Raw genomic sequence first — 448,687 nt, 5'->3', positions numbered from 1 at the left:
ACACCGGAGGGTTTCCGCACCCTGCGGATCCCGGTCGCGGCCGGGCCCGGGGACGTCGAGCTGCGCCCGGACGACGTGCTGCTGCTCGCCGTCAAGACCCAGGACACCCCCGCCGCGCTGGCCGCGTGGGCGCCGCACCCGGTGGCCGGCGGCGGCACGGCGGGCGAACGGCTGCCGTTGGTCTGCGCGCAGAACGGCGTGGAGAACGAGCGGCTCGCGCTGCGGCTCTTCCGGCAGGTGCTGGCGATGTGCGTCTGGCTGCCGTCCGGCCACCTGGAGCCGGGTGTGGTCACCGCCGCCGGGACGCCGCTGAGCGGGGTGCTGCGCCTCGGCGGGTACCCCCGCGGCGACGGCGGCGAGCGGGCCGCGGCCATCGCCGCCGCCCTGGCGAAGTCCTGCTTCAGCGCGCCGGTCGACCCCGAGGTGATGCGCTGGAAGTACGCCAAGCTGCTCGGCAATGCCGGCAACGCACTGGACGCGGTGGCCGGCTCGCGCGAGGGCGAACCGCACAGCGGCCTCCAGCAGCGGGTGATGGCGGAGGGCGCGGCCGTGCTGGCCGCCGCCGGCATCGCGCACCACGACCCTGCCGAGCAGGCCCGGCTGGTCGGGGAGCTGCTGGAGCTGGAGCCGGTACCGGGGGCCGAGCGCGGTGGCAGCTCGTCCTGGCAGAGCCTGGCGCGCGGCACCGGCTCGATCGAGGCGGACCACCTCAACGGCGAGATCGTGCTGCTGGGCCGGCTGCACGGGGTGCCGGCCCCGCTCAACGAGGCGCTGCAACGGCTCGCCAACGCGTTCGCCCGCACCGGGCGCCGGCCGGGCTCGCTCACCGCGGAGGAACTGGCGGCCCTGCTGGAGCTCCAGGTCTTCTGACCTGCGCGGCGGGCGCCCGGGGAGGCTCAGCCCATCGGGTCCTCCGGCCCGTACGCGCGCAGCCTCAGGGTGCGGGCGTCGGAGGCGCGGATCTCCTCGGCGCGGCTGACCAGTTCCTCCAGGTTGTCCCGCCCGGCGTGGATGAAGCGGCCGTGCAGGGCGTCGAAGCGGCCGCGGGCGGCGTCCACGGTGACCGCGACCATGTACGGGATGGAGCCCCAGGTCTTCATGGACTGGAACATCGGCATGCCGGCGGTCATGTCGGTGGCGACCGCGCCGGGGCTGATGTCGAGCACCACCACCTGGTGCTCGGCGAGCGAGTCGGCCATGTTGTCGGAGAGCTGGAGCAGCGCGCCCTTGGACGTGGCGTACGCGGTGTAGTGACCGTCGGGGCGCAGCGCGAAGCCGGAGTTGAGGTTGACGACCCGGCCCCGGCGGCGCTCGACCATGCCGGGCAGGACGCAGCGCAGCAGGTTGTAGGGGCCGCGCAGGTTGGTCTCGATCACCTGCCACCACTGGTTGGCGTCGGTCTCCCAGAGCGGGACCTCGGCCCGGTCGACCTGGCCGGCGTTGTTGACCAGCAGGTCGATCGGGCCGAGGTCGCGCTCGACGACCCGGACGGCCTCGCGGACCGAGCCGTGCCGGGTGACGTCCGCGGTGACGGCGACGCCGCGGGCCCCGTGCCGGGCGCACTCCTTGAGGGTGTCGGTGAGGGTCTCGTGCGTGCGGCCGACCAGGCCGACGGCCATGCCCTCGGCGGCGAGGCCGACGGCGATCTCGCGGCCGATGCCCCGGCCGGCTCCGGTGACGAGGGCGACCTGTCCTGTGAGCGATCCCGTTGCCATCCCCGACTCCCTTCGCCTGCCACCGGTTCCCCCTGACATCAGCCTTCGCCAGCCGCGGCCGTCCCGCATTCTGTCCGGCTCCCGGGTGTGCCCGGCCCCGGGCGCACGGGTTCCGTCCACCGGGCCACCCGTCCGGCGCAGCCTCCCGGCGGGCCGGCCCAGCCGGGGAGGGGATGACCTACTCGCCGGTACGGAGTAGTAACGTCGTCGGGGCGGTGCACTGGTGCACGCATTCCGGTGCGCCCTCCCGCTGAACAGCAGTTTGCTGGGCCACCTGTCGCCGGGGCCGCACCCCCGGCACAACCGAAGGGCAACTGAGTGAGTGACATCGCGCGCGTCGGAGTGATCGGCTGCGGCCTGATGGGGTCGGGCATCGCGGAGGTGTTCGCCCGGGCGGGGCTGGACGTCCTGGTGTCGGAGGCGAGCGGGGAGGCCCTGGAGTTCGGCCGTACCCGGCTGACCAACTCCCTGGAGACGGCCGTCAAGCGGGGCAAGCTGACCACCGAGCAGCGCGACGACGCGCTGGCCCGGCTGGCCTTCACCACCGACCTCGCCGACTTCGCCGACCGTGACCTGGTGGTCGAGGCGGTCGCCGAGCGCGAGGACATCAAGGTCCAGATCTTCCAGACGCTGGACCAGGTGGTCGAGCGCCGGGACGCCATCCTCGCCTCCAACACCTCGTCGATCCCGATCGTGAAGCTGGCCGCCGCGACCTCGCGCCCGGAGCAGGTGATCGGCCTGCACTTCTTCAACCCGGCGCCGGTGCAGAAGCTGGTCGAGGTGATCCCCACCCTGACCACCTCGGCCGCGACCACCGAGCGGGTGGAGACCTTCGCCACCCAGGTGCTCGCCAAGGAGCCGATCCGCGCCCGTGACCGGGCCGGCTTCGTGGTGAACGCGCTGCTGGTGCCGTACCTGCTCTCCGCGGTGCGGATGTTCGAGTCGGGCGTGGCGACCGCCTCCGACATCGACAAGGGCATGGAGGCCGGCTGCGCCCACCCGATGGGCCCGCTGCGGCTGTGCGACCTGATCGGCCTGGACACGATCGTCTCGATCGCCGAGTCGATGTACGACGAGTACAAAGAGCCCCTGTACGCGGCTCCCCCGCTGCTGTCCCGGATGGTCGACGCGGGCCTGCTGGGCCGCAAGTCCGGCCGCGGCTTCTACGACTACACCGCCGGCGCCTGACCGGCGCGCCGCAGGGGCGGGGAGGCTCGGGCCTCCCCGCCCCTGCGGCATGCTCGGGCGTCAGCTGTTGATGCTGTAACTGTCGCCGTAGACCTTCCACTTGAGCGGCGGGTTCAGGTCGAAGTTCTTGGCGTTGAGGAAGACCAGTTGCTCGGTGTCGACGCGGCTGGTGTCGGAGTGCGCCTCCTCGGTCTTCATCGCGGCGCGGCGGGCGTCCAGGAAGGCCTTGAGGTAGGTGGCCTCGTCGCCGCCCTGGGCGGGGGTCTTGGCCTTCTTCATCGCGGTCTTGCGGATGCCGCCGAAGCTGGTCGAGTCGGTGCCGGGGCCGTGCATGACGATGGCGTCGTAGTACATGAACTGGCCGAGTGCGCGCAGGCCGTCGGACTTGGCCTGGCTGACGGCGGGGTTGAAGTAGACGCGGTCGCGCTCGTCGTTCTGGGCCTGCTGGAAGACGGTGTCCTTGGCGGCGGTGGCCCAGTCGCGCTCGAAGGCGGAGCCGAGGCCGGCGTGCGACTCGGTGCCGTTGACCTTGCGCAGCGCCGGGAGGTACTTGGCGAGGACGTTGCCGGGCTTGAGGGAGGTGTAGTGCTCGACCAGGTCGAGCATGTCGCCGGTGCCGGAACAGAATCCGATGATGCCGGCGGTGTAGCCGCGGCCGTCCTTGATGTCCTCGATGTACTTGTACTGCGACTTCCAGTCCAGCGAGGAGTTCTCGGCGCTGGACACCAGCTGCATCGCGATGTCCTTCTTGTGCGGGTCGTCCAGGCCGGCGGCCTTGGCCTGGACGACGGCCGCGGCCGGGGCCGTCGCGTGGGCGGCGCCGGCGGCCGCGACGGTGGCGGGCGCGGCCACCAGCAGGGCGGCGAGGGCTATGCGTACGGTGCGGTGCTGACGGTGCATCTGACGCTCCGTGTCCGTGGGGGCGGGCAGGGGGTACCCGCCGCAAGGGCATTAGGAAACTTTCCTAACTAAGGAATAGCGTCCACGGACCCGGGGCCGCAAGGGCTTTGACGGAAACTCTTCAAACCCCGAGGTCAGAGCGCACGACGTCGGATCGCCCGCCGCCAGAGCGCCCCTCGTCACGCCGCCCCACGTCAGAGCGCCCGGCGCCGCACCCACCAGACCGCGGCGGCGCAGACCGCCACCGCCAGCGCCGTCATCCATCCGCACTCGATCAGCTGGAACGCCCAGTAGCGGTCGTCCGGCTGGTAGATCTCGTGGACGGCGTAGCCGCCGTCGCGCATCAGCTTCTCCCCGTCGTAGAAGCCGTTGCCGAGGTTGTAGAAGTCGCGCATGGGGATCCGGTCCCCCGACGGGTCGGTGAACCACGTGCTGGCCGCCCAGCGGTGGTCGACGGCGGGCTGCACCAGGGTGTGGACGGTGTCCTCCAGTGGCGCCCGGTAGTGGAACCGCGCGGACTGGGCGACCAGGGTGGTCGCCACCGAGGCGCCGACGCCGATCCCGACCGCGACCACCGTGCGCCGCAGCACCGCGCCCGCGAGCGCCGAGACCGCGAAGACCAGCAGCACCCGGCCGGCCAGGGCGAGCGGCGCGCCCACGAACAGCAGCGGGGAGAACCGGCCCGTCTCCTCGGCCAGCGGCGCGCTCCACCAGTCGAACGCCAGGCCCAGCAGCGCCGCCCCCGCCGCCAGCACCGCGCCCGCCAGAGCCAGCCCGGTCGCCGTCCAGCGGGCGCGCCCGGCCCCCTGGGTCCAGGCGTAGCGGTAGGTGCCGTGCTCGAACTCCCGCGCCAGCAACGGCCCCCCGACGAACGCGCCGACCGAGCCGCCGAGGAAGTAGAGGAGGTTGGCGCCGACCGTCAGCCGGGTGCCGTACTCGCGCAGGAAGACCTTCCACAGCTCGTTGCACGACTGGGTGCTCCGGTCGCAGCCCGCCGCCCCGGAGCGGTCGAACGCCGCGTGCAGGAACCAGCCGTCGGCCAGCAGCAGCGCGGCGCCGACGGCGAGCACCCCGAGCACGGTGAGCAGCGCGGTGCGGTGGCGCAGCCAGGCCGCGGACAGGACACCACCCCGGGGAAGGCCGGTGGTGACGGCGGTGACGGCGGTGATCGTGCTCACGACTGCAGGACCCTCTCGTTCGTACGGACGGCCCCGCGCGGGCCGGGCAGGGCGGAGGCGGCCGGCTCGCGCAGGTAGGCGAGAACCAACTCCTCCAGGCCGACGCGCTGTTGGCGCCAGCCGCCGGCCACCGGGGCATCGACGCCGCCGGTACGGACCAGCAGGTGGGACTGCGCGCCGGCCCGGCGCTCGCGTACCACCGGCACCGTCGCGGCGACCCCGTCGGCCTCGGCGGTGGGGCCGGTGAGCATCCGGTGGCCGCCCACCAGCTCGTCCACCTCCCCGGCGACCTGGACCCGGCCGCCGCCGAGCACCACCAGGTAGTCGCAGCTCTGCTCCAGTTCGGCGATGGCGTGCGAGGAGAAGAGCACCGACAAGCCGTCGTCGGCGACGGCGGTCAGCAGGACGGCCATGAAGTCGTGCCGGGCGAGCGGGTCGAGGGCGGCCAGGGGCTCGTCCAGGAGCAGCAGTTCGGGCCGCTTGGCCAGGGCGAGGGCGAGCGAGACCTGGGCCTGCTGGCCACCGGAAAGCCGCCCGTACCGGCGGTCGAGCGGGATGCCGAGGCCGTCCAGGTGGGTACGGGCGCGGGCGTCGTCCCAGCGGCGGTTGAGGCCGCGGCCCATCCGCAGCAGGTCGCGGACGGCCAGGCCCGGGTAGAGCGCGGCGTTCTGGGCGACGAAGCCGATCCGGTCCAACGCGCCGGGTGAGCCGGGGAGTTCGCCGCCGAGCACGCTCAGGGCGCCCTCGGTGGGGGCGGTCAGGCCGGCGGCCAGGTTGAGCAGGGTCGTCTTGCCGGCACCGTTCGGGCCGACCAGGGCGACCACGTGCCCGGCCGGGACGGCGAGATGGCAGTCCCGCAGGGCCCAGGAGCGGCGGTAGCGCTTGCCCAGCCCGCCGCAGTCGATCACCGTGTCCGACGCCATCACGCCACCACCCCGTCGTTCCCGTTCCCCCCGTTGCCGCCGCTGCGCAGGTCGCGCAGGGCGTCCTCGAACACCGCGGCCATCCCCTCCTCGTCCAGTCCGGCCGCCCGCGCGGTGCGCAGCCAGTCGAGCAGCCCCCGTCGCAGCGCGGCCCGTTCGCGCAGCGGCACGACGCCGGCGGGCAGCCCGCGGACGAAGGTGCCCTGGCCGCGCCGGCCGGCGGCGAGCCCCCGGTGTTCCAGCTCGCGGTACGCCTTGAGCACGGTGTTGGGGTTGATCGCCAGCCCCGCCACCACCTCGCGGACCCGGGGCAGCCGGTCGCCCTCGGCCAGCCAGCCCATCCGCAGCGCCTGTTCGACCTGCTGCACCAGTTGCAGGTAGGTCGGGACGCCGGAGGCCGGGTCCAGGCGGAACTCGATCGGGGAGGGCTGCTCCCCCGGTTCTGGTTTATCTACTTCCATAGTTAATGAGTTAAGGAAGGATTCGACGCTCCGTCAACCCAAGACATGGCAAAGGGCCCTGCCGGATCCAGGATCCGGCAGGGCCCTCGGGCACCACGCGTCAGGCGCCGCGCAGCACCGCACCCGTCCGGGCGACGGCCTCGGCGACGGCCGCCTCGCGGGCGGCGGTGGCCTCGTCCGCGGTCAGCGTGCGGTCGGTGGCGCGGAAGCGCAGCGCGTACGCCAGCGACTTCTTGCCCTCGCCGACCTGCTCACCGGTGAACACGTCGAACAGCCGGATGGCCTCCAGCAGGTCGCCGGCGCCGGTGCGCAGCGCGGCCTCGACCTGGGCGGCCGGGACGGCGGTGTCCACGATCAGCGCGACGTCCTGGGTGGCCACCGGGAAGCCGGAGACCGCCGGGCCCGAGACCCGCCCGGCGCCGTCCTCGGTCAGCAGGTCCAGGTCGAGCTCCATCGCGGCGGTGCGCTCCGGCAGGCCGAGCGCCTTGACCACGCGCGGGTGCAGCTCACCGGCGTGGCCGACCACCCGGTCGGTGCCGGCCACGACCAGCTCGGCGCAGCGGCCCGGGTGCCAGGGCAGCAGCTGGCTCTGGCGCACGGTCAGCTCGATGCCGGCGGCGCGGGCCACCGTGCGGCCCGCCTCGACGGCGTCCGCCCAGCTCGCCTGGGCGCCCTTGCCCCACCAGCCGGACGGCAGCCGCTCGCCCGCGAGGGCGACGGCGACGCGGCGCGGCTGGTGCGGCAGTGCGGCGTCCAGCGCGGCCAGCTCCTCGTCGCTCGGACGGCGGTCGACGGCCGGGCGCGGCGCGACGGACAGCTCGTCCTTCGGCAGGAAGACGGTGCCCGTCTCGAAGACCGCCAGGTCGGTGTTGCCACGGCCGATGTTGCGGCGCAGCGCCCCGAGCAGGCCCGGCAGCAGCGTGGTGCGCAGCGCCGGCTCCTCGTCGTTGAGCGGGTTGACCAGCTTGACGGTGCGGCGGCGCCGGTCGTCCCGCTCCAGGCCGAGCGCCTCGAAGGCGGCCTCGCCGACGAACGGGTAGTTGTTCACCTCGACGTAGCCGGCGGCGGCGAGCGCGACGCCGACCCGGCGGTGCGTCCGCTGGGCCTCGGTCAGGCCCTTGCCCGGCGGCACGGTGGGCATCCGGGCGGGCACGTTGTCGTACCCCTCCAGGCGGATGACCTCCTCGGCGAGGTCGTACGGGTCGGTGAGGTCGGGGCGCCAGGTCGGCGGGGTGACCTCCAGGATGTCGGCGCCCGCGACGGAGCAGCCGATCTCCTGCAGGCGCCGGGTGACGCTCTCGCGGCCGTACGCGGTGCCGGCCACCCGGTCGGGCAGGTCGGCGGCGATGGTGATGGTGCGCACCGGGTGCGGGGCGGCGATGTCGGTGACGCCCGCCTCGGCGGTGCCGCCGGCGATCAGCACCAGCAGGTCGACGGCGCGCTGCGCGGCGGCGCGGGCGGCCTCCGGGTCGACGCCGCGCTCGAAGCGCTTGGACGCCTCGGACGGCAGCTTGTGCCGCTTGGCGCCGCGGGCGATGGCGACCGGGTCGAAGTGCGCGGCCTCGATGATCACCTCGGTGGTGCCCGGGCCGGCAGCCGGGTCGAGGATCTCGGTGGAGGCGCCGCCCATGACACCGGCCAGGCCGATCGGGCCGCTGTTGTCGCAGATCAGCAGGTCCTCGGCGGAGAGCTTGCGCTCGACGCCGTCGAGGGTGGTGAGGGTCTCGCCCTCCTCCGCCCGGCGGACCAGGATCGGGCCGTCGACGCGCTGCTTGTCGTAGGCGTGCAGCGGCTGGCCGACCTCCAGCATCACGTAGTTGGTGATGTCCACGGCCAGCGAGATCGGGCGGATGCCGGACTTCTGCAGGCGGCGCTGGAGCCAGATCGGCGACTTGGCGGCCGGGTCGAGGCCGACCACCGTGCGGGCCACGAAGCGGTCGCAGCCGGCCGGGTCGGCGACCTTGACCAGGTAGCCGTAGGAGTTGGCCGGCGGCACGTCGAGCAGCGCCGGGTCGGCCAGCGGCAGCCCGTACGCGGCGGCGGCCTCACGGGCCACGCCGCGCATCGACAGGCAGTAGCCGCGGTCCGGGGTGACGGCGATGTCCAGCACCTCGTCGACGAGCTGGAGCAGCTCGATCGCGTCGGTGCCGGGCTCGTACTCGGGCGGGAGCACGATGATGCCGTTGTGGTCGTCGCCCATGCCCAGCTCGCGGGCGGAGCAGATCATGCCGGCCGAGGTGTGGCCGTAGGTCTGCCGGGCGGCGATCGGGAACGGGCCGGGCAGCACGGCGCCCGGGAGCACCACGACGACCTTGTCGCCGACCGCGAAGTTGGTCGCGCCGCAGACGATCTCCTGCGGCTCGCCGGTGCCGTTGGCGTCGCCGACGTTGACGAAGCAGTGCCGGATCGGCTTCTTGAAGCCGGTCAGCTCCTCGATGGAGAGCACCTGGCCGACGACCAGCGGGCCCTTGAGGTCGGCGCCGATCTGCTCGACGGTCTCGACCTCCAGGCCGGCCCGGACGAGGCGCTCCGCGACGTCACGGCCGGTCTCGCCGGCCGGCAGGTCGACGTACTCGCGCAGCCAGGAAAGCGGGACGCGCATCAGATCTCCATCCCGAACGGGAGGGTGAAGCGCACGTCACCCTCGACCATGTCGCGCATGTCGGCGACGTTGTGACGGTTCATCAGGATCCGCTCCAGGCCCAGGCCGAAGGCGAACCCGCTGTAGCGGTTCGGGTCGACGCCGCAGGCGACCAGCACCCGCGGGTTGACGACGCCGCAGCCGCCGAGCTCGATCCAGCCCTCCGAGGAGCAGGTCCGGCAGGGCTTGTCCGGGTTGCCGACGGACTCGCCGCGGCAGACGAAGCACTGCAGGTCGATCTCGGCGCTCGGCTCGGTGAACGGGAAGTACGAGGGGCGCCAGCGCAGCTCCAGGCCGTCGCCGATCAGCTTGGAGACCAGCTGCTCGATGGTGCCCTTGAGGTCGGCGAAGGTGATGCCCTCGTCCACGGCCAGACCCTCGACCTGCCGGAAGACCGGGGTGTGGGTGGCGTCCAGCTCGTCCGTCCGGTAGACCCGGCCGGGGCAGACGACGTAGACGGGGGGCTCGCGGTCGAGCATCGTGCGGGCCTGGACCGGCGAGGTCTGGGTGCGCAGCACGACGCCGGAGTCGGCGGAGCCGTCCGGGGCCCGGACGAAGAAGGTGTCCTGCATCGAGCGGGCCGGGTGGTCCGGGCCCAGGTTGAGGGCGTCGAAGTTGAGCCACTCGGCCTCGACCTCGGGGCCCTCGGCGATCTCGTAGCCCATCGCGACGAAGGTGTCCTCGATGCGCTCGGCCAGCGTCGTCAGCGGGTGCCGGGCGCCGCGCGGCGCGCGGTCGTAGGGCAGTGTGACGTCCACCGCCTCCTCGACCAGCACGCGGGCGTCGCGCTCCGCCTCCAGCTCGGCCTGCCGCTTGGCGAGGGCCTGGTTGACGGCGCCGCGGGCCTGCCCGATCAGCTTGCCGGCGGCGGCCTTGGCGTGCGGGGGCAGGGCGCCGATCTCGCGGTTGGCGAGGGAGAGCGCGGAGCGGTCGCCGGTGTGGGCGACCTTGGCCTGCTTCAGCTCGTCGAGGGAGGTGGCGGCGGCAAAGGCCTGGACGGCCTCGTCCCGGGCCTGCTCCACCACCTCGGGCTTGAGGGCCTCGACCTCGACCGGGTCGTACGACTTGTTGGGTGCCGACATCTCTATCTTTCCCGTGCTCCTGCTCGTCCGTGCTCAGGTAAGGGGGCTCGCTCCCTCCTTGCCCGCCAACGGACAGGAGGGGCCCAGCGCGTCGCCCGGCGTGGCCGGGGCACGGGCAGCCCCCGCCTCGGTTCTCGGGGAGGTTGTCCGCGGCACGGCCGCGCAGGGCGTTGCGCAACGCCAAAGGTCGAGTGTAGTCGCAGCGCGTAGCGCGACCGTCGTGAAGCCCGCCCCGGGTCCGCTTCACATCATGAAGTCGGGCACCCCGGCGGGCAGGATAAATCGGAACCGGGCGCCGCCGCCGGGCGCGCGGTCGACGCGGATCGAGCCGCCGTGGGCCTCCACGATGCCCTTGACGATGTAGAGGCCCAGGCCGGTGCCGCCGCGCTTGGAGCCGCGCCAGAAGCGGGTGAAGACGCGCGGCATCGACTCCTCGGGGATGCCGCTTCCTTCGTCGCTCACGGTGACTGCGGTGCCTTCCACGGTGCGGGGCGGGGTGCCGGAGCGCTCCCAGACAGGTGCCTCGACGACCTCCTTGGCCGGTGCCACCTCGATCGTGACAGTTCCCTCGCCGTGACGCACCGCATTTTCCAGCAGGTTGGCCAGCACCTGGTCGACCTTGTCCGGGTCGGCCCAGAGCACGGTGAGCGACTCGCTGATCCGGATGTCGAAGCGGTCCTCGGGGATGCCGGTGGCGACCTTGCGCTCCACGTGCCGGCGCACCGCCGCCGCCAGGTCGACGACCTGCTTGCGCAGCTCCAGCCGGCCTGCGTCGATCCGGGAGATGTCCAGCAGCTCGGCGATCAGCCGGGTGACCCGGTCGGCGTCCGCGTCCACGGTCTCCAGCATCAGCCGCTTCTGCCCGTCCGTGAACCGCTCCCACTTGGCGAGCAGGGTCGCGGTGAACCCCTTGACACTGGTGAGCGGTGAGCGCAGCTCGTGCGCGACGGTGGCGATCAGCTCGGCGTGGCTGCGCTCGGTGCGGCGGCGGGCCTCGGTGCCGCGCAGGGCGATCACCAGCCGCTGGAGCGGCCCCTGCGGGCCCTGCCGCACGTACCGGGCGGAGACCAGCACCTCACGGCCGCCGGGCAGCAGCAGGTTGCGCTCCGGCTGGCTGGTGCGGACGGCCAGGCCGCCGTACGGGTCGGTCAGCTGCCACCAGCGGCGGCCGTCGAGGTCCTCCAGCGGGAGGACGTCCTCCAGCGCGCTGCCGAGCGCGTCCTCCGGGCGGATGCCGGTCAGCCGGGCGGCGACCCGGTTGAAGCAGACCACCCGGCCCAGCGCGTCGGCGACCACCAGGCCGTCCGGCAGGTCGTCCGGATCGAGCTCTGGCCCGCTGCCGACCATGGGTGTCCTCCCCGATTACCCACCGTGTCTTTCCCCCCACCGAGGCAGACCCTAGCGCTCCTGGCCCTGTGCGCGACACCCTCCGGGCGAGCGCTGCGCCCGCGCGGACGCATAGAGGCAGACGGCGGCGGCCGTGGCCAGGTTGAGGCTCTCGGCGTGTCCGTGGATCGGTACGCGCACCACCTCGTCGGTGAGTGCGCGGGTCTCCTCCGGGAGCCCCCAGGCCTCGTTGCCGAACACCCACGCGCCGGGCGCGCCCAGGGTGCCCTCGTCCAGCTCCTGGTCGAGGTCGCGCTCCCCCGCGCCGTCGGCGGCGAGCACCCGCACGCCGGCCTCCCGCAGCCTGCCGACCGCCTCCTCGACCGGCACGCCGACGGCGACCGGGAGGTGGAACAGGCTGCCGACGGAGGCCCGGACGGCCTTCGGGTTGTACAGATCCACCGAGGCGTCGGTGAGCACCACGGCGTCCGCGCCGGCCGCGTCGGCGGTGCGCAGCACGGTGCCGGCGTTGCCGGGGTCACGGACGTGGGCGAGCACCGCGACCAGCTTCGGGCGGGCCTTGAGCACCTCGGCGAACGGGGTGTCGATGAAGTGGCAGAGCGCCACGATGCCCTGCGGGGTCACGGTGTCGCAGATGTCCGCGATGACCTCGTCGGTGGCGGTGAGCACCGGGACGCCCTCGGCCAGGGCAGCCTCGACGATGCCGGCGTGCCGCTCGGCGGCCTCCGGGGTGACGTACACCTCTACCACGGCGTGCTCGCCCGTGCCCGGCAGCTTCCCGAACGCGACGGCCTCGCGGACGGCCTGCGGGCCCTCGGCGAGGAAGCGGCGCTCCTTGGTGCGCTGGTTCCGCTTGGCGAGCCGGCGGGCGGCGACGACGCGCGGCGAGCGCAGGGAGGTGAGCAGGGGGGTGTCGGTGCTCGGCATGGTCTCGTCTCTGTGGCGGGGAGCCGGTGGCGTGCGGGGACCAGGGGTCCCGGGGAGTTAACGACGGGAAGGGCGGAACGACGGCGGGCGCGGAGAACGCAAAACCGGACCCGCAGGAGGTGCCTGCGGGTCCGGTCGGTGCGACTGCCGATCCAGGAGGATCAGGCGGCGTCGGCGGCGGCCTTCGGGGCGTTCACGTCGGCCGGCAGCGCCTTCTGCGCGACCTCGACCAGCGACGCGAAGGCGCCCGGGTCGTTCACCGCGAGGTCGGCCAGCATCTTGCGGTCGATCTCGACGCTGGCGGCCTTCAGGCCCTGCACGAAGCGGTTGTAGGTGATGCCGTTGGCACGGGCCGCAGCGTTGATGCGCTGGATCCACAGCTGACGGAAGTCACCCTTGCGCTTCTTGCGGTCGTTGAAGTTGTAGACCAGCGAGTGGGTGACCTGCTCCTTGGCCTTGCGGTACAGGCGCGAGCGCTGGCCACGGTAGCCGCTGGCGCGCTCCAGGATGACCCGGCGCTTCTTGTGGGCGTTGACTGCCCGCTTGACGCGTGCCACTTGATTACTCCTTGGGTTGGACCACGGACTACTTCACGCGGTCCGTCATTCGAATGGGTCGGGAAGGATCAGCTGCCCCGCTCGCGGCTCGCGCCGGGCGGGAGGGCGATCACTTGCCGAGAAGCTTCTTGATCTTCTTGGCGTCAGCGGGGGCCAGCACGACGGTCCCGGCCAGCTTGCGGGTCAGCGTCGAGGGCTTGTGCTCCAGGAGGTGGCGGCGGCCGGCGCGCTCGCGCAGCACCTTGCCAGAGCCACTGATCTTGAAGCGCTTGCTGGCGCCACTGTGCGTCTTCTGCTTCGGCATTTCGCCGTATCTCCTCGTCGGTCCGTCCACGCCCGCGCGGTGTTGGCCGCGCGGGCGTGAAGGATGGATCTGCGGTGACCGGGCGGGACGCCCCGTCACCCTTGGTGGCCGGTCTCCCGGGCCGCCCTGGCCGTGAAGGCTCAGGCGTCCTGGGAGGCCTCGGCCGGCTGCTCGACCTCGGCGGCGTCCTCGACGTCGGCCTCGTCGGCCTCCGCCTCGGCCGCGGCGTTCTCGGCCTCAAGCGCTGCGTCGTCGTCGACCGCGGCGTCGTCGGGACCGGTGGTCCGGCCCTGACGCTCGGCCTTGCGGGCGTCGGCGAGCGCGCGGGCCTCGGCCATCGCCTCGGTCTTCTTCTTGTGCGGGCCGAGAACCATGATCATGTTTCGGCCGTCCTGCTTGGCCGAGGACTCCACGAAGCCCAGGTCCTGGACGTCGTTCGCCAGCCGCTGCAGCAGTCGGAAGCCCAGCTCGGGGCGGGACTGCTCACGACCGCGGAACATGATCGTGATCTTGACCTTGTCGCCCTGCTTGAGGAACCGGACGACGTGACCCTTCTTGGTGTCATAGTCGTGCGGGTCGATCTTCGGCCGGAGCTTCATCTCCTTGATGACCGTGTGCGCCTGGTTCTTGCGCGCCTCACGGGCCTTCATGGCCGACTCGTACTTGAACTTGCCGTAGTCCATGAGCTTGCACACCGGCGGCCGGGCGGTCGCCGCGACCTCGACCAGGTCGAGGTCGTACTCCTGCGCGAGCTCCAGCGCCTTGGCAAGCGGCACGATGCCGACCTGCTCGCCGCTGGGACCGACGAGTCGCACCTCGGGGACGCGAATCCGGTCGTTGATGCGGGGCTCGGTGCTGATGGGGCCTCCTCGGTTGCACCTTCTGCGATGCGGCCGTCGGACGGCGGTCGCACGTAGTGGACTCGACCACTGGGCGGGGCTTCATTCGTGCTGCGCTGCCTGACTTGCTGGTAGGCACTGCATGCACCGCGACACGAAAAAAGCCCCGCTCGGTACAAGCGGGGCTCCACACAACCGGGGGCGGCGTCCGGTGAGGGACGCTGCGGGCGACTCGGCGCCTGGGCGCCGAACGCGGACCGGGACCCGTCGACCGTGAGGTCGACCAGGTGGGAGACTTTCGCGGTTGCCCTCTCGGGCCTCCTGGGTGGAGCCTCCACTTGCTGGCCGGGCGCCCTCAAGGGCTCCTGGCCGGTCAGTCTCGAAGCATACAGCGCGCGGGGGTCCAACGCTATTCCGCCCCTCCCCACCAGCCCTTGTACGCTCCCTCTGTACGGACACCGGCACGACGGAACGAGCCCCCCTTGAGCAGCGAGCCCACCCAGAACCCCGCCGCGGACGACGAGGCGATCGGTTTCGACGACCTCACCCGGGACATCGCCGAGGTCCCGGCCGTCGAGGTGATCACCACCGTCGCGGTGCACCTGATGAGCGCCGCCGCCGTGAAGTGCGGCCTGGCCGAGGGCGGCGAGGCCGACAAGGACCTCGACGAGGCCCGCAAGCTGATCACCGCGCTGGCCGGGCTGGTCACCGCCGGCGCCCCCGAGATCAGCAACTTCCACGCCGCCCCGCTGCGCGACGGCCTCAAGTCGCTCCAGCTGGCCTTCCGCGAGGCCTCCCTCGTCCCGGACGCGCCGGGCGCGGGCCCGGGCGAGAAGTTCACCGGGCCGGTCTACGCCTGAGCCCCCGGACACGGCGGTGCCCCCTCGGATCCCCGGCCCGAGGGGGCACCTGCGCGTTCAGCGCCGGTGGAGCGGCTCGCCCGGCAGCTCCGCGCCGGCCGGCAGCACCGCCAGGCTCAGGCCCCGGTCGAGCCGGACCCGCAGCACCGGGTCGGCGGCCACGGCCCGCCCCACCCGCTGCGCGGCCGCCTGCACGCCCGCCTGGTCCAGCGCCGGGTCGAACACCACCGCGAGCAGCCCGTCGCCGTCCTGGTAGGGCGCCAGCAGACCGCTCACCACCTGCGGCTCGGCCGCCAGCAGCGCCCGGACGGCCTCCCGCACCTCGGGGTCGGCCAGCGGCGGCAGGTACGGCCGGTTCTCGGCCAGCGCGCGCAGCCGGGCGCCGGACAGCTGGTACGTCACCGGGCCGGCCGGGTCGACCAGCAGGGTGTCGGCCCGCTCCGAGAAGGCGACCATCGCCGCCTGCGGCGCGGCGACCGGCGCCGGGCGGGCATCGGCGCGCCAGCGGGTCATCGTCTCCAGCGAGGTGAAGGCCGGCAGGGCGCGGCGGCCGTCGGCGGCCTCCACCACCGGGACGGCCATGTCGCTGGTCTTCTCGTGCCTGTGCCCGTGCTCGTCCACCTCCACCTCGCCGAGGACGGCGACGATCGGGACCATCAGGCGGGTCGGCGCCAGCGCCGCGAGCAGCTCCGGTTCGGCCGTGCGGTCCTGCGACCAGCGCGCGAGCGCCGCGGCGAGCGCGGGGTCGGCGGTGCCGTCGTCGTCGGCGAATCCTGGGTTCGGGATGTTCTTGCGGTCCACCCGGCCGACCCTATGCCACCTCACACCCGCCACCCGCCCCCGGCAATCGGGTACGTCGCGCCCCTACCCGTCGGTAGTGGGGGTGTGGCAAGGTGCGGCCATGGCCACGCTCGAAGCTGCTGCCCGTACCGTGCCCGCCCCCTCACCGGCGGCCGACCGCGCCCGGTACGACCGGGCCACCGCCCACCTCGACGGCCCGGTGGCCGTCGTCGACCTGGCGGCCTTCGACGCCAACGCCGCCGACCTGGTGCGCCGCGCGGCGGGCAAGCCGGTCCGGGTGGCCAGCAAGTCGGTGCGGTGCCGGGCCCTGCTGGAGCGGGTGCTGGCCACGGACGGCTTCGCCGGGGTGATGAGCTACACCCTCGCCGAGTCGCTCTGGCTGGCCCGCTCCGGACTGCGCGACATCCTGCTCGCCTACCCCTCCGCCGACCGGGCCGGCTTCGCCGAGCTGACCACCGACCCGGAGCTGGCCGCCTCCGTCACCGTGCTGCTGGACGACCCGGCCCAGCTGGACCTGATCGACGCGGCCCGGGGCGGCTCCGCCGAGGTGCGGGTCTGCCTGGAGCTGGACACCGCGCTGCACCTGTTCGGCGGGCGGGTGCGGGTCGGCGCCCGGCGCTCGCCGCTGCGCACACCCGACGCCCTGGGCGCCTTCGCCGAACTGGTCCAGCGCCGCCGGGGGTTCCGGGTGGTCGGGCTGATGGCGTACGAGGGGCACATCGCCGGTGTCGCGGACGACGTGCCGGGCAAGCCGGTGCGGTCGCGGATGATCCGGCTGCTGCAGGCCAAGGCGCGGACCGAGCTGGCCGAGCGCCGCGCCGAGACGGTCCGGCGGCTGCGGCGGGTGGCCGAGCTGGAGTTCGTCAACGGCGGCGGCACCGGCAGCGTCGAGTCGACCGTCGCCGAGCGGGCGGTCACCGAGGTGGCGGCCGGCTCCGGGCTGTACGTGCCGCAGCTGTTCGACCACTACCGCTCGTTCCGGGGCCGGCCGGCCGCACTGTTCGGCCAGCCCGTGGTGCGCCGGCCCGGCGTCGGCGTGGTGACGGTGCTCGGCGGCGGCTACCCGGCCTCCGGCGTGGCCGGCCCGGACCGCTCGCCGGTCCCGTACCTGCCGCAGGGGCTGCGCTACGACCCGATGGAGGGCGCCGGCGAGGTGCAGACCCCGCTGCTCGGTTCGGCCGCCGACGACCTGCTGATCGGCGACCGGGTCTGGTTCCGGCACGCCAAGGCGGGCGAGCTGTGCGAGCGCTTCGCCGAACTGCACCTGATCGAGGGCGACGCGGTGGTGCGGACCGTCCCGACCTACCGGGGCGAGGCGAAGACGTTCCTCTGACCCGCCGTCCGCCCGTGCCCTACCGTGGTGCGTACACCACGAGGCCATACGGAGGCGGCATGGAAGCCGAGATCGTGCAGCTGGCGACGTCGGGGGCGACCACGCTGGTGGGGCTGATGGCCACCGAGGCCTGGACGCAGGCCCGTTCACGCCTGGCGGCGCTGTTCGGACGGGGCCGGGACGCCGAGGAGGTCGCCGCCGAACTGGAGGAGATCCGGATCGAGGTGGTGCAGGCCGAGGGCGAGGCCGAGCTGGTCGCCGACTGCACCGCCGAGCTGCGCGGCCGGCTCCGCCGCCTGCTGCGGGATCCCGGGGCGGCGGCCGAACTCCGGTCGATCCTGGACGAGTTCACGCCGCAGCTGCCCGCGCAGGCGCAGGTCACCGTGCACAACGAGATCAGCGGCGGGACACAGGGCAACGTGATGCTGGGGTACACGGTGAACGCGACCCTCCACCAGCACGGCCGGCCACAGGGCTGACCCCTGCCCGCACCCTTTCCCGAACCTTAAGAAGGCCCGATGGGATGCCTAACTCAGGCTTCCCATCGGGCCTTTGTGCTGGACGTACGGCTACAGTCCGTCAAAAAGTGCACCACAACGGGCTATTGCCAGTTGGTCTAGTCCAATCATACGCTCTGGCCGGGGCCCGCGCGCCGGGTCGGCGGCCCCCCCGGGCAGGCGTGTCCATCCCCCACACGGTCGACCCGGAACACGGTCAAGGAGTCCCCACCCCATGTCCATCAAGCGAAGTGCCCTGCCCGTCGGCGTGATAGGCGCCGCGGTCCTCGCCGTGTCGGCCACCGCCACCGGCACCGCAAGCGCTCACGGCACGATGACCGGCCCGGTCAGCCGGGTCGCCGCCTGCTACGCCGAAGGCCCGGAGACCCCCAAGTCCCAGATCTGCAAGGACCTCGTGGCGATGAGCGGCACCCAGCCGCTGTACGACTGGAACGAGGTCAACATCGCCAACGCGGACGGCCACCACCAGGCGCTGATCCCGGACGGCAAGCTCTGCTCGGCCAACCGGGACAAGTACAAGGCACTGGACCTGCCGCGGGCCGACTGGCCCGCCACCCCGGTGAGTTCCGGCAGGCTCGACCTCAAGTTCCGCGTCACCGCGCCGCACCTCGGCACCCAGACCGTCTACATCACCAAGCAGAGCTGGGACCCGACCCAGCCCCTGAAGTGGTCCGACCTCGACCCGGCCCCGGTCGCGGTGGTGCCGACCAGCAGGACCGCGGCGGACGGCTACTACAGCTACAGCGGCACGCTGCCGCAGCGCACCGGCCGCCAGCTGCTCTACATGGTCTGGCAGCGCAGCGACAGCCCCGAGGCCTTCTACAGCTGCTCCGACGTCGACTTCGGCAAGGCCGCCGCAGCCGCCGGGCAGCCGGTCCAGGCCCTGGCCGCGCAGGCGCCGCCCGCGCCGAGCGAGGAGCAGATCGCCGCGGGCCAGTCCAAGTCCACCGTCGCCCACCACGGACACGGCGGCAACGCCAACGAGCCGGCCGGCGCCGTCGTTCCGACCGCCAGCGCCGCCGTCGGCGGCTCGGCCACCGGCCCGCTGCTGCTCGCAGGGGCCGCGGCGATCGGCGTCGGCTGGGCCGGCATGGTGCTCCGGCGCCGTCGCTTCGAGGCTGTTCGACGCGACTCCTGACCGCCGGAGGCCGGCCCCGGACCGCCCGTCAACCCCCGTACGGTCCGGGGCCGGCGACCCACCCTCGTGGCGGTCCGCCCCGTGCCGGCTGAACGCGGCGCGGACCGGAGAGCCGGCGAGCCGGACACGACGGCGGCCCGCCCGGAGGTTCCGGGTGGGCCGCCGTGCGTGAGCGGAGCAGCGCGGTCAGGTGGTACCGGTGCCGGTCCCGTCGTCCGGGCCGGCGCCGCCGCCCGGGAAGGCCGGCACCTTGCCGGTGTAGTCGGCGATGCCCTTGACGATGGTGTCCATCACGGCGACGTCTGGTGCCTTGTCGGCGATGTCGAAGCCCAGGTGGACGGAGACCAGTGACTTCCCGTCGGCCGACGGGAAGACCACGGTCTCCACGTAGCCGTCGTTGCCCTTGGCCGCGTCGACCTTCCAGCGGACCAGGTAGCCGTCCCTGCCGACGACCTTGACCGCCTCCGACTTCATCTCCTCGTGGGAGTTGACGTCGTTGTACGAGTCCTTGGCCGCCTTCTCGATGTCGGCCTTGGCCGCCGCCTGGACGTCGGTGCCGCCCCCGCTGATGCGGCCGGTGTTGGCGCCGCCGAGCGAGCAGGTTCCGCCGCCCTCGCAGGTGTACGAGCCCACGCTCAGAGCGGCGTAGCCGTCCTTGGTGGTGCCGCCCTCCCAGCCGGCGGGGACGGGCAGGGTGACCCGGTTCACCAGGTCGGCGGCGGTGCCGCTGCCCTTGCCGTTCCCCTTGCCGTTCCCGCCGCCGCCGTTCCCGTTGTTGCCCTTGCCGTTCCCGTTGTTGCCGTTCCCGCCGCCCTTGCCGTCCCCGCTGCCGCCGCCGTTGCTCCCGCCGTTGCCGTCGGGGCCGCTGAAGTCGGGCAGGCCGCCCCAGGGGCCGTCCTGGCCGTACGGCGCCGGCCTCGCGGTGCGGTGCGAGGCCTGCTTCCCGCCGTGGTCGTCCATCACCAGACAGGTGATGCCGGAGCCGGCGGCCAGCCCGAGCAGCGCGGCCACGGCCGTCGCGAGGACCAGCTTGGACGGCCTGCGCGGACGCTTCGGCGCCGGCGGCACGGGCGCGCCGTAGGCGGTGGCGAAGGGGGGCGGCTCGGGGTAGCGGACGCTCGGCCCGCTCCCCAGCACCTCCCCCTCCAGCACCCGGGTCTCGGCGGTCTCGTCCGGCCCCGGAGCCTGCGCCGCCGGGGGCTCCGGCGGCGGGGCGTCCGAGGGTGCGGGCCGGGTGCTGGCCGTCCAGCCCGTGCCGTCCCACCAGCGCTGCGGCCGCGGATCGCTGGTGATGTCCTTCGGGTCCGGGTACCACCCGGCGGGGATCTGCTCACTCACGACAGAGAATCTAAAGGCAGCCGGATAAACGCGATATCAGTGTGACCGCGAATTCCCGGCATTTTCGATGAGATTCCGGTGAGAACTCCGGGAGCGGTCTACAGCGGTGTGACGTACGCCCCGGAGATACCGCCGTCGACCAGGAACTCGCTCGCCGTGATGAAGGAGGAGTCGTCGCTGGCCAGGAATGCGACCGCGGCGGCGATCTCCTCCGGGCGGGCGAAGCGGCCGAGCGGGATGTGCACCAGCCGGCGGGCCGCCCGTTCCGGGTCCTTCGCGAAGAGCTCCCGCAGCAGCGGGGTGTCCACCGGGCCGGGCGAGAGCGCGTTGACCCGGATGCCCTCGCGGGCGAACTGCACGCCCAGCTCGCGCGACATCGCCAGCACCCCGCCCTTGGAGGCGGTGTAGGAGATCTGCGAGGTGGCCGCGCCCATCCGGGCCACGAAGCTGGCGGTGTTGATGATCGAGCCGCGCCCGTGCCTCCGCATGTACGGCAGCGCCGCCTTGCAGCAGAGGTAGACGGAGGTCAGGTTGACCTCCTGGACCTTGCGCCAGGCGTCCAGCCCGGTGGTCAGGATGGAGTCGTCCTCCGGCGGCGAGATGCCCGCGTTGTTGAAGGCGACGTCCACGCTGCCGTACGTCTCGTAGGCCTCGTCGAAGAGCGCCTCGACCATGTACGGGTCGGTGACGTCGGTGTGCACGAAGAGGCCGCCGACCTCCTTGGCGGCCGCCTTGCCGGCCGGCTCGTCGAGGTCGGCGCAGACCACCTTCGCGCCCTCCGCGGCGAGCCGGCGGGCGGCGGCCAGGCCGATGCCGCTGCCCGCGCCGGTGATCACGGCGGTGCGGTCGGCCAGGCGGCGGCAGACCGGGCCGGCCTGCTCCGGCTTCGGGGCCTTCTCGGTCATGCCGGCTCCTACTCCTCGCTCTGGATGAAGACGTTCTTGGTCTCGGTGAAGTGCCTCAGCGCGTCCGGCCCCAGCTCGCGGCCGATCCCGGACTCGCCGAAGCCCCCGAACGGCGTCCAGTACCGCACCGAGGAGTGCGAGTTGACCGACAGGTTGCCCGCCGCGACGCCCCGGGCCAGCCGCAGCGCCCGGCCGAGGTCGCGGGTCCAGATGGAGCCGGAGAGGCCGTAGCGGGTGGCGTTGGCCAGGCGCAGGGCGTCCGCCTCGCCGTCGAAGGGCAGCACCACGGCGACCGGGCCGAAGATCTCCTCCGTGACGACCGGGGCGTCGGGCTCCGCGGGCGCCAGCACCGTCGGCGGGTACCAGAAGCCGGGCCCGCCGGGCACCGTGCCGCGGGCCAGCACCGGCAGGTCGGGGGTGACGTAGGAGGCGACCCGGCGGACCTGGGCGGCGGAGATCAGCGGGCCGAGCTCGGTCCGGGGATCGGCCGGATCGCCGGTGCGGACGGCCTCGACCGCGGGCAGCAGGTGGGCCAGGAAGTCGTCGTAGGCCTCGCGCTGGACCAGGATCCGGCTGCGCGCGCAGCAGTCCTGGCCGCTGTTGTCGAGGAAGGACATCGGGTCGGCGGCGCGGGCGAGGTCGGCGTCGGCGAAGACGATGTTGGGGCTCTTGCCGCCGAGTTCGAGGGTGACCCGCTTGGCGCGGGCGGCGCAGCGGGCGGCGACCTCCTTGCCGACCACGGTGGAGCCGGTGAAGACGATCTTGCGGACGGCGGGGTGGTCGACCAGGGCCCGGCCGGTGGTGCCGCCGGCGCCGGGGACGACCTGGAACACGCCTTCGGGCAGCCCTGCGGCGAGGGCGAGTTCGGCCAGCCGCAGGGCGGTGAGCGGGGTGGCCTCGGCGGGTTTGAGCAGTACCGCGTTGCCCGCCGCGAGGGCGGGGGCGAAGCCCCAGGCGGCGACCGGCATCGGGAAGTTCCACGGGGCGATCACGCCCACCACGCCGACCGGTTCGTGGAAGGTGACGTCCAGGCCCCCGGCCACCGGGATCTGCCGGCCGGTCAGCCGTTCCACTCCCCCGGCGGCGTACTCCAGCAGGTCGCGGACGTTGCCGGCCTCCCAGCGGGCGTTGCCGACGGTGTGGCCGGCCTCGGTCACCTCCAGGGTGGCCAGCTCGTGCACGTGCGCGTCGACCTGGTCGGCGAACCGCCGCAGCAGCCGGGCCCGTTCTCCGGGGGCGAGGGCGGCCCAGCCCTGCTGGGCCTTGACCGCGCGCTGGACGGCGGCGTCGAGCCGCTCGGGGGTGGTGTCGGGGACGTCGGCGATCGGCTCGCCGGTGGCGGGGTTGCGGACGGTGCTGGTGGCGGGCTCGCCGCTGCCGGTCGGGTTCACGTGCTCACATCCGCTCGAAGGATCGGTAGCGCTCCCAGTCGGTGACGGCGCCGTCGTAGGCGGCCTGCTCGACCCGGGCCATGTGCAGGTAGTGCTCGGCCACGTCGGGACCGAAGGCGTCCCGGGCCAGCTCGCTCTCCGCCCAGAGGTCGGCGGCCTCGCGCAGGGAGCCGGGCACCCGGGCGTAGTCGTCGACGGAGTAGGCGCTGCCGAGGCAGGGCGCGGGCAGGTCGAGCTTCTGCTCGAGGCCGTGCAGGCCGGCGGCGATCATTCCGGCCACCGCGAGGTACGGGTTGACGTCGCCGCCGGGCACGCGGTTCTCCATCCGCAGGCCCGGACCGCGCCCCACCACCCGGTACGCACAGGTGCGGTTGTCCCGGCCCCAGGCGACGGCGGTCGGGGCGAACGAGCCGGGGCGGTACCGCTTGTAGGAGTTGATGTTGGGCGCGTAGAGCAGGCTGAACTCGCGCAGCGCGGTGAGCTGCCCGGCGAGGAAGTGCCGCATGGTGTCCGTCATCCGCCCGTCGCGGTCGGCGAAGGCCGGGGTGCCGCCCGGGCCGGCCGAGGAGTCCCGCAGGTCGCGCAGCGAGAGGTGGATGTGGCAGCTGTTGCCCTCGCGCTCGTTGTACTTGGCCATGAAGGTGAGCGCGCAGCCCTGTTGGGCGGCGATCTCCTTGGCGCCCGTCTTGTAGACGCTGTGCTGGTCGCAGGTGGTGAGGGCGTCGGCGTAGCGGAAGGCGATCTCGTGCTGGCCGAGGTTGGCCTCGCCCTTGGCGGACTCCACGACGAGGCCGGCGCCGGCCATCTCGACCCGGATCCGGGAGAGCAGCGGCTCGACCCGCGCCGTGCCGAGCATGGAGTAGTCGACGTTGTACTGGTTGGCCGGGGTCAGGCCGCGGTAGCCGCCCAGCCAGGCCTGCTCGTAGGTGTCGCGGAAGACCAGGAACTCCAGCTCCGTGCCGATGTCGGCGGCCAGCCCGTACTCGGCCAGCCGCTCGATCTGGCGGCGCAGCAGCTGCCGCGGCGCGGCGTCGACCGGGCGGCCGCCGTGGCGGGCGAGGTCGGCGGTGGCCTGTGCGGTGCCGGGCTGCCACGGAGTGAGCCGGAGGGTGGAGAGGTCGGGGCGCATCGCGAAGTCGCCGTAGCCGGTCTCCCAGGAGGAGAGGGCGTAGCCGTCGACGGTGTTGAGGTCGACGTCGACGGCGAGCAGGTAGTCGCAGGCCTCGGCGCCGTGCTCGGCGACCTCGTCGAGGAAGAACCGGGCGGCGAAGCGCTTGCCCTGCAACCGGCCCTGCATGTCGGTGAAGGCGAGCGCGACGGTGTGGATCTCGCCGGCGTCGACCAGCGTGCGCAGCTCCTCCAGGGTGAGCGGCGCGCGCCGGGGCGCGCCCTCGGCGGCGTTGTCGGGCATGCGGGAAACCTCCTGTTCGATCACTCAGCGAGAGCGTGCGGTCACAGCGAACCGTACGGCCTGCCACGGACGGGGCGGAAGAGGGCGGGCGGGTGTGGCGCGCCGAGAGTCCGGATTGACGGGTTATCAGGAGTGACGGGAGGAGAATGCGCGCCATGGATCGCAGGCCTTTCATCGGCGTCAGCACCTATCTGGTGGACGCGAGTTGGAGCGACTGGCGGAACCGCCGGGTGGCGCTGGTGCCCGAGCGGTACACCGCGTACGTACGGGACTCGGGCGGGGTCGCGGTGCTGCTGCCGCCGGACGCCCCCGATCGCGCGCCGGAGGTGCTCGCCCGGCTGGACGCCCTCGTCATCGCGGGCGGGCCGGACATCGACCCCGCGTACTACGGGCAGCCGCGGCACCCCCTGACCGACGTGGACTCGCCGGAGCGCGACGTCTGGGAGTCGGCGCTGCTCCGGGCGGCGCTGGCGGCCGGCATGCCGCTGCTGGGGATCTGCCGGGGCATGCAGGTGCTGAACGTGGTCTGCGGCGGCACGCTCGTCCAGCACCTGCCGGACGTGGTCTGCCCGGACGTCCACGCCGGCTCGCCCGGCAGGTACGGCGAGCACAAGGTCCGGCCGGTGCCCGGCACGCTCCTCGGCGGGCTGCTGCCGGAGAGCGAACTGACCGTGCCGACCTTCCACCACCAGGCCGTCGACCGGCTCGGCGACGGCCTGCGGGTGAGCGCGCACGCGCCCGACGGCACCGTGGAGGCGCTGGAGGGGCCGGGGTTCACGCTGGGTGTGCAGTGGCACCCCGAACAGGGCGAGGACCTGCGGGTGATGCAGGCCCTCGTCCGGGCGGCGACGGCGGCCCGCACGGTGCCGCTGGAGGCGGTCGGCGCGGTCGCGCTGGGCTGACGGGGTCGCGGCGGCCTTCCGCCGCGCGGTGCCCGGTGCCCCTGGCGGGGGCGTCGCGTGCCGGCGGGCGACGGCGGCGTGATGCCGCTCAGGCGGTGACGGGGTCGGTACGGCCCAGTCGGCGGGCCGCCGTCACCAGGCTGGGGAGCATCCGGGCGGCGTGTTCGGCGTAGCCCTGCGGCGAGGGGTGGACGCCGTCGGGGCCGAGGAGTTCGTCGGCGCGGTCGCGGAACTCGGCGCCGGAGGACGGTGCCGGCACCGCGCCCGTCCGCTCGGCGGCGCGGCTCTGCAGCCGGGCCAGCCGACGGGACCTCCGGGTGCCCGCCCAGCGCCCGCAGCAGGTGCGCGAACCGGCGGGCAGAGCGGCCCAGCGGCAGCGGGAGCAGGACGTCGTTGCCGCCGACGATCAGGACCGCGATCCCGGGGCTGAGCCGCGCCGTCCGGGCCACCTGGCGCCGGACGTCCGTCGTGGTGGCGCCCACCCGGGCGAGGACACGCAGGTCCACCGGCCGGTCGAGGTGCTCGCCGAGCCCCTGGGCGAGCCGGGCGCCGAGGGTCTCCTCGCGGCGGCTGGCGCCGAGGCTCTGGGCGAGCGAGTCGCCGAGCATCAGGAGGGTGAGCGGCCTGTCGTCGGCGGGCGCGGTGGGCGCGTACCGGCCATCGGCGCGCGGGACGGACCAGTCGGTGGGCGGGCGGTGCATCAGCAGGCGGCTGTAGAGCCGGGCGGCGGCGAGCCGGGCCCGGCCGAGCGGGCCGCCGGGGCGGCGCGGGCGGGCGTCGCCGGTGGCACGGGCCGCGGGAGGGGCGGTCGGGGCGGAACCGGTGGGCATGGCGGTACTCCAGGTCGGGGGCGGGAGAGCAGGCGTGGACGGCGGGCGGGAGCGACGGCCGCCCCGCGGCCGGGCACGGGCCCTCCGCGGGGCGACGGGTCGGCCGGCTGACACGGGTAGCGGCCACCGGCTGGTGGCCCGGCGGCGGTCAGGCGGCGGTCAGTACGACCGCCGCATTCTGGCCGCCGAAGCCGCAGGAGACCGAGACCGCCGCCTGGGCGGCGGCCGGCCGGGGCAGCTTGGTGACCACGTCGAGGCCGATCCGCTCGTCGATCCGGTCGAGATTGGCCGTCGGCGGGATCAGCCCGTGCTGCAGGACCAGGACGGTCAGCGCCGCCTCGATCGCGCCGGCCGCGCCCATGGTGTGGCCGATCACGCTCTTGTTGGCGGTGACCGGCGGCGGCTGGTGGAAGACCCGCCGCAGCGCCGCCGCCTCGGCCGGGTCGTTCAGCGCGGTGCCGGTGCCGTGCGCGTTGACGTGCCCGATCTCGTACGGCGCCAGGCCGGCGTCGGCGAGCGCGGTGTCGATCGCGCGGGCGAGGCCGTCGCCCTCCGGGTGGGGGGCGGTGAAGTGGTAGGCGTCGGTGGCGGAGCCGTGACCCGCCAGGTAGGCGCGCGGGCGGACTCCGCGCGCCCGGGCGTGGTCCACGCGCTCCAGGACCAGGACGCCGGCGCCCTCGCCGAGCACGAAGCCGTCCCGGTCGGCGTCGAACGGGCGGGAGGCGCCGGCCGGGTCGTGCCGGCGCCGGGAGAGCGCGCCCAGCCGGTCGAAGGCCGTCGCCACCATCGGGAAGCGCGGGCTGTCCGTGCCGCCGGCGAGCACCAGGTCGCAGGTGCCGGCCCGGATCAGGTCGCAGGCCAGGGCGAGGGCGGTGGTCCCGGAGGCGCACGCGGTACTGGCGACCAGGCTGGGGCCGCGCGCGCCGAGGTCCAGGCTGACCTCACCGGCCGCCATGTTGGGGATGCTGCGCGGCACCATCAGCGGGGAGACCCGGTCGGCCCGGCCCTGCTCCAGCCGGGCGTACTCGGCCCGGTGGGTCTGCACACTGTTGGCGCTCACCCCGAGGACGACGCCGACCCGGTCGCCGTCCCACTGCGCCGGGTCGAGCCGGGCGTCACCGACGGCCTCGCGGGCGGCCAGGACGGCGAGCTGGGCGAAGCGGTCGAGCCGGCGGGCCAGCCGGCCGCCGAGCAGCCCGACGGTGTCGTAGTCGTCCACCGGGCAGGAGAAGTCGACGTTCAGCCCCGCCAGCCAGGGGTCGGGCCGGGCGGTCGGCTCCCCGCCGAGGAAGTGCTTCCAGCTGGCCGGCACCCCGAAACCGGCCGGCGTGACCAGCCCGAGCCCGCTCACGGCCACCGCGCGTCCGCTCAACTGACCGCACCCGCCGCAAGGTCGGCGTCGGCGAAGGCGGCCGGCCCACCGAGGGTGGCGTCCGGCCGGATGTCGGTGACCGTGACGCCGATCCGCTCCTCCACCACCAGCGAGAGTTCGACCAGGGCGAGGCTGTCGAGCTGGAGCTCGGCCAGGGTGGCGTCCGGGCGGACGAGTTCGGCGGGGACGTCGAACTCCTCGACCAGGCAGTCGCGGAGGGTCTCGTAGACGGCAGACATGCGCAGGGTCCTTTCGGGGCGGGGCAACGGGAGGAGGGGGACGGCCGGTCAGCGGTCCAGGTCCGGGACGGCGGGCGGCGCGGTAGCGGCGGCGTCAGGCACGCGTCCGGGCAGCCGGAGCCAGGCCGTCAGCACGCCGACCAGCGCGACGGCCACGCCGGCCCAGGAGGCGTCGGCCAGCCCGTCGGTGAACGCGGCACGTGGGTCCGGACCGCCGTGCGCGTCGCCCACCGCGGTGGCCAGGACGGATCCGAGCACGGCCACGCCCAGTGTCGAACCGACCTGCCGGGTGGCGTCGTTGAGGGCGGAGCCGGCCCCGGCACCGCGCTCATCACCAGTTCGGTGGCGACCGGCCGGGCGGGCCCGTCGCCGATGGCGCCGGCCACCGAGGCGAGCGCGCAGAGCGCCAGACCGGCGGCGGACGCCCGGCGGCGGCCGTAGCGGTCGCCGAGCGCGCCCGCGGCGAGCACGCAGCCGCCGAGCGCGAGCGCGTAGCCGTCGACGATCCACTGGGTCTCGGCCAGGGTCGGGCCGAGTTCGGCCCGCAGCCCGGGGACGGCCACGTTGAGGACGGTGAAGTCCAGTCCGAGCAGGAAGAGCGCGGCGCAGACGACGGCCACCGCCGCCCATGCCCGCCGCCTGGTCACCGGTGCGGCTTCGTGCTGCACGCGCCCGGCCTCAGACCGGCAGCCGCAGCGGCTCGTCACGCCGCACGAAGCCGAACCGGTAGAGGGTGGCCGCGCCGCGCAGGAACGTCACTTCGCAGGCCCGGAGGTAGCGGCGGTAGCGGCGGAAGCCCTCCTCGCCGACCAGGCGCTCCGCCTCCGCCCGGGCCCCCAGCAGCCGGGCCGACCAGGCCCCCAGGGTGCGGGCGTAGTCCTCGGCCGAGGCACGGACCACGGCGACGGAGAAGTACGGGTCGCAGGCGGTGGCGATCTCGTCCAGCCTGGGCAGCACCGCGCCGGGGAAGATGTCGGCGGCCACGAAGGAGCCGACCGGGCCGTCCCCGCCGGCCACGCCGTCGTAGGCGATGGTCTGCAGCGACATCCGGGCACCGGGGCGCAGCCAGCTGTGGCAGCGCTCGAAGTAGGCCCGGTAGGCGGCGACCCGCCCGTCGCGGCTCATGCCGGCGGTGGCGGAGTGCTCGAACGCACCCACGGAGACGATGCCGTCGTACGGCCGCTCGGGGCGGTGGTCGTCCCAGCTCTCCAGCCGGACCTCCACGCCGGGCAGGCCGAGGCCCGCGACGTGGGCGTGCTGGGCGCGGGAGAGGGTGAGGCCGGTGCCCTCGGCCACCCGCCGCTCGTCGGCCGCGTGCGCCAGCAGGCCGCCCCAGCCGCAGCCGACGTCCAGCAGGCGCAGGCCCGCGCCGGGGGCGGCGCCGGCCAGGTCGAGGTGGAGGTCGAGCTTGGCCCGCTGGGCCCGGGGCAGCGCGGTGGTGTCGGCCTCGTCGCGGGCGATGCCGTCCCAGACCGCCGCCGAGTAGCTCAGCGTCTCGTCCAGCCAGAGCGCGTAGAAGTCGTTGCCGAGGTCGTAGTGGAACTCGATGCCGGCGGCGCTGGTGCCGGTGGTGGTGAGGGTCATGCTGCTCCTGTGGTCGGCCGCTCGGGGGTGCGGCTCACGCGGGATCGGGTGCGGCGCCAGGGGTGTCGGGGGTGTCCGCCGGGGCGTGCTCGGCCCCGCGGGCGCGGACGGCGAGGGCCTGGTCGCGGCGTTCGACGAACCGGGCGGCGCGGGTGTCCAGCCGGGCCAGGTGGGCGGCGAGCCGGTCCCGGGCCTGCTCGCCGGCGGGGCCGAGGCCGGTCAGCTCGAAGGCCTTCAGCGAGCGCAGCAGCGGCACCAGCACCTCGTCGTGGTGGACCCGCAGGTCGTAGACGCCGGCCACCGCGACCTCGGCCGCCATCCGGGCGAAGCCGGGCATGCCCTGGCCGGGCATCGCGAAGTCGCGGACGGCGGCGTCGAGCACGGTGAGGACGGGGCCGGAGTCGATCTCCAGGGCGGCGCGCAGCAGTTCGCGGTAGAAGACCATGTGCAGGTTCTCGTCCTGGGCGACCCTGGCGAGCAGCCGTTCGCAGACCGGGTCGCCGCTGAGCCGCCCGGTGTTGCGGTGGCTCACCCGGGTGGCCAGCTCCTGCACGGAGACGTAGGCGACCAGCTCGACCACACCGACGGGCTGCGGGACGGCGCCGGTGCCGACCTGCTCCATCCTGGCGCGCTCCAGGGCGACCGGGTCGACGGCGCGGGTGGCGTGCAGGTAGGCGCGGATGGACGCGGCGTGCCGGTCCTCCTCCGCGGTCCAGCGGTGCAGCCAGGCACCCCAGGCGCCGTCGCGGGAGGTCTGCGCGGCGATCGTCCGGTGGTAGCCGGGCAGGTTGTCCTCGGTGAGCAGGTTGACCACCAGGGCGGAGCGCACGGCGGGGCTCAGCGCGGACTGCTCGGGCCGCCACGGCTCGCCGCCGAGCGGGCCGCCGAAGTCCCGGCCGAGGCTCCACGGCACGTACTGGTGCGGAAACCACTCGCGTGCCGCAGTGATGTGACGATTCGTCAAGTCTTCGGCAGTCGGCTCGAGTTCGGCGAGCCAGCGGACGGCTTCCACCGTGTCGATCTTCACGGACGGTGATCATTGCGGGACCGTGAGCGATCACGCAAGCCGGCGTCACCCGATCGGGGCAGACACGCCGCCGGGCTGACGCCGACCGGCCGTATCCGGGAGGGCCGCGCGTGACCGCGGCGGGGCGGGGGCGGGCACCAGCGGGGCGGCGGCGGGCACCGGCGGCGGCGAGGGCGGCCGGAGGGGTCAGGCCGGTGGCAGGCCCGCCAGGGTGGCGAGCACCCCGGCCGCGCCGGCCGCGAGCAGGGCGGGCACCACGCCCCGGCGGGCGACGGCCAGCCAGAGCAGCGCGGCCGCCAGCACCCCCCACTGCCAGCCGTACCCGAGCGCGGCGGCGAGCGGCACCGCCGAGCCGGCGATGGCGCCGATCACGGCGGGCCCGGCGCCGGTGAGGAAGTCCTGCACCCGCCGGTCGGCCCGGAGCCGGTCGAAGTGCCGGCCACCGAGGATCACGAAGAGGAACGACGGTGCGAAGGCGACGGCCGCCGCCAGCAGCCCGCCGCCCACCCCGGCGGCCGCGTAACCGACGACCGCGACGGTGTGCACGACCGGGCCGGGGGTGACCTGGCCGAGGGCGACGGCGTTGAGGAACTGTCCGTCCGTCATCCAGTGGTAGCGGTGGACCGCGTCGTCCTGCATCAGCGGGATGATCACGAAGCCGCCCCCGTAGGAGAGCGCACCCACCTTGAACGCCACCCAGGCCAGCGCGCCGAGCCCGCCGAGCACGGGCAGGGCGGGCAGGGCTGCGGCCGCCATGCCGCGCTGCCGGCGGCCCTGGTTCCGGCCCTGGCCCCGGCGCCGATCCCGGTCCTGGTTCCGGCCCTGGTCGCGGCCGTCCGTACCGGCGCGGACGGCGATCTCGGCCAGCCCGGCGGCGATCACCACCAGCACCAGCCACGGCCCGGTGAGGATCGCGGCGGCCGCGCCCGCCAGCGCGTACGCCGTCCAGCGGGCCCGGGCGGCCCGCCCCCGCCCGACGCGGGTGAGGCTGCCGGGGACCAGCGTGGTGGCGGCCTGCACCGCGACCGCCGGGACGGCCGCACCGGCGCCCGCCGCCGCGCCGAGCACCCAGGTCGGCGGGTCGCCGGCCAGGAACAGCACCGAGAGGGCGAGGATCATCACCAGTCCGGGGGCGATGAAGCAGGCGCCGCCGACCAGCGCTCCGGGCGTGCCGCGCAGCCGCCACGCGGTGAGGATCGCCAGCTGGGTGGAGGCCGGGCCGGGGAGCAGGTTGGCGGCCGCGATGCCGTCCTCGAACTCGTCCGGCTCCAGCCACCCGCGCCGCTCCACACAGAGCCGGCGCAGCAGCAGGATGTGCGCGGGCGGCCCGCCGAAGCCGAGCACCCCGATCCGGGCCCACTCTCCGGCGATCACCCCCAGGCCGACCGGTCCGTTCCGTTCCATGCTGCGTCTCCCCTGCTCCGTGGCGGCGCGACGATACCGGACGGGGGTTACGGCGCGGCAATGACAACGGCTTCCAGTGCAGCCTTTGGATCTTCGTTCGATCTGCGGTTCACTTCGGGTGCAGGGCGGTTGCGCCCCTGCCCCCACCCCCGTATGTCCAGGAGAGGACTTCGATGGCCGGGCACGAGCACGCGCGCGATGATCATGCGCATGACCACATGCACTCCCACCGGGGCGGTGGCCACGGCCACGGCGGCCACTCGCACAGCGTCGCCGCCGACGCCGACCGCCGCTGGCTGGTGAGCGCGCTCGCGCTGATCGTGGTGTTCATGGCCGGCGAGGTCGTGGTCGGCTTCGCCGCCCAGTCGCTGGCGCTGATCTCCGACGCCGCGCACATGCTCACCGACGCCGCCTCGATCGTCCTCGCCCTGGTCGCGATGCGGCTGGCCGCCCGGCCCGCCCGCGGCGGGTACACCTACGGGCTCAAGCGGGCCGAGATCCTCTCCGCGCAGGCCAACGGCGTCACTCTGCTGGTGCTGTCGGCCTGGCTCGGCTACGAGGCGATCGGCCGGCTGCTCGACCCGCCGGAGGTGACCGGCTCGCTGGTGCTGGTCACCGCCCTGGCCGGGATCGTGGTCAACCTGGCCGCCGCCTGGTGCATGTCCAAGGCCAACCGCAGCTCGCTCAACGTCGAAGGCGCGTTCCAGCACGTGGTCACCGACCTGTACGCGTTCATCGCCACCGCCATCGCCGGCGTGATCATGCTGACCACCGGCTTCGTCCAGGCCGACGCGATCGCCTCGCTGATCGTCGTGGCGCTGATGCTGAAGGCCGGCACCGGCCTCGTCCGGGACTCCGGGCGGATCTTCCTTGAAGCCGCCCCGGCCGGCATCGACCCGGACGCCGTCGCGGACCGGTTGGTCACCCAACCGCTGGTCGAGGAGATCCACGACCTGCACATCTGGGAGATCACCTCCGGGCAGCCGGCGCTGTCGGCGCACATCCTGGTCACCCCGGGCGGCGACTGCCACGCCGTCCGCCGCGAGCTCCAGCGCCGGCTGGCCGGCGAGTACGGGATCACCCACAGCACGCTCCAGGTCGACCACGTCGGCGAGGACGAGGCGGGTGCGCTGCTCCAGATCACCGCCCGGGGCGACCTCTCCCCCGAGCACTGCGCCGACGCACACGGTCCGGTCCACCGCGCCGGTCCGCACGAGCACTGAGCCCCGGCACGCACGCCGGGCCCGGCGCCGCACCGCCCGGTGCGGCGCCCGGCTGTCGGCCCGGTACGGCATGATCGGAGGGTGACCGCACCGCGACTGATGCTGCTCGACTCCGCCAGCCTGTACTTCCGGGCCTACTACGGCGTGCCGGACTCCCTGCGTTCCCCGCAGGGCGAGCCGGTCAACGCCGTCCGGGGCCTGCTGGACTTCATCGCCCGGCTGGTCCAGGACCACCGGCCCGACCAGTTGGTCGCCTGCATGGACGCCGACTGGCGCCCGCAGTGGCGGGTGGACCTCGTCCCCTCCTACAAGACGCACCGGGTGGCCGAGGCTGCCGAGGACGGCGAGGAGGAGGTGCCGGACACGCTGGCCCCGCAGGTGCCGGTGATCGAGCAGGTGCTGGACGCGCTCGGCATCGCCCGGGTCGGCTCCCCCGGCTACGAGGCGGACGACGTGATCGGCACCCTCACCGCACGGGCGAAGGGCCCGGTGCAGATCGTCACCGGCGACCGTGACCTCTTCCAACTGGTCGACGACGCCCGAGGGATCACCGTGCTCTACCCCGTCAAGGGCATGGGGAACCTCCAGGTCACCGACGACGCGCTGCTGCTGGAGAAGTACGGCGTGCGCGGCGCCCAGTACGCCGACATGGCCGCCCTGCGCGGGGACCCGAGCGACGGCCTGCCCGGCGTCAAGGGCATCGGCGAGAAGACGGCGGCTCAGCTGATCAACGAGTACGGGGACCTCGCCGCGATCCGGGCCGCCGCGCTGGAGGTCGGCTCCCGGCTCACCCCGGCCCGCCGGCGCAACATCGTCGAGGGCGCGGCCTACCTGGACGTGGCGCCGACGGTGGTCCGGGTCGCCTCCGACGCGCCGATGCCGGCGTTCGACCCGGCACTGCCGCACGAACCGCTGGACCCGATGACCCTGGAGGAGCTCTCCACCCGCTGGGGCCTCGGCACTTCGCTGGAGCGGGTGCTGGCCGTCCTCGCCGGCTGAGGCGCGTACACGGAAGGGCCCGCCCGGGCGGGCCCTTCCGTCCTCAGGGCCAGGCCCTGTCAGAGGCTCAGCCCACCGAGGAGTAGGCGATGATGCCGCGGCGCAGCCCCTCCACCGCCTTGCGGGCGGTTTTGCGCAGCTCGGCGTCCTCGCCGGCGGCGTCCTGGATCTGGCCGAGCACGTCGATCAGCTGCTTCGTCCAGCGGACGAAGTCGCCGGCCGGCATGTCGGCGTCGCGCAGCACCTGGTCCAGGCCGTGGCCGAGCGCCCAGCGGTAGGCGGCCCAGGCGAAGCCGAGGTCGGGCTCGCGCTGGCCGACGCCCTCGGCGGTGTTGATCCGGTGCTGCTCCTCCAGGGCGTCGAGGTGGCCCCAGATCCGGACCATCTTGCCGAGCGCCTCCTTGGCCGCGCCCTCGGGCACCCGGGGGGCGGCGGCGTCGTCGGACTGCCGGGCCTCGTAGACCAGCGCCGAGGCGCAGGCGGCCAGCTCGGCGGCGGCCAGGCCGCTCCAGACGCCTTCGCGGATGCACTCGGAGGCGAGGAGGTCCAGCTCGCCGTAGAGCCGGCCGAGCCGCTTGCCGTCGGCGGTGACGGTGTCGCCGCTCAGGTAGCCGAGGTCGGTGAGCAGGCCGCAGACCCGGTCGAAGGTGCGGGCGATGGTGTGGGTGCGGGAGCGCATCCGGCGCTCCAGCTGCTCGGTGTCGCGGTGCAGCCGGTGGTAGCGCTCGGACCAGCGGGCGTGGTCCTCGCGCTCGTCGCAGCCGTGGCAGGGGTGCTGGCGCAGGGTGGCGCGCAGCCGGGTGATCTCGGGGTCGTCGGCGGCGGCCGCCCGGCCCTTGCGGAACCGCTCGGGCTCCAGGTGGCCGGCCTTGGTGCGCAGCGCGGAGGCGAGGTCGCGGCGGGACTGCGGGCTGCGCGGGTTGAAGGACTTGGGGATGCGCAGCCGCTCGATGGCGGCGACCGGGTGCGGGAAGTCGATCATCGCGAGCCGCTTGACCTGCCGCTCGGCGGTGAGCACCACCGGGCGCGGGCCGTCCTGGAAGTCCGGGTGGCGGGTGGCGTTGCGGCCGTTGCGGCTGACCGGCGGCAGGCCCGGGTCGAGGACGAGGGCGAGGCCGGCGAACTTGCCGGTGGGGACGTGGATGACGTCGCCCGGCTTGAGCTGCTCGATGGACTCCACGGCGGCGGCCCGGCGCTGGCTGCTGCCCTCGCGGGCGAGCTCGTTCTCGCGGTCCTTGAGCTCGCGGCGCAGGTTCATGTACTCGTCGAAGTCGCCGAGGTGGCAGGTCATCGACTCGCGGTAGCCCTCCAGCCCCTCCTCGTTGCGCTGGACCTGGCGGGCGATGCCGACCACCGAGCGGTCCGCCTGGAACTGCGCGAACGACGTCTCCAGCAGTTCGCGGGAGCGGTGCCGGCCGAACTGGGAGACCAGGTTGACGGCCATGTTGTAGGACGGCCGGAACGAGGACTTCAGCGGGTAGGTGCGGGTGCCGGCCAGGCCGGCCAGCGCCTCCGGGTCGAGGCCGCGCTGCCAGAGCACCACGGCGTGGCCCTCGATGTCGATGCCGCGCCGCCCGGCCCTGCCGGTGAGCTGGGTGTACTCGCCGGGGGTGATGTCGGCGTGCTGCTCGCCGTTCCACTTGACGAGCTTCTCCATGACCACCGAGCGGGCGGGCATGTTGATGCCGAGCGCCAGGGTCTCGGTCGCGAAGACGGCCTTGACCAGACCCTTCACGAAGAGCTCCTCGACCACCTCCTTGAACCGGGGCAGCATCCCCGCGTGGTGGGCGGCGATGCCGCGCTCCAGCCCGTCCAGCCACTCGAAGTAGCCGAGGACGTGCAGGTCCTCGTCGGGGATGTCGGCGCAGCGCTCCTGGACGATGTCGCGCACCCGGGCGCGGTCCTCCTCCTTGTTGAGCCGCAGGCCGGAGGAGAGGCACTGCTGGACGGCGGCCTCGCAGCCGGCCCGGCTGAAGATGAAGGTGATCGCGGGGAGCAGGCCCTCGGCGTCGAGGCGGTCGATGACGTCGACGCGGCCCGGTGTCCAGACCCGGCCGGGGCGGCCGTTGGGCATGGAACGGCCGCGGCCGCGGCCGAACTTGTCCCGCGGGTTGCGGTCCAGCTCGGAGCGGGCGAGGCGGACCAGCTCGGGGTTGACCGCCTTGGCCGGGTTGCGCGGGGCGTCCTTGGGGCGGCCGTCGCGGTCCGGGTTGGCGAACAGGTCGTACATCCGGTTGCCGGCCATCACGTGCTGCCAGAGCGGCACGGGGCGGTTCTCGGAGACGATCACGCGGGTGCCGCCGCGCACCGTGTCCAGCCAGTCGCCGAACTCCTCGGCGTTGGAGACGGTGGCGGAGAGCGAGACCAGGGTGACGGACTCGGGGAGGTGGATGATGACCTCCTCCCAGACGGCGCCGCGGAAGCGGTCGGCGAGGTAGTGCACCTCGTCCATGACCACGTAGCCGAGGCCGTTCAGGGTGCTGGAGCCCGCGTAGAGCATGTTGCGCAGCACCTCGGTGGTCATCACCACCACGGGCGCGTCGCCGTTGACCGTGTTGTCGCCGGTGAGCAGGCCGACCTTGGCGGCGCCGTAGCGCTTGACCAGGTCCCCGTACTTCTGGTTGGAGAGCGCCTTGATCGGCGTCGTGTAGAAGCACTTCCGCCCGCCCTGGAGGGCGAGGTGGACGGCGAACTCGCCGACGATCGTCTTGCCGGAGCCGGTGGGCGCGGCGACCAGGACGCCTTCGCCGGCCTCCAGGGCCCGGCAGGCCTCCAGCTGGAAGTCGTCCAGCGGGAAGTCGTAGAGCTGCTGGAAGCCGTACAGGGCCGTGGCCTGCTCCTTGGCCCGGCGGCGGAAGGCCGCGTACGCCTCGGCGGGGTTGAGCTCCCGGTCTTCGGGGTGCTCGGGCAGAGGGGTGTTCATCGCCGTCCGGGTGTGGTTGGTGTGATCTCGCATCTCAGCGAGAGGTTACCCGGGAGGACTGACATCGATAGCACCGTTTTTCCACGGGCCCGGATCAGTTCTCTCTCACATCCATAGTTGCAAATGTCTTCAAGTAGCTGCGAAGCAGTCACTCGGCGTACGGATTCGAACGTCTTCGGTCATCTGCGGTGAAGTCAGGCCCCGCCTCCCTACATTCGCTTCCACAGCCACCACTCACGGGAGTCCCCCGGTTACAGGAGGAGAAGACGATGGCGAATCTGGAGACCTCGCTCAAGGAGGCCATGGCCATCGACGGTGCGATCGGCATCGCCCTGGTCGACTACGGCAGCGGCATGGCGCTCGGCACCCTCGGCGACGGCGGCGAGCTGGACCTCAACGTCGCCGCCGCCGGCAACACCGACGTGGTCCGGGCCAAGATGCGGGCCATGGAGCTGCTCAACCTCCACGACAACGAGATCGAGGACATCCTGGTCAGCCTGACCAGCCAGTACCACCTGCTCCGGCCGCTCACCATGCCGAACGGCCGGGGCCTCTTCCTCTTCCTCGCGCTCAACCGCGGCCGCGCCAACCTGGCGATGGCCCGGCACCAGCTGAAGCGGATCGAGGTCGCACTGGAGATCTGAACGGGCCGGTCACCAGAGAAGGGGGCGTCGTGGGGGTCGCGCTGTACCAGGCCAAGGCCGAGTTCTTCCGGATGCTCGGCCACCCGGTCCGGATCCGGGTCCTGGAACTGCTTCAGGCCGGACCGACGCCCGTCCGGGACCTGCTGGCCGAGTTGGAGATCGAACCGTCCAGCCTCTCCCAACAGCTCGCCGTCCTGCGCCGGTCCGGCATCGTCACCGCCAGCCGCGAGGGCAGCACGGTGGTCTACGCCCTGGCCGGCGCCGAGGTCGCCGACCTCCTCAGGACGGCCCGGCGGATCCTCACCGGGCTGATCGACGACCGGAACGTGCTGCTCGCCGAACTGCGCGCCGCCTCCGAGTGACCGCCCTCACCCCCGTCGCGAGAGCAGCTCCGCCAGGCCCGCCGCCAGCCTCCCGTACTCGTGCGGCCGGTTGTACACCTGCGCGCTGATCCGCAGCACCCCGCCGCCCGGCCAGGGGCGCACCACCGTCCGCACGGCGTGGCGCCGCCACAGCTCCGTCATCACCGCCACCGCCGCCTCGTCGCCCTCACCCCGCCCCGGGGGCAGGCGCAGCGCGCGCATCGCCACGCCCGCGGTGGCCGGCAGCGGTTCCAGGCCGAGGCGGTCGGCCAGCACCGCCCCGCCGTGGGCGGCGAGTGCCTCGTTGTGCCGGCGCACCTGCCCGGCGCCGAGCTCGCGCAGCAGGCCGAACCCGGCCGGGGCGGCCAGCCAGGGCGTGTAGTCGTAGGTGCCGCGCCATTCGACGCTGGCCGGGAAGCCGCGGTGGTGCTCCCAGGAGAGGGCCAGCGGGCGGACCTTCCCGGCCCACTCGGGGCGGACGGCGAGGACACCGGTGGCGCGCGGGGCGAAGGCCCACTTGTGCAGGTTGCCGAACCAGAAGTCGGCGTCCGGTTCGACCGGCTCGGGCAGCATGCCGGGGGCGTGGGCGCCGTCCACCACGGTGGTGACGCCGCGTGCGCGCAGGGCGGCGAGCAGGCCCGGGCCGGCGATCCGGCGGGCGGTCGGCGAGCTGAGCTGGTCGAGCACGGCGAGTGCCGTGCGGCCGGTGACGGCGGCGAGGACGGCCTCGCGGACGGCGTCCTCGTCCGGGGTGTCCAGCGGCAGCCGTACGGTATGGACCTCGGCACCGGCCTCCTCGGCGCGCCGGTGGACGGCCCGGGTGACGGCGCCGTAGCCGTGGTCGGTGACCAGGATCCGGTCGCCGGGCGCCAGCGGGACGCTGTCCAGGGCCACCGCGACGGCCTCGGTGACGTTGGCGACCAGGGCGAGCCGGGCCGGGTCGGTGCCCAGCTCGGCGGCGAGCGCGGTGCGGGCGGCGCCGACCCGCCGGGGCAGGTCCGCGAAGAAGCCGTCGGGGTCGCGCTCCTGCTCGGCCCGGAGCCGTTCCTGCTCCTGCTGCACGGGGACGGGCACCGTGCCGTAGGAGCCGTGGTTGAGGTGGGCCGCGACGGGATCCAGGGTGAACAGCTTGTCCGTACCGGGCAGCGGCGCCGGGGGTTCGGCGGTCCGCGGGTCCTCGATCACTTCGCCTCCAGGGGTCCTGTTCTGCGTGACATCATAGTGGTGTGTGACATTTCACATGTCGTACCACTGGTCCGGACAGCGCCGCGCGGAGAACATCGGGCCCGTGACCATCACCGACCCCTTCCTCTCCCTCAGCGCCCGCACGGGCCGCTTCGGCTTCGGCGCTCCGCGTGCGATCGTCCTCAGCGAGGACGGCACCCGGCTGCTGCTGCTCCGCTCCACCGGCGCCGAGGACCAGGTCGACCGGCTCCACCTGCTCGACCTGGCCACCGGCGAGGAGCGCCTCGTCGCCGACCCCGCCGCACTCGCCCCCGGCCGCACCGGCGACCCGGCGGACCTCCCGGCCGTCGAACGCCGGCTGCGCGAGCGGATCCGGCTCACCGCCGCCGGCATCGGCTCCTACGCCGCCACCGCCGACCTCGCCGTCGCCGTCCTCACCCTCGACGGGCGGCTCTTCCGCGCCGACACCACCGCCGGCACCTGCGCCGAACTCCCCACCGCCGGGCCCGCCTTCGACCCGCGTCCCGACCCGGCCGGCCACCGCGTCGCCTACGTCGCCGACGACGCCCTGTGCGTCACGCCCGGCCTCGTGCCGCTCAGCCCCGCCGACGGCGCGCGCTGGGGCGTCGCCGAGTTCGCCGCCGCCGAGGAGCTGGGCCGCTCCCGCGGCCACTGGTGGCGCCCGGACGGCGGCGCCCTGCTCGCCGCCCGGGTGGACGAATCCGCCCTGCCCCGGCGGTACTTCGCCGACCCGGCCCGCCCGGACGAGCAGCCGGAGGACTTCGCCTACCCGCAGGCCGGCGGCCCCAACGCGGACGTCCAGCTCTGGGTCCTCGGCCTGGACGGCGGCCGCGTCCGGCTCCGCTGGGACGACACCGGCTTCCCGTACCTCTGCGCCGCCGAATGGGCGGGCACCGGCGAGGTGCTGCTCACCGTCGCCGACCGGCTCCAGCAGCACGTCCTGCTGCTCAGCGCCGACCCGGCCACCGGCGACACCACCGAACTCTCCCGCACCAGCGACCCGTTCTGGGTCGACGACCTGCCCGGCACGCCCGCCCGGCTGGCCGACGGGCGGCTGCTCACCGTCCACGACACCCCCGAGGCCCGCGGCCTGGCCCTGGACGGCAAGCCGCTGGACACCACCGGGCTGCAGATCCGCCGCGTGGTCGGCCGGCTGCGCGGCCGGCTGCTCTGCGAGACCGGCGAGGGCGACCCGTTCGACCAGCACGTCCACCTGGTCGACCCGGACGGCGGCCGGCCCGAGCGGTTCAGCACCGGCCCCGGCGTCCACTCCGCGCTCGCCGCCGACGAGACCCTGCTGCTCACCTGCGCCGGGCCGGACGGCGTCCGCCGGACGGTGCGCCACGACGACGGCGAACTCGAACTCACCGACCTCTCCGCCGCACTGCCCTACCGGGTGACCCCGCAGCGCGCGCGGGTCACCGAACTCGCCCTGCCCACCGCCGTGGTGTACCCGCGCGACCACGTGCCCGGCCGGCGGCTGCCCGTCCTGCTGGACGTCTACGGCGGGCCCGGCTTCCAGGCGGTGGCCAACGAGCCGCGCCGCTGGCAGCTCCGCCAGTGGTGGGCCGACCAGGGCTTCGCCGTGGTCACGACCGACAACCGGGGCACCCCGTTCGTCACGCCCGCCTTCACCAGGGCGATCTTCCGCCGGTTCTCGCAGGTCGCCCTGGACGACCAGGTGGCCGCACTGCAGGCACTCGCCGCCGACCACCCCGACCTCGACCTCGGCCGGGTCGGCGTCCGCGGCTGGTCCTACGGCGGCTACTTCGCGGCGCTGGCCGTGCTACGCCGCCCCGACGTCTTCCACGCCGCCTGCGCGGGCGCCCCGCCCACCGACTTCCGCCGGTACGACACCGCCTACACCGAGCGCTACCTGGGCCTGCCGCAGCAGAACCCCGAGGGGTACGCCGCGGACGACCTGGTACCCGACGCGCCGTCACTCACCAGGCCACTGCTGCTGGTCCACGGGCTGGCCGACGACAACGTGCACCCCTCGCACACCCTGCGGCTCTCCCAGGCGCTGACCCGGGCCGGCCGGCCGCACAGCGTGCTGCCGCTTCCCGGCGTCACCCACATGACCCCGGGCGGCGTGCAGGAGCAGATCACCCAGGCCGAACTGGCCTTCCTGCGCACCTCCTTGTCGGGGTGATCCGTTGTGGCGAGCGGCGGCGCCTGCCAGACTCCCGCCGGGACCGGCGTCCACCCGGGCGCCGGACCGGACGGGGAGGAACAGACGGATGAGAATCAGCAGACCGGGCCCGGTCTCGCAGCGGCAGTGGACCCCCTTGACCGTCGTCAACGGCGGGCTCGCCTTCGCGCTGGAACTGGGGCTGCTGGCGGCGCTCTGCTACTGGGGCTTCAGGACCGGCTCCGGCCCGCTCACCCGGGCCCTGCTCGGGCTGGGCGCGCCGGCCCTCGCGGCGGTCACCTGGGGGCTGTTCCTGGCCGCAGGCGGCCCCACCGTACGACTGCCGCTGGCCGCGGAGATCGCCCTCAAGCTGGCGGTCTTCGCGGTCGGCGCGCTGGCCCTGGGCGCCGCCGGCCGCCCCGCCCTGGGGCTGGCTTTCGGAGCCCTGGCGCTGATCAGCGTGACCGTGGAGTACACCACGGGCTGACCGAACGCCAACCCTCCGGCGCCGCACGACCGCACGGTCGTGCGGCGCTCTGCGTTCCGCCCCCGTCCGGCGTCTTCCGTGTAACCCATGACATGTGAAATATTACCTGCGCTCCACGACCGTCGGCCTTCCCCCCGACCGTTGCCCCCGACCACCCACCGTCCGGAAAGGACCGGTCAGTTGCGCAGACTGTCCGCGGCACTCGCGGCAGCGCTCACCACGAGCGCGATAGCGGCCACCCTCCTCGGCACCCCCGCCCAGGCCGCACCCCCCTCCCCCGCCACCACCGCCGCCGTCGCCGCCCAGGCCGCCGACGAGGGCGGCGCCGAGGCCCCGCCCGGCCCGCTCGCCCCGCAGGAACGCGAGCGCCAGTCGCTGCGCACCAAGGCACTGGAGCAGCTCAACAAGGGCTCCGTGGCCAAGACCGCGGAGAAGCGCGCGCCCGCCAAGGTGAAGATCGGCAACGACTACGTCCAGCTGGCGCAGCAGCGCAAGGACAAGGTCTTCGTCATCCTCGCCCAGTTCGGCGACGAGGTGGACAACACCACCCAGTACAACGGCCAGCCCCGCTACGGCGGAACGCCCGGCCCGCGGCACAACACCATCCCGCAGCCCGGTCGGAGCGACAACCACACGCTCTGGAACGCCGACTTCGGCCGCGACTACTACCAGCAGATGTTCTTCGACGACACGCCCGGCGCGGTCTCGATGCGCAACTACTACCGCACCCAGTCCTCCGGCCGGTACGACGTCGAAGGCACCGTCAGCGACTGGGTCACCGTGCCGTACAACGAGGCCCGTTACGGCAGCAACAAGGGCCCGCAGGGGTCCGGCGCCTGGACCCAGGCCCAGGAGTTCGTCCGGGACGCCGTCAAGGCCTGGTACGACGGCGAGATCGCCAAGGGCCGGACGGCCGCGGACGTGAAGGCCGAGCTGGCCCAGTACGACGTCTACGACCGCTACGACCACGACAAGGACGGCGAGTTCAGCCAGCCCGACGGCTACCTCGACAACGTCATCGTGGTGCACGCGGGCGTCGACGAGACCTGGGGCGGCGGCGCGCAGGGCGCCGACGCGCTGTGGGCGCACCGCAGTTGGGCGTTCCCGGACCCGGCCGGCCAGACCGGCCCGGCGGGCAACAAGATCGGCGGCGCGCCGGTCGGCGACACCGGCCTCTACGTCTACGACTACGTGCAGGGCGGCGAGAACAGCGGAGTCGGCCTGTTCTCCCACGAGTTCGGCCACAACCTCGGCCTGCCCGACCTGTACAGCACCAGCGGCGGCGACAACAGCGTCAACTTCTGGTCGCTGATGTCCTCCGGTTCCTACCTGGGCAAGGGCAGGAACACCACCGGCGGCTACCCCGGTGACCTCGATGCCTGGAGCAAGCTGCAGTTCGGCTGGCTCAACTACGACGAGGCGCAGGCCGCCACCCGCTCCAGCCACGCCCTCGGGGTCAGCGGCTACAACACCGACCAGGCCCAGGCCGTCCTGGTGCACCTGCCGGACGGCACCACCGACACCGACCTCACCGACCCGTACCAGGGCGGCAGGCACTGGTGGAGCGACACCGGCGACAACCTGGACAACGCACTGGCCCGCGACGTCGACCTGCGCGCGGTGAGCGGGCCGGTCACGCTGACCGCCGCCACCTGGTACGACATCGAGCAGGACTACGACTTCCTGGCCGTCGAGGCCTCCACCGACGCGGGCAGGACCTGGAAGGCGCTCGGCGGCACCGTCGACGGCGCGCCGATCGGCAACACCACGGCCAACACCCCCGGCCTGACCGGTACTTCGGGCGCGTACCGGAAGCTGTCGATCCCGCTGGACGGCTACGCCGGACAGACGGTCCGGCTGCGGTTCCACGTCACCTCCGACAACAACACGCACGGCCGGGGCGCCCTGGTCGACGCCGTCCGGATCGCCGCCGGCGCCACCGAGCTGTTCGCCGACGGCGCCGAGGACGGCACCGCCGGCTGGACGGCCACCGGGTTCACCGTCGTCACCGGCCGCACCGCCGTCAAGCAGCACCCGCGCGCCTACCTGGTGGAGAACCGCCGGTACGCCGGCTACGGCGCCTTCCTGAAGACCGGCCCGTACAACTTCGGGTACACCGGGGTCGACAACAAGAAGGACATCGTCGACAACTACCCGTACCAGGAGGGCGTGCTGGTCTGGCTCTGGGACACCGGGTACGGCGACAACAACACCAAGGACCACCCGGGCGGCGGCCTGATCCTGCCGGTCGACGCGCACCCGACGCCGATCCGGTTCGCCGACGGCTCGCTGGTCAACGGCCGCGCGCAGACCTACGACGCGACCTTCTCGCTGAAGCCGACCACCGCGTTCACCCTGCACAAGGGCGGTGCCCCGGTGCGGATCGGCGCCGAGCCGGCCGTCCCGGCGTTCAACGACCACTCCGGCGTCTACTCCGACCCGGCCACCCCGCAGCTCTCGGTGAAGGTGCCGGACACCAACACGAAGATCGAGGTGGTCCGCGAGGCCCAGGGCGGCCGGATCACCACCGTCCGGGTGGGCCCGGCCTCCTGAGCACGGCCCCCGGCAGCGCAACGGCCGTGGCCCCCGGATCCGTCCGGGGGCCACGGCCTTCGGTCTTCCCCCACGGGAAGCCGTGGCAGGGACGCGGGCACCCGGCCCGTCGGGCCCGTCCCCTCCCTCCCCTCCCCTCCCCACCGCCCCAGCCCCCCACTCCCCAGCCCCCGCACGCGCGGCCGCAGCCCAGAAGGCCCGTACCCCTCGCTTTCGGGTACGGGCCCTCGACATCGTGGAACCCGGTCGGGCGCGGCCCTCAAGAGGTTCCCCGCCGCGCCCGACCGGGGGTCGGAGAGGGGCCCGTCGACGGGCCCCGGGGTGGAGCCGTACCGCCCGGCGTGGGGAGACGGGGCGGTACGGCGGTCGGGGGAGGCCTAGGCCTCCGGGAAGTGGCAGGCCGCCTGCCGGGCGCCCGGCCCGGCGATCTGCAGCAGCGGCCGTTCCGTACGGCAGATCTCCTGCGCCTTCGGGCAGCGCGGGTGGAAGGTGCAGCCCGTCGGCGGATTGGCCGGGCTCGGCGGGTCGCCGAGCAGCACGATCCGCTCGCGCGCCCGCTCGGCCGCCGGGTCGGGCAGCGGCACGGCGGAGAGCAGCGCCCGGGTGTACGGGTGGGCCGGGTTGCCGTACACCTCCGCCTTGTCGCCGATCTCGACGATCCGGCCGAGGTACATCACCGCGACCCGGTCGCAGACCCGCTTGACCACCGAGAGGTCGTGCGCGATGAACACGTACGCCAGGCCCAGCTCGTCCTGGAGCCGCTCCATCAGGTTGACCACCTGGGCCTGGATCGAGACGTCCAGCGCGGAGACCGGCTCGTCGGCGATCACCAGCCGGGGCGAGGTGGCCAGGGAGCGGGCGATGCCGATCCGCTGGGCCTGGCCGCCGGAGAACTCGTGCGGGTAGCGGTCGAGGTGCTCGGGGATCAGCCCGACCAGCTCCATCAGCTCGGCGGCCCGCTTCCGCGCCTCGGCCGCGCCCGAGCCCTGGACCAGCAGCGGTTCGGAGATGATCCGGGCCACCGTCTGGCGGGGGTTGAGCGAGGAGTACGGGTCCTGGAAGACCATCTGCAGGTGCCGTCGGTGCGGCCGCAGCTGGGCCTGCGACAGGCCGCCGATCTCGGTGCCGTCGAAGGTGACAGTGCCCGAGGTCGGGTCGAGCAGGCGGACGATCATGCGCCCGGTGGTCGACTTGCCGCAGCCGGACTCGCCGACCAGGCCGAGCGTCTCGCCCTTGCCGACGTCGAAGCTGACCCCGTCCACGGCCCGGACCGGGGCGCCGGCCCGGCCGGCCCGGCCGCGCTTGCCGGGGAACGTCTTCACCAAGTCCCGCACCGACAACAGCGGTTCGAACGGCTTGGCGGCGGCCGGGGACGGCTGGGCGGTCATGAACGGGCTCCTTGCGGCACCAGCGGCAGGTGGCAGGCGGCCTGGTGGCCGGGGGCGAGCGGGCCGAGCGCGGGGCGCTCGGCCAGGCAGCGGGCGTGCTCCTCGGCGGTGGCCGCGGTGGTGCGGGCGCAGCGTGGGGCGAAGGAGCAGCCGGGGGCGGGGGCGATCAGCGACGGCGGGCTGCCGGGGATGGCCCGCAGCGGGGCGTCGTCGGTGTCGTCGAGGCGGGGCAGCGAGTCGAGCAGCCCGCGGGTGTACGGGTGCGCGGGGGCGCCGAACAGCCGGTCCACGGGGGCCTGTTCGGCGGCACGGCCGCCGTACATGACCAGGACCTCGTGGGCGACCCGGGCGACCACGCCCAGGTCGTGGGTGATCATGACGACGCCGAGGCCGCGGTCCTGCTGGATCCGGGCGATCAGGTCGAGGATCTGGGCCTGGACGGTGACGTCGAGGGCGGTGGTGGGCTCGTCGGCGATCAGCAGGTCGGGTTCGCAGGCGAGTGCCATGGCGATCATCACGCGCTGGCGCATGCCGCCGGAGAACTGGTGCGGGTACTCGTCGACCCGGCGGGCGGGTTCGGGGATGCCGACCTCGCCGAGCATCTCCACCGCGCGCTCGCGGCCGGCCTTGCGGGAGGCCTTGAAGTGCACCCGGTAGTGCTCCGCGATCTGCTCGCCGACGGTGTAGAAGGGGTGGAGGCTGGAGAGCGGGTCCTGGAAGATCATGGCGATCCGCCGGCCCCGGACGGTGCCCAGCTGCCGCTCCCCCAGCCCGTTCAGCTCCTGCCCGGCGAGCCGGATCGAGCCGGTGACGGCGGCGCCGCGGTGCAGGCCCATCACGGCGAGCGAGGTGACGGACTTCCCGCTGCCGGACTCCCCGACCAGCCCGAGGGTCTGCCCGGCCGCGACGCTGAAGGAGATGCCGTCGACGGCCCGGACGGTGCCGCGCGGGGTGTCGAAGGTGACGCCGAGGTCCTCGACTTCGAGAAGGCCGGCCATCAGTACCTCACTCTCGGGTCGACGTACGCGTACAGCAGGTCGACCAGCAGGTTCGCCGCGACGATGAAGAAGGCCGCGAGCAGGGTGACGCCGAGGATGACGGGCTGGTCGGACCGGCTCAGCGCGTCGTAGAAGAGCCGGCCGACGCCGGGCAGGCCGAAGATGGACTCGGTGATGACGGCGCCGGCCAGCAGCCCGCCGAGGTCGATGCCGAAGATGGTGAGGATCGGCGTCATCCCGGCGCGCAGCCCGTGTTTGACGGTGACGGTGCGGGCGGGCAGGCCCTTGGCGCGGGCGGTGCGGATGTACGGCTCGGCCATGGTCTCGATCATCGAGTTGCGGCTCTGCCGGGCGTACATGGCCGCGTACAGCAGGGCCAGCGCCGTCCAGGGCAGCAGCAGGTTGGAGGCCCAGTCGAGCGGGCCCTCGGTGAACTTGTGGTAGGCCGGGTAGGGCAGCAGTCCGGCGGTCCGGACGACGCCCCAGATCAGCATGATCGAGGTGAAGTAGACCGGCAGCGAGGCGGTGCCGACCGACAGCACCATCAGGGCCCGGTCGGTGATGCCGCCCTTGCGCAGCGCGGAGGTGATGCCGGCGCCGAGGCCGAGGACCAGCCAGAGCACGGCCGCGCCGAGGGCCAGCGAGACGGAGACGGGCAGGCGGTCGGTCAGCAGGTCCCAGACCGGCAGCCCGTACTCGTACGAGTATCCGAGGCACGGGAATCCGCAGTGCACGGCGCTGGGGCCGCTGCCGTAGTCGCGGCCGGCGAAGATGCCGGCCAGGTAGCTTCCGAACTGTTGCCAGACCGGCGCGTCCAGGCCCATCGCCGTCTTGACGTCGGCGAGCCGCTCGGGGCTGCAGGTCTTGCCGCAGGCGGCCGCGGCCGGGTCGTTGGGCAGCAGGTAGAAGATGGTGAAGGTGATGGCGCAGATGGCGAGCAGGATGCCCGCCACGCCGAGCAGCCGGCGGCCGAGGTAGAGGATCACGACCGGCCTCCCCGGGGGTCGAGGATGTCGCGCAGCGCGTCGCCGAGCAGGGTGAAGGCGAGCACGGCGAGGAACAGGAAGACCGTCGGGATGAGGAAGTACGTCGGGTCGGTCTCGTAGTGGACGATGCTCTCGGCGATCATCTGCCCCCAGGACGCGGTGGGCGGGCGGACGCCCACGCCGAGGTAGCTGAGCGCGGCCTCGGTGGCGATCATGCCGGGGATGAGCAGGGTGGTGTAGGCGATGACCGGGCCGGAGACGTTCGGCAGGATCTCCCGGGTGAGGATCCGCCAGGACCGGGCGCCGCCGACCTTGGCGGCCTCGACGTACTCGCGGTGTTTGAGCGAGAGGGTCTGGCCGCGGACGACCCGGGCGATGCCGGGCCAGGTGAACAGGCCGATGACCAGGGTGATCAGCAGGATCCGGTTGACGTCCTTGGCCACCGACATCATCGCGATCATGAAGATCAGCGAGGGGAAGGACATGGTGAGGTCCATCAGCCGGGACAGCACCGAGTCGGTCCGGCCGCCGAAGTAGCCGGCGGCGATACCGGCCAGGGTGCCGGTGACCACGACGACGGCGGTGGCGGTGAACGCGATCAGCAGGGAGACCTGCCCGCCGTGCAGCACGCGGGCGAACAGGTCGCGCCCGGTGATGGGCTCGACGCCCAGCCAGTGCCGGGCGCTGATGCCGCCGAAGTCGCCCTTGGGCAGCCCGCCCATGTACGGGTCGATGGCGCGCTTGTCGAACTCCTCGGGGGACCAGCCGCCGAGCGAGCTGAGCGGGCCGGCCAGGGCGGCCGCCAGCACCAGCACGGCGACCGTGATCAGGCCGAACCGGGCCGGGCCCCTGGCCCAGAGCTGGTCCCAGACCAGCCGCCAGGGCCCGCGGCCGGTGGCCTTCGCGGGGCCCGCCGCCGTGGAGGCCACGGCGGCGGGTTCAGTGGTGGTACTCATCGGTGGCGGTACCTCAGCCCTGGCTCTTCGAGGGGTCCTTGAGGCCGACCACGGCCATGTCGATCATGCCGGCGTAGCCGGCGTTGCCGAACACGCCGGCCACGTTGGTGCCGGCCAGCAGCGGGCGGCGCTGCCACATCAGCGGAATGGCCGGGGCCTTCTTCACGAGGTCCTCGTCGAGCTGCTTCCAGGCGGCGTTGGCCTCGGCCAGGTCCGTCATGGCCGCGATCTGGTCCATCCGGTCCATCGTGGCCTGGTCCCGGAACTGGCTGTAGTTGCCCTGGTTGCCCTTCTCCTTGATGGTGCGGCCGTCGAAGAGGAAGGGCAGGAAGGTGGCGCCGGACGGGTAGTCCGGGCACCAGCCGTTGATGGTCAGCTCGGGGGCGTTCTTGGTGTCGCCGACGGTGTCGGCGAAGGCGGACGCGTCGACGGTGTTGACGGTGACCTGGACGCCGGCCTTGGCCAGCGACTGCTGGATCGCCTCGCCGCGGGTCTTGTCACCGAGGGAGACGGTGAGCGACACCTTGAGGTCGGTCTTCCCGGCCGCGGCGAGCAGCTCCTTGGCCTTCGCCGGGTCGCCGGCGGCCGGGATCTTCAGCGGGTCGGCCTTGGCGCCGCCGGTCAGCGCGGGCGGAAGGAAGGAGGTGGCGACGTCGGCCATCGCCGGGCCGCCGAACGCGGTGACCTGGGCCTCGCGGTCGACGGCGTACATCATCGCCTCGCGCACCTTCGGGTCGTCGAAGGGCGCCTTGGCGGTGTTCAGGTACAGCATGTCGGTACAGCCGGTCTGCTCGGCCACCATGCGGGACTTGACGTCCGCCTTGGGCAGCACCTTGGCGACGGACTCGTGCTGCATCCACGGCATCTCGACGGTGGAGGCGTCCGCGCCCTCGCTGGCGATGATCCGGTCGTCGGCCTGGCCGCCCTTGAGGCCCTGGGTGACCACGATCTTGTCCGGGTACGCCTTGCGGACCGTGTCGGTGGACTGGTCCCAGTTGGTGTTGCGGACCAGGACGAGCTGCTTGCCGCGGTCGTAGGAGGCGATCTTGTACGGCCCGGAGGCGAACGGCCGCGAGTCGTACTGGGTGCCCTTCTCCTGGGCCTGCGGCACCGGGGAGAAGGTCGGCAGGGTGGCGGTGTAGGAGAACTCGGCGACCGGGCGCTTCAGGTGGAAGACGATGGTCTTGTCGTCCGGGGTCTCGATGCTGGGCAGGTGCTCACCCGTCAGCGGGCCCTTGTAGTTCTCGCCGCCGGCCAGGTACTGGATCGCGTAGTCGGGGCCGCCGGTGAGGTCCGGGGAGAAGGACCGCTCGACGTTGTACTTGACGTCGGCGGACTTGATCGGACTGCCGTCCTCGTACTTCAACCCGTCGCGCAGGGTGAAGGTCCAGGTCTTGCCGCCGTCGGAGGACTTGCCGAGGTCGGTGGCGAGGTCCGGGACGATCTCGCTGCCGGCGGCGCCCGGCTCGGCCTTGAAGGTGACCAGGGTGCGGTAGATCAGGCGGGTGCCGAAGTCCATGTGCGGCAGGACCCAGTTGCGGGCGGGGTCGAGGTGGGCGAAGTCCTGGTTGGTGAGGACGGTGAGGGTGCCGCCCTTGACCGGGGTGCCGCCGATGATCGAGCCGGACTCCGCGCCCGGGCCCTTGGTGCTCGTGGCCGCGGCGTCGCCGCCGGTGTCGCTCTTGTCGTTCTTGCAGGCCCCGAGGCCGAGGGTGAGTGTGGCCGCGAGGGCCGCCGCGAGGGCGGCGTGGGTGCGCCTGGTCATGTGCAACTCCGCAGTGGGGGGCCCGCCGTAGGCCCGTGGTCCGGCCCCGGGGCTGGTCCGGGGCCCGGCCGGGAGGGCGACCTCAGGGGGTCTAGCCGCTCCGCGGTGTGACCCGTAACATAGTAATGTGAAATTGCACTGCACAAGAGGTGGCGCGTCCCGTTACCGAGCTGTGTCCGTGCAACCCTCCAGCCCCGCTTAGGAGAACACCCGGTGACCCTCCGCCAGACCGGCCTCAACACCGGCAGCCACGACCTGCCCGTCTCCCCCGCCCTCGACTCCTTCATGGGCACCTCCTGGGCCCCCACCCCGCTCCCGGCCGACCAGCGCGTCCCCGGGTACGCCGCGCTGCCCGACCGCCACGCCCGCCTCTCCGCCGCCTTCCCCGGCGAGCGGCTGATCGTCCCCGCCGGCGAACTCAAGGTCCGCAGCAACGACACCGACTACCGGTTCCGCCCGCACAGCGCCTACGCCTGGCTCACCGGCCTCACCGGCGAGGACCAGGTCGGCCACGTCCTCGTCCTCGAACCGGCCGGCCCCGAGGGCCACGAGCCCGTCCTCTACCTGCGCCCGCGCTCCCCCCGCGGCGGCGACCCCGTCCGCGGCGCCGAGTTCTACCGCGACCGCCGATACGGCGAGTTCTGGGTCGGCCGCCGCCCCGACCTCGCCGAGGCCTCCCGGCTCACCGGCCTGGCCACCGGGCACCTCGACGACCTCGACAAGCTGCTCACCGGCCCGCAGCCCGCCGGCACCCGGGTCCTCGCCGGCATCGCCCCCTCCCTCGACGCCGCCACCGGCCGCCCCGGCTCCCCGCAGCTCGCCGAGGGCGACGCCGCACTCGCCGCGGTGCTCTCCGAACTCCGCCTCGTCAAGGACGCCTGGGAGGTCGACCAGCTCCAACTCTCCGTCGACCACACCGTCCTGGGCTTCCAGGACGTCGTCCGCGCCCTGCCCGACGCCCTGCGCCACCACCGCGGCGAGCGCTGGATCGAGGGCGTGTTCAACCTCCGCGCCCGCGCCGAGGGCAACGGCACCGGCTACGAGACCATCGCCGCCTCCGGAGCCCACGCCTGCGTCCTGCACTGGATCCGCAACGACGGCGCGCTCGACCCCGGCGCCCTGCTGCTGCTCGACGCCGGCGTCGAGACCGACACCCTCTACACCGCGGACATCACCCGCACCCTCCCGCTCTCCGGCACCTTCACCGACGTCCAGCGGCAGGCCTACGAACTGGTCCTCGCCGCCCAGGACGCCGGCATCGCCGCCCTGCGCCCGGGCGCCCGGTTCCGCGACTTCCACCACGCCGCGATGCGCGTCATCGCCGAAGGCCTGGCCGACTGGGGCGTCCTGCGGGTCCCCGCCGAACAGGCGCTCGCCGAGGACAGCGGCGTCTACCGCCGCTACACCCTCTGCGGCACCGGCCACATGCTCGGGCTCGACGTCCACGACTGCGCCAAGGCCCGCGCCGAGACCTACCTCGACGGCGTCCTCGAGGAGGGCCACGTCCTCACCGTGGAACCCGGCCTCTACCTCCAGCCCGACGACGAGACCCTCCCGCTGGAACTCCGCGGCCTCGGCATCCGCATCGAGGACGACCTCGTGATCACCTCCGACGGCGCCCGCCTCATGTCCGGCGCCCTGCCCCGCACCGTGCCCGCCCTCGAATCCTGGATGTCCGCCCTTCTCGCCTGAGCCCCTCCGCCACCGCCACGCGGTGCAGTGACAGGGGGGTGCGGTGGCAGGGGGTCAGCGGCTGGGGTCGACGGCAGAGGATCGGCGGCGGGGGGTCGACGACAGGGGGTCGGATTCAGGCGAGCCCGATCGACCGATCCCCTGCCGCGCGGTGGTCTCGCCCCCGCCGCCGATACGCGGCGGCGCAGGCCCGCGGGCCGTCCAGGCCGTCCAGGCCGTCCGCCTGCCCGTGCTCGATCTGCGACGCCCGCGCCCGGCTCACCCCGAGGTGCGCACCCCGGCGATGGGATGATCACCGGCATGGGTGCATCCGGAGTCGAGTTGCTGACGCCCGCGGAGGCGGTCGAGCGGTCCGGGTTCAGCCTGGACACCCTGCGGTACTACGAGAAGATCGGGCTGCTGGACGCGGTGCAGCGAGCCCGGACCGGCCACCGGCGGTTCAGCGAGGACGACCTGGCCTGGCTCGCCATGCTGCGCTGCCTGCGGGACACCGGGATGCCGATCGCGGCCATGCTGCGCTTCACCGAGCTGGCCCGCGTTGGGGACGCGACGGTGGCGGAGCGGCTCACCGTGCTGGAGGAGCACGACGCGCAGGTGGAGGAGCAGATCGCCCACCTGCGGCGCCAGCAGCACCACATCCGGGCGAAGATCGGCCACTACCGCTCCGTGCTCAGCGACGAGCCCGCTCCCACAGCTCCCTGACGATCTCCGCGGCCGGCCCGCCGCGGGCCGGCCGGTACCCGGCCGCGAGGAACCCGAGCCCGCCCGCCCCGTTCACCGCGGCCACCAGCTCCGGTGTGGACGCCCCGCCCGCCATGGGCGCGGCGATGACGGGAACGGCGAGCTCGTCGAGGCGGACGGCGGCCATGCGCGTTCCTCCACTCCGCGCAACGGTTCGAACCCGTCCCACCCTACGCCCGCCCGCCGGCCCGCCGGGTGTCCCTCAGCGTCCCTCACACCCCCCGGCGGATCAGCCCCCGCGCCCGTGCCTCCCGCACCGCCGCCGTACGCGAGTCCACGCCCAACTTCGTGTAGATGTGCACCAGGTGCGACTTCACCGTCGCCTGGCTCAGGTGCAGCCGCTGGCTGACCTGCTGGTTGGTCAGCCCGTCCGCGACCAGCCCGAGCACCTCCGTCTCGCGCGCGCTGAGCGCCGCCGACGGCGTGCGCATCCGCTCCAGCAGCCGGTCCGCCACCGTCGCGGCCAGCGCCGTGCGCCCGGCCGCCGCCGAGCGGACGGCCCGCGCCAGCTCCTCGGGCGGCGCGTCCTTGAGCAGGTACCCGGTGGCCCCGGCCTCCAGCGCGGGGAGGGTGTCGGCGTCGGTGTCGTACGTGGTGACGACGAGCACCCGCGGCGCCCCGGCCCCCCGGGCGGTGATCGCGGCGGTGGCCTGGGCGCCGTTCATCGCCGAGCCGGGCCCGAACTGGAGGTCCATCAGCACCACGTCCACCTCGACCTCCTCGGCGAGCTGCACGGCCCGCTCGGCGGTGGCGGCCTCGGCGACGATGGCGAAGTCGGGTTCACTCTCCAGGACGGCCCGCAGTCCGGCCCTGACCACCGGGTGGTCGTCGGCCAGCAACAGCCGGATCACCTGATCACTCACGCACGTTCCTCGATCACGTAGGTTCCTCACTCGAAGCATTCGGCGCACCCGCAGGCCCGGAAGGACGCGCAGGACCCGCAGGACCCGAAGCACCCGAAGCACCTGCCGCCCCCGAGGCGCCCGACCCGGCGGGCACCGGCAGCAGCACGGCGAGCGCCGTCCCCTCCCCCGGCGCGGACTCGACGGTGAAGGTACCGCCCAGCGCCCGCGCCCTGGCCCGCATCGACGGCAGCCCGAAGCCGCCGTCCCCGCCGGCCCCGCCCGTACCCGCGCCCGCGGCGACCGCCGCCGGGTCGAACCCCGTCCCGTCGTCGAACACGTCCAGAGCCACCTCGCCCTCCATGTAGCTGAGCGTCACCTCCGCGTGCGAGGCCTCGGCGTGCCGCACCGCGTTGCCGAGCGCGGACTGCGCGATCCGCAGCAGCGCCACCTCCTGCGGCGCCGGCAGCTGCACCCGGTCACCGGAGACGTGCAGGCGGACGGAGAGGCCGCTGTGCGCCGTGGTGGTGGCGCAGAGCCGCTCCAGCGCGACCGGCAGCGAAGCGCCCTCCAGGTCGGCCGGGGTGAGCGCTCGGACGAAGCGCCGGGCCTCGGCGAGGTTGTCCTGGGCGGCCTGCCGGGCCTGTTCGACGTAGCCGGCGGCGGCCTCGGTCCGCTCGGGCAGTGCCCGTTGGGCGGCCCGCAGCAGCAGCTGGATGCTGGAGAGGCTCTGCGCGAGGGTGTCGTGGATCTCCCGGGCGAGCCGTTCGCGCTCGGCGAGCACGCCGGCCGCGTGGTGGGCGGCGGCGGCGTCCGCGCGGGCGGCGGTGAGCTCGTCGATGAGCCGGCGCCGCTCCTCGCTCTCCCGGTAGAGCGCCTGGTAGCCGAGGACGGTGGCGGTGGCGACGGCCGCGCCGAGCGTGGGCCCGATGGCGGAGGCCAGGCTGAACGTGTGCTGGTGCCAGGACCACGCCGTGATCGCCGTGCCCGCCGTGAGCCCGACCGCCACGAGCCCGCCCCGGCGGCCGAGCAGGTGCAGCTCCAGGAAGTACAGCGGGAAGGCCAGCCAGACCCCGTCCTGGGTGGCGGCCAGCACGCCCACCCAGGTGACGCCGAGCAGCGCCAGCCAGAGCGCTGCGGCCCGCCGGGACCGCCGGACGGCGCCGACCAGCGGCCCGGCCGTGTAGACGGCGGCCATCGCGGCGGCGGCGGCGGTGACCGCGGCCGGGTCACCGTCCCGGCCGGCCACCGCCCGGGCGACGGCGAGCGCGAGCAGGCCCGCCACCAGCAGGTGCAGGCAGACCTGGAGTACGCGGGCGACGGGGGTGGTGCGGAGTCGTTCGGTCGCCATCCGTCCAGCCTAGGATCCGCGGCGCCGGCCGGGCATCAATCAAAAGGTTGAACTCCGCTTCTGCCCTTCGATGCCGGGGATGCAATCCCCCGGGCGATGCCGGCCCACCCTCTCCTCCGCGACCGTGGTGAGTGTTGCCACAGCAGTCGAGGAGAGAGGTCTGACGTGTTCGTCGCCTGGAGGGACCTTCGGTTCGCCAAGGGGCGGTTCGCCCTGATGGGAACCGTGATCGTGCTGATCACCGTGCTGGTCGGCCTGTTGTCGGGCCTGACGGCCGGGCTGGGCCGGCAGAACGTCTCGGCGATCACCGGCCTGCCCGCCGACCACCTGGTCTTCTCGAAGCCGGCCGACGGCCAGAAGCTCTCCTTCACCGACTCCCAGGTCACACCCGAGCAGTGGCAGGGCTGGGCGCAGCAGCCGGGCGTCACGGCCGCACAGCCGCTCGGCATCACCACCACCAAGGCCGCCGCCGGGCAGCGCACCGCCGCGCTCTCCGCGTTCGGCGTGCCGGACGGCTCCGGGCTCGCCCCGCAGGGTTCCCTGCTCGCCCCGGGGCGGGCCGTGCTCTCCGAGACCGCCGCCGAGAGCCTGGGCGGTCTGCGCCCGGGCGCGGGCTTCACCCTGGCGGGCCGCCCACTCCAGGTGGCCGCGGTGTCCGGCGACGCCTCGTACAGCCACACCCCGGTCGTCTGGACCAGCCTCACGGACTGGCAGCAGTTCGCCCCGGGCGGCAGCGGGCACGCCACCGTGATCGCCCTGACCACGGCCTCCGGCGCGGGCCTCGCCGCGGGCGACGCCCGCTTCGGCACCGAGACCCTCGGCCGCGAGGACGCGCTCGCCGCGATCGGCTCCTACACGTCGGAGAACGGCTCGCTACAGCTGATGCGCGGCTTCCTGTTCGTCATCTCGGCACTGGTGATCGGCGCCTTCTTCACCGTCTGGACGATCCAGCGCAGCGGTGACATCGCCGTCCTGAAGGCACTCGGCGCCTCCACCCGCTACCTGCTGCGGGACGCGCTCGGCCAGGCGGTGCTGCTGCTGGTGCTCGGTACGGCCGTGGGCACCGCCGTCGCGGCCGGTGCCGGGGTGCTGATCGGCTCCGCGGTCCCGTTCGTCCTGGACGCCCCGACCGTCCTCCTCCCGGCCGCCGTGATGATCGCGCTCGGCGCGGCCGGCGCCGCCCTGTCCATCCGCCGGATCACCTCCGTCGACCCGCTGACCGCCCTGGGGAGCGCCCGATGACCCTGCACCTCGACCGCATCACCCTCACCTACCCGGACGGCGACGGCCGGCTGACCGCCCTGGACGAGGTCTCGCTCAGCGTCCCCAAGGGCTCGATCACCGCGGTGGTGGGCCCGTCCGGCTCCGGCAAGTCCAGCCTGCTGGCGGTCGCCGCGACACTGATCGCCCCGGACACCGGCCGGGTCGTGGTGGACGGCGTCGAGACCACCGGCCTGAACCGCGCCGAGCTCACCGCCCTGCGCCGGCACCGGATCGGCATCGTCTTCCAGCAGGCCAACCTGCTGCCCTCGCTCACCGCCGCCGAACAGCTCCAGGTGATGGCCCACCTCGACGGCCGCTCCCCCCGCACGGCCCTGCCCCGGGCCATCGAACTCCTGGACGCCGTGGGCCTGCGCGACCAGGCCGCCCGCCGCCCGCACCAGCTCTCCGGCGGTCAGCGCCAGCGCGTCAACATCGCCCGCGCCCTGATGAACGACCCCACCGTCCTGCTGATCGACGAACCCACCAGTGCCCTCGACCACGACCGCGGCGCCGCCGTCATCGACCTCGTCACCGAGCTCACCCACCGCCGGGCCACCGCCACCGTCCTGGTCACCCACGACCGCACCCACCTGAGGGCGGTGGACCAGGTGGCAGAGGTCCAGGACGGAAGGCTGACCGTCCCGGCGGCGGCGTGACTACTTCTTCACGGTGAGCACGTCGTCCACCGAGAGCGTCACCGACGCCCCGATCGACTCCGGCAGCGTGAACGACTGCCCGGCGTGGTGGACGGCGTGCACCCGGTACTCACCGTCCTGCGGTTCGGTGAGCACCATCACCCGCTGGTTCGTCCGGTCCACGATCACGTAGACCGGTACCCCGGCGGAGGCGTAGGCCGTGGGCTTCTTCTTCAGGTCATCGCTGAGGTTGGAGGAGGTCACTTCCAGCACGAGGCGGAACACCGCCGGGTCGTAGCAGTTGTACTCGATCAGGTGGTCGTCGCTGTCGGCGTCGAGAATTGAAAGGTCGGGGACCGCAAAGTCGGATGGCCCGTCCGGGAGCCAGATGCCGACGTTCTGAATGACCTCCGCCTCCTCATCGTCCAGGCCTGCCGCGAAGAGCTTGCGCATGAGCCTGGTCAGCGATCGGCCGTGCTGGAGATTCGGCGGCGGCGTCACGGTGATCTGGCTCCCGATGATCTCGACCCGGTGCCCCGCGAACTGCTTGGAAATCAGCTCGGCGACTTCGAGCAGCGTCGGCTGCTCCATGGGCTCTTCCACTGCTGCGGCGGACATGGAATTCCTCCTGGCTGCCGATGTCGAGAGCATCATCGTAGAACCGAGCGGCCTTCAGGCGCCCGGTCTTCGGCCTTCACCCGAACGAGTGCCGGTGCCCCTACCGGGCCCGCAGCCGCAGGGCCGGGCGGGCCTCGTCCTCCGTGTCCTCCTGCCCCGCCGCCCAGAGCGACCGGACGTGGCCGAGGTGGCGTGACATGCAGGCCTCGGCGGCCTCGGCGTCGCCGGAGAGCATGAGGTCGAGCAGTTCGACGTGCTCCTCGGCGGAGGAGACGAGCTCGCCGCGCTGGTCGAGGCGGTTGAGGCCGTAGAGGCGGGAACGCTTGCGCAGGTCGCCGACGACCTCGACCAGGTGGGCGTTGCCGGCCAGGCCGAGCAGGTCGAGGTGGAACTGGCGGTCGGCCTCCAGGTAGCCGATCAGGTCGTGCTTGCGGGCGGCGGCGACGATGGCCTCGGCCTGCGGGCGCAGCGCCTCCAGCTGCTCGGCGGTGGCGGTGCGGGTGACCCGGCCGATGATGGGGATCTCGATGAGGGCGCGGATCTCGGTGTACTCGTCGAGGTCGCGCTCGGTCAGCTCGGTGACCCGGAAGCCCTTGTTGCGGACGGCCTCGACCAGGCCCTCGCGGGCGAGGTCGAGCATGGCCTCGCGTACAGGGGTGGCGGAGACGCCGAAGTCGGCGGCGAGGGCGGGTGCGGAGTAGACCACGCCGGGGCGCAGCTCACCGGAGATCAGGGCGGCGCGGAGGGCGTGGGCGACCTGGTCGCGCAGCCGCTCCTGGACGGAGATCAGGGTGCGGGGTTTCAGGTCGGACATGGCGTTCCTCCGGGTGGTTGCAGAACACCAGCGTACAATGTCACGTTACGTTGAGCGTGCAACATTCCGTGATTGGGACGATCCGTCAGCAGACCACGAGCCCGACGGAGCCCATCGTGGCAGTGGCCGCCTGCCGTGACAACGGCCGGCGGCCACTCCGCGGCAACGATCCCGCTACGCCTTCCGGAAAAGCCCGATCAGGCTGGTCGTACTGGACGCCCGTGCCCGGCGGCCACCCCGCTCCGGAAGACGTCGGCCAGCAGCCCGGGCAGCGTGCCGTCCACCCCGGAGGCCTCCACCGTGTCCCGGACGTGCTCGATGCTGGCGAGCCCCATGGCGAGCCGGTCCACGTCGCCCTCGTGGTGACCGGCCGCGATCCGGGGCCGCCCAGATCGCCCGCAGCGAGGAGCCGCTGCACCTCACCGGCAAGCACCTGGCCCGCCTGATCGCCACCTACCGGTAGCCGGAAACGCCGAAAGCGGCCGACGTGGCCGGGGATCCCTTCCCACCACGCCGGCCGCAGCTCCGGCCCACCATCACAACGCCCGACCACAGCCCGGGGAAACGGACTTGGGAATCGAACTCGCCCTCTACGACAGCCGCCCGCCCGGCCACCGGAAGAGGCCCGTCACCGAACTGCGCCTCTCGCTCGGCCACGGCGACGCACTGGCGGCCGCCCTGCTCGCCCGGTGCACCACCGAGGCCCAGCGGGCGGCCGTCCGCGACCTCGCCGACGTGCTCGCCAAGTGCGCGGGGACACCTGGCAGTTGGCTCTGGTTCATCGGCGACTGAGTTCTCCCGGCGGCCGAGCCCTTCTCACGTGACCGAGCCCTTCTCAGTGCCCGAGTTCTCGTCAGCCGCCGCACCGGTGCATCTGAGCCGCGACCGCGAGATCCTCCCAGGCCATCCCGACGCTCTTGAAGAACCGCGGCCGGTCACTCGGCACCGGCACCTCCCCGCGGACCAACTCGGCCAGGTTCCAGAGCACATCGGCACCGGTGACGCCCGCCATCAGGAGGTCCCCCGCCTCCCGCAGCGCGGCGGCCCGCGCCTCGACGTACAGCTCCGCCCGGCCGACCAGCGCCGCGTCCACCTCGCAGGCGTCCGGCTCGTGCGAGCCGACCGCCACCACGACGGCGTGGCCGGGCACCAGCTCGCCGTCGAACAGCGGGGTGCGCGCGGTGGTGCAGCAGACCACCAGGTCGGCCCCGGCCACCGCGTCCGGCGTCCCCACCCGCGTCGACAGCCCGCGTCCGCGCGCGTACGCGGCCAGCGCCTCGGCCGGCGCCGCGCTACGGGCCACCACCGTGACCCGGCTCAGCGGCCGGACGGCGACCAGCGCGTCCAGGTGCCCGTACGCCTGCGGCCCGGCGCCGAACAGCACCAGGTGCTCGGCGTCCGGCGCGGCCAGCCGGCGCAGGGCGACGGCGGTGACGGCGGGTGTGCGCAGGGCGGTGAGCGCGGCACCGTCCAGCAGGGCGACCGGCTGGAGCGTCGGACCGTCCAGCAGCAGGTAGCTCCCGGTGATCCGGGGCAGGCCGACGGCCGGGTTGGCCGGGGCCACCCCGGCGATCTTCACCCCGGCGTACTCGGCGGAGGCGGCCGGCATCAGCAGCAGCTCGCCGGCCGGCACCGGCACCGCCGACCGCGCGGGCGCGGCCTCCGGGTCCAGCCCCTCCAACAGCACCCGCTCGATCGCATCGGCCGCCTGCACCGGCGTCAGGGCTGGCACCGGCCCGGCGGCACCCGGCCGGCCCACCGCCCCCGCCAGGGCCTCGGCGCCGGGTACCCGGGTGCCCGGCGCCGAGGCCTCCCGCGGGTGAGCGCCCGGCGCGACACGCCGGAGCGGCGCAGCGGCCGCGCCGGGCAGCGTGAGGGCGGGCGTTCTCTCCGCCTCGCTCCGGTCGCCGGGCAGCGTCACGGCGGGCATTCCCCCGGTCTCGCTCCGGTCACCGGTCAAAGCAGGAACCCCGTCCCCAGCTCGTCGTCCGCCTCCAGGACGAAGCTGTGCTCGCCGGTGCGGTGGGCGCTGCCCGTCACCTCGGTGACCACGCCCCCGTCGAACGGGTCGCCACCCGGGAGCACCCGGCCGCCGAACACCGTTCCGACCAGCGACTCGTGCCGCAGCTCCCCGCCCGGCGCGAGCCGGCCCTCGGCGGCGAGGACGGCGAGCCGGGCCGAGGTGCCGGAGCCGCACGGCGAGCGGTCGATCTGGCCGTCGGCGAAGACGGTGGCGTTGCGCTGGCTCAGCCCCCCGTCCACGGCGGGCAGTTCGTCGTACAGGATGACCCCGTAGACACCCGAGAGCAGCCGGTCCGTCGGGTGTTCGACGGCCGGCGAGCCGGCCAGGGCAGCCCGGATCTCCCGCCCGGCGGCGGTGAGTTCGGGCAGCAGGCCGGGTTCGACGGCGAGGCCCAGCGCGGCGGCCGGCACCGAGACGTAGCAGGCGCCCGCGTGCGCGACGGCGACCTCGACCACCCCGTACGAGGTGGGCACCGGCAGCTTGAGCGCGGTGACGACGGCCGGCACGTTGCGGAAGGTCACCCCGGTGGTCCGGCCGCCCGCGCGGTGGACCAGGGCGGTGACCCGCCCGGACGGGACGTCGATCCGCACCCGGGCCACCCCGTCGTCCGGGGCGGGGACGAGCCGGGAGTCCACCGCCCAGGCGCCGAGCGCGATGGTGCCGTGGCCGCAGGCGGTCGAGTAGCCGTCCTTGTGCCAGAAGAGCACGCCGAGGTGCGCCTCGTCGTCGTCCGGCGGCAGCAGGAACCCGCCGTACATCCCGGCGTGCCCACGCGGCTCCCGGGTGAGCAGCTGCCGCACCCGGTCGAGGGCGCTGGGCCGGGGCGCGGTGGCGGTGCCGCCCGCGCCGAGCGCGATGGCCCGGCGCTCGGCGACGCTGTCACCGGGGGCGCCGGGCGCGCCGCCGACCACGATCCGGAACGGCTCCCCGGCGGTGTGGTAGTCCACCGTCCGTACGAGCATCACGCACCCCCGGCCGGCAGCACGCTGACGGTGCGGCTCGCGGTGTAGAAGTCGAGCACCGCCTGGCCCTGTTCGCGGTCGCCGTGGCTCGCGCCCTTGGCACCCCCGAACGGCAGGTGGAAGTCGACGCCGCTGGACGGCGCGTTGATCCGGATCATGCCCGCGTCCAGCCGGTCGGCGGCGGCCAGGGCCACGTCCAGGCTGCGGCTGTGCACCGAGGTGGCCAGCGAGTGCGGGGTGTCGTTGGCGAGCGCGACGGCCTCGTCCAGGTCGGCGGCGGGCAGCAGGACGGCGATCGGGCCGAAGAACTCCTCTCGCCGCAGCGGGTGGTCGGCGGGCACGTCGGCGAGCAGGGTCGGCTCGACGTACCAGCCGGCCCGCTCGGGGACCGACCCGCCGGTGAGCACGGTGGCCCCGGCCGCACGGGCCGAGTCGACCGCGCCGGTGAGCCGGTCGCGGGCGGCGGAGGAGATGACGGGACCGCAGGCCGCGTCGTCGACCAGGCCGAGCGCCTTCACCAGCGCGGCACGCAGCGGCTCGTACGCCGTGCCGACGGCGATCACCCGGCTGGTGGCGGTGCACTTCTGGCCCGCGTACCCGGCGATGGCGGCAGCCAGGTGGGCGGCGGCCTGCTCGATGTCGGCGTCCGGCAGGACGAGCGCGGCGTTGAGGCCGCCCAGCTCGGCCTGGACCGGGATGCCGCGCTCGGTGGCGGCCCGCACCACGGCCCGGCCGACGCCGGTCGAGCCGGTGAACGAGACCACGTCCGCCGCGCCGACCAGTGCCTCGCCCTCCTCGGCCCCGCCGGGCAGCACGGTGAACACGTCCTCGGGGAGGCCGGCCAGCTCGGCCAGGCGCAGCGCGCACGCGGTCGCCTCCGGGGCCGGCTTGAGCACCACGGCGTTGCCGACGGCCAGCGCCGGCGCGGCCTTCCAGGCCGGGATCGCCAGCGGGAAGTTCCAGGGCGTGATCAGCCCGGCCACCCCGTACGGGCGGCGGCGGGTGAGCAGCAGGCCCTCGCCGGCGGCGGGCTCGTGGACGGCGCCGGACGGCGCGTACGGCGCCTGCGCGTAGTAGCGCCAGATCGCGGCGGTCCGGGTGACCTCGCCGCGGGCCTCGGCGAGCGGTTTGCCGACCTCGCGCACGATCAGCGCGGTCAGCTCGTCCGCGTGCGCCTCGACCGCCTCGGCGATCCGGGTGAGCGCCGCCGAGCGGGCCGCGGCACCGCCCGCGAGCCAGCCGGCCTGCGCGGCCCGGGCCCGTCCGACGGCGGCCCGGACGGCCTCGGCACCGGGTGCCTCGGCCTCGGTGACCAGGTCCTCGGGGTCGGCGGGGTTGTACGAAAGGATCGTCACAGCTAACAGCCCTTCAGATGGCTCAGAGCAGGAACCCGGCCGGGAACGGGTCGCTCGGGTCGAGGAAGTACTGGGCGGTGCCGGTGATCCAGGCCCGCCCGGTCACGGTGGGGACGACGGCGGGCCGTCCGGCCACCTCGGTCTCCTCGACCAGGCGGCCGGTGAAGGTCGTCCCGATGAAGGAGTCGTTGCGGAAGTCCCGCCCCAGCGGCAGTTCGCCGCGCGCGTGCAGCTGGGCCATCCGCGCGGAGGTGCCGGTGCCGCACGGCGAGCGGTCGAACCAGCCGGGGTGGATGGCCATCGCGTGCCGGGAGTGCTCGGCGGTGGAGCCGGGCGCGAGCAGCTGGACGTGGTGGCAGCTGTGGATGGACGGGTCCTCCGGGTGCACCGGCCGGTCGGGGCCGCCGTTGATCGCGTCCATCAGGGCCAGCCCGGCGTCCAGGATCTCCTGCTTGCGCTCGCGCTCGAAGGGCAGGCCGAACTCGGCGAGCGGCAGGATGGCGTAGAAGTTGCCGCCGTAGGCGAGGTCGTAGCCCACCGTGCCGTGTCCGGGCACCTCGATCTTGCGGTCCAGCGCGACCGAGTAGGAGGGCACGTTGCGGATCGTCACCGCGGTGGCGGCGCCGTCCTCGACCTGCACCTCGGCGACGACCAGCCCGGCAGGGGTGTCCAGCCGGACGGTGGTGACCGGCTCGACCACCGGCACCATGCCGGTCTCGACCAGCACGGTGGCGACGCCGATGGTGCCGTGGCCGCACATCGGCAGCAGCCCGGACACCTCGATGTAGAGCACGCCGTAGTCGGCGTCCGGCCGGGTCGGCGGCTGGAGGATCGCCCCGCTCATCGCGGCGTGGCCGCGCGGCTCGTACATCAGCAGGGTTCGGAAGTGGTCCAGGTGCTGCTGGAAGTGGACCCGGCGCTCGGCCATGGTGGCACCGGGGATGACGCCGAACCCGCCGGTGACGACCCGGGTCGGCATGCCCTCGGTGTGCGAGTCGACGGCGTGGAACACGTGGCGGCTGCGCATGTGATTGCGGCTCCCGTCGGATGGTCGGATGGTGGGTTCGGGGGCCGGGCCGGCTGCCCCCGCAGCCGGCGCCGTTCCCGGGGCTTCTCGACGCCTACGCCAGGCCCTCGGCGAGCGCCTTCTCGGTGGCCGCGCGGACGGCCGCCTCGATCTCCGGGGTGAGCGGCAGGCGCGGCGCCCGGGTCGGGCCGCCCTGGCGGCCGGCGATGTCCATGGAGAGCTTGATCGCCTGCACGAACTCGGTCTTGGAGTCCCAGCGCAGCAGGGAGTGCAGCGCCTTGTAGAGCGGCAGCGCGGTCTCCAGCTCGTGCGCGACGGCGGCCCGGTAGAGGGCGACACTGGCCTCCGGCAGCGCGTTCGGGTAGCCGGCGATCCAGCCGACGGCGCCGGCCAGGGCCAGCTCCAGCAGCACGTCGTCGGCGCCGATCAGCAGGTCGAGGCCGGGGGCCAGCTCGGCGATCTCGTAGGCCCGGCGGACGTCACCGCTGAACTCCTTGACCGCGACGATCGAGCCCTCGCCGTGCAGCTCGGCGAGCAGCGCGGGGACGAGGTCGACCTTGGTGTCGTACGGGTTGTTGTAGGCGACGATCGGCACGCCCGCCTTCGCCACCTCGGCGTAGTGGGCGCGGACGGCGGCGTGGTCGGCGCGGTAGGCGTTCGGCGGCAGCAGCAGGACGGAGCCGGCGCCGGCCTCGGCGGCCTGCTCGGTCCAGCGGCGGGACTCGGCGCTGCCGTACGCGGCGACGCCGGGCATCACCCGGGAGCCGTCGCCGGCGGCCTCGACGGCGACCTCGACGATCCGGGCGCGCTCCTCGTCGGTGAGGGTCTGGTACTCCCCCAGCGAGCCGTTGGGGACGACGCCGTCGCAGCCCGAGGCGATCAGCCAGCGGACGTGCTCGGCGTAGGCGTCGTAGTCGACGGAGAGGTCCGGGCGCAGCGGGATCGTGGTGGCTACCATGATGCCGCGCCAGGGCCGGGTGGTGTCGTGCGGGGTGTGGGACACAGGTGACTCCTTGGTGAGGTGTGACATTTTATTGGATGGCGCGCGGTGGAGACAAGAGTCCCCGCCGTGCAGGTTCAGTCGCGCGGCGCGTCGGCGGGCAGACCCGCCGCGAGCTGCGACAGCGGCACCGGGCAGGACAGCGGACGGCTGTCCGCCCGCGCCTCGACCGGCCCCGGGGCCGAAGCCGGACCAGGACCCGGGCCCGCCGCCGAAGCGGGGCCCGACCCGGGGCCCGACCCGGGGCCCGAACCCGCGCCCGCCGCCAGGCAGGCCACCGCCGGACCGCACATCCGGCCCTGGCACCAGCCCATCCCGGCCCGGGTGAGCAGCTTCACGGTCCGCGCGTCGCCGGCGCCCAGCTCGTCCACGGCCTCCCTGATCGCGGCCGCCGGGACCTCCTCGCAGCGGCAGACGTCGGTGTCCGGGCGCAGCCACTGCGGCCAGCCCGGGCCCGGCCGGTGCGCCGCGGCCATCAGGTCGGCGAAGGCCCGCAGCCGGGCGCGGCGGCGCAGCAGGCCGGTGGAGACCGGCACGCCGGCCAGCGCGTGCGCGGCCATCTCGCCCTCGGCGATCGCCAGGTCCGCCCCTCCGACACCGCAGGTCTCGCCGGCCGCCCAGAGGCCGGGGACAGTGGTCCGCAGCTCGGCGTCCACGGCGAGCGCGACCGCGCCGTCGGCGGTGGTCCGGGTCCCGGCGCCCAGCTCGGTGGCCAGCTCGATCTGCGGCAGCAGGCCGTGGCCGACGGCGAGCGCGTCGCAGGCGATCCGCCGCTCGCTCCCGGGCACCGGCGTCCAGTCGGCGTCCAGCCGGGCGACGGTGACGCCGGTGACCCGGTCCGTGCCGTGCGCCTCGACGACGGCGCTGCGGCGGCGCAGCCGGACGCCGTGGCGCAGCATCGCGGCGCCGTGACCGGCTCCCTCGACCAGCTTGGCCGGGACGGCGGCCAGGACGCCGGGGCGCCGGGCGTAGGCGAGGTAGTTGGTGGCCTCGACCACCGCGGGCACCCGGGCCCCGGCGGTGACCAGCGAGGATGCCGCGGCGAGCAGCAGCGGCCCGCTGCCCGCGACCACGACCCGCTTGCCGGGCAGCACCAGGCCCGTCTTGAGCATGGCCTGCGCGCCGCCGGCGGTGACCACCCCGGGCAGCGTCCAGCCGGGGAACGGCAGCTGCCGCTCGTACGCACCGGTGGCGAGCACCACGGCGGCGGCCCGCACGGTCGCACGGTCGCCGGCCTCCGGCCCGAGGGTCGCGTGCACGGCCCAGGCCGTGTCGTCATCGCCGCCCGAGGCCCCGGCCTCACCCTGCCGCACACCGGACGCACCGGCCGCGCCGCCCACCCGCTCCAGCGCCCAGACCTGGTGGCCGGCCAGGTGGTCGACCCGGCCCGCCTCGCGGTGCGCGGCAAGCCGGTCGGCCCACCCGGTGTAGACGGACCAGCCGTGGTGCAGCCGGTCCGGCCTGGCCGCGCCGAGGCCGGGGGCCGGGTGCCGGTAGTACTGCCCGCCGGTCCGCGGTCCGGCGTCGAGGAGGGCGCAGCGCAGCCCGAGGTCGGCGGCGGCCACCGCGGCGGCGAGCCCGGCCGGACCGGCCCCGATCACCGCGAGGTCGTACGGCCCGGAGCGGTCGAAGGATTCAGACGGCGAGGTCGGCACGGCCGTTGCCCTCCTGGGTGGTGACGGTGGTGCCGGGCTCGGCCGGCAGCAGACAGGTGCGCTGGTTGGGCCGCCCGTCGACGGTGGCCAGGCAGTCGAAGCAGACGCCGATCCCGCAGAACGCCCCGCGTGGCCGGCCGCCGACCCGGGTGGTGCGCCAGGCCAGGACGCCGTCGGCCCAGAGCGCGGCCGCGATCGTCTGCCCGGGCAGCGCGGGGACGTCCCGGCCGTCGAACTCGATGGTGTGGGCGGGGCCGGGTACCGCCCCGACCAGGTCGGCGGGGGTTCGGCGCATGACTGGGGTTCTCCGTTCCGGTCGTGGATCGTGGGCTGGTACGACTGTCGGGTCGCGCCATGGCGTGCGAGCTCTTTGCAAAGCGGCTCTCGCACTTTGCAAAGCTCACGCGGGACCGTCGGCCCCGAACCGGTCGGCCCGGAACGGCGTGAGGTCCAGCTCCGGCCGCTTGCCGGTGAGCTGCTCGCCGATCAGCAGCCCGGTGGCCGGGGCGAGCCCGATGCCCGCGCCCTCGTGGCCGCAGGCGTGGTAGAGCCCGGGCACGCGCGGGTCGGCGCCGATCGCGGGCAGGTGGTCCGGCAGGTACGGACGGAAGCCACGGTAGGCGCGCAGCACGCTGACGTCCGCGAGCACCGGGAACAGCGCCGCCGCCTGCGCGGCGAGCCGCTGGAGCACCTCCACCGAGAGCGTCCGGTCGAAGCCGACCCGCTCCCGGCTGGCGCCGATCAGCACCGGCCCGCCGGGCGTTCCCTCGACCACCGCCGAGGTCTGCAGCGCGGCCGATCCGCTGGCCACGTCCGCGACGTAGTCGGCGGCGTAGACCTTGTGCCGGACGATCCTCGGCAGCGGCTCGGTGACGAGCACGAAGCCGCGGCGTGGCAGCACCGGCAGGTGCACCCCGGCCAGGGCGGCCAGCTCGCCGCCCCAGGTGCCCGCGGCGTTGACCACCGCGGGCGCCGCCAGCCTCCGCCGGTCGGTCACCACGCCGAGCACGGCGCCGTCCGGCCCGGTGGTCACCTCCCGGACGGTCTCGCCGGTGTACAGCACGGCGCCGTCGCGGCGGGCGGCCCGCAGCAGGTGGGCGGCGGCCAGTGCGGGCTGGACCTGGGCGTCCTGCGGGTAGTGGAAGCCGCCGGCCAGCCCGGCGGCGAGGTGCGGTTCGAGCTCGCGCAGCCGCTCGCCGGGGATCTCCTCGGCCGTGACGCCGACCGCCGCCTGCTCGGCGGCGAAGGCGCGCAGGGCGTCCTGCCGGGCGGGTGTGGCAGCGACGACCAGGCCACCCTTGGGCTCGTACTCGACGGCCGCGCCGAGCTCCTCGGCGAGCTCCTGCCAGAGCCGGGTGGAGAGCAGGGCGAGGTCGAGTTCGGGCCCTGGCTCCTTGTCGGAGACCAGCAGGTTGCCCTCGCCGGCGCCGGTGGTGCCACCGGCCACCGGCCCGCGGTCGATCACGGCGACGGCGAGCCCGGCACGGGCGGCGTAGTAGGCGCAGGCGGCTCCGACGACGCCGGCGCCGACCACGACGACGTCCAGGGGAGGTCTCTGAGGCTGGGACACGCCAGTAATATGTCACATGCCATCACGCCTGCCAAGACCGCCCCGCCGGACGGCCGCGCCAAGGAAAAAGCCCCGGCCCGCCGGGGAACGGCGGGCCGGGGCTGCGAGGCGGGTTACCGCAGGAGGCGGGTGTCACCTCATGAGGCGGGGATCACCTCGTCACGTGATGTCGTCCATCTGCTCGTGCCGCGCGGCCGGCACCGGCGCGCTCGCCGCCGGGGCGGCCGACGCCTGCACGGCCTCGGCCCCGCTCACCGGCTGCACCGAGAGGTCCAGGTGGGAGGCCTCCTCGTCGTCCAGCCCGAGATCCGGGTTGCGGCGGGCCTTGCGCCGGTCGTTGAACAGCGTGATGCCGACGGCGAGGAAGTACAGCGCCCAGATCGGCGCGGCCAGCACCAGCATGCTGACGGGGTCGGCGCTCGGCGTGGCGAAGGCGGCGAAGACGGTGATGGCCATCACCATGCCGCGCCACCAGCCGAGCAGCCGCTTGCCGGTGACCATGCCGACCAGGTTGAGCATCACCAGCAGCAGCGGGAACTCGAAGGCCAGGCCGAAGACCAGCACCATCCGGGTGGCGATCTCGAAGTAGTCGTTGGGCGGCAGGATCGGGATGGTGTCACTCGGGTTGAACGAGATCAGCACCTCGACCGTGGTCGGCATCACCAGGAAGGCGCAGGCCACGCCGGCCAGGAACAGCGGTGCACCGCAGGCCATGAAGATCATCGTGTACTTGCGCTCGTGCTTGTGCAGTCCGGGCGCCACGAAGGCCCAGAGCTGGTAGAGCCAGACCGGGACGGCGGCCACCACACCGGCCGTGAGCGCGACCTGCAGCATCCAGTTGAAGCCCGCGGTGAGGCCGACCGCGGAGACGTTCGCGCACCGACCGTGGAACTGCGAGGAGTTCGTCTCGTCGCACCGCGGAATCGGCTTCAGCAGGAGCGTCTCGAGCTGCTTGTGGAAGATCAGCGCGACGATCGTGAACAGCACGATCGCCAGGACCGACTTGACCACGCGGTTCCGCAGTTCCCGCAGGTGGTCGGCGAGGGCCATCCGCCCTTCAGGATCCTTGGGCGCCTTCGACGCCTTGGAGAGCTTGCTCAACCCCGGTCCTCAACTCGTGCGTCGAGGCCCGCCGGTCGACGGGCCTCCAGTGGTCGCGTGCGTCGCGTGCGTCGCACCGCTCAACGCGGCCCGCCGCCCTCCGCCCCCGGCTGTGCCGGCTGCTGCTCGGTGACCGGCCGGGCGGTCGCGGACGCCCCCGGCGCGGCCTGGATGGTCTTCGCCGAGCCGGCACCCGAAGCGGAGCCGACCGCGGGCGCGGCCTGCGGCGCGGGCCCGTCGGCGTCGTCCGCGCCGTCCGACTTCATCGCCTTGGCCTCGCTCTTCAGAATCCGCATCGACTGGCCGAGCGAGCGCGCCAGATCGGGCAGCCGCTTGGCCCCGAACAGCACGATGGCAAAAACCACGATCACCAGAATCGCGGTCATCGAGATCCGCATGCCCGACCACCTTCAGTCATGGCGGCACCGGTGGGCCGCCCGCTGCGGGGATGGTAACCGCTGCGGGTGACGCCCTGACGACGGCCGCCCGAACAGGACAGCGGCCCCCGGCCGCAAGATGCAGGAGCCATCTGAGAGCGTAACCCGCCCACACCCGCACGCAGCAGCCCCCGTACCTCCGGGCTGCCGGACGTGCCGAAGGACACTCAGCGTCCGGGCACCGCCGCCGCGAGGTCACCGGCCGCCTCGGCCAGCGCGCGCGAGGCGGTGTCCACCCCCTTGGCCAGCGCCCGGACGTCCAGCCAGAGCCGGATCGCGAGGACACCGAGCACCAGCAGACCGGCGGTGACGAGCAGGACGGCGGCGACGAGCATCCAGGACATGGCCACCACCCTATCCACCCACCCGGAGTCGCCGACGCGCCCCTCGCCCAGGGCTGCTCACCCCTCGCCCGGCACGAGCCCCGCAGCCCGACCGCTCACCCCTCGACCGGAACGAGCCGCATCGTCCGCACACCCGCGCCCGTCAGAGCCGCGACGATCTTCTCCCCGGCCGCCTTGCGCACCGAGGCTCCGCAGAGCGGGCAGCCGAAGCTGTAGTGCGCCTGCGCCGGAGTCCGGCCGAGGGTCAGGCGGAACTCCTCGGCGGGCAGCTCCACCTTCTCCCGGCACTCCGAGCAGTACACCTTGAATCTGGTACCGGGCTCCACGGCTCAGACCAGCCCCTCCCCGGTGGCCGCCTTCTCCCCGTAGGCGGCCAGTGCCTCGGCCGCCGCCGACCGCGCCTGCTCGGCGAGCTCCGGCGGTGAGACGATCCGGCCGTCCCGGCCGAGCCGCAGCGCCAGCGGGCGCAGCTGGGAGGGGTCCGCGCTGCGCAGGGTGATCCGCAGGCCGCCGTCGGGCAGCTCCTCGGCGTGGTCGTGGGTGTAGTACTCGGCGACCCAGCGCCCGCCGGAGGTGACCTCGACGACCACCTCGGGGTCGTCCGCGGACGGATTGACCAGCCCGCCGGAGAGGTCGCGCGGCTCGCGCCGGGGCGGGTCGGAGGGGACGTCCAGCACCTTGATCTCGGCGACCCGGTCGAGCCGGAACATCCGGTGGTCCTCGGAGGTCCGGCACCAGGCCTCGAGGTAGGTGTGGCCCTCGGTGAGCAGCCGGATCGGGTCGACCTCGCGCTCGGTCATGCCGCCGCGGCCGTGCGAGTAGTAGCGCAGCCAGACCCGCCGGCCCTCGCTGAGGGCGCGGTCGATGTCGGCGAAGACGTGGCTCTCGGCCTCGAAGGTGACGCCGACCCGGGCGCTGCCCTCGGCGCTGTCCCCGGCCGCGTTCTCGATCTTGGCGACGGCGCGGGTGAGCGCCTCCCGGTCACCGGCCCGCAGTCCGGGCAGGCCGGCCACGGCGCGGGCGGCGACCAGCAGGGCGGTCGCCTCGTCGGCGGCCAGCCGCAGCGGCTGGGCGACGTCGTCGACGTTGTGCCACCAGATCCGCTCGCCGTCGGTGTCGATGTCGAGCAGGTCGCCGCCGCGGAAGCTGGTGCCGCACATCGGCAGCACGTTGAGGTCGCCGATCAGCTCGCGCTCGGTGATGCCGAAGGCGCGGGCCACCTCGGCCACCTCGGCGCCGGGCCGTTCGCGCAGGTAGGTGACCAGCGAGAGCATCCGCCGGGTCTGGTCGATCGCGTTGCTCATGCCCGCACTCCCTCGATACCGTCAACAGCAGCGGCCCCGGCGACCGCGCGCAGGCGGTCGATCACGTCCGCGCGCAGTTCCTCCGGGCCGAGCACCAGCACGTCCGGCCCGAACTCGGCGAGGTCGGCGCCGAGCCCGTTGCCGTAGGGGATCTCCAGCTCGTCCCAGGTCTCGTCGGACCGCCGGGTGCTCAGCGCCTTGGTGCGCAGCGGGAAGCCGGCTCCCCGGCGGACCCGCACCACGGCGGTGGCGGTGGCGCCCTCGCCGGCGAACTTGGCGACGGTGGCGCGGACGTCGACGTGCTCGGGGACGGTGCCGAGGAAGGCGCCCGAGCGGGCGCGGACCTTGCCGGTGATCCGGCTGAGCCGGAAGACGCGGGCGTCGCTGCGGTCCCGGTCCCAGCCGGCCAGGTACCAGTGGCCGCGCCAGCACTCCAGCGCCCAGGGCTCGACGGTGCGCTGCTCGACGGCGGCGGCGCCGGCCTTGCGGTACTCGAAGGTGACCGGGCGGCGGTCGCGGGCGGCGGTGAGCAGCGGTTCGAAGGCGCTCTCGCGGGCGGGGATGCGCGGTTCGAGGGCGGTGCGGCCCTCGGTCTCGCTGAACGGCACGCCGGCTGCGCGGAGCTTCTGCAGGGCGCCGCTGGCCGCGCCGGACATCTTGGCCTGCTGCCAGACGCGGGCGGCGAGGGTGAGTGCGGCGGCTTCCTCGGCGTCGAGGGCGATCTCCGGCAGGCGGTTGCGGTCGGCGCGGGCGAGGTAGCCGAGTTCGCCGTCGAGGGCGTTCTCGTCGACGTCGATGACCAGTCCGAGTTCGCGCAGGTCGTCCTTGTCCCGCTCGAACATCCGGTTGAAGGCGTCCTCGCTGCTGTTCTGCCAGGCTTCGCGGTAGGCCTCGATGGACTCCCGCAGCTCCTTCTTGGAGAGCGGACGTCTGGTGTTCATCAGGCACAGGGCGAGATTCATCAGCCGCTCTGCCTTGGCGATCGCCATCGCTGACCCTTCCGGTGTGCCGCGCCGCGCGCGGGGTGCGCCCGCCGGGCGGTCGTCGACCCGGCGGGACCGACCGTACCGGTAGCGGTACGCAGTGCAAAAGCCGAGTCCGCAAACGCGTGGGGCCGCACCCCCGGCTCGGGGGTGCGGCCCTCGGTCACGACCGGGTCGGACCGGTGCCGGACGGCGGTCCGGCCGGGATCCGACCAGGATCAGTCCGCGGTCAGACGGAGATCAGGTCGACCACGAAGATCAGGGTCGAGCCCGCGGGGATGAGCGGGGACGGCGACTGGTTGCCGTACGCGAGGCGCGCGGGGATGATCAGCTCGCGGCGGCCGCCGACCTTCATGCCGACGACGCCTTGGTCCCAGCCCTTGATGACGCGGCCGGCGCCGAGCGGGAACTTGAAGGTGGAACCGCGGTTCCAGCTGGCGTCGAACTCCTCGCCGGTCTCGAACGTCACACCGGCGTAGTGCACCTCGACGACCTGGCCCGGCTTGGCCTCGTCACCGGTGCCGACCTCGATGTCGCGGATCTGCAGCTCGGTCGGCGCGTCGCCGCCCGGGAAGTCGATCTCCGGCTTCGTCTTGTTGCTCACAACTGCCTCTTCTCGGTTGCTTCCATTCATGACCAAGCGGCGGGCGCCCGCACCCGGTCCGTTCCCGGACCACGGTACGGGCGCCCGCCGCCCGTCCGGGCTCAGGCCACGCGGCCCCGCCCGAAGGTCACACACAGACCATTGTCACCCGAAAGTGGATCAGCCCTGACCGGCGTCCAGAATGTCCACCACGAAGACCAGCGTGGCGTTGGCCGGGATGTCGCCCTGGCCCTTGTCGCCGTAGCCGAGCGAGGCGGGGATGACCAGCTCGACGCGGCTGCCGACGGTCTGGCCCTCCAGGCCCTGGTCCCAGCCGGCGATGACCTGGCCGCCGCCCACCGGGAAGGAGAACGCCTGGCCCTTGCTCAGCGAGGAGTCGAAGACCTTGCCGTCCTTGAACAGCGCGCCGGTGTACTGGACGACGACCTTCTCGCCCTTCTCGACCTTGGGGCCGGTGCCCTTGATCAGGACGTGCGACTTGAGCTCGGTCGGGTCGGCGGCGCCGGCCACCGGGGTGATGTCGGCGGGCTTCTTGCCGTTGTCCTTCACCTGCGGGAAGTCCGCGGGCGGCGGGGTGACGGTGCCGCTGACCACGGCGTCGGGCGCGGTGCTGTTGCGGATGTCGATGACGAACACCAGGTTGTCCTTGGCGCCGATCGACATGCTCGGGTTGCCCTGGGCACCGAACGCGGCGGCGGGCGGGGCCACCACCATGACCCGGCTGCCGGCCTTCTTGCCGAGCACGGCCTGGTCGAGCGCCGGGATCAGCGCGTCGGTGCCGGCCTGGAAGATCTGCGGCTTGCCCTTGTCGTCGTACGAGCTGGGGATGTCCTTGCCGGTGGTCCAGTCCTTGGCCGTGTAGTCGACCGAGGTCCAGGAGTTCTTCTCGACCTTGGCGCCGGTGCCCTCGGAGAGCACCTTGACGACGAAGGAGCCGTCGGCCTGCTCGCCGGGCACCTCGATGGCGGCCTTCTTGCCGAACTCGCCGGTGACCGTCGGCAGCACCTTGGCGCTGTCCTTGATCGGCGGTACCGGCTCGGCGCTGGGCGTGGGCGGCGCGCTCTTGGTGGCGTCCGGCTTGGCGGCGGCGTCCGTCTTGGAGCCGCCGTCCTTGTTCACCTCGTACAGCGTGATCGCGCTGCCGACCAGCAGCAGGGTGAGCACGGTGCCGAGGATCACACCCAGCTTGCCGACACCGGGCGGGTTCTCGTCGTACCCGGCCTCCGAGGTGTCCTGGCGGCGCACGTTGGACGCGAAGATCTGCGGGGCCTCGTCGGTCTTCGTCCCGCCGCTCGGCCGCGCGGCCTCACCGGGCTGGGCCCAGCCCGCCTGCTGCTTCAGGATCGACGGCGGTACGACGATCGACTCGCCGTCGCCGGGCAGCGGGCCACCGGGCCGCGAGTCGGCCGGGTCACCGGCGGAGTTCCCGTTCGCGGTGCCGGCCCCGCCCGGGCTCGACGCTTTCTCAGACATGACTCCCCATCCATCTCGCCACGAGGTCTTCGAGGTCTACGGCCGGCGTGGTGGGCGCCGGGGTGCTCTCGCACTGCCGCCCGGGTCCCGGGCGCCGGCGACGCCTACCACAGTGCGAGGGCAGTATGACAGGTCAGGATGAGGGCGGGCGTTTCCTTGTGCGAGCGCCCGCCCAAGCGTACGGAATCCCATCCGTCGCTCCCAGACCGCGTCGGGGCTCCGGGACGTGGCCGGGCGTTCCCGCCGGGCGCACGAACCGGTCGGACACGCCCTACACCGCCTCGAGGATGTCGATCACGAAGACCAGGGTCGCGTTCGGCGGGACGGCGTCCTTCCCCTGCTCCTTGTAGGCCAGCGCGGGCGGTACCACCAGCTCGACCCGGCTGCCCACGGTCTGGCCGACCAGGCCCTTGTCCCAGCCCTCGATCACGCTGCCGGTGCCGATCTGCAGCGCCTGTGCACCGCCGTGGCTCCACGACGAGTCGAACTGCTGGCCGTTGCTCCAGAGCACCCCGGTGTACTGCACGACGAGGGTCTGCCCAGCCTTGACCTGCTTGCCCTCGCCCTTGATCAGCACCGCCTGCTGGAGGTCGGTGGGCGGGGCCTGCCCGGGCGGGATGGTGATCGTCGGGGCGGCCTTGCCGTTGTCCTTGACCTGCGGCAGGGTGGGCGGCGGCTGCGTCATGGTGCCGGAGAGGGTGGAGTCCGCCGGCACACTCTCCATGATGTCCAGCACGAAGACCACGGTGTCGCCGGGGCCCACGCCGAGCTCGGCGTTGCCCTGGCTGCCGAACGCGGCGGCCGGCGGGGCCACCACCAGCAGCCGGCTGCCGACTTTCTTGCCGATCACGCTCTGGTCGAAGGCGGGCACCAGCTGTCCGGCGCCCGCCTGGTAGAGCTGCGGCTTGCCGCCCGCGTCGTAGGAGCTGGGCAGGTCCTTGCCGGTGGTCCAGTCCTTGGCGGTGTAGTTCACCGTCACCCAGTCGCCCTTGTTCACCGTGGAGCGTTCCCCCTCGCTCACGGTGTTGACCACGAACTGGCCGCTGGGCGCACCCTCGGGAATGGTGATGGTGGCCTTGCTCCCGAAGCCGCCGCCCGACAGGGTCGGCATCGGCGCGGCCTCGGTCACCGGTGCCGGCACGGTGGGGGCCACGCTGGACGCCGTGGGCGTCGCCGGGCTGGTCGCCTTGGTGGAGCTGCTGCAGGCGACCACCAGCAGCAGGGGCAGGGTGAGAAGCAAACCGGCGGTGCGGCGCACGGCGTTCCTAACTGTCGGTCAAAGTCGGCTCTCCGGACTCGACGGACAGCGTATGCCCCGACCGCGTCCGGCCCCGGTAGACACCACCGGGGCCGGACACCACGAAGATCACCTCGGGACCGCGCCGCTCGCACCCGCGGTCGCGCCGCCGGTCACATCCCCGCGATCAGCTTCTCCACCCGCTCGTCGACCGAGCGGAACGGGTCCTTGCAGAGCACCGTCCGCTGCGCCTGGTCGTTCAGCTTCAGGTGCACCCAGTCCACCGTGAAGTCCCGGCGCTGCTCCTGCGCCCGGCGGATGAAGTCGCCGCGCAGCCGGGCCCGGGTGGTCTGCGGCGGGATCGACTTGGCCTCGAAGGTCTTGAGGTCGGTGGTCACCCGCTCTGCCTGGTTCTTGGCCTGGAGCAGGTAGAACAGCCCGCGCCGGCGGTGGATGTCGTGGTACGCGAGGTCGATCTGGGCGACCCGCGGGTTGGACATGCTCATCTGGTGCTTCTCGCGGTAGCGCTCGATGAGCTTGTACTTCATGATCCAGTCGATCTCGGTGGCCACCCCGTCGAGCCGCTCGGTGCGGACCGCCTCCAGGGTGCGGCCCCAGAGGTCGAGGACCCGGGCGATGGTGCCGGTGTTGATGCCCTTGCGGTCGGCGAACTCCAGCGCCTTGCTGTAGTACTCCTCCTGGATGTCCAGCGCGCTGGCCTCCCGGCCGTTGGCGAGCCGGACCTGGTGGGTGCCGGTGAGGTCGTGGCTGACCTCGCGGATCGCCCGGATCGGGTTCTCCAGGGTGAGGTCGCGCATCACCACGCCGGCCTCGATCAGCCGCAGCACCAGGTCGGTGGCGCCGACCTTGAGCAGCGTGGTCGTCTCCGACATGTTGGAGTCGCCGACGATGACGTGCAGCCGCCGGTAGCGCTCGGCGTCGGCGTGCGGCTCGTCCCGGGTGTTGATGATCGGCCGGGAGCGGGTGGTCGCCGAGCTGACGCCCTCCCAGATGTGCTCGGCCCGCTGGCTGACGCAGTACACCGCGCCGCGCGGGGTCTGCAGCACCTTGCCGGCCCCGCAGATCAGCTGCCGGGTGACCAGGAAGGGGATCAGGACGTCGGCCAGCCGGGAGAACTCGCCGTGCCGGGCCACCAGGTAGTTCTCGTGGCAGCCGTAGGAGTTGCCGGCCGAGTCGGTGTTGTTCTTGAAGAGGTAGACGTCCCCTGCGATGCCCTCCTCGTGCAGCCGCCGCTCGGCGTCCACCAGGAGCCCTTCGAGGATGCGCTCGCCCGCCTTGTCGTGCGTCACCAGCTCGGTGACCTCGTCGCACTCGGGGGTGGCGTACTCCGGGTGGGAGCCGACGTCGAGGTAGAGGCGGGCACCGTTGCGCAGGAACACATTGCTGCTGCGGCCCCAGGAGACAACGCGGCGGAAGAGGTACCGGGCCACCTCGTCCGGCGACAGCCGTCGCTGCCCACGGAACGTGCAGGTGACGCCGTACTCGTTCTCCAGCCCGAAAATTCGGCGGTCCATGGCACCTTCTTTCGAAGGAATCACCGGTCTGAGCCGGTGAGCGGATCGGGATCGTGAACTCTGCGGCTCGGAGCCGCAGCAGGCCTTGTGGGCTGATCCCCTGCTTAGGCAGCGGGCAGGGCTTGTCCGGGGCTTGCCGTCAGGCGGGCTTGAAGCCCCACGGTCTCGACCGTCGGGGAGGAGTCACGCGGCATCCATTCTCTGAGAGCGTCGCCGAAGGGAGGTCCCGCCGGCGGCCGACAGCCGCCGCGCGGGACTCCTCGGCACTACTTACTCCGGCGGCGCGGCCGCCGGCTTCTCCTCGTCGTCCGACTCCGCGGACTGGTCGCCGTCGAGCAGCCGGGAGAGCTGGCCGCCCAGGATCCGCTTGAACTTGCGCTGCTGGAAGCGCTGGCGGTCGAGGACCGCCACCTCCAGCTGTTCGGGGGTCAGGGTGCGCGGGCTGCCCCCGTTGGGATCCCGGGCGAGGGAGTCCACGGCGACCTTGACCGCGTCGGTGAGCGAGAGCCCGCTGCGGTGGCGCTGGCCCAGGTAGTTGCCGATCGAGTCGGCGTTGCCTCCCACCACCACGTAGTTCTTCTCGTCGACGACCGAGCCGTCCGGCGTGAGCCGGTAGATCTGGTCCTCGTCCGTGGTGCGGCCGACCTCTGCCACGATCAGCTCCACCTCGTACGGCTTCTCGCCGACCGAGGAGAAGATGGTGCCGAGCGTCTGGGCGTAGACGTTGGCCAGGCCGCGGGCGGTGACGTCGGCCCGGTCGTAGGAGTAGCCGCGCAGGTCGGCGTAGCGGACGCCGCCGATGCGCAGGTTCTCGAACTCGTTGTACCGGCCGACCGCCGCGAAGGCGATCTTGTCGTAGATCTCGGAGACCTTGTGGAGCGCACGGGAGGTGTTCTCGGCGACGAAGACGATGCCGTCGGCGTAGGTGAGCACGACCACGCTGCGACCGCGCGCGATGCCCTTGCGGGCGTACTCCGCGCGGTCCGCCATGGCCTGCTGGGGCGAGACGTAGAACGGTGTCGACACCGGCGGTCGTCCCTTCCTTGGTAGGTGTGGCTAGAGCAGCGGGGCCTGCGGGCCGTTGGGGTGGACGAGGCGCTCGTCGGTGATCGAGACGGCGATCTCGGTCACCTCGGCCTCGGTGAGCCGGCGGAAGCCGTCCTCGGTGATCAGCGAGACGATCGGGAAGATCTTGCGGGCGAGGTCCGGACCACCCGTGGCGGAGTCGTCGTCGGCCGCGTCGTAGAGGGCCTGGACGACCAGGGTGGACGCCTGCTGGGCCGTCAGGTCCGCGCGGTAGAGCTTCTTCATCGAGCCGCGGGCGTAGACCGAGCCCGAGCCGGTGGCGGCGAACCCGCGTTCCTCGGAACGGCCGCCGGTGACGTCGTAGGTGAAGATCCGGCCGCGGCCGAGGTCGAGGTCGTAGCCGGCGAACATCGGGACGACCGCGAGGCCCTGCATCGCCATGCCGAGGTTGCCCCGGATCATGGTGGTGAGGCGGTTGGCCTTGCCCTCCAGGGAGAGCACGGTGCCCTCGATCTTCTCGTAGTGCTCCAGCTCCAGCTGGAACAGCCGGACCATCTCGATCGCGAGGCCGGCGGTGCCGGCGATGCCGACCGCGCTGTACTCGTCGGCCGGGAAGACCTTCTCCATGTCGCGCTGGGCGATCACGTTGCCCATGGTGGCGCGCCGGTCACCGGCGATGACCACGCCGCCGTCGAACACGGCCGAGACGATCGTCGTCCCGTGCGGGGCCTCGACCACCACCCCTTCCGGCAGGCTGCGGCGGCCCGGGATGAGCTCGGGCTGGTGCTCCGCCAGGAAGTCGAGGAACGACGAGGACCCCGGGGTCAGGAAGGCAGCCGGTAGACGCCCGGTGCCACGAGTGTTGGCTTCCACACGATTCCTTCCAGGTAGCTTGAAACGCGCTGCCCGGCACCCTACCCGCCTGACGATCACCGTCCACGCGTGGAGGGCCGGACCGGGGCGGACGGGCGGCCATTGCCGTCCGCCCGCCCTCGGCGGTCGCGACCGTGAATTCCCTGAATGCCCGGAGGGTGTTACTGGCCGCCCTTTTGCACGAACTGCCGGACGAAATCCTCGGCATTGGACTCGAGTACCTCGTCGATTTCGTCGAGAACCGCGTCGACGTCGTCGCTGAGCTTTTCCTGGCGTTCCTTGAGGTCGTCGGAATTCTGTGCTTCCGCGGCCTGCTCCTCGACCTCCTCGGAAGAGCGGTTCGCCCGCTGCTGGCCGCCGCCGGTGTCCTTGCTCGCCATTTCCCTCACCCCGCTCGATCTGTCTGGCACGGTTTGGTCGTTGCTTGCTGCACCGACCCTATACACAAGGTGCGACTACCCGCTTCCGGTTTGCCGGGGCGCTTCCTGTCCAACACCCGCTGCCACCCCGGATGATTCCCATTCGGCGGGCGTTCACCCGTGGTGATCGAAAAGTTACCCGCCGGAGAGCACGCGGAGCAGGTCCTCCGCCGTGCGGCAGCGGTCGAGCAGTTCCTTGACGTGGTTGCGGGTGCCGCGCAGCGGCTCCAGCGTGGGGACCCTCTGCAGCGAGTCCCGGCCCGGCAGGTCGAAGATCACCGAGTCCCAGGAGGCCGCCGCCACGTGGTCCGCGTACTGCTCCAGGCAGCGCCCGCGGAAGTACGCCCTGGTGTCCTCCGGGGGCTTGGATACGGCCCGCTCGACCTCCTCCTCGGTCACCAGCCGCTCGAACCGGCCGCGGGCCACCAGGCGGTTGTAGAGGCCCTTCTCGGGCCGGACGTCGCTGTACTGGAGGTCGACCAGGTGCAGCCGGGAGTTGTCCCACTCCAGGGCGTCACGGCTGCGGTAGCCCTCCAGGATCTCCCGCTTGGCGACCCAGTCCAGCTGCTTGGAGAGCGACATCGGATCGCGCTCCAGCCGGCCCAGCACGTCCTCCCAGCGGGCCAGCACGTCCACGGTCTGCTCGTCGGCGTCGGTGCCGAAGCGGTCCTCGACGTACTTGCGGGCCAGCTCGAAGTACTCCAGCTGGAGCTGGACGGCGGTCAGCTTGCGCCCGTTGCGCAGCGTGATCAGGTGCTTGAGCGAGGGGTCGTGGGAGACCCGGTGCAGGGTGCGCACCGGCTGGTCGACGGCGAGGTCGGAGGCGATGAAGGCGTCCTCGATCATCGCCAGGACCAGCGAGGTGGTGCCCAGCTTGAGGTAGGTGGAGATCTCGGAGAGGTTGGCGTCGCCGATGATCACGTGGAGCCGGCGGTACTTCTCGGCGTCGGCGTGCGGTTCGTCCCGGGTGTTGATGATCGGCCGCTTGAGGGTGGTCTCCAGGCCGACCTCCACCTCGAAGTAGTCGGCCCGCTGGCTGATCTGGAAGCCGTTGGCCGAGCCGTCCTGGCCGATGCCGACGCGGCCGGCGCCGGTGACCACCTGGCGGGAGACGAAGAACGGGGTGAGGTGGCGGACGATGTCGGCGAACGGTGTCGCCCGCTTCATCAGGTAGTTCTCGTGGGTGCCGTAGGAGGCGCCCTTGTTGTCGGTGTTGTTCTTGTAGAGGTGGATGGTCTGCCCGTTGGGCAGTTCCAGGGCGCGTTGGGCGGCGGCCGCCATGATCCGCTCGCCGGCCTTGTCCCAGAGCACGGCGTCGCGCGGGTTGGTCACCTCGGGCGAGCTGTACTCGGGGTGCGCGTGGTCGACGTAGAACCGCGCGCCGTTGGTGAGGATGACATTGGCGAGGCCGATGTCCTCGTCGGTCAGCTGGCTGGCGTCCGCGACGTCACGCGCGAGGTCGAAGCCCCGGGCGTCGCGCAGCGGATTCTCCTCCTCGAAGTCCCAGCGGGCCCGCCGTGCCCGGTGCATCGCCGCCGCGTACGCGTTGACGATCTGGGACGAGGTGAGCATGGCGTTGGCGTTGGGGTGCCCGGGCACGGAGATCCCGTACTCGGTCTCGATGCCCATCACGCGCCGTACGGTCATGCGGCCCTCCTTGCCCGGTGTGCCGCCCCCCACGGGCGGAACACGCTGACGTACCGCTGAACAACACCGGCGCCGGCGATGTGCCCGCGCGCGGTGGGTCGAGCCTAGAACGCGGCACCGACAGGCGGGTCCCGAGACGCGCCGTCCGGCTGCGGGGCCGCGAGGCGCCACAGCCGGACGGGGTGCGTGCTGTTCCGGGACCGCATGCCGGCCCGGACCCTGCGGGCCCGGGAGCTGTGCGGTTACAGGTACTGCCCCGTGTTGGCGACAGTGTCGATCGAGCGGCCGGACTCGGCGCCCTGCTTTCCGGTGACCAGCGTGCGGATGAAGACGATCCGCTCGCCCTTCTTGCCGGAGATCCGGGCCCAGTCGTCCGGGTTGGTGGTGTTGGGCAGGTCCTCGTTCTCCTTGAACTCGTCCACGCAGGCGGCGAGCAGGTGGGAGACGCGCAGACCGCGCTGGCCGTGGTCGAGGAAGTCCTTGATGGCCATCTTCTTGGCGCGGTCGACGATGTTCTGGATCATCGCGCCGGAGTTGAAGTCCTTGAAGTACAGGACCTCCTTGTCACCGTTGGCGTAGGTGACCTCCAGGAAGCGGTTCTCCTCGGTCTCGGAGTACATCCGCTCCACCACCGACTGGATCATCGCCTCCACGGTCGCCTCGACGGAGCTGTCGTGCTCCTTGAGGTCGTCCGGGTGGAAGGGCAGCGTGCCCTTGAGGTACTTGGAGAAGATGTCCTTCGCGGCCTCGGCGTCCGGGCGCTCGATCTTGATCTTGACGTCCAGGCGGCCGGGCCGCAGGATCGCCGGGTCGATCATGTCCTCGCGGTTGGAGGCGCCGATGACGATGACGTTCTCCAGGCCCTCCACGCCGTCGATCTCGGCGAGCAGCTGCGGGACGATGGTGTTCTCCACGTCCGAGCTGACACCGGAGCCACGGGTGCGGAAGAGCGACTCCATCTCGTCGAAGAAGACGATGACGGGCGTGCCCTCGCTCGCCTTCTCCCTGGCCCGCTGGAAGACCAGGCGGATCTGCCGCTCGGTCTCGCCCACGTACTTGTTGAGCAGCTCGGGGCCCTTGATGTTGAGGAAGTAGCTCTTCCCCTGGGGCCGGCCCGTCACCTCGGCGACCTTCTTGGCCAGCGAGTTGGCCACCGCCTTGGCGATCAGCGTCTTGCCGCAGCCGGGCGGGCCGTAGAGCAGCACGCCCTTGGGCGGGCGCAGCTCGTACTCCTTGAAGAGGTCGGCGTGCAGGTAGGGCAGCTCGACCGCGTCGCGGATCTGCTCGATCTGGTTGCTGAGGCCGCCGATCTGGCGGTAGTCGATGTCCGGGACCTCTTCGAGGACCAGCTCCTCGACCTCGGACTTGGGCACGACCTCGTAGACGTAGCCGGAGCGGGGCTCCAGCAGGAGGGCGTCCCCCGCCCGGATGGTGATCTCGCGCAGCGGTTCGGCGAGGCGCACCACCCGCTCCTCGTCGGTGTGGCCGATGACCAGGGCGCGCTCGCCGTCCTCGAGGATCTCCTTGAGGGTGACGATGTCGCCGATGCGCTCGAAGGCCATCGCGTCCACGATGTTGAGGGCCTCGTTGAGCATCACTTCCTGGCCGCGCCGCAGTTCGTCGAGGTCGACGTTGGGGCTGACGTTCACGCGGAGCTTGCGCCCCCCGGTGAAGATGTCGGCGGTGCCGTCCTCGTTCCGGCTGAGGAAGGTGCCGAATCCGGCCGGGGGCTGTGCCAGCCGGTCCACTTCCTCCTTGAGGGCCACGATCTGGTCGCGGGCCTCGCGCAGGGTGGAGGCGAGCCGTTCGTTCTGGGCGGTCACGCCGGCCAGGTTGGTCTGGAGCTCGACGATCCGCTCTTCGAGGATTCTCGAATTGCGCGGCGAGTCGGCGAGCTTGCGGCGCAGCACGGCGATTTCCTGCTCAAGGTACGAGACCTGAGCGGCCTCGTCGGAACCACGAGCGGGCCTGCCGGTGCTGCGGTTGTAGTCGTCATCGTGGGCTGCCACGGTCCTCACCTCCTCCGGGGAGCTGGACGCTTCCAGACCCTACCTGGGACCAGGGGTCCGTAAACCCCTAGATCAAGAAAGATGGAACGGGCGTGTCCGATCTTCGCCCTCGCGTGCTTCCCCTCTGCTAAGGGGATACCCACCGCGCACCGCCCAAAGCGGACCAGATGTATCGTCGAGCGAGTCGATATCCGATCGCGACCGAGACTTCCGGTCCGATCGTTGTACGAATGGCGGGATTGCCTCCGATAAGGGGCGACCCGGGACAGAAACGGCAGGGGACCATGTCGGTGACCGAAGAGGCGGCGGCCAGCGAACCGCTGGAGGTGTGGATCGACCAGGATCTGTGCACCGGTGACGGCATCTGCGTGCAGTACGCGCCCGAGGTCTTCGAGCTCGACATCGACGGGCTGGCCTACGTGAAGGGGTCCGATGACGAGCTGCGCCAGCAGCCCGGCGAGACGGCTCCGGTGCCGCTGACGCTGCTTCAGGACGTGGTGGACTCGGCGAAGGAGTGCCCGGGCGACTGCATTCACGTGCGCCGGGTCGCCGACCGGGTCGAGGTGTACGGGCCGGACGCCGAGTAGCCGCGCCCCGGGCATTCGGGGCGAGCGGGCGAATGACCGTCAGGTCCGGGTCAGCGGGGCGGTGGTCTGGGAGCGGTCCCAGCCGCCGCCCTTGCGCGTCCAGGTGAGGTCCAGTGAGATGTCCGGGCTGAACCGCGGGACGTCGTCGCTGGAATACCCCTGCGCGTGGCCGGTGATGACGCCGTCGCTGCGCAGGCCGAGCCGGCCGACGGTGAGGTTCTCGCCCTCGGAGAGCAGGGTGGCCAGCACCACGGGCTTGCCGCCCGTGCCGGGGCCGAGCAGGTAGACGGCGTCCGGCGGGGTGCCGGTCTCGGCCGCGCAGTGGGCGGCAGCGACGGTGCCGGGGCGGCCGTCGCCGAGGTCGGCGGCGAAACTGACGGATATCTTCACCGGGAACGGCCCGCAGTCCAGCGGGAGTTCGGCCCGGGCCGGGTCGGGGGCGGCGGCGGCCGGGAGGGCCTTGGCGGCAGCCCGGGCGGGCGCCGGGGTGCCGGTGGCCGGGTCGGCGGCGAGCGCGGTGGCGACGACCGCCGCGCAGCCGGCGGTCGCCAGCGCCCAGTGCCAGGGGGCGGACCGGGCGTGTGCGGGACCGCTGCGGCCCTGTGGTGTCTGCTGCTCTGCCGTCGCCGTGACCGCGGTCTCCACCAGGCGTCCCCTCCAGCGGGAATGTGTGCGCGTGGGTCGGTGTGAGCGAGCATCGTCCCACATGGGGGCGGGCGCGGGGTGGCCCGGGTGTGGGTAGCACGAAGGGGTGGTACGCGGGCGGAGTGCCCGGCGTACCACCCCTGTCGGGCGTACGGGTCAGCCGAGGTCGGCGGGCTCCGCCTCGGTGGCGCGGGAGGCGGCCCGGGCCGCGGCGCGCTCCTGGAGGCTGGGCTCGGTCGAGCCGTTGTCGTAGTCCTCGCCGTACGCGCCCTTGGCCGGGCGGCGGCGGCGCAGCGGCGGCTCGACGCCGTCGGCGAGGCGGCGGGCGGTGAGCAGGAAGCCGGTGTGGCCGATCATCCGGTGGTCCGGGCGGACGGCCAGGCCCTCCAGGTGCCAGGTGCGGACCATGGTCTCCCAGGCCTGCGGCTCGGTGAAGGTGCCGTGCTCGCGCAGCGCCTCGACGGTCTTGGACATCTGCGTGGTGGTGGCCACGTAGCAGCAGATGAGGCCGCCGGGGACGAGCGCCTTGGAGGCGACGTCCAGGCACTCCCAGGGGGCGAGCATGTCGAGGATGACGCGGTCGACGTCGGTCTCGACCAGGTTGTCCTGGAGGTCGCCGACGGTGAGCTTCCACGCCGGGTGCGGCCCGCCGAAGTAGCGCTCGACGTTGCCCTTGGCGATGTCGGCGAAGTCCTGCCGGCGCTCGTAGGAGGCCAGCATGCCGGTGTCGCCGACGGCGCGCAGCAGGTAGCTGGAGAGCGCGCCTGAGCCGACGCCGGCCTCGACGACGCGGGCGCCGGCGAAGATGTCGGCCATGGCCAGGATCTGCCCCGCGTCCTTGGGGTAGATCACGGCGGCGCCGCGCGGCATGGACAGGACGTAGTCGGGGAGCAGGGGGCGCAGCGCGAGGTACGGGACGTTCCCCGTGGTGCGCACGACCGTGCCCTCGGGGGCGCCGATCAGCTCGTCGTGGGGGAACGCACCCTTGTGGGTGTGGAACTGGTTCCCGGCCTGGAGCGTGAACGTGTAGTGGCGGCCCTTCGGGTCGGTCAGCTGGACCTGGTCCCCGACCTGGAAGGGCCCGCGTCGGCGGGTGGCACCGGTCGGTTCGGACATGCGGACAATCCTAAGGGAAGCGGGCCGTCCGGCTTACCAGGTGATCGTTCCGGCGGCGGCGCCGCTTACCGGGCGGGCCTTTCAGCGGCCGGTGACGGCGGCGTTCAGGCGCTGCTCGATGTCGGTGCGCGAGGCGACGCCGTACACCGTGCCGTCGGCCTCGACGACCAGGTACTCGGTGGCGGGGGTGGCGCGGACGGCGCGCAGCAGGTCGTTGCCGGTGAGGTCGGCGGCGAGGCGCAGGCCCGGTTCGAGGTCGCGGGCCAGGGCGCCGACGGCGACCCAGGGGCGGCGCTCTTCCGGGATGGCGCGGATCTGGGACTCCCTGACGAGGCCGATCGGGTCGCCGCGGCCGTCGATCACCACGACCGCGCCGGCGTCGTCCTCACGGACGCGGCGGACCGCCTCGCCGACCGGGGTGTCGGCGGTGACCTTGACGGCCCGGCGGGTGAGGTCGCGCAGCCGCAGGCCGGGCAGGGCCTCCTTGAGCCGGGCGTTCTGCAGGCTGCCGCCGGCGCCGGTCCAGATGAGCGCGGCGAGGACGGCGGCCAGCACCGCGTCGATCATGGTGTCGCTGGTGGAGCGCTCGACCCCGCGGGCGGAGCTGACCAGCGGCAGGCCGATCAGCACCGCGACGGCCAGGACGCGGCCGGACCAGGCGGCGGCGACGGTGCCGGCCATCGGGCGGCCGGTGACCGCCCAGACGACGGCGCGCAGCATCCGGCCGCCGTCCAGCGGCAGTCCGGGCAGCAGGTTGAACGCGGCGACGACGAGGTTGGAGACCATCAGGCCGGTGAGCAGCACCCCGGGGACGCTGGAGAGCTCGACGGCCTGCATGGCGAGGTAGAAGAGGCCGCCGAGCAGCAGCGAGAGCAGGGGCCCGACGAAGGCGAGCCAGAACTCCCGCCACGGGCTCTCGGCCTCGTTCTCGATCTCGGAGACGCCGCCGAAGAACTGGAGCTGGATGCGGCGCACGCCGAGCCGGTAACGGAGCGCGACGACGGTGTGGGCGAGTTCGTGGACGAGGACGGAGCCGTAGAAGGCGACGGCGAAGGAGAACGCGACCAGGTAGCGGGTGGCGCCGAGCCCGGGCAGGACGCGGTCGAGCTGGCCGCCGAAGACCCAGGTGATCAGGGCCGCGATGACGAACCAGGAGGGGGTGACGTAGACGGGCACGCCGAAGGGGCGGCCCATCAGGATGCCGTTGCGGCGCTCGGGCTCCTCGGGCGGTCCGGGCCGGGCCCTGCCGTCGTGCGGTGGCTGGTCGGAGGTCTGCGGACCCCTGCTGTCGCTCACCGTGATCCCTTCGGTCGGTTCCCCCGTCGTGCACCGCGCGCCGGTGCGCCCACGCTACGTGATCGTGGCGGTGGGACACCGCGCGCCCCTCCCCAGGGTTCATACCCACTGGAAAGGCCGTGTGGCAGCACCGTGGCAGCGGGATGACAGCACAGGGCAATAGGGTCGGGGTATGCAGCAGACCGACACCAGCAGTGCCCCCGCGGCCCCGGCCCGGCCGGCGGCACCTCCGACCGGCCTGTCCCCGTCCCGCGCGGGGGACTTCCTGACCTGCCCGCTGCTGTACCGGCTGCGGGTGATCGACCGGCTGCCGGAGCCGCCGAGCGCGGCGGCGACCCGGGGCACCCTGGTGCACGCGGTGCTGGAGCGGCTCTTCGACAGCCCGGCGGCCGAGCGGACGCCGGAGCGGGCGCTGGGGCTGCTGCGCCCGCAGTGGGAGCGGCTGCTGGGCGAGCGCCCGGAGCTGGTGTCACTGTTCCCCGAGGATCCGGACGGCGCGGCGCTGACCCGCTGGCTGGCCGACGCCGAGAAGCTGGTCGAGCGCTGGTTCCGGCTGGAGGACCCGACCCGCCTGCACCCGGTGGAGCGGGAGCTGTACGTGGAGACGGCCCTGGACTCGGGGCTGCTGCTGCGCGGCTACATCGACCGGGTCGACGTCGCGCCCACCGGCGAGGTCCGGCTGGTGGACTACAAGACCGGCCGCGCGCCCTCGCGTGACTTCGAGGGCAAGGCGATGTTCCAGATGAAGTTCTACGCCCTGGTGGTCTGGCGGTGGAAGGGAGTGATCCCCAAGCGGCTGCAGCTGGTCTACCTCGGCGGGGGCGGGGACGTGGTCAGCTACGACCCGGACGAGACGGACCTGCTCGCGGTGGAGCGCAAGCTGCGGGCGCTCTGGGAGCGGATCACCGAGGCGGTGGCCACCGGGGAGTTCCCGGCCACCCGCAACCGGCTCTGCGACTGGTGCGACCACCAGGCCAGCTGCCCGGAGTTCGGCGGCACTCCCCCGCCGTACCCGTTGCCGCTGGCCCGTACGTCCGTCGAAGACGGTGTCTGACGAAGACGATCCCACGGGGGATCCATGAGCAAGGAGTCCTAGGTGACGATCCGAGTGCTGCTGGTCGACGACCAGCCGCTGCTGCGCACCGGTTTCCGGATGATCCTGGAGGCCGAGTCCGACCTGGTGGTGGTCGGCGAGGCCGGCGACGGTCAGCAGGCGCTGGACCAGGTGCGGGCGCTCCAGCCCGACGTGGTGCTGATGGACATCCGGATGCCCAGGATGGACGGCGTGGAGGCGACCCGCCGGATCGCCGGCCCGGGGCGGGACGGCCCGGCCAAGGTGCTGGTGCTGACCACCTTCGACCTGGACGAGTACGTCGTGGAGGCGCTGCGCGCCGGGGCCAGCGGCTTCCTGCTGAAGGACGTGCCGGCCGAGGAGCTGGTGCAGGCGATCCGGGTGGTCGCGGACGGCGCGGCGATGCTGGCGCCGAGCATCACCCGGCGGCTGCTGGACATGTACGCCACCAAGCTGCCCTCGGGCGACGAGGCGCCGCCGCAGGCGCTGAACGCGCTGACCGAGCGTGAGCTGGAGGTGCTGAAGCTGGTGGCGCGGGGCCTGTCGAACGCGGAGATCGCGGCGGAGCTGTTCGTCAGCGAGACCACCGTGAAGACCCACGTGGGGCACGTGCTGACCAAGCTTCAGCTGCGCGACCGGGTGCAGGCGGCGGTGTACGCCTACGAGAGCGGGCTGGTGCGCCCGGGCGCGCTCTGAGCACCGCGCCCCGGGCACGGCTGCTCCGAGCACCGTGCCCGGGGCGCCACGGGCGGACATGACGGTGGCCCGTCCACTCCCCTTGCACCCTGGGGGAGCGGACGGGCCACCGTGCTGAGGGTTGCCCGGTCTCCCGGGCCACTGCACGCCGCCGGCCGGCTACTTGCCGATCCGGCCGATCTCCCAGAAGCGGAAGACGCCGGTGGTGTCGATGGTCGACTCCACGCCGGTGATGTACGGCTTCGAGGCGTAGAAGGACTTGTTCTGGAAGAGCGGGATCAGCGGCACGTTGTCGGCGACGATGGCCTGGATCTGCGCGTAGCTCGACGCCGCGGCGGAGCGGTCGGCCTGCTTGAGGCCCTCGGGCACCAGCTTCTGGCTGATCCGCCCGTCGTCCCAGCCGTGGTGGTAGGCCCCGCCATCGACGATCAGCGGCGCGATGTAGTTGTCGGCGTCCGGGTAGTCCGCGAACCAGCCGACGGTGTACGCCTGGTACCTGCCCTCGGTCCAGCCCTTCTTGAAGGCCTCCCAGTCGGCCTCGTGCTGGACGGTCACCTGGAAGACGCCGCCGGCCTCCAGCTGCTTCTTCAGCGTGTCGGCCTCGGCGCTCTCGGCCCGCGAGCGGGACCAGGTGAGGCTCAGCTTGACCGGCATCGGGACCTTGGCCGCGGCGAGGATCGCCTTGGCCTTGTTGACGTCCTGGTCGCCGTACTTGTCGAAGAAGGACGTGTTGTGGCCGGTGACGCCGGCCGGGACCATCGAGTAGAGCGGCTGGACGGTGCGCGCGAAGACGTCGCGGGCGAGGGTCTTGCGGTCGACCAGCTGGGCGGCGGCCTGGCGGACGGCGACGTTGCCGGTGGTCGCGTCCTTGGTGTTGAAGACCAGGCTGCGGGTGTCGTTGCTGTCGCCCTCGACGACCTGCAGGTCGGTCTTGCCGCCCTGCTGCTCGGAGCGGACCTGGGCCGCGGTGTTGGGCTCCAGGCTGTTGTCGGTCAGGTCGATCTCGCCCTTGTCGAGCGAGACCTTCAGCTCGGCGGCCTTGTCGAAGTACCGCACGGTGAACTTCTTGTTCCGCAGCTTGGCGTCGCCGGCGTAGCTGCCGTTGGGCGTCAGCACGACCTTGCCGGGCACCTTGGTGCCGCCCTCGGCGTTCATGGTCTCGATCGAGTCGATCTTGTACGGGCCGGAGCCGACCAGCTTGTCGTTGGCCAGCAGCTGGTCGGCCGGGAAGACCTGGTGGTCGACGATGGCGCCGGCCGGGGTGGCCAGCTTGGCCGGGAGGGTGGCGTCGGGCTGGGAGAGGTGGAAGATCACCTCGGTGTCGCCCTTGGCCTCGACCGACTTGATCGTGTCCAGCAGGCCGGCCGGGCCGTTCTGGTCGTTGATCTTCTTGGTCCGCGCGATGGAGTAGACCACGTCGGCGGCGGTGAGCGGGTGGCCGTTGGAGAACTTCAGGCCGCCCTTGAGCGTGCAGTGGTAGAGCATGGCGTCGCCGCCGGTGAACTCGCAGGACTGCGCGGCGTCCGGGTTGGGTGCGCTGGAGGCGGCCGGGTAGACGAGCAGCGACTGGAAGGTGTTGCGCAGGACGAGCCAGGCGCCGGAGTCGTAGGCACCGGCCGGGTCCATCACGTTGGTGACCGAGGTCGTGCCCATGGTGATCGACTTGGCGGTGTCCCCGTTGACGGCGTCGGTGACCGATCCGCAGCCGGCCACCGAGACGGTCACCAGCCCGGCACAGCCGAGCACTGCCAGTCTTCGAGCTGAAGTCTTCACGGGTCGCGTCCTTCTGGGTGCGGTCCGGCCGGGGGGCCGGCCGGCCCGCGGTGGGGTGCGCCTACCGGGTGTGTGGCGCGCGCGGACCGGTTGCCGTGCGACCGCAGGCAGGACGGGGCTGCCCGTCAGCGGCGGTGCAGGGCTCGGGGGTGGGGAACGAACTGGAGTAGCGTGCCATATCGAACACGCACCACCGATACCCGTACAGGTGACAGTTGGGACACGGGAGGGCGGGTGCGGAAGCGGCCGTCCCACGAGTTGTCAGCCAATGCCCGTTTTCTCCCCGGGCGGGCCGTGGTGGCGGACAGCGGTGACCACTTACCGGTCAGTAGGCCCCATCCGCAATGAGACGACAATCACACTCGCGAGGCGACCAGCGAGCGGAGCAGTTCAAGATCGACCTGCTCCAGGGAGGACAGCACCAGCCGCCCCGGGGCCGGCTCGATCACCGCGACCGTCGGCACCGCGATCACCGGGCAGCCCGCCGCCTCGGCCGAGCGGACGCCGGTCGGCGCGTCCTCCACCACCACGCAGCGGCCCGGCTCGGCGCCCAGCCGGCGCGCCGCCTCCAGGTACGGGTCCGGGTGCGGCTTGGTGCGCGGCACCTCGTCACCGGCGACCGAGAACGCGAAGTGGTGCGCGCCCAGCGACTGCAGCACGATGTCGATGACGTGGCGGTGCGAGGCGGACACCAGGGCGGCCGGAACGCCGTGCGCGGCAAGGGTGTTGAGGAGCCGCTCGGCGCCCGGCATGAGCGGCACGCCGCCGGCCAGGAGGTCCACGAAACGCTGGTTGATCAGGACGGTGAGGTCGGCCGGTGCGATGTCCACGCCGGTGCTGGCGAGCAGGTAGTCGATCACCCGGCTCATCGGGCCGCCGACGAGCTGGGCGCGGTCGCTCTCGTCGAGCGCGTAGCCCAGCTCGGCGAAGAGCGAGGCCTCGGCCTGCCACCAGAAGTCCTCGGTGTCGACCAGCGTCCCGTCCATGTCCAGCAGCACCGCCTGCAGGCCCCGGCCGTCGCCGTGGTCGAGGACGCGGGTGGCGGTGGAGATGGTCGTCATGGCGGGGTCCTTCCGTCGGTACCCCCGGGGGGCGCGACCGGGGCGCCGGCTCCTGGGGATGGCACAGGCCGGCCCGCTGGTTGAGCGGACCGGCCCGTTCAGGATGATCCAGGATACGCCCCGACCGCCCGAAAAGGGCGAACGGTACGCGACGTCCGGACTACCGCGCGTTGAAGTACTTGGCCTCCGGGTGGTGGATGACGATGGCGTCGGTGGACTGTTCGGGGTGGAGCTGGAACTCCTCGGAGAGCACCACACCGATCCGCTCGGGCCGCAGCAGCTCCGCGATCTTGGCGCGGTCCTCCAGCTCCGGGCAGGCCCCGTACCCCAGCGAGAACCGGGCCCCCCGGTACTTGAGCGCGAACATGTCCCGCACGTCCTGCGGGTCCTCGTCGCCGAAGCCCAGCTCGTAACGGACCCGGGCGTGCCAGAACTCCGCCAACGCCTCCGCCAGCTGCACCGACAGGCCGTGCAGCTCCAGGTAGTCGCGGTAGGAGTTGTTCGCGAACAGCTCGTTCGCGGCCTCGGAGATCCGGTTGCCCATGGTGACCACCTGGAGACCGACCACGTCCTTGACGCCCGACTCCTCCGGACGGAAGAAGTCCGCCAGGCACAACCGCCGCCCGCGCCGCTGGCGCGGGAAGGTGAAGCGGGTCCGCTCGGAGCCGTCCTCGTGGAAGACGATCAGGTCGTCGCCCTTGGAGTTGGCCGGGTAGTAGCCGTAGACCACGGCCGCCTCCAGCCAGCCCTCGGTCTGCAGCCGGTCCAGCCACATCCGCAGCCGCGGCCGGCCCTCGGTCTCCACCAGCTCCTCGTACGAGGGCCCCTCGCCGCCGCGAGCCGCCTTGAGGCCCCACTGGCCCTTGAACAACGCGTCCTCGTCCAGCCAGGAGGCATAGTCCGCGAACGGCACGCCCTTGACGATCCGGTCGCCCCAGAACGGCGGGGCGGGCACGGTGTTGTCCACCGCCACGTCCGAGCGGACCTGCCCGAGGCTGACCTCCTCCGCCTCCGTCACCTCCACCCGGGCGTGCCGGCGCTGCTTCAGCTCCGGCAGCACCGCCCCCGGCACGCCACGCTTGACCGCGATCAACGCGTCCATCAACCGCAGCCCCTCGAACGCGTCCCGCGCATAGCGGACCTCGCCCCCGTAGATCTCGTGGAGGTCCTGCTCGACATAGGCCCGGGTCAGAGCCGCCCCACCCAGGATCACCGGGAAGTCGGCCGCCAGCTTGCGCTGGTTCAGCTCCTCCAGGTTCTCCTTCATGATCACAGTGGACTTCACCAGCAGACCCGACATGCCGATCACGTCCGCCCTGTGCTCCTGCGCGGCATCCAGGATCGCCGAAACCGGCTGCTTGATGCCCAGATTCACCACGGTGTAGCCGTTGTTGGACAAGATGATGTCGACCAGGTTCTTGCCGATGTCATGGACGTCGCCCTTGACCGTGGCCAGCACGATCGTGCCCTTCCCCTCGTCGTCGGACTTCTCCATGTGCGGCTCCAGATACGCCACCGCGGTCTTCATCACCTCCGCGGACTGGAGCACGAACGGCAACTGCATCCGGCCGGAGCCGAACAGCTCGCCGACCACCTTCATCCCGGCCAGCAGCGTGCCGTTGACGATCTCCAGCGCCGCACGCTCCGTCAGCGCCTCGTCCAGGTCGGCCTCCAAACCACCCCGCTCACCGTCGATGATCCGGCGCTGCAGGCGCTCCTCCAGCGGCAGCGCGGCCAGCTCCTCCGCCTTGGACGCCTTGACCGACGCCGAGGAGACACCCTCGAACAGCTGCAGCAGCTTCTGCAACGGGTCGTAGCCCTCGCTTCGGCGGTCGTAGACCAGATCGAGCGCCACCTCACGCTGCTCCTCCGGAATCCGCGCCATCGGCAGGATCTTCGACCCGTGCACGATCGCCGAGTCCAACCCGGCCTCCACACACTCGTTCAGGAACACCGAGTTGATCACCACACGCGCCGCCGGACTCAACCCGAACGAGATGTTGGACAGGCCCAGGGTGGTCTGCACGCCCGGATGACGACGCTTGAGCTCACGGATCGCCTCAATGGTCTCGATGCCGTCCCGGCGGGACTCCTCCTGGCCCGTGCCCAGGGTGAACGCCAGGCAGTCCACCAGGATCGAGCCCTCGTCGATGCCGTACTCGGTGGTGAGCTGCCCGATCAGCCGCTCGGCGATGGCCACCTTGGTCTCGGCGGTACGGGCCTGCCCGCCCTCGTCGATGGTCAGCGCGATCAGGCCGGCGCCGTGCTCACGCGCCAGCGACGCGATCCGCCCGAACCGGGTGTCCGGGCCGTCACCGTCCTCGTAATTGACCGAGTTCAGCACGGCACGGCCACCGAGCGCCTCCAGACCCGCCCGCAACACCTCCGGCTCCGTGGAATCCAGCACGATCGGCAGCGTCGACGCAGTCGCGAGGCGGCCGGCGATCTCCTTCATGTCAGCGACACCGTCGCGGCCGACGTAGTCAACGCAGAGGTCCAGCAGGTGGGAGCCGTCCCGGATCTGCTCGCGGGCGATCTCCACACACGCCTGCCAGTCCCCGGCCAGCATCGACTCGCGGAACTTCTTCGACCCGTTGGCGTTGGTCCGCTCACCGATCGCCAGGTACGAGGTGTCCTGACGAAACGGCACCGCCTGGTACAGCGAGGCGGCCGAGGGCTCCGGGCGCGGATCACGGCCGGCGACCGGGCGGCCCTGCACCCGCTCCACCACCTGGCGCAGGTGCTCGGGCGTCGTCCCACAGCAGCCGCCCACCAACGACAGGCCGTACTCGCGGGTGAACACGTCATGGGCGTCCGCCAGCTCGGACGGGGAGAGCGGGTAGTGGGCGCCGTCCCTGCCCAGCACCGGCAGGCCCGCATTCGGCATGCAGGACAGGCCGATCTTCGCGTTCTTGGCCAGGTAGCGCAGGTGCTCACTCATCTCCGCCGGCCCGGTCGCACAGTTCAGGCCGATGAAGTCCACACCCAGCGGCTCCAACGCCGCCAGCGCCGCGCCGATCTCCGACCCCAGCAGCATCGTGCCGGTCGTCTCCACCGTCACCTGCACCAGCACCGGCAGATCCAGGCCCGCCTCCGCCAACGCCCGCTTGCAACCCAGGATGGCCGCCTTGGTCTGCAACAGGTCCTGACTCGTCTCCACCAGCAGCGCATCCGCGCCGCCGGCGACCAAGCCGGCCGCGTTCTGCCGGAAGCCGTCCCGCAACACCTCGTACGGGGCGTGGCCGAGGGTGGGCAGCTTGGTGCCGGGGCCGATCGAGCCGAGCACCCACCGCGTGCGGCCGTCCACGGCAAACGCGTCCGCCGCCTCCCGCGCGATCCGCGCACCCGACTCGGACAACTCGAAAACCCGCTCCGAGATGTCGTACTCCCCCAGCGCCGAGAAGTTCGCCCCGAACGTATTGGTCTCCACACAGTCCACACCCACCGCGAAATACGCGTCATGGACCGAACGCACGATGTCGGGCCGCGTCACATTGAGGACCTCGTTGCAGCCCTCCAGGTCCTGGAAGTCCTCCAACGACGGGTCCTGCGCCTGGAGCATGGTGCCCATCGCACCGTCGGCCACCACCACACGGGTGGCGAGGGCCTCACGCAACGCATCCGCGCGGCTCTGCGGAGTGATGGACGGGGCGGCTGCAGCGGCCATGGGGCTTCTCCCTGGGTGCGACGGCTGTCGGCTTTGCGGCCCTGCTGAATCGGGGACGCACCTGGCCAGGGTATCCGGCCTGCGGCGGGAGCCGGTGGTGCGTTCCGTATCCTGAACGTTCGGCCGCAAGGGGGAGGGCGACTGCATGGCGAGGACCGGCGCACGGGCACGGCGGATCACGGAGGTTCTGGGGAGGCCGCTGCGGGCGCTGCGGGCCCGCTGGCGGGGGTGGTCCCGCTGGCGGAAGTCGCTGGTCGTGGTGGGGGTGGCGGTGGCCGTCCTGGTGACACCCCTCGGCGCGGCGGCGCTCGCGCTGCGGCTCCAGTACGCCGGGGAGCCGTCCGCCGACGCCCGCACCCGGGGCCGGGACGCCGTCTGGCTCGGCCACGCCTGGGTGGACGGCCGGAAGGGTGACGCCGACGTCGCCACCCTCGCCCAGCGCCTCTCCGGCACCGGCATCCGCGACCTCTACGTGCACACCGGCCCGCTGGAGCACGACGGCTCGCTGCCGCCGAGCGTCCACCCCCGGGCCGGCTGGTTCGTCGAGGCCGTCCACAAGACGATGCCCGGCATCCGCGTGCAGAGCTGGCTGGGCGACGAGGTCAAGCCGGAGAAGGACGCGCTGGACCTGGAGGACGCGCCCACCCGGGACCGGGTCACCGCCTCCGCCCGCCAGGTGCTCGACCTCGGCTTCGACGGCGTCCACTTCGACATGGAGCCGATCCGCCCCGGCTCGAAGGGCTGGCTCGCCCTGCTCGACCAGGTGCGACCGGTCACCGCCGGACGCGGCACCAAGCTGTCGGTGGCCGCCCCGCAGATCGACCCGCTGCCCGGGCAGCACGCCGTCGGCATCGCGCTCACCGACCACGGCAAGTGGTGGGACCAGGCCTACTTCGCCGAGACCGCCCGCCGGGTCGACCAGATCGCGATGATGACGTACGACTCGAGCATGCCGACCGAGTCCCTGTACGGCGGCTACAACGCCTACCAGACCGAGCTGGCACTGGAGGCGACCCCGGAGAACGTGGACCTGCTGATGGGCCTGCCGTTCTACTGGGAGGACAAGTGGGGCCACTGGGGCCACGCCGAGACGGTGGAGGCCGGCATCCGGGGCATCCGGCTCGGCCTCGGCCGGTACGACCTGCAGCGGCAGAACTTCGGCGTCGGCCTGTACGTGGACTTCGCCGCGACCGAGCAGAACTGGGCGGACTACCGCAGCGGCTGGGTGCGCTGAGCCGCGTCGGCGCCCACCGCCGCTACGCCGGCTGCCCCGACGCCAGCCGGTGGGCCAGCGCACCCAGGTAGCGGTGGATCGCGGCGTCCTCGCCCGTCACGTAGTGCCCGATCGCGCGGTAGAGCGGCTTGTACACCTCGCCGCGCTCGGTGACGGTCAGGGTGCAGCCCACCCCGGCCGGCGTCAGTACGTACGTCCAGGTGCCGCCGTACGGCAGGTCCGGGTCGGCGATGCCGGTCACCAGGCGGTGCGGGGCCTCGCTCTCCACCACCTCGTAGGTGGTGTGGCCGTGCTTGTCGTACTCCCGCCAGCGGGGCCGGCCGCCGGCCGTCGCGGGCAGCCGCTCGACGTGCGACAGGCCCGGGCGCCAGGCCGGGTAGAGGTCGATGTCGGTCAGGATCTCCCAGACCGCACCGGGTGGCTGGGCCAGGTCCAGGCCGCCCTCGGTCACGTGTTCCACCGGCAGCCGCCGCCCGGCGGCGGTGGCCGCCAGCACCGCTCCGGCCCCGGCGGCCACCACCGCTCCGACGCCGATCCACAGCCATCCGTTCATCCGCCCGGCTCCTCACGCCCACCACCCGGCCTCCGCCTCGCCTCCATCATCGCGCCGCCCCGCCGCTCGGGCACGGCAGCACCGGCGGCGGGCCGCCTGCCGGGATAACCGCTGGCTCCCGGCGCCCCGCTCCCCCAGACTGTCCCGGTGCCCGGCCGCCGGGCGCATCAAAGCCCGTAGGCTGGGCAGGTAGGGACCGTGGAACGAGGCGTTCCATGGGTGACGAGAGGTTCGACAGTCGGCAGCCGGACCGCCGACGCCCCGGCATCCCAGCCGGGACGGGGTGCGGCCGCCCGCCGACCGGAGGGAGACGCTGGGTGATCGAGCTGGAAGATGTTCCCGAGTTGATCGACCCGGTGATGGTCTGTGCCTTCGAGGGCTGGAACGACGCGGGCGACGCCGCCTCCGCCGCCCTCGCGCATCTGGACGAGACCTGGGGCGGCAAGGTGTTCGCCGCCCTGGACGCGGAGGACTACTACGACTTCCAGGTCAACCGGCCCACGGTCTGGCTGGACGGCGGCATCCGCCGGATCACCTGGCCGACCACCCGGCTCTCGGTGATCCGGGTGACCGAGCCGACGACCCGCGACGTCGTCCTGGTGCGCGGCATCGAGCCGAGTATGCGGTGGCGCTCGTTCTGCAACGAGCTGCTCGCCTTCGCGCACGAGCTGGGGATCGAGCTGGTGGTGATCCTGGGCGCACTGCTCGGCGACACCCCGCACAGCCGCCCGGTGCCGGTCAGCGGGGTCACCTCCGACCCGGAGCTGGCCCAGCGGCTGGACCTGGAGGAGAGCCGCTACGAGGGCCCGACCGGGATCGTCGGGGTGCTCCAGGAGGCGTGCACGCACGCCGGGGTGCCCGCCGTGACGCTCTGGGCGGCGGTGCCGCACTACGTGGCGCAGCCGCCGAACCCGAAGGCCACGCTGGCGCTGCTCAACAAGCTGGAGGACCTGCTGGACCTGCGCATCCCGCCGGGCGAGCTCGGCGAGGACTCCCGGGCCTGGCAGCTGGGCGTGGACCAGCTGGCCGCCGAGGACAGCGAGGTGGCCGAGTACGTGCAGCAGTTGGAGGAGGCGCAGGACACCGCCGAGCTGCCGGAGGCCTCGGGCGACGCGATCGCCCGCGAGTTCGAGCGCTACCTGCGCCGCCGGGAGAACGTCGGGCCGACCGGCGAGAAGCCGGTCGCCGGGCACGCCACGGCCGAGCGGCCGAGCGATCCCGAGCCGCCGGCCGCCCGGGAGAGCCAGGACGGCACCGAGGACGAGTAGTCCTCCGTGCCGTCGTACGGCGTCACGGCGCCGTACCGTGACGCCGTGCGACGGTACGACGGGTACGGCATGCGGAAGGGGCGTCAGGACCAGTGGTCCTGACGCCCCTTCCGTCCGTACGGGGTGCCTACAGCGCGACGCCGAGCAGGGCGTCCACCGTGCGGGATACCAGGCCGGGCGCGCCGATGTCCTCGCCGCCGCCGGCCTCCTGCCGGGCGGCCCAGCGGTCCACCGCGGCCAGCGCGGCGGGCGCGTCCAGGTCGTCGGCGAGCGCCTCGCGGACCTCGGCGAGCAGCGCCTCGGCCGGCGGGCCGTCCGGGCGGGAGACGGCGGCGCGCCAGCGGGCGAGCCGCTCGACGGCCTCGTCCAGGGTGCCCTTGGTCCACTCCCAGTCCTCGCGGTAGTGGTGCGAGAGCAGGGCGAGCCGGATCGCCGCCGGGTCGACGCCCTCGCGGCGCAGCGCCGAGACGAAGACCAGGTTGCCACGGGACTTGGACATCTTGTGCCCGTCCAGGCCGACCATGCCGGCATGCACGTACGCCTTGGCGTACGGGTGGCTGCCGGTGGCCACCTGGGCGTGCGCGGCGCCCATCTCGTGGTGCGGGAAGGAGAGGTCGCTGCCGCCGCCCTGGATGTCGAAGGACATGCCGAGGTACTGCAGCGCGATGGCGACGCACTCGATGTGCCAGCCGGGGCGGCCGTGGCCCAGCTCGGTGTCCCAGGCGGGCTCGCCCGGCCGCGCGGAGAGCCAGAGCAGGGCGTCCAGCGGGTGGCGCTTGCCCGGGCGGTCCGGGTCGCCGCCGCGCTCGGCGAAGACCGGGCGCATCTGCTCGCGGCTCAGGCCGGAGACCTCGCCGAAGTGCGGGTCGGCGTCGACCGAGAAGTAGATGTCACCGTCCACCTTGTAGGCGGCGCCGCTCGCCAGCAGCTTCTGGACCAGCGGGACGATCCACGGGATCGACTCGACGGCGCCGATGTAGTGGGCCGGCGGGAGCAGCCGCAGGGCGGTCATGTCCTCGCGGAACAGCGCGGTCTCGCGCTCGGCCAGCGCCACCCAGTCCTGGCCGGTCTCGACCGCCCGGGCGAGCAGCGGGTCGTCCACGTCGGTGACGTTCTGCACGTACAGGACGTCGTGGCCGGCGTCCTTCCACACTCGCTGCGCCAGGTCGAACGCGTTGTAGGTGGCGGCGTGGCCCATGTGGGTCGCGTCGTAGGGGGTGATGCCGCAGACGTAGATCCGGGCGGTGCCGTCCTGCGGCACGACCTCCCGGATACAGCCCGCTGCGGTGTCGTGGATACGAAGGGGGAGCCCCTGACCAGGCAGGGCGGGAACCTCGGAGGCGGGCCAGGCATGCATGGGAATGACTTTAACCGTGCGAACATTTGAAAGCCTAACCAGTACGCAAGATCGACTGGATTCGTTTGCCTTCGTTGCCTGAGCGCTTCGGGACTGATAGTGACCGGCTCCCGACGGCCCCCGCACGGCGGCCGTAGAGGTGTCGGTGCTGTTGCGCGGCTCCCCCGGGAAGTACAGCTGTGTGGTGAGCACCGGGCGGCCGGGGGCCTGGAGCTTGACGTGGAGGTGCCGGGTGCGGCCCCCCGGGTAGAGGCCGGGCACGATCGTGGTGAGACTGAAGGCACCCCGGGTGTCGGTGAACTGGCGGCCGCGGAAGGCGAAACCGGTGTTGTCGTACGCACCGTTGACGTCGGCCTGCCAGAAGTCGAGCAGCACGCCGGCGATCGGCAGGCAGGCCCGGCCGAAGACGTAGCCGCTCAGGGTGAGCCGGGTGCCGGGGGTGCTGTCGGTGATCAGCGAGGTCCGCAACGGGGAGTCGGGCTTGAAGTAGGGGCCCTCGGTCTGCTCGACCGTCGGCGCGTCACCGTCGTGGCAGGCGGGGGTGAGGCCGGGCGCCTCGCCGGTGCCGGCGCGGTCGCGGGCCAGGGCGACCCCGCGGCCAGTTCGGCCGCCCGACCCGGCGCCGCACCACCCTCACCGGGGGCACGGGCGCGCAGCGCGCGGACGATCAGGATGTGCAGACCGGCCCGCAGCACACCCGCGTAGCCGGCCGGGCAGGCCCGGTACTCGTGCTCCATGTCGGCCGGCAACGCACCGATCGGGCCGGCCTGTTCGCCGAGTCGCAGCGTCGGACGGGCGGCCAGCTCGCGCAGCGCGGCGAGGTCCTGGGGGTGGGAGAGCAGGAAGTCCTCGTTGAAGAGCACGACCTGCCCGGCCAGCCCGTCCGCGTCCGCCCAGTAGTGCACCTGGCCGGGCGCGATCACGCACAACTGCGGTGGCCGGAGCGGCCGGTGGACCAGGTCCTGGACATGGGCACCGGCACCGCCGGTGACATGGACGATCTCGAAGAAGGAGTGCCGGTGGGGGAAGCCCGCGCGGGAGAGCGGGCCGATGGTGTCGAAACTGCCGATCGCGAACGGCAGCAGGTGCGGCAGCGGGACCTGTAACCGGTGCAGCGGCAGGTCCGGGTGGGGGGGTCCGTCGCTCGTCCATCGGAGCAGTGTGCGGCCGGGCAGCCACACCGGTCCAGACCAATCCCGGCCGGGTGGGAGCGGCCGGTGCGGCCGGGCGTTGCGCGGCCGGGCGTGCGTCAGATCGGCGGCCAGGGAATCGACGGCCAGTCCTCGGACGGCAGCGGGTGCAGACCGGTCCGGCGCAGCCCGTCCACCCTGGCCCGGGCGGCGGCGAGTTCGGCGGCGGTCAGGTGCGGGGCGAGCCGCTCGCCGAGGCCGCCGTCCAGCTGCTCCGCCAGGCCGGCCAGCACCTCCAGCGCCTCCTCCGGCAGCGGCTGTCCGGCCCAGCCCCAGAGCAGGGTGCGCAGCTTGCCCTCGGTGTTGAAGGTGACACCGTGATCGATGCCGTAGAGCCGGCCGTCGGCGGCGGGGATCAGGTGACCGCCCTTGCGGTCGGCGTTGTTGAGCACGGCGTCCAGCACCGCCATCCGGCGCAGCCGCAGGTCGTCGGGGTGGACCAGCAGCGCGGTGCGCCCGTCGCCCACCTCCGCGTGCACGATCGGCAGCCAGCCGTCCTCGGGCCCCTGCGGGTCCTGGAGGGACAGCAGCGGGTCGGCGTCCGGGTCCGGCTCCACCCAGAGCTGCACCATGCCGGGCCCGTGCGGCCCGTCGCGCAGCACGGTGGGCGGGATCAGCGCCCAGCCGGTGGCGGCGGCGAGTTCGTACGCGGCGACCTCACGGCCGGCGAGCGTGCCGTCCGGGAAGTCCCAGAGCGGGCGTTCGCCGGCCACCGGCTTGTAGACGGCCTGCGCGGTCAGGCCGTCCAGCGTGATGCTGCAGTACAGCGCGGCGTTGGAGGCATCGGTCAGCCGGCCGTGGACGGTCAGCTCGCCCTCGCGCAACAGGTGCAGCGCGGTGGGCGGGTCGGCGGCCAGGGCGGCGCCGGCCACCGGGTCCGCCTGCGGAGGGGTCTCGGTGTTCAGCGCCGGTAGCCGTTCGCGCGCGGGCACAGGTGGCCCTCCGGGTCGAGCGGCAGATTGCAGAACGGGCACGGCTTGCGGCCGGCCGCGACGAGGTCCAGCGCCCGCTTGGCGAACACCCGGGCCATCGCCCCGGTGAGCCGCACCCGCAGCATGTCCGGGCCGTTCTCGTCGTCCTCGAAGACGGCCTCGGCGGCGTCCTCGTCCTCGTCGCCCTCGTCCTCGATCACCGCCTGCGCCTCGACGACCAGGCGGCTGTCGATGCTGTCCCAGGCCAGCGCCATGGTGCCGACCCGGAACTCCTGCTCCAGCGGGAGGTCCAGCGGCGCGGTGTCGAGCAGGTCGACCGGCGCGCTGGCGGGGATCGCGGCGTCGCCGTCGCTGCGCCGCAGCGCCTCGTCCAGCACCTCCTCGATCCGCTCCGCGAGCGCGGCGACCTGGGTCTTCTCCAGCAACACGCTGGTGATCCGCCCCCGGGCGGAGGCCTGCAGGTAGAACGCCCGGGCGCCGGGCTGGCCGACGGTGCCGGCCACGAACCGTTCGGGCTGGTCGTAGAAGAAGACCTGACGGGGCACGCTCTCGCTCCGGATCGTGTCGATCGTTGTAGGGGTCGGTCGTGGGGCGGTGGTTCGGGTACTGGTCGCTCTGTACGGGTGGTTCGGGTGCTGGTCGTTCGGGGCGTTCGAAGGCCGTTCGGGGCTGGTCCCGTTCGGGTGGACCAGGGCTCCGGTGGGGCCCGTTAGTCACCCTACGACCTCCCGGCCCGGCCCGGGGAGCCGAGCCGGGGTCCGGACCCCCGTCCGGCTCCGGTCAGACCGCGCCGGTCGCGCCGCCGACCACCGCGTCGCCGTCCGGGGCGCCGGACCGGTGGTCACTGTGGCCGTCGCGAGGCTTCGGGGCGAGCGAGGCGAGGTCGCCGGTGTCGCCCATCCTCAGCACGAAGGGCCGCTGCGGGGTGTAACGGATCGCGGTGACCGAGCAGGGGTCGACGCCGATCCGCTGGAAGTGGTCGAGGTGCAGGCCGAGTGCATCGGCCACCACCGCCTTGATCACGTCACCGTGCGAACAGGCGATCCAGACCGCGTTCTCGCCGTGCTCGGCGGCGATCTTCTCGTTCCACTCGCGGACCGCGCTCACCGTGCGGTGGCTCAGCTCGCGCAACGACTCGCCGCCCGGGAAGGCGGCCGCCGCCGCGTGGTCCTGGACGGTTCGCCAGAGCGGCTCCTTGGCCAGCTCGGCCAGCGGGCGGCCGGTCCAGTCGCCGTAATGGCACTCGCCGAGCCGCTCGTCCTCCGTGGGAGCGCCGAGTTCGGGCCGGGCGGCGAGCAGCGGCTCCAGGGTCTGCCGGCAACGCTCCAGCGGGCTGCTGACGGCCTGCGCCAGCGGGATCCCGGCGAGGCGGCCGGCCAGCGCGGCGGCCTGCGCGCGCCCGGTGTCGTCGAGGTCCACGCCGGGGGTCCAACCGGCCAGGATTCCGGCGGTGTTCGCGGTGGAGCGGCCGTGGCGGACGAGCAGCAGGGTGGGCATGGGGCCTAGCGTACGGCCTCCCGGACGGGGCGTGGGCGGGAGGTTGCGGTGCCGGGGCAGCACCGCCGGGACCGTGCCGGGCACCGCCGCCATCGTGCCGGGCACGGCCGGGTTCGTGCGGGGCACGGCCGGGTTCGTGCGGGGCACGGCCGGGTTCGTGCGGGGTCGGTGCCCGATCCGGGTGCGGGGTCGGTGCCCGATCCGGGTGCCGGTTGGGTGCCGGGCGGACGGGCCTGGTGTGGGGTTGGTGTCGAGCGCCGGTGCAGCGGGCGATGTGCCACCGCCACCGCCGTCCAGGGGCCACAATGGCCCGATGATCGTCCACTGCGCCATCTACCGTGACGGCCGCCGGATCGAGGGCCCGGAGGACTACACCGGCGCCCTCGCCGCCGCGCGGGCGGCCGGCAAGGGCAGCTTCGTCTGGATAGGCCTGTTCGAGCCGACCACCGAGGAACTCGACCAGGTCAGCGCGGAGTTCTCGCTGCACCCGCTGGCCGCGGAGGACACCGTCAGTGCGCACCAGCGCCCCAAGGTGGAGGCGTACCAGGACTCCCTGTTCGTGGTGCTCAAGACGCTCGGCTACCACCCCGGCGGCCACGCGGTGACCAGCGGCGAGGTGATGGTCTTCGTCGGCGAGGACTTCGTGATGACGGTCCGCCACGGCGCCGACACCCCGCTCGGCGAGCTGCGGGCGGAGCTGGAGGCCCAGCCCGACGTGCTGAAGTACGGGCCGAGCGCCGTGCTGCACTCGGTCTGCGACGCGGTGGTGGACGGCTATGTGGACGTGACCGTCGCGCTCCAGGCGGACCTGGACGAGCTGGAGGCCGACGTGTTCGCGCCCGGCCGGGTCGGCCGCAACACCGCCGGGCGGATCTACGGCTACAAGCGCCAGCTGGTGACCGTGCGCCGCGCCACCGGTCCGCTGCTGGAGCCCATGATGCGGCTGGAGCGCGGCGGTGTGCCGTTCGTCCGCGACGAGGCGCTGCCGTACCTGCGGGACGTCGCCGACCACCTGGCCCGGACCAACGACCAGGTGGAGGGCATGGACCGACTGCTCTCGGACATCCTCAGCGCCAACCTGGCGCAGGTCAGCGTGCAGCAGAACAACGACATGCGGAAGATCTCGGCCTGGGCGGCGCTGGCCGCCGTGCCGACCATGATCGCGGGCGTGTACGGCATGAACTTCGACCACATGCCCGAACTGCATCAGCCCTGGGGGTACCCGGCGGCGGTGGCGTTGATGGTGCTGGTCTGCCTGGCGCTGCACCGGGTGTTCAAGCGGCACGACTGGCTGTAGGCCCCCTGCTCCACCCGGCTCCCCCGGCTCCACAACGCGCCACCGCCCGGGCGCACCGGCCGGCGGGCCCGACCCACAGGCCGGGCGCGGTTGGGGGTGGACCCCTCCGGCCGGGGGCCGGCGCGCCGGCCGGAGGGGGTGAGCCGGGGGCGGGCCTGCCGGAGAGGGCGGGCCCGCCCGGCGCGGTCGGTGGTCAGGCCAGCCCGGCGCGCTCCAGGGCCTCGACGCCGGTCCGCAGCGCCTGCACCCGCTCGTCGAGGGTGAAGCCGGCCGGCGCCAGGGTGAGCGTGGTGACGCCCGCGTCGGCGTACGCCTGCATCCGGTCGGCGATCCGGGCGGTGTCGCCGACCAGCGAGGTGGCGTCGATCAGGTCGTGCGGGACGGCCGCCCCGGCACCCGCGTAGTCCTTGGCCAGGTACTTCTCCTGGATCTCGTCCGCCGCCTGCTCGTAGCCCATCCGCCGGGTGAGCTGGTTGTAGAAGTTCTTCTCCTTGCTGCCCATGCCGCCGATGTAGAGCGCGGCGTAGGCGCGCTGGGAGTCGACCCCCGCCTTGATGTCCTCACCGACCGCGATGGTGACGGTCGGGCAGAGGTCGAAGCCCTCCAGGCTCTGCCCGGCCTTGGCCCGGCCGGCCTTCAGCGGGTCGAGGGACAGCGCGGCGTGCTCGGGCGAGAAGAAGATGCCCAGCCAGCCGTCGGCGATCTCGCCGGTCTGCTCCAGGTTCTTCGGGCCGATCGCGGCGATGTAGAGCGGAATGTGCTCGCGCACCGGGTGCACGGTGAGCTTGATCGGCTTGCCGGGCCCGCCGGGCAGCGGCAGCGTCCAGTTGGCGCCCTCGTGGACCAGCCGCTCGCGGGACATCGCCTTGCGGATGATCTCCACGTACTCGCGGGTGCGGGCCAGCGGCTTGTCGAACTTCACGCCGTACCAGCCCTCGGAGACCTGCGGGCCGGAGACACCGAGGCCCAGCCGGAACCGGCCGCCGGAGAGGGTGTCCAGGGTGGCCGCCGTCATGGCCGTCATGGCCGGGGTGCGGGCCGGGATCTGGAAGATCGCCGAACCGATGTCGATCCGCTCCGTCTTGGCGGCGACGAAGGAGAGCACGGTGGCTGCGTCCGAACCGTAGGCCTCGGCGGCCCAGCAGACCGAGTAGCCGAGCCGGTCCGCCTCCTGGGCGACGGCGATGTTGTCGGCGTCCATGCCGAGTCCCCAGTAACCGAGGTTGATACCGAGTCGCATCTGCCAAGCCTTCCAGTCGGGTTGTTCGCGAGGGTAACCGCGCGGTCGGCGGCCATGCTACTGGCCGGTAGGTGTGGGCCGGGACACATTCCCGGCTGCCGGACCCTGCCGGTCCAGCCCGGGTCGGGACGGGTCGGGACGGGTCGGGAGGGGTCGGGACGGGTCGGGACGGTCCCTGCCGGTCCAGCCCGGCTCGCGCCGGGTCGGGTGCCACCGGCCGGTGGCGGCCGTCCCACGGTGATCACCCCGCGGCGATCGCCCTGCGGGGCAGTGATCGTTCTGCGGGTCTGCACACCAGCCCGGGCACCGGCCGCTACGCTCAGCCGACGTGGGGACGCCTCTCCCCACCTGCGCGTTTGCCATGCGGGCCGACGTACCCGGCGACCCGCGTTCAAGGCCAGTGGAGGGCCCGTCCGATGGAAAAGCGACACCTCGGCCGAACCGGGCTGCAGGTCTCCCGGCTCGGCCTCGGCACCATGACCTGGGGCCGCGACACCGACGAGCACGAAGCCGCCGAGCAGCTCAAGGAGTTCGTCGACGCCGGCGGCAATCTCGTCGACACCGCCGACGTCTACGCGGACGGCGGCGCCGAGTACCTGCTCTCCCGGCTCACCGACAACCTGATCCCCCGCTCCGACCTCGTCATCGCCACCAAGGCGGGCAGCGTCCCCGAATCCGGCCGCCGCTTCGACGGCTCGCGCGGCCACCTGCTCGCCGCCCTCGACGCCTCGCTGCGCCGGCTCGGCACCGACTACGTGGACCTCTGGCAGGTGCACTCCTTCGACCCGGCCACACCGGTCGAGGAGACGCTCACCGCGCTCGACATCGCCGTCACCTCCGGCCGCGCCCGGTACGTCGGGGTCTGCGACTACAGCGGCTGGCAGCTCGCCAAGGCCGCCACCTGGCAGCACGCCCATCACGGCCGGACGCCGCTGGCCGGCGCACAGCTGGAGTACTCGCTGCTCCAGCGCGGAATCGAGCGGGAGGCGCTGCCCGCCGCCCTGGACGCCGGGGTCGGCCTGCTCGCCTCGTCCCCGCTCGGGCGCGGCGTGCTCACCGGGAAGTACCGGCACGGCGTCCCGCAGGACTCGCGCGGCGCCTCGCCGTACCTCTCCGGCTTCGTCCAGCCCTACCTCGGGGAGCGGTCGCGGCGGATCGTGGACGCCGTCGCCACCGCGGCGGACGGCCTCGCCAGCAGCCCGCTCGCGGTGGCGCTCGCCTGGGTCCGGGACCGGCCGGGCGTGGCGAGCGCGCTCGTCGGGGCGCGGACGGTGGCGCAGCTGCAGGCGGCGCTGTCAGTGGAGGCGCTTACGCTTCCGGGTGAGATCCGCGGTGCGCTCGACGACATCTCGTCGCCGGTCCACCGCTACCCGGACCAGGGGTGGAGCGAGCTCTAGAGCTGCGCCGCCCCGGCCCGGGGGGTCTCGCACCGACGGGCCTTCGGTCCGCCCGGGGCGCCGGACAGCTGACCCGACCAGACCAGACTCAACCCGCCCGACCTGGCGTGATGTGACCTGATGTGACCTGACCGACCGACCTGTATCGACCTGTCGAGACCGACCTGTTCCGGCCGGCTCGACCGACCCCACCGGCGCAGCCGCCCCGCGCGGCCGGGCCGTCCCGACCATGCCGACCGCGCTCACCGCGACGGGGCGGCCGCCTGCGGCCCGCTGCCCCACCACCGGTGCGGGCCGGCGCCCAGCAGTGGAGTGACCTTTTTTGGAGCGAACGATGAGTGACACGGAGAACGGCGCTCCGGAGGAGACCTCGGCGGCCCCGGGCCCGGACGGTACCAGCGGCAGCGACAGCACCAGCGGCAACAGCGGTAGCAGCGGCGACACCGACAAGGCGGCCGCGGTCGCCGCGCTGGCGGCGGCGATCCGGACGGTCGGGAAGCAGTCGGCCGGTCCGGCGCCCCAGGCCCCGCCCGCCGGCCAGGCCGGTCCCGCTGCCCCTGTGCGCGACTCCGGCACTGCTCCGGAGCCCACGGCCGTCCGACCGTCCCCGGTCCGGGCCGAGAGCGACGGGCAGCGCGCCCAGGCCCTCAAGGACACCGCCGAGGTGCTGGCCGCGGGCGGTGCACCCACCGACCTCGCGGCCGCCGCCGTGGCCGCGTTCGGCGACGGCGCCGCCGAGCAGCTGCGCGCCGACCCGTGGTCCGTGCTGACGCTGACCGGTGTCCGCCCCGAGCACGCGGACGGCTTCGCCCGCGGCCTGCTCGGGCCCGCCGCCGGCCCCGGCGACCCGCGCCGGGCCCGGGCGCTGGTGCCGTGGCTGCTGGAGCAGGCCGCGCTGCGCGGCCACTCCGCCGTGGAGATCGGCGAGGTGACCTCCGGGCTCGACCGCCTCGGTCTGCCGGACACCGCCGCCGCACTGCAGGCGGCCATGGACGACGGCCGGGCACTGCCCTTCCAGGAGGAGCTGACCGGCGCCGAGGCACACGCCGCGGGCGGCGGCGAGGAGGACGACGAGCCGCCGACCCGGATGTTGCTCGCACTGGAGCGGCTGGCGCTCGCGGAGGACAGCCTCGCGGAGGGCCTCGTCCAGCTGATGTCGACGTTCGTCCCCGGCGAGGACGGCCCCGAGGCGGAGGACGCCCCTGCCGAGGGCGCCGCCGGCGAGGACGCCCCTGCCGAGGAGGGCTCGTCCGGCGAGGATGGATCGGCCGGCTCCTCGGAGTCCGAGGAGCCGGAAGAGCCCGGAGCGTCCGAAGCGTCCGAGGAGCCAGAAGAGCCCGGAGCGCCCGGAGAGGGGGACGCCACACACGAACCGGCCTCGGCCGGGCCCGCCGCCCCCGGCCCGGCCGCCTGGGAGGCAGCCGCCGTCGCCGCACCCTCCTCCTCCGCGACCGCCCTGATCCTGGCCGCCGCGGAGAACGCCCTGGTCACCCACACCGGCGGCGAGGCCGCCCGGGCCGAGCCGGCCGCCCTGGTCCGGGCCGCCACCGGCCTCGGCCTCCGCGCCTGGGCCGCCACCTGGACCGACCAGGGCCGGGACAGCCTCGCCGCGCTCGCCGACGGCCCGCTGTCCGTCGTCACCCTGGCCGAGCTGCTCGCCGGGACGGCCGGCCCCGGCCGCTCCTCCGACGGCACGCTCGCGCTGGACGTCCTGGTCGTCCTGGACGCCCCGCTGCTGGACGTCGAGCTGGCCGCCACCCTGCTGGAGGCGCTCGCCGACGGCACCAGGCTCGTCCTCAGCGGCGACCCGGGCCAGCTCTGGTCCGCCGGCCCCGGCCGTTTCTTCGCCGACCTGCTGGCCGCCAGGGTCTGCCCGTCGGTCGCCTCCCGCACCCCGGACTTCGGCCCGATCGGCGAGCTGGTCTCGGGTGTCGGCATCGGCGAGCTCCAGCCGGTCGAAGCGCCGGACAAGGAGGTGGTCATCCTGACCGCCAAGGACGGTGGCGAGGCCGTCCACCGGGCGATCCAGCTGCTCACCGACTCCATCCCGCGCGCGCTCGGCATCCCTGCCGAGCAGGTGGTGCTGCTCACCCCCGGCCACGGCGGCCCGGCCGGTACGCGCTCGCTGAACGCCGCCGCCAAGGCCCGCCTCAACCCCGGCCCGGGCCGCTTCGGCGGCTTCGACCCGGGCGACCGGGTGGTGGAGTCCCCCGCCCCCGGCATCACCCGCCCCGCCCGGGTGGTCGACGGCGACGCCACCGGCCTGCACCTGGAGTACGCGGACGGCTCGCGCCGCACCGTCCCGCCCGCCGAGGCCGGCCGGCTGCGGCACGGCTGGGCGCTGACCGTCCACCAGGCGGTCGGCCGCCGCTGGCCGGGCGCCGTAGTCGTCCTCCCGGAGGACGCGGGCGCGGCACTCACCCGCCAGTGGGTCTACACGGCGTTCGGACGCGGCGAGCGCCACCTCTCGGTGGTCCACGCCGCCGGCCCGGCCCTCCCGCAGGCCGTCACCGAGCGCCCCGCCCTGCCCCGCACCACCCGCCTGCGCGCGATCCTCGCCGAGAACGCCGCCCAGGCGTACTAGGGCTTGTCCGGTCGCCTCGGCGTCCGCGCGCCCGGCAGGATCGGCCGGACATGACCTGCCGGCCGCCGGGACCGACCTCGCACCGCCGTCGCGGAGGGGTCGGTTCCGGCCGGGTGTCGGTGGGTGGGTCTACTGTGCGGGGGCACGAGTCCAGCCTGCGCAAGGCATGAGCAAGGGGAGATCATGACCACACTCGAGAACCGGCCGCACACGGCGCTCCTCGTCATCGACGTGCAGAACGGCGTCGTCCAGGAGGCCTACGAGCGCGATGCCGTGGTCGCCAACATCGCCGGCCTGGTCGAGAGGGCGCGGCGGGAGGAGGTCCCGGTCGTCTGGGTCCGGCACTCCGACGAGGAGCTGGTCCTGGGCAGCGACAGCTGGCAGATCGTCCCCGAGCTGGTGCCCGGCGAGGGCGAGGCGCTCGTCGAGAAGCTCTACCGCGACTCCTTCGAGGGCACCACCTTGGAGGCCGAGCTGGCGGGCCTCGGGGTCGGCCGCCTCGTCGTCGTCGGCTCGCAGACCGACTTCTGCGTTCGCTCGACGCTCCACGGCGCGCTCGTCAGGGGCTACGACGCGATCCTGGTCAGCGACGCCCACACCACCGAGGACCTCACGGCCTGGGGCGCTCCGAAGCCGGAGCAGGTCATCGCCCACACGAACCTGTACTGGTCCAACCAGAAGGCCCCCGGGCGGACGGGCGGCACGGTCGAGACCAAGAACGTGGACTTCGGCAGCGCGTCCTGAGCTCAGGGCCCGGACCGTGCGCGGGACGTCGGATCCGCCGACTTCCCGCACACGTCCGCCCACCCACGTCAGCCCGCGCATGCCTGTCCACGCACGCCTGTCCGCGCTCCGACAAGGTCGCACTGATGGCAACGGGGGCGTGAAAAGCAGGCCTTGGACGCCACGGCGGCTGCCGGCCCGCCTCGGCACCGTCACCGGCCCTGGGCGGTGGCAGTGCCGAGTCGGGCGGGCCGGGGACGGGCACCCCGCTGCCGCCCCGCCCGGGCACCTCGGACCACGCCGGGAGCGGCTCGGGTCAGTCGTCGAGGTCCTCGTCGTCGTAGACCTCGCTGACGTCGAACCGGCAGATCAGCAGCTGCGGGTCCGCGTGCTCGAACGGCTCCGGCAGCCACTCCCCCGGCTCGGTCGGCTCGGCCGCCGCGACCCAGAGCGTCGAGTCGCCCTCCTCCAACCCGAACTCCTCGCTGCGGGCGGCGATCTCGTCCGGCTCGTACTCTCCGAACAGCACGCCGATCGCGGCGTTCAGCCCGCCCGTGCCGCCCCCGCCGGGGGTCAGCGAGTCCTCCAGCCGCTCGGCCTGGGCGCGCAGCCGCTTCGAGTCCACCACGTGGTAGTCGCGTCGGATCAGCACGCTGATCGCCTCGGGCTGTTCGGGACCGTGGTACCCGCCCGGCCCCTCGTCCCCCGGGACCTCGAAGGGGGTGACCTCGTCGTAGACCTCGTAGAGGAGTTGGTCGTAGGCGATGGCCGCCGTCGCGAGCTGCTCGTAGGCGGCGAACACAGCGGGATCGTCCGCTGCGCTGGGGCTCGACACCGCTTCCAGATGACGGTCGATGGCGGCCTTGACCGCCTCGGCGGCGGCGCGTACCTCGGCAATGGTGGGCTGCGCGGCATCAGACATGGTGCAGACGCTATCTCCCCGCGGTGCCGGTACGCACAGCGGTTGTCACCTACACCCGCGATTTCACCGCAACTTCCCCCCTGATGTCCGATCCGCGTGGTTCTGTTCCCGCGTACGCCCCGCGCGCGGACCCCGGGGACGGCACGCGTGGGCCGTCCGGGTGCCGCTTGGCGAGCCGCGATCGGGGTATCCCGTCAGGAGGAGAAACGGAACTGATGCTCTGTCAGGATCGCGGGCCCGACGCGGGCCTCGACGCACGCGCGACGCGGGCGTGGTGCGGGCGAGTCGCCGCCGATGGGACGGCGGTTCGCAGGCGCGGCCACGGGTGGAGGCTCGGTGGGAGCACGGCCGAAAATACCCGGGCCCCTTGTCGGGGGCAGGCCGTAGGCTTGCCCGAAGGTGTCCCTCAGGAGGAGCGTTTTGACCCCACCGAAGCCGGTCCGGCAGCCGGAGTACGAGTACCAGTCGCTGCGCATGCCGCGCGGCACCTCGCGCAACGCGGCACGCCAACTGCTCACCGACCACGCCGAGTATGGGCACTGGGAGTTGGACAGACTCCGTCTGTTCCCCGACGGCAGCCGGACGGTGCTGCTACGGCGACGGATCATCCGGCAGGTCCGGAGCTGGTGACGGCCGTCACGCCGTAGGCGCGGTCACCGGGCCTCCCCGCCTGAAGCGCCCGGAACGCCCGGAGCGCCTGAAGGGTCGGGACGCCAGACCCGGGGCTCACGCGCCCGCGGCCGTCTGTTCCTCCCCGACGGCCGCGGGCGGCTCTTTTCCGGCTGGGCGTTCGGCCGGGGCGCTCGCAGCCCGCCCTTTCCAGCCCGGATTCGCAGCACAGCGATCTTTCAGCGCAGCATTCGCGGCGCAGCGATCTCAGCTCACGGCGAGTGGTTCAGCGCGAGCCTGGGCGCACGCTGAACCACCCACGCTGGTTGTTCAGCGCATGCCGGCGCGGGCGCGACGGTAGAGGACACCGCCGCCGAGCAGCAGCGCGAGGCCGGCAGCACCGAGCAGCTCGGTGCTGCCCGCGCCGGTCGAGGCCAGCTGGGTACCCGTGGCCGCCGGCGCCGTCGCCTGGGGGCTCGCCGTCCGGGCCGAGGCCGGCACGGCCTGGCCGCTCTGGCTGCCACCGGTCGCCGTGGTGGCGGTCGGGGTGCCCGTCGAGGGAGTGGCGGCCGGAGGCGTGGCGGACGGGCTGCCCGGCCGCGGGTTGCCCGGCGTGGTCTCACCGCTGCCCGGGGTCTGCGAGGGCGGGTTCGGGCTGTGGCTCTCCGGACAGTCGTCGTCCGGCTTGCTGGGCGGGGTGGACACTGTGGGCCCCTCGTTGCCGCAGCCGTTCCCGAAGGCCGGGTTGCCGACGCCGACCACGTCGACCGAGTGGCCGCAGGCGTTGACCGGCACGTGGACGGGCGCCTGGACGTTGTTGCCGGAGGCTACACCGGGCGAACCGGCCGCCGTGCCGGAGGCGGAGGATCCCGAGGCACTGTGGCCGTTGCCGCCGCCCGGGTGCCTGCCGGCGTTGGCACAGTGGGTGCCGTAGGCCGGGTTGAGCACGCCGACCGCGTCGACGGTGTTGCCGCAGGCGTTGATCGGCACCTCGACCGGCACCTGCGCCGAGTTCCCCGAGGCCACGCCCGGCGAACCGGCCGCACCCCCTAGCGCCTCGGCGCCCGCGTAGGCGTAGCCGGCGGTCGAGGCCAGGACACTGCCGGTGGCCACGGCCGTGAGGAGCCCCTTCTTGGCTACATTCCTCATATTTTCCCCTGACGTATCGAGACGACGTGATGACCTGCAGAAAGTCGGAACTTCCGAATAACTGGCCAGGTCTTCGAGTGCACACGGAACAACGAGGCGCAAGCAGCGAGGTTGAGCCGAACGAACCCGCTTCACCCGATCGAGCGAAGCCCCGCACCGGGCGTGGACGGACGACTCGACGAGTCCGGACAGACAAGCGCCCCCGGTGCGGCGCGTCCGCCACCCGGGGGCCAAGTAAGTCAATCCGATGATCGGCCCGTTAGCCGATCACACGGTCAACCTGCGCTCAGAAGTTGGCGCAGTGGTTGCCGAACGCCGGGTTCAGCACGCCGATCACGCTGACGGTGTTGCCGCAGATGTTCACGGGGATGTGCACCGGGATCTGCACCTGGTTGCCGGAAACCACGCCCGGCGAACCGGCGGCCACACCGTCGGCGACGGCGCCGCCGTGGGCGGACGCAACGCCGGCGGCGGCGAGGACCAGCCCACTGGTGGCGGCGGCTACGGCGGCGATCTTCTTGACCTTCATCATTCCTCCTGTACGGACCACGCAACCCGTTCGGCGGGCTGCACAGGAATGAACGACGGTGTGGCAAACGGGGTACGGAACCTTTTCCCCATTCACTCGCAACGGTGATGGATCGCACAGACAGTCGATCGGCAAACTCAAGGAGAAACGTTTCTCTCGATCACTTTTCCGCCGTCCCAAATCATTAGCTCGGACAATGCGGACGGCCCGCCCCCGGCACCCCGGGAACGGGCCGCGACCCCTGCCGGGGGCCCAGTGCTCCACAGGCCCCGTACGCAGCCTGCGCCTGCTCGGCGGGCCGTGCTCAGCCGTACCTGCTCAGCTGGCGTCGATGAATCGGTCCAGCACCCGCACGCCGAACTTCAGCCCGTCCACCGGAACCCGCTCGTCCACGCCGTGGAACATCCCGGCGAAGTCCAGCTCCGGCGGCAGCTGCAGCGGCGCGAAGCCGAAGCAGCGGATCCCGAGGTCCTGGAACGACTTGGCGTCCGTCCCGCCGGAGAGGCAGTACGGCACGGCCCGCGCGATCGGGTCCTCGGCGCGCAGCGCGGTCTGCATCGCCTCCACCAGCGCGCCGTCGAAGCCGGTCTCGATCGCCTTGTCCGAGTGCAGGCTCTCGCGCTTCACCCGCGGGCCGAGCACGCTGTCCAGCTCGGCCAGGAACTCCTCCTCGTAGCCGGGCAGGAACCGCCCGTCCACGTGCGCGGTCGCCTGCCCGGGGATCACGTTCACCTTGTAGCCGGCGCCGAGCATGGTCGGCTGGGCGGTGTTGCGCAGCGTGGTGCCGATCATCTTGGCGATGCCGCCCAGCACCCGCAGCGTCTCGTCCATGTTCTCCGGGTCGAGCTCGACGCCGAGCGCGTCCGACAGCTCGTCCAGGAAGGCCCGGACGGTCTTGGTGATCCGCAGCGGGAACTTGTGCCGGCCCAGCCGGGCCACCGCCTCGCACAGCTCGGTGATGGCGTTGTCGTCGTTCTCCATCGACCCGTGCCCGGCCCGGCCCTCGACCGTGAGCCGCATCCAGTGCATGCCCTTCTCGGCCGTCTCGACCAGGTAGAGCCGGGTCCGGTCGTTGACGGTGAACGAGAAACCGCCGACCTCGCCGATCGCCTCGGTCACCCCCTCGAAGAGCCCCGGGTGCTTGTCCACCAGGTACCGCGCCCCGAACGTGCCACCCGCCTCCTCGTCCGCGAGGAAGGCCAGGACCAGGTCGCGCGGGGGCTTGCGCCCGGTCCGCAGCCGGTCGCGGACGACGGCCAGCGTCATCGCGTCCATGTCCTTCATGTCGACGGCGCCACGCCCCCAGACGCACCCGTCCGCGATCTCGCCGCCGAACGGGTCGTACGTCCAGTCCGCGGCGTTGGCCGGCACCACGTCGGTGTGCCCGTGGATCAGCAGCCCCGGGCGCGACCGGTCCTCCCCCTCGATCCGCACCACGGTCGAGGCCCGCCCCTTGGCCGACTCGAAGATCTGCGGTTCGAGACCGAACTCCGCGAGCTGTTCGGCCACGTACTCGGCGGCCTTCCGCTCCCCCGGCCCGGAGCCGTCGCCGTAGTTGCTGGTGTCGATCCGGATCAGATCGCGACAGATCTCGGCGACCTCCGACTCGGCCGTCACCTTCGGCGCCGCCGCCCGCCCCGCCGACTCGCTCCGCTCGCTCACGGTCACTCCTCGTCTCAGCCCCGCACCGGCGCACCACCGCGCCACCCCCGGGACCTGCACCCGGGTCGTACGAGCACGTCCGCCCATCCTCCCGCAGCCCCCCACCCGGATCCACCCCGCGAACCCGGCGGCAACCTCAGGAAACCCCCTGGTCACACCCGCGCCACAGACCGCCCCTCCGGCCCCGTCGCCCGCCCCCGCTCCCCCACCCACAGCCGTTTTGGGAGCGCAAGCCGATCTTTGCTACAGTTACATCTGTCAGCGCGGCCGACGAGGCCGCAGAGACAACACCCGGTCCGGGTGGCGGAATGGCAGACGCGCTAGCTTGAGGTGCTAGTGCCCTTTATCGGGCGTGGGGGTTCAAGTCCCCCCTCGGACACAAAACATCTCCCCATGGGGAGGTGAAGAGCAGTGATCAGGTGCGGATCGAGGTTGGCCTCGATCCGCACCTTCTGCTTTCCCGGGTGATGTGACCCCGGATGCGATGGAGCCCGGGCCCGCGAGCAGCGCCTCGATGGTCCGCCTGTTGGGGACCCGCGGCTCGCGCGAGGCGCGGAGCAGGTGGTGCCGGTCCCGGATGATCGATCGGCACCACGCAGTGCCGGGATTGTGAGACAGCTCCTCACCCCGGTCCGTGTGCCGAAACCCTCCCGGCCCGGCCCCGGACGGCCACCGGGTCGGGACAACCGCAAGCCGGCACCCCGCCACGACAGTGGCAGGACCATCGAACGCGAATCCACGTTCCAGGCCCACCTCGCCGCGCGAGGTGGAACGGAAAGCTGAACCCGGGTCGACGCCGGCGACGTAGTCATGGATAGGTCACTGACGCGAACGGACGTCATGACCCACCTGACTGACGCCGTCACACGCATGCGGGTGGGGCGGAGGCCCAGGACGCCGTCGGCCTTGACAGCGCAACGGAGCCGGCTGTCGCCGATTTCGCTCCCGGCCCGATTCCGCGCAGCAATGGCCGTCAGACTGAGAGAAACGGGACCCTCGATGACGCATGGCGCTGAGAACTCGGCCACCTCGCCCGACCGCCCTCTCGTGGAGGCGGTGGGCGGTATCGGGCGGACGGACGTGGAACTCCATGACGAGGAGCTCGACGCGGTGGTCGCCGGTATGGCGCAAGCCGCGTTCGAGGCACGTGAATCGCGCGCTCAGCACGGTTGGGGAGTACCCAGGTGAGACCCTGCGGGCGTTCTCGTGCCCGCGACCCCACGGCCGAGGTCGCGGGCACGAAGGATCACACGTACGGCGGGTAGGTCGGCTGCCCGCCGTCGCCGCCGCCGATGGCGTCCAGATCGCCGTCGCAGATCTCCTCATCGATTTCCGCATGCACCGCCGCGGTGTCGTCGGCGTCGGTGACCTGGAAGTCGTTGTCCTTCATGATGGTGAACTCCTCTGGTGATTTCTTCTCGGATGTGCCGGTGCAGTGGTCAACTGACGCTTATGGGAACCTCGTTGTAGCCGATGACCTGGGCCTTCGCCCCAGAGGCGCTGGTCGGAATGTACGTCAGGAACGTCTCCAGCCTGCTGATGCTGAATTGGTCGGACGTCGCGCCGGCGGGCTTTCCCAACTGCGCGGCGGCGGTGCTGTTCGCGGACAGCGAGACTGTGCCTCCGGCCTTGACCGGCGTCAGCGTGTCGGTGACGACGTCGGTGGTGAAAGCCAGCACACCACCGTCCGAGGTCCGCAGGGCATAGGTCTTGGGGGGTGTCGGGCTCAGCGCCCTGGAAAGGGTCGTGCCCTGATCGCCCAGATGCTTCTCGCCGAGGGTGTAACCGTTGGAGAGGTTGTCGTCCAGCGGACTGCTGTAGGAGAACTTGTCCTTGCCGACGAGGTTCTTCTGGTAGTGGGCGAGAATGTCGGCTGCCAGGGAATCCGGAGCCACCAGGAGGCCGTCCGGGCTCGAGACGGCGGAGGCGGCGCCCGCACTGTCGACGGCGATCTTCGGCACCGGCCCGGTGACCGTGAGCGAATACGCGGCCAGGTAGGGCGCTCCGGGCCCTTCCTGCACGAAGACCCGGTACGTGGGACCAGGGTAGGGCACCCCTCCCTGTGCCCGGCTGGACACGGCCAGGAACCAGTGGGGGTAGGCCGCGCCCGATGTGGCGTAGACGGTGATGCCCTTGTCGCTGATGGGGGCGACAGGCCGGCTCAGTTCCTTGCTGATGCGCATCCATGCGACGTCCGCCGTGAGCAGCGGCGCGGTTTCGATGCCCGTCAGACCCTCGCTGTCGAGAGCGGCGTTCACCCGGTTGTTCGCGTCGTCGTAGCGGCTGACCACGGCGGACGCGTCGTCCTGGGAGATGACCGCCCCTGGCGTGGAGCCGTGTGCACCGGTGTCGCCGCTGCGGACCGTGCCGCAGCCGGCCGTGAAGCCGAGACCCAGGAGCAAGGTTGCCGCGGCGGCCGGCAGACGGAGCCTTCTCTTCCCGCAGTTCACATCATCACCTTTTCTGATTCATGCATCTGCCTGCGCACCAATTGGTGAAAGAGGCTCGTGGAGTCACGGAGCAGCTCGGACGGATGTCCGCATTCGGCAACCCGGCCTTCGGCGAGTACGACGACCTTGTCGGCGTCGAGGACGGTCGAGAGCCGGTGCGCGATGACGACGCGGGTTGCGTTCAAGCGCTGAGTGCTCTCCGTGACGATCCGCTGGGTCTCGTTGTCCAACGCGCTGGTGGCCTCGTCGAAGAACAGGATCCTCGGGCGGCGGATCAGGGCGTGTGCGATGGCGAGGCGCTGACGCTGGCCGCCGGAGAAGGTCCCGCTGTCACTCACCAGCGTGTGCATCCCCATGGGCATGGCGCGGATGTCCGCGGCGATGCCCGCCAGTTCGGCAGCGGCCCACGCATCGTCGTGGCTGTAGTTGAGGGCGCCGGTGATGGCCTGGAAGACGGTGCCCGCGAACGGCTTCGTCTGCTGCAGAACGACGCCGCACTGCCGTCGCACCGCGACTCTGTCCAGGGTGGCCAGGTCCTGGCCGTCGTACAGGACGTTGCCGCTGGAGGGGTGCTCGAAGCCCAACAGGAGTCGCAGCAGGGTTGATTTACCGCAGCCGCTGGGGCCGACGATCGCCACGAACTCGCCCGGCCGCATGCTCAGGGACACGTTGTCGAGGACCGGTGGACTGCTTTCGTCATAGCGGAACGTCACACGGTTGACCTCGATGTCCCCCGACAGTTCACCCGGCACCGTGTGTGCGTCCGAGGCCTCCGGCAACTCGGCGAGCAACGGCTTCATGCGGTTGAACATGGGGATCACCGCGAAGGCCGAGGAAAGGGAGTTGGTCACCTGGATGACTGCCGCGAGGACGATGCCCAAGGCCGCGTTGAAGGACAGGAACCGGGTCATCGACAGCGCCCCGCCGGCCGGCCCGCTGATGACCACGAAGGTGAGCAGCACACAGATCAGCGGGTAGACGCCGTTGAACGTGGCTGCCGCGCTCTGATACCTGCCGATGCGCTTCTGCAGCTCCTTCTGCTGCGCGAACTCGTTCGCCCAGGCCGCGAAGGCGCGGTTCTCGGCGGCCGCCACCCGCAGCTTGGGAAGCCCTCGAAGCCTCTGGTACACGCGGTTCGCGAGCTTGTACTCCAACTCCAGAGACCGGGTCTGCCACTTCATCTGCCGCGCCCCCAGCACGACGAAGAACACGACGGCGACCAGCACGTACAACCCTGTCAGCAGGGCCAGAGGCACACTGAACCAGAACATCACGGCGAAGTTCACCACCGCGACCACGCTGGAGTAGAGCACCACGTAGCTCACGTTCATCAGCACGGTGCGGATGTTCTTCACCCCCAGCGCCGCACTGGCCAGTTCGCCCGTGGAGTACCGACGGAAGAAGGGCGCGGGCAGGCGCAGGAGCCGATCCCAGACAGCAGCCTGCAGGGTGGCTTCGAAGCGACCCCCGACGCGCAGCAGTGCGAGGTTCTCCAACACCGCGAAGACTGCCGATGTGAGGGCGGCGATCAGCGTGAGGACGCACAACTGCACGATGAGGTTGGTCTGGGCGTTGGGGACGAACGTTCCCAGGATCAACCCGGTACTGATGGGCACGGTGGTGCCGACCGCGACCGCCACCAGCGCGAAGGTGATCAGGTTGCGGATGTCCCGCGCGCTGCCCTTCAGGCCGAAGAGGATCAGCCGCCCTGTGCTGATCGGCCGTTCGGGGAGGGGCGGGTAGAACAGCACCCCCGTGTCGTCGAAGTCCGCCGCCGTCTGCTCGCTCACCGGGCTCTTCTCACCGGTGACGGGATCCCAGGCCACGTACCGTCCGCGCCTCCAGACGAACGCCACCGGCTCGGGCGAGTCGCAGCGGCGTCCGACGAACGGTCCGATGTTCGTGCGCCACCAGCGCTCGTCCAGACTCACCGCGCGTATGCGAAAGCGCGAGCGCACGGCGATCGCCTCGATCGGCCCCATCTTGCCCTCGGCCGCGGAGCCGCACGCCGGCAGGATGGGGATGCCCAGTTCGTCGGCCACGATGCGGCAGGCCGCTTCGGTGGAGTCCTCGGTGTGGACGGGTCCGCTGCGCGAGACGTGCTCGGTCGGCTGAAGCACCGCCTGCAGGACGCGGTTGGCCTTGTCGGTCACCGCGGCCTCCATCTCGCGCACGGCTCGGACCCGGGACTCGGCCTGCTCGACTTCGGCGGTGATGACCCGGTCGGCCATCCGCAGCATGCGCTCGTTCACCACGGCCAAGCGGTCCCACAACCGGCCGTCGGCCAGCAGGTCACTGGTCGAGCAGGTCCTGAACGAGGCCGAGGGCCCGCCGCGGACGGAGCTGCCTTCGTTGACCACGAACGTGTCGCCGGAGGAGAGCCACTCACCGCTGCCGGGCGTTCCCACCCACAGTCGACCGCCCAGGACCTCGACCCAGATCAGTCCCGCGGATGAGCGCCCGCACTCCTCGTCCGTCAGTTCACCCCGGCTTCCGGCGCTCAGGAGCACGTGTTCCCGGGATGCCGGTTGCTCGGTGACGAAGCCCAGAAGGCCGTTGAGCCCGGCGTCGATACCGCGGGCAACAGCCTCGCGCCGACGGGATGACTCGCCCGCGTCCGCGGCGCGGACGCCACCGTGCAGGAGCCCTGCCAGGTCTGCGGCATCCAATCGCAGGACGCGAGAGCCGTGGACGGCTCGCAGGACCGGGACGCTCGAGGGGCACGACGGCGGCGCGGCGATGACGGCGCCCGGTGTGAACCGGCTGACGAAGTGCCACGGGCCGCCCTCAGCAGTCTCCATGGCGAACATGTCGACGGCTCCGTCGGTCACCAGCCACAGTGAGTCCTCGCCGGCCAACCGCACGTGTCCCGCGCTGAAGTCGATCTCGGTGCCGATCCCGGCGGGCGGTCGCCAAGCCGCCGCGACCGCCGACGGCCGCTCGGGCCTCGGGGATGTCGTGCTCATGCGTCAGTGCTCCCTGATGAGCTGGGCGTAGGCGCCGCCGGCTGCGGACAGGTCGTCGTGTGTCCCCCGCTCGACCACGTCACCCCGGCTCAGCACGACGATTTCGTCACTGTCGCGGATGGTGCTCAAGCGGTGTGCCACGACGACCGTGGCGCAGCCGTGGCGGCGGATGTTGTTCATGATCAGGAGTTCCGTCTCGGCGTCCAGGGCGCTGGTCGCCTCGTCCAGGACGAGAAGGCGCGGCTTGCGGACAAGCGCTCTGGCGATCTCCAAGCGCTGGCGCTGTCCGCCCGAGAAGTTACGGCCGTCCTCCTCCACCCGGGCGTAGATACCACCCGGACGCGAGGACACCACGTCGTACACCGCGGCGTCCCGGAGCGCGGCGATGACCTGGTCGTCGGAGATGGAGGTGTCCCACAGCGTGATGTTGTCCCGCACGGTCCCCTCGAACAGGAAGACGTCCTGGTCGACGAAGCCCACCGAGGCGCTGAGCACCTCCGGCGCGATACCGTCGCGCGGGAGACCGTCGATGTGCACCGAGCCCTCCCAGGGCCGGTACAGGCCCGAGATCAGGCGCACCGCGGTGGACTTGCCGCTCCCCGAGCCTCCGACCAGCGCGATCTGCCTGCCGGGGCCCACCGAGAAGGAGAATTCGCTGACCAGCGGAGCATCCAGCGGGTTGTAGCCGAAGGTGACCGCGTCGAACGTCAGGTTGCCGGCAAGTCGCCCTGCTGGGGCTTCGGAAGCAGCCGGGCGCTGTTCCGGCTGATAGTTCTCCACGTCGCGCAGGCGGGTCACCTGAACGGCGAAGTCCTGCACACGCTGCGCCACTGCGATCAGCTGTGCGATGGGGCTGACGAAGGCCGAGACCAGGGCCTGGAAGGCGACGAGCAGACCGACTGTCAGATTTCCCTGCACGGCCTGGAGTCCACCGACCAACAGCAGCAGCGCGGTGGTGACGGACGCCAGTGTGGGAGCGACCACGGCCATGACGGCACTCGGCACGCCGATCTTCTGCTGTCCGGTGACGACGACGGACTGTTCCTTGGCCCAGCGTCGGAAGAAGGCGTTCTCGCCGCCCGTGGCCTTCATCGTCTCGATGAGCTGCAAGCCGCTGTACGAGGTGATCAGCAGCTGCGCCTCGTCGGTGGCCAGCCGGCTGACTCCGCCGGCCCTGATGCGGGCCACCGTGCGCAGGGCCACGATGTTGAGCAGCGACAGTGTCACGCTCAGCAACATCAGCCAAGGGTCGTAGGCCCACAGCAGACCTGCGTACAGCACGATGACCAGGGCATTGACCAGCGTACTCGACAGGTCGTTGGACAGGGTCACGGCAACCTGGTCGTTGGACTGCATGCGACTGCTGATGTCCGCCGGGCTTCTCTGGACGAAGAAGTTGATGGGCAGTCTGAGGACGTGGCGCAGGAAGCGGGTGCTGTTGATCGTCGCGTTCGAGATGCGCAAGCGGAGCAGGAAGGACTGGCGCAGGAAGGTGAGCACCCCCGTCACCGCGATGGTCGCGACCATCAGGCCGAAGAACGGCATGAGGAACGAGCTGTCGCCGCCCAGCAGGATGTCGTTGATGAACGCCCGGGTGAGGGCCGGATACGCCACGCCGACGACCGCGAGCAGCACGCTGACGTAGGTGCTCAGCGCGAGCAGGCCCCCGCTCCCGCGCAGCCGGGTCGGCATGCTCGCGAGGACGCCGGGTCGCCGGCCGCCGGTGCGGAACCCTTCGCCCGGCGACATGGTGAGTACCACGCCGGTGAAACTCTCGTTGAAGTCCGCGAGATTGACGACCCGCGGCCCGCTGCCGGGGTCGTTGAGGTAGACGACGTCCTTGCCCAGGCGCCGTCCGAACCCGTTGAGGACCACGAAGTGGTTGAACTCCCAGAAGAGGATCGCCGGGGGCTCCAACTTCGAAAGAGCCTCGGTGTCCATCCGGCGTCCGACCGCCACCATGCCGTAGCGCCGCGCCGCCTTGAGAACGTTCGAGGCCTTCGAGCCGTCGCGCGAGACCCCGCAGGCCACCCGCAGCTCCTCCAGCGGCACGTAGCGCTTGTAGTGGGCGAGGACCATGGCGAGACTGGCAGCCCCGCATTCCAGGGCTTCCATCTGGAAGATCACCGGTGGCTTGACGCGGCGTGCCGGACGGCGCCTCAGCCGCGCACGCACCTTCGACATACCGTCGGTGGTTGTGAGTACGGACATCTATGACAACACCCAGCTAATCGGTCTGACCGATGGCAAGTGCACGGAAGCGCTCACCAGCGTGCGGGAATCAATCAGGTACGGCGGGCCGGTGCGGGTGGACCACCGGAACCCGCTCGTGGTGTCCGGTGTGGTCAGGAGCTGCACCACCACCTGCATCGGCTGCCCCTGGCCGGAGAACTGCCTGGCCAGTTGAGCGTCGCCGAGGAAGCTCGATATCTGCCCCTCGGTCTGGGAGAACTGGCTGAGGGACTGGACGACACCGCGCAGCACCCCGTACTCCTGGGCCGGCGCGGACCGCAGGTCGAGGTCCACGCTGCTGCCCTGGGAGATGAGCCCGGCACTGCTCGTCGGTACGTACAGCACCGCGACCAACGGATCACTCGGACCGCTGGTGCGCTCGACCACTGCGAGACTCGTGCCCGCGGTGACCACCTGGCCGACCTGCGCCAGGATCGCTGTGGTGCGTCCGCCGCTGAAGGCACGAACCGTCTGCAGAGTCGAGTCGACCTGGATGGTGAACAGCGGAGTCTGCGCCGGGAAGGCCGTGCCCTGCTGGGCGAAGACCCCGGTGATCTGCCCGGAGACCGGGCTGTCCAGGGTGTAGCTGCCTTCACCATAGGTAAGGATGCCGGGCACGGTGACCTGACGCGGGATGGAGCCGGTGAACGCCCACAGCGTGCCGGCGGCGACGAGCACAGTGACCATGAGCAGCGCGACCAGGCTGCGTGGCTTGGCCAGCGTGGCCGCTGTCCCGAGGTCGGAGGTGGACTGGAGCTTGGCGAGAGCCTGCTCACGGAACTGCACAGTTGGCCTTCCTTCCTGTGTGAAATCGACGCTTCCCGCCTGTCAGACGGCCTGAAGGGTGCCGGCTGTCGAATACGCCTCGCCCAGCGCCTTCTCCGTGAGGCGAAGCGCCCGGACGACGTCACCGACCGTGGTGCCCAGGTCGCGGCGCACGGGGACGTCCGGGCGGATCAGCCGCAGCTGGGCCCCCACATCGTCGCGACGCACGTAGCCGGGCTCGGTGCCCACGGCGATCGGCTTGTACGTCGCGGCGGCGACACCGAGTTCGTAGAGCGCGATCGGCTGCTCGGGCGCCTTCTCGTTGCCCCGGGGAAACCAGAAGAGGACCACGTCGGACGCTTGCAGCGCATGGTGCTCCCAGCGCACCAACGCGTGGCTGAACGCGCACGCGGAGACGACCCGGCTGGGGCTGAACACGGTGAGGGGGCGATCGGTCCCCGCCCGGCCCCACTGGTCGGCGAGTGCCTCGATCGCCGGCTGCCGCCAGTCCGGGCAGTTGCGCATGCCGCCGGCCAGGAACACCGTCAGCGCGTCCGGTGACGACGGGACTTCCTCCAGGGATCCGACGACCTGGAGAGGCGATCCGTTCACAGCACAATCTCCTCTACGAGACGTCAGGGCTCTGTGTGGGGGCCGGCATACCCTCGGCTTCGGACTCCGGACCTCAGGCAACCGCCGCCCTCCATGGCGCCGGGCGCGACCTCGAGCCGTTGGACGACGGGGTTGCGTCTGCCCTGGCCGCTGAGGACGAACGTGCCCGCGGTGGAGAGCTGAACGCGAAATCCCCGGCCGTCGCGGAAGTACGAGGCGAGGTCACGGTTGATGTCGTCGACGCACCTGTGGGGTTCTTCGGTCGTCTGCGCCGGTGATCCGCTCGGTGTGTCGTTGACGATATTTCCGGGCGACGGAGGCCGGCAACCTCTCCGGGGAATTGCCACCAAGGTGCGCAGGGCACCGCTCCACGTTGACAGCGATCCATGTCATCGACGTCGATTCACGGGCGCCGGTTCGGTGATCTGCCGTCAGGTGACGGCCGGAAGCCGACGAGCCCGTGTCGGAGCTCGGTGCCCGGGGGGAGGGCCCCGTTGAGCCCACCGGACCACACCGCGGCGCCAGGTCCGGACCACCCCTGTCCGACGGCCACAAGGAATCAGCCCGAGAGCACGGGTTCATGGATGCATCCCCTCGGGATTGCATCGACCGATGCCATGCAGGTGTTCCGGCATACCGCGGATCGCGACACGGTGGCCTGGCCCGCGTGAGAGCCCCGGTCCCACCCGCCGATCAACCCGAGACCTGCTCAGCCTGTACGACGGTTGCCGGGTGCCGGCAGGCCGAGGTGGTCGCGCAGGGTCTCGCCGGTGTAGCCGGTGCGGTAACTGCCGCGTTCCTGCAGCTCGGGGACCACTCGGTCGACGAAGTCGTCCAGGCCCCCGGGGGCGTACGCGGGTACCAGGATGAATCCGTCCGCGCCGCCCGAACGGACGTAGTCGGTCATCTGTTGCGCCACGCCGGCCGGGGTGCCGATGAAGGGCTTTCCACTGGTCAGCTTCATCACCAGCTCCCGGATGCCGAGGCCGTGTTCGGCAGCGTGGGCCCGCCACTTCCGTGCCCGCGTCGACCTGACTTCGGCCGCCGCGATACCGGACCACTGCGACGGGTCCGGTGTGCGCTCCGGGTCGATGTCGGGCAGTGGCCCGTCAGGATCGTAGGAGGACAGCGCGCGCCCCCAGGTGCGTTCCAGATACCAGATCGCCAACTGCGGGCTGACGGACTGCTCCTGGGCCGCACGTGCGTTGTCGCGGGCTTCCTTGTCGGTGTCGCCGAGCGCGAACGAGACCCCGGGCATGATCTTCACGTCACGGGAGTCACGCCCCTGCCGGGCGGTACGACTGCGGATGTCGGCGGCGAAGGTCTGACCTGCTCTGCCGAGGTGCCGGCTGTAGACCACGTCCGCGTGCGAGGCGGCGAACTCCCGGCCCTGCTCCGAGTCGCCGGCCTGAAGGGTGGGTGGGCACCCCTGGGGTCCGGCCGGGACGGTGAAGTGCCCGCTGATGCGGAACTGCGGACCGTCGTGACGGAACGGGGTGGGACCGTCCGTTTCCCAGCTGCGCCACATGGTCCGGGCCGCGCGGACGAACTCGGCCGCCCGCTGGTAGCGGTCGGCATGCGGGAGGTAGCCGCCGCGGCGGAAGTTCGCGCCGGTCCAGGCGTTGGACGTGGTGACGACGTTCCACCCGCACCGGCCGTTGGAGAAGTGGTCCAGCGACGCCAGTCTCCGTGCGACGTCGAAGGGTTCGTTGAAGGTCGCGTTGACGGTCGGGACCAGCCCGATCCGCTCGGTGACGGCACTCAGGGCTGACAGCACGGTGATCTGATCGAGTTCTCCGGCGGCGCCCACTTCGGAGATGGCGCCGCGGTGTTCGGTCAGCCGAGGGTAGTCGGCAAGGAGAAGGAAGTCGAACAGACCGCGCTCGGCCGTGTGGGCCAGGCCGGCGAAGGTGGCGAAGTCGCTGTGGTCACCGGCCCGCGGGTCACGCCAGGCGGCCGATTGGTTGGACGGAAACAGAGCCGCCAGGTGCATCGCCTTGCCGGTACTGCTCATCGTGACGGCGTTGCCTTTCGGAGCGGGAACACACTGGACGCCCGGGCGGGCAGGCCGAGTCGCTCGCGCAGCGACCCCCCTGGTGTGCCGGACCGGGCCGGGTGACGCCGGCGCAGGAGTGGGACGACCTCATGGACGAAGTGCTCGACGGCACCGGGGAGGGCGGCGGGTCGCACGTGGAAGCCGTCGACGACCCCGCACGCGTACACGGCATCGAGTCGAGCGGCGAGTTCGGCGGCGTTTCCGGCGAGCCGGAGCGGCTGCGCCACGCCCTGCTGCTCAGGTGGCCGGCCCGGGCCGTGGTCGTCGAGGACGATCTCGACCTCACCAAGGATCCGCACGCCGGTTCCCACGCTTGCCCGTACCTGCTGCGCCTTGCGGACCTCGGTGAACACCAGATCGGCGCCGTAGGCGGAGACCGACGAGGAGTCAGGATCGAGACCGGAGGCGAGCACGGGGTGGCCCTGCGGTGGCCGCGGCACGACTGCCGGGCCCTTGATGCGGAAGTGCTGCCCCACATGGTCGATGTGACGGATTCTGGCGCGGTCCAGGAAACGACCGCTCGCGGTGTCGCGGATGACCGCATCGTCCTGCCAGCTGTCCCACAGTGCGGTGACGACTTCCGTGAACTCCGCTGCCTCCGCGCGGAGTCGACTGATCTCCGGCAGGGGCTCGGGGCCGAAATGCGCGGCTTCGGCCGCCGAGGCCGCCACCCGCGGGCGCCATCCCGCTCGGCCGTGGCTGATGTGATCGAGAGTGGCCAGCGCCCGGGCAACGTGGAAGGGCTCGGCGTAGGTGGTGGTCACTGTCGCCACCAACCCGATCGTGTGAGTCACCGGTGCAACGGCGGCCAGCGCGGTGACCGCGTCCGGCTGCCCGTCCGGCACCGCGGTCAGAGCCGGGGAGCCGTCGAGCGTGACGAAGTCCAGCCCTCCCCGCTCGGCCGCGAGGGCGAGTCGCCGGTAGCGTCCGGCGTCCGTCAGGTCGGGACGCGCCGGCCGCCGTGCGTCCGGATGCCACCCGACACCGCCGATGGCCACACCGAGCAACATCCGGACTCCTTTCCGATGCTGTGCACAGGGGACCGGGCAGTCCCCCGTCGGGGTTGCCCTCAGGCCCGCAGCCTAGGCCGGGAGGCCGCCGGCGATACGCCCCGGCAGCCGAACGGCACGGCCCCCGGCCACTGCGGACAGGACGCTTGCACGGATGGGTGTCACGGAGGTGCCGCGGCCGGTGCCCAGACCCCGGCCGGCACGTTCGCCACCTGCTCCGGGTGTCCGGACCACCAGGGGAGCAGCAGGCTGTCCATGACGAACAGGTGGTCCCGGGTGCGGTCGTGGCGCCGGTAGTGCCGCTCGGGGTGGCGCACGTCGCAGACACGCTCCCACTCAGGCCGAGCCGGCGCAGCACCGCGTCCGGCAGCGGCACGGGGGCCGCCGCCTGGATCCGGGACGACTCTGCGTGCCGCACCGTGCCCGTCATACCGCGGTGCCGGCCGGCTGCGGGCCGCACGGTCGTGCATCGCCTGCTCCAGTGCTCGTCGGGTCAGGCCGGAAACGGCCCCGGGGCGGCCATTCTCCGGGCGCGCGGAAAGGGCGTCCAGGACGGCGTGTGGTGCGAAAACAACTGCGGCACGAATCGGTGGAACGGTTCGGCTCAACTGTGCACGTGCCCGAGGAAGTGTCGGCGAATTCTTGTGCCCATTGTTCCGTGAGCCTTAGGTTCGAATCGTCTCGCCGAGAGACGGAATGTTCCGCACGAGGCTGCCGGGAATTCCCCGATCCTTTCCGCCGGAACACACCTGGCACCCCCTTGGAGGAATCGTGAGCGACACCCAGAACGTCACCCCGGAGACCGCGTCGGACGAGTTCAGCACCGAGGTCGACGACGAGGACCTGGAGGCCATCTCGGGCGGCGAGATGGTCATCTGAGGTTCGCTCCCCCGGTCGGGTGTCGGCGCCTGTCGCCGGCGCCCGACCGGTCGTCCGTCCGGAGGGCTCCTGTCGGACCGTTCCACCACGATCTGCTCTCCACCGTACGAACCGCGGCCGGCGCGCCGGGCACGGGGACGCACCGGCGGCGGAAGACCTCCTGGCGCCCGTCAGCCTCGGCCCCACTACAGAAGGCCACTCCCCGATGGAAACTCTCCGGTCCCTGGTGGGCGACCCTGCGCCGTTCCTGGCGACGGTGTGGCGTCGCCGTGCCCGTCTGCTGCGCCCGCCGACTCCACTCGCCCCACCGGTCACCTTGGCAGACGTCGACGCCGCACTGACCTCGGGCCTGCTGCGCCGCCCCTACCTCGAACTCGTCTCCCGCGGACAGGCACTGGACCACGGCGACTACACCACCGCCCGCAGCGTCAGGGGTCACGACTTCGGCGGCTACGCCGACTCCGCCAAGGTTCTGCGACAGCTCGATGCCGGCGCCACCTTGCTGATGCGCAACATCGAGCACTGGCACTCCGGAGCGGCCGCACTCACTGACCGCCTCGGCGCCGAACTGGACCGACGCGTCGAGGCCTTCCTCTTCGTCACCCCGCCCGGTCAGCAGGGGTTGAGCGCCCACCGGGACGATGCGGACGTCTTCGTGCTGCAACTGAACGGCAGCAAACGCTGGCAGGTTCACGCGATCCCCGACGACGGGCACTGGCAGGCCAGCCAAGAGCCGAACCCGGGCCCCGTACGGCTGGAGACCACGGCGCACGCCGGCGAGGTGCTCTACATCCCCCGCGGCGCACCCCACTCGGCCGTCGGTCACGCCACCGGCCTGTCCTTCCACCTGTCGCTGACCGTCCGGCAGCCCGGCACCGCCGACCTGCGCACCGTCCTCGCCCGCCGCCTCGACGACGGGCTCGAACTGCCCCTCCTCCCGGTGGACCAGGCGGAGCTGCGCCGGACCGCGGCCGAGCTGCTCCGCCACTACCGGGAGCGGCTGGCCGGACTCACCCCGGAAGACTTGTGCGCCGCCGTGGAAACCGTCCCGCAACCGAGGGCCGGTACCGCATCGCCCGAGCCTGCCCGCGCACTGACGAGCCTGGCAGAAGCTCTCCGGAACTGACACCGCGACGAGAATCCGTCCGGCACGGCCACCGGCGACAGGACGTTCCGGACCGTGGCACCGAAGAATGCCACGGTCCGGTCGTCCGGCGCGTCAGCGGGAGATTCCCGGAACTTCCGGAACGCCCACGCCGGCCACCAGCGCCTCCAGTTCCTCCTCCGCGAGATCCCGTGTCTCGAGCCGATCCGGATGGGGCACGAACAGCGTGAGCCGGCCACTGATGGCTGCCTCCTCCCACGACCGGATCTGGGCATCCATCACCTCCGATGCCGCAGGCCGGTCACGGACGACGACCACGGCCGTTCCCGCCGGCACCCGGATGCCGTGCTCGGCGAGCAGGACACGCGGATCCCGGGCCAGGAGCCGTTCCTGGCCCGGATCGGACCACACGGCGGCCACCACCGCGCTGTAGCCGGAGGCGAAAACGGTGCGTTCGGTGGAGTGCATGGCTCGGTCCTCTGCTCTCTGGTGGGGATCGGTATGCGTGCTCTGCCGGGGTGAGGTTCCTCCGGACAGGCCTGGTTGGCCGGGGTCCGGCAGGGACGCGGTGGGCGCCGGCACGGTCGGCCGGGTACCGGGGCCCGGCCGGGCGACCCCGCCCGGTTTCTCGGGTGATTCCGCTCTCCGAACGGCCTGTTGGCGGAACCTCATGCCTGCTCCCGACCGTCGGGCGAGCGGGAGCCGAGGGCGAACTCGGCGATGGCCGGCTCGGCGAGCGTGTCCAGACCGGCCAGCGCGGAGAAGGAGGCGGCGTCACCCGCACCGAGGGCGCAGGGAGCAAGGCCCATGTCAGTGGCGACCAGATACATCCAGGCGGTCAGGATCCCGGCGTCCTTGAGCGCCAGCGCGTACGGGATCCCCTCGTACTTCCGCATCAACGGTCCGACCCGGGCGGTGATCACGAACAGGACCTGCGGCGGACCGGGCATGGTGGCCGTCGCACGGGCGAATGACAGCATCCGTTCGGTCTCGGGCCCGGGGCCGGCAAGCATCGCCAGACGGTGCTGCGCCGAGTCGTAGTGGTAGAGGCCGCGGGGCATGCCCACGCATCGCGAGACCAGGGGATAGATCTCCAGCTCGCCGAGGCCGCCCGCGCCCGGATAGGGCCGGACGCCCGTCACCCGGCCGTCACGGTCACGCGGTTCGAGGCGCTGCACCCGGTGGAGGAACTCGCCGAGTTGCTCTACGGTCACCGGCCGGCTGTCGTCGTGCCGTCGCACGCTGCGGCGCCGCGACATCACCGCTGACAAGGAGCCGGACGCCTGGGTGGCGCAAGAGGGTGTGGGCAGAGCGATCGAGGGGCGGCCGTCGATGGCGGCCGCCTGCACGAGGTCCTCCTCGATCAGAGCGCGGAAGCGATCGGTTGCGCCGATCGGCGCCGCGTGACGCTCCGGGCGGGAGCGGTCGTGCAGCCAGAGTTCCTCCGCCGACCAGAGGGCCATCGGTGCCGCACGAGTCTCGGCCTCGGCTTCCACCGGCGTCAACAGGAGGCGGGCGGAGAGCAACTCGTCCAGCAGAAGTCCCGCTGCCGACTGGTCGATTCCCAGTTCCTCGGCCACTTCGCCGAGGCCGATCTCCTCCTCGCAGGCGCGGGCCAGGACAGCGGTCAGCCGGAACTCCGGGCAACTGATCCCGACGGTGCTGAGCGGCGAGTACGCCACCATCCGGCCCTGCTCGGCACGCAGCACCGCGAACCTGGACAGCCGGTAGAGCGCCCCGGCGCTGTGGCGGCGCTGTGGCGGAACGCTCTGGGAGCCGATACGGCGGGGCACGACGTCCAGTACGGCACGGGATCCGATGGAGAGCCGGCGCTCCAGCCAGGAATGCAGCAGCAGTCGGCGCACCAGCAACTGGGCCGGCAGGAGCCGCGAGTCGCCTTCCAATCCGGTGACGAGCTGGGCGATCTGCAGGTCGCTCAGCCAGTTCTCCACCATCCGGAGCAGCACGGCACGGCGTCCTGCCTCCAGCCCGGGCAGGCGCAGCCGGTAGCGGGACTGCTCGAGGACAAGGCCGCCACCGGGTTCCTCGGTCACCCGAGCATCGCCGCGGAGCCGGTAGCTCTCGGCCTTGACCGTGCCTGGCACGGAAGGAGTGCGGTTCACTGGCTTTCATGCTTCCGGTACTGGGACGGCCGTGCGGCACGTCGGCAGGGACTGTGGACGTCGAGAGCTCGCCGCTGCCGCACAGCAACTCTGCTGTTTCCGAAGCACCTTGACCGCAGTGCCGGCGGTGTGGCCGATTCGGGGAAGGAACGAGACCGTGCCCGGCGGCGGCTCACGGTCGCACGGAATCCTGCCGTCGACGGGGAGTTGCGGGCACGACCAGGGCCGTGCTCACCCGTTCTCGACCACCAGGTGCTCCTCGACCCAGGTATCGGAACCACCGTTCTCCGTGAGCAGTTCGGTGACGAGCTCACGGCCCCGGTCCTCCGCAGCGACCCGGAACGTGCTCACCAGCAGCTCCACCAACCCCTCGGTGAGTCGTGCGGTCTGAGGTCCACCGGCCGCACGGCTGGCCGGTCCCGGTGCTGACACGGGTGCGCCGGCGATGAGGTCCCCGCTCGACGTGGTGACGGGCTCCTCGGCGGCGCCGGCGATGAGTTCCGCGCTCGATGAGGCGACCAGCTCCTCGGCGGTGCTGGCGATCCGGTCCAGCGACCGCGCCAGACACCGCAGCGCAGTGGCAGGCGGGACGCCCGTCCGGACGAGCTCCATCGTCGCCCGCTGCACCGCCGGCCGCGCAACCGTCATCGTGCCGTCGGCCTCCCATCCGAGCATGCCGTGCCGGTTCAGGGAGTAGAACACCGCGGGTTGGTCACGCACCGCACGGTTGACTGCGGCGGCGAGCTGGGCTTCCTCGGCATCGCGGCCCCCGGCACCGAGGAACGCCGCAATGGACACCAGGTTGAAGCCTTGGCGCTGGAGGGACACGATGTGCTGCAGGCGACGGACGTGGGTCTCGTCGTAGTAACCGATCCGCCCCTTGCGCGCCGGCGGCCGGAGCAGTTTGCGGGACTGGTGAGCACGGATGTTGCGCGGTGACATCCCCACCAGTCTGGAGATCTCCTCGACCGTGTAGGACGCATCCGGCCGAGCGGTGTGGGATACGGCCTGCGGCGGAGGTGACTCCATCTGTCGCTCCTCGGTAGTGCGATGGGTGCGGTGGGGCGAGGGTGCTGTGGTGTGACGTCGGCACTCGGGGTGCACGACGCCCGGCTGCGAGGCCGGGTCGGAAACCGCGAAGATCACGCCTCGGTAATGTGTTTCACGGGACCGGTACGCCCCAGGGTTCACCAGGCCCGGGCTGTCTCCCTCCGCGCCCCTTCCCGGCTCCCGGCCGAACGCCGCCCCGTCCCGCAGGGGTTGTCGCCCTGCGCTGTCACAGGTATCCCGAGCGCTCGGTGGTGTCCGGCAGCTCCAGGTGCTGAACCACGGGGTTGCGCTTGCCGCTCGCGGTGAACTGGAAGTCGTGGTGCGGGCGGTGGCGCAGGCGGAAACCCTGCAGGGCACCGAACTGCGCTTCGAGGCTGGTGTTGATGTCCCGCACGCGGGCTGCGGCGACTTCCGCCGGGCCGGCGGTCACAAGGTCGAGCGTGCCTGGTTCGTTCTGTACGACCTGGAAGTCCGGCAGGCCCGCGGCGGCCAGCGCGGCCAGCAGCGCATAGGGCGAGTATGCCGATCCGTCGAGACCGACCAGGCTGGTGCGGGCCCGGCCCAGCAGACCGTCGGTCACGGTGCCGGGCAGGCCGCACCCGCAGTCGACCGGCCGGGGCGCGAGGTCGCCCGTCACGTAGCGGATGACCGGCATCGGGGTGGACAGCAGAGCGGTCACGACAACTTCGCCGGCCTCGTCATCACCGGCCGGACCGATCTCGGGCAGGACGAAATCGTCCTGGAAGTGCATCCGCTGCCGGCTGCATTCGAAGGCCGCGTAGCCGGTTTCCGATGTCGCGTACAGCATGGTGACCGGGCAGCCGAACGCCTCCTCGATCAGACGGCGGCCGCTGTCGGGCATGTGCTCGTGGGAGGCCACGACACCGTGCGGACGCAGGACGATGCCGCGGTCCAGGCAGTATCGGGCCAGGGCGATGACGCGGCTGGAAGAGCCGGCGATCTGGTCGATCGGGATGCGTCCGACCACGGCCTCGTAATCCGCGACGATGCCGGGCGCGTGGGGGTCGTATCCACGCAGGTTGCACTTGAGGTACGGGCGGGGCAGCATCACCGGTTGGAAGAGTGGAGTACCGGGGAAGAGCAGTCCCAGGTTGAGGGCGGTGCCACGGTCCGGTAGGCCGAGGAAGGCGCTCAGCCGCTCACGGATCACGTTGTTCGACAGTCCGCCGGCCTCGGCGGTCGACAGCAGGGTGACGGGCTGTCCCGTGCTGCCGCTGGTCTGAGCGAGGTAGAACGCGCCGGGTGCCATCCGGCCGGTCGCATCGCGGCTGATGAGGTCGACGAAGTGCTCGCGCAGGTCGTTCTTGCGGGTCAGGGGGAAGTCACTCAGGCTCAGCTGCTCGCGGTCGCGAAGGGCGCGGTAGTACGGGACTTGTTTCGAAGCGGTGGCCAGCAGATGGTCGAGGCGCTCGCGCCCCCGGCCGGGATCGTACGGAGCCAGGCTCTCGATCTCCTGGCGCTTCCCCCGGAACCATGCGGACGACGCCTTGCGCGTGATGCGCTCGCGCAGCCGATGGAAGTCGCGTGCCAGATCGCTCGGCAGGTTCAACACACAGCCCTCCTTTGTACGACCGGCCGGGCACCGGCGACATTGCGCCGGCATCTGCCCGGGGAATGGACGTCAGATGTACGCGAGACCACCGGAGATGGTCCCCGGGTCCGCGTCGCCGACCTCGCTGCCGAACTCTCCGACGCGGTCCTCGAGGTGGTCTTCCGGATTTCGCTCGTGATTCCTCTCGAGGGGGATGCCGGATGCATTCCGGCGGAAAGCCCTCGGGAGGTTGCCGACGGACCCCTGCCCGGAATATGCCCCTCGCGGATGAGACGATTCGAACCTAGGGCTCCCGGCACAAGAGCCACAAGGATTTTCCGATGCTTGCTCAGGAGCGTGTACGGCCAGGTCCGGACCGTTTCACCGATTCGTGCCGCGGTCGTTGGCGGACAGACCGCGCCGCCGCCCTGGCACCTCCCTTCCTTGCCCTCCGGAGAACGGGGCCGACCGGGGCGGCCTCCGGCCATCGCAGGCCTCCTCTCGCGCATTGGACTTCCCGTCGGGCACATCGGGACGACCCGATCGGGCAGGGTGTCATCAGGTGATGTCAACGCCGCCGCGCGCGCGGCCTGATCTGCCGGCACCCGCGCCTCCTTGTGCAGTTCGCGGCTAGATTTGCGCCGGTCGGGATCCCGTCAGCCACTCGCAAGGAGGCATTGTTGAGAGCTGGACCTGCCGCCGTGAACATTCGTCCGACCTCACTGATTCCGCCGTCGAGTCCTGCTCCGGCCATCAGGGCAGAGTCGGTCGGCGAGTCGGTTCCCTTTGCGAATGAGGGGCCGACCAACGGCGGCGGAGTTGTCCTTCCCGGGCAGACCGATGACAGTTCCAGGTGGGTGACGAGAGCGCAGATGCGGAAAGCCGTGGAACGCGGCGATCCCACCGCCGTGTGGTACTACAGCGGCACCTACAGAGGGAAGTCGGTCGAGGAGGCGGCGAAGGCCACTGCCGAGAAGCACGGCGGGCAGACGATGATGATGCTGATCGAAGATCTCAACCTGTGCACCCCGTACTACTCGGACTACTCCGGAAAGGCTGCGGCCTTCTGGCGAAACGCTTCGTTGGGATTTTCCGAAGGCGCGCGAGGCGAGGTGCGGATCATTTTCGGCGACGCCGTCAGGAAAGGGAACACCTGGCAGCGGGTCGAGTGCCCGACGCTCATGGCGAACCCGCGCGTCGATGCCGTCCTGTGGGCACAGCCCGGCACTCTGTTCCGGAAGCTGCTGGGCAAGGGGCAGTCCGATCCCCGCTGCCAACTACCTGACGGAGTTGCTCTTCAGTAGCGACGGCCGGAACGCCGCATCGCCCGGGGCCGTGACCTTCGCGGCGGCGGCATCGGGTCTAGCGTTGAACCATGAGCACCGACCCGGTGAGGCTGTTCCTCTGCGGCGACGTGATGCTCGGCCGCGGGATCGACCAGATCCTGCCGCACCCCGGCGATCCGACGTTGCGGGAGCCGTACGCCCGGGATGCGCGGGCCTACGTCGCATGGGCAGAGGCGGTGTGCGGCCCGATTCCGCGTCCGGTCGAGTTCTCCTGGCCCTGGGGGGAGGCCCTGCGGCTGCTCGACGAGGCCGCGCCCGACGCTCGGGTGGTGAACCTGGAGACTGGCGTGACCCGTAGCAGCGACTTCGCGCCGGGGAAGGACGTGCACTACCGGATGGACCCGGCCAACGTGCCCTGCCTGGCCGCCGCCCGGCCCGACGTCTGCGTACTGGCCAACAACCACGTGCTGGACTTCGGCCTCCGCGGGCTCGAGGAGACGCTCGACGCCTTGACGAGCGCGCGGCTGCCGGCGGTCGGAGCGGGACGGGACGCGGTCGCCGCGCGCCGACCGGCGATCATCCCGGTCGCCGGCCGCGGGCGGATTCTGGTCTTCTCCTTCGGGACGGCCTCCAGCGGCATTCCTTGGCGCTGGGCCGCCGCCGAGGACCGGGCCGGCGTCGGCTTCGTCTCCGAGGCGTCGGCCGTCGACGCGGCCGACATCGCCGACCGAGTACGGCAGGCGAGGAGACCGGGCGATGTCGTCGTCGCCTCGGTCCACTGGGGGTCCAACTGGGGCTACGAGGTCTCCGGAGCCCAGATCCGCTTCGCGCATGCGCTGATCGACGGCGGTGTCGACGTGGTCCACGGGCACTCCTCGCACCACCCCCGCCCCATCGAGGTCTACCGCGGAAGGCTCATCCTCTACGGCTGCGGCGACTTCATCGACGACTACGAGGGCATCGCCGGCCATGAGCGGTACCGGGACGACCTGCGGCTGCTGTACCTCGTCACGGTGGAGTCCGGCAGCGGCGAGCTGATCGGTGCCCGGATGGTGCCTCTGCAGGCTCAGCAGATGCGGCTGCGGCACGCCTCGCGCGAGGACGCGCAGTGGCTGCGAGGGGTTCTGGACCGGGTCAGCCGCGGCCTCGGCGTACGAGTGGATCTCGACACGGACGGGATGCTCGCTCTGCTGCGAGCGTGAGGAAGCGGACGTGCCCGCTGCCGAACGGGCGGCTCGTCGTCCGAGCCCCCTCGCCCGGGCCCCGGACACCGCCCGAGGGCCGGGTGGACGCCGGTGCGCGCGGCGAGGGGGTGGCCGGGCCCTGCTCGCGCCGCACCACCGGGGTGGCGGAGCCGACGGGGGCGGAGCGTCCGGCGCGGAGTGGAGGTGGTCACGGGGCGAGATTGCCCCGGGCTGGTCCGGTGGAATCCGGGGCTCACTCGGACGGGGGACGGCCGTGCGGTGGAGCGCGGGCAGCCACGGCCGACGCGGGGCGGCCGGATCCGGGCCGGTGCCAGGATCCGGGTCCGGGGCCGGCGCCGGTCGACGGCGGTGGCGGCGAGCACGCCGTAGTTCTTGAGGGGCATCGTGAGGTCCTTCGGCCGGTCCGGTGGGCTCCGGTGCGCTGCGCGGCGCAGGAGCCCCTCCGTTATCCCGTACGGACCGCGGCCGCGGCCGCGAATCGGGGGATGTTCACCCGCTGTCCGCCGAACGGGTGCACGACCGACGGGTAATGACGCCGAAAGCCGTTGACACCTGCCTCCGTCGCTCTACAGAATGACTTCATTATGAAGCACGTACATAAATCCGAGGAGCCGGCCGCCGGTCCGCTGGACCGCGATGCCGAAGGGCGGCTGTACGACACCCGGGTCCGGGCCGCCATGACCGGGTTCACCCGCGACGGGGACACCCTCGCCCTGGAGGCGGCGGCCGCCGCCCGCTCGGCCTTCCACGCCGTGGAGCGGCTGCGGACGCACGGTACCCAGGGACGCGGGCTCAGCTCCGGCGCGCTGGACGTGCTGATCCGGCTGAACGCGACCGCCGAGGCCACCCGCGAAGCTGACGGCGCCAACGGGCTCACCGTCGGCGAACTGGCCCGGGCCGGCGGGGTCAGCTCGCGCAACATCACCGGGCTGGTCGACACCCTGGAGCGGGAGGGCCTCGCCCGGCGCCTGCCCGACCCCCGCGACCGGCGGGCCGTGCTGGTCGCGATCACCCCGGAGGGCCGGGCCTGGCTGGACGCCTTCCGGGCACCGACCGAACGCGCGATGGCGGCGGTCTTCCACGGGTTCTCACCGGACGAGCTGTCCCAACTGCGCCACCTCTGCCTCCGCCTGGTGGAGAACCAGCAGCGCATCGAGCAGTACCTCGACCGTCCGCAGCAGCCGTGACCGCGCCCGGGGGCTCACCATGACCACCGCCGAGCAGCAGGCACGGGAGAACGGGGTGAGCCGTTCAGGACGGCGGGAAGCCCAGGAAGGCCGGGAGAGTCCGGAGGCTCAGGAGGTCACGGCTGCACCTGGCGCGTCTCCCCCAGCGCGCTCTCGATGCCCTGCACCATCCGCCAGAGCGGCGCCCGGCGACTGGCCACCAGCACCACCACGTCGTCGGCGTCCTCCTCGCCGGCAGCCTCGCTGCCCGACGCCCCGTCGGCGCGCCGGTCGCTCCAGGTGCCGGTGACGAAGGCCATCGCCGCGTCCACCTCGGCGGTCCAGTCGCTCTCGCCGCCGGAGCGCAGCCAGGTCCGCAGCGCGTGGTTGTGCGCGGAGACCACGGCGGCGGCGATGACGTCCGCGCGCAGCGCGCCGTCCGGCCGGTCGGCGAAGCGGCCGCGCAGGTAGTGGGCGAGCGTGTGCTCGTAGCGCCAGACCACCGAGAGCTCGTACGCGCGCAGGCCGGGCACCTTCCGGGTGAGCCGGTAGCGCTGCACGGAGAAGGAGGGCTGCTCGGCGTACATCCGCAGGACGAGGCGGGCGGCGTCGCAGGCGTGCCGGACCGGGTCCTCCTCGCCGTTGCCGGACTCCAGGAACTCCGTCATCTCGGCGAGGCTGCGCTCGTGGTCGGGGAAGACCACGTCCTCCTTGGCCGGGAAGTAGCGGAAGAAGGAGCGCCGGCCGACACCGGCGAGCGAGACGATGTCGTCGACGGTGGTCTGTTCGAAGCCCCGTTCCAGGAAGAGCTCGAAGGCGGCGGCGACCAGCGCCTCGCGCATCGCCGGCTTCGGCGGCCCGTCGTTCATGGGCTGGTCCTGTTCTTCCTTCTCGCTCATTCCCGGAACATAGCACCGGCTTCGAACAGCCGGACGTGCGTGCGCGGCGGCGCACCCCGGTACGCCGGTGCGCCGCCGCCAGGCCGGGTTACGGCAGGTTGCGGGCCATGACGATGCGCTGGATCTGGTTGGTGCCCTCGTAGATCTGCGTGATCTTCGCGTCCCGCATCATCCGCTCCAGCGGGTAGTCCCGCGTGTACCCGTACCCACCCAGCAACTGCACCGCATCCGTCGTGATCTCCATCGCCGCGTCCGACGCGAAACACTTCGCCGCCGCCCCGAAGAACGTCAGATCCGCATCCGTCCGCTGCGACCGCGCCGCCGCCGCATACGTCAACTGCCGCGCCGCCTCCAGCTTCATCGCCATGTCCGCCAACATGAACTGCACACCCTGGAAATCACCGATCGGCTTCCCGAACTGCTTACGCTCACGCACATAGCCCTTCGCGTAGTCCAACGCCCCCTGCGCGATCCCCAACGCCTGCGCCGCGATCGTCACCCGCGTGTGGTCCAGCGTCTTCATCGCCGTCGCGAACCCCGTACCCTCCGCACCGATCATCCGGTCCGCCGGAATCCGCACATCGTCGAAGTACACCTCACGCGTCGGAGACCCCTTGATCCCCAGCTTCTTCTCCGGCGCACCGAACGACACCCCCGCATCGCCCTTCTCCACCACGAACGCCGAGATCCCCTTCGAACGCTTCTCCGGATCCGTCACCGCCATCACCGTGTAGAACTCCGACACACCCGCGTTGGTGATCCACCGCTTCACACCGTTCAACACCCAGAAGTCCCCGTCCCGCACCGCCCGGGTCTTCATCCCCGCCGCGTCCGAACCCGCATCCGGCTCCGACAGGCAGTACGAGAACATCCCCTCACCCCGGGCCAACGCCCCCAGGTACTTCGCCTTCAACTCCTGCGACCCCGACAACTGCACCGGCAGCGAACCCAGCTTGTTCACCGCCGGGATCAACGACGACGAGGCGCACACCCGCGCCACCTCCTCGATCACGATCACCGTGGCCAGAGCATCCGCCCCCGCACCACCGAACTCCTCCGGCACGTGCACCGCATGCAGGTCACTGCCCTGCAACGCCTCCAACGCCTCCTGCGGGAACCGCCCCAGCTCGTCCACCTCCGCCGCGAACGGAGCGATCTTCGCCTCGGCCAGCGAACGCACCGCCTCACGGAGCATCTCGTGCTCCTCGGAGATCCGGAAGAGATCGAAGTCCTGGCTCATGATCGGCACTCCTGTTTCACGACGGTACTCAGTACCCTTCATTATGCATGCGCGCAGCAAAAAGGGAACTCAGTGCCTTCACAGGGCGGCACTGAGTTCCCTATCCTTTTTGCAGTTCCGGCAGCCAGGTCCGAGCGCAGGGAGATGACACCGTGGTCCACTCAGCCATCGACGCCGATACCGAGAGCACCCCGCTCTACTTCCAGCGCTGTACGTGGTGCAACAACCCCACCTTCCAGCGGCTGCTCTGCCCCACGTGCGGCTCCACCGACCTGCGGCTGGAGCGCAGCGAGGGCACCGGTGTGGTGCGCCGCTGCGCGGTCGAGCAGGCGCGGACGCCGCTGGCCCGGCAGAAGTCGCTGATCAGGATGGCCGAGGGGTTCGACGTCTGGTGCATCGTCAACGGACTGCGCAGCACCGTCCCGGTGGGCACCAAGGTGCGGCTGACGTCGTCGGCCGACTCCGACCAGCCCGAGCTGACGCTGCTCCCCCAGGAGGAGGCCGAGCGGGTCCAGCCGGCCGAGCCGCGCCCGCTGCCGCCGAACCAGGGCGGCTTCACCCAGCACCTGGCGGCCTTCGCGGAGTAGGAGCAGGGCGGTGGCCGCGGCCGCCGCCCCAATACGCCGGAGGGCGTGGCACCCGGGTACTCGGTGCCACGCCCTCGGGCGTTGTGCGTCCTGCTCTGCCCTGCTCCGGCGGATCAGCCCTTGCGGGCCTTCACCTCGCCGGTGAGCTGCGGCAGCACCTCGAAGAGGTCGCCCACCACGCCGTAGTCGGCCAGCTCGAAGATCGGGGCCTCGGCGTCCTTGTTGACGGCCACGATGGTCTTCGAGGTCTGCATGCCGGCCCGGTGCTGGATCGCGCCGGAGATGCCGTTGGCCACGTACAGCTGGGGGGAGACCTGCTTGCCGGTCTGGCCGACCTGGTTGCTGTGCGGGTACCAGCCGGCGTCGACGGCGGCACGCGAGGCGCCGACGGCCGCGCCGAGCGCGTCCGCGAGCTCCTCGACGACGCCGAAGCCCTCGGCGGCACCGACGCCGCGGCCGCCGGAGACCACGATGGCGGCCTCGGTCAGCTCGGGGCGGCCGGTGGAGACCCGCGGGGTGCGCGAGGTGACCTTGGCGGCGTTGCCGGTGAAGGCGACGGTGACGTTCTCGACGGCGCCGGCGGCCGGAGCGGCCTCGGGGGCGACGGCGTTCGGCTTGACGGTGATGACCGGCACGCCGTTGCTGACGCGCGAGTCGACGGTGTACGAGGCGGCGAACACCGACTGGGTGGCGACCGGGCCCTGCTCGCCGGCGCGGACGTCCACCGCGTCGGTGATGATGCCGGAGCCGAGGCGCAGCGCGACGCGGGCGGCGACCTCCTTGCCCTCGCCGGAGGAGGTGACCAGGACGGCACCGGGGGAAACGGCCTTGGCGATCTGGGCCAGCGCGTCGACCTTGGGGACGACCAGCTGGTCGGCGAACTCGGCGCCGTCGGCGACGTACACCTTGGCCGCACCGAACTCGCCGACCTTGGCGGCGATGTCGGCGGCGGCCGCACCGGCACCCAGGACGACGGCCGACGGCTCGCCGATCCGGCGGGCCAGGGTCAGCAGTTCCAGGGCCGGCTTGCGGACCACACCGTCGGCGTGGTCCACGAGGACGAGAATCTCAGCCATTGCTCAATGTCTCCGTACTTCGCTGTGGGCTGGTGGTGGGGCGGTTCGGCCGGGGCCGGTCAGATGAACTTCTGGTCGGCGAGGAAGGCGGCGAGCTGCTTGCCGCCCTCGCCCTCGTCCTTGACGACCGTGCCCGCGGTCCGCGCCGGACGCGCCGCCACCGACTCGACCGCCGTCCACGACCCCGCCAGACCGACCTCGCCGGCCTCGATTCCCAGGTCGTCCAGGTCCAGCGACGCGACCGGCTTCTTCTTCGCCGCCATGATCCCCTTGAACGACGGGTAACGCGCCTCACCCGACTGGTCGGTCACCGACACCACCGCCGGCAGCGCCGCCTCCACCAGCTCGGTCGCCGCGTCGCCGTCCCGGCGGCCCTTCACCACACCACCCTCGACCGACACCTCGGACAGCAGCGTCACCTGCGGCACACCCAGACGCTCCGCCAGCAGCGCCGGCAGCACACCCATCGTGCCGTCCGTCGACGCCATACCACCGATCACCAGGTCGAACCCGGTCTTCTCCAGCGCCTTCGCCAGCACCGCCGACGTCCCGATCACGTCCGAACCGTGGATGTCGTCGTCGTTCACGTGCACGGCCTTGTCCGCACCCATCGACAGCGCCTTGCGCAGCGCGTCCTTCGCATCGTCCGGGCCGACCGTCAGCACCGTGACCTCGGCGCCCTCGTTCGCCTCCGCGATCCGCAGCGCCTGCTCCACGCCGTACTCGTCCAGCTCCGACAGAAGGCCGTCCACGCCCTCCCGGTCGGTGGTGTGGTCGTCCGCGAAACGACGGTCACCCGTCGCGTCCGGCACGTACTTCACACAGACAACGATCCTCAAGCTCATGAGCGGTTCTCCTGATTACGGGTGCACTGGATCCATGGCCTCAGGTCATGCCAAGGGTACTGAGTGCCAAGTCCGGCCAGGGTGCGGCCTGCGCGCAGCAGGCGCGACCTTGACCGGCAAGCCGTGTCGGCTCTCTTCGACTGGCGTCAGAGGCTCAACCGAGACAATACGGCACTCAGTACCCCGCGTAAAGGAACTCAGTACCCTTTTGCCGCTCACAGCCCCGGGCCGCCCAGGGCGACGGCGGCCTCGCCGGTGTAGAGGCGGAAGGTCATCGACTCCTGGAGGTAGAGGGAGACGGAGTCGGCGTCGTGGGAGAGGTAGCCGACCGAGACGTCCTGGCCGAGGAAGAGTTCGAAGTCGCCGCCGCGGGCGGAGAGCAGGTAGGCGCCCTGGATGGCCGGGGCCCAGATGATCTCGCCGTCGAGGAGGCGGGCGATGTGGGCGGCGACGGGGTAACCGTGGTCGCTGGTCTCGCTGACGGCGGTGAAGGGGTCGGCGCCGAGGAGGAGCGAGTAGGGGCCGCCGACACCGGCCAGGCGCAGGGCGGTGAGGGCCTGGCTCACGGTGGTGGGGTAGTCGCGGACATCGGCGGGGAGCGGGATCGGCGGGTTGGTGGCGCCGGCCCGGATGCCCTCGATGGCGGCGGCCCGGTAGCCCTCGAAGATCGCGCGGTCCTCGGCGAGCGCGAGGGTGCGGGCGGCGTCCTTGACGGGCTGCCAGTCGGAGTCGCGGGAGCCGCGTTCGACGTCGTCCACGGCAGCGCGGCCGACGGTGAAGGGGACGCGGAGCTCGACCAGCGGCTGGGCCTCGCGGGTGTGCGCGAGGACGCCGTCGGCGGGCGGGTCGATGCCGGAGAGGTGGCCGGTGCCGACGGCGGCGAGGGTGGCGCCGTCGGGGCCGTGCAGGTCGACCACGCGGCGGCCGGCGATGTGGAGCTTGAAGGTCTGCCGGGCCTCCTCCTCGATCTCCGCCCAGGCGTCGGTGGAGACGGGGGCCAGGTCGCGGTGCAGGTTGGTCATCGGGCGGGGATCCTCTTCAGACTGCCGATGGCGAGCGAGCCATCGGGCACGGAGACGGTGACGGGGGCGGCGGCCCCGGCGGTGGCCCCGGCAGCGCAGGAGCGCGGCGCGGGGGGCGGGTCGTCCAGGAAGTCGGCGCCGGGGACGAAGTAGAGCGACCCGGTGACCGCGGTGGAGAAGTCGAGCAGCCGGTCGTGGGTGCCCGGCGGGCAGCCGACGAACATGTTGCGCAGCATCTCCTCGGTCACCTCGGGGGTGCGCGCGTAGCCGATGAAGTACGTCCCGGCCTCCCCCGCCCCCTCGAAGGAGCCGAACGGCATGTTGAAGCGCATGATCTGCCGCTCCTCCCCGTCCGGGCCGGTGACGCTGGTCAGGGCGACGTGCGAGTCGGGGGGCTTGACCGCGTCGGCCAGCTCGATGTCACCGAGTTTGGTGCGGCCGACCGCCCGTTCCTGCTGCTCGACCGGCAGGGCGTTCCAGGCGGCGAGATCGTGCAGGTATTTCTGCACGATGACGTAGCTGCCGCCGGCGAACTCCCCGTCCTCCGCACCGACGGTGACGGCGGCGGCCGCCGCCCGGCCCTCGGGGTTCTCGGTGCCGTCCACGAAGCCGAGCAGGTCGCGGTCGTCGAAGTAGCGGAAGCCGTGGACGGCGTCGACCACGGTGGCGGCGCCGGCGAGACGCCCGGTGATCTCGCCTGCCAGTTCGAAGCAGAGGTCCATCCGGGCGGCCCGTAGGTGGAGCAGCAGGTCGCCGGGGGTGGCCGGGGCTCGGTGGCGGGCGCCGGCCACCTCGCGGAAGGGGTGGAGGTCGGCGGGCCGGGGACCGGCGAAGAGGCGGTCCCAGGCGTCGGAACCGATGCCGGTGACACAGGTCAGGCCGCCCTCCGGGGCCCGGAAGCCGACCGCGCGCCGCAGGCCGGCCAGGTCGGGCAGCAGCTCGCGGACGGCCTGCTCTCCGCCGGGGTCGACGGTGAGGACGAGGAAGATCGCGGCGCTGGTGAGCGGGGTGAGAACGGCCTGCGGCACGGCGGGCTCGGGCGGCACGGCGGGCTCGGGCGGCACGGCGGGCTCGGGCGGCACGGCGGGCTCCACCTCAGGGCTCCGGGGCGCGCGGGGCGGAACGGACCTGGGTAAATCTGATCATGCGTACGATTACACCCCAGAGCGGACATCGGGGCGAGGGCGACACACACCCGGACGGCCCCGGCGGGCGGGCGTCCGCCGGGGCCGGCGACCACCGCCGGGGGCCTGCACCCGGCCTCACCCGCCGGCCCTCCGAGGCAGGCGAGGAGGCCGGAGGAGCGGCCGGAGGCCGGGCGCAGGCACGCCGAGGCAGGCGAGGAGGCCGGAGGAGCGGCCGGAGGCCGGGCGCAGGCACGCCGAAGGGGCGGGCCCACAGGCCCGCCCCTTCCGTTTCTGCGCCTGCGGCCGTCAGACCCGCAGGGCCGCCAGCTGCTGGGCGAACGGCACCACGGCCTCCGGCTGCTCCGCGGCCGCCAGACCGCGGCCGGCCAGCAGGGCGGCCAGCTCGCCCGCCGCGCGGTCGATCCGGCCCGGGAGGCCGTCGGTGTGCCCGTCCCCCGTCGCGCCCCAGTCGTCGGTGGCCGCGTACACCGCGGTGGGGACGACGACCGACCGCAGGTACGCGAAGAGCGGCCGGACGGCGTGCTCCAGGGCGAGCGAGTGCCGAGGGGTGCCGCCGGTGGCGGCGATCAGCACCGGCTTGCCCGCCAGGGCGTCGTGGTCGATCACGTCGAAGAAGGACTTGAACAGGCCGCTGTACGAGGCGGTGAAGATCGGTGTGACGGCGATCAGACCGTCCGCGTGGGTCACCGTCCCGATCGCCTCGCGTAGCGCGGCGCCCGGGAACCCGGTCACGAAGTTGTGCGCGATGTCGGTGGCGAGGTCACGGAGCTCGATCACCGTGACCTCCACCGAGCCGCCCGTCACGCCGAGTTGGCGGACAGCCGACTCGGCGATCCGGTCGGCCAGCAGGCGCGTCGAGGACGGCTTGCTCAGCCCGGCACTGACCACCGCCAGCCGGTACGTGCTCACTTGGTCACCTCCGTCGTCTCTTCCTCACGCTGGGCGGCGAGTTCGGCCGCGACCCGCGCGGCGTGCGTCGGCCCGTCCGGGACGTCGGCCGGCCGGCCCTTGGCGAACTCGGCGCGCAGCACCGGCAGGACCTCCTCGCCGAGCAGGTCCAGCTGTTCCAGCACGGTCTTCAGCGGCAGGCCGGCGTGGTCCATCAGGAACAGCTGGCGCTGGTAGTCGCCGAAGGACTCGCGGAAGGTCAGCGTCTTCTCGACGACCTCCTGCGGGCTGCCCACGGTGAGCGGGGTCTGCTCGGTGAACTCCTCCAGCGAGGGCCCGCGCCCGTACACCGGCGCGTTGTCGAAGTACGGACGGAACTCGCGCACGGCGTCCTGCGAGTTCTTCCGCATGAACACCTGCCCGCCGAGGCCGACGTACGCCTGCTCGGGCGTGCCGTGGCCGTAGTGGGCGTAGCGCTCACGGTAGAGCTTGATCAGCTTCTGGAAGTGCTCCTTGGGCCAGAAGATGTTGTTCGCGAAGAAGCCGTCGCCGTAGTAGGCGGCCTGCTCGGCGATCTCCGGGCTGCGGATCGAGCCGTGCCAGACGAACGGCGGGACGCCGTCCAGCGGGCGCGGGGTGGAGGTGAAGGACTGCAGCGGGGTGCGGAAGCGGCCGGACCAGTCCACCACGTCCTCGCGCCACAGCTGGTGCAGCAGCGCGTAGTTCTCGACGGCGAGCGGGATGCCCTGGCGGATGTCCTTGCCGAACCACGGGTACACCGGGCCCGTGTTGCCGCGGCCCATCATGACGTCCACCCGGCCCTCGGCGAGGTGCTGGAGCATCGCGAAGTCCTCGGCGATCTTCACCGGGTCGTTGGTGGTGATCAGCGTGGTCGAGGTGGAGAGGATGATGCGGTCGGTCTGCGCGGCTATGTAGCCGAGCATGGTCGTCGGCGAGGACGGGACGAACGGCGGGTTGTGGTGCTCGCCGGTCGCGAAGACGTCCAGGCCGACCTCCTCGGCCTTGCGCGCGATGGCCACCATCGCCTTGATCCGCTCGTGCTCGGTCGGGGTGCGGCCGGTCGTGGGGTCGGGGGTGACGTCGCCGACGGTGAAGATTCCGAACTGCATGCTGCTCACCACACTCCAGGTGAATCCCGGCTTCAGGATCCGATCGTCAAAGTTTCAACCATCTTAGCACCGGCCGCTCCGGCGGTATTCCCGAGCACCGACCCGCGCCGACGGCCCTGTCGGCCCGTGGCCTCGTGGACCGGTCGGGGCGGCGCCCCGGGCGGCGGGCCGGGGCCGCGCGACAATGGGAGGGCAAGGACGGCCGGCCCGGAACTGCGAAGGACGGCGAACCGATGGCGGCCTACATCTCGGTGAGCGCGCTGAGCCACGAGGGCCTGGTGCGGGAGCACAACGAGGACAGCCTGACGATCGGGCCGTGGACACTCTGCGCGACCGTGACCACCAACCCGCAGACGCTGCTCTTCCCGCTCGGCCTGCCCTGCGTGGTCGCGGTGGCGGACGGCCTCGGCGGGCACCCGGGCGGCGAGGTGGCCAGCTCGCTGGTCGCGCGGCAGCTGGCGGCGGCCGGGCCCGCGCTGGACGGCGAGGAGGCCGTCCGGGAGGCGCTCCAGTCCTGCAACCGGGCCGTGTTCGCGGTGGCGGCCGGTGACCCCGAGCTGGCCGCGATGGGCACGACGGTGGCCGGCGTGGTGCTGCTGCCCGAGCAGGCGGTGGTCTTCAACGTGGGCGACAGCCGGGTCTACCGGATCGACGGCGACGGGCTGCACCGGGTCAGCGTGGACGACAGCCCGCCGCCGGCGCCCGGACGGCGCACCACCTCCCTGGTCACCCAGACGCTCGGCGGCTCGCTCGGCCTGACGTTCGTCGAGCCGCACGTGCGCAGCGCCCCGCTGGCGGTCGGGGACCGTTACCTGGTGTGCAGTGACGGGCTGACCGACCCGGTACCCGAGGAGGAACTGGCCGGACTGCTGGCGCGCACCCACGAGGACGTCGAACGGGCCGACGGGCGGGCCGCGTTCGAGCTCTGGAAGGCCGCGATCGAGGCGGGCGGGCCGGACAACATCACGCTGGCGCTGGTCCGGATCGGCGCTTAGGGCTGTCCGACGGTTCGCGTCGCGTCAGCGCGCGGCGGGACGTGCCGGACGACCCCTGGCGCCGCGGTCCCACCGGACGACGGGGGAAGACCGGGCACCCCGGCGGGGCGCTGGGTGCGCTCCGCCGGGGTGCCCGCTCACAGGTGTGTCACCGGCACGTCTAGTACTCGGCCTTGATGTTCACCCCGTTGAAGCCCTGCTCCGCGTAGAGGCTGACGTGCACGTAGCCGGCGGGCGGGTTGGTGATGGTGAGGCTCTCGGAGTTGCCCTGGTTGGCCGACCGGGCCGTGTACGCGTTGGTGTACGCCCACGTGGAGGCGTTGTAGTAGAGGTCGGCGCTACCGGTGCCACCGCTGCTGGTGAACTTCACCTGCGTGGTGCCGGCCGGGACGTACAGGTAGAAGTGGGCGTAGTTGCCGGTGGTCGCGGTCGCGTTGCTGCGCACGCAGTTGCGGTCGAGCTGCCGGACGTCGGCGCCGGTGCACTCGGTCCCGCCGCCGGTGGCCGCGACGGTGACGGTCTGGCTGGTGCTCGCGGTGGCGCCCTTGTCGTCGGTCACGGTGAGCTTGACGGTGTAGCTGCCCGCCGCGGCGTACGACTTGGCCGGGTTGGCGGCGGTGGAGGTGGTGCCGTCGCCGAAGTCCCAGGCGCGGGCGGCGATGGTGCCGTCCGAGTCGGTCGAGCGGTCGGTGAAGGTGACGGCCAGGCCGCTGGCGGCGCTGGTGAAGGCAGCCGTGGGCGCCTTGTTGCCGCCCGGGTCGGTGCCGGTACCGCAGGCGCCGGTGTTGCAGGCGGTCAGCCAGGCGTCGAAGTCGGCGTTGTAGCGGGTACCGATCGTGGAGGTCAGGTAGGTGCGGGCACCGCTCCAGTCACCCGCGCGGTACTTGGCGAGCACCGCGTCCATGTCCGCGCGGTGCTTCTCCAGCATGTAACGGACGGCCAGGTAGCCCCAGTTGTAGATGCGGGTCTGGTCGGCGTTGTCGTAGGTGGTGTCGAAGAGGGTGCTCAGGCTGTAGGTGTGGAGGCCGGCGGCGGCGATCGCCGCGTCGTACGACTCCTTGCGGTACGAGTACGAGACGTACTCGGCGAAGCCCTCGACCCACCAGACGGTCGGCGTCTTCATGCCGGCGTTGAAGTCGCCGTACATGTCGAACCGGCCGTCCAGGTAGTGCGTGTACTCGTGGTTGAGGTTCCAGATCTGGAAGTCCGGGCGCACCCACTCGGCCTCGTAGGCGAGGAAGCGCGGCTGGTTGCCGGCGGTGGCCGGGTTGCCCTCCAGGTACATGCCGCCGTTGTTGGTGTTGATGCCGTAGATCATCGCGGCGAACACGCCGTAGTCGAAGCGGCCGTGGAAGACCACGACCTCGATCGTGGTGTTCTGGTCGTCGGCGACCGCGCCGTTGTCCTTGGTCACCGAGTGGAAGAACGCGTCCTGACCGGTCAGGCTGGAGCAGGCGGTGGTCAGCTGGGTGGTGTCCAGGGCCTGCGCGATGATCTTGATGCTCGGGCTGCAGGTGTAGTTGACCGTCAGGTTGGCCGCCTTGAGGCGGTTGGCGGCGTCGCACGTCCCGTAGTAGGAGCAGTTGCCCTTGTCGTAGGCGTCGGCCATCTCGGCGACGGCGGACCACTGGTAGGCGGTCCGGCCGGCGACCGAGGACTGGTCGGCCAGGCCCTTCATCAGCGGCCGGTCCTTGGCCTGCAGCGGGGCGTACTGGACGAAGCGGCCCAGCTCGCGGGCGGCGTTGTAGACCAGGAAGGTGTAGTCGCCGCCGAGTTGGGCGTTGTTGGCGGTGGCGAAGCTGTACAGCGAGTCCAGCACGCTCGGGTCGGCCTGCACGGCGGACACGAAGGCGGGGTTCTGGTGGCCGCGCCAGAGCACGGTGAAGACGCCGTTGAGCGCGTTCCCCATGCCGACCGGGTTGTGGGTGGCGCTGTTGTAGTCGGCCAGCATGCGCTTGACCACGTAGAGGTAGCGGGCGTTCTCCTGCGCGCTGTCGATCAGGGTGGCGGCCTCGCCGAGGGTGCCCGCGTTGTCCGAAGTGACGTCGCGGGAGTGCGAGTTGGCGAAGAACGTGTCCAACGCGCCGCGTATCGAGGTCTGCAGGGCGGTGCCGTAGGTGCCAACGTCGGCGGGATGGTACCACTGCACGAAGTAGCCGGCGCGCAGGTAGAGCACCAACTGGCCCACGGAGGTGGTGTTGTTGCCCGGGTAGCTCGCGGCGGCGTCGCGCAGGGCGTCGGCCACCGTGACCATCTGCGCCTCGCGGAACGCCTTGTTGGCGTCGGTGCCGGTGAGGCTGAAGAGCTGGTTGACGCAGCCGAGGTCGACCGACTTGATCAGCTGGACGAGAGCGCTGCCGGTACGGCTGGTGAAGTCACCGATGTTGCAGGCCGCGGCCGTTGCGCTGCCGGTGGCGCCGGGGGCCTGCTGCGCCGCGGACTTGGCGGACTTCGCCGCGCTTGCGGACGCCGGGTCGTCGGTGGGTGCGGTGGCCGAGAGCGGGGCCCGGTCGCGGGCCGGAACCGGCTGGTTCCGGCCGTGGTCATCCGGGGTGGCGCCGACACCGGGCTGCGGGCCCGGGTCCGTGGGGGCGGCGGGCGCCGCGCCGCCGGACTGCGGCGAGGTCGGGACGGGGGCCGCCTGACTGCGCGGGGTGAACAGGCCGACCGCCAGGAGGAGCGCCAGGGCGATCGTCAACAGTCGTGCAACCTGGGGTAGTTGCGACAGAGGGCGTGGGGTTCTCACGTGGGGGGCCTCCGGGCCTTCTGCGGCCGCATTGGGGGGCGCGACCGTACGAGGGTGAGGACCGTTGCGACGGCGCCGCACGGCGGCTCCGACCAGCACACGGTGGGGAGTGTGACATGTACCATGGCACACATCACATGACGGTGGGAAGCCCCCGGACACGGACCTTCTGACGCCGACCTTCCCCGCCGGACCACGGACAGCCGGATGCGGCACGCGCACACGCGAAGGGGCTGCCGGTCGGACGACCGGCAGCCCCTCTCGAACGCCTTGGCCCCGCCGGGTGCGGACGGCTTCCGCCGCGAACCCGGGGGGCCCGAAGGTCACTTACGCAGCATCAGGATGACGCCGGCGGTCACCAGGCCGACCGCGACGGCGGCGGCGCCGTACGCCAGGCGGTGGGCGCGCAGCACCGGCAGGAAGCGGTCGACGGCGTAGCGGCCGGGCCCGGTCAGGGCGAGCGCGGCGGCACCGGCGGTGAGCAGCAGCTCGTACTCGCTGCCCTTGGGGGCGAAGAAGCCGCCGCCCCAGGTGACGGCGAGTGCGTTGACCATGGTGCCGAGGATCGCGGCGGCGGCCAGCGGAGTCAGCAGGCCGACGGCCAGGGCCAGGCCGCCGAAGGTCTCGGTCAGGCCCGCGACCACGGCCATCGTGTCGCCGGCCGGGTAGCCGCTCATGGTGAAGAACTGACCGGTGCCGTCGATTCCGCCGCCGCCGAACCAGCCGAAGAGCTTCTGGCTGCCGTGCGCGGCCATGGTCAGGCCGAGGGCGAGGCGCAGCAGGAGCAGGCCGGCGTCATAGGCGTGCGGGGAGGCCGTCGCGGGCGCGGGGGTCGCCCGGCCCGGGAGGACGGTGGTGGTGGTGGGGGCGGTCGTGCTCGGGCTGGCGCTCGGCATGCGCGTCTCCATCAATCGGGGTCGGTCGGATCGAGGGGTGGTACGGGCGGCCGGGAGGTGGCAATGTCGTTCAAATTCGAACCGGCCGCTTCTCGACCGTACCCGTAGGTTCGAATTTGAACAAACATGCCCGAGAGTGGCGCCGCACGCGCGGCGGCGAGTCGCGGCCGGATGGAGGCGGGGGCAGGGTGGAGGCATGGCTCATCGCAGGGAACACCGGCGGGCCGCACAGCCTGGCACGCCCTACGCCGAGGCGCTGGCCGCGTTCGGCGACCGCGTCCGGCTGGTCACGCCCGACCAGTGGGACACGCCGACGCCGTGCGCCGACTGGTCCGTCCGCGACCTGGTCAACCACCTCACCGGCGAGCAGCTCTGGGTGCCCGAGCTGCTCATGGGCTCGACGATCTCCGAGGTCGGGAGCCGCTTCGACGGCGACGTGCTCGGCTCCGACCCGGCCTCCGCCTGGACGGCCGCCGCCGACGCCGCCCGCGCGGCGTTCGAGGTGCCCGGCGCCACCGAGCTGACCGTCCACCTCTCCTTCGGCGACGTCACCGGCCAGTACTACCTGGACCAGCTCACCACCGACGCCGTCGTGCACACCTGGGACCTCGCCGAGGGGATCCGCCGCCGCACCCGGCTGCCGGCCGGACTGGTCGCGTTCGCGCTCGGCGAGGTCGCCGGCTACGGGGACCTCTCCGGCAGCGGGCTGTTCGACCCGCCCCTGCCGGTGCCGGACGACGCGAGCCCGCAGACCCGGCTGCTCGCCCTCACCGGGCGCCGCGACCGGCTCTGACGAGCCCGGCTCCGGGGGAGGCAGGGCACGGGGAGGGTGGGCCCGAGGAGCACGGATCCGGGGAGCACGGGACCAGGCAAAGCGCCTCTGACCTGCAGTGATCCTTCCCAACCGGCCGGTATGTGCATGCGACGCCGGATACTGGAGTTGTCGGGGGGCAGCACCGGACGAGAGGCGGGCGCACCATGAACCGCAGGCCGGACATCCTCGGCGAGTTCACCGCCGACCATCGGGCGGTGACGGAGTTGCTCGCCCGGATCGACGAAGCACCACAGGGCGGGCCCGACCGCGCGGAGCTGCTCGGGCGCCTCACCGACCTGCTGTTCAGCCACTGCGCCGCCGAGGAGGAGCACCTCTTCCCGGTCGTCCAGCACGACGTGCCGGACGGCGGGGCCCTGGTGTTCACGAGCATCCACGAGCACCTCGCGATCGGCCAGTACCTCTCCGACCTTCAGAGTGTCGGCCCCGGCGCCCCCGCCTTCGGGACGCTCTACGAGGGCCTGGCCGACCTCGTCCGGCGGCATCTGGCCACGGAGGAGGAGCAGGTCTTCCCCGCCGCGCGGAAGGCCCTGCCGGCAGGCGCCCGCGCCGCGCTCGGCGACCGGCTGCGGGCCGAGCGGGAGGCGGTCGCCGAGGCCGGGCCGTAGGGCGTGTCCGACGATTCCCGCCAGGCGCGCGACGCGAATCGTCAGACACGCCCCACGGCGCTCCCGGCCTCAGCCCTTCGGACTGATCACCGCGAAGCGCCCGCCCTCGCGGTCCTGGAGGCGCGCGACCCGCCCGTACGGCGAGTCGAAGGCCGGGCCGATCGCCGTACCACCCAGCTCCTCGGCCCGGGCGAGCGCCGCGTCGGTGTCCGCCACCGAGAACGACACCTCCCAGTGCGGCGGCATGCCCGCCGGGCCGCCCGACTGCTCCCTGGCCAGGGCCGCGACGCTGTGCCCCTCCGCCCGCAGCACCACCCGGTCGTGCTCCCACCGCACCTCGAAGCGCTCGGGGTCACGACCGTCCCAGCGGAACACCTCGCCGTAGAAGAGCGCCGCGGCGAACGGGTCCGGCGTGCGCAGCTCGATCCAGACCGGCGCGCCCAGCAGGTCGAGCTTCCGGGCCCGGCCGAGCGGGCCCTCCCAGATGCCGAACACCGCGCCCGCCGGGTCGGCGGCGAACGCCACCCGCCCGGCGTCGAAGGCCAGCGGGCCCACCGCGAGGGTCGCGCCGCGCTCGCGGACGGAGTCGGCGGCGGCGTCCGCGCTCTCGGTGCCGAAGTAGGCCGTCCACGCCACCGGCATGGCCCAGCCACCGCCCGCGACGCCCAGACCGGCCACCGCCTCGCCGCCCGCCACCGCGTGCACATAGGGGCCGAGGTGGTCGGGCCCGGGCTCGAACTCCCAGCCCAGCAGCGGCCCGTAGAACGCCTTCGCCGCGTCGATTTCGCGCGCCATCAGGCTGACCCAGCACGGAACGGCCGCCACACAGCGCACCCTGGCGGTCTCACCGCTGCCCATCGCGCACCTCCTCGACACCCGGCCGCCGGGCCCCTCCCGACTCCCGCGGCCGACCGGCCGCCCGGGCGCCTTCAGCCTAGGCCGCCGACCCGACCCGGGCGAGGCACGGCGCGCAGGGGGAAGGCGTGGATGGCCCACGGTACGCCTCAGAGCTGCGGGGCCTCCCCGAAGCCGCCGTGGCCCGCGCCGGGCGCCGTCAGGGCGAGCCAGCCGTGGCCCCGGGCCGGGGTCCCGGGGGTGATCGCGGCGGGGTCGAGGGAGAGGTGGACGGCGGCCGCGCCGATGCTCTGGGTCTCGGAGGCGTTGGGCTCGGGGTAGGCGTCCTCGTAGTCCTCCTCCTCGAAGTCGGCCGCCGTGAGCACCTCCTCCCATGGCAGCGGGTCGCCCGTCCACTCCGGGGCGCTGTAGCGCCAGTAGCCGCGCACCACGGTGCCGTGCTCGGCGGTGGCCCAGATCACCGAGTCGGCGAACGGGTCCTGGTAGTAGGCCTGGGCCTTGCCGCAGGCCGCGCTGAGCCGCTCGATCACCTCGTGCGGCCACCAGGTGGTCTCCCGCAGCGGGGTCTCGGCGTAGATCAGGCGCCAGCCGGCGTACTCGGGCGTGACGAAGACCCGGTGCACCGCCTCCGGGGTGTACTTCTCGTCGCTCGTCTGGGAGGTGAGCCCGTAGTGCACGGTGACGGGTATCCGGTCGTGCAGGCCGAGCACCTCGAACGCCGCCTCGTACGTCTCGCCGGGGACGGCCAGCCACCAGTGGTCGGGCAACGCGCCGGGCCGTTCGTCGGCGAAGGCGCGGCGGGCCGTCTCCTCCAGGGCCGCGCGGTCCGCACCGGTGGTGTCCTCGGCGAGCAGGACGTCGACCAGGGCGGCGAGGGCCTCGGGGGCGGGCAGGTCGGTCACGGTGTTCATGTCGGCGACCTTAGGCCACCGGTCCGACATTCCGTCACCAGTACGGGTGAACCGGGCTCGAACCGGCCGTCCCGGCGGCGGGCGGGGCGCGTCGGGCGACCGGACGGGCCATCCGGTCAACTTCGCTTTCCTGTAGGGGCGTCGAGCCGGGCGACCACGTGCAGCCGGTCGTCGTCGGCGGTGTCGGCGGCCGGGGCGCCGTCGGCCCAGCACGGGTCGGTGCGCGGGCCGGGCCGGTCGTAGAGGGCGAGGACGGTGAAGCCGTTGGCGGCGAGCAGGTAGCGCAGCTCCTGCGGGAAGAGCAGCCGCCAGGCGGAGTGCTGCGTGACGGCCGGGGCGCCGTCGTCGCTGGTCCAGGTCCTGGTGCGGCACAGCAGTTGGGCCGGGTGGTCGATCCGCAGCGTGGTGCGGGAGGTGAAGGTGGTGCCGTCGCGGATGACGGTGTCGGTGCGCGGGGTGTCGAGGAGTTCGGTGCGGCCGAGGAAGAAGGCGCCGTTGCGCATCTCGGCGACCAGGAGTCCGCCCGCGCGCAGGTGGTGGCGGAGCCGGCCGCACAGGGCGTCGAGGTCGTCGTTGGTGTGGCAGTAGAGCAGCGCGCTGTCCAGGCAGAGCACGGCGTCGAAGCGGCCGGGTAGCCGGAAGGTCCGCATGTCGCCGACGTGGTACGCGGGCCCGGGGTGGCGGGCGCGGGCGTGCTCGATCATCGCCTCCGAGCTGTCCAGGCCGGTGACGGTGCGGCCGGCGGCGCGGTGCAGCCATGCGGCGTCCCGGCCGGTGCCGCAGCCGAGGTCGAGCAGATCGGCCCCGGCGCCGTACGCGCGGAGCACCGACTCGGCCCACCGGGCGGCGGTGAACCCCGGGTCGGGGAAGCGCAGTTCGTAGAGCTCGGGGGTGTCGGTGAGCAGGTTGCTGCCGTTCATCGGGCCTCGCTGGGGAGTGGGCGGGCGGGGGCGGGGCGGGCGCCGAACGCGGGGCGCGCTCCCCCGACGGGCCCCGGCCCCGGCGTCGGCCCCGGCGTGAGCGTCGGCGCCGGCAGCACGCCGAGCCCGGCCCGGTCCGGTGTGCGGACGGTGCCGTCGGTGCCGCCGATGCCCTGCCAGGGGTCGTGGGCGAGCAGCAGGTGCCCGTCGAGGTCGATCCAGCGGGCCCGGTCGGCGAGGTGGACGGCCGGGGCGATGCCGAGCGAGCTGGCGGCGAGGCAGCCGAGCATCAGTTCGGTGCCACTGCCGTGCAGAGCGGCCTGGATGCGCAGCACCTGGTGGACGCCGCCGCACTTGGCGAGCTTGAGGTTGACCCCGTGCACCCGCCCGGCGAGCCGGCAGACGTCCTCGTAGCCGACGGCGTCCTCGTCGGCGATCACCGGGATCGGGGAGCGTTCGGCGAGGGCGGCCAGGACGGCGGGGCGGCCCGGCGCGATCGGCTGTTCTACGGCCTCGACGCCGGCCGCGGCGAAGACCGGGAGCAGCCGGTGCGCCTGGTCCTCCGTCCAGGCGCCGTTGGGGTCGAGCAGCAGCCGGGCGCCGGGGGCGCTCTCGCGGACGGCCCGGACCCGGGCGAGGTCCTCGGCCGGGTCCGCCGTGCCCGCCTTGATCTTGAGCACGTCGAAGCCCGCTGCGGCGAGCCGGGAGGCCTGGACGGCGGCGCGGACGGGCGGCTCGATGCCGATGGTGCGGGCGGTGGCGGCGACCACCGGGGCAATCCGGCCGAGGAGTTGGTGGACGGGCGCGCCGGCCCGCTTGCCGACCAGGTCGAGCAGGGCGGCCTCGACCGCGGCCAGCACCCCGGCCGGCAGGCCCTTGAACGGGGCGGCGCCGCGCTGGAGTTCGACCAGGGCGGTCTCCGGGTCCGGGTGACGTTCGAGGTCCGGCCGGAGTCCGTCGGCCTCGCGGCGGATCAGATCGGCGGGAAGCCGCAGGTAGGCGCTGCTGACGGCCTCGCCGTGGCCGGTCAGGCCGCCGTGGCGCACGGCGAACTGGACGGCGTCGCGCTCGACGGTCACCGAGCGGGAGATCCGCAGCGGCTCGGTGAGCCGGAGCCGGACGGTGCGGACGTCGAGCCTCATCGGTACTCCTCGGGGCGGCTCCGGCGGTCGGTCCGGTCAGGTTCGGCCCGGCGCTCCGCCGGGCCGGCGCGGCCCGGCCGGGCGGTGCGGCAGCGGGCCCAGCCGGAGACCTCGACGGCCGCCGGGTGCGGGATCTCGATCGGCCGCAGCGCGGCGCGCTCCGGCTCCAGGCCGTGCCGGTGACAGAAGGCGTCGTCGTAGACGGTGCCCAGGTAGCGGTGCGGACCGTCGGGGAAGACGGTGGCGACGGTGGCGCCCGGGTGGACGCGGGCGGCCCAGGCGGCGACCAGGGCGACCGCGCCGGTGCTCCAGCCGCCGCTGACGAAGGCGCCGCGGGACAGCCGCCGGCAGGTGTCGACCGCCTCGGCCGGGCCGACCCAGTGGATCTCGTCGAAGGCCTGGTGGGCGACGTTGCGCGGGTGGATGGAGCTGCCGAGGCCGCGCATCAGCCGGGGGCGGGCCGGCTGGCCGAAGATGGCGGAGCCGACCGAGTCGACGCCGATGATCCGCAGCGCCGGCCAGCGGCGCCGGAGCGGTTCGGCCAGACCGGCGCTGTGGCCGCCGGTTCCGACGCTGCACACCAGGACGTCCAGGTGGTCGAGTTCGCCGACCAGCTCCTGGGCCATCGCCCGGTAGCCGGCCGCGTTGTCGGGGTTGTTGTACTGGTCCGGCCAGTAGGCGTCGGGGAGTTGGTCCAGGACGGCCCGCAGCCGGGCGAGCCTGGCGGCCTGCCAGCCGCCGCGCCGGGCGGGCCGGTCGACCAGTTCCAGCCGGGCGCCGTACGAGCGGAGCAACTGCCGCATGGACGGTTCGAGTTCGGCGTCGCCGACCAGGACGACCGGGTGCCCGAGGGCCTGTCCGGCGAAAGCCAGGCCGATGCCGAGGGTGCCCGACGTGGACTCCACCACCGTGGCACCGGGCCGGAGTTCGCCGCGCGCGTGGGCGCCGCGGAGCATGGCGACGGCGGATCGGGCCTTCATGCCGCCCGCGGCGAGGCCCTCCAGCTTGGCCCAGAAGCCGGGGTGCGGGTCCGGTAGCGGCGTGCTGATCCGGGCCAGCGGGGTGCGGCCGAGCAGCGACAGCAGGTCGGGATTGCCGACGGCGGCCGAGGCGAGCAGCGCGGTCACCCGGCACCGCCTCCCGCCGCCCGGCCCTCGCGGTGCGACCCTCCCCCGCGGAGGCCTTCCCCGCGCGGCCCTCCCCCGGGCCGGTCTCCCCCGTACAGATGGAGGACGGTGGGGCCGCCGTCGAGCCAGAAGAAGGGGTACGGCTCGGCGCTGACGGCGCTCACGCCGTGGCCGAGCAGGCGCGGGAGGACGGCGCTGCCGGTCTGGGCGAACAGCACCAGCGGTTTGCCGGTGGCGCGGGCGTGGGTGAGCAGCGGGTCGATCGTGCCGTTGCCGAGGGTCATGCCGGAGGCGAGGATCGCGTCGCAGTCGTCCAGCCGGGCGCGGGCGTCGGCCTCCACCGGCTCGCCCCACTCGGTGGTGCCACCCTTGAGGTCGCACGGAACGTACTCGACTCCACTCGAACGGAGCTGCTCCAGCAGGGAGTTGACCACGCCGACGACCAGGACCCGGCGCACCGCGGCGAGCGGGAGCAGCCCGGCGACGGCGCGGGCGCGGGCGCGGGACTTCTGCAGCGACCCGCCGGCCGGGACGGTCACCGGCCGGGCCCCGTGGGCCGGGGTGTGCGGGCGGCAGTGCATCAGGTAGGCGTCGAGGGCGGCGACCCGGACGGGGGTGAGCGGGTGGCCGAGCAGGTCGTCGACGGTGGCACCGACGGAGTCGGTGAGCGCGTCCGCGGGCAGTTCGCCGGGTTCGACGGCGCAGGAGCCGACAGCGGCGCCGAGGCGCAGGCCGAGCACCTCGTTGCGGTAGCCCCGGGCTCGGCCGGGGTGCCGGACGGCCTGGGCGGTGGTGAAGGCGAGGGCGATCCGCTGCTCGGCCGGGTCGGGCCCGTACGCGCCGGCGCGGGCCCGTTCGGTGATCAGCTCCAACGCGCCACCGGGGGCGACGGCCGGGGCGTTCCCGGGGACGGCGGTGAGGGCAGGGGCGGCGGCCGGGGCACCCGCGCCACCGCCGGCGACGGCGGTCACGCGGGGACCGCCGCCGCACCGGCGGGACGGTCCGCGGCGGGGCCCGCGTCGCCGGCGTACCGGGGCACCAGCGCGGCGAGCAGTCGCTCGGCGTCGCGGCGGGCCCCGGCACCGACGGTGTCGGCGGTCATCACGTGTCCGAGGTACTCGTTGTTGCTGGTGGCGGGCCGCACGTCGCGGCCGGGCCCGGCGAGTGTCAGCTCGACCACGGCCGGGTCGCGCCGGACGGCCGCCTCGCCGTCGAAACCGTCCAACTGTCCGGACGCCCCCTCCCCGGGGACCAGGAAGGCGATCGCGGCGCTGGCTACCCCGGTGGGGTGGACGGTCAGGTCGGGCCGGCGGCCGAGGGCAACGTCCACGCAGGCGGCGGCGAGGTCGACGCCGGTGACCCGCCGGACCAGCTCGGTGATCCGGTTGCCGGCCGGCCGCGGGTTGACCTCCACCACCCGGGGCCCGGCCGGGGTGAGCTTGATCTCGGTGTGCGCGACGACCTGGTCCAGGCCGAGCGCGACCAGCGCGGCAACGGCGGTGTCGGCGGCGGCCGTTGCGGCGGCCCGGTCGAGCGCGGCGGGGTACATGTGGCCGGTCTCGATGAAGGCCGGGGCCCCTCCGACGCTCTTGTCGGTGACCCCGACGACGTGCACCGCACCATCGGCGGAGACGGTCTCGACGCTGACCTCGGGCCCGGTCAGCAGCTCCTCCAGCAGCACCACGGGCACCCGGCGCTGCCCCCGCGCATTGACCGCGAACGCGGCCAACGCCCGGAGCGCGGCGTGCAGTTCGTGCTCGTCGGCGACCTCCCGGACGAGCATCCCGGCGCAGAGGTCGACCGGCTTGACCACCAGCGGGAAGCCGATCGCCCGGGCGGCGGCGAGCGCCTGCCCGCGGTCGGCGCAGAGCGCGTACGCGGGCCCGGGGACACCGGCCCCGGCGAGTGCGCGCCGGGTGAGGTCCTTGCGGCAGGCGGCGGTGACGGCCTCCGGGGCCGGACCGGGCAGCCCGAGCCGGTGGGCGACCCGCGCGACCAGCGGCAGGTAGTAGTCGCAGGAGGAGAGCACCCCGTCGAAGCCGAGCAGCTCGTGCAGCCGCCCGGCGTACGGGAGGAGGACGGCCGGGTCGTTGGTGTCGGCGGTCAGGATGTTCTCGGCGGCGAGCAGGGGATGCGGGGCGGCGGCGGGGGCAGCTCGCAGATAGTGGTGCAGGTCACGGGTGAGGAAGGTGAAGCGGTGGCCGCCCTCCCCCAACGCCCGGGGCAGCAGCCCGCTCATGGAGCCGACCCAGCTCTCGATCACCAGCAGGTGCGCCACAGGTCTCCCTCTCGACGGCGGCGGCAGGCCGGTCCGACGTGCCGAGGGAGAAGGTAACGGCATTAGTTTTCATTTTCAACACGCTCGCGGGCGACACCCGTCGAAGCTCCAGATGAAAGTCGTTTCCATGTAGGCTCGCAGGCACCCACCCCCTCCCGACCCGCGGAGCCGTCCTGATGGATCGTCAAAATACTTACCAGATCAGGCATGCTCTCCCCGGCGACGTGCCGGGCGCGCGCCGGCTGATCCTGGACACCTTCTACCGCGAGTTCGGCTACGGCTACGTCCCCGACTGGCATGCGGACGTGGTCGACCTCCAGGGCCATTACCTCGACCACCCCCGGCACGCCCTGCTGGTCGCCGCCCACCACGGCGAGGTGGTCGCCACCACCGCGCTGCACTCGACCGGGCCCGTCCACCCGCCGCACCCCCGCGAACTGGTCGAGCGCTACCCCTCGGGCACCACCGCGCAGCTGGTCCGGGTGTACGTCCGGGCCGAGCACCGACGGCACGGACTGGCCCGCGAACTGGTCCGCCGCGCCTGCGAGTTCGCTGCCACCGAAGGCGGCTACGAGCGGCTCTGCCTGCACACCAACACCGCGGTCGCGGGCGCCGAGGCGTTCTGGCGCAGCCTCGCCGAGGAGGTCTACGACGCCCGCCCGAGCGGTGAACACGGCCCGGGCGTCGCCACGGTGCACTTCGAGATCCCGCTGCGCCGACCGGCCGTGGCCTGAACGGCGCGCGGCGTCCCCCGGGAGGGTGAACCGCCGGGTACCGCCTTCCACAGGGTGCGGACCTACGCCAGGCTGGTGATCACCCGAGGGGAAGGGTCCCACCAGCGATGACCACCCGCACGCCGGCCCTGCCCGGCGTCTTCACCGGCCTGCCCGCAGGCCTCGGCCACTCGGCGCAGCGTGCGATCGCCGCCCTGGCCCGCCCGCACGCGGCCACGGGCCTGCAGCCATGCCCGCCCGCCTTCGTCATGCCCTACCCGGTCCGCATGAACCCGCACCTGGAGGCGGCCCGCGAGCGCGCGGCCGAATGGGCCGAACGGACCGGCCTGACCGGGCCGGACGGCGTCTGGGGCCGGGAGCACTTCGATCTCCTCGAACTGGCACTGTTCACCGCACTCACCCAACCGGACCTGTCCCGCGAGGAGTTGCTGCTGGTCGGCGACTGGAACGTCTGGGCCTTCGCGGTCGACGACCACTTCCTCCGGTACAAGGCGGCCGCCGACGAGCCGGGCGCGCAGCGCTTCGTGACGCGTCTCGCCGCCTGCATGCCACTGGGCTCCGCCGCCGCCCCGGCCCCGCAGCACCCGGTGGAGGCCGCACTCGCCGACGTCTGGACCCGCTCCGCGCCCGCGCTCCCCGCCGGGCTCCGCCGCCGGCTGCGGGACGCCGCACTGGACTTCGCCGCCGCCAACCTCTGGGAGCTGGCCAACAATCTGCGCGGACGCATCCCCGACCCGGTCGAGTACCTCCAGATGCGCCGCCGCACCGCCGGCACCCCGCTCTCCACCGTGCTGCCGCTGCACGCCTCGGGGCAGGACCTGCCGCCGCAGCTGCTCGGACACCCGATCGTGTCTGCCCTGATCGACGCCTTCGCCGACAACGTGGACCTGCGCAACGACCTCTACTCCCACCGCAAGGAGACGGAGCTGGAGGGCGAGTTGAACAACGCCGTCCCGGTGTTCCAGCGCTTCCTGCACTGCCCGCTTCAGACCGCCGTCGACACCGTGGGCGATCTGATGAACGCCCGGCTGGACTGCTTCGACCGGCTCATCCGCGAGGAGCTCCCCAAGCTGGCCGATGAGTTCGGCCCGGAGGGATACCGGGTGGTGGCAGCCTTCGCCGATGGCCTGAAGGACTGGCTGGCGGGCGACCACGCCTGGTATCCGCGCACCGGCCGGTACACCGCCGGCCTCGGCTGAACCGCCGCCCGGCATGGCCCGCCACCCCGCCCGTCGGGCGGTCCGGCCCGCGACGCGGCGCCGGCCCGACACACGCGCCCGGCTCACCCTGCGGACCGGACCGCCTCGCGGGCCAGCGCGAGGGTGGTCTGCAGCGCCCGCAGGCAGCCGGACCGCATCCGCTCGGCGGCGGCATCCTCGTCCGGCCCGCCGCCGAGATGTGATGCAGGTCACATCCGAAGATGAAATTTCCGGGGACTGAATCCCCGTTTGCTCCTACGTAGGCCTAAGCGGGGAAAACATCCCCGGTATGCTGGGAGGAGCACGCAGTGAGCAGCACCGCCGCCGTCACGCCGGTCCGCAGCGCGGGGCCCGTCCGTACGCCCAAGCTGCGTGCGGACGCGACCCGTAACCGTGAGCGGATCGTCATGGCGGCACGTGACGCCTTCGTCGAGCACGGTGCGGACGCGCCGCTGGACGAGATCGCGAAGCGGGCGGGCGTCGGCAACGCGACGCTGTACCGGAACTTCCCGGACCGCACCGCACTGATCCGCGAGGTGGCGCTGCTCGTCAAGAACCGCATCCTGACCCTCGCCGAGACGGCGTCGGCGGAGAGCGACGGCCCGTTCGACGCCCTCCAGCGGTTCGTGCACGCGACGGTCGCGGAGAAGGTCGGTGCCCTGTGCCCGATCCTCACCAACCGGATCGACCCGAACGACCCGGACCTGACCGACGCCCGTCTGCGGCTGACGGCCACCGTGGGCGACCTGATGGAACGCGCCCGGCAGGCCGGCGAGCTGCGGCCGGACGTCGACCACGGTGACCTGTTCATCGCGATGAGCCAGCTCACCCGCCCGCTGCCGGACACCTCCTGCCAGCTCCTGGAGGAGTTCGTCCACCGGCACCTGCAGCTGTTCCTGGACGGCATGCGGGCACCGGCCCGATCGACCCTGCCCGGCCGGGCAGCGACCTTCGAGGACTTCCACACGGACCACTGAACCACGGCCGCACCGGCGGCCGCACCGGCGGCCGGCACCGAGCACCAGCACCAGCACCAGCACCGACGACCGCCCGCGCCGATCCGCCGTGATCCCGCGCCGGCGCGCGCCGGCCCATGTCGGCGCGCGCCGATCCGCGACCCCGGCCGCCGAAGACCATTCGCCCACAGACCGCCCCTGATCCGCACACCACGCACCGCGAAGTGAGTACCCCCATGCCAAAAACCGATGCCCTGCCCTCCACGCAGCCCGATCCGAGGCGCTGGAAGGCACTGATCTTCATCGGGCTCGCCCAGCTGATGGTCGTCCTCGACGCCACCATCGTGAACATCGCCCTGCCGTCGGCCCAGAAGGACCTCGGCATCACCGACGGCAACCGCCAGTGGGTGATCACCGCCTACGCGCTGGCTTTCGGTGGCCTGCTGCTGTTCGGCGGCCGGATCGCCGACCTGTGGGGACGCAAGCGCACCTTCGTGGTCGGCCTGACCGGCTTCGCGCTCGCCTCCGCGCTGGGCGGCGCCGCCGCGAACACCGCCATGCTGCTCGGCGCCCGTGCCCTCCAGGGCGTGTTCGGCGCACTGCTCGCGCCGGCCGCGCTCTCGCTGCTGGCCGTGACGTTCACCGAGGCCAAGGAGCGCGCCAAGGCGTTCGGCATCTACGGCGCCATCGCCGGTGGTGGCGGCGCGATCGGCCTGATACTCGGCGGCCTGCTGACCGAGTACATGAACTGGCGCTGGACCTTCTTCGTCAACATCCCGTTCGCCGTCGCCGCGGCGGTGGGCGCGGTGATGGTGATCCGTGAGCCCGCCGGGGGCCGCAACCGCAACCGGCTGGACATCCCCGGTGTGGTGCTGGTCACCCTCGGTCTGGTCTCGCTGGTCTACGGCTTCACCCGCGCCGAGTCGGACGGCTGGTCCTCCGGCGTGACGATCGGCCTGTTCGTCGCCGCCGCGCTCCTGCTGGCCGCGTTCGTCATGGTCGAGCGGAAGGTCAAGGCGCCGCTGCTGCCGCTGCGGGTCGTCCTGGACCGAAACCGTGGCGGTGTCTACCTGTCGCTGGGCCTCGCCGTGATCGGCATGTTCGGTCTCTTCCTGTTCCTGACCTACTACCTGCAGATCGTGCTCGGCTACAGCCCGGTCCTGACCGGCGTCGCGTTCCTGCCTATGGTGGCGGGCATGATCACCGGCTCGACCCAGATCGGCGCCCGGCTGATGACGAGGGTCCCCGCGCGCTTCCTGATGGCGCCCGGCTTCCTCGTCGCCTCGATCGGCATGCTGCTGCTCACCCAGATCGGCCTGGACACCTCGTACCCGGCGCTGATCCTGCCCGGCCTGATCCTGATGGGCCTCGGCATGGGCACCGCCTTCATGCCGGCGATGAGCCTGGCCACGCACGGCGTCCAGCCGCGCGACGCGGGCGTGGCGTCCGCCATGGTCAACACCTCGCAGCAGGTCGGCGGCGCCATCGGCACCGCACTGCTCAACACCATCGCCGCCAGCGCCACCGCCACCTGGCTGGCCGCCCACGCGGGCGCCGCGACCACCCCGGCCGCGGCCAAGGCGGTGCAGTTCCAGGGCATGGTGCAGGGCTTCTCCACCGCGATCTGGTGGTCCTTCGGGATCCTGGTGACGGCCGCCGCGCTCGCCTTCGTCCTGATCAACGCCGGCCGCCCCGGCGACTCCGCGGCCGCCTCCGGCTCGGGCGCGGGCGCGGCGGAGAGCAACGACGTGCCGGTGCTGGTGCACTGACACCTCGGGGCGACGCGGCCGACGCGGCCGACGCGGGTGCGAAGCGGCCCGTCCGGTGTTCCGACACCGGGCGGGCCGCTCGCCGTTTCACCCGTGTCGCTCACCGGGGCGCACACCCCCCGCGCCCGCCGAAGTCCGCCGAAGTCCGCCGAAGTGCACCGGCCCACCGCAACACGACCGGCCGCAGCCCCTCGAACTGTCGGCCCCGGTGGACGAGAATGGAGTCGCCCACCCGGCCGGTGCGCTCACACCCGCACCCGTGTCAGGACGACAGACACGCGGAACGACTGGCGCACGGAACAGCGGGCCGCGAAACAGCAGGCACGCGGAACGACAGGCGACACCGGCCCTGCCCTACCCGGAACGAGGGAGGACATCGTGCACGACCGTACCGACGTGCTCGCCGACAGCAGATACCTCCTGCTCACCACCTTCGGCGCGGACGGCAGCCGGTTGTGCTCGCCGATCTGGGTCGTCGCCGACGGTACGGCGCTCGGTATCTGGACGCCCGCCCACTCCGGCGAGGCCGAACGCATCCGGCGCCACCCGAAGGTGCTGGTCGGCCCCTGCGACGCCCACGGGCGCCCCACCGGACGCCAGCTCCCGGCCCACGCCGTCGTCTGCGACGAGGACGCCACCGCGCGCTACCGCGCCTCGCTGATCGACAAGTACGGCATGGTGGCGCTGATCGCCCTGGCCCGCAGCCGCCTCCGGCTCGGGCTGGCCGGGACGGTCGGCATCCGGATCACGCTCAACGAGCTGGAGCAGCGGCTGATCGGGCCGGAGTGGCAGCTGCCGACGACGTACTGCCCGAACTGAGGCGTGGAGGAGTCGCCGCGCGGACTCGCACGGGTGGACGGGCAGACGCGGGGACGGGCAGACGCGGGGACGGGCAGTCGGGCGCAGTCACGTACGCGCCGGCGCTCCGGCCGCCCCGCGTCCCGTCGGGTGCGCGGGGCCGCCGTCCGGTGTCAGGTCCCGTTCTCCGGCGCCTTCGCGAGGTCGCCCGGCTCGCAGGCCTCCCGGCCGGTGCCGACGTGCACCACCTTCACCGCCCGCCCGGGGCCACCCGGCACCACCTGCTGCTCGTGTCCGCAGCGCGGGCAGATCAGCGGGATGCGTGGCCTCCGGGGCTCCGGGGCGGCGGGGCCGGTGGACGCGGCGGGGCCGGCGGACGCACCGCGCCCGACGTCGCGGTCCGGCGTCGTCACGTCAGCGGGTGGGTGGGGACCGGGCTGACCTCCTGGATCTCGCCGTGGGCCTTGGTGAGCAGCTGCGAGGCGAGGTCGTTGAGCGCGCGGGCGGCCGCGATCTCCTCGCCGACCCGCAGCTGTTCCGGGTCCGACGGGTGACGGCTGGTGTAGCCGTGCGCCCGCAGCTCCGAGCCGTCGCCCAGCCGCAGCAGGGCGGCGGCTGCCGTCCTCGGCCCCTCCTCGCGGAACTCCATCTCGATGTGCCAACCGACAAGAGTCTGCATGGCGGATCACCTCCAGCGGTTACTCCTCCAGGGTGCGCCGCACCCAGCCTGAACACCAGACGAGGGCGGCGGGGCGGCATCCCGGGGGCGACTTGAACGCGTTCAACATCGCGGCGTAGAGTCACCGGCGCAAGGTTTGAACGCGTTCAGGACGGTTCAGGCGAACAGTGAGAGATGGAGTGCGGCCGCCATGGGCACAGGCACCACCGAACTGGTCGACCTCCTGGTCCTGCTCGGCATGGGTGCCGTCATCCCGCTCGGCCTCGCCCTGATCGACGAGCCCGGCCTCGCCCGCGTCCGCCGGCTCTGGCCGATGGCCGCCGTCCCCGGCGCCCTCTCGCTCTGGCTGCCGCGCGGCGGCCTCGCCACCGGCTGCGCCGTCCTCTACGCCCTCGGCACCCTCGCCGTCGCCGCCCACGCGCCGCTCCGGCTCGCCCGCACCCGCTCGCTCGCACCCGCCGAGATCGCCGTGCTGACCGCGCTCGCCACCCCGTCGGTGGCCGGGCTCGCCCTGGTCGCCGAACGATCCGGGCACCGGCTGTTCGGCTTCGACCTCGACATCCTGGCCCTCACCGTGCCGCACTTCCACTACGCCGGGTTCACCGCCGCGCTCGTCGCCGGACTGGTCTGCCGGGCCCGGTCGAGCAGCGCCGAAGCCCGGTTCGCCGCGCTCAGCGTGCCGCTCGGCACCCTGCTCGTCCTGGCCGGCTACTTCGTCGACGACTGGGCCGAACTCCTCGGTGCCGTCGTGCTCACCACCGGGATGTGGCTGGTCGGCCTGCTCACCTGGCGCGACCTGCGCACCCGCACCCCCGACCGGACCACCGCCGCACTGCTCGGCACCGCCTCCGCCGTCCTCGCCGCCACCATGGTGCTCGCCCTCTGGTGGGCACTCGGCGAGGCCTCCGGGCTCCCCCACCCCACCCTCACCTGGATGGCCGCCACCCACGGCGTCGGCAACGCGCTCGGCTTCGCCCTCTGCTCGCTGCTCGCCTGGCGCCGGCTCGCTCCGCTGCCCCGCCCGCTTCCCGTTCCGCTCCCGCTGCCGAAGGACGTCGCACGATGACCACCCCTGCGGCCACCGACCTCAACTACCCCGAGATCGGCGCCAGTACCACCCCCGGCCGCCCGCTCCCCGCCGGCTACAACCACCTGCGCCACCGCGCCCTGATCGGCCACGGCCGCACCGCCCTGGAAGCCGCCGGCACCGCTGTCCTCGGCTGGCGGATGCACCGCGCGGCCGGTGTCCGCATCACCGCCGACGCCGGCCGGGCCGCCCCCGGCGCCGCCGTGCTCTGCGCGATCGGCATCGGCCCGCTGCGTGCCGCCGCCCCCTGCCGGGTCATCTGGACCGCCGACGGCCCCGACCGCTACGGCTTCGCCTACGGCACCCGGCGCGGCCACCTCGCCGTCGGCGAGGAGACCTTCCTGGTCGAGATGGGCCCCGACAAGGCCGTCTGGTTCACCGTCAACGCCTTCAGCCGCCCCGGCAGCTGGTACGCCCACCTCGCCGGCCCCCTCCTCCCCCTCGGCCAGCGCCTCTTCGCCCACCTCTGCGCCCGGGCGCTGACCCGCATCGCGTCAGCCGCGGCGGCGACACCCCGGTGAGAGCACCCGGCCCGGGCGGCCGGGCATGATCTGCGGGTGACCAGCTTCCTGACCCACCGCCGGCTCGTCCACGACGGCGGCCTGCCGGTGCACCTGCGGCATGCCGCCCTGCGGACGTGCCTGGCCCGGTTCGCGCCGTACGGCCTGCGGGCGACGTACCACCACCTGACGCTGAGCGCGCGGATGCCGCGCAGGCTGGAGGCCGACCCGCCGGCGCTGGTCCGGGCGGTCGAGGAACTGCACGAGGCACGCGTGCTCCGGCTCGCGCAGTCGGAGCGGTACGCGGCGCGGCGGCGGGCCGAGAAGGGGGCGGGCCGCAGGGCCGTCACCGGGCCGCCGGCCTGGTGGGAGGCGAGCTGGTGGGACTCCCCGAACGACGCCTGGCTGCACGATCCGACCTGCCACCCGCCCCTGACCCTGCCGGAGTACGTCCGTCGGCAGGGCGCGTTGCTGGACGGCGCGGCGCTCGCCGGGTGCCCCGCCTGCGGGGACGAGCGGCCGGCGGCGCTGCGGTCCACCGGGCACGGGTTCGTCGAGGCGTGCCGGGCCTGCGCGCGGGTGCTGCGGCCGTGTCCATGTGGGCGGCGGCACCGCGTCGACCCGGTGGCAGGGGCCGGCTGGGCCGGCGTCCGGCGCCGCGACCACATGACCGACGCCGGCACCCCGAACCCGCACTGGCCCGGCCCCGCGGCGGCCTCGAGCCTGCTCGGCCGCCGCGCGGACGGACGGCTCAGGCTGTGCGAACCGGGACGGTGACCAGCAGGGTGGCACCGTCGAGGGTGCGGATCTCGAAGTGGTCGATGTCGGCGGGCTGGAACCCGGTACCGCCGCTGGTCCGCAGGGCGGCCGGGGCGGCGCCCGTGGTGCCGTAGCCGGCGGCGGGGACGCTCCAGGTGGTGACGGTCTGACGGTCGCCGGCGCGCGAGACGGCAACCAGGTCGCAGCTCAACGGTCCTTGGACGTGCGAGAGTTCGAGGCTGATCTGGCTACCCCAGGTCTTGGAGTCGACGCCGACGGTGGCCCGGGCACCGGTGGCCGGGTCGGTGGCGGAGAACTGCTGGGTGGCGACGGCGACGACACCCGGCGAGTTGTCCGCGGTGACCACCACGGCCGTGACGGCGGGGCCGGCCACGACCATGACCGCCGCCGCGGCGACCAGCACCAGCCGGCGGACCCTGCCCCGGCGACGGCCGGCCGTGACCTCGGCGACCAACCGGTCCAGCAGCAGCGGGTCCGGCCGGGGGGCGGGGTCGGCCGGGTCCAGCCCGGCGGCCTCGGCGGAGGCCGCGTACTCGGCCAGCAGCGGTTCCATGAAGCCGAGTTCGCCCACCTGATCGGCGCACTGGGGGCAGTCGGCGAGGTGCTCCTCGAAGGCGGCGCGCTCGGCCGGTTCGAGTAGGTCGAGGACGTACGCGCCGACGTCCACGTGGTCGCCACCCGGGACGTGGTCGCGCTCGGGGCCGGTCGGTCCGGACGGACCGGTGGGACCGGACGGACCGGTGGGACCGGACGGACTGGTGGGACCGAACGGACTGGTGGGACCGAACGGGCCGGTGGGGTCGGAGGGGCCGGACGGACCGGGCTTGGACGTTGTCACGATGTCACTCCCCGTTCCTCCAGCGCGAGCTTGAGCGAGCGCAGCGCGTAGAACACCCGCGACCGTACGGTACCGGCCGGGACGCCGAGTTCGGCGGCCGCCTCGTTGACCGTACGGCCCATGAGGTAGGTCGCCACGATGACCCGGCGGTGCGCCTCCGACAGGTCCCCGAGCGCCTCGGAGATCGTCATCAGCCTCAGCGCGCGGTCGAGTTCGTCCTCGGCGGGCAGCAGCTCCAGCGGCGCCGCGTCCACCTCGCGCGGGCGGGCCAGGCTGCTGCGGTGACCGTCGATGACGATCCGCCGCGCCACCGTCACGAGCCAGGGCCGCAGCGAGCCGGCCTCCGGGTCGAGCCGGTGGATGTTGCGCCAGGCCCGGACCAGCGTCTCCTGGACGACGTCCTCGGCCCGCTGGCGGTCACCCGCGACCAGGTGGAGCACGAAGCCGAACAGCGGCCCCGCGTGCTCCTGGTACAGGGCACGCATGAGGTCCTCGTCCGGTGCGCCGGTGCCGCGTGCGGCCGCACCGCCGCCCGGGTGCTCCTCGGTCACGACGCCATCTTCGCGCACCCGCACCTCCGGGTCGAGAGTTCCACGTCCGGTCCGGACTGTCATCGATACCGATCCCGATGCCGCTCAGTAACCGCCGTAGCCGCTACCGGGGGTACTGGGCATCGTCCCGCCGGAGGGGGCGCCGGCTCCCGCCTTGGCGCCGGTCGGGGTCAGGGCGAACCAGGTACCGCCGACGCCCTGGCCCTTGGTGTCGCCGGGCTTCGTGTCGGGCGCGTAGCGGTAGGCCGGCCAGCCGTTCAGGGTGATCTGCTTGCTGCCGTCGGCGCGGGTGACGGTGCCGACCAGCTTGCTGTCGATGCCCTTGACGGTGACTGCGCCGTTGGCCGGCGCGGGCGGCCAGGTCGAGGCGCAGTTGCCGTTGCAGTTGGACATCGGCGGGTTGGCCGTGTCCTTGTCGAAGCGGTAGAGGGTGAACCCGGCGCTGTCGGTGACGACGGTGCCGAGTTTGGGGTCGGTGGCGGTCTGCAGGGTGGCGGCGCCGGCCGGTGCACTCGAGCCGGAGGGGCTTGAGCCGGCCGGGCTGCTCGGCATCGCGGGTGCGGTGGCCGTGGAGCCGGAGCCGGACGACGTCGAGGAGCCGCCGCCGGACGACCCGCAGCCGGCGATCAGGGCGGCCGCGGCGATTCCGGACGCGGCGAGCACGGCGATCCGGCTGGTACGACTGTTTCTGTGCATGGTGTTCTCCCCCGGTGGACACGCACGGGCGCCTCTGCCGGCGCGCCGCGCTGAAGCGGACACCCACCTGTACGGACGGCAGCGGCGGAGCACTCAACGGGCGGCCAAGATTCTTCGGAATAGCGCGCGGGCGGGCGCGGTTGTCGCGGGCACATGGCCTGAGCCGCCGCCTCCCGAAGGGCAGGAATCGCGACATGAGCAGCACGGTCGAGCTGACCAAGGAGAACTTCGACGAGATCGTCCCCGGCCAGGAGGGCAAGGATTTCGTCTTCATCGACTTCTGGGCGGCCTGGTGCGGCCCGTGCCGGCAGTTCGCCCCGGTCTACGAGAAGGCCGCCGAGCGCCACTCGGACCTCGTCTTCGCGAAGGTGGACACCGAGGCGCAGCAGGAGCTTGCCGCCGCCTTCGGCATCCAGTCCATCCCGACGCTGGCGATCATCCGCGAGGGCGTGCTCGTGTTCTCGCAGGCGGGTGCGCTGCCGGAGGCCGTCTTCGAGGATCTGATCGGTCAGGCCCGGAAGCTGGACATGGCCGAGGTGAAGCGCAAGGTGGCGGCGGAGCAGGACGGCGGTCACGAGGTCTGACGGGTTCCGTCCGATGATCTGACGGACCGACGGTTTCCGCGACGGTAGGCCCGGGGTGACGATGCCCCCCGGGCCCGTCGGCATGCGTGCGGCAGGCATGGCGGCGAGCCCCGGCGTGAGCCCGTGCACCCGGCCCGGCCTGAGCCCGTGGACCGGGCCCGGCGTGGGCCCGGCGCGGCGTCTCAGCCCCGGAGTCCACCGCGATGGGCAGCCTGATCACCTTCGGCACGGCCGCCACCTTCCTGCCGTTCTGCCTGCTCAGCCTGGCCGCCCTGCTGGCCCGGCTGCGCGGCGCCTGGCGGCCGCCCGGCGCCGTCTCGTACGGGCGCGCCGGGACGGTGATCAACGCCCTCGCGGTGCTCTGGACCGGCCTGGAGGTGGTCAACATCTGCTGGCCGCGCACCATCCTCGCGCCGCCCGGCGCGCCCTGGTACCAGGTGTGGGCCGCCGTGCTCGGCGTCGGCCTGGTCACCCTGGCGGGCCTCGGCTACCTGCTGGTCCGCCGTCCGCAGCGGCTGATGCGCGGGCCCGGAGCGGGGGACGCGCGCGGCGAGCGGCCGGATGACGCGGACGAACCGGCGCCGGCGGTGCACTGACGGGGGCCGGGCACCGGCCGAGTGCCGGGACGGGGCCGGGCTCAGCAGGATCGGACCGCCGGCCGGACCGGCCTCAGGACGCTAGGGCTCGGGCGCGTCCTCGCTCCACCCGGTGAGCCGGGCGGCGAGGGCGCGCACCTCCGTGCGCAGGGCGTCCGGGGTACGGACGGTGAACGGCCAGCCGAGGCCGGCCAGCATCACCGCGCAGCCGGCGAGGTCCTGGGCCCGGGCCCGCAGCAGGACGCGGCCGTCCCCGGTCTCGGCGAGGCTTCCGGCCGTCGGGGGGATGCGGTGCCGGGCCTCGGCCAGGGTGGTCGTGAGCACCACCTCCACCTCGTGCGTCCACGGCACCGAGCCCAGCGACTCCATCACCCGCTGGACGGCGTCGAAGCCCTCCGGCGGTTCGAAGCCGGCCCCGCCCTGCTCGGCGGCCTCGATCCGGTCCAGCCGGAAGGTGCGCAGCTCGCCGCTGCGGTGGTCCAGCCCGGTGGTGTACCAGCGGCCGGAGTGGAAGACCAGCCCGTACGGGTCGAACTCGCGCTCGCCGGCCACACCCGTGCGGTTCCGGTAGGCGAGCCGGACGCGGCGCCGGCGGCGGGCCGCCTCGGCGAGCGTGAACAGCGCGGCCGTGTCCGGGCTCGGGCCGGCCGCGGGCGCCGAGGTCAGCCCGAGCGTCTGCTCCACCGCCGCGACCCGCTCGCGCAGCGTCGGCGGCAGCACCCGCTGGATCTTGGCGAGCGCCGACTCGGCGGCCTGCTCCCCCACCGACAGCCCCGAGCGGCGCCCGGCCAGCAGCCCGAGCACGACGGAGGCCGCCTCGTCCCCGGTGAGCATCAGCGGGGGGAGCCGGAAGCCGGGCATCAGCCGGTAGCCGCCGTAGCGGCCGCGGTCGGCCTGCACCGGGATGCCGAGACCGGCCAGCCTGGCCGCGTACCGGCGCACCGTGCGCTCGTCCACGCCCAGCCGCTCGGCCAGCTCGGCGCCGGTGAGGCCGGGCCGGGCCTGGAGCAGCTCCAGCAGGGCGAGGACACGGCTGACCGGGTGGTCCATCGACACTCCTTCGATCCGGCCGGTAAATCCGGTCGTGTTCTGTCCGGATTCGATCCTAGGGTCGGCGTAGCGAGGTCGGCGTGGCGGCGGGCGGAGCGTGACGTCGTCGGTGCGCCGATCGCCTTGCACCGCAAGGAAGCAAGGACGGCAGGGAAGCAAGGACGGCAGGGCCGCCGAGGAAGCAAGGCCGCCAACGCCAACGCCGGAAAGGGCCGTCGGCACAGTGCTGACGGCAAAGTTGCCCGGAGAGGACCGATCCACCATGAGCACCTTCGTACTCGTCCCCGGTTTCTGGCTCGGCGGTTGGGCCTGGGACGCGGTCGCCGGACCCCTGCGCGCGGCCGGGCACACCGTCCATGCGGTGACCCTGCCCGGTCTCGCCGAGCGGGCGGGCGAGGCCTCGCCCGAGGTCGGCGCGGAGACCCACATCGCCGACCTGACCGACCTGCTGACCGGGGAGGACCTCCGGGACGTCGTGCTGGTCGCCCACAGCGGCGGCACGATCGCCGTCTCCGGCGCGGCCGACAGGGTCCCCGAGCGCATCCGCCGGGTCGTCTTCGTCGACTCCGGCCCGCTCGACGACGGCGTCGCGCTGAGCGACCTCTGGGAGCCGGCCTACCGCGAGACGCTGGAGGCCTCCATGGTCGACGGGTGGCGGCTCCCGCTGCCGGCCTGGGACGTGCTGGCCTCCGGCGGGGCCGGCGTGGAGGGGATCGACGAGGCCGGGCTGGCCCGGTTCCGTGAGCTGGCCACCGACCAGCCGGCCCGGACGGTCAGCGAGCCGGTGCGGCTGGCCGGCCGGGCCGCGAAGCTGCCGAAGGCCCTGATCTCGTGCTCCATCCCGCTGGAGCAGGTCCGGGCGATGATCGCGGCCGGCCACCCGTACTTCGCGGCGCTCGGCGGTCCGGAATGGGAGCTGCGGGAGGTACTGACCGGCCACTGGCCGATGTTCTCCCGGCCGGCCGAGACGGCGGCGGTGCTGGCGGAGCTGGCGGAGCTCCCGACGGCCTGAGGCGTTCGGGGCTGTCCGCCCAGGGCCGGGCGGCCGGCCGGGGCGGCCCCCGGGGCGCAGGCCCGGCTCGTCTCCGGGGGCCCTGGGCCTGTGCCGAGAGCGCACCATCCGCGTGTTCGGCTGCGCCGAGCGGGCGAATCGTCGCAGGATGGGCACGGCGTCGGCACCCGCCCGGCGCCGACCCACCGAGAGCGAGGGCGAGCCCGCGATGAGCCAGAACCCGACCAGTTCGACCGTCAGTGCAGCCGTGGACGGGAGTACCGCGCCGGGCGCCACGCAGGACGACGCGCAGGCCGCCGCCCCCGAGTTCCGGCGGGTCACCACCGCCCTGGTGACCGGAACCTCAGCCGACGCGCCGTTCCATGTGGACGTGAAGGCGGGCACGCACCCGCTGACCTCCGACGAGCCGGTGCGGCGCGGCGGTTCGGACAGCGGGCCGGAGCCGTTCGCCCTGCTGCTCGCCTCGCTCGGCTCCTGCACCGCGATCACCCTCCGGATGTACGCGGAGCGCAAGGAGTGGCCGTTGGAGTCCGTCCGGGTCAGGCTCGGGTACGAGACGGACGGGCGCAACGGCCGGATCACGCGCCGGGTCGCACTCAGCGGCGCGCTCGACGACACCCAGCGCACCCGGCTGCTCGACATCTGCGAACGCACACCCGTCACCCTCGCCCTGCGCGCCGGGGTGGCCATCGACACGACGGAGGACCACGCGTGACGACCACTTCTTCCGCCTCTTCTTCCTCGTCGGCCGCACCCGAGGAGTACGACGTCATCGTGGTGGGCGCCGGACCCACCGGCGAGAACGTGGCCGACCGCACCGCCGCCGCCGGCCTGCGCACGGTGATCGTGGAGAGCGAGCTGGTGGGCGGCGAATGCTCGTACTGGGCGTGCATGCCGAGCAAGGCGCTGCTGCGGCCGGTGGCCGCGCTGGCCGGCGCCCGGGCGGTGGCGGGAGCGCGCGAAGCCGTCGGCGGCCGGGCGCTGGACCCGGCCGCAGTGCTGGCCCGGCGTGACTCGTTCACCTCGCACTGGCAGGACGACGGCCAGGTGAAGTGGCTGCGCGACACCGGCATCGAGCTGGTCCGCGGCCACGGCCGGCTGGCCGGGGTCCGGACCGTCACCGTCGAGGCCGAGGACGGCAGCGAGCGGGTGCTCACCGCCCGGCACGCCGTCGCCGTCTGCACCGGCAGCCGGCCGGTGCTGCCGCAGGCCGTTCCCGGACTGGCCGAGGCCCGCCCCTGGACCAACCGCGAGGCGACCGGTTCGCCCACCGTTCCCGGGCGGCTCGCGGTGGTCGGCGGCGGGGTGGTCGGCGTGGAGATGGCCACCGCGTGGCGGGCACTCGGCTCCGAGGTGGTGCTGCTGGTCCGCGGCGACGCGCTGCTGCCCCGGATGGAACCGTTCGCCGGCGAGCTGGTCGCCGAGGGTCTGCGGGCAGCCGGGGTGGACGTGCGGTTCGGGGTCTCGGTGGCCTCGCTGGAGCGGGTGGACGGCTCGGGGGCCGACGGCTCTCACGTCACTGTGGTGCTGGCGGAAGGCGAGCGGCTCACCGTCGACGAGGTGCTGTACGCCACCGGCAGGGCGCCGCGAACCGCGGACGTCGGCCTGGAGCAGGTCGGCCTCAAGCCCGGCTCCTGGCTGGACGTGGACGACAGCTGCACGGTGCTCGGCGTGGCCGCCTCGGGCGGCTCGGGCGGCTCGGGCGGCTCGGGCGGCTCGGGCGGCTCGGGCGGCTCGGGCGGCTCGGGCGGCTCGGGCGGCTCGGGCGGCTCGGGCGGCTCGGGCGGCTCGGGCGGCTCGGGCGGCTCGGGCGGTGCCTGGCTGTACGCGGCCGGGGACGTCAACCACCGTGCGCTGCTCACCCACCAGGGCAAGTACCAGGCGCGGATCGCGGGCGCCGCCATCGTGGCGCGCGCCCAGGGGCGCCCACTGGACACGTCGCGCTGGGGCGCGCACGCCGCGTCCGCGGACAGCGCCGGTGCGCCGCAGGTCGTCTTCACCGAGCCGGAGGTGGCGGCCGTGGGCCTCACCCTGGACGCCGCCGAGCGGCTGGGCCTTCGCGTCACGGCGGTCGACCACGACCTCGGCGCCGTCGCCGGCGCCTCGCTGTACGGCGACGATTACCGGGGGAAGGCCCGGGTCGTCTTCGACCTGGACCGGGAGGTGCTGGTCGGCGCCTGTTTCGTCGGCCCCGGGGTCGCGGAGCTGCTGCACTCGGCCACCGTCGCGGTGGTCGGCGAGGTGCCGATCGACCGGCTCTGGCACGCCGTGCCCGCGTACCCCACGATCAGCGAGGTCTGGCTGCGGCTGCTGGAGGGGTGCCGGGGCTGAGGAAGGCGTCTCGCCGCCTGCGGCGGGTACCGGCGCAGGGCGGTCACCGGCACGGACCCGTCGCCGGCACAGGGCGGTCACCGGCGCAGAGCGGGCGCCGGAACACGGCGGTCGCCGGCAGGGACCCGTCACCGCCACCGGGCCGTCACCGGCGCGGCGAGATGTGCCCTCGGGTGGACAGCGGGACACTGGCCGATGGAGGGGGTGCCCGGAGGGGGGCCGTTTCACCGACCAGGTGGTGTGTGGCATGACCGAGGTGCTGTTGGCTGTCGGAACCGAGAAGGGCCTCTTTCTCGGCCGCAGTCGCGACCGGCTGAACTGGGAGTTCAGCGGGCCGCACTTCCCGATGAACGCGATCTACTCCGTCTCGATCGACCGCCGGGCGGGGAGCGTCCGGCTGCTGGCCGGCGCCGACAGCAGCCACTGGGGCCCGTCGGTCTGGCGCTCGGACGACCTCGGCGCGAGCTGGTCCGAGCCGTCCAAGCCCGCCATCCGCTTCCCCGAGCACACCGGCGCCTCGCTCACCCGGGTCTGGCAGCTCCAGCCGGCCGGCGACGAGGCGCCCGGGGTCGTCTATGCGGGCACCGAGCCCGCCGCGCTGTTCCGCTCCGAGGACGGCGGCGAGACCTTCGCCCTGGTCGAGTCGCTCTGGGCGCACCCGCAGCGCTCGGAGTGGGGTGCCGGCTACGGCGGCCAGGGCCTGCACACCGTCCTCACCGACCCGCGCGACGCCGGGCGCCTGCTCGTCGCCGTCTCCAGCGGCGGTGTCTACCGCAGCAAGGACGGCGGCGGAAGCTGGGAGCCGTCCAACACCGGCCTGCGCGCGGAGTTCCTCCCCGAGGAGAACCAGTACCCCGAGTTCGGCCAGTGCGTGCACAAGATCGCCCGCGACGCCGTCAACCTCGACCGCCTCTACCTGCAGAACCACGGCGGCGTCTACCGCAGTGACGACGCGGGTGCCAGCTGGCAGTTCGTCACCGACGGCCTGCCCGCCGACTTCGGCTTCGCCGTCGCCGCGCACCCGCGCCGCGCCGACACCGCCTACCTCTTCCCGCTCGGCGGCGCGGACGACCGGATCCCGCCGGACCGCCGCTGCCGCGTCTTCCGCACCGACAACGGCGGCGACAGCTGGCTCCCGCTCAGCAAGGGCCTCCCCGGTGAGGACCACTACGGTGTCGTGCTGCGCGACGCCCTTCGCACCGACGACGCCGAGCCGGCCGGCATCTACTTCGGCAACCGCAACGGCGACGTCTTCGGCAGCCCCGACGAGGGCGAGAGCTGGTCCCTGCTCACCTCCCACCTGCCGGACGTGCTCTGCGTGCGGGCGGCGGTGGTCGGTTGAGGCCCGGGGCGGAGTCCGGCGCGAGTCCGGGGGCGGGTACGGCCGAGGACGCGTCTGCCGACGCCCCCGGCCTGCGCCCGGACGGGAGCCCGCCCGCCATGCGGGACACCGCCCCGGAGCCGTACCCGCGCGACGGTCTCACCGCGCTGCCGCACGAAGCCTTCGCCTCCGGGGCCCGCCGGAAGCCCGGCTGCGCCACCGCGGCTCCCGTTCGCGGCTTCGGCTCCCTCGGCCCGCTCGGTAACGGCCCGGGCGAGCAACCCGGTTGATCCCGAGGCGGGCCATCGCCGAGCATGGCGGGTGGACGGCTGCCCTCGGAGATCGGACGGACGGCATGGCGGAGAAGGAAACTGACTGGGAGTTCGGGCGCGACATCGACGGCCTTCCTGTGGTGCGGTTCCTGCGCGGTGAGCGGGAGGGGCGGCCCTGGGCCAGCCTGCTGGAGGCCTTGGCGCCGGGCCAGGCCGGCGGCGCTGCCGTCAGTGCCGCCGATCCGGTGGAGTTCGTACTGGCCTCCATGGCCGGCTGGATGGTTACCTGTCCCGTCGAGTTCGGCGAGCGGCTACGCGGCCGCGGGGCGGCCGTGGTCCGCCACGGCCACAGCATGCACCGGGACCTCACCGGTGATCCTCCTTCCGTCGGCTGGGCCGCGTGGGCGCGGACCCCGCTGCGGGACGGGTTCCGCGCGGTGCCGTGCGATCGCGACGCCGGGACGATGCTGGCGGCGTGCCGCACCGCCTTCGGCCCGGGCCACCCGGACCACCGGCCCACCAGTGACGAGCAGCTTCGGGAGGAGCTGCGACGCGTCCTCTCCGGAGAGGTCATCGGGCCGCTGCTGCCGACCGGCTCCCTGGTGGTGGACGACGAGGACGAGGTCGTGGGCGGCCTCGTCCTGACCGACTTCGACGGCGTGCCGTGGGTCGCGAAGATCTTCCGCCACCCGGAGCGCAGTTACCCGGGCCTCGGCCGCGAGCTGCTGCACCGCTGTCTGGGCAACCTCGCCGGCCACGGACGCACCGAGGTGGGACTGGCGGTCACCGAGGGCAACCCCGCCCGGCGCCTGTACGAATCGCTCGGCTTCCGGGTGACCAAGTCCACCCTGACGGTCGCCGTCCCCTGAGCCCCGCCGCCAGGCTCGAGACCGGGCCGCAAGCCGGGCCCCACCGCGGCCGCCCACGGCGCACAGCCCGGGAGCCCCGCGCCCCTCAGCCCCCACGGCCCCGGAGCCCCCGCCGCCGAAACGGGCGGCATGGTCTACGGGTGGGCCAACTCCAGGACCGCGATGCCGGCCAGGACGATGGCACTGGCGGTCATCCGCAGCCGGCCGAGGCGCTCGCGGAAGACCACCGTGGCTATCAGCGCCGCGATGACGATGCTCGTCTCGCGCAGGGCGGCGATGCTCGCCAGGTTGCCCCGGGACTGCGCCCAGACCACCAGCCCGTAGGCGGTCAGCGAGAGCACCCCGCCGGCGAGCCCGACCCGCACCACCGAACCGCTGACCCCGGTGAACAGGCCCCGCCCGCGGCGGAGCCGGACGATCAGGGCCAGGCTCGGCCCCTGCAGCAGGAAGAGCCAGGCGACGTAGCCGCCGACCGTCCCGGCATGCCGGACGCCGCTGCCGTCCAACACGGTGTACGCGGCGATCATCACGCCGGTACCGGCGGCCGCCCCGAGCGCGGGCAGCTGCGCCCGCCCGGGTATCCCCTTGGCGAAGGCGAGCCCGATCAGGCCGGAGGAGACCACCAGGACGCCGAGCAGCTGCCCGCCGCCAAGGCCCTGCCCGAGCAGCGTCACCGAGAGCAGTGCCACCAGCATCGGCGCCGAACCGCGGGCGATCGGGTACATCTGCCCGAAGTCCCCCAGCTGGTAGGCCCGGAGAAGCAGGATCTGGGCCGTCACCTCCATCACCACCGAGGCGATGAGGAACGGCCAGGACTCGGCGGCCGGCAGCGGACAGAGCGCGACCAGGACCACCGCGCAGGCCGTGTAGGCGAGGTTGATCAGGGCGAAGCCGACCAGCTTGTCCTGGATCCGGTGCGCCAGCCCGTTCCAGACGGCGTGCAGGACCGCCGCGGCGAGGACGGCGACGGGCACGGCCGCCGCCGACCCACCGCCCGGCAGCGCGAGCGCGATCTCGGGCATGGCAAAGCTCCCTCCAGCCAGGTCTGGAACCGAGTTCCACGCTACAGTAGGCCCATGGAAGACCGTTCCGATTTTTCTCCCCTGGAATCCCAGCTGGCCGCCCACATCCGCGCCCACCTCGGCGAGCTGCGAGGCACCGAGGCCCGCGTCGCCCAGGTCGTCCTGGACCGGGGAGCCGACCTGGTGCGCCTGAGCGTGAGCGACGTCGCCGAGCTGGCCGGCACCGCGTCCTCATCCGTGGTCCGAGCCTGCCAGCGGCTCGGGTTCCGCGGCTACCAGGAGCTGAAGATCGCGGCCGTCCGGCAGGCCCCGGCCCCGACGCCCTCCCCCGACGACCGGCGGGACCCTGCCGCCCGGGCGCTCGCCGACACCGTCCGGGCCGCCCGCGAGGCGCTCGACGGGATGGCCACCACCCTCGGCGCGGACGACCTGCGGGCCGCGGCCGAGGCGCTGGACGCCGCCCGCCACGTGCTGCTCGTCGGCGCAGGCCTCTCCGGCGCGGTCGCCCTCGACGCCGCCTACCGCCTGCGCGCCCTCGGCCTGCTGGTCGACGCCCCCGCCGACCCGCTCACCGCCCAGCTCGCCGCGGCCCAGCTGCCGCCCACCGCGGTCTGCCTGGTCGTCAGCCACACCGGCGCGACGCAAACGGTGGTCGACACCGCCCGCTGCGCCCGTGAGGCCGGCGCGGCCGTGATCGCCCTCACCAGCTACGCCCGCTCCCCCCTCACCGAGCTGGCCACCCACACCCTCGTCGCCGGCGGCCAGGACCTCGTCTTCGGCCTGGAGACCACCGCCAGCCGCATCGCCCACCTGACGGCGGTCGACGCACTGACGCTCACCCTGCTGGCGCGGAGGGGGGAGGCGGCGGAGCGGGCGCTCAACCTGTCGGCGGACGTCGTGGCCGACCAGTTGTACTGACCGCGGCGGGCAGGGCCGCCGCGCGGCCGGGAAACGCCGGGCCGGACGGTCAGAGGTGGTGTGTAGGCTCGCGGACATGGCGAGGGTGACGCGGGACGATGTGGCGAGGGCGGCGGGGACGTCTACCGCAGTTGTCAGTTATGTGATCAACAACGGGCCGCGGCCCGTGGCGGCGGCGACCCGGGAGCGGGTGCTGGCGGTGGTCGAGGAGCTCGGGTACCGGCCGAACCGGGTCGCGCAGGCCATGGCCCGGCGGCGGACCAACCTGATCGGCATGGTCGTCCCGGACGCCCGGCAGCCGTTCTTCGCTGGGCTCGCACACATGGTCGAGCAGGCCGCGGCCGAGCGCGGCCGGCTGTTGCTGATCGGGAACTCGGACTACGCGGACGAGCGCGAGGCCCACTACATCCGGGCGTTCCTCGGGATGCAGGTGGACGGCCTGATCCTGGTGACGCAGGACCCGGCCGTGCCCGGGGTGTCCGGGGTCGACGCGGGCGACGGCACTCCCGTGGTGCTGCTGCACCACCGGGCGGAGACCGAGAGCGGCGTGGCCGTCGTCGCGGACGACGAGGGCGGGGCGCAGGAGGTGGTGCGCCACCTGCTGGCGCACGGCCACGCCGGGGTGCACTGCTTCGGCGGCACGTTCGCGCTCAGCCACAACGACCCGGTGACCGCCCGGACCGCCGGGTGGGCGGCCGCCCTCGCCGAGGCCGGTCTGCCCGCCGACGGGCACCTGACCCCGGCACCGTTCGACCGCGTCCGGGCGCACGCCGGGGCGCGCGCGCTGCTGAGTCGCCCCGACCGCCCCTCGGCCGTCTTCTGCGCGACGGACGACCAGGCGATCGGCCTGCTGCGGGCCGCCGACGACCTGGGCATCCGCGTCCCGGAGGACCTCGCGGTCGCCGCCTTCGACGACATCGCCGAGGCCGTCATCGCCGGACCACCGCTCACCACCGTGGCCGCCGCCCAGGACGAGATGGCACGCGCCGCCGTCGACCTGGTGCTGCAGGCCCGCGCGGACGAGGAGCCCGCCCCGGCGGGCGCGCGGACGTTCCCCACCCGGCTGGTGGTCCGCCGCTCCTGCGGCTGCACGCCGGAAGGCGGCTGATCCGGGGCGAACGGGCGAGCCGCGCCCCTCGGCTGCCCGGGCGGCGTGGCCGTCGGCGGGTCGGACCGGCAGTGACCCCCGGCCGGGGCGGGCGTTTGTCAGGGCGAAGGATCACGCGTCGGTCCCGTTCCGCACCCCCGCCAAAGGCGCACGCATGGACACCACCACCGCCAAGAGCCACATCTTCGCCATGCTGGACGTGGACGGGGACGGCGTCATCTCCCGGCCGGAGTACCTCGCCCGACCCGGGCGCGCGGCGTCGGCACTGGGCCGGGACGAGGGCGATCCGTTGGTCGCGGCCGCCCGGGCGGCGCACGAGCGGGTGTACGCGTCGATGGACGCGGACGGGGACGGCCGGGTGACCTTCGAGGAGTACGCCGCCTGGGCGGGCGCCGGGGCGTTCGACGAGGTCTGCCGGCAGGCGCTCGGCTCGCTGTTCGACCTCGCCGACGCCGACGCGGACGGCGCCCTGGGCCGGGCCGAGTTCACGCGCCTGCGGGCGGCGTTGGGCAACCCCGCCGACAGCGCCGCGAAGGCGTTCGACGCGCTGGACGCCGACGGGGACGGGCGAGTCGGCCGCGACGAGTACCTGGCCTCGATCCGCGACTTCGTCACCGACGGCGCGTCACTCATGGCCGAGACCCTGCACGCGGGGAGCGTCCGGGACTAGCGCGCGTCCGACGGAACGGCCGCCACCGCCGCGTACAGGACGTCGCGCGGGCCGGACAGTGACTCCTGGTCGGCCCGCCAGACCAGCCGGAGGCTGAGGTCCACGTCGCCGCGCTCCGCGATGACCACCTGGTCGCCGGAGAGCAGTTGGGCGGTGCCGTCGAGGACGTGGAACATCTCGGCGGACTTGCCGTGGTGGTGCGGACGGGCGCCGTTCGCACCCTTGCCGAGGGTGACCCGCATGGTGGAGAGCGCTCCGCCGGTGGCCGGGCTGTCGACGAGCAGCTGGTTGGTCACCGGGCCGCCCGCGCCCGTCAGCTCGGCGTCGGCGGCGCGCACGACGACGGTCTCGTCGAAGTCGGGGGCGAAGAGGGACATGACTCGCTCCCGAACTCTTGACCACGCCGAACGTACGTCAACAGAAGTGCGGGTGTCAGTCCTTACGGCCCGTCACGGCGACGGTCACCCCGAGGCCGATCATGGTGAGCCCGCCGACCCCGCCGACCAGGGCGAGCCGCTGCGGCGAGCGGGCGAACCAGCTCCGCGTGGTGGCCGCGACCAGCCCCCACAGGCTGTCCGAGACCACGGCGATGACGTTGAAGATCAGGCCGAGCAGCAGCATCTGCACCGTGACGTGGCCCCGGTCTCGGTCCACGAACTGCGGGAGCACGGCGGCGAAGAACACCATGGTCTTGGGATTGGCCACGCCGACGGCGAACCCCTCCCCCAGGGTGCGCAGGCTGCCGTGCGCGGGGCCCTCACCGGTGAACACTGCCTGCAGCGAACCGCGATGCCGCACCGCCTTGACACCGAGGTGGACCAGGTACGCGGCGCCGGCCAGCTTCAGCCCCGTGTAGACGAGGACCGAGCGCTCCACCACCGCCCCGACCCCGAACGCCACGGCCACGACGAGCACGTAGGCACCGAGCGTGTTCCCCACGACCGTGGTCAGCGCGGCCCGGCGCCCCTGCGCCAGGGCCCGCCCGATCACGAACAGCACGCTGGGGCCGGGGATCACGATCAGCAGGAAGGACATGGCCGCGAATGCCAGCAACCGGTCGGTCGACACCATGCGCCCCATGTAAGCACGGGGCCGTTCCCGGCCACAGCGCTTTTCCGCCACAACCCCGGCCCTTGATGCAACTCACCGGTTGCACCTGCCGGGGGCGATGTGCAACCCTGGAGTTGCACCTACTGGCAGCAACGGAGGAGCCCCTCATGAGCAAGGACCGGATCGAGCGCGACATCCTGATCGAAGCACCGGTGGAGCGGGTCTGGCCGCTGGTGGCCCAGCCCGGATTCTGGGTCGCCGACGAGGCGAGCCTGCCCGGCACCGTGGCGAAGGAAGGCGAGTCGATGGTGGCGAGGAACGCCGAGTACGGCGACTTCCCCGTGCGGGTGGAGAAGGTCGAGCCGCCGACCTACCTGGCCTACCGCTGGGCCAGTGCCTTCCCCGGCGAGGACCTGCGCGCGGACAACAGCACCCTCGTGGAGTTCACGCTGGTGCAGGAGGGCGACAAGACCCGGCTGCACGTCGTGGAGAGCGGGTTCGTGGCGCTGACCGGCTCCGAGGACCTGCGCAGCAAGGCCCTGAAGGACAACACGGACGGCTGGCCGCAGGTGCTGGACGCCTTCAAGAAGCGCGTCGAACAGTCGTCGGTGTGACCGGCGAACACTCCGACGCCGCAGGACGGGCCGAACAGGCGGAGCCCGTCGACAGCGTGCTCGCCGCGCTGGCCGACCCGACCCGGCGCCGGCTGCTCGACCTGCTCGCCGGCCACGGGGAGGCCAGCGCGACCACCCTGGCCGATCAACTCCCCGTCTCACGGCAGGCCGTGGTCAAACACCTCGCCGTGCTGGACGCTGCGGGCCTGGTCACCGGCGGCCGGGCCGGCCGCGAGGTCCGGTACACCGTCCGCCCGGCTGCCCTGGACGCGACCGCGCGGTGGATGGCGGCGCTGGCGACCGACTGGGACCGGCGGTTGGCCGCCATCAAGCGCGTCGCCGAGGCGGCGGAGCGGGAGGCGCGCCGCGACGGCGACCCCGAGGCGTGAGAGGCGCCGGGCCGCGGCCCGCGCCGGTGTGCCGTCATCGCGCGTGCCTCGCGCGGTGGCGGCGGACCGCGTCCCGGTTGGCGCAGCGGTGGGAACAGTAGCGTTGCCGCCCGGTGCGGGTGGTGTCGGCGAAGATCGTGGTGCACTCGGTGACCGCGCACCGGCCGAGGCGGTGCATGCCCCGTCCCACCAGGTGCAGCGCGGTGCCGACGGAGATCAGCGAGCAGAGCAGCCGGCCGAGCGACTGCCGGTCATCCCGGTAGTGCAGGTGCCAGCCGTCGCCGGAGTGATCGGTCAGCCTCGGGTGGTCGGAGGCGGCCGCCAGCATCCGGTTGAGCAGCTCGGCGCGGTCGTGCTCGTCGGCGGCGTCGACGACCTTCTCCCAGGTGTCCAGCGCCGCCGCCGTGCGCTCCAGGTCGTTCGGCGCGGCCGGGCCGTCCACCACGAGCCCGGCCGCGCGGCACCGTTCGGCGAGCTCCTCGGCGGTGGTGGGGCGCCGGTTGGCGAGGTCGGCGGCCAGGTTCACGGCGTCCTCGCCGTAAGGGTTGAGGTGCATAAGACCATGACAGCACTCTGGTCGGCATGAGTCACCCCATCAGTCACACCGTCAGTCAGCCCATCAGCCACCGAACCGGTCACGGAACCAGCCGGCACCTCGAGAGCCACTCCCGGATACGCCCGGCCGTGGAGCAGGACATCTCCGAACTCGTCCGCCTGCGCGCGTTGTTGTTTGAGCAGCTCGGCGGCGAGTACTTCAACCCGTCCTCGGGGGAAGGCAGTTGGCGGGACGCGCTGGCCGACGTCCTGGAGCGGCAGCTCGCCGCAGGCACCATGCGGATCCTCGTGGTGGACGGCGACGAGGGTGACGGCCTCGCCGCCTGCGGCATCGGATCGGTCGAACAGCGGCTGCCCGGACCGCACCTGCGCAACGGTCGGGCCGGGCTCGTGATCGGTGTCGTCACCGCCCCCGCGTACCGGCGGCGCGGCCACAGCCGCGCGATCATGCGAGGCCTGCTCGACTGGTTCCGCGAGCGGGACGTCGCCCGGGTGGACCTCTACGCCTCCCACGAGGGCGAACCGCTGTACCGAGAACTCGGCTTCGTGGACCACCCCGACCCGGCCCTGTACTGGCGCCCGTGACCGGCCGCAACCCGCCCGCCGCCGGCGACGTCGCCACCGCACCCGCCGCCCCCACAACCACCTTTGCCACACCAGCCGTTGCCGCCCCCGCCACTGCCGGGCCGACCGTTGCCGCACCTGATGCCGCACCTGATGCCGCCACGCCACGCAGCGGGCGGTACCGGTGGGTCGTCCTCGGCATCGCCACCTTCACCCAGGCCGCGTCCTGCTTCTTCGTCCAGGGCATCGGCGCGATGGGCGTCCTCCTCCGGCGCGACCTGCACCTGAGCACCGCCCAGCTCGGACTCCTGCTCTCGGCGGCCCAGTTGGTCCCGCTCGTCGGCCTGCTGGTGGCCGGGGAACTGCTGGACCGCTACAACGAGCGCTGGGTCGTCGGGATCGGCGCCGGCGTGGTCGCCGCGGGCCTGACCGCGGGCAGCCTGGTGCAGGGCTACGGAGCCCTGCTCCTCGTGCTGCTGGTGGTCGGCGCGGGCTACAGCACCGCACAGCCCGGCGGGAGCAAGTCGGTCGCGTCCTGGTTCGACCCCTCCCGGCGAGGCCTCGCGATGGGCATCCGCCAGGCGGGGCTCCCCCTGGCCGGGGCGCTCGCCGCTGCCGTCCTGCCCACCCTCGCCGAGGCGTTCGGCCTGCGGGCGGCGTTCGCGGCCGGCGGGGCCGTCGCGCTGCTGGGGGCCGTCGTCTTCATGGGCTTCTACCGACAACCGCCCACCGTGAACGCCCCGGACACCCCGGGCTCCTCCGCCGCCCCGGCCGACCCGGTCACCCCGGCCGACCCGGTCACCCCGAACACCCCGGCTGCCCCGGCTGCCCCGGCTGCCCCGGCTGCCCTGCCCGGGAGGAAGCCGCGCGACCCACTCGCGTCGCAACTCGGCGACCGGGTACGGATCTTGCGCGAACCGGCCCTGGTCAAGGCCGTGCTGTCCGGCCTGACCCTGGTCTCGGTGCACTGCGGCGTCGGCGTTCTGACGGCGCTGTACCTCCATGACGTGACGTCGCTCGGAGCCGGCCCGGCGGCCGCGGTCCTCGTCGTCACCCAGTGCGCGGGTGCGGCCGGGCGCATCTGCCTGGCCGCCTGGAGCGACCGCAGTCGGTCCGGGCGCTACACCCCGGTGATGACGTGCATGGCCGCGGCGGTGGCGGGGATGGCGGCGCTGATCACACCCCTGGGCCAGTCGCCTGTGGGGGCCTGCGTGTTGTTCGCCTGGCTCGGGTTCTTCGGCATCGGCTGGTACGGCCCGTGGGTCGCCTACGTGGCCGAGTCGGCCCCGCCGGAGAGGACGGGATTCGCCCTCGGCCTGGCCATGGCGGCGACGCAGATCGCCGTCGTCCTGGTGCCGCCCGCCCTCGGCCTGCTCAAGGACTCGGTGCACGGATTCGCGCCGGTCTGGGGGGTGTTGGCAGCGGTGACCACTCTCGCCCTGGTGGTCACCGCCGTCTGCGGCCCGACGCGCTCCGGCGACAGTTCACGGTGATGCGTGTGCGTGTGCGTGTGCGGGTGCCGAGGACGGCCCGGTGCGGACGACGGCCTGGTCGCCGTGCGGTCCGAACAGGTGCAGGATCTCGACGGCCTTCGCGCCGGCCGGGCCGAACCAGTGCGGCTCGCCGGTGTCGAACTCCGCCACCTCGCCCGGGCGGAGGGTGAACTCGCGTTCTCCGATGACGAGTCGGAGTTCGCCGGCCAGCACGTAGAGCCATTCGTAGCCGAGGTGGGTCACGAGCTTCGGTTCACGGGGCGCGAGGACCTGCTTGAAGACCTGAACGCGTCCCGGGTACTGCGTCAGGGGCACCAGGACGCTGCCGGGCTCCCTGCGGCGGGGCTTCAGATGGACACGGGGGTCGCCGGTGGCCGGCGCCGCCACCAGCTGGTCGAGCGCGACGCGGTGCACGCGCGCCAGCGGGATGAGCAGTTCGAGGGTCGGGCGGCGCTTGCCGGATTCGAGGCGGGACAGCGTGCTCACCGAGATCCCGACCTCGGCCGCGAGCGCCTCCAGCGTGAGTCCGCGGTCGCGGCGCAGGGCGCGCAGCCGCGGCCCGATGCCGTCGAGGATCTCGGCGAGTTCGGTTTCCGCGACCCCGGTCTGTCCCGAGCCGGCGTGAGCGGGCTCGGCGTGAGCGGGCTCGGTCTGCACGGGTTCGGTCTGCACGGAGCCGGCGTGAGCGGGCTCGGCCTGAGCGGGTTCGGTCTGCATGAGTTCGGCTCCTGCCGGTTCGGCGTCCACACGTCCAGTTTTGCAGTCTTCGCAAATTCGGTGGGCCCACGCCCACTCCCGATCCGAGCATGGGCCCACCGGAAGTCCCGGACTGGAAGGTGGGCCCGTGAGCACAACATCCCTGGCTGTCCGACCCGCACTGAGTGTGCGCCGGCGTTGGACGGTGCTGGCCGTCTGCGCGCTGAGCATGTTCCTGGTCGGCCTGGACACCACCATCGTCAACGTGGGCCTGCCCACGATCGGGCGCGGCCTGGGCGTGGGGACGCGCGGCCTGGAATGGATCGTGGACGCCTACACCGTCGTCCTGGCCAGCCTCCTGATCTCGTCCGGCGCGCTCGCGGACCGCTTCGGGCGCCGCCGCGTGTTCCAGTGCGGGCTGGCCCTCTTCGGCGTGGCCTCCCTCGCCTGTGCGATCGCCCCGTCGATGGGCGCACTCGTCGCGGCGCGGACCCTCCAGGGGGTCGGGGCCTCGATGCTCAGCCCGGTGGCCCTGGCGATCGTGGTGAACGCGATGCCCGACCCGAAGGAGCGCGCGCAGGCGATCGGCGTGTGGGCCTCGGTCTTCGGGCTCAGCATGGCGGCCGGGCCGGTGACGGGCGGGGCGCTGATCGCGGCGTTCGGCTGGCGGTCGGTGTTCTGGGTGAACGCTCCGGTCATCGTCGCAGCCGTGGTCCTGAGTGCCGTGTTCGTGCCCGAGTCCCGCGCGGAGCGCGCGCGCCGGCTGGACCTGCCCGGCCAACTGCTCCTCACCGTCGCCGTGTGTGTCACGGTGGCTGTGCTCATCGAAGGGCCCCGCATCGGGTGGACCTCGCCCCTGACGCTGGCCGGATACGTCCTGGCCGTGGCGGCGGCGGCCGGATTCGTCCGGGTCGAACGGCACCGGAGCGAGCCCTTGATGGACCTCGGGCTCTTCCGGCGGCCGGTGTTCACCACGGCGGCCCTGGGCGCCGTGGCGGTGTTCGTCGCGCTGACCGTGAGCCTTCTGCTCACCACCTTCTGGCTCCAGCACGCTCGCGGATGGACGCCGCTCGAGGCGGGCACGGCGACCCTGCCGATGGCGCTGGGGGCGACCGTCTGCGCACCGTTGTCCGGCCGCCTGGTGGGGCTGGTCGGAGCTCGACGGCCACTCCTCCTCGCGGGCACCTTCATCACCGCCGGGGGCGCGCTCTGCCTGGTGAGCCCGGGGGAGGACGTGAACCTCCCGCTGCTCCTGGTGGCCTACCTGCTCATCGGCACCGGCTTCGGCTTCGCCAATGCACCGATCACCAACATCGCCGTGAGCGGCCTGCCGCCGGCCCGGGCCGGTGTGGCCGGGGCGATCACCTCCACCGCACGGCAGATCGGTTCGGCCGTCGGCATCGCCGTCGCCGGGGGTCTGGTCGCGGGTGTCGGCCCGGACGGCCTCGCCCGGGCCTCCCGGCCCGGCTGGCTGGTCGTGGTGGCCTGCGGGCTGTTCCTCTTCGTCGTGGCCCGCTACTCCCGCGCGGCCGTTCCGGCCGCCCGCCGCGCGGGATGACGCACACCGGCGTGGTCGGGCCCCACAGCGGCCCGACCGCCCCGACCCTCACCGCGCCGCAACGCACCACCCCGTCCGGGCGCAGGCGGCACCCCTACCTCGGCGGGATGATCCCCGTCAGCCACTTGAAGGTCGGGACGACCAGCGGCTTCCAGGTCGACGTGAGGTGCGCGCCGGTGGTCTCGACAGGGGTGACGGTGGTGGGGCTCTTCGCCGCCTGCTGGAGAGCGGTCGCGTCCTCCAGGCCGTCGCCCCGCTTGCCGGTCACGTAGAGCGCGACGTTCGGCGGGGTCGCGGCGTGGGTGAGGATGTAGAGGGGGTTGGAGGTCTCGCGCAGCTTCGGGTCCTTGGCGGTCAGTGACACGGCCTCGCCGGCCGGGTCGTTGTAGCCGGACATGCTGATCGCGGCGCGGTAGCGGTTGGGGTGGGCGAGGGCGAGGCGGCTGGCGCAGTGGGCACCGGCGGAGTAGCCGGACAGGGCCCAGCGGTCCGCGGTGGTGTCGGCCCGGAAGTTGTCCATCACCATCTGCGGGACGTCCCGCGAGAGCCAGGTGTCGGCGTTGACCTTGCCCGGGACGTCGGCGCAGCCGGTGTCGGTCTTGCCGAGCAGGGTGACGCGCGGTGAGACCAGGATGAACGGCGTCACCTGACCGGACTTCATCAGCGGTTCGAGCTGCTTGGCCGCGTCCATGGTGTCGCCGAACCAGGCGCTGGACGCACCGGGGTAACCGGCGAGCAGCTCGACCACCGGGAAGGTCTTGTCCTTGTACGCGGGGTCGTCGTACTGCGGGGGCGTCCAGACCAGGACCTCGCCGTCGACGCCGGAGAGCTTGCCCTTGAGGTCGGCCTGCTTGACGCTCCTGGGCACGGCGTCGGAGTCCGGGGTGTGGAAGGCCTGCGGCACCTTGGGCGCGGGCGTGGCGGAGGCGCCCGCGGACGCCGCGGCGGAGGCGGCGGCCCGGTCCCCGGCGAGGCCCTCGTCCTTCGGGGGCACCGGCACGGCCCGGACGTGGTTCGAGGTGCCCAGCAGGTCGCCCCAGTTGTCGTAGAGCTGGTTCTCGTTGTTGACCACCACGAAGACCATGGCCACGGCGGTGAACTGACAGAGCAGGATGGTCCCGAGGTAGGAGAGCGCCCGCAGCGGGCCGCGCCCCCGTCGGGCCCCCGCGCCCGGCACTGCCACGCCCGGCACACCGCCGCCCGGTACGCCTCCGGTCGGACCGCCCCCGTCCGGCACGTCTCCCGTCGGTGCGTCTCCGCCCGGCGCCCGTACGCCCGGCACCCATCCGAAGACCCCTCTGCCCCGCCACTGCGCCATGGCCAGCGCGATGGAGCCCACGAACAGCAGGATCGTGAGGACGAAGAAGGGAGTGCCTGTCAGGTTCATCGCGTTCCGGTGCCCAGTTCCTGTGCCGCCCGGGCCCGCATGCCCGGTGTCAGGAGAGACAGCAGGGAACGCCCGTTCGGTTGCTGGTTGCTGGGAGAAACCTGGGAGGTCAGCCCAGCGTCGAAGCCGGGCCACGCGAACACCGCTCGCCGCTCGCGGTGGGGACCCGGCCGACGGCGCCGAGGACCTCAGAGCGGCGGGGTGACCGGCCGGGGCACGCGCGGGCCGCGGAACGGCAGCGTCCGGCTGAGGACGAGGTTGGTGGTCGTGCTCCCGAACCGGGCCAGGGAGTCGACGACCTCCTCCAGGTGACCCATCGACGTGGTCGCCACCTTCAGGACGTAGCAGTCGTCCCCGGTGGTGCGCAGGCACTCCAGGATCTCCGGGCGCTCCTCGACCAGACGCCGCAGCGGCTCGTGCCGCGTCCCCGGCCCCGGGTACTTCAGCCGGACCACCGCCAGCACCGCGTACCCGGTGCGTTCGAGGTCCACCTCGGCGCGGTACCCCGTGATCACCCCGGCGGTCTCCAGACGGCGCACCCGCTCGGTCGTCGCCGACGCGCTGAGGTTCACCCGCCGCGCCAGCTCCGTGAACGGGATCCGGCCGTCCTGCTGGACCTCGGCCAGGATCGCCCAGTCCGTTGCGTCAAGACTCTCGGTCATCCGCCCAGATTACCGGTGAATCCACGGGCCAACCGCCCCTGAACAGCGAGGAATCCCTTCTGACAGCCCGTACGGCCTGGCTAGCCTTGAGCTTGTGAAGATCGGAGTCAACGTCCTCAATTTCGGCCCCGGCACCGACCCGGGAGTCCTGCGCAGCTGGGCCCAGACGGTGGAGGGCCTGGGGTTCGACCTGCTGATGGTCTCGGACCACGTCGCCATCACGCCCGACGTCGCCGAGCGCTATCCGGCCCCCTTCTACGAGCCGTTCACCACGCTGTCCTGGCTGGCCGGCGTCACCGGCCGGGTCCGGCTCGGCACGACCGTCCTCATCGCGCCCTACCGGCACCCGCTGCTCACCGCCCGGATGGCGGCCAACCTGAACGAGCTGAGCTGCGGCCGGCTGGTCCTCGGCGTGGGGGTCGGCTGGGCACGGCAGGAGTTCGCCGCCCTCGGCATCCCGTTCGAGCAGCGGGGCCGCCTGACCGACGCCCACCTCCAGGGCGTCAAGGCGGCCTGGGCGGACACCGCCGCCTACGGAGCCCGTCGGATCCCGGTCTGGATCGGCGGCAACAGCGAGGCGGGCCTGCGCCGGGCCGTCCGGTTCGGGGACGCCTGGCACCCGCTGCGCTGCACCCTGCCGGTGCTGCGCCAGTCCGTGGCCAGGCTGAAGGAGCTCGCGGACGCGCAGCACCGGCCCGTCCCCGCCTTCGCCCCGCGGATCGCGCTCAAGCCCACCGCGAGTCCGGCCGGCGGACCGCGGCGGCTCGCCGGGGAGGGCACGATCGACCAGATCATGGCCGACCTCGACCAACTGCGGTTGCTGGGCGCCGACACCGTCGTCCTCGACCCCTACAGCGGCGACCCCCGCGACACCTGCCACCCCCAGTCGGCCTGGCAGGCGCTCGCCACCGTGGCCGCGCACTTCTACCCACCCCGCACAGGTACGGAGCAGTCATGACCACCCCCGACGACCACACCCTCCTCCGCCGGGCCATCGTGCTCGCCGCCGAGGCCCGCACGAGCGGCAACCCGCCGTTCGGATCGCTGCTGGCCGGCCCGGACGGCACCGTAGTGGCCGAGGAACGCAACACGACGCTCACCGACCGGGACATCACCGCACACCCGGAACTGAAGCTCGCGCGGTGGGCCGCAAGGGAGTTGGACGCGGCCACGGCGGCGCACAGCACGATGTACACCAGCTGCCAGCCCTGCGGGATGTGCGAGGCGGTCATCCAGCAGGCGGGACTGCGGCGGGTGGTGTTCGCCCTCTCCAACGAACAGCTCCTGGACATCAGGCCGGGCAGCGGCCGGCTCCCCGTCCCGCAGGAGGGCCCGGCGCTGCTCGACGAGGTGCGGGCCGTGGTGGAGGCGTACTACCGCTGACCCGTCGCCGTCCCGGCCCGTAGCCGCCCGTTCCCGCCTGTCGTCGCCCGACCCCGCCTGTCCCATGGCGGGGCGGTCCCGGCTGGCGCACTGGTCCCGGGACGCACTCGGGACCACGGCCTCATACTCCCGTCGCGGCGAATTCCTAACGTGAGAGCACGCGTTGAGCACTCGCTCCGGGAAACGGACGACGGCTCACGCGGACCGGGCCGGGACCTTCCGGCCCGGGTGTTCCGACAGCGAAGCACTGGAGGATCCGAGGCAGCGCCTCCATCACCAGTGGCGTCGCCGCCGTCTCCCGGATCCCCAACAGCATGGAGGTCTGGTTCGTGGGCGGGGACGCCTCCGTCCAGGACCGCTTCTGGTACGACACGTCGAGCAAGAACTTCGACCAGGACGTCACCACCGACATCGCCATCGGCGGCTCGGCGCACGTCGTGATGCGGCAGGACGGCTTCTTCTCGTTCAGCACGCACGCCCACGACAGCGGCTTCGACAACATCGACTACACGATCACCGCCGCCGTCATGACGCCGGACGGAACCGTGTTCACCTTCCAGCACTCCGGCCACACCGAGGGCACCGTCGCCGGCCTGCCCTTCGGCACCCCGGACCGCAACGACGACTTCACGTTCACCGGCAACAACCCGCAGATCACCGAGAAGTGGGACGGCATCCTCAACGGCACGTTCAAGGCCAGCCTGGAGGGGACCGACACCCTCGCGGCCGCCGTCACGGGAGCCCTCGGCGACCTCGTGAAAGCGATCGTCGCCGCGGCCGGCAAGGCCGCCGCCGAGGCGGTCATCAAGCTCGTCTCCTGACCCGCGGCGTGCTCCGACCCCTGGCGGGCGTGGGCTCTGGCTCATCAGACTCTTGCGCCACGCCAGGCGCTTCGCATGACCGTTCATCAGCTCAGTTCCTGTGCGACGGAAGCGATCTGATCGACCGACGCGTTGGGCGAAAGCAACGGGCCATGAACAGATCACAGCCGCGCCCGGCATCCGTGACGGTTTCCGGATCGACGATGCAGCCGGAATGGCGAAAAGGCTTGCCCGCTATACGAGTTCGTCGGCGAGCAGGTCCATCAGCAGATTGTCGTGCCACGTCCCGTCCGCCCCGCGTTCGTACTGCCGCATCGTCCCCACCGGGCGGAATCCCACCTTCTCGTAGCAGCGGATGGCCGCCGCATTGTCGGCGGCCGGGTCGATGATCAGCCGGTGGTAGTGGTGGTCGGTGACCAGATGGCGGGCGAGCGCACGGACGGCGTCGGTGCCGAGGCCCTGGCCGTGGCGGGCCGGGTCGAGGTAGATGTCGATGCCGGCGTGCCGGTACTCGTCGTCGTTCTCGGCGTACCACTGGATCGCGCCGGCCACCTGCCCGCCCACCGTGATCACCAGGGTCTCGGTGCCGGGCTCCTTGAGGTCGGTGGCGACGGCGTCGGCGAGGTCGTCGCCACCCCGCCAGCGGGCGTAGACCTCGGGGGTGGAGCGGATGGCCACGAGGGCCGGAATGTCGTCGTCGGCGGCCGGTCGGAGCGTGACGTGGGTGCCGTGCAGAATCATCCCCATATGGGGCATGTTTCCACGGAATGGGCTATTCGGCGAGCCCTTTCCCGCGTCGCACCCGCCCCTCCCGGTAGGGATGATTCGCCGCCGTGACGAGCAGCTGCCAGCGCTGCGGCACCTGCTCGGCTCCTCCTGCGGCAAGGCGGAGCTGCATGCGGAGGTACTGGAGCAGTTCCGCCCGATCGGCCGGTGGTGCGGGCCTTCGGCGTGGGCCGACAAGGGTGAGCCGGCCGCCGCGTTCGGCCAGGCGCGCGGGGTCGCGGTGAAGCTTTCGGGTGCGGAGCCGCCGGCACCGGAGTTGAGGCCACCCAAGGACGCAACTCATCACTACAACGGGTAATCACTTCATTTCCGAGAGCACTGACGACACATCAATTGGGTGTAGCGTGACCGCCGTAAGCGGATCGCCCCCGAAGAATGGGGCGAGCCCGGCAACGTGTTGACGCACGCGGCCGGGCTCTTCATCCGTCGAGTGGTTAAGGCCCCACTGACGATGCTCACGCATGCTATCCCGCCGACGCGCGACTTCACTCAGATCTCCAACGCACTGGTGTGGGACGACGAGTTGTCCGACTCCGCCTTTCGCCTGCTTGTGCGAGCCCTGGCGCTCGGCCCGGCGAAGGCCCGCACCACCACGGTGACCGCCCTCGCCGCCGGGCTCGCCGGCGGCCGCATCACCACCGACCGCGCCCGCCGCCAGCTCACCCGCGCCGGACTGCTCCACACCACCCGGCGGCGCGGCGCAGCCGGGCACGTACGGACCGAATCGCTCGTCTCCAACGTGCCGTTGAGCGCGGACGAGGCGGCGCGGCTGTTCGACGAACACGTCGAACAGCGGGATTCCGACGGCAACCCGGGTGCCGGAAAACGTACCCGCGGGACATCGTCCGTCCGGGCGTCCGGCACCGTCCCCCCCGGGGTGACACCTGAGGTGAACACTTCCCCCCTCCCGTCCCCACCGACGGACGAAGCAGCCGCCCCGGCCGCAGGGTCGGCCGAGGCCGAGCGCATCCTGCTGGAGCTGCGGAAGGTCGATCCGCGGCTGACGCTCGGGGCCCGCGAGGTACGAAGGCTGGCGCCGCTCGCCGCCGAATGGCTGGCCAGGGGCGTGAGCGCGGCGGGACTTCGGTCGGCGCTCACCTCCGGGCTGCCGACGCCGGTCAAGTCGCCTGCCGCAATCCTGCGTTGGCGACTGACGGAGAAGATGCCCGACGAGGCCGGGCCGAGTACGCCGGCTTCAGCCGCGCCGGTCTCCTGCGACGGCTGCGACCGCGCCTTCCGTCCGGTGAACGGCGAGCAGCGGTGCGGTGATTGCCGCACCGCTGCGGCCGCGGCCGTCGTCGCCACCGCGGCCACCACCCACGAGAAGCGGGAGCCCCGGCGGGTCGACTGGCGCGCCCTGGTGGCCCAGGTCGGCCAGGTGTGAAGGCCATGCGGTCCTGAGCGATGTGCCGTCGCAGGCCCTGCGGCAGGGCTTCGGGTCGTACGGGACAGCGAGCGCGTCGATCTTGCCCATGAGGCCGCCGCGGCCGGTGAGGTCGCCGTGGATCCCCCGGCTCGGGCCGATGGTCCGGTCGAGCGATGTCAGGACGCCGGTCCTCACAGGCGTCCGACGGTGACGAATTGCAGAACTCCCGTAGCCATGTGTAACTCATCGCATGATCAGACAAAGCGTGCGTGCGCTCTGCGCCGCCTCCATCGCACTTGCCCCGCTCGCGCTCTCCGTGACGCCCGCCCACGCGGTGAGCTCGTGCACGGTCAACGGCGTCCCCGCCTCAGGCCCGGTCATCTCGGGCACGTCCGGAAGCGACTTCATCCGCTGCACCCTCGGCGGCGTCGGCGACCAGGTCAACGGCCTCGGCGGCAACGACAACATCGCGGTCACCGGCCCCATGGCCGGGACCATCGACGGCGGCACGGGCAACGACTACATCTCCACCGCCGGCATCACCGGCACGATCGCCGGAGGCGACGGCTCCGACTTCGTCGTGGTCAACGGCACCGTGGCCTCCACGGGCGTCGTCGCCGGCGGGGCGGGAAACGACTATGTGCAGACCGGCTTCAACAACGGCGTCGTGAACGGCGGCGCCCAGTCCGACACCTGTCGCGTGAGCGGCGGGAACGCCCCCGTCAACTGCGAGTCCTGACCGGCTGACCCACGCGGGTGACCGGACACCGACCGGCAGGAGGCCCCGCTCGCCGAACTCCGGGAAGGTGGCGTCCCGGCCCCGCGCCGCCGTAGAAGCCGCGTCAGCCGTTGGCGATGGCCTGGAGACGCTCGTAGGTGCCGTTGAAGGAGTCCTGGTCACCGGGGAAGGTACCGGAGCTGGCGTACTGCCAGAACGTCTGGTAGAGCCACCCGTTGGGGAGTGTGCCGACGGTGGGGGCGTAGCGGGCGATCCAGAGCGGGTTGGTGGCGCCGAAGCCGCCGTCGTTGCCGGTGCACTGGGTCCACCAGTTGGTGGTGGTGTAGATCGTCGGGTACCGCCCGGTACGGGACTGGACGGTGTCGCTGAACTCGCGGATCCAGCTGACCATGTCGCCCTGGCTGAGCCCGTAGCAGGTCGCGCCGTACGGGTTGTACTCGATGTCGAGCGCCGGCGGCAGCGTGCTGCCGTCGGCGGACCAGCCGCCGCCGTGGTCGACGAACCAGTCGGCCTGCGCCGAACCGGAGGAATGGTCCGGCAGGGCGAAGTGGTACGCGCCCCGGATGAACCCGGCATTGCGGGAGTCGCCGTACTGCCGGCCGAAGTAGGGGTTGGTGTACGTCGTGCCCTCGGTGGCCTTCACGTAGGCGAACCGGGCCCCGTTGGCGGCGGCCTGGGACCAGTCGGGGTTGCCCTGCCGGCTGGAGACGTCCATGCCCGGGGTCTGCACGGCGGCCGTCAACGACCTGAGGCCGGGGCGGCCCCATCGGCCCTCGTGGACGCCGACGGTGGATCCCGCGAAGTCGAGCTCGGGGTGGCGGATCGGCGACCGTGCAGGGTCGGTGCCGGCACGGGACGCGAGCCCGGCAGCGTGGACGGGGCCGGAGGCGGAGGCGGCCAGCGAGGAGACGGTGGCGGCGAGCGCGACCAGGAAGCGGATGATCCGCGTGCGCGTCGGGGTGGTCGCACAGGGCGCGGGGGTGGCTGCGTGGCCTGCCGGGCTCGGCCTGGCCGGGCTGGAGCTCCTGGACATGACACTCCTTCGGTTCGCACTGAAAGGTCAGCAGTGAGCCGATATGGGCGGTTTGTCGGATTCTGTGAGATTGCCATGTGCCTGGCGCCAATGCCAGCACCCTCGGCCACGCATCCCGACCAACCGTCATGTGCAGCACCTTCGGCCCGGCGGGGGGCACCCCCGTGCCACCCCTCCCCCGCCGGGGCCCGGTCAGGCGGACTCGGTGGGCAGGCCGGCGTCGGTCCAGTCCTCGATGCCCTCGCGGTACTTGCGGACGTCGGCGTAGCCGAGGGCCGCGAGGCGGTCCGCGACCTGGCCACTGTTGGCGCAGCCCGGGTTGGAGCAGTAGGTGACGATCGCCGCGTCGCGGTCGGGGAGCAGGGTGGGCGCCAGCTCGTCCACGTCGGCCCGGACGAGCGCGACGGCGCCGGGCAGGTGCTGCTTGGCGTAGTACTCGCCGCCGAGGGCGTCGATCACGGTCACGGAGCCCGCTTCGATCGCCGCGGCCAGCTCGTCCCGGTTGATGAGTGCAGTCATTACCGCTACCTCCTAGGGATTCGGACTATAGTCCGGTTATGGCTCACGACAGTAACGGACCGCAGTCCGCTTCCGCAATCGTCCCGTTGGAATCGCTGCGCACCCCGCCGCCCGCCGAACGGGCCGACGCCGCCCGGAACCGGGCCGCCGTGCTGGAGGCCGCCGCCCGGCTGTTCGCCGAGCACGGGGTGGAGGCCGTCTCGATGGACCAGGTCGCGGCGGAGGCCGGAGTCGGCAAGGGCACGCTGTTCCGGCGCTTCGGCGACAAGGCCGGGCTGGGGGTCGCCCTGCTGGACGCGCGCGAGCGGGCGCTCCAGGAGGCGATCCTGCGCGGGCCCGCGCCGCTCGGCCCCGGCGACGGCTCCCCGCAGGCACGGCCGGCCGAACGGCTGGCGGCGTTCGTGGACGCCTACCTGGACTACCTGCTGGAGCACCTGGACCTGGTGCGGATGTCGGAGACGGCCTCGCGCGGCGCCCGCTACCGCATCGGGGCCTACCGGTTCTGGCACCGGCACGCGGCGGTCCTGCTCGCCGGGGCGGGCGCGCCGGACCCCGAGCACGACGCGCACGCACTGCTGGCGGCACTCGCGGCCGAACACGTGGCCGCGCTGCTACCGGAGTTGGGCGAAGGCCGGATCCGGGCGGGAGCACGGAGGCTCGCCGCCCGGCTCACACCGTAGGGCGTGTCCGGCACGCCCCGGGCGTCAGACCCCGGCCCCGTACGCCCCGAAGCCCCGGCAGACCAGACCGTCGCGGAAGGTCAGCGCCTCGGAGACGGCGACGCCGCGCTCGTTGCGGTAGTTGATGACGACCGTGTCCACCGAGACCCGGACGTCCTCCAGCGTGAAGTGCAGGTCCGGGAGGAGCCCCAACGCCTTCGCCCAGTAGGCGCGCAGAGCCTCCTTGCCGCGCACCTCGCCCGAAGGATCGCCGAACAGGCTGACGATCCTGGGCGAGGCGAAGACGACGTCGTCGGTGTAGTGGGCGAGGACGGCCTCCAGGTCACGGGAGTTCCAGACCGCGACCCACTCCTCGGCAAAGCGCTGCCCGAAGGCGTGATCGATACTCATGCGCCTCATCCTCCCCGGTCGACGCTCAGGAATGTACCGGCCGTTCGCACGAGCGAAGTCCGGCCGGCTCCACCTGCAGTGCGGTGTGGGCGATGCCGAAGTGGTCGGCCGTGCAGCGGCGCAGGCGGGCGAGGAGGTCGGCGGGCGCGTCCTGCGTCACCACGTGGGCGGTGAGGACGGGCATGCCGGAGGTGATGCTCCAGGACGGTCAGCTCGGCCGGCCGGTCCAGGTGACCGTACAGCCGGACTCCGGCGGACGCTCCCCTGTGCACTGGCCGTCCGCCTCCAGGACCGCCTCGACCTCCGCGCGGCCCTCCTCTGCGCACCGGCCCGCTGAGTCCGCGCAGCGGGGTGCGCTGCGCCCGAGCGGCGGCGCACCGAGCCTGCGCGACACCACGCCGAACCTGCGCACCGGCCCGCCGAACCCGCCGCCGGGCGGCCGGGTGGACGGCTGCGGTGGCCGCGTCGGAAATCTCCCGGAAGAATTTGCGGGCGGCTGTCGATCCGGCCGTTCCCCGTTCGACGCAGGGGTGAAAGAGGCGGGGAGAAGCCCCGTCCTCCTGACCGAGGAGTCACCATGCCGCGCTTTATGTCGCTGATCCGTATCAACGAGCAGGACGCCCCGGACATGCAGTCGGCGGGCCCGGACTTCGAGAAGCGGATGGGGGCGCTGTTCGAGGAGATCACCAAGGCCGGGGTGATGCTGGACACCGCCGGGCTGCTGCCGACCGCCGAAGGCACCCGGATCACCTGGGACGGTGGGAAGCTGAGCTTCACCGACGGGCCGTTCACCGAGACCAAGGAGGTCGTCGGCGGCTACGCCATCATGCAGTGCAAGGACAAGGCCGAGGCGGTGGAGTGGACCAAGCGCTTCCTGGAGATCCACCCGGTGAGCTGGACGGTCGGCGCCGAGCTGCGCCAGATCGACGGGAACACCACCCCGCCGGAGGCCTGATCCGGCAGCCTCGGTCCCGGGGCACGGCGTCGGAGACCTTGGCCCCGGAGGCGTCGTGCCGGAGGCCTCGGTCTCCGGCACGACGCCCGATCGCCGCGTCCGCGTTTGCCCGGGCCACGGGCGGCTGCTCTGATAGGTGGCCGTGAACGGGAGCAACGCGGCCGTGGCGGTCGAGGCGGTGTTCAGGATCGAGTCGGCGCGGATCATCGCCGGTGTCACCCGCATCGTGCGGGACGTGGGCATCGCCGAGGAGCTGGCGCAGGACGCGCTGGTCGCCGCGCTGGAGCAGTGGCCCGAGAAGGGCGTCCCGGACCGGCCGGGGGCCTGGCTGATGACGACCGCCAAGCACCGCGCGATCGACCTGGTCCGCCGCAAGGAGACGTACGCGCGCAAGCTCGCCGAGGTCGGGCGGTCGCTGGAGGACGTGCCGCCGCCGGAGCCGGCCGAGCCGGACGACATCGACGACGACCTGCTGCGGCTGATCTTCACCGCCTGCCACCCGGTGCTGTCGGCGGAGGCCCGGATCGCGCTGACGCTGCGGCTCCTGGGCGGGCTCACCACGCAGGAGATCGCCCGCGCGTTCCTCGCGCCCGAGCCCACGGTGGCGCAGCGGATCGTCCGCGCCAAGCGCACGCTGGCCGGGGCGCAGGTGCCGTTCGAGGTGCCGTACGGGGAGGAGCGCGCGGCCCGGCTCTCCTCGGTGCTGGAGGTCATCTATCTGATCTTCAACGAGGGGTACTCGGCCACGGCCGGCGACGACCTGCTCCGGCCGGCGCTCTGCGAGGACGCGCTGCGGCTGGCCCGGGTGCTGGCCGGGCTCGCCCCGCAGGAGCCCGAAGTGCACGGCCTGGCCGCACTGTTGGAGTTCCAGGCGTCGCGGGCGGCGGCCCGGACGGGGCCGGACGGGCAGCCGGTGCTGCTGGCCGACCAGAACCGGGCCCGCTGGGACCGGCTGCTGATCCGGCGCGGGTTCGCCGCGCTGCAACGGGCGGGCACCGGCCCGTACTCGGTGCAGGCCGCGATCGCCGCCTGCCATGCGCGGGCGGTGCGCTACGAGGAGACCGACTGGGCGACGATCGCCGCGCTGTACGCGCGGCTGATGGCGCTGACGCCGTCGCCGGTGGTGGAGCTGAACCGGGCGGTGGCCGTCTCGATGGCCCACGGCCCGGCGGCCGCACTGGAGTTGGTGGACGCGCTGGCAGCCGAGCCCGCGCTGCGCGAGTACCACCTGCTGCCGAGCGTCCGGGGCGATCTGCTGGCGCGGCTCGGGCGGGCGGCGGAGGCGCGGACGGAGTTCGAGCGGGCGGCGGTGCTGACCCGCAACGCGCGGGAGCGTGAGCTGCTGCTGGAGCGGGCGGCGAACGCGGGAGCCACGCCCGGCCCGCCGGCTCCGCCCGTGGCCCCCTCGGCGGGTGGTCCTCCGGCGGCGTCCGGCCCCCCTGCTACGCCCGGTCCTCCAGCCGCAGACGGGCGCTGACCTCGCCGAGGCCCTCGGCGAGGACGGCGAGCTGCTCGGGGGTGAGCACGTCGATCAGCAGCTCGCGGACCAGGGCTACGTGCCCGGGGGCGGCCCGGCGCAGCATCTCCCGGCCCTCGTCGGTGAGTTCGGCGAAGACGCCGCGCACGTCGCTCGGGCAGGAGCGGCGGCCGACCAGGCCCATCCGCTCCAGCTGGGTGACCTGGTAGGTGAGGCCGCTCTTGGAGGTGATCAGCTTCTCCGCCAGTTCGGTCATCCGCAAGGAGCCGGCCGGGGCGGCGGAGAGGTGCACCAGGATCTCGTACTGGGTGTGGGAGAGGCCCGAGTCCTCCTTGAGCTGGCGCTCCAGCCGGCGGTTGAGCAGATTGCTCGCGGCGACGAAGCCCCGCCAGGCGGCCATCTCGCCCTGGTCGAGCCAGCGCGGTTCGTTCGTGGAGGACATGGGGGAAGCCTACTCCCGTTGTTCAAATTCGAACCAAGGTGTACCTTCGTGGTGTCGAGGTTTAAATTTGAACTACTAGCCGAGGAGCCGCCATGAGCACCGCCGCCTCCGAGCGCATGCCCGCCCTCTACCTCTCCCACGGCGCGCCGCCGCTCGCCGACGACCCGGTCTGGCCCGGCCAGCTCGCCGCGTGGTCGGCCGACCTGCCGCGCCCCAAGGCGATCCTCATGGTCTCCGCGCACTGGGAGGAGGCGCCGCTCGCCCTCGGCGCCGTCACCACCGTGCCGCTGGTCTACGACTTCTGGGGCTTCCCCGAGCACTACTACCAGGTCCGCTACGCCGCCCCCGGCGCCCCGGAGCTCGCCGAGCGCGTGCGCAAGCTGCTCCGCGCCCCCGGCACTCCGGTCCAGGACATCCCCGACCGCGGCCTCGACCACGGCGCCTACGTGCCGCTGGTGGAGATGTTCCCGGAGGCGGACGTCCCCGTCCTCCAGGTCTCCCTGCCCACCCTCGACCCACAGCGGCTGCTGGAGATCGGCCGCCGGCTCGCCCCGCTGCGCGACGAGGGCGTGCTGATCGTCGGCAGCGGCTTCTTCACCCACAACCTGCGGGCGCTCAGCTCCGACGGCCGGGTCACCTCGGTGATGGCCGAGTTCGACGACTGGGGCCGGCGCGCCCTGGACGCGAAGGACCTCGACGCGCTGCTCGACTTCGAGCACAAGGCCCCCGCGGGGCGGCTCGCCCACCCGCGCACCGAGCACTTCGCCCCGCTCTTCGTCACCCTCGGCGCCGGCGAGGCCGACCTCGGCAGCCAGCGCAGCGTGATCGACGGGTTCTGGATGGGGCTGGCGAAGCGCTCGATCCAGCTGGGCTGACGCGCACCGCCGACACAGAGCCGACACGCACGGCCGACGCGCACCGCCGACGCGCATCGCCGACGCAGAGCCGACGCAGAGCCGACACGCGCACCGCCGACGCGCGCCTCAGCCCGGGCCGCAGGTGAAGCGCTCGCCGATGTGTTCCGGCTGCTCGATCTCGTCGACCAGGGCGGCGGCGTAGTCCGGGACCGAGATCCAGCTCCGACCGGACGCGTCGGTGAGCGCCTGTTCCAGCCCGGTGCGGTAGCGGCCGGTGCGCTCGCCCGGTACGAGCTCGGCGGCCGGGCTGAGCGCCGTCCAGCGGATGTCCGCGACGGTGCGCAGGTAGTCCAGGGCAGCGCCGTGGGCGTGCATGACCTGCAGCAGCGGCTCGGGCAGGCCGGGGGCATCCCAGACCCGGACGCCCGGCGCCGTCTCCAGACTCCCCGCGCCGCTGACCACCAGCAGCCGGGGCGCCACGTCACCGAGCGTCCGCAGGCCCTCGACCAGCGAGCGGGCGGCCGGCTCGATCAACCCCTGCCGGCCCGGGCCGTCACCACCGCCGACGGCGCTCACCAGCACGTCCTGCCCGGCCGCGACGCGGGCCACGTCCGCAGGGACGAGGACGTCGCCCGGCACGACGGCGGCCGCCCCACCCCGATACCGGGCCGGATCGCGGACGACGGCCGTCACCCGGAGGCCGCGGGCGACGGCCTCCGCGACGACGGCGGCGCCGACGGTGCCGTTGGCGCCGATCACGGCGATTCTGGCCATGCGGGGACCTGCCTTCCGGGCTGCGGTGGAGGATGCGTCACAGCAGTAGCACCCAACCCCCCGGGCACGCCGCACGGACACGCGGGGCACCCGCCCGGAGCCGGCGACGACCTGACGGCGGGTCAGGACCCGGCGGTCCGGCCGTAGGCGTCCCGGGTGTCCGGGGTGTGCCGGGCGTCCCGGGTGTCCGGGAGGTCAGCTCCCGGCCGGCTCCGGAGACGATCCGGGGGCGGGGACGGGGGCGCAGGACGGGCAGAGGCCCCGGTAGGTGACCTCGGCCTCGAGGACCGTGAAGCCGAACCGCTCGCCCGCCGGGAGACAGGCCATCGGGTCGCCGGTCGGACGGACGTCACGGATGGTGCCGCAGCCGGAGCACACCAGGTGGTGGTGCGGGTCGTGCCCGTTGGGGTCGTAGCGCCTGGCGCGGCCGTCGGTGGCGACCTCCGTGACCTCACCGAGGGAGACCAGCTCGCCCAGCGTGTTGTAGACGGTCGCCCGGGAGATCTCGGGCAGCCGTTGCACGGCCAGGGCGTGCACCTCGTCAGCGGTCAGGTGCACGTGGTCGCCGTCCAGGACCTCCGCCACGACACGCCGCTGCGCGGTCATCCGCCAGCCTCGACCCCTCAACCGCTCCAGCAGGTCGCTCATATCGTTCCACCTCTTCGGATTTCGGGGGGAGTCCGGATTCCGGCGGCGGACACCCGGGTTCCGACGGGACAGGGGCTCGGCATGCTTCTTGACTTGGATTCCGTCCATCGTAGGATCGGTTCTGGAGATAGCCCAGGGACAGTAGCGCTCCGGAGTGGCAAAGACCCGGAAGGAATCCGGGAGACCCGCCGAACCCGCGGAGACCGCCGCTGCTCCCCGGACGAGAACGCGAAGACCGTCGTCCGCCGGGGCCCGAGCCCTGACCGTGACGCCGCCCCACAGTTCCTGAACACCGTGATCCGCCCGGCCCGGAAGGATTCCCATGTCTGAGAACAATGACGCCATCGTCGTGGACGCGAAGGCGGAGGGCGCAGGAGGCGGCTGCCCGGTCGCACACGAGCGCGCACCGCATCCCACGCAGGGCGGGGGGAACCGCCAGTGGTGGCCGGACCGGCTCAATGTGAAGATCCTTGCCAAGAACCCCGCCGTCGCCAACCCGCTCGGCGCCGACTTCGACTACGCGGAGGCGTTCAAGGCGCTCGACCTCGCGGCCGTGAAGCGGGATCTCGAGCAGACGCTGACCACGTCGCAGGACTGGTGGCCGGCGGACTTCGGCCACTACGGCCCGTTCATGATCCGAATGGCCTGGCACAGCGCCGGCACCTACCGGATCAGCGACGGCCGCGGCGGCGCCGGCGCCGGCCAGCAGCGCTTCGCCCCGCTCAACAGCTGGCCCGACAACGCCAACCTCGACAAGGCCCGCCGCCTGCTCTGGCCGGTCAAGAAGAAGTACGGCCAGAGCATCTCGTGGGCCGACCTCATGATCCTCGCCGGCAACGTCGCCCTGGAGTCGATGGGCTTCGAGACCTTCGGCTTCGGCGGCGGTCGCGTGGACGTCTGGGAGCCCGAGGAGGACGTCTACTGGGGCCCCGAGTCCACGTGGCTCGACGACGAGCGCTACACCGGCGAACGCGACCTGGAGAACCCCCTCGGCGCGGTCCAGATGGGCCTCATCTACGTCAACCCGGAGGGCCCCAACGGCAACCCGGACCCGGTCGCCGCGGCCGTCGACATCCGGGAGACCTTCCGCCGGATGGCGATGAACGACGAGGAGACCGTCGCCCTGATCGCGGGCGGCCACACCTTCGGCAAGACGCACGGCGCCGGCCCGGCCGACAGCGTCGGCGCCGACCCCGAGGCCTCGCCGCTGGAGCAGCAGGGCCTGGGCTGGAGGAGCTCCTACGGCACCGGCAAGGGCGGCGACACGATCACCAGCGGCCTCGAGGGCGTCTGGACCAACACGCCCACCACCTGGGACAACAGCTTCTTCGAGATCCTCTTCGGCCACGAGTGGGAGCGGTTCGAGAGCCCGGCCGGCGCGCACCAGTGGCGGCCGAAGGACGGCGGCGGCGAGGGCAGCGTCCCCGACGCGCACGACCCGTCGAAGCGCCACGCCCCGACGATGCTCACCACCGACCTCTCGCTCCGGTTCGACCCGGTCTACGAGCAGATCTCCCGGCGTTTCCTGGAGCACCCCGACCAGTTCGCGGACGCCTTCGCCCGCGCGTGGTTCAAGCTGACCCACCGCGACATGGGCCCGGTCGTGCGCTACCTCGGCCCGGAGGTCCCGTCCGAGACGCTGCTCTGGCAGGACCCCCTCCCCCCGGTCACGCACGCGCTCGTCGACGACGAGGACGTCGTCGCGCTCAAGGAGAAGGTCCTCGCCTCCGGCCTGTCGGTGGCCCAGCTGGCCTCCACCGCGTGGGCGTCGGCCTCGTCGTTCCGCGGCAGCGACAAGCGCGGCGGCGCCAACGGCGGGCGGATCCGCCTGGAGCCGCAGAGCGGGTGGGAGGTCAACGAGCCCGACGAGCTGGCCGCCGTGCTGCGCACCCTGGAGGGGATCCAGGAGTCCTTCAACGCGTCCCAGACCGGCGGCAAGCGGATCTCGATCGCGGACCTGATCGTCCTCGCCGGCGCCGCGGCCGTCGAGAAGGCCGCCAAGGACGCCGGCGTCGACGTCCGGGTGCCGTTCACGCCGGGCCGCGTGGACGCGTCGCAGGACCAGACCGATGTCGAGTCGTTCGCCGCGCTCGAGCCGGCCGCCGACGGGTTCCGCAACTACCTCGGCAAGGGCAACCGGCTCCAGGCCGAGTACCTGCTGCTCGACCGGGCGAACCTGCTGACCCTGAGCGCCCCGCAGCTGACCGTCCTCGTCGGCGGCCTCCGCGTCCTGGGCGTGAACCACCAGCAGTCGCCGCTCGGAGTCCTCACCAAGGCGCCGGGGACGCTGACCAACGACTTCTTCGTCAACCTGCTCGACCTGGGCACGACCTGGAAGGCCACGTCCGCGGACGCGAACACCTTCGAGGGCCGCGACGCCGCCACCGGCGAGGTCAAGTGGACCGGCAGCCGGGCCGACCTGGTCTTCGGCTCGAACTCCGAGCTGCGGGCGCTCGCCGAGGTCTACGCGAGCGACGACGCGAAGGAGAAGTTCGTGACCGACTTCGTCGCGGCCTGGGACAAGGTGATGAACCTCGACCGGTTCGACCTCGCCTGACCGTACCGTCCGGATCGCCCGGCCGGCCTCAGGGCCGGCCGGGCGATCCGGTACGCGGGCCCGGGCGACCGGCCGGGGCCGTCCGGCCTACAGGCCTACACCCCCGGCTGCGGTGGTGCCGGGCGGACCGTCATGCCGGGACGCCGACGGTGCACCGTGAGGTAGACGACGCCGTCCCGCCCCGCGCGGACGCCCCGCTGCGCCCCGCGCGGCAGCAGGCGCAGGGCGCCCGGCCGCAGGTCGTGGGCGGTGCCGTCGCAGCGGAGTGTGCCCTCCCCCGCGATCCCCAGCACCAGCACGTCGAGATCGGGCTCCACGTGGTCGGCGACGGTCGCGTCCGGCCTCAGGCGCACCACGTTGGCATCGAGCTGGCGCTCGGCGCCGGTCAGCCGCCACAGCGCCCCGGCGGGGTCGGCGGCCACGTCGTTCAGCAGGTCGTCCAGCACCACGCCGTCACCGTGGGCATCCGGGTCGCTCATGCCGGACATCATCCCACCGGGCGGGCGGAGCACCGGTCCGCGCCGGCCCCGGCCGGTCGCCGCGTCCCCTCTCAGGGCGGTGTGTCGTCTCAGGGCGGCGTGTCGTCTCAGGGCGGTGTGTCGGCGTGCCCGCAGACCCACGCCAGAGCGTCGTGCACCCCCTGGGCGAAGTCGCGGGCCACCGTGCGACGGGACCGGTCGTCGAGTTCCACCATCGCCGCGTCCACCTCGGCCGTCAGCGCCGTGAGGTCCGGCACCCCGTCGCCGTGCGCTCCGGTGACCGGCGCGGCGACACCCCGGCCCAGCGCCCACCGGTAGCCCGCCAGGCAGCCGCCTGCCGTCCGCTCCCGGTGGCCCGGCGTGGTGCTCCCCGTTCCCGGTTCGGTCGGCGTTTCCGCGTCGGTCGACGTTTCCAGTTCGGTCAACGCGCGCGCGACCTCGTCCACCGGGCGCACACCCACGGTGCGGTTCTCCGACACCCAGTCCTGTTCATTCGTCATACCGGTGCGTCTAACCGCGCTTCCCCCGGTGACACCCCGGGAGACGAACCACCGCCCGGACGGAGGAGGGAGCCCGGGACGGGGGAGCGCAGGACAAGGGGAGCCCGGGACGGGGCGGCGCCCTGGCCGTGGGCGGGGCCTGCGGGCGCAGGGGCCCGGCCACCGGCGGGGGGACGTCACGGTGGCCGGCGGCCGGGCTCCCGGCGAGGCGGGCCGGCCCAGGACCGGGAACCGGGGGGTGGGCCTCGGCCCGGGTGCCGCCCGCCGCGGTCTCTTCTCACCCGGGAACGGCCGCCCAAACCCCCGTCCCCCGCGAATCCGCTCCGGCCCGGCCGCTCACCGCGGTCGCCGCCCGCACACGCCCGCGTGGTCCCACGTGCTCACCACCCTGCTTCGAAACCCTGCTTCGAACGGCCCACAGCGGACAGACGATCCGTATGGCAACCACACACCAGGAGATCGAGCGCAAGTACGAAGGGGCGCTGCGGCGCCCGCCGGCAACCGACGGGCTTCCCCAGGTGGCGCGGGCCGTCGCGGGCGGCACCGAGCAGCTCGACGCCGTCTACTTCGACACCGCGGGCCTGCGCCTGCTCCGCGCCGGCATCACCCTGCGCCGTCGCACCGGCGGCCACGACGCCGGCTGGCACCTGAAGATCCCCGGTGCCGACGGCATCCGTACGGAGATCCGGCTGCCACCCGACGCCGGGGACGCCCGCAGACCGCCGAAGGAGCTGGTCCGCCTCACCCGTGGCCTCGCGCGCGGCGAGCCCCTCGCCCCGGCCGCCCGGCTGCGGACGAGACGCGAACGCACCCTGCTGGTCGACGCCGGAGGGGGCACGCTGGCCGAGCTGGTCCGTGACGAGGTCACGGCCCAGACCCTGGGCGCCGCCGCCGGGGCGGAGGGGGCCACCGAGGTGAGCAGCTGGGTCGAGACCGAGGTGGAACTGGACGCGGGCGCACCGGACCTCCTGGACGCCGTCGAGCGTGACCTGCGCGACCAGGGACTGCGCCCCGCTGCGGAGGCCTCCAAACTCGCCCGGGTGCTCGGCGGGCGTCTGCCTTCGGTTCCGGACGCCGGGCCGCCGGCCGGATCGGTCGGCGCGGCCCTCACCGGCTACCTACGGGACCACGTGGCGGCGCTGCTCGCGCTCGACCCCGCGGTCCGCGCGGACCTGCCGGACGCGATCCACCGGATGCGCGTCCACGTCCGCCGGCTGCGCAGCGCGCTGGCGGCCCACCGCAGGCTGCTGGACCGTGCGGCCGCCGACCGGCTGGACGGTGAACTGCGCCGGCTGGGCCGGGTGCTCGGCCGGGCCCGCGACGCCGAGGCGCTCGGTCAGCTCCTCGGCCCCCAGGCGGCCGGGCTCCCCTCCGCCGGCCGGCCGCAGGAGGTGGGCGCCCTGCTCTCGTCCTGGTTCGGTCACCGGTACGCCCGGGAGCAGCGCGCGGCCGTCCACGCCATGCGCGACCAGCGTTACTACGCGCTGCTGGACGCCGCCGAGGAGTTCGCCGCCCACCCGCCGCTGCGCCGGCGCGCCGCCCGCGGGAAGGCGCAGGCCCGGCGGGTGCTGAAGCACCAGCGCCGGCGGACGGTTCGGCGCCTGGACGCGGCCCTCGACCTGCCGGCCGGCCCGGACCGGGACCGTGCGCTGCACCGCGCCCGCAAGGCGGCCAAACGCGCCCGGTACGCGGCGGAGAGCGTCGCACCGGTGGCGGGGCAGCGTGCCGGGCGGCTGCGCAAGCGCATGAAGCGGCTCCAGGAACCGCTCGGCGCGCACCACGACGCGGTGGTGGCGGGCCCGGCCCTGCTGGAAGTCACCGCTGAGGCGCGCCGCCGGGGCCGGGACACCTTCGGGTACGGCTTGCTGTTCGCCGCGCAGCGAAGGGAGGCCGACGAGCAGGTCGGGCGGGCCCGCGAGGCCCGGAGACGGCTGAAGGGTGCCTGAGCGCACCCGCCGGGCCACCCCTGCCGTGCGACTCCGCGGGCGGAGGCCCCGGGCCCACCCCCGGGCCCACCGGGCGCGGCGCGGCGCCGGGAGGAGGCCGGGCGCGACCCGGGGGGGGTCGACCGGGGTGTCACCGCGGGCCGAGGCCGCCGGGATCACACTCGCCGGGATCACGCTCGACGAACGTCTTGAAGTCCCCGAGGTCGTCGATCACCTGACGGTCCGCGAAGCCGAGCGCGTGACCGATCCGCTCCACCAGGCCGTCGGGCTCAACATCCAGTTGGAGCATGACCCGCGTCGTGTGCTCGCCGACGCGGTGGAAGGTCACCACGCCCGACTGCCGCACACCACCGGCGAGGGTGGCCCACGCGAGCCGCTCGTCCGGGACGGCCTCCGTCGTGCAGGCGTCGAACTCCCGCCGCACGCCGGCCACATCGACCACCCAGTGGCTCAGTCCGGGGCCTCGCCGCTCGATGCTGACGATGCCCCGCATGAACGCCGGGAACTCCTCCAGCCTGGTCCACTGCTCGTAGGCCGCCGCCGGCGGGATCTCCACCTCGACCGATTCCTCGATCCTCGTCATGGGTCCGTCCCTTCTCCGGGTGCCGGGCCGCCGGACAGCGGTCCGCCTGGTGCGCCTTCCCCGGTTGGACCAGGTCATGTTCCCGGGCCGGCGCCCCTGTCCGGCCGTCACACGTGCGGGGTGGCCGGCGGTCCCGGCGGCCGGGGCGGGGCGACCGGGGCGAGCGCGGCCGAAGCCGCGGCCAGGGTGTCGGTGAGGACGGCAGCGGTGCGCGCGGCCTCGTAGAGGCGCTCGCGTGCGTCGCGGGCCGCGCGGAGGGTGTCCTTGGCGTCGACCGCGTCGAGCCCGTGGGCACGGTCCGGTCCCAGCCGCCCGGCGGCCTGCTCGCTGCTGAGGAACGTGGCGAGCAGGTCCAGGAGTTCGGGCAGTCGCGCGCTGACCAGGGCCAGGGCGGCCACCGCTGCGGCCGCGTCGGCGGGCAGGACCAGGCCCGGGCCCTCGGCCGTAGCCCCGTGCCGGACGGCGGCGTGAAGCAGTTCGGCGGCTCCGGCGGACAGTTCGGCGACGGACGACGACGGCGGTACGGGGTGGCTCATGGCAGTCCCTCCCTCGGGGTGCGGGGCCGGGCGGACCGGCCCCGCCGGCCGGTACGGCCGACCTCTTCTGCCCCGGGGACGCCCGGGCATGCACCCCTGCGGCGGACCCACGGCCGGACGACCGGGCTGTCGGACGAACAGGCTGTCGGGCTGTCGGGCGGTTTGTTCCCGGGCCGACGGGTCAGACGGATCGCCATGACCGATACCTCCCGGCTCCCCGGCGCCCTCGACCACTACTGGAACTGGCAGGCTCGCGCGGCCTGCCGCGGTGGCGACACCGCCCTCTTCTTCCACCCCGCAGGTGAACGCGGCCAAGCCCACGACGAGCGCGAGCAGGAGGCCAAACGGGTCTGCGCCCGCTGTCCGGTACGCCGTGCGTGCCTGGAGCACGCCCTGCGGGTCCACGAGACCTACGGCGTCTGGGGCGGCCTGACCGAGTCCGAGCGCGCCGTCCTGCTCAGGACGGGGCGCCCCGGACGCCCGTCCGGCCGGGCCCGCCATGCGGCCTGACGGCGCCACGGCCACTGACGGCCGGCGCCCTCCCCCGGCCTGCCCGCGGTCCGTCTGCCGGGCCGCCCGTCCGTCCGCTCGAACCGGTGGGACCGGACCTGCTCCCACCACGTCCCCGCCGAAGGAGTGATCCGCGTGGAGGGGTGGAGCATCGTCCGCCTGCTCGTCGTCGCCGTGTCGTCGGTCCTCGCCGCCTGTGCCCTGAACCTGCTGACGGAGGCGGTCGCCCGGCTGCCCCTGGTCCGCCGCCGGGCCGAGGCGGCACCACCGCTCCTGCGCGCCTGCCGGCCGCCCTTGCTCGCCGCGACCACCTGCGGGCTGCTGCTCGCCGGCGAACCCTGGACCGGCACCACCCCGGCGGTCCACGGTGCCGTCCGCCACCTCCTCGTGCTCGCCGCCCTCGCGTCCTGCGCCTGGCTCGGGGCACGCCTGATCTCCCTGGCCGCCGAGGGCGCGCTGCGCCTGGCCGTCCGCCGGCACGAACCGGGCTGGGCAGGCCGGGCCCGCACCCAGGTCGGCCTGCTGAGCCGGATCTGCCAGGCAGCCCTGACCGTCGTGGCGCTGGCGGCCATGCTGATGACCTTCCCGGCCGTCCGCGGGCTGGGCACCAGCCTGCTGGCCTCCGCCGGGCTCGTGGGCCTGGTGGCCGGCATCGCGGCGCAGAGCACCCTGGCCAACCTCTTCGCCGGGGTGCAGATGGCCTTCGGCGACCTCGTCCGGCTCGGCGACGTCGTCGTGGTCGGCGGCGAGTGGGGCACGGTCGAGGAGATCACCCTGACCTCGGTGGTGGTCGCCACCTGGGACCAGCGGCGGCTGGTGATGCCGATGTCCTACTTCGCCGGCCGGCCGTTCGAGAACTGGTCCCGTCGCACCACCCGGATCACCGGCACCGCGCTGCTCCACCTCGATCCCGGCACGCCGGTCCCCGAACTGCGGCGGGAGTTCGAGGGCTTCCTGGAGAAGAACGAGCTCTGGGACGGCGAGGGCAGGGCGCTGCAGGTGGTCGACACGACGCCGACCACCATCGTGGTCCGCGCCCTGATGACCGCCGCCGACGCCGACGACGCGTTCGAGCTCCGCTGCCAGGTCCGTGAGCACCTGCTGGCCTACCTGGTCGAGCGCCATCCCGCCGCACTCCCCCGCCTGCCGGTGGCACCGGCCCCCGGCTCCGGGAACGACGGCCGGCTCGGCGACCGACCGGTTTCACCAAAGCATCACACTGCCAGGGCACATCCCTTCGCCGATCCGGGGTAAAGCGGTTCGAGCCGACGCGGAACCGATGAAAGGACTGACATGGCTGCGCCCAGTGATGCTCTCCTCGCCCACGTCCCCACGGTCGTCCCCAGCCAGGCCCGACCGGAAGGCGGTACGGCGGGCACACTCCGTACCGCGCCGATGCCCGGAGCACCCGCGCTGCCCGGAGCATCCGCGCTGCCCGACGCGGACGTCCTGCCCGAGATGCCCGCGCTGCCCGAAGATCCGACCGAGGTGGCCCCGGCCGACGCGCGGGAGCTGACCCGGGCCCTGCTCCGGCGCCTCGACGCCCTGGACGAGGGCACCCCGGAGTACTCCTACGTCCGCGGCACGCTGGTCGAGCTGAACATCTCCCTGGTCCGGTTCGCCCTGCGCCGGTTCTCCTCCGTCCACGAGCCCCAGGAGGACCTCCTCCAGGTCGGCACCATCGGCCTCATCAAGGCGATCGACCGGTTCGACCACGGCCACGGGGTGGAGTTCACCACCTTCGCCCTGCCGACCATCCTCGGCGAGATCCGGCGGCACTTCCGCGACACCACCTGGGCCGTCCACGTGCCGCGCCGGCTCCAGGAGCTCAGGCTGAGCCTCGCCAAGGCGCAGGACCGGCTCTCGCAGCGCCTCGACCGCGCACCGACCGTCGCCGAGCTCGCGGAGCACCTCTCGCTCACGCCGGAGGAGGTCATCGAGGGGCTCACCGCCGCCAACGGCCACTCGGCCGGCTCGCTGGACGTGGCGGCCGACCCGGACGACGACCGCCGCGGCACCGCCGCGCACCGGCTGGGCGGCGAGGACACGCGGCTCGAGCTGGCCGAGAACCTCATCGCCTTGAAACCGCTCATCGCCGAGCTCCCGGAACGCGACCGCCTGCTGCTCTCGATGCGCTTCACCGAGGAGCTCACCCAGTCCCAGATCGGCATGCGGCTCGGGGTCTCCCAGATGCACGTCTCCCGCCTGCTCAGCCGCGTCCTCAGGCAGCTCCGCGAGGGCCTCGGCCAGGAGTGAACCGCCATCCGCCCGCCCGCTCCGCCAGCCGGCACGACGCGGACCCGGTTCCCGGGCCGCCCGTGCCCTGGCTGACGGCCCCTCATCCGCGTATGGTCACGAAACAGCACCCGGAGGGAGCCCGGACGGAGGAGGCACCTGACATGTCGGTCGAGGATGAACGGCACCCGTCCGCCGCCCCGGCGTCCGCGACACCCGTCGCGCCGGGCGTGGACATCCGGCACGACGGCGCGCGGGCGGCCGTCTGCGCGCTGAGCGGCGATCTCGACATCGACAGTCTCGGCCCTGCCGAGCAGGCCCTGCGCCTGCTCGTCGAACAGCAGCCGGAGCGGATGGTGGTGGACCTGAGCGAGGTGGCGTTCTGCGACTCCTCCGGCCTCAACCTGCTGCTCAAGACGCGGCTCGCCGCCGCGACCGCGGACATCGACTTCCGGCTCGCCTCGCCCTCGCCGCAGGTCACCCGGCTGCTGGAACTCACCGGTGCCGGCGGCGTGTTCTCCATCCACGACTCGGTGAGCGCGGCACTGACCGGGTGAACGCCCGGGGGTGGCGGCCCGGGGGGAGAACCGGGTGGCCGCCCGAGGAATAGCCCGGCACGTCCCGGGAAAGACGACCTCTCATCAGCCGCGCGCGCGAAAGGGGTGAACCGCGTATGACGGCGAGCCGGGGCGCCCTCGACGGCAGCCGACCCGACGCCGGACCGCCGGCGACCGGCCAGCGGCGGCGACTGCACCTGGCCGGACTTCCCAAGCCGGTCGCCCGGTCCCGTGCGTTCACCGGTGGGGCGCTCGCGGACTGGGCCTGGCTGCGCCCCGAGGACGGGGCCGATCCCGACGTCGTCGAGGACGTCCTGCTGCTGGTCTCCGAGCTGGTCGCCAACGCGATGCTGCACGGCGGCGGCCCGCTGGAGCTGGTGCTCGACGCCTCGGACGCGCGGCTGCGGATCGAAGTCAGCGACGGATCCCCGGCGCTGCCCGAGCCGCGCCGGCCGCACCTTCCCGGCCTGCCGGGCGGGCACGGGCTCTTCATCGTGCAGCGGGCGGCGGACCGGTGGGGTGCCACGCCGTGCTCCCGGGGCAAGGCGGTCTGGGCGGAGATCGACACCCGACGGCTGGTCCCCGCCTCCGGCTGACCCCGGTCCGGGGCTGCGTTCCCGCTCCGGCACTCCACCCGCCGGCCCGGGACGCCGTCTCCGGGCCGGCGGGCCGCCGCGCGCGGGCACACGCGGGTGGCGTGGACGAACTGCTGCCGGTGGCACCGGATTCAGGCCCACTCCGCCGACATGGATCCGCGGATCCGGGGCAGCCGAGGTCACGGAGGCCGCCGGAACAGGTCCGGCGGCCGAGCGACGAGAAGGAGACGACAGTGAGCGGCGTCAACATCTGGCAGTTCCGCGCCACCTCCGGCTACGTCACCGATTCCGACCTGGTGGACTTCCGCGTCGAGGCGACCGATGGGCACATCGGCCGGATCGACCGGCTCTCCGAGGAGGCCGACGCCCGCTATCTCGTGGTGGACACCGGGCCGTGGATCTTCGGCAAGCACGTGCTGCTGCCGGCCGGCACGGTCATCCAGGTCGACTTCGAGAACCGCAGGGTGTACGTCGACCGGACGAAGGACGAGATCAAGAACGGCCCGGAGTTCGACCCCGACCGCCACGAGGGTGACACCGGCTACCGCGAGCGGTACGCCGGGTACTACGACCCCTTCTACGGCGGTCCGATCGTCTGAGGTCACCGGAGTCCCCTGCCCCCTGCTCCCGGGTGCCGCCCGGAGGCAGGGGGCACCCGTGCCGGGCGGGGGAGCGGAGAAGCGGAGAGACCGAACGGCCGCCCGCACAGGCCCTCGTGGGCCTGACGGGCGGCCGTTCGGACCGAGTGGCGACGGGTCAGGAGGTGGCGGCCCGCTCGGCGGCGCTGCGCTCGACGCAGAACTCGTTGCCCTCGATGTCGAGCATGGTCACCCAGCCCTTGCCGTCCGGGGTGCGCTGGTCGTCGTGGACGGTGGCGCCCAGTGCCAGCAGGCGCTCCACCTCCTCGTCCCGGGTGCGGTCCTGCGGCTGGAGGTCGAGGTGGATGCGGTTCTTCACCGTCTTGCCCTCGGGCACCCGGATGAAGAGCAGCACGGCACCCGGCGACTCGACCAGCGCCTCCTCGTCCCCCGGGTTGTCGTCCTCGCTGACCTTGCTGTCCAGCACCTGCGCCCAGAACCCGGCCAGGCGGAAGGCGTCGGCGCAGTCGATCGTCACATGTCGTACAAGAGAAGCCATGTGCGTCACTCTGACGCCGTTCTCCCTCCCGGTCCAGTGCTTAACCGGGCGCGGTGCGGGTGTGGAGGTGGCCGTCCAGCGGGAACTCCGGCGGGCGGGCCGGGAGAACGGACGCGAACCGGTACCCGGTCTTCTCGGCCACCCGGCAGGAGGCCGTGTTGTCCACCTGGTGCAGCAGGTCGAGCCGGACCAGCCCGTCGGCGGCGAAGGCCGTGAACGCCCAGCCGGTGACCGCCTCCAGCGCCCGCGGCGCCACGCCCCGGCCCCGCGCGTCGGCCGCCGTCCAGTACCCCACCTCGGCGGACGCCCCGCCGGGCGTGCCGCGCTTGAGCACCACGTTGGCGACCAGTTCGGCGGGGTGCCCGGCCCGGGGCTCCAGAACGGCGAAGCTGTACCGGTCGCCGTCCGCCCAGCCGCGGTACTGGATGTCGAGCCAGCGGGCCGCCTCGTCCGCGTCGGTCACCGGGATCCGGGTGAAGCGGCGCAGCGTCTCGTCCCGGTAGACCTCCACCAGGGCGGACGCGTCCTCGTCCCGGAACGGCCGCAGCAGCAGGCCCCCGGCGGCCGGGAGTCCGGCCAGGGCCGTCACTTCTTCAGCCCGTCCCAGCCCCAGCGCGGCGTCGGGCCCGGGTCGCCGAGGTCCGCGCCGACGGGCGCCGCCGACACGTCCTTGGCGATCTTCGTGCCCCAGTCGAAGTACTCCAGCACCCGCCGGCGCAGCAGCTCGTCGTCGGGCAGCTCCTTCTGCACCGCGGCGCCCATCAGCTCCATCCAACGACCGCGCTGCTCCTCGGTGATGGCGAGGCCGAGGTGCGTGCGGAGCAGCGCCTGGTGCCCGCCCAGCTCGGCGGTGAAACGGGCCGGGCCGCCGAAGATCTCGCCCAGCCAGACGGCGACGTGCTCGATGTGGGTGGTGGTGAAGTTCGCGAAGACCGGTGCCAGGACCGGGTCGGCGAGGACTCCCTCGTAGAAGGTGTTGCTCAGCCGGCGGAGCCCCTCGATGCCGCCGACGGCGTCGTACAGGTTCTCGGACCGTTCGTCACTCATGCGTGTTCTCTCCCCGTGGGTAGGTGCGTTGGCACCTTCCTAACAGCACCCGGCGCCGTTCGCGTCCCCTCCCGGCCCCCTGTTCGCGCCCGGCACAGCAAGTGGAGGGGGCGGTTCCCGCTCCCGGCCCGCGCTCGCGCTTGACCTTGACACTGGCGGCAGGGTCGGAGGCTCTCCGCATGAACGCGAACGAGAGCAACCGGCAGGAAACCCCGCAGGATCGGCCGTCCCGGGTCGTCCTGGTCACCGGCGCGGGGACGGGGATCGGGCGGGCCACCGCGCAGGCCTTCGCCGCGCAGGGGCCGGGGGTCGCGGTGGTGGCGGTCGGGCGGCGGCCCGGACCGCTGGCGGAGACGGCGGGAAGCCACCCCGGGCGGATCCACCCGCTGGTCGCGGACGTCACCGGGGCCGACGCGCCGGAGGCGGTCGTGCGCGAGGCCCTGGAGCGGCACGGGCGGCTCGACGTGCTGGTCAACAACGCCGGGATCGTCCGCAGCGGCGCTGTCGGCGGCCTCACCAGGGACTCGGTCGAGGCCCAGCTCGCCACCAACCTCACCGCCGCCGTCCTGCTCGGCCGGGCCGCACTGCCGCCGCTGGAGGCGAGCCGCGGCGTGATCGTCAATGTCACGACCAGCGTCGGCCAACGGGGCTGGCCGGGCAACTCGGTGTACGCGGCGAGCAAGGCGGCGCTGGAGTCGGTCACCCGCAGCTGGGCGGTGGAGCTGGCGCCGAGCGGCGTCCGGGTGGTGGCGGTGGCGCCGGGGGCGATCGAGACGCCGATCGGCGAACACTCCGGGCTCGGCGCGGAGCAGCGGGAGGCCGTCCGGCGGTGGCAGATCGCCCACACCCCGCTCGGGCGGATCGGCCGACCCGCCGAGGTGGCCTGGGCCGTCACGCAACTCGCCTCCCCGCAGGCCTCGTTCGTCACCGGAGTAGTCTTGCCCGTGGACGGCGGCGCCGTCGTGGGGTGAGGCCGGTGGCAACGCCGGGAACGGTGGAGGGGCGGGGAGCGGTGCTGATCGGAGAGCTGGCCCAGGTGACGGGCAGTACGGCCCGGGCGTTGCGCCACTACGAGCAGGCCGGGCTGATCGGCTCCTCCCGCGCCGCCAACGGCTACCGGGAGTACGACGAGGCGGCAGCCGTGCGGGTGCGCAACATCCGCTCGCTGCTGGCCGCCGGACTCACCCTGGAGGACGTCCGGCTCTTCCTGCCCTGTCTGGACGGGGACGTGCTCGCCAAGCCGCCGTCGCCGGCGGCGCTGCGGATCGCCCGGGAGCGGCTGTCCGTCCTGGAGCGCCGGATCGCCGCGCAGAGCGAGGCCCGGGACCGGCTGGTCGCGGCGCTGGCGGTGGCGGAGGGGGCGGTCGTGGACGGGGCGGCGGCTCCGGCCGCGGGGACGGTCGCGGCGGCGGGCTGAATCCCGCTGGCCGTCCGGGTGACACCCCCGACCGGGGGTGTGCAGGGGGCGCCGGGCGGAGGACAGTGGGCGCATGCAGATTCCACTCTCCGTGATGGACTTCCTCGACCGGGCCGAGCTGGTCTACGGCGACCGGGTCGGCATCGTCGACGAGCCGGTGCAACCGGCCGAATCCTGGGGCGAGCTGAGCTACCGGCGGGTCGCCGAACTGGCGCGGGCGCAGGCGGCAGGGCTGGACCGCCTCGGGGTCGGGCCGGGCGAACGGGTCGCGATGGTGTCGCACAACTCGGCCCGGCTGATGACCTCGCTGTACGGCGTGAGCGGGCACGGCCGGGTGCTGGTGCCGGTCAACTTCCGGCTGAAGGCGGAGGAGGTGTCGTACATCGTCGAGCAGAGCGGCGCGTCCGTGCTGCTGGTCGACCCCGAACTCGCCGACCCGCTGGCCGGGGTGGCCGCCAGGCACAAGTTCGTGATCGGCGCGGGCAGCGACGCGCTGCTGTACGACTTCGACCACGCGCCGCGCCGGTACGAGATCGGTGAGAACGACACCGCGACGATCAACTACACCAGCGGAACCACCGCGCGCCCCAAGGGCGTTCAACTCACCCACCGGAACGTCTGGCTGAACGCCGTCCTCATGGGCCTGCACTTCGGGGCCAGTGACCGGGACGTCTACCTGCACACCCTGCCGATGTTCCACGCCAACGGCTGGGGCCTGCCGTTCGCGCTCACCGGGCTGGGCGCGCAGCACATCGTGCTGCGGAAGGTGGACGGCACCGAGATCCTGCGCCGGGTCGAGCGGCACGGGGTGACCTTCCTGTGCGGCGCGCCGGCGGTGATCCAGATGGTGCTGGACGCGGCCGCCGACTGGGACGGGCCCGTCCCCGGCCGGGACAGGGTGCGGATCATCGTGGCCGGCGCCCCGCCGCCGACCTCGGTGGTGCAGCGGATCGAGTCCGAACTCGGCTGGGAGTTCATGCAGATCTACGGCCTGACCGAGACGTCGCCGGTGGTGACGGTCAACCGTTCCCGCCGCGAATGGGACCAACTGCCCTCCGCCGAGCGGGCGGAGAAGCTGGTGCAGGCGGGTGCGCCGGCGATCGGCAATCACGTCCGGGTGGACGAGCAGGGCGAGGTGCTGGTCCGCTCCAACGTGGTGCTGGACGGCTACTGGCAGCAGCCTCGGGAGACTTCGGAGGCGATCCGGGACGGCTGGTTCCACACCGGCGACGGCGGCACCCTCACCGACGGCTACCTGACCATCTCGGACCGGAAGAAGGACGTCATCATCAGCGGCGGGGAGAACGTCTCCTCGATCGAGGTGGAGGACTGCCTGTACGACCACCCGGCGGTCGGCGAGGTCGCGGTGATCGGAGTGCCGGACGACAAGTGGGGCGAGACGGTCAAGGCGCTGGTGGTGCTCAAGCCCGGCTCCGACGTCGGCGAGGCGGACCTCATCGCGCACTGCAAGCAGCGGCTGGCCGGCTACAAGTCGCCCACCTCGGTGGAGTTCCGGGACGCGCTGCCGCGGACCACCACCGGCAAGCTGCAGAAGTTCCGGCTCCGCGAGCCGTACTGGGCGGGGCGGGAGCGGAACGTCAACTAGCCGCGTCCGGCCGGCCCGGCGCACGGGCTGCCAGGGCCCGTCCGGTCCGGTTGCGGACGCCGATCCCGCGGGCAGCCGGTCGCCGTGAGGCAGGTGCGGCAGGTGCGGCCCCACTGGGCGGCGACCTCCGGGTTGGTCCGGCAGGTCGCCGCCCAGCGCGACACCTCGTGGGCGGAGCGAGCGGGGTGGTCGGAGCGAGCGGTGCGACGTGCGTGTTCCGTTGAGTCCGAGGTGGCGGCGGCGGGTGCGGCGTAGGGTGCGACCGGAGTTACCGGTGAGTCACTACCGGGGTCGCCACCGCTACTGCCGCGTACTGCTGTGACATGTGAAGGGGATGCCCATGACGACGGAACCGAAGGAGCCTCGCGCCACGGACGTGCTGACCGGCCTGCTCGACGACCTGCGGGCCGAGAGCGCGGTGCTGGACGGGCTGGTGGCCGGGCTGGAGCCGGAGGGCTGGGCGGCCGACACCCCGGCCCAGGGGTGGACGATCGCGCACCAGATCGCCCACCTGGCCTGGACGGACGACTGGACCGAACTCTCCGCGCGTGACCCGGAGGGCTTCGGCGCGCAGACCGGACGCGTCTTCGGCGAGCTGCTGGAGGTGGGCCTGGACCCGGTGGACGAGGGCGCCGCGCAGGGGGCGGCCGAGGAGCCCGCGGCGCTGCTGACCCGCTGGCGGGCGGGCCGGGAACGGCTGCTGACCGCCCTGGCCGCGGTGCCGGGCGACGTCCGCCTGCCGTGGTTCGGACCGCCGATGAAGGCCCCGTCGATGGCGACCGCGCGACTGATGGAGACCTGGGCGCACGGGCAGGACGTCGCGGACACGCTGGGCACGGTCCGGGAGCCGACCGCGCGACTGCGGCACATCGCCCATCTGGGGGTTCGGACCATGGGGTTCGCCTTCTCGCTGCACGGACTGCCGGCACCGGAGGCACCGGTCCGGGTGGAACTGACCGCGCCGGACGGCGCATTGTGGGCCTGGGGCCCGGAGGACGCGACGGACCGGGTGAGCGGGCCGGCGCTGGACTTCTGCCTGCTGGTCACCCAGCGCCGGCACCGGGACGACCTCGCCCTGACCGCCACCGGCGCGACGGCGGCGGCCTGGCTGCCGATCGCCCAGGTCTTCGCGGGCGCCCCCGGGAAGGGGCGGGAGGCGGAGTCCGGCGCGTAGGCCGCTGAACGACACCCCCGCCTTCTGGCACCACCCCTCGGGCCCCTCCCCCACAAGCCCCGGCGCGGCGCAGTCACCCCCACGGCTGCGCCGCGCAGGCTGGTCCAGCCCTGGGGACCGCCGCAGCGGCGGCCCGGCCCTACGGCTGCCCGAGCAGGCCGAGGCCGTCGGCCGCCGCCGGGGAGAGCGCCGACGCGGTGAGACCGGCGAGCGGCATCCACCGGGCACCTGCGGTCGACCCGTCGACCTCGTTGACGGTCAGCGGCCCGGGACGGAGCTCGACGCGGTAGAACAGCCCCACCAAGTGCCAGTGCACACCGAGCCGGTGGGCCGTGTAGCTGCGCGCGTCCACCAGCCGGGCACTGCGGAGTTCCAGGCCGGTCTCCTCGTGCAGCTCGCGCGCGAGCGTCTCCTGCGGCTGCTCGCCCGGGTCGATCCCGCCGCCGGGCAGGTGCCAGAGGCCGGGCAGGAAGACCGGTGAGGCCTCGGAGAGTTGCGTCAGCAGCAGCCGCTGCTCCGACGTGGCGATCGCGTACGCCGAAACGCGGGAACGCATCTGCTCACCCAAGGCCTGCCTCCGAAGGTCACGCGACGAACTTCCCCTGACGGAAGCACTCTTGATCATGAGCCTAGCCCCTTCCCCGGCAACCCGGCCTCAGATCCCCAGACGCAGCGGGCCGAGCCGGGTGGCGACCAGGTTGGTGGCGCCGCGGTCGCGTTCGATGTGGCCGTGGACCAGCAGGCCGGCGCGGTCGAGGGCGGTACGGCGCTGGGACTCCCAGACCGGGCGGCTGCAGATCACGTTGATCAGGCCGGTCTCGTCCTCCAGGCTGAGGAAGAGCACCCCGCCGGCCGTCGGCGGGCGCTGGCGGTGCGTCACCAGGCCGCCGACCACCACGGCGGTGCCGGGTGCCACGTCCGGGAGCTGGGCGGCGGTCAGTGCGCCGCCGCGTTCGAGGTGGGCGCGCAGGTGCTGGACGGGGTGGCTGGTGGCGGAGGTGCCGGTCGCCCAGAGGTCGGCGATGGTCTCCTCGACCGGGGTCATCTCCGGCAGCGACGGCGCCTCGGTGCCGGGGGTGGTGCCGGGGATCAGCCCCGCCGAGACACCGGCGAACGCCCCGGCGGCCCACAACGCCTGACGCCGTCCCAGCCCGAAGCAGCCGAACGCTCCCGCCGTGGCGAGCGCCTCCAGCACCGGCGCGGGCAGGCTCGTCCGGCGGGCGAAGTCCTCCAGGTCCGCGTACGGCTGTCCGGCCGCGATCGCCTCGGCCTGCGGGGCGCCGATGCCGCGGACGGTGTCCAGGCCGAGCCGGATGGCGGGCTGCGGCTTGCCCGCCGTGAGCGGCGGCTTGGGCGTCGGCCCCCGGTACGGTTCCAGGGTGGGCCGCGGCCCGCTGGCGTTGACGTCCACGCCGCGGACCCGCACGCCGTGCCGCCGGGCGTCCGCGATCAGGCTGAGCGGCGAGTAGAAGCCCATCGGCTGGTTGGCCAGCAGGGCACAGGTGAAGGCCGCGGGGTAGTGGTACTTGAGCCAGGCGCTCGCGTACACCAGGTAGGCGAAGCTGATCGCATGGCTCTCCGGGAAGCCGTAGTTGGAGAAGGCCTCGATCTTGGTGTAGACGTCCTCGGCGGTCTCCTCGGGGATGCCGCGCGCGGCCATGCCGCTCAGCAGCCGCTCACGCAGGCGGGCGACGCGTTCGTGCGAGCGCTTGGAACCCATCGCCTGGCGCAGCTGGTCGGCCTCGGCGGGGCTGAACCCGGCGCAGTCGATGGCCAGTTGCATCATCTGCTCCTGGAACAGCGGCACCCCGAGGGTCTTGCCGAGCGCGTTCTCCATCAGCGGGTGCGGGCAGCCGGCCGCTTCGAGCCCGGCGCGGCGCCGCAGGTACGGGTGGACGGACCCGCCCTGGATCGGCCCCGGGCGGATCAGCGCGACCTCGACCACCAGGTCGTAGAAGTGGTCCGGCTTGAGCCGCGGCAGGGTGGCCATCTGGGCGCGCGACTCGACCTGGAAGACGCCGACCGTGTCGGCCCGGCGCAGCATCGTGTAGACGCCCGCGTCGTCGTCCGGGACGGTGGCCAGGGTGTACCGCACGCCGTGGTGTTCGGCGATCAGGTCGCAGGTGTCGTGCAGTGCGGCGAGCATGCCGAGGCCGAGCAGGTCGATCTTGACCAGCCCGGCGCCGGCCGTGGAGTCCTTGTCCCACTGCAGCACGGACCGGCCCGGCATCCGGGCCCACTCGGTCGGGCAGATCTCGCCGATCGGCTCCTTGGTGAGCACCATGCCGCCCGAGTGGATGCCCAGGTGGCGGGGCAGGCCGTGGAGCTGTCCGGCCAGGGCGAGCACGTCCGCGGGGATGACGGCGTCCGCGCCGGGCGGCGAGCGGAAGTCGCTCTGCCGGCTGAACGCGTCCACCTGCCCCTGCGGGTAGCCGAGCACCCGGGCGGCGTCGCGCAGCGCCAGCCGCGGCCGGTAGGTGATCACGTTGGCGACCTGGGCGGCGTGCTCGCGCCCGTAGCGGCGGTAGACGTACTGGATGACCTCCTCGCGACGGCGGTTCTCGATGTCCAGGTCGATGTCGGGCGGCCCGTCGCGGGCGGTGGAGAGGAAGCGCTCGAAGAGGAGCCTGTAGTGGATCGGGTCGACGGCGGTGATCCCGAGCGCGTAGCAGACCGCCGAGTTGGCCGCCGAACCCCGACCCTGGCACCAGATGTCCTCGCGGCGGCAGAAGTCGACGATGTCGTGGACGATCAGGAAGTAGCCGGCCAGCCTCAGGTCCTCGATGACGTCCAGCTCCTTGGCGAGCTGCCGGCGGGCGGGCCCGTTGCCGGGGCCGAACCGGACCGGTCCGCCCCGGGCGACCAGCTCGCGCAGATGGCTGATCTCGGTGTGCCCGGGCGGGACGGGGAAGCCGGGCAGCTCCGGGTCGAGTCCGGTGAAGTCGAAGGCACAGGCGCGGGCCAGGTCGACGGTGGCCTCCCGGACCCCCGGGAAGCGGGCCAGCCGGGCCGCCATCTCCCGGCCCGAGCGCAGGTGCGCGGTGCCGGCCGCCTGCGTCCAGCCCGCCGCGTCCTGCAGGGTGCGGCGCTCGTGCAGGGCGGCGAGGCTCTGTGCCAGCCGGCCCTGGGCCGGGCCGGCGTGGTGGGCGTTGGTGGAGGCGACGGTGGGCAGGCCCAGCTTGGCGGCGAGCGCGGCCAGGGCGTCGTTGCGCAGGTCGTCGCCGGGCAGCCACTGGTCGATCAACTCGACGTACACGTTGTCGCGGCCGAACGCCTCGGTGAGGGTGTGCAGCCGGTGCTCGGCGTCCCGGCCGGCGGCGAGTGCGGCGGGGACCCTGCCCAGGCGGCAGCCGGTGAGTACCGCCCAGTGGCCGCCGTGCGCGTCGGCCAGCGCCGCGGCGTCGTACGCCGGGCGGCCCTTGGCCCCGCCCGCCAGCTGGGCGGCGCTGATTGCCGCGGAGAGACGGCGGTAGCCGGCCGGGTCGCGGGCCAGGACGAGCAGGTGCTCGGCCTGGCCGTCCCGGCGCAGGGTCAGCTCGGCGCCGAACACCGTGCCGACGCCCGCCTCCCGGGCCGCCTCGGCGAACCGCACCGCGCCGTAGAGGCCGTCGTGGTCGGTGAGCGCGAGCACCTCGACACCCAGCCGGGCGGCCTCGGCGACCAGTTCCTCGGGGTCGCTGGCGCCGTCGAGGAAGCTGAAGGCGGAGTGCACGTGCAGCTCGGCCCAGGCCGGGGCGGTCGGGCCGGTCCGGGCCGTCGGGCCGGCCGCCTCGGCGGGTTGTGCGGGGAGGCGGGCCCCGGCGCGGCGGCGCAGCGGGACGACCGCGCCACCCTCCGGGCCCGGGCTGCCGCCGGCCAGGCGTCGGTGCAGTTCGCTCCAGGGAAGCGTGGGATGGCTGGTGAATCCCATCGGGGGTCGTTGCCTTCGGTCGTGCCTGTTCGGTTTCTCCCCCCACTGGCCGGTCGGTTCCTCCCCGGTGGCCGGCCGGTTCTCTCCCCCGGCAGGCCGCCCCCGGTGGCCGGCCCGTTCCGTTCCCCCCGGTGGCCGGCCGGGTCAGTCGTAGCCGGCTTCCATGAACCACTCACCGCCCTCCACCGTGAGCAGCAGCGCCCGGCCGTCCGCCAGCGTGACCTGGAAGCGCGCCCGGCGGCGGGCCAGCGCCTGGTCCCACCAGTACTCGACCGCCGGCCAGGGGCCGGTCCAGCCGTCCACCACCAGCTCCCGCCCCCGCACCGCCACCCGGGCCGGCCGGGCCGACACCCCCGCCCGGCCGTCCACCGCCACCGACCGCCCCTCCGCGTCCAGCACCACGACCGGCACCGGGGTGCGGTGCACCACGGCCGGCCAGACGTCCCGCAGCCGGCCCGGCCACGGCGCGTCGGCCGGCGCCGCCGGGTCGTACGGCTCGCCCCAGGGCACCCGGACCGCCTGCTCGCCCGGCCCCCGCCCGCCCGCCGGCTCGATCCGGCGCAGCCCGGCATGCCCGAGCACCGCCTGCACCCGGGCCACCGCGCGCTCCACCCGGTCGTCCGCGACCGCCTGCCCCCAGAGCGCCAGCTGGCGGCCCTGGTCGGGGGAGAGATCGTCGGGGACGAGGCGCAGGGCGGTGAAGCCCGCGTCGTGGTCCGTGTCGAAGTCCGTGCCGTGGTGCGGGTCGTGGTGTGCGTTGTGGTCCGCGTCGTGGTGTGCCTCCGGTCTGCCAGGCACCGCGAAGGTGCCCGTGCCCTGCCAGGCCTGGAGCTGCCAGCGGACGCGCTCGGCCAGCGCCGTCGCCGACAGCCGGCCCTCGTGCCGCCAGAGCCGCGAGACGGTCCGCCCGTCGGCGCAGGACACCTCGACCGCAACCCGCTGGCAGGTCAGCCCAGCCCCGGCGAGCCGCTGGTGCAGCCGCTCGGCGAGCGTGCGGGCGACGAACACCAGCGGCTCGGCGAGCGGCTCCGGCGGGTCGAAGCGCTGCTCGACGGAGAGGTCCGGCCCCTCCGTACGCGGCACCAGCGGGCGCGGCTGCAGGCCCCGGGCCAGCCGGTGCGCGGTCGTGCCGGCCGGGCCGAACCGGTCCGCGACCGACTCGGCGGGCAGCGCGGCGAACGCACCGACGGTGGGCAGGCCGAGCCGGTCCAGCAGTTCCGCCAACGCCTCGTCGCCGAGCGCGGCCACCGGGTAGGGCGCGAGGAACTCCGCCGTCCGTCCGGCCGGCACCAGTACCCCGGCCCGGGCCGCCAGCACGGCGGCGAACAGGCCGTCGGCGACACCGACCTGGCCGTGGAGGACGGGCCGGCCGTCGGGGACGGGCCGGGCGTCGGGGGCTGCGGGGGCTGCCGCGGTGGCTTCGGCGGGGCGGGCCGGCGGCGGGTACGCGGCCGGGTGGGCGAACCCGCCCCGCGCGCCGTCCCGGGCCGCCGGGGCGGCGGCGAACAGCTCGTCCACGGCCGCCGCCCGGCGCCGGGCACCGGCCCGGTCGGCGTCCGCCGGGTGCGCCTCGGTACGGCCGGGGCCGGGGGCCGGGTGGGCGCGCACGGTGGGGTCGGCGTCGACGGGGTGGTCCTGCACCTCCGACCCGCTGCCCCCGACCCCGACTCCGAGCCTGTCCCTGTTCTCGTCCCTGTCCCGGTTCTCGTCCCTGTTTCCGTCCCTGTTTCCGTCCCTGCTTCCGTCCCCGTCCTCGTCCTCGTCCACGGGCCGGGCCAGGGCAGCCCTCACCGCGCCCTGCACCTTGGCCGCCAACGCCTCCTCTCCGCCGAAGTAGCGGCTCGGACCCTTCACCGGGATCGCGCACAGGCCGGGGCGCAGCACCTCCACCCGGGGCGTGAACGCCTCCACCGCCGCGACCACCGGTTCGAACCGCCGGGTCTCCGCCTCCGGGTCGCGGTCGCGCAGCTCCAGCGCCGGGCAGAGCCGCTGGGCCAGCTTGAGCCGCTGCCCCTGCCGCACCCCGGCCGCCCGGGCCGTCTCCGAGCACGCCAGGATCCGCCCGCCGGCGACCACCGCCACCGGGGCGTCGCCGCCGTCCTCACCGCCGTCCGCGGGCCCCATGACGGCCGCCACCGGCCAGTCCGGGCACCAGACCACCAGCACCCGCGGTGTCCCGGCCGTCCCGGCGGCTCCGGTCGCCCCGGTCAGCCCAGTCGCTCCGGTGTCGGTCATCTCACACCACCGCCATACGTTCGAGGCCCGCCCCGGCCCCCGACGTCACGTCCTCCCCCGCCCCGACCACCTCGGCGGCCTCCGCCACCGCCCGCACCTCGCCGTGCTCGTCCGGCAGCCAGAGCCGGGCGGTACGCCCGCGCGCCGCCGAACCGCGCCCCTCGGCCACGACCTCCACCTGCCGCCCGGTGAGCTGCCCGTGCCCGTCACCCAGCCCGAACCACCGTCCGGACCGCACCCCCAGCCGAAGCCCCGCCCCCGGCCACGGTCCGGCCACCAGCAGCACGCACCCGCTGCGCCGCAGCACGGCCGCCAGCCGGGCGGCCGGCTTCGGCGCCACCGGCCCCTCCGGGCGCAGCATGATCAGCTCGACCGCCCCGGCCAGCACCGACACCACCTCGGCCCAGTGCGGGCCGGGGTCGTCCGCCACCAGCAGCCGCCTCAGGTCCAGCCCGTACCCGGCGGCCGCGGCCAGCCCCAGGTCCGGCAGCCCGACCGCCGCCGCCCACCCGCCGTCCGACTCCCGCACCCCGGCGGCCAGCGCCAGCAGCAGCCCGAGGTCCCCGCCGCCGACCGACACCACCGTCCCCCGCCGCAGCCCGTCCTCCGGCAGCACCGCCCCCAACGCCGGCAGCACCGGCAGCAGCCCTCGCCGCCCGGCCCCCGCCCCGGCACCGTCCACGAGCGCAGCCGCCGACACCACCGGGCGGAGCGGCTGCCGCTCGGCGGTGGATTCGAAAGCAGGTTCGAAAACGGGCACACCTCAGGATCGAACATTCGTTCGCAAAGATTCAAGTCCGATTCCCCCACCCCCGTGGTCACCCTCCGTGCTGCGCCGGGGCATGGCGATGCCGCGCGGGCACGCCGCCGCCGAGAGCGCCCTGCGCTCGAATCATTCGGCGGCCGGGCGGCAGACCCCGGCCCCGGACCGTCCGAGCCGCCGTGCGGGCGTGGCGGTCACTGGAAGATCGCGATGGGGTGGACCTCCAGCACGCCTTCGTCGGCGTTCCAGTCCTCGACCATACCGAGGCAGTGCCCGAAGAACGCGCGACGGCGTGACTCGGCCTCGCTCAGCCCCGCGGTGACGCAGGTGACGCGGACGGCCGCCGCCTGTGAGGGGTCCTCGGGGTTGCCGTAGGCGGCCAGGAAGACGGTGGCACCTTCCGGGGTGTCCGGCGTCCGGTCCACCGTGCGGAACCGCCCCCGCAACAGGACGTAGTCCTCGACGTCGCGCAGCCTGGCCCGTGGGGCCCGGGGTGCGGAGTGACCGCCTGCGGCCAGCGATCTGGCGAGCGCGCCGTTGTCCCGGACGGTGAGGGCGGTGAGGTTGGCGTGGACGATCCCGTCGACCCGCTCCATAGCCTTGACCAGGACGCCGATCACATCGATCGGCGCATGGGTCTGGACGTACCTGCTGATCCGCTCCTCCGCCTTCTCCCTGCTGCCGGAGAACGCGCCGGTCGGCGGCAGGGAGATGTCGGCAGTGAGCCCTCGCGTCTTCCTGGTCGTCCGCTCGACCTCCTGGGTAAGGGCCTCTGTGTACCGGCCCATCCGATAGAGGTCCATGATCGCCCGGTCATCCAGGTAGACGCAGATCCTGGCGGTGACGTCCAGGCCGGCGGGCCGTCTACTGCGGCGCACCTCCCACCAGCCGAGGAGCAGCAGGGCGAGCAGGCTCGCCACGGCCGCCAGCCAGACGGCGAACCAGCCCCACCAGACGCTCCACCACATCGCAGTGAACACAGCCGTGCATCTCCTTCAGGGTGTCGAGGAGGGAGCCGGTGCCGGCACGCCCTGCCGGGCACCGGGCACCGGGCGCTGAGGGCCTGGCACCGGGCGGCTCACGGCGCCCCCTGGGCGGGGGAAGCCCCTTCACCGGAGGGCGTGTCGTCGCGAGGCCGGCAGCCGCCGACGGCGTCGATCATCTGCTCCAGCACGTCGAGCGTCGGCATCTTGGTCGCGGTGTCGTCCCCGGTGCGGACCGGGGCCGGAATGTCGTGCTCGCCGAGGAAGTCCGCCAGCCGGTCGCCTCCCGGCTGGCTGTCCAGGGTGCGGAAGCCCAGCTCGGTCGCCCTCCTGAGCAGCCGGGGGTCGTGGGTGATCAGGTCACCGAGCCGGTCGGCTCCGGGATTGAGGGCGATGAACTGGGGCTGGGTCAGGAACTGTTCCTTCGGATAGAGCAGGACCCGCTCGGCGTCGAGCTTCTTGGTCCGGGCCTGGAAACGGGCCTGGTAAGCGAGGAACTGGTGCTCGTAGACCACCACGACGGGGGCGATGCCCCTGCCCTCCGGGACGCTGTAGGGCTGGAACAGATCACCCCCGGGCATGCCTTGGGCGAACAGCAGCGGCTTGATCCTGGCCGCCAGGTCCTCGACGTCCTTCTTCGCGGGAGGCTTGCCGTCACCCTTCTCCGTGAAGGCGACCAGCGCCAGGAAGGTGCCCGCCGAATTCGACTCGCAGATGTCCGAGGACTGGGCCGCCACGACGTTGCCGTTGGTGATGCCGTAGTTCTGGATGCCGAGGGCGTTCCACGTTTGCTTGGCGTTGCCCAGCCGCAGGAAGTCGGCCAACGCGAGGCTGTAGTACAACGGCGGTTCCTGGCCGCCGATCCGTTCGGCGACCTTGCTGTCCACGAGCGTCTTCGCGTACTCCCGGTAGGTCGCGAGCACGATCGGGCTGACGAACGGGCGGTAGACGCGGGCGTACTGCCCGGCCGCGCCCCGCCGGTCGATCACCACCTCGGCCGACGGCTGGCCGGATGGGAAGACGAAGTCATAGGGATCGAGGTTGCCGTACGCCACCTCGCGCGAGCCTGCGATGCTCACATGCACCCGGATCCGGTGGCTCAGGAGGATCCGCTGGACCTCCTCGTCCGCGAAGAACTCGCCCTTGGAGGCCAGCCTCCCCTCCAGGGTGACCACCGGCTCGAACGGCAGCAGGAGGTTCCCGTTCGTGGCCAGGGTCACCGTACAGGTCAGGAACAGCGACAGCAGGGTCGCGAGGACGACAACGAACCGGCGTCGCGATCTCAAGAACGAGGGCCGGCGCTCGATCGCCAGCCTCGGCTCCTCAACAGTCTCCTTCTCGGGCACATCTGACAGCGTGTCAGGCCTGCCCGACGGACGGGTGGATGATACGAGAAATTCTCCCCCCGGCCCACCGGACGTCACCGTGCGACCCGACCGGCCTGCGGTGGCTGGGGCGGTACATGACGGTCAATCAGGACTGTGCCCGGCCGCTGCCGCAGCCGGACCCCGCCCGGGCCCACATGAGCCGGTGTGAGCCCGTGTGAACCCGCCTGGGCCCGCCCAGCGGTTGGGGCGGCTCAGCCCGTCAGGGAGCGGGCCACCCGGAAGCCGACGTCGTCGACCCGGAAGGTCGGGTGGCTGCGACGGCGGGCGGAGGCCCGGCAGCTCCAGTGCTCGTCGAACCAGCCGCCGCCGCGCAGGACCCGGTAGGTGCCGTAGACCTCGGCGTCGTAGACGTCCCAGCACCAGTTCCAGACGTTGCCGAGCATGTCGTGGAAGCCCCAGGGGTTGGGCTGCTTGCCGCCCACCTCGTGGATCCGCTCGTCCGAGTTGCCGCGGTACCAGGCGATCTCGTCCAGCGGGCCGTAGTGGGGTCCGGTGATGCCGGCGCGGCAGGCGTGCTCCCACTCGGCCTCGGTCGGCAGCCGGTACCCGTCGGCGGCCCGGTCCCAGTCGATGCCCTCGCCGTTCTCGCCGCCCTCGCCGCCCTCGCCGTCGGCGGGGAGGAGACGGTAGGCGGGGGTGAGTCCGTCGCGCCGGGACAGGGCGTTGCAGAAGCGGACCGCGTCCCACCAGGAGACGCCCTCCACGGGCAGCCGGTCGCCCCGGGACGCGCTCGGCCGGTCACCGGTCACCGCCGCGTACAGCGTCTGGGTGACCGGAACCGCAGCGAGCCGGTAGGAGGCGACCTCCACCGGCCAACTGCGCTGCGTCCGACGGTCGGACAGCGTCACCCGCCCCGCCGGGACGGTGATCATCGGGTCTTCCGCGTTGGTGTCCATAGGCAGGCGATCCTAGGACACCCGCACCCACCCCGGGCCCGCCGGACCCGACGACTCCCCGACGGCTCCCCGACGCCTCGTCAGACGTCGCGGCGGCGGACCACCGGCAGGGCCAGGGCGAGCGCCACCAGCGGCCAGAGTGCGAGCACCGTCCACGAGCCGGAGACAGTGGCGTAGCCGAAGCCGCTGCCGGGCGGCGGTGACCAGTGCTGCACCAGCCGCTTCCAAGCGGAGGACACCATCAGGTGGTTGACGTCGGCGGACCAGCGGATGGAGGTCGAGAAGAACACCGGCAGCATCAGCAGCACGAAGCCGGTGGTGGCCGTCGCCGCCGCGCCATGGCGGACCAGGACGCCGATGCCCAGCCCGATCAGCGCACAGACCGGGGCCACCAGCGCGGACACCACCACGGCCCGCAGCACCCCGGGGTGACCGAACGCGACATCGGTGTGGCGACCACTCAGAATCGCCTGGGAGACGGCGAACGAGCCGATCGAGATCACCGTGCCGACCACGCCCCAGACCGCGATGAGCACCGCCCCCTTGGCCAGCACCACCGAGCCGCGGGCCGGCACCGCCACCGTGGTGGCGCGGATCAGTCCGCTGCCGTACTCGGCGACGACGGTGAGCGCACCGACGGTACCGGCCAGCAGCATCAGAGTCAGGTAGCCCGGCACCGGATAGGCGTCGAACACCAGGAACCCCTCGTTGGGGCGTACCGCCATGTCCGTCCCGCCGAGGTCGGCAGACTCCGCGATCGACGCCGCCGCGGAGGAACCGACCACGAAGAGCGTGGCGAAGGCGAGCAGCCAAGGGGTGGAGCGCAGCGAGCGCAGCTTGATCCACTCCGCGGCGACCAGGTCACCGAAGCGGGCGGGTGGTGCGGCCGCCCGCCCGCCGGGAACGGCGGGGGCGACGGGAACGGCGGAGGTGCGTGCGGTCATCGGGTCCGTCCTGCCTGGTACTCGACGTGGTCGGCGGTCAGTTCCATGAACGCCTCCTCCAAGGAGGCGCTGTGGGTGGTCAGTTCGCTCAGCTCGATCCTGCGCTCGAAGGCGAGCGCGCCGATCCGTTCGGCGGGCAGCCCGGTCACGACGAGCCGCTCGGCCCCGGCCGAACCCTCCGGCTCGACCGTCGCGCCGGCCGCCGTCAGCAGCTCGGTCAGCTCGGCGGCCTGCGGCGTGCCGACCACGACGGTCCGCCGGGTGCTGCGGGCCGCGAAGTCGCGCACCGACTCGGCGGCGATCAGCCGACCCTGGCCGATGACGACGAGTCGGTCGGCGGTCTGCTCCATCTCCGACATCAGGTGGCTGGAGAGGAAGACCGTGCGGCCCTCCGCCGCCAGCCGGCGGAACAGGTGGCGCACCCAGAGCACACCCTCCGGATCCATGCCGTTGATCGGCTCGTCGAACATCAGCACGGGCGGATCGCCGAGCAGCGCGGCGGCGATACCGAGCCGCTGCTTCATGCCGAGCGAGAACCCGCCGATCCGGCGGCGCGCGGCCTCGGCGAGGCCCACCTCCTCCAGTACCTCGGCCACCCTGCGCGCCGGGAGGCCGTTGCTGCGGGCCAGCGCCGACAGGTGGGCGGTGGCGGTCCGACCGCCGTGGACGTGGCCCGCATCGAGCAGGGCGCCGGCGTGCCGCAGGCCCCGGTTGTGGCTGCGGAACGGGACGCCGCCGACCGTGGCGGTGCCGGAGGTGGGCGCGTCCAGGCCGAGGACCAGCCGCAGTGTGGTGGTCTTGCCCGCGCCGTTGGGTCCGAGGAATCCGGTGACCTGCCCGGGCCGGACGGTGAACGACAGCTGGTCGACGGCGGTCCTGCCGCCGTAGGTCTTGGTGAGTTCGTTGACTTCGATCACGGCACAGACTCTTCCGGGCGGGCCCCGCACCCGGCATCGGGCCGGGGGCGGCAATCGCCCGGGCCGGTCCGCCCAGGGGCGTACGCCCGTGGGCCAATGTCCGCCGGACGGCCGACGGCTAGTCTCGCGGCATGAGGAGCGGGACAGGCAGGACGGGCGGGACGGGCGAGGCGCACGGGACAGGCGGGCTGGGCGAGGCGCACGGGGCGAGTGGGGAGAGCTGGGCGGTTGCGGCGGCCGGGGCGGTGCAGGGACGGCTTGCGGCCTGGGTCGGCGCGGTGCTCTACCCCTTCGTGGTGTTGCTGCTGCTGACCGGCTCGCCGCGAGCCGAAGCCGGCCTGCACGCCGGCGGAGGACTGCTCGCCGGCGGCCTGCTCCTCGGGCTGCTGCGCCGCCGCCCGCTGCCGACCCTGGCGCTGGCCCTGTTCGGCGCGCTCAGCGTCGTGGAGTCGGGTCACGGCCAGGGCTCGATCCGGTTCGTGCCGTTCCTGACGGTGGACCTCGTGCTGGGCTTCGTGGTCGCCACCCGGTCGCGGCGCGCCTCGATCGCCGCCGTCGCGGTGTCGTTCCTGTTGCAGTTCTTCGCCGTCGGCCTGTTCACGCACGCGGACAACATGGTGGGCGTCGGCCTGGTCGCCCTCCTGGTGCTGGTCATCTGCTGCATGGCCGGCCTGCTGCTCCGTGAACGGCGCGAACACGCCGTGGCCCTGCGCTCGCAGGAGGTGGCCGAGGCGGTGACCGCCGAGCGGCTGCGGATCGCCCGCGAGTTGCACGACATGGTCGCCCACAGCATCGGCATCATCGCCATCCAGGCCGGCGTCGGCAGCCGGGTCATCGAGACACAGCCGGCGGAGGCCCGCGAGGCTCTGCGGGCGATCGAGTCCACCAGCCGGGAAACCCTGGCGGGCCTTCGGCGCACACTGGTGGCGCTCCGTCAGGCCGACCCGGACACCGGCTCGGCGTCCGCACCCCTCGCTCCGACACCGGGGCTCGCGGACGTCGAGCAGCTGGTGGCGGCGACCGCGGACGCGGGGGTCCGGGTCGAGGTGCAGTGGGCCGGCGAGCGGCGGCGACTGCCGGCCGACCTCGACCTGTCCGCCTACCGTATCGTTCAGGAGGCGGTGACGAACGTGGCCCGCCACGCGGACACCGGGCACTGCCGGGTGGTCATCGACTACGGGGCGGAGGAGTTGTCCGTGGAGGTGCTCGACGACGGGCGGGGGATGCCGAGCACGGTGGGATCCGGTTTCGGAATCACCGGTATGCGGGAGCGCGTCAACCTGTTGCACGGCCGGTTCAGCGCCGGCCCGCGTCCGGAGGGCGGCTTCCGGGTGGCGGCCAGCCTGCCGCTGCCCGCCTCGCAGCCGGCCGCACTGCGGGCCTCACAGCCGGCAGCGCAGCGGGCCTCCCAGCGGGCCGCAACCGGGCGGGAGGGCGTCCGATGAGCATCCGCGTCGTCCTCGTCGACGACCAGCCACTGGTCCGCTCCGGCCTGCGCGTGATCATGGCCGACCACCCCGACCTGGACGTCGTCGGCGAGGCCGGATCGGGCACCGAGGCGGTCCGGCTGGCCCGGGAGGTCAGCCCCGACGTGGTCGTGATGGACATCCGGATGCCCGGCATGGACGGCATCGAGGCCACCCGCCTGATCACCGCCGCCTCCGGCAGCACCCGCGTCCTGGTCCTGACCACCTTCGACGAGGACGAACACGTCTACGGCGCGCTCCGGGCCGGCGCCAGCGGGTTCGCGGTCAAGGACATGGCGGTCGACGACATCCTGGCGGCCATCCGCGTGGTCGCCGCCGGGGACGCCCTGATCGCCCCGGGTGTCACCCGGCGCCTGATCGCCGACTTCCTCGACCGCCCCGGGCCGGTGAGCGACCCCGCGCCCGCCCGGGCGATCGAGGGCATCACCGAACGCGAGCGGGAGGTCCTCACCCTGGTCGGCCGCGGCCGCTCGAACGCCGAGATCGCCGAGGAGCTGTTCATCTCGGTCGCCACCGCCAAGTCCCACGTGGCCCGGCTGCTCAGCAAACTGGGCGCCCGCGACCGGGTCCAGCTGGTGATCACCGCGTACGAGACGGGGCTGGCCCACCCGACCCGGTGACCGGGCGGCCGGGTGACCGGGTGACCGCGGGAACCGGGCGGCCTCGGGAACCGGGTGACCGCGGGAACCGGGCGGCCTCGGAAGCTTCGGCCGGTAGCACCCCAGGTCAGAGCGGTGCAGCCGCCGGTCGTAGGCTCCCGCCCATGGCTGATGTCCCCGGTTACACCTGTTCCTGCTGCGGCGAGTACCACGCGGAGCTGCCCATGGGCTACTCCGCCACGGCGCCCGACGTCTGGAAGGAGAAGTACGGGAAGCGGCGCGACAGCATGCTCTCCGAGGACCAGTGCGTCGTCAAAGGACGGCACTTCTTCGTCAAGGGCATGATCGAGATACCGGTGATCGGTACCCCCGACATCTTCTCGTGGGGCGTCTGGGTCTCCCTCAGCGAGCCCCACTTCACCCGCACGATCGACCTGTGGACCACCCCTGGCCGGGAGAGCGAGCCGCCCTGCTTCGGCTGGCTGACCACCGACCTCGCCCTCTACCCCGTCGGCACCCTCAACCTCAAGACCAACGTCCACACCCGCCCCGTCGGCGAACGACCCGCCGTCGAGCTGGAGCCCACCGACCACCCGCTCGCCGTCGAACAGCGCACCGGCATCACCCCGGAGCGGGTCCGCGAGATCGCCGAAGCCGTCCTCCACCCGGGAGCATGAGCGGCGCGTCACGAAACGGTTCGCGCCGGGACGGACGCGACGGGAGAATCACCTGACGCGGAGGTGCGATGACCGGGCAGACGGTGGAGATGGCGGGGCGCTGTGGCACCTGTGGGGGCGTCAGCGTGCGTCAGGTGAACCAGTTTCTCCGGGGGCGGGAGCTCTGGTGGGACGCCGAGGGCTCCTGCGCGGGCTGCGGCAGCGCCTGGTGCGAGCACGCCGGGCCGGAGCCGGCTCCGGAATCCGTGCGGGTGGCCCTGCTCGCCGCGCACGGAGCGGCCCGGCTGCGGCCGACCGGGCCGATATCCGGTTCGGTGGCGGCACTCAAGGTCTTCCGGGAGGGTGCGGCCGTCTCGCTGACACACGCCCGGACGCTGGTCTCCGAGCTTCAACGCACCGGCCTGACAGGGACGTTGGCGGAGATGGAGTACTGGCGAGTGCGACTCCACGAGGCCGGAGTCCCGGTGGCCGTCGAGGACGCCACGGGCTGAGCCCGGCCCACCCCGGCCCACCTGTCGTCATGCTCGACGGGCTCCCCCGCCCCCGGCCGGCCCCGGCTCCTGATCGCCGTCGGCGGAAACGGGCCCGGCAGCTGGGACGGAAGCCGGGGCGGCAGCCGGGGCACCCGCCGCCAGCCGGGCGGCGCGCAGGCTGAGGTGGTGGCGTTCGGGCAGGCTGGCGGTCCGGCGCGCGGCGGTCCGGTAGTCGGCGACGGCGGCGTCCCGCTCCCCCGCCAGCTCGTGCAGGTGGGCACGGACCGCGTACAGCCCGTGGTGCTCGGCGAGGCCGGCCGGTGCGTCGGCGAGGAGGGCGAGCCCGGCGGCCGGGCTGTCGACCATGGCGGTGGCCACCGCGCGGTTCAGGGTGATCAGCGGATTGTCGGAGATCCGGCCCAGGACCCCGTAGAGGGCGAGGATCTGCGGCCAGTCGGTCTCCTCGGCGGTCGGGGCCTCGTCGTGGACGGCCGCGATCGCCGCCTGCACCTGGTACGGCCCGACCGGCCCGCGCGGCAGGGCGGCCGTGATCAGCGCGACGCCCTCGGCGATCGCCGCGGCGTCCCAGCGGGTGCGGTCCTGCTCGGCGAGCGGGACCAGCTCGCCGTCCGGGCCGGTGCGGGCCGGTCCGCGGGCGTCGTTGAGCAGCATCAGCGCCAGCAGCCCGGTCACCTCGCCGTCCTCCGGGAGGAGCGCATGGACGGCCCGGGTGAGGCGGATCGCCTCGCGGGCGAGTTCGACGCGTTGCAGGTCGGGCCCGGCACTGCTGGCGTAGCCCTCGTTGAAGATCAGGTAGAGCACGTGCAGCACCGCGTCCAGGCGGGCCGGCCACTCGGCGGCGTCGGGCATCCGGAACGGCACGCCGGAGGACTTGATCCGCTGCTTGGCCCGGCTGATCCGCTGGCCCATCGTCGCCTCGGGGACCAGGAACGCGCGGGCGATCTCGCCGGTGGTCAGGCCGCCGACCGACCGCAGGGTGAGCGCGATCGCCGAGGCGGGCGAGAGGGCGGGGTGGCAGCAGAGGAAGAGGAGGGTGAGGGTGTCGTCGTGGGCGGCCTCGTCCTCGGTGTCCGCGGGCGGCGCGGTGAGCCGGTCGGCCGGCTGCTGCCCGGCCACCAGGTCCTCGCGCCGTCGGCGGGCCTGCTCGCTGCGGACCTGCTCGGTCATCCGGCGGTTGGCGACCTGGACCAGCCACCCGCGCGGGTTGCGCGGCAGCCCCTCGCCGGGCCACTGGGTGGCGGCGTCCAGCAGGGCCTCCTGGACGGCGTCCTCGGCGGTGGCGAAGTCCCCGTAGCGGCGGGTGAGCACGCCGACGACCTGCGGCGCGAGGGTGCGCAGCAGGTCGTCGATGCTCCCGGAGGGAGCGGTCACAGCTCGGTGGGCGGCGCCGACATCACCTGGCGCACCTCGATCGGCATGTTCAGCGGCTCCCCGCCGGGGCCGGGCGCCGCGGAGACGGCCGCCGCGATCTCGACCGCCCGCTCCTCGCCGTCGCAGTCCACGATCCACCAGCCGGCCACCCACTCCTTGGTCTCCGGGAACGGCCCCTCGGTGACCACCGGCGCGCCGCCGCTGTGCGAGCGCACGATCCGGGCGGTCTCCGGCATGGCCAGCCCCTGGGCGTCGACCAGTTCCCCGGCCCCGGCGAGCCGGGTGTTGGTGTCCTTCATGAACCGGATGTGCGCCTGGATCTCCTCGGGCTTCCACTCGTCGATCTTCGGGAAGTCGGCGTTCTTCTCGCTGAACTGCATCAGCAGCATGTACTTCATGGTCCTGCTCCTCGTTCGTCGTGTCCGCCCCGGGGTGGGGGCTCTCACGGGTAGGTAGAAGCACGCCCGGCGTTTTCGACATCCTCGGCGGGAATCTGCGAGAAAAGTTAGCGGGAGCCACCGACGGCGGCGGCGTAGCGACACCCGGCGGCCCGGCGGCTCCCGGCGGCGACCTGCGGGGACCAGGCCTCGTTGGCCGGCGGGCGGCGACCGGGCCGCGTTGACCCGCCCCTGACCGGCCCCTAGGGTCGGCCTGTGCAGCGATACGACTGGCTGAAGAAGATTCAGCGCATGGATCCGGAGACCGACTTCACCGAGATCTACCGGATCAGCAGCTGGTACGAGTTCCCCTGGGACACCACCCAGTCGCTCAGCTTCGCCCTCTACCGCACCTACGCCGTGCCCAGCATCGGCCGGCTGCTCGCGCAGACCGGTGAGTTCACCCGGCGGGCGCAGAAGCGGTACGACGACACCGTGCTGATCCTGGAGGCCGTCGTCGAGCACGGCTTCGCCTCCGAGCAGGGGCGCGAGGCGATCCGGCGGATGAACCAGATGCACCGCCGGTACGACATCTCCAACGAAGACTTCGTGTACGTGCTCGCCACCTTCGTCGTGGTGCCCAAGCGCTGGCTGGACGACTACGGCTGGCGTCCGTACTCGCCGCACGAGATCCGCGCCACCACCAACTACTACCGGGAACTCGGCCGCCACATGGGCCTGAGCGGCATCCCGGAGACGTACGAGGAGTTCGAGCGGCTGCTCGACGACTACGAGCGCGCCCACTTCGGCTACGACCAGGGCGGCCGCGACGTCTCGGACGCCACGCTCGGGCTGATGGCCTCCTGGTACCCGGCCCCGATGCGCCCCTCGATGCGCACCTCCTCCCTCTGCCTCCTGGACGACCCGCTGCGCGAGGCCTTCGGCTACCCGGCGCCGCCGGCCGCCCTGCGGCGCGCCGTCCGGACCGGCATGTGGCTGCGCGGCCGCTTCGTCCGCCTCCTCCCGCCCCGCCGCAAGCCGCACCTGGCCCGCGACGGCCGCCAGGTGCGCGGCTACCCCGGCGGCTACCGGGTGAGCGAGCTGGGCACCTTCGAGGACGGGCCCGCGACGGCCGGCGGCTGCCCGTTCCCGCACACCGCCCAGGCCGCGGCGGCTCGGACCCCGGCTGACGAGTCCCCTACGGTCCGGGCCCCGATTGCCGAAGGCTGACCGGCGGAGGGCTGCACCACCTCGTGGGTGGCGGAGTTCCCGGTGTCCGCGAGGGCGCCGGGAGCACCTCGCGGGCGAACTCGGCGATGGTGAACTCGGCGATCTCGTCGCGGCCGGTCAGGCGCTCGCCGGGGCCGTGTTCATGATGACCGTGACCGAACGTCAGGTGCGCCTGAGGTCAAGGGCCGGCTTCACGCCCTGGGGAGCATCGTCGCCGGCCCTGATCGGGGCCGCTGCCTCGGCCTCGGCCTCCGTGGCGGTGGACTGGTCGGGGAGGAGGCGACGGGTGCGGATCGGCGAGAGGTAGACGGGGAGGAAGGCCGAGGCGAGAAGCACACCGCCGAGCCAGAGAGTGGGATGGAGCCCCGCCAGCTCGCCGAGCAGGCCTGCCAGGGCGGCACCGATCGCCAGTGAACCGGTGAGCAGGAAACGAAAGGTGGCGTTCATCCGGCCGAGCAGGGCGTCCGGGGTCATCCGCTGCCGCAGGCTGACCCCGAGCACGTTGTCCATCCCGGTCTTGAAGGACAACACCAACGAGCCGAACCCCGCCACGTACAACCAGACGCCGGCACCGTTCAGCGGGATCAGCAGACCCGCCGGTGCCGCGCAGAGACCGGCCAGGCCGAGCGCCCGGCCGTAGCCGACCCGGGCCGCGATCGGCCGGGCACAGCGGGACCCGAGCAGGATGCCCAGGCCGCCGACCGCCCAGTACAGGCCCAGCGCGCCGGCGGGGAGGTGGAGCTCCCGCACGAACAGCACCGGAAGCAGGGTGTTGACGATCTGGAAGCCGAGGTTGGTGAGGGAGGCGGTGAGCGCGAGCGCCCGCAGTTCGGCGTTGCCGAGGACGTGACGCAGGCCCTCCCCGATCTGCGCGCCCAGGCCGGGCCGGTCGCCACGCACCGGCGGCGACGCGGGTGCGGGGGTACGGCGCAGGGCGATGAGGCGCAGCGCCGAACCGAGGTGGCTGGCGGCCGTTGCGGCGATGGCGGCCGGTGCGGTGAGCAGTTGGACGAGCGCACCGCCCGCGCTGCGCCCGGCGATGTTCCCGACGGCCATCAGACTCACCACAGCCGCGTTCGCCTGCACCAGGTGGCCGCGGCCGACCAGTTGCGGCAGCACGCTCTGCGACGCGACGTCGAAGAAGACGGTCGCGCACCCGCTCAGCAGGGCGACGGCGTACAGCTGCCAGAGGGTGAGCCCGCCCAGCCACCAGGCGAGCGGGACGGACGCGTACAGGGCGGCCTTCACCAGGTCCGCGACGATGAGGACGCGGCGGTGGCGCATCCGGTCCACCCAGGCTCCGGCGGGCAGGCCGATCAGCAGGAACGCGAGGGTGCTCAGCGTGGCCAGTGCCCCGACCTGCCCGGCGCTCGCGTCCAGCGCGGTGACGGCGATCAGCGGGAGGACGACGTAACCGATGTTGGTGCCGAGCTGGGCGAGCGCGGTGGCGGTGAAGACGGTGCGGAAGTCGCGTATCCGCCAAGGCGATTCGGGGCTCATGGTCCGTTCGTTCGGTCGCGAGTGGTGGTGGCAGGTCGGTAGCCGTGGTGGTCGCGGCGGTGGAGGCGGTGGGGCGGGTGGGTCGTTCCCGATGCTGCCGGGTCAGGACAACCCCGGCCGGCGCCCCGATCATTCCCGCGACGGTCCGCACGCTCAACGCCTCGTCAAGGACGCGCGCGCCGAGCGCCGCCGAGACGACCGGCAGCAGGTGGCCGACGGTGGCCGCGCCCATGGCACCCTCGTTGGCGTTGAGCCGGTAGTTGTGGTGGAAGGTGAGTCCGGTACAGAACACCCCGAAGACGGCGACGGCGGCCGGCGCCGGGAGTCGAACCCGTCCGCGGTGGCGCTGACGGGACGGCACGGGCAGTCGCCGGACCGGCTCTACGAGCAGCGCGGCGCTGGAAGACTGAAAGCGCGGCTCAGGGATGGGGATTCGGGTTCGGACTCGGGTTCGGCCCCCGGATCCGAATCCGGGGGCGGGGGCGGGGGCGGGGGCGGGGGTCAGGACTTGAAGTTGCCGCAACGGCAGCTTCTATCGTCCTGATCAGGGCCGGAACGACCGGCCCGGTGAGTAAGCTTGAGACCGGCAGCAGCCGGCGGCCGGAGCCCGATCGGTACCCGGAAGCCCGAAAGGGCCCCGGAAGCCTGACCGGTGCCGGCCCCGGGGCCCGACCCCCGGGGCCGGACCGGCCGGTGGCAGCCGGCCTCACGCAGGTGAGAGGAGACGGCGATGGCCTGGCCGATCGCGGAAGTGGCACGGATGTCGGGCGTGACCGCCCGGACGCTCCGGCACTACGACGAGATCGAGCTGCTGCCACCCGCGTGGATCGGCTCCAACGGCCACCGCTACTACGAGGAAGGCCAGTTGCTGCGGCTGCAGCAGATCCTCGTACTGCGGGCGCTCGGAGTGAGCCTGTCCGAGGTCGGAAGGATCCTGGCCTCGCAGGTGGACGAGCTGGAGGCCCTGCACGGCCACCACCGCCGGCTGCTGGCCGAGCGCGACCGGCTCACCGCCCTGGCCGCCACCGTCTCCCGCACGATCACCGAACTGGAGCAGTCCAGGAAGGACGGTAGTCCGATGACCAGCATCAACCGACCGGAGAACCTCTTCGAGGGCATCCAGCCCGCCGAGTACGGGGAGAGCCTGCGCGACTTCCCGGAGCTGGCCGAGGGGATCGGGCGGGCGACCGCGACGATGACCGAGGCCGAGATCGAGGCCGGCCAGCGCGAGCGCACCGCGCTCATGATCCGGCTGGCCGAACTGATGGCCGCCGGCACGCCCGTCGACGCCGAAGCCGTGCAGGCCGAGGTCGACGGACAGTACCGGGCCGTCAGCGCGATCCAGCCGGTCACCGCCGAGGAGTACCGCGCGATCGGCCGCTCGTGCGTGGAGAACGAGCAGTGGCGCGCCGCGTACGAGGCCATCGCGCCGGGCCTCGCCGCATACCAGCGAGACGCCATCGAGGTGTACGCCGCCACCCTGCAGGCCTGAACCGAACGGCCTGAACCGAACGGCCTGAAGCGGACGACCTGAACCGAACGAGCTGAATCGGTCGGTCTGAAGCAGACGGCCCACCCGGGCTGGGTTCGCCCATGCTCGGCTCGGCCCTGCTCGAACGCCCCGCCCGGCCTGGGGAGGCCGACGTGGGTGGGCAGCTCGGCCGGCTCGGGCGAACCCGAGCCGGGCCGCTGCCCCGGAAGGACGGGTTCCGGGGCAGCGGCCCGACATCCGACGGGCTGTCGGGCCGCTACTCGGTGCGCAGTGCCGTCACCGTCCGGGTGCGTGCTGCCCAGGTGGCCGGCGGGAGGGCGCCGAGCAGGGCCATCACCAGCCCGCCGAGCACCAGTGGCAGGACCACTCCCGGTTCGAAGACCGCGAGGTCCGCCTCCGGTACGCCCGTCCCCGCGGCGCGGGCCATCGCCGGGACTATCCAGTGGTGGACGGCGACCCCGACCGGGACGCCCACCACTCCGGCGAGGAGGCCGCTGCCACAGACCGAGGTGAGCACCATCCCCACGGTCTGGCGCGGTGACATCCCGAGTGCCTTGAGCACCCCGAGGTCGTGGACCCGCTCCCGGGTGTCCAGCAGGACGGTGTTGAGCACCCCGAGGCCCGCCACCGCGACCAGCAGCAGGGTGAGGACGGTGGCCAGTGAGTTCATCGCCAGGACGGTGATGTTCAGACCCGCCCCGCCCCGCTCTGCTTCGAGGCCGAGCGGCCGCACCGCGTCGTCCAGCGTGTCCGCGAAGGCCTGCCGGTCGGTACCGGGCACGAGGTCGACGTGGAACCGCACGGAGGCCGGCAGGACGGCGGTGGCGAGGGGTATCAGCGTGGATCGGTCGGTCAGCACCACGTCCTCCGTGGAGAGCGCCTCGCCGACGATCCGGACCGGGGTGCTGCGGCCGTGGTCGGTGAGGGCGATCGTGTCGCCGACCCGGACCTGATTGGCGCTCAGGAACCCGGACCCCACCACCGCCTCTCCCCCGCCGTGGAACCACCGGCCGGAGACCATCTGGTACCCGCTCCAGGAGGAGTCCCCGCCGTAGGCGACCACACCGGCCCGCCCCGTGTGGTCCGCGACGGTGACCGGGGCGAGGACCGTACTGAACCAGGCCCGGGTGCCCGGACGGGCGGTGATCGCGGCCACGACGGTGGCCTCGTCCAGGCGGTCGACGGGTTTGGCCGAGCGGTCCATCGGCGGTTCCACGATGACCGCGCCCACATGGTCGGCGTTGAGGCCGTCCTGGATCCCGTTCAGGGAGACCGCCAGGCCCGCACCGAGCGTCACACCGACCGTGCCGAGCAACACCGCCGCCGTCGTGGTCGCTGTGCGCACCGGCCGGGTGAGCGGGCCGGCCAGTCCCAGGCTCAGCGCGCGTGGCACCGGCAGCCGGGCCAGCAGGCGCTGGGCCGCCGCGACGTTCCGGGAGGCCCCGGACCGCGTCCCCGGCGCCGTCCGACCGACCGCGAGCGCCTCGACGGTGCGCAAGCGACCGGCCCGCAGCGCGGGCACCAAGGCCGTTCCGGCCACCGCGGCGAGCGCGACCGCCGGAACGGCCAGGTCGACCCAGGGCGGGATGCCGAGCAGTCCGCTGCGCAGCGCCTTGTCGGCCAGGCCGAGGACGGGGACGGCCAGCAGGTTCCCGCCGAGGACGCCGAGCGCTGTCCCGGCCGACGCCGGGACGAGTGCCTGACCGACATAGGCACGGACCACCTGTGCCGGGGTGAAGCCCAGGGACTTGAGGATGCCGATCCGCCGGGTGGCGGCGGTGACCGCGCCGCTGACCACCACCCCGATGGTCAGCACGGACATGGCGAGGCCGAGCAGGCCGAAGGCGACAACGAACGGGACGAAGGTCGCGGCCGTCCGGTCGGCGTGCCGCTTGGCCGGAAGGTAGGAGGTGGCGCCGGTCAGGGCGCCCGGCGGCAGGGCGGTGGCGAGCGCCGCGCGGTCGGCGTCCACCTCGGCGTCGGTACCGGCGTGGGCGAAGCGGTAGAGCAGCTGGACCGGCGGTGAGCTGCCGGGTGCGGTCAGCGCGGCGGCCTGCTCGGGGGCGACCCAGCCGTCCGCGCTCCAGGAGACCGAGGCGGCCAACCCGACCACGGTCAGCGTCGGACTGCCGGGCAGGTCGGGGAAGGTCATCCGGTCGCCCAGGGCCAGCGGGGAGCGGCCGTCCGGGAGGACGACCTCGCCCGGCCCGGCGAGCCAGCGACCGAGCGTCACCCGCAGGCCGTCCAGCGGCTCGTCCAAGGCGCGCGCGACGAAGGTCATCGGGGCCAGCGCGGCGCCCTCGGGGAGTGCGCCGGAGCCATCGCCCGCGTGCGGCCGCAGGGGCAGAGCCGGGTACGGGCCGGCCATCGCCGTCACCCCCGGGGCGCGGGAGGTGGCGGCGAGTCGCGCCGGATCGGCCTTCGCCGGGTCGACCAGGGCGTTCAGGTGGGCGCCGCGCTGCTGGGCGAAGGCGTGGTCGAACGGGCCGTGGGCGGCGGCCAGCAGCCCGGTGGCGAGCACGCAGGCCGTGACGGCCATCATCGTGGTGAGCACCATGACCAGTGCCTGCACCCGCTTGCGGCCGACGCCGGCCCGGACCACATTGCCGAGTGCACTCATCGGGTGGCCTCCGCATGGAGCGTGTCGCGGTGCAGGCGGCCGTCGAGCAGCTCGATCGTCCGGGTGGCGCAGGCCTCGGCGAGCGCGGTGTCGTGGGTGACCAGCAGGATCGTCTGGCCCTCCGCGTTCAACTCACAGAGCAGCGCGCGGACATCGGCGGCGGAGGTGGTGTCCAGGGCGCCGGTCGGCTCGTCGGCGAGCAGCAGCGGCGGCCGGTTCATCAGAGCCCGGGCCACCGCGACGCGCTGGCGCTCGCCGCCGGAGAGCAGGCCGGGAAACGTCCGGGCGTGCCGGGCCACGCCGAGCCGGTCCAGCAGCTCGGTGGCACGGCCCCGCGCCTCGTCCCGGCGCATCCCGGACAGCTGGGCGGGGAGCAGCACGTTGTCCTCGACGCTGAGGTCGTCCAACAGGTTGAAGAACTGGAACACCATGCCGATCCGCGCCCGCCGGTACCCGGCCAGCGCGGCCTCGCCGAGCTCGTGGACGGCGACTCCGTCCACCACCACGCTGCCGGTGCTGGGGAGATCCAGGCCGGCGATCAGGTTGAGCAGGGTGGATTTGCCGCTGCCGGAGCGGCCGAGCACGGCCAGTGCCTCGCCGGCCCGCACCTCCAGGTCCAGCCCGGCCAGGGCCGGGCGAGCGGTGCCAGACGTGTCGTAAGTCTTGCTGACATCGCTGAGCCGGATGATCGGCGCGGTCACGGGCCCTCCAAGGGGCGGGAACAAGGGGCGGAAAGGAGTCCAGGAGCGGAAAGAGGGATCGGGGACGGGATCGGGGGCGGCCGGAGAAGCGCGGCCCCGGGCCGGCACTCGGGCAGATCGAGCAGGTTGGCGCCCCCCGGGAGCCGATCGAGCAGGTTGGCGCGCCCGGGAGCGGACCCGGCCCCGGAGGGCCCCGGGCCGTCTGACGGGAACGACGCTACGGACCGGCGGCAGGGCCTCGATACACGGCTAGGCGGCCTCCTGAGGTGTATTCAGGTACACCTCAGATTCGGGGTTCAGGCCCCGTGCGCCGCCTGTGGGCCGCCCGGCAGACTGGCCACCGCATGATCGAGGGGTCCCGGTCCGGGCGCCGCGAGGAACGCTGCAGGACGCAGCAACGGGCAGGAGGTGCGTGATGAGCACGGTTGTCGTGGCCAGGGCCGCTACACGGGTGGGCCGGGCGCTCGTGGACAGCGTGCGCGCCTTGTACGCGGTCACCCTGGCGGTGGCGGGCGCGGTCGCCGCCGCGGCCGCTCCCGTTCTGGTGCTCGCCGCCCTGCTGGGCCCTGACGACTCGTCCGCGCCCAACCGGATCCGAGCGATGACGGGGCTCCTTCTGGCGACGCTGCCAGTCGCCGTCTGGGCGCTGAGCTGGGCCACCGGGGCGGCCGGCCGGGCGGCGGGGGCCGCTCTGCTCGCACCGGGGACCCTGGCTGTGACGGCCACGGTCATCTACGGGGGCGCGGCACCGAGCGGCCGTTCCGGGGCACTGCTGCTGGCACTTCCGCTGCTGATGCTCGGCGTGATCGGCTCCCGCTGGGTGGCGGTGGAGACGAGGCGGCTGGTCGGGCATTGGAGCGGTAGGGCGATCGAGCCGCCGTACCGGCCGACGGCCGACGGGGGTCCGCGGTGGCGGCAGCTGTGGCGGCAGGCCGGCGGCTGGCCGGGTGACCCGGCGACCTGGCGGGACACGGCCTGGTCGGTGTTCTCCGGCGTCACCGTCCTGCTCACAGCCATGCTGCTGATCCTGGTCCCGGTACTGGTGCAGGTGTTCGGCAGAGGCGGTCCGTTCATCTCCCTGCTGGTGCTCTACACGATGGCCCTCTGGCTGGCGGGCCCCGTCGCCCTCTGGGCCGCCCGGCCCGTGCTGGCACTGCACGAGCGGGCCGCCCGGGCCCTGCTGGGGCCGTCCCGGCGGACGGAGCTGGCCCTCCAGGTCAGCCACCTGGCCCGGACGAGGGCGGACACCATCGACGCCGGGGCGGCTGAGCTGCGCCGGATCGAGCGGGACCTGCACGACGGGGCGCAGGCCCGGCTCGTGGCGCTGGGGATGCTGCTGAGCGTGGCCGAGCAGCTGCTCGACCACGACCCGCAGGCCCTGCGACCGCTGCTCGCGGAGGCCCGGACGTCCTCGGCCAAGGCGCTGGGTGAGCTGCGCGGCCTGGTCCGGGGCATCCATCCGCCGGTGCTCGCCGACCGCGGTCTGGCCGACGCCGTGCACGCCATGGCCCTCGACCTGCCGCTACCGGTCCGGTTCACCGGCGGGCTTCCGGGCCGACCGCCCGCACCGGTCGAATCCGCGGCCTACTTCGCGGTGAGCGAGCTGCTGGCCAATGTGGTCAAGCACGCCGGGGCCGGCCGGGTCTGGATCGACATCGGCCATGACGGCGCCGAGGGGCTGCTGCGGATATCGGTGACCGACGACGGGCGCGGCGGCGCAGACCCGTCAAAGGGCACCGGTCTGCGCGGAACAGAGCGCCGGCTGGCCGCGTTCGACGGGGTGCTTGCCGTCAGCAGCCCGCCGGGCGGCCCTACCATCGCACAGCTGGAGATCCCGTGCGCGTTGTCATCGCCGAAGACCTCTTCCTCCTCCGGGACGGCCTGACCCGGCTGCTGGAGGCGAACGGCATGACGGTCACCTCGGCCGTCGAGACCGGTGACGAGCTGCTGGCGGCGGTGGCCGCGGACCGGCCGGACATCGCCGTGGTGGATGTCCGGCTGCCGCCCTCGTTCACCGACGAGGGCCTGCGCGCGGCCCTGGCCGCCCGTCAGAACCAGCCCGGGCTACCGGTGCTGGTGCTGTCTCAGTACGTCGAACAGCTCTACGCGCGCGAGCTGCTGGCGGACGGCAGCGGCGGGATCGGCTACCTGCTGAAGGACCGCGTCATGGACGGCACCCAGTTCCTGGACGCGGTACGCCGGGTCGCGCAGGGCGGCACGGCGATGGACCCGGAGGTGATCGGCCGGCTGCTCACCCACAACTCGGCCTCCGGCCCGGTGGCTGCGCTCAGTCCGCGCGAGCGGCAGGTGCTCGCGCTGATGGCGGAGGGCCGGTCGAACGCGGCCATCGCCCAGCAGCTGGTGATCACCGAGCGGGCGGTCGCCAAGCACACCGCGTCGATCTTCGTCCGGCTGGACCTCCTGCCCTCGGACGACGACAACAGGCGGGTCCTCGCGGTGCTGGCCTACCTCAACGACCACAACGACCGCAACTGATCCAGTGACCACAACAGACCCGATGACGACAACGGACCCAACAGACCCGGCAACCGCAGCAGCCCCGACGGCCTCCGCATCCGGCCAACTCCCGCCACTTAGCACGTACACGACAACAAATTGGACCCGGGGCCTCCTCGCCGGTGCGACCGTCATTTAGGCTGGTGACGTGCTCATACTTGTTCGCCGCCGCCACGTGGACCTGCTCCGCGTGACGAGCATGTCCTGTCGACGCTCCGGCTGAACCTCGCGCCTCCCACCCTCATGCGCGGTCCTCACCAGGCCGCGTCCCCCTTCCCGGCCCCCGGGCACCCGCCGCACCAGGCGTGGCCCCGGCGCCCCCGGTCGACCACCGGGAACGGTCGGGACGAGACCCAGCGGATGTCACCCATGACGCAGCAGCAGCACCCCTCCACCACCCCGTCCGCCCTGGCGGACGCCCGCTCGAACGCCCTCGCGGACGCAGCCGCGGGCGCCCTCACCGACGCCCTCCCGGTGATCGACCTCTCGCTCGCCGGCGGCAGCCCCGAGGACCGGCTCCGGCTGCACGACGAGCTGCGGGCCGCAGCCACCGGCGTCGGCTTCTTCCAGCTCGTCGGCCACGGTGTCACCCGTGCCGAGACGGCCGCCCTCACCGGGGCGATGCGGGCCTTCTTCGACCTCCCCGAAGCCGACCGGCTCGGCGTGAGCAACCTCAACTCCCCGCACTTCCGCGGCTACACCCGCACCGGCGACGAGCGCACCGGCGGCAGCCAGGACTGGCGCGACCAGCTGGACATCGGCGCCGAACTGCCCCCGCACGTCCCGGGGCGCGGCGAGCCGCCGTACTGGTGGCTGGAGGGCCCGAACCAGTGGCCCACGGCGCTCCCCGAGCTCCGGTCCGCCGCACTCGGCTGGATCGACCGCCTCGGTGACGTCGCCAAGCGGCTGCTGCACGAGCTGCTCACCGCGATCGGCGCCCGCCCGGACTTCTACGACTACGCCTTCGCCGGGCACCCCCACCTACGCCTGAAGCTGGTCCGCTACCCCGGGACGGCGCCCGACGGGGCCGGCCAGGGCGTCGGCGCGCACAAGGACTACGGCTTCATCACCCTCCTCCTCCAGGACACCGTCGGCGGCCTCCAGGTGGAGCGTCCGGACGGCAGCTTCCTGGAGGTCCCGCCGATGGAGGGCGCCTTCGTGGTCAACCTGGGCGAGCTGCTGGAGGTCGCGACCGACGGTTACCTCAAGGCCACCAGTCACCGCGTGGTCAGCCCGCCCGGCGCCCGGGAGCGCTTCTCCGTCCCGTTCTTCTACAACCCGCGCCTCGACGCCCACATCGAGCCGCTCGACTTCCCCCTGGCCCACCACGCCCCCGGGGCCACCCAGGACCCGGCCAACCCCCTCTTCGCCGAGTTCGGCCTCAACGAGTGGAAGGGCTACACCCGCGCCCACCCCGAGGTCACCCGCCGCCACCACCCCGACCTGGTCGACTCCACCCCGGCGGAACCGACCCGTTCCTGAGCCCACCGGCCCGCCGATCTGCCGATCTGCCGGCCCGCCGATCTGCCGGTCCGCCGGTCCGCCGGTCCGCCGGTCCGCCGGTCTGCCGGTGCGCCGCTGAACCCGGCCCACCACCACCGGCCTGCGCCCTCTGGAATCCACCGCCCGACCCAGAGGAGCGCGGGCCGGCTCGCACACGGCCGCCCCGCCCGTGCCGTTCCGCTGCCCCCGCCCGACCCCGTCCGCCACCCCCGGGCTGGCAGAATGGGTCGACTTGGCGAAAGACGGGGGCGTGGCGTTGACGACGAACACCGTGAGGGCGCAGCGGGTGCACCCGGCGATCGCCGACGACCGCGCGCGCTGGTCGACCGTCCGGCCCGAGCGGCGCGTCCTCGGCGTGGTGCACAACATCACCGCCGCGACCCGGCTGCTGGACCTGCTCGCCGTGTTCGGGGCGGACCGGCGGGTGGAGGTGCTGTTCAGCTGCACCGGCTCGTCGGCGCTGGATTCCGGCACCTCGGATTTCCTCCGGGAGCGCGGGATGATCGAAATACCCTGGGAATCGGCCAAGGAATTCCCGTTCGACCTCGCGATAGCCACGAACCGGGGCGGGGATTTGCATGCACTGCGCGCACCGCTGATCGGAGCCCCGCACGGCGCCGGATACAATAAAATGCTCAGCCGGGAGCCGGGAGCCGGGAGCCGGGAGCCGGGAGCCGGGAGCCGGGAGCCGGGAGCCTTCGGCCTGACGGCCGAGTGGTTGATGCACGACGGCCGGGTCGTTCCGTCCGCCGTCCTGCTGTCCCATCAGGAGCAGCTCGACCGGCTCCGAGCGGGGTGCCCCGAGGCCGTCCCGGTGAGTGCCGTGGTCGGCGATCCGTGCCTGGACCAGTTGCGGGCGAGCATGCCCCTGCGTTCGGCGTACCGGGGTGCGTTCGGGGTTCGGCCGGGGCAGAAACTGGTGGTGGTGTCGTCCACCTGGGGCCCGCATTCGCTGCTCGGACATGCCGACGCGGATCCGCTGCGCCGCGTCCTGGCGGAATTGCCGGCCGATGAATTCCGGGTGGTCGCGGCCGTCCACCCGAATGCCTGGTTCGCCCACGGGCTGTGGCAGATCCAACGCTGGTTGGGCGAATTCGTCGAGGCCGGCCTGATACTTCCGGGGCCCGAGACGGAGATCTGGAAGGCGGCGCTGGTCGCCGCCGATTTCCTGGTGGGCGACCACGGTTCGGTGACGCTGTACGGCGCCGCGCTGGGAACTCCGACCGTCCTGGGCGCTTTCGCGGAGGACGCCGTGGCACCCGGTTCACCGATGGAGCAGCTCGGGAAGCTCGCCCCCCGGTTGTCCGGGTGGGAGGGCGTCCTGCCGCAGTTGCTGGGCGCGGCGGTCACCCAGCGTGCGGACCCGGCGGTCACCGAGGTCGGCGGCCTCGTCAGCTCGGTGCCGGGAGAGTCCGCCGCCCGGCTGCGCACCGTCTTCTACCGCCACCTCGGGCTGGACGAGCCCGCCGGACCTGCGGTTACCCGGGTCGTCCCGGTGCCGTCACTGCCCACCGCCCGGACGACGGTGCTGCCGCCGACGGTGGTCGCGGTGTCGGTCGTGGATTCGACGGAGACACCGACCGGGACACCGACGGAGACGTCGTCCGAGCTGCCGACCGAGACGCCGGCCGAGGTGCCGGCCGGGGCCCCCGAGGGCGGGCGAAGCATGAGGCTGCGCAGGTACCCGGCCGGGTTGCAGCGATCCCGGCTCGGCCATCTCGGCGCCGGCACCCATCTGGTCGCGGACCTCGCGGAGCCCGACAGCGGGGTCCGGAGGTCGGCGGATGTGCTGCTGGTACCCGCCGAACGGGCCGAGTCCACCTTCGAGTCCACCACCGAGTCCACATTCGAGTCCGCCACCGACCCCGCCGCCCGGTCCACCTGGCGGGAGCTCGGGCGGGGGCTGGCCGGCTGTGCGCTGATCGCGGTGGAGCGGCCGGACGGCGGCTGCCTGGCGCTGCTTCCCGACGGGCGCCGTCTGACGGCCGTGTGGCAGGAGCGTCCGGCATGGGCGTCGTTCGCGGTCGCGGCGTCCGTCGTCCATGAGCAGCTGTCCGGCGAGTCGGCGCCCGGCGGGGTGGTGCGGGTGGCAGCGGGCGCCGGGCAGCCGGCCGGGCTACTCCTGGTCAGCCTCTGCCGAGCTCCCGGGTGACAGCAGGCGCTCGACCTCGGCGACCTTGGTACTGCCCGCCTGGGCGTAGAACGCGCGGGCGCGCGTCCAGTCCGCGACCGCCTCGGCCTCGGCACCCGACGTCCGGTGCAGGTCACCGCGTTGCCGCAGGATCTCGGCCCGCTGGTAGGCAGTGCCGGGGCGGTCGGGGATGTCCTCCAGCGCCTCGGTCAGCAGGGCCAGGGCCGCGTCGGGCAGGCCGGCGGCCAGTCGGTCCTCGGCGAGGCGGGTGAGGCTGCGGGCCACGTTGTAGCCGTCGCCGAGCCGGGCGAACTCCTCGGCGGCGCCCCGGAGGACGGCCTCGGCATCCGCGTGCCGGCCGAGCGCGGTCAGCACGCGCCCCCGGTGGTAGCCGAGCAGCGCCAGGCCACGCCGGTGGTCGACGCCGTCGAGCGCGCCGAGCGCCTCGTCCAGCAGACCGAGCGCCGTACCGGGATCCCCCTCGCGCAGGCTCAGCAGGCCGAGCGCCTCCAGGGCCGAGGACGCCGTCCGACGGTGACCTTCGGCCCCCGTACGCCCGCGCGCGATGCGCAGCGCCTCGGCGAGGTGTTCCCGGGCGAGGCGCGGATCGTCCTCCCCCGCATCGAAGCGGTCGAGCAGCGCGAAGCCCAGTTCGTAGTGCATCCGCGCGAGTGCCAGCAGATCGCCGGTCTCCAGCGCGGACGCGACACCGACCCGCAAGGCCCGGATCCAGTCGGTGTGGTGGCCGCCGCGGAGGCAGTGCGTCCACAGGCCCTGGCAGATCCGCCAGGCGTGATCGTGCCGCCCGGCCCGGTTGGCCGTCTCGACGGCGGCGACCAGATTGGTCCGGTACCCGTCGAGCGCCACACCGTCGACCACCGGGCCATCAGCCACCGTGCCGTCGGCCGCCCGACCTCCGAGCGCCGCACCGTCGGCCACCCGACCGTCGACCGCCGCGCCGTCGGCCGCCCGGGCCCGGCGCCGGTAGGCGTCCGCCGGGTCGTGGCGCCAGCGCTTGGACTGCGCCGCCTCCCCTGCCTCCGCGAGGTCGGTGTAGTACGCCAGGATGCGGTCCAGCGCGGCCTCGCGCTCCTGCGCGTGCGCGGGCAGCCGGGCGGCGAGCCCGGCGTGCTCGTGGACGACGCCGTTGAGAAGGTGGCGGCCGTCCTCCCGGTGGTCCAGCAGGTTGGCGATGCGCAGGGCGTCCAGGGTCGGCCCGAGCGGTCCGGCGGCTCCGAGGAGCGCCCGGATCCCCCCTTCGTCCAGCAGCAGGGTGGGGTGCAGGCCGAGCAGCCGGTAGGCGCGGGCACTGTCCGCGTCCAGGCTCCGGTACATCTCGTCGAGCAGGCGGGGGAAGGAGATGTCGTCCACGGCCAGTTCCTCCAGGCGCGATGTGCCGCTGTCGAGTTGGGCGACGAGCTCCCGCAGCGCCGCCGGCCCGAGCGAGACCAGCCGGGCGGCGAGGATCCGCAGGGCCAACGGGATGCCCGCGCAGGCGCGGACGAGGGGCAGCCGGGCGGCCTTGGTCTCGTCGCCGAGGTCGGCGACGCGGGCGAGGAGGGCGTCGCTGTGCTCGTCGTCCAGCGGTCCGACCCTCAGCTGTTCGACGTCGTGGGAGCCGCGCAGTCCGCCGAGGCGGTCGTGGCTGGTGATCAGGGCGATGCTCCTGCGTGAGCCGGGCAGCAGGGGCCTGACCTGAGCGGCCGTCCGCGCGCCGTCGATGAGGACCAGCACCGGCAGGCCGGCGGTGCGGCGTTGGAAGCAACGCGCCAGCGCGGCCTGGTCGCCCGGCCGGTCCTGCTTCGGCACGCCGAGCTGGTCGAGCCAGTCCTCCAGGACGGCGGTGGCGTCCGCGTGCTGACCGTTCGGGGAGAGTTCCGCCCGCAGCTGGATGGTCGGCAGGTCCGTCTGGTGTTCGCGTACCCAGCGGTCCGCGGCGGCCGTCACGCCGATTCCGGGCATGCCCCACAGCAGGATCCGGGTGGCCACGTCCTCCGCCCGGCAGCCGGCCCGGATGGTGTCCATCCGCGTGAACAACTCGTGGTTGTTCACGTAGTGCCGTATCACCGGAACGTCCATCAGGATGACCCGCTCCGCCGGGGCAGGGGGCTCCGCGACATTGATGGTGTGTGCCATGAAGACGTTCTGGAACTCGCCGCCGCTGATCGAGTTGTGCACTCCCCCGCCTCTCCCCAGCCCGCTCTGCCGTCCCCATCCTGGCGGCATCGGCGGGCCGGCTCAAGCACGGGGTGGACCTGTGTTGACGGCCACTGTCACACTGCTGCTGTTACAGCGGAAGTGCTACGGAGGTTGCACGGATGAGCGCGCGCGAGGGTGTCGAGATGCGGCTGACGGTGGACGAGTTGGCGGCGCGCGCGGGGGTGACGGTGCGGACGGTGCGGTTCTACGGGACGAAGGGCCTGCTGCCGCCACCGGAGCTGGGACCGCGGCGGGTGGGCCTGTACGGGGCGGAGCACCTGGACCGGCTGGGGCTGATCGAGGAGTTGCAGCGCCAGGGGCTGACGCTGGCGGCGATCGAGCGGTACCTGGCGCGGCTGCCGCAGGACAGTACGTCGCTGGACCTGGCGATCCACCGCGCACTGGTGGCGTCGTGGACGCCGGAGGCGCCGGAGGAGGTCAGCCGGGGGCAGTTGGAGCGGCGGGCCGGCCGGGCGCTGTCGCAGACGCAGCTGGACCGGCTGGGCGCGATGGGGGCGCTGGAGCGGACGGCGGATGCCGAGGTGTTCCGGGTGGATCCTGGGCTGCTGCCGCTCGGGGTGCGGATCCTGGACGTGCCGATCCCGTTGGAGACACTGCTGGCGGCGCGCGCCGTGGTGCTGGAGCACAGCCGGGCGACGGCGCACGAGTTGCACCGGCTGTTCCGCGAGACGGTGTGGAGGCCGTACCGGGAGAGCGAGCCGGCCCCGGCGGAGCTGGAGCGGATGAAGGCGCTGACCGACCACATCCAGCCGATGGTGGCGCAGGCGCTGGTGACGGCGTTCCAGCGCTCCCTCAGGGAGGAGCTGGGCGAGGCCGCGCGCGGCGACGCGGACTCGCCCAGCTGACCGACAACGGGCCCGCCGCACCCAGGACACCGGGCAACGGACCTCGGACGTCGGACGTCGGACGTCGGACAACCAACCTCAGGCACCGTCCCCGGGCGGCCAACCCCGGGCGGCCAACCCCGGGCGACGAGCCTCAGGCACGGACCTCAGTCCGTGAACGTCCGCCCCTCCGCCGCGATCCGCTCCAGCAGGGCGGGCGGCGCGAACCTCTCGCCGTAGGCGGCGGCCAGTTCGCGGGCCCGGGCCGCGAAACCGGCCGGGCCGCCCTCGTAACCGTTGATGTACTGGAAGACGCCGCCGGTCCAGGCCGGGAAGCCGATGCCGAGGATGGAACCCACGTTGCCGTCGGCGACCGAGGTGAGCACGCCCTCCTCCAGGCAGCGGACCGAGTCCAGCGCCTCGCTGAAGAGCATCCGCTCCTTGAGGTCCTCGAACGGCACGGCGACGTCGGCGCGCGTGAAGTGCTCGCGCAGCCCCGGCCAGAGCCGCCCGCGACCGCCGTCCTCGCCGTACTCGTAGAAGCCGGCGCCGCCGCTGCGGCCGGGACGGCCGAACTCGTCGACCATCCGGTCCACCACGGCGTCGGCCGGGTGGGCGGTCCACTCGCCGCCGGCCGCCTCGGCCGCGCGCCGGTACTCGTTGCGGATCTTGCGGGGCAGGGTGAGCGTCAGCTCGTCGAGCAGCGAGAGCACCTTGGCGGGGTAGCCGGCCTGGGCGGCCGCCTGCTCGACGGAGGACGGGTCGACGCCCTCGCCGACCATGGCGACGCCCTCGTTGATGAACTGGCCGATCACCCGGGAGGTGAAGAAGCCGCGCGAGTCGTTGACCACGATCGGGGTCCGGTCGATCTGCCGGACCAGGTCGAAGGCGCGGGCCAGGGCCTCGTCACCGGTCTGCGGGCCGCGGATGATCTCCACCAGCCGCATCTTGTCGACCGGCGAGAAGAAGTGCAGGCCGATGAAGTCGGCGGTGCGCTGGACGCCCTCGGCGAGCAGGCCGATCGGCAGCGTGGAGGTGTTGGAGCAGAGCAGCGCGTCCGGCGCGACCATGCCCTCGATCTCCTGGAACACCTTGTGCTTCAGCTCGGGGTTCTCGAAGACGGCCTCGATCACCGCGTCGCAGCCGGCCAGGTCGGCGGCCTCGGCGGTGGGGGTGATCCGGGCGAGCAGCTCGTCGCGCTTCGCCTCGGTGGAGCGGCCGCGCGCGATCGCCTTGTCCAGCAGCCCGGCGGAGTAGGCCTTGCCTCGCTCGGCGGCCTCGACCGTCACGTCCTTGAGCAGCACCTCGATGCCGGCCTTGGCACAGGTGTAGGCGATGCCCGCACCCATCATCCCGGCGCCGAGCACGGCGACCTTGCGGACCGTCCGCCTCTCGAAGGAACTCGGCCGTCCAGCACCGGAGTTGACCGCCTGCATGTCGAAGAAGAGCGCCTGGATCATGTTCTTGCTGGTCTGCCCGCAGGCCAGCTCGGTGAAGTAGCGGGCCTCGATCACCATGGCGGTGTCGACGTCCACCTGGGCGCTCTCCACCGCCGCCGCCAGCACGTTGCGCGGGGCCGGGTAAGGGGCGCCGGCCAGCTGCTTGCGCAGGTTGGAAGGGAAGGCGGGCAGGTTGGCGGCGAGCGCCGGGGTGTTGGGGGTGCCGCCGGGGATCTTGTAGCCCTTGACGTCCCAAGGCTGGACGGCGGTCGGGTTGGCCTCGATCCAGGCGCGCGCATGGTCGGCCAACTCCTCGGGAGTGTCGACCAGTTCGTGGACCAGGCCGTGCTGGAGCGCCTGCGCCGGCCGGTACTGGCGACCCTGGAGGAGCACCTTCAGCAGGGCGTCGGTGATGCCGAAGAGGCGGACCGTGCGGACGACCCCGCCGCCGCCCGGAAGCAGGCCGAGGGTGACCTCGGGCAGGCCGATCCGGCTGGCGGAGGTGTTCAGGGCGATGCGGTGGTGGCAGGCGAGGGCGATCTCCAGTCCGCCGCCGAGGGCGCTGCCGTTGACGGCGGCGACGACCGGCTTGCCGAGCGTCTCCAGCCGGCGCAGGGCGCGCTTGATCCGCATCGACTTCTCGAAGACGGCGGCGGCGTCCTCGGGGCGGGCTGCGGAGAGCATCTTGAGGTCGCCGCCGGCGAAGAAGGTCTTCTTCGCGGAGGTGATGACGACGCCGCGCAGTTCGTCGCCGAGGCCGGCCAGCCGCTCGACGGTGGCGTCGAAGTCGGCCGTGAAGGCCTCGTTCATGGTGTTGACGGACTGGGTGGGGTCGTCGAGGACGAGGGTGACCACGCCGTCCTGGTCCTGCTCCCAGCGGATGGTGGTGGTGTCGCTCATGTTCGGGTCTCCGGGGGGAAAGAGGAGTCGGGAGGTCAGATGCGCTCGACGATGGTGGCGATGCCCATGCCGCCGCCGACGCAGAGGGTGGCCAGGCCGTAGCGCAGGTCGCGCCGCTCCAGCTCGTCGATCAGGGTGCCGAGGATCATCGCCCCGGTGGCGCCCAGCGGGTGGCCGAGGGCGATCGCACCGCCGTTGACGTTGACCTGGTCGTGCCGGAACCCCATCTCCCGGACGAACCGCAGGGCGACGGCGGCGAAGGCCTCGTTGATCTCGACCAGGTCGATGTCGGCGGCGGTCAGCCCGGCCTTGGCGAGCGCCTTGCGGGTGGCGGGGGCCGGGCCGGTGAGCATGATGGTGGGCTCGGAGCCGGAGACGGCGGCGGAGACGATGCGGGCGCGCGGGCGCAGCCCGTACCGCTCGCCGATCTCCCGGTTGCCGATGGCGACCAGGGCGGCGCCGTCCACGATGCCGGAGGAGTTGCCGGCGTGGTGGACGTGGTCGATGCCCTCCACCCAGTGGTACTTCTGCAGGGCGACGGCGTCGAAGCCGCCGGCGTCGCCGATGCCGGCGAAGGACGGCTTGAGGCCGGCGAGGCTCTCCACGGTGGTGCCGGGGCGGATGAACTCGTCGCGGTCCAGCACGACCAGGCCGTTGCGGTCGCGGACCGGGACGACCGAGCGGTCGAAGAGGCCGTCGGCCTGGGCCTTGGCGGCACGGGCCTGGGACTCGGCGGCGAAGGCGTCCACGTCGGTGCGGGAGAAGCCCTCGATGGTGGCGATGAGGTCGGCGCCGATGCCCTGCGGGACGAAGTGGTTCTCGTAGTTGGTCATCGGGTCCATCGCCCAGGCGCCGCCGTCGGAGCCCATCCGCACCCGGGACATCGACTCGACGCCGCCGGCCAGGATGAGGTCCTCCCAGCCCGAACGGACCTTGGCGGCGGCCAGGTTGACGGCTTCCAGGCCGGAGGCGCAGAAGCGGTTCTCCTGGACTCCCGCCACGGTGTCGGGCAGACCGGCGGTGACGGCGGCGATCCGGGCGATGTCGGAGCCCTGGTCGCCGATCGGGCTGACCACGCCGAGCACGATGTCGTCGACCGCCGCCGGGTCCAGGTCCGGGAGGCGGCGGCGCAGTTCGTGGATCAGGCCGACGACCAGGTCGATCGGCTTGGTGCCGTGCAGCGAGCCGTTGGCCTTGCCCCGGCCGCGCGGGGTGCGGATCGCGTCGTAGACGTACGCTTCGGTGGTCACGGTGGAGAGCCTTTCGGGCAAATGGGTGGTCCGGTGGTCCGGGGAGGGGTGCTCCACGGAGGGGTGATCCGGGGAGGGCTCCGGGGACGGGTGGTCCGGGGAGGGGTGGTCCGGGGAGGGCTGTTCCGCGGAGGGGTGGTCCGAGGAGGGGTCCGGGCCGTCCGGGGAGGACGGCCCGGGAGAGGTGGCCGGCCCGGGAGAGGTGGCCGGCCGGGGGAGGTGGCCGGCCGGGAGCAGGGCTAGCCGAGGAGGGAGCGGCCGACGATCTCCTTCATGATCTCGGTGGTCCCGCCGTAGATGGTCTGGATCCGCCCGTCGGTGAACGCGCGGGCGACCGGGAACTCGCTCATGTACCCGTACCCGCCGTGGAGTTGGAGGCAGCGATCGGCGGTGCGCTTCTGCAGTTCGGTGGCCCACCACTTGGCCATCGAGGCGTCCGCCGGAGTGAGCGCGTACCGGTTGTGCTCGGTGATGCAGCGGTCCACGAAGGCGCGGGTGACGGCGCACTCGGTGGCGAGTTCGGCGATCTCGAAGCGGACGTGCTGGAGCTTGGCGAGCGGCCGGCCGAAAGCCTCGCGCTGCTTCACGTACGCGGTGGTGATCTCGACCAGGTACTCGGCGCCGGCGATCGCGGCGGCGGCGATGGTGAGCCGCTCCTGGGCGAGGTTCTGCATCAGGTGGACGAAGCCCTGGTTCTCCTCGCCGAGCAGGTTCTCCTTCGGGACGCGGACGTCCTCGAAGAACAACTCGGCGGTGTCCTGGGACTTCTGGCCGATCTTGTCGAGGTTGCGGCCGCGCTCGAAGCCGGGCATGCCGCGCTCGACCACCAGCAGGCTGAGGCCGTGCGCGCCGCCCTCGGGGGTGGTGCGGGCGACCACGACCACCAGGTCGGCGAGGATGCCGTTGGAGATGAAGGTCTTGGAACCGTTCAGCAGGTAGTGGTCGCCCTGGTCGACGGCGTGGGTGCGGATGCCCTGGAGGTCGGAGCCGGCGCCCGGTTCGGTCATCGCGATGGCGGTGATCAGCTCACCGGTGCAGAACCCGGGCAGCCAGCGGCGCTTCTGCTCGTCGGTGGCGAGCGAGGTGAGGTACGGGCCGATGATGTCGTTGTGCAGGCCGAGCGCGAGGCCGGAGGCGCCGGCCCGGGCAAACTCCTCGGCCAGCACGGCGGCGTAGCGGAAGTCCGTGCTGCCCCCGCCGCCGTACTCCTCGGGCACGGCGAGGCCGAGCAGGCCCTGCCGGCCGGCGGCGAGCCAGGCGGAGCGGTCCACGATGCCGGCCTGCTCCCAGCGGTCGTAGTGCGGCAGCACCTCCTTGGCGAGGAATGAGCGGACGGTCGTCCGGTAGTCCTCGTGCTCCTCGGTGTAGATGTCGCGTTGCACGGCAAGCTCCTTATCGGGCCTCGGAGTCGGCGGAGTTCTTGGAGGTCAGGAGCCCGGGCACACCCCAGTCCCGGGCGACCTCGGCGGCGTCCGCGCCCGGCCGCGCCGGCGGGCGGCGCAGCGCGCCGGGGGTGGCGGAGAACCGGGGCGCTGGGGCGGGCTGGGTGAAGCCGTCCGCCTCGACGTACGTCCGGCGGGCCACCAGGTGTTCGGACGCGGCGGCCTGGCGCATCGTCAGGACAGGTTCGACACAGGCGTCGGAGCCGGCGAAGACGTCCTCCCATTCGGCCCTGGTCCGGGTGGCGAAGCGGGCGGCGATCAGGGCGCGGAGTTCGGGCCAGCGGGCCGTGTCCCACTGGCCGGGTGCGTCGGGGCCGAGCTCCAGCAGCCGGGCGAACTCGGCGTAGAACTGCGGCTCCAGCGCGCCGACGGCGAGGTGGCCGCCGTCCTTGGCCTGATAGACGGCGTAGCAGGGGGCGCCGCCGTCCAGCAGGTTGACGCCCCGGCGGTCCTGCCACTGGCCGGACGCGAGCAGGCCCCAGAGCACGGAGGTGAGGTGGGCGGCGCCGTCCACGATGGCGGCGTCGACGACCTGGCCGGTGCCGGTCCCGCGGGCGTGGTGGAGTGCGGCGAGCAGGCCCACGACCAGGTAGAGCGAGCCGCCGGCGAAGTCGCCGAGCAGGTTGACCGGGATGGCGGGCGGTCCGTCGGCCGGGCCGATCATGCCGAGGACGCCGGCCACCGCCGAGTAGCCGATGTCATGGCCGGCCCGGGCGGCGAGCGGGCCGTGCTGGCCCCAGCCGGTCATCCGGCCGTAGACCAGGGCGGGGTTGCGGCCCAGGCAGGCGTCCGGGCCGACGCCGAGACGCTCGGCGACACCGGGGCGGTAGCCCTCGATCAGCAGGTGGGCCCGCTCGACCAGGTCGAGCACCTGACCGGCCCCTTCGGGGGACTTGAGGTCGACCAGCACCGAGCGCTTGTTGCGGTTGGTGACGTCGTACCCCGGGTCGATGCCGAGCGGCGAGGCGTTCGGCCGGTCGACGCGCACGACGTCGGCGCCGAGGTCGGCCAGCAGCATGGCGGCGAAGGGGCCGGGCCCGATTCCCGCGAGCTCGACCACCCGGACGCCGGCCAGCGGGCCGGGACTGCTGGTGTCATGCACTGGCTACAGACCTTCCGGGGTTTGACAGTAAAGCTGTCACACTCGCGATGATAGGGAAGCGACCCGCCGGTAACAAGACCTTCGGACCCGGACACCCCGGCCCGTTCGCCACCCCAACGCCCGCCCTTTCCTTCCTGACGGATCCTTGACGCGCACGGCGCAACCGCGACCACGAAGAGTGCGTCGGTATACCGACGGAAGGGCCGACAGGGCCGTCCTGCTTGTTCGGAGGGGTTCCGGCCACCGGCCGGAGGAAGAGAGCAGACGCACATGGGTAACCCAGGGTTCACCACCGGGCCGATCGCACCGGCATCCCCGCCGGGCGCGCCGCGCAACCCGGCACCGGGCACCATCATTCCGATCTCCGCACCGGGCACCTCCCCGTTCGCGGCCGGCCCCACCCCGAGCCCCTCCCCCGGCCCGGCACCGTCCGCGCCGACCACCCGGCTGGACCACCCGACCGAGCTGGGCGCCTCGGCCGGCATCGCCCGGCAGATCGCCACCGACCTCGACAACGCCAACGGCAAGGGCGGCAACAACCTCGCCGAACACGCCTCCACGGCGGCCACGAGGATCCGCGGCTTCGCCTTCGGCGGCGCCCTCACCGGCTCCACCGAGCGCTGGCTGCAGCAGTGCAAGAGCCTGCACGACAAGCTGACCGGCACCGCCGAGAAGCTCGAGGACACCCAGCGCAACTACCGGTCCAACGAGCACGCCACCACCGCCGGTTTCGGCGCCTGAGACCCGAGAGAACAGAAAGGGAGCCCCAGAAGCATGGTGTCCTTCAAGGAACTGCGCGAGGCCGACTTCTCCGGCGTCACGGAGACCGCCGAGGCCTGGACCAGCATGGCCAAGGCACTGGAATCACTGGACGGCCGGGTGGGCCGGGAACTCACCAACACCCCGCAGCGGGCCGGCTGGGAGGGCGCGGCCGCCGACGACGCGGGCCGGGCCCTCCAGGGCATCGACACCGACTTCACCCAGGCATCCGGTGTCGCCACGGCCCTCGCCGCGATCATCCGGGACGCGGGCGAGGACTTCACCGCGGCCCGCAAGGACCTCGACAACGCGCTCCACGACGCGAGCGAGCAGAAACTCATCGTCGCCGACGACGGGGCGGTCAGCTGGCCGCCGATGTCCAGCCAAGGCCACAACGACCCCGACTACCAGGAGACCCTGCGCACGTACCAGGCCGACATGAAGGGCAAGGCCGAGGCGATGAGCACGCGGATCGGCCAGGCCGTCGCGAAGGCCACCGCCGCCGACCAGCGCGCCTCCTCCTCCCTGCAGAGCGACGTCGGCACCAGCACCACCGCCTTCAACGCCCGCCCGTACGGCGGCGGCGACGCGGCCGACGCCAGGCGGGCCACCGACCTGCTGGGCAAGGGCGGGAGCCTCTCCGACGACGAGCGCAAGCGGCTGCAGAACCTGATGGCCGCCGACTCCGGCTCCAAGGAGTTCTCCACCACGCTGCTGGCCGGCCTCAGGGCGGGTGACAAGACCGGCCCGGAGGCGCTGCTGGAGTACTCCAAGGCCTACAACGGCTACGCCCACGGCGATCACGACGCCGGCGACTACCAGGACATCTACGGCAGCCTCTCGAAGGTGCTCGCCACCGCCACCAAGGACGGCGGCATGGGCAAGGAGTGGGAGGACAGCCTGCTCAAGGCCGCCCGCAAGCCCGGTGGTTCGGCCGCCGGGTACAACGAGGGCTACCCGGCGCTCACCCAGCTGATGGGCGCCGGCGGGAGCTACGACAAGGGGTTCCTGGAGAGGGTCGGCAACGACCTGGTCGACTACGAGAAGAGCAGCAAGCACAAGGGCGAGGACCTCTGGGGCCCGTTCTACACCGTGCCGGGCGACAAGTCGACCGACCCGATGGGCGGCCTGATGCGGGCGATGAGCCACAACCCGGAGGCGTCGAAGGCGTTCCTCGACCCGGCCAAGAGCGGCAACCTGGACTACCTGCTCAAGGACCGCAAGTGGCCCAACCAGGACAACGAGGCCAAGATGTTCCCCGCCGACCTCAAGGCGAGCTCGCACGCGGCCTTCGCCGACGTCCTGGAGGCCGCCACGACCGGCCGTGACCCGCACGGCAACGGAAAGCCCGTGCGCCCCCACGACGAGGGGATGGTGCGGATCATGGACAAGACGCTCACCACCCTCGGCGGGGACCGGGCCGGCCACGAGAACGAGCTCTCACCCGTCCTGCGCCGCCCGCTGGCGAACATGATCTCCGAGTTCCCGGCGGACACGCACGACATCCTCAGCAAGGACCTCTCCGGCCCCTCCCATCCGGAGGGGCTCACGGCCAGCCGGGAACAACTGCTGCGCGTCATCCGCGGCGTGACCGAGGACCCGGAGGCGTTCGCCGTCATCCACCTGTCCGAGAGCCGGGAAGTCGGCCGCCGGATGGACGAGTTCGGTCCGGAGAACTTCAAGCCCGACGTCACCGGCCGCCCGAACCCGCAGTTCGCCGGTTTCCTCGACGAGTCCGGGAAGGCGCTCGGAGCGCTCGACGCCGTGCGCGCGGACACCTTCATCGACCACAAGTCGGACGAGCAGTTCAAGAACAACTGGAAAGCCAAGATGGACTACCACGTCTACGGCACCGCGGCGAACATGCTGAAGATCCCGGGTGCCTCCTGGTTCCCGCTGGGTGACGTCGCCCAGCGTCTGGTCGACGTCGGCACCTCCGACTGGGCGAACAAGGCCAACGCCGAACTCGACGTCAGGACCCAGGGCGATGTGAGCAAGAACTACACGGCCGGCGAGTCCCAGCTGATGACCACGATCCAGGAGAAGGCCCGCCGGTCGGGCGTTTCGGACCAGGACATGACCGCGACCGGCAGCGTGACGAAGCAGCTGGCCGACAGCGCCGGGGTGCACTACCGCTCGTCCATCGACCGGGCGTACCACAACGCGCTCGGAAACCCGTGACCCGCATGACGACGGAGAAACTCGACCAGGCCCTCACCCGGCGCGGCTTCACCACCCGGCGGCTGCGCCTGCGGGCGGCGGCCGTGATCGTGGCGATCACGGCCGGCCTCTCAGGGGTACTGCTGTACAGCCTCACCAACGTCCTCGGTCCGGAGACCGTGTGCAACGGGGTGGTGAGCGCCGACGCCCTGCACGACGCCTTCGGACCCGGGCGGATCAGCGAGGAGCACGGCGAGCCGGCGCCACTGCACGACAGCGGGTCGTCGTGCACGGCGGTGGTGAGCACCGGGGCGTTCGGCGGGCACAGGTCGGTCCTGGTGGGGGTCCGCTCGGACCGGAACACCGCCGTGTTCGAGGCCGAGGCCGGCGCGCGCCTGTTCGCCGCCTCGGCCAACGGCGGTTCGGCCGGCGGCGTCACGGGCCCCGTGGCCTGGGCGTTGCTGCCGGAAGGCTGCGGCACCGGAGGACTGCGTGCGCGGGTCGACGCGACCAAGGGCGGTTCCGTCGACGACGGCGAGCTGGCACGGTTCGCGGTGGCGACCGCCAACGGGATCGCGGCGCAGCTCAACTGCACCCAGCCGAAGCTCCCGGCGCCCAAGAGCCTGTCGGCCCCGGGCGCGCAGCAGGACCTGGACAGCGGCAACGTCTGCGGCCTGCCCGGGCTGACGCTCCCCGGCGGGCCGTCCGCCGCCCGCGGACTGAAGCAGCAGGCCACCACCGCGTTCGCCCCGCTCTGGTCCTGCGACGTCGGGACCAGCAGCGCGGCCGCGACCTTCGCCATCGGGACCGAACCCCGGCTCCGGGCGCCGGACGCCGACAAGGACACTCCGGAGGCATTCGGCCGCGCACGCTGGACCATGGGCTTCTCGTCCCCGAACAACGACGAGGTGATGACGACCTGTCAGGGCAGGCCCACCTACTTCAAGATGAGGCTGCTGGGCAACTGGAACCTCTTCCCCGACGTCACGGACCTGTGGAAGCAGTTCCTCACCGCCGGTGGCAAGGCGATCGGCTGCGAGCCGATCATCCCGTAGCGGTACGCTCCCCGGGCCCGTCCGAGCTCTTCGCCCGGGCGGGCCCGCGCGTCCGCGGTAGGAGGCCCGGCGGTACGGATCCCCCCGGAGGGGGAGGCGGATCATGAGCCGGGGGGACGTCCTGGCGGGCGCCGGTGCGGGAGCGTGGCGGCATGACCACAAGGACCTCCGTCGACCGGGTACGGGTGACGGCCGCCTGGACCGCCGTCGCCGCAACGGTGCCGTATCTGACGATCAAGGTGCTCTGGCTCACCGGCCACCCGGTCGGGGTCGCCGACCGGGCCGGGATGGACAAGCTCTGGTTGGTGAACCTGCTGACCTTCGGCATGGACGTCATCGCCGTCCTGCTGGCGCTCGCCTTCGTCCGGCCGTGGGGGCGGCGGGTGCCGGCCGGACTGGTCGCGTTCCCGATGTGGGTGGCGACCGGGCTGCTCGGCACCGTCCTGGTGGCACTGCCGCTCAGCGCGCTCGCCTCGGTGCTGCTCGGACCGGAGCAGAGCCCGGCGAGTGAGAGCTCGGACGGCGGGGGCCCGGAAGGGCTCGCCGGCTGGGTGTTCGCCGTCGTCTACGGCGGATTCTCCGTCCAGGGCGTCGCGCTGATCACCGCCTTCCTGCTGTACGCGCGGCGGCGCTGGGTGGGCCTGCTCAGCAGCCGGATCGGCGACCTGCCGGACTCCCCCACCCTCACCGTGCAGCGTGCCCTCGCCGGCGTCGCCGCGCTGCTCGCGCTCGGTGTGGCGGCGGCCCGCACGTACTGGGCGGCGGGTGGCTCGACGGGGCTCCCGGTGCTGTTCACCGAGCAGCGCACCCGGGCCTCGGGCGTGCTGGACGGCGTGACCGCGGTGATGGCGGTGGCCGCCGTCGCGGCGCTGCTGGTTCTGGTGTTCCGCGCCCGGCCGGAGCGGCGGCTGCGCCTGCCGGTCGCGGTGGTGTGGACCGCGGGTGGCTCGTTGTTCGGCTGGGGCGGCTACCAGCTGGTCGCGCTCGGGACGACCAACGAGGTGACCGACCTGCGCAAGGCCGTGCCGGGGCTGATGCCGCTGGTGGAGGCCGGGCAGTTGGTGACGGGCCTGCTGATCCTGGTGGTCGGCACGATCGCCCTCGTCGAGCGGACGGCCGCGCACGCGGTCACCGACGGGACGACCACCGCCGGGCCGACGGTCACTGACGTAGAGTCGGCCGGGTGAGCACGGGGGCGGGCACGGATCGGTGGGGGCTGCGGCGGGCCGGGGGCGCGCTGCTCGGTCGGCAGGCCCGGCTGCGCTGGGTGCACCTGGTGCTCGGCGGCGCGCTGCTGATGCCCTACTGGATGCTCTCGACCGTGCTGATCGGAGCACTCAACCCGCAGCACGACCCGATGGTCCAGCTGCTTCTCTACCTCGCCGCGCTCGGGTTGTCGCTGCCGATGGCCGCCGTCACCGCGTTGGTGCCGACGGTCCGCGCACTGGAAGGGGCCGCCGCGCGGGCCCTCTGCGCACCGAGTCGGCCGGACGAGGTCGCCACCGGGCCGGCCCGGTCCTGGGCGGCCCGGCGGCAGGCCGTCGCCTGGTACGTCCTGCACCTGCTCTTCGGCGGGGTGGTCAGCGGGATGACGCTGGCCGGGGTGCCGTTCGCGGTCTTCCTGATGACCTCGCCGCTGGGCGGGCCGCCGGTGGCCGAGCTGCTGCAGTTCTGGCAGGACCGCGGGTTCCCGTCCTGGCTGCCCGGACCGCTCATGGGCCTCGCGCTGACGCTGCTGATCCTCTCGACCAGCGCCGGCCTGGGCACGCTGCTGGCCCGCTGGGCACCCGTCCTGCTCGGCCCGACCCCGGACGAGCGGGTGGCCGCCGCCGAACGGCGGGCCACCGTGCTCGCCCAGCGCAACCGGCTGGCGCGCGAGCTGCACGACTCGGTCGGCCATGCCCTCAGCGCGGTCGGCATCCAGGCCTCGGCGGCCGCCCGGGTGCTGCGGAGCGACCCGGACTTCGCCGAGGAGGCGCTCCAGGCGATCGGCGAGACGGCGCGGGCCGCGGTCGCCGAGCTGGACGCCGTGATCGGCCTGCTGCGGGAGGAGGACCGGGCCGACGCCGAGCCCGCCGGGCCGACCCTGGCCGGGCTGGACGACCTGCTGCGACAGCTCGCCCGCACCGGGCTGAACGTCGACGCCGAGCTGCCGCCCGGCCTGGACCGGCTGCCGGCCGCGTCCTCCCGCGAGGCGTACCGCATCGTCCAGGAGGGCCTCACCAACGTCCTGCGGCACGCCGGCCCGACCGCGCCCGCCGGGCTGCGGCTGGGGCTGGCCGCGGGCCGGCTGGAGATCGAACTGACCAACCCGCTGGGCCCCGCCCGCCCCAGCCGCCCCGGCGGCGGCCGCGGGCTGCGCGGCATCGGCGAGCGGGCGGCGGTGCTTCACGGCGGCTGCGAGGCCGGTCCGGCGGACGACGGAACGACGTGGCGGCTGGCCGTCTGGCTGCCGGTGGGAGGGACACGATGAGCGGGACGACGAACGTGACGGATGGGCCGGGCGGGCCGGGTGCCGCGGTCCGGGTGGTGATCGCCGACGACGAGCGGCTGGTGCGGATGGGCCTGCGGGTGGTGATCGACGCCGAACCGGACCTGACCGTGGTCGGCGAGGCCTCCGACGGCGCCGAGGCGGTGTCGCTGGTGCGCGAGCTGCGGCCGGACGTGGTGCTGATGGACGTCCGGATGCCCGGCATCGACGGCATCCGGGCCACCGAGCAGTTGGTCGGCGGCATGGCCGACCCGCCGAAGATCATGGTGGTCACCACCTTCGAGCACGACGACCACGTGTACGACGCGCTGCGGGCCGGCGCCGCCGGCTTCCTGCTGAAGCGGGCCAGCGCGGAGGAGATGGTCCAGGCGGTGCGGCTGGTCGCGCGCGGGGACTCGCTGCTCTTCCCGGCCGCGGTGCGCGAGCTGGCCCTGCGCCACGCCCCGGCCGGGCAGCGCGCGGGCGCGCCCGCGCCCGCACAGGGGCCGATCGGGCGGCTCACCGAGCGGGAGGGCCAGGTGCTGCGGCTGATGGCCGCCGGGCTGAACAACGGCGAGATCGCCGGGCGGCTGGTGGTCAGCCAGGAGACGGTGAAGACGCACGTCGGCAGCGTGCTGGCCAAGCTGGGCGCCCGGGACCGCACCCAGGCGGTCATCGCCGCGTACGAGTCGGGCTTCGTCCTGCCGGGGTAGCTCCCGGGCAGGGAGCACCTGCTCCGACGTTTCTTCCGTCCCGGCCCTACCAGCGAGTAGAGTGCGGCCTTCCCTCCCTCTACCGCCCGATACCTCCCGTATCGCCTGAAACGAACTGGTGGCCGTATGTCAGTCCGGACCCGTCCCGCGCTCTGGTGGCGCATGGGCATCGTGCTCTCGGCGGGCCTCGGCCTGACCCTCCAGACCGCGCCGCTGGTGTACTTCACCATCCAGAGCAACGTGATCGTGCTCGGCTACTTCATCGGCGCCGTCTACTGGATGGTCAAGCGCGGCACGGTGGACGCGCCCGCGCCCCGGCTGCGCGGCGCCGCCACGCTGTACATCCTGATCACCGGGCTGGTCTCGCACATCCTGCTGGAGCACGGCGCCAACCCGCTGCCCGGGCTCTTCGACGGCCCGGACAAGCTGCAGCACTGGTCGTCGTTCTTCCTGCACTACGTCACGCCGGTGATGGTGATCATCGACTGGCTGACGCTGAAGCCGCGCAACGCCTCCGCCTGGCGGGACATCCCGCTCTGGCTGGCCTTCCCGCTCGGCTACGCGGCGATCGTCCTGGTCCGCAACGCGCTGTTCTCCAACTACCCGATGCCGTACCCGTACTTCTTCTTCGATCCGACGACCGAGGGCTACGGCTACGTGTGGGGCCAGATAGCCCTGCTGACGGTGGAGTTCATCGTCCTCGCGGCGACCGTGATCGGGCTGGACCGGCTGGGCACCCTGGTCGCGGGCAAGCTCCGGCCGGGTGCCGCGGCCGCTGCGGAGCCGGTCTCCGAGGCCTCCGAGGTCTGATCCCCGACCCGCACCGACCCGACGCACCCCGACCCGACCCACGCGGCGGCCGGCTCGGATCCGCCAGGAGCGGATCCGGTCGGCCGCCGCGAGCATGTCGGTCCGTCAGCACCTCGGTGGCGCGCCCCGGTGACGGACTACATCGGCTCCACCGCCCGCAGTTCGCCGTCCAGCTCCAGCCAGCGGGTGAGCCCGAGGCCGCGCAGGAACGGCAGGTCGTGGCTGACGACGATCAGCGCGCCCTGGTAGGCGGCGAGCGCCTCGGTGAGCTGGCGGACGCTGGCCAGGTCGAGGTTGTTGGTCGGCTCGTCGAGCAGGAGAAGCTGCGGCGGCGGGTCGGCCAGCAGCAGGGCGGCCAGGGTGGCGCGGAACCGCTCGCCGCCGGAGAGGGTGGCGGCCGGCTGGTCGGCCCGGCCCCCGCGGAACAGGAAGCGGGCCAGCCTGGCCCGGATCGCGTTGTCCCCCGCGTTCGGCGCGAACCGCTTGACGTTCCCCGCGACGGTGAGCCCGTCGTCCAGCAGGTCGAGCCGCTGGGGCAGGTGGCGCACCGGCACCGGTGTGGTGATCTCGCCCTCCAGCGGGGAGAGTTCACCGGCGATGGTGCGCAGCAGGGTGGACTTGCCGGAACCGTTGCGGCCGACCAGGGCGATCCGCTCGGGGCCGCGCAGGTCGAGGTCGGCGGTGGCTCCGTAGGGCAGCCGGACCTTCTGCAGGGTGAGGACGGTGCGGCCGGCCGGGACGGCGGTGCGGGGCAGGTCGATCCGGATCTCGGCGTCGTCGCGCACCGCCTCCTCGGCGGCGGTGAGCCGCTGCTTCGCCTCCTCCAGCCGCTCGGTGTGCATGCCCTGGAGCCGGCCGGCCGTCTCCTGGCCCTGGCGCTTCAGCATGCCGCGGAAGATGTGCGGGTCGTTGCGGGTGACCGAGCGCTTCTTGCCGTAGCTGGCGCTGCGCTCCAGCCGGACGCGGGCCTCGGACAGGTCGCGTTTCTGGCGCTGGACGTCGGCCTCGGCGTTGCGCAACAGCCGCTCGGCCGTCTCCTGCTGGGCGGCGAGGGTACGCTCGTACTCGGCGAAGTTCCCCCCGTACCAGGTGACCTGACCGTCCCGGAGGTCGGCGATCTGGTCGACGTGCTGGAGCAGCTCGCGGTCGTGGCTGACGATCAGCATCACGCCGCTCCAGCCGGCCACCGTCTCGTAGAGCCGCTCGCGGGCGGCCCGGTCGAGGTTGTTGGTGGGTTCGTCCAGCAGCAGGACGTCGGGGCGGCTCAGCAGCAGGGCCGCGAGCCGGAGCAGGACGGCCTCGCCGCCGGAGAGCTCGCCGGTGGTCCGGTCGAGGCCCAGCCGGTGCAGGCCGAGCCGGTCGAGGGTGGCGCGGGCGCGCTCCTCGACGTCCCAGTCGTCGCCGACGGCGTCGAAGTGCCGCTGGTCGGTGTCGCCGGACTCGATGGCGTGCAGGGCCTCGCGGGCGGCCCGGACGCCGAGCGCCTCGTCGACCCGCAGGCCGGTGTCGAGGGTGAGGCCCTGCGGCAGGTAGCCGAGCTCGCCACCGACCTTGACGGTGCCCGCGGTCGGGGTGAGCTCGCCGGCGACGAGGCGCAGCAGGGTGGACTTGCCGGAGCCGTTGAGCCCGATCAGGCCCGTCCGGCCGGGGCCGACGGCGAGGTGGAAGCCGTCCAGGACGGTCTTGCCGTCGGGCCATTCGAAGGCGAGGTCGGTGCAGAGGACGGAGGTGCTGGGTTGTGCCATGAGTGGCCTCCCGGTGGTTGCCTGCGGTCTTGGGGAGCGACACGGGAGACACCGCGGGAGTGCACGCAGGGAGCGGGAAGGGGCCGAGGGCCGTCAAGGGCCACGGACCGGCTCACCACTGAGGTCGCGCACTCGCACACTCACGCTCCGCGGGCAGCAGGGCTGCATCGCGGCGGGGGCGGTGTCTCGGGACCTCAGTAGAGCAACGGCCTTCTCCTGTTCTGACGGGTGGCACGGATCACGCTACGGAGGCCCGGCGGGGGCCGCAACAGGTTTTTCCCGTGCCGATGACGTGCCGATCCCGTGACAGCTCTGTCCCGGTCAGGGGCGGATGTAAGAACGCCTTTATCCACATGGCAGACTCCTCACCGGCCATACCTGCGGACCGTGCCGTCCTGGGCCGTATGGCGTTCATCCACAGGGGGAACTGAACTCATGTCACACATATCCCGGACGACTCGTGCTGCGCTGGGCGCCTCCGTGGTCGCGCTGACGATGGTGGTCGCGACGGCGTGCGGGCCGGACAACAGCGACACGACCGGGGCCGAGACCGCGGCGCCCACCACCGCGGCCACCAGCACCGACAAGCCGGGCGCGGCACCGATCAAGCTGCCCAGCCTCGACGAGCTGAAGAAGTGGAAGTACGAGGACTGGGAGAAGTTCGCCCAGCAGAACGTGATCACTCCGGCGGTGAAGGGCTTCTGGGACCTCCAGAAGATCCTCCAGGCCAAGCCGTACAAGCCCGGCCAGCCCACGGCGCAGCCGACCACCCAGCCGACGGCACAGCCCACCGCCCAGCCGACCTCCCAGGCACCGGCCCAGCCGACCTCCCAGGCGCCGTCGGACGGTGGCAACGACCCGCTGCCGAAGCTGGTCGAGGAGAAGCCCGTCCCGCACCCGTTCGCCAAGAACTTCCACGTCAACGGCAAGCTGTTCTTCCAGGACGGCAACCAGGACTACGTCTGCTCCGGCACCGTCGTCTCCGACCCGGCCAACCCCGGCAAGAGCAACCTGGTCTGGACCGCCAGCCACTGCCTGCACGGCGGCAAGGGCGGCAAGTCGCACACCAACATCACCTTCGCCCCGGCGTTCAACAGCACCGGCGTGGTGAGCGGCGGCAAGCAGGCCTCGCTGACGCAGGCCGAGCCGTACGGCGAGTGGGGCGCGGTCGCCGGCATCGTCTCCCCGACCTGGTCGAGCGAGGCCGACCCGGAGTACGGCGGCCCGTGGAGCCAGTACGACTTCGGCATCATCAAGGTGGCCAACCCGGACGGCAGTGGCAAGTCGCTGGAGGAGGTCGTCGGCGGTTCGGTGCCGGTCTGGTTCAACGCGCCGCGCGACCAGATCACCGCGGTCAGCAGCTACGGCTACCCCGCCGGCAAGCCCTTCGACGGCATGGAGCTGGAGCACTGCGACAGCGGCAAGCCGGTGCGCCACACCATCGACGCGAGCCGTCCGGCGATGCTGACCATCGGCTGCAACGGCACCGGCGGCGACAGCGGCGGCGGCTGGTTCACCACCAAGGACGGCAAGCAGGTCCTGGTGTCGGACACCTCCATCGGCGGCAACGACAACACCTGGGAGGCCGGCCCGTACCTGGACGACGTCGCCCAGCACGCGCTGGAGTACATCTCCAAGAAGAAGTGACCTCGGGCACGTCCTGAGCACCCGGGGCCCGCGGCCTTCCCGCCGCGGGCCCCGGCGCGTTACCCGGTCCCCTCCCGGGCGCCGCGGGCCGGCTCCTGCCCGGTCCCCGGCTCTTCTAGAATCGGGGGCATCATGAGCGCCACACTCGTAGTCAAGGACCTCAGCGCCGGTCACGGCGACCGCACCCTCTTCTCCGGCCTGGACCTGGTCGTCGCCCCCGGGGACGTGATCGGGCTGGTCGGGGTGAACGGCGCCGGCAAGTCGACGCTGCTGCGGCTGCTGGCCGGGCTGGACACCCCCGAGGGCGGGTCGCTGCGGCTCAGCCCGGCGTCCGCCAACGTCGGCCACCTGCCGCAGGAGCCGGAGCGGCGGGAGGGCGAGTCGGTCCGCGACTTCCTGGCCCGGCGCACGGGTGTGGCGGCGGCGCAGGCCGCGCTGGACGCGGCCACCGAGGGCCTGGTCGAGAGCCGCCCGGGTGCCGACGACGACTACGCGACCAGCCTGGACCGCTGGCTGGACCTCGGCGGCGCCGACCTGGAGGAGCGGGCCGAGGAGGTCGCCGACTCGCTCGGGCTGAAGGTCTCGCTGGACCTGCCGATGACCGCGCTCTCCGGCGGCCAGGCCGCGCGGGCCGGCCTCGCCTCGCTGCTGCTCTCCCGCTACGACGTCTTCCTGCTCGACGAGCCCACCAACGACCTCGACCTGGACGGCCTGGAGCGGCTGGAGTCCTTCGTCAAGGGCCTGCGCGCCGGCACCGTGCTGATCAGCCACGACCGCGAGTTCCTGGCCCGCACCGTCACCAAGGTGCTGGAGCTGGACCTCGCCCAGCAGCAGGTCAACCTGTACGGCGGCGGCTACGAGGCGTACCTGGAGGAGCGCGCGACGGCCCGCCGGCACGCCCGCGAGGAGTACGAGGAGTACGCCGACACCAAGGCCGGCCTGGAGGCCCGGGCCCGGATGCAGCGCGGCTGGATGGAGCACGGGGTGCGCAACGCGCGCCGCAAGTCCTCCGACAACGACAAGATCGGCCGGGCGATGCGGTCCGAGTCCACCGAGAAGCAGGCTTCCAAGGCCCGGCAGACCCAGCGGATGATCGAGCGGCTGGACGTGGTCGATGAGCCGCGCAAGGAGTGGGAGCTGCGGATGGAGATCGCCACCGCGCCGCGCTCCGGCTCGGTGGTCGCCACCCTGCGCGGGGCGACCGCCCGCCGCGGCGACTTCACCCTCGGCCCGGTGGACCTCCAGATCGACTGGGCCGACCGGGTCGCCATCACCGGCGCCAACGGCGCGGGCAAGTCCACCCTGCTGGCCGCGCTGCTCGGCCGGCTCGAACTCGACGGCGGCAGCGCCGTGCTGGGCTCCGGCGTGGTGGTCGGCGAGGTGGACCAGGCGCGCGGGCTGTTCCTCGGCGGGGAGCCGCTGGCGGAGGCGTTCGCCGCCGCCGTACCGGAGTTGACGCCGGAGGAGGTGCGCACGCTGCTGGCCAAGTTCGGGCTGAAGGCGGTGCACGTGCTGCGTGCGGCGGACACCCTCTCCCCCGGCGAGCGCACCCGGGCGGCGCTGGCGCTGCTCCAGGCGCGCGGGGTGAACCTGCTGGTCCTGGACGAGCCCACCAACCACCTGGACCTGCCGGCCATCGAGCAGTTGGAGGCCGCGCTGGCCTCGTACACCGGCACGCTGCTGCTGGTCACGCACGACCGGCGGATGCTGGACACGGTCTCGGTGAACCGGCGGATCGAGGTCGGGGGCGGGCGCGTCCACGAGAGCTGACCGCCCGCCGATTGGTCTCGACCTCTTCCCGGCTGGTCCGTCATGTGCTGTGCTGTCGGCCATGGTTGAGAGCCAGATGGTTGACAGCACGGCGGACGGCCCCTCCTACCCGAGCGTCCCGCTCCGCCCGATGACGGTGCCCGCCCACGAGGCCGAGGCACGCAGCAGGTCCTTCCACGACGTGATGGCGCTGCGCCGGACCGTCCGCGACTACTCGACCCACCCGATCCCGGACGGCGTGGTCGAGTGGGCGGTCCGCACCGCGAACACCGCGCCCAGCGGCGCGCACGTCCAACCGTGGCGGTTCGTGGTGATCACCGACCCGGAGCGCAAGCGGCGGCTGCGCGCGGCCGCCGAGGCGGAGGAGCGCGAGTTCTACGCGCACCGGGCCTCCGAGGAGTGGCTGGCCGCGTTGGCGCCGATCGGCACCGACTGGCAGAAGCCGTTCCTGGAGGACGCTCCCGCCGTGATCGTGGTGTTCGAGGTGCACAAGGGCCCCCGGTCGCCGCGCCCGTACTACACCAAGGAGTCGGTCGGCATCGCGGTCGGCCTGCTGCTCGCCACCCTGCACCAGGCCGGGCTGGCCACGCTCACCCACACCCCGAGCCCGATGAGGTTCCTCAACGAGGTGTGCGAACGGCCCGCCGAGGAACGGGCCGCCTACGTCATCCCGGTGGGCTACCCGGCGGACGGCGCGCGCGTCCCCGACCTGCGGCGCAAGGAGCTCGACGACGTCCTGGTGCGCCTCTGACACGCCCCCGGGCGGCGCCCCGCACCCGCGCCCTCCTGGTGGTGGCAGGTCTGGACCACGGTCATAATCGCGGTCATGAGCCCTGTCATGTCACGGTCCCGTGAGGTCTCCCCCGGCCGGCCGCCGGAGCTGCTGCGGCTGGCGGGCGGGGTCTCGCTGCACCGCCGCTCGACCGGCCACACGGCCGCGCTCAACGCCGCCGTCCGGGCCAACCTGGACCACCTGCGGCCCTGGCTGGAGTGGGCCGCGGAGGCGCCCAGCCGCGCGCAGACCGCCGAGGCGACCAGAGCCGGTGCCGCCGCCTGGGACGCCGGCACCGACTTCATCTACCTGGTCGGCCTGGACGCCCGGCCCGGCAGCGTGATCGGCTCGTGCGGCCTGCACGGCCGGATCGGCCCGGGCGCGCTGGAGATCGGCTACTGGGTGGGCACGGAGCACGTCGGCCGGGGCATCGCCACCACGGCCGCCGGGGCGCTCACCGGGGCCGCGCTCGCCCTGCCCGGCATCGGGCGGGTGGAGATCCGCTGCGACCAGGCCAACACCGCCAGCGCCGCCGTGCCGCGCAAGCTCGGCTACCGGCTCGACCGGATCGCCGACACGGCGGTGCGGGCACCCGGCGAGACGGGGCGGCAGCTGGTCTGGGTCAAGGAGCGCTGAGCGGGGAGCCGGGGCCGGCCGGCCCCGGCCACCGGGGTCGCTCAGTAGCGGCTGCCGGTCGGCGTCGGCAGCGCGTCCAGCTCGGCGAGATCCGCCGCCGGGAGCACCACGTCGGCCGCGCCCGCGTTGTCCACCAGGTACTTGGGCGTCTTGGTGCCCGGGATCGGCAGGACGTACCGGCCCTGCGCCAGCACCCAGGCCAGCGCCACCTGCGCCGGCGTCACCCCGACCCGAGCGGCGACCTCCTTCACCTTCTCCACCAGCGCGAGGTTGGCCGCCAGCGCGTCCTGCTGGAACCGCGGCAGCGAGCGGCGGAAGTCGCCGGCCTGCAACTGGTCGGCGGAGGAGATGCTGCCGGTCAGGAAGCCCCGGCCGAGCGGCGAGAACGGCAGGAAGGCGATGCCCTCCGCCTCGGTGTACGGCACCACCTCGGCCAGCGCGTCCCGGGTCCAGAGCGACAGCTCGGACTGGACCGACGCCACCGGGTGCACCGCCTGCGCCCGCTTGATCTGCTCGACGCTCACCTCGGAGAGCCCGATCCGGCGCGCCTTGCCGGCCGCGACGGTCTCGGCGAGCGCGCCCCAGGTCTCCTCGATCGGCACCTCCGGGTCCACCCGGTGCAGCTGGTAGAGGTCGACGTGGTCGGTGCCGAGGCGGCGCAGGCTCTCGTCGATCGAGCGCCGCACGTGCTCCGGGCGCCCGTTGTTCCCCGCCATCCTGCCGCCGGTGCCCGACACCAGGCCGACCTTGGTGGCCAGCACCGCACGCTCCCGGTACGAGCCGGCCAGGGCCGCGCCGACCACCTCCTCATTGGTGTACGGGCCGTAGTAGTCGGCGGTGTCGATCAGGGTGACGCCGAGGTCGAGCGCCTCCCGGATCACCCGGACCGACGTCTCGTCGTCACGGTTCTGCAGGTCGTAGGCCCAGGTCATCCCCATGCAGCCGAGGCCGACCACGCCGACCTCGGGACCCTGCTGACCAAGCGTGGAGGTGCGCATCTTCCGGTGCTCCTTCGTGTGTTGCGGATCAACGGCTTCAGCCTCTCCCTTCGAGTGCACTCGAGGTCAAGCCCCTCCTCCGAGCACCCACTCCCGCCAACCGCCCGCCAGCACGAGACCGGCGAGCCGCCGGTAGCCCCCCGCCCCCGGATGGGCGCCGTCGCCGGCGAGGGCCTCGGCGGTCCAGACCGGATCGGCGGCGAGCGCGGCCGTCACGTCGACGAAGGACCCACCGCGCCCGGCGCAGAGCGCGGCCGGCGCGCCTACGAGCGCCGGCAGCCGGTCCAGGTGTTCCGCGCCCGCGTCGGCCACCGGCGGCGGGCCGACCACCAGGACACCGAGTCCGCGCCCCCGGGCACCGTCCAGCAGGGCGGCGAGGTTGGCCACGCAGCGCTCCGGTGCCACCCGTGGGCGACCCGCCTCCCGCACGGTGTCGTTGCTGCCGACCGAGAGGACGAGCCGGCTGTCCGCCCCGGGCACCGTCCGCGCGTCCACCTCCGGCCGGATCCGCGCCAGCACGTCCGCCGAGGTGTTCCTGCGGACGCCCAGGTTGAACGCCGTCACGTCCCCGCCGGTCGCCTGGAGCACCCGGCCGACCCAGCCGCGGTACTCCGGGTCGCCGACGCCCTGGGTGAAGGAGTCCCCGGGGAAGCAGATGCGCAGATTCCTGATCATCGCGCCGCCCTGGGGAGCTGCGCTCGGCGGGCGGGCAGCCTTCCGACAGGCGGACACCGGCGCCGGAGCGGAATGATCTTCCTTTGCCCCCGCCCGGCACCCGGGCCGCCCCGGCCTCCCTCAAACCGCGCGTAAGCCTTTCCCTGGAGGACCTTTGATGCCCCGGAAGTTCTTGACGTGCGCAGCTGGTCTAGTCCACGTTGGTGCCCAGTACCGCGCACCTCCCCGCACCGGACACCACCTCACCGCCCACGGTCGCCCGCCCGCGCTCCCCACCGCGGCGGGCGGCAGCCGGGCGCCGTCCCGAGAGGCACCCCCATGCCACGCGCGCCCCACGACATCTCCGCGCCCGACACCGCCGCACCCGGCACCGCCGGCCGGGCCACACTGCTCGGCCTCGCCGCCGCCACCGTACTGGCCGCCGGCGGGCTCGCCACCCTGGCCGGGAGCGCCGGCGCGGCCGACGGCAACCTGCTCGCCAACGCCGGCTTCGAGAGCGGCGCGGCCGCCCCCTGGAGCTGTTCCGGCGGCACCGGAAGCATCGCCGACTCCGGCGCACACACCGGCTCCCACGCCCTCAAGGGGGCCGCGAGCAGCAGCGACACCGCCCAGTGCGGCCAGACCGTCACCGTGCAGCCCAACACCAAGTACACCCTGAGCGCCTGGGTCCAGGGTCAGTACGTCTACCTGGGCGCCACCGGCAGCGGGGTCACCGACCCGGCCGTCTGGACACCCGGCGGCGCCGCCTGGCGGCAGCTCTCCACCACCTTCACCACCGGCCCGGCCACCACCAGCGTCACCGTCTACCTGCACGGCTGGTACGGGCAGGGCGCCTACCTGGCCGACGACGTCGCGCTCACCGGCCCCGGCGGCAACCCGTCCACCCCGCCGCCGACCCCGGCCACGCCGACGGTGACGCCGACGCCCACCGGCACGGCGACACCCACCACGCCGCCGCCGAACGTCGCCGTCCCGGTGGCCCCCTACATCGACATGGGTGCCTGGCCCACCCCGTCCCTGCCCACGATGGCCAAGGCCGGCAACCTGAAGTCGTTCACCATGGGCTTCGTCACCGGCGTCGGCTGCAAGGCCAGCTGGTTCAACGCCTACGACCCGCGCACCGGCTGGGCCAAGGACCAGGTGGACGCGCTGCGGGCGGCCGGCGGCGACGTCAAGGTCTCCTTCGGCGGCGCCAGCGGCACCGAACTCGCCGCCGCCTGCACCACGGTGGACTCGCTGTTCGCCGAGTACGACGCCGTGGTGAAGGCGTACAACCTGCGCTACGTCGACTTCGACATCGAGGGCGCCGCGATCGCCGACACTGCCGCCAACGACCGCCGCTCGGCCGCGCTCGCCAAGCTGCAGAAGGCCAACCCCGGCCTGAGGGTGTCGTTCACCCTGCCGGTGCTGCCCGAGGGCCTGATCACCGAGGGCGTCGCGATCGTGAAGTCCTCCCGGGACGCGGGCGTGGCCGTCGACCTGGTGAACATCATGGCGATGGACTACTACCGCGCCGGCCTGGACTACGGCGAGGCCGCCGTCCAGGCCGCGCAGGCGCTGTACGGCCAGCTGAAGGCGCTCTACCCGGCGAAGGGCGACGCGCAGCTGTGGGCCATGGTCGGGGTCACGCCGATGATCGGCGAGAACGACGACCACCAGATCTACAACCAGGCGGACGCCCAGCAGCTGGTGGCCTTCGCCAAGCAGCACCACCTCGGCGAGCTGGCTTTCTGGGACGCCACCCGGGACGCCAACGCCTGCACCGGCGCACTCTTCAAGTGCACCAACATCCCGCAGCAGCCGTACGAGTTCGCGAAGATCTTCGCGCAGTACGGCGGCTGAGCCGGGCGCCGGCGGCTCCCCGCCCGGAGGCGTCAGGGAGCCGCCAGCACCACCCGCGAGCGGTCGGCGGCGATCCGCACCGCGAAGCCCGCCAGCGCGGTACCCATCAGATAGCGGTGCACCCGCTGCCAGAGCGGGCGCCGGGCGAAGAACGAGGACACCGAACCGGCCGTCAGCACGAACACCGCGTTCCCGGCCACCCCGACCGCGATCTGCGTCAGGCCCAACAACAGGCTCTGGACGGCGACATGGCCGCGCTCCGGCTGGACGAACTGCGGCAGCAACGAGACATACAGAATCGCGATCTTGGGATTCAGCAGACAGGTCAGCAGACCCATGCCGAACAGCCGCCCCGGCCCGTCCGCCGCCAGCTCCTTCGGCGCGAACGCCGAACTGCCACCCGGGCGGACCGCCTTCCAGGCCAGCCAGAGCAGGTAACCGGCACCGGCGAACTTGACCGCCAGATAGATCTCCGGCACCAACGCGAACACCGTCGCGATACCAGCGGTCGCCGCGAACAGATAGGTCAGGAAGCCGACGAACACGCCCGCCAACGAGATCAGCCCGGCCCGACGGCCCTGAGCGACCGAACGGGAGACCAGATAGATCATGTTCGGCCCGGGGGTCAGCACCATCCCCGTGGACACCACCGCAATGCCGGCTATCGCGCTGAGACTCACCATCGTGATCTCCCCGTTCCCTGTCGTGCTCGCGGCGCGTCCTGCCCCGATCAAGGCCCTCATCCTACGAAGAATGTGATCGCTGCAGGCTTCCGCACCCCGCTCGACATCGTCGACGGCGCCGCCCGCGGCGGTGAAGAAGATCCCGCAGAGGATCCACCCGCCCCGGGAGAGCGGGCTGGCGCCGTCGGCGGTCGGCCAGACGCCGACGGCCAGGCAGACCGCGGTCCCCGTCAGTCCGAGGACGCCCGCTCCGACCGGATCCTGCCCACCGTTCTGCGGTCCATCGCACGCTCCTCGGCCGACCCCGGCCTCGGCATTCATCCGGACGAGTGCCCGCGGGGTGCCGGTTCCACCGTCCGCACCCCTGGGCAAAGCGGGCCGGCATCCCGACAATGAGCATGCCACTCACTCTCCCGTCCCGTCCCCACACACCCAACGGGGGTACCACGCCATGTCCTTGAGCACCCGTACACCGATGAGCAGGCGCACCTTCGGCCGCACCGCCCTGCTGGGCGCCCTCGCCTCCGCCGGGCTGGGGGCGGGCATGCCGCGGGCCTCCGCGGCCACCGTCCCGGGCGGGGCGGACTGGCTGGGCGCAGTCGACCCGCAGGCCTCCCTCGCGCGGCTCACCCTCCCCGGCACCCATGACACCTGCTCGCTCTACGGCGGCGCCCTGACGCAGACTCAAACGCTATCGGCCCCGGACCAGTTCGCGGCAGGCATCCGCTTCCTCGACATCCGCTGCCGGTTCATCGACGGCGTGTTCGCCATCCACCACGGCCCGGTCTTCCAGCAGATCTTCTTCGGCGACGTACTCAACCAGTGCCAGGCCTTCCTCGCCGCGCACCCCGGCGAGACCCTGGTGATGCGGGTCAAGCAGGAGTACTCCACCGTCTCCGACGCCGAGTTCGGCGCCGTCTTCGCCGACTACCAGCGGCGGTGGCCGGGCCTGTTCTGGGCCGAGGACCGGATCCCGCGCCTGGGCGAGGTCCGCGGCCGGGTCGTCCTGATCGCCGACAACTCCGGCCTGCCCGGCCTGCGATGGGGCGGCCCGCGCACCGACATCGAGGACGACTACGACATCGGCACCATCTTCGACCTCAACTCCCGCAAGTGGCCCGAGGTCTCCTCCCACCTCGACGCCGCCCGGGCCGCCACCGACCCGCAGCGGCTCTTCCTCACCTTCACCTCCAGCTCCGGCTGGGGCCTCTGGCCGCGCCAGGCCGCCGACGCGATCACCCCCAGACTGCGCGGCTACCTCGGCGGCCTCGACCGTTCCGCCCGGCCGGTGCTCGGCACCGTCCCGATGGACTTCGTCACCGCCGAACTGGTGCGCTCGCTGTACGCGTTGAACTTCGGCGCCTGACCCGGCAGGCCCCGCCCGGCCGCATGAGAGCATCGCCTGATGCGCAGACTGACGGTGCTGGGAACGTGCGGGGCCTGGCCGGAGGCCGGGCGGGGTGCCAGCGGCTTCCTGCTGGAGTACGACGGGTTCCGCCTCGTGCTGGACCTCGGCTACGCGACGCTCCCCCGCCTGCTGGAGCACGCCCCCGCCGGGGATGTCGGCGCGGTGGTCGTCACCCACGAACACCCCGACCACTGCGCCGACCTCAGCGCCCTCTGCCGCGCCCGTTACTTCGCCCAGCCGCGCGGGCCCCGCCTGCCGCTGTACTGCCCACCGGGGGTCGTCCGGCGGGTCCAGGCGATGGAGCCGACCGAGGACCTGCGCGAGGTCTTCGACGTGCACGACCTCCCGGGGAGCCACCGGGTGGGCCCGTTCGGCCTCGACGCCGCCCTGCTGCCGCACCATGTCCCGCACGCCGGCGTCCGCCTGGCCGCCCGCGGCCTGACCCTCGCCTACAGCGGCGACGCCGGTCCGGGCGAGGCCCTCGCCCGGCTGGCGGCGGGCGCCGACCTGTTCATCGCCGGGGCCACGCTGCAGGGCACCGCACCCGACGGCGACGACCCCCACCTGATGAGCGCCGCGACGGCCGGCGCCTGGGCGGCCCGCGCGCGGGCCGAACGCCTGCTGCTCACGCACTTCTGGCCGGGCAGCGACCGCGACCGCTCGGTCGCCGAGGCCCGGAGCACCTTCGCCGGTGAGGTCCTCGCGGCCGACGAGGGGCTGGTGGTCACGCTCTAGGCGGACGCGGACGCGGACGCGGACGCGGGCGCGGGCGCAGACGCAGACGGCCAGCCGGCCGGTCGGCTCGCTACGTGCACCAGAACAGGAACGGCGTGCAGCTGGGCGTCGGCTTCGGGGTGGTGGTGGCCGAGGGGCGCGGGGCGGTCGCCGAGGGCTGCGGGGTGGTGGACGGGGCGGTGCTCGGCGCCGGCGGGGCCGGCTGGGCCGGCTGGGCCGGCTGGGCCGGGTCGGGGGCACGGGTGGCCGTCGGCGCCGCCGGAGCGCTGCTCCTGGCGGGGGCGGAGGCAGACGCGGTGGGGCTCGGGCCGGTGCGCTGGGCGATCGGCGCGGCCGGAGCCTTGGTCACGCTCGGCGCGGCGGTGGGGATGGCGGTGGCCGGGGCGGAGGCGCTCTGCGACTGCGCCGTGTCCGGCCCGCCCGCGCCGGGCGAGGGCGGGGCACCCTCCGTGCCGCTGGCGGCCAGCGCCGCCGCGCCGAGGCCCGCGACGGCCAGGCCGACGACCGAGAGCACCAGGACGCCGGGCCGCCTGCCGGACCGGCGGGCACCGCGCCGGGAGGCGGCCGGCCCGGTGGCACGGCCGCTCTGGGGGGGCGACGCCCCGGCGGGCAGCGGGCCGGGTACGGAGGCCTCCGGTGGCGTCTCCCGGTTCTCCGCGGGGGCCCCGCAACCGGGGCAGGCCAGGGCGCCGTTCAGGTGGCGGCGGCAGGGTGCGCAGTAGTCCATGTGATCTTCCCGTGCTGCCGGGGCGGCCGGCACACACCGGCCATCGTCGGCCGGCTCCACGCACGTCGTCGTGCGCATGCGGAGCCTAGGCAGCCCGACTGTGAGGGTTCCAGACGCGGCTGTGATGCTTTTGCGAAGGTTGCGTCGCCCTCGCCGTGCCCGCGGTGGACTACGCCGCCGCCGGCACGTCCGCGTGCGTGGCTCCACGGACACGTCCGGCCCCCGGCCGGCCCACAGGCGCGCCGCCTACCCCAGGTACGGGTAGTCCGCCGTCTGGGCGCCCGGGCGGACACCGGGGACGAAGCCGCCCTCGCGTACCAGCCTGTCGGTGATCTCCGGGGTGTTCAGCGCATTCCTCGCGACCACCGCCGCCGACCAGATCGAGCAGCCCGCGGAAGTGCGCGTCCCCGACGGTTCTCCCCGGGGAGGCGCCCTGCAGCGGCAGGCTCTGGGCCATCCGGGTGGACGACCACCGCGCCGAGCGTGAACAGCATCCTCTTCCGTAGTCCGGGAACGCGGAAGGCCTGACCGAACGTGCCCAACGTCCTCACCCCTCTCCCCTGCCAGATCTACGTTTCCCGTCGTGGTGCCACCCGGAGCAGTGCAGCGGGTCGGTGCGTCGAGTCAGCGGGTCGGTGCAGCGGGTCGGTGCGTCAGGCCCGGCCCTCCCGCAGCGAACGGGCGCCCGCGCGGGCCAACGGACCGGCGAGCAGGCCGAACGCCGCGCCGAGGGCGAGGCCGAGCAGGTTGTCGCAGACGTCCTGCAGGTCGCAGGCCCGCCCGAGCGCGGGCACCGCGTACTGGGCGGCCTCGACCCCGAACGGCAGCGCCGCCGCGGCCACCAGGACGGCCACCACCCGGGGCTTCGTCCCGGCGAGGGCGGCAGCGAATCCGATCGGCAGGAACACCAGGACGTCCAGGTCGGCCTGGCGGGACGTGAGCCACTCGCCGGGCGGGCGCAGCCGTACGCCGTCGAGGGTGCAGTGCCGGACGGCGAAGCGGGAGTACTCCCAGAACGGGCCCTGCGTGTCGGGGAGCAGCGAGAGCGTCACCAGCCCGCCCAGTGCGAGCAGCAGCACGAACGCCACCGCCCAGTGCGCCCGCAGCAGCCGCCCCACCGGCCGGTTGAGCAGCGCGGCCGGCACCAGCGAGCAGAGCAGCCCGGGCCAGAACATCGGCATCGTGCCGAGGACAGCTTTGATCACGCCAGAACGGACGCCGTCGAACGCCCGCCCGGTTCTCCGTCCGCCACGAAAGAGGACGGGGAACCGGGCGGCCGTGGCACGCTCTCAGCGGTGCGCGGAGAACTGCACCACCTGCTGGTACGTCGGGCGGTTCTGCCAGGTGGCCTTGGGGTCGGTCACCCCGCCCAGCGGCCGCTGGATGATGCTGTCGGCACACCACTGGTCGCCGGCCGGGCAGTCCCCGTCGCCCGGGTAGACCTGGGCCGGGGTCTGCGCGGCCGCCCGCTTCAGGGTGTCCAGCAGGACGGTGCGGCAGGCCGACAGGTCTCCCCCGCCGCAGAACGGCCGGGCCAGCGGGTTCGCCACCGGCTCCCCGAGCACCGTCCGCAGGTCCTTGTCCATGTAGCTCCACCAGCCGTACTGGAAGGCCGAACCCCGGTGCGGGATGGACTCGTTGGCGCTTGATCCGGCTCCACCGGGGCCGGTCTGCCCGCCGGACGGCGACTCGTTGATCTGCAGCGCGCCGGTGAGCGCGGAGAAGAGCTGGTCGCCCAGGCCGGGCCGCATCGTGCCCTCCGCCACCAGCGGCCACCAGGCGTCCATGGTCCGGATCGCCGTGGCGTCGGTGTAGGCGTGGCTGCCGGCCGAGGTCTCCCGGCGCTGCGCGCCGTGCGCGAGCCAGGCCTCCAGCTGCTGCACCGCCGTGGCCGTGGCCGGGTCGGTCACCGGGGCGCTGCGGATCACCCGCAGCAGCTCGGGCAGCACGTCCTCGGCCCGCAGGTCGGCCAGGGCGGCGCTCTCCATGGCCTGGGTGAGCGAGACCCGGCTCGCCTTGCCGCCGTTCTTCAGCAGGGCCTTCACCCGGTCGTCGAGCAGGTTCCCGCGGTGCACCGAGCCGTTGCCGAAGCCGGCCGCGGTGTACGAGGCGGCCTGCTTGTTGTTCCAGGAGATGTAGTAGTCCTGGTTGACCGATTGCGGGTGCTCGGCCGGCGGGGTGTACCGGGCGGTGTTGCCGGCCGGCTGGAAGTCGGCCCACTCGTAGGCCGGTTCGGCGCGGACGGGCAGGCCCGCGTCGACGCCGGGCGCGCGGACGGGGTTGCTGCCGGAGTTGTAGTACGCGATGTCCCGGGAGTCGGCGTAGAACCAGTTGAAGGTGTAGTTGATGTCCTGCGCGGCCTTCTGGAAGCTCGCCGCGTCGTGCACGGCGCCGGGGTCGTTCAGCTCCTGGAAGCCGATGATGGAGTCGGCCTCGTGCCGGTAGGTCGAGCGCAGCGAGGTGAAGGCGACCGGGGCTCCGCCGACGGTGCCGCGCGCGGTGACCAGGCCGTAGTTCGATCGGTACATCACCAGCGTGTACGAGCCGGCCGGGGTGGAGTCGCCGGTCGTCGGGCTCCACGCGTTCTTCCGCTCCAGCCGGTCGAACGGCACGCACTGGCCGTGCCAGAGGTAGGAGCCGGCGGCCGTGGTGACCGGGGAGCCGTCCGTGGTGCAGAGCGGGACGGCGTAGGTGTCGGTGATGTCCTGGCCCGCCGAGGTGGCGCTCCAGGCGTAGTCCTGGCCCCGGCCGAGCTGGACGTAGAAGCTGAGGCCGGCGAAGGCGGCGCCGCGGGCGCTGATCCCGGGGCCCTGGAGCTCCTCCAGCATCAGCAGCTGCGGGGCGAAGTAGCCGGTCTGCGGGCCGAAGACGGCGACGGGGTGCCCGTCGTCGGTGCGGCTGCCCGAGACCAGCAGCGCGTTGGACATGCCGTGCCTGGCGCTGAGCAGGCCGCCCGGGAGCACGCCCGGCGCCGCGGTGGTGCGCTGCCCGGCCGACCCGGTGGCGTCGTAGACCATCCGCTCGGGCACCACCGAGCCCGGATCCGGCAGTGCGGCGCCCCGTGGGCTGTCCGGCACCTGGGCGTACGGGAAGCTCTGCCCCTCGTGCAGGGTCTGGACGGCCTCCGCGTCGTCGGCCTCGCGCAGGGACCGCCAGACCGCGTCGCCGGTATCCTTGCCGTAGCGGGCCTCGGCGGCCGACTTCACCTGGGCGGAGGCGAGTTCACCACCGCCGCCGGAGCCGAACAGCGCGCCGACCACGGAGGCCAGGGCGACCAGGTCGGTCAGTTTGAAGGGCTCGATCGAGCCCTGGTTGGTGATCGGGTCGATGTGGCCGGTCAGGTCGTACTCGCCGGCGAAGTACCGGCCGCCGTAGGCCTCGCCGATGTACTGGTTGATCCCGTCGAGGTAGGCCTTGGCGTCGTCGAGGGCCTGCTGTGCCCGCCCGCCCCGGCCTGCCAGGGCGTCGATCTGGCGCTGGAGTTCGTCCTCGGTGTAGGGCGCGGCCTGCCAGAAGCTCTGTTCCAGTTGGCGGTTGGCGGCGGCGCCGCCGGCGAAGCCGGAGAGCCCGCCCCGCCCGACGTGCCGGAAGAGGTCCATCACCCAGAGCCGGTCCTGCGCGGCGGCGTAACCCGCGCCGAACTCGGTTCCCTGGCGGGTGGTGCCGGTGATGTGCGGGATGCCGGCGGCCTTGTCCCGGACGATGGTGACGTCGGAGCGCGGCTTGCTGGTGCTCGCCACCTGGTCGGCGGGGACGCCGAAGGAGGCGTCGTTGAAGAAGGAGCGCAACTGCGTCTCGGTGAGGCCCTGGTAGCCGGCCGCGAGGTCGGCGTACGGGCCCAACTGGTCGTCGGTGTGGGCGGGGCGGCTGCCGAACATCCGGTTGAGGACGATCTCGGCGAGGGTGGCGTTGCCGTTCTCGCCGGGCGGCAGGATGTCGAGACAGCGGCCGCCGCAGTAGTCGCCGGGTGCGGCCGCCACGACGGGCGCGGCCGGGGCGGGGGTGGCCGTGAGGGCGGGGGTGATGAGGAGGGCCGCCGAGAGGCCGGCGGCCAGGAGCCTGAGCGCGTGGGGGCGTCGGTGCATACCTGCTCCTCCGTCAGAGCTGCGGGGATTTCGACGGTAGGGCGGTTACCGGCCGGTTGCCTAGTGGCGTGCATGCCATATCCGGTCCGCTGCAGGCGCGTTGACGGCCTCACGGGGTCGCGCCCGGCATCCTCCACGACCCGGCGCCCCGACCGGCCCGGCGCCCTCCACGGCCCTGCCCCGACCGGGCCGGTGCCCGGACCCCCGTACCGGGCACCGGCGTCGGACCCATCCTGACCGCCCGACCGGGCTCCCCGCCAAGGGTTTCAGCGCTCGCCGAAAGCCCCTGCTGGACGCGGTGCGCGCCCTGCGGGAGACTCGACGCAACTGCTGGGGAGGGCCGTTGCTCCGCATCCACTTCACCGCCGACGATCTCGCCCGGGTCCGGGTCGCGCCGACGCTCGGCCCCCTCACCGAGGCCTTCCTCGGCCTCCACCAGCTCACCGGGCCCGGCGGCTGCCCGCAGTTCCGGCCCTGGCGCCGGCGGTTCTCCCGGAGGATCGGCGAAGAACTCCGCCCGCTGGCCTCCCTCAGCCCCCATCTGGACCTCGGCACGCTCACCAAGCGGGACACCACGGTCGAGGGCGGCATCGACCGGCTGCTCGGCACCCCCGACCGGACGTTCCGGCTGGAGGTCGCCGACGTCGCCACCGCCCGCACCGACCCGCGCTGGCACGCCGCGCTCCAGCAGGGCGAACTGTCCGCCCGCCGTCTGCTGGCGGACTCGCTGACGGCCTGCCACGACCTCACCGTCGGCCCGCAGTGGAGCCGGCTGCGCACCCACCTGGACGCCGTCCGGGCCGACTACGCGCGCACCCTGCTGGACGGCGGCGTCGAACAGCTGCTGGCCACCGCCCACCCGCAGCGGATCCGCTGGCGGGCACCGGTCCTGGAGGTCGACTACCCCCGGGACAACGAGGTCCGGCTCGAAGGCCGGGGGCTGGTCCTGGCCCCGATGGTCTTCCTCCCCGACCCTCCCGTACTGCTCACCGACGGCGACGAGCCGCAGGCACCGCTCACCCTCGCCATCCCGACCGTCCGCGACGTCCTCACCGCCGCCACGCTGTGGAGCGAGGAGGAGAACGGCTCCGGGCGCCACTCGCTCACCGCCCTGCTCGGCCGGACCAGGGCCGCCGCCCTGGACGCGGTCGCGGTGAGCTGCACCACCACCGAACTGGCCCACCGGCTCAACGTCTCGGCCGCCTCCGCCAGCCAGCACGCGACCGTGCTGCGCAACGCCAACCTCATCACCACCCAGCGCCGCGGCGGCGCCGTCCTGCACACCCTCACGCCGCTCGGTACCGACCTGCTCAACCGCACCACCACCGCCCGCACCCCGGGGCGGGAGGCTCCGGCTTAGGGCTTGCCTGACACTTCCGGCCCGCCCTCCCATGGCCGCCCGCCCGCACCCGCCTCCCGCGCCCGCCCTCCTGGGAGGAGCCACTCGGCTCCAACTCGCCCATATCGCATGACAATCAGCCATCTCGCTCGATCGAGCGAACAATCCGCCGTATCCGGATTTCCGCCGCCCGATGGGGGAACATCAGCACGTCCGCGCCCTAACGAACCAACGTCCGGGCGGTACCGACTCCGGCCACTTGGATCAGCCCGTGACTACCTCCGCCCCCGTGTGGGACTGCCCCTTCAACCACACCGAAGGCCTGGAGTTCGACCCCCTCCTCAAGCAACTGCTGCTCACCGAGGAGCGGATCGCCAGAATCCGGCTGCCGCACGGCGAGGGCGAGGCCTGGCTGGCCACCCGGTACGAGGACGTCCGCGTCGTCACGACCGACCGCCGGTTCAGCCGCGCGGCCGGCATCGGCCGGGACCTCCCCCGCATGACGCCCGCCCCGATCGCCCAGGTCGAGGCGATCAACCTGATGGACCCGCCCGCCCACAACCGGCTGCGCCGGCTCGTCGCCAAGGGCTTCACCAACCGCCAGGTCGAGCGGATGCGCCCGAAGACACAACGGATCGTCGACGGCCTCCTGGACGGGATGGAGGAGCACGGCTCCCCCGCCGACCTCGTCCACCACCTCTCCGGCCGGCTCCCGCTCACCACCATCTGCGAGATGCTCGACATCCCCGAGCAGGACCGCGCCGAGCTGCGCGAGAACGCCGTCGCGATGATGGCGATGGGCCCCGGCAGCGGTGACGGCCAGGTGCGCGCCAAGGCCGCCCTGCGCGCCTACTTCTCCGAGCTGACCGCCGCCCGCCGGCGCGACCCCGGCGAGGACTTGATCAGCGCGCTCGCCACCGCACGGGACGAGGAGGAGCTGCTGGACGACCAGGAGCTCGCCGTGATGGCCATGGTCCTGCTGGTCACCGGCCACGACACCAGCACCTACCAGCTCAGCAACATCACCTACACCCTGCTCACCCGCCCCGAGCAGCTCGCCAAGCTGCGCGCCCAGCCGGAGACGCTGCCGAGCGCCCTGGAGGAGCTGCTGCGCTTCATCCCGTTCCGCCAGGGCGTCGGCATCGCCCGGGTCGCCACCGAGGACGTCGAGCTCGGAGGCGTGCTGATCAGGGCGGGCGAGGCCGTGCACGTCTCGTACCTTGCCGCCAACCGCGACCCGGCGGTGTTCGAGCGCCCCGACGAGCTGGACCTCGACCGCGGCACGGCCAACCACATGACCTTCGGCTACGGCACCCACCACTGCGCCGGCGCCCACCTGGCCCGGATGGAGCTCCAGGTGGCGATCGGCACGCTGCTGCGCCGTTTCCCCGGGCTGCGGCTGGCCGTGCCGGCCGCCGAGCTGGACTGGCAGACCGGCTCGATCTGGCGCTACCCGCGTACCCTGCCGGTCGCCTGGTGACGTCCCCGCCGCACCGTCCCGGCGCCCGTCCACCGCACCCGTAGGCCACTGCCCGCGCCGGCCGCGCGGGTCACCAGGGGAGACTTCACACCCATGGCAACACTCTGCCGTCCCGCCATCGCCGTACCCGAACACGTCATCACCCTCGACCAGACCCTCGACCTGGCCCGCACCCTGCACGCCGACCACCCCCAGCTCGGCCTTGCGCTGAGACTGATCGAGAACACCGGGGTGCGGACCCGGCACCTGGTCCAGCCGATCGACGAGACCCTGCAGCACCCCGGCTTCACCACCCGCAACGCCGTCTACGAGCGCGAGGCCAAGCGCCGCGTCCCCGAGGTGGTCGAACGCGCCCTCGGCTACGCCGAGTTGTCCGCCCGCGACATCGACCTGATCGTCTACGTGTCCTGCACCGGCTTCATGATGCCCTCGCTGACCGCCTGGCTGATCAACACCATGGGCTTCCGCTCCGACACCCGGCAGGTGCCGATCGCCCAGCTCGGCTGCGCGGCCGGCGGCGCCGCGGTCAACCGCGCGCACGACTTCTGCCGCGCCTATCCCGGCGCCAACGTCCTCATCGTGGCCTGCGAGTTCTGCTCGCTCTGCTACCAGCCGACCGACCTCGGCGTCGGCTCGCTGCTCTCCAACGGCCTGTTCGGGGACGCGATCGCCGCCGCCGTGATGCGCGGCCGCGGCGGCACCGGCGTGCACGTCGAGCGCAACGGCTCGCACCTCGTCCCGCACACCGAGGACTGGATCTCCTACGGCGTCAAGGACACCGGCTTCCACTTCCAGCTCGACAAGCGCGTCCCCGGCACCATGGAGATGCTGGCCCCGGCCCTGCGCACGCTCGCCATCGAGCACAACTGGGACGTCTCCGGCCTGGGCTTCTACATCGTGCACGCCGGCGGACCGCGCATCCTGGACGACCTCTGCCACTTCCTCGGCCTGGAGCCGGCCGCCTTCCGGTTCAGCCGGGCCACGCTCACCGAACGCGGCAACATCGCCAGCGCGGTGGTCTTCGACGCGCTGGCCCGCCTCTTCGCGGAGGGCACCGTCGCCGACGGCACCCACGGTCTGATCGCCGGCTTCGGCCCGGGCATCACCGCCGAGATCTCGCTGGGCAGTTGGGCCGGGGCCCCGATCGAGGCGGCCATCCCGCACCGTCCGCGCACCCTCGACACCGCCGATCTGCAGCCGAAGTTCGGTGTCCCGGCCGCGACCTGACGCACCGGCGGGAGGTCCGACGGACCGGCCCGGCTCCGGGCCCGAGGACTATGATCAGTAGATGACGGACACCACCGAGAGAGCCGGCGGGCCGGCGGACCTGCCGACCCGGTTCCCGAAGTTGCACGCGGCGCAGTACTGGGCCTGGGGGCGCTTCGACGCCCAGTTCTCCACCGCGCTGCCGCCGGACGAACTCGTCACCAACATCCACCTCGTGGGCTTCGACGGCGGGCGCATCGTGCTCTGCCGGGACGACCGCGACCACTGGTTCCTGCCGGGCGGCACCCGCGAGCACGGCGAGTCGATCGCGTCCTGCCTGACCCGGGAGCTCCGGGAGGAGGCCGGCGCCCGCCTGCTCGGCGAGCCGGTCTGGCTGGGCGCGCACCGCTGCGTGACCGACAACCCCGTGCCCTACCGGCCGTGGCAGCCGCACCCCGAGAAGGCCTGGCTCTGGGGCTGGGCCGAGGTGGCGGTGGACTCCACGCCGACCAACCCGGACGACGGCGAGCAGGTGGTCGAGGTGCGGGCGGTCGAGCCGGCCGAGGCACAGCGCCTGCTGGTCCGCAGCCACGAGGCCTGGTGGGGCGAGCTGGTCGGACTGGCCGTGGAGCTGCGGGAGCGGGCGGCCGCGGGCTGAGCCCACGCCCGTCGGGGCCGAAGGTCACCGGAATGGCCGAACAGCGCAGCACACCGTCCGGTATGCGGTGATACGACTCGATTGAACTCGGGTCCGCACCGACGGGAGCGTCATGGACAACTACCCGCTGCTCAACATCTTCTGGACGATGCTGGAGCTGTTCCTCTGGATCCTCTGGTTCTTCCTGCTGTTCAAGGTCATCACGGACATCTTCCGCAGCCACGACCTCAGCGGCTGGGGCAAGGCGGGCTGGCTGATCCTGGTGATCCTGATACCGCTCATCGGCGTGCTGGTCTACGTCATCGCCCGTGGAAAATCGATGGGCGAGCGGGACGTCGCCCAGGCCCAGAAGAGCGATGCCGCCTTCAAGGCGTACATCCGTGACGCCGCCACCGACACACCCGAGGGCGGCGGCGGGGGCGGCGGCCGCAGCCATGTCGAGGACCTGGCCAAGCTGGCCGACCTCAAGGCCGCCGGCGCCATCACCGAGGAGGAGTACCAGAAGGCCAAGGAGAAACTCCTGGCCTGACTTCCCGCACCCGTCGGCGGGCCGGCGGACGTCGCACGTCCGCCGGCCCGCCGTCTGCCGTCCTCCGCGGGGCTCAGCGCCGCCCGGAGCGGCGGCCGCCCTCGGAGCCGGAGCCGCCGGTCAGCCCGGCTCGGCGCAGCGCGTCGGCCATGGCGCTGTTGGCCGGCGCAGCCTGGCCGCCCGCGGCGGAGCCGGCGGAGCTGCCGGAGCCGCCGGCCGAGCCACCGCCCGAACCGCGCCGGTCCTGGCGCGGCGGGCGCCCCTGCCTCGCACCCCGGTCGCCCCGGTCGTTCCCGCGGTCGTTACCCCGGGAGCCGCCGCGGTCGCCGCCCCGGTCGTTCCCGCGGTCGTTACCCCGGGAGCCGCCGCGGTCGCCGCCCCGCTCGCGCCCGACCTCGTCGTCCAGCCGCAGCGTCAGCCCGATCCGCTTGCGCGGCACGTCCACGGTCGTCACCCGGACGGTGACGATGTCACCGGGCTTGACCACCTCGCGCGGGTCCTTGACGAAGGTCTTCGACAGCGCCGAGACGTGCACCAGCCCGTCCTGGTGGACGCCCACGTCCACGAAGGCGCCGAAGGCCGCGACATTGGTGACCACGCCCTCCAGCACCATGCCCACCTCCAGGTCGCCGATCTTGTCGACGCCCTCCTTGAAGGTCGCGGTGCGGAACGCCGGGCGCGGGTCACGGCCCGGCTTGTCCAGCTCGCCGAGGATGTCGGTGACCGTCGGGACACCGAACGTGTCGTCGGCGAAGTCGCCCGGCCGCAGCGCCCGCAGTGCGGTGCCGTTGCCGATCAGCCCACGCAGCTCCCCGCCGGTCGCGGCCAGGATCCGGCGCACCACCGGGTACGCCTCCGGGTGCACGCTGGACGCGTCCAGCGGGTCGTCGCCGTCCGGGATGCGCAGGAAGCCCGCGCACTGCTCGAAGGCCTTCGGGCCGAGCCGGGCGACGTCCTTGAGCGCCCTGCGGGTGCGGAACGGTCCGTTGGCGTCCCGGTGCGCGACGATGTTGTCGGCGAGCGTCCCCGTGATGCCGGAGACCCTGGTCAGCAGCGGCGCCGAGGCCGTGTTGACGTCCACCCCGACCGCGTTGACGCAGTCCTCGACCACCGCGTCCAGCGAGCGGGACAGCTTCACCTCGCTCAGGTCGTGCTGGTACTGGCCGACCCCGATCGACTTGGGGTCGATCTTGACCAGCTCGGCCAGCGGGTCCTGGAGGCGGCGGGCGATCGAGACCGCGCCGCGGATCGACACGTCCAGCTCCGGCAGCTCCTGCGAGGCGAACGCGGACGCCGAGTAGACCGAGGCGCCGGCCTCGCTGACCATCGCCTTGGTCAGCTTCAGCTCCGGGTGGCGCTTGATGAGGTCCTCGGCGAGCTTGTCGGTCTCCCGCGAGGCGGTGCCGTTGCCGATCGCCACCAGGTCGACGGCGTGCTTCTTCGCCAACGCGGCCAGGGTGGCGATCGAGGCGTCCCACTTGTTGGCCGGCTGGTGCGGGTAGATCGTGTCGTACGCGACCACCTTGCCGGTGGCGTCCACGATCGCGACCTTCACGCCCGTCCGGAAGCCCGGGTCCAGGCCCATCGTGGCGCGGGTGCCGGCCGGGGCGGCCAGCAGCAGGTCACGCAGGTTGGCGGCGAAGACGCGCACCGCCTCGTCCTCGGCCTCCTGGCGCAGCCGGCCGCGCAGGTCGATGCCGAGCCGGACGAGGATCCGGGTGCGCCACGCCCAACGCACGGTGTCGCCGAGCCACTTGTCGCCCGGGCGGCCGCGGTCGGCGACGCCGAAGCGGGCGGCGATCCGCTGCTCGTAGTCGTTCGCGCCCGGGAGGTCCCCGGCCTCCTCACCGTCGTACGGGGAGAGATCGAGGTCCAGCACCTCCTCCTTCTCACCGCGCAGCATCGCCAGGATCCGGTGCGAGGGGAGCTTGGTGTACGGCTCGGCGAAGTCGAAGTAGTCGGCGAACTTGGCGCCGTCCTGCTCCTTGCCCTCGCGGACGGTGGCGACCAGCCGGCCCCGCGTCCACATCCGCTCGCGCAACGAGCCCACCAGGTCCGCGTCCTCGCCGAACCGCTCGACCAGGATCGACCGCGCGCCCTCCAGCGCGGCGGCCGCGTCCGCCACCGACTCGTTCAGGTAGGTCGCGGCGAGCGCGGCCGGGTCCTGCGCCGGGTCGGCGAGCAGCGTGTCGGCCAGCGGCTCCAGCCCGGCCTCGCGGGCGATCTGCGCCTTGGTACGCCGCTTCGGCTTGTACGGCAGGTAGATGTCCTCCAGCCGCGCCTTCGAGTCGGCGGCCAGGATCTGCGCGCGCAGCGCGTCGTCCAGCTTGCCCTGCGACCCGATCGACTCCAGGACGGCGGTGCGGCGCTCCTCCAACTCGCGAAGGTAGCGCAGCCGCTCCTCCAGCGTGCGCAGCTGCGCGTCGTCGAGCGAGCCGGTGACCTCCTTGCGGTAGCGGGCCACGAACGGCACGGTCGCCCCGCCGTCCAGCAGCTCGACCGCCGCCTTCACCTGCCCGTCGCGAACGCCCAGTTCTTCGGCGATCTTCCGCTCGATCGCCTGCTGGGCCTGCTTGGCCACCTGTTCGACTGGCGTGGTCACGAAGCCGGTCACCTTCTCCAGAGTTGCTGTCCCCGTATGTCCCTGCATTCTGGCACTGCCCGGCGACACCTCCCGGACGCACCCGCCGCCACCGGGCGTGGCGCGGGCTGCCGCGCGCGGGTGTTCGTCAGGAGCGGTCGTTGATGGTCGGCTCCGGGCGGCCGTTGTCGGCGATCCGGATCAGGTGGGTCTGCCTGTCCGCCGTCACCAGGCGCAACTGGTCCGGGCCGGCCCAGGCGAGCGCCTCGATGCCGTTGAAGTCGCCGTCGATGAACGCGACCTCCCAGCGGCGGGTGGCCAGGCCGGAACCGTCGTCGACGTAGACGTAGTAGAGCGGGTCCGGTCCCAATCCCGACAGACCCTCCTGGACCACCAGGCGGCGGTCCGGCCGGCCGGGCACCGCCTCGTTGCGCGTCGTGGTGAGGTCGTCCGGCAGGACGCTGCAGAGGAACCAGAACGGCACGGTGAACACGCCCAGCGTGACCACCACGACGCCGAGCACGCTACGGGCCCAGACCTTCCCCCGTGAGGACACCAGGGCCACGAAGAGCAGTGCCAGCACCAACGTCCCGAACAGCAGCGGATGGTCGAGCCACTCCCGCAGCACCAGCAACCCGCCCGAGCGCCGGTGGAGCCGGCCCACCACCACCGCGGCGCCCAGCGCCACCGCGCCCCCGAGCGCCCCCCACATGACCCAACGGTCCCACTTGGTCGCCATGGCCCCACCCTAGTGTTCGAAATCCGGCCGCCCACGGCCGAACCCGGCGGTACAGTGCCGGGCATGTGCGCTGCCGCTCGGATGCACAACCGCCCGCACGACGACGAACCGGCCATCGACGCCGCCCTGGTGCGGCGGCTGCTCGCCGACCAGTTCCCGCAGTGGAGGGGGCTGCCGCTCGAACGGGTCGCCTCCGCCGGGGCGGACAACGCGATGTTCCGGCTCGGGCCCGAACTCGCCGTCCGGCTGCCCCGGGTGAGCTGGGCGGCCGACAGCGTCGCCCGTGAGCAGCAGTGGCTGCCGCGACTGGCCCCTCACCTCCCGCTGCCGATCCCCGCACCGCTCGCCCACGGCCGCCCGGCCGCCGGCTACCCGTGGGAGTGGTCGGTGGTGCGCTGGCTCGGCGGCGCCAACCCGGTCCTCGGATCGGTCACCGCACCCCTGCGACTCGCCCAGGACCTCGCCGCGTTCGTCACCGCGCTGCGCACCGCCGACCCGGCCGGCGCCCCGCCGTCCTCCCGCGGCGGCCGGCTCTGCGCCCGGGACGCCGCCACCCGCGCCGCGATCGGCCGGCTGACCGGGACGATCGACACCGAAGCGGCAACCACCGTATGGGACAAGGCGCTTCGCCTCCCCGAACCCACCGGCCGGCCCGCCTGGATGCACGGCGACCTCTCCCCCGGCAACGTCCTGCTGGCCGACCAACACCTCTCCTCCGTCATCGACTTCGGCCTGATGGGCGTCGGCGACCCGACCGTGGACCTCATCGCCGCCTGGAACCTCCTGCCCGCCACCGCCCGCCCCGTCTTCCGCGCCGCCCTCGCCACCGACGACGCCACCTGGGAACGCGGCCGCGCCTGGGCCCTCTCCATCGCCCTCATCCAACTCCCCTACTACCGCTCCACCAACCCGTCCCTGGCCGCCAACTCCCGCCATGTCATCCGCGAGGTACTCGCCGACCGCAGTGTGTGAACTTCGGGACCTGTCCGGGCAGTTGAATCTCCGGCCCGACGCTGCCTCAGCCGACCGCCGCGCGCGCCTCGTCCACCGACCGCAGGACGGCCTTCGCATCGGCGCCGGCGGCGAGGGCGGCGGCCTCGTCCAGCAGCGCGAGTGCCTCGCCGGGGCGCCCCTCGCCGGCGGTGAGGTACGCGAGCCCGACCAGGTTGGCGGCGACGCCCGCGGGGAAGCCGAGTTCACGCCGCAGCCGCGTGGACTCCTCCAGCAAGGCGCGGGCGTCGTCCAGCTCCCCGGCCATGTGGGCGGCGATGCCGAGGTGGCGCAACGCGTAGGAGAGCGTGCGGTGGTCGCCCGCGGCGGTCGCGAGGTCGCGCGAGCGGTGGAGGGAGGGGAGGGCGGAGTCGTGGTCCCCCTGGACCACCTGGCGGTAGACGCCGGTCCAGAACTCTGCTTCGGCCTCGCCGCGTTGGTCGCCGAGGGACCGGTAGAGGCCGGACGCGCGCTCGAAGAAAGCCAATTCGGCGGCTTCGGCGGTGCGTTGTTGAAGGAAGCGGGCGTGGAGGACACGCCCTCGGGCGAGCGCGAGGTCCGCTTCGACGGCGTCCAGCTCGCGGTCGGCGGCGGGGAGGACGTCCGTCTCACCACCGAAGGTGGCACGGTCGCAGAGAAGTTGGGCCCGTTCGATTCGCTCGTCCATGGCCGTGAGCCTATGCGTTCAACAGGATGGCGGGTCGAGCCGGGCCCAGAGGAGGAGCGCGGTGAGGTCACCCTCGCTCGGCTCGTGGCCCCAGGCGGAAGATAGTCCGCGAACGAATCGGAGCCCGGGCCCAAGTCACCTGGAAGTCCGAGCAGCCGGCCGGGCACAGGAAGGCTCAGGTCGTACACCTCGATACGGAGACCGGACGCGGCCGAGTGCCCGAACAGCACGTCGATCCAGAGGTGTTCGGGCACGCGCGGACGGAGCACGGTGTGGGTGCCCCCGGGCGGCGCACGGCAAGCGAACCGCCCCGGTGGCCCGACCGTCAGAACAGTGCGTCGGCGAGCCGGTCGACCTGGTCGGCGTCCGAGGCCCAGCAGTACAGCACCACCTCGTCGGCCCCGATGGCGCGGTAGCCCTCCACCGTCGTCCGGATCGCCTCCGCCGTCGTGAGCAGGCCGTTGGCCATGTGGGCCGCGCGGCCGGTGAAGGCGTAGTAGTCGAGGAGGTTGTGGCGGGCACTCTCGACGGTGGCCTCGGGGCCGAGCGCAACCGAGACCTGGGCGACCAGCCGTGGCCGGCCGGGGCGCTCGTGCCGCTCCCAGGCCGCCTCGGCCTGCCGGTACAGGCCGTCCATGATCTGCGGCGGCAGCGCGGCGCCGAGGAAGCCGTCCCCGAACCGGCCGACCCGTTCGATCGCCGCCGGTGCGAAGCCGCCGAACAGCACCTCCGGGCCGCCGGGCGTAGCGGGCGCGGGCCCGATGGGGCCGACCTCCTCGCCGTACGGCTCACCGGCCCAGGCCCGGCGCAGCAGGGCCATCTGCTCGTCGAGGCGGCGGCCGCGACGGCGCAGGTCGATTCCGGCGGCGAGGCAGTCGTCCTCTCGGCCGCCGACGCCGATGCCGAGGGTGAGCCGGCCGCCGGAGAGGCGGTCGAGGGTCGCGGTCTGCTTGGCGAGCAGCGCGGTGTTGTGATGGGGCGCGATCAGCACCTCGGTCTGGACACGGATGCGGGACGTCGCTCCGGCCAGGGTGGCGAGGGTGATCAGCGGTTCGGGGTTGTCGTAGACGAGCCGGTCGAGCAGGCCGAGCGTGCTGAACGGGCCCGCGTCCGCGCGCCGGGCCCAGGTGAGCAGCTGGGCGGGGTCGTCGACGGGAAGGCCGAGGCCGATCTTCATGGGGTGAAACCTCCGGAGGGCATGCGGAATGTGCTGCCGCCCCTCCGTGGCACCGCGCGCTGTGCGCGGGCTTGCTCCCGTTCTGCGGCGTTCGTTCCAGAGAGCGTTGATCTCGTCAGAGTGCGACCACCATACGCACGGCGGCCGCCACCGGGCAACGCCTTTTCCGGGACAGGTCCCGGGGCAGGAAGCCGGCCGGTTCGGCTTCCCGGCCCGGGAGTTGGCGTGGAGGCGCTCGATAGGGTGCGAGCATGACACGCCACCTCACCTTCGACGGCCTCTGCAACTTCCGTGACCTGGGCGGCTACTCGACCACTGACGGACGGTCGACCCGCTGGGGCCGGCTCTACCGCTCGGACTCCCTCGGGAAGCTCTCCTCCCCCGATGACCTGGCACGGTTCCGGGCGCTCGGTGTCGGGACGGTGATCGACCTGCGCTACCCCTGGGAGATCGCCCGCCGGGGGCGGATAGCCGAGCTGGACGGGGTGGCGTACCACAACCTCTCGATCGAGCACCGGCCGTACGACCAGGCCGAGATCGACCCGGAGCTCGACCCCTGGCGCTACCTGGCCGACCGGTTCGCCGAGGTGGCCGAGGACGGGGTGGTGGAGATCCGGGAGGTGCTGGAGGTGATCGCCGCGGCCGACCGGCCGGTGGTGTTCCACTGCGCCTCGGGCAAGGACCGCACGGGGCTGATCGCCGCGCTGGTGCTCACCCTGGTCGGGGTCTCCGAGGACGACGTGGCCGCGGACTTCGCACTCACCGAGCTGGCCACTCCGCGGCTGGTGGCCGACTGGCACGCCTCCAACCCCGGGCGCGCGCTGCGCTGGCCGGGGTTCGGGCGCGCACCGGAGGAGGTGATCCGGCACGTGCTCGCCGATCTGACCCGCGCCCACGGTTCGGTGCGCGCCTATGCCACCGGCGAACTCGGCATCGACGAGAGCCTGATCGGCGATCTGCGCGCACGACTGCTCGCCGAGTAGCCGATCAGGCCGGGGGTCGACCGGCCGCCCCTGGCGTTCAGCGCCGGCGGGGGCGCCCCGACCGGCCGGGCTGCCCGCCGGTCTGCGGCTTGCGGCGAGGCCGGGCCGCTGCGGCGGCAGCGCCACCGCCGGCGGGCGCCGTGGCGGGCCAGTGGCCGGGGCGGGTGAGCGACTCCGGCAGCCGGGTGGTGGCGTCGCCGCGCGCGGCGTTGAGCTGGGCCTGGGTGAGGAAGAGCGCCTCGGTGAGGTCGGCGCCCGCGAGGTTGGCGTCGCGCAGGTCCGCGCCGATCAGGTCGGCGAGGCGCAGGTCCGCGCCGGAGAGGTCGGCGGCGACCAGCAGGGCACCGCGCAGGTTGGCGCCGCGCAGGTCCGCGCCGCGCAGGCGGGCGCCGAACAGGTCGGCGCCCCGGTGCTCGCGTCGGCGGGGGACGGCGGCGCGGACGAGTTCGCTCGCCTTGAGCAGCAGCTCGGCCACGCCCTGCCGGTGGGCGGGGACGTCGACCGCGAGGATCTCCTCGGGCGTGCCGGCGGCGAGCCTCCCGGTCTCCTCCAGGGCCCGGCGCAGTTCGGCGTGGACCGGGCGGGCCGGGGCGAAGGCGAGCGCCTCGGTGAGGTACCAGAGCAGCTCGTGCAGCTGCCGGACCACCGGGAACACCTCGAACATCTGCTGCGCGTCCGCCGGCTCCTCACGCCAGCTCCGACCGCCGTAGGTGACCTGCGAGACGTGCTGGCCGGCGCCGAAGCAGTCGTAGACGGTGCAGCCCTGGAAGCCCCGGTCGCGCAGCCGGGCGTGGATGCCGCAGCCGAAGTCCGTCCGGAGGTTGCGGCAGGGGGTGCCGGCGGACTTGTCGACGGCGAAGTCGGCGCCGGCCGCGAACGGCAGCGCGACACAGCACAGCCCGAAGCAGCTCCCGCAGTCGGACAGCAGGTTCAGCGGCGCGGGCACGGGCGCAGTCGGGGACACAGGCGTGGGCTCGGTCACTGTGCTGGGGTTCCTCCGGACGACGGGCTCCCGGCTGGTCCGGGGCCCCGGTAGAGCGTACCGACACCACCACCGCGCCCGCGGCGGACCGGGAACCGGAGGCCCGCTCACCCGGGAACCGGCGGCGCGCTCAGAGCAGTCCGTTAGTGTGGTCGGCCGGTGTCGGTTCGGTCTGTCGGAAATCGGGGGGCACCGGAGACACCCGGAGCCACCGATCAGCGCCCCATCGGCGCCCGATCTGCGACCGATCTGCGACCGATCGGCAACCGATCACTGGAGGAGAGCAGGCATGTCCCGGCACGACGTGGCGGCGTACCCGGACACCGAGGACACCGGCGTGCCGGCTACGCCGGCCGCGACCCCCCGCTTCTCCCCCCGCACCCGCACCACCGCCCTCACCCTGCTCTGCTTCGCGGTCTGCCTCGGCATCGCCGCCCAGCAGTGGACCACCCTCCAGTTGGGCGGCTTCGACCTCGGCATCTTCGACCAGGGCGTACGCGGCTACGCGCACTTCGGTCTGCCGGTGTCGTCGCTGAAGAGCTTCCACCACGAGTTCCCCCCGGGCTTCTCGCTCCTGGGCGACCACTTCTCGCCGGTGATCGCGCTGATGGCACCGCTCTACTGGCTCTGGGACGACCCGCGCTCCCTCCTGCTCGGCCAGGCGCTCTGCTTCGCGGCCGGCGTGCCGCTGATCCGCCGGGTGGCCGACCGCTGCTTCGCCGACGCCGACCCGCGGACCGCCCGCCGCGCCGCCGACCTGGCGGGGCTCGCGTACGGGCTGGGCTGGCCGCTGCTGGTGGCCTCGCGCGGCGGGTTCCACGAGGTGGCGTTCGCCGTGCCGCTCACCCTGCTGATGCTGGAGCGCGGGATGGCCCGCCGCTACGGCACGGCCGCGCTGGCCGGGCTGCTGCTCTGCTGCACCAAGGAGGACATGGGCCTCGCGGTCGGCGCGTACGGGCTGGTCCTGCTCCTGCGGGCCCGCCGGGACGAGGACCGTCGGCGCCGCCGGCAGACCGCCCGTTGGGGCGCCGGTCTCCTGCTGGGCGGGCCGCTGGCGGCCGCGGCCGCGATCGGTTGGCTGATCCCGGCGATGGGCGGGGTGCCGGGCTACTACTGGAACTACCAGTCGCTGGGCGAGGACGGCGGCTCCGCGGTCTCCAACGTCCTCGGCGACCCGACCGTCCTCTTCTCCACGCTGTTCGACGCGCCGCTCAAGCCGCTGCTGCTGCTCTGGATCTTCGGCACCCTGTTCCTCCTCCCCCTCCGCTCGGCGACGGTGCTCTGCGCCGTCCCGCTGCTCGCGGAGCGGGTGCTCTCCAGCAACCCGAACCACTGGTCGATCGCCCGGCACTACGACGCGTTCCTCTGGCCGATCCTGCTGGTGGCCGCACTGGAGGTGCTGGGCCGCTGCCACGCCTGCGCGCTGACCCGCCGGCTCGGCGTGGCGGCGGCGGCCGTGACGGCCGCGGCGGCGCTGCCCCTGGGGGCGGCGAACCTGTTCGTCCCCGCCTACTGGGAGGCGAAGCCCAGCGGGGCGGCACTGCTCCGGGGTGCCGGGCAGATTCCGGACGGCGCCACCGTCGAGGCCGACAACCAGGCCGCGCCGCGGCTCTCCGCCCGTACCGACGTCGTGCTGGTGGACGAGAAGCCGCGCGGGCGCGAGTACGTGCTGATCCGCTCGGACAAGCGCGCGTTCCCGTTCAGGACCGACCGCGAGCAGGCGGCCCGGATCGAGCTGCTGCTGGCGCACGGCTACCGGCAGATCTGGGCCGAGGACGGCGTCGTGCTGCTGCACCGGGAGAGCTCCGAGCCGGTGCCCGGCGAGCACGTCCCCGGGCCGGGCAGCACCCCGTACCAGGACGAGGTGCCGAGCGACGTCGGCCACAACCTCTTCCGGGGCTGACGGTCCCGCCGCACGGGCGAGGGCCCGCCACCGCACAGGACGCGGCGGCGGGCCGGGTGTCAGCAGCTCTGGATGCCGAAGCCGATGGGGCCGCCGACGCCGTGGATCTCGCCGCTCGCGCCCGGGGCGAGCGTCAGACAGGTGGTGGGCCAGGCCAGGTAGTAGAACTTCACCCGCTGGGTGGTGCTGCAGTTGTTCGTGGCCCTGGCATAGCCGGTGTGCTGGTCGACCATGCCGGTCTCGGCGACCACGCAGGAGGGCGGGGTGGCGGAGGTGGTGGGCGCGGGAGCCGCGCCGGCCACGACCGGGGTCGACAGGGCCAGGGCGGTCGCGCCTACCACGATGCCCGCGGCCTTGAAGAGAGTGCGCATGTTCGTGTGCTCCTCGGGTGATCCGTCAACTGCCGGAGGACTTCCGGACACGCCAATTCGACGCCCACGACCGATCGGCACGACAGCGGAGCCGCTCATTCCGGCATGTTCCTGCCGACTTCTCCCGCGGCGCACGGCCGCAACCGGCTGGGACCCCTATGTCCGGCGAGCATCCGGGGACGTCACACGCCCGGGACCTCACGCACCCCGGTACGGGCCCAGTTCCGGGCGCTTCGGCGGCCGGCCGTCGCCGGAGGAGCGCCCGGTGAGCCGGCGGCCGACCCAGGGGCCGAGGTGGGTGCGGGCCCAGCGGGCGTCGGCGGCCAGCTTCTCGGTGCGGCTGCGCGGCGCGGCGGCCGGCAGCGGGGCGCGCCAGTCGGACGAGGCCGGACGGCCGAGCGACTCCAGCACCGCCTCGGCGACCCGGCGGTGGCCCTCGGGCGAGAAGTGCAGGCGGTCCTCGGCCCAGAGCCGGCGGTCGTCGAAGCAGGGCGCGGAGAACAGGTCGACCACCGCGATGCCCGGGTCCTGGCCGAGCTCGTGCACGAAGGCCTTCATCCGCAGGATCGCCGGGAGCAGCCGGGCGCTGCCGGCCATCCGCCGGGTGGGGTCGGTGCTGGTGAACATCACCACGGTCGCGCCGGTGGCGCGCAGCGCGGTGGCGGAACGGCCGAGCAGGTCCTCGACCCGGGCGATGTCGCAGCGCGGGCGCAGCACGTCGTTGAGGCCGCCGGCCAGGGTGACCAGTTCGGCGCCCATCGCGGTGGCGGCGGGCAGCTGCTCGTCGTGGATCTGGCCGATGAGCTTGCCCCGGACGGCGAGGTTGGCGTACCGGAAGGCACCGGGGGGCTGCTCGGCGGCGAGGCGGTCGGCGACCCGGTCGGCCCAGCCGCGGTAGTGGCCGTCGGGGAGCAGCTCGTCGCACATGCCCTCGGTGAAGGAGTCCCCGACGGCGAGGTAGCTGGCGTATCCGGTGCGACCGGCGTGACCGGGGTAACCGGCGTCTCCGGTGGGCATGGTGGGCGCGGTGTGCGCGCTCTTCTCCGAAGTGTTCTCCATGGCCTGCTGATCGTACGCTCAGCGCCCCGGCCCGCCGCGACAGGCCTCCCCCTCCACGACCACCCGCCCCGACGCCGCCCGCATCACCGTGACCGCTCGTAGAACGCCGACCGCCTGTTCATCGGCGCCGCACAGTGGTGCCACCTCACCGCCCGAGGCCCGGCCGTCGCCCGGGCGCCCCGGACCCCGGGCGGTGCGCGCGTACCCGGCGTTCGAGCCGCACGGTTCGAGCCGCACGCGCGGGGCCACGACCGGCGAGCAGCGGGCTGTCGATGGGTTCGAGCATCCGCGAGATGTTCACCTGGGCGAGTTCGTGGGACGTCACCCGCAGGACCTCAGCCCGCCGCCACCGCCGTGGCTGCGGCCGTCTCCCGCCCGGTTTCCGCCACGTCGGGCCCGGCCTCTGCCGCTGCCCGCCGTTCCACGACCGCCCCCGTGACCCAGTGCGCGCGCACCGCGTCCGTCGGCCGCTGCTCGCCGAGGGCTCCGAGGCCCCAGACCCCCAGTGCGTCGACCACCTGACGCAGCGTCGCGCCGCGCTCGGTGAGCTCGTAGACGGTGGCGTTGGCGGGGCGTTCCAGCCGGCGGCGCAGGACCAGGCCTTCGCCCTCCAACTGCTTGAGCCGCGCGGCGAGGATGTCGGTGGAGACGCCGGGGAGGTCGGCGTGCAGGTCCGTGTAGCGGCGCGGGCCGGCCAGGAGTTCACGGACGATCAGGAGGCTCCAGCGCTCCCCCACCGCGTCCAGGGCGCGGGCGACGGCGCAGTACTGGTCGTAGCTTCGGCGTGACATGTGGATCAGCATAGCCAAAAGGTTGGACTTTCCAAGTGCTTACTTGGTAGAACAAAGCAACCAGGAACCATGCGGGGTGACGGTCGGGAGGCCGCAGATGGAGTTTCGGCAGTCCAGCAAGCTGACGGACGTGTGTTACGAGATCCGGGGCCCGGTGGTCGACCGGGCCAACGCCCTGGAGGAGGCCGGGCACAGCGTGCTGCGGCTGAACACGGGGAACCCGGCGACGTTCGGCTTCGAGGCGCCGGAAGAGATCATCCAGGACATCATCCGCAACCTGCCCAACGCGCACGGCTACAGCGACTCCCGCGGCATCCTGCCGGCCCGTCGCGCCGTCGTGCAGTACTACCAGCAGCGCGGCGTCAACGGGGTCACCGTCAACGACGTCTACCTCGGCAACGGCGTCTCCGAGCTGATCCAGATGGCCGTCACGGCGCTGGTGGACGACGGCGACGAGGTGCTCGTCCCGATGCCGGACTACCCGCTCTGGACGGCCGTGGTCCGGCTGGCCGGCGGCAAGGCCGTCCACTACGCGTGCGACGAGCAGGCCGAGTGGTACCCCGACCTCGACGACATCGCGGCCAAGATCACCGCCCGCACCAAGGCCATCGTCGTCATCAACCCCAACAACCCGACCGGCGCGGTCTACCCGAAGGAGCTGCTGGAGGGCATCCTCGACCTCGCCCGCCGGCACCACCTGATGGTCCTGGCCGACGAGATCTACGACAAGATCCTCTACGACGGCACCGAGCACCACTGCCTGGCCGGCCTCGCCGAGGACGTGCTCACCCTCACCTTCAACGGCCTCTCCAAGTCCTACCGGGTGGCCGGCTTCCGCAGCGGCTGGCTGGTCGTCTCCGGGCCCAAGCAGCTCGCCTCCGACTACCTGGAGGGGCTCACCATGCTCTCCGGCATGCGGCTCTGCCCCAACGTCCCGGCCCAGTACGCCGTCCAGGCCGCGCTCGGCGGCCATCAGTCCATCAACGACCTCGTGCTGCCCACCGGCAGGCTCGCCGAGCAGCGCGACGTCGCCTTCAATGCGCTCAACGAGATCCCCGGCGTCAGCTGCGTCAAGCCCAAGGGCGCACTGTACGCGTTCGCCAAGCTGGACCCGGCCGTGCACCGGATCGTCGACGACGAGCAGTTCGTGCTGGACCTGCTGCTCCGCGAGAAGATCCACGTCGTCCAGGGCACCGGCTTCAACTGGCCCCGGCCGGACCACTTCCGCTTCGTCACCCTCCCCCGCGCCGACGACCTGGAGACGGCGATCAACCGCATCGGCCGCTTCCTCACCAGCTACCGCCAGGCCTGACGCCCCGCCGCCGGTTCCGGCGCCGGGGCAACCCGTACGGCTCGTAGGCTGGGCGGCCATGACCGTCCTTCGCTCCGCCGCCCTGTTCGCCCTCGCCGCGCTCTCCGAGATCGGCGGCTGCTGGCTGATCTGGCAGAGCGTGCGCGAGTCCCGGCCGTGGTGGCTGGCCGGGATCGGGGTGGTGGTGCTCGGCGGGTACGGCTTCGTCGCCGCGCTCCAGCCGGACAGCCACTTCGGCCGGGTGCTGGCCGCGTACGGCGGCGTCTTCGTGGCCGGCTCGCTGCTCTGGGGCGTGGCGGTGGACGGGTTCCGGCCGAGCCGCTACGACGTGGCCGGGGCGCTGATCTGCCTGGCCGGGGTCGCCGTGATCATGTACGGCCCCCGCCGCTGACCGGGCGGGCGGCGCCGCCCCCGGCACCGCCCGCCCGCCCGCCCGCTACTTGACGCCGGCCGCCGCGCAGGCGTCCGCGTACTGCGGGGTGCAGATCTCGGTGGCCTTGTACAGGCCGCCGCCGACCACCGTGGCCTGCACCTTCGCCTTGGTCACCACGATCGGGGTGAGCAGCAGCGCGGGAATGCGCAGCCCGCCGCTGTCGACCGCCGCACCGGCGGAGGAGCTGATGTCCATGCCCTTCAGCAGCTGGACGGCGATGCTCCCCGCGGCGTCCGTCTCCGGCTTGTACGGCTTGTAGATGGTGTAGGCCTGCTCGCCCGAGATCACCCGGCGCACCGCGTCGAGGGAGGCGTCCTGGCCGCCGACCGGGACGTTCCTGATCCCGGCCGCCTTCAGCGCCTCGATGACGGAGGCGGCCATGCCGTCGTTGGCGGCGTACACGGCCTGGAAGCCGTCCTTGCCGAGGGTGCGGATGGCCTCGTTCATCTTCGCCGTGGCCACCTCCGGCTTCCACTCGCCGGACTGCTCGTAGACGATCTTCTTGACCTTCTCGTCGAGCGCCCGGTGCGCGCCGGCCTTGAACATCGCCGCGTTGGGGTCGGACTCGGCGCCGTTGATCATCACGACCGAGGCGGCGGACGCCTTCGGGCCGAGTGCCTCCAGCAGGGCCTGGCCCTGGATCTCGCCGGTGCGCTGGTTGTCGAAGGAGACGTACGCGGCGACCTTGCCCTCGGCCAGCCGGTCGTAGGCGATGACCTTCGCGCCCTTGGCGGCGGCGGCCTCGACCCAGGGAGCGGTGACCTTGGCGTTCACCGGGTCCAGCAGGATGACCTTGACACCCTTGGCCAGCAGGTCGTCGAACTGCTGCTTCTGGGCGGCCTCGTTGCCGTCCGCGTTGGCGTAGTCGACGACGCACCCGGTGCACAGCGACCCGACCGTGGACTCGATCAGCGGCTTGTCGAAGGCCTCGTACCGGGTGGAGGACGTCTTCTCGGGCAGCAGCAGACCGACGGTCGTGCTCCCCACACCGTCGGACCGGGTTCCTCCGTCGCTCTGGCCGCAGGCTGCGAGGGCGAGGGCCAGCGACACGGCTGCCGTGCCTGCGGCCGCGCGACGGGTCGTTCTCTTCATGGTGGGGCGTGCCTCCTGACTGCGCCGCGGCGTTGCGGCAGAGGACGGAGTCAATCCCCGACTGGCACTCACGTCAATAACTGAATGGACAACTCGTTATCCAGCTGCTCGATTCGTTATGAAGTGAAGAGTGTGCGGACATCGGTGCAGACAGTGACAACGGCGGTCACGACACCGCCACCCGCATGCGTCAACTCTTCAATAGGGAAAGGCCATCGGGACGGAATCCACGGACCTCGGGAGGCTGCCGGCCGGACCGTCTTCCCGGCGCCGGCCGGACATAGGGTGGGCGCGACCGCGCCGCCGCTAGCGAAGGACGAGACGACGATGGCGAAACCACCCGAGGTGGGCGCCCCCGCGCCCGAGTTCACCCTGCCCGGACTGCTGCTGGACGAGCAGAGCGGCACCGCCGAGCGCCGCGAGTACCGGCTCGCCGAGGCGAAGGGCAGCCCGCTGGTGCTGGTCTTCTACCCGGGCGACGACACCCCGGTCTGCACGAAGCAGCTCTGCTCGTACAGCTCCGACCTGGACCGGTTCCGCGGGCTCGGCGCCACCGTGTGGGGCATCAGCCCCCAGGGGCTGGACAGCCACGAGCAGTTCGCACGCAAGCACCGCCTCGGTTTCCCGCTGCTCGCCGACCCGGAGCGGACGGTGGTCCGCGCGTACGGCATCGCGGTGCCCGGGCTCGGGCTGCGCCGGTCGGTCTTCGTCCTGGACGGCGACGGCACGGTCCGCTGGAAGCACGTCGCCCTGGCCGGGCTGACCTTCCAGCACAGCGACACCCTCGCGGAGCAGCTGGCCTCCCTCTGATCCACCGGCGGGGACGCGCGAGCGGTTGATCCGCCGACCCTGATCAGCAGGTGGTGCTCCGCCACGCGGATACGCCGGTGGCCCGGCCGGGGGTTCCCGGCCGGGCCACCGGAGCGGCTCCGGGCTGCCTACCAGCCCCAGCCGCCGCCCTCGCCGTCGTCGTCGGTCTTGCTGTCCCAGCCCTCGCCGACCTTGCGCAGGATGGTGTAGTGGTCGACCTGCGTGCCGTTCTCGGCCAGCGCGGTCACCTTCATGGACGACTTCTGGCCCAGGTGGGCCGGGGTGACGTCGACCTTGATGAAGGAGTAGCCGGTGTAGCGGACCCGGGACCACTCGACCTTCTCGGTCACCTTCACCCCGCCCTTGGCGAAGTGGAAGGTGTCCACCGAGTCGAGGCGGTGCTCGTGGCCCTCGTAGGTGTCGGGGGCGTCGAAGCTGTACAGGCTGCGGCCGGCCGCGCCCGCCGTCACGTAGACGACGCCGTCGGTGGCGGGCTCGACGGTGGCGCCGCTCGGCACCGCCTTGGAGACCTTGTTGCCGAGGATCGCGTCGGTGCGCTCGTAGACGTGGTTGTGACCGTTGATCACCAGGTCCACCCGGTACTTCTCGAACAGCGGCACCCAGGCCTCGCGGACGCCGCCCTCGGAGGCGTGCTGGTGGGTGGTGGAGAAGGCGCAGTGGTGGAAGAAGACCACGATGAAGTCGACGGTCTCGTCGTTCCGCAGGTCCTTGAGGGTCCGCTGCAGCCACTTGGTCTGCCGGCCCGCCGAGATGCCCAGGTTGGCCGGGATCTCGTACGAGACGTCGTTGGCGTCCAGCGAGATGACGCCGACGTTCTTGTAGCGGAAGCTGTAGACGCCGGGGACGGTCCGCGGGTCCGGGCCGTTGCCCGGCAGGTAGAAGCGGTTGTTCTCGCCGCCGTACCCGTTGTGCGAGTACCAGGCCTCCATGTCGTGGTTGCCGTAGGAGACCATCCACGGCACCTTCGACGCCACGGTCTCGGTCTGGACGAGGAAGTCGTCCCAGGTGCGGGCGTTGTAGACCGACTTGTCCGGGTCCGTGCCGGAGCCGGCCGGGTCGGCGTAGCAGATGTCGCCGGCGTGCAGGTGGAAGGCCGGGTTCTGGGCCAGGATGACGTGGTCGTTGCCGGCCGCGTGCGCGCTGACGCCCTGGTCGCCGAAGGCGGTGAAGGTGAACGGCTCGTACACCTTGCCCCAGCGGTGGTCGCGCGAGGGCGCGGTGCGGAAGGTGCTGAGGGTGGAGATCGCCTGCTGGGAGGCCGGGTCGAAGCCCTGGTGGCCGACACCGTAGTAGTAGGTGGTGTCGGGCTGGAGGTCCTCCAGCGCCACGTGCAGGTAGTACTGGTCCACCGGCTGGCCGGTCGGGGTCAGCGCGGGGGTGTGCAGGGCGCGCACCTCGGCCTGGACCTTCTGGCTGAGGTCCCACGGGTGCCGGCCGTAGCGCAGGAACGGCTTCTTCACCGGGGCCGGGACCTGCCAGGAGACCCGGAACTGGGTGTCCGGCTCGGGGCCGAAGGCGAGGTGACGGCCGATCGGGGCGACCAGCGATCCGTCGACGCCGTCGGCCGTGCCGCCCGTCAGGAGCTGCGGGGAGGCCGGCGCGGCGGTCGCGGTGCCGCTGCCCAGCGCACCGCCCACCGCCAGCGCGCCGACGGTGACGGCGCCGGCGCGCAGCATCCGGCGGCGGGAGAAGCGGGCCCGCAGGTACTCGTGCTGCTCGGCCATGCTCATGCGGTCGGCGAGCTTCGCGGGCACGCCCATGTTGGGGATATCCATGGGCGGGACTCTTCCAGCGGTGTGTAGACCGCACACGGACGCGCGGTGAACGGGCACCGGCGTGCCGGTCAGTCGAACGCCAATGTTCGACCATGCTTCGGCAAAGCCTCGGTGCGTGTGCTGACCGGCCGGGATCATCCCTCCCGGCCCGGTCCCTGACGCACCCGCACGTGCCGGCCGTTCAGCACGTCACGCCGTCAGCCCGGCCGGGCGGTCACGCCGTCAGCCGGTCAGGAGGCCTCGTCCCAGGTGGAGGGGGCGCGGTTGCCGGTGCCGTCGCAGGTGCGGCAGATCTCGTCGCGGTAGGCGTGTTTGGCGCCGGCCGCGTCGACCCGGTAGCGGACGTAGACGCCGGTGCCGTCGCAGAGGAAGCAGTTGCCGCCCCCGCCGCCGACCTCGGTGGTGCCGGTGCCCTGGCAGGTGCGGCAGCTGAGCCCGGCGGTACGGCCGGTGCCCGCGCAGATACGGCAGACCGTGGTCACGTGATTCCTCCCAAGCCGGGGCGCCCGAGGAAATGGTAGTGCCCCGGCCAACCGTGCGGACCGCCCCGGAACCGGCCCGCGATCAGCCGGCGGCCGGCACGGGCCGGCCCGCGATCAGCACCGGGTGTCCCGCCGCCGGCAGCGGCCCGCCCGCGTCCGGCGCCGGGCGGCCCGCCGTCCGTACAACGCGGCACCGGCTCAGCCCGGCAGGCCGTCCCGCACCCGGCGGGAGACGCTGATCTGCTGGAGGTCGAGCATCCCGGGCGGCTCGGCGAGGCCGGGGCCGCCGGCGTGCACCCACTCGGCCACCTCCTCGACCATGTCGTCCGCCAGCACCCAGCCCAGCCAGACCGGGCGGCCGCCCGCCGCGCGGCCCTCGCTGGACGGGCCGACCACCACGACGTTGGAGTGCGCGCACGCGTCCAGGCACTTGACGGCCCGGACCTTGCCCGCGGCGCCGACCGCCTCGCGCAGCCGCTCGTACTGGCCGGCGTGGTCGACGCCGGGGTGCTTCTCCTGGGTGCCGCAGCAGCAGCCCCGGCAGACGGTGACGGTCACCGGGGCGGCCGGCCCCTTCGTCCCGGCGCGCTCACGGTCCCGACGGCTCATCGCCTCTCACCCCTCCTCGTCCGGCAGGGCCCGCTGCCACGCCCGTTCGCGCGGCAACCGCAGGCCGTTGCGGCCGACGATCACGGTGGAGCCCTCGTGCCCGGCGACGCCGAGCGGCAACGGCAGCGTACCTGCCCCGTCCCGGGCCGCCGGGACGGTGCCGAACGCCCGGGCGGTCACCGGGCGACCCTCCTCAACCGGCGGCCGGCGCCGGGCCGCCGCCCGACCGGCTCGACGGCTCAGGGGATCCGCCACTGCTGGTACTTGTTGCCCGGGGTGCAGGTGGTCATGGTGACCTGCGCGCCCGCGCCGTTGTCGGTCAGGCAGGTCGACCCCATGTAGTTCTTGAGGTAGTAGGTGCCCGAGGCGCCCGCGCCGACCACGGACCAGCTCTTCATGAAGCTGAACCCCGGCGAGAGCAGCACCTTCTGGCTCGACTGGTTCGAGAAGTCGGTGTCCTGGACGAGGGCCGGGCTGCTCAGGCTGCACGGGTAGATCTGGTACCAGCCGCCCGGGTCCGGTGCCGAGCGCACCCAGCCGTAGGCGGTCGTCCCGCCCATGACGGCCGCCGCGCCCGCCGACGGGCTGTCGGTGGCCAGGCCGAGCTGCTGGCCGTCGGCCACGTTGACGATGGCACCCCAGTTCGCGCCGCCGCACCCGGGCGGCACGGTCGGCGTCGGCGGCTTGGAGGCCGGCGGGTCGGACGGCGGCTGGTTGGGCGCGGGCGCCGACGGGGCGGGCTGGGTGGGCGCCGGGGCGGGCGGGGGCGGCTGGTTGGGTGCGGGTGCACCCCCGCCACCCGCGTTGCCGCCCCCGGCGATGCTGCCTCCGCCGCCGCTGCCGCCCGTCTTCGGCGCGGTGCCGCCCGATCCGCCGGAACCACCCGACGACCCGGTGCCGCCCGCCGCCGCCCCGCCACCGGGCTTCGGCGCCGGGGCCACGGGCTGACCACCGGCGTTCGGAGCCGGGGCCACGGGCTGACCACCGCTGTTCGGCGCCGGGGTGGCCTCGGGCTGCGCCGCCGGCGGCGTGCCCGGCGTCGTCTCCCCCGCCGGTGGCGTGGTCGGGGCCGGCTCGGTCGGCGGCGTGCCGGCCGTCGGCGGGCCGCTGACCGCGGGTGCCGACACCGAGGCAACGGGCTGCCCGCCGGGGGTCTGCGCCTGCGACTGGAACGGCCCCCGCTCGACCAGCAGGACGGTGGCGGCGCTCGTGGTGACCACCACCGGGACGACGATCGGCACCAGGAAGCGACGCCACGTCCGGCGTGCGGCCGGCTCGGGGCTGGTCCGGGGCTCCACCCTGGCGACCTCGACGCCTGCGGCGCCGGCCGCCGGGGCCTCGGGGGCGGCCGGGGGGACGGGACGCACGACCGCCGCGACCGGCACCGACCGGTCGCCGACCGCGGCCCGTGCCGCGGCCGCCATGGCGGCCGCGTCGGCGAACCGGTCACCGGGCTGCTTGGCCAGGGCCCGCGCCACGAACTCCCGTACCTCCCGCGGGAACTCCTCCGGCAGCTCCGGCGCCGGCTGCTGGACGTGCTTGAGAGCGACCTCGACCACGCTCTCGCCGGTGAACGGCGGTGTGCCGGTGAGCAGTTCGTAGCAGACCACGCCGATCGAGTAGAGGTCGGAGGCGGGTGTGACGCCCCCGCCCCCGGCCTGCTCGGGCGCCATGTACAGGGCGGTGCCGATCACCACGTTGGTCGCCGTGAGCGTGGTGCTCACGAGCGCCCGCGCGATGCCGAAGTCCGTCACCGTCACCCGGCCGTCCGCGCCCAGCATCAGGTTGGACGGCTTGACGTCGCGGTGCACGATCTCCTGCTGGTGCGCGGCGTGCAGGGCGTCGAGCGCCGTCGCGAGCAGGCCCAGGGCCTGCTCCGGCGCCATCGGACCGCCCTCGGTGAGGACCTTGTCCAGCGGCCGCCCCTCGACGAGCTCCATCACGATGTAGGCGATCCGCTCGCCCTGGGCGCCGCCCTCGTCCGCGCCACCGCTCTCCCCGTAGTCGTGGACCTCCACGATGCCCGGGTGGCTGATCGCCGCGAGCAGCTGGGCCTCGCGCCGGAACCGCCGGGCGAACGTCCCCTCCTCCAGCAGCCCCGCATGCAGGACCTTCACCGCGACCTGCCGCCCCAGTATTCGGTCGTCGGCGCGCCAGACGGCACCCATGCCCCCGCCGCCGATCCACTCGGTCAGCCTGTAGCGACCTCCGAGTACGGCCCCCCGACCAGTCATAACCTGCCCTCTCGCGAATCCCCGCCCCGATGGGTCGTCCATGACTCAGCTCGTCCCGCCATCAGTCTTCCCCACCCTCGGCCCCGTCGGCACCGGTCGTGCCGGGCCGGTCGGGCCGCAGCGAACGCCAGATGCTCTCCGGCAGGATCCGCGCGACCTCACCGAGGTCCAACTCGTAGGTGTCGGACAGCCAGCGGCGGGCCGCCTCCGCGACCGGTCCCATCACCAGGACCTCGACCAGCGGGCCGGGGACGGGCAGGATCTCGCCCCGCTCCATCCGGGGCTGCATCCAGGCGCCGATCACCGCCAGCTTGGCCGCCTTGGCGGCCTTGATCTGCTCGGCCCGGGCGGCCAGGTAGCCGGAGTAGGCGGAGGCGTGCAGGAAGAGGGCGGCGTCCCGGTGCTCCTCGGTGAAGCGCAGATAGGCCTGGACGAGCGCCCGCACCCCGGTGCGCGCGGTACGGCTGCGCTGCAGCGCGACGATCATCTCGTCGAACAGCTGCTCCATGCACCGGATGTAGAGCGCGGCCGCCAGGCCGTCGAAGCTCCCGAAGTGGTGGTAGAGGCTGCCCGGGCTGACCCTGCTCGCCGCGGTGACCGCGGTGACCGTGAACCCCTGCTGGCCCGCCTGCGCGTACACCCGCAACGCACTGGTCAACAGCAACTCCACGGTGGCTTCGCCCCGCTGCTGCTTGGGGGGCATGTCCGCCTCCGCTCGACCCGTCACACCACGGCCTCGACCGCCAACTCGGCCAGCATAGAGCAGAACTGGAGAATTTATCTAGAACGGAACTCCACTTCTGACGCTGCGTCGGTCGGGCCCCGGCCCCATGGAGCCCTACGCCGTCGCGGCCGCCGCCGCCCGGCCCGCCGTGCGGCCGGAGAAGAGGCAGCCACCGAGGAACGTCCCCTCCAGGGAGCGGTAGCCGTGGACGCCGCCACCGCCGAAGCCGGCCGCCTCGCCCGCCGCGTAGACGCCGTCCAGCACCTCGCCGCCGGGCCGCAGCACCCGGGCGGAGAGGTCGGTCTCCAGCCCGCCGAGCGACTTGCGGGTCAGGATGCTCAGGCGGACGGCGATCAGCGGCGCGGCGGCCGGGTCGAGCAGGCGGTGCGGCGCGGCGGTGCGGATCAGCTTGTCGCCCAGGTAGCGGCGGGCGCCGTGGATGGCGGTGATCTGGAGGTCCTTGGCGTACGGGTTGGCGAGCTGCCGGTCCCGGGCCTCGACGGTGCGGCGCAGCTCGTCGGGGTCGATCAGCGCCTCCCGGGTCCTGGCGTTCATGCCGCGCACGAGGTCGGGCAGGTTGCCGGCGACCACGAAGTCGGGGCCGTGCCGCAGGTGGGCCTGGACGGGGCCGGGGGCTCCGGGCAGGGCACGGCCGAGGACGCCGCGCAGGGAGCGCCCGGTGAGGTCGGGGTTCTGTTCGGAGCCGGAGAGGGTGAACTCCTTCTCGATGATCTTCTGGCTGAGCACGAACCAGGTGTGGTCGTACCCGGTGGAGCGGAGGTGTTCGAGGGTGCCGAGGGTGTCGAAGCCGGGGAAGAGCGGGACGGGCAGCCGGTGCCCGCGTGCGTCCAGCCAGAGGGAGGAGGGGCCGGGCAGGATGCGGATGCCGTGCCGGGCCCAGATCGGGTCCCAGTTCTCGATGCCCTCGGTGTAGTGCCACATCCGGTCGCCGTTGATGAGGTTGCCGCCGGCCTCGCCGGTGATGCCGAGCATCAGTCCGTCGACGTGGGCGGGGACGCCGGAGAGCATCCGGTCGGGCGGGGTGCCGAGCCGGGCGGGCCAGGCCTTTCGGACCAGGTCGTGGTTGCCGCCGATGCCGCCGGAGGTGACGATCACGGCCTGGGCGCGCAGCTCGAAGGAGCCGGCCACCTCACGCGAACTGGCCTCGCCGCGGGCCACCGCACTGGGCACCAGCACCTCGCCGGTCACCGTGTCGGTGACCCCGGCGTTCGCCGCGAGCCCGGTGACCCGGTGACGGAAGCGCAGGTCGACCAGTCCGCGCGCGGCCGCCTCCCGGACCCGGCGGACGAAGGGTTCGAGCAGGCCGGGCCCGGTGCCCCAGGTGATGTGGAAGCGGGGCACGGAGTTTCCGGGCCCGTCGGCGAGCAGCCCGCCGCGTTCGGCCCAGCCGACGACGGGGAAGAACCGCACGCCCATCCCGTGCAGCCAGGCCCGCTTCTCGCCGGCCGCGAAGTCGAGGTACGCCTCGGCCCAGCGCCGCGGCCAGGCGTCCTCGGGGCGGTCGAAGCCCGCGGTGCCGAGCCAGTCCTGCCGGGCGAGCGCGTGGGAGTCGCGGATCCGCATCCGGCGCTGCTCGGGCGAGTCGACGAGGAACAGACCGCCGAAGGACCAGTGCGCCTGGCCGCCGAGGGAGGCCGCGGGCTCCTGGTCGAGCAGGATCACCTTCCGTCCGGCGTCGGCGAGTTCGGCGGTCGCGGCAAGGCCCGCCAGTCCGGCTCCGATGACGATGACGTCGGCGTCCAGGGCCATACGGGGTCCTCCATCGGTGCTCCGGCGGTGCGCGTGCGCCCGATACTGCGGCCTGTGACGGGGGGCGTCAACCGGTCGGTAACACGTGCCGACGGGGTCGGGACGGTGACAAGCAGCAGCGTGAATTCCGCTCCGGGTCGTTTCGGAAATACCTCCGATACGCACTGGAGCGTAATTCAGAAATACTTCTGACGGTTTTTCGGAAATTTCCGCGCAATGTCTGGACGCATGCGAAACCTGACAGTAACTTACTTGTGAGTAGTAGCTGTGGCCCGGCTCGCACGACCCCCACCCACCGTCGTTTCTCTCCCCCAGGAGGAACCGTGCTCCGCCCTGCCCGGAAACTCCCCACCACCCGCGAAACCCGGCCGGCCCGGAAGTCCGCCCTGCTCGGCGCCGCCGCGCTGGGCGCCGCGCTCGCCCTGACCTCGACCAGCGCACAGGCCGCCACCCCCGCGCCCCACCACTACGTGGCGCTCGGCGACTCCTACGCCGCCGGCGCCGGCGTGCCCGGCCAGTCCGCCGGCCTCTGCCTGCGGTCGGACCGCAACTACGGCCACCTGGTGGCCGCCGCTCTCAAGGCCGGCGCGTACACCGACGTCACCTGCGCCGCCGCCAAGGTGAAGGCGATGACACAGCCGCAGTACGACGCCTTCATCCGGGTCAACGACCCCCAGCTGGACGCCGTCACCGCCGACACCGACCTGGTGACCCTCGGCATCGGCGGCAACGACCTCGGCGCCACCGACCTCGGCCTCGGCGAACTGGTCGGCGTCTGCATCGCCGGCGCGGTGGTCAACCCGCTCGGCACGCCCTGCAAGGATGTCTTCCACCACGGCTACTGGGACTGGTCCAGCTGGTCCTGGCAGTACGGCAACGACGACCTGGCCGACCGGATCGCCACCGCCAGGCCGCAGATCGCCGACACCCTGAAGAGCATCCACAGCAAGGCCCCCAAGGCCAAGGTGCTGCTGGTGGGCTACCCCTCCGTGCTGCCCGCCGACGGCGCGAAGTGCTTCCTCCGCCAGCCCGTCACCGCCGGTGACGTCGAGTACATGTACGGCATCCTCGGCCGGCTGAACGCCATGCTGAAGTCCACCGCGGCCGCCAACGGCGCCACCTACGTGGACACCGCCACCCCGACCGCCGGCCACGACGTCTGCTCGGACGACCGCTGGATCGAGGGTGCGCTGCCCGGCTCCCCGGCCGTCCCGTTCCACCCGAACGCCACCGGCGAGAGGGTGATGGCGGACGCGGTGCTCGCCGCGCTGCGCTGACACACCCGTGGAAAGTCCCGAGGGGGCGGTGACCAGACCCCGGTCACCGCCCCCTCGGTCATGCCGCGGGCACTACGGCTTGATGCGGACGACCTGCGGGTCGTGGTCGCTCGCCTGCCGGGCGAACTCGCTGTTGATGTGCACCACGTCGTACTTGGCGTACCCGACCTCGGGGCTGACCAGGATGTGGTCCAGCACCTGCGAGTTGCCCTGGTAGACGTACGAGTACTGCTCCTTCTCCGGCAGCTCGTTCACCAGGTCGCGCAGCACGCCGTCCTTGGTGACCGCGGCGAGCGCGGGCGAGAACTGGTAGTCGTTGAAGTCGCCGAGCGAGACCACCTTGGCCTCCTTGTCGGCGGCCAGCAGCTTGGCGACGAAGGCCTGCTCGACGGTGGCCTGCTTGATCCGCTGCTCCTCGGAGCTGCGGGTCGGAGCCTGGAACCGGCTGTCGATGCCCTGGTCGCCGCCCTTGCTGTTGAAGTGGTTGGCGATGACGAAGACCTTCTTGCCACGGAAGGAGAACTGGCCCACCAGCGGCTTGCGGCTGTTGGCCCAGGCCTCGTCGGCCGGGTCGATCCGGCCGGGCGAGGCGGTCAGCGCGGTGGCCGCGCCGGTACCGGCCACGTCCACCGCGGAGGTCGTGGAGCCGCCGGGGATGTCGGTGAAGGAGACCCGCTGCGGGTTGAAGAGGAAGACCTGGCGGATGTTGCCGCCGGGCTCGCCGCCGTCCTTGCCGTTCTCCGGGTCGATCGAGCGCCAGTCGTACGCGGGGCCGCCCGCCGCCTTGATCGCGGCGATGAACTTGGCCACCGTCACGCTCGCGTCCACCGTGCCGTCGTTGGCGGCCCCGTTGTTGTCCTGGATCTCCTCCAGGGCGACGACGTCGGGCGAGCGCAGGTTGGTGACGACGGCCTGGGCCAGCTCGGCGAACTTGGAGTCCGGGTTGCCGGGGGCCAGGTTCTCCACGTTGTAGGTGGCGATGGTGAGTTCGCGGTCCGTGGCCGGGGCCGTCACCTCGCGCTGGAGGTGGTTGTCCTGGAGCGCTCCGAGGGCGCCCGCCACCAGGGTGTAGCCGCCGAACTGGTTGTAGTCCAGCGGGCCGCTGGTGGTGCCGGTCAGCACGTCTCCGACGTTGGCGACCGGGAACTGCTGCTGGCTGACGGGCGCCTGCTGCTGCACCATCAGGCGGCCGACGTTGGGCTCGGCGTACGACTCGTAGAGCACGCCGCCGCGCTGGCTCTTCTGGTCCTGCTTGTCGGCGGCGACCCAGAGCTCGTTGTACTTGTCGGTCGCCTGGACCACGCGGACGTCCTTGACCTCGACGAGCATGCCCTCCAGCGACTCGTAGAAGTCGAGGGTGTACTTCTCGGGGTTCAGCGGGAGCGGCTCGATGGTGCCGCCGGCCGGGGCCTGCGGGGTGTAGGTGCCGGGGATGTTACGGGTGTCCACGACGACCGGCGCCGGCAGCGGGTTGCCGGAGGAGACCACGGTGACGGCCGGGTTGGTCAGCTGGGTGAGCGACTGCGAGCCGCCGCTGTAGCTCGGGTAGTACTCCGTCACCTTGCCGGTGACCAGTACCGAGTCGCCGACCTTGACGGACGGGGTGGCGCTGCCGGTGTAGACGAAGATGCCCTCGCTGGTGGCCTGGTCGGCGTCCGGGTTCGGGTCCTGGATCCAGAAGCCCTTGGAGCCGTAGCCGCGCACGCCGGTGACGATGCCGGGCACGCCGGCGACGGTCTTGCCGGTCCGGGTGGAGAGGCGGGTGGTGCCCTGGATGTCGTGGATCCGGACGCTGCCCGGCTCGGTCGGCCCGGTCGGGGTGGTGCCCTCGGCGGCCTCGCCCTTGCTGTTGGTCGGCGTGGGAGCGCCGGCGGCGAGGTCGGCCGCGTTGTCGTCGGTGTCGGCGAGGCCCGCCCGGCGGGCCACCGAGGCGGTGTTGGAGGCGCCGGCGGCGGAGGCCGAGCCCTCGTGGACCACGGCGGTGCCGAAGCCCGCCAGGTCGCGCACGCGCGGGTCGGCGGCGCAGTCGGCGGCGGTCTTGCAGGTCAGCGGGTCGATGCCGCGGACCAGGGCGACGGTGCCGCTGGTACCGGAGAGGGCCAGCGAGCCGGCCGCGTCCGGGGTGGGCAGGTCGACGGTGCCGGCGGCGCCCGCCGCCTCGCCGACCAGGTAACGCCCGCCGGGGGCGATCGCGCCGGTCAGCGGGGTGACCCCCCACTGGGTGCCGGCCCCGGGGGTGCCGGATATGTACTGGACGCTCCAGCCGTCCAGGCCGAAGGCGGCGCCGCCCTTGTTGGCCAGCTCGACGAAGTCGTTCTTCAGCGTGGCGCCGGAGTTGCCACCGCCGCCGTACACCTCGGCGATCACCGCGTCGGCCGAGGGCGCGGCCACGGCGGCCGGGAGCGGGACGAGCACCAGCGAGGCGGCCAGGCCGGCCGGCAGGAGGGTGGCGCGGAGCAGCGCGCGGCGCGAGCGGGTGCGGGGAGCGGGGGACGTGGTCACCTGGGCGGGACTCCTTGGTCTGCCGTGGGCGCACGGCGGCACGGCAACGGGGGCGGCACGTTCGCCCGGCGGACGTGGGGCCGCCGGGCCGTGAGGGTGGGTCAGAGAGTGGGTGGGACAGGCGCACACCGTGCGCTACTCGCGTAGAAAAAGGCACGGGAGTCGAGAAGCGCCCCCCGCAGCGCTCAAGATACGCGCGTAGAAAATGACGCGACAAGTCCCCGGTGGTGAACTTTCGCTACCACCGGCCGCCCTGACGCCCGCACAGCGGCGGGCCCGCAGGCCGGGAAAGTCCCCCGGCCTGCGGGCCCGCCGCACCGAACCCCGCCCGGCCGACGCCGTCCGACCCCCGTTTGCCAGCCGCCGGAGCCGATCTCGGTGCGGGAGCTCAGGCCATTGCCGGCGCCCTTGCCGAGGCAGGGCCTTCCGGTCCGCCCCGGGTCCGGATCCCACCGCCGCGAGGTCACCGATGCCGCCGGCGGTGCGGACCGGTGGCGGCGCGGCCGCCCGTTTCGCGCGCCCGGCGGGCCTCTCCGACGCCTACCGCCCGCCGGCCCGGAGGAACCACACCCGTGACCGGATCACCGGAAAAGGACGGCCTGCGGAATTCCGGCCCGGCCGGGAGGGGTTCCGCCGCCGATTTCGGCGGGCGACTTCAGCCGGGACGATTTCGGCCGGCGACTTCAGCCGGCGACGGAAACGCGCCAGGACTGGAAAGCCGGAGAGCACGAGAGGGCCGCGGAACACATGGCCAGCGAATGGGCGGGAGCGTCGTCGCCGCTCCCCCCGCTGGTGAAGACGACGAGGTCGATCGAGTCCCGGCCGGCCCTCGACTGGACGTGCTCCAGGCCGCCGCAGGGATCGGCATGGGCCCAGAGCACGTCCTTCAGGACGTGGGCGTCCGCTTCGGTCAACAGGTGCCGGTCGGGGCTTGTGAGGGTCAGGCGGACGATGTGCATCGGGGTCGGTTCAAGGGTCCGGCGCCGACGGCGTCGGTCACTTGAAGTCGTCCCAGCTGATGCTGCCCGGGTCGGTCGGGCCGCCGGTGCCGGAGTCGGCCGCCGCGGACACGACCGGAGCCGCGGCCGGCGCCGCGGAGGTGGTGGCGGCCGGCAGAGCGAGCGTGGCCACCGTTGCCGCAGCAGCGAGGACACCGAGAACGCGAGCGGTGATCCGCATGGAACAACCCCCTGTGTGATGGTTCGTCAGTCTGTTCGTCTGCCGGGCCTCGAGCGGACGGCGGTCTGGTCCCCGCCGCCCCACCGGCTGCGGGGCCCGGCGCCCCCGCAGCTCGGCGATTCACATCCTGCTGGTCCGGACCAGCACCCCGGAAGACTTTCCCCGAGGCATCATCCGGCCAGGCAGCATGTCGCCACCCCACCCGCCCCGTCCGCCCGCCCCGCCCCACGGATGCATCGTCAGATCGCCTTGCACACACATGTGCGAGCTGTGAGAATCACGCAGGCGGCCATCTCGGCCGGGCCGCCCATCGCCGAGTCCGGGGGGAAGCGTGCTCGAGGCACTGGGACTGGACCCGACGGCGGAAGCTGTCTACGCAGCCATGCTGGCCGAGCCCGGGTGCCGGGTCGCCGACCTGTGCCACCGGCTCGCCCTCTCCGAGACCGCCGTCCGGGAGGCCCTCGACCAGCTCGCGGACCTGACGCTGCTGCGCCCCTCCCAGGAGGTTCTCGGCGCCCTGCGCCCGGTCAACCCGGCGGTCGGCCTGGAGGCCGTGATCCGCCGCCAGGAGGACGACCTCGCCCGCCGCCAGCAGGAGCTGGTCGCCAGCAAGGCCGCCGTCGCCCAGGCCGTCGCCGCCTACGCGGACCTCCTGCCCAACACCACCTCGGAGGCCACCGAACGGCTGGTCGGGATGGACGCGATCCAGGTCAAGCTCGAAACGCTGGCGCGCGACCTGCAGGAGGAGTTCCTCGCCGCGATCTCGGGCGGGGCGCAGTCCCAGGCCAGCATGGACGCCGCCCGTCCGCTCGACCAGGACGCGCTGGCGCGCGGCGTCGTCATGCGGACGCTCTACCAGGACAGCGTCCGCAACGACCAGGCCACCCACGCGTACGCGCAGTGGCTCACCGGGCTCGGCGGCCAGGTCCGCACGGCGCCGCTGCTGCCGCCGCGGCTTCTGGTGTTCGACCGCCACACCGCCGTCGTCCCGATCGACCCGACCCGGACCAGGTTCGGGGCGCTCTGCACCAGCGAGCCGGGGCTGGTCGCCTCGCTCGTCGCCCTGTTCGAACAGGCCTGGGCCACCGCCGTGCCGCTCGGCGACGACCAGCCCACGCACCACGACACCGGCCTCACCCCGGCCGAGAGCGACCTGCTCCGGCTGCTCGGGACGGGCCTGACCGACGAGGCCGCCGGCAAGCGGCTCGGGATCTCGGTCCGCACCGTGCGCCGCCAGATGTCCGCCCTGATGGAGCGGCTCGACGCCACCAGCCGGTTCGAGGCCGGCCTCAAGGCGGCGCAGCGCGGCTGGCTGTAGCCGGGCCCCGCGCCCGCTCCGCCGCATCCCGTCCGAAAGCCGTAGCCGGGCCCCCGCGCCCGCTCCGCCGCATCCCGTCCGGAAGCCGCCACGGCCGTTCCGGCACCCCGCCGCGTCCACCCGGCACGCCGCGTCCGCCGCGGAACGGCGGAGGGCCCGCCGGCCCGGGGTTCACCGGGCCGGCGGGCCCTCGTCGCGCCGCGCAGGACCTGCTCTCGCCGCGCAGGGCCTAGTCGGACTCGGTGGCCGCCGCGGCCAGCCCCGCCGACCACTTCTCCTCGACCTTGCCGAGCTTCCAGTACGCGATGGCCGCCGCCCAGGTCAGCACGAACAGGGCGACGATGGCGTACCCGACGAGGTTGAGGTCCAGCTCGCCGATCCAGGCGACCGGCCCGCTGGTGATGTCCAGCTTCTCCCCGAGCAGCCCGATCAGCTCGATCGAGCCGATGACCAGCGCGACCAGCACCGAGAGGCCGGTGACGGTCAGGTTGTAGTAGATCTTCCGGACCGGCTTGGAGAACGCCCACTCGTAGGCGAAGTTCATGAACGAGCCGTCGATGGTGTCCAGCAGGCTCATACCCGCCGCGAACAGGACCGGCAGCACCAGCAGGGCGTACCAGGGCAGCTGGAAGGCCGCCGCACCGCCGGCCAGGACCAGCAGCGAGACCTCGGTCGCGGTGTCGAAGCCGAGGCCGAAGAGCAGTCCGACCGGGTACATGTGCCACGGCTTGGTGACGGCCCTGGTCACCCGGCCCAGGATGCGGTTCATGAAGCCGCGCTTCTCCAGCTGCGCCTCCAGCTCGGCCTCGTCGTACTCGCCCTCCCGCATCTTGCGGAACACCTTGAGGATGCCGTTGAAGGCGCCCAGGTTGATCAGGCCGAGCAGGAGCAGGAACGTTCCGGAGACGGTGACGCCGATCAGGCCGGTGGCCTCGTGCAGGGTGGAGTCGTCCGTCTCGACCTGCCCGGCGAGGGACTTGATCCCGAAGGCCAGCAGCGCGCAGAGGCCGAAGACGATCGACGAGTGGCCCAGCGAGAACCAGAAGCCGACCGAGAGCGGGCGCTTGCCCTGGCCCATCAGCTTGCGGGTGGTGTTGTCGATGGCCGCGATGTGGTCCGCGTCGAAGGCGTGCCGCATGCCGAGGGTGTAGGCGGTGAGGCCCATGCCGGCGCCGAACACCTGCCCACCGACGTCGTAGTGCTCGGGCGCGATGACCGCGAGCAGGGTGAACCAGCCGATCACGTGCAGAGCGAGGATGAAGCCGCCCATGCCGGCCAGCCGGATCCACTCCTCACGGGTGAGCCGGTCGCGCCATCTGACGGCGGTGGCACCTGCGGCGGGGCTGGACATCGTGTCGTCCTTTCGGGGAACGTGCGGAGCTGGGCCATCTTTCCCCCGGCAGCGAAGTACTTGCAAGTCATGCGCAATTACAGATGAGCGGCGAACGAATGCAAGAGGCGCACGAGAGGGGCGCGCAAGGCCGCGGAAGGGTGCGGTCCGGAATCGTGCACGCCCTCCCGAAGATCGTCATGCACCGTACAAATACCCGTAACCTCCAAAGCCTTTCATCGCCCCGTCTACGCGCGGATACTCAGGTTCTACGCGCGAATACTCGGGCGCCGAACCCTCAACTCCCCACGGAGGAACGGCATATGATCCGCATTCGAACGGCCGCCGCCCTGGCCGTCCCGGCCCTCCTCGCGGCCGGCCTCACGGGCCTCGCCCCCACCGCCTCGGCCACCCCCACCGCCGTCGCCACCACCTCGACCACGACCGCCGTCAGTGCGACCCCCCACCGCGTGCTGTTCGACAACAGCAAGGCCGAGACCGCGGGCAACGCCGACTGGATCATCTCCAGCGCCCAGCCGGACCCGCTGGCCCAGAACGCCAACCCCACCACCGAGAAGAGCTGGACGGGCGCCCTCTCCGCCTGGGGCGTCGCCCTCCAGAAGACCGGCCAGTACAGCCTCAAGACCCTCCCGGCCGGCTCCACCGTCAGCTACGGCACCGGTGCCGCGCTCGACCTGGCCAACTTCGACACCTTCGTGATCCCCGAGCCGAACATCCGGTTCAGCTCGGCCGAGAAGGCCGCCCTGATGCGCTTCGTCCAGAACGGTGGCGGGCTCTTCCTCATCTCCGACCACACCCAGAGCGACCGCAACAACGACGGCTGGGACTCCCCCGCGGTCATCAACGACCTGCTCACCAACAACGGGGTGAACAACAACGACCCCTTCGGGTTCTCGGTCGACCTGCTCAACATCACCACCGACAACCCGCGCGCGGCCAACGACGCCACCGACCCCGTCCTGCACGGCCCCTTCGGCACCGTCACCGGCTCGATCCTGCGCAACGGCACCACCTTCACCCTCAAGCCGGCCGACAACCCGTCGGTCAAGGGCCTGGTCTACCGGACCGGCTACAGCGGCAACACCGGCGCGTTCTTCGTCACCAGCACCTACGGCAGCGGCCGGGTCGCCATCTGGGGCGACAGCTCCCCCATCGACGACGGCACCGGCCAGAGCGGCAACAAGCTGTTCAACGGCTGGGACGACCCGGCCGGCACCGACGCCGCCCTCGCCCTGAACGCCACGTCCTGGCTCAGCAAGGCGTAAGGACGGGACCCGCACCGGTCGGCCGGGCGGCTCCGGTCGACCGGGCAGCTCCGGTGGGCCGGGCGGCTCCGGCTCCCCCGGGACCCCCGGCTCACCAGGAAATCGGCGGCATCCTCCCCTAGGGTCGGAATGCTGACGCCTGCGGTGCGGGCGGGCCACCCGGCCCGCCCCGCACCGTGGCCCGCAGAGCGGGAACCCCGCCCCACCCGGGCGCCCGCCGACCCGGGACTCCCGGGACCCGATGGGAGCGGCCATGCCCTCGTACCCCTACCGCACCCTCCGGGAGGACGTACGCGTCCCCCTGCCCGACGGAACCGAGCTGTACGCCCGTCTCTGGCGCCCGGTGACCGACGACCCCGTGCCCGCACTGCTGGAGTACTCCACCGGGCGCCTCACCGACTGGACCGCCACCGACGACGCCCGCCGCCACCCCTGGTACGCCGGCCACGGCTACGCCTGCGTCCGGGTCGACCGGCGCGGCCACGGCAACTCCGGCGGCGCACCCGATGACGCCACCGAACTCGCCGACGGGGCCGCCGTCCTCGCCTGGCTCGCCGACCGCCCCTGGTCCAGCGGCCGGACCGGCCTGCTCGGCACCGGCCCCGCCGCCGCCACCGCCCTGCGGCTCGCCGCCCACGCGCCCGGCGCCGTCCACGCCGTCGTCGCCGCCTGCCCCGAGACCGGCCTGCGCCCCGGCGGTGCCGTCCCCGCCGCCGACCTGCACACCCGTGCCACCGCCCACATCGCCGACGCGGCCCGCCCGCCCGACCCGCAGTACCTGGGCGACGACTGGCGGCCCCGGTGGCAGGAACGGCTCGCCGCCCTGGAGCCCGCCCTCCCCGGCTGGATCGCCGACGCCCCGCCCGACGACCCGCCCGGCACCGCCACCGTCCCCACCCTCGCCGTCGCCGGCTGGGGCGACCCGTCCTGCACGCTGCTGCTGCGCCTGCTCTCCTCCGGCCCCGTCCCGGTCCGTGCCGTCCTCGGCCCCTGGCCGCACGGCCTGCCCGACGAGATCCTCCCCGAGACGCTCCGCTGGTGGGACCACTGGCTCCGGGACATCGACACCGGCGCCCTCAAGACCCCCGTCCTGCGCAGCTGGATCAGCACCCGCTGGACCGGCGAGGAGGCCTGGCCCTCCCCCGACGTCCGCGACATCCACTACGGCCTCGACGGGCCGCTGCGCACCGCCGGCACCGCCTCCGACGACCGCTACGTCCCCGTCCGCTCCCCCCAGCACACCGGCCTCAACGCCGGCGCGTACATCCCGCTCGGCCGCCCCGCCGACCGGCCGCCGGACCAGCGGGAGGAGGACGGACGCTCCGTCTGCTTCGACTCCCAGCCGCTGCCCGAACCGCTCGAACTGCTCGGCGCCCCGTCCCTGCGGCTGCGGCTGCGCCCCTCGGCCGTCGCGGGCCTGGTCGTCGCCCGCCTCTGCGACGTCGCCCCCGACGGCACCTCCACCCTGGTCACCCGGGGCGCCCTCGCCGCCTCCCCGGAAACGCCGGACGTCACCGTCGACCTGGCCGCCGCCAGCCACACCGTCCCGCCCGGCCACCGCCTCAGGCTCGCCCTCTCCTCCACCTACTGGCCGTGGCTCTGGCCCGATCCCGAGCCCGCCGGCTTCGGCCTCGACCCCTCCCGCAGCACCCTGACCCTCCCCGTCCGCCACCTCGCCGCCGACTCCGGTGCCGCGCCCGTCACCTTCGCCTCGCCCACCCTCCCGCTCCCGCCGCCCGTGCACACCACCGAGCCGCTCACCGCCCGCCCGGAGCGCCTCACCATCCACGACATCGCCCGCCACGAGTGGCGCACCGAGCTCTCCCCCGCCACCGACGGCACCCGCACCCAGGCGGACGGCCTGGTCCGCGACGAGCACACCGTCACCGCGTACCGCATCCTCAGCGCCTCCCCCACCAGCGCCCAGGCCCGCACCGACCTCACCGTCCGCCTCGAACGCCCCGCCATCGGGTGGGACGTCACCCTCCAGACCCGGACCGAACTCCGCTGCACCTCCACCCACTTCCTCGTCCACACCCGTCTGACCGCCCTCGAAGCCGGCGACGTCGTCTTCACCCGCGACTGGCAGCAGCAGATCCCCCGTGGCGCGACGTAGCCCGACCCGCCGGGGCGGGGGCGCCGGGCCCCTGTGTGCTCTCCGGCCCGGCTCCCCCCGTGCGGGCAGCACAGGAGCGGAAAGCAATCCTTATATCTTTACCGATATTGCCCAGCAATGTTTATATGTGCCCATGAAGACACTGGGCCTGATCGGCGGCATGAGCTGGGAGTCCACCGCCGAGTACTACCGGACGCTCAACCAGCTCACCCGCGAGCGGCTCGGCGGCCTGCACTCCGCCCGGCTGGTGCTCTACTCCGTCGACTTCGCCGCCATCGAACGCCTCCAGGCGCAGGGCCGCTGGACGGAGGCGGGCGAGGTCCTCGCCGATGCGGCGCGCTCGCTGGAGGCGGCCGGCGCCGAGCTGCTGCTGATCTGCACCAACACCATGCACCGGGTCGCCGACCAGGTCGAGGCCGCCGTCTCCGTCCCGCTGCTCCACCTCGCCGACGCGACCGCCGACGCCGTCCGGTCCGCCGGGCTGCGCCGGGTCGGCCTGCTGGGGACGGCGTTCACCATGGAGCAGGACTTCTACCGGGGCCGGCTGGAGGCGAACGGCCTCACCGTCCTCGTCCCCGACGCGGACGGGCGTGCCCTCGTCCACCGGGTGATCTACGAGGAGCTCTGCCTTGGCGTCGTCCGCGAGGAGTCGCGCGCCGGATACCGGCGGGTGATCGAGGAACTGGTCGCCGCCGGCGCCGAGGGCGTGATCCTCGGCTGCACCGAGATCGAGCTGCTGGTCGGTGAGGAGGACAGCCCCGTGCCGCTCTTCCCGACCGCCCGCCTGCACGCCGAGGCCGCCGTCGAGGCGGCGCTCGGGGACGTGCTCGGGGACGTGCTCGGGGACGCGCGCTAGCCGGCGTCGCCCTGCTCCCCTGTGACAGGGCGACGCCGACGGCGGGTCAGGACCGCCAGACCGGAGCGGTGACGATGGCCTTGAGCTGGTCGAGGCTCAGGGCCGGGGTCCCGGGCCGGGCGGTGTAGCCGTTCTCGCCGTTCTGCTCGGAGATCATCACCTGGCGTCCGTCCGCGTAGTACACGGCGGCCGTCCAGTGCAGGACCGGCTGGGTGGCGGTCTTGCCGTTCCCGAACTGGTTGAGGACGACGGTGCTGCCGTCGGCCCGCTTCTCCCGCACGGCCAGCGGACCGGCCGAACCCTCCGACTCGGCGTACTCCTTGTCCTTCCGCCCCCGGTCGCCGGGCGGCCCCAGCACCACCGACAGCAGGCTGGAGCGGCCCTCGAAGGTCACCAGCAGGTTGGCACTGCTGCCCCCCTTCACTTCGGACTGGGTGGCCCCCGGCGGGAGCAGCGGGACCAGTTTGGCGACCACCTCGGCCGCCGACGGGGTCGCTTCGGCGCTCGGCGGGCTGGAGTCCTTCTGTGGCTTGGGCGCGTCGGGCCGCAGCGGCAGCGCGGCGAAGACCTGCTCCCAGGCCGGGGAGGTCACCAGGGCGGTCAGCTGGTCGGCATCGAGCGGCGGCGCCTCCCGGTTCGGCGTGGCGGGCTGACCGTTGAACTCCGTGACGCTGACCCGCCGGCCGTCGGCGGCCGCCCAGGTCGCCCGCCACTCCCGGTGGTCCGACTCGGGGGGCCTGTTCCGCAGCTTGTCGATCACCACGACGGAGCCGTCCTGGCGCGTCACGCGGTCACAGGAGTCCTGTGGCGTGGAGAACGGGTCCGTGCAGACCGCGCCCGCCTCGGGCGTCAACTCGCTCCGGTTCACGCTGAAGGAGAAGATGCTCGCCCCCTTGCCGTCGTCGAACAGCAGCGTCGCGCCGGTCTCGTACTGGTGCCCCGGCAGCTTGCCCTCACCGGTGCCGCCCGCGTTCAGCACGGCCACCTTCCCCTCCGGCAGCAGACCGGTGACCAGGGTGACCACCTCGTCGGCGGACATCGACGGCAGCGGCGGGCCGGCCGGACCGGCGTTCACCACACCGCCGCCGAGGGCCGCGACACTGCCCGCGGCGAGCAGCAGCACCGCCAACCCGCCCGCCGCCGCTACCCGCCGGCGCTGCTGCCCACGGCGGCCACGCCGCTGGGCGCCGGCGGCGAGGGCCGTGTGGCTCAGCGGTTCCGGCGCCAACTCGGCCGCGTCGCGCAGGGCCAGGGCGAAGTCGTCTTCAAAGGGCATGGCGAAGCACCGCCTTCTCGGTGGTCGGGTCCTGGGGCGCGCGACCCGCTCCGACGCCCAGGTCGTCGCCGAGCGTGGCGCGCATCCGGGCCAGCGCCCGGCTGCTGCGCGAGCGCACGGCCGTACTGCTCAGCCGCAGCGTCGCGGCCGTCTCCTCGACGCTGCGGTCCTCCCAGAACCGCAGCACCAACACGGCCCGGTCCTGCTCCGGTATCTCGCCGAGCGCCCGCAGCAGCGTCAGCCGCAGCGCCGGATCCGGGCCGTCCACGGCGATCTCGGGCACGACGTCCGTGACCCGCTCCGAGCTGCTGCGCCGCCGGCGGTACGACAGGAAGGTGTTGACCAGGACGGTCTGCGCGTACCCGCTCGGGTTGTCGAGGCCGGCCACCTTGCGCCACTTCACGAAGATCCGGCCGAGCGCCTCCTGCACGAGGTCCTCGGCGAGGTGGGCATCGCCGCCGGTGAGCAGGAAGGCGGTGCGCAACAGGTGCCGCCCCCGTGACGCGACGAAGGCCGGGAAGTCGGGCGGCGCCGGCTCTGCCGGGGTGTCCGCGCTCGGTGTTTGACTCATGACCTTCTAACGCCGTTGACCCGCGGTCATGTGGCAGCCCTCGGACAAGAACTTTCCGCCGGTCGTCCGCCCGATCTCCAGTACCGCGGCTGTCGCCCCTCCCTCTACGATCGGTCGCCGATCACCGCTTCCAAGGGGCCTCCTTTTGCCTTTCCACCTCGAACTGCCGCTCGACCACGCCCCCGAGGCCGACCGGCGCGCCGGTGAACTCGCCGCCGAACTCACCGAGCTGGGCAACGAGCGCTTCCTCCGGGCCGTCCTGCGCGACCACGCCCGGTTCCACCACCGCAGCACCGACCGTCTCACCGGCAAGCCGACCGACGCACCGGAGGTCACCGAACCCACCTCCAGCCTCCTGCTGCGCGCCGTCCACCTGGCCTTCGCGGCCCACCTGCCGCTGAGCCTCGCGCCCGACCTGCTCTGGTACTGCGTCGTCCACGAGGTGGCCGTCCATGTCCGCCTCAACCAAGGCGCCTACGCCGGCCTGTTCACCGACAGCCCCGGGTACGAGCAGACGATCCTGGTGGTCGACGACAACTCCCCGCTGGACTGGGAGCGTTCGATCAACCTGGTCCGGGAGCCGCTGGGCGACCGGATCGGCGCGGGGACTGCCGACCTCTTCCAGCCCGTCTTCTCGACCACCACCCCCGCCGACGCGACGGCCACGCTGGTGGCACTGATGGACATCGTCAGCCCCTACTACCGCTTCCGTTGGCAGACGCTCTGCGGAATCCCCCGGATCCGGCTGGAGGGCACGGCGGAGGACTGGCAGCTGCTGGCAGACCGCGTCCGCGAGTTGGCGGAGCGGTTCGCGGGCCTGCGTGACTGGTTCACCGCCCTGCATCCGGTGCTGGACGAGATCGCCGGGACAGCCGCCGGGTGCGGCGTCGACCAGGAGTTCTGGCGCTCGCTCTACAAGCACCGGTCGTTCTCCGGCGGCGACGAGGTGACCGGCTGGATCAACGCCTTCTTCGCCCACGACTATCACGACGAAGGCCCACGGCCCAGAGCCTCGTTCGGCCCGGGCGCCGCGCCGACGGACCTCTTCCCCTCCCACGTCTCCCGCGTCCCGTTCCGCTGGGAGACCCCCGCCGGCACCCTCGACATGGCCTTTCTCGGCGGCGCGCTCGGCATCGAGCGCGACGGCGAGTGGCTGCGGCCCCGGCTCGGCCACGCCGTCGTCGAACTCCTCCCCTCCGCCGAGCCCGCCGACCTCCTCCTGCCCGAGCCCTGGACACTCGCGGACGTCCAGCGCTGCGCCGGGGCCAGGGAGGCCCGGCTGATCACCGAACTCGGCACCGTCACCGTGGGCGGCGAGCCCGCACAGGCCGAGTACGCGATCGATCTGGGCTGGTACTGCGTGGTCCGGTCCACCGACGGCACCTGGTACGTCGGCGAACTGCGCTCGGACGACGGCGACATCACATGCTGGTCCGCCAATCCCCACCCGGATCTCGGCACCGCTCTGCGGGTGCTGTAGGTGTCCCGGACTCCCCGGGTGAGCAGCGACCCCCTTCGCCTCACCGTCCTCGGCAGCGCCACCCCGTACCCCACCGTGGACAACCCGTACTCGTACTGCCTGGACCAGCTGCTGCGCGCCGTCGCCGACGACGCGGCCGCCGACGTACTGATCACCGACACGGGACTGGAGCGCATCCACCACCCGTACGACGGCGGCGCCGACGTCCTGCTCACGAGCACCGATGAGCGCGACCGGCTCCGCGCGCGCCACGCGGACTGGCTCTCCAGCCACCCGGACGGGCTCTGACCTGGTGGCAGTCCCGGCCGGCCGGGGCTGCCACCACCCGGGTGCGTCAGCTCCTGGTGAAGTAGCCGGTCAGGTCGGTGATCAGGTCGAGCGGACCGCCGGCGTTGAAGACCGAGAAGGTGTCCCTGTTCAGCCCGGTGGTCACCGAGTTGGCCGAGGTTGTCTCCAGCTCGACGTTGAGGTTGGAGGTGTCCGGCCGGTTCGGCCCCGGGTAGACCGTGAGGTGTCCGGGGGTGGAGATGTCGGTGGCCGTGACATTGGCCTCGACGGCCACGACGTCGGGGGTGGAGCCGTCCGACGCGAGGGCCTGGATCTGCTTCGTCTGGTGGTAGTCGATCCGGCTGCCGGTGAGGCGGCTGTCGAACTGCCTGAGGGGCGTCTTGAGGGCGCGGAAAAGGCCGGTGCCCGAGGGGCCGTAGTAGCCGACGAGGTCGACGACGACGTTCGCCGCGCCGGCGTTGTTGTAGATGTTGATCCGCCCGTCCTCACCGACCGGCACCACCACCTGGTTCGGGACGCTGCGCCGTACGGGGACGTTGATGTTCGAGCCCTCGGCCGGGCGGGCCGTGCCGCCGGGGTAGACCGCCACGTAGCTGTCCGCGGAACTGTCGGTGGCGGTGACGTTGAGGACCACCGCGCGGGCGTCACCCGTGCCGAGCTCGGGGCGGGCGACCTTGATCGTGCGGGCCGTTCCTCCGCCGATGGGACCGGCGCTGTCGGTCCGGGTGTCCGTGATCCGGGCCGGGGCCAGCGGGGCGAACTTGTCGCCCGTGCCGGGCTGGTAGTAGCCGACCACGTCGAGGATGACGTCGGTCTTCTTGGACGTGTGGCCCCGGCCCGGGTTGCCGGTCGGTCCGAGAGTTCGTCCGGGCGGTTTCCCCGGGGCCCGCGACGGCGGGAACACCCGAGGCCCGGCACCCCAAGGACGGGGTACCGGGCCTCGGGTGTCCGTGCGCTCGCTACTGGTTCCGGTAGTAGCCGAAGAGGTCCGCGACGACGTGCGTCGTCCCGGCGTTGTTGGCGAGGTCGAACCGGCCCTGGGCATCGACCGGGATCGTGGTGTGGTTGGGGACGTCCAGCCCGGGGGTGGCATTGAGGTTGCTGGTGCCGGGGCGGGCGCCGCCGCCGGCCCAGGCGGTGAGGTGGGTGGGCACCGTGGTCCCGGTCGCGGTCAGGTTGACGGCCGCGGCGGTCGCCCCGGCCGGGACGCCGCCCACCGTGCGGACCGAGCCCGGGCCGAAGGCGGACCCGTCGCGCGAGTCGAGCAGCCGGGTGGGCGTGACCGGGGTGAACAGGCCCTTGCCGTCCGGGCTGTAGTAGCCGAAAACGTCGACCACGGCGTGCGAGCGGCCGGCCCGGTTGTACAGGTCGACGCTGCCGTCCGCTCCGAGCGGGACCACCACCTGGTTGGGGATGTTCCGGCCCGGGACGGTGTTGAGGTTGGACCCTGCGGCGGGGCGCGCGGTGCCCGCCGGGTAGACCGTGAAGAAGCCGGTGGAGGTGGACTCCGTGGCCGTCACGTTGAGCACCACCGAGGTGGCGTTCGCGGGGACGCCGCCGGAACCGGCCACCTTCAGTCGACGGGTACCGCCCTGGCCGAGCGGGCTGTCGTCGGCCCGGGTGTCGAGCAGCCGGGCCGGGGCGACGGAGGTGAAGCGGTCGGGGCTGTCGCCCTTGAAGTAGCCGAGGACGTCGGCGACGGTCTGGACGTAGCCCGCGTTGTTGCGGACCACCACCAGCCCGTCGGGGCCGATCGGGACGGTCACCAGGTTGGCGACGTCCTGACCGGGGCCGAAGTTGACGTTCGAGGTGGCCGACCGGGCGAGGTGGGACGGGTAGACGTCCAGGTGGCTGTCGGTGGTGCCCTCGGTGGCGGTCAGGTTGAGCACCACGGCCGTGGCGCCGGGCGGCACGACGTCGGTGGCACCGGTGCTGCGGCCGCGGACATAGAGGTCCATGGTCTCGCCGGGGCCGAGGCGCGGGTAGTGACTGCCGGGCTCGCGGGAGTCCAGGATGCGGGTCGGCGGGATCGCGGTGAAGCCGGACGGGGTGTAGGCGACGGTGACCTGGCCGGAGCTGGTCACGGTGGCGCCGGACGCGTCGGTCACGGTGCCCTTCACGGTGTACGTGCCGGGCTTGGCGTACACGTGGCGGGCGGGGCCGTAGCTGTCGACCGGCTGGACCGTGCCGTCGCCGAAGTCGTAGGAGAGATTCGAGATCGGCCACGGGCTGCTCGCCGTCGCGGTGACGTCGGCCGTGACGGCGAGCGGGTCGCGCCCGCTGTCCGCGGCCACCGTGAGCGTGGCGGTCAGCGGCTTGTCCTCGCCCACCTGCACCGGCCACTCCAGCCGGTCGGTGACCTTTCCGCCGCGGTCGTCGGTGACGGTCACCTGCGGGCGGTACTCGGCCGGGGTGGTGTAGGTGTGGCGGACCGTCGCATCGGCCGTGGTCAGCGGTGCCGTGCCGTCGCCGAAGTCGAAGGTGTAGGCGAGCTTCGTCGGCCAGGTGTTGGTGGCGGTGGCCTTCAGCTCGACGGTGAACGGCGCGGGACCGGTCGGGGGCTCGTAGATGGTGCCCTTGGCCTCCAGCCGGACGTCGTCGAGGCCGACGACCTCGTACGCGCCGCGGTCGCGGAAGCTGCCGCCCGGGCCGGTGTTGTCGACGTCCGGGTGGTCGACGGCGCCGTGGCCGAGCAGATCGACGGTGGGCACGCCGGGGGCCTGCGGATCGGCGGCGTCGGTTGAGCCGTGGCCGGCGCCGAAGGGATTCACCAGGGGGACGGACAGCGGCCAGTAGGCCCTGTCGAACTCGACGGAGGCGCCGCCATCGTGCTTGCCCTGCCCCGTCGCGGCAGTCAGGTCCGCGGCCCGCAGGTACGAGACGTCGGCCCACTTGTAGGCGGGATAGAGGCCCCCCGGCGAGGCCGAGCTCACACTGTTGTAGTCGAGACTGGTCCCCGCCGTCGAAGCGGCGGACACCTGGACCGTGCCCATGGTCACGAGGTTGTTGGCGATCGTCGCGTGATCGGAGGCGCCGGCGAGGTCGATGGCAATCGCGGTCGACCACTGCCAGTGCACGGTGTTGTTGGTGATCAGGGTGCCGGGCGCGTCGGTCACGGAGACGGCGGGCGCGCCGAAGACCGTCGCGAAGTCGTTTCCGGAGATCACCGTCCCGGTGACGCCCGGGCCGAGCTTCACACCTCCGCCCGTGGTCTCGTAGTAGACCGACCGCTCGACCGTGACCTGCTCGCTGCGGCCCGTGACGCTGACACCCGGCCGGACGGTCTGGCTGTCCGCCTTCCCGATCCAGTTGCCCGAGAGCTCCACCCGGCTCACGTTGTCGAGTTCGAAGCCCTTCACCTCGAAGCCCGAGAAGACGATGTCGTGCTGGCCCGATATCCGCACCGGCATCCGCAACGGGCCTGCGATGCTCGGCTGGCTGTGCAACGCGGCCCTGCCGAGGCGCCCCCGACCGCGGAAGGTGATCGGCTTGCCCGGCTCGCCGGACCGCCGGACGGCCACGTCCTCGATGTAGTCGCCCTGGAAGACGTCCACGGTCTGCCCGGGCTGCACCCGGTCGGCGGCGGCCTGGATAGTGCAGAACGGCTTGGCCTCGGTGCCCGGGCCGCCGTCGGTGCAGAAGCCGTTGCTGGCCCTGACGTACAGGACGGCGGCCGGCTCGGCCGCGACGGCGGGCAGCGGTAGCCCGACGACGGCGGACACCACAGCGGCACACAGGCCGACGGCATGACGAAGACGCACGGTGTGCTTCCCCCAGGGGTGATAGAGGTCCGGTCCCGCTCGGCCCGCTTGCGCTGCGAGGACCGCGGTCGCGCAGATGGAGTGCCTGCGGAGCATCGGTGAGCATTATGCGGGGCGGGGTGATCGTTTCGGCCACCGGGGTGGCCGGAATACCTCCGCCCGCGCCCCGCTCGCCCGATCGGCATGCGCATCTGACGGACAGTCCGACGGTCGCCGGATGGAATGATCCGTACGCAAGAGCAGGAGCCGGCAACAGCAGAATGGGGTGGCGCAGGGTGACGACCGTGGACAGGGTTCAGATCGTTGGCGGGGACGGCTGGACGGCGCCGGTCGGGTCGCGGTTCCCGGACGCGCTGAGGGTGCGGGCCTTCACCGACGAGATGCCCGCGCCGGACGCGGACGTGACGTTCACGGTCTCCGGAGCCGCCTCGCTCGGCGGCGCGGCCGGGGCGACGGTCACGGTCAAGGCCGACGAGGACGGGTTCGCCGCCGTGGAGCTGGTCGCCGGGGAGGAGCCCGGCGAGGTGGAGGTCACCGCCGCCTGGGGCGACGACCTCACGGCGTTCCGCCTCACCGTGAGCGCCGCGGAACTCCTCATGCCGGCGCCGCTGGTCGAGGGGGCGTGGGAGGGCGCGCTCGCCCTGGGCCGCATGGCCCAGGTCACGGTGGTGGTCCCGGCGATGGGGGCGCTCAAGGCGGGGAGCGTGCTCCAGGTCGTGTGGGAGGGGGACGACGACGCGCGCTGCGAGGTCGAGCGAACCATCACCGTGAACGGGGAGGGCCTCAGCCAGGCCTTCTACGTGGTGGCCGCGTACGCGCCGCTCGGTGACACGCGGGTGGGCTACCAGGTCTCCGGGGTCGAGTACGGCGCCCGGACGCTGGCCCTGAAGGTCACGGAGTAGCAAGCGCATCGGAAGTACGACAGTTGAGGCCGCCCGGTGCTGAGATCCGGGCGGCTTCGGTGTTCAGCGGGCAGGCGTGCCGCGGGTCTGGCAGCACTCCCGTCCGGGAGCATCCGTCGGATCCTCGTCCCCCGTCCACGACGCCGTCGGTGGTGGCGGAGGGCAGGGCGGGGCGTTCACGATTCTCGGCTTTCCACAACGCCAGGACCTCGACGTGGTTCTGGTCGACGGCACGTTGAGCAATCTCTGGGTCAACGTCTCCTATGTCCGCGACTCCAAAGACGCCTCAGGCCCCGCTCTCATCTTCACTGCCACCGCTCATGCAGCGTTCATTGCCGCCGTCGCCAACGGCGACTCCGACTTCGACCTGCTCTGACACCCCTGCCTCGACAGAAGCGGTCCGGCGCGCCACGGGCACGCCGGACCGTCTGCATCAGCGCTCGCTCGTCGCCGAGGCGGCCGGGGCGCCGGCACCGGTCCGAGCGGTGGCCTCCAGCCCGACAATTCGGATATGTCCTGGCCTGACCCGCCGCTCCCCGCGAACCGCACGCACGGCCACCACATGCGAGTGGCCGCCCGGTCGGTACCGGGCGGCCACAGGGGAGTTACCGCGAAGGCGTCAGCTGGTCTGGATCGAGGTGTCGTCGATCACGAAGCTGGTCTGCAGCGAGGAGTCCTCGGTGCCGGCGAACTTGACCGTCACCGACTGGCCCGCGTAGGACGAGAGGTCGAAGGTGCGCAGCTGGTAGCCGGCGGCCGCGTCCACGTTGGAGTAGGTCTTCAGCGCGGTGCCGTTGACCGTGACGGTCAGCTTGTCGTACGCCGTCGTGCCGGTCTCGGCCGTGTCGACGTGCAGGTAGAAGCTGAGCGACGCCCTGCAGAAGGGCGGGACGGTGACCGTCTGCGAGAGGTTGTCCGAGTGGGTCGAGCCGTAGCCGTTCAGCCAGGACTTCCAGGAGCCGGAGTGGGCGGCCTGCGAGGCGCTGTTGTCCACGACGCCGCTGGTGGCGGTCCACGGGGCGGCGCTGCCGGTCTCGAAGCCGGCGTTGCCGAGCAGCTGGGCCGGGGTGCAGCCGTCGCCCCGGCTGACCGTCCAGCTGAAGGTCGCCGTGGCGGTCTTGCCCGCCGCGTCCTTGACCGTGACCGTCACGGTGGACGTGCCCGCCGTCGTCGCGGTGCCGGTGATCAGGCCGGTGGACGCGTTGATCGAGAGCCCGGCCGGCAGCCCGGCGGCCGAGTAGGTGAGCGGTGCGGTGCCGCCGCTCGCCGCGATCTGGAGGTTGGCCGGACCGTTCAGCGCGGTGCTCTGGTTACCCGGGTTGGCGACCGAGACGGCGCCGCTGCCGGCCGGCTTGGTGAGCAGGCAGCCGCTGACGTTGAGGTCGATGACGCGGCCGTTGCCGAGGCAGGTGGTGAACCAGTACGTCTCCTCGCCGTAGCTCTGGCCCTTGGTGGCCTTGGTGGTGCCGTCAGCCGCCACCTCGCACGGGTTGTTGAGCGTGCACATCTCGCCGTCGTCGTTGCCGGTGTTGTTGATGCCGACGATCTTCTTGGTCGCGGCGTCGACGATCGGCGAACCGGAGGTGCCGTGCGTGGTGTTGCAGCCGGTGCTGTAGCGGATCGAGTCGTGCCAGGTCCACGCGTCCTCGCGCAGGGTGGGGACGAACCCGTTGATCGAGCAGTTCCACACCTGCTTCCAGTACGACGAGGGGATGTACATCGCCGAGCCGTCGGCCGGGTGCGTGTCGCTGATGGTGAGGGCGGTGGCGCCGTACTTGCTGGTGACCGAACCGAAGGTGTCGGTCAGTTGGTACAGGGCGACGTCGGTGCCGGTCATCGTCGCGTACAGCACCTTGTCCGCCTGGACGGTGCCGAGTGACGAGCCGGACGAGCTGAGCAGCGTGCCGCTGCGGCTGGCGCTCTGGTTCTGGATGACCACCCCGGCCGCCGGCATCGTCGGCAGGCAGTGGCCGTTGGTGAGCATCATGGCCCGGTCGGTGTCGACCGATGAGGGGTAACGCACCAGCGAGGCGGAGCAGTTGCTCAGCGCGATGGTGGACGTCAGGTCGCCTGCCTGGACCGCCTGCGCGGGGGTGGCGGCCAGGGTGAGCCCACCCGCGACAACTGCGCCCGCGCCGACGAGGGCGGCAAATCTTCTGAACATGGCTCTCCTTGTGGGGGATTGCGGGGCGTACGACCGGTTGCGGACGCCCGCGCCGCACGAAAGTGCCATGACCACTTCAATGCGTCAACCATGCCTGCAGAACTCGCCACCGGAATTCCACTCACCCGGCCGCTCGCCGGCCGCACACCGGCCACCCTGCGGCCGCTCGACCGTCGCCCGCCCGCCCGCCTGGCCGGCCGGCTGCCGACCCCCACTCACTCGCCCGGCCGCCCACGGGCACCGTCTAGGATGCTGGGCGGCACTTTTCGACAAGCACCACGGGGGAATTGATGACCGGTCAGTGGGAAGCGCTCGGCGAACCGGACGGCGTCGAGGCCTACATCCACCGCCCGCAGGAGGGCGAGGCCCGGGGCGCGGTCGTCGTCTGCTCCGAGCTGTACGGCGTGAACGCCTACGTCCGCGACACCTGCGCCGAACTGGCGGCGGCCGGGTACGTCGCCATCGCACCCGACTACTACTGGCGCAACGCCCGGCGTACCGAACTCGGCTACACGGCCGAGGAACGCGAGTCCGGCCTGGTGCTGATGCGCGCGCTCGACCGCGACGAGCTGGTCGCGGACGCCGCGGCCGCCCTCGCGACCGCCCGCACCGAGGCCGGCGGTCGGGGCGTCGCCTTCCTGGGGCTCAGCATGGGCGGGCACATCGCGGTGCGCGCGGCCACCGAGCTGCGCTTCGAACTCGCCGCCGTCTTCTACCCCGGCTGGCTCCTCAACAGCGGCTTTCCGCTGGTCGGCCCGGTCCCGCCGCTGGAGACGAGCGAGCGGATCGCCGCCAACGGCGTGTTCCTGCTCGGCTTCCGCGGCGAACTGGACCACATCATCCCCGCCGAGGAGTGGGAGCAGGCCGGTGAGCGTCTCACCGAGGCCAAGGTCCCGCACGACCTCGTCAGCTACCCCGCCGCCAACCACGGCTTCGCATGCTCCGACCGCCCCGCCGACTACGACCCGGAGGCCGGCGCGGACGCCTGGCGCCGGGTGTACGCGGCGCTGCAGACGTACCTGTAGGCGGACCCGCCGCGGGGGCGCTGTGCCGCCCCGTGGAGTCGCCCCGGAAGGCCCCGACGGATCACCGTCGGGGCCTTTCCTGCTCCCCGGCTCCCGGCGGGAGCCGACCCTCGGCATCGCATCGGGCGCCTCATCTCACCGCTGCGCACAGTAGTTTGTCATGCCATCAACTCTTGACTGCCATCTACTTTGCACTGCAAAGTTGACACAGACGGCGAGCACGGAGCGCTCGCCGTCCCGCTCCGCGCCGGCACCGGCGCGACAACCCAGGGGGCAGGTCATGGCAACACCCGATCAGATCGCCGCAGTCGGTCCGCAAGACCCGGTGAAGGCCGCCGAGTTACTGGCGGGAACGGAAGCGCTCCGGGCTCGCGCCCGTACCCGGCTCCACGGCTCGGGCGTGCCACTGCTGGCCTTCGGCCTGCTCTCGCTGGCGGCCGTGCCGGTCGCCCGGCAGGCGTTCAACTTCGCTTCCAACGGCCGCGACGTCAGCTCCTACCCGGCCTTCGCCTACGCCGAGCTGACCGGCCTCTGCGTGTCCCACGCGCCCGACGCCCCGTGCCAGGAGGGCGAGTTCGACGGATCCGTGCTCCGCTTCGTCGCCTGGGGCATCTGGTTCGCGCTGCTTCCGCTGGCGTGGCTCGTCCTCGCGCGCTGGTACCGGCTGCGCGGCGAGGAGCGCGGGATCGTGCCCCGCCGGGCCGCCTGGGCCGTCGGGGGTCTCGGCGCCACCGGTGTGGTCGCCTCCGTCCTGCTCGCCCTGCTGTTCCTCCGGAACCAGCCCTTCACCCTCTCCATGCTGGAGAACAGCTACACCTCGCCGTGGTACGCGGTCGGGATCGGACTGCTCGCCCTCGGCCTGGCCGAGCGCAGCCGTATCGTCGTGGGCGCGGCCCTCGCCCACATCGCGCTGCTCTCCGCCTACCTCGGGGCGTCCTGGGGCAGCAGTTGGATCCCATGGGTGCAGTCGGACGGCACCGGTTGGGCCGACGGCCCGCAGCTGAAGGCGTTCCTGCTGGCCGCCGTGCTGCTGACGGCCTGGCTGGCGCAGCGGGCGGTGGCCCGCGGTCGGGCCACCGCGGGCTCGGGCGCGTCGAGTACGGTCGCCTCATGAGCATTGCCGACGCGTCCGGGATCCGGGGCCAGGATGAAGCCGGGGACCGGGGCCGGGAAGCCGGCGAACCCGAGGGCCCCCACCCGACCCAGGACCTGGACGACACCGTCCATCAGCGCGTACGGCTCGGGGTCCTGACCATCAGCCGCGAGGCCGACCGCGTCGAGTTCGGCTACCTGAAGGGTCAGCTCGGCGTCACCGACGGCAACCTGTCCCGGCATCTCAAGGTGCTGGAGGACTCGGGCCTGATCGTGGTCGCGAAGGGCTACGCCGGCCGCCGCCCGCGGACCTGGGTCACCCTGACCACGCAGGGGGCCGAGGCACTGGAACGCGAGCTGAGGGCCCTGCGCGAACTCGTCCAGCGACTGGACTCCTCCCGCCCGTGGCCGGAACCGACCGAGGCGTGACCACGCGCGCCCGGCCGGTCACTCGCCCTTGAGCTGCTGCACCAGGCCGAGCCGGTCGATGACGGCGTGCCGCTCGCTGATGCGGTCGCCGACGAAGCGGAACAGGGCGAACGCCTCCATGCTGACGCGCCTGCCGGTGGCCGGGATGCCCATCAGCGGGCCGGAGTGGGTGGCCGTCATGCGCCAGCGGACGGCGACGTCGTCGCCCTCGCCCAGCAGGTCGAGGATCTCGAACGACGGGTCGGCGTGGGTGGCGTGCACCTCGCGGATGGCGTCCTTGAAGCCCTGCGGGCCGCGGACGTTCTGGTGCCGGCCTTCGCTGGTGACGAAGTCGGCGGTGAACAGCTCATCGGCGACGTCCACGTCACCGGCCTCAAGTGCCTTGTAGAGGCGGCGGATCGCGTTCTTGCGGTACTCGACGGTGGTCATGCGGGTTCCCTCCCGAGGTGGATGACCGAGCTGATTACTGAGTAATCCATCAGTAAGTTAACCTCTTCCTGAGCGATTACTCAAGCAGCCGGGACGGCACGGAGAGACGGAGGCCGGGCATGGCCCAGGCACGACGGGGTCGACCCTCGACCGGGGTACGGGAAGCAGTGCTCAAGGCCACCGAGGAGGTGCTCGGGGACGCGGGACTGGCGCTGTCCACCAAGGAGATCGCGCGCCGGGCGGGCGTCGCGGAGTCGAGCATCTTCTACCACTTCGGTGACCGGCTCGGCCTGCTCCAGGCCGTCGTCGGGCTGCACCTGCCGGCCTTCGCCGACGCGACGGCCGTGCTGGGCACCTTCGAGGACGGCCCCGGGGGCGGCTCGGAGAACGGGTTCGGGGGCGGCTCGGAGAACGGGTCCGGCGGCGACCTCCAGGCCGACCTCACCGCCCTGCTCACCCGGCTCGAACAGTTCTACCGCCGGATCATGCCGATCCTCGGCGCCGTCCAGTCCGACGCCCAGCTGCGCGGGCTGCTCGCCGAGCGCGGCGGCGAGATCGGCCCGCACCTCGCCCTCGGGGCCGTCGCCGACGCCCTCCGCGCCCGCCAGGCCGCCGGCCGGCTCCCGGCCGCGCTCGACCCGGCGGCCGCCGCCCTCCTCCTCGTCGGCGCGGCCCACCAGCGCGCCCTCCACACCCACCTGCTCGGCGAGGCCGCGGTCCGTCACCTCCCCCCGGTGGAGACGGTCGCCCGCACCCTCGCCCCGGCCTTCGGATAGCCCGGACCACCCGTCGCCGGACCACCCGTCGCCGGACCACCCGCTCCCGGATCCACCGGTCCGGGAACCATCCGGTGCCGGAACCCCCCGACACGCGACCCGTCCGACACCGGAACCGCCCGCCCCGGGAACCGCAGCGCCGGACCGGGCGCACCCGGCACAGTGGCGCCGCCGGCCTGTCCGGCCGACGGCGCCACCGACGCGACCTCACACGGCCTACGGCTGCGGGAACTGGCCCTCGTCCACGTCGCTGGTCTTGGCGTTGCCACCGACCGTCGGCTGGAGGGTGATCGACCACGAGGTGTAGGTGCGACCGGTCTCGAAGGCCATGGTGTCGTCGAACTTGCTGAAGTCGCAGCTCTGCGTGAACGCCTTGAGCGACGGGTCCCAGTCGACGCCGCCGGCGAAGTACACGTCGTAGGTGCCGTCCTCGACGCCCTCGATGGACGCCTTCTTGCCCTTGCCGACGTACACCGAGTGGATCGACTTGCCGTTCTGGGCGAGCGAGACCACCGCGTCGGAGCTGCCGCCGTTGTCGACGTTGAGGACGCCCTCGCCCTTGAGGCGGCCCTGGCGGACCAGGGTGCCGTTCTCCAGGGTGCGGGTCTGGAGCTGCGGGGCCTGCGGGACGTTGAAGGTGGCGGGGTAGCCGGCCGCGGTCATCTGGGCGAGCGCGGCGGGCACCCCCTTGAGGCCCTCGGACTGGCCGACCTCGGCGAAGGCGGAGGTGGTGGCGCAGACGTTCTTCGCCTTGATGTCGCTGCGCACCTTGGTCAGGTCCGTGGAGAGCTGGCCGAGGGCCACCACCAGCTGGCGCTGGGCGGTGGTGACGGTGGCCGGCTCGTCGGCGAGGCCGAGCCCGCTGCCGGCCTTGGAGGCCGCGGCGGCGGCCTCCTGGAGGGCCGTGGAGAAGGCGTCGAGGCTCGCGGACGCGTTGAGCTTGCCGAGCGCGGTGCTGACCGGGTCGATGTAGCCCGTCAGCACCGGCCCGTACGGCGGCCGGGTCGGCGTCGGGGTCGGGGTCGGCGTGGGTGTCGGGGTGGCGCTCGCGGAGGGCGCGTCGGTCTTCCCCTGCCCCAGGCCGAACCCGTCGGTACCCCCTGATCCCCCGCTGGAGCACGCTGCCAGCAGCAGCGCGGCGCCGGCCGCCAGGCCGGCCTTGGTGAAGGACTTCATGCCGCTCCCCCGGTGTGGTCCCTTGGCCCGTCGGTCCTGTGACCGGGCCCTGTGAGCTCTCATGCACGCTCCGTGCAATCCCCGCCGCCATGATCCCGAGCCGGGGGGACGCGGTCAACAGGGCGTACAAGAGGCGCACAGAAGCGCGGGCCCGGCTCACATGGGGGCGCGCAGAGCGGGCGACGCGGTCAACTACGATCGGGCTCGTGTTCAGCCTCACGGGACTCCCGCTCCAGATCATCGCCTCCGTCGTCGCGATCTGCGTGTTCACCGCCACGATGTGGCTCTGGCCGAGATTCGGCGGACGGAGCTGGAAGGCCTGGCTCGGGCGGATCGGCGCCTTCCTCGCCACCCAGCTCGCGGTGCTGGTCGCGATGGGCCTGATCGCCAACGGCTACTTCGGTTTCTACAGCTCCTGGACCGACCTGCTCGGCACCAACGGCGGGCCCGGCACCGTGGTGGACCACCAGCCGAACGCCGCCGTCGCCATCACCGGCGAGCAGAAGTTCTACGCGGAGCAGGGCTCGAACCCGGAGCGCGTCGGCCTGATCCACAAGGTCGCCGTCAAAGGAGCCGTCAGCGGCCTGAGCACGGACGGCTTCGTCTATCTGCCGCCGCAGTACTTCCAGCCGGATTACGCGCAGCGGAAGTTCCCGATGGCGCTGGTCCTGGCCGGCTACCCCGGCACGCCGGAGAAGCTGATCTCGCTGATGCAGTACCCGGCCTCCACCCTGGAGGCGATCGACCAGAAGAAGCTCCCGCCGACCGTCCTCGTGATGCTGCGCCCGACCCTCGTCAGCAACCGGGACACCGAGTGCGTGGACGTCCCCAACGGCCCTCAGGTGGAGACCTTCTTCACCAGCGACCTGCCCAAAGCGCTCGCCACCACCTACCGGCTCGGCACCGACCCGTCCAACCGGGCCGTCATCGGCAACTCGACCGGCGGCTACTGCGCGCTCAAGTTCGCCCTGCGCAAGCCCGACTCGTACCCGGCCGCCGTCTCGCTCTCCGGCTACTACACCGCACCGATCGACGAGACCACCGGCGACCTCTTCGCCGGCAACGGGCAGCTGAAGCAGGAGAACGACCTGCTGTGGCGGCTGCACAACAAGCCGGCCGCACCCGTGTCGCTGCTGCTGGGCACCGCCTACGACGAGAACAACTACGCCGCCACCCAGGAGATGGTGAAGTCGTTCAAGGCGCCGACCAAGCTCTCCACCATCACCCTGGACACCGGCGGGCACAACTTCCACACCTGGACCCGGGAGATCCCGCCCGCGCTGGAGTGGCTGGGCAAGCACCTGACGATGCCCCAGGCGGCCTGAGCCCGGCCCCGCGCCCCGGCACCCCGGGGCGGCCGGGACACCGGGCCGCCCGGGGCCCGTGCCCGTCAGCGGCCCCGGTGCACCGCGGCAGCCCCTCCGATGCCCCGGGCGACCCCCCAGGTGCCCTCCCCAGCGGCCCGTCCGCCAGCCCCTCCGAGTGGTTCCGCAGGGATCACAGACCCCTCATAGTCAGGTCTCACGGTCCTCTCAGTCGCGCGGCCGAACGTAGCGTCCATGACCACGACCAGCTTCTCCCCTCCGGCCGGCGAACCGTGGCCCGAGGCCGCGAACCACCCGCCGCCGGAGGTGCCGCAGCCGGCCACTGACGCCCCCGCGGACGCAGACCCGCCGGCCGGACCGCTCTTCCCGGAGTTCCCGCTGCCGCCCGCCGGCCCCAAGGGCCCCGCCTCCTGGGCCGGGCGGCTGCGCACACTGCCGGCCCGCGCCTGGCGCGGCCGCGCGGACGACCCGCGCTGGGCGCGGCCCGCGCTGCTGGCGCTGCTGGCCGCGACCGCCGTCCTCTACCTCTGGGGCCTGAGCGCCTCCGGCTGGGCCAACTCCTTCTACTCGGCGGCCGTCCAGGCCGGCAGCCGGAGCTGGAAGGCCTTCTTCTACGGCTCCTCCGACGCCGGGAACTTCATCACCGTCGACAAGCCGCCGCTCTCGCTCTGGCCGATGGCACTGGCCGCCCGGGTCTTCGGCCTCTCCTCCTGGTCGGTGCTGGCCCCGCAGGCGCTGATGGCGGTCGCCACCGTGGGCACCCTGTACGCGACGGTGCGCCGCCGCTTCTCCCCGCTCGGCGGCCTGCTGGCGGGCGCCGCCCTGGCGCTGACCCCGGTGGCGGCGCTGATGTTCCGCTTCAACAACCCGGACGCGCTGCTGGTGCTGCTGCTGACGCTCGCCGCGTACGGGCTGGTGCGGGCGGTCGAGGCGGCCGGCACCCGGTGGCTGGTGTTCACCGGGGTGATGTTCGGGCTGGCCTTCCTCACCAAGACGCTCCAGGCGTTCCTCGTCCTGCCCGCCTTCGCACTGGTCTACCTGGTGGTCGCGCCCGCCGGCCTCTGGCGCCGGGTGCGCCAGCTGCTGGCCGCCGGGCTGGCCATGGTGGTCGCGGGCGGCTGGTGGGTCGCCGTCGTCGAGCTGGTGCCGGCCTCGGCCCGGCCCTACGTCGGCGGCTCGCAGGACAACAGCTTCCTCTCGCTGACCTTCGGCTACAACGGGCTCGGCCGCCTCAACGGCAACGAGACCGGCAGCGTGGGCGGCGGCGGCAGGCTCCCCGCCGGAATGGACTCCCCGCCCGGCGGCGGAAGGGCCATGGGCGGCTGGGGCGAGACCGGCATCACCCGGATGTTCGACGGGGACATCGGCGGCCAGATCGCCTGGCTGATCCCGGCCGCGCTGATCCTGCTGCTGGCCGGCCTCTGGGCGACCCGCCGTCACGCCCGGACGGACACCGCCCGCGCGGCGTTCCTGGTCTGGGGCGGCTGGCTGCTCTGCACCGCGCTGACCTTCAGCTTCATGTCCGGCATCTTCCACCAGTACTACACCGTGGCGCTGGCCCCGGCGGTCGCGGCACTGGTCGGCATGGGCGCGGACGGTCTCTGGCGGGCCCGGCACCGGCTGCCGTACGCGGCGGTGCTGGCGGTCACCCTGGCGGTGACGGCGGTCTGGGCGCACGTGCTGCTCGGGCGCAGCGCACACTTCCTGCCCTGGCTTCGCTGGGCGGTGCCGGCCGGCGGGCTCCTGGCCGCGGCGGCGCTGCTGCTGACCGGGCCGCTGGCGCGCCGCCTCCCCGGCCGCGTTCCCGGCCGGCTCGCCACGGCGGCGGGAGCGGTGGGCCTGGCGGCGGCCCTCGGCGGCCCGGCCGCATACGCGGTCGACACCGTGAACACGCCGCACACCGGGTCGATCGTGACGGCCGGCCCGGCGGTCACGGGCGGCAGGGGCATGGGCCCGGGCGGGATGCGCGGCCTGCCGCCCGGTGGCCAACCGGCCATCAACGGCCGGCAGTTCACGCCCGGCCAGGGCGGCGTGCCCGGCGGAGCACCCGGCATGATGCCGGGCGGCCAGGGCGGCCGGCCCGGCACCGACGGCCGTGGCGAGCGCGGCGCGTTCGGCGGCACGACGGGCGGCGCACCCGGCGGCATGGGCGGCATGGGCGGGCTGCTGAACGGCGCCAAGGTGAGCGACGAGGCCGCCGCGGCGCTCGCCCGGGACGCCGACCACTACACCTGGGCCGCCGCGACCAGCGGCTCGCAGAACGCCGCAAGCTACCAACTCGCCTCCGGCGTGCCGGTGATGGCCCTCGGCGGCTTCAACGGCACCGACCCCTCGCTCAGCCTGAGCGCCTTCCGGCAGTACGTGCAGGAGGGCAGGATCCACTGGTTCATCGGCAGCGGCTCCCGCCGGGCGGTCGGCGGCGGCGCCACCGGCGAGGCCCAGGAGTCGCAGACCGCCCTGATCGAGAGCTGGGTGGAGAGCCACTACACCGCCGAGACGGTGGGCGGCTCGACCTTCTACGACCTGACGAAGGCCCCCGGTTCCTGACGCGGACCCCAGGTCGGTGAAGACGCCGAAGGGGGCGCGCCGCTTCCGGGCGGTGCGCCCCCTTCGTGTTGTCAGCCGGTCACTCGGCCGCGTCGCTCGCACAGCGCGTTCCGGCGGCGGGGAGGCTCCCGCCGACCAGGAAGGCGTCCACCGAGGTGCGGATGCACGCGCTCCAGCCGTAGCCGGTGTGCCCCTCGCCCTCGCGGGTGAGCAGGACGGCGTTGCCGAGCTGGGCGGTGAGCTTCTCGGCCCAGGCGTAGGGCGTCGCCGTGTCGCCGGTCGAGCCGACCACGACGATCGTGGCGTCGCTCCTGGACGTGATCGGGTGGGGCTTCTCGGCGGAACGGAACGGCCAGGAACGGCAGTCGGGGTCGAACAGCTCGAAGCTCGGCTCGTGCCGGGTGAACAGCGGTGCCTTCGCCGCGATCTCCGCGTACGCGGCCTGCAGGTCGTCGCCGACCGGCACCCCGGTGGCGCCGTCGGCGCAGTGGATGGCGGTGTAGGCGTCGGCGGAGACGCTGTAGTGGCCGTCCTTGTCGCGGCGGTTCGAGCTGTCCGCACGCGCGAGCAGGTAGTCGCCCTTGCCCCGGACCATGGCCCAGCCGATGTCGTTGCGCAGGGACTCCCAGCCCTGCTCGTCGCCGTAGAGGGCGTCGACCATGGCCGTCCAGGCCGCGTTGGCGGTGAGCTTGCGCCCGCTCGCGGTGGTCAGCGGCTTCTCCTTGAGCCCGTCGAGGAAGTCGGCGAGCTTCCCGGCGGCCTTGTCCCGGTCCTTGCCGAGCGGACAGCCGTTCTTGGTGGTGCAGTTGGCGGCGAAGGCCTCCAGCGAGCGCTCGAACGCCGCGTACTGCGCGATGTTGTTCTGGACCAGCGGGACGGACGGGTCGACCGCGCCGTCGAGGACCAGCCGGCCGACCCGGTCCGGGAACTCCTCGGCGTAGAGGCTGCCGAGGTAGGTGCCGTACGACATGCCGAGGTAGTTGAGCTTCTGGTCACCGAGGGCCGCACGCAGCACGTCCATGTCGCGGGCGGTGTTGCGGGTGCCGACGAAGGGCAGCAGCTTGCCGAACTTGGCCTGGCAGGCGTCGGCGAGGACCTTGCCGTGGTCGGGGCCGGGGGTGTCGGTGACGACCCAGTCGTCCCGGGTGCCGTCGTCCAGGCAGTTCAACGGAGTGGTGAGGCCCACGCCGCGCGGGTCGAAGCCGATCGTGTCGAACCGGTCGTGGAGCGGACCGTCGAACTGCGACGGGTTGCGCTTGACCATGCCGACGCCGGAGCCGCCGGGCCCGCCGGGGTTGACCAGCAGCGAGCCGACCCGCTGGTCCTGCTTGGCGGCGGGGACGCGGACGACGGCGACGTCGATCGTCTCACCGGCCGGGCTCGCGTAGTCCAGCGGCGCCTTGAGCGTGCCGCACTGCACGGCCGACTCGTCGACCTTGTCGGTCGTCGGGTCGTCGGCGCACGGCGCCCAGGCGATCTGCTGGCCGTAGAACGGCTTGAGCGCCGGGTCCGCCGCACCGGTGGGCCTGGTCGTCGGGGTGGGCGTGGCGGTCGGGGCCGGCGACGTGGTCGGCGGCGCGGTGGGCGTGCCCGTGGTGGCTGCCGGGGACGGCGTGCCGGAGGCGGCGTCGGTGGAGCCGGCCGAACTGGTGCAGCCGGCCAGGAGGGCGGCGGCGACGGCGGCGGGAAGCGTGCGCCGTGAGAACCGGATGATCATCGAGTACACCGCACACGAATATCACCATCTCATCACACCGGTCACCTTCTCGCCGCGGCCCGGAAGCCCAATGCGGACAAAGGGCAGCGAAACGTTTCCTCAACCGCCGCACTGCTGGAGCATCGTCTTCTTGTCCGCCACGGTGACCGGCAGTTGGTACTTCCGCGACACCTGGGCGAAGCGGACCGCGTACGCGCAGCGGATCGTCGGGTCGGCGGGCAGCCACGCGGCCGGGCCGGAGTCCCCCTTGGAGGCGTTCTGCGAGCCGTCGGCCGGGATGAGGTTGAGCGGGTCGTTGGCGATCTGGACCCGCTTGGCCTTGTCCCACGTGGCCGCGCCCATCTGCCAGTCGTAGGAGAGCGGCATCACGTGGTCGATCTGGATCTTCGTGGCCTGCTGCTTGGTCCACCGGACCGTCTTGCCGGTGTACGGGTCGTCGATGGTCATCGCGGTGACGACGCAGTTCGAGCCGTCCTTGCGCTCCACCGCCCGGCCGTCGCGGGCCAGCAGGTCGTTGCGGGTGTCGCAGTCGTTGTGGCCGCCGGGGACGCCGTCCACGTTGTCGGTCCAGGCCGGGCCGAACTCGTTGCGGTCGTAGCCGTCCTTGGGGCCGGCGGCGGCGGTGGCGACCCCGGCGATGATGTCCCGGCCGGCCTTCTGGTCCTCCGGCGAGGTGAGCGGCGCCAGGCCGGGCTTGGTGCCGTCGGGGTTGCGCAGCGGGCTGGTGCCCGCACCACCGGCCGGCGCGGCGGCGTCGGGCTTCTCGGCGCCGGAGCAGCCGGCCAGCGCCAGGACGGGTATCAGGAGGACGGCGGCGGCGGCCACGGCGGAGCGACGGGCGGGCACGGAGGGCTCCCGGGATGGGGGGGTGGGTGACGGCGAACCAGCAGACCAGCCACCCCACAGCCCGTCAAGGCGGCGCAGCGCGGAGCGTCCGGGCATGTCGAAGCTCACACCCGGCGCGGGTCACCGCCGCAGCGAGCACGCCGTCTCGGCGAGAACGGTGCAGACCATGCGGACGCACGCGCACGCGCACCGGATCGCGGTGGTCGCCGTGCCACCGGTGGCCGCCTTCGACCTCTCCATCCCCGAACTCGTCTTCGGCGCCGCCGAACTGGACGGCCGGTCTCGGCGGTCCGCGACGGCGGGCAGGAGCAGGCCCTGCCCGCCCCGGTGACGGCCGCGGACGGCAGCTCGCCGGCCGGCGGCCCGGGCCTGGGCGCCGGAGCGGCTGGACGAGCTGCTGAGGCTGGCCGCCCTGGCCGCGCACGCCGGGGTAGCGTCCGCACCCTCAACCGCCGCTTCCTGGCCGAGGCCGGCACCCGCTCCAGTGGCTGCCGACCCAACGGATCGAGCGGGCCCGCGAGTTGCTGGAGCCCACCGGTCTCCCGGTCGAGCGGGTCGCCGACCGCACCTGCTTCGGCACGGCGGACTCGCTCCGCCGCCACCTGCTCCAGCGGGTCGGCATGACTCCGCGCGCCTGCCGCACCCACTTCGCCCGCCAGGGGCGGCGTCCCGCCGGGCCGACGGACCAGGGGTCGTCCGACCGTTCCCGCCGCGCGCCGACGCGAAGCGAGTGGTCGGGCACCTCCTGGCTAGCCTCCGATGGCCGACATCGGCCGGTCGGGCCGGACGAAGTCGGCCGAGTCGATGGCGTGTCCGGGGCCCTTGCGGGCGACGGTGTCGCGCCAGGCCCGCTCGATCCGGTCATCGTCGGCCCCGCCGCGCAGCAGGACGCGCAGGTCGGACTCCTCGGTGGCGAAGAGGCAGTTGCGCAGCTGGCCGTCGGCGGTGAGGCGGACGCGGTCGCAGCCGCCGCAGAAGGGGCGGGTGACGGAGGCGATTACGCCGATCACGGTGTCGGTGCCGGCGATCCGCCACTCCTCGGCGGGCGGGGTGCCACGTCTCGCAGACCCGTCACCGCTTGCCGTATCGTGCCGGCCCACCGGGACGAGCTCCCAGCGGGCGCAGAGCACGGCCAGAATCTCGTCGGCGGTGATCATCGTGGCCCGGTCCCAGGCGCCCTGGGCGTCGAGCGGCATGGACTCGATGAACCGCATCCGGTAGCCGTGCCCGGCGGCGAACTCGGCCAGGTCGAGGATCTCGTCGTCGTTGACGCCGCGCACCGGCACCGCGTTGACCTTGACCGGGGCGAGACCGGCGGCCTGCGCGGCGGCCAGGCCGGCGAAGACGTCGGCGATCCGGTCGCGGCGGGTGATCTCGGCGTACCGCTCGGGGCGCAGGGTGTCGAGGCTGACGTTGACGCGGTGCAGCCCGGCCTCCTTCAGCGCGCCGGCCGTCCGGGCCAGTCCGATGCCGTTGGTGGTGAGCGAGACCTCGGGGCCGAGGGCGGTGATCCGCCCGACCAGCTCCGGCAGTCCGCGCCGCAGCAGCGGTTCGCCGCCGGTGAGCCGCACCGAGGCGATGCCCAGCCGCTCGACGGCGATCCGCACCAGCCGGACCACCTCGTCGTCGCTCAGCACCTCGGCCTTGGGGAGCCAGTCGAGGCCCTCGGCCGGCATGCAGTAGGTGCAGCGCAGGTTGCAGCGGTCGGTGAGCGAGACCCGCAGGTCGGTGTGGACCCTGCCGAAACGGTCCAGCAGCGGGCGCGGTGCGGTGTTCATCAGCCAAGTACAGGGGCAGCCGGGCGGCAGATCCAGCGGCCGAACCGCCGGGGAGCGGCCGCGACCTGCGGGTTCGCCTTGTGCAATCGTCCAACTGTGGGTTCCTACGGCTGCGCGCGGCGGCCCCGGCGGGCAGGCTGGGCGCATGCAGAGCCGTGACCGCCCGCCGGCCCCGCCCGCCGCCGGACCCACCCCGGCCGGCCGGCCCGTCCCGGCCGGCGGACCCGTGCCCGCCGCCGGCCGCGCGCCGGTGGCCGCCCTCGTCCTGGCCGCCGGGGGCGGGCGGCGGCTGGGCGGGCGGCCCAAGGCCCTGATCCCGTACCGGGGGCGGCCTCTGGTCGAGCACGCGGTGGCCACGGTCAGGGCGGGCGGCTGCCCGGACGTGACGGTGGTGCTGGGCGCAGCGCGCGAGCAGGTCCGGGCCACCGCGCACCTGCCGGGGTGCCTGCTGGTGGCGAACCCCGACTGGGCGGGCGGCATGGGCTCCTCGCTGCGGGTGGGGCTGGCCGCGCTGCCGCCGGAGGCCTCGGCGGTGCTGGTGATGCTGGTGGACACGCCCGGGGTCTCCCCGGCGGCGGTGGCCCGGCTGGTGGCCGCCCACCGGGCGGGCGCGGACCTGGCCGCGGCGGCGTACGACGGGCGGCGCGGGCACCCGGTGCTGATCGGGGCCCGGCACTTCGCCGAGGCGGCGGCGGGCGCGACCGGTGATGCGGGCGCGCGGGCGCTGCTGGCGGCGCACGCCGCCGAGATCGCGCTGGTCGAGTGCGCCGATGTCGCCGTCCCGGACGACCTGGACACCCCCGCCGACCTGGCCCGCTGGTCCGCCGGCTGACCGTCCGCGGCCCGTCCCGGTACCCCTCCCGCCCTCCGGGGTGGGCCGCTGTCCTCCTCTCCGGCGAGGGATCGGCCGCACACCCCTGATCTGTCCCTGAGGATTGCCGCATTCCGCGCCACGGCCCTCGCGTTTCGGGGAGCATGGGACACGTCCTTCCACCCCGATTCGAACGGACGGTGCCCGTGATGTCCGGACTGCCCGACGACTTCACCGGACGCGACCCCGCGCAGCACGGGCCGGGGGCGGGTGGTGGTGCCCGGGCGATCCGCTGTCCCGCCTGCCGGCGCGAGCACCTGTACGAGCCGCCGTCGCTGCCCTGCCCCTGCGGCGCCTCGCTCAAGGTCCCGCTGCTGCGCGGCGGCGTGCCGGTGCAGGTGCGGTTCCGGTCCTGGGAGGACTCCTGGCTGAACATGCGCTGCCCGCACTGCGGCCGCTCCGACCAGTGGCCGCAGCCCGAGTTCACCTGCAACTGCGGCGCCACCGTCCGCCTGCCGGTGGACCGCACCACCCGCCTCGGCGGCAGCGCCACCACCGGACGGGCCTCCGGCGGCCAGCTCGGTCCCGCCGGGCCGCAGGCCGCCCACCCGTCCCCTGCCCACCCGCAGGGCGCGCCCGTGCCCGCCCCGCCCGGCGGGTCCGGCGCGTCGGCCACGCCGTGGCGTCGGCGGGCGCCGTTCCGCCCGCACCCCGTCCGCACCTCGCAGGACGCAGTGTTCACGGCCGCCCGCTACCTGGAGTGGCTGGGCTTCGAGGACCTGGAGCTGACGGAGGCCCAGGAGCGGGACGGCGTCACCCTGCTGGGCAGCCGGATGGTCGCCCAGGTGGACACCTGGACCGAGCCGGCCGACGTGAAGTCGGTGGAGTGCCTCTGGCTGCAGACCCTGCACGCCGAGGAGATGGCCGCCGCGATGTTCACCCTGGCCGGCTACTCCCACCAGGCCACCGTCCGCGGCGAGCAGCTGCTGGTCGCCCTGTTCAGCCTGGACCTCGCCGGGGTCCCGCAGCCCGCCAACGGCGCCGCCGAGGCGCTGATGGAGACCGGCTGGACGTCCTGAGCCCACCCGGCGGGCCAGGGCGTGTCCGACAGTTCCCGGCGCCAGGCCGGACATTGTCGGACACGCCGTAGATCATTCCGTCTTCGAACGCAACAACCTACGCTCGTGATCTGGTGCACAAGCTCACCCCCGTGTTGAATTGCCGCCACAGCGCGGGCCTTGGGGGGTAGAGGCCCGTGCCCTGCTGGATGGCGCACACAAGGAGGTGGCGTTGTCGGAGCACGGATGGGGCCCGAGCGGCCGGGACGGGCGGGAGGGGCGCGGGCGGGCGGCGCCCCAGGAGCCGGGGGACACCGTGTGGCGGCTGCGGTCCCGGGCGTGCTGGCAGGAGGCCGCGGAGCTGTTACGCCCGGCCGCCGAACGCGACCCGACGGCCGCACTCGGCCGGGCCGAACTCCTCATCGAACAATGTCTGTTCACCGCCGCCCACTGGACCCAGGCGGAGCAGGCGCTGCGCCTGGCCGAGGCCGTGGTCGCCACGACCGAGCAGCGCGCGGCCGCCGCCTGCGCCCGCGGGTTCCTGGCGTACGTCGCCAGCGTGCTCGGCGCGCGCGACCGGCTCGACGAGGCCCAGGCGGCGCTCGGCCGCACCTCGGCGCTGCTCCCGCCGGACGCGCCCGGGCGCCCGCTGCTGGACTTCCGCCGCGGCCTGGTCGCGGAGAACCTGTTGCGTGACCGTACGGCGGCCTGGATCGCCTACCGCCGGGCACACGAGGGCGCGGGCGAGCGCGGGGACGAGCTCCTGCGCTCCTACACCTGGCGCCACCTGGCGGCGCTGGCCCAGGCCGCCGGGGACCACGGCCGGGCCCGGGAGGGGTTCGACGCGTCGCTGCGGCTGCGCGAGCAGCTCGGTTTCACGGTGGGGGTGGCGCCGGCGCTGGCGGCGTTGGCCGAGGTCTCCGAGCCGGGCGAGGCGGCCCGGATGCGGGCCGAGGCGACCAGGCTGGTGCAGGCGCTCGGTGGTGTGCCGGTGTGGCTCGCGCGCCAACTGAGCGCGGCGCGCACGCCGGGCGCTCCCCCGGACGGAGGCATCGGGCGGGAACCGCAGGGAACGATCAGCTAAGGTGAGCCTAACCTGGCCGGGGCGAGCAGTGCCCCGGCCAGGTTCGCCTTGCCGTTCCCGGGCCCCGCCAGGCCCCGGCCGGCCGGGCCCGGCCACGGACGCGCCCGCCGGCGTCACACCGGCCGGGACGGTCCGGACGGTCCCGCACGGGCTCCGGTCGACCCGATGGGGCCGCACCATGACCGCGAACAGCACCGCCCCCTGCACCACGCCCGCCGCCACCGGTGCCCCGGCCGTCCCCGCCGCTGCGCTACCGCCACAGCCCTGTGCCGCGAGCTACCGACGGCTCGGCGAGCTGTTCCCCGCCCTGCGGGTGCACTGCGCACCGCCGCGCACCGGCGACGGCTGGCTCGCCGGCGCCGAGCTGCTCGCGGGCCCGGAGGCGCTGCGCGAACTGATCGCCCACGACGCCCGGCAGGGCCTGGCCCAGTACGGGCAGCCGCTGCGCCCCGACGTCGCGGCCGGTTTCGCCCTGCACCGCTTCACCTGGCCGGCCGCGCTGCTGTTCACCCTGCCCTGGTTCCTGGAGCGCCGGGTGCCGCTGCTCACCCCCGGGGACGTCTCGGTCCGCCGCTCCACCGGCGAGCTGACGGCCCGCCCCGGCGCCTTCGCCTGCCTGCCCGACGACCCGGCGGCAGGCCTGCCCGGCGCCCGTAGGGTGGCGGACGAACCGGCGCTGGCCGCCGAACTGCGGGTGGCGCTGGCCGGGTTCCTGGCGCCGGTCCTGGCGGCGTTCCGCCCGGAGGTGCGGCGCGGGCCGCGCACGCTCTGGGCGATGGCGACGGACGCGGTGGTGGAGGGCCTCTGGTACGTCGGCGGGCTGCTCGGCGAGGAGGAGCGCGCCCGCGCCGAGCTGACCGCGCTGCTCACGGCAGGGACGGCGGAGAGGGCGGCCGTGGCGGAGACCACGGCGACGACGACGGCCGCGGCGACGACGCCTGGAACGCCCGGGAGCCTCGGAACCCCCGGTAGCCTCGGGACCTCCGGGAGCCTCGGAACCCCCGGTAGCCTCGGGACCTCCGGGCTGGCCGAGCTGCCGGCGCCGCCCGCGTGCACGCCGGGCGCATCCGTCTCGCCGTTCACGCCGGGCGCGGGCTTCACCCCGGCGGCCCCCTGCACGCCCGCCGCCGACCCCCGCCCTGCCGCCCGGGCCGCCGCCGCGCGCGCCCGGGCCAGCTGCTGCCTCGTTTACACCGTCCGGCCCGAGGCGATGTGCGGCGGCTGTCCCCGCGTCATGCGAAGTTGACCGAATTCCTCTCGGGGTACCCCCCGTCGAGCCCGGAATTCCGGGAAAGAACCACCCCAAATTAGTACGACAATGCGACTTCTCCCACGTCAGAAATCCCTCTCCTCAGCGCATTGACGCCGAATCAGTCATTCACCGGCCGCACATCCGCCATGATGGTCCCCGCCATCACGACGCAGGAAAGCGAGGCTGGTCCAGGCGATGAAATTGTCCGATATACCGCTCGGTTGGGCCGTCACCGGCGTGGCGGTCCTGCTGGTCACCGCCCTGCTGGTGGCCCTGGCCCGGAACCGGGGATCCGCCGCCGGACCGGGCGGCGCGGATTCCTGGGAGCGTTCCGAGGAACGCCGCCGCCGCAAGGAATCCCTGTACGGCGGGGCCTCGTACACGCTGCTGTTCTGCTGTGCCGCGGTCGCGGCCGCACTCTCCTTCCACGGCCTGGTGGGATTCGGGGTGCAGAACCTCAACCTCTCCGGAGGCTGGGAGTACCTCGTCCCGTTCGGCCTGGACGGCGCGGCGATGTTCTGCTCCGTCCTCGCCGTCCGCGAGGCCAGCCACGGCGATGCCGCGCTCGGCTCGCGGCTGCTGGTCTGGCTCTTCGCCGGCGCCTCGGCCTGGTTCAACTGGGTGCACGCCCCGCGCGGCTTCGGCCACGCCGGCGCACCCCAGTTCTTCGCGGGGATGTCGCTCTCGGCCGCAGTGCTGTTCGACCGGGCGCTCAAGCAGACCCGCCGGGCCGCCCTGCGCGAGCAGGGGCTCGTCCCCCGCCCGCTGCCGCAGATCAGGATCGTCCGCTGGCTGCGTGCCCCGCGCGAGACCTACGCGGCCTGGTCGCTGATGCTGCTGGAGGGCGTGCGCAGCCTGGACGAGGCGGTCGACGAGGTCCGCGAGGACAAGCGGGAGAAGCTCGCCGAGAGGGAGCGCCGCAAGCTGGCCGGCCGCCGCGAACGGGCCGAGATCCGGGCCATCAACCGCACCAACAGTGTCTGGCGCCCGCGCGGTGCGGCCCGGCAGCTGGAGTCCGGCCAGGAGTCCGCCATAGCCGGCGCGCCCTCGCTGGAGCGGCCCGCCGTCGAAGCGGCGGAGCCCGGCGAGGGCGCGGTCGTCCAGTCGGGCCTGCCGGCCCGTCCGGAGCGGCGCACGATCGACCTCACGATGGAGGAGGACACCGTCGCGCTGCCCCGGCTGGACTCGCTGGAGCGCAAGCTGAAGGACCTGGAGCAGCAGTTCGGCTGAGCTCGGACCTCGTCCGCCAGGCCCGCGGCCTAGCGGACGTGGCCGCGAGCTCGGACCTCGTCCGCTAGGCCGCGGGCGTGGCGGTGAGCTCGAACCACATGCGCTTGCCCGAGCCGCGCGGCTCCACGCCCCAGCCGTCCGCCAGCGCCTCGACCAGCATCAGCCCGCGCCCGGAGGAGGCCTGCTCCCCCGGAGTCCGGCGGGTGGGCCAGAGGTCGGACTCGTCCTCCACCTCGACCCGCAGCCGGGCCCGGCCGCCGTCGCCCACCGACTCCCGGTAGAGCCGGGCGGTGAACATGGCGTCCCGGTCGGTGTGCCGGATCGCGTTGGTGACCAGCTCGGAGGCGAGCAGCTCGGCGGTGTCCACCAGCTCCGCCACGCCCCAGCGGCGCAGCGCGTCGCGCAGCTCGGCCCGCACCTCGGAGATCCGGGCGAGGTCGGCCTGGCCGATCCGGCGGCGCAGCTGCTGGGCGGCCAGGCCGCCCTCCGGACCGTCCCAGCGCAGGAGCAGCAGCGCTATGTCGTCCTCGCGCTCGCTGTCGTCGGCGGCCTGGGAGGCGATCCGGTCGGCCAGGCTCTCCAGCGGGTCGCGTGCCTCGGCGGCGCGGTCGGCCAGCGGGCCGGCGAGCACCGCGGTGAGTCGGGCGATGCCGTCGTCGAGGTCCATGCCGCGCGCCTCGACCAGACCGTCGGTGCAGAGCAGCACCGTCTCGCCCGGGTCCAGGCTGAAGCGGGTGACGCGGTACTCCTCGTCGGGGGCGATGCCCAGCGGCAGCCCGCCGGCGACCGGGACGACGGAGGCGGTGCCGTCGGCCCGGCGGACCATCGGGTCGAGGTGGCCGGCCCGGACCGCGTACACCACGCCGTAGTCGACGTTCACCTCGGCGTAGGTGCAGGTGGCGAAGTGGTCGGTGTCCAGGTCGGCCAGGAAGCGGGAGGCGCGGGCCATCACCGCGGCCGGCGGGTGTCCCTCGGCGGCGTACGCGCGCAGTGCGATCCGCAGCTGGCCCATGATCCCGGCGGCGTGCACGTCGTGCCCCTGGACGTCGCCGATCACCAGCCCGACGTGCCCGCCGGGCAGCGGGACGACGTCGTACCAGTCCCCGCCGATCTGCAGGCCGGACCCGGCTGCCAGGTAGCGGACGGCGGTGGTGACGCCGGGCACGGACGGCACGGTGCGCGGCAGCATCACCCGCTGGAGGCCGGCCGCCAGCTCGTGCTCGGCGTCGTGCAGCCGGGCCCGCGCCAGTGACTGGGCGACCAGGCCGCCGAGGGTGGAGAGCAGGGTGCGCTCGTCGGCGTCCAGCTCGCGGTCGTCGTCGAAGCTGACGACGCAGACGCCGATCGCCCGGCCGCTGGCCACCAGCGGCAGGAAGGCCCAGGAGCTGCGGCCGGTCCGGCTGGTCGGCTCCCAGACCTCGGCGTAGCGCTCGCGGTACTCGTCGCGGCTGGCGATGATCACGGGGGCGCGGTTGCGCAGCGCCTCGGCCGCCGGGTGGGCGGCGGGCAGCACCGAGCGGTCCCAGACGGCGAGCTCGTCCGGCCGGTAGCCGGAGGCACCGAGGATCTGCACCCGGCCTGCCTCGAAGGAGGCCAGCACGAGGCCGTCCGGCGGCAGGCCGGGCAGCGGCAGCTCCGTGAAGACCCGGGCGACGTCGCGGACGGTGACGGCCTCGGAGAGCGCGCGGGCGGCCTCCTTGATGAACCGCGAGCGCTCCTCGCGGAGCAGTGCCATCCGGTCGGCGCGGTCGCGCTTGTGCAGCTCGACGGTGGCGTCCCAGACGAAGCCGACCATCCGGGAGGCACGGCCGAAGGCGTCCGCGAGGACGCGGCCGCGGAACCGGACCGCCCGCATCGCCCCGTTCGGCCCGACCGTGCGGTAGTAGGCGCCGCACTGGCCCAGCTCGGTCACCGCGCGCTCGACCCGGCGGCGCACCACGGGGGCGTCCTCGGGGTGCAGCAGGGCCAGGAAGGACGCGGAGGTGCGGTCGAAGCGGGTCTTGTCCCCCGCGTCCAGGCCGATGATCGTGCAGGCCCGCTGGTCGCCCTCCAGGACGTCGCGGCGGATGTCCCAGTCGAAGGAGCCGATGCCGTTGGCGGCCATCGCGGGCTCAAGCCAGTCCGGCGTGGAGTCTCCCGAGGCGACCGGCAGGCCGCCGGAGAGCATCGGCGCCAGCTGCCCGGCCGCCAGCCCCGGTGCGGTCCGCAGCGCATGCCGGCGCACTGCCTGGGCTGGTGGTCTCGCCCGCCCCGACCCGGCCGTGGACTGGCCGGGAGGAAGCGCCGGCCCCTGGGACTCGGGCTCAGTGGGCATGCTGCTCCTGCCGCTGCCGTGACGGACCGCGCCGACCGTTCGGGCGGGCCGCGTGGCGGTGTGATGGGTGGTGCTGGATAAGGCCGTGCGACGGGCGGTGGTCAGTCGAGGTGAGGTCTCCCCGCTGCTTCCCGCACGTGGACACACATTCCCACCATCCTGGCCAATGTTCGGCCGAGCGGCAATGGCAACGGGCCGGAAATCTTCCTCCAGGCCATCGGTCCACGGTTCCGTTCGATGGCGAACGACGCATTTCCCCCGGCCTCCGTGGCACGCCCCGCCGAGGGGGACGGGCGGGCCGGGGAAGCGGACCGGTCGGGCCGGATCAGGGCGAGGCCAGCTCGAACCAGGTCACCTTGCCGTCCCCGCGCAGCTGCACCCCCCAGGCGTCGGCCAGGGCCTCGACCAGCACCAGTCCGCGCCCCGAGGTGGCGTACTCGGCCTCCGGGTCGCGGCGGCGGCCGGGCAGCCGGCCGGCGCCGTCCTGGACCTCGATCCGCAGCCGCAGGTCGGCGGTGAGCACCGCGTCGAAGAGCGCACCCTGGCCGGTGTGCAGGAGCGCGTTGGTGACCAGCTCGGACGAGAGCAGCTCGGCCGTGTCGGCCAGCTCGGGCACCCCCCAGTGGCGGAGCGCGGAGCGCAGCCGGTGCCGGACGGCGCCGACCGCGACCAGGTCGGCCGCGTCGACCGCCAGGTGGAGCCGCCGGTGCAGCGCGCAGTCGGGTGCCGGGGTGCCGGGCGGCGCCTGCTCCACCGCGCCGGTGCCCCACCGCCCGCCGGTGATCCCCGGCCCCCCGTTGACTCCCGGCCCACCCGGCTTGCCGCCCTGGGGCCTGGGCCGGAATGCGCCCCCCGAACTCGTCCGCTGCCGCGGGAATCGCGACTGACCGTCCATCAACACATGCCCCCGCCCTCAATCCGGCCGCCCGGTGCCGGATCCCCCGTCGGCCGGGCGGCCCCTCGTTCTGACCACCATCCTCATGCCCAGCTTTCGGCCTTTGCAACAGTGTGCGTCCGATCACCCGTGGTGAAAGGGGCACGGGGCGGTCCGCGTGATCCAACTGCCGACGCCGGACAGGTTTGCGAAGCGTACGGGCGGTTTTCGACGACTTCCGGTCATCGTCCGGTACCTGCGCGCCCGGCGCGCCCCGGCCCGCACTCCGGCCCTTGCACCGGCCGGGCACCGGCCCCGCAGCGGCACCCGCCCGGCCCGCGATATCCCCGCGGACCCGATGGCGGCGCCCGGCGAGCCGAACATCCGGGAAGCGGCAACGCTGGACAGGGCGGCCGGGTCCGGGTTCAATGGCCCGAGATGTTTGAACGCCGTTCTAACTTCATTCCCCTCCCACCCTCCCCGGCGACCGCGAGCGAGGAACCGTGCGACTGACCCCCACCGAGCGGGACCGGCTGCTGATCTTCACAGCAGCCGAGCTGGCCCGTGCCCGCCGCGCCCGAGGCGTACGCCTCAACATTCCCGAGGCGCACGCCCTGATCGCGGACGCCGTCTGCGAGGCCGCCCGCGACGGCAAGCGCCTCGCCGAGGCCATCGAGGCCGGCCGCTCCGTCCTCACCGCCGCCGACGTGCTGCCCGGGGTCCCCGACGTGGTCACCGTGGTCCAGGTCGAGGCGGTCTTCGACGACGGCACCCGCCTCGCCGTCGTCAACGACCCCTTCAAGGGCGCCGGCTCGCTCGGCGACGAGGCCCCCGGCGGCGCCCTGATCGGTGACGGCGCGGGCTACGACCCCGTCGAGGAGACGGTCGTGGTGCTCGTCCACAACACTTCCGCGGTGCCGATCTCGGTCACCTCGCACTTCCACTTCTTCGAGGCCAACCCGCGTCTCGCCTTCGACCGCGCCGCCGCCTACGGCACCCACCTCGCGGTGCCGGCCGGCTCCTCGGTGCGCTTCGACCCGGGCGCCACCGTCGAGGTCGGCCTGGTGCCGATCGGCGGACAACGGGTCGCCATCGGCTTCGCCGGCCTGGTGGACGGCCCGCTGGACGCGCCCGGCGCCAAGGAGGCCGCGCTGGCCAAGGCCCGCGCGACCGGCTACCTGACCAGCTTCGACGACGCGGAGGTCGAGTCGTGAGCGAGCAGAGGAAGCAATCGAACAGTGCCGCCACGCGGGCGTGGTCCGGCGACCGAAGCGAGGCCCGAGCATGACCGCGATCTCTCCCCACGACTACATCGCCGTGCACGGCCCCCGGGCCGGGGACCGGATCCGGCTGGGCGACTCCGGCCTGATCGTCCGGGTGGAGTCCGACTCGCAGGCGCCCGGGGACGAGTTCCTGGCCGGCTTCGGCAAGACCGCCCGCGACGGCCTGCACCTCAAGCCCGCCGCCGTCCGCGACACCTGCGACGTGGTGATCAGCAACGTGCTGGTGATCGACGCGGTCCAGGGCATCCGGAAGACCTCGATCGGCCTGATCGACGGCCGGATCGCCTCGATCGGGCGGGCCGGCAACCCGGACACCCTGGACGGCGTGGACGTGGTGGTCGGGACGGGCACGACGATCGTCTCCGGCGAGGGCATGATCGCCACCGCCGGCGCCATCGACACCCACGTCCACCTGCTCTCCCCGCGGATCATGGAGGCCTCCCTCGCCTCCGGCGTCACCACGATCATCGGCCAGGAGTTCGGCCCGGTCTGGGGGGTGGGCGTCAACTCCCCGTGGGCGCTGCGGCACGCCTTCAACGCCTTCGATGCCTGGCCCGTCAACATCGGCTTCCTCGGCCGGGGTTCGTCCTCCGACGAGGCCCCGCTGATCGAGGCCCTCGCCGAGGGCGGCGCCTCCGGCTTCAAGGTCCACGAGGACATGGGCGCCCACACCCGCGCCCTGGACACCGCCCTGCGCGTCGCCGAGGAGTACGACGTCCAGGTCGCCCTCCACACCGACGGGCTGAACGAGTGCCTCTCCGTCGAGGACACCCTCAAGGTCCTGGAAGGCCGCACCATCCACGCCTTCCACATCGAGGGCTGCGGCGGCGGGCACGTCCCCAACGTGCTGAAGATGGCCGGCGTCCCCAACGTCATCGGCTCCTCCACCAACCCCACCCTGCCCTTCGGCCGGGACGCGCTGGGCGAGCACTTCGGCATGATCGTCTCCGCCCACGACCTCAAGGTCGACCTGCCCGGCGACGCCGCCATGGCCCGCGACCGCATCCGCGCCGGCACCATGGGCGCCGAGGACGTCCTGCACGACCTCGGCGTCATCGGCATCACCTCGTCCGACGCCCAGGGCATGGGCCGCGCCGGCGAGACCGTGCGCCGCACCTTCGCCATGGCCGGCAAGATGAAGGCCGAACTCGGCCCCCTCGACGGCACCGGCTCCTACGGGACGACGGAGAGCGGCGACGACAACGAGCGCGTCCTGCGCTACATCGCCAAGCTCACCATCAACCCCGCCATCGCCCACGGCCTGGCCCACGAGGTCGGCTCCATCGAGATCGGCAAACTCGCCGACATCGTGCTCTGGCGCCCCGACCACTTCGGCGCCAAACCCCAGCTCGTCCTCAAGTCCGGCTTCCCCGCCTACGGCGTCGTCGGCGACCCCAACGCCTCCACCGACCGCTGCGAACCCCTCGTCCTCGGCCCCCAGTTCGGCGCCCACGGCGCCACCGCCGCCGACATCTCCGTCGCCTTCGTCGCCCAGGCCGCCGCCGACGGCGCCTACCTCGACCGGGCCGCCGACGGCATGCCCACCCGCCGCCGGCGTGTCGGCGTCCGCGGCACCCGCGGCATCGGCCCGCGCGACATGGTGCGCAACGCCCGGATCGGCAACGTCCAGGTCACCGAGACCGGCCTCGTCTCGCTCGACGGCGACCCGCTGCGCTCCGAGCCCGCCGACAGCGTCTCGCTCAGCCGCCTGTACTTCCTCTGAGACCTCCCCCGCCCTCACCTCCCTTTCTAGGACGCGAAGATGACCACCCCCACCCCCGCCTCGCTCGGCTACCGGATGCCCGCCGAATGGCACCCGCACGACCGCACCTGGATGGCCTTCCCCACCACCAACCCGACCTTCGACAGCCCGGAGCACCTGCACGCCGGCCGCGAGGCCTGGGCCGCGGTGGCCAACACGATCGTCCGGTACGAGCCGGTGACCCTGGTGGTCAACACCGGTGAGACCGAGGAGGCGCGCAAGTACGTCTCCGAGCAGGTGGAGATCGTCGAGCGCCCGCTGGACGACGCCTGGATGCGCGACATCGGCCCGTCCTTCCTGATCGACGGCAACGGCTCGCTCGCCGCCGCCGACTGGATCTTCAACGGCTGGGGCGCGCAGTCCTGGGCCCGCTGGGACAACGACCAGCACATCGCCCAGCACATCGGCGAACTGACGGGCGTCCAGCGGTTCGCCTCGCGGCTGATCAACGAGGGCGGCGGCATCCACGTCGACGGCGAGGGCACGGTCCTGGTCACCGAGACCGTCCAGCTCGGCGAGGGCCGCAACTCCGACTGGACCAAGGAGGAGGTCGAGGCCGAGCTGCACGCCTTCCTCGGCACCACCAAGGCGATCTGGCTGCCGCGCGGACTCACCCGCGACTACGACGAGTTCGGCACCCGCGGCCACATCGACATCGTCGCCTCCTTCGTCCGCCCCGGTGTCGTGGTCGCCCATGTCCAGCCGGACCCGGCCCACCCCGACCACGAGGTGTGCAAGGAGCTGGTCGCCATCCTGCGCGCGTCCACCGACGCCCAGGGCCGGGCGCTCGAGGTCATCGAGCTGTCCGCCCCCACCGTCCTGCTGGACGAGGAGGGCGAGCCGGTCGACTACTCCTACATCAACCACTACGTGGCCAACGGCGCCGTGATCCTCTGCGCCTTCAACGACCCGCGCGACGAGGAGGCCAAGGCCGTCCTGGAGCGGGCCTACCCCGGCCGCACGGTCGAACTGGTCGACGCCACGGAGATCTTCGCCAACGGCGGCGGCATCCACTGCATCACCCAGCAGCAGCCGAAGGCCTGACGTTCCCACAGGTCAGCGCCCTGGCCTGCAGCGGCTCAAAGGCCTGGCGGCAGATCCTGGCAGGTGCTCACGTGGATCGGCGTGCCCGTCGTCAGAGACTGCTGGCAGCATCGCCGCCATGAACGGCATCCGTACCACCCCGCCTCGGCCGGTCGACGTCACCGCGGTCGTTCCCCGACTGGCTCGACTGGCACGCCCGGCGATCCGGTTGCATCCCCGCCCTGGATCTCCGTCACCGCACGACAGTTCGGTCGGCGGGCCACTGCTGTGGCCCGCCGACGAGCCGTGGCCGTACTGCGACGAGCTGCACGACCAAGCGGCCCAGCTGTACGAGGCGTACGAGGTGTACGCCAGTTCGGTCGACGAGTGGCACGACGGTCCGAACCCCATGGTGCCCGTGGCTCAGCTGTACGCGCGCGACGTACCCCTGCTGCGACCGCCCGGACAGGCCGACCTGCTCCAGGTGCTGTGGTGCCCCTTCGAGCACGAGCCGGACTACAAGCCTCCGACCGCGCTGTTCTGGCGATCCTCCGCGGAGGTCTCCGACATCCTCGCCGCGCCGCCCGGGCCGTTTTTGGTGCAGGACGACGGCTACCTGCCGCGACCGTGCGTGCTCGCGCCGGAGCGGATCACCGAGTACCCCCACCACATGGATTTGAGCAAGGAGTTGCAGCAGCAGCTGGATGACGGGAGCAGATGGCAGGCCATCAGCGTGGACAACCCCCGTGCTCCTGCCCTGCGTGATTCCTACTCGGACGAGCTGTCCGTCGCCCCCGGGTGGAAGGTCGGCGGCTGGCCCTCGTGGGGCCTCACCGATCCCGTCGCCCGGTTCTGCACCACCTGCGGCACCGGCATGGTCCCGCTGCTGACGATCGCGTCGAATGAATGGAACCGCAACAGGCACGGCTGGGTCCCGTACGAGGATCGATCCCTCGCGCTCAGCGACCCCCATGTGGCGAACCCGCCCCAGGTCCACATCTCCAGGACCAACCATCTCCAGCTCTACGTCTGCCCGGAATCCCCGGATCATCCGCACACCGACCTGATCCAGTGAGCCATGCCCGAAGGCCTCCGCGACGCCACGCACACCACCGGAGTGGTCGGTGGGGTCCCCCCGGCGCAGCAACACCTTGACCGTGCCCTCCTCGCCCTCGACCGGGCGGTCGGGCTGATGCGGGTGGGTGAGATCGCCTCGGCGGCCCAGGTCGGAACGCAGGCCGTGGGTATGCTGCCTGCCGATCATCGGACCGGGGTTGTGATCTCCCGCACCCGGGACGTGGCGGCTGCGGAGGCCGTAGCCGCACCCGGGCTGATCGGAGTGGGAAGTCGGCCCGGCCGACTCCCACTCCGCGCCGTTCCGGGCCTGGTCAGTATCGTGAGGCCCCCGGACACAGAGGAGAGCAGCAGATGGCGGACGCCCGCCCGCGCCGCCCGGCGCGCGCCCGCGAGGAGGTCTTCGCCACCGCGCGGGCCTCGATCGCCGAACACGGGCTCGCCAAGCTCACCATGGCCGGCCTCGGCAAGCAGCTCCAGATGAGCGCCGGGCACCTGCTCTACTACTTCGGCAGCAAGGACCAGCTGCTGCTGGAGACGCTGCGTTGGAGCGAGGAGCAGCTCGGCGCCCGCCGCCACGACGCCCTGACCGACGGCACCCGGGACGTCTGGGACCGGCTCTCCGCCTACACCCGGCTCTACCTCCCCGAAGGCCCCGGCGACCCGCGCTGGATCCTCTGGGTCGAGGTGTGGGGCCGCTCCCCCGCCAGCGAGGAGCTCCGGCAGGGACAGCTGGAGATCGAGGCACCGTGGGACGCGGACCTCGTCGCCCTCCTCGAAGAGGGCGCCACCACCGGCCACTTCACGCCCGGCACCGCCCCCGACCGCGCCGCCCAGATCCGCGCCCTCCTCGACGGCCTCGCCGTCCCGCTCGCCCTCGGACTCCCCGGTGCGCTGCGCCCCCGCGCGCTGCAGCTCGCCGAGTCGGCCTGCGCCACCCTGCTGGGCGCCCGGAGCTGACCCGGCCGGCCCGGGCCGCGGCTGCCCCCGGCCGGGCCGCTCCCCGCGCCTCACTCCGTCCAGACGGCAGCGGCCGTGCGGTCGTCGGCGTAGCCCTTGGCACGGACCTGGACCTGGCGGAGGAAGTCGACGGTGCCCGGGGGGTGGGGGTGCGCCCAGTGGGAGGAGAGGAAGTGGGCGACGGCCGGCTCGTCGGCGATCGGGCGGGCAAGGCCGGGGGTGCAGAGCAGCAGGATGTCGCCCGGGGTGGCCGGGACCATCCGGAAGCGGAACGGGCGCCGGTCCGGCGCCGACGCGTCCGGCACCGGCGGCTGGCCGTCCGGGTGGTGCAGCAGCCGCGCGGCGTACGCGTCGATCCAGTGGCCGGAGCGCAGCAGGTAGAGCCCGCCCGGGCCGACCCCGAAGGCCGCCCGGTAGGAGGCCTCCGGGTCGAGCGGGAGCAGCATGCAGTGCAGCGCGGCCGGGGACGCCGCGCCGTCGTCGCCCTCCGGGTCGTGGGCGAGCGCACGCAACGGGGCGGCCGCGCTGGTGGCGAGGCGCTGGAGGCCGTACCGGAGGCGGTCGCGGGCGCCGTCGCGCAGGTCGGCGGCGAGCCCGGTCCTGCTGCGGCCGATCGCGGTGGCGAGCTGGCGGACGGCCTCGGCGGTGGCGGTGGCGACGGCCTCGGCGGCCGCCTCGCCGTCCGCGCCGGTGCGGTCGAAGCCGCCGAGCGCGGCGAGCAGCAGCCCGTCGGGGGCCTCGCCGAACCTGGTCACCAGCAGCGTGTCCCGGCGGGGCTCGCCGCGGTAGCGGGCGGAGTCGCCGCGGACGGAGACGGCCCGCAGGGTGGTGGCGCCGTGCTGGGCGCCCTCCAGGACGGTGTCCGGCACGACGGCGCCGAGCGCGCCGGGGTCCGCCTCGGGCACGACGGTCGGCTCGGGCCCGTACGTGGGCGGGCGCTCGCCGACGTGCGGCACGGTGGGCCCGGCACCGGCGAGCACCGACCGGGGGGCGGGGCGCGGCGCGGGGGCGGGGGCCGGGGCGGGGGTCGGCCGGGGCTCGGCTTCGGGTTCAGGTTCGGGCTCGGCTTCGGGCTCGGCTTCGGGTTCAGGTTCGGGCTCGGGCTCGGGTTCGGGCGCGAGGGGCTCCGGCTCCCGTGCGACGACCGGCGCGGGTTCCGGAACGAGGTCCGGCGTGGGTTCCCGTACGGCTTCGGGTTCGGGCTCGGGCGCGGATTCGGCTGTCTTCTCCGGAACGGGAGCCGGCTCGGGGTCGACCTCGGCCTCCGGTTCCGTCCCCTTTCCCACCTCCGCAGCCGCTGCCACCTCCGCCTCGGCTGCCGCCCAGGGCGGGGCCGGGAACCGGTGTGTCTCCTCCGGGTCGCGCTGCTGCCCGATCACCCCGATCGCGGTGTTGAACCAGTCGTCGATGCTGTCCCGCTCCAGCACCGCCTCCTGCGCGACGACCTCGTCAGCACGCGCCCGCTCGGCAGGTGCGTCCGCACCCGCGTCCGCGGCCTCGGCCGCCGTCTCGGCGACTGCCTCGTCCGTCCGCTGCCGCCCGATCAGCCCGGCCGCCGTCTCGAACCAGTCGTCGACGCTGCCCTCCCCCGGTTGCGCGTCGGGGGTGTCGGGGAGGGTGCCCGCCGGCCCTTCGTAGACCGTGTCCCACCAGCCGTCGTCCGACCGGTGCTGCTGTGCGGGTGCACCCTTTTTGCTCATCTGGCGGCTCCTGGTCGGTCCGTGTGCGCGCCGCCCCCGGCGGGGCCGGACTCGACGTCATTGTCTCCAAGAGCAACGACGCTGTCCGGGTTTCGGCGACATACCGTGCACTGATCGGATGATCCCGATCGCCGGGTTCGCCCGGTGTTCCGCTTCCGTTCCGTCCGTGCTTGCCGGAACTGCCCCGAGCAGGGCGTTTACAGGGTGTTCGACCCCTTCGGGCGCCGAAAATGAGGGCCGAGGAGGGGCATCGCTTCACTCGTTCGGCTGATTAAATGTGCGCATGACCGCGTCGGCCCCCAGATCGACCCGACCGGGGAGGGCCGCAGTCGCGGGTCGCCCGGTGGGTGTGCTGTGGGTCCTGCTGCTGGTCGGACTGCTGACGGCGCTGCCGTGCGCGGGCCAGGCCCGGGCGGCCTCGGCCGACCGGTCCGACCCGTCGGCGGCCGCGACGTCCACCGCCCTCGCCGGCCCGCTCGCCGGCCCGTCGGCAGGCCCGTCCGCAGGCCTGTCCGCCGAGGCGCCGGCGGTGCCGGCGGCAGCGGACGCGGTACACCCGTCCCGCCATGTGGACGGACCCCGTCACTGGACGTGGTGCTCCGCCGACGGCGAGCCGCCGCACCGCAACAACGGCTGCTCCGGCCACCCGTACTGCGGCCAGGACGCCCAGCTCCCCAACGCGCCGCCGCAGCCCCAGCCCGCCGTGACGGCCCGCCCGGACCCGCCCGAGGCCCTGCCGCGGGTGGTGCCGCGGGGGCTGCTGGACGGTTCGCACCCGGCACCCGACCTGCACGAGCTCCAAGTCCACCGGTCCTGAGCGGAACCCACCGCCGGCCGCCCCCCTGCCCGTCCGAGCGGACCGGCAGGACGGACGGCACCGACGGATCCGCCCCTCCGCCCCCCACTTCAGACCGCCGCGCCCCCAGCGTGCGGCGGGGACAAGGACACCACATGGGTTCCGCCTCCAAGCAGTCCAACAAGCCCGGCGGCAAGCAGGGCACGGCGGACCGCCGCGCCCGGATCGTCGAGCTCCGCGCCGCCGAGCAGCGCCGCGACCGCCGCAACAAGATCCTCGCCTCCGTGCTCGTAGGCGTGCTGGTGATCGCCGCGATAGCCACCGGCACCTGGATCGTGGTCGACGCCAACAACGACAAGAAGGCCAAGGAGGCCGCCGCCAGCGCGCCGATCGACGGCGTGAAGACCTTCGGCGACCTGAGCCGCAACCACGTCAAGGAGAAGGTCACCTACCCGATGACCCCGCCGGTCGGCGGCGACCACAACGCCGTCTGGCTGGACTGCATGGGCCACGTCTACGACCAGCCGGTCGAGAACGAGCGCGCCGTCCACTCGCTGGAGCACGGCGCGGTCTGGGTGACGTACAACGGCAAGGCCACGCCGGACGACATCAAGACGCTCTCCGACAAGGTGAAGGCCACCCCGTACTCGCTGATGAGCCCGTACCCGGACGAGCAGGGCACCATCACGCTGAACGCGTGGAGCACCCAGCTGATCGTGGACAACGCCAACGACCCCCGGGTGAACGAGTTCTTCACCAAGTACGTACAGGGCCAGCAGACCCAGGAGCCGGGCGCGTCCTGCACCATGGGGGCGATGTGACCACGGACGCGGCGACACCCGAGAACGCGGACGAGGCCCCCGGCACCTCCCGCCGGCGGCTCTGGTGGCCGGCCGCGCTGGCCGCCGCGGTCGCCCTCGCCCTCGGGGTGCCCGCGTTGGTGGCGAGCGGGACGTCCGCCTCCGGCTCGTCCTCGCTGACGGCCCCGGCGGGCGACTCCCCCGAGGCCGGATTCGCCCGCGACATGGCGACCCACCACCAGCAGGCCGTCGACCTGTCGTTCATCGTCCGGGACCGGACGGGCGACGAGCCTGTCCGGACCCTCGCCTTCGACATCATCAACACCCAGGCCAACCAGCGCGGGATGATGATGGGCTGGCTCGACCAGTGGGGGCTCCCGCAGCACTCGCCGGCCAAGCCGATGGCGTGGATGAAGATGAACCACACCTACGACGCGCACGACGGCTCGCTGATGCCCGGCATGGCCACCAACGCCCAGCTCGCCAAGCTGCGCTCGCTCAGCGGGCGTGAGGCCGAGGTGTACTACCTGCAGCTGATGCTGGAGCACCACAAGGGCGGGGTGGAGATGGCCCAGGGCTATGTCGACCTGGCCGAGAACGAGACCGAGAAGCGGCTCGCCCAGTCGATGGTGGTCGGGCAGACGTCGGAGATCCAGCTGATCACCGACATGCTCACGGAGCGCGGCGCCGCCCCCGGCGTTCCCGCCTGACGCTCCGCGCCCCGAAAGGGCCGGGGTGTGGCGGACGGCCCGACCGTCCGCCACACCCCGGCCCTTTCGCGGTTCGGCCCTGCGCGGTCCGGCTCTGCCCGGTTCGGTTGGCGCGGCCGGCTCTGCACCCTTCGGCTCTGCCCGGTTCGGTTGGCACCGCCGGCCCCCGCCCGGACCCCGTCAGACGCCTGCCGGGGTCCGGGCGGGGGCCGGCCCGCGGACGCGGGCCGGCCGGACCAGCGCCACCGCCAGGGCGGCGACGGCGGCGAGACCGAGCAGCACCGCCCGGCCGCCGGACGCCGCGCCCGCCAGATGGACGCCGAGGACGGGCAGAGCCGTCCCGAGGGCCGTACCGAGGCTGCGGGCCATGTTCACCATCCCGCCGCCGACCGCCGAACACTCCGCCGGGATCGCCCGCATCACCAGCGCGTTGTTGGCGGGCAGCAGCAGGCCGAGCCCGCAGCCGGCGACCACCAGCGGGGCGGCGAGCAGCAGCGGGCCGGCCGAGGGCCCGCCGCCCGCCGGCACCACCGCGAACAGCAGCAGCCCGGCGCCCGCGACGGCCGCGCCGGCCCGGCAGCGGGCGACGTCCGACCAGCCCCGGGGCAGCAGACCGCCGCCGACCGTCGCCGCGAGTGCGAACGCGGCCGGGAGCAGCGTGATCACCAGGCCTGCCCGGGCCGGTGGGACGCCCGCCCCGGTGAGCAGCACCGGGCCCAGCACCAGCGGGCAGAACAGCAGCAGGTAGCCGATCAGCGCGACCACCAGCCCCGGCCGCACCCCGGGGGTGTTGACGAGCCCCGGCGCCAGGAGCGGCCGGCTCGCCCGCCGCTCCTGCCGGACGAGGCCGAGCGTGAGCACCGCCGAGGCGAGCAGCAGCACGCCGACCGCCCAGCCGGGCAGCGGCAGGCCGGAGGCGGTGGAGAGGGCGAGCAGCAGTGCGGTGGTGGCGCCGGTCAGCAGCAGCAGGCCGGGCAGGTCGAAGCGGCCCTCGTCCTCCGCCCCGGCCCGCTCGCCCTCCTTCTTCGCAGGTGTGCCCTCGGCGCGGGTCCGGGGCAGCAGGAACCAGCCGGCCAGGATGCCCAGCGCCCCGATCGGCACGTTGATCCAGAACACCCAGCGCCAGGAGGCGTGCTCCACCAGCAGCCCGCCGAGGCTCGGACCGAGTGCCAGGCCGAGCCCCTGCGCGGCCGCCTGGATGCCCAGCGCCCGCCGCATCGCGTGCTCGGGGACGCCGCGGGCCACCAGGGCTACGCTGTTGGCCTGCATCATCGCGCCGCCGACCGCCTGCACCGCCCGGCAGGCCACCAGCACCCCGAGGCTGCCGGCCAGACCGGCGCCGAGCGAGGCCACCCCGAAGACGGCGAAGCCGCCGAGGTACACGGTCTTGCGGCCGACCAGGTCGGAGAGCCAGCCGATCGGCGCGAGCAGGGCCACCAGCACCAGCAGGTAGGCCAGCGCGACCCACTCGACGGCGGCGAAGCCGGCCCGGAAGTGGCTGCCGAGCGCGGGGAAGACGAGGGCGGTGACGCTGGCGGTCAGCTGGCCGAGGAACGCCCCGAGGCAGACGGTGCCGACGGCCAGCCAGTGGGCGTGCCGCCACCGGGCGATGCCGCGCGGCCGGGGGTGCTCGGCGAGCAGTCGCGCGGCGAGGTCGGTGGCGTTCATGCGGGGAATATATCTGATGCAGACATGTTCTCTCAACGAGCTGATCGGCATGCGAACGGAACGTCGGAACGGTCACCACCAGGCGATACGCTGTCCGCCATGTCGCCGTCACCGCCCGTTCCCGACCCCGCCGCCGAACCCCAGCGGCACGAGGCCGCCGAACGTCCGGACCTCGCACCCCCGGCGATCGAACGCGCCCGGCGGCTCACCGACGTGGTCACCCGGCTGCGCCGCGCCCTGCGCAGCAGCATCCGCACCGACTACCCGTGGGAGTCCCTGCCGATGGCGCAGGTCGAACTCCTCCAGACGCTCGCCGCCGCCCCGCTCCGGGTCGGCGAACTCGCCGCCCGCCAGCGGCTCGCCCCCAACACCGTCAGCGGTCTGGTCGGCAAGCTCCTGGAAGCCGGCTTCGTCGACCGCCAGGCCGACCCCGGCGACCGCCGCACCGCCCGCATCGCCCTCACCCCGGCCGGCCGGGGCCAGCTCGACGACTGGCAGCAGGCCCACGAGCGCCGCATCGCGACCGCCCTCGACGCCCTCTCCCCCGCCGACCGCGAGGCCGTCACGCAGGCGCTCCCCGCCCTCGACAACCTCGCCCGCGCCCTCGCCCGGCCGGCCACCCCCGAATAATCCGGTGCCGCCGGGCGGCGGCCGAGGCTACCGTCCCGGGATGGACCCCGCGCACCTCCGCCTCGAGCCCTGGACCGACGCCGACCTCGCCCTGCTCCGCCGGGTCAACGTCCCCGAGATGAAGCAGCACGTCGGCGGCCCGGAGACGGAGGAACAACTTCTCGTCCGCCACCGCCGCTACCTGGACTTCGTGCCCTCGGGCATCGGCTGCATGTACCGCATCGTCCTGCTCCCCGAGGGCGACGCTGCCGGCGAACCCGTCGGCACCGTCGGCTACGGCACCCGCAGCCGGCAGGGCGAGACCGTCCACGAGATGGGCTGGAACGTCCTCCCGCCCCACCAGGGCCGCGGCATCGCCGCCACCGCCGTCCGCCTGGCCGTCACCGCCGCCCGCACCTCGGCCCGGCACCGGCATCTGCACGCCTTCCCGTCCATCGGCAACCCCGCCTCCAACGCCGTCTGCCGCAAGGCCGGCTTCACACTCCTGGGTGAGACGGACTTCGAGTTCCCGCCCGGCCGCCCCATGCGCAGCAACAACTGGCGCGTCACCCTGCGGGCGAAGGCCGAATAGCGGCCGCCGTCGATGAACCACGCGCGCGCGATCCGGCCGCAGACCGATCACGCGGCCCTCCGGCCCCTGCCGGACGACCTCGGCGTCTGATCCGCTCCACTGATCCACGTCCGACTCACGTCTGATTCACGTCGCCTCAGAACAACGTCCCGCTCTCCAGGTCCAGCAGCCACCGTTTCCGGTCGGTGCCGGCGGCGAAACCGGTGAGGGCCCCGTTGGCGCCGAGGACGCGGTGGCAGGGGCGGACGATGAGCAGGGGGTTGGCGCCGACGGCGCCGCCGACGGCGCGGACGGCCTTCGGGGAGGCGCCCGCGAGGTCGGTCAGCTGACCGTAGGTGACCGTCTCGCCGTAGGGGATCTCGTCGAGGGCGGCCCAGACCTGCCGGCGGAACTCGGTGCCGACGGGGGCGAGCGGGAGGTCGAAGGTGGTGCGTTCACCGGCGAAGTACGCGGTGAGCTGGGCGACCGGCTCGGCGAGGGCGTCCGGATCGTGGACCCAGGCGTCCGCGGGTTCGGCGAGCGCGTACTTCTGGCCCGGGGCGGTGACGGTGGCCAGGGCGGCCGGCCCGCCGTCCTCCGGCAGGACGCCACTGAGCAGCAGCCGGCCGAACGGGCTCTCCATGTGGGTGAAGACGGTGGTGGTCATGCGTCCTGCATCTCCGTTCCGGTGCTTTCGGTGCTGTGGTCGCTCGCGGCGCCCGCCCAGAGCCGGTGGACGGCGTACGAGCGCCAGGGTGCCCAGGCCCCGGCCGCGTGGGCGGCGGACTTCGGGTCGCCGGGGGCGCCGAGCCGGGTGAGGCCGTGGCGGATGCCGACGTCGGTGGGCAGGAAGACGTCCGGGTCGGCGAGGGCCCGCATCCGCAGGTAGCCGACGGTCCAGGGGCCGATGCCGGGCAGGGCGAGCAGTCGGGCGGCGGCGTCCTCGCGGTCGACGCCGCCGTCGAGCCGCACGACGCCTTCGGTCAGGGCGGCGCAGAGGCCGGTGAGCGCCCGGCGGCGGGCGGCCGGCATGGCGAAGTCCTCGGGATCGGCCACGGCGAGGGCGGCCGCGCTCGGGAAGATCAGCCGCAGGCCGCCGCTGGGCTCGGGCAGCGCGGTGCCGTACTTCTCGGCGAGCCGGGCGGCCAGGGTGCGGGCGGCGCCGACGGTGATCTGCTGGCCGAGCACGGCGCGGACGGCCAGCTCGTGCGGGTCGACGTGGCCGGGTGAGCGCAGGCCGGGGCGGGAGCGGACCAGCGCGCCGAGGACCGGGTCGGCGCCGAGCTGCTCGTCGACGGCGTCCGGGTCGGCGTCGAGGTCGAAGAGGATCCGCACCCGTTGGACGGCGGTGGGCAGGTCCCGCAGGTCGGTGAGGAAGAGCCGGCAGTCCAGCCACCCGCGCGTGCGCGGCTCCTCGGGCGCGAGGCCGTCGACCTCGGCGATGCCGTGCCCGTACGGGAGGGCGAGGGTGCGGCGGTAGGTGCGGACGCCGGGTCGCGCGCCGGGGACGACCTCCTCCACCCCGGGAACTGCGCGCAGGGCGAGGAAGCCGATCAGGTGGTCGCTGTCAAGCGCGCCGCGGTAGGCGAGGCGCAGGGTGAGGCCGCCTGCGGGGGTGGCGGTCCGGCGGCCGGCGGTGACCTCGGCGCGCAGCCCGCTGGGGGTGCGGTCGTAGACCTCGCGGACGGTGTCGTTGAACTGCCGGACGGAGGCGAAGCCGGACGCGAAGGCGATCTCGGTGACCGGCAGTTCCGTGGTCTGGAGCAGCAGCCGGGCGGTCTGGGCGCGGCGGGCGCGGGCCAGGGCGATCGGCCCGGCGCCGAGTTCGGCGGTGAGCTGGCGCTGGAGCTGGCGGGCACTGTAGCCGAGGCGGTCGGCGAGGCCGGCGACCCCCTCGCGGTCGACCACGCCGTCGCCGATCAGCCGCATGGCGCGGCCGACCAGGTCGGCGCGGTGGTTCCACTCCGGCGAGCCGGGCACCGAGTCGGGGCGGCAGCGGCGGCAGGCGCGGAACCCGGCGCCCTGGGCGGCGGCCGCGCTGGGGTAGAAGGTGCAGTTGGCGCGTTTGGGGGTCACGGCGGGGCAGCTCGGTCGGCAGTAGATGCCGGTCGAGGTGACGGCCGTGAAGAAGACGCCGTCGAAGCGGGCGTCGCGGCTGTCCACGGCTCGGTACCGGATGTCGTCGTCGATCACGCAGTCCAGTCTGCGGCACCGGCGGCCGGTCGACTGGCGGATATCGGACATGAGCGTCGGGGGGCGGTGCCGGGGCGGGCCGAGGCCGACCGCACGGAAAATCGCGCGCGTCCTCGCCCGGCCGACGGCTACGCTGATCGGCGCCCGACCACCGACCGGCCGCCCCGGCAGGGGCACAGGAGTAGGAGCCCCTCATGAGCGAGCAGCCGTACACCGGTCCGGACGACCCCCGGGTCACCGCGATGCGGGTGGAGGAGTTCGCCTTCCCCGGGCCGCTGCGCGACCAGCTGGTCGCGGCCGTCCTGAGCGGCGCCAAGACCAGCACCGCGGGCCTGCTCGCCGACTACGAGCACGCGGGCGACCCGCTGCCGCAGGTGGGTGTGCACTCGGCGGTGATCGACTCGGACGGCCGAGTGGTCGCGGTGACGGAGACGACCGACGTCCGGGTCGTGCCACTCGCCGAGGTCGACCTCCAGCACGCCCTGGACGAGGGCGAGGGCTACCGGACGGTGGCCGAGTGGCGCGCCGGCCATGAGCGGTTCTGGCAGAGCGAGCAGATGCGCGCCTTCCTCGGGGACCCCGAGTTCACCGTGGGCGACGCCACGCCCGTCGTCCTGGAGCGGTTCCGCCTGGCGGCCGACCTGCGCTGACCCGCCGGCCACCACGGGTCGCACCGGGTCGCGCCCGGCCATGCCAGGTCACGCCGGCCGGCCGCCGCCCGCCAGGGCACGCAGCGCCCTGATCCCGTCCTCGTCCACACGGCTCGGGCCGGTGGCGGCCGGGCCCGCGGTGGCCCGGCCGCCGGGCGGCGGTCACTTCTTCACGGAGCCCCCCACCGCGCGCATCGACTTGGTGGTGGTCTTCCACTTCTTCAGCCGGGCCGAGGCCAGCCGGGCGTCCGAGCGGGAGGCGATCCACTCGCTCTCGCGCTGGAGCTTGAGGTAGCTGTCCATCCGGCGCTGCGGAAGCGTGCCGTCCGCCAGCGCGGCCCGGACGGCGCAGCCGGGCTCGGTGTGGTGGCCGCAGTCGTGGAAGCGGCAGTCCTCGGCCAGCTCCTCGATGTCGGAGAAGGCCATCGCGACGCCTTCGCCGCCGTAGAGGCCGACCTCACGCAGACCGGGGGTGTCGATCAGCACCCCGCCGCCGGGCAGCGGGATCAGCTCCCGGGTGGTCGTGGTGTGGCGGCCCTTCTGGTCGACCGCGCGGGCCTGCTGGACGGCCATGACGTCGGCGCCGGCCAGCACGTTGGTCAGGGTGGACTTGCCGACGCCGGACTGGCCGATCACGGCGGTGGTGCCGGGCGTGCAGGCGCGCAGCACGTCCATCCCCTCGCCGGTCTCGGCGCTGACCACCAGCACGGTGACACCGGGGGCGATGGACTCGACGTCGGCGCGGATGAAGTCGGCGTCGTCCACCAGGTCGGCCTTGGTGAGGGCGACGACCGGCTCGGCACCGGACTCCCAGGCCAGGGCGAGGAAGCGCTCGATCCGGCCGAGGTCGGGCTCGGCGGCGAGCGAGGCGGCGATCACGACGGTGTCGACGTTGGCGGCCAGCACCTGGCCGTCGGACCGCTTTCCGGCCACCTTGCGGATGATCGCGGTGGAGCGCGGCAGCAGCGCCGCGACGGCCGGCATCGGCTGGGCCGCGAGGTCCACGGCCGCCCAGTCGCCGGTGCACGGGCAGTTGATCATGTCGGCGTCGCCGACCGGCCGGGTGTCGGCCCGGACGGTACGCAGCTCGCCCGTCTCCGGATCGGCCAGGACGACGTCGCACTGGCCCCGGTCGACGCGGACGATCCGGGCAGGCGTCAGCCCGGCCTCGGCGAGCGGGGCGAAGCGCTCCGCCGACTCGGACGTCCAGCCGTAGCCGGCCAGCGCGGGGTCCGAGGTCTCGGAGGAGGTGAGGAGAGAAGGAGAGGAGGAAACGGAGGCAGCGTTGAACAACGCAGTGGGCCCTTCGGGAGGAAAGTGATCCCGCCGGGCTACGGCTGCGCGCGCGAGTGCGGCGGTGTCAGCCGGCGGCCGGGAGGGAGAGGTGGTGTGTGCGAGCGCTGCTCAGGGCAGCCGTGACGACAGCGACAGCCACGAGGCTCACCTCCTGCTTCTTCTCGGGCCGGCAAGAACGCGGCCCCCCGATCGGACTGGTCACACCATAACGAGCGCCGCCGCCCCTGCCAACCGGTTTTTGACCTGCGGTGAAGCGGCCGGGGCGGTTGAGCGGGCGGGGCCGTTGAGCGGGCGGGGCGGTGGAGCGGGCGACCCGCCCACGGCCTTCCGCCACGGGCTTCAGGACGACGACCCGCCGTACCGGTTCCGCAGGCCGGGGTCGTCCAGCCACCAGGGCCGCATGCCCTGTTCGTCCTCGGCCGGCGCGCCCGTCGCCCGTGCCTCGGCGGCCGCCGCCTCGAAGCGCGCGTCCAGTTCGGCGTCCACGGCGGCGGTCTCCTCCCGCCCCTGCACGATCATGCGGCGGACCAGCGCGGCCAGGAACGGCAGCCCGACCAGGTCCCCGAGCACCCAGAGCGCGTTGCCGCCCCAGGTCTGGTCCTGCGCCGGGCTCGGGCCCCAGGGCCGGCCGAGCGCCTCGTAGTAGTGCCCGGCGACGCGATGGCCCCCGTAGATCAGCAGGATGCCGAGCGCCGCGTCGAAGATCACCTCCGCGAAGGTGATGAACAGGCCGACCAGGTGCGGGTACTCGTGCCCGACCGGGTCGATCTGCAGCCGCGGCCAGAAGTACGCCAGCCCGAGCGCGACCAGTGCCAGGTGCAGCACGGCGTTCCCCACCGGGCTGGTCAGCGACTCCTCGTACCAGGGGGTGCAGTACAGCAGCCACGGCGGGGCCAGCAGCAGGGCGGTCGACACGGCCGGGAACATCAGCACCTTGGACGGGCGGCTGCGCAGCACCCGCAGGATCCGCTCGCGGTGGTCCGGCGGTGAGGAGCGGGCCAGCAGCGAGACCGGCGCGCCGAGTGCGAGCAGCAGCGGGACCAGCATCAGCAGCAGCACGACCTGCACCGCCCGGTCGGTGAACAGCACCCGCTCGTACACGCCGAGGCCGGAGCAGGTGGCCCAGACCCAGAGCAGCAGCCCGCCGAGGAAGGCGGCGGTCCTGGTCGGCTGCCAGCGCTCCGGCCCGGCCCGGCCGGCCGTCCACGCGGCGTACAGGTACCAGCCGCCGAGCAGCACGGCGAGCGTCAGCACCAGCGGCTCGGCCGTCCACGAGGTGGCCAGGTCGGCCCACTGCCAGGGCGGCGGTCCGTGGTAGCCGGTCGCCTGCGCCGAGCCGTCCATCCGTCCGCTCACCCCGTCCGTGCCGTGCCGTCGCCGCCTCGCCGTCGTCCGGGCGGAGTGGACGGCGCCCGGCCATGATGGCCGGGCCGGAGTGGATCACCGGCCTCGGGGGGCGTTTCCATACCTCGGGCTGGACAAGGCTTTGCCTGGGCCCCCTCAAGGTTTTGCCGAGGTCAAGTCCTGTCCTCGGCCTGGGCCTGCTGGCGCCGGCCGCGCATCTGGCGGTACGCCGATTCGTCCCGTACGCGGACCCGCCGATCCTGCCGCTCGCGGTGCTGCTGACCGGATTCGGCCTGGTCCCGCTCGACCGCCTGGACTTCTCCTACCGGCTCGCCCACGCCGCCAAGGGCGACTGGCAGAAGGTCCCGACCGCGCCGTCCCAGCCGACCTGGGTGGTGATCGCCGTGGTGGCGGCCGTGGTGCTGATCGTGGCGGTGCGCCACCACCGCGCCTTCCGGCGGTACGTCTACCCGCTGATGAGGGGCGCGCTGATCCTGCTGGCCGCGCCCGCCTTCTTCCCCGGCGACACCGTCGGGGCGAAGCGCTGGATCCGGCTCGGCGGGCTCTCCTCCCAGCCGGACGAGTTCGTCAAGGTCGCCATCACGATCTTCTTCGCCGGCTACCTGATGACCTACCGGGACGTGCTGGCGCTGGCCGGCCGCCGGGTCTGGGGGCTGACCCTTCCGCGCGGCCGGCACGCCGGGCCGGTGCTGACGATCTGGGTGGTCACCCTGCTGGTGCTGGTCTTCGAACGCGACCTCGGCACCTCGCTGATCTTCTTCGGTGTCTTCGTGGTGATGCTCTACACGGCCACCGGGCGGACGAGCTGCACGGTGATCGGCCTGCTGATGGCGGTGTCGGCGGCGCGGCCGCGGTGGGTCAGCGCTGGTCCCACGGCGGCCGGGGCGGGTGGCCGGGCAGCGGGTGTTCGGGCGGCGGCGCGGTCGGCCGGTCGCTGTCCGGGGGCGGCGGGGCCGGCCGGTGGTGCGGGCCGCCGCCGCGGGTGGTGAGCCGGGCCCGGACGTTGTCGGCCGCGAGCACGTCGGCCCAGCGCTCCGGGTACTCGGAGGGCACGTCGACGTCCTCGCCCTCCTCCTCCCAGTACTCCTCCTCGGCACCCTCGCCGAGGCCCAGCTCGCGTGCCCGCCGGGCGCGTTCGACGGCGCGCCGGGCGGCGACCTCGCGGACCACGGCCGCGGCCGCCTCCTCGTGGGCGCGCTCGTTCTCGGCGCGGGCGTCGGCGGTCTCCAGGGTGGGCCAGCGGCGGTCTATGGCGGCGTTCATCGCGGCGCCGATCAGCACCGCGAGCGCGACCACGAAGATCCAGAGCAGGACGGCCACCGGCGCGGCCAGCGAGCCGTACGCCGACCGGCCCTCGACCGAGCTGACCAGGTACAGCCGGAGGCCCACGCTGCAGAAGACCAGGACGACCAGGGCCACCAGGGCACCGGGGATGTCCTCGCGCCACGGGGTGGAGACCGGCACGGCCAGGTGGTAGAGCGTGGTGAGCGAGACGATCAGCAGCAGGATCGCGAACGGCCAGTAGAGCGCGTTGACCACGGTCGCGAGGTCCTGCACGGCGTTCTGCACCAGGCCGGGCCCGGCCAGCAGCAGCGGCAGCACCAGGGAGCCGATCAGCAGCGCACCGAGGTAGAGGCCGAGTGACATCAGCCGGGTCTTGACGATGCCGCGCTTGCCGTCGAGGCCGTACATCACGGTGATGGTGTCGATGAAGATGTAGAGCGCCCGGGAGCCGGACCAGAGCGAGAGCAGGAAGCCGATCGAGACCAGGTCGGGCCGGGTGTGGTTGAAGACCTCGTCCAGCAGCGGGACGACGACCTCCTTGATGGACGAGTCCGACAGGACCGTCCCGGAGGCCGTGAGGATGTCCTGCTTGAGCTTGTCGATCGTGCCCGCGCCGAGGAAGTCGTCCAGGTAACCGAGGGTGCCGGCCAGGCAGAGCAGCAGCGGCGGGATGGACAGCAGGGTGAAGAACGCCGCCTCGGCGGCGAGGCCGGTGACCCGGTACTCGACACAGGTGTTGGTGGTGTCCTTGACCAGGGCCCAGGCCGTACTGCGCCAGGTGACCTGCTTGGCCGCCCGCCGGGAGCCCCTGCCCCGACGACGGGAGGGCCGCTCGGGGTTCGGTCTCGTCGTTTCGCCTGCTGGTTGCACAGGGCTAACGGTATCGGGCCGGGACGGGTCCGTTGATCTCCGTGTCGGACGGCGGTCACCGGGCGCCGGACCGGCGAGCGGCGGGAACGCCCAGGCATCTCGAGATGCGAAACCTTTGCGTCCAGGATGCGGACGTTAGTGGACCGCACGTCGTGCGCCGTGCGAATCTCTTGCCATGCCTAGCGCCGGAACCACCCTAGTAGGTCGACTCCACGTCGATCTCCTTCGCGTGTCCAGCGCCATGTGTCCGGTGATCTGAGCCCCACCCCGCCGCCACCCACCGCACCCGGCGCCACCACCCTCGCCATCCCCGCTGAAGCGGATGCGCAGGCGCCCGCCCGGCCCCGGCCACTGCTCTCCCGGCCCTGACAAACCAGCAGGTCACAGCAGCACCGTACCGCCGTGCACGTCCAGCGACCCACCCGGCGTCAGAGCCACCTGCCCCGAAGGACTTCACCATGGCCACCACTCCCGAGACCGCCGAGCCCACGGCCGACAGCGCCGCCGCGCGCCGTCCCGCCGCGCCGCGCAAGGTGACCCGCCACCGCGGTGAGGGCCAGTGGGGCATGGGGCACTTCACTCCTCTGAACGCCAACGAGCAGTTCAAGAAGGATGACGACGGTCTCAATGTGCGGACACGTATTGAGACGATCTACGCGCACCGCGGCTTCGACTCGATCGACCCCGCCGACCTGCGCGGCCGGATGCGCTGGTGGGGTCTGTACACCCAGCGCAAGGAGGGCATCGACGGCGGCAAGACCGCGATCCTGGACCCGCACGAGCTGGACGCCGAGTACTTCATGCTCCGGGTCCGCATCGACGGCGGCCGGCTGACCGTCGCCCAGCTCAAGGCGATCGCCGAGGTCTCCGAGCTGTACGGCCGCAACACCGCGGACCTGACCGACCGGCAGAACGTCCAGTACCACTGGATCCGGATCGAGGACGTCCCGGCGATCTGGCAGAAGCTGGAGGCCGTCGGGCTCTCCACCACCGAGGCCTGCGGCGACACCCCCCGCGTCATCCTCGGCTCCCCGGTGGCCGGCATCGCCGAGGACGAGATCATCGACGGCACCCCCGCCATCGAGGAGATCCAGCGCCGGTTCATCGGCAACAAGGACTTCTCCAACCTGCCGCGCAAGTTCAAGTCCGCCGTCTCCGGCTCCCCGCTGCTGGACGTCGCACACGAGATCAACGACATCGCCTTCGTCGGCGTCGTCCACCCCGAGCACGGCCCCGGCTTCGACCTCTGGGTCGGCGGCGGCCTCTCCACCAACCCCAAGCTCGGCGTCCGCCTGGGCGCGTGGGTCCCGCTGGACGAGGTCGCGGACGTCTACGGCGGCGTGATCGGCATCTTCCGCGACTACGGCTACCGCCGGCTGCGCAACCGCGCCCGGCTGAAGTTCCTGGTCGCCGACTGGGGCGTGGAGAAGTTCCGCCAGGTCCTGGAGGACGAGTACCTCAAGTACCGGCTGGTCGACGGCCCCGCGCCGAAGGAGCCCGGCGGCCGCTGGCGCGACCACGTCGGCGTGCACCGGCAGAAGGACGGCAAGTACTACGTCGGCTTCGCGCCGCGGGTCGGCCGGGTCGACGGCAGGCTGCTCGGGCAGATCGCCGACCTCGCCGCCGCCCACGGCAGCGACCGGCTGCGCACCACCGCCGAGCAGAAGATGCTCGTCCTCGACATCGCCGAGGACCAGGTGGAGTCCCTGGTGGCCGGCCTGGAGGCGCTGGACCTGCGGGTCACCCCGTCGCCGTTCCGCCGCGGCACCATGGCCTGCACCGGCATCGAGTACTGCAAGCTCGCCATCGTCGAGACCAAGGAGCGCGGCCGCACGCTCATCGACGAGCTGGAGAAGCGCCTGCCCGACTTCGAGGAGCCGCTGACCATCAACATCAACGGCTGCCCGAACGCCTGCGCCCGCATCCAGGTCGCGGACATCGGTCTCAAGGGCCAGTTGGTGACCGGCGAGAACGGCGAGCAGGTCGAGGGCTACCAGGTCCACCTGGGCGGCGCGCTCGGGCTGGAGGCCGGCTTCGGCCGCAAGGTCCGCGGCCTCAAGGTCACCAAGGACGGCCTGCCCGACTACGTCGAGCGCGTCCTGACCCGCTACCAGGCCGACCGCGCCGAGGGCGAGCGCTTCGCCCAGTGGACGGCCCGGGCCAGTGAGGAGCAGCTGTCGTGAGTGAGCGGAGCGAGCGAGCCGATGAAGAGGGGCGTGTCTCGCGAAGCGGACGCCGAGCGAAGCGAGGTGGGCAATGAGTGAGCGGAGCGAGCGAGCCGATGAAGAGGGGCGTGTCTCGCGAAGCGGACGCCGAGCGAAGCGAGGTGGGCAATGAGTGAGCGAGCCGCCCCGTTCTTCTGCCCGTACTGCGGGGACGAGGACCTGCGCCCGTCCGAGGCCGGGCACGGCGCCTGGGAGTGCCACGGCTGCCGCCGGGCCTTCCAGTTGAAGTTCCTCGGCCTGCTCTCGCCGGCCAACGGCGGTCCGACCGGCGGGGGGTCCGCGGAATGACCGGCACGACGAACGACTACGAGGCGATCGCCACCGCCGCCGGCCGCGAGCTGGAGGAGGCGACCCCGCAGGAGATCCTGAAGTGGGCCGCCGACACCTTCGGCAAGCGGTTCTGCGTCACCTCCTCCATGGAGGACGCGGTCGTCGCCCACCTCGCCTCCTCGGTCTTCCCCGGCGTGGACGTGGTGTTCCTGGACACCGGCTACCACTTCGCGGAGACCATCGGTACCCGGGACGCGATGGCCGCGGTGATGCCGGTCAACGTCATCACCCTCAAGCCGCTGCAGACCGTGGCCGAGCAGGACGCCCGGTACGGGCCCCACCTGCACGACCGCGACCCGGACCTCTGCTGCTCGCTGCGGAAGGTCGAGCCGCTGAACCGCGGCCTCGGCGGCTACGACGCCTGGGCCACCGGGCTGCGCCGCGACGAGTCGCCGACCCGGGCCGACACCCCCGTCGTCGCCTGGGACGCCAAGCGCCGCAAGGTCAAGATCGCCCCGATCGCCCGCTGGACGCAGAAGGACGTGGACACCTACGTCAACGCCAACGGCGTCCTGCTCAACCCGCTGCTGTGGGAGGGGTACACGTCGGTCGGCTGCTCGCCGCTCTCCTGCACCCGCAAGCCCGCCGAGGGCGAGGACGCCCGGGCCGGCCGCTGGTCCGGCTCCGGCAAGACCGAGTGCGGCATCCACCTCTGACCCACCGTCAACACCCGTCTGGAGACACCCCGTGACCACCACCACCGTGAGCCGCCGCGGCTCCGTCGCAGATGCTGTGGCGGCCCCCGCGGCCGCCCCCTGCGAGCGCGGCGCCACCGTGTGGCTGACCGGGCTGCCGAGCGCCGGCAAGACCACGCTCGCCTTCGCCCTGGCCGAGCGGCTGCGCGCCGAGGGCCACAGGGTCGAGGTCCTGGACGGCGACGAGATCCGCGAGTTCCTCTCCAAGGGGCTCGGCTTCACCCGCGAGGACCGGCACACCAACGTCACCCGGATCGGCTTCGTCGCCGAGAAGCTCGCCGCCAACGGCGTCAAGGTGCTCGCCCCGGTGATCGCCCCCTACGCGGACTCCCGCGCGGCGGTCCGCGACCGGCACACCGCCCACGGCACCGAGTTCCTGGAGATCCACGTCGCCACCCCGGTCGAGCTCTGCGCCGAGCGCGACGTCAAGGGGCTCTACGCCAAGCAGGCGGCCGGCGAACTCTCCGGCCTGACCGGCGTGGACGACCCGTACGAGGCCCCCGCGGAGCCGGAGCTGCGACTGCAGACCCAGGGCCGCGAGGTGGCCGAGAGCGCCGCCGAGCTGCACGCCTTCCTGACCGAGAGGGGTCTCGCATGACCACCGCGACCGACAGCCTGATCCCGACTCAGGAGAACCCTTTCGCGCTGTCCCACCTGGACGCGCTCGAGGCCGAGTCGGTGCACATCTTCCGTGAGGTCGCGGGGGAGTTCGAGCGTCCGGTGATCCTCTTCTCCGGCGGCAAGGACTCCATCGTCATGCTGCACCTGGCGCTCAAGGCCTTCTGGCCGGCCGCCGTCCCCTTCTCGCTGCTGCACGTCGACACCGGCCACAACTTCCCCGAGGTCATCGAGTACCGCGACCGGGTCGCGGCGAGGCACAACCTGCGCCTGCACGTCGCCCACGTCCAGGACTTCATCGACGACGGCCGGCTGCGCGAGCGCCCCGACGGCACCCGCAACCCGCTGCAGACCGTGCCCCTGCTCGACGCCATCGAGTCCCACAAGTTCGACGCGGTGTTCGGCGGCGGCCGCCGCGACGAGGAGAAGGCCCGCGCCAAGGAGCGCGTCTTCTCCCTGCGCGACGAGTTCGGCGCCTGGGACCCCCGCCGCCAGCGCCCCGAGCTCTGGTCGCTCTACAACGGCCGCCACGCCGCCGGCGAGCACGTGCGCGTCTTCCCGCTCTCCAACTGGACCGAGCTGGACGTCTGGCAGTACATCGAGCGCGAGGGCATCGAGCTCCCGGAGATCTACTACGCGCACGAGCGCGACGTCTTCTCCCGCGACGGCATGTGGCTGACCGCCGGCGAGTGGGGCGGCCCCAAGGAGAGCGAGCCGGTCCAGCGGCGCCTGATCCGCTACCGCACGGTCGGCGACATGTCCTGCACCGGAGCGGTCGACTCCGACGCCACCGACATCCAGGCCGTCATCGCCGAGATCGCCGCCAGCCGCCTCACCGAACGCGGCGCCACCCGGGCCGACGACAAGCTCTCCGAGGCCGCGATGGAAGACCGCAAGCGCGAGGGATACTTCTAAATGAGCACCACCACCGAGACCAGCGCCACCTCCCTGCTGCGCTTCGCCACCGCCGGCTCCGTCGACGACGGCAAGTCCACCCTGGTCGGCCGCCTGCTGCACGACTCCAAGTCCGTGCTGGCCGACCAGCTGGAGGCCGTCGAACGCGCCTCCCTCAGCCGCGGCCAGGAGACACCCGACCTCGCACTGCTCACCGACGGCCTGCGCGCCGAACGCGAGCAGGGCATCACCATCGACGTCGCCTACCGCTACTTCGCCACCCCCCGGCGGCGGTTCATCCTCGCCGACACCCCCGGGCACGTGCAGTACACCCGCAACATGGTGACCGGCGCCTCCACCGCCGAGCTGGCCGTCGTCCTGGTCGACGCCCGCAACGGCGTGGTCGAGCAGACGCGCCGCCACGCCGCCGTCGCCGCGCTGCTGCGCGTGCCGCACGTGGTGCTGGCCGTCAACAAGATGGACCTGGTCGAGTACGCGGAGCCCGTCTTCGCCGCCATCGCCGAGGAGTTCACCGCCTACGCCGCCTCGCTCGGCGTCAGGGACGTGGTGGCCGTCCCGATCTCGGCCCTCGCCGGCGACAACGTGGTCGAACCCTCCGCCCACATGGACTGGTACGGCGGCCCGACCCTGCTGGAGCACCTGGAGACGGTGCCGGTCGGCACCGACCCGAGCGCCGAGCCGGCCCGCTTCCCCGTCCAGTACGTGATCCGCCCGCAGACCGACGAGCACCCCGACTACCGCGGCTACGCGGGCCAGTTGGCCTCCGGCGTGCTGCGCGTCGGCGACCCGGTGACGGTGCTGCCCTCCGGCCACACCACCACCGTCGCCGGCATCGACGCACTCGGCCGGGAAACGGACATCGCCTGGGCCCCCCAGTCGGTCACCGTCCGCCTCGCCGACGACATCGACATCTCCCGCGGCGACCTGATCGCGGCCGGCCCCGCCACGCTGCCCACCAAGGACATCGAGGCCACCGTCAGCCACCTCAGCGAGCGCCCGCTGCGCACCGGCGACAAGGTCCTGCTCAAGCACACCACCCGCACCGTGCGCGCACTGGTCAAGGAGATCAGCTACCGGATCGACATCACCGCGCCGGTCAGCGACAGGGGCCTCGAACAGCGTTCCGCCCCCGAGGGGTTGAACGTCAACGACATCGGCCACGTGGTGCTGCGCACCGCCGAGCCGCTGGCACTCGACGGCTACTCCGACAACCGCCGCACCGGCTCGTTCCTGCTGATCGACCCGGCCGACGGCACCACCCTCACCGCCGGCATGGCGGGCGAGGCCTTCGAGACCGTACGCACCACCGACCCCGACGAGGAGGACTGGGTCTGATGCCCAGCGAGGCGTTCTCGGGCATGGACAAGGAAGGCGGCCGCATCGGCAGCGGCGTCCTCGGCAGCGGCCAGGGCGGCCTGACGCGATGTGTGGGCCGACGGGGCTGACACGCAGCCCCGTCACCGGGCCGGCCGCTGTCCCTCCCCACAGCAGGCACAGCGACGCCGCCCGGCTTGCCCGGCATCCCCCGATGCCGCAAGCACCGCCTTGACCGATCTCCCTCCCGAGACCGCCTTCTGACGGTCCGTCCGTGAACAGGACTCCGCCCATGGCACCGAACCAGGCACTCCTCCATAGCCCCGCAAGCCCCGCCGCCGGCCGGATCAGACGCTCCGCCGCGGCCGCCGTGGCCGGCCTCACCGCCGTGGCGCTGCTCTCGGCCTGCGGCTACGGCTCGAAGAGCGACGACAAGAAGGCCGCGACGGCGGCCGCGGCCGGTGATTCCGCCTCCGGCGCGAAGCTCTCCGCCGACACGGTCAGGATCGGCTACTTCGCCAACCTGACCCACGGCACCCCGCTGGTCGGCCTCCAGGAGGGCCTGTTCCAGAAGGAACTGGGCGCCACCCAGGTCAAGACCCAGGTCTTCAACGCGGGCCCGGCCGAGATCGAGGCGCTGAACGCCGGCTCCATCGACATCGGCTGGATCGGCCCCTCCCCGGCGATCAACGGCTTCACCAAGTCCGAGGGCAAGTCGCTGAAGATCATCAGCGGTTCGGCCTCCGGCGGCGTGAAGCTGGTGGTCAACCCGGACAAGATCGCCACCCTGGACGACCTCAAGGGCAAGAAGATCGCCACCCCGCAGCTGGGCAACACCCAGGACGTGGCGCTCCTCAACTACCTGGCCGGCAAGGGCTACAAGGTCGATCCCTCGTCCGGCGCCGGCGACGTGAGCGTGGTGCGCACCGACAACAAGGTCACCCCGGACGCCTACAAGCAGGGCTCGATCGACGGTGCCTGGGTGCCCGAGCCCACCGCGTCCAAGCTGGTCACCCTCGGCGCGAAGGTCCTGCTCAACGAGAAGGACGTCTGGCCGGACAAGAAGTTCGTGATCACCAACATCATCGTCTCGCAGAAGTTCCTCGGTGAGCACCCGGACGTGGTGGAGGCCGTGCTGCGCGGCTCGGTGAACACCAACGCCTTCATCAAGGCCAACCCGGACAAGGCCAAGGCCGACGCCAACGAGGCCATCAAGAAGGAGGCCGGCAACGCGCTGGAGCCGGCCGTCCTCGACCCGGCCTGGCAGGACATCGACTTCCTGGACGACCCGCTGGCCTCCACCCTGCAGGCCGAGGCCGACCACGCCGTCACGGCGGGTCTGCTCAAGCTGCCCAAATCCAGTACCGCTGGCGCGGGGGCGAACCTGAACGGCATCTACGACCTCACGCTGCTCAACAAGGTGCTCGCGGCCAAGGGCCAGAGCCCCGTGGCGGACGCCGGCCTCGGCGCCAAGTAGCAGCGGTCGTACCGCACGGCCCACACCCGAGCTCCGCGGTCCGGACCCCCGCCCGCCCGGTCGATGCCCGATCGATGCCCCAAGCACACGGGACGGGCGGGGCCCGGACCCCGGCCCCGAACCCCGCCACCCTCCCTCCTGGCCCGCCGACCGGCCGGAGGAGCCCATGACCGCCCCCGGCCTCCGGCTGGGAGGTGCCCCCAGATGCAGGAGGTGTCCGGATGACCCCGGCACTGACCACCTCGGACGACGCCGCCGGCGTCGGCACCCGCGGCGGCTCGCCCGCCGTCCGGATCTCGCACGTGCACAAGTCCTTCGGCCGTCCCGGCGCGCAGACGCACGTCCTGGACGACATCACCCTCGACGTCGCGCCCGGCGAGTTCGTCACGCTGCTCGGCGCCTCGGGCTGCGGTAAGTCCACCCTGCTCAACCTGGTCGCCGACCTCGACAAGCCCACCCGCGGCACGATCGAGGTGACCGGGGGTCGTCCCGCGCTGATGTTCCAGGAGCACGCGCTGTTCCCCTGGCTCACGGCCGGCAAGAACATCGAACTCGCCCTCAAGCTCGCCGGCGTCCCCCGCCCCGAGCGCCGGGCCGAGGCCGAGCGGCTGCTCGAACTGGTCCGCCTCCAGGGCTCCTACGGCAAGCGCGTGCACGAGCTCTCCGGCGGCATGCGCCAGCGCGTCGCTATGGCCCGCGCGCTCGCCCAGGGCGGTTCGGTGCTGCTCATGGACGAGCCGTTCGCCGCGCTCGACGCCATCACCCGGGACGTCCTGCACGACGAGATCACCCGGATCTGGGCCGAACGCAAGCTCTCCGTCCTGTTCGTCACACACAACGTGCGGGAGGCCGTCCGGCTCGCCCAGCGCGTGGTGCTGCTCTCCTCCCGCCCGGGCCGGGTCGCCCGTGAGTGGCGGATCGACCTGCCGCAGCCGCGCCGGATCGAGTCCTCCGGCGTCGCCGACCTGTCCATCGAGATCACCGAAGAACTGCGTGGGGAGATCCGTCGCCATGGCCAGCACTGACACCACCCCCGTCCTCGAGAAGAGCCCCGCGTCCGACACCGCCGACGTCGGCGCCGGCCTGGACGCGCTGGACACCGTCTCCGCGCAGCGCAGCTCCACCGCCGAGGTGTTCCGGCAGAAGGCGCTGCCGCCGCTGCTCGGCGTGGTCCTGGTGCTCGCCCTCTGGCAGGGCGCCTACAGCCTGCACCTCACCAGCGCCTACAAGCTGCCCAGTCCGACCGACGTCTGGAACGCCGCCGGGGACCTCTGGACCGCCGGCACGCTGTTCTCGATCATCTGGACCAGCGTCTGGCGCGGCCTGTCCGGCTTCCTGATAGCGCTCGTCATCGGCACCCCGATCGGCCTGCTGGTCGCCAGGGTCAAGCCGGTGCGGGCCGCGCTCGGCCCCGTCCTCTCCGGACTCCAGTCGCTGCCCTCGGTCGCCTGGGTGCCGGCCGCGGTCATCTGGCTCGGCATCAACGACTCGATGATGTACGCGGTCATCCTGCTCGGCGCCGTCCCGTCCATCGCCAACGGCCTGGTGGCCGGCATCGACCAGGTGCCGCCGCTGTTCCTGCGCGCCGGGCGGACCATCGGCGCCACCGGCCTCGCGGGCGCCCGGCACATCCTGCTGCCGGCCGCGCTGCCCGGCTACCTGGCCGGCCTCAAGCAGGGCTGGGCGTTCTCCTGGCGCTCGCTGATGGCCGCCGAACTGGTCGCCTCCTCCCCCGACCTGGGCCTCGGCCTCGGCCGGTACCTGGAGAACCAGCGCGAGTTCTCCGACATGGCGGGTGTGCTGCTCGGCATCATCCTCATCCTGTTCGTCGGCATCGCCATCGAACTGCTCGTCTTCACCCCGGTCGAGCGCCGGGTCCTGCGCAACCGCGGCCTGCTCGCCGCCGTCAAGTAAGGCTCCCACCGTGCACGAAGGCCGGCTGTCCGTCGCCCCCGCCACCCCGGTGGCGGCGGGCGGTCCCGCCCTGCTGCTGATCGCCCACGGCAGCCGCGACCCCCGCCACGCCGCGACGGTGGCCGCCCTGGTCGCCCGGGTGCGGGCGCTGCGGCCCGGGCTGGACGTCGCCACCGCCTACCTGGACCACTGCGCCCCGCGGATCCCGCAGGTGGTCTCCCGGCTCTCCGCCGCCGTGGCCGTCCCGCTGCTGCTCAACCGGGCCTTCCACGCCAAGCACGACATCCCCGCCGCCCTGCGTGCGACCGGCGCCGGCCTTCCGGTCGCCGATGTCCTCGGCCCGTCCCCGCTGCTGCTCGCCGCACTGGACCGCCGCCTCGCCGAGGCCGGGCTCGACCTCGCCTCCCCCGCCGTCCGTGCCCGCACCGGCGTCGTCCTCGCCGCGGCCGGCTCCTCCGACCCGGCCGCCGACGCCGCCACCCGCGCCGTCGCCGCCGAGTGGCGGCGCACCCGCGGCTGGGCCGGCGTCGAGGTCGCGTATGCCTCCGCCGCCGGCCCCCGCGTCCCCGACGCCGTCGCCGCCCTGCGCGCCACCGGCGCCCGCACCGTGGCCGTCGCCCCCTACCTCCTGGCCCCCGGCCTCCTCCCCGACCGCATCGCCGGGGCCGCCGCCGGCGCCGACCTGCTGGCGGCCGTCCTCGGCGCCGCCCCCGAGGTGGCCGAGCTGCTGCTGGAGCGCTACGACGACGCGCGCGCCCGCGCCCGGGTGCTCCCCGCGCTCACCGCCTGAACGCGGGCCCGGCACCGCCGCAGGGCCGCCCGCGGCTCACGTGTGGTCCAGGACGCCCAGTGGCCCGCGCCGGCCGTCGTCCTGGACGCCGACTGGGACGTCCGGGCCTGGAACCCGGGCGCGGAGGCGCTGTTCGGGTTCTCCCGCCGACCGCCGGAGGAGTGCAACGCGGCCTGGGTGGTGTTCACCGATCCGGTCCACCGGGCCCGGGTCGTCGGCTGGGAGGAGCACGCCCGGCGGCTGCTGGCGGAGCTGCGGTCGGCCTACGCCGAGCGCGGCTGATCGGGCGGCTGCGGGCGCAGTGGGCCAGCCGCCGCGCGGGAGGCGGGGCGCCGGGGCCCGGCGGCGGGGGCGTGGCGGCGGAACGGCGGACGGCCCGGCTCCCCCCGCGAGGGGGAGCCGGGCCGTCGTTCGAAGCCGGTCGCCCGGCGTTCGGTGCTCGGCGTCAGTCGGCCTTGCGGCGCTGGCGGCCGGTGCCGTAGTTGGAGCCGGACTTGGTGCCGGAGCCGGGCGTGGCACGCCCCGAGGAGCGGCCGATGAACCCGGCGGCCTGGCGGGTGCCGCCGCCGCCCTGACCGCCGCCGGCACCGCCGATGCGCTGCTTCGGGCGGGGGCGGCGCGGGTTGCCGTTCATGTCCACGTCGGTGGGCAGGCCGGAGCGCTTGCCGGGCCGGCGGCGGGGCGCGCCGTTGCCGGCCGCCTTGCCCTCGGCGGCGGGCGCCGCGGCCGGCGCCGGGACGGCCACGCTGACGGGCACGCCGCTGGGCGTGCGGGCGCCGGTGATCCGGCTCAGCTCGGCGTCACCCGGGCGGATCTTGGTGGTGGTCGGGCGGATGCCGGCCACCGTCATCAGCCGGCTGACCTCGCGCCGCTGGTCGGGCAGGACCAGGGTGACGACGGTGCCGGACTCGCCGGCCCGGGCGGTGCGGCCGCCGCGGTGCAGGTAGTCCTTGTGGTCGATCGGCGGGTCGACGTTGACGACCATGTCGAGGCCGTCGATGTGGATGCCGCGGGCGGCGACGTTGGTGGCGATCAGCGCGGTCACGTGGCCGTCGCGGAACTGGTCGAGCACCCGGTTGCGCTGCGGCTGGGACTTGCCGCCGTGCAGCGCGGCGGCCTTCACGCCGTTGGCCAGCAGTTGCTTGGCGAGGCGGTCGGCGCCGTGCTTGGTGTGCACGAACATGATCAGCCGGCCGTCGCGGGAGGCGATGTGCGCGGTGGCGGAGGCCTTGTCGGCCGGGTCCAGCTGGAGCACGTGGTGGTCCATGGTGGTGACCGCGCCGGCCGACGGGTCGACCGAGTGGGTCACCGGGTCGGTCAGGAAGCGCTTGACCAGGCGGTCCACGTTGCGGTCCAGGGTGGCGGAGAACAGCATCCGCTGACCGCCCTCGGCGACCTGCTCCAGCAGCTTGGTGACCTGCGGCAGGAAGCCCATGTCGGCCATCTGGTCGGCCTCGTCGAGGACGGTGATGGCCACGTCCGAGAGCACGACGTCGCCCCGGTTGATCAGGTCGTCCAGCCGGCCCGGGGTGGCCACCAGCACCTCGGCGCCGCGGCGCACGGCGTTGGCCTGGCGGGTGATCGACATGCCGCCGACGACGGTGGCGATCCGCAGGTTGACGGCGGTCGCGTACGGGGTGAGCGCCTCGGTGACCTGCTGGGCCAGCTCGCGGGTGGGCGTCAGGATGAGCGCCAGCGGGTGCCGGGCGTCGGCGCGCTTGCCGGCGGTGCGGGCGAGCAGCGAGAGGCCGAAGGCGAGCGTCTTGCCGGAGCCGGTGCGGCCGCGGCCGAGCACGTCGCGGCCGGCGATGGAGTCCGGCAGGGTGGCGGCCTGGATCGGGAACGGCTCGGTGACGCCCTCGCGGGTGAGCGCGTTCAGGATGCCCTTGGGCAGTTCCAGCTCGGCGAAGCTCGCCGCCGGCGGGCGGGCCGGGGTGCCCTCGACGACGGTGAAGTCGGCGGGCGCCTGGGCCGCGGAACGCGGGGCGTTGCGGCGCTGGCCACGGGGGGCGTCACCGCGGGCTCCACCGGTGGCGCGGGGGGCGCCGCCGTTGCGGCTGCGGGGCTTGCGGGTGCGGTCGCCGTCACGGGGCGAGCGGGCAGGGGTGGTCACGGAGTCTCCGTCCGATGGAAGGCACAGCCCCTGTCGGGGCTGGTCGGCCGTCGGGATGGAGTTCGCCGCCCCGGCCGTTCGGCGGCATGCGCGAGGGCCCGCACCGTGCGGTACGGGCCCTCGCTACGCGAGATCGCGAGTCAGCTCGGAAGCCGGACTCAGATGACGCGGATGTTCTCGGCCTGCGGGCCCTTCTGGCCCTGCGTGACGTCGAACTCGACCTTCTGGCCCTCGACGAGCTCACGGAAGCCCTGGGCGTTGATGTTCGAGTAGTGGGCGAACACGTCAGCGCCGCCACCGTCCTGCTCGATGAAGCCGAAGCCCTTTTCGCTGTTGAACCACTTCACGGTGCCGGTAGCCATAACCGTCTCCTCATAAAACTGGGGCATCAGGGTCCACACCTCGTGAACCCCAAGTAGCCGCGATCCCCATCCGGAGACTGAAACACCGGACAAAACAAATGCGCCTGTTGGGTTGAACCAGCAGGCGCACACAAACGTTCATGGGAACCAAAACTGCAACTGCTCCGACTGTAGCACGAGGGCACCCCGATTGACCGGGGACTTTTTGCCGACCACGTCACGTTTGCCGCCGCACGGAAAGGGGCAAGCGGCGCCCGCCGGAGCGGACGCCGCGTGCCTGCCGTGCACCGGGGACGGTCAGTGCCGTCCGGCCGGCTCCGGCACACCATGCGGACCGGCCACCGGGGTGGGGCCGGACTGGTGCTGGTCGTCGGCGCCGTGGCCGGGCCACCAGGCGGCGCGGCCGATCAGCGCGGTGAGCGCCGGGGTGAAGAAGAGCGCCATCACGAAGGCCGCCAGGAAGATGCCGAAGGCCATCGCGAAGCCGAACTCCAGCATGAAGACGTTGCCCGCGAGCATGAAGGTCGCGAACGACGCCGCCAGGATGAACCCGGCCGCCGCGACGGTCGGGCCGCCGTGGCGCAGCGCCTCACGGGCCGCCTCACGCGGGTTGCGGCCCGCGCGGGCCTCCTCCCGCAGACGCGCGATGATCAGGATGTTGTAGTCCGTCCCGATCGCCACCACGAAGAGGTAGATGAGGATCGGCAGCATGAACATCAGGCCGGACTCGCTGCCCAGCTTCTGGAAGAGCAGCGTGGCGGCACCGAGGGTGGCCGAGAAGCCGAGGCCGACCGAGGCCATCAGGTACCAGGGGGCGACCACGCTGCGCAGCTGGAGGCCCAGGATCAGCAGGATCAGCAGACCCGCGATCGGGAAGACCAGCTTGTAGTCGTGGGTCATCGCGAGGTTGATGTCCTTGTAGACGGCGGTCAGACCGCCGACCTTCGCCTCCGTGCCGGCCGGCGCCTCGCCGTGTGCGACGTCCCGCAGGTCGGTGACCGAGTCGATCGCGGCGTTGCTCGCCGGCTCGTTCTTGAGCAGGACGGTGAAGTCGGCCGTCCGGCCGTCCTCGCTGAGCTGAGGCTTCGCCGCCACCGGCGAAACCCCGGCCACCCCGCTGAGCTTGGCGGCGTAGGCCTCGAACTTGGCCGGGTCGAGCTTGGCGCTGCTGTTGCTCGTCAGGTAGACGTGGCTCGGGTCGGCCGCGCCGGCCGAGAAGCCGTTCATCAGCTTGTCCTGGACGACCATCGACTCCTTGTCCTTGGGCATGGAGCTGCCCGCGAGGTCGAAGGTGCCGCTGTAGCCGAGGGCGCCGGCCGACAGCGCCAGCAGCACGCCGCCGGAGGCCAGGGCGACCATGCCCGGGCGCTTCTCGACCATGCGGCCGAGCGCGGCGAAGCGTGCGTTGCCGGGCTCGTTCATCCACTTCTTGCCCGGCCAGAACACGGCGCGCGCCGGGATGACCGTGAGCACGGCCGGGGCCAGGGTGAGCGCGGCGAACGCGGTGACGACCACGGCGATGGCCAGGGCCGGGCCGAGCGCCTTGAACATGCCGAGGCTGGAGAGGATCAGCACCGCGAAGGCGACGGTGACGGCTCCGGCCGCCGAGGCGATGGCCTCGCCGACCCGGCCGACCGCGTTGGCCACGGCCTCCTTGCGCTCGTCACCGGCTCGCAGCCGCTCGCGGTAGCGGAACGCCAGGAAGAGGAAGTAGTCGGTGCCGACGCCGAGCACGACGACGATCAGGATCGCCGAGAGCACCGGGGTGCTCTCCAGGCCGAAGGCCTTGGTCGCGTAGGCGATCACGCCGTTGGACGTCGGCATGGCGACGGCCAGCGAGATCAGGATCGGCAGGAATCCGGCCAGGATGCTGCGGAAGATGATCCCGACGATGAGCGCGACCAGGACGACCGTCGACATCGCGATGAGGGCGTCGGCGGAGCCGGAGGACTCCTTCTGGTCCAGGGCCTGAGCGGCGGCGCCACCGAGCTGGAACTTCAGGTCGGTCCCCGAGGCGAGCGACTTGCCCTCCTCGCGGAGGTTCTTGGCGGTCTCGCCGAACTCGTCGGACTGCTGCGTCTTCTTGTCGATCGCGATCGGCGCGAGCGCGTACTTGCCGTCCTTGGACGTCGTCTGCTCGCCGACCGGGATGATCGTCTCGACGTTCTTGATCTTCTTGTCCGTGAGGCCCTGGACGATCTTGGCCATCGCGGCCTTGTCGGCGTCGTTCATCGCGCCGCCGTCGTTGCGCTCGAAGAGCGCCAGGGCGGAGGGCGTGAAGCTGGCCGGGAACGCCTTCTCCTGGAGCGCCGAGGCCTGGATGGACTCGTAGTGCTTCGGGAGGAAGGAAGCCTCGTCGGTCTGCGCGGTGATCTTCGGCGCCGTGGCCACGATCGCGATCATCGCGACGACCCACGCCGCGATCACCCACCAGGCGCGGCGGACGACAAATTGTCCTAGTCGGTGGAACATGCTCGTGATGCCTCCTGGGCATGGTTCACCGCCAGCCCTTGGGGGACGGGACGTCGGGCGACGGAGGACCGGCAGGGCATGGCGACGAGGCCCGCCCCTAGCCGGTCGGCAGGTAAGTGAGTCTGAGGACATCATCCTACGAGTACTTGCTTGCCGCCCGGCAAGCGGCCCCCGTAAAGCCGACCCCCTCGGGGAACGCCCATCGGCGCCCCACACCATCTTGACCCGCCGCCTGGCCTCTTGACCTCGTGCTCGGGGTGGAGACAGCTCCCCCTCAGGGTGGACGTCGTACCCGGCCCCAAGGAGGAGAAGTCAGGGTTCCCCGGTAGGGATAACCCCACCCCTCCCCCCGGGCAGACCCCAGGGAGAACTCCCCCGCCAGCCGGATACCCCGCCAACCTCCCCTTTTCTACTGTCGGTTGAGACGCCGGACCCACAGCCGGCGCCCGATACCGGCGACCCGCCCGACCTCTCGGCCGGCCACCGCCGCTCTCCCAGGGGGATTCCCGTGAAGACCAGGCTCGGCACAGCTGCCGCCATGGGCGCCTGGAGCGCCCGGCACAGAAAGACGGCCGTCTTCGGCTGGCTGCTCTTCGTCGTCCTCGCCGCCTGCCTCGGCGGCGTGCACGGCAGTACCGAGGTCAAGGAGTCCGAGGCGATGCCGGGCCAGGTCTCCCGCGCGGCCAGGATCCTCGACGACGCCGGGCTGAAGTCCCCGGCGAGCGAGACCGTCCTGGTCCAGAGTGCCACGCTCGCCGCCGACGACCCGGCCTTCCGGGCCGCCGTCGAGCAGGTGATCACCGGCGTCGGCGCCACCGGCAAGGCCGCCGACGTCCGCTCCCCCTACGACACCCGGGCGGTCTCGCCGGACGGCCACTCGGCGCTCGTCCAGCTGACGCTCACGGGGGAGCACGAGGACGCCGTCAAGAACGTCCCGGCCGTCCTGGACGCCGTCGCCGCCGTGCAGAAGCAGCACCCCGGCCTCACCGTGGTCGAGCTCGGCGACGCCAGCTCCGGCAAGTGGATCGACGAGCAGTTCTCCGACGACTTCGCCCGCGCCGAGTGGACGGCCGTGCCGCTCGCCCTCGGCATCCTGCTGGTCGCCTTCGGCGCACTGGTCGCCGCCGTCCTGCCCGTCGTGCTCGCCATCACCGCCTTCGTCGCGGCCGGCGGACTGGTCGCGCTGAGCAGCGGGTTCCTGCACACCAGCAACAACGCCAGCTCGGTGATGCTGCTGGTCGGCCTCGCCGTCGGCGTCGACTACTGCCTCTTCTACCTGCGCCGCGAGCGCGAGGAGCGGGCCGCCGGGCGGGACCTGGAGACGGCGCTGAGGATCGCCGCCGCCACCAGCGGCCGGGCCGTCCTGGTCTCCGGCGTCACCGTGGTGGTCGCCATGGCCGGCATGTTCCTCACCGGTATCGCCGAGTTCCAGGCCATGTCCTACGCCACCATCGTGGTCGTCGTCACCGCGGTGCTCGGTTCGCTCACCGTGCTGCCCGCGCTGCTCTCGATGCTCGGCGACCGGGTCGAGAAGGGCCGCGTCCCCTTCCTCGCCGAGCTGCGCCGCGCCGACACCGCCCCCTCCGGCGGCCGGGTCTGGAACGCGATCCTCACCCCGGTGCTGCGCCGCCCGCTCGCCGCCACCGTCCTGGCCGGCGCGCTGCTGGTCGGCCTGGCCGCACCGCTGGTCACCATGCACACCGCCAACCTCACGTTCCAGCAGCAACTGCCCGAGGGCAACGCGCTGGTCGCCGCCTCGCAGAAGATCGAGGCGGCCTTCCCCGGCAGCCCGGCACCCGCCACCGTGGTGATCAAGGCCGCCGACATCGACTCCCCGGCGATGACCGCCGCCATCGCCGGCCTCAAGGAGAAGGCGCTGGCCAGCGGGCGGATGCACGGCCCGGTGGAGGTCACCGTCCACCCCGACAAGAACATCGCCACCGTCGACATCCCGCTCAACGGCAGCGGCAACGACGCGACCAGCAACGCCGCCCTGAAGACCCTGCGCACCGAGATCGTCCCCGCCACCGTGCTCCGGGTGGCCGGCACCGAGGCCCCGGTCACCGGGCGCACCGCCGGCTCGTACGACTTCAACGAGAAGATGACCGGCTCGATGCCGCTGGTCTTCGGCTTCGTGGTGGCCTTCGCCTTCCTGCTGATGCTCACCTCGTTCCGCTCCCTGGCCGTCGCCGCCACCGCCGTGGTGCTCAACCTGCTCTCGGTCGGCGCCGCCTACGGGGTGCTGACGCTGGTCTTCCAGCACGGCGTGGGCGCCTCGCTGATGGGCACCGCCGGGGTCGGCGCGGTCGAGTCCTGGGTGCCGCTCTTCCTCTTCGTGATCCTCTTCGGCCTCTCGATGGACTACCACGTCTTCGTCGTCTCCCGGATCAAGGAGGGCCGCGACCGGGGCCTGCCGACCCGGACCGCCATCGCGCACGGCATCCGCTCCACGGCCGGGGTGGTCACCAGCGCCGCGGTGATCATGGTGGCGGTGTTCGCGGTCTTCGGCACCCTCTCGATGCAGGCGATGAAGCAGATGGGCGTCGGCCTGGCGGTCGCCGTGCTGATCGACGCGACGCTCATCCGCGCGGTGCTGCTGCCCTCGGTGATGACCCTGCTCGGCGAGCGCAACTGGTACCTGCCGTCCTGGCTGCGGTGGCTGCCCGACCTCTCGCACGGCGAGTCCTTCCCGCCGGTCGGCGCCCACGGCCCGGCCGCGCCGGCGCCCGCCACCGACGGCGCCCGCCACCGCCGGATCGCCGTCTGATCCCGCGGCAGTACGACGACGCATCAGGGCCGGGCCCCGCATCACGCGGGGCCCGGCCCGCGTTTGCCAGAATGATCACCGTCCCGCAGGGCCCGGCACGTGCCACCGGACCCGCCCTCCCCGCCACCACGGAACGGAGTCCGCCATGCTCCCCTTCGAGGAGGGCCGCGCCCGGCTGCTGCTCGCCCACGCCTGTGAGTCCGCCGGCCTGCCCGGCCCCGGCGACGCCCGGCTGCTCGCCCTCGGCGAGAACGCCGTCTTCGACCTCGGCGACCCGGCCGTGGTCGCCAAGGTCGGCCGCGGCCCCGAGCTGTACGAGCGCGCGCACCACGAACTCGCCGTCGCCCACTGGCTGGCCGGCCGGGGTGTCCCCGTGGTCCGCCCCTACGACGGCGTGCCGCCCGAGCCGCAGATCGCCCACGGACACCCCGTCACCTTCTGGCACCGGCTCGCACCCGCCGTCCGGCCGGCCCGGCCCGCCGACCTCGCGCCGCTGCTGCGCGCCCTGCACCGGCTCCCCCCACCGCCCTTCCCGCTCGACCGCCGTGACCTCCTCGCCCCGGTCGAGCGCTGGCTCGCCTCCGCCGAAGGGCACGTCGACCCGGCCGACGTCGCCTTCCTGCGCCACCGCCGGGACGCCTTCGCGGCCGCCCTGCCCGACCTCCCCCCGCACCTGCCGGCCGGTGTGATCCACGGCGACGCGCTGCCGCGCAACGTGCACGTCGGCCCGGACGGGCCCGTCCTGCTCGACCTGGAGAACGTCTCGCACGACCTGCGCGAGCACGACCTGGTCGTGCTGGCGCTCAGCCACGACCGGTACGGCGTCCCGGCCGAGGAGTACGGGGCGTTCACCGCGGGGTACGGCTGGGACGTCCGGGAGTGGTCCGGTTTCGCGGTGCTGCGCGGCGCCCGGGAGACGGCCAGCGCCTCCTGGGTGGCGCAGCAGGCGCCGGGCAACCCGGCCGCGCTCGCCGAGTTCCGCCGCCGGGTGGAGTCGCTGCGCACAGGGGCGACGGACGTGCGCTGGTACCCGTTCTGACGGCTGTGCGGCTCCTCGCCCGCGCCCTTGCGGGTGTCCTTGAGGGCGTCCCCGCGGGCGTCCTTGTGGAGCGCAACCGGGCGTGGTCGGATCGGCGTCCTATCTGACAGTCAGCCCGAAACGGCCTGACCCAGGGGATCGGGATCACCTCCGCACCCGAGGAGCCGCAGACATGCCCGAACACGCCACCTCGCAGCGCGCCTCGTCGTCCGCCCGTCACCGCCGCCGACCGCTGGTCGCGGGCTGCATCGCGGTGGCCGCCGCCCTGGGCCTGACCGCCTGCGGCACCGCCAACGGCGCGCTCCAGCCGCAGCCGAGCGTCACCGCGTCGGGTCCGGTCACGCCGGCGCCCTCGGCTTCGTCTCCCGCCGCCCCGGCCTCCTCCCCCGGCGGCCCCACCTCGCCCGGGCCGTCCTCCTCCACGCCGGTCGCGCCGAGCGAACCCGGCACACCGGGCACACCGAAGCCGACCGCGCCCAAGCCCCCGCCGCCGAGCACCTCCAAGCCGCCGACGCACGCTCCGGCGCAGAGCCCCGCGCAGGGCCCGACGCACGCTCCGGCCACCCCGCCGGCCACCCGTCCGCCCACCACGACGCCGGCCCCGCCCCCGCCGCCCGCGAGCGGGGTGTCCACCTCGGTGGTCAGCTCCACGGCCTCCGGCGGCCGGACGGTCGCCCTCACCTTCGACGACGGCCCCGGCCCGGCCACCGGCCCGGTCCTCGACCTGCTCGCCCGGTACGGCGTGCGGGCGACGTTCTGCCTGGTCGGCCAACAGGCCTCCGCCAACCCGGCGTTGGTCAAGCGGATCGTCGCCGGCGGCCACCGGCTCTGCGATCACACCGTCGACCACCCGCAGCCGTTCGCCGCGCTCTCGCACGACCGGGCCGTGTACGAGATCTCCGAGGGCAAGGACATGATCGTCCAGGCCGGCGGCCCGGGCACCAAGGTCTCCTGGTTCCGCGCGCCCGGCGGCGGGTTCACCGCCGACAACCAGCGGATCGCCGCCGACCTCGGCCTGCGCCCCCTCGGCTGGTCCGTCGACCCGCGCGACTGGTCCCGCCCCGGCGTCGCGTCGATCGTCTCCACCGTGAAGAGCCAACTCAGGCCCGGCGGCGTGGTCCTGATGCACGACGGCGGCGGCGACCGCAGCCAGACCGTCGCCGCGCTGAAGCAGCTGCTGCCCTGGCTGGTCGTCCAGGGCTACCACGTCGACTTCCCGGCGAGCTGACCGGTTCGTCCGACGCATCCGTGCGGCCGGCCAAGCCCACCGCCACAGGAGCCCCGCCCGGCATCCGCGCGGCGCCGTCGAGCACCGGATGCCGGCCTCCCCCGTCCTCGCGCCCGACCTGCTCGACGCCCCGCCCCTCACCTCCCGACCACCGGCGCCCCGGCTTCCGCCGGCTCATCCCCTCCGGAGCCGGCCGAGCCGGCGGAAGGTGATGAACGCCTGCACGCCGAAGGCTGGCAGGAGGGCCAGAAGGCCGGTCCACGGCACGAGCCGGCCGAACAGCAGGGCCGGGAGCAGGGCGGGCAGGACGGCGAGCAGGGCGATGCCGATGTGCAGGCGGCGGCTCACGGAGACTCCTCGGGATTCGGTCGACCGGGAACGGGCGGTCATGCTCGGGCGCGGTCGAGGTAGGCGGTCAGGTCGTGCCAGGCGTCGGCCGGGGCCGTCGGATCGCCGGACATCGCGGCCGGCTCGTGGTGCCAGGCGGCCCGCACCGCGCCCGAGAGGCCGGAGTCGCCACCGTTGAACATCCGGCCCAGCTCGTCCATCCGCGCCACCAGCCTCCGCACCTCCGCCGCCGTCGGCTCCACCCCGGCGACGCGCAGCGCCTCGGCCCTGCGGTAGAGCTCCGGCCACTCGACCTCCACCAGATAGTGGACGGCCGGGCCCAGCGCGGCCGCCCGGTCCTGCAGCGCCTGCAACTGGTCCTCGTCGAGGTGACGTCGCAGCGCCTGCCCGCCCTCCGGCCCCGCCCCGCCCATCGCCTGGAGCACCCCGATCAACGTGGCGGTCTCCGGGGCCCGTTCGGCGGCCAGCTCGTCGTGGACGCGGGCCAGCCGGCTCCGCAGGGCCTCCAGCGAGGCGATCGCCGCCTCGACGCCGGCCAGGTGCTCGCCCACCAGCCGGACGGGGTCGACCCCGACGTCCAGGCAGGTGGCGATGGTCTCCAGCCCGAGCCCGAGGCGCCGCAGCGCGAGGACCTGGTAGAGGCGGACGACGTCCGGTTCGGTGTACTCACGGTGCCCGGCGGCGGTCCGCCGGGACGGGCCGAGCAGCCCGATCCGGTCCCAGTGGTGCAAGGTGCGTACGGTCAGTCCGCTCGCCTCGGCGAGCGCCCCGACCTTCCATGTGCGGTCGATGCTCATACCCCGATGATGGATCCTGACGTCGCGTGAGGTGCAAGCCCGACGGCCCGGCCGGCCCGGCGCCGATCGGCAGGCCACCCGGCCGGCGCGGCAGAGCCGCATCCGGCCGGTGCGCACCGCACGGGGAGGCGGACCGCACGGCCCGGCGCTACCGTGAAATGACGATCCGATCGGGTCAGTCCCAGGCGATTCCCCATTCAATTCGTTGACGAACGACCAAGGCCGGCCAGTCTGCGGCATGGTCCGTCCAAGCCGAATTCAGCCGGGAGCGACAATGGCCAGTTACGAAAGTGCCCGAACAAAGGCGTTCACCCGGGCGGCGACCACCACCCTCACCGGTGTGCCGCTCGACGTCTCCGACGACCACCCGCTCCGCGCGGCCGGTGGCGTGCCGATCCAGTCGTGCGTCTGCGTGACGGACCCGTGCCCCTGCGACGATCACCCGATCATCTGGCTGGACGAGGCCGCCGTCCGTGGCCGTACCGCGACCGGCCGACGGACCACCGGCGGTGACGAACTGTACGACTTCGCCGTGGCGGCGGACGCGTCCGTGGTCGTCGAGTCCTTCCGCCAGGTCAGAGCGGCCGACGCCGCCCGCGCCGGCGGGCCTGCCGGCGCCGGGGCTCCGTCGCCCTTCATCGTGCGGCGCCGTCCGGGCGCGGCACGGCCCACGGAGAAGGGCCGCCCGTGCCACGGAGGCGGGCAGTCGCTGCTCAGCGCCGATGCCGGCTGCAACGACATCGAAATCGCCGAGAGCGGCGCGACCTACTGCTTCGTGGAGAGCAGCGAGCACTACTGCATCTACGCACTCTGCTGACCGGCCGTCCGCCGGTCCACCACCACCCGGGGCGCACCACCCGGGGCACGCCCCCGAACCGGACAGGGCTCAGCGCAGCGGCCATCGCGGATCGATGACGGCCTGCGGGTCCTTGCCGCGGCGCAGCCAGGCCTGGAGCCCCTCCGCCCAGTCGCGGTACCAGCCGATCTGGCGGGCGTGGAGGTCGGCGAGGGGGACGGCGCCGACCTCGGTGGGGTAGCGCTCGGCGAGGGCGACGGCGACCCGGACGGCGGCGAGGGCGTCGCTGCCGGCCTCGTGGGCGTCGGTCAGCTCGACGCCGTAGACCTCGCAGACCCGCTGGAGAGTGCGCGAGCCCTTGCGGTACTTGTCGACGGCCCGGTCGATGACCAGGGCGTCGAGCACCGGCGTGACCGGCCCGCCGAGGCGCTCGGCGAGCGGGGCCAGGCCGTGCCGGCGCAGCTCGGCGTCGAGCAGCGAGAGGTCGAAGGGGGCGTTGAAGGCGACGACGGGACGGCCGGCGGCGAGCCGCTCGCAGAGGGCCGCGGCTATCTCGTCCACCGCCTCCTTGGCCGGGCGGCCCTTGCTGCGGGCGACGTCGTCGCCGATGCCGTGGATCGCCGCGGCCTCCGCGGGGATCGGGACGCCCGGGTCGAGCAGCCAGTCGGTGGCGCTCAGCCGGCGGGCTCCGAGGGTGTCCACGAGGGCGGCCGTGACGATGCGGTCCACGGCCGGGTCGGTGCCCGTGGTCTCCAGGTCGAAGCCGACCAGTGGCTGCTGCCACCAGCTCATAGGGGTGTGTCCTTCCGTCCTGCTCGTCGAAACAGCCCCTATCATCGCCCGCCCCACCGACAACGCGGTCGCTGGGGCGGGCGGACGCAGCCGGCCGGCCCGGTTCAGGCCCCGGTGAGCAGGCTCCGGCCGAGCCAGTCGGCGTCGTCCCGGACGCCGGGCAGGACGTAGAAGTAGCCCCCGCCGGTGGGCCTCAGGAAGCGGGCCAGCGGCTCGCCCGCAGCACCTGGTAGCTGCCGCCGACCGCCCAGCGCGGTTCACCGCCGCCCTCGCCGGCCCAGACCAGCTCGTCCATCTGCGCGGCCGACTCGGTGTCGGGGTCCGCGATGCCGTCCTTGAAGCCCCTCGCGCCCCGCCCCGCCCGCGCGCTCCGGCTGACCGCCCATCGGCCGAATACCCGCGGGTTGCCGTCCGTCCGGCCTAGATGATCAATTCCAAGGGGTCGTTGAACGGTCGTAGGCAGTTTCGCTCCGGCGGATCGGTCTGCGAGAGTTTGGTCATGAGTGACGTTGTTATCCGTCGGGCCGAGTCCGATGACGCGACCGCACTGGCAGCCATGCGCTGGCGGTTCAAGGTGGAGGACGGCGGAGATGAAGTCCCGCGGAACGAAGAGGAGTTCACTGCCGAGTGCGAGCAGTGGCTGCGTTCCCGGATGGTCGGGCCGTGGCGTGCCTGGGTTGCGGAAGTGGGCGGTCGGCCCTGTGGTCACGTGTTCGTGTGCCTCGTGGAGAAGGTCCCCAGTCCCTACCCGGGTTCCGACGCCCTGGGCTACGTGACGAACTTCTACGTCGCCCCTGAACAGCGCAATCGCGGTCTGGGCAGGGCCCTGCTCGACGAGGCCACCGGCTATGCGCGCGCTCACGGCCTGGATACGTTGATCGTGTGGCCGTCTGAGCGCAGTGCGCCGCTGTACCGGCGCTGCGGATTCGACGGACCGGACGAGCTCCTCGAACAGCCTGTCGCGCCCAGCTGAGCGAAGTTCTCGCACTGACTGCGCGGACGATGCGAGGGCGCCCAAGGTCAGTCTGTGACGAACGACCTGGACACCCTCGCGACCGCACTCTATGTGAAGACCGACGACCTGCTGAAGGACTCGCCGCAATTCGCCCCGCAGCGTCCGGCCGTGGGCATCGTGCCGCAGCTCGGCGACGCCGAGCTGGTAACGCTGGCGATGATGCAGGCGATGCTCGGTTTCACCTCCGAGGCCCGCTGGCTGCGCCACGCCGGCGCCCACCTGCGCCACCTCTTTCCGTACCTGCCCCAGCAGCCCGGCTACAACAAGCGGCTGCGCAAGGCCGCCGAACTGATCCGCCGGGTCACCTGGGCACTGGCCCGCGACACCACACTGTGGAGCGACGACGTGTGGGTGGCGGACTCCACGCCCGTCGAGTGCGGGCGCTCCCGAGAGACCGTCAAACGCTCCGACCTGGCCGGATGGGCCCAGTACGGCTACTGCGCCAGCCATTCGCGCTACTTCTGGGGCCTGCGGCTGCATCTGGTCTGCACCCTTCACGGCCTGCCGATCGCGTTCGCACTCACCGGGGCCAAGGCAGACGAGCGCGAGACCCTGCTCGACCTGCTCGCCGTCGAACCCCGTCTCACCGCCGAGCACCCGGGACAGACACTGATCGGAGACAAGAACTACTTCGGCCGAGAGTTCGAACAGCGGCTCGCCGACATGGACATCCGCCTCCTGCGGCCGACCCGCAAGGGCGAGCCACAGCGAGCCGGATCACAGCTGTTCAAGCCACTGCGCCAGGTCATCGAGTCGGTCAACGAGACCTTCAAGGGCCAGCTCGACCTCGAACGACACCGAGGCCGCACCCCCAATGGTGTAGCCGTCCGAGTCCTGCAACGCATCCTCGCGCTCACCGCCGCGATCTGGCACAACGACCGCACTGGCCAGCCGACCATGCGCACGCTCACTGCCTACGACCACTGAACCCCTTGGAATTGATCATCTAGGCGAGGGCCTCGTCGGCGGCCCGGGGCGGCGGCCCGGTCGGTGTCCAGCGGTGGAGACGGAGTCCCGCAGCCGCTGACGCACCCGTCGCCCGTCGTAGCGGCCGAGCCGCTCGAGGTCGGGGCGCAAGACCTCGGCGCGCAGTCCGGCGACGGGTTCGACGCCGGTGGTCTCGGCGGGCCGCAGGGTCCGGGCGGGGGCGCTGTTCATCCGGGTGGTTTTCCGGCCGCGGCGCCCCGCCCCGCCGAGGCGGCCGGCGGGTGTCAGGAGACCGGCCGGGAGTCCCCCCAGATCCCCTCGAACTCCTCGCGGTAGACCTCCAGCAGCCCGGCGTCCGTGCCGCCCGGCTGCTGGCCGGCGCCGCCGCGCAGCACCAGGGCGGGCGACTCCATGCCGCGGGCCCGGCGCAGGTAGGGCTGGACGACGCCGAGGTCGCGGGTCTGCCGGCGGGGGCCGCCGGTCGGGCCGGCCGGGCGCGGGCCCTCGACCAGGTAGGCGGTGAAGCGCGGGGTCTCGTCGAAGACCCGGATCTCGAAGCCGCCCTGGTCGCGCAGCCGGGCGCGGACCCGGCGGACGTGCATGATGTTCATCTCGATCGAGCGGGCCAGTTCGCCGCGCCCGAGGCCGAGTTCGCGCTCGCGGCGGCGGACGGCGCTGCTGGCCGGGTTGAGGAAGAGCAGCCTGACCCGGCAGCCGTCGGTGGCGAGCCGGACGAGGCGCTTGCCGGTGTAGTTCTGGCAGAGCATGCCGAGGCCGATGCCGAGCGCGTCGAGCCGACGGGCGCCGTCCAGCAGGTCCTCGACCGGGAGGTCGCGCTGGAGGCGGACCCGGTCGGCGTGCACCGCGACCACGTCCGCGTAGCGGCCGGCCACCAGCGACTCGACCACGTCGGCGGGGACGCCGCCGGAGCCGCCGTCCAGCAGGGCGAGCAGCCGGGCGGCGGCGCGTTCGGTCTGGGCGAGGACGGTCTGGGTGAGGACGCGGTTGCGGGAGACGACGTGCCGGGCGACCTCCAGTTCGTCGAGGGCGAGCTCGATGTCGCGGCGGTCGGCGAGGTACGGCTCGAAGCAGGGCCAGTGCTGGACCATCAGCTCGCGCAGCTGGGGCAGGGTGAGGAAGACCAGCGGGTCGTCATCGGCGGGGTCGAGCAGGTAGCCCTTGCGCCGGCTGACCTCGCGGACGGCGCCGGCCCGGTGGGCCCACTCCTCGCCGGCGGGGCCGGCCGCGGCGGTGACCCAGTCCTCGCCGTGGGCGGGCGCGTAGATGGGGTACAGCACCTCGTCGACGAGGGCGCGCAGTCGCTGTTCGACCAGGTTGAGCCAGACGTACGCGCGCCCGGCCAGCCGGACCCGCTGGTAGGCGTCCTCCCACTCGGCGCCGGACCAGGCGAGGGCGGGTATCTCGACCGGGCCGCTCTGGGCGGGCACCAGCGCCCGGCCGGTCAGGGTGGGGCGCATGACGACGGTCGGGGCCTCGCTGCGGGCGCCGCCCCGGTCGGGGCCGCCGGGCCCACCGCCACGGCCGCCGGCGGGGAACACCATGCGCCACCTCACCTGGTTCCTGATGGAGCTGCTACGTCTGCTTCGTCTGCCGGCGCCGAAGGCCCCGAAGGCCCCGAAGGCCCCCGCCGGTTCTTCTGATGAATCGCCACGAGCGCGGGGGCGGCCGGACGATCAAGGGTACTGCCCGCCGCGAGCCGACCGCAGCCGGTCGGCGGACGGGAAAGCCGGAGGCCCCGGCCGCACCACCCGCGCCGACCGCCCACCGGACACCCACCGGACACCCGCCGGACACCCGTCCGGGCGAACACACGCCGAATGGCCCCGCTGCCGGGGAAAGCGTCGGGGAGTATGCGGACTGTGCCGTACGTCACGGTGCGCGACCGCCGCACATGCCCGGCCACCCCGCCGGGAAGAGAGCGTCGGGGTCCGGGCTGATTGTCGGACTACCTGTCAGTTTCCCTTCAGCGTAAGGAAGTTGAGGACTCATGCAGGTCTGGCCAGGGAAGCCCTACCCCCTCGGCGCCACCTACGACGGCGCCGGCACCAACTTCGCGGTGTTCTCGGAGAGCGCCGACCGGATCGAGCTCTGCCTGCTCGACGAGGACGGTTCGGAGACGGCCGTCGAGCTGCGCGAGACGGACGCCTTCGTCCGGCACGCCTACCTGCCCGGCATCCAGCCCGGCCAGCGGTACGGATTCCGCGTCCACGGCCCGTACAACCCGGGCCTCGGCCAGCGGCACAACAGCGCCAAGCTGCTCCTGGACCCGTACGCCAAGGCGATGAGCGGCACCATCGACTGGGACGAGTCGGTCTACGGCTACCACTTCGGCGCCCCCGAGCGCCGCAACGACCTGGACTCCGCCCCGCACACCATGCACTCGGTGGTGATCAACCCGTACTTCGACTGGGGCACCGACCGGCCGCCGCGCACCGACTACCACCGCACCGTCGTCTACGAGGCCCACGTGAAAGGCCTCACCAGACTCCACCCCGGCATCCCCGAGGAGATCCGGGGCACCTACGCCGGCCTCGCCCACCCCGCGGTGATCGAGCACCTGGCCAAGCTCGGCGTCACCGCGATCGAGCTGATGCCGGTGCACCAGTTCGTCCGCGACCACCGGCTGCGCGACCTCGGCCTCGCCAACTACTGGGGCTACAACACCATCGGCTTCTTCGCCCCGCACTCCTCCTACTCCTCCACCGGGGACCGGGGCCAGCAGGTGCAGGAGTTCAAGTCGATGGTCAAGGCGCTGCACGCGGCCGGCATCGAGGTCATCCTGGACGTCGTCTACAACCACACCGCCGAGGGCAACCACCTCGGCCCCACCCTCTCGCTGCGCGGCCTGGACAACGTCTCCTACTACCGGCTCGCCCAGGACCAGCGGTTCTACGAGGACACCACCGGCACCGGGAACAGCCTGCTGATGCGCAGTCCGCACGTCCTCCAGCTGATCATGGACTCGCTGCGCTACTGGGTCACCGAGATGCATGTGGACGGCTTCCGCTTCGACCTCGCCGCCACCCTGGCCCGGCAGTTCCACGAGGTCGACCGGCTCTCCTCGTTCTTCGACCTCGTCCAGCAGGACCCGGTGGTCTCCCAGGCCAAGCTGATCGCCGAGCCCTGGGACCTCGGCGAGGGCGGCTACCAGGTGGGCAACTTCCCGCCGCTGTGGACGGAGTGGAACGGCATGTACCGGGACACCGTCCGCGACCTGTGGCGCGGCGAGAACGCCACGCTCGCCGAGTTCGGCTCCCGGCTCACCGGCTCCTCCGACCTCTACCAGGACGACGGCCGTCGGCCCATCGCCTCCATCAACTTCGTCACCTGCCACGACGGCTTCACCCTGCGCGACCTCGTCTCGTACAACGAGAAGCACAACGACGCCAACGGCGAGGACAACCGGGACGGCGAATCGTTCAACCGCTCCTGGAACTGCGGCACCGAGGGCCCCGGCACCGACCCGGCCGTCGAGGAGCTGCGCGCCCGCCAACAACGCAACCTGATCGCCACCCTGATGCTCTCCCAGGGCGTGCCGATGCTCTCGCACGGCGACGAACTCGGCCGCACCCAGCACGGCAACAACAACGCCTACTGCCAGGACAACGAACTCACCTGGGTGCACTGGCCCGAGGAGGACGGGCCCGAGGCGCGGCTGCTGGAGTTCACCCAGGGCATGATCTGGCTCCGCCGCGACCACCCCGTCTTCCGGCGCCGCCGCTTCTTCCACGGCCGCCCGGTCTCCAGTCGCCCCGTCCCCGGCCGTCCGGCAGCCGGCAGCTACGAGGACCTCACCGACATCGCCTGGTTCACCCCCAGCGGGGAGGAGATGACCAAGCGCAACTGGGGCGCGAGCTACGCCAAGTCGCTCACCGTCTTCCTCAACGGCTACGCCATCTCCGAGCCGGACCGGCGCGGCGGGCGGATCATCGACGACTCCTTCCTGCTGATGTTCAACGCCCACTTCGAGCCGCTGGAGTTCACCGTCCCGGCCGACCACGGGCAGGAGTGGCAGGTCGTGGTCGACACCGCCCAGCCCAGGCTGCCCGCCCCCGGCACCGGCCCCCGGGTCAAGGCCGGCGACGCCCTCTGGCTCACCGACCGCTCACTGATGGTCCTCCAGCGGCCCGCCTGAGGTGTGGGTTCACCTGTTCGGATCAGCAACGGGTCTTGGCGGCGGGCTCGCGCGGGTACTCATGGACACATGACCTCCGCCGCCGAGCCCGCGCAGCCCCGCCCGGCCGCTACTCCCCCGCCCACACCACCGTCGGCCAGCTACCGGCTCCAGCTCCAGCCCGGCTTCACCCTCCGCGACGCCGCCGCCGGCGTGCCCTACCTCGCCGCCCTCGGCGTCTCGCACCTGCACCTCTCCCCGTTGCTGGAGGCCGCCCCCGGCTCCACCCACGGGTACGACACCGTCGACCACGGCCGGATCAGCGAGCAGCTCGGCGGTGAGACCGCGCTGCGCGCGCTGGCCGCCGAGGCCCACCGGCACGGCCTGCGGCTGATCGCCGACGTGGTGCCCAACCACATGGCCGTCCCCGTCCCCGAGCAGCTCAACCAGCCGCTCTGGCACGTGCTGCGGGACGGCCCCGACTCGCCGTACGCGCGCTGGTTCGACATCGACTGGGCGGCCCAGCCGGGGCCGACGGACGCCCCGGAACGCGGACGGGTGCTGCTGCCGCTGCTCGGCGACCGGCTCGGCGCGGTGCTCTCCTCCGGGGAGCTGACCGTGGACGGCACGGGGGCGCCTGCCGGCGGCCCCGGAGCGGTGCTCCGCTACCACGACCACACCCTCCCGCTACGGCCCGGCACCGAGGACCTGCCGCTCGCGGAGCTGCTCGCCCGGCAGTGGTACCGGCTCGCCTGGTGGCGGCTGGCCCGCACCGAGCTGAACTACCGGCGCTTCTTCACCGTCAACGAGCTGATCGCCGTCCGGGTCGAGATCCCCGAGGTGTTCGAGGCCACCCACGACGTGCTGCTGCGGCTGCACCGCGACGGGGTCCTCGACGGGTTCCGGATCGACCACCCCGACGGCCTCGCCGACCCGCGCGGCTACCTTCGGAGGCTCGCCGAGGCCACCGGCGGCGCGTACACGGTGGTGGAGAAGATCCTCACCGGCGACGAACGCCTGCCCGCCGACTGGCCGTGCGCGGGCACCACCGGGTACGACGCGCTGCGCCGGATCGACGGTGTGCTCACCGACCACGCCGGCGCCGGCCGGCTGGCCGGGCGCTACGAGCACTTCCTCGGCGGCGCCGCACCCGCCGGCGAGCCCTGCGCCGACCCGCACCCGGCCGTCGCGGCCGCCCGGCGCGGGCGGGCCGACATGACCGGGCCCCGCGGCGAGCTCGCCGCCGAGGTCGAGCGGCTGGTCCGGCTCGCCGTCCGGATCGGCGCCGCCGAGCCCGCGCACGCGGACCACGCACCCTGGCAGCTGCGCGACGCCCTGCAGCGGGTGCTCACCGGCTACCCGGCGTACCGGCCGTACGCCAGGCCCGGCGAGCCCGTGCCGGCGGTCTCGGCGGAGCAGCTGCGGGCCGCGCTCGACGGCTCCGCCGACCCGTCCGACCGGCTGGTCGCGGAGCTGGCCCTCGGGCGGCTCGGCACCGGCCCCGAGAAGGACGAGTTCTGCGTGCGTTTCGCCCAGACCGCCGCCGCCGTGGCCGCCAAGGGCGTCGAGGACACCGCCTTCTACCGCTGGAACGCCCTGCTGAGCCTGAACGAGGTCGGCGGCGAGCCGGCCAGGCCGGGCCTGCTCCCGGAGGACTTCCACGTCTGGTGCCACTACGTCGAACGCCACTGGCCGGCCACCATGACGGTGCTCTCCACCCACGACACCAAGCGCAGCGCCGACGCCCGCGCCCGCCTCGCCGTCCTCGCCGAGCAGCCGGACGCCTGGGCCGCCGAGGCCGCCGCCTGGTCCACCGCCGCCGGCCCCGGCGGCGACCGGGACGGTGACTGGCTGCTCTGGCAGACCCTGGTCGCGGCCTGGCCGATCACCCCCGACCGGCTGGTCACCGCGCTGCTCAAGGCGGCCCGCGAGGCCAAGCTGCGCACCTCGTGGACGTCCCCGGACAGCGGCTACGAACAGGCCCTCACCGACCGCGCCCACGCGGTGTACGGCAACCCCGGCCTGCTCCCCCGGATCGAGGGGTACGTCCGGACGCTCGCGCCGTACGCCCGGTCCAACACCCTCGCCGCCGCCCTGCTGCACCTCACCGTGCCCGGCGTGCCCGACCTCTACCAGGGCAGCGAGGAGCCGCTCCACACCCTGGTCGACCCGGACAACCGGGGCGTGGTGGACCTCGGCGCGCTCGCCGTCCGGCTGACCGACTCGGCCACACCCCGCCCGGGCGACCTGGCCCGGGAGAAGCTGCACCTCACCGCGGCCGCCCTCCACCTGCGCCGGGCCCGCCCGCTGGGCGCCTACCGCCCGCTGACCGCCGGCGGCCACTCCCGCGACCACCTGCTCGCCTTCGCCCGCGGGGACGACGTGGTCACGGCGGTCACCCGGCTGCCGTACGGCCTGGAGCGGGCCGGCGGCTGGCACGACACCGCCGTGGAGCTGCCGGCCGGCGGCGGGTGGACGGACGAACTGACCGGGCGCCGGTTCGCGGCGGGCACGGTGCCGGTGGCCGACCTGCTGGCCGCCTCCCCGGTGGCGCTGCTGACCAGGAAGACCGGGAAGCCCGGGAAGACCAGGAAGGGCGACGCGTGACTCTGCCGGAGCTGCGGACGTACGAGGTGTGGGCGCCGGCGGCGGCCCAGCTGGTCGAGGTGGAGGTCGGCGGCGCCCGCCACCCGCTGGCCCGGGACGGGGCGAGGGCCGGGTGGTGGCGCGGCGAGGCGCCCGCCGGGGACTACGCGTTCCGGCTGGACGGCGGCCCGGCGCTGCCCGACCCGCGCTCGCCCCGGCAGCCGCACGGCCCGGACGGGCCCAGCCGGGCCGTCGACCACGCCGCGTTCCGCTGGTCGCGGACCGGCTGGCGCGGCCGTCCGCTGCCCGGCGCAGTCCTGTACGAGCTGCACATCGGCACCTTCACCGCCGCCGGCACCTTCGACGCCGCCGCCCACCACCTCGACCACCTCGTCGAGTTGGGCGTGGACTTCGTCGAGCTGCTGCCGGTCTGCCCGTTCCCCGGCCGGCACGGCTGGGGGTACGACGGCGTCTCGCTCTGGGCCGTCCACGAGCCCTACGGCGGGCCGGAGGGGCTCAAGCGCTTCGTCGACGCCGCGCACCGCAAGGGCCTCGGCGTCATCCTGGACGTGGTGCACAACCACCTCGGGCCGTCCGGCAACTACCTGCCCGCGTACGGCCCGTACTTCACCGACCGGCACCACACCCCGTGGGGCTCGGCGGTCAACCTGGACGCGCCCGGCTCGGACGAGGTGCGCGCCTACCTGGCGGGCAGCGCACTGGCCTGGCTGCGCGACTACCGGATCGACGGACTGCGGCTGGACGCGGTGCACGCCCTCGCCGACGACCGCGCCGTCCACTTCCTGGAGGAACTCGCCACCGAGGTGGAGAAGTTGGCGATCGCCACCAACCGGCCGCTGTTCCTGGTCGCCGAGTCCGACGTCAACTCCCCCCGCACCACCGCCCCGCGCGAGGCGGGCGGCCAGGGCCTCACCGCCCAGTGGAGCGACGACTTCCACCACGCGCTGCACTCCGCGCTCACCGGCGAATCCCAGGGCTACTACGGCGACTTCGCGGCCGCACCGCTGTCGGCGGTCGCCAAGGCGCTCACCCGCGGCTTCTTCCACGACGGCGGCTGGTCCTCGTTCCGCGGCCGCAGCCACGGCCGCCCGTTCCCGCCCGCCCACGGCCACCGGCTGCTCGGCTACCTCCAGACCCACGACCAGATCGGCAACCGGGCGCTCGGCGACCGGCTCTCGGCGAGCCTGGACCCCGGCCGACTCGCCTGCGGGGCGGCGCTCGTGCTCACCTCGCCGTTCACCCCGATGCTGTTCATGGGCGAGGAGTGGGGCGCGACCACACCCTGGCAGTACTTCACCGACCACACCGACCCGGGCCTCGCCGAGGCCGTCCGGCAGGGCCGGCGGCGGGAGTTCGCCGAGCACGGCTGGCAGGCGGAGGAGGTGCCGGACCCCCAGGAGCCGGCCACCGTACTGCGCTCGGTCCTCGACTGGACCGAGCCGAGGCGCGCCCCGCACGCCGAACTGCTCGCCTGGTACCGGGCGTTGATCCGGCTGCGACGCGAACGGCCGGAGCTGACCGACCCGGACCTCTCGGCCGTCCGGGTCGTCCACGACGAGGCGGCCCGGTGGCTGGTTGTGCACCGGGGGCCGTACCGGGTGGCGGTCAACCTGTCCGGCTCCGCAGCCGGGCTGCCGCTGGGGGCGAAGGGGCGGGAGGTGGCGGCGTCCTTCGGGCCGTGCGTCCTGGACGGTGCGGCGGCGGAGCTGGAGGCCCACTCGGTCGCGATCGTCCGGGTCTGACGCGCGCGGCTCACCAGAGGAAGGTGGCGATCCGCTCCCGCAGCGAGGCCGCGTCCAGACCGTAGGCGGCCAGGTGCTCGGGGATCGAGCCGTAGTGCCGGTGCTCCTCGCGCGGCACGCCGAGGCCCAGCACCCGGTGCGGCCGGTCGCTCAGCGCGGCGTGCGCCTCGTTGGCGGAGGTCCCGGCCAGGTACGGCTCGACGAGCACCACGTCCGCCCGCCCGCCGGCGGCCTCGCGCAGCCCGGCCGCGTCGAACGGCCGCACGGTGGCCGCGTACAGCACCGTGACGTCCAGGTTCTCGGTGGCCGCCAGCACGGCGTCGAGCATCGGGCCGACCGCCAGCACCACACCCTTGGCCCCCGTGCGCACGGTGGTGAACCGGCCCGGTTCGACCGGCACCGCGGCGGCGTTCTGGTGCACGGAGAGCCGCACGTACACGTTGCGGTCGCCGTCCACCACGGCGTGGCGCAGCAGCCGCTCGGCCTCGTCCGGGTGACCGGGCACGTGGACCGTCCAGTCCGGCAGGGTGTCCAGCAGTGCGACGTCACCCGGCGACATGTGGGTGCGGCCCCCGGACGGCCAGTCGTACGAGCCGGCGGCGCTCACCAGGACGGCGCCGACGCCCTGGTGGACGAGGTCCAACTTGATCTGCTCGAAGGGGCGTTCGATCAGGAAGCTGGCGAAGGTGTGGGCGATCGGCCGCATCCCGGTGAGCGCCAGGCCGCCGGCGGCGCCGATCAGCAGCTGCTCGCGGATCCCGACGTTGATCACCCGGTCGGGGTGGCGCTCGGCGGCGGGCGCGAAGCCGGACGCGCTGATGTCGGCCAGCACGACGGCCAGCCGGGGGTCGTCGTCCAGCATGCGGGTGGTCACGTCGAGGAAGCGCTCGCGCATGGTGTCCATCGGTCTGGTCCCTTGTCCTTCGGAGGTTGTCAGGCGTTCTCGGGCGGCCGTCAGGAGTTCTTGGGCTCGACGCGGGCGACCACCGCGCGCGGCCGGCCCGGGTGTGCGGCGGTGAACGCCGCGTACAGCGCCTCGTGGTCACGCCCGTCCACCGTCTCGGCCGACCAGCCCTCGGCGGCGAAGCGCGCCGCGATGCCGCCCTGCCAGCCGTGCGTGGCCGAGGAGTTGTCGATGACGACGACGTGCAGCCGGTCCAGTCCGGACGCGCCGGCGAAGGCGACCGCCTCGTGGTTGGAGCCCTCGTCGAACTCGGCGTCCCCGACCAGCACCCAGACCGCCGGGTCGGCGAGCCCCCGGGCACGCAGCCCGAGCGCGGTGCCGACCGCAAGCGGCAGGCCGTGCCCCAGCGAGCCCGAGCCGATCTCCACCCCGGGCACCAGCGTGCGGTCCGGGTGGTGGCCGAGCGGCGAGTCGTAGGCGCCGAAGCCGGAGAGCACCGCCGGGTCGAGGAAGCCCTTGGCCGCGAGTACGGCGTAGTAGGCCATCGGGCCGTGGCCCTTGGAGAGCAGGAAGCGGTCACGGTCCTGCTTCTCGGCGGTGGCCGGGGTGACCCGCAGCACCCGGTCGTAGAGCACCCAGAGGGCGTCCAGCGTGGAGGTGGCGGCAGGGCCGTGCTTCTCGTCGCCGGTCATCAGGCTCATCAGGCCCGGGAGGTCCGCGAAGGTGACTTCGGTACGGGTGTTCGTCGTCATGGCCACGATGCTGCACGTTGAAGTCGACTTGAAGTCAAGCCGGTACATTGACCCCATGACCGCACCCGAGACCTCCGCCGGACCGAGCCGGCACGACCTGCTCACCATCGGCCAACTCTCCGGCCGCAGCGGCCTCGCCACCTCCGCCCTGCGCTACTACGAGAAGCTCGGTCTCATCCACGCCACCCGCACCACCGGCGGCCAGCGCCGCTACACCCGCGGCACCCTGCGCCGGGTCGCCTTCGTACGGGCCGCCCAGCGGGTCGGGCTCTCCCTCGACGAGGCCAAGGTCGCCCTGGACCGCCTGCCCGAGCGCCCCGCCCCCAGCGGCGCCGAGTGGGCCGGTGTCGCCGAGTCCTGGCAGGGCCGCATCGACGAGCAGATCGCCGAACTCGAGCTCCTGAAGGCCAAACTGAGCGGCTGCATCGGCTGCGGCTGCCTCTCCCTCACCCGCTGCGCCCTCTACAACGCCGGGGACCGCGCCGCCGCGGCCGGCTCCGGCGCCCGCTACCTGCTCACCCGCGACCCCGCCACCGGGCCCGAGCCCGGCCCGGTCCCCGAGGCCTCCCGCGCCTGCTGACGGCCGGCGCCCTACGGCGTGCCGGACACAGCCGGCGGGCGGGCATCCCCGCGCAGCAGGCTGTAGCGGACGATGTCGCGCCACTGGCCGTCGCGGAAGACCAGGCTGCGCTGGACGCCCTCACGGGTGAAGCCGCACTTCTCCAGGGCGCGCTGCTCGGCACGGTTGGCGGTCTCGGTGTCGGCCTCCAGGCGGACCACCGGCGAATGCGCGAACAGGTAGTCCACCAGCAGGCGTTGGGCCTCGGTGCCGATGCCGCGGCCGCGCGCCTGCGGGACGAGCTGGATGCCGATGTTCCAGTAGGGCGCCGCCGGCACGACCGCCCGTGCCCTCCAGGCGACGAACCCGCACAGGCCGCCCCCGGACTCCACCGCGAGCTGTGACTGGTCCGCCCCCAGCAGCCCGTTCTCCGCCCACTTCCGCCGCAGGCGGCCCGGGTCGGACCAGCCGTACCACTGGAGCCCGCCGATCGCCTCGGGGTCGAGGAGCAGCCGCTCGAGGGGCGCGAGGTCGGCTTCGGAGATCGGACGGAGGCTCACCTGGTCGTCGCTCATCCGGCCACTGTAGTCGGCGGACCGGGCCGGTGCGGCCCAACGCCCGCTCCGTGCAACGCCGGTGGCGCCGCCCGACGGCGAGGCGACCGGCCCTGGGAGCGATCGGCAGCCGTCGCTTGTGCCCGGCGAGCCGGCAGCGGCCGACGACGGCCTCGAACGCGGCCCCGTCGACCGGCTTGCCCTCCAGGAAGTCGTCGATCCCGTCGTAGGTGACGCCGAGCGCCTCCTCGTCGAGCCTGCCCGGGTCCAGCGTCTTCAGGACGGCGGAGGAAGGCGGCGAAGCCCTGGTCAAGGCAGGTGGCCGCCGCTGAGGTGCGAAATCGCCGACATTATGCAGGTGATCACCTGCATAATGGTCCGCGTGAGCCACGAAGCGACACCGATGGACGCCGCATTCAAAGCACTGGCCGACCCCACCCGGCGGCTCCTGCTCGACCGCCTGCGCGAGCGGGGCGGCCAGACCCTGGGCGAGCTGTGCGAACGCGTGACCATGGCCCGCCAGTCGGCGACACAGCATCTCGACATCCTGGCGCAGGCCAACCTCGTGACCGTCGTACGGCGGGGACGGGAACGACTCCACTACCTCAACCCGGCGCCGATCCACGAGATCGAGGAGCGCTGGATCTCGGGGTTCGACAGGCCCCGCCTGCAAGCGATCAGTGCCATCAAGAACCTTGCCGAGGAGTACGCCATGACCAACGCACCCACGTCGGCGCCGACTTACGTCTACGTCACCTACATCCGCGCGAACGCGGAGCAGGTGTGGCAGGCCCTGACGGACGCGGACCTCACCGCGCGCTACTGGGCCCACGCCAACGTGTCGGACTGGCAGCCCGGCTCGGCCTGGGAGCACCGGCGCGTCGACGGATCTGGCCGCGTCGACGTCGTCGGCACGGTACTCAAGGCCGAGCCCCCGACGCTGCTGAGCATCACCTTCGAGGACTCTCCGGACGCCGAGGCGCCGAGGGAGCCGTCGGTCGTCACCTTCCTCGTCGAACCGCACGAGGACATCGTCCGCCTCACCGTGACCCACGAGAACCTCCCCAACCTGGAGATGCTCAACGGCATTTCGCGCGGCTGGCCGGCCGTGCTGGCAAACCTCAAGTCGCTGTTGGAGACCGGCGACGTCCTCCCGCAGGCACCCTGGGAGATGTCCGGCACGCACGACTGACGCCCGGGGCGGCGGTCGCCACCGCTTCTCGCGCCGGCACACGGCGGTTCACATCGCCGTGCACACCACAGGTCGCTCCGCAGTTCGCTCCGCAGTTCGCGCCACAGTCCACTCCGCGCAGGTCCGCAGAAGGAAGAGCACATGCTGGACACCACCCCGCTCCGGGACGCCTACCGCACGTTCCTGGACGCCGCCGCCACGGTGGCCGCCTCCGACCGACCGCGCCCCGCCCCGCCGGCCGGCGAGTGGAACGCCGACCAGATCCTGGCGCACGTCTCCCTCGTCAGCGCGACCACCATCACCGTCGTGTCCTCCGTCGCCTCGGGGGCCATCGCGACGTACGACAACCGCGTGGCGCTCGACACCTGGACCATCGACCGGGTCATCGCGCTCGCCGGCGACAACGCGGGGCTGCGCAACCGCGTCCGCCTCCAGGGAGAGGCCCTCTGCGCACTCGGCGGGCCCATGCTGAGCGAAGCCGAACTCGACACCCAGGTGCCCACCCTGCTCCTGTCCAACGGCGCGCTCCTGGTCGACCGGCTCATGCCCCTGCGCAACCTCGTCACCGGCCTGGCCGACGTCGAGCTGCCCAGCCACACGAAGCAGCTGCTGGCTCTCCTGTAGGAGGACCGGGGCCGACACGCCTGCGGAGTGGGAAGTCGGACGGGCCGACTTCCCACTCCGCAGGCGTGCTCAGAGGGCCGCGGCGACGGCAGCGGCGACGAAGACCACCTGGAGCGCCGTCCGGGCGGGCAGCGGCGTCACGGGCTTTCCGGCGAGCGTGACGCCGCTACGGGCCGCGTGCACGTTGGCCGGGAACATCGCGACCATGAGCAGGGCCAGCCCCGCCGCGGCGAACGGCGCGAGCGGCGGGACGAGCAGCCCGGCGGCGGCGGCCAGTTCCAGGACGCCGGTGAGGGTGACCAGCAGGTCGGGCCGGGGCAGCGCCGGCGGGATCATCGCGACGAAGTCGCGCCGCCAGGAGGCGATGAAGTGCGGCACCGCAGTGGTGACGAACATCAGGGCGAGGCCGCCACGCAGGGCGGGCTGCCAGCTGCCGAGGGCGTCCACGGCGACCAGGCCGAGCAGGCGCAGAACGGCGAAGCCGCCGATGAGAGCGATGAGCGGGACCATCCCGGCCCTCCAATCTTGTCACTGGCAAGATTGGGGCACGCGCGCCATCTTGTCAATGTCTAGATAAAGTGGAGAGGAAGAAGAACCGACCGAGAGCGGAGGCGGGACCGATCAACCAGGCGAGTTACCACCACGGAAACCTGAGGCGAGCCGTGCTTGACGCGGCCCTGGAGGCCATCGGCGAGTCCGGTGCGTCCGGATGGAGCCTGCGCGAGCTGGCCCGGCGCGCGGGCGTCTCGCACGCGGCGCCGGCGCACCACTTCGGGGACAAGACGGGAGTGCTGACGGCGGTCGCCGCAGAGGGGTTCGGACTGTTCGCGGACAGCCTGGAACGGGCGGCCGGCGACCCGTACGGGGCAGGCGTGGCGTACGTCCGGTTCGCCGTCGACCACCGCCCGCACTTCGAGGTGATGTTCCGACCGGAGCTCTACCGGACGGACGACCCCGAGGTGGCAGCGGCACAGAAGCGCGCGGGCGCGGTCCTGGCCGCGAGTGCGCAGAAGCTGTCGCCCGGCGAGACGGCGGACCGGGCGACGACGATCGCCGCATGGTCACTGGCCCACGGCTTCGCCGGCCTGTGGCTGAGCGGCGCGCTGCCGGAGGCCGCGGAAGGCGATGTCGAGGAGTTGGCCCGGTCGGTGCTCCGGATGGTGTTCAAGCGCGACTAGTAGTACTTCGTTAGGTCGGGGCAGGCTGTCGAGTGCGGCTTGCGGATCTTCTTGCGGGAAGGGGGCGTTGGCAGGTGCTGCAGACACCGGTCCAGCAGCTCAGCAGGTCCTGGAGCCGGTCGAGGACCTGGTAGAGGGTCAGGCCGGTGCTTGGACTTTGGGGTCGAGCCGGCGGAGGGTGAGGAAGGCGTGGGCAGCGGTGACGAGGGTGACGTGGTGGTGCCAGCCGCGCCAGGTGCGGCCCGTGGTTCAGCCCGAGGCCGTGCTTCATCTCGCGGTCGTCGTGCTCGATACGCCAGCGCACGCCGGACATCTCGTCCAGCACCGGGTGTTCGGCCCACCAGGTCCGGAACTCCTGGCTCTTCATGGCGAGTTCACCGATCAGCTCGCGCAGCCGGGGGTTGTCGGACCGGCGCCCCGCCTGCGCCACGTTCCCGCGTGCGCACTCGTCCCAGTCCGCGTACAGGGAGCGGGACTCGGGGCGCAGGAAGGTGATCCTGGCGATGTTGCGGGCGGCGGGCTCCAGGGTGTCGAAGTCGCCGAGTAGTGCGCTCCCCGCCCGGTTCCAGGCCAGGACGTCCATCCGCTGTCCCATCACCAGCGTGGGGAGGTCCGGCAGGGAGTCCAGCAGGGTCCGCAGCATCGGCCGGACGCGTTGCGGCTGCTCCGCGCCGGGTGCGGCCCGCCGCGCGGCGGCGGCCGGGCCTCAGCCGGGCAGGTCCGCCCGGTTCATCGCGGGGGAGTCGGTGGGGGAGTCGGTCGGCGCACCCTGGGCGGGGTCGCCCGGACGGCCGTCGGCCCAGGTCAGGGTGGAGACGAGGGAACGGAAGGCCGTCCGGTAGGTCCGCGGGCTTGTGCCCGTGTGGTGCTGGAAGTGGTGGCGCAGGTTGGCGGGTGTGCCGAGCCCCGTGCGGGCGGCGATGCGTTCGACCGGCTCGTCGCCCCGCTCCAGCAGGCGCTGCGCCAGCCGGATGCGCGCGCGGAGCAGGTACTGGAGCGGCGGCAGCCCGGTCTCGGCCCGGAAGCGCCTGGTCAGGCCCCGGACGGTGAGTCCGGCGTGGTCGGCGAGGTCGTTCAGCGTGAGCGGGCGGTCCAGGTGCGCCTCCAGCCACCGGAGCGTGGGTCCGAGGCGGGAGCCTGCCGGGCCGGGCGGGTGGGCGGCCCGGGTGGGCCCGGCCGGTTCGCCGGGTTCGTGGAGCTCCAGGAAGACCTGCCGTTCCGTCTCGACGGCGACCGGATCGCCGTGGTCCAGCGTGATCAGCCGCAGGCACAGGTCGACTCCGCCGAGCACCCCCGCCGCGCTGTGGAACGGGGCCGCGTCCGTGACCGAGCCCTCCGGATCGACCGTGATCCGGGGGTGGCGCCCGGCCAGTTCCGCGGCGTACCGGCGGCCGGTCGCGGCCCGGCGACCGTCCAGCAGCCCGGTGGCGGCGAGGGTGAACGTCCCCGTCCCGATCGCGCCGATCCGGCTGCCCCGGGCCGCCGCGGCCCGCAGTGCCTCGGCGACCCCGGGCGGCGGGTCCGCGCGGAAGCCGTCGTGACCGGGGAGCAGTACCGTGTCCGCGTCCTCCAGCCCCTCCAACCCCCAGCGCGTGTCGAGCCGGAACGGCGCCGGCCCGCCCGTCGTGCGGAAGCCGGGCCCCGCGCAGTACCGCACCTCGTACCCGACGTGCGGGTGATGGCGTGCGGCGCTGCCGAAGGCGACTCCCGGCGCGGTGAGCTGGTGGCCCGGTACGCCGTCGAGGGCGAGAACAGCGATGACTGGCATGTCCAGAATTTAGCCCAGGGTGACATCGGGGCCGCTGTTGCGGGCGCGGGCCGGTGCGGAGGATGGGAGGTACGCGGCACCCGAGGTGAGGGGACGCCCGGCTGCGGTGCCCGTACCGCCGGTGTACCCGTCCCTCTCCCACGGCCGCACATCCGCATCTGCCGAGGCGTCCGCCGAGGCGTGCTTGCGCCCACCCCGAAGGAAGGACCTTCCATGCCCATCAGCTCCCTGGCGCGCCGAGCGGCGCGCGCCGCCACCGTCGCCCTGGCCGCGACGGTGTGCGCCACCGCCATGACCGGCAGCGCCGGAGCCATCGTCAACGGGGCGGACGCCACGGCGCGCTACCCGTACATGGCCTCGATCCCGATGTCGGCTCCGACGCAGGGCCTGGCCGACGGTGTCTGCGGCGCGACGCTGATCCACCCGCAGTGGGTGCTGACGGCGGGCCACTGCCTCGACCCCGAGATCGGCGTGGTCCTGGACGGTACCGTCCGGATCGGCTCGGACCGGCGCAAGTCCGGCGGCACCGTACGCACCATCCAGAAGACGATCACCCACCCCGGCTACGGCATCGGCACCGGCGGCGGCGGGGCCAACCAGGACGATCTCGCACTGATCCGGCTGGACCGCCCGGTGAGCGAGCAGCCCATCCGGATCGCCGACCGGGCGGCCCGGCCCGGTACGCCGACCCGCCTGCTCGGCTTCGGCAGCGTCGCCAACGTTGACAACCCGCAGCAGGCCGAGTTCGCGAGCCGGCTCCAGCAGTTGGAGACCCGCCGGGGAGCCGTCGACGAGTGCGCCCCCGGCCGGGCGGGGTGGCTTCGCCTCTGCACGGTCAGCCAGGTGCCGGGCGCCATGGCGTGCTTCGGGGACTCCGGCGGCCCGCAGCTCCAGAAGGGCCGGGGCGGCCGCTGGGAGCTCGTCGGGACCACCTCGGGCGACGGGGACACGGACCCGACCTGTTCTACGGGCCCGGGCCTCTACACCAGTGTCCCGGCGTACACGGATTGGATCTGGAAGACGATCCACCAGTACGGCTGATGCCCGCCGGCGGTGCCCCGGCGCCACCGGGGCACCGCTCGCCTGTCCGGTTTCGGGTATCTTCCGGGTATGTCGGTCATCGCCGTCCTCGTGCCCGACGGGCTGCCCGGACACCACCTCACCACCCCGGGGCTGGTGTTCGGTACCGCAGCGCGCGAGCACCCGGGCGTGGCCTACGACGTGCGGCTCTGCGCCGCTCCCGGCCCGCTGGGCATCGGCCTGCCGGCGCCGCTGACCATCGCCGTGCCGCACGGACCGGAGGGCCTCGCCGACGCCGACATCGTGCTGGTGCCCGGCCGCGACGGTGTTCCGCTGGAGCCGCCGCCCGTGGTCCTGGACGCACTGCGGGCCGCCGCGGCCCGGGGCAGCCGGATCGGCGCGATCGGCACCGGGGTGTTCGCCCTCGCCGCCACCGGCCTGCTCGACGGCCGGCGCGCCACCACCGGCTGGCGCCACACCGAGGAACTGGCCCGGCGGTACCCCCGGATCGAGGTCGACCCGGTCGGTGCGGCCGTCGCCGACGGCCCCTTCCTGACCTCCGCCGGGATCTTCGGCGGGATGGACGTGTGCCTGCACCTGCTGGCCGAGGACCACGGCGAGCGGACGGCCGGCGAGACCTCCCGGGAACTCCTCACGCCCCTGCTGCGGCACGCCGACCGCGTCCAGGAGTGCATCGACCGCGAGCTGGCCGACAGCGCGGGCCTCGAACCGACCCTGCGCTGGCTGAAGGCCCGTCTCCACCTCCCGCTGACCCCCGCGGACCTCGCCGAGCACGCCGGGATCAGTGTCAGCAGCCTCAACCGCCGCTTCCGCGCCCAGGCCGGCGTCAGCCCGCCGCAGTACCTGCTGCGCCTGCGGCTGGACCGGGCCCGCGAACTGCTCACGGAGACCGACGAACCCGTGGAACGGGTGGCGGCGCTGGCCGGATTCGCCTCGGCCGTCAGCCTTCGGCAGCACTTCGCCCGGCTGACCGGCACCACACCGCGCTCCTACCGCGCGCGACACCGGGCGGTCTCCGGGGTGCCCGGCCCCGGGTCTACCCGGTAGCCAGCACCCGGGCGAGCGCCGCCCGGCATGGGTGGACCGTCGTTGTCCCCCGGGGCGGGCGGGGCCGGGTTGCCTCGTTCGGGTGGTGTCGGGCCGATTCCCTGGCGCGGGAGCCGAGTTGGGTACTACCGTGCGCGCCACGACCGAGCTCGTCCGCCGTCCGCCGTCGTCACGTCGACTACGGCCGCCTGTCCAGCGCGAGTTGTCCGCTCGACCGCTCCGCCGGCCGGGATCCGTTCACCCAGACTTTCGACCACGCGCCGGAACGAGCGGGGTCCGCGGCCGCGCCAACCCGGATGGCGACCGATCGGCGGCGAGCTCCGCTCAGTCACGCAGCAGCCGCGCGCGGATGCCCGCGATCACGATGTCCAGCTCCAGGCGGAAGGTCGCGTCGCGCTGGTTCAGGGGGATCAGGGCGGCCTGGCGGGCCTGTTCCTCGAGGGTGTAGCCGTTGACGAAGCTGGTGACCACGTCCGCGCCGAGGTGGGCGGCCGAAGCGTCGGCACCGGCCGAGCGCAGGGCGTCGACCAGGGAGCCGAAGTAGGCGACGGCGTTGGGCGGCGGGGCGGTGAAGGAGACCACGAGCCGGGCGCCGTCGCGGTGGGCGAGCATGGTCCCGCGAGCCCGGGCGGCCAGCTCCCGGACCCGGTCGGGCCAGCCCTGCTCGGCGGCGGGGGCGGCGCCCGGGCCGCCGGCGGGCGACTGTGTGAGCATCTCGCCGATGATCCGGTCGGCCAGCGCGTCCAGCAGTGCCGCCTTGCTCGGGTAGTGCCAGTACAGGGCGCCGGCGCGGACGCCGAGCCGCTGGGCCAGGCGACGGGTGGTCAGCTCGTCGAGGCCGCCCTCGTCGAGCAGTTCCATCGCGCCCTGCAGCACATCCGCCTGTCGGAGCGGCATCGGGTCCCCTTTCGTATCCCTTCCTGCTACCGGAGCATCTTGCCACTTGAACGCTGACCAAGTAAATTGAACAGCGGCCAAGTGAACGGTGTTCAAGTCTGGGGGGCGACATGCGTGTTCTGGTGATCGGTGCCGGAATCGGCGGTCTGTGCCTGGCACAGGGGCTTCGGCAGGCGGGGATCGACGTGCGGATCTACGAGCGCGAGGCGAGCATGCGGGCCCGGTATCAGGGCTTCCGGATCGGCATCGGCGGTCCGGGACTGGCCGCGTTGCGCGAATGTTTGCCGCAGCGCTTGCACCCGGTGCTGGAGGCCAGCACCGGAGAGCTCTCGGGTGAGCGGCGGATGGTCGACGAGCAGCTGCGCGAGATCCGCCAACTCGGCGCGCTGCACGGGGGTATGGCCACCGACCGGCACGTCCTGCGGCATCTGCTGCTGGCCGGGCTCGCCGACCGGATCGAGTTCGGCAAGCGGCTGGTCCGCTACACCGAGCCCGACGGTACCGTCCGGGCCGAGTTCGCCGACGGGAGCAGCGTCACCGGAGACCTGCTGGTGGGCGCGGACGGCGGTAACTCCCCCGTGCGCCGGCAACTCCTGCCCGACGCCGAGGTGGTCACCCTGGACGGCAACGGCCTGCTCGGCCGCACGCCGCTGACCGACAGGTTCGCCGGCCTGGTCCCGGGCTTCGGCACCATGGTCCACGGCCCCGAGGTGCGGATGCTGCTCGGCAAGATGGAGTTCCGCCGCCCGCCGCACCTCGCCGCCGCCGAACTGGCCCCCGATGTCGAACTCCCGGAAACCGGAAGCTACCTGCGCTGGGCTGCATTCCTGCCCGAGTACATCAAGCCGCTGCCTGCCGACTGGCCGGCGGTCCGCGACCTGCTGCTGACCGGCATCGCCGACTGGCACCCCGACCTGGTGGAGCTGGTACGGCAGTCGGACGTGGTGAACAGCTCCGTGCTGACGGTCCGTTGCGCGAAGCCGGTGGCGCACTGGGGCACCCGCCGGGTCACCCTGCTCGGCGACGCCATCCACGTCATGCCGCCGAGCGGCGGCATGGGAGCCAACACGGCGTTCCGGGACGCGGCACTGCTCTGCCGCGCGCTCAGCGCGGTCGAGCGCGGCGAGGCGGAGCTACTGCCGGCCGTCGAGCGGTACGAGCGCGAGATGCTCGAGTATGGCTTCGCGGCGGTCGCGGAGAGTCTGGAGCAACTGCCAGCCTTCGCCCCGTCGGCCACGGCGGGCGCAGCACCGGCAGGCGCGGCGAGCGCACGCTGACGGGTGGCACTGAACCGTGGGCGTCCACGGCGTGCACGTCGGCCGATGGACGCGAACGGCTGAACGCGCACGGGTGGCCGCCGGCGGGACGCGGGCGACGTGAAACGGCGGCGGGTGAGCGCCGGTCGGCGGTCGCAGCAGCCGATCGGACGCGGCCGTCGGAGCGACAACGTCTACGCGGTCCTCCGCGTACTCCAAGCCCTCCTGGCACCTGGACCGGCGCCTGCTCGATATGCGGCCAACCCGCCCCAGAATCCGAACCGCATCAAGGACCTAACTAGCCGTTGCTCTATCGATCTTGGTGATCGTGAGTTCGAGTCTGCCGACTCGGTCGGGTGATCTTCTGGTCGGCGGGGCATGAAAGTGGGGCCTCCCGCACAGCTCGTGGGTGTCGAATCCAGCCGAGCAACAGGAGGCCCCTGGTGCCGCAGTCTTCCGTCTCCGTGACGTTGCCGTCCAACTCCGCACCCCTGTCGTGTGATTGCCTCGCTCACCGGTTCGGGAATGCCGGGGACCGGCCGCACAGACGTCCGAGGTACCCCTCGGACATGACCGACGCGGAGTGGGCAGTCGTGCGCGACGCGATGCCCGTGCCCGCCTGGCTGGAGGGAAGGGGCGGGCAGCCGGAGGGCTACTGCCACCGGCAACTGGTCGACGCGGTGCGCTACCTGGTTGCGGGCGGCATCGCCTGGAGGGCGGTGCCCGCGGACTTCCCCGCATGGGACCGCGTCTACGCCTTCTTCCGGCGCTGGCGGGACAAGGGCCTGGTCGCGGAGTTCCACGACCGGCTGCGCGACCGGGTCCGCGAGGCGGCTGGCCGTGATCCGGAGCCGACCGCCGGGATCATCGACGCGCAGTCGGTGAAAGGGGCCGCGTCGGTGCCGGCTGCCAGCCGGGGGTTCGACGGCGGGAAGAAGGTGAACGGCCGCAAGAGGCACATCGTGGTGGACACCGTCGGGCTGCTGCTGGCCGTGATGGTCACCGCCGCATCCGTCACCGACCGCGAGGCCGGCCGGACGCTGCTGGAGCGGCTGCGTGAGCGGCACTGGCGCATCTCGCTGGTGTGGGCCGACGGCGGCTACACCGGACGCCTGGTCGACCTCGCCCGCGATGTCCTGCGGATCGCGCTGACAGTGGTCAGACGCACCGACGACGCCGCGGGCTTCGTGGTGCTGCCGAAAAGGTGGCTGGTGGAACGAACGTTCGCATGGCTGATGCACTCACGCCGCCTGGTCCGCGACTACGAGACCCGCACCGACACCTCCGAGGCGATGATCCGGTGGTCGATGAGCATGGTCATGAGCCGCCGGCTCGCCCGGCGAGCACGCTGAACATCCCCGGGTGTTCCTCGGCCAGCCAGCCCCGCGCGGCCAGTCGCTTCGCCTTCGACCGCACTCCCTCCACCTTCGCCGTGACCACCTCCAGACCCAAGGCCGCCGCGAGCTGCCGACAGTCCATCTCCTCCCCGCTCCCCGCCAGGACCTCCACGAGCCGCTGGTAGTCCGGCGCCAGCGCACCCGGATCGAGACCTTCCCTCCAGGCGGGAACCACCGATCCAGGCGCCGCCCCGGCGACCCGCGCAGGCCGTTCACCGGCCACCCCGGCCGGCGGCGCCTCCTCGCCCACAGGAGGCCCTGCCAGGACTTCCGCCACCGTCTGACGGGCAATCACGAACCGCTCCCACGCGGCTTCCGCCTCCTGAAGCTCGGCCTGCAGGACCTCCACCCGTTGCCGGGCGGCACGCTCGCGCTCCTCCAGCAGCCCCATCACCGACGGCATCCGGCACCTCCACCGAAGAGACGACACGACACCGCGTCTCTGCCACCGAGGCACCCGCACTATGCCTGACCAGCGGAAACGCACCCGTCACTATCGGTTCGACAACGGCTTCTAACAAAGCCCTACTAGGTCGTTTCTTTCCGATCAAGCGCGGCCATCAGCCCATCGCCCCACCTCAGGGCGGTGGGGCGCCTTGTCACTACGCGTACACCCGGCTGCGACCGCGTACCCGGCCCATCGTGGAGGCCGTGGCAGTGCCTCAGTCACACAGGGCTGCCGTCTGCGCCTTCACCAGTGCCGTGCTGACCGGGAAGGGCCGCTCGTGCTTCAGGTCCGCTCCGAGGTCGAAGACATTGAAGGCGAGGACCAGCTGTCGCTCACCGTCCGCGGTGGTGAGCGACATGCTGGTGAAGCCGGGCCCGCCGCCGTCGGTCGACCAGACACTGACCGGCCTGGCGTCCGACCCCGAGCCGCATGTCACCTCCTCGCGCTGCACGCCGAGTCCGTACGCCGGCTCGTCTGGGAACTGCACCGTGGTCAGGAGTTCGCGCTGCTGGGCTGGGCGCAGCAGCTTGCCGGTGAACAGGGCCCGGTGGAAACGGGCCAGGTCGTCGACGGTCGAGATCATGGCGCCGGCGGTCCAGTCGTACGACGGGCTGAACCGGGTCACATCGCGCCCCTTGAGGTCGTACCCGTGCAGATGAGGGCCGTGAACGGCCGGATCGGTCAGCGGGAAGGAGGTGTCGTTCAGACCGAGCGGGGCGAGGATCCGCCGATGGACCTCGGAGGACGCGCTGCGATGTGTGACCGCCTCGATCACCAGCCCGGCGAGCAGGTAGTTGGTGTTGGAGTACGACCACCCGCCGCCGGGCGCGAACAGCGGCTCGTGCCGGACGGCGCGGGCGATCACCTCCCGAGGGGTGTAGACGTGGCCCCAGTCGTGGCGCTCCAGGTAGGGGGCGAAGAACTCCGGCTCGCTGGTGGGGTCGTAGATGCCCGAGGTGTGGTTGAGCAGCTGCCGGATGGTGATGGCCCCGCCGTCGTTGCCGCTTCCCCGGACCACTCCGGGCAGCCACTTCTCCACGCTGTCGTCGAGCGAGAGCCGCCCTTCGCCCGCCAGCTGCAGAAGCACCGTCGACACGAACGACTTGGTGTTACTGGCGATCCGGAACCGCTGGTCCGGCCGGGCTCGCTCGCCGGTCGCCGTGTCCGCGAGCCCTGCCGCCACCCGTGACTCCCGCGCTCCGTTCCTGGCATACGCCACGGCAGCCGGGAATCCGTCCGCGACAGTCTGCTCGACGGCCTCCTTGAGGCCGGCGGGCGGCGAGGCCGACGCCCGCTCCGCCCCAGCCGCCGGGGAGATCCCCGATACCGCCACCGCGCAAATCCCCACCCACAGTGCTGCGGCCCCCGCACGTACCTTCACCGATCACTCCTGTTCCTGTTGCCTGCCTGCGCCCTTCCTGCCCCAGCGTGCCGGGCCGCCGCAGCAGCCGCCCACCGTGCTGACACCCGAGTCGATACGGCGGTTACCCTCACCCCCCACACCGTCCCGTTCCTCGCCGAGTCCGTGCATGGCGAGGTCCTGATGGCGAGCCCGTACGAAGCGCGTCCGTTGCCGGGCAAAGGCGGTGGATCACCGGCCATCCCCCAGGGCAGTCCAGTGGACGCGCAGGTGGTGGACGCCCTCGGGGAGGATGACCGGGAGGGACAACGGCCCGGTGCAGTTGAGGTGTTCGGCGACGACGCGCTCGGCGGCCGGGCCGGTGAGGTAGCGCTCGAACCACAGCCACTGCGGTCTGCTCAGCGGGCGGAACTGAAGCGCGAACCAGAGGGAGTCCAGGGCACTGGTGAGCAGCGGGAAGGTCGTCGGCGGCATGATGCCGCCGGTGACCCCGGCCGTGACGAGGCGGTCATCCCTCACGCGGCACGCCCCCCGGCGGTGGCGTCCGGGCCGATCTCAGCCCAGACGATCTTGCCGATCCCCACGCGCGGGCAGCAACCCCAGCGCAGCGAGAGGGACTTCACGAGGATGAGGCCACGCCCGTTCTCGTCGTCGCTGGAGGTGGAGCGGAGCACGGGCTCCCGCTCCGCGCGGGCGTCATGCACCTCGATCCGCAGGCGGGTGGCGTCGACGGAGAGCGCGAGGCGGATGCGGTTGCCACTGGGCGTGCCGTGCACCACGGCATTGGTCACCAACTCGGAAACCAGCAACAGCCCCACGTCGGCGAAGCGTTGGCCCTGGGGGACGTCGGCGAGCAACTTTTCGAGCAATCGACGGGCTTCGCCGGGCGAGCGCCGACTGCGGACCAGCCAGCAGGCGGTTCGGGCGGCGGGGGTGGGGGACGAGTCGGCGATTTCAGGCATGGCGGAGCCACCTTCCTGGAACCCGAGAAGTCGATCTCATGGTTGAGGAAGGTTGCAGAGGAGTGCACCGAATGAAGCAGAACCTCCATTGCGCCCAATGGCGCAAGAGCACGTACAGCAACGGTCAAGGCGACTGCATCGAGGTCGTCGACGGCATCCCCGGCGCCGTACCGGTACGCGACAGCAAGGACCCCCACGGCCCGGCCCTCACCTTCACCGCCGACGCCTGGCGCGCCTTCATCACCGCCATCCACACCGGCGACCTCCCCACCAGCCTCTGACCACGGGAAACCGGCTGGACGGCTCGCGCCCGTAATCCACGAAATCCAGGCATGGAAGAACCGTTCGAGCTGGGTGGCAGTACCTCGCGAACGTCGTGCAGGCCGACGCGCTGCCGATGGCCGCCGCAGAGCTCCTCGTGGCCGGGTACGACTCCCCCGCACTGCGGGAGTCGGCCGGGCGCGGGCGGCGCGACGACATCGAGGAGCTCGCCACGCTGCTCCGGCAGGCTCTGGGCGAACTGGGCGTCGCCATGCCCGACGCCGCGACCGCCGAGCGCTGCCTGCTCCACCACCTCGCGGCGCGGCTCCGGGCCGGCGAGCTCTCTGCGGGCGCGGTCGCCGGGCGGGTCTGGTGCGGGGAGTTCTGGGCCGACGTCCGGACGGCGCCCGAGCGCGCGTTCCTCGACGCCGTGGGCGAGGAGTACTTGGTCGAGCATCTCGCCGAGTACCGGCCGGCCGAGTACCGCGCGTGGGAGGACGGTGTCCGTGCTGCCGCCCGCGTGTTGGCCGACTCGGCGGGCTGACCCCATCCGTGGCGAAAGCGTTATCCGAGCCCCCGGAAACCCGGACGCTGCCACGCCCCGCGAAGGCCCCTGCAGGGCCCTCCGCGAGGGTCCGCAACCGCACACAGGGCGGCCCTGAGGGGTCGGGATCGGCGCCGCCCGTCAAGGCCCCGACGGCACCCTACGGACAGGCCGCACACTGCCTCCGACCAGGGATTTCCTGCCCCCGGATCACTAGAATTCACAGCAGTGGACACAACGGCGTCCGCCCGCAGAGGGGGCTGTGCATGCACCGCGACATCCGCACCACCGAAGACGTTCTGCGCCTGCTGGACCGGCTCTTCCTCCCGGAGGCCGACCGGTGGACGGACGAGGCCGCCGGCTGGTGGGACGAGTTCTACGCGGACCGGTCCGCCGGGCGGCCGTTCTTCGCGCCCAAGCCCGACGAGAACCTCGTCTCCTACCTGGACCGCGGCCTGCTCACCGCGCCCGGCCGCGTCCTGGACCTCGGGGCCGGGCCGGGGCGCAACGCCATCCACCTCGCCTCGCTCGGCTTCGAGGTGGACGCCGTCGACCTCTCGCCCACCGCGGTCGCCTGGGCCGAGGAGCGGGCCGCCGAGGCCGGGGTCGACGTCCGCTTCCACTGCGGGAACATCTTCGACGTCGAACTCCCCCACCGGCAGTACGACCTGGTGTACGACTCGGGCTGCCTCCACCACCTCCCGCCGCACCGCCGGATCAGCTACCTCGCGCTTCTCGACCGCGTCCTCGCGCCCGGCGGCCACCTCGTCGTCAACGCCTTCGCCGCCGGGGCGATGGGCTCCGAACTGCCCGACGAGGAGCTCTACCGCAACGGCCGGCTGGAGGGCGGGCTCGCCTACACGCCGGACGAACTGCGGCACCTCTTCTCGGAGTTCACCGAGGTCGAGATCCGCCCGATGGTGCCGCAGCCGGCCGGCTCGCCGCTGTTCGGCATCCCGGTGCTGCTCAGCGCGCTGTTCCGGCACCCCCGCGCGTAGGCCCGACCGGCCGCACGCCCCCCCCCCCCCCCGCAGGCCGGGACCTGCGGCGCCGTGACATCCGTCATACGACAGACGTGAGGTCAGATCCTTTCGGCGGCTGCCGCCGACCCGCCATAGTGTGATCACCGGCGCAGGCCGGGCAGCGACCAGCACCGGGGGAACACCATGAGCACCGCCACCACCACCAGCGACACCACCGTCGAGCCCGTCCCGACCGTCGCGGACCTCAGGCTCCCCACCTGGTACTTCGGCTTCGAAGGTGTCATCGCAGGCGCCTTCGACCTGCTGCACGCCTTCCCCGCCGCCTGGCCTGCCCTGGTCGCACTGATCGCCGTCAACATCACGGTCTCCCTCACCATGCTGCGCTCGCGGCTGAAGCTCGCCGCGCTGCTCTGGCGCGGCAAGAGCACCCGCAACATCGCCATCGCCCTGCTCGGCCTGCGCCTCGGCAGCCACCTGGCCCTCGGTGCGATCGGCTTCGGCGTCACCTCGACCCTCGGCCACGCCGCCTTCGCGGTCGTGATGGCCACCCTGACCGTCTCCCTGATGGCCTACGCCCAGCGCACCTCGCTCCGTGCCCTGGTCGCCGCCGGGAAGGCCACGGCCGGCCCGGCCACCGCCGTCTGAGCGAAGGTCCGCGAACATGCCGCGGCGCCCCGGGCGGAAAGCCCGCGGCGCCGCGCAACCGTCCCAGGGGCGGCAGGACAGGGGACGCCGGTACGGGGGAGGCAGGGCCGAGGGCAGGCCGGCAAACCCGCGTTGACGCCTGCGACGGGCGATGACCTACCGTGAGCTCCGAAAGGGGGCCGCCATGACGACCGGCCAGATATCGAACTCCGCCACACCCGGAGGGAATTCCCTCCTCCTCGACCGCACCGTCCCGTTCCCCGAGCGGGTCGCCGCGGCGGCCCGGGCCTGGGACGAAAACGGCCGCAGCCCCGCCGGGCTGGTGGACGGCAGGGCCTTCTTCGCCCTCCGCTGTTGGCAGTTGGACACCGTACGCCGCGGCGAGCAGCTCGGCGAGCCGACAACGGCCTTCCTGAGGCAGGCCTACGACTTCCTCGGCGGCCGCTCCGGCTGGGACATGACGCTGCGCCAACGCGCCGTCTGCGCCTGCCACGGCGACACCTGGCGGATGGAGAACATCGAGATCTGCCTCGGGTGCCTGCGCTACCTCTGCTACCAGCTCGACGGGCCGTGCTGCGAGGGTGCCGAGATCGTCGGATAGGACACCGGGCCCGTCAGCCGTCCAGCAGCCGCGCCAGCAGCGCCGCCGGCCCCTCGGACAGGCTGCCGTGCACCAGCTCCGTCCGGTGGACCAGCCGCGGCTCCCGCACGGGCACCGCGGCGACGCCCGCCGCACCGTCGAGCGCCGCGCCCGGCAGCACGGCCAGCCCGTGCCCGGCGGCGACCAGGGCAAGCAGCCCGCGCACGTCGGTGCCCAGGTAGCGGACGGCCGGCCGGAAGCCGTCGACAGCGGTGGCGGCACGCAGCCGGGCCGCGGTGGGGGCGATGCCGGGGGCGTCCAGCCAGCGGGCGGCGGAGAGGTCGGCCAGGGCGACGCCCCGGTGGCCGGCCAGCGGGTGGCCGGCGGGCAGGGCGACGGCGAGCGGCTGCTCGTCGACGGCGACGGTGGTGAGCGGGCCGACATCCGGCAGCGGCAGCGGGTCGCTCGGGGCGGCGAGGCCGTCGACCAGGGCGAGGTCCACCTCGCCGGTGGCGACCAGGGCCGGCAGGGCCTCCTGGGCCACCACGCTGACGGTGAGGTCCACCCTCGGGTACGCCCGGCGCACCTCGGCGAGCGCGCGCCCCAGGACTGCGCCGACCGCCAGCGGGGTGGCGCCGAGCAGCAGGCGGGCGCTCGGAGCGCCGGCCAGGCGCCTGACGTCGGCGCGCGCCGCGTCGAGCCGCAGCAGCAGCGGAGCGGCGTGCTCCAGCAGCCGCACGCCGGCCTCCGTCGGGCCGACCGGGCGGCGGACCAGCAGGCCGGCGCCGAGGTCCGCCTCCAGGGCCGCGATCTGCTGGGAGACGGCGGACTGGGTGTAGCCGAGCTCGCGGGCCGCCTCGGAGAAGGAGCCCAGCCGGGCCACGGTGACGAAGGTGCGCAGCTGGTGCGGATCCACGGTTATCAGATCCTCTGATCGACGGGTCAGAAATCATCGTTGGCGCTGATGTCCAACGCGCGGTCAGGATAGCCGCATGACCTACCGAACTCCCCGCATCGCCCTGGTCGGCGACCGCTCCCCCGCCGTCCGCTCGCACACCCGCATCCCCGGGCTGCTCGACGCGCTCGCCACCCGCGACCAGCTCGTGCTGGACGCCTACTGGATCCCGACCGAGGACGCCGGGACGGCCACCGCCCTCGACGACTTCGACGCGATCTGGCTGCTCCCCGGCAGCCCATACCGCAGCGAGGCGGGCGCGGTGGCCGCCGTCCGGACGGCCCGCGAACGCGGCATCCCGTTCCTCGGCACCTGCGCCGGCTTCCAGCACGCCGTCCTGGAGTACGCGCGCACCGTCTGCGGGATCGGCGGCGCGGCGCACGGCGAGAGCCACCCCGAGGAGGACGACCTGGTGATCGCGCCGCTCAGCTGCTCACTGGTCGGGCACGAGGGTGCCGTGGAGATCGCCCCCGGCTCGCTCGCCGAACGCGTCCTCGGGACGACCCGCACGCTGGAGCGCTACCACTGCGCGTACGGCCTCAACTCCGCGTACCTGGACCGCCTGCGCGTGCACGGGCTGCGGTTCAGCGGCGTGGACGACGACGGCGACCTGCGGGTCCTCGAACTCCCCGGCCACCCGTTCTTCCTCGCCACGCTGTTCCAGCCGGAGCTCGCCGGCGACGGCACCCAGGCCCACCCCATCCTGCGCGCCCTCGCCTCGGCCGCGGTCGAGCACGCGGCGGCGGCCGAACATGCGGCAGCGGCCGAGCACGCGTCGGTGGTCGGGCACAGGGCCACGGCCCAGAACTGACCGGCCGGGGTCATCCGGTCCGGCTCACCCGGCCGACAGATAGACGCCGCCGTCGCCCGTGAGGGCGGCATACTCGTTCACCAGGCAGGGAGCCGCTCCCGGGGCGATCTCCCGGTCCTGACCGGTCCGGGCGTCCAGCACCACCGGATCACGCTTCTGCGTGAAACCGTAGACCGCGCCGTGCCAGGCGCCGGTCACCGTGGGGGCCAGCCGTGCTCCCGGCTCGGCCTTGAACCCCAGCTGCCACAGGACATTGCCTCCGCCGGAATCGACGGCGATCAGCTGTCCTCCCTGGTAGTCCGGCACCTGGCAGACCGTCGTGGCCGCGCCGTCGAACCAGCAGGTGTCGATGGCCGCTCCCTTGGCGGCCAGCATCTGCATCGGGACACTCTGACCGGTGGCCGTGGACAGCAGGGTGTGCGTGCGGCTGCCGTCGGGATGGCCCTCGTAGGCAAGGACCTTGTCCGCTGCGAACTCTGTCAGGCCGATGCCTTCGGCCTCGGTCATGGCCTTCCAGAGCACGGCCCCGTCCGCCGCCGCGACCGCCCGCACCTCGTTCGGGCTCCCCATGAAGCCCGGATCCCAGTAGCTGCCGACGGCGGAGACGCCTACGAGGGTGCCGCCCTGAACCAGCCGTGGCTGGAAGTTCGCCAGCTTCCAGGCGACCGCGCCGGAGGCCAGGTCGACCGCGTAGGTGCTCGGGAGGCCGGACAGGGCAGGAACGACGACGACGGCCCGGCCGTCGGCGACGCCCACCACGGCAGGCGCGCCCGCGGAGATCGTCCCGTCGTCGAGCCGCACGCGGCCGGCCTCCTTCCCCGTCCCGAGGTCCAGGATGTCCACCTCGACCGCGTAGTGGTCCGACACCGTCCCCTGTCCGGTGACGGACAGTTGGAAGGCGGCCACCGCGAGCCGTCTGCCGCCGGCTGTTCCCACCCCCGGGCGCCCCGGCACCACGCCCTCCACCTTCTCGTCGTCCTGCGACGGGGCGGAAATGCTCCCTGCGGAGGTCATCTCGGCCAGCACCCGGCCGTCGCGGGCGTCGGTCGACCGAAGCGTCCGACCACCGGCCACGGTGACCACGTCGAGGCCGTCCAGCACCACCGCTCCCTTCCGGACGCCACCGAGGCCGGAAGACCTGAACCTGACCGGCGGGTCGGCCCGGACAGGAGCTGGGACGGACCGAAGGGGTGACGGCGAGGTGCCGGCCGCCGAGGACGGCGGAGAACCGCTCGGCACCCCGCCCGGAGAACCGGCGCCGACAGCACCGGGCTGGACGGATTCGCCGACGGACCCGCCTCGGGATGCGTCGGGCGAGCCGTCCGCAAAGATCCGCGTCCCGCCGTAACCCGCGGCGACCACCAGCGCCAGGACTGCGACCAGGGCCACCACCGTCCTGAGATCGCCTCGGCGGATGTTCTGGATCAGTTGATCGCCCAGCGCCAGGTTCCCCGTGTTGCGGGACCTGCCGTCGATGATGATGCCGTCGCGGCCGATCCGCGGAGGCTGCGGAGGAACCGGTGGGACCGGTGGGGCCGCGGCCGGGACGAGAGCCGTGAGCTGGACGACGAACGGCGGCTCGTCGCCCATCACCTGCACGAGCACCCTGCACAACTCCGCCTGCGCGGTCGGCTCCTGCGGGCCGGCCTCGAAGGCCTCCACGGCGGACCGGCCGTCCGGCACCGTCGAGAGGCGGCGGCGGACGATCTCCCCCACAGCCTCTCCCACCGCCCTGCCCGCACTCCCCACGACTCCCGAAGCCGCATCCGCCATGAGCCCGACAATGGCCGAGGCGAGGTCCGACTCGCTCAAAGCGCCCCCCTGACACGGTAGTTGTCACCTACACATTGTCAGCGGAGCCGACTCGCACACCTTCCGTACGGCTATCGCGACGGAACCGCAACCTTTGACCGGCCGCAGGGAGCTCACATCGGCAGCGAGCGCAGCCGCACCGGCCCTTCGGGCCACTCGGCGCCCTGGTGCAACGGCGTCCACATGGTCCGCACCGGCATGACCACGACCCGCCCCCCGGGCTGCTCCACGTGCACGTCCCCCGCCAATTCCCGGAATCCGAGTTTCCGGTAGAGCCCGGACACCTGCGGCCGGCAGAACAGCAGCGCGTACCGCGGGCCGAGCGTCCGCGCGTGGTCCAGGGCCGCGCCGACCACCGCGCGCGCCAGGCCGCGACCCCGGACGTCGGCGGCGACGGACACCCCGCCGACGCCCATCGCATCCAGGTCGACGCCGCCCACCGTGAGCGGCACCCGCAGGAGGCCGGCGTGGGCGACCAGGCGGCCGTCCGCCTCACGGATGCCGAAGTGGATGTCCTTGGGCAACCAGCTCAGACCGGTGTACGCGACGCCGAAGTGGTCGTCGCCGACGCCGAAGATCTCTTCGATGTCGGCCTTGGTGTAGTCGGCAAGGCGCACCACGGTGGGCGCTGCGGAGGCAGGATGATCGGTCACCCGACCATGATCCTCTTCCGGATCGCCCCTGCACAGGCCAGAACCGGTCAGCCCTGGCGGCGCTTCAGCTCGCCCCAGACCTCGGCGACCCGGGGGGCCAGCGCCTCCAGCGGGCCGCTGTTGTCGATCACGAGGTCCGCGACGGCCAGCCGGTCGGCCCGGGTGGCCTGCGCGGCCATCCGGGCCCGGGCCTCCTCCTCGGCCATGCCGCGCAGCCGGACCAGCCGGTCGATCCGGATGTCGTCCTCCGCATCGACCACCACGACCAGGTCGAAGAGCGGGGCGAGCCCGTTCTCGGCCAGCAGCGGGACGTCGTGCACCACCACCGCGTCCGGGGCGGCCGCCGCCTCCAGCTCGGCGGAGCGGGCCCGGACGAGGGGGTGGACGATGGCGTTCAGCGCCTTCAGCCGCTCCGGGTCGGCGAAGACGATCGCGCCGAGCGCGGGGCGGTCCAGCGATCCGTCGGCCTGGAGCACCTGAGGGCCGAACTCGGCCACCACGGCCTTCAGCCCGTCCGTCCCGGGGGCGACCACCTCGCGGGCGATCACATCCGAGTCCACGAGCACCGCGCCATGGGCGGCGAACAGCCGCGACACCTCGCTCTTGCCCGCACCGATGCCGCCCGTCAGTCCGATCTTCAGCATGGCGTCAGGCTACCGGCGCCCGGGCCCGCCGGTCAGCCCGGATCCCCGACGGTCGACCCGGGCCCGCCGGTCAGCCCAGGTCGAGGCTCTCGCCGTCGCCGAGCGCCCGAAGCTCCGCACCCGTGCCCGGGCCGCCGGGGCCGACGAGGCGGGTGTGCACGACCAGGCCGGCCGGGCTGAGCACCGCGTCGTGGACCGGCACCGCCTGCCGCGGGCCCGCCTCCCGGACGTAGTCGATCAGCTCGGAGACCTTGGTCCACGGCGCGGCGATCGGCAGCAGCAGCGTCTCCACCGGGTGGGGCGGCAGGGTGAGCGCGTCGCCGGGGTGGAAGAGCCGGTCGTCGAAGAGGAAGCCGATGTTCTTCACCAGCGGGATGTCCGGGTGGATCACCGCGTGCCACTCGCCGTGCACGGAGACGCCGATCCCGCCGACCTCGAAGGCGTCGCCCTCGCCGACCACCGTCACCCGCTGCGCCACGCCGTCCAGTTGGCCGGCGACCGCGCTGTTGGTCCAGACCCGCAGCGCCGGGTCGGCCTCCAGGGCGGCGCGCAGCCGGGCCTCCTCGAAGTGGTCGAAATGCTCGTGGGTGATCAGCACCGCGTCCGCGCCGGCGAGGGCGGCGGGGTCGGTGAACACTCCCGGGTCGACGACGACGGTGGTGCCGTCGTGCTCCAGGCGTACGCAGGCATGTCCGAACTTCGTGATTCGCATACTCCAGAACATACAGCAAGACTGCACAGTTTTGCTGCACACCTAGCCGCTAAACTTCTCCCATGACCAGCGACGCACCGAAGACCCCGCCCTCACCCCAGACCCCGCCCTCACCCCAGAACCCGCACCCCTCGCAGACCCCGCACCCCTCGCAGACCCCGTACCCCTCGCAGACCCCGCACCCGGAAACCCTCGAACTCGCCGCCGACCTCCGCTCCGCCATCGGCGAGCTGGTCCGGGCCCTGCGCCCGGGCGACTCCCTGCCGCAGAACCAGGCCGGCGTCCTCGGCCTGCTGATCCGCGACGGCCGCTCCTGCACCGTCAGCGAGCTGGCCACCCAGCAGCGCGTCCGGCACCAGTCGATGGCCCGCACCGTCGCCCTGCTGGTCGAGGCCGGGCTGGTCACCCAGCAGCCGCACGCCACCGACGGCCGCAAGCTCCTCGTCACCCCCACCGAGGCCGGCCGCGCCGCCCTTCATGAGCAGCGCGCCCGCCGCGAGGCCCGGATCGCCACCGCCATCGAGGCCCGCCTCACCCCGCAGGAGCGGGAGACCCTGCGCGCGGCCGTCGGGCTGCTGCAGCGCCTGCACTGAGCACCCGGACAAAAGCTCCTGCCCGCACGGGCAACTCCCCGTGATCATGAACGTTCTGACGCCCTGCTAGGGTCCGGAGCCGTGACGAACAGGGCGGGGAAACAGTACGAGTCGATGCGCGCGCACTTCCTGCGCGCCGCCGAGCAGCGCGGGTTCACCCTCGACCCCGCCCAGGAACCGCCGGTCGAGCGGCTCAGCCGGCTCGCCGACGAGCTGGCCCACCCGGCCTGGCGGCTGCGGCGCCCGCCGCGCCACCTCTACCTCTGGGGCCCGGTCGGCCGCGGCAAGAGCTGGCTGGTGGACACCTTCCTCGACGGCCTGCCGACCCCGCGCAAACGGCGGCTGCACTTCCACGACTTCTTCCGCCGGCTGCACGAGGGCGTCGCCCACCACACCGCAGGCCCGCACCCCGAGGGCCGCCACACCGGCAGCCGTCACACCGACGGCCCGCACGGGGACGGAGCCGCGGTGGACCGGGCCGTGGACGAGCTGCTCGGCGACTGCCGCATCCTCGTCTTCGACGAGTTCCACGCCCATGACGCGGGCGACGCGATGCTGGTCGCCCGGCTCTTCCGCACCCTGCTGGACCGGCGGATCACCCTCGTCACCACGTCCAACTACCCGCCCGCCGGCCTGATGCCCGACCCGCTGTACCACCACCTCTTCGAGCCGACGATCCAGCTGATCGAGGAGCGGATGGACGTCATCGACGTCTCCGGGCCGGTCGACTTCCGGCGCCGGCCCCGGCCGGAGGGCACCCAGGGCTTCTCGCTCGGCGCCCTCCTGCACCCCGGCGACGAGGCCGCGGCCGGGCTCACCCCGCCCCGGGCGGAGGAGGCCGCCCCGGTGGCCGTGCACCACCACGAGCTGCCGGCCCGGGCGGTCCGCGACGACCTGGTCTGGTTCGGCTTCGCCGAGCTGTGCGAGGGCCGCACCGCCGTGCCCGACTACCTCGCGCTGGCCGACCGCTTCCCCACCCTCGTCCTCGACGGCGTCCCGCCGCTCACCGAGGCCTCCCCCGACGCCCGCCAGCGCTTCGCCAACCTGGTGGACGTCTGCTGCGACCGCGACCTGCGGCTGGTCCTGATCGGCGCCGACCCGATGGCCGGCCTCCCCGCCGGCTCCACCCTGCAACGCGACCTCGACCGCACCGCCAGCCGCCTCGCCCTCCTGCGGCAGCCGGCCGCCGATCCCGCCCGCTGACCCGCTACGGCGTCGTGCCCACGAGCTCCTTGGCCACCGGGCGCGGGCCGGGGATCACCGCCGGCTCGATGTCCGGCAGATCGACGTGCTCGCTCAGCCCGAACCGCCGGTGCAGGCGGCGCAGCGGGGCCGGCGCCCACCAGTTGAACTCACCGAAGAGGCTCATCGCGGCGGGGACGAGCAGGCAGCGGACCAGCGTCGCGTCCACGGCCACGGCGACGGCGAGCGCGATACCCATCTGCTTCACCATGAGCATGTCGCCCAGGGCGAAACCGGCGAAGACGATCACCATCAGCAGTGCCGCCGAGGTGATGATCTTCCCGCTGCGCTGCACCCCCAGCTCCACGGACCTCGCAGAGCTGTGGCCCTTGTCCCGGAGTTCCTTGATCCGGGCGAGCAGGAAGACCTCGTAGTCCATCGACAGCCCGAACGCGAAGGCGAAGACCAGCACCGGGATGAAGGTCTCCAGCCCGCCGGTGGGGGTGAAGCCGAGCAGTCCGCTGAAGTAGCCGTCCTGGAAGACCAGGGTGAGCGCGCCGAGCGAGGCGCCCAGCGAGAGCAGGTTCATCAGCAGGGCCTTGACCGGCATCACCACCGAGCCGGTCATCAGGAAGAGCAGCACCAGCGTGCCGAGCGCCACCAGGCCGAGCGCGATCGGCCCCCGGGTGAGCAGTTCGTGCCGGAAGTCGACGATCGAGGCCGCACCGCCGGTGACGTGGGTGGTGAGCCCGCCGCGGTCGGCGCGCAGCTCCTCGACCACCTTCTTGGCCTGCCCGCCCTGCGGGTCGCCGTGCACCAGGACGTCGATGGTGGAGACCTTGTCGCTCACCGGGGTGACCGCCCGGACCCCGCTGACGCCGGGCAGCTTGGCCACCACGTCGTCGGCATAGGCCTGGGCGACCGGGGCGCCGCCCTCGACCACCACGGTGATCGGGGCCGGCGAGGCCAGCGGGAAACGCTGGTCGATCGTGTCGGCGACCTGGCGGCCGGCCGAGGAGGCGGGCAGGACGGCGGCGCCCGAGCTGCGCATGTCGGCATGGAGGAACGGCGCCCCGGCGGCCATCAGCAGGGCGACACAGGCGAGCGCTACCGGCACCGCACGCTTGCGCACCCGGCGGACGGTCCGGCTGAAGAAGCCCTCGTCGGGCACGGGTGCGGTGGGCGCCTTGATCCGGCTGCCGGCGAAGCCGAGCAGCGCCGGGACGAGGGTGAGCGCGGCCGCGACCGCGATCACCACCACGCTCACGCCGGCGGCGGCGACCGCGCCGAGCACGGGGCTGGTGAAGACGAAGAGGCCGGAGAGGGCGACGGCGACGGTCAGCCCGGAGAAGGCGACGGTCCGGCCGGCGGTGGCGGCGGTCCGCTCGACGGCGGCGGCGATGCCCGCGCCGTGGCCGCGCTCCTCCCGGAAGCGGTTGACCATCAGCAGCGCATAGTCGATCGAGAGCCCGAGCCCCAGCACGGTGGCGATCGGCAGCACGCTGGTGTCGATGTCCATGATCTTGCTGAAGCCGAACATGGCCAGCAGCGCACCGCCCACCGAGGCGACGGCGCCGATCACCGGCAGGCTGGCGGCGGCGAGGCCGCCGAAGACCAGCACCATGACGATCAGGGTCAGCGGGAGGGTGACGATCTCGCCGAACCGGGTGTCCTTCTCGGTCTGTTTCTTGACCTCGTCCTGGAGCACGATGTCCCCGCCGACCTTGACCTGGGCACCGTCGGCCTCGATGTCCGCGAGGCGCTGGGTGACGGCGGCGGTCTGGGCGTCGGTGCTGGTGTCGGCCATCCGTACGGAGACCAGGCTCGCGTTGCCGTCGGCGGAGCGCAGTGCGGCGCCGGCCGGGCCGGAGCCGTAGGCGTCGGTGGCCGAGGAGACACCGGGCAGGGCGGCGATCTCGGCGGTGGCCCGGGTGACGGCCGCCCGCACGGCCTGGTCGTCCACCGGCTTTCCGTCCACCACGGCGGTCACGGTGCCGCGGGCCGGGTCGGCCGCGGTGACCACCGCGCTGCCCCGGTCGGCCTCGGAGCTGGCCGAGGAGGCGCCGGCCACCGAACCCGCGAAGACCCGGCCGCCGATCAGCACGCCTATGACCAGGACGACCGCCCAGAAGCCGAGCACCCAGCGCCGGTGCCGGAAGCAGAACCGGCCGAGGGCGGCAAGGCGTCCGTCGACCTTGGGGTCGGCGGACGAACGGGCGGGGGAGGTCACTGCGGTGCTACGGCGCATGTGGGGGGGGTGCCTAGCGTGCGGGGCCGGGGGGAGCCGCCCATGGGGCAACTCATCCCAAGGTAGGTCCTAGGTCCCGAATCGCCCATAGGCATCCGATGAGCCCCTAATCACAAAAATCGTGCACATAAGGAACAAATAAGTGAAGAGGAAAAACAATGAACCCCACCCGGAATACCGGGTGGGGTTCATCGGTGACGCTATGGCGCTATGCGCCGAGCACCAGCGGGGTCAGAGCCTCAGCTCTGGCCACCGGCCAGCTTCTCGCGCAGGGCGGCCAGGGCCTCGTCCGAAGCGAGAGCGCCGGAGCCCTCGTCGCTGCTGGAGGAGTACGAGCCACCGGCGGCGGCGGCGACGGCGTCGCCACCCTCGGCAGCGGCCTCGGCGTCGGCCTCACGGCTCTTGATGACCTGGGCCTGGTGCAGCTCGAAGCGCGACTGCGCCTCGGCGTACTGGCGCTCCCACTCCTCACGCTGCTTCTCGAAGCCGGGCAGCCAGTCGTTCGCCTCGGGGTCGAAGCCCTCCGGGTAGATGTAGTTGCCCTGGTCGTCGTACGAAGCGGCCATGCCGTACAGGGTCGGGTCGAACTCGACCTCGGCCGGGTTGGCACCGAGGGCCTCGTTGGCCTGCTTCAGCGAGAGGCTGATGCGACGACGCTCGAGGTCGATGTCGATGACCTTGACGAAGATGTCGTCGCCGACCTGGACGACCTGCTCCGGGATCTCGACGTGGCGCTCGGCCAGCTCGGAGATGTGGACCAGACCCTCGATGCCCTCGTCCACGCGGACGAACGCACCGAACGGAACCAGCTTGGTGACCTTACCCGGAACGACCTGGCCGATCTGGTGGGTACGGGCGAACTGCTGCCACGGGTCCTCCTGGGTCGCCTTCAGCGACAGGGAGACGCGCTCGCGGTCCATGTCAACGTCGAGAACCTCGACGGTGACCTCCTGGCCGACCTCGACAACCTCGGACGGGTGGTCGATGTGCTTCCAGGACAGCTCGGAGACGTGAACCAGACCGTCGACGCCGCCGAGGTCCACGAACGCACCGAAGTTGACGATCGAGGAAACGACGCCGGAGCGCACCTGACCCTTCTGCAGGGTGGTGAGGAAGGTCTGGCGGACCTCGCTCTGGGTCTGCTCCAGCCAGGCACGGCGGGACAGGACCACGTTGTTGCGGTTCTTGTCCAGCTCGATGATCTTGGCCTCGAGCTCCTTGCCCACGTAGGGCTGGAGGTCGCGGACACGACGCATCTCGACGAGCGAGGCCGGCAGGAAGCCACGGAGGCCGATGTCGAGGATGAGACCACCCTTGACGACCTCGATGACGGTACCGGTGACGATGCCGTCCTCTTCCTTGATCTTCTCGATCGTGCCCCAGGCACGCTCGTACTGAGCGCGCTTCTTGGACAGGATGAGACGACCCTCCTTGTCCTCCTTCTGGAGAACCAGGGCCTCGATGTTGTCACCGACGGAGACGACCTCGTGCGGGTCAACGTCGTGCTTGATCGAGAGCTCACGGGACGGGATGACGCCCTCGGTCTTGTAACCGATGTCGAGGAGCACCTCGTCACGGTCGACCTTCACGATGACGCCCTCGACGATGTCGCCATCGTTGAAGTACTTGATGGTCTCGTCGATGGCGGCGAGGAAGGCCTCAGCGTCGCCGATGTCGTTGACCGCGACCTGCGGGGTGGTGCTGGTGGAGGAGTCGGTGGGGCTCGTCATTAGGAAAAGGGCTCCGGTACGGACATGAAGTCGTAGGTAATGCCACGCGGAGGGCCCGTATCGCTCCCACCGAAAGCCGGACAGCCAAGAACACGGCCCACCAGAGTTCCCGCGGGAAGCGAGAAATCGGCGTCCGTCTTGCGACCGTGGGGTCTTCGACAGATGCGAGCGCGACCTGCTCCGTCCGAGGCGCGCAGGCCCGCAGCGCAACTTGTAGCATACGGGGACGGCCAGGCACGGTCAACGCCAAGAGCGTCAAGACGGTGGAGGCCGGTATGGATCAGGCCATATCCTCCGATTGCGCACCTCACGGTGGCGGCCGCAGGAAGCCTTTCCCCGGATGCCACCGCCAGGACCCGGACCCTTGCGGGGCCCGGTTCGCGGCAGCGGCGCTTCCGCAGACCACACCCTACGCGATGGGCATTATCACCGTGGCCACCACCCCCCAGTCCGACGTCCATGATCTTGACGACGACGGCGACGACGCGGTAAGGCGCGACGCCCAGGCCGGTGAGAGCAGCCGGGCCAGCCGGCACTGGTGGGACCGCAACGCGGACGAATACCAGGACGAGCACGGCGAGTTCCTCGGTGACGACCGGTTCACCTGGTGCCCCGAGGGCCTGGACGAGGCCGACGCCCGGCTGCTCGGCGAGGTCGAGGGCCGGACCGTGCTGGAGATCGGTGCCGGCGCCGCCCAGTGCTCGCGCTGGCTCGCCCGCCAGGGCGCCCGGCCCGTCGCGCTGGACATCTCCTTCCGCCAGCTCCAGCACTCCCTCCGGATCGACCTCGCCCGCGACACCCCGCCGGTGGCGGTCGTCCAGGCCGACGCCGCCGTGCTCCCCTTCGCCGACGGCTCCTTCGACCTCGCCTGCTCCGCCTACGGCGCGGTGCCGTTCAGCGCCGACACCGACGCGCTGATGCGCGAGGTGCACCGGGTGCTGCGGCCCGGCGGGCGCTGGGTGTTCTCGGTGACCCACCCCATCCGCTGGGCCTTCCCCGACGAGCCCGGCGTCGAGGGGCTGACCGCCGTGGCCTCCTACTTCGACCGCACCCCGTACGTCGAGCAGGACGAGCACGGACACGCCACCTACGTGGAGCACCACCGCACCGTCGGGGACCGGGTGCGCGAGCTGGTCGGCGCCGGGTTCCGGCTGGTGGACCTGGTGGAGCCGGAGTGGCCGGAGGGACACGAACAGGAGTGGGGCGGCTGGTCGCCGCTGCGCGGGCGGCTGATCCCCGGGACCGCGATCTTCGTCGCCGAGCGGGACTGAGGCCTGGCGGGCGCCCCGGCCGCCCCGGCCGCCCCGCAGCACCGGGCGGCAGGGACCGCGGGCCGTCCGGGTGCCCGGCCGTCGGGGAGACTGTGCGGGTGAACCCTGCCTGGCGCGAGCTGCCCGTCCGTACTGCCCTGCCCGCCCTGCACCGCGCGCTCGACGTTCACGGCGTGGCGGTGCTGGCCGCGCCGCCCGGCACCGGCAAGACCACGCTGGTGCCGCTCGCCCTGGCCGGCCTCCTCGGGGACGGCCGCCCCGCCCGCCGGGTGCTCGTCGCCGAACCGCGCCGGCTCGCCGTCCGGGCCGCGGCCCGGCGGATGGCCTGGCTGCTCGGCTCCGCCGTCGGCGACCAGGTCGGCTACACCGTGCGCGGCGAGCGCAGGACCGGGCCGCGGACCGTGGTCGAGGTGGTCACCACCGGCGTGCTGCTCCAGCGCCTCCAGCGCGACCAGGAGCTGCCCGGCGTCGACCTCGTCGTGCTGGACGAGTGCCACGAGCGGCACCTCGACGCGGACACCGCGCTCGCCTTCCTGCTCGACGTCCGGGCCGCGCTCCGGCCCGAGCTGGGCATCGTCTGCGCCTCCGCCACCTCCGACACCGCCGCCTGGGCCGACCTGCTCGGCGGCGCCGAGGTGGTTCAGGCGCACGGGGTCGCCCACCCGGTCGAGACGGTCTGGGCGCCGCCGCCGCGCGGCGTCCGCCCCGCGCACGGCACCCGGGTCGACCCGGCGCTGCTCGACCACGTCGCCGCCACCGTCCGGCGGGCCCTCGGCGAACGCGACGGGGACGTCCTCTGCTTCCTGCCCGGCGTCGGCGAGATCGCCCGCGTCGCCGGACTGCTCGCCGGGGCACCGGCCGACGTGCTCCAGCTGCACGGCCGCGCACCGCAGGCGGTGCAGGACGCGGCGCTGGCCTCGGGCGAGGGGCGGCGGGTGGTGCTGGCCACCGCCGTCGCCGAGTCCTCGCTCACCGTGCCGGGCGTGCGGGTCGTGGTCGACGCCGGCCTGGCCCGCGAGCCGCGCACCGACCACGCCCGCGGCCTGGCCGGCCTGGTCACCGTCCGCGCCTCGCTCGCCGCCGCCCGCCAGCGCGCCGGCCGCGCCGGCCGCGAGGCCCCCGGCACCGTCTACCGCTGCTGGGCGGAGGCCGAGGACACCCTCGCCGCCCGCTACCCCACCCCCGAGATCGCGCTCGCCGACCTCACCCCGTTCGCCCTCCAGGCCGCCTGCTGGGGCGACCCGGACGCCACCGGCCTCGCCCTGCCCGACCGGCCCCCGGCCGGCGCGATGGCCGCCGCCCGGCAGACCCTGCGGGCACTCGGCGCGGTGGAGGAGGACGGCCGGGCCACCCCGCGCGGCATCCGCCTCGCCCGCACCGGACTGCACCCGCGCCTCGCCCGCGCCTTGGTCGACGGCGCGCCGGCGGTCGGCGCGCGCCGGGCCGCCGAGGTGGTCGCACTGCTGTCCGAGGAGCCCCCGCGCGCCCTCGGGGACGACCTGGGCGCGGTCCGGCGCACCGTCCGGGACTCCCGCGACCCCTATGCGCGCCGCTGGCGCGAGGAGGTCCGCCGGCTGCTGCGCGGCGCCGACGACACCCCCGCCACCGCCCTGCCGGACACCGCGGCCGTCGGCCTCGTCGTGGCACTGGCCTTCCCCGAGCGGATCGCCCGGGCCCGGGTGGAACGGCCCGGGCCCGGCGAGCGCAGCCCGTACCTGATGGCCTCCGGGACGGCCGCCGAGCTGGCCCCCGGCACCGCGCTGGGCGCCCTCCCGTGGCTGGCCGTCGCCGTCGCCGACCGCCCCGCGGGCTCGCCCTCCGCGCGGGTGCTGCACGCGGCCGCGCTGGACGTGTCCACCGCCCGCCTGGCCGGTGCGCCGCTGCTGGCCTCCCGGGAGGAGGTCCACTGGTCCACCCGGCACGGCGAGGTGACCGCCCGGCGGGTGGAGTCGCTGGGCGCCGTCGAGCTGGCCTCGGCGAAGCTGGACCGGCCCGAGCCGGCGCTGGTGCGCGCCGCACTGCTGGAGGGCCTCGCCCGCGAGGGCGTGAGCACCCTGCTCGCCTGGCCCTCCCCCGGCCTGCGCGAACGCCTGGCCTTCCTGCATGCCGCGATCGGCGACCCCTGGCCCGACGTCAGCGACGCCGCGCTCCTCGAACGCGCCGCGGAATGGCTGGAACCCGAACTCTCCCGCGCCCGCCGCCGCTCCGACCTCGCCCGCATCGACACCACCGCCGCCCTCGGGCGCCTGCTCCCCTGGGCCACCGGCGAGGCCGGGCGGCTGGACGAGCTGGCGCCGGAGCGGATCACGGTGCCGTCCGGCTCCCGGATCCGGGTCGACTACAGCGGCGAACACCCGGTGCTGGCGGTGAAGTTGCAGGAGCTGTTCGGCTGGGCCGCGGCCCCGGCGCTGGCCGGCGGGCGGGTGCCGCTCACCGTCCACCTGCTCTCCCCCGCCGGGCGCCCGGCCGCCGTCACCGGCGACCTCGCCTCGTTCTGGCGCGACGGCTACCGGGCCGTCCGCGCCGACCTGCGCGGCCGCTACCCGCGGCACCCGTGGCCGGAGGACCCTCCCCCGGCCTCCGGCTAGGGCCCCCTTCTCGCTCCGCTCGCCGCCGAGCCGACCAAGCGCACCAACGCCCGCCGGCAGGGCCCGTCCTCGACGAACCCGCCGCGACGCCGGGGCGCCCTGCGGCGCGGAGGTCAGCCCCCGCCCGAGAAGCCGCCGGAGTTGGCGGAGGCCGAGCCCCCGCCGTTCCAGCCCGGCCCGCGCGTCGGGCGGGGCCGGACGGTGCGCTCGGTGAAGAGCTCGACCCGCACCCCGGCGGGGCCGAGCAGCGCGGTGAGGGCCTCATACAGCCGCCGGGGGGAGGTGCGGGCGGGCGGGGTCCACTTCAGTTCGTCGCCGGCGAGGTCGAACCGGACGGTGAGCTGCTCGGCGGCCGGCTGCCGGTCCCCCGGGTACGGCTCGGTGATGCGGTGTTCCAGCCGGACTCCGCACAGTTGGGTGATCGGCTTCCACCGGCCGGGGCGAGCGGCACGGACCAGCCGGAACCGGCCGGGGGCCTGGGCGGGGGCGAACCGCAGCCGGCGGACCGTGCTGAGCTCCATCCAGACGAGCAGTGGTGCGGCCAGTGCGGCCTCGACGGCGGCGATCCTGAGGACGACCTGCCCGACCGTGGCCGCGTCGGTGCCGGTCCCCAGCTGGACGACGGCGACCGCCACGGTGATGGCGCCGAGCGCCACCGGCACCAGCAGCGACTTCGCCGCCCCGATCAGGACGAGCGGCACCACCCGGGCGCGTGAGCCGCCGCCCTCGTGGAGGACGAGGTCGGTGGTGGAGTCTGGTCCGGGGCGGAGCGGCGCACCATCAGCCATACCGCCACGGTAGAGCCGGACGCGACCGGCCGGAAGGTGGCGGGCGGGTGGAAGTCCCGCCCGCCACCTCCTACGTGACGTCACGTCAGTGCGCGGCGGACTCCCAGTTGGCGCCGACGCCGACGGACACGTCGAGCGGGGCGCGCAGCGGGTAGGCGCCGGCCATCTGCTCGCGGACGATCGCCTCGACCTGCTCACGCTCGCCGGGGGCCAGCTCCAGCACGATTTCGTCGTGCACCTGGAGCAGCATCCGGGAGGTGAGGCCGGCGGCGGTCAGCGCCTCGTCGACCCGCAGCATGGCGATCTTGACGATGTCGGCGGCCGAGCCCTGGATCGGGGCGTTGAGGGCCATCCGCTCGGCCATCTCGCGGCGCTGGCGGTTGTCGCTGTTGAGGTCCGGCAGGTAGCGGCGGCGGCCGAGCAGGGTCTCTGTGTAGCCGGTGGCGCGGGCCTCGTCGACGACCCGGCGCAGGTAGTCGCGGACGCCGCCGAACCGCTCGAAGTAGGTGTCCATCAGGCCCTGGGCCTCGGCGGGCTTGATGCCGAGCTGCTGGGAGAGCCCGTACGCGGAGAGCCCGTAGGCCAGGCCGTAGGACATCGCCTTGATCTTGCGGCGCATCTCGGCGTCGACTGCGTCTCCGGGGACCTCGAACACCTGGGAGGCGACGGTGGTGTGGAGGTCCTCGCCGGTGGCGAAGGCCTCGATCAGGGCCTCGTCCTCGGAGAGGTGGGCCATGATGCGCAGCTCGATCTGCGAGTAGTCGGCGGTCAGCAGCGCCTCGTAGCCCTCGCCGACGACGAAGGCGCGGCGGATCATCCGGCCCTCCTCGGTGCGGACCGGGATGTTCTGCAGGTTCGGGTCCTGCGAGGAGAGCCGGCCGGTGGCGGCGACCATCTGGTTGAAGGTGGTGTGGATCCGCCCGGCCTGGGAGACCGTCTTGAGCAGGCCCTCGACGGTGGTGCGCAGCTTGGCCTGGTCGCGGTGGCGCAGCAGGATGACCGGCAGTTCGTTGTCGGTCTGGGTGGCGAGCCAGGTGAGCGCGTCGGCGTCGGTGGTGTAGCCGGTCTTGATCTTCTTGGTCTTGGGCAGGGCCAGCTCGCCGAAGAGGATCTCCTGGAGCTGCTTGGGCGAGCCGAGGTTGAACTCGTGGCCGGCGGCGGCGTGCGCCTCCTCCACCACGCGCTGGATCTCGGCGGCGAACTGGCTCTCCAGGCCGGTGAGCCAGGGGCGGTCGGCGGCGATGCCGGTGCGCTCCATCCGGGCCAGCAGGGCGGCGATCGGCAGCTCCATGCCGCGCAGCAGCTCGGTGGCGCCGACCTCGGCGAGGCGGGTGTC

411 protein-coding genes, 1 tRNA gene and 13 pseudogenes (2 of these 425 running past the window's edge) are annotated in these 448,687 nt (G+C 73.2%); 194 read left to right on the top strand and 231 right to left on the bottom strand.

Going from position 1 to position 448,687, the window contains the following annotated elements; translation table 11 throughout:
* Positions 1 to 870, top strand: the 3' portion of a protein-coding gene (locus OG286_RS31020) for a ketopantoate reductase family protein (RefSeq protein WP_396321735.1). Its footprint begins 138 nt before the window's first position; only the last 870 of its 1,008 coding nucleotides appear in the window; its start codon lies beyond the left edge, outside the window; the stop codon is at positions 868 to 870.
* A gap of 26 nt (positions 871 to 896) precedes the next feature.
* Here OG286_RS31020 and OG286_RS31015 read toward each other — a convergent pair whose 3' ends face one another.
* Positions 897 to 1,715, bottom strand: coding sequence for an SDR family NAD(P)-dependent oxidoreductase (locus OG286_RS31015; RefSeq protein ID WP_396321736.1), 819 nt, complete (start codon positions 1,713 to 1,715; stop codon positions 897 to 899).
* Positions 1,716 to 2,033: 318 nt separating this feature from the next.
* On the opposite strand from OG286_RS31015, the gene OG286_RS31010 reads away from it, so the two are divergent.
* Positions 2,034 to 2,903: a 3-hydroxybutyryl-CoA dehydrogenase gene (locus tag OG286_RS31010; protein ID WP_396321737.1), complete on the top strand. Its 870-nt coding sequence runs from the start codon at positions 2,034 to 2,036 to the stop codon at positions 2,901 to 2,903.
* Positions 2,904 to 2,963: 60 nt separating this feature from the next.
* Here the strand turns inward: OG286_RS31010 and OG286_RS31005 are convergent, their stop codons facing one another.
* The 11 genes from OG286_RS31005 to infC form a co-directional block, all read right to left on the bottom strand.
* Positions 2,964 to 3,803 carry a chitosanase gene (locus tag OG286_RS31005; protein WP_396321738.1) on the bottom strand — a complete coding sequence of 280 codons (840 nt, stop codon included), beginning with the start codon at positions 3,801 to 3,803 and terminating at the stop codon, positions 2,964 to 2,966.
* 194 nt (positions 3,804 to 3,997) lie between these two features.
* The gene (locus OG286_RS31000) at positions 3,998 to 4,981 is read right to left on the bottom strand and encodes a hypothetical protein (RefSeq protein WP_396321739.1); all 984 of its coding nucleotides are present in this window, start codon (positions 4,979 to 4,981) and stop codon (positions 3,998 to 4,000) included.
* On the bottom strand, positions 4,978 to 5,904 hold the full coding sequence (locus tag OG286_RS30995; RefSeq protein ID WP_396321740.1) for an ATP-binding cassette domain-containing protein: 927 nt from the start codon (positions 5,902 to 5,904) through the stop codon (positions 4,978 to 4,980). Before OG286_RS30995 ends, OG286_RS31000 begins: the two co-directional genes overlap by 4 nt.
* Positions 5,904 to 6,365, bottom strand: coding sequence for a GntR family transcriptional regulator (locus OG286_RS30990; RefSeq protein ID WP_396321741.1), 462 nt, complete (start codon positions 6,363 to 6,365; stop codon positions 5,904 to 5,906). Before OG286_RS30990 ends, OG286_RS30995 begins: the two co-directional genes overlap by 1 nt.
* A 100-nt stretch (positions 6,366 to 6,465) precedes the next feature.
* The gene (pheT, locus tag OG286_RS30985; RefSeq protein ID WP_396321742.1) at positions 6,466 to 8,967 is read right to left on the bottom strand and encodes a phenylalanine--tRNA ligase subunit beta; all 2,502 of its coding nucleotides are present in this window, start codon (positions 8,965 to 8,967) and stop codon (positions 6,466 to 6,468) included.
* Positions 8,967 to 10,088 carry a phenylalanine--tRNA ligase subunit alpha gene (gene pheS / locus OG286_RS30980; RefSeq protein WP_396321743.1) on the bottom strand — a complete coding sequence of 374 codons (1,122 nt, stop codon included), beginning with the start codon at positions 10,086 to 10,088 and terminating at the stop codon, positions 8,967 to 8,969. Before pheS ends, pheT begins: the two co-directional genes overlap by 1 nt.
* A gap of 243 nt (positions 10,089 to 10,331) precedes the next feature.
* A complete protein-coding gene (locus tag OG286_RS30975) occupies positions 10,332 to 11,435 on the bottom strand; it encodes an ATP-binding protein (protein ID WP_396321744.1) in 1,104 nt (367 codons plus the stop codon).
* Between the two features lie 51 nt (positions 11,436 to 11,486).
* A complete protein-coding gene (locus OG286_RS30970) occupies positions 11,487 to 12,362 on the bottom strand; it encodes a TrmH family RNA methyltransferase (RefSeq protein ID WP_396321745.1) in 876 nt (291 codons plus the stop codon).
* 161 nt (positions 12,363 to 12,523) lie between these two features.
* Positions 12,524 to 12,919: a 50S ribosomal protein L20 gene (rplT, locus tag OG286_RS30965; protein WP_030055649.1), complete on the bottom strand. Its 396-nt coding sequence runs from the start codon at positions 12,917 to 12,919 to the stop codon at positions 12,524 to 12,526.
* Between the two features lie 109 nt (positions 12,920 to 13,028).
* Entirely contained in the window at positions 13,029 to 13,223 is a 195-nt protein-coding gene (gene rpmI / locus OG286_RS30960) for a 50S ribosomal protein L35 (RefSeq protein WP_148647646.1), read from the bottom strand.
* Between the two features lie 140 nt (positions 13,224 to 13,363).
* Entirely contained in the window at positions 13,364 to 14,083 is a 720-nt protein-coding gene (gene infC / locus OG286_RS30955) for a translation initiation factor IF-3 (protein WP_396321819.1), read from the bottom strand.
* Between the two features lie 461 nt (positions 14,084 to 14,544).
* On the opposite strand from infC, the gene OG286_RS30950 reads away from it, so the two are divergent.
* Positions 14,545 to 14,922 (top strand): DUF1844 domain-containing protein, encoded by a 378-nt coding sequence (locus OG286_RS30950; protein WP_209415201.1) that lies wholly within the window; start codon positions 14,545 to 14,547, stop codon positions 14,920 to 14,922.
* 57 nt (positions 14,923 to 14,979) lie between these two features.
* Here OG286_RS30950 and OG286_RS30945 read toward each other — a convergent pair whose 3' ends face one another.
* Positions 14,980 to 15,723, bottom strand: coding sequence for an SseB family protein (locus OG286_RS30945; RefSeq protein ID WP_405365922.1), 744 nt, complete (start codon positions 15,721 to 15,723; stop codon positions 14,980 to 14,982).
* 100 nt (positions 15,724 to 15,823) lie between these two features.
* Between OG286_RS30945 and OG286_RS30940 the strand changes: the two genes are divergently transcribed.
* The 3 genes from OG286_RS30940 to OG286_RS30930 all read left to right on the top strand — a co-directional run bounded on the left by OG286_RS30940 (position 15,824) and on the right by OG286_RS30930 (position 18,712).
* Complete coding sequence (locus tag OG286_RS30940) at positions 15,824 to 17,056, top strand: amino acid deaminase/aldolase (RefSeq protein ID WP_396321747.1); 1,233 nt, start codon at positions 15,824 to 15,826, stop codon at positions 17,054 to 17,056.
* A 59-nt stretch (positions 17,057 to 17,115) separates the two neighbouring features.
* Positions 17,116 to 17,535: a hypothetical protein gene (locus tag OG286_RS30935; protein ID WP_396321748.1), complete on the top strand. Its 420-nt coding sequence runs from the start codon at positions 17,116 to 17,118 to the stop codon at positions 17,533 to 17,535.
* A gap of 253 nt (positions 17,536 to 17,788) precedes the next feature.
* Positions 17,789 to 18,712 carry a lytic polysaccharide monooxygenase gene (locus OG286_RS30930; RefSeq protein ID WP_396321749.1) on the top strand — a complete coding sequence of 308 codons (924 nt, stop codon included), beginning with the start codon at positions 17,789 to 17,791 and terminating at the stop codon, positions 18,710 to 18,712.
* 186 nt (positions 18,713 to 18,898) lie between these two features.
* On the opposite strand, the gene OG286_RS30925 is transcribed toward OG286_RS30930, so the two are convergent.
* From OG286_RS30925 to OG286_RS30910, 4 genes are all read right to left on the bottom strand, one after another.
* Positions 18,899 to 20,050: a DUF2510 domain-containing protein gene (locus tag OG286_RS30925; protein WP_405365921.1), complete on the bottom strand. Its 1,152-nt coding sequence runs from the start codon at positions 20,048 to 20,050 to the stop codon at positions 18,899 to 18,901.
* 98 nt (positions 20,051 to 20,148) lie between these two features.
* The gene (locus OG286_RS30920) at positions 20,149 to 20,955 is read right to left on the bottom strand and encodes a 3-oxoacyl-ACP reductase (RefSeq protein ID WP_396321751.1); all 807 of its coding nucleotides are present in this window, start codon (positions 20,953 to 20,955) and stop codon (positions 20,149 to 20,151) included.
* Between the two features lie 8 nt (positions 20,956 to 20,963).
* The gene (locus tag OG286_RS30915) at positions 20,964 to 22,346 is read right to left on the bottom strand and encodes an aldehyde dehydrogenase family protein (RefSeq protein WP_396321752.1); all 1,383 of its coding nucleotides are present in this window, start codon (positions 22,344 to 22,346) and stop codon (positions 20,964 to 20,966) included.
* 4 nt (positions 22,347 to 22,350) lie between these two features.
* Positions 22,351 to 23,757 (bottom strand): glutamine synthetase family protein, encoded by a 1,407-nt coding sequence (locus tag OG286_RS30910; protein ID WP_396321753.1) that lies wholly within the window; start codon positions 23,755 to 23,757, stop codon positions 22,351 to 22,353.
* A gap of 155 nt (positions 23,758 to 23,912) precedes the next feature.
* On the opposite strand from OG286_RS30910, the gene OG286_RS30905 reads away from it, so the two are divergent.
* Positions 23,913 to 24,659 (top strand): gamma-glutamyl-gamma-aminobutyrate hydrolase family protein, encoded by a 747-nt coding sequence (locus OG286_RS30905; RefSeq protein ID WP_396321754.1) that lies wholly within the window; start codon positions 23,913 to 23,915, stop codon positions 24,657 to 24,659.
* Between the two features lie 88 nt (positions 24,660 to 24,747).
* Here OG286_RS30905 and OG286_RS30900 read toward each other — a convergent pair whose 3' ends face one another.
* From OG286_RS30900 to chrA, 8 genes and pseudogenes are all read right to left on the bottom strand, one after another.
* Positions 24,748 to 24,918 carry a hypothetical protein gene (locus OG286_RS30900; protein WP_405365920.1) on the bottom strand — a complete coding sequence of 57 codons (171 nt, stop codon included), beginning with the start codon at positions 24,916 to 24,918 and terminating at the stop codon, positions 24,748 to 24,750.
* A gap of 55 nt (positions 24,919 to 24,973) precedes the next feature.
* Positions 24,974 to 25,267 (bottom strand): annotated as a pseudogene (locus OG286_RS30895) (GDSL-type esterase/lipase family protein); the annotation flags it as partial.
* A gap of 370 nt (positions 25,268 to 25,637) precedes the next feature.
* Positions 25,638 to 26,861 carry a beta-ketoacyl-[acyl-carrier-protein] synthase family protein gene (locus OG286_RS30890; protein WP_405365919.1) on the bottom strand — a complete coding sequence of 408 codons (1,224 nt, stop codon included), beginning with the start codon at positions 26,859 to 26,861 and terminating at the stop codon, positions 25,638 to 25,640.
* Positions 26,858 to 27,100, bottom strand: coding sequence for an acyl carrier protein (locus OG286_RS30885; RefSeq protein ID WP_396321757.1), 243 nt, complete (start codon positions 27,098 to 27,100; stop codon positions 26,858 to 26,860). Before OG286_RS30885 ends, OG286_RS30890 begins: the two co-directional genes overlap by 4 nt.
* A gap of 128 nt (positions 27,101 to 27,228) precedes the next feature.
* Positions 27,229 to 27,768, bottom strand: a complete 540-nt coding sequence (locus OG286_RS30880) for an MFS transporter (RefSeq protein WP_396321758.1) — start codon at positions 27,766 to 27,768, stop codon at positions 27,229 to 27,231.
* 10 nt (positions 27,769 to 27,778) lie between these two features.
* Positions 27,779 to 28,684, bottom strand: a complete 906-nt coding sequence (locus OG286_RS30875) for a class I SAM-dependent methyltransferase (protein WP_396321759.1) — start codon at positions 28,682 to 28,684, stop codon at positions 27,779 to 27,781.
* A 34-nt stretch (positions 28,685 to 28,718) separates the two neighbouring features.
* Positions 28,719 to 29,711 carry an acyl-ACP desaturase gene (locus OG286_RS30870; protein WP_405365918.1) on the bottom strand — a complete coding sequence of 331 codons (993 nt, stop codon included), beginning with the start codon at positions 29,709 to 29,711 and terminating at the stop codon, positions 28,719 to 28,721.
* A gap of 186 nt (positions 29,712 to 29,897) precedes the next feature.
* On the bottom strand, positions 29,898 to 31,115 hold the full coding sequence (chrA, locus tag OG286_RS30865; RefSeq protein ID WP_396321761.1) for a chromate efflux transporter: 1,218 nt from the start codon (positions 31,113 to 31,115) through the stop codon (positions 29,898 to 29,900).
* Between the two features lie 173 nt (positions 31,116 to 31,288).
* Between chrA and OG286_RS30860 the strand changes: the two genes are divergently transcribed.
* Positions 31,289 to 32,338 carry a cation diffusion facilitator family transporter gene (locus tag OG286_RS30860; RefSeq protein WP_396321762.1) on the top strand — a complete coding sequence of 350 codons (1,050 nt, stop codon included), beginning with the start codon at positions 31,289 to 31,291 and terminating at the stop codon, positions 32,336 to 32,338.
* Positions 32,339 to 32,437: 99 nt separating this feature from the next.
* On the top strand, positions 32,438 to 33,337 hold the full coding sequence (locus OG286_RS30855; RefSeq protein ID WP_396321820.1) for a 5'-3' exonuclease H3TH domain-containing protein: 900 nt from the start codon (positions 32,438 to 32,440) through the stop codon (positions 33,335 to 33,337).
* Between the two features lie 67 nt (positions 33,338 to 33,404).
* Here the strand turns inward: OG286_RS30855 and OG286_RS30850 are convergent, their stop codons facing one another.
* Positions 33,405 to 36,260 (bottom strand): DEAD/DEAH box helicase, encoded by a 2,856-nt coding sequence (locus OG286_RS30850; protein WP_396321821.1) that lies wholly within the window; start codon positions 36,258 to 36,260, stop codon positions 33,405 to 33,407.
* 269 nt (positions 36,261 to 36,529) lie between these two features.
* On the opposite strand from OG286_RS30850, the gene OG286_RS30845 reads away from it, so the two are divergent.
* On the top strand, positions 36,530 to 36,904 hold the full coding sequence (locus OG286_RS30845) for a hypothetical protein (protein ID WP_396321763.1): 375 nt from the start codon (positions 36,530 to 36,532) through the stop codon (positions 36,902 to 36,904).
* A gap of 29 nt (positions 36,905 to 36,933) precedes the next feature.
* Positions 36,934 to 37,266, top strand: a complete 333-nt coding sequence (locus tag OG286_RS30840) for an ArsR/SmtB family transcription factor (RefSeq protein WP_396321764.1) — start codon at positions 36,934 to 36,936, stop codon at positions 37,264 to 37,266.
* Positions 37,267 to 37,272: 6 nt separating this feature from the next.
* Here the strand turns inward: OG286_RS30840 and OG286_RS30835 are convergent, their stop codons facing one another.
* On the bottom strand, positions 37,273 to 38,451 hold the full coding sequence (locus OG286_RS30835; RefSeq protein ID WP_405365917.1) for an aminotransferase class V-fold PLP-dependent enzyme: 1,179 nt from the start codon (positions 38,449 to 38,451) through the stop codon (positions 37,273 to 37,275).
* A 103-nt stretch (positions 38,452 to 38,554) separates the two neighbouring features.
* On the opposite strand from OG286_RS30835, the gene OG286_RS30830 reads away from it, so the two are divergent.
* From OG286_RS30830 to OG286_RS30820, 3 genes are all read left to right on the top strand, one after another.
* Positions 38,555 to 40,624, top strand: a complete 2,070-nt coding sequence (locus OG286_RS30830; protein ID WP_405365916.1) for a prolyl oligopeptidase family serine peptidase — start codon at positions 38,555 to 38,557, stop codon at positions 40,622 to 40,624.
* An 88-nt stretch (positions 40,625 to 40,712) separates the two neighbouring features.
* A complete protein-coding gene (locus OG286_RS30825) occupies positions 40,713 to 41,090 on the top strand; it encodes a YrdB family protein (RefSeq protein ID WP_396321767.1) in 378 nt (125 codons plus the stop codon).
* 180 nt (positions 41,091 to 41,270) lie between these two features.
* Positions 41,271 to 43,643, top strand: coding sequence for an immune inhibitor A domain-containing protein (locus OG286_RS30820; protein WP_405365915.1), 2,373 nt, complete (start codon positions 41,271 to 41,273; stop codon positions 43,641 to 43,643).
* Positions 43,644 to 44,020: 377 nt separating this feature from the next.
* Here the strand turns inward: OG286_RS30820 and OG286_RS30815 are convergent, their stop codons facing one another.
* The 5 genes from OG286_RS30815 to OG286_RS30795 are packed head-to-tail and all read right to left on the bottom strand — an operon-like array spanning position 44,021 to position 49,736.
* Positions 44,021 to 45,031 (bottom strand): ABC transporter ATP-binding protein, encoded by a 1,011-nt coding sequence (locus tag OG286_RS30815; protein WP_396321769.1) that lies wholly within the window; start codon positions 45,029 to 45,031, stop codon positions 44,021 to 44,023.
* Positions 45,028 to 46,029 carry an ABC transporter ATP-binding protein gene (locus OG286_RS30810; RefSeq protein WP_396321770.1) on the bottom strand — a complete coding sequence of 334 codons (1,002 nt, stop codon included), beginning with the start codon at positions 46,027 to 46,029 and terminating at the stop codon, positions 45,028 to 45,030. The genes OG286_RS30815 and OG286_RS30810 overlap by 4 nt, the downstream gene beginning before the upstream one ends.
* Positions 46,029 to 47,015 carry an ABC transporter permease gene (locus OG286_RS30805; protein WP_396321771.1) on the bottom strand — a complete coding sequence of 329 codons (987 nt, stop codon included), beginning with the start codon at positions 47,013 to 47,015 and terminating at the stop codon, positions 46,029 to 46,031. The genes OG286_RS30810 and OG286_RS30805 overlap by 1 nt, the downstream gene beginning before the upstream one ends.
* Positions 47,012 to 47,971 carry an ABC transporter permease gene (locus OG286_RS30800; protein WP_396321772.1) on the bottom strand — a complete coding sequence of 320 codons (960 nt, stop codon included), beginning with the start codon at positions 47,969 to 47,971 and terminating at the stop codon, positions 47,012 to 47,014. The genes OG286_RS30805 and OG286_RS30800 overlap by 4 nt, the downstream gene beginning before the upstream one ends.
* Before the next feature lie 13 nt (positions 47,972 to 47,984).
* The gene (locus OG286_RS30795) at positions 47,985 to 49,736 is read right to left on the bottom strand and encodes an ABC transporter substrate-binding protein (protein WP_405365914.1); all 1,752 of its coding nucleotides are present in this window, start codon (positions 49,734 to 49,736) and stop codon (positions 47,985 to 47,987) included.
* 213 nt (positions 49,737 to 49,949) lie between these two features.
* Between OG286_RS30795 and OG286_RS30790 the strand changes: the two genes are divergently transcribed.
* Together OG286_RS30790 and OG286_RS30785 are read left to right on the top strand one after the other, a co-directional pair.
* Positions 49,950 to 51,428 carry an aminopeptidase P family protein gene (locus tag OG286_RS30790; protein WP_405359308.1) on the top strand — a complete coding sequence of 493 codons (1,479 nt, stop codon included), beginning with the start codon at positions 49,950 to 49,952 and terminating at the stop codon, positions 51,426 to 51,428.
* 300 nt (positions 51,429 to 51,728) lie between these two features.
* A complete protein-coding gene (locus OG286_RS30785; RefSeq protein WP_396321775.1) occupies positions 51,729 to 52,130 on the top strand; it encodes a MerR family transcriptional regulator in 402 nt (133 codons plus the stop codon).
* A gap of 19 nt (positions 52,131 to 52,149) precedes the next feature.
* Here the strand turns inward: OG286_RS30785 and OG286_RS30780 are convergent.
* From OG286_RS30780 to OG286_RS30770, 3 genes and pseudogenes are all read right to left on the bottom strand, one after another.
* Positions 52,150 to 52,296 (bottom strand): annotated as a pseudogene (locus OG286_RS30780) (nitronate monooxygenase); the annotation flags it as partial.
* Between the two features lie 85 nt (positions 52,297 to 52,381).
* On the bottom strand, positions 52,382 to 53,032 hold the full coding sequence (locus tag OG286_RS30775) for a response regulator (protein WP_396321776.1): 651 nt from the start codon (positions 53,030 to 53,032) through the stop codon (positions 52,382 to 52,384).
* Positions 53,033 to 53,045: 13 nt separating this feature from the next.
* The gene (locus OG286_RS30770; RefSeq protein ID WP_396321777.1) at positions 53,046 to 54,362 is read right to left on the bottom strand and encodes a sensor histidine kinase; all 1,317 of its coding nucleotides are present in this window, start codon (positions 54,360 to 54,362) and stop codon (positions 53,046 to 53,048) included.
* A gap of 165 nt (positions 54,363 to 54,527) precedes the next feature.
* On the opposite strand from OG286_RS30770, the gene OG286_RS30765 reads away from it, so the two are divergent.
* Complete coding sequence (locus OG286_RS30765; protein WP_396321778.1) at positions 54,528 to 55,604, top strand: ABC transporter permease; 1,077 nt, start codon at positions 54,528 to 54,530, stop codon at positions 55,602 to 55,604.
* The gene (locus OG286_RS30760; RefSeq protein ID WP_396321779.1) at positions 55,601 to 56,281 is read left to right on the top strand and encodes an ABC transporter ATP-binding protein; all 681 of its coding nucleotides are present in this window, start codon (positions 55,601 to 55,603) and stop codon (positions 56,279 to 56,281) included. The genes OG286_RS30765 and OG286_RS30760 overlap by 4 nt, the downstream gene beginning before the upstream one ends.
* On the opposite strand, the gene OG286_RS30755 is transcribed toward OG286_RS30760, so the two are convergent.
* From OG286_RS30755 to OG286_RS30745, 3 genes are all read right to left on the bottom strand, one after another.
* Positions 56,282 to 56,878, bottom strand: coding sequence for a Uma2 family endonuclease (locus OG286_RS30755; RefSeq protein ID WP_396321780.1), 597 nt, complete (start codon positions 56,876 to 56,878; stop codon positions 56,282 to 56,284).
* A 100-nt stretch (positions 56,879 to 56,978) separates the two neighbouring features.
* Positions 56,979 to 57,692, bottom strand: coding sequence for a GntR family transcriptional regulator (locus OG286_RS30750; RefSeq protein WP_396321781.1), 714 nt, complete (start codon positions 57,690 to 57,692; stop codon positions 56,979 to 56,981).
* A gap of 197 nt (positions 57,693 to 57,889) precedes the next feature.
* Complete coding sequence (locus OG286_RS30745; RefSeq protein ID WP_405365913.1) at positions 57,890 to 58,042, bottom strand: hypothetical protein; 153 nt, start codon at positions 58,040 to 58,042, stop codon at positions 57,890 to 57,892.
* 220 nt (positions 58,043 to 58,262) lie between these two features.
* On the opposite strand from OG286_RS30745, the gene OG286_RS30740 reads away from it, so the two are divergent.
* Positions 58,263 to 58,484, top strand: coding sequence for a hypothetical protein (locus OG286_RS30740; protein ID WP_396321783.1), 222 nt, complete (start codon positions 58,263 to 58,265; stop codon positions 58,482 to 58,484).
* 61 nt (positions 58,485 to 58,545) lie between these two features.
* On the opposite strand, the gene OG286_RS30735 is transcribed toward OG286_RS30740, so the two are convergent.
* From OG286_RS30735 to arc, 23 genes are all read right to left on the bottom strand, one after another.
* A complete protein-coding gene (locus tag OG286_RS30735) occupies positions 58,546 to 59,622 on the bottom strand; it encodes an ornithine cyclodeaminase family protein (protein WP_396321784.1) in 1,077 nt (358 codons plus the stop codon).
* Positions 59,623 to 59,648: 26 nt separating this feature from the next.
* Positions 59,649 to 60,677 carry a proline racemase family protein gene (locus OG286_RS30730; protein WP_405359314.1) on the bottom strand — a complete coding sequence of 343 codons (1,029 nt, stop codon included), beginning with the start codon at positions 60,675 to 60,677 and terminating at the stop codon, positions 59,649 to 59,651.
* The gene (locus tag OG286_RS30725) at positions 60,677 to 62,032 is read right to left on the bottom strand and encodes an aldehyde dehydrogenase family protein (protein WP_405359316.1); all 1,356 of its coding nucleotides are present in this window, start codon (positions 62,030 to 62,032) and stop codon (positions 60,677 to 60,679) included. Before OG286_RS30725 ends, OG286_RS30730 begins: the two co-directional genes overlap by 1 nt.
* Positions 62,033 to 62,054: 22 nt before the next feature.
* The gene (locus OG286_RS30720) at positions 62,055 to 63,059 is read right to left on the bottom strand and encodes a proline racemase family protein (protein WP_405359318.1); all 1,005 of its coding nucleotides are present in this window, start codon (positions 63,057 to 63,059) and stop codon (positions 62,055 to 62,057) included.
* Positions 63,060 to 63,153: 94 nt separating this feature from the next.
* Positions 63,154 to 64,017, bottom strand: a complete 864-nt coding sequence (locus OG286_RS30715; RefSeq protein WP_396321822.1) for a dihydrodipicolinate synthase family protein — start codon at positions 64,015 to 64,017, stop codon at positions 63,154 to 63,156.
* Positions 64,018 to 64,136: 119 nt separating this feature from the next.
* On the bottom strand, positions 64,137 to 65,714 hold the full coding sequence (locus tag OG286_RS30710; RefSeq protein WP_405359320.1) for an NAD(P)/FAD-dependent oxidoreductase: 1,578 nt from the start codon (positions 65,712 to 65,714) through the stop codon (positions 64,137 to 64,139).
* Positions 65,695 to 66,009: a (2Fe-2S)-binding protein gene (locus tag OG286_RS30705; protein WP_405359322.1), complete on the bottom strand. Its 315-nt coding sequence runs from the start codon at positions 66,007 to 66,009 to the stop codon at positions 65,695 to 65,697. The genes OG286_RS30710 and OG286_RS30705 overlap by 20 nt, the downstream gene beginning before the upstream one ends.
* Before the next feature lie 105 nt (positions 66,010 to 66,114).
* On the bottom strand, positions 66,115 to 67,284 hold the full coding sequence (locus OG286_RS30700) for an NAD(P)/FAD-dependent oxidoreductase (protein ID WP_405359324.1): 1,170 nt from the start codon (positions 67,282 to 67,284) through the stop codon (positions 66,115 to 66,117).
* A gap of 159 nt (positions 67,285 to 67,443) precedes the next feature.
* On the bottom strand, positions 67,444 to 68,385 hold the full coding sequence (tatC, locus tag OG286_RS30695) for a twin-arginine translocase subunit TatC (protein ID WP_396321791.1): 942 nt from the start codon (positions 68,383 to 68,385) through the stop codon (positions 67,444 to 67,446).
* Positions 68,386 to 68,465: 80 nt separating this feature from the next.
* On the bottom strand, positions 68,466 to 68,783 hold the full coding sequence (gene tatA / locus OG286_RS30690) for a Sec-independent protein translocase subunit TatA (protein ID WP_396321792.1): 318 nt from the start codon (positions 68,781 to 68,783) through the stop codon (positions 68,466 to 68,468).
* A 206-nt stretch (positions 68,784 to 68,989) separates the two neighbouring features.
* The gene (locus tag OG286_RS30685; RefSeq protein ID WP_396321793.1) at positions 68,990 to 69,166 is read right to left on the bottom strand and encodes a hypothetical protein; all 177 of its coding nucleotides are present in this window, start codon (positions 69,164 to 69,166) and stop codon (positions 68,990 to 68,992) included.
* A 95-nt stretch (positions 69,167 to 69,261) separates the two neighbouring features.
* A complete protein-coding gene (locus OG286_RS30680; RefSeq protein WP_396321794.1) occupies positions 69,262 to 69,468 on the bottom strand; it encodes a hypothetical protein in 207 nt (68 codons plus the stop codon).
* Between the two features lie 27 nt (positions 69,469 to 69,495).
* Positions 69,496 to 70,470, bottom strand: a complete 975-nt coding sequence (locus OG286_RS30675) for a helix-turn-helix transcriptional regulator (protein ID WP_396321795.1) — start codon at positions 70,468 to 70,470, stop codon at positions 69,496 to 69,498.
* Positions 70,467 to 71,459 carry a helix-turn-helix transcriptional regulator gene (locus tag OG286_RS30670; protein ID WP_396321796.1) on the bottom strand — a complete coding sequence of 331 codons (993 nt, stop codon included), beginning with the start codon at positions 71,457 to 71,459 and terminating at the stop codon, positions 70,467 to 70,469. Before OG286_RS30670 ends, OG286_RS30675 begins: the two co-directional genes overlap by 4 nt.
* Before the next feature lie 223 nt (positions 71,460 to 71,682).
* Positions 71,683 to 72,087, bottom strand: a complete 405-nt coding sequence (locus tag OG286_RS30665; RefSeq protein WP_396321797.1) for an FKBP-type peptidyl-prolyl cis-trans isomerase — start codon at positions 72,085 to 72,087, stop codon at positions 71,683 to 71,685.
* 129 nt (positions 72,088 to 72,216) lie between these two features.
* Positions 72,217 to 73,530 (bottom strand): FKBP-type peptidyl-prolyl cis-trans isomerase, encoded by a 1,314-nt coding sequence (locus OG286_RS30660; protein ID WP_396321798.1) that lies wholly within the window; start codon positions 73,528 to 73,530, stop codon positions 72,217 to 72,219.
* A gap of 271 nt (positions 73,531 to 73,801) precedes the next feature.
* Complete coding sequence (locus tag OG286_RS30655; RefSeq protein WP_396321799.1) at positions 73,802 to 74,788, bottom strand: FKBP-type peptidyl-prolyl cis-trans isomerase; 987 nt, start codon at positions 74,786 to 74,788, stop codon at positions 73,802 to 73,804.
* A gap of 152 nt (positions 74,789 to 74,940) precedes the next feature.
* Complete coding sequence (pafA, locus tag OG286_RS30650) at positions 74,941 to 76,302, bottom strand: Pup--protein ligase (protein WP_396321800.1); 1,362 nt, start codon at positions 76,300 to 76,302, stop codon at positions 74,941 to 74,943.
* Between the two features lie 270 nt (positions 76,303 to 76,572).
* Entirely contained in the window at positions 76,573 to 77,328 is a 756-nt protein-coding gene (gene prcA / locus OG286_RS30645) for a proteasome subunit alpha (RefSeq protein WP_396321801.1), read from the bottom strand.
* 30 nt (positions 77,329 to 77,358) lie between these two features.
* A complete protein-coding gene (gene prcB / locus OG286_RS30640) occupies positions 77,359 to 78,201 on the bottom strand; it encodes a proteasome subunit beta (RefSeq protein WP_396321802.1) in 843 nt (280 codons plus the stop codon).
* Between the two features lie 161 nt (positions 78,202 to 78,362).
* Positions 78,363 to 78,581 (bottom strand): ubiquitin-like protein Pup, encoded by a 219-nt coding sequence (locus tag OG286_RS30635; RefSeq protein ID WP_344321819.1) that lies wholly within the window; start codon positions 78,579 to 78,581, stop codon positions 78,363 to 78,365.
* Positions 78,582 to 78,755: 174 nt separating this feature from the next.
* Complete coding sequence (gene dop, locus OG286_RS30630; protein ID WP_396321803.1) at positions 78,756 to 80,267, bottom strand: depupylase/deamidase Dop; 1,512 nt, start codon at positions 80,265 to 80,267, stop codon at positions 78,756 to 78,758.
* A 242-nt stretch (positions 80,268 to 80,509) separates the two neighbouring features.
* Positions 80,510 to 82,276: a proteasome ATPase gene (gene arc, locus OG286_RS30625; protein WP_396321804.1), complete on the bottom strand. Its 1,767-nt coding sequence runs from the start codon at positions 82,274 to 82,276 to the stop codon at positions 80,510 to 80,512.
* Positions 82,277 to 82,560: 284 nt separating this feature from the next.
* Here arc and OG286_RS30620 point away from each other — a divergent pair, with 284 nt between their 5' ends.
* Positions 82,561 to 82,863 (top strand): ferredoxin, encoded by a 303-nt coding sequence (locus tag OG286_RS30620; protein WP_405359332.1) that lies wholly within the window; start codon positions 82,561 to 82,563, stop codon positions 82,861 to 82,863.
* Between the two features lie 39 nt (positions 82,864 to 82,902).
* Here the strand turns inward: OG286_RS30620 and OG286_RS30615 are convergent, their stop codons facing one another.
* The 3 genes from OG286_RS30615 to OG286_RS30605 all read right to left on the bottom strand — a co-directional run bounded on the left by OG286_RS30615 (position 82,903) and on the right by OG286_RS30605 (position 85,920).
* Positions 82,903 to 83,508 (bottom strand): hypothetical protein, encoded by a 606-nt coding sequence (locus tag OG286_RS30615; protein WP_396321806.1) that lies wholly within the window; start codon positions 83,506 to 83,508, stop codon positions 82,903 to 82,905.
* A 156-nt stretch (positions 83,509 to 83,664) separates the two neighbouring features.
* Positions 83,665 to 84,624 (bottom strand): tRNA (adenine-N1)-methyltransferase, encoded by a 960-nt coding sequence (locus OG286_RS30610; protein ID WP_396321807.1) that lies wholly within the window; start codon positions 84,622 to 84,624, stop codon positions 83,665 to 83,667.
* An 81-nt stretch (positions 84,625 to 84,705) separates the two neighbouring features.
* Positions 84,706 to 85,920, bottom strand: coding sequence for a site-2 protease family protein (locus OG286_RS30605; RefSeq protein ID WP_396321808.1), 1,215 nt, complete (start codon positions 85,918 to 85,920; stop codon positions 84,706 to 84,708).
* A gap of 172 nt (positions 85,921 to 86,092) precedes the next feature.
* Between OG286_RS30605 and OG286_RS30600 the strand changes: the two genes are divergently transcribed.
* Both OG286_RS30600 and OG286_RS30595 read left to right on the top strand, forming a co-directional pair.
* Positions 86,093 to 86,974: a RecB family exonuclease gene (locus tag OG286_RS30600; RefSeq protein WP_396321809.1), complete on the top strand. Its 882-nt coding sequence runs from the start codon at positions 86,093 to 86,095 to the stop codon at positions 86,972 to 86,974.
* Between the two features lie 42 nt (positions 86,975 to 87,016).
* Positions 87,017 to 87,688 carry a response regulator transcription factor gene (locus OG286_RS30595; protein ID WP_030242805.1) on the top strand — a complete coding sequence of 224 codons (672 nt, stop codon included), beginning with the start codon at positions 87,017 to 87,019 and terminating at the stop codon, positions 87,686 to 87,688.
* Positions 87,689 to 87,847: 159 nt separating this feature from the next.
* Here OG286_RS30595 and OG286_RS30590 read toward each other — a convergent pair whose 3' ends face one another.
* The 3 genes from OG286_RS30590 to metH form a co-directional block, all read right to left on the bottom strand.
* Positions 87,848 to 89,461 carry an ABC transporter substrate-binding protein gene (locus OG286_RS30590; protein WP_396321810.1) on the bottom strand — a complete coding sequence of 538 codons (1,614 nt, stop codon included), beginning with the start codon at positions 89,459 to 89,461 and terminating at the stop codon, positions 87,848 to 87,850.
* A 356-nt stretch (positions 89,462 to 89,817) separates the two neighbouring features.
* Positions 89,818 to 90,522 (bottom strand): HAD family hydrolase, encoded by a 705-nt coding sequence (locus OG286_RS30585; RefSeq protein WP_396321811.1) that lies wholly within the window; start codon positions 90,520 to 90,522, stop codon positions 89,818 to 89,820.
* A 160-nt stretch (positions 90,523 to 90,682) separates the two neighbouring features.
* Complete coding sequence (gene metH, locus OG286_RS30580; RefSeq protein ID WP_405359336.1) at positions 90,683 to 94,189, bottom strand: methionine synthase; 3,507 nt, start codon at positions 94,187 to 94,189, stop codon at positions 90,683 to 90,685.
* Between the two features lie 145 nt (positions 94,190 to 94,334).
* Between metH and OG286_RS30575 the strand changes: the two genes are divergently transcribed.
* On the top strand, positions 94,335 to 95,423 hold the full coding sequence (locus OG286_RS30575; protein ID WP_405359338.1) for a hypothetical protein: 1,089 nt from the start codon (positions 94,335 to 94,337) through the stop codon (positions 95,421 to 95,423).
* A gap of 22 nt (positions 95,424 to 95,445) precedes the next feature.
* Here OG286_RS30575 and OG286_RS30570 read toward each other — a convergent pair whose 3' ends face one another.
* Positions 95,446 to 95,976: an SRPBCC domain-containing protein gene (locus OG286_RS30570; RefSeq protein WP_396325739.1), complete on the bottom strand. Its 531-nt coding sequence runs from the start codon at positions 95,974 to 95,976 to the stop codon at positions 95,446 to 95,448.
* A gap of 317 nt (positions 95,977 to 96,293) precedes the next feature.
* Between OG286_RS30570 and OG286_RS30565 the strand changes: the two genes are divergently transcribed.
* The gene (locus tag OG286_RS30565; RefSeq protein ID WP_396325740.1) at positions 96,294 to 97,244 is read left to right on the top strand and encodes a PAC2 family protein; all 951 of its coding nucleotides are present in this window, start codon (positions 96,294 to 96,296) and stop codon (positions 97,242 to 97,244) included.
* A gap of 127 nt (positions 97,245 to 97,371) precedes the next feature.
* Here OG286_RS30565 and mshC read toward each other — a convergent pair whose 3' ends face one another.
* From mshC to OG286_RS30535, 6 genes and pseudogenes are all read right to left on the bottom strand, one after another.
* Entirely contained in the window at positions 97,372 to 98,601 is a 1,230-nt protein-coding gene (gene mshC / locus OG286_RS30560; protein ID WP_396325772.1) for a cysteine--1-D-myo-inosityl 2-amino-2-deoxy-alpha-D-glucopyranoside ligase, read from the bottom strand.
* Positions 98,602 to 98,742: 141 nt separating this feature from the next.
* Positions 98,743 to 99,201, bottom strand: a pseudogene (locus OG286_RS30555) (dioxygenase); the annotation flags it as partial.
* 191 nt (positions 99,202 to 99,392) lie between these two features.
* Positions 99,393 to 99,782, bottom strand: a pseudogene (locus OG286_RS30550) (AraC family ligand binding domain-containing protein); the annotation flags it as partial.
* Between the two features lie 68 nt (positions 99,783 to 99,850).
* Positions 99,851 to 100,648 (bottom strand): SCO1664 family protein, encoded by a 798-nt coding sequence (locus tag OG286_RS30545; RefSeq protein ID WP_405363679.1) that lies wholly within the window; start codon positions 100,646 to 100,648, stop codon positions 99,851 to 99,853.
* A 44-nt stretch (positions 100,649 to 100,692) separates the two neighbouring features.
* A complete protein-coding gene (locus tag OG286_RS30540) occupies positions 100,693 to 101,268 on the bottom strand; it encodes a DUF3090 domain-containing protein (RefSeq protein ID WP_396325742.1) in 576 nt (191 codons plus the stop codon).
* A gap of 235 nt (positions 101,269 to 101,503) precedes the next feature.
* Complete coding sequence (locus OG286_RS30535) at positions 101,504 to 102,220, bottom strand: MSMEG_4193 family putative phosphomutase (protein WP_405359341.1); 717 nt, start codon at positions 102,218 to 102,220, stop codon at positions 101,504 to 101,506.
* Positions 102,221 to 102,533: 313 nt separating this feature from the next.
* Here OG286_RS30535 and OG286_RS30530 point away from each other — a divergent pair, with 313 nt between their 5' ends.
* Positions 102,534 to 103,517: a magnesium and cobalt transport protein CorA gene (locus OG286_RS30530; RefSeq protein WP_396325744.1), complete on the top strand. Its 984-nt coding sequence runs from the start codon at positions 102,534 to 102,536 to the stop codon at positions 103,515 to 103,517.
* A 193-nt stretch (positions 103,518 to 103,710) separates the two neighbouring features.
* On the opposite strand, the gene OG286_RS30525 is transcribed toward OG286_RS30530, so the two are convergent.
* Entirely contained in the window at positions 103,711 to 104,757 is a 1,047-nt protein-coding gene (locus OG286_RS30525; RefSeq protein ID WP_405359342.1) for an LLM class F420-dependent oxidoreductase, read from the bottom strand.
* Between the two features lie 416 nt (positions 104,758 to 105,173).
* On the opposite strand from OG286_RS30525, the gene OG286_RS30520 reads away from it, so the two are divergent.
* From OG286_RS30520 to OG286_RS30510, 3 genes are all read left to right on the top strand, one after another.
* A complete protein-coding gene (locus OG286_RS30520; protein WP_405359344.1) occupies positions 105,174 to 106,154 on the top strand; it encodes an aldo/keto reductase in 981 nt (326 codons plus the stop codon).
* A 334-nt stretch (positions 106,155 to 106,488) separates the two neighbouring features.
* Positions 106,489 to 108,738 (top strand): helix-hairpin-helix domain-containing protein, encoded by a 2,250-nt coding sequence (locus tag OG286_RS30515; protein ID WP_405359346.1) that lies wholly within the window; start codon positions 106,489 to 106,491, stop codon positions 108,736 to 108,738.
* Positions 108,739 to 108,921: 183 nt separating this feature from the next.
* Positions 108,922 to 109,482: a cysteine hydrolase family protein gene (locus tag OG286_RS30510; RefSeq protein ID WP_405359348.1), complete on the top strand. Its 561-nt coding sequence runs from the start codon at positions 108,922 to 108,924 to the stop codon at positions 109,480 to 109,482.
* Between the two features lie 295 nt (positions 109,483 to 109,777).
* Here the strand turns inward: OG286_RS30510 and OG286_RS30505 are convergent, their stop codons facing one another.
* Complete coding sequence (locus OG286_RS30505; RefSeq protein ID WP_396325750.1) at positions 109,778 to 110,383, bottom strand: hypothetical protein; 606 nt, start codon at positions 110,381 to 110,383, stop codon at positions 109,778 to 109,780.
* 420 nt (positions 110,384 to 110,803) lie between these two features.
* Here OG286_RS30505 and OG286_RS30500 point away from each other — a divergent pair, with 420 nt between their 5' ends.
* Positions 110,804 to 111,013, top strand: a complete 210-nt coding sequence (locus OG286_RS30500) for a DUF5703 family protein (protein ID WP_037846781.1) — start codon at positions 110,804 to 110,806, stop codon at positions 111,011 to 111,013.
* 309 nt (positions 111,014 to 111,322) lie between these two features.
* Here OG286_RS30500 and OG286_RS30495 read toward each other — a convergent pair whose 3' ends face one another.
* The 3 genes from OG286_RS30495 to OG286_RS30485 all read right to left on the bottom strand — a co-directional run bounded on the left by OG286_RS30495 (position 111,323) and on the right by OG286_RS30485 (position 114,332).
* Positions 111,323 to 112,141 (bottom strand): chaplin family protein, encoded by an 819-nt coding sequence (locus tag OG286_RS30495; RefSeq protein WP_396325751.1) that lies wholly within the window; start codon positions 112,139 to 112,141, stop codon positions 111,323 to 111,325.
* Positions 112,142 to 112,427: 286 nt separating this feature from the next.
* Complete coding sequence (locus OG286_RS30490) at positions 112,428 to 112,673, bottom strand: chaplin (RefSeq protein ID WP_396325752.1); 246 nt, start codon at positions 112,671 to 112,673, stop codon at positions 112,428 to 112,430.
* A gap of 315 nt (positions 112,674 to 112,988) precedes the next feature.
* Complete coding sequence (locus tag OG286_RS30485; protein WP_396325753.1) at positions 112,989 to 114,332, bottom strand: M20/M25/M40 family metallo-hydrolase; 1,344 nt, start codon at positions 114,330 to 114,332, stop codon at positions 112,989 to 112,991.
* A gap of 294 nt (positions 114,333 to 114,626) precedes the next feature.
* Between OG286_RS30485 and OG286_RS30480 the strand changes: the two genes are divergently transcribed.
* A tRNA-Leu gene (locus OG286_RS30480) sits at positions 114,627 to 114,711 on the top strand.
* Between the two features lie 867 nt (positions 114,712 to 115,578).
* Here the strand turns inward: OG286_RS30480 and OG286_RS30475 are convergent.
* From OG286_RS30475 to OG286_RS30435, 9 genes are all read right to left on the bottom strand, one after another.
* On the bottom strand, positions 115,579 to 115,722 hold the full coding sequence (locus tag OG286_RS30475; RefSeq protein ID WP_396325754.1) for a hypothetical protein: 144 nt from the start codon (positions 115,720 to 115,722) through the stop codon (positions 115,579 to 115,581).
* 49 nt (positions 115,723 to 115,771) lie between these two features.
* Positions 115,772 to 116,782 carry a hypothetical protein gene (locus tag OG286_RS30470; RefSeq protein ID WP_396325755.1) on the bottom strand — a complete coding sequence of 337 codons (1,011 nt, stop codon included), beginning with the start codon at positions 116,780 to 116,782 and terminating at the stop codon, positions 115,772 to 115,774.
* Entirely contained in the window at positions 116,779 to 119,748 is a 2,970-nt protein-coding gene (locus OG286_RS30465) for an NHLP bacteriocin export ABC transporter permease/ATPase subunit (RefSeq protein ID WP_405359352.1), read from the bottom strand. Before OG286_RS30465 ends, OG286_RS30470 begins: the two co-directional genes overlap by 4 nt.
* 3 nt (positions 119,749 to 119,751) lie before the next feature.
* On the bottom strand, positions 119,752 to 121,959 hold the full coding sequence (locus tag OG286_RS30460; protein ID WP_396325757.1) for an NHLP family bacteriocin export ABC transporter peptidase/permease/ATPase subunit: 2,208 nt from the start codon (positions 121,957 to 121,959) through the stop codon (positions 119,752 to 119,754).
* The gene (locus OG286_RS30455; RefSeq protein ID WP_396325758.1) at positions 121,960 to 122,766 is read right to left on the bottom strand and encodes an HlyD family efflux transporter periplasmic adaptor subunit; all 807 of its coding nucleotides are present in this window, start codon (positions 122,764 to 122,766) and stop codon (positions 121,960 to 121,962) included. It lies immediately after the preceding gene.
* Positions 122,767 to 122,808: 42 nt separating this feature from the next.
* Positions 122,809 to 123,357 (bottom strand): nucleoside 2-deoxyribosyltransferase domain-containing protein, encoded by a 549-nt coding sequence (locus OG286_RS30450; RefSeq protein WP_405365912.1) that lies wholly within the window; start codon positions 123,355 to 123,357, stop codon positions 122,809 to 122,811.
* Positions 123,358 to 124,066: 709 nt separating this feature from the next.
* Complete coding sequence (locus tag OG286_RS30445) at positions 124,067 to 125,371, bottom strand: NtaA/DmoA family FMN-dependent monooxygenase (protein ID WP_396325760.1); 1,305 nt, start codon at positions 125,369 to 125,371, stop codon at positions 124,067 to 124,069.
* The gene (locus OG286_RS30440) at positions 125,368 to 126,423 is read right to left on the bottom strand and encodes an LLM class flavin-dependent oxidoreductase (RefSeq protein ID WP_396325761.1); all 1,056 of its coding nucleotides are present in this window, start codon (positions 126,421 to 126,423) and stop codon (positions 125,368 to 125,370) included. Before OG286_RS30440 ends, OG286_RS30445 begins: the two co-directional genes overlap by 4 nt.
* Before the next feature lie 161 nt (positions 126,424 to 126,584).
* Complete coding sequence (locus tag OG286_RS30435; RefSeq protein ID WP_396325762.1) at positions 126,585 to 126,740, bottom strand: hypothetical protein; 156 nt, start codon at positions 126,738 to 126,740, stop codon at positions 126,585 to 126,587.
* Between the two features lie 878 nt (positions 126,741 to 127,618).
* Here OG286_RS30435 and OG286_RS30430 point away from each other — a divergent pair.
* Positions 127,619 to 128,428: a JmjC domain-containing protein gene (locus OG286_RS30430; RefSeq protein WP_396325763.1), complete on the top strand. Its 810-nt coding sequence runs from the start codon at positions 127,619 to 127,621 to the stop codon at positions 128,426 to 128,428.
* A 93-nt stretch (positions 128,429 to 128,521) separates the two neighbouring features.
* Here the strand turns inward: OG286_RS30430 and OG286_RS30425 are convergent, their stop codons facing one another.
* From OG286_RS30425 to OG286_RS30410, 4 genes are all read right to left on the bottom strand, one after another.
* Positions 128,522 to 128,875, bottom strand: coding sequence for a hypothetical protein (locus tag OG286_RS30425; RefSeq protein ID WP_396325764.1), 354 nt, complete (start codon positions 128,873 to 128,875; stop codon positions 128,522 to 128,524).
* A gap of 200 nt (positions 128,876 to 129,075) precedes the next feature.
* The gene (locus tag OG286_RS30420) at positions 129,076 to 130,461 is read right to left on the bottom strand and encodes a SagB family peptide dehydrogenase (RefSeq protein WP_396325765.1); all 1,386 of its coding nucleotides are present in this window, start codon (positions 130,459 to 130,461) and stop codon (positions 129,076 to 129,078) included.
* A gap of 300 nt (positions 130,462 to 130,761) precedes the next feature.
* Positions 130,762 to 131,559 (bottom strand): MerR family transcriptional regulator, encoded by a 798-nt coding sequence (locus OG286_RS30415; protein WP_405365911.1) that lies wholly within the window; start codon positions 131,557 to 131,559, stop codon positions 130,762 to 130,764.
* Positions 131,560 to 131,806: 247 nt separating this feature from the next.
* Entirely contained in the window at positions 131,807 to 133,153 is a 1,347-nt protein-coding gene (locus OG286_RS30410; protein ID WP_405359358.1) for a phenylacetate--CoA ligase family protein, read from the bottom strand.
* Positions 133,154 to 133,833: 680 nt separating this feature from the next.
* Between OG286_RS30410 and OG286_RS30405 the strand changes: the two genes are divergently transcribed.
* From OG286_RS30405 to OG286_RS30395, 3 genes are all read left to right on the top strand, one after another.
* Positions 133,834 to 134,436, top strand: a complete 603-nt coding sequence (locus OG286_RS30405) for a hypothetical protein (protein ID WP_396325768.1) — start codon at positions 133,834 to 133,836, stop codon at positions 134,434 to 134,436.
* Between the two features lie 71 nt (positions 134,437 to 134,507).
* On the top strand, positions 134,508 to 135,620 hold the full coding sequence (locus tag OG286_RS30400; RefSeq protein ID WP_396325769.1) for a CapA family protein: 1,113 nt from the start codon (positions 134,508 to 134,510) through the stop codon (positions 135,618 to 135,620).
* A 587-nt stretch (positions 135,621 to 136,207) separates the two neighbouring features.
* Positions 136,208 to 136,810 (top strand): MarR family winged helix-turn-helix transcriptional regulator, encoded by a 603-nt coding sequence (locus OG286_RS30395; protein WP_396325770.1) that lies wholly within the window; start codon positions 136,208 to 136,210, stop codon positions 136,808 to 136,810.
* Between the two features lie 116 nt (positions 136,811 to 136,926).
* On the opposite strand, the gene OG286_RS30390 is transcribed toward OG286_RS30395, so the two are convergent.
* Positions 136,927 to 137,631 carry a TetR family transcriptional regulator gene (locus OG286_RS30390; RefSeq protein ID WP_396325775.1) on the bottom strand — a complete coding sequence of 235 codons (705 nt, stop codon included), beginning with the start codon at positions 137,629 to 137,631 and terminating at the stop codon, positions 136,927 to 136,929.
* A 145-nt stretch (positions 137,632 to 137,776) separates the two neighbouring features.
* Positions 137,777 to 138,928: an acyl-CoA dehydrogenase family protein gene (locus OG286_RS30385; protein ID WP_405359360.1), complete on the bottom strand. Its 1,152-nt coding sequence runs from the start codon at positions 138,926 to 138,928 to the stop codon at positions 137,777 to 137,779.
* Positions 138,929 to 139,080: 152 nt separating this feature from the next.
* Between OG286_RS30385 and OG286_RS30380 the strand changes: the two genes are divergently transcribed.
* Positions 139,081 to 139,515 (top strand): hypothetical protein, encoded by a 435-nt coding sequence (locus OG286_RS30380; RefSeq protein WP_396326194.1) that lies wholly within the window; start codon positions 139,081 to 139,083, stop codon positions 139,513 to 139,515.
* Positions 139,516 to 139,628: 113 nt separating this feature from the next.
* Here OG286_RS30380 and OG286_RS30375 read toward each other — a convergent pair whose 3' ends face one another.
* The 6 genes from OG286_RS30375 to OG286_RS30350 form a co-directional block, all read right to left on the bottom strand.
* Positions 139,629 to 140,591: an electron transfer flavoprotein subunit alpha/FixB family protein gene (locus OG286_RS30375; protein ID WP_405359362.1), complete on the bottom strand. Its 963-nt coding sequence runs from the start codon at positions 140,589 to 140,591 to the stop codon at positions 139,629 to 139,631.
* 59 nt (positions 140,592 to 140,650) lie between these two features.
* Entirely contained in the window at positions 140,651 to 141,436 is a 786-nt protein-coding gene (locus OG286_RS30370; RefSeq protein ID WP_405365910.1) for an electron transfer flavoprotein subunit beta/FixA family protein, read from the bottom strand.
* A gap of 215 nt (positions 141,437 to 141,651) precedes the next feature.
* On the bottom strand, positions 141,652 to 142,458 hold the full coding sequence (locus OG286_RS30365) for a family 1 encapsulin nanocompartment shell protein (protein WP_396319036.1): 807 nt from the start codon (positions 142,456 to 142,458) through the stop codon (positions 141,652 to 141,654).
* The gene (locus OG286_RS30360) at positions 142,455 to 143,540 is read right to left on the bottom strand and encodes a Dyp-type peroxidase (protein ID WP_405365909.1); all 1,086 of its coding nucleotides are present in this window, start codon (positions 143,538 to 143,540) and stop codon (positions 142,455 to 142,457) included. The genes OG286_RS30365 and OG286_RS30360 overlap by 4 nt, the downstream gene beginning before the upstream one ends.
* Before the next feature lie 351 nt (positions 143,541 to 143,891).
* The gene (locus tag OG286_RS30355) at positions 143,892 to 144,515 is read right to left on the bottom strand and encodes an FMN reductase (protein ID WP_396319038.1); all 624 of its coding nucleotides are present in this window, start codon (positions 144,513 to 144,515) and stop codon (positions 143,892 to 143,894) included.
* Positions 144,512 to 145,624, bottom strand: a complete 1,113-nt coding sequence (locus OG286_RS30350) for an LLM class flavin-dependent oxidoreductase (RefSeq protein ID WP_405365908.1) — start codon at positions 145,622 to 145,624, stop codon at positions 144,512 to 144,514. The genes OG286_RS30355 and OG286_RS30350 overlap by 4 nt, the downstream gene beginning before the upstream one ends.
* A 233-nt stretch (positions 145,625 to 145,857) precedes the next feature.
* Here OG286_RS30350 and OG286_RS30345 point away from each other — a divergent pair, with 233 nt between their 5' ends.
* Positions 145,858 to 146,619, top strand: coding sequence for a PP2C family protein-serine/threonine phosphatase (locus OG286_RS30345; RefSeq protein ID WP_396319040.1), 762 nt, complete (start codon positions 145,858 to 145,860; stop codon positions 146,617 to 146,619).
* A 160-nt stretch (positions 146,620 to 146,779) separates the two neighbouring features.
* Here OG286_RS30345 and OG286_RS30340 read toward each other — a convergent pair whose 3' ends face one another.
* Positions 146,780 to 149,317, bottom strand: a complete 2,538-nt coding sequence (locus tag OG286_RS30340) for a collagenase (protein WP_405359367.1) — start codon at positions 149,315 to 149,317, stop codon at positions 146,780 to 146,782.
* A gap of 371 nt (positions 149,318 to 149,688) precedes the next feature.
* Positions 149,689 to 150,261: a DoxX family protein gene (locus OG286_RS30335; RefSeq protein ID WP_405365907.1), complete on the bottom strand. Its 573-nt coding sequence runs from the start codon at positions 150,259 to 150,261 to the stop codon at positions 149,689 to 149,691.
* Positions 150,262 to 150,457: 196 nt separating this feature from the next.
* Here OG286_RS30335 and OG286_RS30330 point away from each other — a divergent pair, with 196 nt between their 5' ends.
* Together OG286_RS30330 and OG286_RS30325 are read left to right on the top strand one after the other, a co-directional pair.
* Entirely contained in the window at positions 150,458 to 151,054 is a 597-nt protein-coding gene (locus OG286_RS30330; RefSeq protein WP_396319042.1) for a TIGR03086 family metal-binding protein, read from the top strand.
* Between the two features lie 185 nt (positions 151,055 to 151,239).
* Complete coding sequence (locus tag OG286_RS30325; RefSeq protein ID WP_396319043.1) at positions 151,240 to 151,701, top strand: hemerythrin domain-containing protein; 462 nt, start codon at positions 151,240 to 151,242, stop codon at positions 151,699 to 151,701.
* 69 nt (positions 151,702 to 151,770) lie between these two features.
* On the opposite strand, the gene OG286_RS30320 is transcribed toward OG286_RS30325, so the two are convergent.
* From OG286_RS30320 to OG286_RS30290, 7 genes are all read right to left on the bottom strand, one after another.
* The gene (locus OG286_RS30320) at positions 151,771 to 152,559 is read right to left on the bottom strand and encodes a VOC family protein (protein WP_396319044.1); all 789 of its coding nucleotides are present in this window, start codon (positions 152,557 to 152,559) and stop codon (positions 151,771 to 151,773) included.
* 146 nt (positions 152,560 to 152,705) lie between these two features.
* Positions 152,706 to 153,467 carry a hypothetical protein gene (locus tag OG286_RS30315; RefSeq protein ID WP_405365906.1) on the bottom strand — a complete coding sequence of 254 codons (762 nt, stop codon included), beginning with the start codon at positions 153,465 to 153,467 and terminating at the stop codon, positions 152,706 to 152,708.
* Between the two features lie 116 nt (positions 153,468 to 153,583).
* On the bottom strand, positions 153,584 to 154,387 hold the full coding sequence (locus tag OG286_RS30310; RefSeq protein WP_405359372.1) for a class I SAM-dependent methyltransferase: 804 nt from the start codon (positions 154,385 to 154,387) through the stop codon (positions 153,584 to 153,586).
* Complete coding sequence (locus OG286_RS30305) at positions 154,384 to 155,529, bottom strand: dipeptide epimerase (protein WP_405365905.1); 1,146 nt, start codon at positions 155,527 to 155,529, stop codon at positions 154,384 to 154,386. Before OG286_RS30305 ends, OG286_RS30310 begins: the two co-directional genes overlap by 4 nt.
* A complete protein-coding gene (locus OG286_RS30300; RefSeq protein ID WP_405359376.1) occupies positions 155,526 to 156,656 on the bottom strand; it encodes a PLP-dependent cysteine synthase family protein in 1,131 nt (376 codons plus the stop codon). The genes OG286_RS30305 and OG286_RS30300 overlap by 4 nt, the downstream gene beginning before the upstream one ends.
* On the bottom strand, positions 156,653 to 157,528 hold the full coding sequence (locus OG286_RS30295) for a Rossmann-like domain-containing protein (RefSeq protein ID WP_396319631.1): 876 nt from the start codon (positions 157,526 to 157,528) through the stop codon (positions 156,653 to 156,655). The genes OG286_RS30300 and OG286_RS30295 overlap by 4 nt, the downstream gene beginning before the upstream one ends.
* Positions 157,529 to 157,623: 95 nt before the next feature.
* On the bottom strand, positions 157,624 to 158,934 hold the full coding sequence (locus OG286_RS30290) for an ATP-grasp domain-containing protein (RefSeq protein WP_396319049.1): 1,311 nt from the start codon (positions 158,932 to 158,934) through the stop codon (positions 157,624 to 157,626).
* A gap of 176 nt (positions 158,935 to 159,110) precedes the next feature.
* Here OG286_RS30290 and OG286_RS30285 point away from each other — a divergent pair, with 176 nt between their 5' ends.
* From OG286_RS30285 to OG286_RS30265, 5 genes are all read left to right on the top strand, one after another.
* On the top strand, positions 159,111 to 159,668 hold the full coding sequence (locus OG286_RS30285) for a GNAT family N-acetyltransferase (protein WP_396319050.1): 558 nt from the start codon (positions 159,111 to 159,113) through the stop codon (positions 159,666 to 159,668).
* 107 nt (positions 159,669 to 159,775) lie between these two features.
* Positions 159,776 to 160,867 (top strand): hypothetical protein, encoded by a 1,092-nt coding sequence (locus tag OG286_RS30280; protein ID WP_396319051.1) that lies wholly within the window; start codon positions 159,776 to 159,778, stop codon positions 160,865 to 160,867.
* A 308-nt stretch (positions 160,868 to 161,175) separates the two neighbouring features.
* Entirely contained in the window at positions 161,176 to 161,844 is a 669-nt protein-coding gene (locus tag OG286_RS30275) for a TetR/AcrR family transcriptional regulator (RefSeq protein ID WP_396319052.1), read from the top strand.
* 215 nt (positions 161,845 to 162,059) lie between these two features.
* Positions 162,060 to 163,592: an MFS transporter gene (locus OG286_RS30270; protein WP_396319053.1), complete on the top strand. Its 1,533-nt coding sequence runs from the start codon at positions 162,060 to 162,062 to the stop codon at positions 163,590 to 163,592.
* 378 nt (positions 163,593 to 163,970) lie between these two features.
* The gene (locus OG286_RS30265) at positions 163,971 to 164,411 is read left to right on the top strand and encodes a PPOX class F420-dependent oxidoreductase (RefSeq protein ID WP_396319054.1); all 441 of its coding nucleotides are present in this window, start codon (positions 163,971 to 163,973) and stop codon (positions 164,409 to 164,411) included.
* A gap of 152 nt (positions 164,412 to 164,563) precedes the next feature.
* Here OG286_RS30265 and OG286_RS30260 read toward each other — a convergent pair whose 3' ends face one another.
* Positions 164,564 to 164,803, bottom strand: a complete 240-nt coding sequence (locus tag OG286_RS30260) for a hypothetical protein (RefSeq protein WP_396319055.1) — start codon at positions 164,801 to 164,803, stop codon at positions 164,564 to 164,566.
* The gene (locus OG286_RS30255; RefSeq protein WP_396319056.1) at positions 164,800 to 165,069 is read right to left on the bottom strand and encodes a DUF1876 domain-containing protein; all 270 of its coding nucleotides are present in this window, start codon (positions 165,067 to 165,069) and stop codon (positions 164,800 to 164,802) included. The genes OG286_RS30260 and OG286_RS30255 overlap by 4 nt, the downstream gene beginning before the upstream one ends.
* A 190-nt stretch (positions 165,070 to 165,259) precedes the next feature.
* On the opposite strand from OG286_RS30255, the gene OG286_RS30250 reads away from it, so the two are divergent.
* Genes OG286_RS30250 through OG286_RS30240 form a run of 3 tightly spaced genes read left to right on the top strand, consistent with a single transcriptional unit; the run spans position 165,260 to position 167,433 of the window.
* Positions 165,260 to 166,135: a YndJ family protein gene (locus tag OG286_RS30250; protein ID WP_396319057.1), complete on the top strand. Its 876-nt coding sequence runs from the start codon at positions 165,260 to 165,262 to the stop codon at positions 166,133 to 166,135.
* A complete protein-coding gene (locus OG286_RS30245) occupies positions 166,132 to 166,677 on the top strand; it encodes a DUF1990 family protein (RefSeq protein ID WP_396319058.1) in 546 nt (181 codons plus the stop codon). Before OG286_RS30250 ends, OG286_RS30245 begins: the two co-directional genes overlap by 4 nt.
* A 36-nt stretch (positions 166,678 to 166,713) precedes the next feature.
* Positions 166,714 to 167,433 carry a hypothetical protein gene (locus OG286_RS30240; RefSeq protein WP_396319059.1) on the top strand — a complete coding sequence of 240 codons (720 nt, stop codon included), beginning with the start codon at positions 166,714 to 166,716 and terminating at the stop codon, positions 167,431 to 167,433.
* Here OG286_RS30240 and OG286_RS30235 read toward each other — a convergent pair.
* Genes OG286_RS30235 through OG286_RS30225 form a run of 3 tightly spaced genes read right to left on the bottom strand, consistent with a single transcriptional unit; the run spans position 167,408 to position 169,521 of the window.
* Positions 167,408 to 168,274 (bottom strand): zf-HC2 domain-containing protein, encoded by an 867-nt coding sequence (locus tag OG286_RS30235; RefSeq protein ID WP_396319060.1) that lies wholly within the window; start codon positions 168,272 to 168,274, stop codon positions 167,408 to 167,410. The two genes, OG286_RS30240 and OG286_RS30235, sit on opposite strands and share 26 nt — an antisense overlap.
* On the bottom strand, positions 168,271 to 168,888 hold the full coding sequence (locus OG286_RS30230; protein ID WP_396319061.1) for a sigma-70 family RNA polymerase sigma factor: 618 nt from the start codon (positions 168,886 to 168,888) through the stop codon (positions 168,271 to 168,273). Before OG286_RS30230 ends, OG286_RS30235 begins: the two co-directional genes overlap by 4 nt.
* Positions 168,889 to 168,909: 21 nt before the next feature.
* Complete coding sequence (locus OG286_RS30225) at positions 168,910 to 169,521, bottom strand: hypothetical protein (RefSeq protein WP_396319062.1); 612 nt, start codon at positions 169,519 to 169,521, stop codon at positions 168,910 to 168,912.
* 194 nt (positions 169,522 to 169,715) lie between these two features.
* Between OG286_RS30225 and trxA the strand changes: the two genes are divergently transcribed.
* The gene (trxA, locus tag OG286_RS30220; protein ID WP_396319063.1) at positions 169,716 to 170,105 is read left to right on the top strand and encodes a thioredoxin; all 390 of its coding nucleotides are present in this window, start codon (positions 169,716 to 169,718) and stop codon (positions 170,103 to 170,105) included.
* A gap of 203 nt (positions 170,106 to 170,308) precedes the next feature.
* On the top strand, positions 170,309 to 170,701 hold the full coding sequence (locus OG286_RS30215) for a hypothetical protein (protein ID WP_396319064.1): 393 nt from the start codon (positions 170,309 to 170,311) through the stop codon (positions 170,699 to 170,701).
* A gap of 81 nt (positions 170,702 to 170,782) precedes the next feature.
* Here the strand turns inward: OG286_RS30215 and OG286_RS30210 are convergent, their stop codons facing one another.
* Positions 170,783 to 171,751, bottom strand: coding sequence for a helix-turn-helix transcriptional regulator (locus tag OG286_RS30210; RefSeq protein ID WP_396319065.1), 969 nt, complete (start codon positions 171,749 to 171,751; stop codon positions 170,783 to 170,785).
* Positions 171,752 to 172,013: 262 nt separating this feature from the next.
* On the opposite strand from OG286_RS30210, the gene OG286_RS30205 reads away from it, so the two are divergent.
* From OG286_RS30205 to OG286_RS30180, 6 genes are all read left to right on the top strand, one after another.
* A complete protein-coding gene (locus tag OG286_RS30205; protein WP_396319066.1) occupies positions 172,014 to 172,763 on the top strand; it encodes an alpha/beta fold hydrolase in 750 nt (249 codons plus the stop codon).
* Between the two features lie 148 nt (positions 172,764 to 172,911).
* Positions 172,912 to 173,478, top strand: coding sequence for an OsmC family protein (locus OG286_RS30200; protein WP_396319067.1), 567 nt, complete (start codon positions 172,912 to 172,914; stop codon positions 173,476 to 173,478).
* The gene (locus tag OG286_RS30195) at positions 173,475 to 175,094 is read left to right on the top strand and encodes a dihydrolipoyl dehydrogenase family protein (protein WP_405365904.1); all 1,620 of its coding nucleotides are present in this window, start codon (positions 173,475 to 173,477) and stop codon (positions 175,092 to 175,094) included. The genes OG286_RS30200 and OG286_RS30195 overlap by 4 nt, the downstream gene beginning before the upstream one ends.
* 247 nt (positions 175,095 to 175,341) lie before the next feature.
* Positions 175,342 to 176,436: a WD40/YVTN/BNR-like repeat-containing protein gene (locus OG286_RS30190; RefSeq protein WP_396319069.1), complete on the top strand. Its 1,095-nt coding sequence runs from the start codon at positions 175,342 to 175,344 to the stop codon at positions 176,434 to 176,436.
* A 98-nt stretch (positions 176,437 to 176,534) separates the two neighbouring features.
* Positions 176,535 to 176,705: a hypothetical protein gene (locus tag OG286_RS30185; RefSeq protein WP_396319070.1), complete on the top strand. Its 171-nt coding sequence runs from the start codon at positions 176,535 to 176,537 to the stop codon at positions 176,703 to 176,705.
* A 65-nt stretch (positions 176,706 to 176,770) separates the two neighbouring features.
* A complete protein-coding gene (locus tag OG286_RS30180; protein WP_405359390.1) occupies positions 176,771 to 177,556 on the top strand; it encodes a GNAT family N-acetyltransferase in 786 nt (261 codons plus the stop codon).
* 134 nt (positions 177,557 to 177,690) lie between these two features.
* Here OG286_RS30180 and OG286_RS30175 read toward each other — a convergent pair whose 3' ends face one another.
* Positions 177,691 to 178,578, bottom strand: coding sequence for an EamA family transporter (locus tag OG286_RS30175; protein ID WP_405359392.1), 888 nt, complete (start codon positions 178,576 to 178,578; stop codon positions 177,691 to 177,693).
* Between the two features lie 54 nt (positions 178,579 to 178,632).
* Here OG286_RS30175 and OG286_RS30170 point away from each other — a divergent pair, with 54 nt between their 5' ends.
* From OG286_RS30170 to OG286_RS30160, 3 genes are all read left to right on the top strand, one after another.
* Positions 178,633 to 179,496, top strand: coding sequence for a MurR/RpiR family transcriptional regulator (locus tag OG286_RS30170; protein ID WP_405359394.1), 864 nt, complete (start codon positions 178,633 to 178,635; stop codon positions 179,494 to 179,496).
* Positions 179,497 to 179,572: 76 nt separating this feature from the next.
* Positions 179,573 to 180,604 (top strand): LacI family DNA-binding transcriptional regulator, encoded by a 1,032-nt coding sequence (locus tag OG286_RS30165; RefSeq protein WP_396319072.1) that lies wholly within the window; start codon positions 179,573 to 179,575, stop codon positions 180,602 to 180,604.
* A gap of 154 nt (positions 180,605 to 180,758) precedes the next feature.
* Positions 180,759 to 181,274: an EF-hand domain-containing protein gene (locus OG286_RS30160; RefSeq protein WP_405359396.1), complete on the top strand. Its 516-nt coding sequence runs from the start codon at positions 180,759 to 180,761 to the stop codon at positions 181,272 to 181,274.
* Between the two features lie 101 nt (positions 181,275 to 181,375).
* Here OG286_RS30160 and OG286_RS30155 read toward each other — a convergent pair.
* Together OG286_RS30155 and OG286_RS30150 are read right to left on the bottom strand one after the other, a co-directional pair.
* A pseudogene (locus tag OG286_RS30155) lies at positions 181,376 to 181,651 on the bottom strand (cupin domain-containing protein); the annotation flags it as partial.
* Positions 181,652 to 181,706: 55 nt separating this feature from the next.
* Positions 181,707 to 182,345 carry a LysE family translocator gene (locus OG286_RS30150; protein ID WP_396319074.1) on the bottom strand — a complete coding sequence of 213 codons (639 nt, stop codon included), beginning with the start codon at positions 182,343 to 182,345 and terminating at the stop codon, positions 181,707 to 181,709.
* A 146-nt stretch (positions 182,346 to 182,491) separates the two neighbouring features.
* Between OG286_RS30150 and OG286_RS30145 the strand changes: the two genes are divergently transcribed.
* The gene (locus OG286_RS30145; RefSeq protein ID WP_396319075.1) at positions 182,492 to 182,938 is read left to right on the top strand and encodes an SRPBCC domain-containing protein; all 447 of its coding nucleotides are present in this window, start codon (positions 182,492 to 182,494) and stop codon (positions 182,936 to 182,938) included.
* The gene (locus OG286_RS30140; RefSeq protein WP_396319076.1) at positions 182,935 to 183,327 is read left to right on the top strand and encodes an ArsR/SmtB family transcription factor; all 393 of its coding nucleotides are present in this window, start codon (positions 182,935 to 182,937) and stop codon (positions 183,325 to 183,327) included. Before OG286_RS30145 ends, OG286_RS30140 begins: the two co-directional genes overlap by 4 nt.
* Positions 183,328 to 183,361: 34 nt before the next feature.
* On the opposite strand, the gene OG286_RS30135 is transcribed toward OG286_RS30140, so the two are convergent.
* Positions 183,362 to 183,883: a CGNR zinc finger domain-containing protein gene (locus OG286_RS30135; RefSeq protein WP_396319077.1), complete on the bottom strand. Its 522-nt coding sequence runs from the start codon at positions 183,881 to 183,883 to the stop codon at positions 183,362 to 183,364.
* 128 nt (positions 183,884 to 184,011) lie between these two features.
* Between OG286_RS30135 and OG286_RS30130 the strand changes: the two genes are divergently transcribed.
* Together OG286_RS30130 and OG286_RS30125 are read left to right on the top strand one after the other, a co-directional pair.
* Entirely contained in the window at positions 184,012 to 184,467 is a 456-nt protein-coding gene (locus tag OG286_RS30130) for a GNAT family N-acetyltransferase (RefSeq protein ID WP_396319078.1), read from the top strand.
* A complete protein-coding gene (locus tag OG286_RS30125; RefSeq protein WP_405365903.1) occupies positions 184,464 to 185,939 on the top strand; it encodes an MFS transporter in 1,476 nt (491 codons plus the stop codon). Before OG286_RS30130 ends, OG286_RS30125 begins: the two co-directional genes overlap by 4 nt.
* Here OG286_RS30125 and OG286_RS30120 read toward each other — a convergent pair.
* Positions 185,931 to 186,656, bottom strand: a complete 726-nt coding sequence (locus OG286_RS30120) for a helix-turn-helix domain-containing protein (protein ID WP_396319080.1) — start codon at positions 186,654 to 186,656, stop codon at positions 185,931 to 185,933. The two genes, OG286_RS30125 and OG286_RS30120, sit on opposite strands and share 9 nt — an antisense overlap.
* Before the next feature lie 127 nt (positions 186,657 to 186,783).
* Here OG286_RS30120 and OG286_RS30115 point away from each other — a divergent pair, with 127 nt between their 5' ends.
* Positions 186,784 to 188,193 (top strand): MFS transporter, encoded by a 1,410-nt coding sequence (locus OG286_RS30115; protein WP_405365902.1) that lies wholly within the window; start codon positions 186,784 to 186,786, stop codon positions 188,191 to 188,193.
* 94 nt (positions 188,194 to 188,287) lie between these two features.
* Here OG286_RS30115 and OG286_RS30110 read toward each other — a convergent pair whose 3' ends face one another.
* Together OG286_RS30110 and OG286_RS30105 are read right to left on the bottom strand one after the other, a co-directional pair.
* The gene (locus tag OG286_RS30110) at positions 188,288 to 189,580 is read right to left on the bottom strand and encodes an alpha/beta hydrolase (protein WP_396319082.1); all 1,293 of its coding nucleotides are present in this window, start codon (positions 189,578 to 189,580) and stop codon (positions 188,288 to 188,290) included.
* 188 nt (positions 189,581 to 189,768) lie between these two features.
* Positions 189,769 to 190,242 carry an Lrp/AsnC family transcriptional regulator gene (locus OG286_RS30105; RefSeq protein ID WP_396319083.1) on the bottom strand — a complete coding sequence of 158 codons (474 nt, stop codon included), beginning with the start codon at positions 190,240 to 190,242 and terminating at the stop codon, positions 189,769 to 189,771.
* A gap of 94 nt (positions 190,243 to 190,336) precedes the next feature.
* Here OG286_RS30105 and OG286_RS30100 point away from each other — a divergent pair, with 94 nt between their 5' ends.
* From OG286_RS30100 to OG286_RS30090, 3 genes are all read left to right on the top strand, one after another.
* The gene (locus tag OG286_RS30100; RefSeq protein WP_405359405.1) at positions 190,337 to 191,200 is read left to right on the top strand and encodes an LLM class flavin-dependent oxidoreductase; all 864 of its coding nucleotides are present in this window, start codon (positions 190,337 to 190,339) and stop codon (positions 191,198 to 191,200) included.
* Positions 191,197 to 191,625, top strand: coding sequence for a nucleoside deaminase (locus OG286_RS30095; RefSeq protein ID WP_405365901.1), 429 nt, complete (start codon positions 191,197 to 191,199; stop codon positions 191,623 to 191,625). The genes OG286_RS30100 and OG286_RS30095 overlap by 4 nt, the downstream gene beginning before the upstream one ends.
* 314 nt (positions 191,626 to 191,939) lie before the next feature.
* Positions 191,940 to 192,446 (top strand): hypothetical protein, encoded by a 507-nt coding sequence (locus tag OG286_RS30090; protein ID WP_405365900.1) that lies wholly within the window; start codon positions 191,940 to 191,942, stop codon positions 192,444 to 192,446.
* A gap of 234 nt (positions 192,447 to 192,680) precedes the next feature.
* Here OG286_RS30090 and OG286_RS30085 read toward each other — a convergent pair whose 3' ends face one another.
* Positions 192,681 to 193,187: a GNAT family N-acetyltransferase gene (locus OG286_RS30085; RefSeq protein WP_396319632.1), complete on the bottom strand. Its 507-nt coding sequence runs from the start codon at positions 193,185 to 193,187 to the stop codon at positions 192,681 to 192,683.
* A gap of 79 nt (positions 193,188 to 193,266) precedes the next feature.
* Here OG286_RS30085 and OG286_RS30080 point away from each other — a divergent pair, with 79 nt between their 5' ends.
* From OG286_RS30080 to OG286_RS30070, 3 genes are all read left to right on the top strand, one after another.
* Complete coding sequence (locus OG286_RS30080; RefSeq protein ID WP_405365899.1) at positions 193,267 to 193,530, top strand: hypothetical protein; 264 nt, start codon at positions 193,267 to 193,269, stop codon at positions 193,528 to 193,530.
* A gap of 153 nt (positions 193,531 to 193,683) precedes the next feature.
* Positions 193,684 to 194,616, top strand: coding sequence for a hypothetical protein (locus OG286_RS30075; RefSeq protein WP_405365898.1), 933 nt, complete (start codon positions 193,684 to 193,686; stop codon positions 194,614 to 194,616).
* Between the two features lie 232 nt (positions 194,617 to 194,848).
* Complete coding sequence (locus OG286_RS30070; protein WP_405365897.1) at positions 194,849 to 195,337, top strand: hypothetical protein; 489 nt, start codon at positions 194,849 to 194,851, stop codon at positions 195,335 to 195,337.
* A 103-nt stretch (positions 195,338 to 195,440) separates the two neighbouring features.
* Here the strand turns inward: OG286_RS30070 and OG286_RS30065 are convergent, their stop codons facing one another.
* Positions 195,441 to 196,370, bottom strand: a complete 930-nt coding sequence (locus OG286_RS30065; protein WP_396319090.1) for a lysozyme — start codon at positions 196,368 to 196,370, stop codon at positions 195,441 to 195,443.
* Between the two features lie 192 nt (positions 196,371 to 196,562).
* Entirely contained in the window at positions 196,563 to 196,889 is a 327-nt protein-coding gene (locus OG286_RS30060) for a rhodanese-like domain-containing protein (protein WP_405365896.1), read from the bottom strand.
* A gap of 38 nt (positions 196,890 to 196,927) precedes the next feature.
* On the opposite strand from OG286_RS30060, the gene OG286_RS30055 reads away from it, so the two are divergent.
* The gene (locus OG286_RS30055) at positions 196,928 to 197,569 is read left to right on the top strand and encodes a TetR/AcrR family transcriptional regulator (protein WP_396319092.1); all 642 of its coding nucleotides are present in this window, start codon (positions 196,928 to 196,930) and stop codon (positions 197,567 to 197,569) included.
* A gap of 24 nt (positions 197,570 to 197,593) precedes the next feature.
* Here OG286_RS30055 and OG286_RS30050 read toward each other — a convergent pair whose 3' ends face one another.
* The gene (locus tag OG286_RS30050) at positions 197,594 to 197,959 is read right to left on the bottom strand and encodes a nuclear transport factor 2 family protein (protein ID WP_405359412.1); all 366 of its coding nucleotides are present in this window, start codon (positions 197,957 to 197,959) and stop codon (positions 197,594 to 197,596) included.
* A gap of 25 nt (positions 197,960 to 197,984) precedes the next feature.
* The gene (locus OG286_RS30045) at positions 197,985 to 198,143 is read right to left on the bottom strand and encodes a hypothetical protein (RefSeq protein ID WP_396319094.1); all 159 of its coding nucleotides are present in this window, start codon (positions 198,141 to 198,143) and stop codon (positions 197,985 to 197,987) included.
* Positions 198,144 to 198,536: 393 nt separating this feature from the next.
* Here OG286_RS30045 and OG286_RS30040 point away from each other — a divergent pair, with 393 nt between their 5' ends.
* Positions 198,537 to 198,914 carry a YciI family protein gene (locus tag OG286_RS30040; protein ID WP_396319095.1) on the top strand — a complete coding sequence of 126 codons (378 nt, stop codon included), beginning with the start codon at positions 198,537 to 198,539 and terminating at the stop codon, positions 198,912 to 198,914.
* 142 nt (positions 198,915 to 199,056) lie between these two features.
* Positions 199,057 to 200,391: an RNA polymerase sigma factor gene (locus OG286_RS30035; RefSeq protein WP_396319096.1), complete on the top strand. Its 1,335-nt coding sequence runs from the start codon at positions 199,057 to 199,059 to the stop codon at positions 200,389 to 200,391.
* On the opposite strand, the gene OG286_RS30030 is transcribed toward OG286_RS30035, so the two are convergent.
* Entirely contained in the window at positions 200,357 to 200,833 is a 477-nt protein-coding gene (locus OG286_RS30030; RefSeq protein ID WP_396319097.1) for a MarR family winged helix-turn-helix transcriptional regulator, read from the bottom strand. The genes OG286_RS30035 and OG286_RS30030 overlap by 35 nt on opposite strands.
* A 92-nt stretch (positions 200,834 to 200,925) precedes the next feature.
* Here OG286_RS30030 and OG286_RS30025 point away from each other — a divergent pair, with 92 nt between their 5' ends.
* Entirely contained in the window at positions 200,926 to 201,708 is a 783-nt protein-coding gene (locus OG286_RS30025) for a dioxygenase (protein WP_396319098.1), read from the top strand.
* A gap of 108 nt (positions 201,709 to 201,816) precedes the next feature.
* On the opposite strand, the gene OG286_RS30020 is transcribed toward OG286_RS30025, so the two are convergent.
* The gene (locus OG286_RS30020) at positions 201,817 to 202,464 is read right to left on the bottom strand and encodes an NAD(P)-dependent oxidoreductase (protein WP_396319099.1); all 648 of its coding nucleotides are present in this window, start codon (positions 202,462 to 202,464) and stop codon (positions 201,817 to 201,819) included.
* A 195-nt stretch (positions 202,465 to 202,659) separates the two neighbouring features.
* Positions 202,660 to 203,112 carry a Fur family transcriptional regulator gene (locus tag OG286_RS30015; protein WP_396319100.1) on the bottom strand — a complete coding sequence of 151 codons (453 nt, stop codon included), beginning with the start codon at positions 203,110 to 203,112 and terminating at the stop codon, positions 202,660 to 202,662.
* A gap of 322 nt (positions 203,113 to 203,434) precedes the next feature.
* Here OG286_RS30015 and katG point away from each other — a divergent pair, with 322 nt between their 5' ends.
* Positions 203,435 to 205,669 (top strand): catalase/peroxidase HPI, encoded by a 2,235-nt coding sequence (katG, locus tag OG286_RS30010; protein ID WP_396319101.1) that lies wholly within the window; start codon positions 203,435 to 203,437, stop codon positions 205,667 to 205,669.
* Positions 205,670 to 205,764: 95 nt separating this feature from the next.
* Here the strand turns inward: katG and OG286_RS30005 are convergent, their stop codons facing one another.
* Both OG286_RS30005 and OG286_RS30000 read right to left on the bottom strand, forming a co-directional pair.
* Positions 205,765 to 206,148 (bottom strand): hypothetical protein, encoded by a 384-nt coding sequence (locus OG286_RS30005; RefSeq protein WP_396319102.1) that lies wholly within the window; start codon positions 206,146 to 206,148, stop codon positions 205,765 to 205,767.
* A 107-nt stretch (positions 206,149 to 206,255) separates the two neighbouring features.
* Entirely contained in the window at positions 206,256 to 206,648 is a 393-nt protein-coding gene (locus tag OG286_RS30000) for a hypothetical protein (protein ID WP_396319103.1), read from the bottom strand.
* 437 nt (positions 206,649 to 207,085) lie between these two features.
* Here OG286_RS30000 and OG286_RS29995 point away from each other — a divergent pair, with 437 nt between their 5' ends.
* The gene (locus tag OG286_RS29995) at positions 207,086 to 208,594 is read left to right on the top strand and encodes a CHAD domain-containing protein (protein WP_396319104.1); all 1,509 of its coding nucleotides are present in this window, start codon (positions 207,086 to 207,088) and stop codon (positions 208,592 to 208,594) included.
* A 130-nt stretch (positions 208,595 to 208,724) separates the two neighbouring features.
* On the opposite strand, the gene OG286_RS29990 is transcribed toward OG286_RS29995, so the two are convergent.
* Together OG286_RS29990 and OG286_RS29985 are read right to left on the bottom strand one after the other, a co-directional pair.
* Positions 208,725 to 209,177, bottom strand: coding sequence for an SRPBCC family protein (locus OG286_RS29990; protein WP_396319105.1), 453 nt, complete (start codon positions 209,175 to 209,177; stop codon positions 208,725 to 208,727).
* Between the two features lie 107 nt (positions 209,178 to 209,284).
* Positions 209,285 to 209,713, bottom strand: a complete 429-nt coding sequence (locus OG286_RS29985; protein WP_396319106.1) for a hypothetical protein — start codon at positions 209,711 to 209,713, stop codon at positions 209,285 to 209,287.
* 195 nt (positions 209,714 to 209,908) lie between these two features.
* On the opposite strand from OG286_RS29985, the gene OG286_RS29980 reads away from it, so the two are divergent.
* From OG286_RS29980 to OG286_RS29955, 6 genes are all read left to right on the top strand, one after another.
* Positions 209,909 to 210,223: a WhiB family transcriptional regulator gene (locus OG286_RS29980; RefSeq protein WP_396319107.1), complete on the top strand. Its 315-nt coding sequence runs from the start codon at positions 209,909 to 209,911 to the stop codon at positions 210,221 to 210,223.
* 135 nt (positions 210,224 to 210,358) lie between these two features.
* Complete coding sequence (locus OG286_RS29975; protein WP_405359422.1) at positions 210,359 to 211,477, top strand: mechanosensitive ion channel family protein; 1,119 nt, start codon at positions 210,359 to 210,361, stop codon at positions 211,475 to 211,477.
* Between the two features lie 39 nt (positions 211,478 to 211,516).
* Positions 211,517 to 212,479 (top strand): SigB/SigF/SigG family RNA polymerase sigma factor, encoded by a 963-nt coding sequence (locus tag OG286_RS29970; protein WP_396319109.1) that lies wholly within the window; start codon positions 211,517 to 211,519, stop codon positions 212,477 to 212,479.
* Between the two features lie 143 nt (positions 212,480 to 212,622).
* The gene (locus tag OG286_RS29965; RefSeq protein ID WP_396319110.1) at positions 212,623 to 213,015 is read left to right on the top strand and encodes an STAS domain-containing protein; all 393 of its coding nucleotides are present in this window, start codon (positions 212,623 to 212,625) and stop codon (positions 213,013 to 213,015) included.
* 116 nt (positions 213,016 to 213,131) lie between these two features.
* Entirely contained in the window at positions 213,132 to 213,611 is a 480-nt protein-coding gene (locus OG286_RS29960) for an ATP-binding protein (protein WP_396319111.1), read from the top strand.
* Positions 213,612 to 213,844: 233 nt separating this feature from the next.
* Complete coding sequence (locus tag OG286_RS29955) at positions 213,845 to 214,210, top strand: PRC-barrel domain-containing protein (protein ID WP_396319112.1); 366 nt, start codon at positions 213,845 to 213,847, stop codon at positions 214,208 to 214,210.
* Between the two features lie 157 nt (positions 214,211 to 214,367).
* Here the strand turns inward: OG286_RS29955 and OG286_RS29950 are convergent, their stop codons facing one another.
* The 3 genes from OG286_RS29950 to OG286_RS29940 are packed head-to-tail and all read right to left on the bottom strand — an operon-like array spanning position 214,368 to position 215,795.
* Positions 214,368 to 214,748, bottom strand: a complete 381-nt coding sequence (locus OG286_RS29950; protein WP_396319113.1) for a VOC family protein — start codon at positions 214,746 to 214,748, stop codon at positions 214,368 to 214,370.
* Positions 214,749 to 214,788: 40 nt separating this feature from the next.
* Positions 214,789 to 215,337: a GNAT family N-acetyltransferase gene (locus tag OG286_RS29945; RefSeq protein ID WP_396319114.1), complete on the bottom strand. Its 549-nt coding sequence runs from the start codon at positions 215,335 to 215,337 to the stop codon at positions 214,789 to 214,791.
* Entirely contained in the window at positions 215,334 to 215,795 is a 462-nt protein-coding gene (locus tag OG286_RS29940; protein ID WP_396319115.1) for a group II truncated hemoglobin, read from the bottom strand. Before OG286_RS29940 ends, OG286_RS29945 begins: the two co-directional genes overlap by 4 nt.
* Positions 215,796 to 215,974: 179 nt before the next feature.
* Here OG286_RS29940 and OG286_RS29935 point away from each other — a divergent pair, with 179 nt between their 5' ends.
* The 4 genes from OG286_RS29935 (at position 215,975) to OG286_RS29920 (ending at position 219,992) form a co-directional block, all read left to right on the top strand.
* A complete protein-coding gene (locus tag OG286_RS29935) occupies positions 215,975 to 216,766 on the top strand; it encodes an SDR family NAD(P)-dependent oxidoreductase (RefSeq protein WP_396319116.1) in 792 nt (263 codons plus the stop codon).
* A gap of 41 nt (positions 216,767 to 216,807) precedes the next feature.
* Complete coding sequence (locus tag OG286_RS29930; RefSeq protein ID WP_396319633.1) at positions 216,808 to 217,212, top strand: MerR family transcriptional regulator; 405 nt, start codon at positions 216,808 to 216,810, stop codon at positions 217,210 to 217,212.
* 73 nt (positions 217,213 to 217,285) lie between these two features.
* A complete protein-coding gene (locus OG286_RS29925; protein WP_396319117.1) occupies positions 217,286 to 218,818 on the top strand; it encodes an AMP-binding protein in 1,533 nt (510 codons plus the stop codon).
* A gap of 340 nt (positions 218,819 to 219,158) precedes the next feature.
* Positions 219,159 to 219,992 carry a TIGR03084 family metal-binding protein gene (locus OG286_RS29920; protein ID WP_396319118.1) on the top strand — a complete coding sequence of 278 codons (834 nt, stop codon included), beginning with the start codon at positions 219,159 to 219,161 and terminating at the stop codon, positions 219,990 to 219,992.
* Positions 219,993 to 220,131: 139 nt separating this feature from the next.
* On the opposite strand, the gene OG286_RS29915 is transcribed toward OG286_RS29920, so the two are convergent.
* The 9 genes from OG286_RS29915 to OG286_RS29875 all read right to left on the bottom strand — a co-directional run bounded on the left by OG286_RS29915 (position 220,132) and on the right by OG286_RS29875 (position 232,028).
* Positions 220,132 to 220,548 (bottom strand): NUDIX hydrolase, encoded by a 417-nt coding sequence (locus tag OG286_RS29915; protein ID WP_405359429.1) that lies wholly within the window; start codon positions 220,546 to 220,548, stop codon positions 220,132 to 220,134.
* 99 nt (positions 220,549 to 220,647) lie between these two features.
* Positions 220,648 to 223,902 carry an error-prone DNA polymerase gene (locus OG286_RS29910; protein ID WP_405359430.1) on the bottom strand — a complete coding sequence of 1,085 codons (3,255 nt, stop codon included), beginning with the start codon at positions 223,900 to 223,902 and terminating at the stop codon, positions 220,648 to 220,650.
* A gap of 144 nt (positions 223,903 to 224,046) precedes the next feature.
* The gene (locus OG286_RS29905; protein ID WP_405359432.1) at positions 224,047 to 226,137 is read right to left on the bottom strand and encodes a hypothetical protein; all 2,091 of its coding nucleotides are present in this window, start codon (positions 226,135 to 226,137) and stop codon (positions 224,047 to 224,049) included.
* A gap of 1 nt (position 226,138) precedes the next feature.
* The gene (locus OG286_RS29900; RefSeq protein WP_405359434.1) at positions 226,139 to 226,897 is read right to left on the bottom strand and encodes a hypothetical protein; all 759 of its coding nucleotides are present in this window, start codon (positions 226,895 to 226,897) and stop codon (positions 226,139 to 226,141) included.
* Positions 226,898 to 227,094: 197 nt separating this feature from the next.
* The gene (locus tag OG286_RS29895) at positions 227,095 to 227,880 is read right to left on the bottom strand and encodes a hypothetical protein (protein WP_405359436.1); all 786 of its coding nucleotides are present in this window, start codon (positions 227,878 to 227,880) and stop codon (positions 227,095 to 227,097) included.
* Positions 227,881 to 227,978: 98 nt separating this feature from the next.
* Complete coding sequence (locus OG286_RS29890) at positions 227,979 to 229,229, bottom strand: hypothetical protein (protein ID WP_396319124.1); 1,251 nt, start codon at positions 229,227 to 229,229, stop codon at positions 227,979 to 227,981.
* A 233-nt stretch (positions 229,230 to 229,462) separates the two neighbouring features.
* Positions 229,463 to 230,167, bottom strand: coding sequence for a formylglycine-generating enzyme family protein (locus OG286_RS29885; RefSeq protein WP_396319125.1), 705 nt, complete (start codon positions 230,165 to 230,167; stop codon positions 229,463 to 229,465).
* Between the two features lie 80 nt (positions 230,168 to 230,247).
* Positions 230,248 to 231,111, bottom strand: a complete 864-nt coding sequence (locus OG286_RS29880) for an ABC transporter permease (RefSeq protein ID WP_396319126.1) — start codon at positions 231,109 to 231,111, stop codon at positions 230,248 to 230,250.
* A complete protein-coding gene (locus OG286_RS29875) occupies positions 231,108 to 232,028 on the bottom strand; it encodes an ABC transporter ATP-binding protein (protein ID WP_396319127.1) in 921 nt (306 codons plus the stop codon). The genes OG286_RS29880 and OG286_RS29875 overlap by 4 nt, the downstream gene beginning before the upstream one ends.
* A gap of 131 nt (positions 232,029 to 232,159) precedes the next feature.
* On the opposite strand from OG286_RS29875, the gene OG286_RS29870 reads away from it, so the two are divergent.
* The 4 genes from OG286_RS29870 (at position 232,160) to OG286_RS29855 (ending at position 235,282) form a co-directional block, all read left to right on the top strand.
* Positions 232,160 to 233,473, top strand: a complete 1,314-nt coding sequence (locus OG286_RS29870; RefSeq protein WP_396319128.1) for a sensor histidine kinase — start codon at positions 232,160 to 232,162, stop codon at positions 233,471 to 233,473.
* Positions 233,470 to 234,135 (top strand): response regulator, encoded by a 666-nt coding sequence (locus OG286_RS29865; protein WP_396319129.1) that lies wholly within the window; start codon positions 233,470 to 233,472, stop codon positions 234,133 to 234,135. Before OG286_RS29870 ends, OG286_RS29865 begins: the two co-directional genes overlap by 4 nt.
* A 203-nt stretch (positions 234,136 to 234,338) precedes the next feature.
* On the top strand, positions 234,339 to 234,791 hold the full coding sequence (locus OG286_RS29860; protein WP_396319634.1) for a DUF2199 domain-containing protein: 453 nt from the start codon (positions 234,339 to 234,341) through the stop codon (positions 234,789 to 234,791).
* A 134-nt stretch (positions 234,792 to 234,925) separates the two neighbouring features.
* Complete coding sequence (locus OG286_RS29855; RefSeq protein WP_396319130.1) at positions 234,926 to 235,282, top strand: hypothetical protein; 357 nt, start codon at positions 234,926 to 234,928, stop codon at positions 235,280 to 235,282.
* Between the two features lie 27 nt (positions 235,283 to 235,309).
* Here the strand turns inward: OG286_RS29855 and OG286_RS29850 are convergent, their stop codons facing one another.
* Positions 235,310 to 236,656: an RNA polymerase sigma factor gene (locus OG286_RS29850; protein ID WP_396319131.1), complete on the bottom strand. Its 1,347-nt coding sequence runs from the start codon at positions 236,654 to 236,656 to the stop codon at positions 235,310 to 235,312.
* A complete protein-coding gene (locus tag OG286_RS29845) occupies positions 236,653 to 237,054 on the bottom strand; it encodes a YciI family protein (RefSeq protein ID WP_396319132.1) in 402 nt (133 codons plus the stop codon). Before OG286_RS29845 ends, OG286_RS29850 begins: the two co-directional genes overlap by 4 nt.
* Positions 237,055 to 237,309: 255 nt before the next feature.
* Here OG286_RS29845 and OG286_RS29840 point away from each other — a divergent pair, with 255 nt between their 5' ends.
* Positions 237,310 to 238,263 (top strand): oxygenase MpaB family protein, encoded by a 954-nt coding sequence (locus OG286_RS29840; protein ID WP_396319133.1) that lies wholly within the window; start codon positions 237,310 to 237,312, stop codon positions 238,261 to 238,263.
* A gap of 162 nt (positions 238,264 to 238,425) precedes the next feature.
* Here OG286_RS29840 and OG286_RS29835 read toward each other — a convergent pair whose 3' ends face one another.
* Positions 238,426 to 239,763 (bottom strand): MFS transporter, encoded by a 1,338-nt coding sequence (locus OG286_RS29835; RefSeq protein WP_396319134.1) that lies wholly within the window; start codon positions 239,761 to 239,763, stop codon positions 238,426 to 238,428.
* A 730-nt stretch (positions 239,764 to 240,493) separates the two neighbouring features.
* Between OG286_RS29835 and OG286_RS29830 the strand changes: the two genes are divergently transcribed.
* The gene (locus tag OG286_RS29830) at positions 240,494 to 241,255 is read left to right on the top strand and encodes a MerR family transcriptional regulator (RefSeq protein ID WP_396319135.1); all 762 of its coding nucleotides are present in this window, start codon (positions 240,494 to 240,496) and stop codon (positions 241,253 to 241,255) included.
* 256 nt (positions 241,256 to 241,511) lie between these two features.
* On the opposite strand, the gene OG286_RS29825 is transcribed toward OG286_RS29830, so the two are convergent.
* Positions 241,512 to 243,875 (bottom strand): FtsX-like permease family protein, encoded by a 2,364-nt coding sequence (locus OG286_RS29825; RefSeq protein WP_396319136.1) that lies wholly within the window; start codon positions 243,873 to 243,875, stop codon positions 241,512 to 241,514.
* Positions 243,872 to 244,576 carry an ABC transporter ATP-binding protein gene (locus OG286_RS29820; RefSeq protein ID WP_396319137.1) on the bottom strand — a complete coding sequence of 235 codons (705 nt, stop codon included), beginning with the start codon at positions 244,574 to 244,576 and terminating at the stop codon, positions 243,872 to 243,874. The genes OG286_RS29825 and OG286_RS29820 overlap by 4 nt, the downstream gene beginning before the upstream one ends.
* Before the next feature lie 415 nt (positions 244,577 to 244,991).
* Here OG286_RS29820 and OG286_RS29815 point away from each other — a divergent pair, with 415 nt between their 5' ends.
* From OG286_RS29815 to OG286_RS29800, 4 genes are all read left to right on the top strand, one after another.
* A complete protein-coding gene (locus OG286_RS29815) occupies positions 244,992 to 246,461 on the top strand; it encodes a sensor histidine kinase (protein ID WP_396319138.1) in 1,470 nt (489 codons plus the stop codon).
* Positions 246,413 to 247,072 (top strand): response regulator, encoded by a 660-nt coding sequence (locus OG286_RS29810; protein WP_396319139.1) that lies wholly within the window; start codon positions 246,413 to 246,415, stop codon positions 247,070 to 247,072. Before OG286_RS29815 ends, OG286_RS29810 begins: the two co-directional genes overlap by 49 nt.
* A 390-nt stretch (positions 247,073 to 247,462) precedes the next feature.
* Entirely contained in the window at positions 247,463 to 248,575 is a 1,113-nt protein-coding gene (locus OG286_RS29805) for an isopenicillin N synthase family dioxygenase (RefSeq protein WP_405365895.1), read from the top strand.
* Between the two features lie 271 nt (positions 248,576 to 248,846).
* Complete coding sequence (locus OG286_RS29800; protein ID WP_396319141.1) at positions 248,847 to 250,748, top strand: hypothetical protein; 1,902 nt, start codon at positions 248,847 to 248,849, stop codon at positions 250,746 to 250,748.
* Here the strand turns inward: OG286_RS29800 and OG286_RS29795 are convergent.
* The gene (locus OG286_RS29795; protein ID WP_396319142.1) at positions 250,713 to 252,905 is read right to left on the bottom strand and encodes a hypothetical protein; all 2,193 of its coding nucleotides are present in this window, start codon (positions 252,903 to 252,905) and stop codon (positions 250,713 to 250,715) included. The two genes, OG286_RS29800 and OG286_RS29795, sit on opposite strands and share 36 nt — an antisense overlap.
* Before the next feature lie 140 nt (positions 252,906 to 253,045).
* On the opposite strand from OG286_RS29795, the gene OG286_RS29790 reads away from it, so the two are divergent.
* Positions 253,046 to 253,792, top strand: a complete 747-nt coding sequence (locus tag OG286_RS29790) for a MerR family transcriptional regulator (RefSeq protein WP_396319143.1) — start codon at positions 253,046 to 253,048, stop codon at positions 253,790 to 253,792.
* 146 nt (positions 253,793 to 253,938) lie between these two features.
* Here OG286_RS29790 and OG286_RS29785 read toward each other — a convergent pair whose 3' ends face one another.
* From OG286_RS29785 to OG286_RS29770, 4 genes are all read right to left on the bottom strand, one after another.
* Positions 253,939 to 256,110: a 3-hydroxyacyl-CoA dehydrogenase NAD-binding domain-containing protein gene (locus OG286_RS29785; RefSeq protein ID WP_396319144.1), complete on the bottom strand. Its 2,172-nt coding sequence runs from the start codon at positions 256,108 to 256,110 to the stop codon at positions 253,939 to 253,941.
* Between the two features lie 35 nt (positions 256,111 to 256,145).
* Entirely contained in the window at positions 256,146 to 257,360 is a 1,215-nt protein-coding gene (locus OG286_RS29780; RefSeq protein WP_405359448.1) for an acetyl-CoA C-acetyltransferase, read from the bottom strand.
* A gap of 239 nt (positions 257,361 to 257,599) precedes the next feature.
* Positions 257,600 to 258,742, bottom strand: coding sequence for an acyl-CoA dehydrogenase family protein (locus tag OG286_RS29775; RefSeq protein WP_396319146.1), 1,143 nt, complete (start codon positions 258,740 to 258,742; stop codon positions 257,600 to 257,602).
* A gap of 10 nt (positions 258,743 to 258,752) precedes the next feature.
* On the bottom strand, positions 258,753 to 259,904 hold the full coding sequence (locus OG286_RS29770) for a CaiB/BaiF CoA transferase family protein (RefSeq protein ID WP_396319147.1): 1,152 nt from the start codon (positions 259,902 to 259,904) through the stop codon (positions 258,753 to 258,755).
* Positions 259,905 to 260,174: 270 nt separating this feature from the next.
* On the opposite strand from OG286_RS29770, the gene OG286_RS29765 reads away from it, so the two are divergent.
* From OG286_RS29765 to OG286_RS29735, 7 genes are all read left to right on the top strand, one after another.
* Positions 260,175 to 260,645: a hypothetical protein gene (locus tag OG286_RS29765; RefSeq protein WP_396319148.1), complete on the top strand. Its 471-nt coding sequence runs from the start codon at positions 260,175 to 260,177 to the stop codon at positions 260,643 to 260,645.
* A gap of 33 nt (positions 260,646 to 260,678) precedes the next feature.
* The gene (locus tag OG286_RS29760; protein WP_405359449.1) at positions 260,679 to 262,844 is read left to right on the top strand and encodes a hypothetical protein; all 2,166 of its coding nucleotides are present in this window, start codon (positions 260,679 to 260,681) and stop codon (positions 262,842 to 262,844) included.
* A 5-nt stretch (positions 262,845 to 262,849) separates the two neighbouring features.
* On the top strand, positions 262,850 to 263,878 hold the full coding sequence (locus OG286_RS29755) for a hypothetical protein (protein ID WP_405365894.1): 1,029 nt from the start codon (positions 262,850 to 262,852) through the stop codon (positions 263,876 to 263,878).
* 152 nt (positions 263,879 to 264,030) lie between these two features.
* On the top strand, positions 264,031 to 265,065 hold the full coding sequence (locus tag OG286_RS29750; RefSeq protein WP_396319151.1) for a hypothetical protein: 1,035 nt from the start codon (positions 264,031 to 264,033) through the stop codon (positions 265,063 to 265,065).
* Positions 265,062 to 266,351, top strand: a complete 1,290-nt coding sequence (locus OG286_RS29745) for a sensor histidine kinase (protein WP_396319152.1) — start codon at positions 265,062 to 265,064, stop codon at positions 266,349 to 266,351. The genes OG286_RS29750 and OG286_RS29745 overlap by 4 nt, the downstream gene beginning before the upstream one ends.
* Positions 266,348 to 267,061, top strand: a complete 714-nt coding sequence (locus OG286_RS29740; protein WP_396319153.1) for a response regulator — start codon at positions 266,348 to 266,350, stop codon at positions 267,059 to 267,061. Before OG286_RS29745 ends, OG286_RS29740 begins: the two co-directional genes overlap by 4 nt.
* 126 nt (positions 267,062 to 267,187) lie before the next feature.
* Positions 267,188 to 267,871, top strand: coding sequence for a Pr6Pr family membrane protein (locus OG286_RS29735; protein WP_396319154.1), 684 nt, complete (start codon positions 267,188 to 267,190; stop codon positions 267,869 to 267,871).
* A 137-nt stretch (positions 267,872 to 268,008) separates the two neighbouring features.
* Here OG286_RS29735 and OG286_RS29730 read toward each other — a convergent pair whose 3' ends face one another.
* Positions 268,009 to 269,616 (bottom strand): ABC-F family ATP-binding cassette domain-containing protein, encoded by a 1,608-nt coding sequence (locus OG286_RS29730; protein ID WP_396319155.1) that lies wholly within the window; start codon positions 269,614 to 269,616, stop codon positions 268,009 to 268,011.
* 435 nt (positions 269,617 to 270,051) lie between these two features.
* On the opposite strand from OG286_RS29730, the gene OG286_RS29725 reads away from it, so the two are divergent.
* The 4 genes from OG286_RS29725 to OG286_RS29710 all read left to right on the top strand — a co-directional run bounded on the left by OG286_RS29725 (position 270,052) and on the right by OG286_RS29710 (position 274,441).
* Entirely contained in the window at positions 270,052 to 271,263 is a 1,212-nt protein-coding gene (locus tag OG286_RS29725; protein WP_396319156.1) for a hypothetical protein, read from the top strand.
* A gap of 132 nt (positions 271,264 to 271,395) precedes the next feature.
* Positions 271,396 to 273,033 (top strand): ABC-F family ATP-binding cassette domain-containing protein, encoded by a 1,638-nt coding sequence (locus OG286_RS29720; protein WP_396319157.1) that lies wholly within the window; start codon positions 271,396 to 271,398, stop codon positions 273,031 to 273,033.
* A 61-nt stretch (positions 273,034 to 273,094) separates the two neighbouring features.
* Positions 273,095 to 273,784, top strand: coding sequence for a nitroreductase family protein (locus OG286_RS29715; protein ID WP_396319158.1), 690 nt, complete (start codon positions 273,095 to 273,097; stop codon positions 273,782 to 273,784).
* 75 nt (positions 273,785 to 273,859) lie between these two features.
* Positions 273,860 to 274,441: a GNAT family N-acetyltransferase gene (locus OG286_RS29710; RefSeq protein WP_396319159.1), complete on the top strand. Its 582-nt coding sequence runs from the start codon at positions 273,860 to 273,862 to the stop codon at positions 274,439 to 274,441.
* Positions 274,442 to 274,482: 41 nt separating this feature from the next.
* On the opposite strand, the gene OG286_RS29705 is transcribed toward OG286_RS29710, so the two are convergent.
* Positions 274,483 to 275,439: an aldo/keto reductase gene (locus tag OG286_RS29705; RefSeq protein ID WP_396319160.1), complete on the bottom strand. Its 957-nt coding sequence runs from the start codon at positions 275,437 to 275,439 to the stop codon at positions 274,483 to 274,485.
* A 66-nt stretch (positions 275,440 to 275,505) separates the two neighbouring features.
* Positions 275,506 to 276,114 carry a GDSL-type esterase/lipase family protein gene (locus tag OG286_RS29700; RefSeq protein ID WP_396319161.1) on the bottom strand — a complete coding sequence of 203 codons (609 nt, stop codon included), beginning with the start codon at positions 276,112 to 276,114 and terminating at the stop codon, positions 275,506 to 275,508.
* Positions 276,115 to 276,432: 318 nt separating this feature from the next.
* Here OG286_RS29700 and OG286_RS29695 point away from each other — a divergent pair, with 318 nt between their 5' ends.
* Positions 276,433 to 277,956: a carbohydrate binding domain-containing protein gene (locus OG286_RS29695; protein WP_396319162.1), complete on the top strand. Its 1,524-nt coding sequence runs from the start codon at positions 276,433 to 276,435 to the stop codon at positions 277,954 to 277,956.
* Positions 277,957 to 277,988: 32 nt separating this feature from the next.
* Here the strand turns inward: OG286_RS29695 and OG286_RS29690 are convergent, their stop codons facing one another.
* Entirely contained in the window at positions 277,989 to 278,639 is a 651-nt protein-coding gene (locus OG286_RS29690) for a LysE family translocator (protein ID WP_396319635.1), read from the bottom strand.
* Between the two features lie 475 nt (positions 278,640 to 279,114).
* Between OG286_RS29690 and OG286_RS29685 the strand changes: the two genes are divergently transcribed.
* The 3 genes from OG286_RS29685 to OG286_RS29675 all read left to right on the top strand — a co-directional run bounded on the left by OG286_RS29685 (position 279,115) and on the right by OG286_RS29675 (position 281,504).
* Positions 279,115 to 280,005 (top strand): phosphatidylinositol-specific phospholipase C, encoded by an 891-nt coding sequence (locus tag OG286_RS29685; RefSeq protein WP_396319163.1) that lies wholly within the window; start codon positions 279,115 to 279,117, stop codon positions 280,003 to 280,005.
* Positions 280,006 to 280,044: 39 nt separating this feature from the next.
* The gene (locus OG286_RS29680; RefSeq protein ID WP_396319164.1) at positions 280,045 to 280,782 is read left to right on the top strand and encodes an MBL fold metallo-hydrolase; all 738 of its coding nucleotides are present in this window, start codon (positions 280,045 to 280,047) and stop codon (positions 280,780 to 280,782) included.
* Between the two features lie 74 nt (positions 280,783 to 280,856).
* Positions 280,857 to 281,504: a hypothetical protein gene (locus OG286_RS29675; protein ID WP_405365893.1), complete on the top strand. Its 648-nt coding sequence runs from the start codon at positions 280,857 to 280,859 to the stop codon at positions 281,502 to 281,504.
* Positions 281,505 to 282,162: 658 nt separating this feature from the next.
* On the opposite strand, the gene OG286_RS29670 is transcribed toward OG286_RS29675, so the two are convergent.
* The gene (locus tag OG286_RS29670) at positions 282,163 to 282,714 is read right to left on the bottom strand and encodes a VanZ family protein (RefSeq protein ID WP_396319166.1); all 552 of its coding nucleotides are present in this window, start codon (positions 282,712 to 282,714) and stop codon (positions 282,163 to 282,165) included.
* An 84-nt stretch (positions 282,715 to 282,798) separates the two neighbouring features.
* Positions 282,799 to 285,594, bottom strand: a complete 2,796-nt coding sequence (locus OG286_RS29665; RefSeq protein ID WP_405365892.1) for a penicillin acylase family protein — start codon at positions 285,592 to 285,594, stop codon at positions 282,799 to 282,801.
* Positions 285,595 to 285,937: 343 nt separating this feature from the next.
* Here OG286_RS29665 and OG286_RS29660 point away from each other — a divergent pair, with 343 nt between their 5' ends.
* From OG286_RS29660 to OG286_RS29640, 5 genes are all read left to right on the top strand, one after another.
* Positions 285,938 to 286,954 (top strand): ArsR/SmtB family transcription factor, encoded by a 1,017-nt coding sequence (locus OG286_RS29660; protein ID WP_405365891.1) that lies wholly within the window; start codon positions 285,938 to 285,940, stop codon positions 286,952 to 286,954.
* A 250-nt stretch (positions 286,955 to 287,204) separates the two neighbouring features.
* Complete coding sequence (locus OG286_RS29655) at positions 287,205 to 288,413, top strand: cytochrome P450 (protein WP_396319169.1); 1,209 nt, start codon at positions 287,205 to 287,207, stop codon at positions 288,411 to 288,413.
* 93 nt (positions 288,414 to 288,506) lie between these two features.
* Positions 288,507 to 289,640, top strand: coding sequence for a type III polyketide synthase (locus OG286_RS29650; protein ID WP_396319170.1), 1,134 nt, complete (start codon positions 288,507 to 288,509; stop codon positions 289,638 to 289,640).
* A gap of 61 nt (positions 289,641 to 289,701) precedes the next feature.
* Entirely contained in the window at positions 289,702 to 290,277 is a 576-nt protein-coding gene (locus OG286_RS29645; protein WP_396319171.1) for an NUDIX domain-containing protein, read from the top strand.
* Between the two features lie 112 nt (positions 290,278 to 290,389).
* Positions 290,390 to 290,806: an SHOCT domain-containing protein gene (locus OG286_RS29640; protein WP_396319172.1), complete on the top strand. Its 417-nt coding sequence runs from the start codon at positions 290,390 to 290,392 to the stop codon at positions 290,804 to 290,806.
* A 73-nt stretch (positions 290,807 to 290,879) separates the two neighbouring features.
* On the opposite strand, the gene OG286_RS29635 is transcribed toward OG286_RS29640, so the two are convergent.
* Complete coding sequence (locus OG286_RS29635; protein WP_405365890.1) at positions 290,880 to 293,408, bottom strand: Tex family protein; 2,529 nt, start codon at positions 293,406 to 293,408, stop codon at positions 290,880 to 290,882.
* Positions 293,409 to 293,535: 127 nt separating this feature from the next.
* Positions 293,536 to 294,126, bottom strand: a complete 591-nt coding sequence (locus tag OG286_RS29630; protein WP_405365889.1) for a hypothetical protein — start codon at positions 294,124 to 294,126, stop codon at positions 293,536 to 293,538.
* Between the two features lie 63 nt (positions 294,127 to 294,189).
* Between OG286_RS29630 and OG286_RS29625 the strand changes: the two genes are divergently transcribed.
* Positions 294,190 to 295,098: an aminoglycoside phosphotransferase family protein gene (locus OG286_RS29625; protein ID WP_405365888.1), complete on the top strand. Its 909-nt coding sequence runs from the start codon at positions 294,190 to 294,192 to the stop codon at positions 295,096 to 295,098.
* 46 nt (positions 295,099 to 295,144) lie between these two features.
* On the opposite strand, the gene OG286_RS29620 is transcribed toward OG286_RS29625, so the two are convergent.
* Both OG286_RS29620 and OG286_RS29615 read right to left on the bottom strand, forming a co-directional pair.
* Complete coding sequence (locus tag OG286_RS29620; RefSeq protein WP_396319176.1) at positions 295,145 to 295,783, bottom strand: tetratricopeptide repeat protein; 639 nt, start codon at positions 295,781 to 295,783, stop codon at positions 295,145 to 295,147.
* A 325-nt stretch (positions 295,784 to 296,108) separates the two neighbouring features.
* A complete protein-coding gene (locus OG286_RS29615; protein WP_396319177.1) occupies positions 296,109 to 296,960 on the bottom strand; it encodes an LLM class flavin-dependent oxidoreductase in 852 nt (283 codons plus the stop codon).
* 251 nt (positions 296,961 to 297,211) lie between these two features.
* Between OG286_RS29615 and OG286_RS29610 the strand changes: the two genes are divergently transcribed.
* Positions 297,212 to 297,943: a tyrosine-protein phosphatase gene (locus tag OG286_RS29610; RefSeq protein WP_396319178.1), complete on the top strand. Its 732-nt coding sequence runs from the start codon at positions 297,212 to 297,214 to the stop codon at positions 297,941 to 297,943.
* 37 nt (positions 297,944 to 297,980) lie between these two features.
* Here the strand turns inward: OG286_RS29610 and OG286_RS29605 are convergent, their stop codons facing one another.
* Entirely contained in the window at positions 297,981 to 298,889 is a 909-nt protein-coding gene (locus OG286_RS29605) for a pentapeptide repeat-containing protein (RefSeq protein ID WP_405359468.1), read from the bottom strand.
* Between the two features lie 325 nt (positions 298,890 to 299,214).
* Here OG286_RS29605 and OG286_RS29600 point away from each other — a divergent pair, with 325 nt between their 5' ends.
* Positions 299,215 to 300,828 carry a DUF2079 domain-containing protein gene (locus tag OG286_RS29600; protein ID WP_396319180.1) on the top strand — a complete coding sequence of 538 codons (1,614 nt, stop codon included), beginning with the start codon at positions 299,215 to 299,217 and terminating at the stop codon, positions 300,826 to 300,828.
* 59 nt (positions 300,829 to 300,887) lie between these two features.
* Here the strand turns inward: OG286_RS29600 and OG286_RS29595 are convergent, their stop codons facing one another.
* The 3 genes and pseudogenes from OG286_RS29595 to OG286_RS29585 all read right to left on the bottom strand — a co-directional run.
* The gene (locus tag OG286_RS29595) at positions 300,888 to 301,199 is read right to left on the bottom strand and encodes a hypothetical protein (RefSeq protein ID WP_396319181.1); all 312 of its coding nucleotides are present in this window, start codon (positions 301,197 to 301,199) and stop codon (positions 300,888 to 300,890) included.
* Between the two features lie 198 nt (positions 301,200 to 301,397).
* Positions 301,398 to 302,216, bottom strand: coding sequence for an SGNH/GDSL hydrolase family protein (locus OG286_RS29590; RefSeq protein WP_405366086.1), 819 nt, complete (start codon positions 302,214 to 302,216; stop codon positions 301,398 to 301,400).
* A gap of 478 nt (positions 302,217 to 302,694) precedes the next feature.
* Positions 302,695 to 303,049 (bottom strand): annotated as a pseudogene (locus OG286_RS29585) (winged helix-turn-helix transcriptional regulator); the annotation flags it as partial.
* 97 nt (positions 303,050 to 303,146) lie between these two features.
* Here OG286_RS29585 and OG286_RS29580 point away from each other — a divergent pair.
* Positions 303,147 to 304,361 (top strand): pyridoxal phosphate-dependent aminotransferase, encoded by a 1,215-nt coding sequence (locus OG286_RS29580; protein ID WP_405359471.1) that lies wholly within the window; start codon positions 303,147 to 303,149, stop codon positions 304,359 to 304,361.
* A 58-nt stretch (positions 304,362 to 304,419) separates the two neighbouring features.
* On the top strand, positions 304,420 to 304,752 hold the full coding sequence (locus tag OG286_RS29575) for a YnfA family protein (RefSeq protein ID WP_405359473.1): 333 nt from the start codon (positions 304,420 to 304,422) through the stop codon (positions 304,750 to 304,752).
* Between the two features lie 45 nt (positions 304,753 to 304,797).
* Here OG286_RS29575 and OG286_RS29570 read toward each other — a convergent pair whose 3' ends face one another.
* Positions 304,798 to 305,886: a sugar ABC transporter substrate-binding protein gene (locus OG286_RS29570; protein WP_405365887.1), complete on the bottom strand. Its 1,089-nt coding sequence runs from the start codon at positions 305,884 to 305,886 to the stop codon at positions 304,798 to 304,800.
* A 327-nt stretch (positions 305,887 to 306,213) separates the two neighbouring features.
* Here OG286_RS29570 and OG286_RS29565 point away from each other — a divergent pair, with 327 nt between their 5' ends.
* Complete coding sequence (locus OG286_RS29565; RefSeq protein ID WP_405359475.1) at positions 306,214 to 306,696, top strand: peroxiredoxin; 483 nt, start codon at positions 306,214 to 306,216, stop codon at positions 306,694 to 306,696.
* Positions 306,697 to 306,824: 128 nt separating this feature from the next.
* On the opposite strand, the gene OG286_RS29560 is transcribed toward OG286_RS29565, so the two are convergent.
* From OG286_RS29560 to OG286_RS29530, 7 genes are all read right to left on the bottom strand, one after another.
* Positions 306,825 to 308,492, bottom strand: coding sequence for a fibronectin type III domain-containing protein (locus tag OG286_RS29560; protein WP_396319186.1), 1,668 nt, complete (start codon positions 308,490 to 308,492; stop codon positions 306,825 to 306,827).
* A gap of 230 nt (positions 308,493 to 308,722) precedes the next feature.
* Positions 308,723 to 308,974, bottom strand: a complete 252-nt coding sequence (locus OG286_RS29555; RefSeq protein WP_148645711.1) for a hypothetical protein — start codon at positions 308,972 to 308,974, stop codon at positions 308,723 to 308,725.
* Positions 308,975 to 309,172: 198 nt separating this feature from the next.
* A complete protein-coding gene (locus tag OG286_RS29550; protein WP_405359479.1) occupies positions 309,173 to 309,583 on the bottom strand; it encodes a (2Fe-2S) ferredoxin domain-containing protein in 411 nt (136 codons plus the stop codon).
* Between the two features lie 6 nt (positions 309,584 to 309,589).
* Positions 309,590 to 309,763, bottom strand: coding sequence for a hypothetical protein (locus OG286_RS29545; protein WP_396319188.1), 174 nt, complete (start codon positions 309,761 to 309,763; stop codon positions 309,590 to 309,592).
* 59 nt (positions 309,764 to 309,822) lie between these two features.
* Positions 309,823 to 311,817, bottom strand: coding sequence for a protein kinase domain-containing protein (locus OG286_RS29540; RefSeq protein WP_405365886.1), 1,995 nt, complete (start codon positions 311,815 to 311,817; stop codon positions 309,823 to 309,825).
* A 61-nt stretch (positions 311,818 to 311,878) separates the two neighbouring features.
* Positions 311,879 to 312,520, bottom strand: coding sequence for a TetR/AcrR family transcriptional regulator (locus OG286_RS29535; RefSeq protein ID WP_405359483.1), 642 nt, complete (start codon positions 312,518 to 312,520; stop codon positions 311,879 to 311,881).
* A gap of 135 nt (positions 312,521 to 312,655) precedes the next feature.
* Positions 312,656 to 314,311 (bottom strand): FAD-binding dehydrogenase, encoded by a 1,656-nt coding sequence (locus OG286_RS29530; RefSeq protein WP_396319191.1) that lies wholly within the window; start codon positions 314,309 to 314,311, stop codon positions 312,656 to 312,658.
* A 323-nt stretch (positions 314,312 to 314,634) separates the two neighbouring features.
* Here OG286_RS29530 and OG286_RS29525 point away from each other — a divergent pair, with 323 nt between their 5' ends.
* Complete coding sequence (locus OG286_RS29525) at positions 314,635 to 315,588, top strand: SGNH/GDSL hydrolase family protein (RefSeq protein WP_396319192.1); 954 nt, start codon at positions 314,635 to 314,637, stop codon at positions 315,586 to 315,588.
* A gap of 72 nt (positions 315,589 to 315,660) precedes the next feature.
* Here OG286_RS29525 and OG286_RS29520 read toward each other — a convergent pair whose 3' ends face one another.
* From OG286_RS29520 to OG286_RS29510, 3 genes are all read right to left on the bottom strand, one after another.
* Positions 315,661 to 318,090, bottom strand: a complete 2,430-nt coding sequence (locus tag OG286_RS29520; RefSeq protein WP_396319193.1) for a lamin tail domain-containing protein — start codon at positions 318,088 to 318,090, stop codon at positions 315,661 to 315,663.
* Between the two features lie 683 nt (positions 318,091 to 318,773).
* A complete protein-coding gene (locus OG286_RS29515) occupies positions 318,774 to 319,049 on the bottom strand; it encodes a hypothetical protein (RefSeq protein WP_396319194.1) in 276 nt (91 codons plus the stop codon).
* Between the two features lie 37 nt (positions 319,050 to 319,086).
* Positions 319,087 to 319,269 carry a hypothetical protein gene (locus tag OG286_RS29510; RefSeq protein WP_396319195.1) on the bottom strand — a complete coding sequence of 61 codons (183 nt, stop codon included), beginning with the start codon at positions 319,267 to 319,269 and terminating at the stop codon, positions 319,087 to 319,089.
* A gap of 331 nt (positions 319,270 to 319,600) precedes the next feature.
* Here OG286_RS29510 and OG286_RS29505 point away from each other — a divergent pair, with 331 nt between their 5' ends.
* Entirely contained in the window at positions 319,601 to 320,587 is a 987-nt protein-coding gene (locus OG286_RS29505; protein ID WP_396319196.1) for a LuxR C-terminal-related transcriptional regulator, read from the top strand.
* Between the two features lie 229 nt (positions 320,588 to 320,816).
* On the opposite strand, the gene OG286_RS29500 is transcribed toward OG286_RS29505, so the two are convergent.
* A complete protein-coding gene (locus OG286_RS29500; RefSeq protein ID WP_396319197.1) occupies positions 320,817 to 321,938 on the bottom strand; it encodes a HoxN/HupN/NixA family nickel/cobalt transporter in 1,122 nt (373 codons plus the stop codon).
* Positions 321,939 to 322,240: 302 nt separating this feature from the next.
* Between OG286_RS29500 and OG286_RS29495 the strand changes: the two genes are divergently transcribed.
* The 3 genes from OG286_RS29495 (at position 322,241) to OG286_RS29485 (ending at position 326,175) form a co-directional block, all read left to right on the top strand.
* Positions 322,241 to 323,203 carry a hydrolase gene (locus OG286_RS29495; protein WP_396319198.1) on the top strand — a complete coding sequence of 321 codons (963 nt, stop codon included), beginning with the start codon at positions 322,241 to 322,243 and terminating at the stop codon, positions 323,201 to 323,203.
* A gap of 253 nt (positions 323,204 to 323,456) precedes the next feature.
* Positions 323,457 to 325,319, top strand: coding sequence for a CocE/NonD family hydrolase (locus OG286_RS29490; RefSeq protein WP_396319199.1), 1,863 nt, complete (start codon positions 323,457 to 323,459; stop codon positions 325,317 to 325,319).
* 133 nt (positions 325,320 to 325,452) lie between these two features.
* A complete protein-coding gene (locus OG286_RS29485) occupies positions 325,453 to 326,175 on the top strand; it encodes an aspartate/glutamate racemase family protein (RefSeq protein ID WP_396319200.1) in 723 nt (240 codons plus the stop codon).
* 46 nt (positions 326,176 to 326,221) lie between these two features.
* Here OG286_RS29485 and OG286_RS29480 read toward each other — a convergent pair whose 3' ends face one another.
* Both OG286_RS29480 and OG286_RS29475 read right to left on the bottom strand, forming a co-directional pair.
* On the bottom strand, positions 326,222 to 327,451 hold the full coding sequence (locus OG286_RS29480) for a hypothetical protein (RefSeq protein WP_396319201.1): 1,230 nt from the start codon (positions 327,449 to 327,451) through the stop codon (positions 326,222 to 326,224).
* A complete protein-coding gene (locus tag OG286_RS29475; protein ID WP_396319202.1) occupies positions 327,441 to 328,022 on the bottom strand; it encodes a SigE family RNA polymerase sigma factor in 582 nt (193 codons plus the stop codon). The genes OG286_RS29480 and OG286_RS29475 overlap by 11 nt, the downstream gene beginning before the upstream one ends.
* Positions 328,023 to 328,167: 145 nt before the next feature.
* Between OG286_RS29475 and OG286_RS29470 the strand changes: the two genes are divergently transcribed.
* Entirely contained in the window at positions 328,168 to 329,502 is a 1,335-nt protein-coding gene (locus tag OG286_RS29470; protein ID WP_396319203.1) for a DUF4419 domain-containing protein, read from the top strand.
* An 18-nt stretch (positions 329,503 to 329,520) separates the two neighbouring features.
* Positions 329,521 to 329,790 (top strand): hypothetical protein, encoded by a 270-nt coding sequence (locus OG286_RS29465; protein WP_396319204.1) that lies wholly within the window; start codon positions 329,521 to 329,523, stop codon positions 329,788 to 329,790.
* A gap of 46 nt (positions 329,791 to 329,836) precedes the next feature.
* Here the strand turns inward: OG286_RS29465 and OG286_RS29460 are convergent, their stop codons facing one another.
* Together OG286_RS29460 and OG286_RS29455 are read right to left on the bottom strand one after the other, a co-directional pair.
* Positions 329,837 to 330,694 carry a hypothetical protein gene (locus tag OG286_RS29460; RefSeq protein ID WP_396319205.1) on the bottom strand — a complete coding sequence of 286 codons (858 nt, stop codon included), beginning with the start codon at positions 330,692 to 330,694 and terminating at the stop codon, positions 329,837 to 329,839.
* Positions 330,695 to 330,749: 55 nt separating this feature from the next.
* A complete protein-coding gene (locus OG286_RS29455; protein ID WP_396319206.1) occupies positions 330,750 to 333,551 on the bottom strand; it encodes a PKD domain-containing protein in 2,802 nt (933 codons plus the stop codon).
* Between the two features lie 284 nt (positions 333,552 to 333,835).
* Between OG286_RS29455 and OG286_RS29450 the strand changes: the two genes are divergently transcribed.
* Both OG286_RS29450 and OG286_RS29445 read left to right on the top strand, forming a co-directional pair.
* Complete coding sequence (locus OG286_RS29450; RefSeq protein WP_396319207.1) at positions 333,836 to 334,453, top strand: hypothetical protein; 618 nt, start codon at positions 333,836 to 333,838, stop codon at positions 334,451 to 334,453.
* 214 nt (positions 334,454 to 334,667) lie between these two features.
* Positions 334,668 to 334,829, top strand: a complete 162-nt coding sequence (locus tag OG286_RS29445; RefSeq protein ID WP_396319208.1) for a DUF397 domain-containing protein — start codon at positions 334,668 to 334,670, stop codon at positions 334,827 to 334,829.
* 243 nt (positions 334,830 to 335,072) lie between these two features.
* Here OG286_RS29445 and OG286_RS29440 read toward each other — a convergent pair.
* Together OG286_RS29440 and OG286_RS29435 are read right to left on the bottom strand one after the other, a co-directional pair.
* Positions 335,073 to 335,786: pseudogene (locus OG286_RS29440) on the bottom strand (putative Ig domain-containing protein); the annotation flags it as partial.
* Positions 335,787 to 335,999: 213 nt separating this feature from the next.
* A pseudogene (locus tag OG286_RS29435) lies at positions 336,000 to 336,437 on the bottom strand (trypsin-like peptidase domain-containing protein); the annotation flags it as partial.
* 470 nt (positions 336,438 to 336,907) lie between these two features.
* Between OG286_RS29435 and OG286_RS29430 the strand changes: the two are divergent.
* The 3 genes from OG286_RS29430 (at position 336,908) to OG286_RS29420 (ending at position 339,163) form a co-directional block, all read left to right on the top strand.
* Positions 336,908 to 337,642: a dienelactone hydrolase family protein gene (locus OG286_RS29430; RefSeq protein ID WP_396319210.1), complete on the top strand. Its 735-nt coding sequence runs from the start codon at positions 336,908 to 336,910 to the stop codon at positions 337,640 to 337,642.
* 280 nt (positions 337,643 to 337,922) lie between these two features.
* Entirely contained in the window at positions 337,923 to 338,756 is an 834-nt protein-coding gene (locus OG286_RS29425; RefSeq protein WP_396319211.1) for a hypothetical protein, read from the top strand.
* A complete protein-coding gene (locus OG286_RS29420; protein WP_396319212.1) occupies positions 338,753 to 339,163 on the top strand; it encodes a winged helix-turn-helix domain-containing protein in 411 nt (136 codons plus the stop codon). Before OG286_RS29425 ends, OG286_RS29420 begins: the two co-directional genes overlap by 4 nt.
* Positions 339,164 to 339,181: 18 nt before the next feature.
* Here OG286_RS29420 and OG286_RS29415 read toward each other — a convergent pair whose 3' ends face one another.
* Entirely contained in the window at positions 339,182 to 339,592 is a 411-nt protein-coding gene (locus tag OG286_RS29415; protein ID WP_396319213.1) for an ester cyclase, read from the bottom strand.
* Between the two features lie 119 nt (positions 339,593 to 339,711).
* Between OG286_RS29415 and OG286_RS29410 the strand changes: the two genes are divergently transcribed.
* Positions 339,712 to 340,368: a helix-turn-helix domain-containing protein gene (locus OG286_RS29410; protein WP_396319214.1), complete on the top strand. Its 657-nt coding sequence runs from the start codon at positions 339,712 to 339,714 to the stop codon at positions 340,366 to 340,368.
* A gap of 216 nt (positions 340,369 to 340,584) precedes the next feature.
* On the opposite strand, the gene OG286_RS29405 is transcribed toward OG286_RS29410, so the two are convergent.
* A complete protein-coding gene (locus tag OG286_RS29405) occupies positions 340,585 to 341,544 on the bottom strand; it encodes a hypothetical protein (protein WP_396319215.1) in 960 nt (319 codons plus the stop codon).
* A 206-nt stretch (positions 341,545 to 341,750) separates the two neighbouring features.
* On the opposite strand from OG286_RS29405, the gene OG286_RS29400 reads away from it, so the two are divergent.
* Together OG286_RS29400 and OG286_RS29395 are read left to right on the top strand one after the other, a co-directional pair.
* Positions 341,751 to 342,869, top strand: coding sequence for an alpha/beta hydrolase (locus OG286_RS29400; protein WP_396319216.1), 1,119 nt, complete (start codon positions 341,751 to 341,753; stop codon positions 342,867 to 342,869).
* A 234-nt stretch (positions 342,870 to 343,103) separates the two neighbouring features.
* On the top strand, positions 343,104 to 345,416 hold the full coding sequence (locus OG286_RS29395) for a glycosyltransferase family 39 protein (protein ID WP_396319217.1): 2,313 nt from the start codon (positions 343,104 to 343,106) through the stop codon (positions 345,414 to 345,416).
* 79 nt (positions 345,417 to 345,495) lie between these two features.
* Here OG286_RS29395 and OG286_RS29390 read toward each other — a convergent pair whose 3' ends face one another.
* Entirely contained in the window at positions 345,496 to 347,133 is a 1,638-nt protein-coding gene (locus OG286_RS29390) for an alpha/beta hydrolase (RefSeq protein WP_396319218.1), read from the bottom strand.
* A gap of 99 nt (positions 347,134 to 347,232) precedes the next feature.
* Entirely contained in the window at positions 347,233 to 347,979 is a 747-nt protein-coding gene (locus OG286_RS29385) for an HNH endonuclease family protein (RefSeq protein ID WP_396319219.1), read from the bottom strand.
* 94 nt (positions 347,980 to 348,073) lie between these two features.
* Between OG286_RS29385 and OG286_RS29380 the strand changes: the two genes are divergently transcribed.
* A complete protein-coding gene (locus OG286_RS29380) occupies positions 348,074 to 348,310 on the top strand; it encodes a hypothetical protein (RefSeq protein ID WP_396319220.1) in 237 nt (78 codons plus the stop codon).
* 148 nt (positions 348,311 to 348,458) lie between these two features.
* Positions 348,459 to 348,608, top strand: a pseudogene (locus OG286_RS29375) (helix-turn-helix domain-containing protein); the annotation flags it as partial.
* A gap of 120 nt (positions 348,609 to 348,728) precedes the next feature.
* On the opposite strand, the gene moaA reads toward OG286_RS29375, so the two are convergent.
* A complete protein-coding gene (gene moaA / locus OG286_RS29370) occupies positions 348,729 to 349,757 on the bottom strand; it encodes a GTP 3',8-cyclase MoaA (protein ID WP_396319221.1) in 1,029 nt (342 codons plus the stop codon).
* Between the two features lie 250 nt (positions 349,758 to 350,007).
* Here moaA and OG286_RS29365 point away from each other — a divergent pair, with 250 nt between their 5' ends.
* The 5 genes from OG286_RS29365 (at position 350,008) to OG286_RS29345 (ending at position 355,192) form a co-directional block, all read left to right on the top strand.
* Complete coding sequence (locus OG286_RS29365; RefSeq protein WP_396319637.1) at positions 350,008 to 350,589, top strand: NTP transferase domain-containing protein; 582 nt, start codon at positions 350,008 to 350,010, stop codon at positions 350,587 to 350,589.
* A gap of 188 nt (positions 350,590 to 350,777) precedes the next feature.
* Complete coding sequence (locus OG286_RS29360; RefSeq protein ID WP_396319222.1) at positions 350,778 to 351,647, top strand: hypothetical protein; 870 nt, start codon at positions 350,778 to 350,780, stop codon at positions 351,645 to 351,647.
* A gap of 211 nt (positions 351,648 to 351,858) precedes the next feature.
* Entirely contained in the window at positions 351,859 to 352,710 is an 852-nt protein-coding gene (locus tag OG286_RS29355) for a hypothetical protein (RefSeq protein ID WP_396319223.1), read from the top strand.
* 178 nt (positions 352,711 to 352,888) lie between these two features.
* The gene (locus OG286_RS29350) at positions 352,889 to 353,956 is read left to right on the top strand and encodes a (2Fe-2S)-binding protein (RefSeq protein WP_396319224.1); all 1,068 of its coding nucleotides are present in this window, start codon (positions 352,889 to 352,891) and stop codon (positions 353,954 to 353,956) included.
* 201 nt (positions 353,957 to 354,157) lie between these two features.
* Positions 354,158 to 355,192 carry a DUF2637 domain-containing protein gene (locus OG286_RS29345; protein WP_396319225.1) on the top strand — a complete coding sequence of 345 codons (1,035 nt, stop codon included), beginning with the start codon at positions 354,158 to 354,160 and terminating at the stop codon, positions 355,190 to 355,192.
* 64 nt (positions 355,193 to 355,256) lie between these two features.
* Here OG286_RS29345 and OG286_RS29340 read toward each other — a convergent pair whose 3' ends face one another.
* Positions 355,257 to 357,506, bottom strand: a complete 2,250-nt coding sequence (locus tag OG286_RS29340; protein WP_396319226.1) for a SpoIIE family protein phosphatase — start codon at positions 357,504 to 357,506, stop codon at positions 355,257 to 355,259.
* A gap of 325 nt (positions 357,507 to 357,831) precedes the next feature.
* Positions 357,832 to 358,260, bottom strand: coding sequence for an ATP-binding protein (locus OG286_RS29335; RefSeq protein ID WP_396319227.1), 429 nt, complete (start codon positions 358,258 to 358,260; stop codon positions 357,832 to 357,834).
* A gap of 623 nt (positions 358,261 to 358,883) precedes the next feature.
* On the opposite strand from OG286_RS29335, the gene ureA reads away from it, so the two are divergent.
* The 5 genes from ureA (at position 358,884) to OG286_RS29310 (ending at position 364,482) form a co-directional block, all read left to right on the top strand.
* Entirely contained in the window at positions 358,884 to 359,594 is a 711-nt protein-coding gene (gene ureA / locus OG286_RS29330) for an urease subunit gamma (protein WP_396319228.1), read from the top strand.
* A gap of 70 nt (positions 359,595 to 359,664) precedes the next feature.
* Entirely contained in the window at positions 359,665 to 361,386 is a 1,722-nt protein-coding gene (locus tag OG286_RS29325) for an urease subunit alpha (protein ID WP_396319229.1), read from the top strand.
* A gap of 39 nt (positions 361,387 to 361,425) precedes the next feature.
* Positions 361,426 to 362,469: an agmatine/peptidylarginine deiminase gene (locus OG286_RS29320; protein WP_396319230.1), complete on the top strand. Its 1,044-nt coding sequence runs from the start codon at positions 361,426 to 361,428 to the stop codon at positions 362,467 to 362,469.
* 118 nt (positions 362,470 to 362,587) lie between these two features.
* A complete protein-coding gene (locus OG286_RS29315) occupies positions 362,588 to 363,523 on the top strand; it encodes a hypothetical protein (protein ID WP_396319231.1) in 936 nt (311 codons plus the stop codon).
* Between the two features lie 353 nt (positions 363,524 to 363,876).
* Complete coding sequence (locus tag OG286_RS29310; protein ID WP_396319232.1) at positions 363,877 to 364,482, top strand: TetR/AcrR family transcriptional regulator; 606 nt, start codon at positions 363,877 to 363,879, stop codon at positions 364,480 to 364,482.
* 50 nt (positions 364,483 to 364,532) lie between these two features.
* Here OG286_RS29310 and OG286_RS29305 read toward each other — a convergent pair whose 3' ends face one another.
* Positions 364,533 to 366,182, bottom strand: a complete 1,650-nt coding sequence (locus tag OG286_RS29305) for a hypothetical protein (RefSeq protein ID WP_396319233.1) — start codon at positions 366,180 to 366,182, stop codon at positions 364,533 to 364,535.
* A gap of 343 nt (positions 366,183 to 366,525) precedes the next feature.
* On the opposite strand from OG286_RS29305, the gene OG286_RS29300 reads away from it, so the two are divergent.
* From OG286_RS29300 to OG286_RS29290, 3 genes are all read left to right on the top strand, one after another.
* Positions 366,526 to 366,999 carry a hypothetical protein gene (locus OG286_RS29300; RefSeq protein ID WP_396319234.1) on the top strand — a complete coding sequence of 158 codons (474 nt, stop codon included), beginning with the start codon at positions 366,526 to 366,528 and terminating at the stop codon, positions 366,997 to 366,999.
* 134 nt (positions 367,000 to 367,133) lie between these two features.
* Positions 367,134 to 367,799 carry a DUF3105 domain-containing protein gene (locus OG286_RS29295; protein WP_396319235.1) on the top strand — a complete coding sequence of 222 codons (666 nt, stop codon included), beginning with the start codon at positions 367,134 to 367,136 and terminating at the stop codon, positions 367,797 to 367,799.
* Positions 367,796 to 368,488: a DUF305 domain-containing protein gene (locus OG286_RS29290; RefSeq protein ID WP_396319236.1), complete on the top strand. Its 693-nt coding sequence runs from the start codon at positions 367,796 to 367,798 to the stop codon at positions 368,486 to 368,488. Before OG286_RS29295 ends, OG286_RS29290 begins: the two co-directional genes overlap by 4 nt.
* Positions 368,489 to 368,668: 180 nt before the next feature.
* Here the strand turns inward: OG286_RS29290 and OG286_RS29285 are convergent, their stop codons facing one another.
* A complete protein-coding gene (locus tag OG286_RS29285) occupies positions 368,669 to 370,156 on the bottom strand; it encodes an MFS transporter (protein WP_396319237.1) in 1,488 nt (495 codons plus the stop codon).
* 99 nt (positions 370,157 to 370,255) lie between these two features.
* Between OG286_RS29285 and OG286_RS29280 the strand changes: the two genes are divergently transcribed.
* Both OG286_RS29280 and OG286_RS29275 read left to right on the top strand, forming a co-directional pair.
* Complete coding sequence (locus OG286_RS29280) at positions 370,256 to 370,786, top strand: MarR family winged helix-turn-helix transcriptional regulator (RefSeq protein WP_396319238.1); 531 nt, start codon at positions 370,256 to 370,258, stop codon at positions 370,784 to 370,786.
* Between the two features lie 40 nt (positions 370,787 to 370,826).
* The gene (locus OG286_RS29275) at positions 370,827 to 371,357 is read left to right on the top strand and encodes a GNAT family N-acetyltransferase (protein WP_396319239.1); all 531 of its coding nucleotides are present in this window, start codon (positions 370,827 to 370,829) and stop codon (positions 371,355 to 371,357) included.
* Positions 371,358 to 371,493: 136 nt separating this feature from the next.
* Here OG286_RS29275 and OG286_RS29270 read toward each other — a convergent pair whose 3' ends face one another.
* Both OG286_RS29270 and OG286_RS29265 read right to left on the bottom strand, forming a co-directional pair.
* A complete protein-coding gene (locus tag OG286_RS29270; protein WP_396319240.1) occupies positions 371,494 to 372,003 on the bottom strand; it encodes a methylated-DNA--[protein]-cysteine S-methyltransferase in 510 nt (169 codons plus the stop codon).
* Positions 372,000 to 373,580: a DNA-3-methyladenine glycosylase 2 family protein gene (locus OG286_RS29265; RefSeq protein ID WP_396319241.1), complete on the bottom strand. Its 1,581-nt coding sequence runs from the start codon at positions 373,578 to 373,580 to the stop codon at positions 372,000 to 372,002. The genes OG286_RS29270 and OG286_RS29265 overlap by 4 nt, the downstream gene beginning before the upstream one ends.
* Before the next feature lie 191 nt (positions 373,581 to 373,771).
* On the opposite strand from OG286_RS29265, the gene OG286_RS29260 reads away from it, so the two are divergent.
* Positions 373,772 to 374,179 carry an ASCH domain-containing protein gene (locus tag OG286_RS29260; RefSeq protein ID WP_396319638.1) on the top strand — a complete coding sequence of 136 codons (408 nt, stop codon included), beginning with the start codon at positions 373,772 to 373,774 and terminating at the stop codon, positions 374,177 to 374,179.
* 162 nt (positions 374,180 to 374,341) lie between these two features.
* Here OG286_RS29260 and rsgA read toward each other — a convergent pair whose 3' ends face one another.
* The gene (rsgA, locus tag OG286_RS29255; RefSeq protein ID WP_405365885.1) at positions 374,342 to 375,472 is read right to left on the bottom strand and encodes a ribosome small subunit-dependent GTPase A; all 1,131 of its coding nucleotides are present in this window, start codon (positions 375,470 to 375,472) and stop codon (positions 374,342 to 374,344) included.
* Positions 375,473 to 375,814: 342 nt separating this feature from the next.
* Positions 375,815 to 376,831: a cytochrome c oxidase assembly protein gene (locus tag OG286_RS29250; protein ID WP_396319243.1), complete on the bottom strand. Its 1,017-nt coding sequence runs from the start codon at positions 376,829 to 376,831 to the stop codon at positions 375,815 to 375,817.
* Between the two features lie 62 nt (positions 376,832 to 376,893).
* Between OG286_RS29250 and OG286_RS29245 the strand changes: the two are divergent.
* Positions 376,894 to 377,622: pseudogene (locus OG286_RS29245) on the top strand (FtsW/RodA/SpoVE family cell cycle protein); the annotation flags it as partial.
* Between the two features lie 76 nt (positions 377,623 to 377,698).
* Here OG286_RS29245 and OG286_RS29240 read toward each other — a convergent pair.
* Positions 377,699 to 378,994, bottom strand: coding sequence for a YihY/virulence factor BrkB family protein (locus OG286_RS29240; protein WP_396319244.1), 1,296 nt, complete (start codon positions 378,992 to 378,994; stop codon positions 377,699 to 377,701).
* 175 nt (positions 378,995 to 379,169) lie between these two features.
* On the opposite strand from OG286_RS29240, the gene OG286_RS29235 reads away from it, so the two are divergent.
* The 12 genes from OG286_RS29235 to OG286_RS29180 all read left to right on the top strand — a co-directional run bounded on the left by OG286_RS29235 (position 379,170) and on the right by OG286_RS29180 (position 389,554).
* Positions 379,170 to 379,253: a putative leader peptide gene (locus tag OG286_RS29235; RefSeq protein WP_353963037.1), complete on the top strand. Its 84-nt coding sequence runs from the start codon at positions 379,170 to 379,172 to the stop codon at positions 379,251 to 379,253.
* A gap of 199 nt (positions 379,254 to 379,452) precedes the next feature.
* Positions 379,453 to 381,177 (top strand): nitrite/sulfite reductase, encoded by a 1,725-nt coding sequence (locus OG286_RS29230; RefSeq protein ID WP_396319245.1) that lies wholly within the window; start codon positions 379,453 to 379,455, stop codon positions 381,175 to 381,177.
* A gap of 150 nt (positions 381,178 to 381,327) precedes the next feature.
* On the top strand, positions 381,328 to 381,507 hold the full coding sequence (locus OG286_RS29225; protein ID WP_396319246.1) for a hypothetical protein: 180 nt from the start codon (positions 381,328 to 381,330) through the stop codon (positions 381,505 to 381,507).
* A complete protein-coding gene (locus tag OG286_RS29220; protein ID WP_396319247.1) occupies positions 381,504 to 382,205 on the top strand; it encodes a phosphoadenylyl-sulfate reductase in 702 nt (233 codons plus the stop codon). Before OG286_RS29225 ends, OG286_RS29220 begins: the two co-directional genes overlap by 4 nt.
* Before the next feature lie 76 nt (positions 382,206 to 382,281).
* On the top strand, positions 382,282 to 382,842 hold the full coding sequence (gene cysC, locus OG286_RS29215; RefSeq protein ID WP_396319639.1) for an adenylyl-sulfate kinase: 561 nt from the start codon (positions 382,282 to 382,284) through the stop codon (positions 382,840 to 382,842).
* Complete coding sequence (gene cysD, locus OG286_RS29210; RefSeq protein WP_396319248.1) at positions 382,839 to 383,777, top strand: sulfate adenylyltransferase subunit CysD; 939 nt, start codon at positions 382,839 to 382,841, stop codon at positions 383,775 to 383,777. Before cysC ends, cysD begins: the two co-directional genes overlap by 4 nt.
* On the top strand, positions 383,778 to 385,112 hold the full coding sequence (locus OG286_RS29205) for a sulfate adenylyltransferase subunit 1 (RefSeq protein WP_396319249.1): 1,335 nt from the start codon (positions 383,778 to 383,780) through the stop codon (positions 385,110 to 385,112). It begins immediately after the preceding gene.
* Positions 385,113 to 385,383: 271 nt separating this feature from the next.
* Positions 385,384 to 386,568, top strand: coding sequence for an aliphatic sulfonate ABC transporter substrate-binding protein (locus OG286_RS29200; protein ID WP_396319250.1), 1,185 nt, complete (start codon positions 385,384 to 385,386; stop codon positions 386,566 to 386,568).
* 221 nt (positions 386,569 to 386,789) lie between these two features.
* Entirely contained in the window at positions 386,790 to 387,593 is an 804-nt protein-coding gene (locus tag OG286_RS29195) for an ABC transporter ATP-binding protein (protein WP_396319251.1), read from the top strand.
* Positions 387,580 to 388,482, top strand: coding sequence for an ABC transporter permease (locus OG286_RS29190; RefSeq protein WP_396319252.1), 903 nt, complete (start codon positions 387,580 to 387,582; stop codon positions 388,480 to 388,482). The genes OG286_RS29195 and OG286_RS29190 overlap by 14 nt, the downstream gene beginning before the upstream one ends.
* 10 nt (positions 388,483 to 388,492) lie before the next feature.
* Positions 388,493 to 389,272, top strand: a complete 780-nt coding sequence (locus OG286_RS29185) for a sirohydrochlorin chelatase (protein WP_396319253.1) — start codon at positions 388,493 to 388,495, stop codon at positions 389,270 to 389,272.
* Between the two features lie 42 nt (positions 389,273 to 389,314).
* Positions 389,315 to 389,554, top strand: a complete 240-nt coding sequence (locus OG286_RS29180; RefSeq protein WP_396319254.1) for a hypothetical protein — start codon at positions 389,315 to 389,317, stop codon at positions 389,552 to 389,554.
* A 163-nt stretch (positions 389,555 to 389,717) separates the two neighbouring features.
* On the opposite strand, the gene OG286_RS29175 is transcribed toward OG286_RS29180, so the two are convergent.
* The 3 genes from OG286_RS29175 to OG286_RS29165 form a co-directional block, all read right to left on the bottom strand.
* Positions 389,718 to 391,385, bottom strand: a complete 1,668-nt coding sequence (locus tag OG286_RS29175; RefSeq protein ID WP_396319255.1) for a DEAD/DEAH box helicase — start codon at positions 391,383 to 391,385, stop codon at positions 389,718 to 389,720.
* Between the two features lie 158 nt (positions 391,386 to 391,543).
* The gene (locus OG286_RS29170; RefSeq protein WP_148645627.1) at positions 391,544 to 391,747 is read right to left on the bottom strand and encodes a cold-shock protein; all 204 of its coding nucleotides are present in this window, start codon (positions 391,745 to 391,747) and stop codon (positions 391,544 to 391,546) included.
* A 297-nt stretch (positions 391,748 to 392,044) separates the two neighbouring features.
* Entirely contained in the window at positions 392,045 to 394,219 is a 2,175-nt protein-coding gene (locus OG286_RS29165; RefSeq protein WP_396319256.1) for an MMPL family transporter, read from the bottom strand.
* A gap of 538 nt (positions 394,220 to 394,757) precedes the next feature.
* Between OG286_RS29165 and OG286_RS29160 the strand changes: the two genes are divergently transcribed.
* The 3 genes from OG286_RS29160 (at position 394,758) to OG286_RS29150 (ending at position 399,253) form a co-directional block, all read left to right on the top strand.
* On the top strand, positions 394,758 to 396,986 hold the full coding sequence (locus OG286_RS29160; RefSeq protein WP_396319640.1) for an MMPL family transporter: 2,229 nt from the start codon (positions 394,758 to 394,760) through the stop codon (positions 396,984 to 396,986).
* Positions 396,987 to 397,131: 145 nt separating this feature from the next.
* Positions 397,132 to 398,025, top strand: coding sequence for a phosphotransferase enzyme family protein (locus tag OG286_RS29155; protein ID WP_396319257.1), 894 nt, complete (start codon positions 397,132 to 397,134; stop codon positions 398,023 to 398,025).
* 172 nt (positions 398,026 to 398,197) lie between these two features.
* Entirely contained in the window at positions 398,198 to 399,253 is a 1,056-nt protein-coding gene (locus OG286_RS29150) for a polysaccharide deacetylase family protein (protein ID WP_396319258.1), read from the top strand.
* 174 nt (positions 399,254 to 399,427) lie between these two features.
* On the opposite strand, the gene OG286_RS29145 is transcribed toward OG286_RS29150, so the two are convergent.
* Positions 399,428 to 399,601, bottom strand: coding sequence for a hypothetical protein (locus OG286_RS29145; RefSeq protein WP_396319259.1), 174 nt, complete (start codon positions 399,599 to 399,601; stop codon positions 399,428 to 399,430).
* A gap of 38 nt (positions 399,602 to 399,639) precedes the next feature.
* Entirely contained in the window at positions 399,640 to 400,398 is a 759-nt protein-coding gene (locus OG286_RS29140) for a MerR family transcriptional regulator (RefSeq protein WP_396319260.1), read from the bottom strand.
* 274 nt (positions 400,399 to 400,672) lie between these two features.
* Between OG286_RS29140 and OG286_RS29135 the strand changes: the two genes are divergently transcribed.
* The gene (locus tag OG286_RS29135) at positions 400,673 to 401,215 is read left to right on the top strand and encodes a hypothetical protein (protein ID WP_396319261.1); all 543 of its coding nucleotides are present in this window, start codon (positions 400,673 to 400,675) and stop codon (positions 401,213 to 401,215) included.
* Positions 401,216 to 401,284: 69 nt separating this feature from the next.
* Here OG286_RS29135 and OG286_RS29130 read toward each other — a convergent pair whose 3' ends face one another.
* On the bottom strand, positions 401,285 to 401,986 hold the full coding sequence (locus OG286_RS29130; protein ID WP_396319262.1) for an exonuclease domain-containing protein: 702 nt from the start codon (positions 401,984 to 401,986) through the stop codon (positions 401,285 to 401,287).
* 499 nt (positions 401,987 to 402,485) lie between these two features.
* On the opposite strand from OG286_RS29130, the gene OG286_RS29125 reads away from it, so the two are divergent.
* Both OG286_RS29125 and OG286_RS29120 read left to right on the top strand, forming a co-directional pair.
* Positions 402,486 to 402,959, top strand: coding sequence for a GNAT family N-acetyltransferase (locus OG286_RS29125; protein WP_396326177.1), 474 nt, complete (start codon positions 402,486 to 402,488; stop codon positions 402,957 to 402,959).
* A gap of 54 nt (positions 402,960 to 403,013) precedes the next feature.
* Positions 403,014 to 403,928, top strand: a complete 915-nt coding sequence (locus OG286_RS29120) for an IS982 family transposase (RefSeq protein ID WP_396326178.1) — start codon at positions 403,014 to 403,016, stop codon at positions 403,926 to 403,928.
* Positions 403,929 to 404,212: 284 nt separating this feature from the next.
* On the opposite strand, the gene OG286_RS29115 is transcribed toward OG286_RS29120, so the two are convergent.
* On the bottom strand, positions 404,213 to 405,490 hold the full coding sequence (locus tag OG286_RS29115) for an SAV2148 family HEPN domain-containing protein (protein ID WP_396319264.1): 1,278 nt from the start codon (positions 405,488 to 405,490) through the stop codon (positions 404,213 to 404,215).
* 446 nt (positions 405,491 to 405,936) lie between these two features.
* On the opposite strand from OG286_RS29115, the gene glgX reads away from it, so the two are divergent.
* The 3 genes from glgX (at position 405,937) to treZ (ending at position 412,412) form a co-directional block, all read left to right on the top strand.
* Complete coding sequence (glgX, locus tag OG286_RS29110; protein ID WP_396319265.1) at positions 405,937 to 408,084, top strand: glycogen debranching protein GlgX; 2,148 nt, start codon at positions 405,937 to 405,939, stop codon at positions 408,082 to 408,084.
* Positions 408,085 to 408,153: 69 nt separating this feature from the next.
* Positions 408,154 to 410,670: a malto-oligosyltrehalose synthase gene (gene treY, locus OG286_RS29105; protein ID WP_405365884.1), complete on the top strand. Its 2,517-nt coding sequence runs from the start codon at positions 408,154 to 408,156 to the stop codon at positions 410,668 to 410,670.
* Positions 410,667 to 412,412 (top strand): malto-oligosyltrehalose trehalohydrolase, encoded by a 1,746-nt coding sequence (gene treZ / locus OG286_RS29100; RefSeq protein WP_396319267.1) that lies wholly within the window; start codon positions 410,667 to 410,669, stop codon positions 412,410 to 412,412. The genes treY and treZ overlap by 4 nt, the downstream gene beginning before the upstream one ends.
* Before the next feature lie 10 nt (positions 412,413 to 412,422).
* On the opposite strand, the gene OG286_RS29095 is transcribed toward treZ, so the two are convergent.
* Together OG286_RS29095 and OG286_RS29090 are read right to left on the bottom strand one after the other, a co-directional pair.
* Entirely contained in the window at positions 412,423 to 413,316 is an 894-nt protein-coding gene (locus OG286_RS29095) for a transketolase family protein (protein WP_405365883.1), read from the bottom strand.
* 50 nt (positions 413,317 to 413,366) lie between these two features.
* On the bottom strand, positions 413,367 to 414,068 hold the full coding sequence (locus OG286_RS29090) for a thiamine pyrophosphate-dependent enzyme (protein ID WP_396319269.1): 702 nt from the start codon (positions 414,066 to 414,068) through the stop codon (positions 413,367 to 413,369).
* A 55-nt stretch (positions 414,069 to 414,123) separates the two neighbouring features.
* Here OG286_RS29090 and soxR point away from each other — a divergent pair, with 55 nt between their 5' ends.
* Entirely contained in the window at positions 414,124 to 414,648 is a 525-nt protein-coding gene (gene soxR / locus OG286_RS29085) for a redox-sensitive transcriptional activator SoxR (protein ID WP_396319270.1), read from the top strand.
* An 11-nt stretch (positions 414,649 to 414,659) separates the two neighbouring features.
* Here soxR and OG286_RS29080 read toward each other — a convergent pair whose 3' ends face one another.
* A complete protein-coding gene (locus tag OG286_RS29080; protein WP_396319271.1) occupies positions 414,660 to 415,202 on the bottom strand; it encodes a GNAT family N-acetyltransferase in 543 nt (180 codons plus the stop codon).
* Between the two features lie 94 nt (positions 415,203 to 415,296).
* Positions 415,297 to 415,470: pseudogene (locus tag OG286_RS29075) on the bottom strand (NAD(+) synthase); the annotation flags it as partial.
* Between the two features lie 114 nt (positions 415,471 to 415,584).
* Here OG286_RS29075 and OG286_RS29070 point away from each other — a divergent pair.
* Together OG286_RS29070 and OG286_RS29065 are read left to right on the top strand one after the other, a co-directional pair.
* Positions 415,585 to 416,373, top strand: a complete 789-nt coding sequence (locus tag OG286_RS29070) for an ArsR/SmtB family transcription factor (protein WP_396319641.1) — start codon at positions 415,585 to 415,587, stop codon at positions 416,371 to 416,373.
* Between the two features lie 141 nt (positions 416,374 to 416,514).
* Entirely contained in the window at positions 416,515 to 416,997 is a 483-nt protein-coding gene (locus tag OG286_RS29065) for a hypothetical protein (protein ID WP_405365882.1), read from the top strand.
* 69 nt (positions 416,998 to 417,066) lie between these two features.
* Here OG286_RS29065 and OG286_RS29060 read toward each other — a convergent pair whose 3' ends face one another.
* Positions 417,067 to 417,507 carry a hypothetical protein gene (locus OG286_RS29060; protein WP_405365881.1) on the bottom strand — a complete coding sequence of 147 codons (441 nt, stop codon included), beginning with the start codon at positions 417,505 to 417,507 and terminating at the stop codon, positions 417,067 to 417,069.
* A gap of 152 nt (positions 417,508 to 417,659) precedes the next feature.
* Here OG286_RS29060 and OG286_RS29055 point away from each other — a divergent pair, with 152 nt between their 5' ends.
* On the top strand, positions 417,660 to 418,175 hold the full coding sequence (locus OG286_RS29055) for a TetR/AcrR family transcriptional regulator (protein ID WP_396319274.1): 516 nt from the start codon (positions 417,660 to 417,662) through the stop codon (positions 418,173 to 418,175).
* Between the two features lie 138 nt (positions 418,176 to 418,313).
* Here the strand turns inward: OG286_RS29055 and OG286_RS29050 are convergent.
* The 3 genes and pseudogenes from OG286_RS29050 to OG286_RS29040 all read right to left on the bottom strand — a co-directional run.
* A pseudogene (locus OG286_RS29050) lies at positions 418,314 to 418,479 on the bottom strand (IS701 family transposase); the annotation flags it as partial.
* Positions 418,480 to 418,515: 36 nt separating this feature from the next.
* Positions 418,516 to 418,770 (bottom strand): annotated as a pseudogene (locus OG286_RS29045) (transcriptional regulator); the annotation flags it as partial.
* Between the two features lie 111 nt (positions 418,771 to 418,881).
* On the bottom strand, positions 418,882 to 419,943 hold the full coding sequence (locus OG286_RS29040) for a GlxA family transcriptional regulator (protein WP_396319276.1): 1,062 nt from the start codon (positions 419,941 to 419,943) through the stop codon (positions 418,882 to 418,884).
* Positions 419,944 to 420,156: 213 nt separating this feature from the next.
* Between OG286_RS29040 and OG286_RS29035 the strand changes: the two genes are divergently transcribed.
* Both OG286_RS29035 and OG286_RS29030 read left to right on the top strand, forming a co-directional pair.
* On the top strand, positions 420,157 to 420,984 hold the full coding sequence (locus tag OG286_RS29035) for a S1 family peptidase (protein WP_405365880.1): 828 nt from the start codon (positions 420,157 to 420,159) through the stop codon (positions 420,982 to 420,984).
* A 69-nt stretch (positions 420,985 to 421,053) separates the two neighbouring features.
* Entirely contained in the window at positions 421,054 to 422,031 is a 978-nt protein-coding gene (locus OG286_RS29030) for a GlxA family transcriptional regulator (protein ID WP_405359519.1), read from the top strand.
* 324 nt (positions 422,032 to 422,355) lie between these two features.
* Here the strand turns inward: OG286_RS29030 and OG286_RS29025 are convergent, their stop codons facing one another.
* Positions 422,356 to 422,928: a TetR/AcrR family transcriptional regulator C-terminal domain-containing protein gene (locus OG286_RS29025; protein ID WP_396319279.1), complete on the bottom strand. Its 573-nt coding sequence runs from the start codon at positions 422,926 to 422,928 to the stop codon at positions 422,356 to 422,358.
* Between the two features lie 110 nt (positions 422,929 to 423,038).
* Here OG286_RS29025 and OG286_RS29020 point away from each other — a divergent pair, with 110 nt between their 5' ends.
* The gene (locus tag OG286_RS29020) at positions 423,039 to 424,205 is read left to right on the top strand and encodes an FAD-dependent oxidoreductase (RefSeq protein WP_405365879.1); all 1,167 of its coding nucleotides are present in this window, start codon (positions 423,039 to 423,041) and stop codon (positions 424,203 to 424,205) included.
* A 548-nt stretch (positions 424,206 to 424,753) separates the two neighbouring features.
* A complete protein-coding gene (locus OG286_RS29015) occupies positions 424,754 to 425,536 on the top strand; it encodes an IS5 family transposase (protein ID WP_396326183.1) in 783 nt (260 codons plus the stop codon).
* Here the strand turns inward: OG286_RS29015 and OG286_RS29010 are convergent.
* From OG286_RS29010 to OG286_RS28995, 4 genes are all read right to left on the bottom strand, one after another.
* Positions 425,502 to 425,984, bottom strand: a complete 483-nt coding sequence (locus OG286_RS29010) for a hypothetical protein (protein ID WP_405359522.1) — start codon at positions 425,982 to 425,984, stop codon at positions 425,502 to 425,504. The genes OG286_RS29015 and OG286_RS29010 overlap by 35 nt on opposite strands.
* A gap of 259 nt (positions 425,985 to 426,243) precedes the next feature.
* Positions 426,244 to 427,362 (bottom strand): serine hydrolase domain-containing protein, encoded by a 1,119-nt coding sequence (locus tag OG286_RS29005; RefSeq protein WP_405365878.1) that lies wholly within the window; start codon positions 427,360 to 427,362, stop codon positions 426,244 to 426,246.
* Positions 427,363 to 427,620: 258 nt separating this feature from the next.
* A complete protein-coding gene (locus OG286_RS29000) occupies positions 427,621 to 427,908 on the bottom strand; it encodes a hypothetical protein (protein ID WP_405359526.1) in 288 nt (95 codons plus the stop codon).
* Complete coding sequence (locus OG286_RS28995; RefSeq protein WP_405359528.1) at positions 427,905 to 428,351, bottom strand: ATP-binding protein; 447 nt, start codon at positions 428,349 to 428,351, stop codon at positions 427,905 to 427,907. Before OG286_RS28995 ends, OG286_RS29000 begins: the two co-directional genes overlap by 4 nt.
* 71 nt (positions 428,352 to 428,422) lie before the next feature.
* On the opposite strand from OG286_RS28995, the gene OG286_RS28990 reads away from it, so the two are divergent.
* From OG286_RS28990 to OG286_RS28970, 5 genes are all read left to right on the top strand, one after another.
* Positions 428,423 to 428,632, top strand: coding sequence for a DUF397 domain-containing protein (locus OG286_RS28990; protein WP_405359530.1), 210 nt, complete (start codon positions 428,423 to 428,425; stop codon positions 428,630 to 428,632).
* 116 nt (positions 428,633 to 428,748) lie between these two features.
* Positions 428,749 to 429,156 (top strand): hypothetical protein, encoded by a 408-nt coding sequence (locus OG286_RS28985; RefSeq protein ID WP_405359532.1) that lies wholly within the window; start codon positions 428,749 to 428,751, stop codon positions 429,154 to 429,156.
* 266 nt (positions 429,157 to 429,422) lie between these two features.
* Complete coding sequence (locus OG286_RS28980) at positions 429,423 to 430,154, top strand: class I SAM-dependent methyltransferase (protein WP_405365877.1); 732 nt, start codon at positions 429,423 to 429,425, stop codon at positions 430,152 to 430,154.
* 168 nt (positions 430,155 to 430,322) lie between these two features.
* A complete protein-coding gene (locus OG286_RS28975) occupies positions 430,323 to 430,784 on the top strand; it encodes a hypothetical protein (RefSeq protein ID WP_396319289.1) in 462 nt (153 codons plus the stop codon).
* 184 nt (positions 430,785 to 430,968) lie between these two features.
* Positions 430,969 to 431,385: a hypothetical protein gene (locus OG286_RS28970; RefSeq protein ID WP_396319290.1), complete on the top strand. Its 417-nt coding sequence runs from the start codon at positions 430,969 to 430,971 to the stop codon at positions 431,383 to 431,385.
* Between the two features lie 13 nt (positions 431,386 to 431,398).
* Here the strand turns inward: OG286_RS28970 and OG286_RS28965 are convergent, their stop codons facing one another.
* Positions 431,399 to 432,280: a LysR family transcriptional regulator gene (locus OG286_RS28965; protein WP_396319291.1), complete on the bottom strand. Its 882-nt coding sequence runs from the start codon at positions 432,278 to 432,280 to the stop codon at positions 431,399 to 431,401.
* Positions 432,281 to 432,356: 76 nt separating this feature from the next.
* Here OG286_RS28965 and OG286_RS28960 point away from each other — a divergent pair, with 76 nt between their 5' ends.
* Positions 432,357 to 433,130 (top strand): glutamine amidotransferase-related protein, encoded by a 774-nt coding sequence (locus OG286_RS28960; RefSeq protein ID WP_396319292.1) that lies wholly within the window; start codon positions 432,357 to 432,359, stop codon positions 433,128 to 433,130.
* A gap of 24 nt (positions 433,131 to 433,154) precedes the next feature.
* Here OG286_RS28960 and OG286_RS28955 read toward each other — a convergent pair whose 3' ends face one another.
* The 4 genes from OG286_RS28955 to OG286_RS28940 all read right to left on the bottom strand — a co-directional run bounded on the left by OG286_RS28955 (position 433,155) and on the right by OG286_RS28940 (position 436,951).
* Complete coding sequence (locus OG286_RS28955; protein ID WP_405365876.1) at positions 433,155 to 434,846, bottom strand: PQQ-binding-like beta-propeller repeat protein; 1,692 nt, start codon at positions 434,844 to 434,846, stop codon at positions 433,155 to 433,157.
* Positions 434,847 to 435,055: 209 nt separating this feature from the next.
* Positions 435,056 to 435,595: a GNAT family N-acetyltransferase gene (locus tag OG286_RS28950; RefSeq protein WP_396319294.1), complete on the bottom strand. Its 540-nt coding sequence runs from the start codon at positions 435,593 to 435,595 to the stop codon at positions 435,056 to 435,058.
* A 47-nt stretch (positions 435,596 to 435,642) separates the two neighbouring features.
* Positions 435,643 to 436,239 (bottom strand): dephospho-CoA kinase, encoded by a 597-nt coding sequence (gene coaE, locus OG286_RS28945; RefSeq protein WP_405359536.1) that lies wholly within the window; start codon positions 436,237 to 436,239, stop codon positions 435,643 to 435,645.
* 70 nt (positions 436,240 to 436,309) lie between these two features.
* Positions 436,310 to 436,951, bottom strand: a complete 642-nt coding sequence (locus OG286_RS28940) for an MBL fold metallo-hydrolase (RefSeq protein WP_405365875.1) — start codon at positions 436,949 to 436,951, stop codon at positions 436,310 to 436,312.
* 62 nt (positions 436,952 to 437,013) lie between these two features.
* On the opposite strand from OG286_RS28940, the gene OG286_RS28935 reads away from it, so the two are divergent.
* Entirely contained in the window at positions 437,014 to 437,544 is a 531-nt protein-coding gene (locus OG286_RS28935) for a MarR family winged helix-turn-helix transcriptional regulator (RefSeq protein WP_405365874.1), read from the top strand.
* An 81-nt stretch (positions 437,545 to 437,625) separates the two neighbouring features.
* Positions 437,626 to 438,747, top strand: a complete 1,122-nt coding sequence (gene zapE / locus OG286_RS28930) for a cell division protein ZapE (protein ID WP_405359542.1) — start codon at positions 437,626 to 437,628, stop codon at positions 438,745 to 438,747.
* A 4-nt stretch (positions 438,748 to 438,751) separates the two neighbouring features.
* Here the strand turns inward: zapE and OG286_RS28925 are convergent, their stop codons facing one another.
* Complete coding sequence (locus tag OG286_RS28925; RefSeq protein WP_405359544.1) at positions 438,752 to 440,974, bottom strand: MMPL family transporter; 2,223 nt, start codon at positions 440,972 to 440,974, stop codon at positions 438,752 to 438,754.
* A 239-nt stretch (positions 440,975 to 441,213) separates the two neighbouring features.
* The gene (gene rpsA / locus OG286_RS28920; RefSeq protein WP_396319300.1) at positions 441,214 to 442,704 is read right to left on the bottom strand and encodes a 30S ribosomal protein S1; all 1,491 of its coding nucleotides are present in this window, start codon (positions 442,702 to 442,704) and stop codon (positions 441,214 to 441,216) included.
* Between the two features lie 416 nt (positions 442,705 to 443,120).
* Here rpsA and OG286_RS28915 point away from each other — a divergent pair, with 416 nt between their 5' ends.
* Both OG286_RS28915 and hrpB read left to right on the top strand, forming a co-directional pair.
* Positions 443,121 to 443,975 (top strand): class I SAM-dependent methyltransferase, encoded by an 855-nt coding sequence (locus tag OG286_RS28915; RefSeq protein ID WP_396319301.1) that lies wholly within the window; start codon positions 443,121 to 443,123, stop codon positions 443,973 to 443,975.
* A gap of 98 nt (positions 443,976 to 444,073) precedes the next feature.
* Positions 444,074 to 446,563 (top strand): ATP-dependent helicase HrpB, encoded by a 2,490-nt coding sequence (hrpB, locus tag OG286_RS28910; RefSeq protein WP_396319302.1) that lies wholly within the window; start codon positions 444,074 to 444,076, stop codon positions 446,561 to 446,563.
* A 113-nt stretch (positions 446,564 to 446,676) separates the two neighbouring features.
* Here hrpB and OG286_RS28905 read toward each other — a convergent pair whose 3' ends face one another.
* Positions 446,677 to 447,351, bottom strand: a complete 675-nt coding sequence (locus tag OG286_RS28905; RefSeq protein ID WP_396319303.1) for a hypothetical protein — start codon at positions 447,349 to 447,351, stop codon at positions 446,677 to 446,679.
* 85 nt (positions 447,352 to 447,436) lie between these two features.
* Positions 447,437 to 448,687 carry the 3' end of a DNA polymerase I gene (polA, locus tag OG286_RS28900; RefSeq protein WP_396319642.1) on the bottom strand. It continues 1,449 nt past the right edge of the window, so 1,251 of the gene's 2,700 nt are visible here — the last part of the coding sequence; its start codon lies beyond the right edge, outside the window; the stop codon is at positions 447,437 to 447,439.

It is taken from the genome of Kitasatospora sp. NBC_00039 (genome assembly GCF_045160625.1).
Taxonomy (GTDB): Bacteria; Actinomycetota; Actinomycetes; order Streptomycetales; family Streptomycetaceae; genus Kitasatospora.
This window is presented reverse-complemented; position numbering and strand designations above follow the sequence as displayed.

Excerpts from the sequence above, each read along its gene's own strand:
- OG286_RS31015 (WP_396321736.1), bottom strand. The coding sequence starts at position 1,715 with ATGGCAACGGGATCGCTCACAGGACAGGTCGCCCTCGTCACCGGAGCC.
- OG286_RS31005 (WP_396321738.1), bottom strand. The coding sequence starts at position 3,803 with ATGCACCGTCAGCACCGCACCGTACGCATAGCCCTCGCCGCCCTGCTG.
- OG286_RS30995 (WP_396321740.1), bottom strand. The coding sequence starts at position 5,904 with ATGGCGTCGGACACGGTGATCGACTGCGGCGGGCTGGGCAAGCGCTAC.
- OG286_RS30990 (WP_396321741.1), bottom strand. The coding sequence starts at position 6,365 with ATGGAAGTAGATAAACCAGAACCGGGGGAGCAGCCCTCCCCGATCGAG.
- pheT (WP_396321742.1), bottom strand. The coding sequence starts at position 8,967 with ATGCGCGTCCCGCTTTCCTGGCTGCGCGAGTACGTCGACCTGCCGGCC.
- pheS (WP_396321743.1), bottom strand. The coding sequence starts at position 10,088 with ATGTCGGCACCCAACAAGTCGTACGACCCGGTCGAGGTCGAGGCCCTC.
- OG286_RS30975 (WP_396321744.1), bottom strand. The coding sequence starts at position 11,435 with ATGGTCGGCAGCGGGCCAGAGCTCGATCCGGACGACCTGCCGGACGGC.
- OG286_RS30970 (WP_396321745.1), bottom strand. The coding sequence starts at position 12,362 with ATGCCGAGCACCGACACCCCCCTGCTCACCTCCCTGCGCTCGCCGCGC.
- rpmI (WP_148647646.1), bottom strand. The coding sequence starts at position 13,223 with ATGCCGAAGCAGAAGACGCACAGTGGCGCCAGCAAGCGCTTCAAGATC.
- OG286_RS30940 (WP_396321747.1), top strand. The coding sequence starts at position 15,824 with ATGGCCACGCTCGAAGCTGCTGCCCGTACCGTGCCCGCCCCCTCACCG.
- OG286_RS30935 (WP_396321748.1), top strand. The coding sequence starts at position 17,116 with ATGGAAGCCGAGATCGTGCAGCTGGCGACGTCGGGGGCGACCACGCTG.
- OG286_RS30930 (WP_396321749.1), top strand. The coding sequence starts at position 17,789 with ATGTCCATCAAGCGAAGTGCCCTGCCCGTCGGCGTGATAGGCGCCGCG.
- OG286_RS30920 (WP_396321751.1), bottom strand. The coding sequence starts at position 20,955 with ATGACCGAGAAGGCCCCGAAGCCGGAGCAGGCCGGCCCGGTCTGCCGC.
- OG286_RS30910 (WP_396321753.1), bottom strand. The coding sequence starts at position 23,757 with ATGCCCGACAACGCCGCCGAGGGCGCGCCCCGGCGCGCGCCGCTCACC.
- OG286_RS30905 (WP_396321754.1), top strand. The coding sequence starts at position 23,913 with ATGGATCGCAGGCCTTTCATCGGCGTCAGCACCTATCTGGTGGACGCG.
- OG286_RS30885 (WP_396321757.1), bottom strand. The coding sequence starts at position 27,100 with ATGTCTGCCGTCTACGAGACCCTCCGCGACTGCCTGGTCGAGGAGTTC.
- OG286_RS30875 (WP_396321759.1), bottom strand. The coding sequence starts at position 28,684 with ATGACCCTCACCACCACCGGCACCAGCGCCGCCGGCATCGAGTTCCAC.
- chrA (WP_396321761.1), bottom strand. The coding sequence starts at position 31,115 with ATGGAACGGAACGGACCGGTCGGCCTGGGGGTGATCGCCGGAGAGTGG.
- OG286_RS30860 (WP_396321762.1), top strand. The coding sequence starts at position 31,289 with ATGGCCGGGCACGAGCACGCGCGCGATGATCATGCGCATGACCACATG.
- OG286_RS30855 (WP_396321820.1), top strand. The coding sequence starts at position 32,438 with ATGCTGCTCGACTCCGCCAGCCTGTACTTCCGGGCCTACTACGGCGTG.
- OG286_RS30850 (WP_396321821.1), bottom strand. The coding sequence starts at position 36,260 with ATGAACACCCCTCTGCCCGAGCACCCCGAAGACCGGGAGCTCAACCCC.
- OG286_RS30845 (WP_396321763.1), top strand. The coding sequence starts at position 36,530 with ATGGCGAATCTGGAGACCTCGCTCAAGGAGGCCATGGCCATCGACGGT.
- OG286_RS30825 (WP_396321767.1), top strand. The coding sequence starts at position 40,713 with ATGAGAATCAGCAGACCGGGCCCGGTCTCGCAGCGGCAGTGGACCCCC.
- OG286_RS30815 (WP_396321769.1), bottom strand. The coding sequence starts at position 45,031 with ATGACCGCCCAGCCGTCCCCGGCCGCCGCCAAGCCGTTCGAACCGCTG.
- OG286_RS30810 (WP_396321770.1), bottom strand. The coding sequence starts at position 46,029 with ATGGCCGGCCTTCTCGAAGTCGAGGACCTCGGCGTCACCTTCGACACC.
- OG286_RS30800 (WP_396321772.1), bottom strand. The coding sequence starts at position 47,971 with ATGAGTACCACCACTGAACCCGCCGCCGTGGCCTCCACGGCGGCGGGC.
- OG286_RS30795 (WP_405365914.1), bottom strand. The coding sequence starts at position 49,736 with ATGACCAGGCGCACCCACGCCGCCCTCGCGGCGGCCCTCGCGGCCACA.
- OG286_RS30785 (WP_396321775.1), top strand. The coding sequence starts at position 51,729 with ATGGGTGCATCCGGAGTCGAGTTGCTGACGCCCGCGGAGGCGGTCGAG.
- OG286_RS30770 (WP_396321777.1), bottom strand. The coding sequence starts at position 54,362 with ATGGCGACCGAACGACTCCGCACCACCCCCGTCGCCCGCGTACTCCAG.
- OG286_RS30760 (WP_396321779.1), top strand. The coding sequence starts at position 55,601 with ATGACCCTGCACCTCGACCGCATCACCCTCACCTACCCGGACGGCGAC.
- OG286_RS30755 (WP_396321780.1), bottom strand. The coding sequence starts at position 56,878 with ATGTCCGCCGCAGCAGTGGAAGAGCCCATGGAGCAGCCGACGCTGCTC.
- OG286_RS30750 (WP_396321781.1), bottom strand. The coding sequence starts at position 57,692 with ATGTCCGACCTGAAACCCCGCACCCTGATCTCCGTCCAGGAGCGGCTG.
- OG286_RS30735 (WP_396321784.1), bottom strand. The coding sequence starts at position 59,622 with ATGCCCGCCGTGACGCTGCCCGGCGACCGGAGCGAGGCGGAGAGAACG.
- OG286_RS30730 (WP_405359314.1), bottom strand. The coding sequence starts at position 60,677 with ATGCTCGTACGGACGGTGGACTACCACACCGCCGGGGAGCCGTTCCGG.
- OG286_RS30720 (WP_405359318.1), bottom strand. The coding sequence starts at position 63,059 with ATGCGCAGCCGCCACGTGTTCCACGCCGTCGACTCGCACACCGAGGGC.
- OG286_RS30715 (WP_396321822.1), bottom strand. The coding sequence starts at position 64,017 with ATGGTAGCCACCACGATCCCGCTGCGCCCGGACCTCTCCGTCGACTAC.
- OG286_RS30705 (WP_405359322.1), bottom strand. The coding sequence starts at position 66,009 with ATGCGCCGAACCCCCGCCGACCTGGTCGGGGCGGTACCCGGCCCCGCC.
- tatA (WP_396321792.1), bottom strand. The coding sequence starts at position 68,783 with ATGCGGATCTCGATGACCGCGATTCTGGTGATCGTGGTTTTTGCCATC.
- OG286_RS30685 (WP_396321793.1), bottom strand. The coding sequence starts at position 69,166 with ATGTCCTGGATGCTCGTCGCCGCCGTCCTGCTCGTCACCGCCGGTCTG.
- OG286_RS30675 (WP_396321795.1), bottom strand. The coding sequence starts at position 70,470 with ATGAGCAACGCGATCGACCAGACCCGGCGGATGCTCTCGCTGGTCACC.
- OG286_RS30670 (WP_396321796.1), bottom strand. The coding sequence starts at position 71,459 with ATGGCGATCGCCAAGGCAGAGCGGCTGATGAATCTCGCCCTGTGCCTG.
- OG286_RS30665 (WP_396321797.1), bottom strand. The coding sequence starts at position 72,087 with ATGAATGGAAGCAACCGAGAAGAGGCAGTTGTGAGCAACAAGACGAAG.
- OG286_RS30660 (WP_396321798.1), bottom strand. The coding sequence starts at position 73,530 with ATGTCTGAGAAAGCGTCGAGCCCGGGCGGGGCCGGCACCGCGAACGGG.
- pafA (WP_396321800.1), bottom strand. The coding sequence starts at position 76,302 with ATGGACCGCCGAATTTTCGGGCTGGAGAACGAGTACGGCGTCACCTGC.
- OG286_RS30635 (WP_344321819.1), bottom strand. The coding sequence starts at position 78,581 with ATGGCGAGCAAGGACACCGGCGGCGGCCAGCAGCGGGCGAACCGCTCT.
- dop (WP_396321803.1), bottom strand. The coding sequence starts at position 80,267 with ATGACCGTACGGCGCGTGATGGGCATCGAGACCGAGTACGGGATCTCC.
- OG286_RS30620 (WP_405359332.1), top strand. The coding sequence starts at position 82,561 with ATGTCGGTGACCGAAGAGGCGGCGGCCAGCGAACCGCTGGAGGTGTGG.
- OG286_RS30610 (WP_396321807.1), bottom strand. The coding sequence starts at position 84,624 with ATGTCCGAACCGACCGGTGCCACCCGCCGACGCGGGCCCTTCCAGGTC.
- OG286_RS30600 (WP_396321809.1), top strand. The coding sequence starts at position 86,093 with ATGCAGCAGACCGACACCAGCAGTGCCCCCGCGGCCCCGGCCCGGCCG.
- OG286_RS30585 (WP_396321811.1), bottom strand. The coding sequence starts at position 90,522 with ATGACGACCATCTCCACCGCCACCCGCGTCCTCGACCACGGCGACGGC.
- metH (WP_405359336.1), bottom strand. The coding sequence starts at position 94,189 with ATGGCCGCTGCAGCCGCCCCGTCCATCACTCCGCAGAGCCGCGCGGAT.
- OG286_RS30575 (WP_405359338.1), top strand. The coding sequence starts at position 94,335 with ATGGCGAGGACCGGCGCACGGGCACGGCGGATCACGGAGGTTCTGGGG.
- OG286_RS30570 (WP_396325739.1), bottom strand. The coding sequence starts at position 95,976 with ATGAACGGATGGCTGTGGATCGGCGTCGGAGCGGTGGTGGCCGCCGGG.
- mshC (WP_396325772.1), bottom strand. The coding sequence starts at position 98,601 with ATGCATGCCTGGCCCGCCTCCGAGGTTCCCGCCCTGCCTGGTCAGGGG.
- OG286_RS30535 (WP_405359341.1), bottom strand. The coding sequence starts at position 102,220 with ATGCCCACCCTGCTGCTCGTCCGCCACGGCCGCTCCACCGCGAACACC.
- OG286_RS30530 (WP_396325744.1), top strand. The coding sequence starts at position 102,534 with ATGATCGTCCACTGCGCCATCTACCGTGACGGCCGCCGGATCGAGGGC.
- OG286_RS30525 (WP_405359342.1), bottom strand. The coding sequence starts at position 104,757 with ATGCGACTCGGTATCAACCTCGGTTACTGGGGACTCGGCATGGACGCC.
- OG286_RS30520 (WP_405359344.1), top strand. The coding sequence starts at position 105,174 with ATGGAAAAGCGACACCTCGGCCGAACCGGGCTGCAGGTCTCCCGGCTC.
- OG286_RS30515 (WP_405359346.1), top strand. The coding sequence starts at position 106,489 with ATGAGTGACACGGAGAACGGCGCTCCGGAGGAGACCTCGGCGGCCCCG.
- OG286_RS30510 (WP_405359348.1), top strand. The coding sequence starts at position 108,922 with ATGACCACACTCGAGAACCGGCCGCACACGGCGCTCCTCGTCATCGAC.
- OG286_RS30505 (WP_396325750.1), bottom strand. The coding sequence starts at position 110,383 with ATGTCTGATGCCGCGCAGCCCACCATTGCCGAGGTACGCGCCGCCGCC.
- OG286_RS30495 (WP_396325751.1), bottom strand. The coding sequence starts at position 112,141 with ATGAGGAATGTAGCCAAGAAGGGGCTCCTCACGGCCGTGGCCACCGGC.
- OG286_RS30490 (WP_396325752.1), bottom strand. The coding sequence starts at position 112,673 with ATGATGAAGGTCAAGAAGATCGCCGCCGTAGCCGCCGCCACCAGTGGG.
- OG286_RS30475 (WP_396325754.1), bottom strand. The coding sequence starts at position 115,722 with ATGAAGGACAACGACTTCCAGGTCACCGACGCCGACGACACCGCGGCG.
- OG286_RS30465 (WP_405359352.1), bottom strand. The coding sequence starts at position 119,748 with ATGAGCACGACATCCCCGAGGCCCGAGCGGCCGTCGGCGGTCGCGGCG.
- OG286_RS30460 (WP_396325757.1), bottom strand. The coding sequence starts at position 121,959 with ATGTCCGTACTCACAACCACCGACGGTATGTCGAAGGTGCGTGCGCGG.
- OG286_RS30445 (WP_396325760.1), bottom strand. The coding sequence starts at position 125,371 with ATGAGCAGTACCGGCAAGGCGATGCACCTGGCGGCTCTGTTTCCGTCC.
- OG286_RS30440 (WP_396325761.1), bottom strand. The coding sequence starts at position 126,423 with ATGTTGCTCGGTGTGGCCATCGGCGGTGTCGGGTGGCATCCGGACGCA.
- OG286_RS30425 (WP_396325764.1), bottom strand. The coding sequence starts at position 128,875 with ATGCACTCCACCGAACGCACCGTTTTCGCCTCCGGCTACAGCGCGGTG.
- OG286_RS30415 (WP_405365911.1), bottom strand. The coding sequence starts at position 131,559 with ATGGAGTCACCTCCGCCGCAGGCCGTATCCCACACCGCTCGGCCGGAT.
- OG286_RS30400 (WP_396325769.1), top strand. The coding sequence starts at position 134,508 with ATGAGCACCGACCCGGTGAGGCTGTTCCTCTGCGGCGACGTGATGCTC.
- OG286_RS30395 (WP_396325770.1), top strand. The coding sequence starts at position 136,208 with ATGAAGCACGTACATAAATCCGAGGAGCCGGCCGCCGGTCCGCTGGAC.
- OG286_RS30390 (WP_396325775.1), bottom strand. The coding sequence starts at position 137,631 with ATGCGCGAGGCGCTGGTCGCCGCCGCCTTCGAGCTCTTCCTGGAACGG.
- OG286_RS30385 (WP_405359360.1), bottom strand. The coding sequence starts at position 138,928 with ATGAGCCAGGACTTCGATCTCTTCCGGATCTCCGAGGAGCACGAGATG.
- OG286_RS30375 (WP_405359362.1), bottom strand. The coding sequence starts at position 140,591 with ATGGCTGAGATTCTCGTCCTCGTGGACCACGCCGACGGTGTGGTCCGC.
- OG286_RS30370 (WP_405365910.1), bottom strand. The coding sequence starts at position 141,436 with ATGAGCTTGAGGATCGTTGTCTGTGTGAAGTACGTGCCGGACGCGACG.
- OG286_RS30365 (WP_396319036.1), bottom strand. The coding sequence starts at position 142,458 with ATGACCAACCTGCACCGCGACCTGGCCCCCGTCTCCACCGACGCCTGG.
- OG286_RS30350 (WP_405365908.1), bottom strand. The coding sequence starts at position 145,624 with ATGCAGTTCGGAATCTTCACCGTCGGCGACGTCACCCCCGACCCCACG.
- OG286_RS30345 (WP_396319040.1), top strand. The coding sequence starts at position 145,858 with ATGGCGGCCTACATCTCGGTGAGCGCGCTGAGCCACGAGGGCCTGGTG.
- OG286_RS30335 (WP_405365907.1), bottom strand. The coding sequence starts at position 150,261 with ATGCCGAGCGCCAGCCCGAGCACGACCGCCCCCACCACCACCACCGTC.
- OG286_RS30330 (WP_396319042.1), top strand. The coding sequence starts at position 150,458 with ATGGCTCATCGCAGGGAACACCGGCGGGCCGCACAGCCTGGCACGCCC.
- OG286_RS30325 (WP_396319043.1), top strand. The coding sequence starts at position 151,240 with ATGAACCGCAGGCCGGACATCCTCGGCGAGTTCACCGCCGACCATCGG.
- OG286_RS30320 (WP_396319044.1), bottom strand. The coding sequence starts at position 152,559 with ATGGGCAGCGGTGAGACCGCCAGGGTGCGCTGTGTGGCGGCCGTTCCG.
- OG286_RS30315 (WP_405365906.1), bottom strand. The coding sequence starts at position 153,467 with ATGAACACCGTGACCGACCTGCCCGCCCCCGAGGCCCTCGCCGCCCTG.
- OG286_RS30310 (WP_405359372.1), bottom strand. The coding sequence starts at position 154,387 with ATGAACGGCAGCAACCTGCTCACCGACACCCCCGAGCTCTACGAACTG.
- OG286_RS30305 (WP_405365905.1), bottom strand. The coding sequence starts at position 155,529 with ATGAGGCTCGACGTCCGCACCGTCCGGCTCCGGCTCACCGAGCCGCTG.
- OG286_RS30285 (WP_396319050.1), top strand. The coding sequence starts at position 159,111 with ATGGATCGTCAAAATACTTACCAGATCAGGCATGCTCTCCCCGGCGAC.
- OG286_RS30280 (WP_396319051.1), top strand. The coding sequence starts at position 159,776 with ATGACCACCCGCACGCCGGCCCTGCCCGGCGTCTTCACCGGCCTGCCC.
- OG286_RS30270 (WP_396319053.1), top strand. The coding sequence starts at position 162,060 with ATGCCAAAAACCGATGCCCTGCCCTCCACGCAGCCCGATCCGAGGCGC.
- OG286_RS30255 (WP_396319056.1), bottom strand. The coding sequence starts at position 165,069 with ATGCAGACTCTTGTCGGTTGGCACATCGAGATGGAGTTCCGCGAGGAG.
- OG286_RS30250 (WP_396319057.1), top strand. The coding sequence starts at position 165,260 with ATGGGCACAGGCACCACCGAACTGGTCGACCTCCTGGTCCTGCTCGGC.
- OG286_RS30245 (WP_396319058.1), top strand. The coding sequence starts at position 166,132 with ATGACCACCCCTGCGGCCACCGACCTCAACTACCCCGAGATCGGCGCC.
- OG286_RS30230 (WP_396319061.1), bottom strand. The coding sequence starts at position 168,888 with ATGACAGTCCGGACCGGACGTGGAACTCTCGACCCGGAGGTGCGGGTG.
- OG286_RS30225 (WP_396319062.1), bottom strand. The coding sequence starts at position 169,521 with ATGCACAGAAACAGTCGTACCAGCCGGATCGCCGTGCTCGCCGCGTCC.
- trxA (WP_396319063.1), top strand. The coding sequence starts at position 169,716 with ATGAGCAGCACGGTCGAGCTGACCAAGGAGAACTTCGACGAGATCGTC.
- OG286_RS30215 (WP_396319064.1), top strand. The coding sequence starts at position 170,309 with ATGGGCAGCCTGATCACCTTCGGCACGGCCGCCACCTTCCTGCCGTTC.
- OG286_RS30210 (WP_396319065.1), bottom strand. The coding sequence starts at position 171,751 with ATGGACCACCCGGTCAGCCGTGTCCTCGCCCTGCTGGAGCTGCTCCAG.
- OG286_RS30205 (WP_396319066.1), top strand. The coding sequence starts at position 172,014 with ATGAGCACCTTCGTACTCGTCCCCGGTTTCTGGCTCGGCGGTTGGGCC.
- OG286_RS30200 (WP_396319067.1), top strand. The coding sequence starts at position 172,912 with ATGGGCACGGCGTCGGCACCCGCCCGGCGCCGACCCACCGAGAGCGAG.
- OG286_RS30190 (WP_396319069.1), top strand. The coding sequence starts at position 175,342 with ATGACCGAGGTGCTGTTGGCTGTCGGAACCGAGAAGGGCCTCTTTCTC.
- OG286_RS30185 (WP_396319070.1), top strand. The coding sequence starts at position 176,535 with ATGCGGGACACCGCCCCGGAGCCGTACCCGCGCGACGGTCTCACCGCG.
- OG286_RS30180 (WP_405359390.1), top strand. The coding sequence starts at position 176,771 with ATGGCGGAGAAGGAAACTGACTGGGAGTTCGGGCGCGACATCGACGGC.
- OG286_RS30175 (WP_405359392.1), bottom strand. The coding sequence starts at position 178,578 with ATGCCCGAGATCGCGCTCGCGCTGCCGGGCGGTGGGTCGGCGGCGGCC.
- OG286_RS30170 (WP_405359394.1), top strand. The coding sequence starts at position 178,633 with ATGGAAGACCGTTCCGATTTTTCTCCCCTGGAATCCCAGCTGGCCGCC.
- OG286_RS30165 (WP_396319072.1), top strand. The coding sequence starts at position 179,573 with ATGGCGAGGGTGACGCGGGACGATGTGGCGAGGGCGGCGGGGACGTCT.
- OG286_RS30160 (WP_405359396.1), top strand. The coding sequence starts at position 180,759 with ATGGACACCACCACCGCCAAGAGCCACATCTTCGCCATGCTGGACGTG.
- OG286_RS30150 (WP_396319074.1), bottom strand. The coding sequence starts at position 182,345 with ATGGTGTCGACCGACCGGTTGCTGGCATTCGCGGCCATGTCCTTCCTG.
- OG286_RS30145 (WP_396319075.1), top strand. The coding sequence starts at position 182,492 with ATGAGCAAGGACCGGATCGAGCGCGACATCCTGATCGAAGCACCGGTG.
- OG286_RS30135 (WP_396319077.1), bottom strand. The coding sequence starts at position 183,883 with ATGCACCTCAACCCTTACGGCGAGGACGCCGTGAACCTGGCCGCCGAC.
- OG286_RS30120 (WP_396319080.1), bottom strand. The coding sequence starts at position 186,656 with ATGCAGACCGAACCCGCTCAGGCCGAGCCCGCTCACGCCGGCTCCGTG.
- OG286_RS30110 (WP_396319082.1), bottom strand. The coding sequence starts at position 189,580 with ATGAACCTGACAGGCACTCCCTTCTTCGTCCTCACGATCCTGCTGTTC.
- OG286_RS30105 (WP_396319083.1), bottom strand. The coding sequence starts at position 190,242 with ATGACCGAGAGTCTTGACGCAACGGACTGGGCGATCCTGGCCGAGGTC.
- OG286_RS30095 (WP_405365901.1), top strand. The coding sequence starts at position 191,197 with ATGACCACCCCCGACGACCACACCCTCCTCCGCCGGGCCATCGTGCTC.
- OG286_RS30090 (WP_405365900.1), top strand. The coding sequence starts at position 191,940 with ATGGAGGTCTGGTTCGTGGGCGGGGACGCCTCCGTCCAGGACCGCTTC.
- OG286_RS30085 (WP_396319632.1), bottom strand. The coding sequence starts at position 193,187 with ATGATTCTGCACGGCACCCACGTCACGCTCCGACCGGCCGCCGACGAC.
- OG286_RS30080 (WP_405365899.1), top strand. The coding sequence starts at position 193,267 with ATGATTCGCCGCCGTGACGAGCAGCTGCCAGCGCTGCGGCACCTGCTC.
- OG286_RS30075 (WP_405365898.1), top strand. The coding sequence starts at position 193,684 with ATGCTCACGCATGCTATCCCGCCGACGCGCGACTTCACTCAGATCTCC.
- OG286_RS30070 (WP_405365897.1), top strand. The coding sequence starts at position 194,849 with ATGATCAGACAAAGCGTGCGTGCGCTCTGCGCCGCCTCCATCGCACTT.
- OG286_RS30065 (WP_396319090.1), bottom strand. The coding sequence starts at position 196,370 with ATGTCCAGGAGCTCCAGCCCGGCCAGGCCGAGCCCGGCAGGCCACGCA.
- OG286_RS30060 (WP_405365896.1), bottom strand. The coding sequence starts at position 196,889 with ATGACTGCACTCATCAACCGGGACGAGCTGGCCGCGGCGATCGAAGCG.
- OG286_RS30055 (WP_396319092.1), top strand. The coding sequence starts at position 196,928 with ATGGCTCACGACAGTAACGGACCGCAGTCCGCTTCCGCAATCGTCCCG.
- OG286_RS30050 (WP_405359412.1), bottom strand. The coding sequence starts at position 197,959 with ATGAGTATCGATCACGCCTTCGGGCAGCGCTTTGCCGAGGAGTGGGTC.
- OG286_RS30045 (WP_396319094.1), bottom strand. The coding sequence starts at position 198,143 with ATGCCCGTCCTCACCGCCCACGTGGTGACGCAGGACGCGCCCGCCGAC.
- OG286_RS30040 (WP_396319095.1), top strand. The coding sequence starts at position 198,537 with ATGCCGCGCTTTATGTCGCTGATCCGTATCAACGAGCAGGACGCCCCG.
- OG286_RS30030 (WP_396319097.1), bottom strand. The coding sequence starts at position 200,833 with ATGTCCTCCACGAACGAACCGCGCTGGCTCGACCAGGGCGAGATGGCC.
- OG286_RS30025 (WP_396319098.1), top strand. The coding sequence starts at position 200,926 with ATGAGCACCGCCGCCTCCGAGCGCATGCCCGCCCTCTACCTCTCCCAC.
- OG286_RS30020 (WP_396319099.1), bottom strand. The coding sequence starts at position 202,464 with ATGGCCAGAATCGCCGTGATCGGCGCCAACGGCACCGTCGGCGCCGCC.
- OG286_RS30015 (WP_396319100.1), bottom strand. The coding sequence starts at position 203,112 with ATGAGCGACCTGCTGGAGCGGTTGAGGGGTCGAGGCTGGCGGATGACC.
- katG (WP_396319101.1), top strand. The coding sequence starts at position 203,435 with ATGTCTGAGAACAATGACGCCATCGTCGTGGACGCGAAGGCGGAGGGC.
- OG286_RS30005 (WP_396319102.1), bottom strand. The coding sequence starts at position 206,148 with ATGAGCGACCCGGATGCCCACGGTGACGGCGTGGTGCTGGACGACCTG.
- OG286_RS30000 (WP_396319103.1), bottom strand. The coding sequence starts at position 206,648 with ATGACGAATGAACAGGACTGGGTGTCGGAGAACCGCACCGTGGGTGTG.
- OG286_RS29995 (WP_396319104.1), top strand. The coding sequence starts at position 207,086 with ATGGCAACCACACACCAGGAGATCGAGCGCAAGTACGAAGGGGCGCTG.
- OG286_RS29990 (WP_396319105.1), bottom strand. The coding sequence starts at position 209,177 with ATGACGAGGATCGAGGAATCGGTCGAGGTGGAGATCCCGCCGGCGGCG.
- OG286_RS29985 (WP_396319106.1), bottom strand. The coding sequence starts at position 209,713 with ATGAGCCACCCCGTACCGCCGTCGTCGTCCGTCGCCGAACTGTCCGCC.
- OG286_RS29980 (WP_396319107.1), top strand. The coding sequence starts at position 209,909 with ATGACCGATACCTCCCGGCTCCCCGGCGCCCTCGACCACTACTGGAAC.
- OG286_RS29970 (WP_396319109.1), top strand. The coding sequence starts at position 211,517 with ATGGCTGCGCCCAGTGATGCTCTCCTCGCCCACGTCCCCACGGTCGTC.
- OG286_RS29965 (WP_396319110.1), top strand. The coding sequence starts at position 212,623 with ATGTCGGTCGAGGATGAACGGCACCCGTCCGCCGCCCCGGCGTCCGCG.
- OG286_RS29960 (WP_396319111.1), top strand. The coding sequence starts at position 213,132 with ATGACGGCGAGCCGGGGCGCCCTCGACGGCAGCCGACCCGACGCCGGA.
- OG286_RS29950 (WP_396319113.1), bottom strand. The coding sequence starts at position 214,748 with ATGGCTTCTCTTGTACGACATGTGACGATCGACTGCGCCGACGCCTTC.
- OG286_RS29940 (WP_396319115.1), bottom strand. The coding sequence starts at position 215,795 with ATGAGTGACGAACGGTCCGAGAACCTGTACGACGCCGTCGGCGGCATC.
- OG286_RS29935 (WP_396319116.1), top strand. The coding sequence starts at position 215,975 with ATGAACGCGAACGAGAGCAACCGGCAGGAAACCCCGCAGGATCGGCCG.
- OG286_RS29925 (WP_396319117.1), top strand. The coding sequence starts at position 217,286 with ATGCAGATTCCACTCTCCGTGATGGACTTCCTCGACCGGGCCGAGCTG.
- OG286_RS29920 (WP_396319118.1), top strand. The coding sequence starts at position 219,159 with ATGACGACGGAACCGAAGGAGCCTCGCGCCACGGACGTGCTGACCGGC.
- OG286_RS29915 (WP_405359429.1), bottom strand. The coding sequence starts at position 220,548 with ATGCGTTCCCGCGTTTCGGCGTACGCGATCGCCACGTCGGAGCAGCGG.
- OG286_RS29910 (WP_405359430.1), bottom strand. The coding sequence starts at position 223,902 with ATGGGATTCACCAGCCATCCCACGCTTCCCTGGAGCGAACTGCACCGA.
- OG286_RS29905 (WP_405359432.1), bottom strand. The coding sequence starts at position 226,137 with ATGACCGACACCGGAGCGACTGGGCTGACCGGGGCGACCGGAGCCGCC.
- OG286_RS29885 (WP_396319125.1), bottom strand. The coding sequence starts at position 230,167 with ATGGACACCAACGCGGAAGACCCGATGATCACCGTCCCGGCGGGGCGG.
- OG286_RS29880 (WP_396319126.1), bottom strand. The coding sequence starts at position 231,111 with ATGACCGCACGCACCTCCGCCGTTCCCGTCGCCCCCGCCGTTCCCGGC.
- OG286_RS29870 (WP_396319128.1), top strand. The coding sequence starts at position 232,160 with ATGAGGAGCGGGACAGGCAGGACGGGCGGGACGGGCGAGGCGCACGGG.
- OG286_RS29865 (WP_396319129.1), top strand. The coding sequence starts at position 233,470 with ATGAGCATCCGCGTCGTCCTCGTCGACGACCAGCCACTGGTCCGCTCC.
- OG286_RS29860 (WP_396319634.1), top strand. The coding sequence starts at position 234,339 with ATGGGCTACTCCGCCACGGCGCCCGACGTCTGGAAGGAGAAGTACGGG.
- OG286_RS29845 (WP_396319132.1), bottom strand. The coding sequence starts at position 237,054 with ATGAAGTACATGCTGCTGATGCAGTTCAGCGAGAAGAACGCCGACTTC.
- OG286_RS29835 (WP_396319134.1), bottom strand. The coding sequence starts at position 239,763 with ATGAGCCCCGAATCGCCTTGGCGGATACGCGACTTCCGCACCGTCTTC.
- OG286_RS29830 (WP_396319135.1), top strand. The coding sequence starts at position 240,494 with ATGGCCTGGCCGATCGCGGAAGTGGCACGGATGTCGGGCGTGACCGCC.
- OG286_RS29825 (WP_396319136.1), bottom strand. The coding sequence starts at position 243,875 with ATGAGTGCACTCGGCAATGTGGTCCGGGCCGGCGTCGGCCGCAAGCGG.
- OG286_RS29815 (WP_396319138.1), top strand. The coding sequence starts at position 244,992 with ATGAGCACGGTTGTCGTGGCCAGGGCCGCTACACGGGTGGGCCGGGCG.
- OG286_RS29805 (WP_405365895.1), top strand. The coding sequence starts at position 247,463 with ATGACGCAGCAGCAGCACCCCTCCACCACCCCGTCCGCCCTGGCGGAC.
- OG286_RS29790 (WP_396319143.1), top strand. The coding sequence starts at position 253,046 with ATGAGCGCGCGCGAGGGTGTCGAGATGCGGCTGACGGTGGACGAGTTG.
- OG286_RS29785 (WP_396319144.1), bottom strand. The coding sequence starts at position 256,110 with ATGAGCGACACCACCACCATCCGCTGGGAGCAGGACCAGGACGGCGTG.
- OG286_RS29765 (WP_396319148.1), top strand. The coding sequence starts at position 260,175 with ATGGGTAACCCAGGGTTCACCACCGGGCCGATCGCACCGGCATCCCCG.
- OG286_RS29760 (WP_405359449.1), top strand. The coding sequence starts at position 260,679 with ATGGTGTCCTTCAAGGAACTGCGCGAGGCCGACTTCTCCGGCGTCACG.
- OG286_RS29755 (WP_405365894.1), top strand. The coding sequence starts at position 262,850 with ATGACGACGGAGAAACTCGACCAGGCCCTCACCCGGCGCGGCTTCACC.
- OG286_RS29750 (WP_396319151.1), top strand. The coding sequence starts at position 264,031 with ATGACCACAAGGACCTCCGTCGACCGGGTACGGGTGACGGCCGCCTGG.
- OG286_RS29740 (WP_396319153.1), top strand. The coding sequence starts at position 266,348 with ATGAGCGGGACGACGAACGTGACGGATGGGCCGGGCGGGCCGGGTGCC.
- OG286_RS29735 (WP_396319154.1), top strand. The coding sequence starts at position 267,188 with ATGTCAGTCCGGACCCGTCCCGCGCTCTGGTGGCGCATGGGCATCGTG.
- OG286_RS29730 (WP_396319155.1), bottom strand. The coding sequence starts at position 269,616 with ATGGCACAACCCAGCACCTCCGTCCTCTGCACCGACCTCGCCTTCGAA.
- OG286_RS29725 (WP_396319156.1), top strand. The coding sequence starts at position 270,052 with ATGTCACACATATCCCGGACGACTCGTGCTGCGCTGGGCGCCTCCGTG.
- OG286_RS29720 (WP_396319157.1), top strand. The coding sequence starts at position 271,396 with ATGAGCGCCACACTCGTAGTCAAGGACCTCAGCGCCGGTCACGGCGAC.
- OG286_RS29715 (WP_396319158.1), top strand. The coding sequence starts at position 273,095 with ATGGTTGAGAGCCAGATGGTTGACAGCACGGCGGACGGCCCCTCCTAC.
- OG286_RS29710 (WP_396319159.1), top strand. The coding sequence starts at position 273,860 with ATGAGCCCTGTCATGTCACGGTCCCGTGAGGTCTCCCCCGGCCGGCCG.
- OG286_RS29705 (WP_396319160.1), bottom strand. The coding sequence starts at position 275,439 with ATGCGCACCTCCACGCTTGGTCAGCAGGGTCCCGAGGTCGGCGTGGTC.
- OG286_RS29700 (WP_396319161.1), bottom strand. The coding sequence starts at position 276,114 with ATGATCAGGAATCTGCGCATCTGCTTCCCCGGGGACTCCTTCACCCAG.
- OG286_RS29695 (WP_396319162.1), top strand. The coding sequence starts at position 276,433 with ATGCCACGCGCGCCCCACGACATCTCCGCGCCCGACACCGCCGCACCC.
- OG286_RS29690 (WP_396319635.1), bottom strand. The coding sequence starts at position 278,639 with ATGGTGAGTCTCAGCGCGATAGCCGGCATTGCGGTGGTGTCCACGGGG.
- OG286_RS29685 (WP_396319163.1), top strand. The coding sequence starts at position 279,115 with ATGAGCAGGCGCACCTTCGGCCGCACCGCCCTGCTGGGCGCCCTCGCC.
- OG286_RS29680 (WP_396319164.1), top strand. The coding sequence starts at position 280,045 with ATGCGCAGACTGACGGTGCTGGGAACGTGCGGGGCCTGGCCGGAGGCC.
- OG286_RS29665 (WP_405365892.1), bottom strand. The coding sequence starts at position 285,594 with ATGCACCGACGCCCCCACGCGCTCAGGCTCCTGGCCGCCGGCCTCTCG.
- OG286_RS29650 (WP_396319170.1), top strand. The coding sequence starts at position 288,507 with ATGGCAACACTCTGCCGTCCCGCCATCGCCGTACCCGAACACGTCATC.
- OG286_RS29645 (WP_396319171.1), top strand. The coding sequence starts at position 289,702 with ATGACGGACACCACCGAGAGAGCCGGCGGGCCGGCGGACCTGCCGACC.
- OG286_RS29640 (WP_396319172.1), top strand. The coding sequence starts at position 290,390 with ATGGACAACTACCCGCTGCTCAACATCTTCTGGACGATGCTGGAGCTG.
- OG286_RS29630 (WP_405365889.1), bottom strand. The coding sequence starts at position 294,126 with ATGGCGACCAAGTGGGACCGTTGGGTCATGTGGGGGGCGCTCGGGGGC.
- OG286_RS29625 (WP_405365888.1), top strand. The coding sequence starts at position 294,190 with ATGTGCGCTGCCGCTCGGATGCACAACCGCCCGCACGACGACGAACCG.
- OG286_RS29620 (WP_396319176.1), bottom strand. The coding sequence starts at position 295,783 with ATGGACGAGCGAATCGAACGGGCCCAACTTCTCTGCGACCGTGCCACC.
- OG286_RS29615 (WP_396319177.1), bottom strand. The coding sequence starts at position 296,960 with ATGAAGATCGGCCTCGGCCTTCCCGTCGACGACCCCGCCCAGCTGCTC.
- OG286_RS29610 (WP_396319178.1), top strand. The coding sequence starts at position 297,212 with ATGACACGCCACCTCACCTTCGACGGCCTCTGCAACTTCCGTGACCTG.
- OG286_RS29600 (WP_396319180.1), top strand. The coding sequence starts at position 299,215 with ATGTCCCGGCACGACGTGGCGGCGTACCCGGACACCGAGGACACCGGC.
- OG286_RS29595 (WP_396319181.1), bottom strand. The coding sequence starts at position 301,199 with ATGCGCACTCTCTTCAAGGCCGCGGGCATCGTGGTAGGCGCGACCGCC.
- OG286_RS29590 (WP_405366086.1), bottom strand. The coding sequence starts at position 302,216 with ATGCCCACCGGAGACGCCGGTTACCCCGGTCACGCCGGTCGCACCGGA.
- OG286_RS29580 (WP_405359471.1), top strand. The coding sequence starts at position 303,147 with ATGGAGTTTCGGCAGTCCAGCAAGCTGACGGACGTGTGTTACGAGATC.
- OG286_RS29575 (WP_405359473.1), top strand. The coding sequence starts at position 304,420 with ATGACCGTCCTTCGCTCCGCCGCCCTGTTCGCCCTCGCCGCGCTCTCC.
- OG286_RS29570 (WP_405365887.1), bottom strand. The coding sequence starts at position 305,886 with ATGAAGAGAACGACCCGTCGCGCGGCCGCAGGCACGGCAGCCGTGTCG.
- OG286_RS29565 (WP_405359475.1), top strand. The coding sequence starts at position 306,214 with ATGGCGAAACCACCCGAGGTGGGCGCCCCCGCGCCCGAGTTCACCCTG.
- OG286_RS29560 (WP_396319186.1), bottom strand. The coding sequence starts at position 308,492 with ATGGATATCCCCAACATGGGCGTGCCCGCGAAGCTCGCCGACCGCATG.
- OG286_RS29550 (WP_405359479.1), bottom strand. The coding sequence starts at position 309,583 with ATGAGCCGTCGGGACCGTGAGCGCGCCGGGACGAAGGGGCCGGCCGCC.
- OG286_RS29540 (WP_405365886.1), bottom strand. The coding sequence starts at position 311,817 with ATGACTGGTCGGGGGGCCGTACTCGGAGGTCGCTACAGGCTGACCGAG.
- OG286_RS29535 (WP_405359483.1), bottom strand. The coding sequence starts at position 312,520 with ATGCCCCCCAAGCAGCAGCGGGGCGAAGCCACCGTGGAGTTGCTGTTG.
- OG286_RS29530 (WP_396319191.1), bottom strand. The coding sequence starts at position 314,311 with ATGGCCCTGGACGCCGACGTCATCGTCATCGGAGCCGGACTGGCGGGC.
- OG286_RS29515 (WP_396319194.1), bottom strand. The coding sequence starts at position 319,049 with ATGCACATCGTCCGCCTGACCCTCACAAGCCCCGACCGGCACCTGTTG.
- OG286_RS29510 (WP_396319195.1), bottom strand. The coding sequence starts at position 319,269 with ATGCGGATCACCGCTCGCGTTCTCGGTGTCCTCGCTGCTGCGGCAACG.
- OG286_RS29500 (WP_396319197.1), bottom strand. The coding sequence starts at position 321,938 with ATGTCCAGCCCCGCCGCAGGTGCCACCGCCGTCAGATGGCGCGACCGG.
- OG286_RS29495 (WP_396319198.1), top strand. The coding sequence starts at position 322,241 with ATGATCCGCATTCGAACGGCCGCCGCCCTGGCCGTCCCGGCCCTCCTC.
- OG286_RS29490 (WP_396319199.1), top strand. The coding sequence starts at position 323,457 with ATGCCCTCGTACCCCTACCGCACCCTCCGGGAGGACGTACGCGTCCCC.
- OG286_RS29485 (WP_396319200.1), top strand. The coding sequence starts at position 325,453 with ATGAAGACACTGGGCCTGATCGGCGGCATGAGCTGGGAGTCCACCGCC.
- OG286_RS29480 (WP_396319201.1), bottom strand. The coding sequence starts at position 327,451 with ATGCCCTTTGAAGACGACTTCGCCCTGGCCCTGCGCGACGCGGCCGAG.
- OG286_RS29475 (WP_396319202.1), bottom strand. The coding sequence starts at position 328,022 with ATGAGTCAAACACCGAGCGCGGACACCCCGGCAGAGCCGGCGCCGCCC.
- OG286_RS29430 (WP_396319210.1), top strand. The coding sequence starts at position 336,908 with ATGACCGGTCAGTGGGAAGCGCTCGGCGAACCGGACGGCGTCGAGGCC.
- OG286_RS29425 (WP_396319211.1), top strand. The coding sequence starts at position 337,923 with ATGGCAACACCCGATCAGATCGCCGCAGTCGGTCCGCAAGACCCGGTG.
- OG286_RS29420 (WP_396319212.1), top strand. The coding sequence starts at position 338,753 with ATGAGCATTGCCGACGCGTCCGGGATCCGGGGCCAGGATGAAGCCGGG.
- OG286_RS29415 (WP_396319213.1), bottom strand. The coding sequence starts at position 339,592 with ATGACCACCGTCGAGTACCGCAAGAACGCGATCCGCCGCCTCTACAAG.
- OG286_RS29410 (WP_396319214.1), top strand. The coding sequence starts at position 339,712 with ATGGCCCAGGCACGACGGGGTCGACCCTCGACCGGGGTACGGGAAGCA.
- OG286_RS29405 (WP_396319215.1), bottom strand. The coding sequence starts at position 341,544 with ATGAAGTCCTTCACCAAGGCCGGCCTGGCGGCCGGCGCCGCGCTGCTG.
- OG286_RS29395 (WP_396319217.1), top strand. The coding sequence starts at position 343,104 with ATGACCACGACCAGCTTCTCCCCTCCGGCCGGCGAACCGTGGCCCGAG.
- OG286_RS29390 (WP_396319218.1), bottom strand. The coding sequence starts at position 347,133 with ATGATCATCCGGTTCTCACGGCGCACGCTTCCCGCCGCCGTCGCCGCC.
- OG286_RS29380 (WP_396319220.1), top strand. The coding sequence starts at position 348,074 with ATGTCGAAGCTCACACCCGGCGCGGGTCACCGCCGCAGCGAGCACGCC.
- moaA (WP_396319221.1), bottom strand. The coding sequence starts at position 349,757 with ATGAACACCGCACCGCGCCCGCTGCTGGACCGTTTCGGCAGGGTCCAC.
- OG286_RS29360 (WP_396319222.1), top strand. The coding sequence starts at position 350,778 with ATGTCCGGACTGCCCGACGACTTCACCGGACGCGACCCCGCGCAGCAC.
- OG286_RS29350 (WP_396319224.1), top strand. The coding sequence starts at position 352,889 with ATGACCGCGAACAGCACCGCCCCCTGCACCACGCCCGCCGCCACCGGT.
- OG286_RS29345 (WP_396319225.1), top strand. The coding sequence starts at position 354,158 with ATGAAATTGTCCGATATACCGCTCGGTTGGGCCGTCACCGGCGTGGCG.
- OG286_RS29340 (WP_396319226.1), bottom strand. The coding sequence starts at position 357,506 with ATGCCCACTGAGCCCGAGTCCCAGGGGCCGGCGCTTCCTCCCGGCCAG.
- OG286_RS29325 (WP_396319229.1), top strand. The coding sequence starts at position 359,665 with ATGACCGCGATCTCTCCCCACGACTACATCGCCGTGCACGGCCCCCGG.
- OG286_RS29320 (WP_396319230.1), top strand. The coding sequence starts at position 361,426 with ATGACCACCCCCACCCCCGCCTCGCTCGGCTACCGGATGCCCGCCGAA.
- OG286_RS29315 (WP_396319231.1), top strand. The coding sequence starts at position 362,588 with ATGAACGGCATCCGTACCACCCCGCCTCGGCCGGTCGACGTCACCGCG.
- OG286_RS29310 (WP_396319232.1), top strand. The coding sequence starts at position 363,877 with ATGGCGGACGCCCGCCCGCGCCGCCCGGCGCGCGCCCGCGAGGAGGTC.
- OG286_RS29305 (WP_396319233.1), bottom strand. The coding sequence starts at position 366,182 with ATGAGCAAAAAGGGTGCACCCGCACAGCAGCACCGGTCGGACGACGGC.
- OG286_RS29295 (WP_396319235.1), top strand. The coding sequence starts at position 367,134 with ATGGGTTCCGCCTCCAAGCAGTCCAACAAGCCCGGCGGCAAGCAGGGC.
- OG286_RS29285 (WP_396319237.1), bottom strand. The coding sequence starts at position 370,156 with ATGAACGCCACCGACCTCGCCGCGCGACTGCTCGCCGAGCACCCCCGG.
- OG286_RS29280 (WP_396319238.1), top strand. The coding sequence starts at position 370,256 with ATGTCGCCGTCACCGCCCGTTCCCGACCCCGCCGCCGAACCCCAGCGG.
- OG286_RS29275 (WP_396319239.1), top strand. The coding sequence starts at position 370,827 with ATGGACCCCGCGCACCTCCGCCTCGAGCCCTGGACCGACGCCGACCTC.
- OG286_RS29270 (WP_396319240.1), bottom strand. The coding sequence starts at position 372,003 with ATGACCACCACCGTCTTCACCCACATGGAGAGCCCGTTCGGCCGGCTG.
- OG286_RS29265 (WP_396319241.1), bottom strand. The coding sequence starts at position 373,580 with ATGTCCGATATCCGCCAGTCGACCGGCCGCCGGTGCCGCAGACTGGAC.
- OG286_RS29260 (WP_396319638.1), top strand. The coding sequence starts at position 373,772 with ATGCGGGTGGAGGAGTTCGCCTTCCCCGGGCCGCTGCGCGACCAGCTG.
- OG286_RS29235 (WP_353963037.1), top strand. The coding sequence starts at position 379,170 with ATGCCTAGCGCCGGAACCACCCTAGTAGGTCGACTCCACGTCGATCTC.
- OG286_RS29230 (WP_396319245.1), top strand. The coding sequence starts at position 379,453 with ATGGCCACCACTCCCGAGACCGCCGAGCCCACGGCCGACAGCGCCGCC.
- OG286_RS29225 (WP_396319246.1), top strand. The coding sequence starts at position 381,328 with ATGAGTGAGCGAGCCGCCCCGTTCTTCTGCCCGTACTGCGGGGACGAG.
- OG286_RS29220 (WP_396319247.1), top strand. The coding sequence starts at position 381,504 with ATGACCGGCACGACGAACGACTACGAGGCGATCGCCACCGCCGCCGGC.
- cysD (WP_396319248.1), top strand. The coding sequence starts at position 382,839 with ATGACCACCGCGACCGACAGCCTGATCCCGACTCAGGAGAACCCTTTC.
- OG286_RS29205 (WP_396319249.1), top strand. The coding sequence starts at position 383,778 with ATGAGCACCACCACCGAGACCAGCGCCACCTCCCTGCTGCGCTTCGCC.
- OG286_RS29200 (WP_396319250.1), top strand. The coding sequence starts at position 385,384 with ATGGCACCGAACCAGGCACTCCTCCATAGCCCCGCAAGCCCCGCCGCC.
- OG286_RS29195 (WP_396319251.1), top strand. The coding sequence starts at position 386,790 with ATGACCCCGGCACTGACCACCTCGGACGACGCCGCCGGCGTCGGCACC.
- OG286_RS29190 (WP_396319252.1), top strand. The coding sequence starts at position 387,580 with ATGGCCAGCACTGACACCACCCCCGTCCTCGAGAAGAGCCCCGCGTCC.
- OG286_RS29170 (WP_148645627.1), bottom strand. The coding sequence starts at position 391,747 with ATGGCTACCGGCACCGTGAAGTGGTTCAACAGCGAAAAGGGCTTCGGC.
- OG286_RS29165 (WP_396319256.1), bottom strand. The coding sequence starts at position 394,219 with ATGTTCCACCGACTAGGACAATTTGTCGTCCGCCGCGCCTGGTGGGTG.
- OG286_RS29160 (WP_396319640.1), top strand. The coding sequence starts at position 394,758 with ATGGGCGCCTGGAGCGCCCGGCACAGAAAGACGGCCGTCTTCGGCTGG.
- OG286_RS29155 (WP_396319257.1), top strand. The coding sequence starts at position 397,132 with ATGCTCCCCTTCGAGGAGGGCCGCGCCCGGCTGCTGCTCGCCCACGCC.
- OG286_RS29150 (WP_396319258.1), top strand. The coding sequence starts at position 398,198 with ATGCCCGAACACGCCACCTCGCAGCGCGCCTCGTCGTCCGCCCGTCAC.
- OG286_RS29140 (WP_396319260.1), bottom strand. The coding sequence starts at position 400,398 with ATGAGCATCGACCGCACATGGAAGGTCGGGGCGCTCGCCGAGGCGAGC.
- OG286_RS29135 (WP_396319261.1), top strand. The coding sequence starts at position 400,673 with ATGGCCAGTTACGAAAGTGCCCGAACAAAGGCGTTCACCCGGGCGGCG.
- OG286_RS29130 (WP_396319262.1), bottom strand. The coding sequence starts at position 401,986 with ATGAGCTGGTGGCAGCAGCCACTGGTCGGCTTCGACCTGGAGACCACG.
- OG286_RS29125 (WP_396326177.1), top strand. The coding sequence starts at position 402,486 with ATGAGTGACGTTGTTATCCGTCGGGCCGAGTCCGATGACGCGACCGCA.
- OG286_RS29115 (WP_396319264.1), bottom strand. The coding sequence starts at position 405,490 with ATGGTGTTCCCCGCCGGCGGCCGTGGCGGTGGGCCCGGCGGCCCCGAC.
- glgX (WP_396319265.1), top strand. The coding sequence starts at position 405,937 with ATGCAGGTCTGGCCAGGGAAGCCCTACCCCCTCGGCGCCACCTACGAC.
- treY (WP_405365884.1), top strand. The coding sequence starts at position 408,154 with ATGACCTCCGCCGCCGAGCCCGCGCAGCCCCGCCCGGCCGCTACTCCC.
- OG286_RS29095 (WP_405365883.1), bottom strand. The coding sequence starts at position 413,316 with ATGGACACCATGCGCGAGCGCTTCCTCGACGTGACCACCCGCATGCTG.
- OG286_RS29090 (WP_396319269.1), bottom strand. The coding sequence starts at position 414,068 with ATGACGACGAACACCCGTACCGAAGTCACCTTCGCGGACCTCCCGGGC.
- soxR (WP_396319270.1), top strand. The coding sequence starts at position 414,124 with ATGACCGCACCCGAGACCTCCGCCGGACCGAGCCGGCACGACCTGCTC.
- OG286_RS29080 (WP_396319271.1), bottom strand. The coding sequence starts at position 415,202 with ATGAGCGACGACCAGGTGAGCCTCCGTCCGATCTCCGAAGCCGACCTC.
- OG286_RS29070 (WP_396319641.1), top strand. The coding sequence starts at position 415,585 with ATGGACGCCGCATTCAAAGCACTGGCCGACCCCACCCGGCGGCTCCTG.
- OG286_RS29065 (WP_405365882.1), top strand. The coding sequence starts at position 416,515 with ATGCTGGACACCACCCCGCTCCGGGACGCCTACCGCACGTTCCTGGAC.
- OG286_RS29060 (WP_405365881.1), bottom strand. The coding sequence starts at position 417,507 with ATGGTCCCGCTCATCGCTCTCATCGGCGGCTTCGCCGTTCTGCGCCTG.
- OG286_RS29040 (WP_396319276.1), bottom strand. The coding sequence starts at position 419,943 with ATGCCAGTCATCGCTGTTCTCGCCCTCGACGGCGTACCGGGCCACCAG.
- OG286_RS29035 (WP_405365880.1), top strand. The coding sequence starts at position 420,157 with ATGCCCATCAGCTCCCTGGCGCGCCGAGCGGCGCGCGCCGCCACCGTC.
- OG286_RS29030 (WP_405359519.1), top strand. The coding sequence starts at position 421,054 with ATGTCGGTCATCGCCGTCCTCGTGCCCGACGGGCTGCCCGGACACCAC.
- OG286_RS29025 (WP_396319279.1), bottom strand. The coding sequence starts at position 422,928 with ATGCCGCTCCGACAGGCGGATGTGCTGCAGGGCGCGATGGAACTGCTC.
- OG286_RS29020 (WP_405365879.1), top strand. The coding sequence starts at position 423,039 with ATGCGTGTTCTGGTGATCGGTGCCGGAATCGGCGGTCTGTGCCTGGCA.
- OG286_RS29015 (WP_396326183.1), top strand. The coding sequence starts at position 424,754 with ATGACCGACGCGGAGTGGGCAGTCGTGCGCGACGCGATGCCCGTGCCC.
- OG286_RS29010 (WP_405359522.1), bottom strand. The coding sequence starts at position 425,984 with ATGCCGTCGGTGATGGGGCTGCTGGAGGAGCGCGAGCGTGCCGCCCGG.
- OG286_RS28995 (WP_405359528.1), bottom strand. The coding sequence starts at position 428,351 with ATGCCTGAAATCGCCGACTCGTCCCCCACCCCCGCCGCCCGAACCGCC.
- OG286_RS28990 (WP_405359530.1), top strand. The coding sequence starts at position 428,423 with ATGAAGCAGAACCTCCATTGCGCCCAATGGCGCAAGAGCACGTACAGC.
- OG286_RS28985 (WP_405359532.1), top strand. The coding sequence starts at position 428,749 with ATGGCCGCCGCAGAGCTCCTCGTGGCCGGGTACGACTCCCCCGCACTG.
- OG286_RS28980 (WP_405365877.1), top strand. The coding sequence starts at position 429,423 with ATGCACCGCGACATCCGCACCACCGAAGACGTTCTGCGCCTGCTGGAC.
- OG286_RS28975 (WP_396319289.1), top strand. The coding sequence starts at position 430,323 with ATGAGCACCGCCACCACCACCAGCGACACCACCGTCGAGCCCGTCCCG.
- OG286_RS28970 (WP_396319290.1), top strand. The coding sequence starts at position 430,969 with ATGACGACCGGCCAGATATCGAACTCCGCCACACCCGGAGGGAATTCC.
- OG286_RS28960 (WP_396319292.1), top strand. The coding sequence starts at position 432,357 with ATGACCTACCGAACTCCCCGCATCGCCCTGGTCGGCGACCGCTCCCCC.
- coaE (WP_405359536.1), bottom strand. The coding sequence starts at position 436,239 with ATGCTGAAGATCGGACTGACGGGCGGCATCGGTGCGGGCAAGAGCGAG.
- OG286_RS28940 (WP_405365875.1), bottom strand. The coding sequence starts at position 436,951 with ATGCGAATCACGAAGTTCGGACATGCCTGCGTACGCCTGGAGCACGAC.
- OG286_RS28935 (WP_405365874.1), top strand. The coding sequence starts at position 437,014 with ATGACCAGCGACGCACCGAAGACCCCGCCCTCACCCCAGACCCCGCCC.
- OG286_RS28925 (WP_405359544.1), bottom strand. The coding sequence starts at position 440,974 with ATGCGCCGTAGCACCGCAGTGACCTCCCCCGCCCGTTCGTCCGCCGAC.
- rpsA (WP_396319300.1), bottom strand. The coding sequence starts at position 442,704 with ATGACGAGCCCCACCGACTCCTCCACCAGCACCACCCCGCAGGTCGCG.
- OG286_RS28915 (WP_396319301.1), top strand. The coding sequence starts at position 443,121 with ATGGGCATTATCACCGTGGCCACCACCCCCCAGTCCGACGTCCATGAT.
- OG286_RS28905 (WP_396319303.1), bottom strand. The coding sequence starts at position 447,351 with ATGGCTGATGGTGCGCCGCTCCGCCCCGGACCAGACTCCACCACCGAC.